The 449,895-nt window shown below is 60.8% G+C and carries 429 protein-coding genes, 7 tRNA genes, 3 pseudogenes and 1 riboswitch; of the genes and pseudogenes, 204 read left to right on the plus strand and 235 right to left on the minus strand.

The genetic code is table 11. From position 1 onward, the window contains the following. Window positions 1-255: 255 nt before the first annotated feature. The 3 genes from R3C98_RS01600 to R3C98_RS01610 form a co-directional block, all read right to left on the minus strand. Window positions 256-1,176 carry a nucleotidyl transferase AbiEii/AbiGii toxin family protein gene (locus R3C98_RS01600; RefSeq protein WP_371312369.1) on the minus strand — a complete coding sequence of 307 codons (921 nt, stop codon included), beginning with the start codon at window positions 1,174-1,176 and terminating at the stop codon, window positions 256-258. After that, window positions 1,173-2,015 (minus strand): type IV toxin-antitoxin system AbiEi family antitoxin domain-containing protein, encoded by an 843-nt coding sequence (locus tag R3C98_RS01605; RefSeq protein ID WP_371312370.1) that lies wholly within the window; start codon window positions 2,013-2,015, stop codon window positions 1,173-1,175. The genes R3C98_RS01600 and R3C98_RS01605 overlap by 4 nt, the downstream gene beginning before the upstream one ends. 129 nt (window positions 2,016-2,144) lie before the next feature. Beyond that, complete coding sequence (locus R3C98_RS01610) at window positions 2,145-2,993, minus strand: DNA -binding domain-containing protein (protein WP_371312371.1); 849 nt, start codon at window positions 2,991-2,993, stop codon at window positions 2,145-2,147. Window positions 2,994-3,288: 295 nt separating this feature from the next. On the opposite strand from R3C98_RS01610, the gene trbB reads away from it, so the two are divergent. Genes trbB through R3C98_RS01665 form a run of 11 tightly spaced genes read left to right on the plus strand, consistent with a single transcriptional unit; the run spans window position 3,289 to window position 12,868 of the window. Continuing rightward, window positions 3,289-4,284, plus strand: coding sequence for a P-type conjugative transfer ATPase TrbB (trbB, locus tag R3C98_RS01615; RefSeq protein ID WP_371312372.1), 996 nt, complete (start codon window positions 3,289-3,291; stop codon window positions 4,282-4,284). Continuing rightward, the gene (locus R3C98_RS01620; RefSeq protein WP_371312373.1) at window positions 4,281-4,616 is read left to right on the plus strand and encodes a TrbC/VirB2 family protein; all 336 of its coding nucleotides are present in this window, start codon (window positions 4,281-4,283) and stop codon (window positions 4,614-4,616) included. The genes trbB and R3C98_RS01620 overlap by 4 nt, the downstream gene beginning before the upstream one ends. Beyond that, on the plus strand, window positions 4,616-4,870 hold the full coding sequence (locus R3C98_RS01625; RefSeq protein ID WP_371312374.1) for a VirB3 family type IV secretion system protein: 255 nt from the start codon (window positions 4,616-4,618) through the stop codon (window positions 4,868-4,870). The genes R3C98_RS01620 and R3C98_RS01625 overlap by 1 nt, the downstream gene beginning before the upstream one ends. Further along, window positions 4,864-7,329, plus strand: coding sequence for a conjugal transfer protein TrbE (gene trbE / locus R3C98_RS01630; protein ID WP_371312376.1), 2,466 nt, complete (start codon window positions 4,864-4,866; stop codon window positions 7,327-7,329). Before R3C98_RS01625 ends, trbE begins: the two co-directional genes overlap by 7 nt. A 10-nt stretch (window positions 7,330-7,339) precedes the next feature. Continuing rightward, complete coding sequence (gene trbJ, locus R3C98_RS01635; protein WP_371312377.1) at window positions 7,340-8,056, plus strand: P-type conjugative transfer protein TrbJ; 717 nt, start codon at window positions 7,340-7,342, stop codon at window positions 8,054-8,056. Window positions 8,057-8,064: 8 nt separating this feature from the next. After that, complete coding sequence (gene trbL, locus R3C98_RS01640) at window positions 8,065-9,363, plus strand: P-type conjugative transfer protein TrbL (RefSeq protein ID WP_371312378.1); 1,299 nt, start codon at window positions 8,065-8,067, stop codon at window positions 9,361-9,363. Between the two features lie 3 nt (window positions 9,364-9,366). Next, window positions 9,367-10,065, plus strand: coding sequence for a conjugal transfer protein TrbF (gene trbF, locus R3C98_RS01645; RefSeq protein WP_371312379.1), 699 nt, complete (start codon window positions 9,367-9,369; stop codon window positions 10,063-10,065). After that, window positions 10,062-11,057 carry a P-type conjugative transfer protein TrbG gene (gene trbG, locus R3C98_RS01650; protein WP_371312381.1) on the plus strand — a complete coding sequence of 332 codons (996 nt, stop codon included), beginning with the start codon at window positions 10,062-10,064 and terminating at the stop codon, window positions 11,055-11,057. Before trbF ends, trbG begins: the two co-directional genes overlap by 4 nt. A 3-nt stretch (window positions 11,058-11,060) precedes the next feature. Continuing rightward, a complete protein-coding gene (locus R3C98_RS01655) occupies window positions 11,061-12,296 on the plus strand; it encodes a TrbI/VirB10 family protein (RefSeq protein WP_371312382.1) in 1,236 nt (411 codons plus the stop codon). Next, window positions 12,293-12,550, plus strand: a complete 258-nt coding sequence (locus R3C98_RS01660; RefSeq protein ID WP_371312383.1) for a DUF2274 domain-containing protein — start codon at window positions 12,293-12,295, stop codon at window positions 12,548-12,550. Before R3C98_RS01655 ends, R3C98_RS01660 begins: the two co-directional genes overlap by 4 nt. A gap of 3 nt (window positions 12,551-12,553) precedes the next feature. Beyond that, window positions 12,554-12,868 carry a DUF736 domain-containing protein gene (locus tag R3C98_RS01665; RefSeq protein ID WP_371312384.1) on the plus strand — a complete coding sequence of 105 codons (315 nt, stop codon included), beginning with the start codon at window positions 12,554-12,556 and terminating at the stop codon, window positions 12,866-12,868. 104 nt (window positions 12,869-12,972) lie between these two features. Here the strand turns inward: R3C98_RS01665 and R3C98_RS01670 are convergent, their stop codons facing one another. The 18 genes from R3C98_RS01670 to R3C98_RS01755 form a co-directional block, all read right to left on the minus strand. Next, window positions 12,973-13,953: an NAD(P)H-dependent flavin oxidoreductase gene (locus tag R3C98_RS01670; RefSeq protein WP_371312385.1), complete on the minus strand. Its 981-nt coding sequence runs from the start codon at window positions 13,951-13,953 to the stop codon at window positions 12,973-12,975. Window positions 13,954-14,046: 93 nt separating this feature from the next. Then, on the minus strand, window positions 14,047-15,597 hold the full coding sequence (locus R3C98_RS01675) for an AMP-binding protein (protein ID WP_371312386.1): 1,551 nt from the start codon (window positions 15,595-15,597) through the stop codon (window positions 14,047-14,049). A 114-nt stretch (window positions 15,598-15,711) separates the two neighbouring features. Further along, a complete protein-coding gene (gene dmpG, locus R3C98_RS01680) occupies window positions 15,712-16,755 on the minus strand; it encodes a 4-hydroxy-2-oxovalerate aldolase (protein ID WP_371312387.1) in 1,044 nt (347 codons plus the stop codon). Next, the gene (locus R3C98_RS01685; RefSeq protein WP_371312388.1) at window positions 16,752-17,693 is read right to left on the minus strand and encodes an acetaldehyde dehydrogenase (acetylating); all 942 of its coding nucleotides are present in this window, start codon (window positions 17,691-17,693) and stop codon (window positions 16,752-16,754) included. The genes dmpG and R3C98_RS01685 overlap by 4 nt, the downstream gene beginning before the upstream one ends. Before the next feature lie 12 nt (window positions 17,694-17,705). Further along, entirely contained in the window at window positions 17,706-18,491 is a 786-nt protein-coding gene (gene mhpD / locus R3C98_RS01690) for a 2-keto-4-pentenoate hydratase (RefSeq protein WP_371312389.1), read from the minus strand. Window positions 18,492-18,519: 28 nt separating this feature from the next. Continuing rightward, a complete protein-coding gene (locus tag R3C98_RS01695; RefSeq protein ID WP_371312390.1) occupies window positions 18,520-19,722 on the minus strand; it encodes an acetyl-CoA C-acyltransferase in 1,203 nt (400 codons plus the stop codon). Window positions 19,723-19,743: 21 nt separating this feature from the next. Then, window positions 19,744-21,789, minus strand: a complete 2,046-nt coding sequence (locus R3C98_RS01700) for a 3-hydroxyacyl-CoA dehydrogenase NAD-binding domain-containing protein (protein WP_371312391.1) — start codon at window positions 21,787-21,789, stop codon at window positions 19,744-19,746. Next, window positions 21,786-22,688: an acyl-CoA dehydrogenase family protein gene (locus tag R3C98_RS01705; RefSeq protein ID WP_371312392.1), complete on the minus strand. Its 903-nt coding sequence runs from the start codon at window positions 22,686-22,688 to the stop codon at window positions 21,786-21,788. Before R3C98_RS01705 ends, R3C98_RS01700 begins: the two co-directional genes overlap by 4 nt. 197 nt (window positions 22,689-22,885) lie before the next feature. Beyond that, window positions 22,886-23,605: an acyl-CoA dehydrogenase family protein gene (locus tag R3C98_RS01710; protein WP_371312393.1), complete on the minus strand. Its 720-nt coding sequence runs from the start codon at window positions 23,603-23,605 to the stop codon at window positions 22,886-22,888. After that, window positions 23,602-24,417, minus strand: coding sequence for an alpha/beta fold hydrolase (locus R3C98_RS01715; protein WP_371312394.1), 816 nt, complete (start codon window positions 24,415-24,417; stop codon window positions 23,602-23,604). Before R3C98_RS01715 ends, R3C98_RS01710 begins: the two co-directional genes overlap by 4 nt. Before the next feature lie 15 nt (window positions 24,418-24,432). Beyond that, window positions 24,433-25,299 (minus strand): VOC family protein, encoded by an 867-nt coding sequence (locus R3C98_RS01720; RefSeq protein WP_371312395.1) that lies wholly within the window; start codon window positions 25,297-25,299, stop codon window positions 24,433-24,435. Continuing rightward, entirely contained in the window at window positions 25,296-26,285 is a 990-nt protein-coding gene (locus R3C98_RS01725) for an alpha/beta hydrolase (protein ID WP_371312396.1), read from the minus strand. The genes R3C98_RS01720 and R3C98_RS01725 overlap by 4 nt, the downstream gene beginning before the upstream one ends. Further along, window positions 26,282-27,931 (minus strand): FAD-dependent monooxygenase, encoded by a 1,650-nt coding sequence (locus R3C98_RS01730; protein WP_371312397.1) that lies wholly within the window; start codon window positions 27,929-27,931, stop codon window positions 26,282-26,284. Before R3C98_RS01730 ends, R3C98_RS01725 begins: the two co-directional genes overlap by 4 nt. Window positions 27,932-27,986: 55 nt before the next feature. Beyond that, a complete protein-coding gene (locus R3C98_RS01735) occupies window positions 27,987-30,149 on the minus strand; it encodes a TonB-dependent receptor (RefSeq protein WP_371312398.1) in 2,163 nt (720 codons plus the stop codon). 88 nt (window positions 30,150-30,237) lie between these two features. Continuing rightward, window positions 30,238-31,692 (minus strand): amidase, encoded by a 1,455-nt coding sequence (locus R3C98_RS01740; protein WP_371312399.1) that lies wholly within the window; start codon window positions 31,690-31,692, stop codon window positions 30,238-30,240. Then, complete coding sequence (locus R3C98_RS01745; protein ID WP_371312400.1) at window positions 31,693-32,079, minus strand: nuclear transport factor 2 family protein; 387 nt, start codon at window positions 32,077-32,079, stop codon at window positions 31,693-31,695. Further along, window positions 32,066-33,628: a class I adenylate-forming enzyme family protein gene (locus R3C98_RS01750; protein WP_371312401.1), complete on the minus strand. Its 1,563-nt coding sequence runs from the start codon at window positions 33,626-33,628 to the stop codon at window positions 32,066-32,068. Before R3C98_RS01750 ends, R3C98_RS01745 begins: the two co-directional genes overlap by 14 nt. Beyond that, window positions 33,606-34,409, minus strand: a complete 804-nt coding sequence (locus tag R3C98_RS01755; RefSeq protein WP_371312402.1) for an SDR family NAD(P)-dependent oxidoreductase — start codon at window positions 34,407-34,409, stop codon at window positions 33,606-33,608. The genes R3C98_RS01750 and R3C98_RS01755 overlap by 23 nt, the downstream gene beginning before the upstream one ends. Before the next feature lie 398 nt (window positions 34,410-34,807). On the opposite strand from R3C98_RS01755, the gene R3C98_RS01760 reads away from it, so the two are divergent. The 4 genes from R3C98_RS01760 to R3C98_RS01775 all read left to right on the plus strand — a co-directional run bounded on the left by R3C98_RS01760 (window position 34,808) and on the right by R3C98_RS01775 (window position 38,576). Further along, the gene (locus tag R3C98_RS01760; RefSeq protein WP_371312403.1) at window positions 34,808-36,124 is read left to right on the plus strand and encodes a spinster family MFS transporter; all 1,317 of its coding nucleotides are present in this window, start codon (window positions 34,808-34,810) and stop codon (window positions 36,122-36,124) included. Between the two features lie 80 nt (window positions 36,125-36,204). After that, a complete protein-coding gene (locus R3C98_RS01765) occupies window positions 36,205-36,837 on the plus strand; it encodes a TetR/AcrR family transcriptional regulator (protein WP_371312404.1) in 633 nt (210 codons plus the stop codon). A 93-nt stretch (window positions 36,838-36,930) separates the two neighbouring features. Continuing rightward, on the plus strand, window positions 36,931-37,830 hold the full coding sequence (locus R3C98_RS01770; RefSeq protein ID WP_371312405.1) for a phytanoyl-CoA dioxygenase family protein: 900 nt from the start codon (window positions 36,931-36,933) through the stop codon (window positions 37,828-37,830). Continuing rightward, window positions 37,827-38,576, plus strand: a complete 750-nt coding sequence (locus R3C98_RS01775) for an SDR family NAD(P)-dependent oxidoreductase (protein WP_371312406.1) — start codon at window positions 37,827-37,829, stop codon at window positions 38,574-38,576. The genes R3C98_RS01770 and R3C98_RS01775 overlap by 4 nt, the downstream gene beginning before the upstream one ends. A gap of 606 nt (window positions 38,577-39,182) precedes the next feature. On the opposite strand, the gene R3C98_RS01780 is transcribed toward R3C98_RS01775, so the two are convergent. Genes R3C98_RS01780 through R3C98_RS01790 form a run of 3 tightly spaced genes read right to left on the minus strand, consistent with a single transcriptional unit; the run spans window position 39,183 to window position 42,947 of the window. After that, window positions 39,183-40,382: a hypothetical protein gene (locus R3C98_RS01780; protein ID WP_371312407.1), complete on the minus strand. Its 1,200-nt coding sequence runs from the start codon at window positions 40,380-40,382 to the stop codon at window positions 39,183-39,185. Window position 40,383: 1 nt separating this feature from the next. Further along, complete coding sequence (locus R3C98_RS01785) at window positions 40,384-41,040, minus strand: hypothetical protein (RefSeq protein WP_371312408.1); 657 nt, start codon at window positions 41,038-41,040, stop codon at window positions 40,384-40,386. 20 nt (window positions 41,041-41,060) lie between these two features. Next, window positions 41,061-42,947: a hypothetical protein gene (locus tag R3C98_RS01790; protein WP_371312409.1), complete on the minus strand. Its 1,887-nt coding sequence runs from the start codon at window positions 42,945-42,947 to the stop codon at window positions 41,061-41,063. Window positions 42,948-43,111: 164 nt separating this feature from the next. Here R3C98_RS01790 and R3C98_RS01795 point away from each other — a divergent pair, with 164 nt between their 5' ends. Both R3C98_RS01795 and R3C98_RS01800 read left to right on the plus strand, forming a co-directional pair. Beyond that, window positions 43,112-43,447, plus strand: coding sequence for a hypothetical protein (locus R3C98_RS01795; protein WP_371312410.1), 336 nt, complete (start codon window positions 43,112-43,114; stop codon window positions 43,445-43,447). Further along, window positions 43,422-44,129, plus strand: a complete 708-nt coding sequence (locus R3C98_RS01800; RefSeq protein WP_371312411.1) for a LuxR C-terminal-related transcriptional regulator — start codon at window positions 43,422-43,424, stop codon at window positions 44,127-44,129. Before R3C98_RS01795 ends, R3C98_RS01800 begins: the two co-directional genes overlap by 26 nt. On the opposite strand, the gene R3C98_RS01805 is transcribed toward R3C98_RS01800, so the two are convergent. Further along, complete coding sequence (locus R3C98_RS01805) at window positions 44,100-45,875, minus strand: ATP-binding protein (protein WP_371312412.1); 1,776 nt, start codon at window positions 45,873-45,875, stop codon at window positions 44,100-44,102. The genes R3C98_RS01800 and R3C98_RS01805 overlap by 30 nt on opposite strands. Window positions 45,876-46,026: 151 nt before the next feature. On the opposite strand from R3C98_RS01805, the gene R3C98_RS01810 reads away from it, so the two are divergent. Next, window positions 46,027-47,757: an ATP-binding protein gene (locus R3C98_RS01810; RefSeq protein WP_371312413.1), complete on the plus strand. Its 1,731-nt coding sequence runs from the start codon at window positions 46,027-46,029 to the stop codon at window positions 47,755-47,757. Here the strand turns inward: R3C98_RS01810 and R3C98_RS01815 are convergent. Next, window positions 47,737-48,390: a LuxR C-terminal-related transcriptional regulator gene (locus R3C98_RS01815; RefSeq protein ID WP_371312414.1), complete on the minus strand. Its 654-nt coding sequence runs from the start codon at window positions 48,388-48,390 to the stop codon at window positions 47,737-47,739. The two genes, R3C98_RS01810 and R3C98_RS01815, sit on opposite strands and share 21 nt — an antisense overlap. Before the next feature lie 111 nt (window positions 48,391-48,501). On the opposite strand from R3C98_RS01815, the gene R3C98_RS01820 reads away from it, so the two are divergent. Beyond that, window positions 48,502-49,524, plus strand: coding sequence for a hypothetical protein (locus R3C98_RS01820; protein ID WP_371312415.1), 1,023 nt, complete (start codon window positions 48,502-48,504; stop codon window positions 49,522-49,524). 8 nt (window positions 49,525-49,532) lie between these two features. On the opposite strand, the gene R3C98_RS01825 is transcribed toward R3C98_RS01820, so the two are convergent. From R3C98_RS01825 to R3C98_RS01835, 3 genes are read right to left on the minus strand one after another with little or no spacing between them, the layout of a single operon-like run. Then, entirely contained in the window at window positions 49,533-50,483 is a 951-nt protein-coding gene (locus R3C98_RS01825; protein ID WP_371312416.1) for a hypothetical protein, read from the minus strand. Further along, window positions 50,470-51,537, minus strand: coding sequence for a hypothetical protein (locus R3C98_RS01830; protein WP_371312417.1), 1,068 nt, complete (start codon window positions 51,535-51,537; stop codon window positions 50,470-50,472). The genes R3C98_RS01825 and R3C98_RS01830 overlap by 14 nt, the downstream gene beginning before the upstream one ends. Further along, on the minus strand, window positions 51,534-52,175 hold the full coding sequence (locus R3C98_RS01835) for a hypothetical protein (protein ID WP_371312418.1): 642 nt from the start codon (window positions 52,173-52,175) through the stop codon (window positions 51,534-51,536). Before R3C98_RS01835 ends, R3C98_RS01830 begins: the two co-directional genes overlap by 4 nt. Before the next feature lie 156 nt (window positions 52,176-52,331). On the opposite strand from R3C98_RS01835, the gene R3C98_RS01840 reads away from it, so the two are divergent. Together R3C98_RS01840 and R3C98_RS01845 are read left to right on the plus strand one after the other, a co-directional pair. Continuing rightward, window positions 52,332-54,440, plus strand: a complete 2,109-nt coding sequence (locus R3C98_RS01840) for a VWA domain-containing protein (RefSeq protein WP_371312419.1) — start codon at window positions 52,332-52,334, stop codon at window positions 54,438-54,440. Window positions 54,441-54,454: 14 nt separating this feature from the next. Beyond that, a complete protein-coding gene (locus R3C98_RS01845; protein WP_371312420.1) occupies window positions 54,455-54,967 on the plus strand; it encodes a hypothetical protein in 513 nt (170 codons plus the stop codon). 190 nt (window positions 54,968-55,157) lie between these two features. Here the strand turns inward: R3C98_RS01845 and R3C98_RS01850 are convergent, their stop codons facing one another. Both R3C98_RS01850 and R3C98_RS01855 read right to left on the minus strand, forming a co-directional pair. Next, window positions 55,158-55,724, minus strand: coding sequence for a YHS domain-containing (seleno)protein (locus R3C98_RS01850; protein ID WP_371312421.1), 567 nt, complete (start codon window positions 55,722-55,724; stop codon window positions 55,158-55,160). A 28-nt stretch (window positions 55,725-55,752) separates the two neighbouring features. Then, window positions 55,753-56,256 (minus strand): hypothetical protein, encoded by a 504-nt coding sequence (locus R3C98_RS01855; RefSeq protein ID WP_371312422.1) that lies wholly within the window; start codon window positions 56,254-56,256, stop codon window positions 55,753-55,755. Window positions 56,257-56,454: 198 nt separating this feature from the next. On the opposite strand from R3C98_RS01855, the gene R3C98_RS01860 reads away from it, so the two are divergent. Further along, window positions 56,455-57,354, plus strand: a complete 900-nt coding sequence (locus R3C98_RS01860) for a LysR family transcriptional regulator (protein WP_371312423.1) — start codon at window positions 56,455-56,457, stop codon at window positions 57,352-57,354. A 6-nt stretch (window positions 57,355-57,360) separates the two neighbouring features. Here R3C98_RS01860 and R3C98_RS01865 read toward each other — a convergent pair whose 3' ends face one another. Then, window positions 57,361-58,980 carry an NAD-dependent malic enzyme gene (locus R3C98_RS01865; protein WP_371312424.1) on the minus strand — a complete coding sequence of 540 codons (1,620 nt, stop codon included), beginning with the start codon at window positions 58,978-58,980 and terminating at the stop codon, window positions 57,361-57,363. 163 nt (window positions 58,981-59,143) lie between these two features. On the opposite strand from R3C98_RS01865, the gene R3C98_RS01870 reads away from it, so the two are divergent. Beyond that, complete coding sequence (locus R3C98_RS01870; protein WP_371312425.1) at window positions 59,144-60,508, plus strand: amidohydrolase family protein; 1,365 nt, start codon at window positions 59,144-59,146, stop codon at window positions 60,506-60,508. A 146-nt stretch (window positions 60,509-60,654) separates the two neighbouring features. Here the strand turns inward: R3C98_RS01870 and R3C98_RS01875 are convergent, their stop codons facing one another. Next, window positions 60,655-62,640 carry a thiamine pyrophosphate-dependent enzyme gene (locus tag R3C98_RS01875; RefSeq protein ID WP_371312426.1) on the minus strand — a complete coding sequence of 662 codons (1,986 nt, stop codon included), beginning with the start codon at window positions 62,638-62,640 and terminating at the stop codon, window positions 60,655-60,657. 167 nt (window positions 62,641-62,807) lie between these two features. On the opposite strand from R3C98_RS01875, the gene R3C98_RS01880 reads away from it, so the two are divergent. The 5 genes from R3C98_RS01880 to R3C98_RS01900 are packed head-to-tail and all read left to right on the plus strand — an operon-like array spanning window position 62,808 to window position 66,595. After that, window positions 62,808-64,421: a glutamate synthase-related protein gene (locus tag R3C98_RS01880; RefSeq protein ID WP_371312427.1), complete on the plus strand. Its 1,614-nt coding sequence runs from the start codon at window positions 62,808-62,810 to the stop codon at window positions 64,419-64,421. Next, window positions 64,418-64,642: a hypothetical protein gene (locus R3C98_RS01885; protein WP_371312428.1), complete on the plus strand. Its 225-nt coding sequence runs from the start codon at window positions 64,418-64,420 to the stop codon at window positions 64,640-64,642. Before R3C98_RS01880 ends, R3C98_RS01885 begins: the two co-directional genes overlap by 4 nt. Then, window positions 64,639-64,788, plus strand: a complete 150-nt coding sequence (locus tag R3C98_RS01890; protein WP_371312429.1) for a hypothetical protein — start codon at window positions 64,639-64,641, stop codon at window positions 64,786-64,788. The genes R3C98_RS01885 and R3C98_RS01890 overlap by 4 nt, the downstream gene beginning before the upstream one ends. Continuing rightward, on the plus strand, window positions 64,788-65,840 hold the full coding sequence (locus R3C98_RS01895; RefSeq protein WP_371312430.1) for a Rieske 2Fe-2S domain-containing protein: 1,053 nt from the start codon (window positions 64,788-64,790) through the stop codon (window positions 65,838-65,840). The genes R3C98_RS01890 and R3C98_RS01895 overlap by 1 nt, the downstream gene beginning before the upstream one ends. Then, window positions 65,837-66,595, plus strand: coding sequence for a hypothetical protein (locus tag R3C98_RS01900; protein WP_371312431.1), 759 nt, complete (start codon window positions 65,837-65,839; stop codon window positions 66,593-66,595). The genes R3C98_RS01895 and R3C98_RS01900 overlap by 4 nt, the downstream gene beginning before the upstream one ends. 246 nt (window positions 66,596-66,841) lie before the next feature. Here R3C98_RS01900 and R3C98_RS01905 read toward each other — a convergent pair whose 3' ends face one another. The 8 genes from R3C98_RS01905 to R3C98_RS01940 all read right to left on the minus strand — a co-directional run bounded on the left by R3C98_RS01905 (window position 66,842) and on the right by R3C98_RS01940 (window position 72,466). Further along, a complete protein-coding gene (locus R3C98_RS01905; protein ID WP_371312432.1) occupies window positions 66,842-67,177 on the minus strand; it encodes a hypothetical protein in 336 nt (111 codons plus the stop codon). A 3-nt stretch (window positions 67,178-67,180) separates the two neighbouring features. After that, on the minus strand, window positions 67,181-68,257 hold the full coding sequence (locus tag R3C98_RS01910) for a flagellar biosynthesis protein FlhB (RefSeq protein WP_371312433.1): 1,077 nt from the start codon (window positions 68,255-68,257) through the stop codon (window positions 67,181-67,183). A gap of 8 nt (window positions 68,258-68,265) precedes the next feature. Then, a complete protein-coding gene (locus R3C98_RS01915; RefSeq protein ID WP_371312434.1) occupies window positions 68,266-69,021 on the minus strand; it encodes a flagellar biosynthetic protein FliR in 756 nt (251 codons plus the stop codon). Then, on the minus strand, window positions 69,021-71,039 hold the full coding sequence (locus R3C98_RS01920; protein ID WP_371312435.1) for a flagellar biosynthesis protein FlhA: 2,019 nt from the start codon (window positions 71,037-71,039) through the stop codon (window positions 69,021-69,023). The genes R3C98_RS01915 and R3C98_RS01920 overlap by 1 nt, the downstream gene beginning before the upstream one ends. 69 nt (window positions 71,040-71,108) lie before the next feature. Next, window positions 71,109-71,372, minus strand: a complete 264-nt coding sequence (locus R3C98_RS01925; protein ID WP_371312436.1) for a flagellar biosynthetic protein FliQ — start codon at window positions 71,370-71,372, stop codon at window positions 71,109-71,111. Window positions 71,373-71,388: 16 nt separating this feature from the next. Continuing rightward, on the minus strand, window positions 71,389-71,691 hold the full coding sequence (locus R3C98_RS01930) for a flagellar hook-basal body complex protein FliE (RefSeq protein ID WP_371312437.1): 303 nt from the start codon (window positions 71,689-71,691) through the stop codon (window positions 71,389-71,391). Between the two features lie 23 nt (window positions 71,692-71,714). After that, the gene (locus R3C98_RS01935; RefSeq protein ID WP_371312438.1) at window positions 71,715-72,098 is read right to left on the minus strand and encodes a flagellar basal body rod C-terminal domain-containing protein; all 384 of its coding nucleotides are present in this window, start codon (window positions 72,096-72,098) and stop codon (window positions 71,715-71,717) included. 11 nt (window positions 72,099-72,109) lie between these two features. Next, window positions 72,110-72,466, minus strand: a complete 357-nt coding sequence (locus tag R3C98_RS01940) for a flagellar biosynthesis protein FlgB (RefSeq protein ID WP_371312439.1) — start codon at window positions 72,464-72,466, stop codon at window positions 72,110-72,112. Window positions 72,467-72,560: 94 nt separating this feature from the next. On the opposite strand from R3C98_RS01940, the gene R3C98_RS01945 reads away from it, so the two are divergent. After that, entirely contained in the window at window positions 72,561-73,907 is a 1,347-nt protein-coding gene (locus tag R3C98_RS01945) for a FliI/YscN family ATPase (protein WP_371312440.1), read from the plus strand. Here R3C98_RS01945 and R3C98_RS01950 read toward each other — a convergent pair. The 6 genes from R3C98_RS01950 to R3C98_RS01975 all read right to left on the minus strand — a co-directional run bounded on the left by R3C98_RS01950 (window position 73,891) and on the right by R3C98_RS01975 (window position 77,708). Then, window positions 73,891-74,721 (minus strand): DUF1217 domain-containing protein, encoded by an 831-nt coding sequence (locus R3C98_RS01950; protein ID WP_371312441.1) that lies wholly within the window; start codon window positions 74,719-74,721, stop codon window positions 73,891-73,893. The two genes, R3C98_RS01945 and R3C98_RS01950, sit on opposite strands and share 17 nt — an antisense overlap. A 4-nt stretch (window positions 74,722-74,725) precedes the next feature. Further along, on the minus strand, window positions 74,726-75,160 hold the full coding sequence (locus tag R3C98_RS01955) for a flagellar biosynthesis repressor FlbT (RefSeq protein WP_371312442.1): 435 nt from the start codon (window positions 75,158-75,160) through the stop codon (window positions 74,726-74,728). Then, window positions 75,160-75,549: a flagellar biosynthesis regulator FlaF gene (flaF, locus tag R3C98_RS01960; protein ID WP_371312443.1), complete on the minus strand. Its 390-nt coding sequence runs from the start codon at window positions 75,547-75,549 to the stop codon at window positions 75,160-75,162. The genes R3C98_RS01955 and flaF overlap by 1 nt, the downstream gene beginning before the upstream one ends. 69 nt (window positions 75,550-75,618) lie before the next feature. Then, window positions 75,619-76,866, minus strand: a complete 1,248-nt coding sequence (locus tag R3C98_RS01965; protein WP_371312444.1) for a flagellin — start codon at window positions 76,864-76,866, stop codon at window positions 75,619-75,621. 144 nt (window positions 76,867-77,010) lie between these two features. Continuing rightward, window positions 77,011-77,391, minus strand: coding sequence for a hypothetical protein (locus tag R3C98_RS01970; protein WP_371312445.1), 381 nt, complete (start codon window positions 77,389-77,391; stop codon window positions 77,011-77,013). After that, window positions 77,388-77,708 (minus strand): hypothetical protein, encoded by a 321-nt coding sequence (locus R3C98_RS01975; protein ID WP_371312447.1) that lies wholly within the window; start codon window positions 77,706-77,708, stop codon window positions 77,388-77,390. The genes R3C98_RS01970 and R3C98_RS01975 overlap by 4 nt, the downstream gene beginning before the upstream one ends. A 121-nt stretch (window positions 77,709-77,829) precedes the next feature. Between R3C98_RS01975 and R3C98_RS01980 the strand changes: the two genes are divergently transcribed. Beyond that, window positions 77,830-79,248 carry a flagellar hook-length control protein FliK gene (locus R3C98_RS01980; protein ID WP_371312448.1) on the plus strand — a complete coding sequence of 473 codons (1,419 nt, stop codon included), beginning with the start codon at window positions 77,830-77,832 and terminating at the stop codon, window positions 79,246-79,248. Between the two features lie 10 nt (window positions 79,249-79,258). Next, window positions 79,259-79,888 carry a flagellar hook assembly protein FlgD gene (locus tag R3C98_RS01985; protein ID WP_371312449.1) on the plus strand — a complete coding sequence of 210 codons (630 nt, stop codon included), beginning with the start codon at window positions 79,259-79,261 and terminating at the stop codon, window positions 79,886-79,888. Window positions 79,889-79,919: 31 nt separating this feature from the next. Here the strand turns inward: R3C98_RS01985 and R3C98_RS01990 are convergent, their stop codons facing one another. The 8 genes from R3C98_RS01990 to R3C98_RS02025 are packed head-to-tail and all read right to left on the minus strand — an operon-like array spanning window position 79,920 to window position 86,807. Further along, window positions 79,920-80,477, minus strand: a complete 558-nt coding sequence (locus R3C98_RS01990; protein ID WP_371312450.1) for a hypothetical protein — start codon at window positions 80,475-80,477, stop codon at window positions 79,920-79,922. Between the two features lie 15 nt (window positions 80,478-80,492). After that, entirely contained in the window at window positions 80,493-81,200 is a 708-nt protein-coding gene (locus R3C98_RS01995) for a flagellar basal body L-ring protein FlgH (RefSeq protein WP_371312451.1), read from the minus strand. Next, a complete protein-coding gene (flgA, locus tag R3C98_RS02000; RefSeq protein WP_371312452.1) occupies window positions 81,197-81,598 on the minus strand; it encodes a flagellar basal body P-ring formation chaperone FlgA in 402 nt (133 codons plus the stop codon). The genes R3C98_RS01995 and flgA overlap by 4 nt, the downstream gene beginning before the upstream one ends. Window positions 81,599-81,603: 5 nt before the next feature. After that, complete coding sequence (flgG, locus tag R3C98_RS02005) at window positions 81,604-82,389, minus strand: flagellar basal-body rod protein FlgG (protein ID WP_371312453.1); 786 nt, start codon at window positions 82,387-82,389, stop codon at window positions 81,604-81,606. 34 nt (window positions 82,390-82,423) lie between these two features. Beyond that, window positions 82,424-83,161 carry a flagellar hook-basal body complex protein gene (locus tag R3C98_RS02010; RefSeq protein ID WP_371312454.1) on the minus strand — a complete coding sequence of 246 codons (738 nt, stop codon included), beginning with the start codon at window positions 83,159-83,161 and terminating at the stop codon, window positions 82,424-82,426. After that, window positions 83,161-84,915: a hypothetical protein gene (locus R3C98_RS02015; protein ID WP_371312455.1), complete on the minus strand. Its 1,755-nt coding sequence runs from the start codon at window positions 84,913-84,915 to the stop codon at window positions 83,161-83,163. Before R3C98_RS02015 ends, R3C98_RS02010 begins: the two co-directional genes overlap by 1 nt. Then, window positions 84,912-85,778, minus strand: coding sequence for a flagellar motor stator protein MotA (motA, locus tag R3C98_RS02020; protein ID WP_371312456.1), 867 nt, complete (start codon window positions 85,776-85,778; stop codon window positions 84,912-84,914). The genes R3C98_RS02015 and motA overlap by 4 nt, the downstream gene beginning before the upstream one ends. Before the next feature lie 39 nt (window positions 85,779-85,817). Beyond that, entirely contained in the window at window positions 85,818-86,807 is a 990-nt protein-coding gene (locus R3C98_RS02025; protein ID WP_371312457.1) for a FliM/FliN family flagellar motor switch protein, read from the minus strand. Between the two features lie 67 nt (window positions 86,808-86,874). Between R3C98_RS02025 and R3C98_RS02030 the strand changes: the two genes are divergently transcribed. The 5 genes from R3C98_RS02030 (at window position 86,875) to R3C98_RS02050 (ending at window position 92,640) form a co-directional block, all read left to right on the plus strand. Beyond that, complete coding sequence (locus tag R3C98_RS02030; RefSeq protein WP_371312458.1) at window positions 86,875-87,687, plus strand: flagellar motor protein MotB; 813 nt, start codon at window positions 86,875-86,877, stop codon at window positions 87,685-87,687. 82 nt (window positions 87,688-87,769) lie between these two features. Then, window positions 87,770-89,074: a flagellar hook protein FlgE gene (locus R3C98_RS02035; RefSeq protein ID WP_371312459.1), complete on the plus strand. Its 1,305-nt coding sequence runs from the start codon at window positions 87,770-87,772 to the stop codon at window positions 89,072-89,074. Window positions 89,075-89,101: 27 nt separating this feature from the next. Continuing rightward, window positions 89,102-90,550, plus strand: coding sequence for a flagellar hook-associated protein FlgK (gene flgK, locus R3C98_RS02040; RefSeq protein ID WP_371312460.1), 1,449 nt, complete (start codon window positions 89,102-89,104; stop codon window positions 90,548-90,550). Window positions 90,551-90,554: 4 nt separating this feature from the next. Next, a complete protein-coding gene (locus R3C98_RS02045; protein ID WP_371312461.1) occupies window positions 90,555-91,532 on the plus strand; it encodes a flagellin in 978 nt (325 codons plus the stop codon). 4 nt (window positions 91,533-91,536) lie between these two features. Continuing rightward, the gene (locus tag R3C98_RS02050; protein ID WP_371312462.1) at window positions 91,537-92,640 is read left to right on the plus strand and encodes a flagellar basal body P-ring protein FlgI; all 1,104 of its coding nucleotides are present in this window, start codon (window positions 91,537-91,539) and stop codon (window positions 92,638-92,640) included. A 36-nt stretch (window positions 92,641-92,676) separates the two neighbouring features. Here R3C98_RS02050 and R3C98_RS02055 read toward each other — a convergent pair whose 3' ends face one another. Genes R3C98_RS02055 through fliF form a run of 5 tightly spaced genes read right to left on the minus strand, consistent with a single transcriptional unit; the run spans window position 92,677 to window position 96,989 of the window. Beyond that, window positions 92,677-93,789 carry a FliG C-terminal domain-containing protein gene (locus tag R3C98_RS02055; RefSeq protein WP_371312463.1) on the minus strand — a complete coding sequence of 371 codons (1,113 nt, stop codon included), beginning with the start codon at window positions 93,787-93,789 and terminating at the stop codon, window positions 92,677-92,679. Next, complete coding sequence (locus tag R3C98_RS02060; protein WP_371312464.1) at window positions 93,786-94,571, minus strand: flagellar type III secretion system pore protein FliP; 786 nt, start codon at window positions 94,569-94,571, stop codon at window positions 93,786-93,788. The genes R3C98_RS02055 and R3C98_RS02060 overlap by 4 nt, the downstream gene beginning before the upstream one ends. After that, window positions 94,558-94,881 (minus strand): FliM/FliN family flagellar motor switch protein, encoded by a 324-nt coding sequence (locus R3C98_RS02065; protein ID WP_371312465.1) that lies wholly within the window; start codon window positions 94,879-94,881, stop codon window positions 94,558-94,560. The genes R3C98_RS02060 and R3C98_RS02065 overlap by 14 nt, the downstream gene beginning before the upstream one ends. Before the next feature lie 4 nt (window positions 94,882-94,885). Beyond that, the gene (locus tag R3C98_RS02070; protein WP_371312466.1) at window positions 94,886-95,485 is read right to left on the minus strand and encodes a hypothetical protein; all 600 of its coding nucleotides are present in this window, start codon (window positions 95,483-95,485) and stop codon (window positions 94,886-94,888) included. Continuing rightward, on the minus strand, window positions 95,478-96,989 hold the full coding sequence (gene fliF / locus R3C98_RS02075) for a flagellar basal-body MS-ring/collar protein FliF (RefSeq protein ID WP_371312467.1): 1,512 nt from the start codon (window positions 96,987-96,989) through the stop codon (window positions 95,478-95,480). The genes R3C98_RS02070 and fliF overlap by 8 nt, the downstream gene beginning before the upstream one ends. Before the next feature lie 128 nt (window positions 96,990-97,117). Between fliF and fliL the strand changes: the two genes are divergently transcribed. From fliL to R3C98_RS02120, 9 genes are all read left to right on the plus strand, one after another. Next, window positions 97,118-97,642 carry a flagellar basal body-associated protein FliL gene (fliL, locus tag R3C98_RS02080; RefSeq protein WP_371312468.1) on the plus strand — a complete coding sequence of 175 codons (525 nt, stop codon included), beginning with the start codon at window positions 97,118-97,120 and terminating at the stop codon, window positions 97,640-97,642. A 5-nt stretch (window positions 97,643-97,647) separates the two neighbouring features. Further along, the gene (locus R3C98_RS02085; protein ID WP_371312469.1) at window positions 97,648-98,112 is read left to right on the plus strand and encodes a DUF6468 domain-containing protein; all 465 of its coding nucleotides are present in this window, start codon (window positions 97,648-97,650) and stop codon (window positions 98,110-98,112) included. Between the two features lie 30 nt (window positions 98,113-98,142). Further along, window positions 98,143-98,763, plus strand: a complete 621-nt coding sequence (locus R3C98_RS02090) for a MotE family protein (protein WP_371312470.1) — start codon at window positions 98,143-98,145, stop codon at window positions 98,761-98,763. Window positions 98,764-98,865: 102 nt separating this feature from the next. After that, window positions 98,866-99,252, plus strand: coding sequence for a cytochrome c5 family protein (locus R3C98_RS02095; RefSeq protein ID WP_371312471.1), 387 nt, complete (start codon window positions 98,866-98,868; stop codon window positions 99,250-99,252). Then, window positions 99,249-100,673, plus strand: a complete 1,425-nt coding sequence (locus tag R3C98_RS02100) for a D-arabinono-1,4-lactone oxidase (RefSeq protein ID WP_371312472.1) — start codon at window positions 99,249-99,251, stop codon at window positions 100,671-100,673. Before R3C98_RS02095 ends, R3C98_RS02100 begins: the two co-directional genes overlap by 4 nt. 61 nt (window positions 100,674-100,734) lie before the next feature. Then, a complete protein-coding gene (locus R3C98_RS02105; RefSeq protein WP_371312473.1) occupies window positions 100,735-101,949 on the plus strand; it encodes an alanine racemase in 1,215 nt (404 codons plus the stop codon). A gap of 191 nt (window positions 101,950-102,140) precedes the next feature. Beyond that, window positions 102,141-102,665 carry an ATP-dependent zinc protease gene (locus tag R3C98_RS02110; RefSeq protein ID WP_371312474.1) on the plus strand — a complete coding sequence of 175 codons (525 nt, stop codon included), beginning with the start codon at window positions 102,141-102,143 and terminating at the stop codon, window positions 102,663-102,665. Further along, the gene (locus R3C98_RS02115; RefSeq protein ID WP_371312475.1) at window positions 102,658-104,196 is read left to right on the plus strand and encodes a UUP1 family membrane protein; all 1,539 of its coding nucleotides are present in this window, start codon (window positions 102,658-102,660) and stop codon (window positions 104,194-104,196) included. Before R3C98_RS02110 ends, R3C98_RS02115 begins: the two co-directional genes overlap by 8 nt. Next, on the plus strand, window positions 104,193-105,158 hold the full coding sequence (locus tag R3C98_RS02120) for an alpha-L-glutamate ligase-like protein (RefSeq protein ID WP_371312476.1): 966 nt from the start codon (window positions 104,193-104,195) through the stop codon (window positions 105,156-105,158). The genes R3C98_RS02115 and R3C98_RS02120 overlap by 4 nt, the downstream gene beginning before the upstream one ends. A 4-nt stretch (window positions 105,159-105,162) precedes the next feature. Here the strand turns inward: R3C98_RS02120 and R3C98_RS02125 are convergent, their stop codons facing one another. The 7 genes from R3C98_RS02125 to R3C98_RS02155 all read right to left on the minus strand — a co-directional run bounded on the left by R3C98_RS02125 (window position 105,163) and on the right by R3C98_RS02155 (window position 113,151). Beyond that, window positions 105,163-105,900, minus strand: a complete 738-nt coding sequence (locus tag R3C98_RS02125) for a peptidase (RefSeq protein WP_371312477.1) — start codon at window positions 105,898-105,900, stop codon at window positions 105,163-105,165. A gap of 24 nt (window positions 105,901-105,924) precedes the next feature. Beyond that, window positions 105,925-106,725, minus strand: a complete 801-nt coding sequence (locus tag R3C98_RS02130; protein ID WP_371312478.1) for a transglutaminase domain-containing protein — start codon at window positions 106,723-106,725, stop codon at window positions 105,925-105,927. 3 nt (window positions 106,726-106,728) lie between these two features. Further along, entirely contained in the window at window positions 106,729-107,670 is a 942-nt protein-coding gene (locus R3C98_RS02135; RefSeq protein WP_371312479.1) for an alpha-E domain-containing protein, read from the minus strand. Window positions 107,671-107,675: 5 nt separating this feature from the next. Next, window positions 107,676-109,109: a circularly permuted type 2 ATP-grasp protein gene (locus tag R3C98_RS02140; RefSeq protein WP_371312480.1), complete on the minus strand. Its 1,434-nt coding sequence runs from the start codon at window positions 109,107-109,109 to the stop codon at window positions 107,676-107,678. A gap of 126 nt (window positions 109,110-109,235) precedes the next feature. Further along, complete coding sequence (locus R3C98_RS02145; protein ID WP_371312481.1) at window positions 109,236-111,005, minus strand: glycoside hydrolase family 15 protein; 1,770 nt, start codon at window positions 111,003-111,005, stop codon at window positions 109,236-109,238. After that, window positions 111,002-111,733, minus strand: coding sequence for a trehalose-phosphatase (gene otsB, locus R3C98_RS02150; protein WP_371312482.1), 732 nt, complete (start codon window positions 111,731-111,733; stop codon window positions 111,002-111,004). The genes R3C98_RS02145 and otsB overlap by 4 nt, the downstream gene beginning before the upstream one ends. Further along, window positions 111,730-113,151, minus strand: a complete 1,422-nt coding sequence (locus tag R3C98_RS02155) for a trehalose-6-phosphate synthase (protein WP_371312483.1) — start codon at window positions 113,149-113,151, stop codon at window positions 111,730-111,732. The genes otsB and R3C98_RS02155 overlap by 4 nt, the downstream gene beginning before the upstream one ends. Before the next feature lie 323 nt (window positions 113,152-113,474). On the opposite strand from R3C98_RS02155, the gene R3C98_RS02160 reads away from it, so the two are divergent. The 4 genes from R3C98_RS02160 to R3C98_RS02175 all read left to right on the plus strand — a co-directional run bounded on the left by R3C98_RS02160 (window position 113,475) and on the right by R3C98_RS02175 (window position 118,531). Continuing rightward, window positions 113,475-113,559 (plus strand) — tRNA-Leu (locus R3C98_RS02160). A 186-nt stretch (window positions 113,560-113,745) separates the two neighbouring features. Then, window positions 113,746-114,930 (plus strand): integrase arm-type DNA-binding domain-containing protein, encoded by a 1,185-nt coding sequence (locus tag R3C98_RS02165; protein ID WP_291075188.1) that lies wholly within the window; start codon window positions 113,746-113,748, stop codon window positions 114,928-114,930. Between the two features lie 147 nt (window positions 114,931-115,077). Then, window positions 115,078-116,160: an AAA family ATPase gene (locus tag R3C98_RS02170; protein WP_291075189.1), complete on the plus strand. Its 1,083-nt coding sequence runs from the start codon at window positions 115,078-115,080 to the stop codon at window positions 116,158-116,160. Window positions 116,161-116,209: 49 nt separating this feature from the next. Next, complete coding sequence (locus R3C98_RS02175) at window positions 116,210-118,531, plus strand: S8 family peptidase (RefSeq protein ID WP_291075190.1); 2,322 nt, start codon at window positions 116,210-116,212, stop codon at window positions 118,529-118,531. A 14-nt stretch (window positions 118,532-118,545) separates the two neighbouring features. Here the strand turns inward: R3C98_RS02175 and R3C98_RS02180 are convergent, their stop codons facing one another. From R3C98_RS02180 to R3C98_RS02190, 3 genes are all read right to left on the minus strand, one after another. Continuing rightward, complete coding sequence (locus R3C98_RS02180; protein WP_291075191.1) at window positions 118,546-118,821, minus strand: AlpA family transcriptional regulator; 276 nt, start codon at window positions 118,819-118,821, stop codon at window positions 118,546-118,548. A 191-nt stretch (window positions 118,822-119,012) separates the two neighbouring features. Next, complete coding sequence (locus R3C98_RS02185; protein ID WP_371312484.1) at window positions 119,013-119,834, minus strand: hypothetical protein; 822 nt, start codon at window positions 119,832-119,834, stop codon at window positions 119,013-119,015. Between the two features lie 326 nt (window positions 119,835-120,160). Further along, complete coding sequence (locus R3C98_RS02190) at window positions 120,161-120,574, minus strand: hypothetical protein (RefSeq protein WP_291075193.1); 414 nt, start codon at window positions 120,572-120,574, stop codon at window positions 120,161-120,163. 826 nt (window positions 120,575-121,400) lie between these two features. Between R3C98_RS02190 and R3C98_RS02195 the strand changes: the two genes are divergently transcribed. The 5 genes and pseudogenes from R3C98_RS02195 to R3C98_RS02215 all read left to right on the plus strand — a co-directional run bounded on the left by R3C98_RS02195 (window position 121,401) and on the right by R3C98_RS02215 (window position 138,311). After that, the gene (locus R3C98_RS02195) at window positions 121,401-122,777 is read left to right on the plus strand and encodes a DUF6538 domain-containing protein (RefSeq protein ID WP_291075194.1); all 1,377 of its coding nucleotides are present in this window, start codon (window positions 121,401-121,403) and stop codon (window positions 122,775-122,777) included. A gap of 215 nt (window positions 122,778-122,992) precedes the next feature. Next, a pseudogene (locus tag R3C98_RS02200) lies at window positions 122,993-123,522 on the plus strand (transposase). Between the two features lie 212 nt (window positions 123,523-123,734). Next, window positions 123,735-133,574: an SdrD B-like domain-containing protein gene (locus tag R3C98_RS02205; RefSeq protein WP_371312485.1), complete on the plus strand. Its 9,840-nt coding sequence runs from the start codon at window positions 123,735-123,737 to the stop codon at window positions 133,572-133,574. A 251-nt stretch (window positions 133,575-133,825) separates the two neighbouring features. After that, a complete protein-coding gene (locus tag R3C98_RS02210; RefSeq protein ID WP_291075197.1) occupies window positions 133,826-137,893 on the plus strand; it encodes a hypothetical protein in 4,068 nt (1,355 codons plus the stop codon). A gap of 97 nt (window positions 137,894-137,990) precedes the next feature. Beyond that, complete coding sequence (locus R3C98_RS02215; protein WP_291075198.1) at window positions 137,991-138,311, plus strand: hypothetical protein; 321 nt, start codon at window positions 137,991-137,993, stop codon at window positions 138,309-138,311. 205 nt (window positions 138,312-138,516) lie between these two features. On the opposite strand, the gene R3C98_RS02220 is transcribed toward R3C98_RS02215, so the two are convergent. Next, entirely contained in the window at window positions 138,517-139,410 is an 894-nt protein-coding gene (locus R3C98_RS02220) for a hypothetical protein (protein WP_291075199.1), read from the minus strand. Window positions 139,411-139,446: 36 nt separating this feature from the next. Between R3C98_RS02220 and R3C98_RS02225 the strand changes: the two are divergent. After that, window positions 139,447-140,604, plus strand: a pseudogene (locus tag R3C98_RS02225) (IS3 family transposase). A 136-nt stretch (window positions 140,605-140,740) separates the two neighbouring features. Here the strand turns inward: R3C98_RS02225 and R3C98_RS02230 are convergent. The 4 genes and pseudogenes from R3C98_RS02230 to cpdR form a co-directional block, all read right to left on the minus strand. Continuing rightward, window positions 140,741-141,874, minus strand: a pseudogene (locus R3C98_RS02230) (IS3 family transposase). A 533-nt stretch (window positions 141,875-142,407) separates the two neighbouring features. Continuing rightward, a tRNA-Val gene (locus tag R3C98_RS02235) sits at window positions 142,408-142,482 on the minus strand. Between the two features lie 69 nt (window positions 142,483-142,551). After that, window positions 142,552-143,205, minus strand: coding sequence for a TetR/AcrR family transcriptional regulator (locus R3C98_RS02240; protein ID WP_371312486.1), 654 nt, complete (start codon window positions 143,203-143,205; stop codon window positions 142,552-142,554). A 97-nt stretch (window positions 143,206-143,302) separates the two neighbouring features. Next, the gene (gene cpdR / locus R3C98_RS02245; protein ID WP_034762043.1) at window positions 143,303-143,662 is read right to left on the minus strand and encodes a cell cycle two-component system response regulator CpdR; all 360 of its coding nucleotides are present in this window, start codon (window positions 143,660-143,662) and stop codon (window positions 143,303-143,305) included. A gap of 161 nt (window positions 143,663-143,823) precedes the next feature. Here cpdR and R3C98_RS02250 point away from each other — a divergent pair, with 161 nt between their 5' ends. The 5 genes from R3C98_RS02250 (at window position 143,824) to R3C98_RS02270 (ending at window position 147,181) form a co-directional block, all read left to right on the plus strand. Further along, the gene (locus R3C98_RS02250) at window positions 143,824-144,729 is read left to right on the plus strand and encodes an N-formylglutamate amidohydrolase (protein WP_371312487.1); all 906 of its coding nucleotides are present in this window, start codon (window positions 143,824-143,826) and stop codon (window positions 144,727-144,729) included. Window positions 144,730-144,765: 36 nt separating this feature from the next. Then, window positions 144,766-145,152 carry a hypothetical protein gene (locus tag R3C98_RS02255; RefSeq protein ID WP_371312488.1) on the plus strand — a complete coding sequence of 129 codons (387 nt, stop codon included), beginning with the start codon at window positions 144,766-144,768 and terminating at the stop codon, window positions 145,150-145,152. A gap of 65 nt (window positions 145,153-145,217) precedes the next feature. Continuing rightward, entirely contained in the window at window positions 145,218-145,613 is a 396-nt protein-coding gene (locus R3C98_RS02260; RefSeq protein WP_371312489.1) for a helix-turn-helix domain-containing protein, read from the plus strand. Window positions 145,614-145,670: 57 nt separating this feature from the next. Further along, window positions 145,671-146,480 (plus strand): histidinol-phosphatase, encoded by an 810-nt coding sequence (gene hisN, locus R3C98_RS02265; RefSeq protein ID WP_371312490.1) that lies wholly within the window; start codon window positions 145,671-145,673, stop codon window positions 146,478-146,480. Between the two features lie 323 nt (window positions 146,481-146,803). Continuing rightward, window positions 146,804-147,181, plus strand: a complete 378-nt coding sequence (locus R3C98_RS02270) for a hypothetical protein (RefSeq protein WP_371312491.1) — start codon at window positions 146,804-146,806, stop codon at window positions 147,179-147,181. 68 nt (window positions 147,182-147,249) lie between these two features. Here R3C98_RS02270 and R3C98_RS02275 read toward each other — a convergent pair whose 3' ends face one another. Further along, window positions 147,250-148,248: a TraB/GumN family protein gene (locus R3C98_RS02275; protein WP_371312492.1), complete on the minus strand. Its 999-nt coding sequence runs from the start codon at window positions 148,246-148,248 to the stop codon at window positions 147,250-147,252. 141 nt (window positions 148,249-148,389) lie between these two features. On the opposite strand from R3C98_RS02275, the gene R3C98_RS02280 reads away from it, so the two are divergent. Next, window positions 148,390-148,466, plus strand: a tRNA-Arg gene (locus R3C98_RS02280). Between the two features lie 70 nt (window positions 148,467-148,536). Here R3C98_RS02280 and R3C98_RS02285 read toward each other — a convergent pair. The 7 genes from R3C98_RS02285 to R3C98_RS02315 all read right to left on the minus strand — a co-directional run bounded on the left by R3C98_RS02285 (window position 148,537) and on the right by R3C98_RS02315 (window position 156,912). After that, window positions 148,537-148,956: a hypothetical protein gene (locus R3C98_RS02285; RefSeq protein WP_371312493.1), complete on the minus strand. Its 420-nt coding sequence runs from the start codon at window positions 148,954-148,956 to the stop codon at window positions 148,537-148,539. A gap of 8 nt (window positions 148,957-148,964) precedes the next feature. Next, on the minus strand, window positions 148,965-151,478 hold the full coding sequence (locus R3C98_RS02290) for a hypothetical protein (protein WP_371312495.1): 2,514 nt from the start codon (window positions 151,476-151,478) through the stop codon (window positions 148,965-148,967). Window positions 151,479-151,796: 318 nt separating this feature from the next. Then, a complete protein-coding gene (locus tag R3C98_RS02295; RefSeq protein WP_371312496.1) occupies window positions 151,797-153,302 on the minus strand; it encodes a lipopolysaccharide biosynthesis protein in 1,506 nt (501 codons plus the stop codon). A gap of 24 nt (window positions 153,303-153,326) precedes the next feature. Further along, entirely contained in the window at window positions 153,327-154,505 is a 1,179-nt protein-coding gene (locus R3C98_RS02300) for a glycosyltransferase (RefSeq protein ID WP_371312497.1), read from the minus strand. Between the two features lie 197 nt (window positions 154,506-154,702). Next, a tRNA-Arg gene (locus tag R3C98_RS02305) sits at window positions 154,703-154,779 on the minus strand. A gap of 85 nt (window positions 154,780-154,864) precedes the next feature. Beyond that, entirely contained in the window at window positions 154,865-155,884 is a 1,020-nt protein-coding gene (locus tag R3C98_RS02310) for a serine protease (protein WP_371312499.1), read from the minus strand. A gap of 29 nt (window positions 155,885-155,913) precedes the next feature. Beyond that, window positions 155,914-156,912, minus strand: a complete 999-nt coding sequence (locus R3C98_RS02315; protein ID WP_371312500.1) for a P1 family peptidase — start codon at window positions 156,910-156,912, stop codon at window positions 155,914-155,916. Between the two features lie 80 nt (window positions 156,913-156,992). On the opposite strand from R3C98_RS02315, the gene ggt reads away from it, so the two are divergent. After that, the gene (gene ggt / locus R3C98_RS02320; protein WP_371312501.1) at window positions 156,993-158,825 is read left to right on the plus strand and encodes a gamma-glutamyltransferase; all 1,833 of its coding nucleotides are present in this window, start codon (window positions 156,993-156,995) and stop codon (window positions 158,823-158,825) included. Between the two features lie 20 nt (window positions 158,826-158,845). Continuing rightward, complete coding sequence (locus R3C98_RS02325; protein WP_371312503.1) at window positions 158,846-159,433, plus strand: thymidine kinase; 588 nt, start codon at window positions 158,846-158,848, stop codon at window positions 159,431-159,433. Between the two features lie 7 nt (window positions 159,434-159,440). Here the strand turns inward: R3C98_RS02325 and hemW are convergent, their stop codons facing one another. Both hemW and rdgB read right to left on the minus strand, forming a co-directional pair. Then, window positions 159,441-160,616, minus strand: a complete 1,176-nt coding sequence (gene hemW, locus R3C98_RS02330; protein WP_371312504.1) for a radical SAM family heme chaperone HemW — start codon at window positions 160,614-160,616, stop codon at window positions 159,441-159,443. Then, entirely contained in the window at window positions 160,613-161,218 is a 606-nt protein-coding gene (rdgB, locus tag R3C98_RS02335; protein ID WP_371312505.1) for an RdgB/HAM1 family non-canonical purine NTP pyrophosphatase, read from the minus strand. The genes hemW and rdgB overlap by 4 nt, the downstream gene beginning before the upstream one ends. 134 nt (window positions 161,219-161,352) lie before the next feature. Between rdgB and R3C98_RS02340 the strand changes: the two genes are divergently transcribed. From R3C98_RS02340 to R3C98_RS02350, 3 genes are read left to right on the plus strand one after another with little or no spacing between them, the layout of a single operon-like run. Then, window positions 161,353-161,874: a DUF2975 domain-containing protein gene (locus tag R3C98_RS02340; protein ID WP_371312507.1), complete on the plus strand. Its 522-nt coding sequence runs from the start codon at window positions 161,353-161,355 to the stop codon at window positions 161,872-161,874. 9 nt (window positions 161,875-161,883) lie between these two features. Beyond that, a complete protein-coding gene (locus R3C98_RS02345; RefSeq protein ID WP_371312508.1) occupies window positions 161,884-162,123 on the plus strand; it encodes a helix-turn-helix domain-containing protein in 240 nt (79 codons plus the stop codon). A gap of 28 nt (window positions 162,124-162,151) precedes the next feature. Next, window positions 162,152-162,529, plus strand: coding sequence for a hypothetical protein (locus R3C98_RS02350; RefSeq protein ID WP_371312509.1), 378 nt, complete (start codon window positions 162,152-162,154; stop codon window positions 162,527-162,529). 10 nt (window positions 162,530-162,539) lie between these two features. Here R3C98_RS02350 and rph read toward each other — a convergent pair whose 3' ends face one another. Beyond that, window positions 162,540-163,265: a ribonuclease PH gene (rph, locus tag R3C98_RS02355; protein WP_371312510.1), complete on the minus strand. Its 726-nt coding sequence runs from the start codon at window positions 163,263-163,265 to the stop codon at window positions 162,540-162,542. A gap of 89 nt (window positions 163,266-163,354) precedes the next feature. Here rph and R3C98_RS02360 point away from each other — a divergent pair, with 89 nt between their 5' ends. The 3 genes from R3C98_RS02360 (at window position 163,355) to R3C98_RS02370 (ending at window position 166,725) form a co-directional block, all read left to right on the plus strand. Continuing rightward, window positions 163,355-165,025: a formate--tetrahydrofolate ligase gene (locus R3C98_RS02360; protein ID WP_371312511.1), complete on the plus strand. Its 1,671-nt coding sequence runs from the start codon at window positions 163,355-163,357 to the stop codon at window positions 165,023-165,025. 84 nt (window positions 165,026-165,109) lie between these two features. Continuing rightward, entirely contained in the window at window positions 165,110-166,168 is a 1,059-nt protein-coding gene (gene hrcA / locus R3C98_RS02365) for a heat-inducible transcriptional repressor HrcA (RefSeq protein WP_371312512.1), read from the plus strand. After that, the gene (locus R3C98_RS02370) at window positions 166,165-166,725 is read left to right on the plus strand and encodes a nucleotide exchange factor GrpE (RefSeq protein WP_371312513.1); all 561 of its coding nucleotides are present in this window, start codon (window positions 166,165-166,167) and stop codon (window positions 166,723-166,725) included. The genes hrcA and R3C98_RS02370 overlap by 4 nt, the downstream gene beginning before the upstream one ends. Window positions 166,726-166,735: 10 nt before the next feature. Here R3C98_RS02370 and R3C98_RS02375 read toward each other — a convergent pair whose 3' ends face one another. Next, window positions 166,736-166,963: a DUF2061 domain-containing protein gene (locus tag R3C98_RS02375; protein ID WP_371312514.1), complete on the minus strand. Its 228-nt coding sequence runs from the start codon at window positions 166,961-166,963 to the stop codon at window positions 166,736-166,738. A gap of 362 nt (window positions 166,964-167,325) precedes the next feature. On the opposite strand from R3C98_RS02375, the gene dnaK reads away from it, so the two are divergent. Continuing rightward, a complete protein-coding gene (dnaK, locus tag R3C98_RS02380) occupies window positions 167,326-169,233 on the plus strand; it encodes a molecular chaperone DnaK (RefSeq protein ID WP_371312515.1) in 1,908 nt (635 codons plus the stop codon). 76 nt (window positions 169,234-169,309) lie between these two features. Here the strand turns inward: dnaK and R3C98_RS02385 are convergent, their stop codons facing one another. Further along, window positions 169,310-170,302 carry an NADPH:quinone oxidoreductase family protein gene (locus tag R3C98_RS02385; protein WP_371312516.1) on the minus strand — a complete coding sequence of 331 codons (993 nt, stop codon included), beginning with the start codon at window positions 170,300-170,302 and terminating at the stop codon, window positions 169,310-169,312. Window positions 170,303-170,398: 96 nt separating this feature from the next. Here R3C98_RS02385 and R3C98_RS02390 point away from each other — a divergent pair, with 96 nt between their 5' ends. From R3C98_RS02390 to R3C98_RS02405, 4 genes are all read left to right on the plus strand, one after another. After that, a complete protein-coding gene (locus R3C98_RS02390; RefSeq protein ID WP_371312517.1) occupies window positions 170,399-171,268 on the plus strand; it encodes an isoaspartyl peptidase/L-asparaginase family protein in 870 nt (289 codons plus the stop codon). Then, window positions 171,265-171,585 carry a hypothetical protein gene (locus R3C98_RS02395; protein WP_371312518.1) on the plus strand — a complete coding sequence of 107 codons (321 nt, stop codon included), beginning with the start codon at window positions 171,265-171,267 and terminating at the stop codon, window positions 171,583-171,585. Before R3C98_RS02390 ends, R3C98_RS02395 begins: the two co-directional genes overlap by 4 nt. A gap of 4 nt (window positions 171,586-171,589) precedes the next feature. Beyond that, window positions 171,590-172,090: an RNA methyltransferase gene (locus R3C98_RS02400; protein WP_371312519.1), complete on the plus strand. Its 501-nt coding sequence runs from the start codon at window positions 171,590-171,592 to the stop codon at window positions 172,088-172,090. Window positions 172,091-172,285: 195 nt separating this feature from the next. Beyond that, entirely contained in the window at window positions 172,286-172,807 is a 522-nt protein-coding gene (locus R3C98_RS02405; protein ID WP_371312520.1) for an invasion associated locus B family protein, read from the plus strand. Between the two features lie 4 nt (window positions 172,808-172,811). On the opposite strand, the gene R3C98_RS02410 is transcribed toward R3C98_RS02405, so the two are convergent. Together R3C98_RS02410 and R3C98_RS02415 are read right to left on the minus strand one after the other, a co-directional pair. Then, a complete protein-coding gene (locus R3C98_RS02410; protein ID WP_371312521.1) occupies window positions 172,812-173,441 on the minus strand; it encodes a 1-acyl-sn-glycerol-3-phosphate acyltransferase in 630 nt (209 codons plus the stop codon). Between the two features lie 154 nt (window positions 173,442-173,595). Then, entirely contained in the window at window positions 173,596-174,225 is a 630-nt protein-coding gene (locus R3C98_RS02415) for an OmpA family protein (RefSeq protein ID WP_371312522.1), read from the minus strand. 171 nt (window positions 174,226-174,396) lie between these two features. Between R3C98_RS02415 and rlmN the strand changes: the two genes are divergently transcribed. After that, window positions 174,397-175,572 (plus strand): 23S rRNA (adenine(2503)-C(2))-methyltransferase RlmN, encoded by a 1,176-nt coding sequence (gene rlmN, locus R3C98_RS02420; protein ID WP_371312523.1) that lies wholly within the window; start codon window positions 174,397-174,399, stop codon window positions 175,570-175,572. A gap of 106 nt (window positions 175,573-175,678) precedes the next feature. Further along, window positions 175,679-177,985 (plus strand): spermidine synthase, encoded by a 2,307-nt coding sequence (locus R3C98_RS02425; RefSeq protein ID WP_371312524.1) that lies wholly within the window; start codon window positions 175,679-175,681, stop codon window positions 177,983-177,985. 42 nt (window positions 177,986-178,027) lie between these two features. On the opposite strand, the gene R3C98_RS02430 is transcribed toward R3C98_RS02425, so the two are convergent. Then, a complete protein-coding gene (locus R3C98_RS02430; RefSeq protein ID WP_371312525.1) occupies window positions 178,028-178,453 on the minus strand; it encodes a PadR family transcriptional regulator in 426 nt (141 codons plus the stop codon). A 352-nt stretch (window positions 178,454-178,805) separates the two neighbouring features. Here R3C98_RS02430 and R3C98_RS02435 point away from each other — a divergent pair, with 352 nt between their 5' ends. The 5 genes from R3C98_RS02435 to R3C98_RS02455 all read left to right on the plus strand — a co-directional run bounded on the left by R3C98_RS02435 (window position 178,806) and on the right by R3C98_RS02455 (window position 181,374). After that, the gene (locus R3C98_RS02435; protein ID WP_371312526.1) at window positions 178,806-179,564 is read left to right on the plus strand and encodes a phosphodiester glycosidase family protein; all 759 of its coding nucleotides are present in this window, start codon (window positions 178,806-178,808) and stop codon (window positions 179,562-179,564) included. A 103-nt stretch (window positions 179,565-179,667) separates the two neighbouring features. Next, the gene (locus R3C98_RS02440) at window positions 179,668-180,021 is read left to right on the plus strand and encodes an ArsC/Spx/MgsR family protein (RefSeq protein WP_371312527.1); all 354 of its coding nucleotides are present in this window, start codon (window positions 179,668-179,670) and stop codon (window positions 180,019-180,021) included. Window positions 180,022-180,025: 4 nt separating this feature from the next. Further along, on the plus strand, window positions 180,026-180,508 hold the full coding sequence (locus R3C98_RS02445; protein ID WP_371312529.1) for an N-acetyltransferase family protein: 483 nt from the start codon (window positions 180,026-180,028) through the stop codon (window positions 180,506-180,508). Window positions 180,509-180,596: 88 nt separating this feature from the next. Next, window positions 180,597-180,995, plus strand: a complete 399-nt coding sequence (locus R3C98_RS02450) for a hypothetical protein (RefSeq protein WP_371312530.1) — start codon at window positions 180,597-180,599, stop codon at window positions 180,993-180,995. 10 nt (window positions 180,996-181,005) lie between these two features. After that, entirely contained in the window at window positions 181,006-181,374 is a 369-nt protein-coding gene (locus R3C98_RS02455; protein WP_371312531.1) for an MmcQ/YjbR family DNA-binding protein, read from the plus strand. 4 nt (window positions 181,375-181,378) lie between these two features. Here the strand turns inward: R3C98_RS02455 and R3C98_RS02460 are convergent, their stop codons facing one another. After that, complete coding sequence (locus tag R3C98_RS02460; RefSeq protein ID WP_371312532.1) at window positions 181,379-182,185, minus strand: hypothetical protein; 807 nt, start codon at window positions 182,183-182,185, stop codon at window positions 181,379-181,381. A 209-nt stretch (window positions 182,186-182,394) separates the two neighbouring features. Here R3C98_RS02460 and R3C98_RS02465 point away from each other — a divergent pair, with 209 nt between their 5' ends. The 7 genes from R3C98_RS02465 (at window position 182,395) to R3C98_RS02495 (ending at window position 188,896) form a co-directional block, all read left to right on the plus strand. Beyond that, window positions 182,395-183,234 (plus strand): sterol desaturase family protein, encoded by an 840-nt coding sequence (locus tag R3C98_RS02465; RefSeq protein ID WP_371312533.1) that lies wholly within the window; start codon window positions 182,395-182,397, stop codon window positions 183,232-183,234. Beyond that, window positions 183,234-183,361, plus strand: a riboswitch (TPP riboswitch). Its footprint overlaps the gene before it by 1 nt. Then, on the plus strand, window positions 183,358-184,086 hold the full coding sequence (locus tag R3C98_RS02470) for a hypothetical protein (RefSeq protein ID WP_371312534.1): 729 nt from the start codon (window positions 183,358-183,360) through the stop codon (window positions 184,084-184,086). (Overlaps the previous riboswitch by 4 nt.) Further along, window positions 184,083-184,502, plus strand: a complete 420-nt coding sequence (locus tag R3C98_RS02475; protein WP_371312535.1) for a DUF1801 domain-containing protein — start codon at window positions 184,083-184,085, stop codon at window positions 184,500-184,502. Before R3C98_RS02470 ends, R3C98_RS02475 begins: the two co-directional genes overlap by 4 nt. Continuing rightward, window positions 184,499-186,394 carry a phosphomethylpyrimidine synthase ThiC gene (gene thiC, locus R3C98_RS02480; protein WP_371312536.1) on the plus strand — a complete coding sequence of 632 codons (1,896 nt, stop codon included), beginning with the start codon at window positions 184,499-184,501 and terminating at the stop codon, window positions 186,392-186,394. The genes R3C98_RS02475 and thiC overlap by 4 nt, the downstream gene beginning before the upstream one ends. An 81-nt stretch (window positions 186,395-186,475) precedes the next feature. Further along, complete coding sequence (locus R3C98_RS02485; RefSeq protein ID WP_371312537.1) at window positions 186,476-187,918, plus strand: cell envelope integrity protein TolA; 1,443 nt, start codon at window positions 186,476-186,478, stop codon at window positions 187,916-187,918. Window positions 187,919-188,131: 213 nt separating this feature from the next. Further along, complete coding sequence (locus tag R3C98_RS02490; RefSeq protein WP_371312538.1) at window positions 188,132-188,353, plus strand: SlyX family protein; 222 nt, start codon at window positions 188,132-188,134, stop codon at window positions 188,351-188,353. A gap of 75 nt (window positions 188,354-188,428) precedes the next feature. After that, window positions 188,429-188,896, plus strand: a complete 468-nt coding sequence (locus tag R3C98_RS02495; RefSeq protein WP_371312539.1) for a phage tail protein — start codon at window positions 188,429-188,431, stop codon at window positions 188,894-188,896. Between the two features lie 10 nt (window positions 188,897-188,906). Here R3C98_RS02495 and R3C98_RS02500 read toward each other — a convergent pair whose 3' ends face one another. Continuing rightward, on the minus strand, window positions 188,907-189,527 hold the full coding sequence (locus tag R3C98_RS02500) for a hypothetical protein (protein ID WP_371312540.1): 621 nt from the start codon (window positions 189,525-189,527) through the stop codon (window positions 188,907-188,909). Between the two features lie 58 nt (window positions 189,528-189,585). After that, on the minus strand, window positions 189,586-189,915 hold the full coding sequence (locus R3C98_RS02505) for a YkgJ family cysteine cluster protein (protein ID WP_371312541.1): 330 nt from the start codon (window positions 189,913-189,915) through the stop codon (window positions 189,586-189,588). A gap of 213 nt (window positions 189,916-190,128) precedes the next feature. Between R3C98_RS02505 and R3C98_RS02510 the strand changes: the two genes are divergently transcribed. Further along, complete coding sequence (locus R3C98_RS02510) at window positions 190,129-190,608, plus strand: DUF4262 domain-containing protein (protein ID WP_371312542.1); 480 nt, start codon at window positions 190,129-190,131, stop codon at window positions 190,606-190,608. A 16-nt stretch (window positions 190,609-190,624) separates the two neighbouring features. On the opposite strand, the gene R3C98_RS02515 is transcribed toward R3C98_RS02510, so the two are convergent. The 3 genes from R3C98_RS02515 to R3C98_RS02525 form a co-directional block, all read right to left on the minus strand. Then, the gene (locus tag R3C98_RS02515) at window positions 190,625-190,861 is read right to left on the minus strand and encodes a hypothetical protein (RefSeq protein WP_371312543.1); all 237 of its coding nucleotides are present in this window, start codon (window positions 190,859-190,861) and stop codon (window positions 190,625-190,627) included. A 119-nt stretch (window positions 190,862-190,980) separates the two neighbouring features. Beyond that, window positions 190,981-191,217 carry a YdcH family protein gene (locus tag R3C98_RS02520; RefSeq protein WP_371312544.1) on the minus strand — a complete coding sequence of 79 codons (237 nt, stop codon included), beginning with the start codon at window positions 191,215-191,217 and terminating at the stop codon, window positions 190,981-190,983. A 90-nt stretch (window positions 191,218-191,307) separates the two neighbouring features. Next, on the minus strand, window positions 191,308-191,790 hold the full coding sequence (locus tag R3C98_RS02525) for a DUF3617 domain-containing protein (protein WP_371312545.1): 483 nt from the start codon (window positions 191,788-191,790) through the stop codon (window positions 191,308-191,310). Between the two features lie 166 nt (window positions 191,791-191,956). Between R3C98_RS02525 and R3C98_RS02530 the strand changes: the two genes are divergently transcribed. The 7 genes from R3C98_RS02530 to R3C98_RS02560 all read left to right on the plus strand — a co-directional run bounded on the left by R3C98_RS02530 (window position 191,957) and on the right by R3C98_RS02560 (window position 202,400). After that, complete coding sequence (locus R3C98_RS02530; protein WP_371312546.1) at window positions 191,957-192,703, plus strand: electron transfer flavoprotein subunit beta/FixA family protein; 747 nt, start codon at window positions 191,957-191,959, stop codon at window positions 192,701-192,703. Window position 192,704: 1 nt separating this feature from the next. Then, entirely contained in the window at window positions 192,705-193,634 is a 930-nt protein-coding gene (locus tag R3C98_RS02535) for an electron transfer flavoprotein subunit alpha/FixB family protein (protein ID WP_371312547.1), read from the plus strand. Between the two features lie 188 nt (window positions 193,635-193,822). After that, the gene (locus R3C98_RS02540) at window positions 193,823-194,701 is read left to right on the plus strand and encodes a 3-hydroxybutyryl-CoA dehydrogenase (protein WP_371312548.1); all 879 of its coding nucleotides are present in this window, start codon (window positions 193,823-193,825) and stop codon (window positions 194,699-194,701) included. 421 nt (window positions 194,702-195,122) lie between these two features. Continuing rightward, window positions 195,123-199,061, plus strand: a complete 3,939-nt coding sequence (locus R3C98_RS02545; protein ID WP_371312549.1) for an autotransporter-associated beta strand repeat-containing protein — start codon at window positions 195,123-195,125, stop codon at window positions 199,059-199,061. Between the two features lie 175 nt (window positions 199,062-199,236). Continuing rightward, window positions 199,237-199,659 (plus strand): VOC family protein, encoded by a 423-nt coding sequence (locus tag R3C98_RS02550; RefSeq protein ID WP_371312550.1) that lies wholly within the window; start codon window positions 199,237-199,239, stop codon window positions 199,657-199,659. Between the two features lie 216 nt (window positions 199,660-199,875). Next, on the plus strand, window positions 199,876-201,234 hold the full coding sequence (locus R3C98_RS02555; RefSeq protein ID WP_371312551.1) for a gamma-glutamyltransferase family protein: 1,359 nt from the start codon (window positions 199,876-199,878) through the stop codon (window positions 201,232-201,234). A 27-nt stretch (window positions 201,235-201,261) separates the two neighbouring features. After that, window positions 201,262-202,400, plus strand: a protein-coding gene (locus R3C98_RS02560; RefSeq protein ID WP_371312552.1) for an IS3 family transposase whose coding sequence is annotated in 2 segments (ribosomal slippage) — window positions 201,262-201,520 and window positions 201,520-202,400 — 1,140 coding nt in all. Because the reading frame shifts where the segments join, the coding sequence is not laid out codon by codon here. 6 nt (window positions 202,401-202,406) lie between these two features. Here R3C98_RS02560 and R3C98_RS02565 read toward each other — a convergent pair. Further along, window positions 202,407-202,994, minus strand: coding sequence for a hypothetical protein (locus R3C98_RS02565; protein ID WP_371312553.1), 588 nt, complete (start codon window positions 202,992-202,994; stop codon window positions 202,407-202,409). Window positions 202,995-204,060: 1,066 nt separating this feature from the next. Here R3C98_RS02565 and R3C98_RS02570 point away from each other — a divergent pair. From R3C98_RS02570 to R3C98_RS02590, 5 genes are read left to right on the plus strand one after another with little or no spacing between them, the layout of a single operon-like run. After that, complete coding sequence (locus tag R3C98_RS02570) at window positions 204,061-205,062, plus strand: 3-oxoacyl-[acyl-carrier-protein] synthase III C-terminal domain-containing protein (RefSeq protein WP_371312554.1); 1,002 nt, start codon at window positions 204,061-204,063, stop codon at window positions 205,060-205,062. Beyond that, window positions 205,059-206,030 carry an NAD-dependent epimerase/dehydratase family protein gene (locus R3C98_RS02575; protein ID WP_371312555.1) on the plus strand — a complete coding sequence of 324 codons (972 nt, stop codon included), beginning with the start codon at window positions 205,059-205,061 and terminating at the stop codon, window positions 206,028-206,030. Before R3C98_RS02570 ends, R3C98_RS02575 begins: the two co-directional genes overlap by 4 nt. Then, window positions 206,027-206,803, plus strand: a complete 777-nt coding sequence (locus R3C98_RS02580) for an MBL fold metallo-hydrolase (RefSeq protein WP_371312556.1) — start codon at window positions 206,027-206,029, stop codon at window positions 206,801-206,803. The genes R3C98_RS02575 and R3C98_RS02580 overlap by 4 nt, the downstream gene beginning before the upstream one ends. Then, window positions 206,800-208,077, plus strand: a complete 1,278-nt coding sequence (locus tag R3C98_RS02585) for a F390 synthetase-related protein (RefSeq protein WP_371312557.1) — start codon at window positions 206,800-206,802, stop codon at window positions 208,075-208,077. The genes R3C98_RS02580 and R3C98_RS02585 overlap by 4 nt, the downstream gene beginning before the upstream one ends. Next, window positions 208,074-209,342: a glycosyltransferase gene (locus R3C98_RS02590; RefSeq protein ID WP_371312558.1), complete on the plus strand. Its 1,269-nt coding sequence runs from the start codon at window positions 208,074-208,076 to the stop codon at window positions 209,340-209,342. Before R3C98_RS02585 ends, R3C98_RS02590 begins: the two co-directional genes overlap by 4 nt. Here R3C98_RS02590 and R3C98_RS02595 read toward each other — a convergent pair. Then, window positions 209,299-209,823, minus strand: coding sequence for a DedA family protein (locus tag R3C98_RS02595; RefSeq protein ID WP_371313325.1), 525 nt, complete (start codon window positions 209,821-209,823; stop codon window positions 209,299-209,301). The genes R3C98_RS02590 and R3C98_RS02595 overlap by 44 nt on opposite strands. Before the next feature lie 439 nt (window positions 209,824-210,262). Between R3C98_RS02595 and R3C98_RS02600 the strand changes: the two genes are divergently transcribed. Genes R3C98_RS02600 through mobF form a run of 4 tightly spaced genes read left to right on the plus strand, consistent with a single transcriptional unit; the run spans window position 210,263 to window position 213,741 of the window. Further along, window positions 210,263-210,526, plus strand: coding sequence for a helix-turn-helix transcriptional regulator (locus R3C98_RS02600; protein ID WP_371312559.1), 264 nt, complete (start codon window positions 210,263-210,265; stop codon window positions 210,524-210,526). Continuing rightward, window positions 210,523-210,834 (plus strand): hypothetical protein, encoded by a 312-nt coding sequence (locus R3C98_RS02605; RefSeq protein ID WP_371312560.1) that lies wholly within the window; start codon window positions 210,523-210,525, stop codon window positions 210,832-210,834. Before R3C98_RS02600 ends, R3C98_RS02605 begins: the two co-directional genes overlap by 4 nt. Window positions 210,835-210,844: 10 nt before the next feature. Continuing rightward, on the plus strand, window positions 210,845-212,650 hold the full coding sequence (locus R3C98_RS02610) for a helicase HerA-like domain-containing protein (RefSeq protein WP_371312561.1): 1,806 nt from the start codon (window positions 210,845-210,847) through the stop codon (window positions 212,648-212,650). After that, the gene (gene mobF, locus R3C98_RS02615) at window positions 212,650-213,741 is read left to right on the plus strand and encodes a MobF family relaxase (RefSeq protein WP_371312562.1); all 1,092 of its coding nucleotides are present in this window, start codon (window positions 212,650-212,652) and stop codon (window positions 213,739-213,741) included. The genes R3C98_RS02610 and mobF overlap by 1 nt, the downstream gene beginning before the upstream one ends. A gap of 198 nt (window positions 213,742-213,939) precedes the next feature. Here mobF and R3C98_RS02620 read toward each other — a convergent pair whose 3' ends face one another. From R3C98_RS02620 to R3C98_RS02635, 4 genes are all read right to left on the minus strand, one after another. After that, window positions 213,940-215,115 carry a Fic family protein gene (locus R3C98_RS02620; protein WP_371312563.1) on the minus strand — a complete coding sequence of 392 codons (1,176 nt, stop codon included), beginning with the start codon at window positions 215,113-215,115 and terminating at the stop codon, window positions 213,940-213,942. Window positions 215,116-215,555: 440 nt separating this feature from the next. Continuing rightward, window positions 215,556-215,879, minus strand: coding sequence for a DUF736 domain-containing protein (locus R3C98_RS02625; protein ID WP_371312564.1), 324 nt, complete (start codon window positions 215,877-215,879; stop codon window positions 215,556-215,558). A gap of 460 nt (window positions 215,880-216,339) precedes the next feature. Then, entirely contained in the window at window positions 216,340-216,825 is a 486-nt protein-coding gene (locus R3C98_RS02630) for a hypothetical protein (RefSeq protein ID WP_371312565.1), read from the minus strand. Window positions 216,826-216,836: 11 nt separating this feature from the next. Further along, window positions 216,837-217,403, minus strand: a complete 567-nt coding sequence (locus R3C98_RS02635) for an antirestriction protein ArdA (protein WP_371312566.1) — start codon at window positions 217,401-217,403, stop codon at window positions 216,837-216,839. 179 nt (window positions 217,404-217,582) lie between these two features. On the opposite strand from R3C98_RS02635, the gene R3C98_RS02640 reads away from it, so the two are divergent. The 4 genes from R3C98_RS02640 to R3C98_RS02655 all read left to right on the plus strand — a co-directional run bounded on the left by R3C98_RS02640 (window position 217,583) and on the right by R3C98_RS02655 (window position 222,629). Continuing rightward, window positions 217,583-218,721, plus strand: a protein-coding gene (locus R3C98_RS02640) for an IS3 family transposase (RefSeq protein WP_371312552.1) whose coding sequence is annotated in 2 segments (ribosomal slippage) — window positions 217,583-217,841 and window positions 217,841-218,721 — 1,140 coding nt in all. Because the reading frame shifts where the segments join, the coding sequence is not laid out codon by codon here. A 128-nt stretch (window positions 218,722-218,849) separates the two neighbouring features. Further along, on the plus strand, window positions 218,850-219,098 hold the full coding sequence (locus R3C98_RS02645) for a transcriptional regulator (RefSeq protein WP_371313326.1): 249 nt from the start codon (window positions 218,850-218,852) through the stop codon (window positions 219,096-219,098). A 306-nt stretch (window positions 219,099-219,404) separates the two neighbouring features. Further along, window positions 219,405-221,867, plus strand: coding sequence for a class I SAM-dependent DNA methyltransferase (locus R3C98_RS02650; protein ID WP_371312567.1), 2,463 nt, complete (start codon window positions 219,405-219,407; stop codon window positions 221,865-221,867). Between the two features lie 3 nt (window positions 221,868-221,870). Next, the gene (locus tag R3C98_RS02655) at window positions 221,871-222,629 is read left to right on the plus strand and encodes a hypothetical protein (RefSeq protein WP_371312568.1); all 759 of its coding nucleotides are present in this window, start codon (window positions 221,871-221,873) and stop codon (window positions 222,627-222,629) included. An 81-nt stretch (window positions 222,630-222,710) separates the two neighbouring features. Here R3C98_RS02655 and R3C98_RS02660 read toward each other — a convergent pair whose 3' ends face one another. Both R3C98_RS02660 and R3C98_RS02665 read right to left on the minus strand, forming a co-directional pair. Next, a complete protein-coding gene (locus R3C98_RS02660) occupies window positions 222,711-223,931 on the minus strand; it encodes a tyrosine-type recombinase/integrase (RefSeq protein ID WP_371312569.1) in 1,221 nt (406 codons plus the stop codon). Between the two features lie 99 nt (window positions 223,932-224,030). Further along, window positions 224,031-224,107: transfer RNA gene (locus tag R3C98_RS02665), tRNA-Arg, on the minus strand. Between the two features lie 91 nt (window positions 224,108-224,198). On the opposite strand from R3C98_RS02665, the gene R3C98_RS02670 reads away from it, so the two are divergent. From R3C98_RS02670 to R3C98_RS02685, 4 genes are all read left to right on the plus strand, one after another. Then, a complete protein-coding gene (locus tag R3C98_RS02670; RefSeq protein ID WP_371312570.1) occupies window positions 224,199-224,975 on the plus strand; it encodes a thermonuclease family protein in 777 nt (258 codons plus the stop codon). A gap of 70 nt (window positions 224,976-225,045) precedes the next feature. Then, window positions 225,046-225,531, plus strand: a complete 486-nt coding sequence (locus tag R3C98_RS02675) for an MmcB family DNA repair protein (protein ID WP_371312571.1) — start codon at window positions 225,046-225,048, stop codon at window positions 225,529-225,531. Further along, the gene (locus R3C98_RS02680; protein ID WP_371312572.1) at window positions 225,528-225,989 is read left to right on the plus strand and encodes a hypothetical protein; all 462 of its coding nucleotides are present in this window, start codon (window positions 225,528-225,530) and stop codon (window positions 225,987-225,989) included. The genes R3C98_RS02675 and R3C98_RS02680 overlap by 4 nt, the downstream gene beginning before the upstream one ends. Before the next feature lie 84 nt (window positions 225,990-226,073). Continuing rightward, complete coding sequence (locus R3C98_RS02685; protein WP_371312574.1) at window positions 226,074-227,030, plus strand: IS481 family transposase; 957 nt, start codon at window positions 226,074-226,076, stop codon at window positions 227,028-227,030. On the opposite strand, the gene R3C98_RS02690 is transcribed toward R3C98_RS02685, so the two are convergent. From R3C98_RS02690 to R3C98_RS02700, 3 genes are all read right to left on the minus strand, one after another. Beyond that, on the minus strand, window positions 227,027-227,476 hold the full coding sequence (locus R3C98_RS02690) for an ABA4-like family protein (protein ID WP_371312575.1): 450 nt from the start codon (window positions 227,474-227,476) through the stop codon (window positions 227,027-227,029). The genes R3C98_RS02685 and R3C98_RS02690 overlap by 4 nt on opposite strands. Before the next feature lie 124 nt (window positions 227,477-227,600). Next, window positions 227,601-227,969, minus strand: coding sequence for a hypothetical protein (locus R3C98_RS02695; RefSeq protein WP_371312576.1), 369 nt, complete (start codon window positions 227,967-227,969; stop codon window positions 227,601-227,603). Window positions 227,970-228,071: 102 nt separating this feature from the next. Continuing rightward, complete coding sequence (locus R3C98_RS02700; protein WP_371312577.1) at window positions 228,072-228,497, minus strand: DUF2214 family protein; 426 nt, start codon at window positions 228,495-228,497, stop codon at window positions 228,072-228,074. On the opposite strand from R3C98_RS02700, the gene R3C98_RS02705 reads away from it, so the two are divergent. Both R3C98_RS02705 and R3C98_RS02710 read left to right on the plus strand, forming a co-directional pair. Beyond that, window positions 228,496-228,732 carry a hypothetical protein gene (locus R3C98_RS02705; RefSeq protein ID WP_371312578.1) on the plus strand — a complete coding sequence of 79 codons (237 nt, stop codon included), beginning with the start codon at window positions 228,496-228,498 and terminating at the stop codon, window positions 228,730-228,732. The two genes, R3C98_RS02700 and R3C98_RS02705, sit on opposite strands and share 2 nt — an antisense overlap. Window positions 228,733-228,783: 51 nt before the next feature. Beyond that, window positions 228,784-229,215: a hypothetical protein gene (locus R3C98_RS02710; protein ID WP_371312579.1), complete on the plus strand. Its 432-nt coding sequence runs from the start codon at window positions 228,784-228,786 to the stop codon at window positions 229,213-229,215. 3 nt (window positions 229,216-229,218) lie between these two features. On the opposite strand, the gene R3C98_RS02715 is transcribed toward R3C98_RS02710, so the two are convergent. Then, the gene (locus tag R3C98_RS02715; RefSeq protein WP_371312580.1) at window positions 229,219-230,286 is read right to left on the minus strand and encodes a citrate synthase/methylcitrate synthase; all 1,068 of its coding nucleotides are present in this window, start codon (window positions 230,284-230,286) and stop codon (window positions 229,219-229,221) included. Between the two features lie 80 nt (window positions 230,287-230,366). Here R3C98_RS02715 and R3C98_RS02720 point away from each other — a divergent pair, with 80 nt between their 5' ends. Further along, window positions 230,367-231,500, plus strand: a complete 1,134-nt coding sequence (locus R3C98_RS02720; RefSeq protein ID WP_371312582.1) for a citrate synthase — start codon at window positions 230,367-230,369, stop codon at window positions 231,498-231,500. 6 nt (window positions 231,501-231,506) lie between these two features. On the opposite strand, the gene tkt is transcribed toward R3C98_RS02720, so the two are convergent. Then, on the minus strand, window positions 231,507-233,495 hold the full coding sequence (gene tkt, locus R3C98_RS02725) for a transketolase (protein ID WP_371313327.1): 1,989 nt from the start codon (window positions 233,493-233,495) through the stop codon (window positions 231,507-231,509). Window positions 233,496-233,581: 86 nt separating this feature from the next. On the opposite strand from tkt, the gene R3C98_RS02730 reads away from it, so the two are divergent. The 4 genes from R3C98_RS02730 (at window position 233,582) to R3C98_RS02745 (ending at window position 235,055) form a co-directional block, all read left to right on the plus strand. Next, window positions 233,582-233,851 (plus strand): DUF4164 family protein, encoded by a 270-nt coding sequence (locus R3C98_RS02730; protein ID WP_321490575.1) that lies wholly within the window; start codon window positions 233,582-233,584, stop codon window positions 233,849-233,851. 3 nt (window positions 233,852-233,854) lie between these two features. After that, on the plus strand, window positions 233,855-234,163 hold the full coding sequence (locus tag R3C98_RS02735) for a cell division protein ZapA (protein WP_371312583.1): 309 nt from the start codon (window positions 233,855-233,857) through the stop codon (window positions 234,161-234,163). 94 nt (window positions 234,164-234,257) lie between these two features. After that, the gene (locus R3C98_RS02740; protein ID WP_034766637.1) at window positions 234,258-234,464 is read left to right on the plus strand and encodes a twin transmembrane helix small protein; all 207 of its coding nucleotides are present in this window, start codon (window positions 234,258-234,260) and stop codon (window positions 234,462-234,464) included. 18 nt (window positions 234,465-234,482) lie between these two features. Then, window positions 234,483-235,055, plus strand: coding sequence for a cob(I)yrinic acid a,c-diamide adenosyltransferase (locus tag R3C98_RS02745; protein ID WP_371312584.1), 573 nt, complete (start codon window positions 234,483-234,485; stop codon window positions 235,053-235,055). 3 nt (window positions 235,056-235,058) lie between these two features. Here the strand turns inward: R3C98_RS02745 and R3C98_RS02750 are convergent, their stop codons facing one another. The 7 genes from R3C98_RS02750 to argH are packed head-to-tail and all read right to left on the minus strand — an operon-like array spanning window position 235,059 to window position 244,553. Beyond that, entirely contained in the window at window positions 235,059-236,018 is a 960-nt protein-coding gene (locus tag R3C98_RS02750) for an MBL fold metallo-hydrolase (RefSeq protein ID WP_371312585.1), read from the minus strand. Between the two features lie 57 nt (window positions 236,019-236,075). Beyond that, on the minus strand, window positions 236,076-238,622 hold the full coding sequence (gene mprF, locus R3C98_RS02755) for a bifunctional lysylphosphatidylglycerol flippase/synthetase MprF (protein ID WP_371312586.1): 2,547 nt from the start codon (window positions 238,620-238,622) through the stop codon (window positions 236,076-236,078). An 11-nt stretch (window positions 238,623-238,633) separates the two neighbouring features. Then, on the minus strand, window positions 238,634-241,396 hold the full coding sequence (locus R3C98_RS02760; RefSeq protein WP_371312587.1) for a DUF4175 domain-containing protein: 2,763 nt from the start codon (window positions 241,394-241,396) through the stop codon (window positions 238,634-238,636). Beyond that, window positions 241,375-242,649: a diaminopimelate decarboxylase gene (gene lysA / locus R3C98_RS02765; RefSeq protein ID WP_371312588.1), complete on the minus strand. Its 1,275-nt coding sequence runs from the start codon at window positions 242,647-242,649 to the stop codon at window positions 241,375-241,377. The genes R3C98_RS02760 and lysA overlap by 22 nt, the downstream gene beginning before the upstream one ends. A 9-nt stretch (window positions 242,650-242,658) precedes the next feature. Further along, entirely contained in the window at window positions 242,659-242,910 is a 252-nt protein-coding gene (locus R3C98_RS02770; RefSeq protein WP_371312589.1) for a hypothetical protein, read from the minus strand. 4 nt (window positions 242,911-242,914) lie between these two features. After that, window positions 242,915-243,148: a lipoprotein gene (locus tag R3C98_RS02775; RefSeq protein WP_371312590.1), complete on the minus strand. Its 234-nt coding sequence runs from the start codon at window positions 243,146-243,148 to the stop codon at window positions 242,915-242,917. Then, window positions 243,075-244,553 carry an argininosuccinate lyase gene (gene argH / locus R3C98_RS02780; RefSeq protein WP_371312591.1) on the minus strand — a complete coding sequence of 493 codons (1,479 nt, stop codon included), beginning with the start codon at window positions 244,551-244,553 and terminating at the stop codon, window positions 243,075-243,077. Before argH ends, R3C98_RS02775 begins: the two co-directional genes overlap by 74 nt. A gap of 38 nt (window positions 244,554-244,591) precedes the next feature. Between argH and R3C98_RS02785 the strand changes: the two genes are divergently transcribed. Further along, entirely contained in the window at window positions 244,592-245,176 is a 585-nt protein-coding gene (locus R3C98_RS02785; RefSeq protein ID WP_371312592.1) for a TlpA family protein disulfide reductase, read from the plus strand. On the opposite strand, the gene R3C98_RS02790 is transcribed toward R3C98_RS02785, so the two are convergent. The 3 genes from R3C98_RS02790 to rpmE all read right to left on the minus strand — a co-directional run bounded on the left by R3C98_RS02790 (window position 245,162) and on the right by rpmE (window position 246,924). Next, window positions 245,162-245,968: a hypothetical protein gene (locus R3C98_RS02790; RefSeq protein WP_371312593.1), complete on the minus strand. Its 807-nt coding sequence runs from the start codon at window positions 245,966-245,968 to the stop codon at window positions 245,162-245,164. The two genes, R3C98_RS02785 and R3C98_RS02790, sit on opposite strands and share 15 nt — an antisense overlap. Before the next feature lie 94 nt (window positions 245,969-246,062). Further along, window positions 246,063-246,563 carry a thermonuclease family protein gene (locus R3C98_RS02795; protein ID WP_371312595.1) on the minus strand — a complete coding sequence of 167 codons (501 nt, stop codon included), beginning with the start codon at window positions 246,561-246,563 and terminating at the stop codon, window positions 246,063-246,065. 142 nt (window positions 246,564-246,705) lie between these two features. Continuing rightward, window positions 246,706-246,924, minus strand: a complete 219-nt coding sequence (gene rpmE / locus R3C98_RS02800; RefSeq protein ID WP_034766646.1) for a 50S ribosomal protein L31 — start codon at window positions 246,922-246,924, stop codon at window positions 246,706-246,708. Window positions 246,925-247,101: 177 nt separating this feature from the next. Between rpmE and R3C98_RS02805 the strand changes: the two genes are divergently transcribed. Beyond that, on the plus strand, window positions 247,102-248,949 hold the full coding sequence (locus R3C98_RS02805) for an ABC transporter transmembrane domain-containing protein (protein ID WP_371312597.1): 1,848 nt from the start codon (window positions 247,102-247,104) through the stop codon (window positions 248,947-248,949). 2 nt (window positions 248,950-248,951) lie between these two features. Here the strand turns inward: R3C98_RS02805 and R3C98_RS02810 are convergent, their stop codons facing one another. From R3C98_RS02810 to gap, 11 genes are all read right to left on the minus strand, one after another. Further along, the gene (locus R3C98_RS02810; protein ID WP_371312598.1) at window positions 248,952-249,110 is read right to left on the minus strand and encodes a hypothetical protein; all 159 of its coding nucleotides are present in this window, start codon (window positions 249,108-249,110) and stop codon (window positions 248,952-248,954) included. 77 nt (window positions 249,111-249,187) lie between these two features. Beyond that, window positions 249,188-250,687 (minus strand): flavin-containing monooxygenase, encoded by a 1,500-nt coding sequence (locus R3C98_RS02815; RefSeq protein WP_371312599.1) that lies wholly within the window; start codon window positions 250,685-250,687, stop codon window positions 249,188-249,190. A gap of 59 nt (window positions 250,688-250,746) precedes the next feature. Beyond that, window positions 250,747-250,920 (minus strand): hypothetical protein, encoded by a 174-nt coding sequence (locus tag R3C98_RS02820; protein WP_371312600.1) that lies wholly within the window; start codon window positions 250,918-250,920, stop codon window positions 250,747-250,749. 61 nt (window positions 250,921-250,981) lie between these two features. Continuing rightward, window positions 250,982-251,803 carry an inositol monophosphatase gene (locus R3C98_RS02825; protein WP_371312601.1) on the minus strand — a complete coding sequence of 274 codons (822 nt, stop codon included), beginning with the start codon at window positions 251,801-251,803 and terminating at the stop codon, window positions 250,982-250,984. Window positions 251,804-251,885: 82 nt separating this feature from the next. Further along, the gene (gene thiE, locus R3C98_RS02830) at window positions 251,886-252,557 is read right to left on the minus strand and encodes a thiamine phosphate synthase (RefSeq protein ID WP_371312602.1); all 672 of its coding nucleotides are present in this window, start codon (window positions 252,555-252,557) and stop codon (window positions 251,886-251,888) included. Between the two features lie 55 nt (window positions 252,558-252,612). Further along, entirely contained in the window at window positions 252,613-252,834 is a 222-nt protein-coding gene (locus R3C98_RS02835) for a DUF2798 domain-containing protein (RefSeq protein WP_371312603.1), read from the minus strand. Between the two features lie 8 nt (window positions 252,835-252,842). Next, window positions 252,843-254,924: a M3 family metallopeptidase gene (locus tag R3C98_RS02840; RefSeq protein WP_371312604.1), complete on the minus strand. Its 2,082-nt coding sequence runs from the start codon at window positions 254,922-254,924 to the stop codon at window positions 252,843-252,845. A gap of 123 nt (window positions 254,925-255,047) precedes the next feature. Further along, the gene (locus tag R3C98_RS02845) at window positions 255,048-255,941 is read right to left on the minus strand and encodes a fructose bisphosphate aldolase (protein ID WP_371313328.1); all 894 of its coding nucleotides are present in this window, start codon (window positions 255,939-255,941) and stop codon (window positions 255,048-255,050) included. Window positions 255,942-256,261: 320 nt separating this feature from the next. Next, window positions 256,262-257,464 carry a phosphoglycerate kinase gene (gene pgk / locus R3C98_RS02850; RefSeq protein WP_371312605.1) on the minus strand — a complete coding sequence of 401 codons (1,203 nt, stop codon included), beginning with the start codon at window positions 257,462-257,464 and terminating at the stop codon, window positions 256,262-256,264. 5 nt (window positions 257,465-257,469) lie between these two features. Next, window positions 257,470-258,102, minus strand: coding sequence for a cyclopropane-fatty-acyl-phospholipid synthase family protein (locus R3C98_RS02855; RefSeq protein WP_371312606.1), 633 nt, complete (start codon window positions 258,100-258,102; stop codon window positions 257,470-257,472). A 22-nt stretch (window positions 258,103-258,124) separates the two neighbouring features. Continuing rightward, window positions 258,125-259,132 carry a type I glyceraldehyde-3-phosphate dehydrogenase gene (gene gap / locus R3C98_RS02860; protein ID WP_371312607.1) on the minus strand — a complete coding sequence of 336 codons (1,008 nt, stop codon included), beginning with the start codon at window positions 259,130-259,132 and terminating at the stop codon, window positions 258,125-258,127. 250 nt (window positions 259,133-259,382) lie between these two features. On the opposite strand from gap, the gene R3C98_RS02865 reads away from it, so the two are divergent. Then, on the plus strand, window positions 259,383-260,318 hold the full coding sequence (locus tag R3C98_RS02865; protein WP_371312608.1) for a DMT family transporter: 936 nt from the start codon (window positions 259,383-259,385) through the stop codon (window positions 260,316-260,318). A gap of 9 nt (window positions 260,319-260,327) precedes the next feature. Here R3C98_RS02865 and R3C98_RS02870 read toward each other — a convergent pair whose 3' ends face one another. Further along, on the minus strand, window positions 260,328-261,500 hold the full coding sequence (locus tag R3C98_RS02870; RefSeq protein ID WP_371312609.1) for a CaiB/BaiF CoA transferase family protein: 1,173 nt from the start codon (window positions 261,498-261,500) through the stop codon (window positions 260,328-260,330). 116 nt (window positions 261,501-261,616) lie between these two features. Between R3C98_RS02870 and R3C98_RS02875 the strand changes: the two genes are divergently transcribed. Next, window positions 261,617-262,696, plus strand: coding sequence for a fatty acid desaturase (locus tag R3C98_RS02875; RefSeq protein ID WP_371312610.1), 1,080 nt, complete (start codon window positions 261,617-261,619; stop codon window positions 262,694-262,696). 1 nt (window position 262,697) lies between these two features. Here the strand turns inward: R3C98_RS02875 and R3C98_RS02880 are convergent, their stop codons facing one another. Continuing rightward, window positions 262,698-264,101, minus strand: coding sequence for a protein adenylyltransferase SelO family protein (locus R3C98_RS02880; RefSeq protein WP_371312611.1), 1,404 nt, complete (start codon window positions 264,099-264,101; stop codon window positions 262,698-262,700). Window positions 264,102-264,222: 121 nt separating this feature from the next. Continuing rightward, window positions 264,223-266,550: a TonB-dependent receptor gene (locus tag R3C98_RS02885; RefSeq protein ID WP_371312612.1), complete on the minus strand. Its 2,328-nt coding sequence runs from the start codon at window positions 266,548-266,550 to the stop codon at window positions 264,223-264,225. Window positions 266,551-266,931: 381 nt separating this feature from the next. On the opposite strand from R3C98_RS02885, the gene R3C98_RS02890 reads away from it, so the two are divergent. Next, complete coding sequence (locus R3C98_RS02890; protein ID WP_371312613.1) at window positions 266,932-269,853, plus strand: TonB-dependent receptor domain-containing protein; 2,922 nt, start codon at window positions 266,932-266,934, stop codon at window positions 269,851-269,853. A 90-nt stretch (window positions 269,854-269,943) separates the two neighbouring features. On the opposite strand, the gene R3C98_RS02895 is transcribed toward R3C98_RS02890, so the two are convergent. Further along, a complete protein-coding gene (locus tag R3C98_RS02895) occupies window positions 269,944-270,966 on the minus strand; it encodes an alpha/beta hydrolase (protein ID WP_371312614.1) in 1,023 nt (340 codons plus the stop codon). On the opposite strand from R3C98_RS02895, the gene R3C98_RS02900 reads away from it, so the two are divergent. Continuing rightward, window positions 270,965-271,612 (plus strand): 2-hydroxychromene-2-carboxylate isomerase, encoded by a 648-nt coding sequence (locus R3C98_RS02900; RefSeq protein WP_371312615.1) that lies wholly within the window; start codon window positions 270,965-270,967, stop codon window positions 271,610-271,612. The two genes, R3C98_RS02895 and R3C98_RS02900, sit on opposite strands and share 2 nt — an antisense overlap. Window positions 271,613-271,616: 4 nt before the next feature. Here the strand turns inward: R3C98_RS02900 and R3C98_RS02905 are convergent, their stop codons facing one another. The 4 genes from R3C98_RS02905 to cysQ all read right to left on the minus strand — a co-directional run bounded on the left by R3C98_RS02905 (window position 271,617) and on the right by cysQ (window position 276,798). Beyond that, a complete protein-coding gene (locus R3C98_RS02905; protein ID WP_371312616.1) occupies window positions 271,617-272,507 on the minus strand; it encodes a hypothetical protein in 891 nt (296 codons plus the stop codon). A gap of 81 nt (window positions 272,508-272,588) precedes the next feature. Then, entirely contained in the window at window positions 272,589-274,448 is a 1,860-nt protein-coding gene (locus R3C98_RS02910; RefSeq protein ID WP_371312617.1) for an AMP-binding protein, read from the minus strand. 148 nt (window positions 274,449-274,596) lie between these two features. Then, window positions 274,597-275,937: a phosphoglucosamine mutase gene (gene glmM / locus R3C98_RS02915; protein WP_371312618.1), complete on the minus strand. Its 1,341-nt coding sequence runs from the start codon at window positions 275,935-275,937 to the stop codon at window positions 274,597-274,599. A gap of 72 nt (window positions 275,938-276,009) precedes the next feature. After that, window positions 276,010-276,798 carry a 3'(2'),5'-bisphosphate nucleotidase CysQ gene (gene cysQ / locus R3C98_RS02920; RefSeq protein ID WP_371312619.1) on the minus strand — a complete coding sequence of 263 codons (789 nt, stop codon included), beginning with the start codon at window positions 276,796-276,798 and terminating at the stop codon, window positions 276,010-276,012. A 134-nt stretch (window positions 276,799-276,932) separates the two neighbouring features. On the opposite strand from cysQ, the gene R3C98_RS02925 reads away from it, so the two are divergent. Continuing rightward, on the plus strand, window positions 276,933-278,558 hold the full coding sequence (locus tag R3C98_RS02925; protein WP_371312620.1) for a caspase domain-containing protein: 1,626 nt from the start codon (window positions 276,933-276,935) through the stop codon (window positions 278,556-278,558). Between the two features lie 3 nt (window positions 278,559-278,561). On the opposite strand, the gene R3C98_RS02930 is transcribed toward R3C98_RS02925, so the two are convergent. Then, window positions 278,562-279,446: an FKBP-type peptidyl-prolyl cis-trans isomerase gene (locus R3C98_RS02930; RefSeq protein WP_371312621.1), complete on the minus strand. Its 885-nt coding sequence runs from the start codon at window positions 279,444-279,446 to the stop codon at window positions 278,562-278,564. 96 nt (window positions 279,447-279,542) lie between these two features. Beyond that, window positions 279,543-280,769: a threonine ammonia-lyase gene (locus tag R3C98_RS02935; RefSeq protein ID WP_371312622.1), complete on the minus strand. Its 1,227-nt coding sequence runs from the start codon at window positions 280,767-280,769 to the stop codon at window positions 279,543-279,545. Window positions 280,770-280,993: 224 nt separating this feature from the next. Between R3C98_RS02935 and R3C98_RS02940 the strand changes: the two genes are divergently transcribed. After that, window positions 280,994-281,578: a hypothetical protein gene (locus tag R3C98_RS02940; RefSeq protein WP_371312623.1), complete on the plus strand. Its 585-nt coding sequence runs from the start codon at window positions 280,994-280,996 to the stop codon at window positions 281,576-281,578. A gap of 10 nt (window positions 281,579-281,588) precedes the next feature. Here the strand turns inward: R3C98_RS02940 and R3C98_RS02945 are convergent, their stop codons facing one another. From R3C98_RS02945 to R3C98_RS02955, 3 genes are all read right to left on the minus strand, one after another. Continuing rightward, window positions 281,589-282,635, minus strand: coding sequence for an SO2930 family diheme c-type cytochrome (locus tag R3C98_RS02945; protein WP_371312624.1), 1,047 nt, complete (start codon window positions 282,633-282,635; stop codon window positions 281,589-281,591). Continuing rightward, window positions 282,632-283,891: a parallel beta-helix domain-containing protein gene (locus tag R3C98_RS02950; protein ID WP_371312625.1), complete on the minus strand. Its 1,260-nt coding sequence runs from the start codon at window positions 283,889-283,891 to the stop codon at window positions 282,632-282,634. The genes R3C98_RS02945 and R3C98_RS02950 overlap by 4 nt, the downstream gene beginning before the upstream one ends. 153 nt (window positions 283,892-284,044) lie before the next feature. Beyond that, complete coding sequence (locus R3C98_RS02955) at window positions 284,045-284,284, minus strand: DUF1150 family protein (RefSeq protein ID WP_371312626.1); 240 nt, start codon at window positions 284,282-284,284, stop codon at window positions 284,045-284,047. Between the two features lie 214 nt (window positions 284,285-284,498). Here R3C98_RS02955 and R3C98_RS02960 point away from each other — a divergent pair, with 214 nt between their 5' ends. Further along, window positions 284,499-284,819 (plus strand): DUF1992 domain-containing protein, encoded by a 321-nt coding sequence (locus tag R3C98_RS02960; RefSeq protein ID WP_371312627.1) that lies wholly within the window; start codon window positions 284,499-284,501, stop codon window positions 284,817-284,819. Between the two features lie 77 nt (window positions 284,820-284,896). Beyond that, window positions 284,897-285,547 (plus strand): LysE family translocator, encoded by a 651-nt coding sequence (locus R3C98_RS02965; RefSeq protein WP_371312628.1) that lies wholly within the window; start codon window positions 284,897-284,899, stop codon window positions 285,545-285,547. Between the two features lie 27 nt (window positions 285,548-285,574). On the opposite strand, the gene R3C98_RS02970 is transcribed toward R3C98_RS02965, so the two are convergent. Next, window positions 285,575-285,650: transfer RNA gene (locus tag R3C98_RS02970), tRNA-Ala, on the minus strand. A gap of 47 nt (window positions 285,651-285,697) precedes the next feature. Continuing rightward, the gene (locus R3C98_RS02975; RefSeq protein WP_371312629.1) at window positions 285,698-286,213 is read right to left on the minus strand and encodes a TIGR02300 family protein; all 516 of its coding nucleotides are present in this window, start codon (window positions 286,211-286,213) and stop codon (window positions 285,698-285,700) included. Between the two features lie 113 nt (window positions 286,214-286,326). Between R3C98_RS02975 and aroA the strand changes: the two genes are divergently transcribed. The 9 genes from aroA to mscL all read left to right on the plus strand — a co-directional run bounded on the left by aroA (window position 286,327) and on the right by mscL (window position 295,166). Beyond that, window positions 286,327-287,679 (plus strand): 3-phosphoshikimate 1-carboxyvinyltransferase, encoded by a 1,353-nt coding sequence (gene aroA / locus R3C98_RS02980; protein WP_371312630.1) that lies wholly within the window; start codon window positions 286,327-286,329, stop codon window positions 287,677-287,679. Window positions 287,680-287,885: 206 nt separating this feature from the next. Next, entirely contained in the window at window positions 287,886-288,431 is a 546-nt protein-coding gene (locus R3C98_RS02985) for a hypothetical protein (protein WP_371312631.1), read from the plus strand. A gap of 465 nt (window positions 288,432-288,896) precedes the next feature. Further along, window positions 288,897-289,403 (plus strand): macro domain-containing protein, encoded by a 507-nt coding sequence (locus R3C98_RS02990; RefSeq protein WP_371312632.1) that lies wholly within the window; start codon window positions 288,897-288,899, stop codon window positions 289,401-289,403. A gap of 56 nt (window positions 289,404-289,459) precedes the next feature. Then, window positions 289,460-290,542: an NADH:flavin oxidoreductase gene (locus R3C98_RS02995; protein WP_371312633.1), complete on the plus strand. Its 1,083-nt coding sequence runs from the start codon at window positions 289,460-289,462 to the stop codon at window positions 290,540-290,542. A gap of 65 nt (window positions 290,543-290,607) precedes the next feature. Then, a complete protein-coding gene (locus tag R3C98_RS03000) occupies window positions 290,608-291,390 on the plus strand; it encodes an SDR family NAD(P)-dependent oxidoreductase (RefSeq protein ID WP_371312634.1) in 783 nt (260 codons plus the stop codon). Between the two features lie 127 nt (window positions 291,391-291,517). Further along, window positions 291,518-292,156: a (d)CMP kinase gene (gene cmk, locus R3C98_RS03005; protein WP_371312635.1), complete on the plus strand. Its 639-nt coding sequence runs from the start codon at window positions 291,518-291,520 to the stop codon at window positions 292,154-292,156. Between the two features lie 133 nt (window positions 292,157-292,289). After that, entirely contained in the window at window positions 292,290-294,236 is a 1,947-nt protein-coding gene (gene rpsA / locus R3C98_RS03010) for a 30S ribosomal protein S1 (protein ID WP_371312636.1), read from the plus strand. Between the two features lie 110 nt (window positions 294,237-294,346). Further along, window positions 294,347-294,646 carry an integration host factor subunit beta gene (gene ihfB / locus R3C98_RS03015; RefSeq protein WP_321490523.1) on the plus strand — a complete coding sequence of 100 codons (300 nt, stop codon included), beginning with the start codon at window positions 294,347-294,349 and terminating at the stop codon, window positions 294,644-294,646. 106 nt (window positions 294,647-294,752) lie between these two features. Beyond that, complete coding sequence (mscL, locus tag R3C98_RS03020; RefSeq protein WP_371312637.1) at window positions 294,753-295,166, plus strand: large conductance mechanosensitive channel protein MscL; 414 nt, start codon at window positions 294,753-294,755, stop codon at window positions 295,164-295,166. 132 nt (window positions 295,167-295,298) lie between these two features. Here the strand turns inward: mscL and R3C98_RS03025 are convergent, their stop codons facing one another. Genes R3C98_RS03025 through cutA form a run of 4 tightly spaced genes read right to left on the minus strand, consistent with a single transcriptional unit; the run spans window position 295,299 to window position 298,690 of the window. Next, complete coding sequence (locus R3C98_RS03025; RefSeq protein ID WP_371312638.1) at window positions 295,299-296,552, minus strand: folylpolyglutamate synthase/dihydrofolate synthase family protein; 1,254 nt, start codon at window positions 296,550-296,552, stop codon at window positions 295,299-295,301. Then, window positions 296,549-297,514 (minus strand): acetyl-CoA carboxylase carboxyltransferase subunit beta, encoded by a 966-nt coding sequence (locus tag R3C98_RS03030; RefSeq protein WP_371312639.1) that lies wholly within the window; start codon window positions 297,512-297,514, stop codon window positions 296,549-296,551. The genes R3C98_RS03025 and R3C98_RS03030 overlap by 4 nt, the downstream gene beginning before the upstream one ends. Before the next feature lie 28 nt (window positions 297,515-297,542). Then, window positions 297,543-298,370, minus strand: coding sequence for a tryptophan synthase subunit alpha (trpA, locus tag R3C98_RS03035; protein ID WP_371312640.1), 828 nt, complete (start codon window positions 298,368-298,370; stop codon window positions 297,543-297,545). Next, on the minus strand, window positions 298,370-298,690 hold the full coding sequence (gene cutA / locus R3C98_RS03040) for a divalent-cation tolerance protein CutA (RefSeq protein WP_371312641.1): 321 nt from the start codon (window positions 298,688-298,690) through the stop codon (window positions 298,370-298,372). Before cutA ends, trpA begins: the two co-directional genes overlap by 1 nt. A 167-nt stretch (window positions 298,691-298,857) precedes the next feature. Here cutA and R3C98_RS03045 point away from each other — a divergent pair, with 167 nt between their 5' ends. Next, the gene (locus R3C98_RS03045; protein WP_371312642.1) at window positions 298,858-299,652 is read left to right on the plus strand and encodes a TIGR02594 family protein; all 795 of its coding nucleotides are present in this window, start codon (window positions 298,858-298,860) and stop codon (window positions 299,650-299,652) included. Window positions 299,653-299,664: 12 nt separating this feature from the next. On the opposite strand, the gene R3C98_RS03050 is transcribed toward R3C98_RS03045, so the two are convergent. From R3C98_RS03050 to R3C98_RS03105, 12 genes are all read right to left on the minus strand, one after another. Continuing rightward, on the minus strand, window positions 299,665-300,036 hold the full coding sequence (locus tag R3C98_RS03050; protein ID WP_371312643.1) for a hypothetical protein: 372 nt from the start codon (window positions 300,034-300,036) through the stop codon (window positions 299,665-299,667). After that, on the minus strand, window positions 300,033-301,244 hold the full coding sequence (gene trpB, locus R3C98_RS03055; RefSeq protein ID WP_371313329.1) for a tryptophan synthase subunit beta: 1,212 nt from the start codon (window positions 301,242-301,244) through the stop codon (window positions 300,033-300,035). Before trpB ends, R3C98_RS03050 begins: the two co-directional genes overlap by 4 nt. A 4-nt stretch (window positions 301,245-301,248) precedes the next feature. After that, window positions 301,249-301,878 (minus strand): phosphoribosylanthranilate isomerase, encoded by a 630-nt coding sequence (locus R3C98_RS03060; protein WP_371312644.1) that lies wholly within the window; start codon window positions 301,876-301,878, stop codon window positions 301,249-301,251. Window positions 301,879-301,938: 60 nt separating this feature from the next. Further along, the gene (locus R3C98_RS03065; RefSeq protein WP_371312645.1) at window positions 301,939-302,424 is read right to left on the minus strand and encodes a hypothetical protein; all 486 of its coding nucleotides are present in this window, start codon (window positions 302,422-302,424) and stop codon (window positions 301,939-301,941) included. A 202-nt stretch (window positions 302,425-302,626) separates the two neighbouring features. Beyond that, window positions 302,627-303,382 (minus strand): TonB family protein, encoded by a 756-nt coding sequence (locus R3C98_RS03070; RefSeq protein WP_371312646.1) that lies wholly within the window; start codon window positions 303,380-303,382, stop codon window positions 302,627-302,629. 1 nt (window position 303,383) lies between these two features. Next, complete coding sequence (locus tag R3C98_RS03075) at window positions 303,384-305,528, minus strand: TonB-dependent receptor (protein WP_371312647.1); 2,145 nt, start codon at window positions 305,526-305,528, stop codon at window positions 303,384-303,386. 23 nt (window positions 305,529-305,551) lie between these two features. Further along, window positions 305,552-306,130 carry a DUF2244 domain-containing protein gene (locus tag R3C98_RS03080; protein ID WP_371312648.1) on the minus strand — a complete coding sequence of 193 codons (579 nt, stop codon included), beginning with the start codon at window positions 306,128-306,130 and terminating at the stop codon, window positions 305,552-305,554. Between the two features lie 83 nt (window positions 306,131-306,213). After that, a complete protein-coding gene (locus R3C98_RS03085; protein ID WP_371312649.1) occupies window positions 306,214-306,636 on the minus strand; it encodes a hypothetical protein in 423 nt (140 codons plus the stop codon). A 234-nt stretch (window positions 306,637-306,870) separates the two neighbouring features. Further along, a complete protein-coding gene (locus R3C98_RS03090) occupies window positions 306,871-307,227 on the minus strand; it encodes a DUF6285 domain-containing protein (RefSeq protein WP_371312650.1) in 357 nt (118 codons plus the stop codon). Then, a complete protein-coding gene (locus R3C98_RS03095; RefSeq protein WP_371312651.1) occupies window positions 307,220-308,242 on the minus strand; it encodes a phosphotransferase family protein in 1,023 nt (340 codons plus the stop codon). The genes R3C98_RS03090 and R3C98_RS03095 overlap by 8 nt, the downstream gene beginning before the upstream one ends. A gap of 7 nt (window positions 308,243-308,249) precedes the next feature. Then, window positions 308,250-308,597: a hypothetical protein gene (locus R3C98_RS03100; protein ID WP_371312652.1), complete on the minus strand. Its 348-nt coding sequence runs from the start codon at window positions 308,595-308,597 to the stop codon at window positions 308,250-308,252. A 22-nt stretch (window positions 308,598-308,619) separates the two neighbouring features. Beyond that, entirely contained in the window at window positions 308,620-309,144 is a 525-nt protein-coding gene (locus R3C98_RS03105; RefSeq protein ID WP_371312653.1) for a hypothetical protein, read from the minus strand. A 238-nt stretch (window positions 309,145-309,382) separates the two neighbouring features. Here R3C98_RS03105 and R3C98_RS03110 point away from each other — a divergent pair, with 238 nt between their 5' ends. Together R3C98_RS03110 and R3C98_RS03115 are read left to right on the plus strand one after the other, a co-directional pair. Then, window positions 309,383-310,921, plus strand: coding sequence for a class I adenylate-forming enzyme family protein (locus R3C98_RS03110; RefSeq protein WP_371312654.1), 1,539 nt, complete (start codon window positions 309,383-309,385; stop codon window positions 310,919-310,921). An 11-nt stretch (window positions 310,922-310,932) separates the two neighbouring features. Continuing rightward, a complete protein-coding gene (locus R3C98_RS03115) occupies window positions 310,933-312,084 on the plus strand; it encodes an acyl-CoA dehydrogenase family protein (RefSeq protein WP_371312655.1) in 1,152 nt (383 codons plus the stop codon). Window positions 312,085-312,099: 15 nt separating this feature from the next. On the opposite strand, the gene R3C98_RS03120 is transcribed toward R3C98_RS03115, so the two are convergent. Both R3C98_RS03120 and R3C98_RS03125 read right to left on the minus strand, forming a co-directional pair. Further along, on the minus strand, window positions 312,100-313,305 hold the full coding sequence (locus R3C98_RS03120) for a CaiB/BaiF CoA transferase family protein (RefSeq protein WP_371312656.1): 1,206 nt from the start codon (window positions 313,303-313,305) through the stop codon (window positions 312,100-312,102). 27 nt (window positions 313,306-313,332) lie between these two features. Beyond that, a complete protein-coding gene (locus tag R3C98_RS03125; protein WP_371312657.1) occupies window positions 313,333-313,938 on the minus strand; it encodes a TetR/AcrR family transcriptional regulator in 606 nt (201 codons plus the stop codon). 364 nt (window positions 313,939-314,302) lie between these two features. Between R3C98_RS03125 and R3C98_RS03130 the strand changes: the two genes are divergently transcribed. Beyond that, window positions 314,303-316,717, plus strand: a complete 2,415-nt coding sequence (locus tag R3C98_RS03130) for a TonB-dependent receptor (RefSeq protein ID WP_371312658.1) — start codon at window positions 314,303-314,305, stop codon at window positions 316,715-316,717. A gap of 92 nt (window positions 316,718-316,809) precedes the next feature. On the opposite strand, the gene R3C98_RS03135 is transcribed toward R3C98_RS03130, so the two are convergent. From R3C98_RS03135 to R3C98_RS03150, 4 genes are all read right to left on the minus strand, one after another. Continuing rightward, window positions 316,810-318,348, minus strand: coding sequence for a class I adenylate-forming enzyme family protein (locus tag R3C98_RS03135; protein WP_371312659.1), 1,539 nt, complete (start codon window positions 318,346-318,348; stop codon window positions 316,810-316,812). 13 nt (window positions 318,349-318,361) lie between these two features. Further along, on the minus strand, window positions 318,362-319,948 hold the full coding sequence (locus R3C98_RS03140) for a long-chain-fatty-acid--CoA ligase (RefSeq protein WP_371312660.1): 1,587 nt from the start codon (window positions 319,946-319,948) through the stop codon (window positions 318,362-318,364). Window positions 319,949-319,951: 3 nt separating this feature from the next. Continuing rightward, window positions 319,952-321,118 (minus strand): alpha/beta hydrolase, encoded by a 1,167-nt coding sequence (locus R3C98_RS03145; RefSeq protein ID WP_371312661.1) that lies wholly within the window; start codon window positions 321,116-321,118, stop codon window positions 319,952-319,954. 137 nt (window positions 321,119-321,255) lie between these two features. Next, on the minus strand, window positions 321,256-321,957 hold the full coding sequence (locus R3C98_RS03150) for an RraA family protein (RefSeq protein WP_371312662.1): 702 nt from the start codon (window positions 321,955-321,957) through the stop codon (window positions 321,256-321,258). Window positions 321,958-322,137: 180 nt separating this feature from the next. On the opposite strand from R3C98_RS03150, the gene R3C98_RS03155 reads away from it, so the two are divergent. Genes R3C98_RS03155 through R3C98_RS03175 form a run of 5 tightly spaced genes read left to right on the plus strand, consistent with a single transcriptional unit; the run spans window position 322,138 to window position 327,365 of the window. After that, the gene (locus tag R3C98_RS03155) at window positions 322,138-323,112 is read left to right on the plus strand and encodes a phosphotransferase family protein (protein WP_371312663.1); all 975 of its coding nucleotides are present in this window, start codon (window positions 322,138-322,140) and stop codon (window positions 323,110-323,112) included. Beyond that, window positions 323,109-324,392, plus strand: a complete 1,284-nt coding sequence (gene eno, locus R3C98_RS03160; RefSeq protein ID WP_371312664.1) for a phosphopyruvate hydratase — start codon at window positions 323,109-323,111, stop codon at window positions 324,390-324,392. Before R3C98_RS03155 ends, eno begins: the two co-directional genes overlap by 4 nt. Then, a complete protein-coding gene (locus R3C98_RS03165) occupies window positions 324,379-325,062 on the plus strand; it encodes a GntR family transcriptional regulator (protein ID WP_371312665.1) in 684 nt (227 codons plus the stop codon). The genes eno and R3C98_RS03165 overlap by 14 nt, the downstream gene beginning before the upstream one ends. Continuing rightward, window positions 325,059-326,000 carry a 2-hydroxyacid dehydrogenase gene (locus tag R3C98_RS03170; protein WP_371312666.1) on the plus strand — a complete coding sequence of 314 codons (942 nt, stop codon included), beginning with the start codon at window positions 325,059-325,061 and terminating at the stop codon, window positions 325,998-326,000. Before R3C98_RS03165 ends, R3C98_RS03170 begins: the two co-directional genes overlap by 4 nt. Window positions 326,001-326,027: 27 nt before the next feature. Next, complete coding sequence (locus tag R3C98_RS03175) at window positions 326,028-327,365, plus strand: spinster family MFS transporter (protein WP_371312667.1); 1,338 nt, start codon at window positions 326,028-326,030, stop codon at window positions 327,363-327,365. Window positions 327,366-327,375: 10 nt separating this feature from the next. Here the strand turns inward: R3C98_RS03175 and R3C98_RS03180 are convergent, their stop codons facing one another. Both R3C98_RS03180 and R3C98_RS03185 read right to left on the minus strand, forming a co-directional pair. Further along, window positions 327,376-329,013, minus strand: coding sequence for a DUF3604 domain-containing protein (locus R3C98_RS03180; RefSeq protein ID WP_371312668.1), 1,638 nt, complete (start codon window positions 329,011-329,013; stop codon window positions 327,376-327,378). A gap of 205 nt (window positions 329,014-329,218) precedes the next feature. Further along, window positions 329,219-329,791, minus strand: a complete 573-nt coding sequence (locus R3C98_RS03185) for a VOC family protein (protein ID WP_371312669.1) — start codon at window positions 329,789-329,791, stop codon at window positions 329,219-329,221. A gap of 201 nt (window positions 329,792-329,992) precedes the next feature. Here R3C98_RS03185 and R3C98_RS03190 point away from each other — a divergent pair, with 201 nt between their 5' ends. Beyond that, window positions 329,993-331,219: an acyl-CoA dehydrogenase family protein gene (locus R3C98_RS03190; protein WP_371312670.1), complete on the plus strand. Its 1,227-nt coding sequence runs from the start codon at window positions 329,993-329,995 to the stop codon at window positions 331,217-331,219. A gap of 3 nt (window positions 331,220-331,222) precedes the next feature. Here the strand turns inward: R3C98_RS03190 and R3C98_RS03195 are convergent, their stop codons facing one another. From R3C98_RS03195 to wrbA, 3 genes are all read right to left on the minus strand, one after another. After that, the gene (locus tag R3C98_RS03195; RefSeq protein ID WP_371312671.1) at window positions 331,223-331,729 is read right to left on the minus strand and encodes a MarR family winged helix-turn-helix transcriptional regulator; all 507 of its coding nucleotides are present in this window, start codon (window positions 331,727-331,729) and stop codon (window positions 331,223-331,225) included. A gap of 206 nt (window positions 331,730-331,935) precedes the next feature. Further along, window positions 331,936-332,817, minus strand: coding sequence for a hydroxymethylglutaryl-CoA lyase (locus tag R3C98_RS03200; protein ID WP_371312672.1), 882 nt, complete (start codon window positions 332,815-332,817; stop codon window positions 331,936-331,938). A gap of 26 nt (window positions 332,818-332,843) precedes the next feature. Beyond that, window positions 332,844-333,449, minus strand: a complete 606-nt coding sequence (gene wrbA, locus R3C98_RS03205; RefSeq protein WP_371312673.1) for an NAD(P)H:quinone oxidoreductase — start codon at window positions 333,447-333,449, stop codon at window positions 332,844-332,846. A gap of 147 nt (window positions 333,450-333,596) precedes the next feature. Here wrbA and R3C98_RS03210 point away from each other — a divergent pair, with 147 nt between their 5' ends. From R3C98_RS03210 to R3C98_RS03220, 3 genes are all read left to right on the plus strand, one after another. Continuing rightward, complete coding sequence (locus R3C98_RS03210) at window positions 333,597-334,415, plus strand: enoyl-CoA hydratase/isomerase family protein (protein ID WP_371312674.1); 819 nt, start codon at window positions 333,597-333,599, stop codon at window positions 334,413-334,415. 236 nt (window positions 334,416-334,651) lie between these two features. Further along, complete coding sequence (locus tag R3C98_RS03215) at window positions 334,652-336,241, plus strand: glycosyltransferase (protein ID WP_371312675.1); 1,590 nt, start codon at window positions 334,652-334,654, stop codon at window positions 336,239-336,241. A gap of 11 nt (window positions 336,242-336,252) precedes the next feature. Continuing rightward, window positions 336,253-337,881 carry an HlyD family secretion protein gene (locus R3C98_RS03220; protein WP_371312676.1) on the plus strand — a complete coding sequence of 543 codons (1,629 nt, stop codon included), beginning with the start codon at window positions 336,253-336,255 and terminating at the stop codon, window positions 337,879-337,881. A gap of 42 nt (window positions 337,882-337,923) precedes the next feature. Here the strand turns inward: R3C98_RS03220 and R3C98_RS03225 are convergent, their stop codons facing one another. The 3 genes from R3C98_RS03225 to R3C98_RS03235 form a co-directional block, all read right to left on the minus strand. Continuing rightward, the gene (locus tag R3C98_RS03225; RefSeq protein ID WP_371312677.1) at window positions 337,924-338,865 is read right to left on the minus strand and encodes an LLM class flavin-dependent oxidoreductase; all 942 of its coding nucleotides are present in this window, start codon (window positions 338,863-338,865) and stop codon (window positions 337,924-337,926) included. Window positions 338,866-338,910: 45 nt separating this feature from the next. Beyond that, on the minus strand, window positions 338,911-339,174 hold the full coding sequence (locus R3C98_RS03230) for a hypothetical protein (RefSeq protein WP_371312678.1): 264 nt from the start codon (window positions 339,172-339,174) through the stop codon (window positions 338,911-338,913). A 120-nt stretch (window positions 339,175-339,294) separates the two neighbouring features. Continuing rightward, a tRNA-Ser gene (locus tag R3C98_RS03235) sits at window positions 339,295-339,384 on the minus strand. A gap of 106 nt (window positions 339,385-339,490) precedes the next feature. Here R3C98_RS03235 and msrA point away from each other — a divergent pair. Then, a complete protein-coding gene (gene msrA, locus R3C98_RS03240; protein WP_371312679.1) occupies window positions 339,491-340,141 on the plus strand; it encodes a peptide-methionine (S)-S-oxide reductase MsrA in 651 nt (216 codons plus the stop codon). An 11-nt stretch (window positions 340,142-340,152) separates the two neighbouring features. Here the strand turns inward: msrA and R3C98_RS03245 are convergent, their stop codons facing one another. Further along, on the minus strand, window positions 340,153-341,220 hold the full coding sequence (locus R3C98_RS03245; RefSeq protein ID WP_371312680.1) for a hypothetical protein: 1,068 nt from the start codon (window positions 341,218-341,220) through the stop codon (window positions 340,153-340,155). 140 nt (window positions 341,221-341,360) lie between these two features. On the opposite strand from R3C98_RS03245, the gene gluQRS reads away from it, so the two are divergent. The 4 genes from gluQRS (at window position 341,361) to R3C98_RS03265 (ending at window position 345,986) form a co-directional block, all read left to right on the plus strand. Further along, window positions 341,361-342,203, plus strand: coding sequence for a tRNA glutamyl-Q(34) synthetase GluQRS (gene gluQRS / locus R3C98_RS03250; RefSeq protein ID WP_371313330.1), 843 nt, complete (start codon window positions 341,361-341,363; stop codon window positions 342,201-342,203). Beyond that, on the plus strand, window positions 342,203-343,108 hold the full coding sequence (locus R3C98_RS03255) for a DMT family transporter (RefSeq protein ID WP_371312681.1): 906 nt from the start codon (window positions 342,203-342,205) through the stop codon (window positions 343,106-343,108). Before gluQRS ends, R3C98_RS03255 begins: the two co-directional genes overlap by 1 nt. A 63-nt stretch (window positions 343,109-343,171) precedes the next feature. Then, a complete protein-coding gene (locus R3C98_RS03260) occupies window positions 343,172-344,764 on the plus strand; it encodes an alkaline phosphatase (RefSeq protein WP_371312682.1) in 1,593 nt (530 codons plus the stop codon). Window positions 344,765-344,885: 121 nt separating this feature from the next. Then, window positions 344,886-345,986, plus strand: coding sequence for a Zn-dependent alcohol dehydrogenase (locus R3C98_RS03265; RefSeq protein ID WP_371312683.1), 1,101 nt, complete (start codon window positions 344,886-344,888; stop codon window positions 345,984-345,986). A 47-nt stretch (window positions 345,987-346,033) separates the two neighbouring features. Here the strand turns inward: R3C98_RS03265 and R3C98_RS03270 are convergent, their stop codons facing one another. The 10 genes from R3C98_RS03270 to rpmH all read right to left on the minus strand — a co-directional run bounded on the left by R3C98_RS03270 (window position 346,034) and on the right by rpmH (window position 353,815). After that, on the minus strand, window positions 346,034-346,531 hold the full coding sequence (locus R3C98_RS03270; protein WP_371312684.1) for an SRPBCC family protein: 498 nt from the start codon (window positions 346,529-346,531) through the stop codon (window positions 346,034-346,036). 105 nt (window positions 346,532-346,636) lie between these two features. Further along, complete coding sequence (locus R3C98_RS03275; protein WP_371312685.1) at window positions 346,637-347,107, minus strand: hypothetical protein; 471 nt, start codon at window positions 347,105-347,107, stop codon at window positions 346,637-346,639. Window positions 347,108-347,174: 67 nt separating this feature from the next. Continuing rightward, on the minus strand, window positions 347,175-348,002 hold the full coding sequence (dapD, locus tag R3C98_RS03280) for a 2,3,4,5-tetrahydropyridine-2,6-dicarboxylate N-succinyltransferase (RefSeq protein WP_371312686.1): 828 nt from the start codon (window positions 348,000-348,002) through the stop codon (window positions 347,175-347,177). A 24-nt stretch (window positions 348,003-348,026) separates the two neighbouring features. After that, window positions 348,027-348,773: a pyrimidine 5'-nucleotidase gene (locus R3C98_RS03285; protein ID WP_371312687.1), complete on the minus strand. Its 747-nt coding sequence runs from the start codon at window positions 348,771-348,773 to the stop codon at window positions 348,027-348,029. Further along, the gene (locus R3C98_RS03290; RefSeq protein WP_371312688.1) at window positions 348,763-349,809 is read right to left on the minus strand and encodes a DUF1036 domain-containing protein; all 1,047 of its coding nucleotides are present in this window, start codon (window positions 349,807-349,809) and stop codon (window positions 348,763-348,765) included. The genes R3C98_RS03285 and R3C98_RS03290 overlap by 11 nt, the downstream gene beginning before the upstream one ends. Then, the gene (gene argB / locus R3C98_RS03295) at window positions 349,784-350,677 is read right to left on the minus strand and encodes an acetylglutamate kinase (RefSeq protein WP_371312689.1); all 894 of its coding nucleotides are present in this window, start codon (window positions 350,675-350,677) and stop codon (window positions 349,784-349,786) included. Before argB ends, R3C98_RS03290 begins: the two co-directional genes overlap by 26 nt. A gap of 65 nt (window positions 350,678-350,742) precedes the next feature. After that, complete coding sequence (gene yihA, locus R3C98_RS03300) at window positions 350,743-351,399, minus strand: ribosome biogenesis GTP-binding protein YihA/YsxC (protein ID WP_371312690.1); 657 nt, start codon at window positions 351,397-351,399, stop codon at window positions 350,743-350,745. A gap of 4 nt (window positions 351,400-351,403) precedes the next feature. After that, window positions 351,404-353,224: a membrane protein insertase YidC gene (gene yidC, locus R3C98_RS03305; protein ID WP_371312691.1), complete on the minus strand. Its 1,821-nt coding sequence runs from the start codon at window positions 353,222-353,224 to the stop codon at window positions 351,404-351,406. Between the two features lie 51 nt (window positions 353,225-353,275). Then, window positions 353,276-353,650 carry a ribonuclease P protein component gene (gene rnpA, locus R3C98_RS03310; protein ID WP_371312692.1) on the minus strand — a complete coding sequence of 125 codons (375 nt, stop codon included), beginning with the start codon at window positions 353,648-353,650 and terminating at the stop codon, window positions 353,276-353,278. A gap of 30 nt (window positions 353,651-353,680) precedes the next feature. Then, window positions 353,681-353,815: a 50S ribosomal protein L34 gene (gene rpmH / locus R3C98_RS03315; RefSeq protein WP_034766749.1), complete on the minus strand. Its 135-nt coding sequence runs from the start codon at window positions 353,813-353,815 to the stop codon at window positions 353,681-353,683. A 220-nt stretch (window positions 353,816-354,035) separates the two neighbouring features. Here rpmH and R3C98_RS03320 point away from each other — a divergent pair, with 220 nt between their 5' ends. From R3C98_RS03320 to R3C98_RS03345, 6 genes are all read left to right on the plus strand, one after another. Next, entirely contained in the window at window positions 354,036-355,214 is a 1,179-nt protein-coding gene (locus R3C98_RS03320; protein WP_371312693.1) for a serine hydrolase domain-containing protein, read from the plus strand. A 119-nt stretch (window positions 355,215-355,333) separates the two neighbouring features. Beyond that, a complete protein-coding gene (locus tag R3C98_RS03325; protein WP_371312694.1) occupies window positions 355,334-356,155 on the plus strand; it encodes a DUF547 domain-containing protein in 822 nt (273 codons plus the stop codon). Further along, a complete protein-coding gene (locus R3C98_RS03330) occupies window positions 356,152-356,895 on the plus strand; it encodes a TVP38/TMEM64 family protein (RefSeq protein WP_371312695.1) in 744 nt (247 codons plus the stop codon). The genes R3C98_RS03325 and R3C98_RS03330 overlap by 4 nt, the downstream gene beginning before the upstream one ends. Further along, window positions 356,892-358,328 carry an NAD(P)/FAD-dependent oxidoreductase gene (locus tag R3C98_RS03335; protein WP_371312696.1) on the plus strand — a complete coding sequence of 479 codons (1,437 nt, stop codon included), beginning with the start codon at window positions 356,892-356,894 and terminating at the stop codon, window positions 358,326-358,328. Before R3C98_RS03330 ends, R3C98_RS03335 begins: the two co-directional genes overlap by 4 nt. A gap of 15 nt (window positions 358,329-358,343) precedes the next feature. Continuing rightward, window positions 358,344-359,774 (plus strand): sensor histidine kinase, encoded by a 1,431-nt coding sequence (locus R3C98_RS03340; protein WP_371312697.1) that lies wholly within the window; start codon window positions 358,344-358,346, stop codon window positions 359,772-359,774. Then, entirely contained in the window at window positions 359,771-360,418 is a 648-nt protein-coding gene (locus R3C98_RS03345) for a pseudouridine synthase (protein WP_371312698.1), read from the plus strand. Before R3C98_RS03340 ends, R3C98_RS03345 begins: the two co-directional genes overlap by 4 nt. A gap of 2 nt (window positions 360,419-360,420) precedes the next feature. Here R3C98_RS03345 and R3C98_RS03350 read toward each other — a convergent pair whose 3' ends face one another. Continuing rightward, the gene (locus R3C98_RS03350; protein WP_371312699.1) at window positions 360,421-360,909 is read right to left on the minus strand and encodes a GNAT family N-acetyltransferase; all 489 of its coding nucleotides are present in this window, start codon (window positions 360,907-360,909) and stop codon (window positions 360,421-360,423) included. Continuing rightward, complete coding sequence (gene hrpB, locus R3C98_RS03355) at window positions 360,909-363,347, minus strand: ATP-dependent helicase HrpB (RefSeq protein WP_371312700.1); 2,439 nt, start codon at window positions 363,345-363,347, stop codon at window positions 360,909-360,911. The genes R3C98_RS03350 and hrpB overlap by 1 nt, the downstream gene beginning before the upstream one ends. 132 nt (window positions 363,348-363,479) lie before the next feature. Here hrpB and R3C98_RS03360 point away from each other — a divergent pair, with 132 nt between their 5' ends. The 3 genes from R3C98_RS03360 (at window position 363,480) to R3C98_RS03370 (ending at window position 367,014) form a co-directional block, all read left to right on the plus strand. Further along, the gene (locus R3C98_RS03360) at window positions 363,480-364,781 is read left to right on the plus strand and encodes a dicarboxylate/amino acid:cation symporter (RefSeq protein WP_371312701.1); all 1,302 of its coding nucleotides are present in this window, start codon (window positions 363,480-363,482) and stop codon (window positions 364,779-364,781) included. A 110-nt stretch (window positions 364,782-364,891) separates the two neighbouring features. Then, a complete protein-coding gene (locus tag R3C98_RS03365; protein ID WP_371312702.1) occupies window positions 364,892-365,695 on the plus strand; it encodes a phosphatase PAP2 family protein in 804 nt (267 codons plus the stop codon). Between the two features lie 29 nt (window positions 365,696-365,724). Beyond that, the gene (locus R3C98_RS03370) at window positions 365,725-367,014 is read left to right on the plus strand and encodes an MATE family efflux transporter (RefSeq protein ID WP_371312703.1); all 1,290 of its coding nucleotides are present in this window, start codon (window positions 365,725-365,727) and stop codon (window positions 367,012-367,014) included. Here the strand turns inward: R3C98_RS03370 and R3C98_RS03375 are convergent. Beyond that, on the minus strand, window positions 367,011-368,063 hold the full coding sequence (locus R3C98_RS03375; protein ID WP_371312704.1) for a quinone-dependent dihydroorotate dehydrogenase: 1,053 nt from the start codon (window positions 368,061-368,063) through the stop codon (window positions 367,011-367,013). The two genes, R3C98_RS03370 and R3C98_RS03375, sit on opposite strands and share 4 nt — an antisense overlap. Further along, window positions 368,063-368,413, minus strand: a complete 351-nt coding sequence (locus R3C98_RS03380; RefSeq protein WP_371312705.1) for a DUF952 domain-containing protein — start codon at window positions 368,411-368,413, stop codon at window positions 368,063-368,065. The genes R3C98_RS03375 and R3C98_RS03380 overlap by 1 nt, the downstream gene beginning before the upstream one ends. A 72-nt stretch (window positions 368,414-368,485) precedes the next feature. Between R3C98_RS03380 and R3C98_RS03385 the strand changes: the two genes are divergently transcribed. Then, window positions 368,486-368,923, plus strand: coding sequence for a DUF4112 domain-containing protein (locus R3C98_RS03385; RefSeq protein ID WP_371312707.1), 438 nt, complete (start codon window positions 368,486-368,488; stop codon window positions 368,921-368,923). Here the strand turns inward: R3C98_RS03385 and R3C98_RS03390 are convergent. Then, window positions 368,907-370,931, minus strand: a complete 2,025-nt coding sequence (locus R3C98_RS03390; RefSeq protein ID WP_371312708.1) for a hypothetical protein — start codon at window positions 370,929-370,931, stop codon at window positions 368,907-368,909. The two genes, R3C98_RS03385 and R3C98_RS03390, sit on opposite strands and share 17 nt — an antisense overlap. 176 nt (window positions 370,932-371,107) lie before the next feature. On the opposite strand from R3C98_RS03390, the gene R3C98_RS03395 reads away from it, so the two are divergent. The 4 genes from R3C98_RS03395 to R3C98_RS03410 all read left to right on the plus strand — a co-directional run bounded on the left by R3C98_RS03395 (window position 371,108) and on the right by R3C98_RS03410 (window position 373,823). Continuing rightward, on the plus strand, window positions 371,108-372,349 hold the full coding sequence (locus R3C98_RS03395) for an argininosuccinate synthase (protein WP_371312709.1): 1,242 nt from the start codon (window positions 371,108-371,110) through the stop codon (window positions 372,347-372,349). Window positions 372,350-372,354: 5 nt separating this feature from the next. Next, window positions 372,355-372,897 carry a hypothetical protein gene (locus R3C98_RS03400; protein WP_371312710.1) on the plus strand — a complete coding sequence of 181 codons (543 nt, stop codon included), beginning with the start codon at window positions 372,355-372,357 and terminating at the stop codon, window positions 372,895-372,897. Window positions 372,898-373,030: 133 nt separating this feature from the next. After that, window positions 373,031-373,462: a hypothetical protein gene (locus R3C98_RS03405; protein ID WP_371312711.1), complete on the plus strand. Its 432-nt coding sequence runs from the start codon at window positions 373,031-373,033 to the stop codon at window positions 373,460-373,462. A gap of 79 nt (window positions 373,463-373,541) precedes the next feature. Continuing rightward, entirely contained in the window at window positions 373,542-373,823 is a 282-nt protein-coding gene (locus R3C98_RS03410; RefSeq protein WP_371312712.1) for a hypothetical protein, read from the plus strand. A gap of 1 nt (window position 373,824) precedes the next feature. Here R3C98_RS03410 and ruvB read toward each other — a convergent pair whose 3' ends face one another. From ruvB to R3C98_RS03430, 4 genes are all read right to left on the minus strand, one after another. Continuing rightward, on the minus strand, window positions 373,825-374,853 hold the full coding sequence (gene ruvB / locus R3C98_RS03415) for a Holliday junction branch migration DNA helicase RuvB (protein ID WP_371312713.1): 1,029 nt from the start codon (window positions 374,851-374,853) through the stop codon (window positions 373,825-373,827). Then, entirely contained in the window at window positions 374,850-375,470 is a 621-nt protein-coding gene (gene ruvA, locus R3C98_RS03420) for a Holliday junction branch migration protein RuvA (protein WP_371312714.1), read from the minus strand. Before ruvA ends, ruvB begins: the two co-directional genes overlap by 4 nt. Beyond that, on the minus strand, window positions 375,467-375,970 hold the full coding sequence (gene ruvC, locus R3C98_RS03425; protein WP_371312715.1) for a crossover junction endodeoxyribonuclease RuvC: 504 nt from the start codon (window positions 375,968-375,970) through the stop codon (window positions 375,467-375,469). The genes ruvA and ruvC overlap by 4 nt, the downstream gene beginning before the upstream one ends. 72 nt (window positions 375,971-376,042) lie before the next feature. Beyond that, window positions 376,043-376,534: a hypothetical protein gene (locus tag R3C98_RS03430; protein WP_371312716.1), complete on the minus strand. Its 492-nt coding sequence runs from the start codon at window positions 376,532-376,534 to the stop codon at window positions 376,043-376,045. 174 nt (window positions 376,535-376,708) lie between these two features. Here R3C98_RS03430 and R3C98_RS03435 point away from each other — a divergent pair, with 174 nt between their 5' ends. Further along, the gene (locus R3C98_RS03435) at window positions 376,709-377,566 is read left to right on the plus strand and encodes a hypothetical protein (RefSeq protein WP_371312717.1); all 858 of its coding nucleotides are present in this window, start codon (window positions 376,709-376,711) and stop codon (window positions 377,564-377,566) included. Between the two features lie 3 nt (window positions 377,567-377,569). On the opposite strand, the gene R3C98_RS03440 is transcribed toward R3C98_RS03435, so the two are convergent. From R3C98_RS03440 to R3C98_RS03460, 5 genes are all read right to left on the minus strand, one after another. Then, window positions 377,570-378,370, minus strand: coding sequence for a helix-turn-helix domain-containing protein (locus tag R3C98_RS03440; RefSeq protein WP_371312718.1), 801 nt, complete (start codon window positions 378,368-378,370; stop codon window positions 377,570-377,572). A gap of 186 nt (window positions 378,371-378,556) precedes the next feature. Then, on the minus strand, window positions 378,557-379,027 hold the full coding sequence (locus tag R3C98_RS03445) for a DUF2269 family protein (RefSeq protein WP_371312719.1): 471 nt from the start codon (window positions 379,025-379,027) through the stop codon (window positions 378,557-378,559). Further along, entirely contained in the window at window positions 379,027-380,301 is a 1,275-nt protein-coding gene (locus R3C98_RS03450; protein WP_371312720.1) for an SDR family oxidoreductase, read from the minus strand. Before R3C98_RS03450 ends, R3C98_RS03445 begins: the two co-directional genes overlap by 1 nt. Window positions 380,302-380,328: 27 nt before the next feature. After that, entirely contained in the window at window positions 380,329-381,429 is a 1,101-nt protein-coding gene (locus R3C98_RS03455) for a Rieske 2Fe-2S domain-containing protein (protein WP_371312721.1), read from the minus strand. Between the two features lie 81 nt (window positions 381,430-381,510). Beyond that, complete coding sequence (locus tag R3C98_RS03460) at window positions 381,511-382,101, minus strand: fatty acid desaturase CarF family protein (RefSeq protein WP_371312722.1); 591 nt, start codon at window positions 382,099-382,101, stop codon at window positions 381,511-381,513. A 231-nt stretch (window positions 382,102-382,332) separates the two neighbouring features. On the opposite strand from R3C98_RS03460, the gene lepA reads away from it, so the two are divergent. Continuing rightward, a complete protein-coding gene (gene lepA, locus R3C98_RS03465; protein WP_371312723.1) occupies window positions 382,333-384,138 on the plus strand; it encodes a translation elongation factor 4 in 1,806 nt (601 codons plus the stop codon). A gap of 3 nt (window positions 384,139-384,141) precedes the next feature. On the opposite strand, the gene R3C98_RS03470 is transcribed toward lepA, so the two are convergent. Then, window positions 384,142-384,567 carry a helix-turn-helix domain-containing protein gene (locus tag R3C98_RS03470; protein WP_371312724.1) on the minus strand — a complete coding sequence of 142 codons (426 nt, stop codon included), beginning with the start codon at window positions 384,565-384,567 and terminating at the stop codon, window positions 384,142-384,144. Window positions 384,568-384,639: 72 nt separating this feature from the next. Between R3C98_RS03470 and R3C98_RS03475 the strand changes: the two genes are divergently transcribed. Continuing rightward, window positions 384,640-385,479, plus strand: coding sequence for a class I SAM-dependent methyltransferase (locus tag R3C98_RS03475; protein WP_371312725.1), 840 nt, complete (start codon window positions 384,640-384,642; stop codon window positions 385,477-385,479). Here the strand turns inward: R3C98_RS03475 and R3C98_RS03480 are convergent. Then, the gene (locus tag R3C98_RS03480; protein WP_371312726.1) at window positions 385,476-387,164 is read right to left on the minus strand and encodes a serine hydrolase domain-containing protein; all 1,689 of its coding nucleotides are present in this window, start codon (window positions 387,162-387,164) and stop codon (window positions 385,476-385,478) included. The two genes, R3C98_RS03475 and R3C98_RS03480, sit on opposite strands and share 4 nt — an antisense overlap. A 266-nt stretch (window positions 387,165-387,430) precedes the next feature. Here R3C98_RS03480 and tsaD point away from each other — a divergent pair, with 266 nt between their 5' ends. Beyond that, the gene (tsaD, locus tag R3C98_RS03485) at window positions 387,431-388,531 is read left to right on the plus strand and encodes a tRNA (adenosine(37)-N6)-threonylcarbamoyltransferase complex transferase subunit TsaD (protein ID WP_371312727.1); all 1,101 of its coding nucleotides are present in this window, start codon (window positions 387,431-387,433) and stop codon (window positions 388,529-388,531) included. A gap of 261 nt (window positions 388,532-388,792) precedes the next feature. Here the strand turns inward: tsaD and R3C98_RS03490 are convergent, their stop codons facing one another. Then, on the minus strand, window positions 388,793-389,392 hold the full coding sequence (locus tag R3C98_RS03490) for a TetR/AcrR family transcriptional regulator (protein ID WP_371312728.1): 600 nt from the start codon (window positions 389,390-389,392) through the stop codon (window positions 388,793-388,795). 134 nt (window positions 389,393-389,526) lie between these two features. Here R3C98_RS03490 and R3C98_RS03495 point away from each other — a divergent pair, with 134 nt between their 5' ends. Both R3C98_RS03495 and R3C98_RS03500 read left to right on the plus strand, forming a co-directional pair. Next, window positions 389,527-389,823: a YciI family protein gene (locus tag R3C98_RS03495; RefSeq protein WP_371312729.1), complete on the plus strand. Its 297-nt coding sequence runs from the start codon at window positions 389,527-389,529 to the stop codon at window positions 389,821-389,823. Continuing rightward, window positions 389,820-390,500, plus strand: a complete 681-nt coding sequence (locus tag R3C98_RS03500) for a glutathione S-transferase family protein (RefSeq protein WP_371312730.1) — start codon at window positions 389,820-389,822, stop codon at window positions 390,498-390,500. Before R3C98_RS03495 ends, R3C98_RS03500 begins: the two co-directional genes overlap by 4 nt. On the opposite strand, the gene R3C98_RS03505 is transcribed toward R3C98_RS03500, so the two are convergent. The 6 genes from R3C98_RS03505 to R3C98_RS03530 form a co-directional block, all read right to left on the minus strand. Beyond that, on the minus strand, window positions 390,484-391,311 hold the full coding sequence (locus tag R3C98_RS03505) for a sulfotransferase domain-containing protein (RefSeq protein ID WP_371312731.1): 828 nt from the start codon (window positions 391,309-391,311) through the stop codon (window positions 390,484-390,486). The two genes, R3C98_RS03500 and R3C98_RS03505, sit on opposite strands and share 17 nt — an antisense overlap. Window positions 391,312-391,347: 36 nt before the next feature. Then, on the minus strand, window positions 391,348-391,887 hold the full coding sequence (locus R3C98_RS03510; protein WP_371312732.1) for a hypothetical protein: 540 nt from the start codon (window positions 391,885-391,887) through the stop codon (window positions 391,348-391,350). A gap of 62 nt (window positions 391,888-391,949) precedes the next feature. Beyond that, the gene (locus R3C98_RS03515; protein WP_371312733.1) at window positions 391,950-394,100 is read right to left on the minus strand and encodes a PQQ-dependent dehydrogenase, methanol/ethanol family; all 2,151 of its coding nucleotides are present in this window, start codon (window positions 394,098-394,100) and stop codon (window positions 391,950-391,952) included. Between the two features lie 133 nt (window positions 394,101-394,233). After that, window positions 394,234-395,133, minus strand: a complete 900-nt coding sequence (pyrF, locus tag R3C98_RS03520; RefSeq protein WP_371312735.1) for an orotidine-5'-phosphate decarboxylase — start codon at window positions 395,131-395,133, stop codon at window positions 394,234-394,236. After that, window positions 395,130-395,951 carry a serine protease gene (locus R3C98_RS03525; RefSeq protein ID WP_371312736.1) on the minus strand — a complete coding sequence of 274 codons (822 nt, stop codon included), beginning with the start codon at window positions 395,949-395,951 and terminating at the stop codon, window positions 395,130-395,132. The genes pyrF and R3C98_RS03525 overlap by 4 nt, the downstream gene beginning before the upstream one ends. A gap of 21 nt (window positions 395,952-395,972) precedes the next feature. Next, window positions 395,973-396,404, minus strand: a complete 432-nt coding sequence (locus R3C98_RS03530) for a DUF350 domain-containing protein (protein WP_371312737.1) — start codon at window positions 396,402-396,404, stop codon at window positions 395,973-395,975. A gap of 93 nt (window positions 396,405-396,497) precedes the next feature. Between R3C98_RS03530 and R3C98_RS03535 the strand changes: the two genes are divergently transcribed. Further along, window positions 396,498-397,280: a 3-hydroxybutyrate dehydrogenase gene (locus R3C98_RS03535; RefSeq protein WP_371312738.1), complete on the plus strand. Its 783-nt coding sequence runs from the start codon at window positions 396,498-396,500 to the stop codon at window positions 397,278-397,280. 17 nt (window positions 397,281-397,297) lie between these two features. On the opposite strand, the gene R3C98_RS03540 is transcribed toward R3C98_RS03535, so the two are convergent. After that, window positions 397,298-397,909 (minus strand): SCO family protein, encoded by a 612-nt coding sequence (locus R3C98_RS03540; protein ID WP_371312739.1) that lies wholly within the window; start codon window positions 397,907-397,909, stop codon window positions 397,298-397,300. Between the two features lie 64 nt (window positions 397,910-397,973). On the opposite strand from R3C98_RS03540, the gene R3C98_RS03545 reads away from it, so the two are divergent. Further along, the gene (locus tag R3C98_RS03545) at window positions 397,974-399,359 is read left to right on the plus strand and encodes an ActS/PrrB/RegB family redox-sensitive histidine kinase (RefSeq protein ID WP_371312740.1); all 1,386 of its coding nucleotides are present in this window, start codon (window positions 397,974-397,976) and stop codon (window positions 399,357-399,359) included. Between the two features lie 48 nt (window positions 399,360-399,407). Then, complete coding sequence (locus R3C98_RS03550; protein WP_051600041.1) at window positions 399,408-399,980, plus strand: ActR/PrrA/RegA family redox response regulator transcription factor; 573 nt, start codon at window positions 399,408-399,410, stop codon at window positions 399,978-399,980. A 36-nt stretch (window positions 399,981-400,016) separates the two neighbouring features. On the opposite strand, the gene R3C98_RS03555 is transcribed toward R3C98_RS03550, so the two are convergent. Continuing rightward, window positions 400,017-402,011 (minus strand): ArnT family glycosyltransferase, encoded by a 1,995-nt coding sequence (locus R3C98_RS03555; protein WP_371312741.1) that lies wholly within the window; start codon window positions 402,009-402,011, stop codon window positions 400,017-400,019. A 108-nt stretch (window positions 402,012-402,119) separates the two neighbouring features. Between R3C98_RS03555 and R3C98_RS03560 the strand changes: the two genes are divergently transcribed. Further along, on the plus strand, window positions 402,120-402,908 hold the full coding sequence (locus R3C98_RS03560; protein ID WP_371312742.1) for a glycosyltransferase family 2 protein: 789 nt from the start codon (window positions 402,120-402,122) through the stop codon (window positions 402,906-402,908). Between the two features lie 247 nt (window positions 402,909-403,155). Next, a complete protein-coding gene (locus R3C98_RS03565; RefSeq protein ID WP_371313331.1) occupies window positions 403,156-403,623 on the plus strand; it encodes a hypothetical protein in 468 nt (155 codons plus the stop codon). A 74-nt stretch (window positions 403,624-403,697) separates the two neighbouring features. On the opposite strand, the gene phaR is transcribed toward R3C98_RS03565, so the two are convergent. Beyond that, on the minus strand, window positions 403,698-404,288 hold the full coding sequence (gene phaR, locus R3C98_RS03570; protein ID WP_371312743.1) for a polyhydroxyalkanoate synthesis repressor PhaR: 591 nt from the start codon (window positions 404,286-404,288) through the stop codon (window positions 403,698-403,700). A gap of 147 nt (window positions 404,289-404,435) precedes the next feature. On the opposite strand from phaR, the gene phbB reads away from it, so the two are divergent. After that, complete coding sequence (gene phbB / locus R3C98_RS03575; RefSeq protein WP_371312744.1) at window positions 404,436-405,161, plus strand: acetoacetyl-CoA reductase; 726 nt, start codon at window positions 404,436-404,438, stop codon at window positions 405,159-405,161. A 151-nt stretch (window positions 405,162-405,312) separates the two neighbouring features. On the opposite strand, the gene R3C98_RS03580 is transcribed toward phbB, so the two are convergent. The 4 genes from R3C98_RS03580 to R3C98_RS03595 all read right to left on the minus strand — a co-directional run bounded on the left by R3C98_RS03580 (window position 405,313) and on the right by R3C98_RS03595 (window position 409,232). Further along, window positions 405,313-406,317, minus strand: coding sequence for an NAD(P)-dependent alcohol dehydrogenase (locus R3C98_RS03580; protein ID WP_371312745.1), 1,005 nt, complete (start codon window positions 406,315-406,317; stop codon window positions 405,313-405,315). 74 nt (window positions 406,318-406,391) lie between these two features. After that, window positions 406,392-407,861, minus strand: a complete 1,470-nt coding sequence (locus R3C98_RS03585; protein WP_371312746.1) for an AMP-binding protein — start codon at window positions 407,859-407,861, stop codon at window positions 406,392-406,394. A gap of 35 nt (window positions 407,862-407,896) precedes the next feature. Further along, a complete protein-coding gene (locus tag R3C98_RS03590; RefSeq protein ID WP_371312747.1) occupies window positions 407,897-408,847 on the minus strand; it encodes an alpha/beta fold hydrolase in 951 nt (316 codons plus the stop codon). Window positions 408,848-408,929: 82 nt separating this feature from the next. After that, a complete protein-coding gene (locus R3C98_RS03595; protein WP_371312748.1) occupies window positions 408,930-409,232 on the minus strand; it encodes an SCP2 sterol-binding domain-containing protein in 303 nt (100 codons plus the stop codon). Window positions 409,233-409,428: 196 nt separating this feature from the next. On the opposite strand from R3C98_RS03595, the gene R3C98_RS03600 reads away from it, so the two are divergent. After that, window positions 409,429-410,976: an acyl-CoA carboxylase subunit beta gene (locus tag R3C98_RS03600; RefSeq protein ID WP_371312749.1), complete on the plus strand. Its 1,548-nt coding sequence runs from the start codon at window positions 409,429-409,431 to the stop codon at window positions 410,974-410,976. A gap of 31 nt (window positions 410,977-411,007) precedes the next feature. Here R3C98_RS03600 and R3C98_RS03605 read toward each other — a convergent pair whose 3' ends face one another. Beyond that, window positions 411,008-412,171 (minus strand): histidinol-phosphate transaminase, encoded by a 1,164-nt coding sequence (locus R3C98_RS03605; protein ID WP_371312750.1) that lies wholly within the window; start codon window positions 412,169-412,171, stop codon window positions 411,008-411,010. A 317-nt stretch (window positions 412,172-412,488) separates the two neighbouring features. On the opposite strand from R3C98_RS03605, the gene R3C98_RS03610 reads away from it, so the two are divergent. After that, on the plus strand, window positions 412,489-413,412 hold the full coding sequence (locus R3C98_RS03610; protein WP_371312751.1) for a DUF4349 domain-containing protein: 924 nt from the start codon (window positions 412,489-412,491) through the stop codon (window positions 413,410-413,412). A gap of 16 nt (window positions 413,413-413,428) precedes the next feature. Continuing rightward, window positions 413,429-414,067: a glutathione S-transferase family protein gene (locus R3C98_RS03615; RefSeq protein ID WP_371312752.1), complete on the plus strand. Its 639-nt coding sequence runs from the start codon at window positions 413,429-413,431 to the stop codon at window positions 414,065-414,067. Window positions 414,068-414,069: 2 nt separating this feature from the next. Here the strand turns inward: R3C98_RS03615 and gltB are convergent, their stop codons facing one another. Together gltB and R3C98_RS03625 are read right to left on the minus strand one after the other, a co-directional pair. Beyond that, the gene (gene gltB / locus R3C98_RS03620; RefSeq protein ID WP_371312753.1) at window positions 414,070-418,611 is read right to left on the minus strand and encodes a glutamate synthase large subunit; all 4,542 of its coding nucleotides are present in this window, start codon (window positions 418,609-418,611) and stop codon (window positions 414,070-414,072) included. Between the two features lie 4 nt (window positions 418,612-418,615). Then, window positions 418,616-420,058: an NAD(P)-dependent oxidoreductase gene (locus R3C98_RS03625; protein WP_371312754.1), complete on the minus strand. Its 1,443-nt coding sequence runs from the start codon at window positions 420,056-420,058 to the stop codon at window positions 418,616-418,618. 231 nt (window positions 420,059-420,289) lie between these two features. Here R3C98_RS03625 and R3C98_RS03630 point away from each other — a divergent pair, with 231 nt between their 5' ends. Beyond that, a complete protein-coding gene (locus tag R3C98_RS03630; protein ID WP_371312755.1) occupies window positions 420,290-421,144 on the plus strand; it encodes an undecaprenyl-diphosphate phosphatase in 855 nt (284 codons plus the stop codon). A gap of 1 nt (window position 421,145) precedes the next feature. Here the strand turns inward: R3C98_RS03630 and R3C98_RS03635 are convergent, their stop codons facing one another. From R3C98_RS03635 to R3C98_RS03645, 3 genes are all read right to left on the minus strand, one after another. Continuing rightward, window positions 421,146-422,135: a complex I NDUFA9 subunit family protein gene (locus tag R3C98_RS03635; protein ID WP_371312757.1), complete on the minus strand. Its 990-nt coding sequence runs from the start codon at window positions 422,133-422,135 to the stop codon at window positions 421,146-421,148. Between the two features lie 127 nt (window positions 422,136-422,262). Next, a complete protein-coding gene (locus R3C98_RS03640) occupies window positions 422,263-423,750 on the minus strand; it encodes a glycerol-3-phosphate dehydrogenase (protein WP_371312758.1) in 1,488 nt (495 codons plus the stop codon). Between the two features lie 8 nt (window positions 423,751-423,758). Further along, window positions 423,759-424,394 carry a J domain-containing protein gene (locus R3C98_RS03645; RefSeq protein WP_371312760.1) on the minus strand — a complete coding sequence of 212 codons (636 nt, stop codon included), beginning with the start codon at window positions 424,392-424,394 and terminating at the stop codon, window positions 423,759-423,761. A 31-nt stretch (window positions 424,395-424,425) separates the two neighbouring features. Here R3C98_RS03645 and R3C98_RS03650 point away from each other — a divergent pair, with 31 nt between their 5' ends. Both R3C98_RS03650 and R3C98_RS03655 read left to right on the plus strand, forming a co-directional pair. Then, the gene (locus tag R3C98_RS03650; RefSeq protein ID WP_371312761.1) at window positions 424,426-424,704 is read left to right on the plus strand and encodes a BolA family protein; all 279 of its coding nucleotides are present in this window, start codon (window positions 424,426-424,428) and stop codon (window positions 424,702-424,704) included. A gap of 72 nt (window positions 424,705-424,776) precedes the next feature. Further along, window positions 424,777-425,142, plus strand: a complete 366-nt coding sequence (locus R3C98_RS03655; protein WP_371312762.1) for a hypothetical protein — start codon at window positions 424,777-424,779, stop codon at window positions 425,140-425,142. Here R3C98_RS03655 and R3C98_RS03660 read toward each other — a convergent pair. From R3C98_RS03660 to R3C98_RS03670, 3 genes are read right to left on the minus strand one after another with little or no spacing between them, the layout of a single operon-like run. Next, window positions 425,122-426,384 carry an HlyC/CorC family transporter gene (locus R3C98_RS03660; RefSeq protein WP_371312763.1) on the minus strand — a complete coding sequence of 421 codons (1,263 nt, stop codon included), beginning with the start codon at window positions 426,382-426,384 and terminating at the stop codon, window positions 425,122-425,124. The genes R3C98_RS03655 and R3C98_RS03660 overlap by 21 nt on opposite strands. A gap of 20 nt (window positions 426,385-426,404) precedes the next feature. Next, a complete protein-coding gene (gene aroB / locus R3C98_RS03665) occupies window positions 426,405-427,535 on the minus strand; it encodes a 3-dehydroquinate synthase (RefSeq protein ID WP_371312764.1) in 1,131 nt (376 codons plus the stop codon). Continuing rightward, on the minus strand, window positions 427,532-428,104 hold the full coding sequence (locus R3C98_RS03670) for a shikimate kinase (RefSeq protein WP_371312765.1): 573 nt from the start codon (window positions 428,102-428,104) through the stop codon (window positions 427,532-427,534). The genes aroB and R3C98_RS03670 overlap by 4 nt, the downstream gene beginning before the upstream one ends. A 109-nt stretch (window positions 428,105-428,213) precedes the next feature. Here R3C98_RS03670 and R3C98_RS03675 point away from each other — a divergent pair, with 109 nt between their 5' ends. From R3C98_RS03675 to R3C98_RS03695, 5 genes are all read left to right on the plus strand, one after another. Continuing rightward, window positions 428,214-428,348, plus strand: coding sequence for a YdgA family protein (locus R3C98_RS03675; protein WP_162177047.1), 135 nt, complete (start codon window positions 428,214-428,216; stop codon window positions 428,346-428,348). Beyond that, entirely contained in the window at window positions 428,338-430,140 is a 1,803-nt protein-coding gene (locus R3C98_RS03680; protein ID WP_371312766.1) for a hypothetical protein, read from the plus strand. Before R3C98_RS03675 ends, R3C98_RS03680 begins: the two co-directional genes overlap by 11 nt. An 87-nt stretch (window positions 430,141-430,227) precedes the next feature. After that, window positions 430,228-432,195: a DUF3604 domain-containing protein gene (locus R3C98_RS03685; RefSeq protein ID WP_371312767.1), complete on the plus strand. Its 1,968-nt coding sequence runs from the start codon at window positions 430,228-430,230 to the stop codon at window positions 432,193-432,195. A gap of 91 nt (window positions 432,196-432,286) precedes the next feature. Next, window positions 432,287-433,204: a tyrosine recombinase gene (locus tag R3C98_RS03690; protein WP_371312768.1), complete on the plus strand. Its 918-nt coding sequence runs from the start codon at window positions 432,287-432,289 to the stop codon at window positions 433,202-433,204. 61 nt (window positions 433,205-433,265) lie between these two features. Beyond that, complete coding sequence (locus tag R3C98_RS03695; RefSeq protein ID WP_371312769.1) at window positions 433,266-433,502, plus strand: hypothetical protein; 237 nt, start codon at window positions 433,266-433,268, stop codon at window positions 433,500-433,502. A gap of 22 nt (window positions 433,503-433,524) precedes the next feature. Here R3C98_RS03695 and R3C98_RS03700 read toward each other — a convergent pair whose 3' ends face one another. Further along, on the minus strand, window positions 433,525-433,701 hold the full coding sequence (locus R3C98_RS03700; RefSeq protein WP_112074154.1) for a YqaE/Pmp3 family membrane protein: 177 nt from the start codon (window positions 433,699-433,701) through the stop codon (window positions 433,525-433,527). A gap of 145 nt (window positions 433,702-433,846) precedes the next feature. Here R3C98_RS03700 and R3C98_RS03705 point away from each other — a divergent pair, with 145 nt between their 5' ends. From R3C98_RS03705 to R3C98_RS03720, 4 genes are all read left to right on the plus strand, one after another. After that, entirely contained in the window at window positions 433,847-434,902 is a 1,056-nt protein-coding gene (locus R3C98_RS03705) for a CoA ester lyase (protein ID WP_371312770.1), read from the plus strand. Next, window positions 434,899-435,654, plus strand: a complete 756-nt coding sequence (locus tag R3C98_RS03710) for an alpha/beta fold hydrolase (RefSeq protein WP_371312771.1) — start codon at window positions 434,899-434,901, stop codon at window positions 435,652-435,654. The genes R3C98_RS03705 and R3C98_RS03710 overlap by 4 nt, the downstream gene beginning before the upstream one ends. Window positions 435,655-435,788: 134 nt before the next feature. After that, window positions 435,789-436,217: a nuclear transport factor 2 family protein gene (locus R3C98_RS03715; protein WP_371312772.1), complete on the plus strand. Its 429-nt coding sequence runs from the start codon at window positions 435,789-435,791 to the stop codon at window positions 436,215-436,217. Beyond that, complete coding sequence (locus tag R3C98_RS03720; RefSeq protein WP_371312773.1) at window positions 436,214-436,732, plus strand: GNAT family N-acetyltransferase; 519 nt, start codon at window positions 436,214-436,216, stop codon at window positions 436,730-436,732. The genes R3C98_RS03715 and R3C98_RS03720 overlap by 4 nt, the downstream gene beginning before the upstream one ends. On the opposite strand, the gene R3C98_RS03725 is transcribed toward R3C98_RS03720, so the two are convergent. Next, window positions 436,729-438,477 (minus strand): putative bifunctional diguanylate cyclase/phosphodiesterase, encoded by a 1,749-nt coding sequence (locus R3C98_RS03725; RefSeq protein WP_371312774.1) that lies wholly within the window; start codon window positions 438,475-438,477, stop codon window positions 436,729-436,731. The two genes, R3C98_RS03720 and R3C98_RS03725, sit on opposite strands and share 4 nt — an antisense overlap. Before the next feature lie 123 nt (window positions 438,478-438,600). On the opposite strand from R3C98_RS03725, the gene hisB reads away from it, so the two are divergent. After that, a complete protein-coding gene (hisB, locus tag R3C98_RS03730) occupies window positions 438,601-439,197 on the plus strand; it encodes an imidazoleglycerol-phosphate dehydratase HisB (protein ID WP_371312775.1) in 597 nt (198 codons plus the stop codon). Between the two features lie 17 nt (window positions 439,198-439,214). On the opposite strand, the gene R3C98_RS03735 is transcribed toward hisB, so the two are convergent. The 3 genes from R3C98_RS03735 to R3C98_RS03745 form a co-directional block, all read right to left on the minus strand. Then, window positions 439,215-441,230, minus strand: coding sequence for an acyltransferase family protein (locus tag R3C98_RS03735; protein ID WP_371312776.1), 2,016 nt, complete (start codon window positions 441,228-441,230; stop codon window positions 439,215-439,217). Between the two features lie 207 nt (window positions 441,231-441,437). After that, window positions 441,438-442,874 (minus strand): amidohydrolase, encoded by a 1,437-nt coding sequence (locus R3C98_RS03740; protein ID WP_371312777.1) that lies wholly within the window; start codon window positions 442,872-442,874, stop codon window positions 441,438-441,440. Between the two features lie 88 nt (window positions 442,875-442,962). Continuing rightward, complete coding sequence (locus R3C98_RS03745; RefSeq protein ID WP_371312778.1) at window positions 442,963-443,280, minus strand: AraC family ligand binding domain-containing protein; 318 nt, start codon at window positions 443,278-443,280, stop codon at window positions 442,963-442,965. Window positions 443,281-443,401: 121 nt separating this feature from the next. Here R3C98_RS03745 and hisH point away from each other — a divergent pair, with 121 nt between their 5' ends. The 3 genes from hisH to R3C98_RS03760 all read left to right on the plus strand — a co-directional run bounded on the left by hisH (window position 443,402) and on the right by R3C98_RS03760 (window position 445,676). Then, entirely contained in the window at window positions 443,402-444,049 is a 648-nt protein-coding gene (gene hisH / locus R3C98_RS03750; RefSeq protein ID WP_371312779.1) for an imidazole glycerol phosphate synthase subunit HisH, read from the plus strand. Between the two features lie 7 nt (window positions 444,050-444,056). Then, window positions 444,057-444,785, plus strand: a complete 729-nt coding sequence (gene hisA / locus R3C98_RS03755; protein ID WP_371312780.1) for a 1-(5-phosphoribosyl)-5-[(5-phosphoribosylamino)methylideneamino]imidazole-4-carboxamide isomerase — start codon at window positions 444,057-444,059, stop codon at window positions 444,783-444,785. Window positions 444,786-444,893: 108 nt separating this feature from the next. After that, the gene (locus tag R3C98_RS03760; protein WP_371312781.1) at window positions 444,894-445,676 is read left to right on the plus strand and encodes a hypothetical protein; all 783 of its coding nucleotides are present in this window, start codon (window positions 444,894-444,896) and stop codon (window positions 445,674-445,676) included. Between the two features lie 26 nt (window positions 445,677-445,702). On the opposite strand, the gene R3C98_RS03765 is transcribed toward R3C98_RS03760, so the two are convergent. Beyond that, window positions 445,703-446,401, minus strand: a complete 699-nt coding sequence (locus R3C98_RS03765) for a M24 family metallopeptidase (RefSeq protein ID WP_371312782.1) — start codon at window positions 446,399-446,401, stop codon at window positions 445,703-445,705. Window positions 446,402-446,584: 183 nt separating this feature from the next. Between R3C98_RS03765 and hisF the strand changes: the two genes are divergently transcribed. Further along, complete coding sequence (gene hisF, locus R3C98_RS03770) at window positions 446,585-447,358, plus strand: imidazole glycerol phosphate synthase subunit HisF (RefSeq protein ID WP_371312783.1); 774 nt, start codon at window positions 446,585-446,587, stop codon at window positions 447,356-447,358. A 3-nt stretch (window positions 447,359-447,361) separates the two neighbouring features. Here the strand turns inward: hisF and R3C98_RS03775 are convergent, their stop codons facing one another. Further along, entirely contained in the window at window positions 447,362-448,177 is an 816-nt protein-coding gene (locus R3C98_RS03775; RefSeq protein WP_371312784.1) for a crotonase/enoyl-CoA hydratase family protein, read from the minus strand. Between the two features lie 98 nt (window positions 448,178-448,275). Between R3C98_RS03775 and hisE the strand changes: the two genes are divergently transcribed. Further along, window positions 448,276-448,623, plus strand: coding sequence for a phosphoribosyl-ATP diphosphatase (gene hisE, locus R3C98_RS03780; protein ID WP_371312785.1), 348 nt, complete (start codon window positions 448,276-448,278; stop codon window positions 448,621-448,623). Window positions 448,624-448,626: 3 nt separating this feature from the next. Here the strand turns inward: hisE and R3C98_RS03785 are convergent, their stop codons facing one another. Continuing rightward, complete coding sequence (locus R3C98_RS03785; RefSeq protein WP_371312786.1) at window positions 448,627-449,115, minus strand: GNAT family N-acetyltransferase; 489 nt, start codon at window positions 449,113-449,115, stop codon at window positions 448,627-448,629. Beyond that, entirely contained in the window at window positions 449,112-449,849 is a 738-nt protein-coding gene (locus R3C98_RS03790; protein ID WP_371312787.1) for a DUF6065 family protein, read from the minus strand. The genes R3C98_RS03785 and R3C98_RS03790 overlap by 4 nt, the downstream gene beginning before the upstream one ends. Between the last annotated feature and the right edge of the window lie 46 nt (window positions 449,850-449,895).

The raw sequence follows: 449,895 nt of genomic DNA on the forward strand, positions 1-449,895 counted from the left end.
GGTGGGCGGCGAAAAAGGCCGGCAGGCCGGGCGGACAAGCGGCACGCGCAAGGCGGAAAGGTAGGAAGCCTGGAGACGCTGAGGACTATTCAGAACCGGCGCCTTGCGCGGGCTGCGCGCCCGGCCAGACGTGCCGTCCGCCCACACCCGACTGACCGGAGGCACACACGCATGAGGAGACCGGGCTATGCTGGTCTGCCCCCTCCCCTCACCGGAAGCGCATGCAAGCCGCCTTTGAAGACCTGTGTCGGAAGCTCAGTGCAACAGCGCTTCCAGAAATTGCCCGACTTCGCGGTGCCGATCAGGATTGTCGCGCTTCAGGGTCTCGATGTTCTGCAGTTTCCAGGCGATAGCCGGAAAGTTAGCAGCGACTGGTCTTCCGATAAGTGCGACATCAGGCTTTGCGTTATGTAGGCCTCGAAGATAGGTCGCGGCATTGCCGGTCAGACGGGACTGAAGTTCGCCAATCAGCCAGGCCCTTGCCTCTTCCAGTATGACCAATTCCACCGGCTCGGCTGTCATGCCTGCAAATTCGCGCTCGAACGGCTCTTCCAGGTTCCTCAAATTCGGAGACAGTAATTCGTGCATCGGCCGCGGCGAGCAGGACAGATAGATCAGGAAGGCCGAAAAGAGATCGTCGCTGATGCCGTCACCTTCCTTGAGAAGCAGGATGTCGAACAGATCCCGCGGGTGCTGCCGATCCAGCGCGGCGACGAGCTTGCCGGCATATACTTCCTCAAATGCAGCAAGATTCGCTTCCGCAAATCCGAATCGATCCTCGACAGTTTCGCTGACCGGCTTCAGTCCCGGAGCGACGAGCAGCCCCCGCATGTTGGGATTGACTTCAATCTTGATACTGATGTTATCCAGCGTAACAATCATCCGGGTTTCGAGATGACCTCCCCCCTGGATGCGCTGACACTGAGCTCCTGCTATTCTTCGTTCAATGGCATCGGCAATTCGACCGAGAGCTTCATCGATTTCCTGATGGCTCTCAGCCCGCGGCTTGAACGGTACGTAGACAAGATCGATGTCGACCGAAAGGCGCGGCATGTCCCGGTAGAAGAGATTGATTGCTGTTCCGCCTTTCAGGGCAAAGCAAGCTTCTTCAGCCACAATCGGCAGGACGCGGACCAGCAAGGCCACCTGCCCCTCATAAGTCGCCCTGTCGGTCATCGAGCGCCCTGCCCCGTTAGTTCAGAGGGCACCGTGATAAGGTAGTGAGGGTCGAGCGTGCCGCCGGGCACAATGGATCGCTTGCCGTGTCCCAGATCGACAGCGGCTTCATCGAGGTATTTGAACCAGCCATGCTGGTGCCGGCGCGCATAGAAAAAGAAGAGACGCTTTGTCTTTATGCTCCTGCATCGTTCAAGCAGCGCCTGCATCTTGCGGGGCCGCAGCGAACTCAACCCCTCAAAGACAAGATCGACCTGATGGAAGCTGTCTCGATCCGGAAGGGTTTCAAGCAATTCGAGCACGGCGCGTTCAAGGGTCGATATGAGGATTGCCTGGCCGGGGCGTCCCCACTCAAAGGCTTCGACATCAAGAGAGGCAGCGCCCATTTTCGAGGCGGTCCGATAGGCGAGGCAGACAGCTTTTATGTTTCCGGATCCAAACAACCGATCCGGCCGGCGCGCCTCGAACCTAACGCCCAGTTCCGGTAGCTTGGACAGCCATGCCGGCAAGGCAGTGTCGGCATAGAGTCTAATTGTCCTCTCGCCACTAAACTCGAGATAGTGGGTATATCCTTTGAGTTCGAGCGCAGTGCGGCCACCCACAAGCACATCCTTCGACATCAGGGTTTGAAGGGAATAGACGACGGACTGCCAGGTGAGCTTGGAGCCCGGGCGTTTGAAAACGCCGCGTGCCGGCGAAGACAGCCAATGCGATTGAAGGTATTTTGTGCGAAGGTTGGAGGCATACCCTCGCTCTTCCAGAGTCGCTGCATCCACAACGACTCCATCCAGCAACCAATTCATCAGTTGGTTTAACTTTGCTGTATTTTGCTCACTCATGGTGAGCAAAATTGCACTTTTTCAAACTTTTGTCAAGTTTGGAAAAAATAGAATAAAGTCACCTTTGGTGACTATTTTCACTTATTTCTAAACTAACGCAAACGACTGAACACGGTCAAAGTACCAAGCCTAAGCTGCCGTCTGATAAGGACCAAGGCGCCCGCCCAGCAGCTCTACCAGGTATCCCCCATCGCGAAGTCCTTCGGCCTTGCTGACCAGATATTTCAGGGCATCCCTCATAGAGCCCCGATCGTCGAACCAGTCAGACTCGACCGTCTCCTTGCCGTACAACACGGTCGCAATTTCGCGCCGGCTCATGCCGAGTTCTAGGCAATCAAGCGCAATAAGCCCGTCCCGAAGGATCTGGGTACGCTTGGTCCAGAGTGGCGTTTGCTGGTCATAGTCCTGCCCCCAAACTTCCAACGCGTCCCGCTGAGCTTTGAGCTTCCGCTCATAGGCATCCATGTCGGAGATGGTGAGCTTCATCCGGATCTTTTCCATGCCGAGAAGCGAAAGCCCACTGCAACGAACCTGCACAACACACCCATTGCCACGCAGCAGCAGGAATTCCCTGCCCTGCTGGTCGGTCATATGCGTGATCCTGCAGACCGGGACTGTGCGATCCCAGATACCACAGGATTCTTCCTCGTTTCGCGGGCTGCAATGGACCTCAACCTGATCAGGATGAGCGACCCGGCTCCAGAAAACATCCGCGTCAAAACCATTCTGCTGAGGATCCGGCATCATCATGAGTCCCCAGCGTTCCGCCAGCGTCTGGGGTACTCGTGACCGCAATAGCCGGATAGGCGCGCACGGCGCCATGCGTTCGGACACATCATCTTCGCTTCGGCACTCGGCGTCGCGGCAGAAGTCCTGATTGCGCCGGAGGTATTCCCAGGCCCAGCGATCGGACGATAGGCGCCAGAGATAGTCATAGCGTTTGAGCACGCCATCGGAATTCAGAGTATAGGTCTTCATTATCGCCTCCCAATATTCCGGGAAATTGCAACTGAAGCGCCAAGCCCCCACCTGAAGTTTCTGGATGTGTTAACAAATTGGGGCGGCACATTAATATCTTCCGATCAAGGATGACCGGATCGCCAGATCGTCAAACTTTCATTCACCATGAGGCCGGGACAGTCGGGCAGAGGGCCCGATTGGACCGGTTTGCCGACCTTCGCGCGTCCCTGCCGCGATTGGCCTCGCCTCCAACTCCTGAATGTCGCCCTGATCTGAGACATTGAAGCTGACCAGACAGGAAGGCCTGAAGCTCATGGCACATGCGGGACACGCAGAAGAGACAGACAACCGCCGGAGCGCCATGTTGCGGACGGCCTTCTGTCCGGTCATCCGGGACGCGCTCGACGCGGCTGACACGATCGAGATCATGGCCAATCCCGATGGCTCTGTCTGGATCGAACGGCACAGGATTGGACTCGAAAGGTCCCTCCATACCCTTAGCTCCGCTGACCGCGAACGCGTCATCCGGCTCGTTGCCTCAGGGGCGGGAGAAGCCACAAACCGCGCCTCCCCTATCGTCTCTGCCGAACTTCCAGGCAGTGGCGAGCGCTTTGAAGGTCTTCTCCCGCCCGTATCGACAGCTCCGTGCTTTTCAATCCGCAAGCCTTCACGCATTCCTTCGAGCCTAGAGACCTATGTGGGCCGCGATGCACTCTCCCCTGCCCTGGCGCTCGCATTGCGCGCGGCAATAGATGCCAGGCAAAACATCCTGATCGCCGGCGGAACCTCATCCGGCAAAACGACCTTCGCCAACGCCCTGCTGGCCGAACCGGCCCTCGCACAGGAACGGATCGTCATCCTCGAAGACACGCGCGAGCTCGATTGCGCCGCGCCGAATGCCGTCCGTCTCAGGACGCAGCAGGGCAAAGTGAGCCTGCAACAGCTCGTCCGCTCGACGCTGCGCCTCCGTCCCGACCGGATCATCGTCGGCGAAGTGCGGGGGCCCGAAGCGCTCGATCTTCTCAAGGCCTGGAACACGGGCCATCCGGGCGGGATTACAACCCTGCATGCCAATTCTGCGCAGGGAGCCCTCCGCCGGCTCGAACAGCTGACCCTTGAAGCCACGCGCCAGATCCCGTTCGACCTCATCGTCGAGGCCATCGACGTCGTCGTGTTCATGAGCCGGGCAAATGGCGAACGCCGTGTCGATGAGGCGGTCCGTCTCACCGGCTTTGATGGCGAGGGCTATGTGACCGAGCCACTGGTTTCCCGCTCCCTTTCCCTTGTCAGACATGGAGACATGACATGAGTCCCTACAACAAACTGAAAGCCCTTCGCCGGACAGGTGAGGCGGCCATTCTCCTCACCGCTGCCACGCTCGCGGCAGCACCCGCTCACGCGGCCGGTACCGGCATGCCCTGGGAAGGTCCGCTTGATCAGATACTGCAATCGATCGAAGGCCCGGTCGCGCGCATCGTCGCTGTGATCATCATCACCATCACCGGTCTCACGCTCGCATTCGGCGAAACAAGCGGCGGGTTCCGAAAGCTGATCCAAATCGTGTTCGGGCTCTCAATCGCCTTCGCCGCGACGAGCTTCTTCCTGACCTTCTTCTCCTTCGGCGGTGGCGCGCTGATCTGATGGCGAACGGTTACGAAATCCCCCTGCACCGTTCGCTTGCCGAACCGATCCTGATGGCGGGCGCGCCGCGCTCGGCTGCTATCGCGATCGGAACACTGGCTGCGGCGCTCGCTCTCGGGCTGCAGCTCTGGATCCCGGGTCTCGTCCTCTGGGCGGCCGGACATTCCGCAGCGGTGTTCATGGCGAGAAGCGATCCGGATTTCATGGCCGTCGCCAGTCGCTCCACACGCCACAAGGAACATCTGCAATGCTGAACCTCAAAGAGTATTCTGAAACCCCGCGCCTGCTAGCGGACTATCTTCCCTGGGCCTGCCTTGTGGCGCCCGGCATCGTCCTCAACAAGGATGGCAGCTTCCAGACCACGTTCCGCTATCGCGGCCCGGACCTCGAAAGCTCGACCGAAGAAGAACTCGTCTCGGTCATGGCGCGGGTCAACAATGTGCTGCGCCGGTTTGGGTCCGGTTGGGCGCTCTTCTTCGAGGCTCAGCGCGAAGAGATCCATGACTATCCGGAGTGCTCCTTCCCGGATCCAGTGTCCTGGCTCGTGGATCAGGAACGCGCGTTGCAGTCCAAAGAAGCCGGCGCCCGCTATGAAAGCCACTACTATCTGACGCTGCTGTGGCTACCCCCAGCCGACACGACAGGCCGGGCGGAAAAGGTCCTGATCGAACGGGCGGAGACGGAGGATGCTGAGACATGGCGCCAGCGACTCGAAACGTTCGAACAACACGCTGCACGTGTCTTCGACCTGCTCGCCACCTGCCTGGCCGAGATTGCCAATCTCAGCGACGACGAAACCCTCACCTATCTCCACTCAACCATCTCGACCAAGCGCCACAACGTCGTGACACCGGAACTTCCGGTCTTCCTGGACGCCGTGCTGGCCGACGAGCCCTTCGCCGGCGGACTTGAACCCATGATCGGTGATGCGCATCTCCGGACCCTGACGATCCTGGGCTTCCCGGCCTCTACCTTGCCTGGCATCCTCGACGAGCTGAACCGGCAGGGATTCTCATACCGTTGGGGCACACGCTTCATCGCCATGGACAAGGCCGAAGCCGAGAAGGTGCTGGGCAAGAAGCGGCGCCACTGGTTCGCCAAGCGCAAATCTATCGGCGCGATCCTCCGCGAGACCATGTTCAATGAACAGGCGGCGCTGCTGGATACGGATGCCGACAACAAGGCAAGCGATGCCGATGCGGCCCTGCAGGAACTCGGCGCCGACCTCGTCTCCTATGGCTATGTCACGACAACGATCACCGTCTGCGATCCCGACCGCCGCCTCGTCGAGGAACACCTCCGGATTGCCGAGCGTATCATCAATGGCCGCGGGTTCACAGCGATCCGGGAGACGCTCAATGCCGTCGAAGCCTGGCTCGGCTCCCTTCCCGGCCATGCCTATGCCAATGTCCGTCAGCCCGTCCTGCATACGCTGAACCTCGCCCACATGGTGCCGCTATCCGCCGTCTGGGCAGGCGAAGCAGAAATCCAACACCTCGATGCCCCGGCGCTCATCCAGGCGCAGACTGGCGGCACCACACCGTTCCGGCTCAACCTCCATGTCGGCGATGTCGGCCATACGCTGGTGGTCGGTCCGACCGGCGCCGGCAAATCGGTCCTTCTGTCCCTCATCGCCCTGCAATGGCAGCGCTATGAAGCTGGTCAGGTCTTTATCTTCGACAAGGGCCGCTCTGCCCGCGCCGCAACCCTCTGCATGGGTGGCGCCCATATCGACCTTGGCAGTTCGGATGCGCCGAGCCTCCAGCCGCTAAGGGACATCGATACCGATGCGGGCGCAAGCTTCGCCGCCGACTGGCTGGCTGGACTCTGCAGCCTTGAAGGCGTCGCCATGACACCGGACCTGAAGGCCCGTCTATGGGAGGGGATTCAGGCACTCGCCACGGCACCGGAAGCCGAACGCACCCTGACCGGACTCTGCCTGATGCTGCAGGACGAGACCCTCAAATCGGCCCTCCATCCCTTCACCCTTGAAGGCCCGCACGGCCGGTTGCTCGATGGCGATTATGAAAGCCTGACGCTCGCCGATACGGTCTGTTTCGAAATGGAAGAGCTGATGCATCGGAAAGGCGCGGTCTTGCCTGTGCTCACCTATCTCTTCCACCGGCTCGAAGCCCGGTTCGATGGACGTCCGACCCTCCTTATTCTCGATGAAGCCTGGCTCTTCCTTGACGATCCGGTATTTGCGGCACGAATCCGCGAGTGGCTGAAGACCCTCAGGAAGAAGAATGTCAGCGTCATCTTCGCAACCCAATCGCTGACCGACATTGCGAACAGCTCTATCGCCCCTGCGCTGATCGAATCCTGCCCGACACGGATCTTCCTGCCGAATGAGCGCGCACAGGAACCTCAATCGAAAGAAACCTATCAGCGCTTCGGGCTCAACGCCCGCCAGATCGAACTGATCAGCCAGTCAACACCAAAGCGTGATTACTACTACCAGTCACCACTTGGCTGTCGCGTGTTTGAACTGGGTCTCGGCCCCATCGCGCTCGCCACCTGCGGCGCAAGTTCGCCGCAGGATCAGGACACGCTCGACCGGGTATGGGCTGAGACCGAAGGCGACCAATTCGCTGAGACCTGGCTTCACGAAAAAAGTCTTCCCTGGGCCGGTGACCTACTGGCCCGCTGGCCGGGAGACAAGAATCCAACACCCCCGCCCGCCCTTCCCGTTCAAGCAATCGCAGCCGAATAGGAACCGCCCGATGAAACGCGCCCTCTCCGGCCTTGCCGGCCTCCTCGTCCCGCTCGCCGCGGTCCCGCTGAGCGTGTTCGTTGCGCCTCCCGCCCATGCCCAGCTCACCGTCTATGACCCGGCAAACCATGTTCAGAACATGCTTCAGGCAGTGCGCGCGCTCCAGCAGATCGACCAGCAGATCGAGCAGCTCACCCATGAGATCGAGATGCTGGAGAACATGGCCCGCAATCTCGAAACCCTGCCGGTCAATGTCGCCGAGGCAATCATTCTCGACCGCATTCACCGGATCGAGGAACTGATGCGCAAGGCCGAAGGCATCGGCTATGGCGTCGATGAGGTCGAACGCGAATACGAGACCGCCTACCCCGAATCCTATGGCGAAGAGCCCCCACGCCAGGAAGTCTTGGTGGAAGACGCGCGTGCCCGCTGGCGCCAGTCGCGGACAGCCTATCGCGACACGCTGACGACGGTCGCGGCCGCCCTTGAAGACAATCAGACAGATGCGACCGCAATCGCGGGACTGATCGAGCAGAGCCAGGGCGCGGCCGGCAATCTCCAGGTCCTGCAGGCCGGCAACCAGATCGAGGCGATGCAGACCGAACAGCTCATCCAGATGGAGAGCATGATGGCGTCCTACTACCGCGCCGAAGCGCTCGAACGTGCCCGGGAACTCGCCGAAGCCGAACGCGGCCGGGCCCGCACGAAAGCCTTTCTCGGAAACTGAGCCGCCCTATGGACGTGATCGACACCTTCCTTGCGACCTTCACCGCCTACATCGACAGCGGGTTCGGCCTGCTGGCGGGGGATGTGGCGTACCTCTCGACCACACTCATTGCCATCGACATCACGCTGGCTGGCCTCTTCTGGGCGCTCGGTCAGAATACGGACGTGATCTCTGGTCTCCTGAAAAAGGTGCTCTATGTCGGCTTCTTCGCATTCATCATAGGCAATTTCGCGCTGCTCGCCGACATTGTCTTTGCGAGCTTTGCTGATCTCGGCCTGACCGCCAGCGGCTCCGGCATGACAGCTGAAGACCTCCTGCGTCCGGGCTTCATTGCCGGCGTCGGGCTCGAGGCCGCAAAGCCGCTGCTCGAAGAGATCGGCGACATGGTCGGCCCAATCGCCTTCTTCCACAACTTCATTATGATCGGTGTCATGTTCATCGCCTGGGCAGTGATCATGATCGCTTTCTTCGTGCTGGCGGTGCAGCTGTTCATCACGATCCTGGAGTTCAAGCTGACCACGCTGGCCGGATTCGTGCTGGTCCCGTTCGCGCTCTGGAACAAGACGTCATTCCTCGCCGAACGCGTGCTCGGCAATGTCATCACGTCCGGCGTCAAGCTGATGGTCCTCGCCGTGATCATCGGCATCGGATCGACCCTGTTCGGCTCGATCACGGATGCGTTCCGAACCGGCGACGATATCACGCTCGCTCAAGTCATGGGCACCGTTCTTGCGGCCCTTGTTTTCTTCTGGATGGGCATCTTCGGCCCCGGCATTGCGAGCGGCCTCATCACCGGCGCTCCGCAACTCGGTGCAGGCTCTGCCGCAGGCGCTGCTATGGGTGTCGCGGCCGGAACCTATGCGGCAGGCATGGGGGCCCGTGCAGCCGCCGGCGGCGTCTCCACCGCCGTCAAGGCCGGCACATCCATGGCAGGCGCGGCGCGCACCTCCTACACGATGGGTACGGTCGCGTCAGGTGCAACCGGTCCCGCAGGGGTTGCCGCCGGGCTTGCCGGTGTCGCGCGTGCGAGTGGCGATGCGATCCGCCGTACGGTTGCTAGGCCTGCCAATGCCTTCCAGGATGCCTACCGGCGCGGCAGCGAAAGTGCCTGGCGGGCGACCGTTGGTACCACGACTGGCAGTAGCCAATCCCCCGACACTTCCGCCTCGCAGAGCCCCGGCTGGGCCCGGCGCATGGAACGCGGCCAGCGCATGAGCCATGCCGGCCAGATCGCCGCCCATTCGCTGCGCGATGGCGACCGGGGCTCCGGCGGCGCTGCCCCAAGCCTTCAGGACAAGGACGAGTAGAAAATGGCATTCAAGCGATCAGCATCACACTATGGGGCAAGCCCGTTCCCGGAAACGCCTTACCAGAAGGCGGGACAGGTCTGGGACGAGCGGATCGGGTCAGCACGTGTTCAGGCGAAAAACTGGCGGCTGATGGCCCTTGGCTGCCTTGGCCTCTGCTTCGCAACGTCCGGCGCGCTTGTCTGGCGGAGCCTGCAGTCCAGCGTCACACCCTATATTGTCGAAGTCGACGAGAAAGGTGCTGCCCGCGCGGTCGCACCAGCCACGGACCGCTACACGCCGACAGATGCTCAGATCGCGCATCACCTCGCAAATTTCATCTCTCATGTGCGCGGCCTCAGCGTGGACCCGGTGGTTGTGCGCGAGAATTGGCTCTCAGCCTATGACTTCGTCACCGCGGCGGCAGCGACCACACTCAATGAATATGCAAAGACAAATGATCCCTTCGCCGATATCGGCCGCAAGTCCCGCACCGTCGATGTCGTCAGTGTGGTGCGTGTCTCGGAAGACAGTTTCCAGGCCCGCTGGATCGAGAAGACCTATGAGAACGGCGCGCTTGTGAAAGCCGAGCGCTACACCGGCCTCTTCTCCCTCATCACCCAGCCCCCGAAAGATGCCGCGACGCTCCGCGCCAATCCCCTCGGTTTGTATGTCCACAGCCTCAATTGGGGTCAGGACCTTGTCACAGGAGACTCCCAATGATCCGCAATCTGCTCGCAAGCTCCGGGCTTGCCCTCATCGCCGCCTGCGCGACAACACCAACGGACCTCGAACCGATCGACCCAGAGGCGTTCCAGGCGGCCTCACCCATCGAGGAAGAGATCGATCATCCGATCCGGATCGTGGAGACCGCGATCCCACTTCCCCTCCCCGGCCAGATGAAAGCCGTTGCCTCATCCCCACCAGAACCTCAGGCCTCCCCGGAAGAAGCCATCAAGGAAGGCCGCGCACACGCCCTGATCGAACCCTCGGTCGATGGCTATGTGAATGCGATCCAGGTCTATCCCTATACGGAAGGGGCGCTCTACCGGCTCTATGCGAGCCCCGGCCAGGTCAGCGATATTGGCCTTCAACCGGGTGAAGCGCTCGTCTCGGTCTCCGCTGGCGACACCGTCCGCTGGGTTGTCGGCGACACCTCATCAGGCTCCGGCACGACCGCTCGCGCTCATGTGCTGATCAAGCCGATCAGCGCGGGTATCCGCACCAATCTGATGATCGCCACCGACCGGCGGACCTATCATCTCGAACTCGAAAGCACGGATGGCAGCTATATGGCGGCTCTCTCCTGGCGCTATCCGGCAGACGAGCTTGCCGGCCTCACGGCACGCAATGCACAGGCCATTGCGCGGGAGAGCGGTTCCATCGAACAGGGCCTGACGCTCGAAGGCCTGAACTTCGACTACCGCCTCTCCGGAGACACGCCTGACTGGAAGCCTGTCCGGGTGTTCGATGACGGCAGGCAGGTCTTCATCCAGATGCCTGCCTCGATCGCCACCACCGACATGCCCCCACTGTTCGTGCTCGGTGACACGGGCAACGCGGAACTCGTAAACTACCGCGTCCGTGGAAATTACTATGTCGTCGACCGCCTGTTCCGGGCCGCCGAACTCCGGCTCGGCCAGAAAGACCAGACCGTCGTGCGGATTTCCCGGGTCGAGCGCCGGACGGGCCTTGCGGCAATTTTCGGGGGCTGAGCCATGTCAGAACCCATTCCCTTTGACGAACATGCCGAGCGGCTGAAAATCCGCTCTGCGCCCCGGCCGGTTACGCGCATCAACCGGAAGGTCCTGATCGCCGGCGCGGGCCTTGGCGCGCTTGGCCTGTTCGCCGCCGCGAGCATCGCGCTCGCCCCTCCGAAGGCCATCGAACCTGGCGACCAGCGAGAGCTCTACAACACGACGAACACGCGAAAGCCGGAAGGATTCTCCACCCTGCCGGCCAGCTATGACGCCGTGCCAAAGCTCGGTCCACCCCTTTCCGGCGATCTCGGTGCGACCATCCTGTCAGCCGAACGCGATCTTGGCATCGAGCCGGAATATGCCGACCGGTTCGAGGACGACTTCCGGCCCAATCCGGCAGATGAAGCCGCGCGGGCCAGGCGCATGCGCGAAGCGGCGCTCGCCGAAGACGCTGCCCGCGCTCCTGTCTTCTTCAAGCTTCAGTCCGAATCCGCCGCCCTGCCCACAGGAAAGACCTCTTCCCGCGATCTCGCGGGCGATCTTCGATCCGAACTCCTTGCCCTTGCCGCGACGCCGGCAGCGACACCATCCGCCTTTACTCAACCAGCCGAAACCAATCTGCAGGATCGCAAGCTGGCCTTTGCGGGTAATGGCGGCGGATCCGATATCTACAATCCGCACCGGATCGAAGATCCACTCTCTCCCTATCAGGTCATGGCGGGCACGCTGCTCCCGGCCTCGCTTGTAACAGGCATCAACAGCGACCTGCCCGGTACCATCGTCGCGCAGGTTACCCAGCCCGTCTATGACACTGTCACCGGACAATACCTGCTGATCCCGCAGGGTGCCCGCCTGATCGGGCGCTACCAGTCTGAAGTCTCGTTCGGGCAGGACCGGGCGCTCGTCGTCTGGGACCGGATCATCTTCCCCGATGGAGCCTCAATACAAATCTCGGAGCCCGGAGCGGATGGCGAGGGATATGCCGGCCTTTCCGACCGGACAGATCATCACTGGGACCGCGTATTTGCCGCCGCAGGGCTTGCGACCATCCTCGGGATCGGCGCCGAACTCGGGCCTTCGAGTGAGGATGACGACATCGTCCGCGCAATTCGTCGTGGGACGACCGACACCGTGAACCAGTCCGGCCAGCGCGTAGTCGATCGCAGTCTCGGCATCCAGCCGACAATCCGCATCCGGCCCGGCTGGCCTGTGCGGGTGGTGGTCACGCGCGACATCATCCTCAGGTCTCAATGACCATGACGATGACGACGATGTCCCTCAAACTTGAACGACTCCCCGACCGCGCGCCCGTTCGCATGACCGTAGCGCTCGATCCGGATCTCACCGCAGCCCTCACTGACTATGCCGCGATCTATCAACAAACCTATGGCGAGGAGGAAAAGCCTGAAACGCTGATCCCCGCCATGCTCGACATGTTCCTGGCGTCTGACGCCGGGTTCAAGCGGGCCCGCAAGGCCCTTCACGCCAACGCCAGAAACGGAGACTGACCCATGGCACAAATCGGCGCATTCACCCTGAAGGATGGAAAATACACAGGCACCATCCGTACCATGACCATCAATGTCAAAGCCCAGCTTGTCCCGAACAAGACCAAGGCCAACGACGATGCTCCCGACTTCCGGCTCTATGCTGGAGGGGCCGAACTCGGTGCCGCATGGCGTCAGGACTCTAAAGATGGCGAATCACCCTATCTCGCCATCAAACTGGATGATCCGAGCTTCCCGGCACCAATCCGCGCCGCTTTCTTTGAGAACGAGAAAGACGGCACTGGCGTGATGGTCTGGAGCAGAACGAAGGCACGCTAGACAGGGAAATTTTGTTGCGCAGACACTTGCCGGTGCCCAAAGCGCGTTTGAGGGACTGCGTCCGTATGGGCGCCGATTTACCTCGGTCTGGTGATAGATCCCGCCTACTTCACGATGAGGTCGTTCAGCCGGCCCTTGATGATGGCTTCGGCGTCGGCGACGATGCGGTCGATCAGTTCCTTGACGGTCGGGATGTCGTGGATGAGGCCCTGGATCATGCCGGCCGACCAGATGCCCCTATCGGTGTCGCCATCGGCCATGGCCTTGCGACCGCGCACGCCAGCGACGAGATGCTGGACATCCTCGAACTTTGCACCGCCCTTGCGTTCGATGGCGACAACTTCGTCGGAAACGGCGTTCTTCATCACGCGGGCCGTGTTGTGCAGGGTACGGAAGATGAGGTTGGTGGCGCGCTCGTCATTCTCCACCATCTGACGCTTGAAGGCCTCATTGATCGGGGCCTCCTTCGTCACGCAGAAACGCGTGCCCATATTGATGCCGTCGGCACCGAGCGCCAGTGCGGCGGCAAGGCCGCGACCGTCACCGAAACCGCCCGACGCCAGCATCGGCACCTTGACCTTGTCGGCCGCCGCCGGGATCAGGATGAGGCCCGGAATATCGTCCTCCCCCGGATGGCCAGCGCACTCGAACCCATCGATGGAAATGGCGTCGGCGCCCATCCGCTCGGCTGACAGGGCGTGGCGCACGGCCGTACACTTGTGAATGATCTTGATGCCGTGCTGCTTGAAATGGTCGATATGTTCCTGCGGCTTGTAGCCGGCCGTCTCGACAATCTTGATGCCGCCCTGGATGATCGCGTCGCGGTACTCCGCATAGGGCGGCGGCTTGATCGCCGGCAGGATGGTGAGGTTCACGCCGAAGGGCTTGTCGGTCATTTCCTTCGTACGGGCGATTTCCTTCGCCAGGTCTTCCGGCGTCGGCTGGGTCAGCGCCGTGAGAAAGCCAAGGCCGCCGGCATTGGCGACCGGGGCCACCATTTCGGCATAGCCGACCCATTGCATGCCGCCCTGGGCGATCGGGTGCTCGACCCCGAACAGTTCGGTGAAGCGCGTCTTGAGTGCCATTCTTCAACTCTCCAAATATTCTGAATGCGGAAACAATACTTTGTCTGCCGTTTCGAACCGAAATCCGACGCAGAATTTGTCCGGCCAAGCGTGCTATTCCAGAACCTGATACTCGCCCGCTTCAAACCCTTCCCTGAGTTTGAACTTCTGAATTTTCCCGGAGCCAGTCAGGGGCCAGCCCTCTACGCGGATCCAGTAAGCAGGCGTCTTCTGCGGTGACAGGCGTTCGCGCACAAACGCCTTGAGGTCTGCAGCCCGAAGCGGCGTTTCAGACTTGCTTCGAATGAAGCAGGCAACCTGCTCTCCCCATTTCTCGTCCTCAATGCCAACGACGGCAACTTCTTCAATCGCATCATGCTCCAGCATGGCATTCTCTATTTCTGCAGGGAAAAGATTTTCGCCCCCGCGAATGATCATCTCCTTCACGCGGCCGGTGATCTTCAGATAACCACGGGAATCCATGCGGCCAAGGTCACCGGTATGGAGCCAACCGTCCTTATCGATCGTTGCAGATGTCGCCTCAGGATTGTCATTGTAGCCGAGCATAACGCTATAGGCCCGGGCGCAAATTTCGCCCTGCTCCCCTATCGGCAGGACTGCGTTCGTTTTCGGGTCCCGAATTGACATCTCGGTGAAGGGCGCCGGCTGGCCAATGGTTTCGGTTAGGTCTTCAAGACTATCTTCATACCACGCTTGAGTCATAACCGGAGACGTCTCGGTCTGACCGTACACGATCTGAATTGGCGCCCCGAGGACGTTTTGCGCATCGCGGCACAACTGAGGCGCGACCATGGCGCCTCCGGACATGATCCTTCGAATAGAGGACACGTCACGTCCAGACCGCCTTACCTCGTCGATTAATGCGACAAGCATGGTCGGAACACCCAGAACGAACTGGCAGCGCTCACGTTCAATGACACGGACAATCATTGCGGGATCGAAGACTGGCGCAAGGAGCATCGTTGCGCCCGTTGCCAGTCCGCCCAGAACAAGAATCGCACACCCGGTCGTATGAAACAAAGGCATGTGATGGACGAAGGAGTCCCCTCTTCTCAGTCCAGCCCGCACCATTGCCTCGATGCCATTCCGAACCAGACCATGGTGATGAAGCAACGCCCCCTTGGGAAATCCCGTCGTGCCCGACGTGTACTGGATTTGCACCGGGTCGGCTGGTCTCGGATTGCGAAGGCTTCCGACCGCCTCCCCGTCAAAAAGTGCAGGATGGTCTGTCAGAAGTATGCGATGCCGGATGGCCGCAATCTGGTCGCAGACTTCTTCTGCGATCTTCTTCATTGGATTGCCGCGATATTCCGCAACATAGTATATCGCTTCCGATCGGGACTGCTCCAGAACGTATTTAAGCTCTCTTTGCTGGTATGACGGGTTCACGGTCACCAGCGTTATGCCTGCCAGAGCGCAGGCAAACTCAAGCAATACCCATTCGGGTACATTATGCGCATAGACCGCTATGCGGGCGCCGACCTCATGCCGGCTAGCAAGAGCCCGGGCGAGACGCTCGCAATCCTTCAGCAGCTCCGCATATGTCCAGGTCCGGACGATATCCCCGTCATAGGAAAGTTCCTTGAGTGCCGGCTGCCCGGGACTCTGCTCTACAACGCTGCGCAGCATGTCACCGATCGTCATAGGAATGGGGTCCGGACCACCTTGGGCGGGAAAGTAGGATTGCGTGAGATTCACTCTGTACATTGCGGATTGCCCCTCCCAAACGATCACCTGATCGATCTGCCTCCGGACCAATTATGACGGCTCAGTCCGCTCTACTGCGCTCGCCAGATCTAGGGCGACATCCGTGATCATATCCTCCTGCCCGCCAACCATTCTTCTGCGGCCAAGTTCAACCAGAATGGCACGTGTATCGAGGCCATAGTCTTTGGCAGCCTTTTCCGAGTGCCGCAGGAAAGACGAGTAGACGCCAGCATATCCAAGCGAGAGCGTTTCCCGGTCGACGCGGACGGGCCGATCCTGAAGCGGGCGCACAAGGTCCTCAGCGGCATCCATAAGAGCAAAGAGATCGCAGCCGTGCTTCCAGCCCTTGCGGTCAGCTGCGGCAATAAAGACTTCGAGAGGTGCATTTCCTGCCCCTGCGCCCATTCCGGCAAGAGAGGCATCAACACGGCGCGCCCCATGCTGGGACGCTACGAGGGAGTTTGCGACCCCGAGCGAGAGATTGTGATGGGCGTGCACTCCACGCTCTGTCTCCGGCTTGAGCACACGATCATACGCTTCAAGCCGGGCAATGTATCCGTCCATATCGAGGGCACCGCCACTGTCGGTAACGTATACGCACTGAGCTCCATAGCTCTCCATGAGCCTCGCCTGCTGCGCCAGAGCATCAGGCTCGATCATGTGGCTCATCATGAGAAACCCGGACGTATCCATGCCGAGGCTTCGAGCTGTTTCGATATGCTGCTTTGATACATCTGCTTCTGTGCAATGGGTCGCAATCCGGACAGACCGTACCCCGAGCTTGTAGGCATGTTTAAGTTCTTCGATCGTACCGATTCCAGGCAACAGCAATGTGGTCAGTGTCGCATTGCGCACGACGTCGGCTACGGCTTCGATCCATTCCCAGTCCGTATGGGCTCCAAATCCATAGTTGAAGCTGGAGCCATTAAGGCCGTCACCATGGGCCACTTCAATTGCGTCAACCCCCGCCTGATCGAGCGCTCCCGCGATCTTCTGTACATGCGCCAAGCCGTACTGGTGGCGTATCGCGTGCATGCCATCGCGGAGCGTCACGTCCTGGATATACAGTTTGTCCCTATTCGGATCGAAGGTCATTTCGCGTGCTCCTTCATCTTCCGGCGCACTGCAATTTTCTCCGCGGTCGCAAGTCCGGCTGATGTCATGATGTCTAGGTTGCCTGCATATGCCGGCAGATAGTGCGCCGCACCTTCGACTTCGAGAAAGACGCTTGTCTTTATACCTTCAAATTCACCAAGCCCCGGGATTCGCACGGGATTGTTGGAACCGAACCGTTCGAACTGAATCTCCTGCTTCAATCGATAGCCCGGAACATAGGACCTGACCTTATCGACCATCGCGTTGACAGACGCCCTGATGGTCTCTTCATCCGCTCCACTGGATAGCGCAAAAACCGTATCCCGCATGATCATGGGAGGTTCTGCAGGGTTGAGAATAATGATCGCTTTCCCTTTCCCTGCGCGTCCTACTTTTTCGATTCCGGCCGACGTGGTCTCCGTGAACTCATCAATGTTCGCGCGAGTGCCTGGACCTGCAGACTTTGAAGAAATGGAGGCGACGATCTCCGCATAGTGTACTGTGGCCACGGAGGAAATAGCAGCCACAATCGGGATCGTCGCCTGCCCCCCGCAAGTGACCATATTGACGTTGGAGGCATCGAGATGCTCATCGCCATTCACCACGGGGATTACGTAAGGACCTATGGCAGCAGGCGTGAGGTCTACCATCACCTTGCCCGCGCCGGTCACAATTTCATTGTGCCGAAGGTGTGCTCCGGCTGACGTTGCATCAAAAACAATTCCAATCTCCGGCCAGACACCAAGCCTGGTCAGCCCATCGATGCCTTCATGCGTGGTCGCGACACCCATTCGTTTTGCCCGCGCCAAGCCGTCCGACTCCGGATCGATGCCAACCATGGCTGCCATTTCAAGCGTCTTGGATTTCCGAAGGACCTTTATCATGAGATCCGTCCCGATGTTTCCGGAACCAATGATCGCGACTTTCGTCTTTGTCATGACTCGCCTTCCCTATTTTGCGTCTACAGAAAACCGAACAGACCCGATGCTCTCGATTCTCGCCTCGAACACATCGCCTCGAGCGACAGGAGCCATAGGTCCCAATGCTCCTGTCAGGATCACATCTCCTTCTTTCAGGGGCGTTCCAAGCGATGCGCTCTTGCGGGCGAGCCAGAGCGCGGCATTGAGCGGACTGCCGAGGCATGCAACCCCCGCTCCGAAGGAGACCGGGCGTCCGTTGCAGCTCATCACCATTCCGGCATTGACGAGATCCACACCTTCAAGCTTTCGCATCGGCCCGCCCAGGACATAGAGGCCTGACGATGCATTGTCGGCAATCGTATCTGAAATCTTGATGTCCCAGTCCTTGATCCGGCTACCTACGATCTCAATTGCCGGAAGAACGCAGTCGACGCTTTTAACCAGCTCAGCATAGGTGACGTCGGGATTTTCAGTATCCCGGCCCATGACCAGAGCAATCTCCGCCTCGGCCCTTGGCTGTTGCATTCGTTCAAACGGTAGCTCATCGCCATCTCCGAATTCCATGTCGGCAAACAAGACGCCAAAATCCGGTTGATCGACACCAAGCTGGCGCTGAACAGCCAAAGAGGTCAGACCGATTTTTCGGCCGACGATGCGTCGGCCTTCTTCAACCCAGCGGGCGGTGTTGATGGCCTGCACCGCATAACCTGCCTCCGGCTCATTACCGATTGCGTCCCGAAGCGGTGAGATGAAATTGCCGGTGCGGTGCGCCTTTAGAAGCGCGTCGGCTGCTTTCTTGTAGGAATCCGAGGTCATGTCTGCTGCGTCCTGCCTGGCTGAACTTCTAGGCGACCTCGAACAGGCCTGCGGCACCCATACCGCCACCGACACACATGGTGCAGACGACGTACTTCGCCCCGCGCCGCTTGCCTTCAATCAAGGCATGGCCAACCATTCTTGCGCCGGACATGCCATAGGGATGGCCAATAGAGATTGCGCCGCCATTGACATTGAGCAGCTCGTCCGGAATGCCGAGACGATCACGGCAATAAAGGACCTGCACCGCGAAAGCCTCATTGAGTTCCCAAAGCCCAATGTCCCCGACTTTCAAGTCGTGCTGTCGGAGCAGCTTAGGGACAGCGTATACCGGGCCAATACCCATCTCGTCAGGTTCGCACCCTGCGACCGCGATACCACGATAGATGCCAAGCGGACGAAGGCCGCGCTTGGACGCCTCCCGGCTCTCCATCAGGACCGCGGCAGATGCACCGTCCGACAATTGCGAGGCATTGCCTGCCGTAATGCAGTGTCCTTCCTTCAACCGTTGTCCCCCTCGAAAGGCCAGCGGAAGCGATTGAAGCGCAGAAAGGGTCGTATCGGGACGATTGCCCTCGTCCTTCTGCAGCAAGGTGTCCTGGTTACTCACTTCCTGCGTCTTCCGGTCCGTCACTTTCATGACAGAAGGCATCGGCACAATCTCGTCCGCGAATTTGTCCGCCGCCTGCGCCGCCGCAGTCCGTTGCTGCGACTGCAGCGCATATTCGTCCTGCTTTTCCCGGTCGATGCCATAACGATCAGCGACGATCTCCGCTGTTTCGAGCATCGACATGTAGAGGGCCGGGTGGTGTTCAGCGAGCCATGGATCGGCCGTGCGGTAGCCATTGCGTTTGTCGTTCTGCACCAGGCTGATGGATTCGCCGCCGCCGCCGACAGTCGTCGTCATGCCATCAGCAATAATCTGCTTGGCCGCAATCGCAATTGCCATCATTCCTGACGAACATTGCCGGTCTACGCTCTGACCCGCGACAGTTACGGGAAGACCGGCACGCAGAGCGCTTTGCCGTGCAATGTTGAACCCTGAAGAGCCCTGCTGCAATGCACTGCCGTAGACCACATCGTCGACTTCTGCCGGGTCTATGCCAGCACGTTCGACGGCATGCCTGATCGCATGTCCTCCGAGGGACTGGGCCTGGGTATCATTGAAGGCGCCTTTGTATGCCCGTCCAATCGGTGTTCGCGCTGTCGAGACGATAACTGCTTCGCGCATGGCGATGTTCCCTTTTCAGATCTATTTCTGGATGAAGCTCTCAGCGGCTTCTGACTTGGCCCGAAGCAATGGTGCGACCTCCACCGAATTGGCTTCCAGAGATCGGACAATATTTGCGAGGCCTATGCTGTCGGCCCAGTACATCGGGCCACCTGTATAGGCAGGCCATCCAAAACCGTTGATCCAGACCACATCGATATCAGAAGCGCGCTGCGCGATGCCCTCTTGAAGGATTTTTGCCCCCTCATTGACCATCGGGTAAAGCAGTCGCTCGAATATTTCCTCGTCGCCAATCGAGCGCTGGTTCCTGCCAGACTTTGCCACGAGTTCCGCAATGATCGCTTCGGTCTCTTCAGACGGATGGCCCTTCCGGTTTTCGTCATAGTCATAGTAGCCGCTACCGGTCTTCTGACCGAGTCGTCCACGCTCACACAAAACCTCGCGGACGGTTGAACTTTTCGACGTCTTGGCATTCCAGCCAATATCTAGACCGGCCAGATCCGACATCTGAAAAGGGCCCATCGGAAATCCGAACCGGGTCAAAACGCGGTCAACATCCCAGGGTTTGGCGCCTTCCAGAATTAGAGCCTGCGCCTGCTGCGACCGTTGGCTCAACATGCGGTTGCCGATAAAGCCGTAGCACACGCCGGATATGGCAGCGACTTTGCCAATCATTCTGGCGAGACCCATGCATGTCTTCAAGACTGTCGCTGAAGTCTTTGCACCTCGCACGACCTCGAGGAGCTTCATGACATTGGCCGGTGAGAAGAAATGCAGTCCGATCACATATTCCGGCCGCGCTGTCGCTCCCGCCATTTCATCGATACTGAGGTACGAGGTGTTGGAGGCAAGAATTGCGCCCTGCTTGATGGTCGCATCCAGGCGAGCAAAGACCTCCAGCTTCAGATCCATGTTCTCGAACACCGCCTCGATGACCAGGTCGCAATCGGCCAGATCATCGAACTGTAAACTTGGCGTGAGCAGGTTCATGGCTCGCTCGACCTGCTCAGTCGTCAAACGTCCCTTGCTGGCGGTCGCCTCATAATTCTTCCGGATTGTCGCGACACCGCGATCGAGAGAAGCCTTTTCCCGTTCAATCAGTGTGACCGGAATTCCCGCCGTCAGAAAATTCATGGCGATGCCGCCACCCATAGTGCCGGCTCCCAGCACACCGACCTTTTCGATTGGAATCGTCGGTGTGTCATCCGGAATTCCCTCGATCCGAGAGGCTGTCCGCTCTGCAAAGAACACATGCCGAAGCGCCTTGGACTGAGGCCCGTTCATCAGTCGGATGAACTGTTCACGCTCCTTCCGGAGCCCTTCCGGGAACGGCAATTCGACCGCTGCACGCACGGCTTCCACACATGCCTGCGGCGCCTCAAGCCCACGCAGTTTGCGCGCATTGGATTTGAGGAACTGGTCATACGTGTTCGAATCTATGTCATCCCGCTGGGTACGGTGCGTCAGCTGACTGGTGACAGGATGCGACTTGTTGAGAGCTACCTCCCGCGCGAACGCCACAGCATCTGATTCGAGCGAATCTTCGCCAACAATCCGGTCCAATAGAACGATTTCGAGTGCCTTACGTGCGTCGACTGGCTCGCCGAGACCAATCATGGTCAAGGCTTCCGGCACCCCGATGAGACGAGGCAATCTCTGCGTACCGCCCGATCCGGGAAGCAGGCCCAACTTGACTTCGGGAAACCCGAGCTTCGCAGAAGGCACTGCGACCCTGTAATTGCATGACAGTGCGATCTCCAGGCCACCCCCCAAAGCGGTTCCGTGAATTGCAGCAATGACGGGTTTGTTGAGCGCCTCTATGACTGCGCACACATCATTCAGGTCTGGCGATTGGGCCGGCTTTCCAAATTCAGTTATGTCTGCACCCGCAAAAAAGGTGCGGCCACTACAGATCAGAACGATCGCTTCGATGTTCTTGTCTGAAGCCGCGCCGGAAATGGCCGCCTCCAATCCAGCTCTGACAGCCTGGCCAAGGGCATTGACTGGGGGATTGTCCGTCCGAACGATCAGGACACCTTCAGTCAGGTGCGTCGTCACAACACTCATTTTCTGATCTCACCATTCCTGCGGGCTGACGCGAGAATGCGTCGACCCAGTTCCTGTTTGATGGAATGCGCCGGCCGCCATTCCAGCCGCGTTTCATTGAGCAGCGCCCCAAACCGCAGACCATCGACATCAAAAAAGAGGCCGGCCTCATCTGCAATTCGTCCGATCTCTTCCATTTGCGCCCTTGCGAGCAGATTTCCGACAAGCCGATCGAGAGCGAAGGCATCGTCGCTGGCAGCAGCATCGCCCACAGTAAATCGCTCAATCAATGAGTCTGCCGTGGCCAGAACCAGGGCGTCTTCTCCCGCCAGGCTGAGCTTTGTCTGAAGCGCCTTGAGTGCGCGGCGCGCCTCAAACTCCGGCTGACTCGCCAGATACGTGCGAGACCGCTCGGTTACGCGCCAACCTTGTCCGAGCGCGCCGATCATGCACCAGGACGGAACCTCGACATTCTTCAGAATGATTTCATCGAAGTCCCCGCGCCCGGACCCAAGCGGAATGGGTAAGACCTCTACGCCCGGAGAATTGAGCGGAACTGCAAAGCAGGTAAGCCCCTGCTCCCGCTCCTCAACGCTACCTGTCCGTACCAGGAGCAATGCATGCGATGCCAATTTGCCATGGGCGCACCAAATCTTTTTGCCGGAAATAAGCCATGTATCGCCTTGCCTCCGGGCCTGGCTTCCCACATCTCGCAGATCTTCTCCGATGTCCGGTTCATGAAGAGCAATTGTCCACAGGTCACCTTCTGCGATCGCGGCGAGCGATTTGGCCTGCAGAGTTTCGCCGGCAAACTCGATCAAAGTTGGGGCGACGATATCTAATGTCGGCCATGTTGCAGCCGCGTCCGGCACCGCTTGTCGCTCTGCCGCGCGACACGCATAAACCTGTGCGGACGACATTTCGCGGCCTTTATGGGTCGCAGGCCAGGACAACCTCCCCCATCCTGCGCGATCCTTGTGCCCTTGCCAGCTGCGGATCGTGGCCGCACGATCTCCCCGCTGAAACTGAGCCTGCCCCATGAGCCAGTATCGGAACAGTTCTACGTCTTCGTTCGCTTCTGTGGAGTCGAACCGGTCTGCCTGTTGTTGGAGTGGCGTCATGGCATCCTCGCCAAGCGCAACCGCCATTCGACAGCCGATCCATAAATTCTGATGTAGTCGTTCTGGCGAAGCGCCAGAACATCCATAGGGTCTCCCGCAATCATAGCAACGCCGCCGTGCAGGCGCATGGAGCCAGCCGATACAATCTGCGAGGCTCGCAAAGCCATGAGCCGGGCAGCGATCGTCGCTCGATCGAATGTGTCACCAACAGATGATGCTGTCCCTATAGCTTTTCGGCACGCCATCACCGCTCCGAACAAGCAGACATACAGTTCACCAACGGATTCCCGGATGGCTTCCCGGTCGCTCAGAGGACGGCCGTCCAGGACCCGGTTGTTCAGATAAGCACATGCACGATCAAACATGCCTCGCGCTGCACCCAGTTGTTGCATGGAACCAATCAGGGCGCTGGTGTTGACAAGGTCGGCCCACATCCGGCTCTGGCTCGCTGCAGTGACAAGTCCCGATATTCCTTTTTCTGCCTGCAGAACCGCCACTCGGGGCCGCGTATCCTCACCGCAATTTACGATGTGCAGAGGGCGTTCCTGCCCTTCTGACTTGCTGAGGCCAAACAGAACATCTTCGGCTGTCTTTCCATATTCCCCGGCACAGATATCCGTTGCCATTTGCAGTGCATTGTAGGCGGAGGTCTCAAGCAGAGCGCCCGCTTCTTCCGCCTCCAGGGCACGTTGCAGAATATGCCGGGAACTGATCACTTCCGAACAAACTCCAGAACCTCTCGGTTGAAGAGTTCAGCCTCTTCCATCATGAACCAATGACCACATCGCGCGATCATCACCACCTTGCAGTCCTGAACTCCTGTTACGAGGTGCAATGCCCCCGACGGAGGACAGAATCGGTCTTCACCTCCCCAGAATCCCAGAACCGGCAGGCGCAACTCACCCAATCGAGGGGTCAGATTGGAACCACTCATATTCGTATAGATCGTGTCATTCTGCAGTTGGGCGAGATCAAAGCGCTCTTCAGCAAGACCAGCTGGCAGCTTGTTTGAATCCGCAAACATGAGCTTCAGAGTGCGCTGGAGGTTTTCCAGCTTCAGCCCCTCCGGATCCATCAAGACATGCCGCATGGCCTGGATACCCTCCATGGCCGCGAACACTTCCCGCTCTTCCAGCCATCCCGGCGCCATAAGGACCAGTTTGCTGACAAGATCGGGGCGCTCCAGCGCGCACTGAATGGCAACGGCGCCGCCAAGTGAATTTCCGACCAGCACAACGTCTGTAAGCTTGTCGGTCTCAATGAGTTTGAGAATAGTGGAGGCGAGATATTCCAGAGAGAAGGTTATATCAGTCGGCTTGCTTGAATGACCAAAACCAACAAGGTCAGGCATCAGGCACCGATAGCCCTGCGCTGCCAGAACTTTGGCGTTGCCTCTGAAATTGTTCCAACCGGACGCCCCCGGGCCGCTGCCATGAATGAAAATCAGTGGCCGGCCGGAGCCCATCTCGGCGACATTCATGTCAATCCCGCCGTCGAGATTGAGTTTTCGTCTCGTTACTTCAGTCATTCTGCTTGCCTCGTCTCAGGTCTGCGGCACAAGTTTGTGCCCCCATTCGCTGGTCGCATCGTAGGTCGCCGGTTGCCATGCAGACTCATCTTCGATGTGAACACCATGGCACCCGATCTCCATCCAGATCTGCGCAGGTGTTCTACAATAAAATGAGATCGATCGGTCATTCGTGTGCTGACCTAATGTCGTCGCAACACCGAACCGGCTGGCCGACAGGCGATCAAATGTCCGTCCGACATCACAGATATCCTTCATCTCCAGCATGAAATGCTGGAGCTTTCGCGCAGAGCCCATCTCGCCCTGCATGAGCGCCAGAGTATGGTGCCGCGGATTGAAGTGTAGGAAGGCGATCTTTGCCTTGGGACCCTCACCGTCCAAAACGATATGATCGCTCAATGTTGCTCCGAGCTTGGCGTAAAATTCGCAGTAGGCGTCAAGATCCTTGACCTTGAGAAGGGCGTGACCGAAGCCGGTCTCGTCCGCAGCGAAGCCAAATTTCAGGTTCGGCGTTGGAGGAACAGATGACTTCCGAAGACCGTGAACGAGTTCGACTGTCAGCCCTTCGGGGTCCTGGACACTCGACAAGGCCTTCACAGCGCGCGCCTTACACAGCTCCGGACTGCCTTCCGTCACCTCGAAGCCACTGGAGGTCATAGACTTGATTGCTCCGGCGTAGGCTTTGGCGTCATCAAATTCGAATCCAAGGCACGCAATGTCACTATGCTCAGCCTTGCGGATGAGAATCCTATGCGCGCAATCATCCACACGGACCTGTATTTCTCCGTCGGTCTTGCTCGCGTCCGCACCGACGGTACGCGCGAACTCCACCCAGTCGTCCAATTCTTCGGAATTGAGAACAATATAGGCCAGGTTCGTCATGCCTGAGCTCCTTTCAACGCCTTGCGCAAGCCGTTCAGCAATGCCGCTTTGGCATCCCGGCCCGCATCGGAAAGCTGGGTTTCGTCTTCGCCAAAGCTGAACGAATGCCCTTCCATCGGATAGCATCGGAAATCGACATCGACCCCGGCATCCGCGAGCCGGTTCGCATAGAACGCCATCTCGTCGCGCAAGATGTCGAATTCCGAAGCTACGATTAGGGTGGGAGGCGCTCCGCGAAGCGAGGGAGCGAGAACGGGGGATACACGCCAGTCCCAACGCTCCTGGGGCGCCGAAAGGTATCGCCTAATTATGTACTGATTGTCTGCTTCGGAAAGTTGATAGCCTTCGCCATTTTCCTCATGGGACTGATAATCCCCTCTGGCATCCAGAAATGCATCAAACAGCCATTGGAAGACAATTCGGGGGCGGCCAGCATCGCGCGCCATCAGGGCGACAACGGTTGCGTGGGTCGCTCCAGTACAGCCACCTCCAACTGCGATCCGGTCAGGATTGAACCCGTAAGCAGCGCCATTGTCTCCCATCCACTGCGCAACCGCCCAGCAGTCTTCGACACTTGCCGGAAACTTGTGCTCCGGCGGCAGGCGAAAGTCCGGGAAGACAACAACACAACCTGTCTTTTCGGCCATTGTTCCGCAAGCAGCGGAATATCCATCAAGACCGCCGCCCCCGATAAATCCTCCGCCGTGGAGATAGAGGCATGCGCCCCATTCGGGATTTGCACCGTTTGGCTTGAAGATCCTTGTTGGAATCGGTCCTGCTGGCCCCGGGACCGAGACATCTTCATAGGGTACGGGGCTCGGGGGGACCGAACTCGTGTAATCGTCCATCATGGACCGAAAGCCAACGACGCCCATTTCCTCGAATGGTTTGAACGCAACTCGCGCTTCGAGCTTTTCCCTGACGTGCGGAGCCAGGGCCGCCATGCGCCGCGCATGAAGCGCGCGCCAGTCATACGGATCGCTCATGACCCGCTCCCGGACCGTTCGCCAAGGATCTGCGCCAACACGGTCCCGGCTTCGTCGGCTGTCTCGCCCCGCCAGCATATACGCTGATCGTGGCGCACAAGCACCAGCGCCCGGTCATAGATAGGGCGAGCCTTGGGCTCGTGTCCGATATCGATGACTTTGAGCCCAACGCGCCGCTCTTTCGCAGCGTCAACAAAGGCGCTGACATCGACATCGGGATTCGTGCGCAGAAGGGTCAGATCCGGCCCGAGACGCTCATAAAGGTGCACGCCATCGGCAAATACGAAATAGGGTGCCCGGCATCCGGGAACGGTTGTCGGTGTGTATTGCCGAACCACAAAAGCCGGAGCCGCCTCGCCATCGTATACGACCGCCGGTGAAGATTCATATGCGATCCCGAAATTGAGGCCCTGCGGATCGAATTGTTGGCTATCGATCCTCAGGATATTTCTGCCGATGGTAGTTCTCGCCAGTTCGCCTTGTTTGTCGGTCCGGCGCACATCCTTCTGAAGACCACCGGCACTCGCGGCTGCACGTTGCTCGGCGACCATGCCATCGGCGGCATGGGAGACCAGTTCCCCGACGGGCTTGCGCTCTGCCTCATAGGCATCGAGCAGTTGTTCAGACGCTTGGCCCTTCAGAACGGCAGCCAGCATCCAGCTAAGACCAAAGGCATCTTCGACGCCCGAGTTCATTCCAAATCCAGCGAACGGCGGCCAGATATGGGCCGCATCGCCGGCCAGGAAAAAGCGGCCGGCACGGTATTTTTCGGCAACCGCGCGGTTCAGGCGCCACTTTTCTGCGGCAATCAGATCGAAATCGACATCTGCACCCAACAGAGTTCCCACGCCGGCACGCCAGTCGAACTCATCATAGTCCAGCCCCGGCGGAACATTGCAGTGGATCAGCCATGTCTCAATTCCATCGATTGCGACGAGGGTCCCACGCTGATTTTCCTGAATGAAGAAGTTCATCCAGACGCCACCCTTCGGGCCTGCCTTCAGAAGCTTCTTGGATCTGAAATATGCCGCCCAGATGCGCGTCTTAACGGCACTGATGCCAACAAGACTGACATCCATGGCACGCCGGACAAAGGAGCGACCACCGTCACAACCTGCAACATAAGGCGCCTTGACCTTGTGTGTGTCGCCACCCTCCTCCCAACTGACAACAACACCATCGGCTTGTTCGTCGGCCGCGACGACTGTCGAGCTGAATCTCAGCTCGATCATGTCATTCGCAAGGACATGTTTGCGAAGAACGCGTTCCAGGAAAATCTGGCTTGCGCGATGTGGCCGCTGCGCCGAGGGCCACTCGCCATCGAGCGCAAAACGATCGTCACTCCAGCGACGCGCCCTAGATGGCAGGGACAGTCTCGCAATCTCGTGACCATTGGCATAGCTCGTCGAGTAGACGACATCATTTGTGTAGTCCGCCGGAAGCCCCACTTCCCGCATATCATCGGCACACCCAAGTATGTCGAAGATTTCCATAGAGCGTGCACTGATCGTATTGCACTTCGGATGGGCCGGAGCATCGGCATCACGCTGCTCCAGAATTAGAGATGGCACTCCCCTTCGGGCAAGGTCCAGCGCCAGGGTCATACCGACGGGTCCCGCCCCGACAATGATTACACGGTCAGCCACGCGCAAATCTCCTTTTGAGCGCGCCCGCCGGGTACCCGGCGGGCGCGCCGTCAGCTTAGTTAAAGTTGCGCGTCACTCTCAGACCATAAGTCCGAGGCGGCTCCCAAAAGCCCATGTGCGGCGACCCGATCGCATCGGTCAGAACACTGACATGGCCAAGCACCAACTCATCGGTTAGATTCTTGCCCCAGAGGGTCAGTTCCCACGCCCCACTCGGCGAGGTATACGAAATGCTCGCGTCGACCTTCCCGACAGCATCCTGTGACCGCTGCTCACGGTTGAAGGCATCGAAGTAAACCTTGTCCCGCCAGCTGTAGTTGCCGTTGATGGAAACCTCTCCCTCATTGCCGAGCGGAATTACGTACTGCCCAGCTATAGCCGCTTGCCATTCCGGTGCATGCGGCAGGGTATTGCCAGCCAGATTCTGCTCGCCAAGCGCGGGCAACGCGGAATCGATCGTTGTAAACTCATTCAGCTTTGCATCAGTATAGGCAGCCATGACGTCTATCGTGAATGCTTCAGTGACGGAGAACCGTCCCTCAAATTCGATACCCTTGATCTCCGAACTTGCCGCGTTCGAAAAAACTGTCGCAAAGTCCTGAACTTTCACAAGCTGCATGTCTTCATAGTCGCTGTAGTAACCAACCAGTGACATCGTCGCACGCTTGTCGAAGAACTCGCCACGCAGGCCCGCTTCGTATGAAGTCACATATTCCGGATCAAACGAGGAAGGCTCCAGCGCCCCGGTGTTGAAACCGCCCGACTTGAAGCCACGGGCAATCCTGGCGAACAGGAAGCTGTCTTCCGTCAAACCAAACTCTGCGCCGACATCCCAGGTTGTTGCGGACCATGAATCGTCAAGCGCATTGGTGCCTGCAAACGGAATACCGATGAAGCTCAGGAACTCCGTCATCTCCTTCTTGTCCTGGCCATAGCGAAGGCCCGCGGACAGCGTCAGACGGTCGGTCGCCTCAAAGTCGAGGTGCCCATAGGCCGCGACCGCATCCGTGCGCACGCTGCCTCCATTCATCAGAACAATGTTCGGAACGAAGAACGGGATCTGGCGACCGAAGTCCCCATCCTCAAGGAAATAGTACGCCCCGAGAATCCAGCTCAGCTGGCCATCGCTGTCCGACAGAAGCCTGAACTCCTGGCTGAACTGATGGATGTCATTCTGAATGTTGAGCGTGGAGAAATCGACGTCCAGACCGTCACCCTCATCATTGGCATTGCCAAAGACATGGTCCCGGTAGGAGGAAATCGATTGAAGCTGAACGCCGTCGAGGTCCCATTTGGCCTGAGCAGACAGCGACCAGAAATCCATATCCTCTTTGGGATCGTACGTCGAAACAACATCCCGGGAGTTCAGCGTGGTCAGCCACTGGCCATTGTAGGGAGGCGCCTCAGCCGGGGTAACGGCCCCTTCGGGACCACCGAGGAATTTGCGTCCAGGACCCCTGCGCTGATTGCGATAGAACTCGCCCTGCAGCAGCAACTCGAATGTGTCGGAAGGATTGAACTGGATCTGCGCGCGAGCCTGGTAGTTGTCCTGATCGTCGAGATCCTTACGCCCCGGCATGACATTGTCCGTCATACCCTCATTGTATTCACGGCGCATGCTGAGACGCCCGGCGACACCATCCCCCATTGGTCCATTGACGATGGCAGACACATCGTAGGCCCCATAATTGCCAATGCCGGCCGAAAGCTCCGAAGAGAACGTGTCGGTGGGATGCTGATAGACGACATTGATGGCACCGCCAGTCGTATTGCGTCCGTAGAGCGTGCCCTGCGGGCCACGGAGCACCTCGACGCGCGCCACGTCAAAAAAAGCAGCGCGTTGAGGTTCGGCACGGCCGATGTACACACCATCTGCGTGAAATGCGATGCTGCCATCACCACCATAGTTGTAGGCTTCGTTTCCGATGCCCCGCAGCGTAATCTTCGGCGCGGTACTGAAGGTGGCCACGGAAAGGCCCGGCGTGACTTTTGCAAGATCAACAACGTCATTGATCTGACGGTCCTGCAGCTGGTCAGCGGTCAGCGCTGTAAGCGCCAGAGGCACCTCGATCGCCGACTGCTCCCGCATCTGAGCGGTCACCACAACCGGATCAAGTTTCCTTGTTCCCTCCCCCGCGTCTGCATCTTCGGCATGAGCCAAACCGAAGGGCGCAAACAAAGCCGCCGTACAAACGGCCGAGCTCAGCACTTTTTTCATTGATGCTTCCTCCCTGAAGCAAAGCCCAAACTATTATGAGCCTTAGCTCACACTTCTATACTGGGAGAAAATTGGCCGCGCAACAGTTTTATGAGTTATTGCTCGCATGAATTTTGGGGCGGCGACCGAACCACGGCCTGGCCGCTTCCAGTTGCCCCGCCAGACGCAGGAGCGTTGCTTCCGCACCAAACCTGCCGCCAATCTGAACTCCAATCGGAAGATCGTCCTTGGACCAATAAAGAGGAACCGATGCTGCCGGATGGCCGCTGGCATTGTAGTGCATTGTGAACTGCGCAAAGTCGAACTGCTGGTCGCGCATCCTGTCAAACCCGACATCCTGCTTGAAGTGGAGCGCGCCAATCCTCAGGGGCGCCCTCCCCAGCGTCGGACTGAGATGAACGTCGAACTGCTCCATAAAGCACGCAAACTGACGACTGATCTGATGCATTGTCATGATCGCTGCGGCATAGTCCGTAGAGCTCTCGCGACGGCTCTTTTCAACGAGCACGTGCGTCAGCATTTCGAGCTCCTCGGGGGTAGCGGGTTTACCGCGCATTTCACCGATCGCATCGACCGCCGCTCTCGTATTGGCAGCAACGATAACATAGACGGCCCAAACCAGTTGCTCGATCGAAAAATCGGGAACCGCTTCGACAACTTCGTGGCCGAGCGCTTCGCACAACCGCGCCGCGTCCTCGACCGCTTCGACACACTCTGAATCGATATCATGGCCCGGCCAGCGGCGCATGAAACCAATACGCAACCTCCCCGGATCCTTTGTGACTTGCGAAACAAAGGAATCGCCAGCCGGAGGGCACCAGTATGGCGCACCGATTTCCGGTCCCTGAATAGCGTCAAGAAATGCCGCGTTGTCCCGGACTGAGCGGCTGACGGCATTGTCACAAGTCAACCCTGACCAGCCTTCGCCGAACGGACCAGCGGGCGCGCGCGCGCGCGTCGGCTTGAGCCCGAACAGGCCGCAACAGGATGCCGGGACACGAATAGAGCCACCACCATCATTCGCATGAGCAACTGGCAGGACACCCGAGGCTACGAGCGCCGCCGATCCACCGCTGGATCCACCCGGTGTCCGGTCAAGATCCCACGGATTGCGGGTCGTCCCGTAGAGATGGGTCTCGGTGACATAACTTAAACCGAGTTCCGCCGACGTCGTCGAGCAATAGAAGTTGAACCCCTGCTTGCGCAACCGAGAGATCATTTCATTGTCGGCAGGCGCGATCATGTCCGGGGCGAGACGGCATCCATTGGTGGACCGTACTCCTTCGATTGTCGCCCCGAGGTCTTTGGTTGCGAGCGGAACACCTTCGAACAAACCTGTGGTCCGGCGCTCGTTTGCGCGTTGGCTCGCCTGCTCATAGTTGCGGACTGAAACAAAGTTGCAGTCCGGGTTCATGCGTTCAGTGCGCTCAATGACTGCCTCAAGCAATTCGCCGGGATGGATTTGTCCCGAACGTATCAGCTGGGCCAGCCCCAGGGCGTCGTGGGTATCGAGAAGCCCCTCAATTCCAGTCGCGTTCATCATCTACCCCCTCGCAGAAGCGGGCAATGCCGCCTCGGTTGCAAAAGCCTTCCCAGCAATCTGCCATCGACCATCCAGGTGAATCAGAACCAGGTGATCGGTGAATCGCATGTCGCGCAATGCATCTGTTACAACGACACTCGCCAATGGATAGTCGACACGCGTTTCAAGAATTTCGAACTCAAGCTCGAACCCTTCCGATGCCGGGCTCGGACCTGCACACAATCCACCTACAAATTGATCGAGTCCTGAGGAAATTGAGAAATTCGAGAAGGTGCCGATGATCGATGCACCGGGGTGAAACACACTTCTGAGAAGCGTCTCGGACCCCTCATGCATGCCTCTGCAATAGGCTTCGACCACGCCAGAAATATCATTATCCACGCTCATGAACGGCGCTCCCATAAAATTCTCGAAGTTCGCGTTTCAGAACCTTCCCGATCGGACTTCTCGGAAGTTCATCGATCAGGCGCAGGTCAGCGAGACGCTGAGTTTTGCCAAGGCGCTCGTTGACCCAATCCAGAATCTGGTCGGCCTGCGCACCTGGCTTTGGCACCACAAAGGCGACGGGCGTCTCACCCCATCGGTCTGACGGAACCCCAACCACCGCAGCTTCGGCAACATGCTCATTGCGCAGGAGCTCTACCTCGATATCGCTCGGATAAATATTGAAACCTCCGGAAATGATCATGTCCTTCTTTCGATCGACCAGAACAAGGAAGCCATCCTCGTCATACCTTCCTATGTCACCCGTTCGGATGAACCGGAGCCCTTCCGGCGACCGCCATGAAGCAGCGTCGGTCTGGGCTGGCAGGTTATGGTATTCCCGCATCATGACGGCCGAACGCCCGACAACTTCCCCCTGCTCTCCCTTCTTCACCTCAATACCGTCATCATCAATCAGACGTATGTCGTGTCCCGCCATGGGCTGCCCGACCGTGTGAAGCTTGTCCGGATGCTCGTGAGCCAGGAGCATGCATGAACCACCCCCTTCCGTCATACCGTAGAACTCAACGAGCCCACCGGGCCATCTCCTCAAAACCTCGGCTTTCAATTCGGCAGAGAACGGAGCACTGGTTGCAAATTTTGTCTGAAAGGATGACAGGTCGAACTGGTCAAATTCCGGATGGCTCAGAATTCTCTGATACTGAACCGGAACCAGCATTGCGTGCGTAACACGGTGTAATTCTGCAAGGCGAAGGAACCTGCCAGCATCGAACTTGCGCATCAGGATGGCCGTGCCACCATTCGCGATCGTTGGAAGGAAAGACACAAGTGTCGTGTTGGAATAAAGAGGTGTGGACAGGAGCGTCACGGAATCCGGCGCATAGACGCCTCGGCGAATTTGCGCCCATCGCATGCTATAGGGCTGAACAATTCCCTTCGGTACGCCCGTCGTTCCCGACGAGTAAATAATATTGAACGCGTCTGAAGGCTTCACCTTGACCGGGGTTGGATTTCCAGCGCCCTGATACCATTGATCCAGAAACTCGACCTGAATGTTCCGTACACCACTGCTCTGGGCCGCTGCGCCAATGCCCGCAGCGTCATCACTGCTAAACACGATTTGCGCCCCAGCATCTCTCAGCATGCCCGCCAAGGCATCTGCTGCACCGGCCGGCGGCAGAGGAGCGACGACCGCGCCTGCACGCAGGATTCCAAGGAAAAGCGCTGCAGCTTTGGCCGAATTGGTTGCGCATGTGGCAACAACATCGCCCTTGCCGATTCCATCGCGCTGCAAAGCAGCTGCAATGGAATCCATTACCGCGTTGAGTTCGGAATATGAGTAGACTTCGCTCTCATCGCACACTGCGATGTGTTGGCCGCGCTCATGTGCATAGGCGCGCACAAACTGCTCGTGAGTTGCAAAATCGCACTCAAAGAGCTCGTCGGCGCTGGGTATTTTTGGCCATGCACTATTCAAAATTTGTCCGCCCACCAGCGATCATGCCCGCATCCACAACGAGGTCGTGACAATTGACGAATGAGGCCGCATCGCTCGCCAGAAATGCTGCTGCTTCGGCGATATTTTCGGGAAGGCCAGCCCGGCGCAAAGGGGTCGCCTTCGCCAGATTGCTCAGCAGTTTGGCGTTCTTGGCCTCGCGGTGTGCGTCAGTCAGATTGGTTGCTGCCCCTGACCCTCCGTAAAAGATCGGGGTCGCGATGCCGCCAGGAGAAATAGCATTGACCCGAATGCCATGAGCAGCAAGCTCAATCCCCGCCATACGTGTCGCATGACTGACGGCCGCCTTCGCCACGCTGTAGAGATACCCCCCCATATGGGACCGGTGCGCCGCTACGCTTGAATTGTTGATGATGCTTCCGCTGCCCTGGCGCTTCATGATCGGAGCAGCATGCTTGATTCCAAAAAGGACACTTCGCAGAAGCAGATTGACGGCACTCTCAAACTGCTCTGCCGTGAAGGTATCCACACCGCCAGGCGTCGGGGCGCCCGCATTGCTAAAGAGCACGTCCAGAGATCCAAACTGCTCAACCGTGGCGGCAATCGCAGACTCGATATCCTGCTCGGATGTGACGTCAGTTCTTGTGAAACTTGCGCGATCGCCCAGTTCGCGGGCCAATTGCTCACCCTGCTCGGCATTTCGTCCCGCAAGCATGACATGAGCGCCCCGCTCACAAAAAAGTCGAGCGGTGGCGGCACCTATGCCGCTGGTTGCACCGGTCACCAGAGCCGCTTTGCCCTCAAGAGACTGCGTCATCTCCCCTCCCCGTTTTTCTGATTGTCGTTGCGGTGTTTATGTGAGCCTAAGCTCATCTTTCTAACGATGTCAATTCGCGCTGTTCTGAATTTGAGATCGGCATTTGCCGAGGGCTGGGAAAGTCCCGCGCTGGACGGGAAGGCCCCGGCAAGATGCTCTCCAACCGGACCGGAACTGACCAAAAACAAATTTCTCCGACGCCGCCGAGTCCCGGAAATCGGGACTTTCCGGACAGATATCACGCGCATGACCGAGTGAAGATTGGATCGAGGGAAGGACGTTCCCGCCACCCGAACCTGGTCAATAGGCGGAGCAACTCAACGAAAACGACTCACTTGACATTTTGTGAGCTTTAACTCATGCGATTGAGCTTGCAAGCAAGCGCAGGATCCGCAGACATGACGAAACCCCAAGGCCTGCGCAGCAATCGGCATGTCATGCTGTTTGTGTTGACGCTCGTGTTCATGAGCTCCTACCTCGATCGCCAGATCGTCGCGGTACTGCTCCCCCAGATCAAATCGGAATTTTCGCTGAGCGATTCAGAGCTTGGGCTTCTGAGTGGCTTCGCATTTGCGCTGTTCTACGTCACCGCCGGACTGCCCATCGCGCGAATCGCCGACAAAAGCTCCAGGGTAAACGTTCTTGCGATCTGCGTTGCTGCCTGGAGCGCCTGCACGGCAGCCTGTGCGGCTGCAACAAATTTTGTGGGACTCCTTCTTGCCCGCATCGGCGTCGGGGTCGGCGAGGCAGGGTGTAACCCGTCTGCAGCGTCTCTGATTGCGGAACACTACCCGCTCGAATCCCGCGCAACAGCCAACGCCTTCTATTCCGTCGCAGTCCCGGTCGCCTCTCTCATCGCGCTTGCTGGCGGCGGGCTTGTCGCTGAACATATGGGGTGGCGGACGGCTTTCATTCTGGTCGGCGCCCCAGGCCTGTTGCTTGCAATTGCTGTAAAGCTTCTGATCGCCGATTCACCGCAACCTCAGGCCACACCCAACTCTGCCCAGCTGAATTTCGGCGACTGCCTTGCCTATTTCGCCCGGACGCCTTCGGCGGCCTTCATGGCATTCGCCGCGGCCGCAGAGTCATTTGCCGGGTTTGGTATCATGATGTGGCTCCCCACCTACTTCATGCGCGCCTACAATTACAGCATCGCCGAAATCGGCCTGATGCTTGGCATTGCCACAGGCGCGCTCGGCTTTGTCGGTATTCTGACAGCGGGTTTCGTAGCCGACAGACTTGGCCGCATGAACCGCCGCTGGAATTGCCTCCTGCCTGCATCAGTGATGACCATTGTGTTCGTCTTCGCTGTTGCCGCATTCGCTGTGAACAGCGCCGTGCTGACAATGGCGCTCCTCGTCATTCCTCTTTTCACCCTGGGATCCAGTGCCGGCCCAATCAATGCCGCAGTTCAGACGGTCGTTCCCGCGCGAATGCGTGCGACTGCGGCAGCTGTGTTCGGCTTGATCCTGAATCTGATTGGCTATGGGCTGGGACCGACGTCCATCGGCGCATTGAGCGATGTTTTTGGGGGAGCTGATGATACCAATGCGCTAAAGCTTGCCCTGATCGTCGTCTGCGGGGGGTATGCCATAGCCGCCGGCCTGTACTTCCTGGCATCCCGCTTTCTTGTGAACGACATCGCACGCGCTGTATCATTTGACGATGCGTCTGCGGAAAGCGGACAACCTTTGAGCGCAGAAGCTCCCGCGTGAATTGGGCTCGGAGTTGACCTGATCATCGAAATACATGATCACGAACAGCGCATTACGAACTTCGCTGTCGAGGACTATGTATGGCCAAAGAAGCGCCGACACGTCGCGTTGAACCCAGAAAGCTCCCGAGCCGGAAGAGCTCCCGAGAGCGCGTGGATGCGATCCTGAATGCTACCCGCGAGTTGATCGCCAAGGATGGACTGGAGACGCTCAACACAAACCAGATCGCCGAGCATGCCGGTATTCCGATTGGTTCTGTGTACCAGTATTTCCCAAACAAGCAGGCTATCGTCTACGCTCTGGTTCAGGATTACCTCACAGAGCTTGAGGCGCGCATTGAGGCCTTCCCTATGGAGAAGCATCTCAAGAAGGGCCTCAATCACGCCCTCAAGATGATGTCGAGGACCGTGACCGCACCTAGCACTTTCGCCTACGAGCGAAAACTCGGACGGATCCTGCTGAGCGCAATGGATCTTTATCCGGAACTGCGTGAGCTCTCCGACGCGCATGTCGAGTTCTGTGCCGACTCCGCAGTACAGCATCTTCAACTTGCCGGCTCGAAATGGAGCGTGGAACGATTGCGCAAACTCGGGCGCTATATACTCGAGGTCCGCCGCACCATTTATTACGCGCCCGAAGAGATCATGCCCGATGCCATTCGCTGGCAGGAAGCCGCAACAATTGCGGTTATCTCGCAATGTTTCGAGGACTGATCAGTCCTCAACTCTGATATTGACTTGGATCATTTTATGAGCTTAAGCTCACCTAAAGTGTGAGCTATAGCTCGTATTGGGAGGAGTCATCAAATGGCCGTCGCACAACAAACTGCCACCGCAAAATTCAATCCCCTGCCGCATTTGCCCGCTCCGACACGTGATCTCGAGCAGGCGAAGCGTGACATGGACGAGTATGGTTGTTGTGTCCTGGCTGATGTTCTCACCCCTGAACAGGTCGAGAGGCTGCTTGAGCGCACACTTGATCAAGCCCGCGCCGAAACTGCCAACGGCGTAGCGTCCTGCGAGTCCGGCGCCGGCAAGACTGTTCGCTACGACAATGAAGGGCCAAACCAGCGCGTCTGGAGTCTCCTCAATAAAGGAGAAGAGTACCGGGCGCTCGCGGAACATCCTGCAACGCTTGAAATCATTCGGCATGTTCTGGGCCAAGACGTGTTGCTCTCGAGCTTTACCGCCAATATTGCCGGCAAAGGCGGTGAGGCGATGTTCATGCACCAGGACCAGGGGTCACTGCCAACGACTCTCACGATGCCAGTGGTGACCAATGTTGCCTGGGTGCTCTCGAACTATACCGATGAAGGCGGTGCGACCCGGATCATTCCTGGCAGTCACAAATTCGGCCGTCCGACACCTGAAGAAATCGCACCCATCGAAACCCTTCCTGCTGCAGCCCCGCCCGGGTCAGCCATCCTCTTTGAAGGCCGCACCTGGCATGGGACCGGCAAGAACATCACCAATGAGCCGCGTGTGGCCCTGCTTTCCTTCTATTGCGTGCCGTGGCTTCGTCAGCAGGAAAATGCCGTTGCTTCGATCAGCGACGAGGTTCTGGAAACTGCGAGCGATGAACTGAAGGCGCTGCTTGGCTTCAAGACATGGAATGCCCTTGGCGGTCTCGATGGCCACAACACCTACGGCGAACCATTTACCAGCCGGTCCCGCGCGCCGCTCGGCAAAATGAGTGTTTCGGAATGAAGCTTTCAGGTCGCGGGGCGCTCGTAACAGGAGCAAGCCGTGGCATTGGATACGCCATCGCCGAAAGCCTGGCGCGCGAGGGAGCAAATGTCTGCATCTGGTCGCGCCAGCCAGAGGGAAATGACACTGCCGTCGCCTCGCTTCGAAAAAGCGGACACGACGTTTCCGGACTTATCTGCGATGTGAGTTCGGAACCGCAAGTCCGAAATGCGATGGTGACAACCGTAAGTCGTTTGGGCCGGCTCGACATTTGCGTTGCCTGTGCTGGCGTCGCGCAGGCAACCCCTACCCCGGTGGCAGACCTCGATATTGAAGTGTGGAGAGAGGTGTTCCGGGCCAATACCGAAAGCACATTGTTCACCGCGAAATATGCGGTTCCACACCTCATCGCCAGCGATCAGGGAAAGCTGGTTCTTCTCTCCTCCGTTGCCTCTCGTCTGGGCATACCGACCCGGTCTGCATACAGTGCGAGCAAAGCAGCAATCGAAGCCATTGCCCGTTCATTTGCGGCCGAACTGGCATCTACAAATGTTCAGGTCAATGCAATCGCGCCGGGCTACATTGAGACAGACATGACGCGCGAAGCTGGCCCTTCCCTAGCCCAGTTCTTCCAGGAAAGAGTACCTGGAGGCCGACTTGGAACTCCACGCGACATTGCTGAAGCAGCTGTCTTCCTCGCATCTGACAGTGCCAACTATTTGACCGGACAGGTCCTGACCATCGACGGCGGCTTCTCTGTTTGCTGAGAACATAGTCAAGCCCTGACGCTCGGCAGCACCTCAACCCCGGTTGCGCAATCCCATCAACGATCCAAACCTATCGACTCACCCCCCCGATGGGCATGATGAGCGGGCCTTTGGAGCGCCAGTATTCTCGGCAAACTTCATAAGCGAATGCGACCAACTCGAAGTCCATTCTGCTCCTTACACTGATGTGTTCCGCCAGCATTAACATTCTGCAACTGCACACGGAGCGCACACGAGGTCCTTTAAGTATCTGTTATTTATATACTTTTACTCCGATCCATCATGGGCGCAGTAGAAAACCGGCGATCCAATTCCTTGTTTTTCATGTATATTTTCTCTTCCGCCTTTCAAAAGTCGTGATGTTAGTGAAAAGCGATGCCATTCTAATGATCTGTTTTTTTGGGAATATTTTCCATCCGCTCGACACAGGTTGCACACACAGACAGCTACCCACCTGATTTAAACGGAGATTCTGTCCAGTCTGATATGGGCTCTACTGGCACAATTGCTGCGGCTCCAGTTCACTCGTATCCGTATCCTTTAATAAGCTACATGCCTTATTAAAGGATATCGGATTGAGCGCTGGGGACAAAGAAAAGTCCTGCGCTATCGCACCTTGTACAGGATCAAACTCCGGTTCAGGGACCAGCAATCGTCGGTGTCGTCTGTACAGATTGGAGCTTCCTGTCCGAAAGATACTGTGCGGACACTACCGTGCTGACGGACACGCTCACGGATTTTCCGCAGGCGCTCCAGAACAGCATCCTGGTCAAAAGCCGGATCGCTGCGATGGACCAGAAGGTATTCCGGATCATCCTCGCCATCCTCCCCTGCTGCGTCTATCGCGTCATTGATGGCGTCGAGGAGTTCCTCAAGGGGGATCAATGCGGTGCCGTTCCCGGCATCCTGTACCGTTACACCTGGCCAGACCGTCACCGGCAGGTCAGGTGCAGGCTGAACATAGGTTTTCTCGTCCGGTATATCATCCGCACCCGGTTCACGCCGAAGCACCGGATAGTCGAGAACAATTGCTTTCCAGAATGGCAGCGGCGTGATGGCGGGGTCGCCCGTCCGGTCCGGGCCACCCTCGAAGACGACGACAAAGCCGCCATCTTCGTCGTCTTCATCCATGTCGAAGAAATCCCGGCCATGAAACAGTTTCACACCGTCAGAAAAATCCTGGCCAGCGAGATTTTCGCCATTCTCGTCCACCACGTAGGACCCTGACCCCCACACTATGCCAAGGCGTTTGGGGCAACCGAGCAGGCCCAGCCGGTCTACCGCGCTGACACTGTCACCTGCCGCCTCTGCGGCATCCGCGACGACCGGGCTGCTGACAACTCCGCCGCCAGTCGCGGCGCCTTCATCACCAAGGCCGCTCCCGCATACGCCGTCATCACTCTCCAGCCTGCTGAAAGGGCTGTGGGGCGTGTAGCCGTCTTCAAGGTCAAACAGTGTCACAATGGGCGTTGCGAAGGCCCGCCGCACGGGAAGATAGTTCTCGCCCTGCAAGACGAGATAGTGCCCGGCCCAGTCCGAAACATCCGGCGGCGCCGGCCATGTTGCCGGAGGTGGCGTTATCGCGGCGCCGGTGGACTCATCCCGTTCCACGATTTCGCTTAGCTCATTGATTTCCGTAAGGAACTCCCGCGCGGCAACGGCAGAGAGATCATCGCCATAGTCCCGGATATCTTCACCAGCTTCCTCGTGCGCATCCTTGCCGCCCTGCGCAAGCAAGCTGTAACCAAGACCAGCCGCGCCCAGCGCCAGCACGGATACGGCGGCGATGACAATTGGCGTCTTCATGTCAGTTCCCGTTACCCAGAATACCGGAAAGGCCGGCAGGCAGGTTTGAAAGGTCCGGCCCATCCGAGACGCTGACTGTCTGGTACAGCGTGTAGTTCGCATCGTCCGCGCCCGACGAGCGGTCGACCGATGTCGCCGTCTGGCTCATGCCCATGACGGACTGTTCCAGCATCAGCCAATCGGACGAGAAACATGATGTTCCCATCATCTGCGAGGAATAGACCGTACACGTTTCACCAGCGACCGTCTTGGTTTGGCCTGTCGACGTCATGCCCATGGCGTCGAGGAAGGCTGCGCCCATGTCTTCTGGGCTTGTATTCTGTAGCGCATTTACCAACCCGTCATACGTGGGATTTTCGGTTCTCGTCGCGGTATTGGAGGCAAGGTCTATAGCATAGATCGTGTTGCCAATCGTGATCGTGTGAGAAGTTTGCGTCTGGCTGAAACCTGCCATGCCGATAGTGACGTTCTGGATCTCATAGCTCTCATAGGCGTAGTCCCGGTGGCAGCGCGTCACCGTGCCGGACTGCATCTGCCCGCTCATCTCATAGGTGACACAGGCCTTTTCCACTGGGTGCAGCTTCGGCGTGCCCGGGTCTGCCACAGCGGACATGGCGAGTATGAAGGCGGCAGAAAGGAAGATGGCTGTACGGATCATGTGAGTCTCCTGGGGCAGTATTATTCGGAGCTGAGCTGGAGGGTAACGGTCTGGCGCTCACCGGCATTGATGGTCACCTCCTGCGCCGGGAAATCCCCTGCTGTTCGCCAGCCAGTGACCCGGTAGCGGCCGGGCAACAGCTTGCGCGGCTCACCGGGTGTGGAAATGCCGCCGATGATACGTTGGCCCTCAAGGGCCGTAACGGACGCCCGGTCCGGCGTGACGGGATAGGCATCGGACGGGGCATAGTTGATCACGAGTTCGCCAACCGGGTTCGGTTCAATTGTGACGGTGAGGGACTCGCCATCTGCGATGGTAACATCGATAGGGTCGAAATGGCCTGCACGGTCATACGGATTGATCCGGTAGACCCCCGGCGCGACGGGGATGGCTGTGTCCGGGCGGGCAAAGCTGCTGCCGCCGCGGTCTACGGATTCAAGGAAGGCGCGGTCGGCATTGCCGACATAGTTGACCTGGTCGCCGCCATAGGTGAGCGTCAGGAACCCGGCTGCGAGGGGAACAGTGCGCGTTTCGCCGTCTTCGGTGAGGGTGATGTCGACCGGGGTGAGCGGGAGGTCCTGATCCGGCGAGCGGAGTTCATATGTACCCGGACGGATCGTCCCGCCATTGGCAGAATGCAGCTTGTAGGCCAGTTCGCCATCGCGCCACAGTTCGGCCTGCCGGCTGATGATCTCGCCATTCGGCAGCTGGAATTTGACATAGGCCTCGATAGTCTGTGTCAGGTCAAAGACGATGTCTGTGTGGTTGCCGGCGGATAGGGTCTCCGTGACCGCAATGGCATTGTCGGCATTGGGCGCGGTGCGGAATTCGTAAATGCCTTCGCGGGCGAACGCCGCATCACCGGGACGGAAGCTGAAGACTTCCTCGTCGCCCTGATAGGCCCGGATGAGTGCACCGGAATGGTCTGCACCGTCTTCGATGAAGCTGGCAGAGACGGAAGCCGGGCGCGGCACTTCCAGGGTCAGCAGCGTTTCCCCCGCCGCCTCGACAAGCACGGGCGCGCGCACGGGATTATAGATCGTGCCGTCCTGCAGCAGGGCACCGGCTTCAACCGTGTAGTCCCCTTCGCCGGGCACGGTATTGCGGCCATAGCCCTTGCTGACGGCGGGCCTCAGCACATCCTCCCCGGTGAGGATCTGGCCCTCGCTGCGCAGGCTGTTACCGGCGCTATCGACCGTATCGAGGATGATTGCATAGCTTGTCCCTTCCGGTGCCGGACCGGGTGTACCGATGGCATCGCGGGCGCTGTCGAGGGCGTCATTAAACGCGATTTCGCTGTCGGCATCGAAATACTGTCCGCCGGAGGTTTCCGCGATACAGGCCATGGCCGTGCGTTCCATGTCCTTGAGGCCAACGCCGACAACATGCACGCGCACATTTACGCCCGTGGCTTTCCATTGCTCCATCAGTTCGCAGGGGTCGGCATCACAGGTCTCGATACCGTCGGAGATGAGCAGGATATCGCCACTCTCGCCGCCAAGATCTTTCAGCCCCTCTGTGAGAGAGTATGTGATCGGCGTCATGCCGGTGGGGCGTATCGATTCCACAAGGGCCGATATGGACGTGTCGTCTGCCCCGTCAGGCTCAAAGCTGCGCACCAGTTCGCTGTCGCGGCAATCATCCTTCCGCCGGTGACCATAAGCACGGAGGCCGACAGGGCGGTCGGCGAAGCCATCCATCATAAAGCTGGTGAGCGCGCCGCGCGCCACTTCATACTTGCGGGAACTGTCCGCCAGTTCGCCCCACATGGAGTTTGAGGAATCATAGATGACCAGTACGTTTCCCGCCGAATCGGCCGCTGGTTCTGGCGTTTCCTGTGCGGTGGCGACCGTCGCAACAGTTGATATGGCAGCAATAAAACCAAACAGGCGCAGCAGTTTGCGCATGGCAGCGTCTCCTCTCCCCAGCTTTCCGCCATAGTCGGCAGCGCCGGGCCGCATGCCAATTAGGACGGATGCACTAGTTGGCGGGCGGGTAGTGCATCCGTCCTAATTGCGACAGCGGGCGATCTGCGGCCCAATCGGCGCGAAATCAGGAGGTGCAAATGAGAATGAAATTGCTATCCGCTGCAGCGCTGATGGGCTGTTCGGCCATGCTCGCCGCGCCCCCGGCCTCGGCCAGCTACATGGATACATGCAACAAGCTGATCGATGCCTGGGATACCTGCCGTGAGGCCGGAAAGGCCTGCAAGGCCGAACAGACGGCAATCGAAGAGGAGTGCAAATGCCACAAGCAGAAGGGCGAGGAATGGAAACTCGTCATGGCCGCGGTCGGCAAGGATGGCGTCTGCGAGACTGAATGGCCCACCACCGAGGTGCCGGATCCTTCCCCGCCCCCACGGGAAAACCCGAAGGACACGCATGACACGGAACAACGCCAGCGCTGATGCCGGGTCTGCCGGGATGACCCATAGCGCAGCAATGTGCTACGGGTCTCCCATGGGGAATGAGATGAAAATCCTGCTGGTGGACGACCATCCGGTGTTCCGGAACGGCATGACCGTCATGCTGGGCAAACTGTTTGACGGAGCAGAGATCGTCGAAATCGGCGATCATCCGTTACTGGTCGAAGAGATATCGAAAGATGACTCGCCGGACCTGGTCCTGCTGGACCTGGTATTCCCCGGATTCGATCCGCAACGAGACTTTTCCAGTCTCCGCCGCCGCCTGCCGCTGACACCAATTGTGGCGGTCTCGATGGTCTCGGACGGCGGCATTGTCGATGAGATCATGGCCGCCGGGGCAAATGGATTTGTTTCAAAAACGGCGCGTCCTGATGACATGTCAGCGGCCTTCCTGGCCATTATGGACGGCGAGACGGTCGTGCTAAAGGCCTCATCGGATACAACCGGATACGCGCCCGCCGAGGATGCACTCAGCACCCTGACGAATCGTCAGGTCGAGGTGTTGCGCTTCATCTGCCGGGGCCTGTCAAACAAGGAAATTGCGCGCGAACTGGATATCTCGCCCTACACTGTGCGCATCCATGTTTCGGCACTGCTCAAGACGCTGGGCGTACAGAGCCGTTCGGCGGCCGCCTCACTGGCGAGCGCTCGCGGTTTCGTCTGACGGCCCCTTTTCCGAATTTGCCAGCGCATTCAGGAGTGCTGAGCGCAACTGTGCCGGGCGGATCGGCTTGTGCAGCAAGGGAATTCCGCGCTCTGCCACCGCCGCCTGCATTTCCTTGGATGTATGGCCGGAGATGATGATGGCCGGAATGTCCGCAGCCGGCGTTCCGGCAAGGCCATCCAGCACATCGAGGCCTGTCAGCTCCGGCGACAATTCATAGTCACAGATGATGACATCCGGCGCGAGGTCCACGAGCCCGTCTGCCGAGTGTGACGCCTGTACGGTACACCCCCAGCGCCTCAGCAACAGCTCCGTTGCTGCTAGTGTTGCTGGATCGTCGTCCAGCACAACGACGTTGGCCGCATCGATCGCGCCGCCGGACAGCTGTGCCTTCGCGCTGGCGGGTTCCTCTGCTCCGGTCACGCGCTCGAAACCATCTATCGAAAAGGTCGAGCCCTTGCCCTGTTCAGAGGCCAGGCTGACCGACAGGCCCAACTCGTCGGCGACACGCTGGACGATGGACAGGCCGAGGCCAAGGCCAGGCGTTGCCGCCTCACCCATTCGGGCACTGTCGAGGCGGGCAAATTCCTCGAAAATGCGCGTCCGTTCCGCATCCGGAATGCCCTTGCCGGTATCGCAGACCTGTATGGAAACCCGCCCGCTCCGCAGGCGGCAACCGATCAGTACGACCCGCCCTTCCGAATGGCGAATGGCATTGGAAACAAGGTTTTGCAGCATCCGACGCACCAGTACCGGATCGCTGCGCAGCCGCAGGTTGCTCGGCGCGACGCGAAGTGTTGCGTTGCAGGCCTTTGCCACGAGTTCGAAATCCCGCTGCACTTCAAGGAACAGGTCGTGCGGCCGGAACACCTGAATGCGCTTCTGGATGCCGCCCGTATCCAGAAGCGAGACATCCAGCAGGGAATCGAACAATTTCGTCAGCACATCGAGAGACTGGCGCACCCGGCTCATGATCTCTTCGTGCTCTTCCGGGCTTTCGGCATCGGGCAGGGTTTCCACGAACAGGCTGAGCGCATGCAGGGGCTGACGCAGATCATGGCTGGCCTGCGCGAGAAAGCGGGATTTTGACAGATTGGCCTGCTCAGCGGCGCGCCGGGCATCTTCCAGTTCGCCTGCCTGACGGCGGACGTCTTCCAGCAATTTGTCTTTCTCGGCCTGAAGGCGAAAGGCCTGCAGCATGAAGTCATTGATCTTCCGTGCAAGCGAAACAAGGACGACGACATAGAGCAGGATCAGTACGCCCGAGAGGATGCTGCTTGTCCCGCCCTCCAGCATGTAACGCAGGCCCAGCGGCACCATGCCCGGCAGGACCGACATGTAGCAGGTGCGCAAGCGCATGCCCTGTGTGCCCACAGCGCTCAGCGACATGCCGCCCATGACAAATGTCAGGAACAGCTGCTTCGCCGGGGCATCGGCCGGGAACAGGAAGAAGCCCGCAAATCCCCACATGCAGCCGACCCAGAGTGCCAGATAGTCAAACCGGGTCTTGGCGCGCAGAATGCTGTAATCGGTCCACCCTTCACGGGCAACCTGGCGGGAGAGCAGCAACTGCATCAGGATGGGCAAGGCCAGCCCGATTGAAAACGCGATGCTGCGCCAGACCGGCACGGAGGTCGACGTCACCAGCCCGACGATCACACCCACGCCAATATGCACGATGCTCGAAACCTTGTTCCGTTCCAAGAGCATCCTCAATGCATGAATTTCGATCTGGGCGTTCTTCATGGCCTTCCTTTTCTGCATCAATGTTTCACAGCTTTTCACCAGTGAGAACCCAAAAGAACTGATCACGCGGTCTATCGATCAAATGACCCATGTTTTCATCCCCGGCATCTGACTCTATGAGTAACAGGGCCGGAAGTTCGAGGGTTATGTCATGCAGCCAGCACAAGCACGGGACGCCTATGTCCGGTATCAGGGCGATGCGCTGGTTCTGAAACTGGCCCGCTTTGTCTGGCAGATGCATATCCTGTCCGCATGGCTTCTGGCCTATGTGCTGAAAGGCGTGGTTGCGCCTCACCTTCTCTGGCCATGGGTCGTCTGGATGTCGGTGTTCGGCCTTGTTCAGGCCTATGTCTGCTTCCGCGGCGCCGCGCATGCCGACGCCGGAGGCGGCGAGGTGGCCCGATATGCCGCGGCGTTCGACACGACCGCCATACTTCTGGCGATGGGCTGGGGCTGGCTAGCCTTCATGCTTTTGCCAGCTGAAGACACAGAACTGCGCACTTTCATCGGCTTCATTATCAGCGGTGGCGTGCTGACCGGAACCGGCACACATAACATGCGCTACCCGATGCTGGTCATAACGCTGAGTATTATCATGCTGGCGCAGGCAGCGCGTGCCTTTCTGGACAATCCTGAAGGACAAAGGCTGGTTGCCGCCGGGATGCTGGTTGTGTTCCTGCTTCTCATGCTGGGACTTGGCTGGGTCCTCCGCGGATTCACGTGGCAAGGATTTGTGCTGCAGTGGGAAAAAATGCAGCTGGCGGAAGAACTGGAAGCCGCAAAGGCTGAAGCCGAGAATGCCAATGAAGCGAAGTCCCGCTTTCTCGCGCAGGCGAGCCATGATCTGCGCCAGCCCATTCACGCCATGGGCCTGCTCCTGGCCTCGCAGTCTGACGCTCAACTCCCCGCGGAGACCCGGCAAGTATTCGACAGGCTGAAACAGTCGGTCGACATCCTCTCCAAGCTCTTCACCTCCCTTCTGGATATCACATTGCTGGATACCCAGCAGATCCAGCCAAGCTTTAATGCCTTCAGCCTGAGCGAACTGATCGACAATATCGTTGCGGAATTCGCGCCGGCGGCAAAAGCTGCCGGCTGCACGCTGCGCGCGGAGGCATCCGAGACGGTGATTGAAAGCGACCCGCTGATTGTCCGGCGGATCCTGCAGAACCTGGTGTCCAATGCCATCCGGCATGGCGAAGGCACAGACATACTGGTGACGACCGAGACAACCGGAAACACAATCTCTCTCCTCGTGCGTGACTGGGGGCCCGGCATCGAAGCGGAAGAACAGGCCCGCATGTTCGAGGCCTTTGAGAGAGGCGGCGACGTGACCGATGCGAGCAACGGCGTCGGGCTGGGCCTGGCGATTGTGCGGCGGCTGGCGGAGCTGGCCGGCGCGCGCGTGTCGGTCGCCTCGAAAGCCGGCGAAGGCGCAACTTTCAGGGTTAGCATGTTCACTACGGCTGACCATATCGATCCTGCCGTCGCGACCGCCGAACCCTTAGCAACCGAACCCGTCAGCCAGACCGGCACAGCCCTAATCGTTGACGATGATCACGCTACGCTCGAGGCCACCGGCGCACTCCTGGCCAGTTGGGGCTGGGATGTTGACCTGCGCACTACGCTGTCAGCGGAGGATATGGAATCCCTCGTCCGACCAGACCTGATCATCTGCGATTATGACCTCCGGCGAAGCCAGACGGGCCTGCAGATTATCCAGACGCTGCAAGACCGGCTCGATCGTATCCCGGCTCTCATCATGACGGGGAGTTCTTCGCCGGAAACGACAGCTCACATCCGGGAAGCGGGTCTGCTCGTGCTGCTGAAGCCTGTTCGCCCGGCCCAGCTGCGTTCGGCATTAATCAGCCTCGTGGGCTGAGTGGAGAGCGCCGTGGTTGATGCCGAAGGTTGCAGCAGCGGTGCGGTTGGTCACGCCAAGTTTCTGGAACAGAGCAGAGACATGTGCACGCACAGTGGACACCGACAGGTCGAGTTCCTTTGCAATCTCCTTGTTGGACAGGCCAAGACAGATCAATTTCAAAACATCGCTCTGACGAGGCGGCAGCGCGTGGACAGGGTTGTCTGCGGTTGGCATTGGCCGGCCCGGCCCGGCAGGCGGCAGATAGACCGGCCGGTCGCCTTCCATAACCTCCCTGATGCCTTTCAGCATGCTCTCCGGAGGCGAGCGTTTTGACACGAACCCGTTCGCGCCAACGCGCATCAACCGTTCGACCGCTCCACGTTCCGTCAGCATGGATACAACAAGAATGGCCATTAACGGAAACTTCGCGCGCAATTCTGCGATATCGCTTTCCGGCTCCAGCCCCGGAAAGAAGATATCCAGAATCAGCAAATCGGCCGGTGCTTCGGCCAGCTCCCGCTTCAGTACGGCGGCAGACCCGGCTTCCCTCAGACGGACCTCTCCAAGGGCTGACCGCACGATACTCTGTATACCGGCGCGAAACACCGGATGGTCATCGGCAATGATCAGATCAAGCGCACTCGTCCCCATGATGACCAGCTATACCGGCCCGGCACCGGCAAATAAACTGGGTCATTCATCCTAGTTGATGCGCGGGGCAAATTCCCGAACATGGCTCAGAGTCTTGGAGGGACGCACAGCATGAATCGAGTGATTTCCGGTATCACAGCAACGGCCATTGCCGCCGCACTTGCCGCTCAGGGCGGCGCACAAGTGCTGGACGAGGGACAGGCGGATGACGTCGAACAGCGTATCAAGGACGCTGTCCAGCTGATCGAGCAAATGGACCAGCAAGAATTCGTCGTGCCGGTATCGGACCAGACTCTCCACTTCGCAATATCGGATGGCGGCATGGGAAACATGGCCAAGGCACAGGCCAATCCCGGCCGGAGCAGCGGCGCTTTCATGCTGGAAGCCACAAGCGGCGCCGCCTTCATTCAGGACTACAGCCCAACCGGCGGTCCCGATTGCGATCCGGAGGCCGAAGAGCCGTTGATCATCTATTATGGCTACTTCGCAGACGCGGATACGAGTGTCATCTCGGTCAACGAAGCCGCCCGCCTTGGCGCCATCATCTCGACCGGCCACGCCGTGAAGTACCGGCCGGGGTCGACCTTCTGCGAAGACGAAACCTATATCACCGATCCGCAACAACCAGCCTTCCTGCATGTACCTTTTTCCCTGTTCGGACAAAGCCCCCGGAACTTCCAGGCGATGCTGGCTGAGCAAGGCGGACTGCCGGTTCAGGCCATGTTCGCAACTGCCGGCATGTCCGCGCGGATGACGGGATATTCCGACGTCCGCATGTTTGGCCAGTCGTCCGCGATGAGCGAGCTGGGCGCGGGTGGGGCGATGGGACAGGCCATGCTGGCAGACGTTCTGGCGAACAATCCGGAAGCGGCTGAAGCCCTGTCGCAAATCCCCGGCGGTGTTGGGGGCATCGGCGGAACGGGATCGGTCCAGATGGACCTTTCCACCAAACCGATGTCCGAGATCGGCGGCAACAATGTCGCCTTCACCTATGCGCAAATCCGTTTCGCGTATCAGGGCGGCCCGATTACGCCGGGCGACTGGCTGGAAGACCTGCAACAGGCCATCCGGATCGAAGGGGCCGTTGGAGAAAGCGAACCCGCCACACCGAATGGCGGATCACTTGAAGACTGATCCAGCCTTCAGTCTCCATACCATTTGCTCGTCAGATTTCCGTCTTCATCCATGAAGACCTGCTGGCTGCCGGCACCTTCATATCCGATGACGACGGTGCGGCCCTCACCGGCCCACCAGTCAGCGTCGGCGAGGAAGTCGCTCGATAGCGGCGCATCATCTGTTTCTGGCCCGAACCCCAGCAAGGTCAGCGCCTTGCCGGCCTGAAGGCAAATAGCCATGCCGTGCTGACCATCTTCAGGCTGCTCAACCAGCGCCACAAGGTCAGGCCGCCCATCGCCATCCATGTCCGGTTCCAGCCAGGCCCGCTGGCGGTAGCCGGGGCGCGGCATACGCCCGGACAGCAACAGGCTCTGTGGCAGGCCGCAATCCTCGAACGCCGTAACCACCCAGCCCGGAAAGTTCACCAGATCCTCCGGTGACGGATAGTGAGAGACCGTAGGTTCGCGCGGCCCATCATTCCACCGGACGCAACCTTCGAATTCCATGTAGACCATGCGCCCGGCCTCACTCTTCTCGAACGCCTGGTTGAGAATGGTTATCTGGCCATTACCCTGCTTGCCCGGTGTCGGTTCCACAGCGGCGATGTTTCCGGACCGGCCGGGCACCACCAGTTCCGGGTTCCGCGCCGGGTCCATGATATCCGGGCCAAAGACGAAGCTGTCCGTCAGGTGGTTCTGTCCCCTGACCGGGGGAATGCCGCGGGCAACCGGCCGTGTGGGAATGTTGTTCCCCTCCGCGTCCCGCATCTCCGTATGCCAGCCGCCTTCATCAGGCTGCAATGTGAAGACAAGGCCATCCGCAATTTCCGCATCGAATTCATTCGTACCGAAGACGAGTCCCTGCACCGGCACGGCCGTATTCAACCAGTCAGACTGGCATTCCGGTGCCGCCTGCGCCAATCCCGCAAATGCGATAGCACCGGCAAGCGCGCCGAGGACAGCCCTAGGGTTCAACATAGTGGTAGAGCCTTTTCGTCTTCATCTGCCCGTCCTTCCAGAAGACAAGCACGGTTTCCTTTTCGATCCGTTCAAGGACGAGGATATCTCCATCCGCCTCCGGCAGCTCATACCCGGTCAGGTGACGTGGCAGCTCACCACCTGGCGGGATCCACTGCCAGGCTTCGACCTGTCCGGCATACCCTGCCCGCACATCGCCCGCAGGCGCGCTTTCAAAGCCCATCAGGTCCAGCCAGGTTCCTGCCCGGCAAATGGCGATACCGTGCACATCGTCGGAAACGCGGCGCACTTGCGCAGCCTCGTCCAGTGCGCCGTCGCCATCAAGGTCCCCACCCAGCGTGCGCGGCAAATATCGTGCGGACAGCTCATAGACCTGAAGGTCGAGACCACAGCTGCCGAATGCCTCTTTGTCTTCGTCGGTGAACTCCATGCTGGCGCGATCCATCAGATGCGCCGTCTCATCTTCCGTGCGCGGCCATGAGAGACAGGCGTCGAACTTCAACCAGTTCATGCGCGCCTGTGTTCCTGGCTGGGGATTGGCGAGACCGAAATCGATCACTTTCAGCCAGCCAATACCATCGTCCGGTCCAGGCATCTGAGCCCCATCGGATGTGCGCAGTCCTGCTGTGCCCTGCAGGCCGGGGGAGATGACGAACGCGCGCAAATCCTGCGGCGCGTTCACGTCACCTGTATTCGGCGCGGTGTTGGCAGCATTACGAAAGTGCCAGCCAAAGATATCGCGCGGGTTTGGCGCCCCGTGCAGCGGCGGTGTCAGGGAAGTGAGATCGACCGCACTCCCGATCGGCTCTTTCTCGTAAAGCCGCACCGACCAGCCGGTCTCGGCACGCATCAGGGCGAACACCCAGCCATTGTCCAGCGTCTGGTAGAAGTTCCTGTCGTCGGAAACTTCCGGAAAGTCAGCTACCGGAGTGCCCTGCATGGCTTGCCCCGTGATCCGTACGGCATGATTCTGCGGGGTTGGTTCGCAGGCCTGCCCCCAAGCTGGACTGGAAACCGCCAGGGTGAACAGGCAGAGGAGAACAAGCCGTCTCATTCGCTGTCCTCCAAGACCTGGGTTTCCGCGTACCAGGTCTCGACGATCCGCGCCGACTGCGCCATCCAGGCCGCCGCCTGATCGCCACCCTCACCTTCCAGCTGGTCCACAAACCCCAATACAGCGTCCCTTGTCCCGGCGATATAGTCCGGCCACGGTTTTCCGCCTTCTGCCGGGCGATCGCCCGCTGCAAGCTCTGCCAGCTTCGCATCAATCGCCGCGATGACCGGTGCCTTGTCGAGCCGCAACGCCGTCGCCGCAAACACGCGCGGCGGCGCGTCCAGTTCAGCCAGCGTCTTGTAGGCAACGAGATATGGCGGCAGCATTTCAGCGTCGAAACCCGGACGCGCGGTATCAATCCAGAGCGTCAGCATTTCCGAGTCACATGCTGTTTCAGCGACCTGTTTCGCAGTTTCAGCCTTGAGGGAAGCCAGCAGTTCGTCCGACCATCCGTCCCGGTCCTGCAATGTGAGCGCGTTTATTGACAGCCGCTCCCAATCTTTCAGCAGGCCGCATTCCGCCCCGCGCTGCGCAATCATTTCCATATAGGCGCCGGACCGCACTTTCGTCGGCACAGGATCGGCTGCGCCTGTTGCGGCCATTGCGCACGCAAGCGCAAGGCAAGCAAAATGTCTCATGAATCGTCCCTCGCAAATTGTCCCCATTCCTGACCGCACACTAGCATCTCCAGCCGAGGAAAATACTGGGTCATCTGTACCAGTTGACCATTGCCTTCCCGGATCGAATGCTCAAACCTGTTCGGGGACAAGGGGACAAACGTGCGGGACACACCGATGAAATCTATCAGGACATTCGTTCTGGGAACCGCTATCGCGGCCAGCCTTTCAGTATCAGCCATGGCGGAAGATCCCGCACCGCCCGATGATGCCATTCTCGTTCTTGATGCGTCGGGGTCGATGTGGGGACAGATCGACGGCGTAAACAAGATCGTCATTGCGAAGGATGTGGTTGAAGGCCTGGTGCGCGGGCTGGACGACGACCAACGCCTCGGCTTTGTCGCCTATGGCCATCGCAAGGGAGGCGATTGCAGCGACATCGAGACACTGGCCGATGTCGGCGCGGACCGTGATGCCGTTATCGAAGCCCTCCGTGGACTGACCCCGCGCGGGAAAACCCCGCTTTCCAAATCCATTGAACATGCCGCCAACACTCTCAATTACCGTGAGAAGGCAGCATCGGTCATCCTCGTATCCGACGGATTGGAGACTTGCAGCGCTGATCCTTGTGCTTTGGCTCGGACGCTGGAAGAGAATGGCCTGGATTTCACGGTCCACGTTGTCGGATTTGACGTCACCGTCGAAGAGCGCGCAGGCCTGCAGTGCATTGCGGACGAAACCGGCGGCACGTTTGTTGCGGCAGACAATGCCGAAGAGCTGGCCGGCGCATTGACCCAGATGACAGATGCCGGTGGAGAGACCGAGCACGCGACCAGCACCCCTGTGCCGGCGTCGCTTGCCATGAAGGCGACCATTCTTTCGGGCGGCCCGCTTATCCAGTCCAAGCTCGACTGGACGGTTACGCCCTCTTCCGGTGGCGACCCTGTGTTCACCATCACGGATACCGGCAGCGCCAATACCGAAATCCTGCCGGGCGACTATGTTGCCGAAGTCAGCTGGAAGGGCTGGAAGGATGGGAGCGAAGTCAAGACCGGGCAAATGGCGTTCAGCGTCGGGTCGCAGCAACCGAAGGTCATCACAGTGCCGATCGACCTCGGCTTCACCGTCTCCCTCGATGCCGATGACGAGACGCAGGAAGGCGTTGCCTTCAATGTGACGTGGAGCGGCCCGGATGAGCTTGGCACATACATTCAGGTCGCCAGCCGGGAAGACGGCCCGCGCGAAGCCATCTACTTTCTCGGCGGCAAGAAAACCCGCGACCAGGGCGGCGTCACAGATTCCAGCCAGCCCTTCACATCACAAATCGGTGCGCCGTCTATGGAGGGTGAATACGAAGTCCGCTACGTCCTCGACCAGCCAAGGCTGATCCTGGCCCGGACGCCGTTGACCGTCACCGATGGCGGCTTTGGCGTCACAGCGCCCGAGGAAGCCCCTGTCAGCTCTGTTGTGAAAGTAGGCTGGTCCGGCGAGGCCACGCCGGGAGACTTTGTCACCATCATTGAAGCCGGAGATGCAAAGGCCTTTAACAACGGCTTCACAGGCAAGCTGAAGGACGACGGCACAGCTGAGCTGACAATGCCAGCAGAGCCTGGCGACTATGAGATCCGCTATGTTCTGGCCAATGGCTATTCGCCCTACCCCGACACCCAGTATGCCGTACAGGCGACTGTGCCAATCCGGCTGACACCGGTCGAGGCAGGAATCTCCGGGCCGACGGAAGCTATTGGCGGGTCCCAGGTCGGCATCTCGGTCGAGCTTCCGGCAGACTGGGAGGACGATTACGTCTCCATTGCCGAAGTCGGGGCGACGCGGTTCAACCGGGACTCGTGGGCTACACTTGGACGAGCCGACGCAGCAGACGGAACACTTGAACTGCAGGCTCCGAACATCGAGGGCGATTATGAGCTGGTCTACTTCCTCGCCCCCGGCGACTCGGTTCTGGCCCGCCAGCCGATCACGATCACCCGCGCGCCAGCCACTGTCGATGCCCCTGCCCAGGTCAAGATCGGCGAAAATTTCGACGTCACCTGGACCGGCCCTGCTTACAAGGGTGACCGGATCATCATTGCGCCGGCCGATGTCGCCGACAGCAAGATGTGGGGCTGGGGGACGCGTTATGGCGTCGCCGTCCCGGAAGGCGAAACCAATAGTGGCGGCACGGTCGCCAACTACCAATTCACGGAACCCGGAGCATATGAAGCCCGTTACGTCACCGGCCTGCAGCATCAGGTCCTGGCGCGGGATACGTTCACGGTAGTCGAATGATAAGGGGAATGAATATGAGAACCACAACAAGCTTTCTCGCAATCGCACTGGCGTCCGGCCTACTGGCCGCATGCGGCGGAAGTGACAGCAACGGTACACGCGAAAAGGCCATGGAAGACACTGCCGCCGCGCACGGCATTGATGCTGATGTGACGTTGAACGCGGAAGGTGAAACAGAGAAAGTCGTCATCAATGCGGGCGGCGGACAGGTCGGGAAGAATCTGGACCTGCCAGCGGGTTTCCCGGACGATATCAGCCTTCCGGCCGGCTGGGATATCATGTCCTCAAACTCACCCCTGCCCGGCAGTTTCAATCTGCAGGCCCTTTCCCCGGATTCGTCCGCCGACATTCTGGACACCCTCCGCACCAGGCTGACGGCAGACGGCTGGACAGAGACAGCCTCCGATTCTCCGACGCCTGCCATGTCCCGCATCAATTTTGAGAAGGATGACCGGATGGCAAATTTCAACATCATCGAAAATGGCGAAACCCGCGCGGTTCAAATCCTGACCATGCCAAAGCCCTAAATGGTCTCAAAAAGTTGGCACCCTGCTACGCCCTTGTAGTTTCCGTCGGACGTGCCCAGCGGAACCGAAATTTGCCGACCAACCTACTATCGGTGTTTGCAATATGGATGACGATTCACTTGCACGCTAAGCTCGAGAAAGGAGTCCGGCGGCTTCGCCGATCTCCTTCCTGAATATTGAACGCCCAGCACTAGCCCGCCGGGCAACTATTCGGGCGGCCGCCGGAGAAGAGATCGTTGAATCGCTTCTTCGGAACGGCTGCCGGTTTATTCTCCAGGCAATCGATCCAGGCAAAGTCTGCCTTGGCGATATTGGCGGCCAGATCCTTGTTGAACTTCTGGTTCACGCCAGGGTCGTAGTTGAGGTAGAGGATGCCTTCTCCCGGAACATAGGTCGACGGATCAACCTGCTGGCCGGTCTCAGGGTCCACGATAGAGAAGGCTTCGGGATCGACCAGAAGTTTCTTGTGGCTGGTCAGTGCGAAGGCGCAATGGCCATCATAGGCCGGGGCGAACGCCGCAGGATTGCCGAGGAACAGGTCCCGGTTTTCCGCCGACGCGAACCAGAATGTCGCGCCGTTATAGTTCGCCGTGTACTGGTTCGTGCCTTCGGTCGGCTGGAAGGTCGTGTGGTAAGCCACAACGTCGTATCCGAAATTGGCGATGCCGTTTTTGTCGGTGAATTGTTCGCCCGCTGTGGCGGTGCCAAGTGCCGACATGGCTGCGATAGTGGCGAGGCATAGGTGTCTCCAGTTCATGGGAATCTCCATTCTTTCCAGATGTGGTTCAACTTGCCGGAACGTACGGGCGGACGAGCGCAGCGAGGCGACCGGCGACCAGCGAGAGTTCCTTGCGGCGGATGATGAGCATGCTGACGCTGCCCAGCCAGACGAAGCAGGCCGCAACAAACAGGCCGCCGCCATCATTGTTCGGATCGACGCCCAGCGGTGTGAACAGGTGGAACGAAATGGCCCCACTCATGATGGCAACACCGATGGCTGCGCCGACGGCCTGCAGGTAGCGGTATGACGGCAACAGCATGCCGGCGATCAGCAGCGAGGACGCAATCAGCTCTCCTGTGCCGATCACATACTGGCTGAACAGGCCGGTCACATCGAACAGGCCGGGAGCGCCGAGCGAGGTGGCCCAGGTATCGAGGCGCCCGAAGATTTCCTGGGTATTCGGATGGTTGGTGAACTTGAAACGCAGGCTGTCCAGGAAGACGGCTGCGGTGAAGACAGTGATGACGCGGGGCGCCCACCGTCCGGCGATAGCGGAAACTGAGTTCATCTTGCTTGCTCCTTCGGCAACAGGCCACACAGCTGGTGGCGACAGGAACAAGATCGCGGATTGCGCATGAGAACTGAAATGCCGTCTGGATATGGAGGACATGCGCGGCCCTCATCATACTATTTCCCCGTCAAGGGTATGCACGGCGCGCTGTGCCGGTATATGTGATTCCAACGGGGTAATCTGAGGGACGCAGCCATGGAGATGCAGCAGGTCCGCTATTTCCTAGCGCTGGCAGACAAGCTGAATTTCACGCGGGCGGCAGAGGCGTGCAACATCACGCAGCCAGCTCTGACGCGGGCGATCAAGTCGCTTGAGGACGAGCTTGGCGGTCCATTGTTCCACCGCGAGCACTCACGCACCCACCTTTCGGAACTGGGGCGGATGATGCAGCCCTACTTCCAGTCCATCTTCGACCAGACCCAGGCCGCGAAGGAACAGGCGAAACCCCTATCCAGCATGGAACACACGGAGCTGAAGCTCGGCGCCATGTGTACGCTTGGGCCGTCTGTATTGTCCGACTTTATCTGCGGATTTCACCAGAAATTCGACGGGGTCAGCCTGCACATCGTGGATTCTACCCTGCCCTCGCTCAGCGAGTCCCTGACAAAGGGTGACCTCGAAGTGGGCCTTGCCCGCACGACGGAAGACCTCGACGAGCGTTTCCATGCGATCCCGTTGTTCCGCGAGCGGTATGTCATCGTCCTGCCGATGGATCACCCGCTCGCCCGGAAGAATGTGATCGAATTCAAAGACCTCGATGGCCAGCCCTATGTCTCGCGCATCAATTGCGAAATGGCCGATACGGGAGACCAGATTGCAGCCGATCTCGGCATCTCCTTCCCCGTTGTCTTCCGCTCGGAACGGGACGACTGGGTGCTTGGAATGGTTCGGGCCGGGCTCGGCTGGGGCTTCTTCCCGGAATTCTCCCAGCTCCCGGATGATGTCGCCGTGAGACCACTGGTCGGGCCTGAGTTCTGCCGGACGGTTTCTCTTGTGACGGTCCGGGGCCGTCCGCACTCGCCGGCTGTGGGTGCGTTCGTGCGGGGCGCACGCGCCTTCGACTGGCCAGATACGGACCACATGGCGGACGAATAAAGACGCTCAATAGCGCGGCTCGTACATAAGGTCTGAGACGCGACCCGGGATGTCGGCGGCCATCTCATCGGTCAGATCAGCTATGCCGAGCTTGACGGCGCACTGGGCGACATTGATGGCGATCTGGCGTGATACTTTGCGGATATCCCTAAGCGGCGGATAGAGCGCGCCATCCGACAGATCATCAGCCGTCACCAGACCCGCGAGCGTGCGCGCGGCTGTGAGAAACACCTCCTCCGGCAGGTGCGATGCGCGCGCGGCAATCGCGCCGAGACCGATGCCGGGGAAGATATAGGCATTGTTGCCCTGCCCCGGCCGGTGTAGCCGACCGTTCCGGCAAACCGGCGCGAACGGACTGCCGGAAGAGAAGAGCGCCCGGCCGTCCGACCAGTCATAGGCCTGCTCGGCCGTGCATTCAGCCTTCGAGGTTGGGTTCGACAGGGCGAAGACAACTGGCTGGTCGTTGAAACTTGCCATCTTCTGGATGACCGTCTTTGTGAACGTGCCGGGTGCACCCGTCGCACCGATCAGGACGTCCGGGTGGATCGCATCCAGCGCCGTCAGGAAATCCATTGGTGCAAATTTGTGGGCATAGGGAAGATTGTGTTCCATCAGGTCGTCTCGGCTGGCGACGACAAGCCCCTCCTTGTCGACAAACCAGAGCTGCTGCCGGGCGAGCATGTCGCTTAGGCCTTCGGCCTTCATGGCTTCGCACAGAAGATCGCCGATACCTGTGGCCGCAGATCCTGCTCCAAGGAACATGATCCGCATGTCGCGCAACGGTTTTCCCGTGGCGCGGGAAGCTGCGTAGACCCCCGCCAGCGCAACGGCGGCCGTGCCCTGGATATCATCATTGAAGCAGAGGATGTCATTGCGATAGCGATTGAGAAGACCATAGGCATTCGGCGTCAGGAAGTCCTCGAATTGGATCAGCACATCCGGATGCCGATCTCGCGCCGCCTCGATGAACTCGTCCACCAGCGACAGGTATTCATTCCCCGCGATCCGCTCATGCGGATAGCCGAGATAGAGCGGGTCATTCCGCAGTGCCTGATTATTCGTGCCGACATCCAGCATCACCGGCAGGCATTGCGACGGATGAATCCCCGCACACGCCGTATAGAGCGCCAGCTTGCCAATCGGGATACCCATTCCGTTTGCGCCAAGGTCTCCAAGGCCGAGAATGCGTTCGCCATCCGTTACGACGATGACCTTCACATCATCCTCAGGCCAATTGTCGAGCGTCTCGCGGATCGAACCACGGTCCTCCGGCGTCACATAGAAGCCACGGGGACGGCGGAAAATGTGCGCGAACTCCCTGCAGGCCTGTCCGACCGTGGGCGTGTAGATCAGCGGCATGATCTCCTCGATATGCTCGCTGACCAGCCGGTAGTAGAGGCGCTCATTCCGGTCTTGCAGCGCGGTGAGGAAGATATACTTCTCGATGTCGCACGACTTGCGGCGCATGTTTTCCAGTACGCGGTCAACCTGCGTGTCCATCGTCGCCACTGCATGGGGAAGCAGGCCGCGCAGGCCCATGCTGTCACGTTCCTCCCGCGTGAAGGCGGTCGACTTGGTTGCCGCCGCATCAATCAGATAGTCCCGGCCGGTTCTGTCACAGATCATCTTTTCTCTCTCGCCTTAGGAAGTTCGACTATGACGGGAGAATGCCCGGCCCCTGTTTTACAGGCCAATTGAAGATGGGCATGGGCACTATTCCCGTTCTGCATTGGTCCCGTTCGCGCGCGTGGGAGACACTGCCGGCCAAAGGAACACAAAGGAGATGACCATGAATTCCTTATCCGGACGGTCAGCCGTATCGCTGATCGCACTCGCAACCGCCGCCTGCGCACAGCCTTCGCTGTTTGCGGGACAGGATACAGCGGCCGCAGACACACTGCTGATCACCAATGTGAACGTCATCCCCATGACGTCCGACACCGTACTGGAAAACCAGTCCGTTCTGATCGAGAACGGCCGGATCATGCAGGTGGGTCCCGAAGGATCGATTCCTGTCCCGGCAGGCCGCCAGGTGATTGACGGCCATGACGGCTATCTCATTCCCGGCCTGGCCGACATGCATGTGCATCTTGGCCTGAAACTGCCGCAGGATGGCCTTGCAAACCGGGCAGAAATGGAACGTGACCTGTCGCTCTACCTTCCGTATGGCGTGACAATGGTGCGCCAGATGCGGGGAGACGAGACAGCGCTTGAACTTCGCGAGGCAATTGCCGCCGGTGAACTGCCGGGTCCGCGCCTCATTGTGGCGAGCCCGTCTCTCAACGCCAGCCTGCCAGACAGTTTCGGGCCGCACGTCACGACGCCTGAAGAGGCGGTGACAGTTGTCCATGCCCTGGCCGAAACGGGCTATGATCTCGTCAAGGTGCATCAGGACCTTCCGGACGAGGCCTTCAATGCCGTGATCGACACGGCCCATATGCTGGGCCTCCCGGTCGCCGGCCACACACAGGGAACCCTGGCGGACACGCTTCGGTACGACTCAATCGAGCATTCGGAAGAAGTCTCTCACCTGTTCGAGGAAGGCGCAGACTTCTCGCAGTCTCCTGAACTGCTCATGATGATGAAGGATGGCGGTGTTACGGTAACGCCGACACTCATCGTGTTCGAGACAATCCACAAATACCTAACGGATGAGGCGCTGGACGCATTGCTGGCATCAGACGATGCCCGTTTCGCATCAACCTACTGGCGGGATGTGATGTCGCCTGAGACCAATTTCTTCCGCCTGTCGATGGGACCGGACTATGCGGTGAATGAGCCGTACTTCCGCTCCGAGTCTGAACGCCTTCAGGATCTTACTTTCCGGCTCAATGACGCTGGCATTCCTCTGATGCTCGGCACAGATGCCGTTGGCCTCGTGGCGCCCGGCGTGTCGGTGCATCAGGAACTGGAGCTTCTGGTGCAGGCCGGTCTCTCGCCCTTCGAGGCGTTACATACGGCGACGGTCGTTCCGTCCGAATGGCTGGAGGAGAGCGATAGCCGCGGACAAATTGCCGTGGGCATGGAAGCAGACTTCGTACTGCTGGATGGAAACCCGTTGGCTGACATCAGCGCGACGCGCAAGGTTGCCGGCGTCGTGACTGGCGGCACTTGGTACTCGCATGATGCCCTGCAGGCGATGCTGCCCAAATAGGGCCATCCTCCTACCCCTCGACAAGCCCTTGCAATGCGACCCCATCCGGAAATCCGGATGGGGTTTTTCATGAGCGGCAAAGAAAGACGCCGCACCCAGGGGAGAGGTGCGCCGTCAGGGTAAGCTGATGTCTGGAGGGAGAGGGGCTACATCAGCTCGGGGTCGGTAATCACCTCGACAAGCGCCGGGCCGTTGTGCGCGATAGCTTCGGCGAGTGCCTTGTCGAGATCGTCCAGCGAACGGACCAGAAGACCCTTCGCACCGCACGCGCGGGCAAAGCCGGCGAAGGGCGGGTTCACGAGATCGGTTTCCCAGACCGGGAATTCTCCGACGCGCTGTTCCTTGGAGATCTTGCCGAGCTGGGAATTGTTCATCAGCACGTGGCAGATGTTCATGTTGTACTTCACGGCTGTGGTCAGCTCCATCGCATACTGGCCGAAGCCGCCATCGCCGGAGACCGAGATAAGCTTGCGGCCGCGATACTCCTCACGGTCCTGCGTCGCCGCCCAGGCGCCCATGGCTGCGGGGTACGAGAACCCGATGGAACCGAGATAGCCGGACATCAGCACACGCTGCTTCCCGCTCGGTTCGAAATAGCGGCCGAAGGAATAGGTGTTGTTGCCAACATCGACCGGCAGGATGGCATCTTCTGGCGCAAGGCGGGTCAGCGCATCGAACAGCGCGGCGGCGGACAGACCCTTGCCGCGGTCTTCCGAAATGCGCGTTGCCTTCTCGGCACGCCACAGCGTCCAGCGCTCTGCGACTTCGGCGCGGAGATCTTTGGCGACGACCTTGCCGGATACGGCCTCCCGCATCAGGCGCGCGGTGACGCCGACATCGCCCAATACCGGCGCTGTCACCGGATGGCGCTTCGCGATCTTCATCGGGTCGGTGTCGACCTGGATGATCCGGGCGCCTTCATAGATGCCGGTGTGATCGGAGAAGGATGCGCCGAAGACCAGCAGCAGGTCCGCTTCGTTCATGAACCAGCTGGCAATCGGTGTACCGGACCGTCCCATGACGCCGGCGGCCAGCGGATGCGCATCCGCGATCTGGCCCTTGGCCTTGAAGGTTGTCGCAATTGGCGCGTTCAGCGTTTCCGCTAGTGCGATCACTTCGTCCATGCTGTTCAGTGCGCCGTAGCCGACGATGATCATCGGCCGCTCTGCACCAGCGAGCATTTCCGCCGCTGTTGCCAGGTCTTCCGTTGGTGGGGCAATGGCCGGATTGGCCATACGCCCGGCCGGGGTCTGAGGCATCAGGCCTTCGTCAGCGGGGCGCGGCTGCACATTATCCGGCAGGATGAGGTGGCCGACGCCGCGCTTCACGATTGCCGTCTTGATGGCTTGCGTCACGAGTTGGGGCAGGTCGGAGCTGGGATGGACCGTTTCGGAGAATTCGCAGACGGCTTCAAACGCCGCCTCAAGGTCGATGTCCTGGAAGGCGTGCACACCGATCACCTGTTCCTGCACCTGTCCGGTCAGGGCCAGTGCGGGGGCACCATCTACCTTGGCGTCCCAGAGGCCGGTCAGCAAATTGGTCGCGCCCGGACCGGCAATGGTGAGCGCGCCGGCCGGTTGGCCGGTCAGCTTGCCATAACCTGAGACGGCAAAGGCAGCGGCGCCCTCGTGGCGGATACCGTAATAGTTCAGCTTGCCTGCCTCAGCCTGCACGCGCAACGCGTCGGAGAAGCCGAGATTGGAGTGGCCGACCATGCCGAACACGCTCGTCACGCCCCAGTTGATCATGGTCTCGACCATGACGTCAGACACGGTCCGTTCGCGTGGCGGCTGTTCCGCCACGCCGACATAGACACCATCCTCTCGCACCTCGACCGGGAACAATTCCTGCCCTGTGTCTTCGTGGACGCCCGGCGGCTTGCCGGTCAGCGGATCGAAGTCCCAGCCATGCCAGGGGCAGCGCAGCCAGCATTTGCCGTCGACGCCTTTCTCGATGGAGCCTTCACCGAGCGGTCCGCCCTGGTGCGGGCATTTATTGTCCATCGCGGCGAAGGTACCGTCGAAATGGGTGAGCGCGACCGTCTGGCGGCCGGCGACGGCTGATTTCACGCGGCCTTCGCCGACTTCTCCGGGCTCTGCCACCTTGTGCCAGATCAGGTTGGTTTTGGTCATCGTCCACTCCTCCGGGATCACATTTCGGTTGGATCGTAGATTTCCTTTTGCATTTGCGCACATGCCAAGAAATCATGACCGCTATACCCGTGATGAATTGGACCCGCGCGGACCGTCTCCGTAAGCTGGCCCTCAATCGCCAGAAACATGCCTCCCGGGGAGACAGGATGAAACAGGTCAGCATCGCAAAATGGAGCCAGCTTGAGGACCGCAAGCCTGCCTATGCGCTGGTAGCCGATGTCGATCTCGTGGTCGTCCGGTTCGATGACAAGGTCTCCGTCCTCTATGGCCGTTGCCTGCATCGCGGCGCGCTGATGGCGGATGGGTATGTCGACCAGAATGACAATCTCATCTGCGGCCTGCACCACTGGGATTATCGGGTCGATACCGGCGTATCCGAATATGAGAACAAGGAAGTCCTGCAGAAATTCGCCGCCTGGGTTGAGGGCGATGACGTGCTGGTCGACGAAGACGAAATTCGCGATTGGGCAAAGGACCATCCGCAACCTTTCAAACGCGACGACTATCTCGGCCTGTATCAGGATACCAGCCACGGCCAGAACGAAGAGCCACGCAACGGAGAAATCCAGGCGCTGGCGCGCGACAGCCTCTCGAAGACCGGCCACCACGGCCCTGTCGACGCAATGGGTGTGCCCCGCGACCAGCTGCCGGACTGGGATGACATCCAGATCGTCACGGCACAACTTCACCGGCGTCCGCTTCAGGAGAGTGAGCCTGTCTACACACAAACGGTGATCGGCCCGCGGGCCGCGAAGCCTCTGGTGCTGGATATTCCGCTATTCGTGTCCGACATGAGCTTCGGCGCGCTTTCCGCCTCCGCCAAGGTGGCGCTGGCGCGCGGCGCAGAACTGGCTGGCACGGGCATCTGCTCCGGCGAAGGCGGCATGCTGCCGGAAGAGCAGGAAGCGTGCTCGAAATACTTCTACGAACTCGCCTCCGCCCGGTTTGGCTTTTCGTGGGACAAGGTGCTGAAAGCGCAAGCCTTCCACTTCAAAGGCGGACAGGGCGCAAAGACTGGCACAGGCGGTCACCTGCCCGGCGCGAAGGTCACCGAAAAGATTGCGGAAGTGCGCGGCCTGAACCCCGGCGATGACGCAATTTCGCCTCCCACCTTCCCCGACTGGACGGATCTTTCCCAGTACAGAGACTTCGCCGCGGAAGTCCGTGAGCGGACAGGCGGTATTCCTGTCGGCTACAAGCTGTCTGCGCAGAATGTGGAGAAGGATATCGACGCAGCACTGGAAGTCGGCGTTGATTACATCATCCTTGACGGACGCGGCGGCGGCACGGGCGCTGCGCCCCTGATCTTCCGCGATCATATCTCCGTACCAACCATCCCTGCCCTTGCCCGCGCGCGGCAGCACCTCGATGCGCATGCACCGGATGTGACGCTGATTGCAACGGGTGGCCTCCGCACCGCGCCTGACTTCATCAAGGCAATGGCGCTCGGCGCGGATGCCGTGGCGCTGTCCAATTCCGCAATGCAGGCCATAGGCTGCGTCGCTATGCGCGCCTGCCACACCAATAACTGCCCCGTAGGTATCGCGACGCAAAAACCGCATCTTGTGTCCCGCCTGGTCGCCGAGAAATCTGCCCACCGCCTGAAGAACTTCTTCGAGGCGAGCGTGGAGCTGATGCAGGTCATGGCCCGCGCTTGTGGCCACCATGCGCTCTCTGATTTCAATGCCGAAGACATCATCACGTTCAAACGCGACATGGCCGACCTTTCGGGCATCCGCTATGCGGGAGTGGCCAGATGAGCCTTGCGACCGCAAACCTGATTGCCACCCTGCTGGGCCTCTACTTCGCTGTTGGCGCAGTGATCGCTCTGGGCTTCGTTGCATTTGGTGCAGGACGTATCGATCCGGACGCGAAAGCCATGCCTCTGCAGGCCCGGCTTCTGGTGTTTCCAGGCGCCATGGGGCTCTGGCCGTTGATCCTGTTAAAACTCTTCACACAGAAGGCACCGCCCATATCATGAAACGCGCACACCGAACCGCTCACAGATCGATCTGGATCATCGCCGCGCCGCTTCTGGTCGTCGTCCTGATCGCCGCACTATCCGGCCGAAAGGCCATGCCTCTCAACGACACGCTTCCGGGCTTCGCCGTCACGGAGGCGCGCTGATGGCGCATGGGTACAAGGCCGTCACCTGGACCCCATTCAAGAAGCGTTTCGACACGTGGATGCTGGCCGGTGTTGCGATCTATCTGACGGGGTTCGCCGCAGTTTCTGCGCTGGCGATGCCGGACGGCGAAAGCTTCACACCGGTCCAGATGATGATCCGTGCAACCGGAACACTCGCATTCCTGATGCTGACCTTCATCCTTTGTATTGGCCCGCTTGCCCGCCTGACCCCTCGGCTCAAGCCCCTGCTCTACAATCGCCGCCATCTCAGGGTGACGACATTCCTGATTGCTCTGGCGCATGCAGGGTTGGTGACGCTCTGGTATCACGGCTTTTCGGACATCAATCCGTTTGTCTCCCTGCTGGCTTCCAATCCGCGATATGATTCCATCTACGGATTTCCGTTCGAATCCCTGGGGCTGATCGCACTTCTGATCCTCTTCCTCATGGCGGCGACCAGCCATGATTTCTGGAACACCAATCTTGGCCCCGGCCTGTGGAAGACGATCCACTTGTTCGTGCACGCCGCGTATGTGTTGCTGGTCGCGCATGTCGCGCTTGGCGCAATCCAGTTTGAAAAACATCCGGCCTATGCTGCCCTTCTGGTGTCCGGCGCGACAATCGTTACGGCACTCCAGCTCTACTCGGCATTCTTCGCATCCGGTCCTGACCGGAAAGTGAGGAGGGTAGATGGATGGCTTGAGGCGGGACAGGCAGCAGACATCCCCGACAGCCGTGCTGTCATCCTTGAGCCGGAAGGCGCAGAGCGCATCGCCGTGTTCCGGAATGGCAACAAGGTGCATGCCGTCTCCAATGTCTGCCGCCATCAGGGCGGTCCGCTTGGCGAAGGCCAGATCATCGACGGCTGCATCACTTGCCCGTGGCACGGCTTCCAGTACCGCCCTGAAGACGGCCGCTCACCGGAACCCTTCACTGAGCGCATCTCCACTTATGAGACGAAGATCCGCGATGGCATCGTTTACGTGAACCCGTTGCCTCTGGCTCCCGGCACACCTGTCACACCATCGCTGATCGAGGGGGCCGCCTCATGACCCGCAAAAAAGACGACAGCTTCTTCGTTGGCTGGGCGGACACACCCGCGCCCGACCGCCGCTTCTTCCTGCGGGCCGGCATAGGCCTGACGGTGGGAAGCGCCGTACTTGCCGGCGGGCTCGCCGCGCTCCAGACACCTCCCGGAACCGGCAGCTGGAACCAGGGCGCTATCCGGGAATGGCGCGGCATCGTGACCGGCACGCCCTATGCCATGCTGCGCACACTGGACCTTGGCGGCGGGCCACGCACGGCCCTGCTCTCCTGCCTTGGCAAATGCGGTGTGGCAGCGAGACTTGGTTCTCTGGCCGGAAAGGCGGTCGTCATCACCGGCAGTCTGATCCAGCGGGGACGGCATTCCATGATCGCCGTCAACGAGATGGGCGAGTGGATTCGTGAGGATGATGGCCCAGCTGATCCCTCGCTGGTCTTCCCCGATCCGGAACCCCTTGGCAGCATTTCACTGGCCGGTGAAATCCTCGATTCCAAATGCTGGTTCGGCGCGATGCGCCCCTCGGAAGGCAAGGTCCACAAAGCCTGCGCCTCCCTCTGTATACGGGGCGGCATCCCCCCCGCCTTCTTCGCGCGGGACAAGGGGGATAGGTCTGCGCTGATGATCATGGTGGACAATGGGCGGTCATACGGAGATGAACTGCTGCCATTTATTGCGGACCCCGTGCGGCTCAGCGGCGAATTAGTCCGGGCCGACGATCTTCTGATATTGGATGCACCCATAACTCGTTTCGAACGCGTGTAGAACGAAACTCCGAACACAGAATCGTTCACCAACTTTGTTCTTCTCACATTTCCATCCTTACCCGGGAACGAGGCGAGCTAACCATTTTTTCCGATATTTCCGCTGCACACGGAGCGCACACGATGCCATATAACCCACTGATAAGTATGCACTTTCACTCCAGTCCATCATGGGCGCCACGGAGAAACGATAGTCTAGCATGGGCGGACTTGTGGCGAGGCAGCCTTCAAAGATCAAGCGTAGCGATCAGGGCCCGCCAGATTCCCGGCGCAGGCGCTGTTCGGAATCGAAGGCGCGCTTCAGGGCTTCGCGGGCTGCGGTGAATTCCGCTTCCTTCTCGGCGATCTTTGCGCGGCAGGCCTGGATAGCGAAGGTCTGGCGCTGCGCATAACCGTGTTCGTAGGACAGGATATGGGATTCGATCCCGCCCGCCTCACCATTGAGCGCAGCCAGATCTGTTTCCAGACGCTGCAGGTCAGTCTTCAAGGCCGTCAACTCCTGCTGGACACTCAGCAGGTCCTGCTCTGCCCGCTGGCGTTTGAGGGCGACAAGTTTCTGAAGGGGCGGACCTTTTTGTGCCATCCCCTACTCCATGTGCCTTTTCACGCGCTCGACGAAATTGATTGCGGCGGCCACGGCGGCGAAGTGTTCAGGGCGGATTTCCTCGTCCACTTCGACCAGGCTGTACATTGACCGCGCCGCCGGCGGGTCACGATAGATGGGCACATTGTTCGCGGTCGCAACTTCGCGAATGCGGGCGGCGAGATGGTCGACGCCCTTGGCCACGCAGACCGGCGCCTTGCTGGAGTCAGGATCCCATTTCAAGGCAACGGCGTAATGCTCCGGGTTCACCATGACAACAGTGGCGTCTTTCACATTGGTCAGCATCTGGCCGCGCGTGATCTTCTGCGCCTTCTGGCGGCGCTGCTGTTTCAGCTGTGGGTCGCCTTCGGACTGTTTCAGTTCCTTCTTCATCTCCTCGCGCGTCATCTTCAGCTGGTTGGCATGGAGACGGCGCTGAAGCGGCAGGTCGATCGCCGCCAGGACTGCCTGAAACAGGAGGAACCAGAAGATCAGCTTCAGCACCTGGCTGAATGTGAAATCGGCAAACTGGCCCTGCTGGATAGCGCTGGAGGCATAATAGTCCTGCGCAAGCTGTACGAGGAAGACGACCGCGATCGTGGCCGCGAAGGTCAGCTTCACCGTATCCTTCAGGAAATCCAGCAGGCCCTTGGCGCCATATTTTTTCTTGAGGTTCTCAATCGGTGACAGCTTCTTCGGATCAGCCTGCACCTTCTTTGCCGAAAAGGAGATGGAGCGCTGGGCAACCAGCGCCAACAAGACGATAGCGCCGAGGATCAGCAGGACCGGAGAGAACTTGATCAGCGTGGTCGATAGCCAGCTGCGTGTCTCGGAACCGCCGGAATCGAAGATGTCCTCGGAGAAGGCGTCGGCGTGGTACAGCATGGACGAAAAGTCCTGGAACACGGAGGTGCCAATCGCCGTCTGCAGCACCACCGCCGCCACCATGGTCGCGATAATCAGCGCCAGCGTATTGGCTTCCTTGGACTGCGGGACATTACCTTCTTCGCGCGCCTGTTGGCGGCGCTGCTCGGTGGCTTCGAATTCCTTTTCGCCGCTGTCTGTATCCTGCTCAGCCATGGTCTACCTCACTGCCAGACAACGATATCAGGAATACGGCCTTCCCACACCACCAGCAGGCCCATGATCGACAAGGCGAGCAGGATAACGCCTGCGCCGATCATCAGCGGTGCACCGACAAAGGCCACCATCAGCGAAGGCAGCGCCTTGTTGATGAATCCGAGGCAGATATTGTACAGCAAATTCACCGCCACGAATGGCCAGGCCAGCATGATAGCCAGGCCAAATGCAGAGAGAAACGCCTGAACCAGCATGTCCTGGTTCATGGCTTCCAGCGCGCCGATCGGCACATCCGTATAAAGACGCAACAGGCTGGCAATTGCCTTGATGTGAAAATCGGCTGAGAGCAGTAGTGCAGCCCCCGCCATCGACAGCAGGTTTGCCGTCATGGTCTGCTGTTCATGCTCCAGCGCGATCCCCAGAAGCTGCGACAGGCCGATGGACTGCGAGATCACTGTGCCCGCAATGCTGAGCATCCAGATCGTGACCCTCAGGACCACGCCGAGCGAGAAGCCGATGGCCACTTCCGTCGCAAGCACACCCGCATAGGACGCAAACGAGTCCGTCGCCGGCGGCGCGATGAAGCCTGAAATCGAGAACATCGCCGAAAGCGCGAGCAGGATCATCACCCGCATCTGCAGCGGAACGGTCTGCTCACCGATACCGGGCATGAAGAAGATGATGAAGCTCAACCGCGCAACGATCACCATGACCAGCGCGATCCAGGCGGACAGCGCGTCGGGGACGGGCAAGCCCAGAAACATCAGACAACGCCGATAATGTACGGCTTCGTCTTGGCGTTGATTTCCTCGTAAGCCAACACGGCATTGCGAATACCCTTGCTGACGAGCACGGTCTGCAAGAAGCGGCGCCGGCGCGACGTGGTCGCCACCGAAGCAATCACACCCTTGCGGGCCGCTTCGTTCAGTTTGGTCTGAACCAAATTCGTCAGCTCACCAAACAATTCCGGCGGCAGCGCAATATCGCTGTTGCCGTTCTCATTGGTGATTTCATACTGGGCAAACTTCTGTTCCCAATTGGTAGACAGCTGGACCAGTGGCAGGCGCCCCTGTTCGTCCTGAAGGCGGTCGACAATCTGGAAGGCGAGCCGCTGGCGCACCATTTCCACAGACCTCTGGATGTTGGCTCCGGCCTGCTTGGCCTCTGCCAGAGTCTCGACAATGAGGAACAGATTGCGGATCGATACACGCTCCTCCAGCAGGAGACGAATGACCGACAGCAACAGTTCCGGCGTGACTTTGCCCGGTATGTATTCGTCGAGGAACCGGCGGTTCGCAGCGGCCCGGTCCGGATCGGACACCTTCGTGAGGGCATCCAGCGTGTCGAGCATTACCATGCGCGTGAAGATCAGCGAGAAGTTCGACTGGATGACTTCCAGCATGTGCGTCGCCAGAACTTCGATCGGCTCGACTGCAGGAATTCCAGAAGCCGCGAGTTCCTGCTTCTTGCCGGAAGCCAGCCAACGGGCGGCAGCCTTGTAGACCGGCTCCTTGACCTTCTCGCCATCTAGATGCGGTAGCTGGTCGTCTTCCAGCAGTGCAAGCACTGAGCCTGGCCGCAGGAAGCCGGAATCGATGCGAACGCCCTGAATGCGGATACGGTATTCGTTCTTCTTCAGGATCGGATTGTCCGTCATCCTGATGGGTGGAAGGACGAATCCATACTCCTCGGCGATATACCTTCGGATCTTCTGGATCCGGCTTTCAAAGCCATTATCCCCCAGCAGGACGAGGTTCACGAGATCCGGCGCGACTTCGAGGTGGATCTCGTCCGAATGGATGGAGTCGCCGAACTTGACCGGTTCCGGAACTTCCTCCTCAAGCGCCAGTTCCTTGTCGGCCTCGGCTTTTTGATGCTGCTGGTGGATGAACCAGGCGGCGGTTGCGAAGCCGACAGCGGCCAGCATGAACGGAATGAACGGCAGGCCCGGGAACAGGGCGAACACGCCAAGAATACCCGCAACGATAAACAGTGCTGCAGCGTTGCCGCCGAGTTGCGCCACCAGCGCGAGGTCAATGGAGCCGTCTTCCCTCCCCTTCGACAGGAGAAGCGCTGCGGCAACGGAAACGATAACTGCCGGGATCTGTGAGACGAGGCCGTCACCTACTGTCAGGATCGAATAATTACTGAGGGCTTCGGAGAAGCTGAGGTGATGCACCGTCAGGCCGATACCGATCCCGGCCAGCAGGTTCAGCGCGGTGATGAGCAGGCCGGCTATCGCGTCGCCCTTCACGAATTTCGACGCACCGTCCAGCGAGCCGAGGAAGGCAGCTTCTTCCTGTTCCTTCTGGCGCCGCTTCTTGGCTTCTTCGTGAGAAATGGCGCCAACGGCGAGGTCAGAGTCGATGGCGAGCTGCTTGCCCGGCATGGCGTCCAGGGCGAAGCGGGCGCCGACCTCAGCCATACGGCCCGCACCCTTGGTGATGACCATGAAGTTCACGATCACCAGAACGCCGAACACGACGAGGCCCACGAACAGGTTCCCGCCCATGATGAACATGGCAAAGCCCTGAATGACGCCGCCTGCAGCATCCGTACCCGTATGGCCATCGCCGATAATCAGCTTTGTCGACGACACGTTCAGAGCCAGCCGCAGGATCAGCGACGCGAGCAACACACTCGGGAAAGAGGAAAAGTCCAGCGGCTTCTCGATGAAGATGGCCGTCGTGAAGATGAGGATTGCGAATGCAAATGAACAGGTCAGGCCAATATCCATGACCCATGCCGGAACTGGCAGGATCATCACAAGGATGATCATCATCAAGCCAATCGCCAGAAGTGCGGTTGGGTTCGAAAGACCGAAAAGTTTCTTCGTCTCCACGGGCGGGACCTATTCTGAAATGAGCGGCAGGACGTAATTGTTGAAAAGATCGAGTGCGATACGGGTCATGTAGCCAAGCGACAGGAAGAACACGACGACGACGGCAAATATCTTCGGGATAAAGGTCAGCGTCATTTCCTGGATCGAGGTCAGTGCCTGCAGGAGGCCGATGACAAAACCAAGGATGAGCGTCGTCACCAGGATCGGCATAGCTATCATGGCGGCACCCCAGATATGGGCTCTCAGAACCTCAAAGATTTCCGCCTCGGACATGCCGCACCCTCCGGCCTCAGACCGGCATCCGCAGCAGTTCCTGATAAGCCTCGACGACCTTGTCGCGGATCGTCACGGCCGCATCGAGCATCATCTCGGCATTTGCGAGCGCAGCGACCATGGCATGTGGATCTGCGCCGGACACAGCCGTGTCCATGGCCGAACCTTCCGCTTGCTGAAGAGCAGCCCGGAAGTCTGAGATGCCTTCGGCCACGACATTCTTGTCGTCGGTCTTGGTAGCCGCGCCAGCTGAGCCAGCTGCATCTGCAGGCCGCGCAGTATTAAGCGCCGTATAGGCGTTGAACCCCACTGTCGACATTACCCATCTCCCCTTCTACCGCGTTAGCGGCGTAGAACATCCAGTAGTGACTGGTACATCGTGCGGGCCTGCTGAAACGAGTTCAGATTGGCCTCGTAGGTGCGGTTCGCGTCGCGCAGGTCTGCCATTTCCGTAATCAGGGAAACGTTGGACATGGTGACGTAACCGTCCTGATCGGCCATCGGATGGGACGGGTCATACTCCCTCTGACCCGGTGTCTCATCCAGCATGACCTTGGTTGCCGCAAAATCGGCGCCATTGCCGGGCAGCGTTTCCTGCAGCAACAGTTTGCGGCGGTATCCCGGCGTGTCGACGTTCGAGATATTCTCCGACGCCAGTGTGACACGCTTCTGCTCCAGCGACATGCCGGAGACCGCCTGCATCATGATTTGCTTGAGTGGGTTCAATCAGACCTCCCTCAATACTTTCCGAGTGCAGTGCGCAGCAGATCCAGCGACTTGGCATAGACCGTCATTGCCTGCTCGTGCTGACCGGCTGCTTCCGCCGATTTGAACATTTCCATTTCGATGCTGACCGAATTACCGCTTGGCGAAACCGGTCCATCGGACTCGATCACCTTGAATGAGGTGTTCAGTCCTGTGTGCGACGCGCTGTTACTGGCGCGCGCGAGATACGACTCGAAAGACTCAAGTTGCTTGGCTTTGTAACCCGGCTCGTCGGCATGCGCGATATTGGTCGCGCTCACCTTCTGGCTCTCGGCGGCGTAACGGGCCATCGCGCCGTAGATTTCGAAAAGCGGAAGCTGGGAAATCATGACAGACTCGTCTTGGTTAACTCGTTAACAAGACTTCAAGCGATAAGTTGAAGAAAGAGTTAACCGATCGACTCGTTTTGTTAGGATTTACACCATGCCTGTGGGTGCCGCCTCGCCCTCGTTTACACTTTACAGGCTCTGGGGCACGGTCACCGAGGTTGCCCCGGGCATGATCAGGATTGCCGGGATCAGCGAACTGGCCGGCGTCGGCAACGAAATCCTCATTGAAAAACAGGGCATGAGCATCCTCGGGGAAATCCTGTCGATTTCCGGAGACAGTGTAACCGCCCTCCTGTATTCCCCCTGCGACGCGATCCGGATCGGCGACGCGGTCCAGATCCAGCAGGAACCGCGCATTGAGCCGGGCGACCACTGGCTCGGTCAGATCATCAACTATCGCGGCGATATCACGGGCGTTGCGGCGCCAGCGGTCCCGATGCGCGCCACCAATCGCCGACTGAACACCGCTCCCCTGCCAGCTCACGCCCGTCGAGGTATCGGCAACCGGCTGAAGACCGGCTGGATGATCACCGACACGCTGCTGCCAATCTGCCAGGGCCAGCGGCTCGGTCTGTTCGCAGGCTCCGGCGTGGGCAAGTCGACTTTTCTCGGTTCCCTCGCAGCAGGGTTGGATGCAGACCGGGTTGTCATCGCCCTGATCGGTGAACGCTCCCGCGAAGTGAACGAGTTCGTACGGAATGTGCTGCCACAATCGATCATGTCGAAGACCGTCGTGGTCGCGGCGACCGCCAGCGAACCACCCGGCGCCAAGAAACGTGCGGCTTACTGCGCCATCACCGCAGCCGAACATTTCCGGGACGAGGGACACAACGTACTCTTTCTCTTCGATTCCATAACGAGATTTGCCGAGGCGCACCGCGAAACCGCGCTGATGGCCGGAGAGACCCCGGCACTGAACGCCTTCCCCCCTTCGACCGTCCGGGTCATTTCGGAACTGGCCGAACGGGCGGGACCAGGACTTGGCGACAAAGGCGACATAACCGCCATTTACTCCGTACTCGTTGCCGGGTCGGACATGGAAGAGCCGGTCGCAGACATGATCCGTGGCATCCTGGATGGCCACATCATCCTGTCGCGTCAGATCGCGGAACGCCAGCGCTATCCGGCGATTGATGTGCTCCGGTCGGTCTCTCGTGCGCTACCGCACGCCGCGACCGCTGAAGAGAATGCCCTCATCCGCCGGTGCCGGCAGACACTCGCGCTCTATGAAGAGCTGGAACCCATGCTGAGGGCAAACCTGTATGAATTCGGGAAGGATGATAACGGCGACAATGCGATTGCGCTCTTCCCAGCGCTCGACGCATTCATGGGCACCAGGAGCCCGGATGGGGTCGCTGCAGCATTTGGAAAACTTCAGAATATACTCGGTCCGGAAGACGCGTCCCGCTCGCCCGCGAGTGCGTCTACGACAGAAGGCTGAGGAACAGATTCTGGCTGGCCTGACTACCCACGCCATTGCCCAGCAGGGTCAAAGCCGCTGAGGCAGGCGAATAGGATGTCGACCCATTCTCAAGAGTCTCCATCGCCAGGAACCGATGAATCATCTTCTCGGTCATCTCCGGCGAACTCAATTCCGACATGTCACTAATTCCGAGAACGGACGTAATCTGTTCCTGGAAGACCTCTGCCTGCCGATCGAGATCAAGACTGCTGATCCCATCAGGCAGATTGAACGCGGTCTGCATCACGGTACGAACCGGCACATCCCCAAGAATCCGATACAGAATGGTCTTGTCGCTGGAATCTGTCCCGACCATACCGCTGATCTCGGACTGGTAGTTGAGAGCAAGGCGCATCGAATCGTCGACTTCCCCGACGGCCGACCGGAATGACTGCGCTTCGAAATTTACAGCTATCCTCGCTCGCGCGGCCGACGACATGATGATCTTGCCGTCAATCGGAGACAGGGCTTCAGCGAATTTGGTGTACTTCGTATTGTTCAGGCGGGGCAGAAAAGTGCTTTCGGGGTCCCCTACCTCTTCAAGTGCCTTGCGGATAAACCCGCCTTTCCATTCTTCACCTGCCAGACCGAAGGATGTCATGGTGATGCGCAGGAGGCGCTTGTCCGCCATGAAGTCGTCGACAGTCATGGTCTGAGACAGCTTGTCCAGCATGTAGTCCCGGTCATTCCGGACCTGCGGCGAATCACTGAAGGATTCCAGCTGGCGCGAATATGTCGCCTGCAGGAACTTCCATCCACCTATACCGGACAGTGGGATGGCAGGCTGGAACATTGGTTCAGGCGACCTTTGCCTGGAGCAAAGGCGCGGCACTCCGGCCGGACAGCGCCAGAAGTTCCGCCTCAATCGGCATGATCTGTCGCAGATGGCACATGGCCGAATAATAATTTCCCCGGGTAATCATGGATCGGAGCACCGGAATCAGTTCCGGGTCGATGTGATCAAACACATCTTCAAGGCGTGCGCATTCGGCATCAATCGCCGGAACTGTCGCGTCTTCCTTGAGGTCGCCGGTCACTAGGAGCTGGATGGCGTAATAGACCTGTTTTACGGGCGTATCGACTTCCGTCGGATGCATGGCATCCCGGCAACGAAGGACACGGGCATCCCCTTCGACGACACGGATGCGTGCAGGCTTGTCGCCATTCTCGAGAGTTGCACCATTGATAATGAACCGCTCACCCGGCGCCACTTTGAAAACGAGACCTGACATCAGGCACCCTCCCCAGCTGCATCGCCAGCCATCGCGCCGCCCAGGCCACTCATGATGGACTGGTTGATTTCGATCAGGTCAGCGATCTCGCCTTCACCAGCCATGATCTTCATGCTGGTCTGACGAACAAATTCTGCAAGGTAGAGAAGGCTCCGCTTCATCTCGTCCGGCAAGGCATTGCCAGGGTGAAGCAGGTCAATGGCAATCGTGGTCCACAATTGCTGGTTCCGGTGGATAGCATCTGCCCAATCGGTAGGCTGGACGTTATCTTCTTCTGAAACCTGTTTGAGCGCGTCCGTGATCTGACGGAACAACGCGAACTCAATTTCCTTTTCCCCAGCTGTGCGTTGCTTGACCTCCCCATAAGCCTTGAAAGCCAGTGATTGCAAAGCACCCTCCCCGGGGTTGTTGAAGTGATAGCCCGGGAACCGCCATTGGCTCCCGGGCTACACATCATATTAGCGGAACAGCGACAGCAGAGTCTGCGGCGCCTGGTTAGCAATGGACAGCGACTGCACGCCGAGCTGCTGCTGGACCTGAAGGGCCTGCAGCTTGGCCGAAGCAGCTTCCATGTCGGCATCCACGAGACCACCGATACCGGAAGTCATGGAGTCGATCAGGGAGCTGACAAAGTCAGTCTGGTTTTCGATACGGGTCTGCGAAGAACCGAAGCCGGCTGCAGCGTCGATCGACGTCTGGAGCAGAGATTCGATCGAGGTCAGAGCAGCCGTTGCGCCAGCGTCGGTCGTGACGTCGATCGTGGCAACGTTACCCAGACCACCGGCAGAGGTGCCAGCCGTACCGCCAGTTGCGGAAGCGGCAGTAACCGAAAGGTTGGCGCCCGAGTTGTTCGTGATCGAGATCACATCATCGGTACGGGAAACCGTGTAGTTGGTCTCGCCGGTAGCACCGAAGAAAGTGTTGATCTGGTTGGCCAGGTTGGCAGCGACCGAGTTCAGGCTGTCATCCGCACCAGCAACGTATTCGAAGGTGCGCTGGCCAACGCTGTTCGTCGTGGCCGAGTCATCGAGAACGATGCGGTAGGAGTTACCATCAGCGACGGCAGCGATGGTGATGGCCTGCGTTGCGCCGTCAGCGACGGTCGCAGCCGTACCAGCATTTGTACCACCGTTGTTGATGATGGTCAGGTTGGTGACAGCGGTGCCGCCGAAAGTTGCGCCAGTTGCAGTGTTGCTGATCGACAGGTCATGACGCGCAACGTCGATGAAGGAAGCCGAAACAGTGCCCGAAGAGCTGCGGTCCAGCGAAGACAGGATCTGCATGTCGGCCGTGGAAGAACCATCGACGAGGTTCAGGCCGTTGAACTGAGCAGCACCGACAACCGAAGCGATGTTTTCACGGATCTCGCCGATCTCGGTCTGGATCTTGGAGCGGTCAACGTTGGCGCCCTGGGCCGTAACGATCAGCTCTTTCATATCTTGCAGCAGCTCGGTCACTTTTTCCGAAGCAACGCGAGCAACACCAACCGTCGAAGACCCGAGGTTCAGCGAGTCGGAGATTTGCTTGAAGCTTTCAACGTCGGTCGACATGACCGTCGAAATCGCCCAGATCGCGGCATTGTCTTTGGCGCTGGAGACAGACTTACCCGTCGAAATTTCGTTTTGGACAGATGCGAGGTTTTTGTTGATGCCACGCAGCGTGTCGAGCGCAACCATTGCGCTGTTATTAGTCAGAATACTGGACATATTATACCCATCCCTAAGGAACGAGGCCAGCGAACGGGTCGCGGCCTGATTAATTTTCGTGTCGTCCTGACTGCGGAAATCCGCCAACCCCTCCAGGTTTCAAGAACCTGATTACAATCGGGGAATGTACAAGCAGTTAACCAGTCAGGCCTTTTTCAGGAATTGTCCGGTGACTTCTGTAAACGCAACCTGCCCGCCTGTTTGCGTATAAGAACCAACATAAGCGTTCGCATGCTGGGACTCGACCCGCTGGATGGCACGCCGCAGGCCATTCTGAATCGCTTCAAAGTGGATGGCGTTCTCTTTCGCCATCGAGACGATTTCCATCATGTCATTCTGGTAGGCGCGAGGTGCTGAGCCGACCTCGAGCGATCCGAAGGCAGTTTCCAGTGCGTCCATGGCCGACAGCTTCGCCTCCGCCAGATCAATTGTGTCGCGAGCCTGGCCAGCAAGAAGGTATTGCCGCTCCAGAGCCAGCGTCTCCTTTAATCCGTCCAATTCATTCTGGATCAAATCCTGACTCATTTTGCGGCATCCTGTTGTAGTGATTGGCTGGCGGCCACCGTGCGGTCGACTGCCTCCCCCAGCCCCATGGGGTGGGTTTCAGCCAGATCTGCTGCGATCGATTCAATCAGGTATCTTGAGAAAGTCTCAGCAGCCTGACCGCCATCCTGCGCAAATGCCTTGTCGAGACCGGCATAGGACAGCATCTCGGTCCAGAGCATCTGTTCGAATCGCTTGCCGAGTTCCGACGCATCAGACGCACCCTTCCCTGTTGCACTCGGATCAGAAATGCCGGGCATCTGTGCCGTATATGCCTGGAAAGAGACAGGCTGAGACATCTGATCCTCCGGGTTCGGACTGCTGCAGAAATTTTTGCCGCAATGGTATGCGCGTTAACGCTGTTTTCATGTCCTTTCGTTGTAACTTGGTTAATATTGGGACGGGGAATCGTAACCGATTATGACATTTATGATTGAACCGGGTCTGGCGCTTGCGAAAACAAAGCCGGGATCTGACCGTGCGGGATCCAAGGCACCAGAGGCCGGATCCGGGGATGCGTTCGCCCGCTCCCTGGAAGCAGATCGCGGTACCCAAGAGAATAAAGGCGATGGGCCTGCGTCCACCGAAGTCAAAGCTTCAGATGCGGAGCCCGCCCCGAAAGCAATCAGCTCGCCGCTTGACGGTAGCATTGATGCCGAAATCGAAACGGAGGGGGCATTGTCCGCAAATAGCGGCGAGCCTCCCAGCGAAACCGTCACAGAAGCAATTACCCGGGACGAAGCTGAACTGCTCGCAACAGACGAACGCCATGCAGGATCGGCCTCCACGGAAGCCTCGGATCCGTCCGAAGATGATGATAACATCCGAGTGGCTGGCGCAGCTGCCGGCCCGGTGGAAGCATCTAAATTGCCCGCGGACGCTGAATTATCCTCTAGTGGCAAATCCTCCGGCGGCGAACGGGAGTCTGTGGACACCGCCGATAACCGTCAGGATAAAATTAGTTCACTGAAGGACACGCCTGCCGATCCCGAAATTCAGGCCATGACAGTACAGGCGACAGCGCCGAGTGATGTCAGTCAGTCTGCTCTTCGCACTTCCGGCAAAGATACACGTCTCAACATCTCCACAGCCGTGAAGGACACGGCAGCCGCAGCTTCAGATGTGGCGGCTTCGCAGACAATGGCTGCGACTGAAGGACAAAAGAGCGAACATCCTTCCAGCAACGCTGACCTTGTCGAGCAGAAAGACGCATTCCTGACCGATCTTGCGAATGTTTCGCCGGAGGAAACCTCCGAAACGGTCAAGTCGGCTACTTCGACTCACGCCGCCCCTTCCCCGGACGCCGGTTCTCCAATTCTCGCGGCCGCTCTTGGGGCTTCGCCCGCTTCCCAGCCAGCCGCACAGCCGGCCCAGTCTCAAATCCAGATGACGCCCACGAATGCCATCGTGACCGCCAGCCCGGCAGAGACGGTGAAGATCATCACGGACGCAGTATCGTCTCCGGATGACACGCCAGACAGGATCACCGTGCAACTCGATCCACCGGAGCTCGGCCGCGTTTCCATCGACTTCAAGTTCGATGCACACGGAATACAGCACATCACGGTGACGGGCGAATCTCCGGAAGCACTCAGGCAGCTTCGCCTCATGCATTTCGAACTGACGCAGGCGCTGGAGCGCAGCGGGCTGTCCGGCCAGAACATGACTTTCCAGCAGCAACAATCCGGTCATCAGCAATCTCATACGCCCGCATCCGGGCGTCTGTTCAACAATGGCAATACGGCTGCTGAGCCGGGCCTTCTCACCTCTGTGAACTTGACCGCAGACTCGATCCGTCCTGCCCGCACCGCGAGCGGCGGTCTCGATATTCGACTGTAAGGATTTACCCATGTCCGACGTATCTGGCGCCACAACCCAAACAATCGGTAGTGAGTTCAACGCCTTCATCAAGCTGCTGACTGCCCAGATCAGAAATCAGGACCCATTGTCACCGATGGACTCAACGCAGTTCGTCGACCAGCTGGCGACCTTCTCGACTCTGGAACAGCAGGTCGCCTCAAACACGCACCTGGAAAGCATCGCCGGCATGATTGGCGGGCTGCACTCCAGCATTCTTGCCGGTCAGTGGCTCGGAGAAACCGTCGCCGTCGACACATCCTGGGCGCCTTATGCCGGTGAAGGTGTGGACTTTGTCGTCGACATTCCTGAATCGACCGATGAAACCGTGCTGAAAGTACGGGATTCAAACGGCAACGAAATCTGGTCAAAAACACTGGACCCTGATGCGGCCCAGTACACCTGGAATGGTGAAACCTCCAATGGAGATCAACTCGCCGAGGACGGCGTCTACCAATTGGAAATCCAGATGTACAAGAACGGAGAAATTCAGAGGACATCCTCACCACGCCTGATCGGCACTGTGACGGGTGTTACCGCTGACGAAAACGGAACCATGCTGCTGGAAACGTCATTGAACCTGACCACAGAAATGGCAAACGTCGAAAAGTACAGCCGGTAAAAGCAAGCCGCACGCCTACCCTATCGGTGGATCAGAGATCCTGCTGCGCGATATCCACGATCAGCACGTTCTGAATACCTGAAGGCACGGCCTTCTGCAGGTTCAGCAAAACCATTGCGCGGATGGTCTCGTAGCTCTCGACATCCGTTATGTTCTCGAACGTCCGGCCATCATTGCTAAGCTCGATCAGCGTCGTCATGACATTGTCCCGGACCTTGGGTTCCATCGAGAACAATTTTTGTGAAATGCTGGAGTCGGCTTCCAGGTTGATGTTCAGGATCACCAGGCTTTCGACCTTTCGATCATGCATGATCGGCACGATGAATTCACGGGTGAACTTGAAATAGACAACATCACCGGACGCATCGCCGCCACCATGACCGCCGCCACCATGGCCCGAGGATTCCTTTTTCGCCCCGTGGGAATCTTTCTTCTTCTCGCTGCCGTGGGCATCTGCAGCCTTATGGGAATCCGCTTCATGTGCACTCGTGCCAGCCGCGGCTGTCAGGCCGTTCTTCACGAAATGTCCCGTAATGCCGCCGACGAGGATGCACACGACCGCGACCACCGCAGAGATGACATGTTTCATGCCGGTCTCCCACTCTTAGAAGGGCAGTACCTTGTCGAGGAGTTTCGGCACCGCCTTGCGCCCGTTGGGACCGGTTGTGTCACCTTGATTGACATAGGAAAGCTGGGCATCGGCGATCTTGTCATACGTTACAGTGTTGGTCCGGGTAATATCCTGGGCGCGAATGACGCCCGAGACGCTCAGATATCGGATCTCGTTACTGACCCGTGTCTGCTGATACCCCTGAATGATTAAGTTCCCGTTGGGTTCAACGCCAACAACCCGGGCTGCAAGTGTAAACGTCACTTTTTCAGCCCGGTTGACGGCGCCATTGCCGGCCATGTTCGAATTGCGCTGGAAGTCGATTGCCGGCGAAACGCTGGCCGAACCGGGCAAGGCGTTGTTCAGGACATCCGGCAATCCGAGAAGCGCATCTATACTCATATCCTCGCTTGACCCATGACTCCGGGACAGGGAGCTTTTGAGACTGGCCTGGTCATTCATTTCCACGACCACGGTCAGGAGGTCACCGACTGCTTTCGCCCGGCGCATGCTGAGGAGCGCGTTTGGGGATGTCGCCCAGAGCGACGGGTTCGGTTCGGTCACTGCATCCATGTCGACCCCTGCCCCGGCCCATGGACCTGCGTAAAGCGGGACCGGTTCCGGCTTTGGATCAGAGAGCGGTGACCCGGCACAGGCAGTGGCAGCCGTTGCGAGAATAGCCGTAGAGATGAAATTCTTCATTGCGCCAGTACCCACCCACTTTCCTGAACGATGCCCTGCACCATTTGCTTCGATTGCTGGTTCAATACGGCCACAGGCTCATTGACCCCTGCATCCCCAAGAGCCCGGCCGGATGCGGTAATTTCCAAACCGCCCTTTATGTATCTGACAGAGACGATCTGGTTACGCCGGACGACCATAGGTGCCCGCGTATTCTCAATGGTGATCGGTTTCCCTGCATAGATTGTCCGGAGAACTTCACGACCAACCAGCGGATCGCCGGAGGCATTTCCGCCATCTTCGGTCGTCGCGTTGTATGCCGTGACAGGATCGCCGGCGCGGATGACTTCTGCGGCTACGAGGGAAGACGAACCAGTGAAGGCGGTCATCATTCCAAGGCTGAGAGCGAGAATGGACATTGCGGTTACTTCACCCTCGTCGTCGCAGCGAGCATTTCATCAGATGCCGTGATCACTTTGGAATTGAGCTCGTAACCGCGCTGCGCTTCGATCAGTTCCGAGATCTCCTTGACCACGTCGACGCCAGAGCCCTCGAGAAAACCTTGCCGGATGAAGCCAGCACCCTCAGTGCCGGGAACCAATTGTGTCGGTGTGCCAGAAGCCTGTGTTTCGCGGAACAAATTGTCCCCCATCGCCTCCAGCCCCTTCTCGTTCACAAAGCGGACGAGTTGAATGTTGCCGATGGCCTGCCCTTCCGTGACGCCTTCGAAATAGGCCACGACTTCGCCATCCCGGCTGATGGAAATCTTCTGAGCATCGTCGGGAATGATGATCCCATCCGTCAGCGGGAAGCCGTCCATGGTCACGATCTGGCCGTCTTGTCCGCGGTTGAACTTGCCATCCCGCGTATACGCCGACTCGCCTGAGGGAAGCGTGATTTCGAAGTATCCTGATCCGTCGATCGCAAGATCCAGCTCTGCATCGGTCGGGTTCAGGGCCCCCTGCGTCAGTTCCATGGAAACCGTGGACGGACGCACACCGGTACCGATCTGGATACCCGCCGGTACCAGCGTCCCGACCTGAGACGTCGACGTGCCCGGCGTCAGGTACTGCTGGTACACAAGATCCGAGAATTCGGCAGACCGGGGCCTGTATGCGGCAGTACTCATGTTGGCGATGTTGTTCGAAATGACGTCGACCCGCATCTGCTGGGCGGCCATCCCCGTGGCGGCGATCTGTAGAGATTTCACGTCCTGCTCCTTCTCTTACCTGCTGCTTCTCTTGTTACCCGTTACGAACTGCGCTGATCAGCTGGTTGACGCGCTGGTCCTCGCGCTCGAACAGGGCCTGTCCGGCTTCGTAGGCGCGCTGCACTTCGATCATGCGCGCAACCTCAAGCACCGGAGAAACATTGGATTGCTCCAATGCCCCCTGAACGATCTCGTTGTTCTCTGCTGGTCTGTGTCCGTTCGGGGCGGAGAAATAGGAATTGGAATCCCGCACCAGCGTGGCCTCCTGATCGACAGTCACCACTCCGATCTGACCAACTTCCTCCGGCGGCAGGCCATCGCCAGCGCTCACCGTGACAGTCCCGTCCGCAGCAACGCGAACTTCGCTGGCGTTCTGAGGAATGTTGATCGGTGTACCGCCAGAAGTCAGAACTGCGCTGCCGTTCATGTCGACCAGTTGGCCGTCCGTAGACAGTTGGAAATGTCCCGCGCGCGTCAGGCGCTGCCCCTGCTCCGTATTGACCAGGAAGAAGCCATCCCCCTGAATTGCAAGATCGAGTTCTCCGCCGGTTATCTTGAGCGCGCCCTGCGCCATGGCGAAACTATGTCCGGCCAACCCGCCCATGGAGAGAGACGATGACTGATTGCCCGTCGCGACCAGGAATTCGCCAAAAAGAGCGCGGTCGGACTTGTAACCTGTTGTGCTGGAGTTCGCGAGGTTGTTCGCAACAACCTGCATTTCCTGCATCAGTCCCTGCTGACGGCCGAGCATGGCGTAGATGGCGTTCGACATTAGTGCGCGCCTCCGGTGACTTGTTCTGAAGAAGGCTCTGATCTGCTGAGTACAGATGCCACTTTGGACATTGCGAGTTTTGCCCGCGTCGGCTTCGCCAGATCCCTGGCTGCTGCCCGCATGGCAAAGACGCGTTCCGCGCGCTGCTTCTGCACCGGATCATTCAGGTCAGCAGCTGCGCTATAAATATAGTCTGCGACCAACCAGCGATTGGAGGCCGCATCCAGTTCGACAAGCGTCAGAATGGTTTCTGGAGTCAGCTGCAATCGGCGCTCGTAAACCCTCAAGCCGGCTGTGTCTCCTTTCCGGATCGCACTTTCCGCGGCAAGGAGGTTCAAGGCACCATTTTCAGGATAGGCCTGTGCCCAGTTCGCGACGGCATCGTAGTCACCGCTACGGTATTCCAGGCCCGCCAACTCGGAGATGACGTCGTCGTCAGCGTCTTCCCGGTTCATCAGGACGCGGGTCAGCGAAACGAGGCCAAAACGAACCGCCAATGACGCACCGGACCGGTAGAGGTGCGACCGCTCAGGCGCCTCTTCAAGAATGCTGTGGTCGGAGACCAGTGCATTGATCGCGGCGAGATTGCGTAACCGGTTGTCGCTCGCAAGGTCGCGCTCCAGGCCGCCGATGAACTGACGGCGAATTTCTCTCTGCGCCGCCTCGTTCTGCAATGCCGGCATGCCGGACAGTTCCATGATCGGCTGGTAGTGCGAGCTGCCGCTGAGTTCCTGAAGCGCGTACTGAAGACTGGCCGCAAGCTCCCGGTCATTGCCCGTCTGCCCGAACTTTTTCATGAGCTCGCCCAGAAGGATTTCCTCATGCGCATCGCTCAGCGGCTTGCCGTGACGCATGAGGACGGCGAGCGCCTGCTCCTGGAACAGGGGTTCGCTCAGGAATTTCCGAACCGACTTTTCCGCATCAGGACGATCTTGCCCGAGATCGATCACAGCCTTCACGAACTGCAGCTGCGATGCTTCGGTCACCTGTTCAGGTGTGAAGTCAGCCAGCAGTTTGACCGGAAGGATGCGTTCGCCCCGCTTGTCGAGCTGTGGAACCACCATCGCCGTCAGGTCTGCCCGCAAGCGGAAAGGTAGTTTCCGGAAGCCGTTCAGGTTTTCACTGAACGTCTCGACACCCTCGTCCTGGTCATTGGCCAGAAGCGCAGCCCCGAGCCAGACACCTGCCTCTTCGCGGCACTCCGCCAGTTTCCGGAAATAGTTCACATCTGCCGCTATGCGGTTTTCCATCAGGCTGGAAACCTTCCGGTATGCCGCGGCGACCGGCCCAGGCGTCGACTTCAACACCATCCCGGCTTCTGAATAGAGCCCGAGCGCCAGATAGGCTTTGGCAAGTTCAATGCCCGCCAGCCCTTCAGATTCACCGGAAAGGCCAGATGCACTTTCCTGAAAGGTGTAGATCTGCTGGTAGCGGTCGAACCGTTCGAATTCGCCGAAATCCAGCGGATAAGGCCCATCGCAATCGATTTCGACCGGAAAAGGCGCGGCCTGCCGCCGGCGCACGCCCTCCGGCAACGCGTCTTCTTCCGCATGGGCTTCTGCTTCCGGTTCTAGATGTCCGGTCGGCGTGAGGAGTCCCTCGTCGATGGCATCGCGTACGAACTGATCCAGTTCGCTCGCCAGCTGGGTCGGCGCCCCCTCTTCCGCATTGCTTGCAACTTCGGTGTTCTCACGCGCAAGTGATACCGGCGCGAGGTAGCTGCATAGCAGAAGGAGGAGGCAAAGCCGCTTCATGCCGCCTTTTTCAGCTCCCGGATTGCCTGCTCAACATCATCGAAGGTGGGGCGAACGCGCGCTGGCGCATGGCGCCGGGCCACCTCGACAGAGATGTTGACCGGGTTGTGATGAAGGTTGGACACGAGAAGCCCGCCAATCGTGGCATAAAAGAAGTGCTCTTCGGTACGGTTGTGCTTCACCTTGTTGGCAAATGGCCCGACAATCCCGTAGGCAAGGAAAACGCCGAGGAATGTACCAACGAGCGCGCCGCCGATCATGCCGCCGAGAATTTCGGGTGGCTTGTCGATGGCAGCCATTGTCTTGATCACACCGAGAACGGCCGCCACGATTCCGAGTGCCGGAAGCGCATCGGCCATGTTCTGAAGCGCATGGGCACCGTGCAGGCTGTCTTCCTGCAGACCCTCCAGCTGTGCTTCCAGAAGTTCTTCGACCTGATGAACATTGTCGAAGTTCATGATCATCGAGCGGATCGTATCGCAGATCATCTCGACAGCAGAATGGTCCTTCAGGATTTTCGGATACTTCGCGAAGATCTCGGACTCGTTGGGCGCTTCGATGTGCGGCTCAATATCAACCGGGTTCTGCTTCAGCACATTCAGCAGCTCATGCATCAGGCACAACAGATCCTGATAATCCTGCTTCTTCCACTTCGGTCCTTTGAACACCGACACAATATCGCCAACGGTGTGCTTGATCGTCGTCAAATCATTGGCCGCAAGGAACGCACCAAGTGCCGCGCCCCCAATCATCATGCCCTCGAAAGGAAGAGCATGCGTGATGATTTCCATTTTGCCGCCGGCGAGAAGGTAGCCGCCAAACACCATGGCAACCGTCACCAGCATCCCTATAATTGCATTCACTGCTCAACTCCCCTCTAGCAATCCCGATACGGATGATTGCTATGAATCCACGATTTCCTGCGCAAAACTTTCAGAGATCGGCGTCTTGAGTTTCAACGCCTTCTGGCGTTTCCAGACGCCGAGTTCACCCGACCCGATATCGACACTTCCGTTCACCGTATCCGCCGTCAGCGACAGCCTGCTGGCGTCCGCGCCGGCGAGTGGCAACACGGTACCGACTTCCAGCTTGGCGCATTCGCCGATGGTCAGGGCCAGGCGATCCAGCACCGCATCCAATGTTGTCGTGGATGCAAGAATGCTGTTGCTCAGCGACCTCTGACTGTGGCCCCGGGCATTTGCTTTTTGCTCAGCCGCAGCCCGTTTTGTGGAAACGGTAAATTGTTGCATGAATTCAAAGGCAAAGGCGAACCAAATGCTGGAGACTTCGTCGTCCAGCTTGAGCTGGTATTCCACCAGCAGATAACGGCTGTTCGAATCGAAACTGCCGACCGCGCCAGCCGGGTCTGCCGTGGAGGTGACGCCCTCGCCCGTCTTGATCACGGTTGCGGCGACCTGGCCGCCAAGATCCAACCCGGCCTGTTCTGCAAGAAGTTTCAGGAACAAGGGCGACGCATCACCAAGGCTTTCGGCGTCCTGATTCATGCGCACGGCCGCATTGCGGATGGCCCCGGCCGCGTCCATGGCAATGCCCGCCAAGCCCGGTGACGTTTTGGCGGCAAAGTAAAAGCCGGTTTCAGTTTCCAGTTTCTTCTGAGCCTGCTGACCGGTCACGACCCGTCGGCTGCTCTGCGTGACATCCGGCAGAATTCCATAGGTGTCTGCCGCCCAGTTCCGGGTGCAGGTCTGCAATTGCAGCCAGAATTGCTGCAATTGCATGATGCTTGGCGGAATACCCGCTCCAGCGTCGATCTTTTTCCGCAGAACTGCAGACACAGTTTGCCACCTATTAATAAAACGTACCGTCCCGTTAACCAGTGATGGTGGGTGACCGGTTGAAAAACCATTAACGGCCCGGAGCAAGTTAACCATCGGCTCCGCAGCGTTCCTTCATGGCTGTCTGTTAGAGAGTGCCTACTGCTTCAAGTGGTTAGGGTTAATGGGTACTAAGCAACAGCCTGTCGTTCACACGACAATCATCAAGCGGAAGAAGGTCGTCAAAGGCGACGGGCACCATGGCGGTGCCTGGAAAGTCGCTTATGCAGACTTCGTGACCGCGATGATGGCGTTCTTTCTTCTGATGTGGCTGCTCAACGCCACGACGGAAGAACAGCGCAAGGGTATTGCCGACTACTTCAACCCGACCATTCCGATCAGCCGCATCTCCGGTGGCGGCTCGGATGGGCTCAATGGGTCTTCGATCTTCACCGAAGAGACCTACGCAAAAATGGGTACCGGCGCATCAAGGTCGAAGTCCATCGACTCTCACGGGTCGAAAGACAAGACGGATGAACGCGCCATCACGGCTCAGCTGGAAGACCTGAAAAAGGGCCTGACTGAGGACGGCCATCAGATTTCCGAGCACATGCTCATCAAGATGTCTCCGGAAGGGATCGTGGTTGAAATAACGGATTCGGCCCAGACCCCCCTCTTCCCGGTAGGGTCCAGCCACCCGTCTGAACTTCTGGCCGACCTGATGGGACAGGTCGCCGGATCCTTCGGCAGCTTTGAAAACCAGGTAAAGATTGTCGGCCATACGGACAATCGCACCTACAGGAATGCTGCTGTCTACGACAACTGGAACCTGTCTGCCGATCGCGCGAACACCGCCCGCCGGCTTCTGGTCAGGTCCGGCATGCCCGCTGACCGTATTCGGGAGGTTTCCGGGAAAGCCGATTCCGAACCTCTGGTTCCGGAAGATCCTTCCGCACCTCAGAACCGGCGGATTTCGATTACCATCCTGACCCAATAAATTTACCAGGTTAAGGCGGATTATCTCGTCATTAACCAACGAGAATTACTCATGGTTGCGTCACTTTGCAGGAGCAACCGACATGAGCATTTCTTCGTCCCTGAATGCGGGCGTGATGGGGTTGGGTGTCAACTCCGCCCGGCTTTCGACAATCTCCGACAACATCGCCAACTCATCGACTTACGGTTACAAGCGAAGCCAGGTCGATTTTTCGAGCATGGTGCTCCAGCAACGCTCATCGGCCTACGCGGCCGGCGGCGTGCGCGTGGATTCGTATAAGGATATTTCAGCGACGGGATCGCTCACCTCCACCGGCAACGCGACGGATATTGCGGTCGCAGGCCGCGGTCTTATCCCCGTTACGAATGAGGGCGGTGTCGGCGCAGTTCCTTCGGAACGCTCGCTCATGCTCCTGCCGACCGGCTCATTCTACACAGATCAGAATGGTTATCTCCGCACCCAAAGCGGCATGTTCCTGCTCGGTTGGCCTGCAGACTCTTCCGGAGACATCGGCAATGTCAGCCGCAATAGCGGCCTGAACCTTGAACCGGTCAACATCGCGACCTCACAGTTCACGGCTTCGCCAACCACCAGCATGGAACTCGGCATCAACCTTCCGGCCGACGCCACGAACACTGGCGGCTCCGGCGAGCCCTATCTGCTCCCGATCGAATACTTTGATAACCTCGGCCGCGCGCAGACCCTGACGATGGAATTTACGCCTTCGGTCCCAGGCAGCGGCTCCTCGAATGAATGGGACGTGCAGTTCTTCGATAGCGCTGGCGACCCGCTCACCTCCATCGGTGACCTCAATCTCGTATTCGATGACACGGCGGCAAACGGTGGCCGGATCGATACGGCAACAGCCGGCGGTGGTGTCAGCTACAACGCCGCAACAGGCCGCTTGTCGATGACCCTGGCCCATGGCCCGATCGAGGTATTCATCGGACGTCCGGATGACAGCGCCGGGATTACGCAGCTGGCGGGCCCCTACTCCCCGACAGCCGTGACCAAGGACGGCGCCCCGCTGGGTGACCTCGCATCGGTTGAGATCGATGAGAATGGCTATCTCCAGGCGGTGTATGACACCGGCCTCCGCCGGACGCTTTACCAGATCCCGGTGGGCGACGTTCCGAACATGAATGGCCTCACAGCACTCGACGGCCAGGCCTTCTCGGTCTCGTCTTCATCTGGCAGCCTTTACCTGTGGGATGGCGGCACCGGCCCGGTCGGCACGGTTTCCGGCTACTCGCTCATGGAGTCGACCACGGACATCGCCGCGGAACTGACCGATCTCATCGAGACCCAGCGGGCTTATTCTTCCAATGCGAAGATCGTCCAGACGGTCGATGAGATGCTGCAGGAAACCACGAACCTGAAGCGCTAATCCACGCTTGAACGGGACGGCACGTAAGTGACCATATCCAGCGCTATCCAAGCGGCACAGTCAGGCCTTCGGATCACAAGTCTGAAGGCCGACGTCGTCGCCACGAACGTCTCGAATTCGACGACGGCGGGCTATGTCCGCCGTTCGCTCGTTGTGGCCGAGAACATCCTGGGCGGCGCAACCACAGGCGTTCGCTCTCTCGGCATTACCCGGGCTGGCGATGAGGCCATGTCGGCGGAACGCAGGTCACTCGGCAGCGACCTCTCGCAGGCGGATCTGTTTGCATCGACCTGGAACACCATCTCCGCCCGCGTTGGAAACACCGCGGATGGTTCAGGCTTGTTCGGCCTGTTCTCGAACTTCGAGAGCGCCCTGTCCAATCTGACCTTATCGCCGGAATCCGGTTCGGACATGACCGCCACGCTTCAGGCGGCCAATTCCCTGGTGAAAGAATTCAATGCCCTTTCCGATTTCGCCACGTCCCTGCGCGCGGAGACGGACCACGAAATTGCGAGCGGCGTGGATACCGTCAACGCGGCTCTGAAGGGCATCGAGGAAATCAACGGAAAGCTCGCCCGGATCGACCGCACCAGCGGCCAGGCGGCAGCCCTGATTGATGAACGCGGTCGGTTGCTCGATCAGATTTCGGAATATTTGCCCGTACAGACCGTTCCCCGTCAGAGCGGCGGCATCGATATCGTGACCCAGGAAGGCGTCTACCTCCTTCAGACAACCGCCAAGCAAATAGAATTCACCCCCTCGACCGTCTTTGGTCCTTCTCAGACACTCGCAGGCGGTGGCTTGTCCGGCATCACGGTGGACGGCATTTCCATTACGCCCGGAACATCCTCCTACGGTGCAGTTTCCAGCGGTATGTTCGGCGCGCTGTTCACGCTTCGCGATACAGACCTTCCCGCATTCAGCGACCAGCTCGATACGCTCGCAGGCGATCTCATTGCCCGCCTTTCCGACGACTCCATCGACCCGACAAAAGCGCCGGGTGAACAAGGCTTGTTCGTAGATTCTGACGGCTCCGGCGATCCGGGCCTTGCCGGACGGCTTGCAATTAATCCAGCCATCGACCCCAGCCAGGGCGGCAGCATGTGGCGTCTTCGGGACGGTATTGGCGCCGCCAGTGAAGGCGCCTCAGGCAATGCAACCATCCTGCAGAACATGCTGGACGCAATCACAACCGTCCGTCCCATGAATTCCGGCGGCTTTCAGGGCAGCTATTCTTCGAGTGAATTGCTCGCCCAGTTTGCATCCACAACCGGTCAGAAGCGGGTCAACCACGAAGCGATCCTTTCGTCGACATCGTCGCAATACACGATCATGGCGGAAGCAGAAGTTTCCGAAACGGGCGTCGATGTCGACCAGCAGATGCAGGATCTTCTGATCATCGAGCAGGCTTATGCCGCAAACGCCCGTGTGATCGAAATCGCCAGCAATATGATCGACCGGCTGATGGAGATCTGATGACATGCGCCTGAGCCTTCCTATCCACCATATTTCGTCCGGTCTTAGTGAAACGATTGTCCGGCTGCGCGACCGGATCGACACGACATCCGAGGAAGCCGTTACGGGCCGCTACAAGGACATGACCGCGCATCTGTCCGGCCGTATTGGCAAGGCCATGCTCGGACAAAAGGCCATCGACGATGTTGCGAACGAGCGGACCCAGCTGACCCTCAAGGAAACCAGGCTGGACATCATCCAGCAGTCCCTGACGGCCATCGATGACAATATCGGCCAACTCGGCGTTCGCATGAAAGCTGCGCTCGGCTCTGAAGACTTTACTGCGAGAGAAGCGGTGGTGCGCGATGCGAAGGCTGCCATTGCCTCCACATTTTCGGTGCTCAACACGAGACACGGCGAACGCTATCTCTTTTCCGGAGACGCCACCAACACCAAGCCTATGGGCGATGTGGACACATTTCTGGCCGATGTGCGGTCCATGGCGGCGTCGGCGACCGATGCCGCAGACTTCGCAACACAAATGGACGCCTACTTCAACACGCCCGGCACCGGCTGGCAGGCCAATGTCTATTCAGGCACAGCGACAGCGTCCGATCCGGCTGGCGTGACAGGAACCGATCCGGAAATCACCAAGACCGTCTGGGGCCTGGCAGTCCTCGCCTTGTCCGGATCCGATGAAACTCTGGCCCTTTTTGATGGCAAGAGCGACGCGCTCATTCAGGCAACGGACACGTTGGCCGATGGCCAGGCGGCGCTCACGAACGCCCGCGCTGAACGCGGAATACTCCAGGCACAGATCGAATCTTCCAAGAGCGCGCTCGATTTGGAGGAGACTGTGCTCACGCAGTCCTTCAATCAGATGACGGCGCGCGACCAATACGAAGCGGCATCAGAACTGAAACAGCTCGAAACCAGTCTGGAAGCCTCCTACACACTTACTGCCAGGCTGGCCAATCTCAGCCTGCTGAACTTTATGAGGTAGTGCCATGAAATGGTCCGCCCTGATCCTCGCCGCCTTTTCTGCTGCGACACTGGCTTTTTCCACCAGCGCAGAAACCCGCATCCGGGATATCGTGGATGTGGAAGGCATCCGCCAGAACGACCTGGTTGGCTACGGCATCGTTGTTGGCCTCAACGGCACCGGCGATACGGTGAAGAATTCCCCCTTCACCGAAGATTCCCTCTCCTACATGCTTGAACGTCTGGGCGTGAATGTTCAGGGCGAGGAAATCAAACCCAAGAACGTCGCCGCCGTGCTTGTAACGGCCACGCTTCCCTCCTTCTCCCGGTCCGGATCCAGCGTCGACGTGACGGTCGCTTCCATTGGCGATGCCAAAAGCCTCGAAGGCGGTACGCTCATTCTCACCCCCCTCAAAGGCGCAGACAATGAAGTCTACGCGGTGGCGCAAGGCTCCATCATCGTCAGCGGCATTGATGTCCAGGCCGCAGGCGCCCGTGAAACGCGCGGCACACCAACAACAGGTGCCGTGCCGAACGGTGCGCGCGTGGAACGGGAACTCGCATACGATTTCAACCAGCGTGACCATCTGACACTGGCCCTGCGCAGCCCGGACTTCACGACAGCTGCCCGGATCGAAGATGTCATCAACGGCCGGGTTGGCAGCCCTATCGCCTTCATGCGCGACCCCGGAACGGTGGAGCTGAATATTGCATCGCTCCAGGTCTCCCCTGCTCGCCTGCTGGCGGAGATCGAAAACCTGACGGTGCCGGTGAATGCCCCTGCCCGCATCGTCATTGACGAAAAGTCCGGCACGATTGTGATGGGAGAAGATGTAACCATCTCCCGCGTTGCCATCGCGCAGGGCAATATTTCGATCAAGATTTCCGAAACGCCAGTCGCTTCACAGCCGGCTCCTTTCTCGCGTGGTGAAACACAGGTGCTACCACGCTCTGAAATCTCCATCGGCCAGACAGGTAGCGGAAACATTGCCATGCTGCAGCCAAACGTGACCTTGTCGGAACTGATTTCCGGCCTGAACGCCCTTGGGGTGACACCCCAGGAGATGGCGGACATCATCCGTTCAATGAAAACGGCTGGAGCCATCCACGCTGAGCTGGTCATTCGATAGATAGATTATGCGGTCGCCGATTGCGGAAAGGATGCCTCAGGCGTCCTTATCCGCATTGCGCTCCAGCACGATCAGTTCGCGCCGCTTGAGGCCCATCAGGACGTTCAGGAATTCTCGCTGAACTGTTTCTGCCGCTTCCGGATCGAGGGGCTTCACGCCGCCAAGGTCATCGCGGTACTGGTCCGCCATGCGAGAGGAAATATTTCCGAGCAAGTAATCCGCAACGGCACTATTGCTCCCCTGCAGGGTGCTGAGCAGCTTGAGCAGGAAAGATTGATCGACTTCGCGGAATACGACCGGCACAGCATTTTTCGGCAACAGGTCTGGCAGACCTTCGATCGTGAAGATCGATTTTTCGATCCCTTCCAGCTTGTCCTGATGCTTGGACCGCAGGAACGCGACCAGGCTGTCACGTTTTTCAGTTGAGATAAGGCTGAGCAGCTCTCCGACGGAGGCAAGATTGGTACCCTCCTCCTCGGCTTCTTCCTGAACAGCGTTGAGGAATTCCATCTCGACCATGCGTCCAAGCACCTGGTCGACGCCCGGGTCCGTTTTACGCGGCTCGACCATATGCCCGATCATGGGCCCCAGCTTTTCGCCCTCCATATGCCCCAGGACTTCGGAGGATACCGAGACATCGAGCTTCTGGAGGATCAGCGCAATCAGGTTCGGAGACAGACGCGAGAGATAGGTCGCGATTTGCTTCGGATCCTTGCGCTCCAGGCGTTCCCAGACGCCGAGTTCTTCTTCGTCCTCATTGTTGTCCGCTCCGGATGTCCCTTCATTGAAGAGCAAGCTGAGGCGCTCGGAGCCCACGACCCCTGACAACACTTCCTTCGCGCGCGTCCGGCCGCCCCGCATGGCGCCGTTCGTTTTGCGCAGATGTCCGATGAAATCCATGACGATCTCGACGAGTTCGTCGCGGGTCAGCATGGAAATGTTTTCGAGCGCCGAAGCGACCTTCGCCAACGCGGCGTCATCAAGTTTTTCGACGATCGGCTTCGCAGCACTCTCTCCCAGCAGCGCGATGATCACAGCAGCGCGCTGGGCGGAGCTGATCGGTGCAGGCTGAGGCGCGACAACCCCCATCTTTTGCGCGCGGCGCGCGGGGAGGCTCTCAACATTGGAAGCGGATCGGGCTGAGCTCATCCTGCATATCCGCGCAAAATGGCTTCTGTAATCTTAAGCCAGCCGTCGGCCAGAACAAAAAAACCGAGCTTGAATGGAAGGGACACCACCGTAGGCGGCACCATCATCATGCCAACCGCCATCAGCACAGAGGCGACCACAAGGTCGATCACCATGAATGGCAGGAAAATGACGAAGCCGATCTGAAAGGCATGTTTGACTTCGGACAGCATGAAACCCGTTGCAAGCAGCGGAAAGGAGGGTGCCTCCCCCTCAGCGAGCGGGCGGTTCAGGGCGTCACTCAGGACATAGAGCGTTTCCGGCTCCGTCCGATTTGTCATGAAGGTCCGGAACGGGTCTGTGGTCATGACCCAGGCCTGCTCCTCGGTCAGCACGCCATCCATGTAGGGCGAAATGCCATTATCCCAGGCATTCGTGAAAACCGGCTCCATGACGAAAAAGGTCAGGAACATGGCCAGTGCCATGATCATCATGTTCGGCGGGGCCTGCTGAACCCCGACGGCTTGCCGCATGAACGAGAAAACGATCACCATGAACGGCAAGCACGTCACCATCATCGCGATGGCTGGCACGAGGCTGAGAACGGATACCAGCAGGAAAAGCTGGATCACCGAGCGGCTGAGGCCACCTTGCCCGTTCCCGTTCAGGACATCATTCAGGCTGGGCACCGGATCGAGCTGCGGCACACCCTGCGCGTGCGCGGCGAGCCCGAAGCCCGCCGCGGCAATCATCATCAGAACGCTGAAGCGGAGGAAAACGCCCCCTGCCCTAGCCCAGATCATCGTAGGATTGCTCCGGTATCTCCGTGATTTTCACACCCAGCGTGCCATCGTCCGTTTCCACAAGTTCACCCTTTGCGATGATCTTGTTGTCGATGGTCAGATCGACCGGGTCCTCGATACGGGATGTCAGCGGGACAATCGATTCCGGCTGCAGGTCGAGAATTTCGGAGACGCTTAGGCGCGCCTGCCCGATCGAGACAGTCACAGTGACCGGAACACTGAAAATGGTACGGCGATGCTGGTTTGCCGAGGAAGGATCACGGCGCTCAACATCTACAGGCTTTGGTTCAGCTTCCATTGGGACGGCCATGAGTCTACTCCTCGATCATGGTGTGAGAGGGATCCAGATGGGTGAGGCACGCAGCCAGCAGGCCCTCGAAATCAAACGTGACGCCGCCGGTTTTCCACGAAACGAGTACCTGCGGCTCATCCTCTGAGGCAGCTGGCGCAAGCTTGCACCGTCCGGACAGGGACGCTTCATTCGCTATGATTGGATCCAGCTTATCGAGCATTTGTTGCTGCGCGCGGATCTCAAACGATGGCACGGATGCCGGGATCAGCTTCGGAAGATGCCGGGCGATTTCCTCTGCCAGGAACTCCCGGGACAATTCAGGAAAAAGACGCGCGGCAAGCGCCTGGGTGACCTGCATCGATTGATCACGCGCCTCGCTTTCGATGCGGGCCAGCGCGGAAGAAAGTTGCGAGATCAGACTTTCGACCTGCGCATGCGAAGGGCTCAGGTCTTCACCGGTCGCCTGATCGTCTTCGACAGCCTCTTCCGGTTGGGGCGGGGACGCTGCCGGGCGAGCCGCAGCCGCCTGCATCTGTCCGAGCATGCGCTTCAACTGCTCTGCGGGATGGGTTTGAGCATCCCCGTCAAACCGCGGCAAATTGGAGAGAAGCGCGCTACTCATTCACAGCGACCTTCCGGTCTTCGTTCAGCCATTCCTGCAGGATTGCGGCAGCATCATCCTGCCGCTCTGTCGCGTAGTCTTTCAATGACACGAAAGGATCGGCGGCAATCGCATCGAGGCTACCCGGGTCTGAATCATCCAATGACAGGGCATTGGTCTTGGGTTGCTTCAGCATCGGCCGGATCACGCCAAGCGCGAGCACAATAACAACAAGACCCAGAATAAGGATCTGGATGCCTGACCAGAGGTAGCGCTCCATCAACTGGTCCATCATGCTGGGGCCAGTCGTCAGCTCTTCGACAGGTGCGGCCTGGAAGGGCATGAATTCAACGGTCAGATTGTCCCCCCGCCCCTGATCAAGTCCCACAGCTGAAATCACCAGCTGGCGAAAGTCAGCGACCATCTGATCATTGACGGTGGCAGCATCCGCCGCAGACGGATCCAGCCCAAGCACCTGATCATTGACGAGAACCGCAACCGAAATCCGTTCCACCTGCCCCGGCAGACGCTCTGTTTCAGTGCGGGTTTCGTTGATTTCGTAGGACACCGATTCCGACGAATTCTTGACCGTGCTGTTGCTCTGACTGCCGGAAGGTGCACTTCCTTGCGGCAAGTTGCTCGACACGGTCAGCGCGCCTGACGTTCCGCCACTGGTCTCAGCCACGTCACCTGTCGTGCGTGTACGAACAACACGCGAATCCGGGTCATATGTGACGGCAGACGTCCGCTGGCGTTCGTGATTCACATCAACGGAAACCGAGACGCGAGCGTTCCCCGGACCGACGCGTGCTTCCAGCAGGCGCAGGATCTTCTGTTCCAGTTGGGATTCCTGTGTTTCCGCTTTCACGCCCGATTGCTCTGCGGAGACAACGCCAGGCCCAGCCAGAATACCCTTGTTGAGATCGATGACAGCAACCTCATCCGGGCTCAGTCCGGAGACTGCCAGAGCAACCAGGTACTGGATACCCTGAGCCTGGCTGCTCGTAAGATCATGTGAGGAGGAGAGGGTCACCGAAGCCGTTTGTGCCGGGTCGGATCGCGCGAAACCAGATCGCAGGCTCGCGCCGATATGCACCCGCGCCGACTGGATCCCGGGGACCGCAAGAATGGTTCGCGTCAGTTCGCCTTCTTTCGCGCGCCAATAAGCGGCGTTGTACATCTCGGACGTAACGGAAAACCCGTTGACGTTGTCCAGAAGTTCATAGCCCTGAACTGACTGTTTCGGCAGTCCGTCCCGGGCAAGCGCAAAGCGCACCGAATCGCGATCCTTCTGTGGAACCAGAATGGAATCGCCCTTGATTTCGTACCGCGTGCCGCGCTTGTCGAGTTCGTCGATGATCTCGCCGGTCACGGAAGCATCGAGCCCCGAGTACAACAGGCCCATCGGTTGTTTCATTGCCCCCTGCACCATGACGCTCATGATGCCGATGACACCCAGCACGGAGACCGCCAGCATGATTTGCCGGCTGACTGGCAGGGCACGAAGATTGGCGATGAAGTTCATAAATCAGGTTTTCCCGTATCTGGGCGGATCGGTGGAATGGTTAATATCTGACCGGAAATTCTTAACGGTTCCTTTACCCGAAGCCTTGTTTAAGGAGCATCGGGAGTCTTGGGGTAGCCGGGAAGTTGATGGCGAAGAAAGATGCTGCAAAAGCTGGCGATCAGGCCGCAGATGGCGGCCTTGAGACCAGTGGGAAGAAGTCGGGTGGCGGGTTCGTCGGCCTGGCGATTCTTGCCGTGGGTGCCATGACCAGCTCGTTTGCAACCGTTTATGTTCTGGCTGCCGATCCACCAACGGGCCCGGCCTGTCCGGCGCCTGATGCCGGGCCGGCAATCGAACCCATTGCCCAGCAGGACCAGACCTATGTGGAACTGCACGACATCCTGATCACGATCGGGAGTGAACCGGCGACCCGATACCTGAAGATGAAGGTATCGATTGTTACGGACAACAATGGCGCAGGTATGGTTAGCAAAGCCGAGCCTGTGCTGATCGATGCATTTACCAACTACCTGCGTTCCGTCGAACTGAGCGATTTCGAAAACCCCGATTTCTATGCCCACATGCGCGAACAGCTGAGCCGCCGTTCTGAGCTCGTGCTGGGCGGAGGTGTCTCCGAAGGCGTCCTGATTACAGAATTCCTGTTGAGATGAGCCCCATGCAGATTCAAGCCACCGATATCGCCATCATCCTCGTATCCTTTGCGGCCTGTGTTTACTGCTTCGTGCTGAACCGCCGGCTGAAAGCCCTGCAGGACACGCGCGACGGTCTCGGCGCGACGATCATGGCCATGTCCAAATCCATCGCCGCCATGTCCAGCTCCACCAAGGAAACCCGGTCGCACGTCGGCGAAATGGCCGCGCGGCTGGCAACCCAGCTGGAAGACGCAAAACAGACCTGCGCCCGGCTGGAGGAACTGAAAATCTCTCTGGAAGCAACGCAAAAGGACGCGGTCGACCAGGTCACGGCGTCCCAGGCTGAACTCAGTACGATGATGCGGATCATTCTCGATCAGTCCAAGACCCGCATCATGGAAATGAACCGCGTCATGCAGGACATGCGCGAAATGACCGAAGCCGCCGACGAAGATTATCGCCCCCTCGCCCAAAGCACCGGGCGCTGATCTCGCAAGACACGAAACGGGTAGCCTGCCATGAAGTCGCTCAACAACAGCCGGTCCTACGTCCTTCTCACCCTGGGATTCCTGTTTACGCTTGGCGCTGCTGTCCGGTTCCTGCCCAGCAACCTTGCGATTGCGGAAAGCCCTCTAAAGCCTGCGCATCCTGCCGAGACAGGAGACCATGCACCAGCAACCGCTCCCATCGCGTCCGGCACCAAGCAAATCGACCAGGTCTGCTTTACTGCCGAAACAGCGGCGCTTCTGGCGGATGACCAGAAAAAGCTGAAACAACAACAGGCTGCCTTGCAGGAGCTGGAGCTTGAATTGCTCGCCCGCCAGCAGGAACTCGACCGGCGCGCAGCGGATCTGCAGGCCGTTGAAGCGACACTTCAGGACCGTTGGGGCCAGCTTCAGGACGCTTCAAACGATGACATGGATCATCTGGCCCGCATGTACGGCACGATGAAACCGGACCAGGCGGCGTCGATCTTCAACCAGATGGATTCCGACTTCGCGGCTGGTTTCCTCCGCCTCATGCGCTCCGAACAGGCCGGAATGATTCTCGCCGGCATGGAGACCAAGAAGGCCTATGCTGTCAGCCTGCGCCTCGCGGCGATGAACGAAGACGTCCGGAACTCGTCCAGCACCGAATAGATTCGATTGTCTGTTCCTTCCAAGATAGACTCACTTTGATGTGTCCTGTAACGATAGCACTAGCTATCAAAAATACGATCCGGGTAACGGACGGGGAGACAAATGGTGAGGACTTTCTCAGCGACGCTGCTGCTGGCGTGCATTTGCGCCTGTTCCCGGGGTGTGGGTGGAAATGCCCCTCCGGAAATTGTTGAGCCTGACGCCCCCCACATTGCCCTCGCCGAAACGCTGGTTCCTTCCGACCCAACGCTTGCTGCAACCTACGAACGCTCCTGCCGAGCCTGTCATGCCCTGAACGGACTTGGCGCCCCCCTCACGGGACATTCCGCAGCCTGGACACCGCGCTTTGAGGCGCGTGGAACGGATGGCCTGCTCGCCTCGGTTCACTCCGGACGTGGCGCGATGCCCGCCATGGGGTACTGCGCCGACTGTACCGACGATGACTTTCGCGCACTGATCCAGTTCATGTCAGCGGAGGGCCAGCCATGAGCACCACCCGGCGCGCTATCCTGCTTGGAACCGCAGGCCTCGCTGCAGCCGCCGCGATTCCCGGCGTCCAGTATGCGAGCTGGAGCATGAAGGACTTCACCCGCGACGGGTATAGTCCTGACTTGCCCCCTGCTCCGGAGGGGGAAGTCGCCTGGTCCAACTGGTCCGGCATTCAGCAGTCCACACCTGACCGCATCGCGGTGCCGGCAACGGAGGCGGAGCTTGCCGAGGCCCTCTCGACGGCGCGCCGCGTGCGGCCGGTGGGTAGCGGACACTCCTTCACCGGTCTCGTTCCATCCGAACACCTGATCATGGATGCCAGTCGCTTTTCGGGCCTGATTTCCGCCGAAACCGAGACGGGCCTCGCCACGATTGGTGCCGGCACCCGTATTCGTCAGGCCGCACGCGAGCTGGATGAAGCGGGCCTGGCACTGCTGAACCTGCCAGACGTCGATGTTCAGACACTGGCCGGGTCTTTTTCCACATCCACACATGGCACGGGTCGGACACTTCAGCCGTTACATTCACACATCGAAGGCTTCCGGATCGTCACGGCGGACGGGACGGCGCGTGATGTAACAGCCGCCTCTGACCCGGAGCTATTCGCGGCCGGCCAGGTGTCGCTCGGGGCGCTGGGGGTCATCACGCAATACACGCTGAAATGTGTGCCAGCCTACAATCTGAAACGCCGGGTTTGGGTCGAAGAGCTGGATTCGCTGCTGGATAGAGTTATGGACCTGTCGCAGCAGCACCGGAATTTCGAATTCTACTATTTTCCGTTCACGGGATATGCTGCGGGAATATCGCACGACATATTCGAAGGCGACATCACAGGCCGGGTGCCCGATGAGGATGAAGACACGCTGACCGGCCTCAAGCAATTGCGGGATGTGTTCGGCTGGTCTTCCTGGCTGCGCAGACGCGTCGCTGCGGGCAGCCTGCCCAAGGGCCTGGTCGAGGAAAGTTCGGATGCCTATTGGAAACTGCTTTCCACGGCGCGCCCAACCAAGTTCAACGAGATGGAATATCATATCCCGCTCGATAACGGGCTTGCCTGCCTGCGAGAGATAATTGCCGCACTGGAATCCCGGAACAACACGTTCTTCCCGATGGAAATCCGGATCACCGCGCCTGACAATGCCTGGCTGAGCCCGTTCAATGACGGGCCACGCATGTCGATCGCAACGCATGCCGCTGTGGACGAAGCATACGATTACTTCTTCACAGACCTTGAACCCATCCACCGCGCTCATCGCGGGCGGCCTCATTGGGGCAAGTTGCACTCCCTCGGAAAGGACGACCTGCTTTCCCTATATCCGGATTTCCAGAACTTCCTTGATCTGCGCGCCTCGCTCGATCCGGATGGGAAGTTCCTGAACCCCCATCTTGCGCATCTGTTCGGAGTGGATTTCGATGCCTGAGCTGTCACGCCGTACCCTGTTTCTGGGCGGCGCAGCCGTCGCCGCCGGAGGAGCCGTCCTGATGAACAAACCCCAAGACCACAGCGGCCCGCGCGACCCCTATTTTCTGAGTATCCAGGCTGCCTTGATCGGTGCTGGAATCGCATGGCCAACCCTGGTCATCGACAAGACCCGCCTGTCGGACAATGTGCGGACCCTGAAGACACACCTGCCCGCCGGCATGGGCTACCGCATCGTTGCGAAATCCCTGCCTTCCATCGGTCTCCTGTCGCATATCCGGGACCTGTCCGGCACCGACCGGCTGATGACCTTCAACCAGCCCATGCTGTCCAAACTCTCCGTCGATATGCCGGAGGCCAGCCAGCTTCTGGGCAAACCGCTGCCGATTCGCGCCACCCGTCAGTATTTCGAGACACTTCCCGCAGACGCCAGCGCGGCCGCGGACAAAGTCGAATGGCTGATCGATACGCCGGAGCGGCTTCAGCAATATGCTTCACTCGCGTCGGATATCGGCCGGCCCCTGAAGATCGTCCTCGAACTGGACGTCGGCCTGCACCGCGGCGGCTTCGAGCCCGGCCCCACACTGGGCGCCGCCATCGAGGCAATCGAGGCAGATCCAAATCTCATATTCAGCGGCTTCATGGGGTATGAGCCCCACATCCCTTCCCTGCCGACCGCGCTAGGCTGGCGGGACAAGGCGCTGAAGGGTGCATGGAACACTTATAATTCCGCCCTGGAACAGGCGGCCACGCTGATTGGTGCAGATCGCATGCCGGGCCTGACCCGTAATGCGGCGGGTAGCCCGACCTATCGTTACTATCAGTCCACCGATATTGCGAACGAGGTTTCGGCAGGGTCATGCCTCGTGAAGCCAACGCATTTCGACACGGAACTGCTGGAACCCCATCAACCGGCCAGCTTCATCGCAACGCCGGTGATCAAGTCATTCGACAAGACCCGCCTGCCCGGTCTCGAGTTTGCCACCGGACCGGCGGCTGCATGGAATCCCAACTCGAAAAAGACAGTTTTCATTCATGGCGGACATTGGCTGGCGGACCCCATCGATCCACCGGGCCTCGAATACAACAAGACGTTCGGCCGCTCCTCGAACCAGGAAATGCTGAATGGCGGTCCGGAATTGTCGATCCAGCCGGACGAGTTCGTTTTCTTCCGCCCGCAGCAAAGCGAAGCGGTCTTTCTGCAGTTCGGGGACATCGCGGTCTACGAAGACGGCGCCATCGTCGATACCTGGCCGGTTTTCCCCGTTTCGGCATAGTCGGGGATCAGGTTGGCAATCTCCAGCAAACCATGCCGGCCTTGGTAAACGCGCGCACCGTCTCCGTCCATTTTTCGCCACGAATCTGGTGTTTGTGCCGCCTCTGCGCGTCGAGCCGGGTGTCTATCGCACCACTCATCCGCATGCTAAGGCGACAGCCGCGCGACAGCTCAGGAAGGAGGGGCTCCCCCGTGAAACTGTTGAGACTGCCAATCTGTGCCGCACTCGTTATGGCGCTGGTCCCCGCACCAGCAAGCGCCGAACGTGAAGGGCGCGATGACATGACGGTTCTGGGCTATGTCGAAGACGTTCACGTCGGCAAGTTAGGCCTTGAAATGAAAGGAAAACTTGATACCGGCGCCGACTCATCCTCGATCTATGCGCGGGATGTGAAAGTCTACAAGAAATCCGGCAAGGATGACTGGGTCACCTTCCGGCTTCGCGGCAAGAACGGACGCACCGTGCGCTACGACCAGGATGTCCGCCGGTTCGCCCTCATCAAGCTGAAGACCGGCGGTACCATCCGGCGCCCCGTGATTCACCTGCCAATTTGCGTGGGCGGGGTTCGCGGCCTGGCTGAAGTCAATCTTGCCGACCGGGAGGACTTTGAATACGACATTCTGATCGGCCGCGAATTCCTCGCGTCCCGCGTCCTGGTCGATTCCGCATCGACTTTCATTGCTGACGACGAATGCAACGTACCCGAGCGTGACTAGTACATTCCACACCCGCCTTCTGGCCTTCGTGCTGACCGCGATCGCGATGACGATCTTCGGCATCAAGGTATTCCAGTACAATTACCCGCTCACACCGGGCACCCAGACGACAACCTGGGACTTCGAGGTCTATCTCGATTTCGATACCGCCAACCAGCCGGTTCGGATCGAAACATTCGTCCCGTCCAACAGCGACGCAAGGCGCGTGTCCCAGGAACAATACTATAATGGCGCCTTCGGGCTGCGCCTTGAAACGGACGGCGACAACGGACGCAAGGCGATCTGGACCTATCGCTATCCCAATGACCGCAAGGTGCTGCGCTACCGGGCGCGTCTCGAAGGGGAAACCCAGCGCTCCCCCCTCCCCGCCGAAATGCACCGCCCGGCAGACCGGGAACCGCCGGAATCGCTGAACGACCTCGAGCGCCAGGCCTTTCTCGTCTGGTCTTCCGACATGCGCCGGCGCTCTGCCGATGACGACTCCCTCGCGGAACTGATCCTTCAGGAAATCTTCGTTCAGAAAGACGCCGACGAAATCGAGGCGCTTCTTCCCGTCCTGCCCCCGCCACTCGACCGCCTGACCCTCGCTGCTGAAGCCCTGCAGAGTCAGGGAATCCGCGCCCGCGTCGCGAATGGCGTTTACCTCGATGAAGCCCGGCGCCGCACGGAAGTGCAGCATTGGCTGGAGTACCATGTCGAGGGACGCGACAAGCGCTACTTCATCGGCGCAGACCCGAAAGAGTTCTTCACCATCTGGTATGGCACGGAAGAAATGATCCGCGCGGACGGCGTGTTCGATTTCGAGCCACAGGTCTCGATCCAGCCGATCGACTCCTCGGCGTCAGATGTCGTGCGGAAAGCCGCCCGCGCAGACCGTACGCCCGTCGAACTGTTCAGCTTCGACCGTCTGCCCGTGACCACCCAGCTCGTCTATCAGGTGCTGATCACCATTCCGGCCGGCATCGTCCTGCTTGTGTTCATGCGGCAGTTCATCGGGATTGAGACGCTCGGAACCTTCATGCCGATCCTGATCGGGATCGCTTTTCGTGAGACGGCCCTGCTGAACGGCCTGATCCTGTTCACTCTGCTCGTGGCGCTCGGGCTTGCGATGCGCTTCTATCTTGAGAAGCTCCGATTGTTGCTGGTGCCCCGGCTCGGCGTCGTCCTGATCTTCATCGTGATCTGCATGGCGGTGATCGCGCAGATGTTCAACAGCGCCAATATGCGTATGGGCCTGTCCATATCGCTGTTCCCGATGGTCATCCTGACGATGACGATCGAGCGCATGTCGATCATGTGGGAAGAATACTCGCCAGAGGACGCCATCAAGGCCGGCGCCGGTTCGATGCTTGTTGCGTCGATCTCCTACCTGGTGATGACGAACAAGCACATCGAATACCTGCTGTTCAACTTCCCCGAACTGCTTCTAGTTCTGATGGCTGCCTGCCTGCTGATGGGCAAGTATACGGGCCTGCGCCTGAGTGAGATCCGGCGCTTCCGCGAACTCGCCAAGGAAGCCGAACCGAAATGATCAAGACGTGGCTTGGCCTCCGCCGGGCCGGCGTGCTCGGCATCAATGAGCGGAACCTCCGCCTCATCAATGATTACAATCCCCGCCGTCTGATGCGGCTGGTCGACGACAAGACCGAGACCAAGCGCCTCGCCAATGCCGCCGGCATCCAGACTCCGGAACTCTACGGCCTCATCCGCAGCCCGGCGGAGATGCGCAAGCTCGAGTCGCTGCTCAATCATCCGGACGGTTGCGTCATCAAGCCGGCCAATGGGTCCCAGGGCAACGGGATCCAGGTGATCCTCGGGCCGATGCGCGGCGGCTGGCGGCGTTCCAACGGGCAGCGGGCCCTGCTTGAAGACCTGAAGTTCCACGTCAACAACATCCTGTCCGGCATGTATTCCCTGTCCGGCCAGCCCGACATCGCCATGATCGAATACCGGGTGAAGTTCGATGACGTCTTCGACCCGATCAGTTTCGGCGGCGTACCGGACATCCGCATCATCGTGCTGCGGGGGATTCCCTTCGTCGCCATGGTGCGCCTGCCCACCGCCGAGTCCGATGGCAAGGCGAACCTTCACAAGGGCGGCGTCGGCGTCGGTCTCGATCTGGTCACTGGCCGGACCCTTTACGGCATGCAGAAGGGCAAGACGACAGACATCCATCCGGACACGGCCAATCCTTTGAGCAACATTTCAGTCCCGCACTGGGACGATATGTTGCTGATGGCCGCGAAAGCCTACGACGTGACGGGGCTCGGCTATCTCGGCGCCGATATCGTGCTCGACAAGGGCAAAGGCCCGATGATGCTTGAGCTGAACGCCCGCCCGGGGCTCGCCATCCAGGTGGCAAACCGGATGGGAGTACGTCCGCTGGTCGAAGCCTGCATGATAGCAGACATCGAAGGCCTGGATGCAGAGCAGCGCGTCGCGCTCGGCAAGAAGCTCTACCGGGAACACGTGCCGGATACCGCGCTGGTTTGATATCTCAGTCGGAAAAAGAGAAATCCGGCAGCGACTTGAACGCCAGTTTCAGGGCATCACCCCAGCTGCTCGAAACCGTCTGGAAGTATGGATCATCCTCTTCGACACGCCGGCGGTGGGAGACCTGAAATGCGCCCTCCGCAACGACTTGAAGGTCCAGCGGCATGCCGACCGACAAGTTCGCCTTGAGGGTCGAGTCAAAGGAGACATAGAGCAGCTTGATCGCTTCCTCGAAACTCATGTCCGGATCATAAGCGCGCAGCAGGATCGGCCGGCCATACTTGGTTTCACCGATCTGGAAGAAGGGCGTCTCCTCGCTCGCCTCAATGAAATTCCCTTCCGGGTAAATCATGAAAAGACGAGGCCCGATTCCGGCGATCTGACCGCCAACGATCATCGTCGCGCCATAGTCGGCCTCCGATTCCGGGCCGGTCATCTTCTGCGTCTTGATCACTTCCTTGAGCGTATCGCCGATAATATTGGCGACCTGGAACATGGTGGGGGCTTCCAGCAGGCTTGGCCTGCGTTCCTGCGGCGCCTTGGTCCGCTCATCGAGGAGGCTGATCACAGCCTGGGATGTTGCGAGGTTCCCCGCCGTCAGAACGGTAATGACCCGCTCACCCGGTTCTTCCCAGGTGAACATCTTCCGGAACCTGGAGATGTTGTCGACACCCGCATTCGTGCGCGTGTCTGACATGAAGATGAGCCCCGCATTGAGCCGCATCGCCACGCAATATGTCACTTCGAACCTCTTCGGACCCGTTTATTATTGTTGAACCTGGACGCTGACCGACAACACTTCCTGTTCGCCGCCATACATCACCCCTGTCAGTGGACCAGCTTCGCGATAGTCGAGGCCTGTTGCAACCTGAATGTACCGTTCGTCGGGACAAACCCTGTTGGCTGCATCAAATCCGACCCATCCAAGCCCTTCGACCCATGCTTCTGCCCAGGCATGTCCTGCTTCCTGATCAACCCGGTCCAGCATCATCATGTAGCCGCTCACATACCGGGCCGGGAAACCCATCAACCGCGCCGCGGCAGTGAAGATATGCGCATGGTCCTGGCAAACGCCATGGCCGATTTCGAGGGCTTCCTCGGCAGTCGTATCCGGCCCGGTCGGGTCCGTATCATAGACAACCGTTTCTGCGATCAGGTTCATCAGGCCGTGCAGCGTCTCAAGATTAAGTGCCGGATCCTTGCCCAGTTCGGAAACCAGGCCGCGGACACCCTTCCCCGCTTTCGTGAGGGGCGTGAAGCGGCGGTAAAGCCAGAGCGGCGGCACCATCCTGTTGCTGGTCAGAACACCGGCGGTGTCACGCGTTTCAACCTCTCCCTTGCAGGAAATCGAAACCCGCTTCGCTTCCGGTTCGATGGAGACGAGGTCCACAAGGTTACCGTGATGGTCGACATATTGCGCTTCACATGTCGCGCCTTCCAGAACGAGATCCCATGAAATCACCGTCTGCGCATCGGTATCGTGCGGACGTTTGCGCACCTGATGGAGCGCATAGACTGCTGCCTTTTCATAGTCATAGACTGTGGTGTGATCGATGCGCAGTCTCATGGCCTACTCGTTGAACCTGTAGTCAGTTTCGATCTGGGCGGAGAACGCCGCATTTTGCGCCATGAAGCTGGTGAGGAATTCGTGGAGCCCCTCCTCAAAGACCCGCGCAATGTTCAAGGCCGTCAGCCGGTTTTCCTGCCGGATCGCCAGCTCATGCGCCGGCGTGCTTTCGCCATACTCCTCGGCAAGCCTGCCCAGATATTCCGTGATCATATCATAGCAGAAAGCCAGGGACCGCGGCAGGCGCGCATCGAAGATCAGGAAATCGGCAATGGCGGGCGGGCTGACAGTTCCACCATGCAGCCAGTAGAAACTGCGCTCTGCCGATGCTGATCGCAGGATCATCTCCCACTGGACATTGTCCAGCGAAGACCCGATCGAAGCGCTGGACGGCAGCAGCACGTAATATTTCGTATCCAGAATTCGAGCCGTGTTGTCGGCGCGCTCCACCAATGTCCCGATCTGGATGAAGTTGTAGATATCATTGCGCAGCATCGTACCGGTGACTGCGCCGCGGACCTGCGCCCCCTGCCGTCGTACCAGGGACAGGATTTCCGGCAAATCCCGTTCCGGCACCGGACGGCGCAGCGCATCGCGCACGCTCATCCAGGCATCATTGATCGCTTCCCAGACCTCCCGGGTCAGGGCTGTCCGTGTCATCCGCGCATTCTCTCGCGCCGTATGGAAGGCACAGAGGACACTGTTGGGGTTTTCCTTGTCACGCAGGATGAAATCCAGGATCTTGTCTGACCGGATGGTCTCATGCTTTTCCAGATAGGCTTGCTGGCATCCGGCTGTTGTAACGACAGACCGCCATTCTTCCGTATCGGACTCGGCCCGCGTGAGCGCCAGGCGAAACCCTGCTTCGGCCAGGCGGGATGTATTCTCCGCCCTTTCCAGGTAACGGGCCAGCCAGAAGAGACCGGCAGCTGTGCGACCGAGCATCACCCCTAATCCCCCTTCAGGACCCAGGTGTCCTTGGTTCCGCCGCCCTGGCTGGAATTCACCACCAGGGAGCCTTTCTTCATGGCCACGCGTGTCAGTCCGCCCGGTGTCACCTCCACCCCGTCCGGTGAAACGAGCACGAACGGACGCAGATCGACGTGACGGGGGGCAAGACCTGCTTTTGTCAGCACCGGGACGGTTGACAGCGCCAGTGTCGGCTGGGCGATGTAGTTTTCCGGCCTGGCCACCAGCTTGGCCCGGAAGGCCTTCAGCTCCGCCTTGCTGGCGGCAGGTCCGACCAGCATGCCGTATCCGCCGGACCCGTGCACTTCCTTGACCACCAGCTCTTCCAGATGGTCCAGGACATAGGAGAGCGCTTCCTTTTCTGCACAGCGCCACGTTGGCACATTCTTGAGGATCGGCTTCTGCCCCGTATAGAACTCCACGATTTCAGGCATGTAGGAATAGATGGCCTTGTCATCGGCAATGCCGGTGCCCGGCGCATTCGCGATGGTGATGCCGCCCGCCCGATAGATGTCGAATATGCCAGCTACACCCAGCAGGGAGTCCGGCCGGAAATTCAAAGGGTCCAGGAAATCATCGTCGATCCGGCGGTAAATCACATCGACCGGCTCGTAACCACGCGTCGTGCGCATGGCGATGCGGCCATCGGCGACCCGAAGGTCATGTCCCTCGACCAGTTCGACACCCATCTGGTCCGCCAGGAAGGCGTGTTCGAAATAGGCTGAATTATGGATACCCGGCGTCAGCACCGCCACGTTGGGCCGCTTACCGTCGGCAGCGGGCGGACCGCACCGCTCCAGCGACCGGCGCAGCATGCTTGGATATTGCTGAACCGGCTCCACCCGGATGTGCGAGAAGAGCTCGGGGAACATCTTCAGCATCGTCTCGCGGTTTTCCAGCATGTAGGAAACGCCGCTTGGCGTGCGGGCATTGTCCTCCAGCACGAAGAATTCGTTCGGGCCGGTGCGGACCAGGTCCACACCCACAATATGCGTGTAAATCCCGCCAGGCGGATCCATGCCGATCATGCGCGGCAGGAAGGCATCGTTTTCACGGATCAGGCGTTCCGGCACGCGGCCCGCCCGGATAATCTCCTGCCGGTGATAGATATCATGCAGGAACGCATTGATCGCCTTTACCCGCTGTTCGATCCCGCGAACCAGGTTCGCCCACTCTCCTGCCCCGATGATGCGCGGGATCAGGTCAAACGGGATCAGGCGCTCGTCGGCTTCGGCCTCGCCATAGACATTGAACGTGATACCGGTGCGCCGGAAGAAGGCTTGCGCTTCAGCGGATTTCTTCAGGAGCGCCGGCCGGCTCATCTCCTGCAGCCAGTTTGAATAAGCCGAATAGGGTCCGCGCACGTTTCCGTCGAACCCGTCCATTTCATCAAAGAATTGAGGTGCCTCTCCCATAAACCCCACAACACACGCAAGGCTGTGCCCGGTCAAGCCGCCCCATCAGGCACAGCCGTGCCCCGCTGAGGTCGCCGCGCTTTGAAGAAAGCCGCACCAGCGCTGCCCAATATTTGGGCAAACTGCTTACATCGCCTGGCTCCAGGACCGCGAAAGCAAGGCGGCGGAGTTGATGATGCCGACCATGCAATAGGTCTGCGGGAAGTTGCCCCACAGCTCTCCGGTGTCGGTATCCACGTCTTCCGAGAGCAGGCCGAGATGGTTGCGTGCCGCCAGCAACGCCTCGAAGACACGCCGGGCTTCTTCTGTCTCGCCAATCCGGTGCAGCGCATCCACCAGCCAGAAGGTACAGGCGGTAAAGGCGGTCTTCGGTTTCCCGAAATCATCCGTCACCTTGTAGCGGTAGACATGGTCGCCTTCGCGCAAATCCCGGTTGATGACCTGCACGGTGGACACGTAACGCGGGTCATCCGCGGCGATGAAGCCGATCTCTGCCATCAGCAGGACGGACGCATCGAGGTCCTCTCCGCCGAAGGCTGCCGTGAATGCACCGACCTCTTCGTTCCAGGCCTTCTCAAGGATCGTCCCGTGGATGATATCGGCCCGCTCGCGCCAGTAATCTGCCCGCGCCGGCAGGCCCAGATGTGCCGCGATTTTCGCCAGCCGGTCACAGGCCGCCCAGCACATGATGGCAGAAGACGTGTGCACATGCGCGATCGTCCGGAATTCCCAGATGCCGGCGTCCGGCGTATCGTGAACCGCGAATGCCCGCTCGCCAACGGGCTCCAGCTGCTCGAATTCCGTCAGGCCCGGCCGCTTCATCAATCGCGTGTCGAAGAAACTCTGCGCCACCCCAAGCACAACTTGTCCGTAGACGTCATGCTGGACGTGCTCGGCCGCCTGATTGCCGACCCGCACCGGGCCCATACCGCGATAGCCGGGAAGCTGTTTGGCAAAATCTTCGGATAGGTCTGCTTCCAGGCCAATTCCATAGACCGGCTGGATGTGCCCCCCTTTTGACTGGGCCACAATATTCCGGACCCAGCGCATATAGTGTTCAAGCGTTCCCATGCCGGACAACCGGTTCAGTGCTGTCACCGTGAAATAGGCATCCCGGATCCAGCAATACCGGTAATCCCAGTTCCGCTCAGACCCTTCATGTTCAGGAACAGACGTCGTGAGCGCGGCGACGATACCGCCCGTCTCCTCATAGACGCACAGCTTCAGCGTGATCGCCGCGCGGATGACGGCCTGCTGCCACTCGAACGGCACAGCCAGGCTGCGCGCCCAGCGCTTCCAGTAGAGACGCGTACGCTCTTCCCAGTCGCGCGCGATGACTTCCGGATGATCGGACAGGGATTCGTCTGCCCCCAAAATAAAGGCGGCTTCACGATCCAGAATGAAGCTGGTTCCCGACAGGATGTAGGAAACCGGTGCGTCCGTCGTGACGCGAAATCCGAGCTCTTCGTCAATGAAGCGGACGTGATTGACGCCGCGGACAGGCTTCAGCTTCCGCCCGCCCCAATCCGTTTCCGGCGTCAGCGTAATCCGCATGCGCGGCGTGCCCGCAAGGACGCGGAACCGGCGCACCAATGCTGCCGGGCGGAACATGCGCCCCTGATTCTCGAACCGGGGCGCGAAATCGACAATCTCGACAATCGCGCCATCACGGGATTCGAGTCGCGTTCGCAGGATGGCGCTGTTGTGGTCGTAAGACTGTGTGCGGGACGCAAGGTCTTCCATCCAGACGGAAAATGCGCCGCCACCCCCCAGAAGCTGGTTGAACACCGGCTGGCCATCGAAGCGCGGAAGGCAGGCCCATTGATAATCACCGCGCGAATTGATCAGGGCGGCAATCGTGCCATTTCCCACGATTCCAAGATCCAGTCCGCTCATGTCCCTGCCAGCTCCTTCAGATACGCATGTACAGCATCGACGTTTTCCAGCCGGCACCGGGCAACGGTGTCACCTGCGCCGACCTTGACCGTCAACCCACCGAGGCGATTGGCCGCCCTGAAAGCATCCTCATCGGTCGTATCGTCACCAATCATGACCGGACGGCGCCCGGCAAAAGGGACTTCCTGCATCATATGGGCCAGCGCGCGGCCCTTGTTGGCGTTTTCAGGCTTGGCTTCGAAAACGAACTTTCCGTGCTGTATGCGGTATCCTGCATCGGACAGTCCCGCTTCCGCCAATGCGCGGCCGAGCCGGTCTGCCGAATCCGGCGCCTGCCGGTAGTGAAGGGCAAGAACCGGCCCCTTGGTTTCGACACGCGTCCCATGGAACATCGCACTGATTGTCTCGATCGCACCGCGCACGGCATCGGGCGCGGCAGCGCGCGCTTCCGGCGCCGCTTCATCCGGCCTCAGGGGGATCAGCCCGTGATTTCCAATGCGCCACAGTCCACCGGGAACGCGGCGCGCAAGATCACCCGCATCCCGGCCGGAAAGAATCGCGAGCGCTCCTCCCAGACGGCTGCCGATCAGCTCAAGCACCCTGTCCATGCCGGGCGCGAGAAACACCGTATCCGGATCGTCCTGCAACCCGGCCAGCGTTCCATCGAAATCAAGAAATAGCGCGTCGTCCGCGGTCAGCGGCGGCGGTGCAATGCCCTGCCCTGTCATGAAAGTACCGGAACCTCGGCATCGGCGGGGACCGCGTTCAGGAACCGCTGCCGCCACCAGGTCAGATCCTGCATCCGGAGACCCTCCATCAGATTGCGCCACCGGGTCTTGCGCTCTTCCAACGGCATATGGATCGCCTGATAGACAGCTTCCGAAATGGCGCTCGCATCATACGGATTTACGATCAGCGCGTCCCGCATCTGCTCGGCTGCGCCGGCAAACTGGGACAGGACCAGAACCCCCGGATCCGCCGGATCCTGTGCCGCGATGAATTCCTTCGCGACCAAGTTCATCCCATCCTGCAAGGGTGTGACAAGGCACACCTTCGCCTGCCGGTAGAGGCCGGCAATTTCATCCCGGTCATAGCCGCGTGCGAGATACCGGATCGGGATCCAGTCGAGATCGCCATAGTCGCCATTGATCCGGCCGGACAATTCATCGAGCTGCTGGCGCAATTGCTGGTAGCCCTCGACGACAGAGCGCGATGGCGGAGCGATCTGGGTAAAGGAAATACGCCCATGCACATCGGGATGACGGTCGAACAGGTCTGCCATCCCTTCGAAGCGCTGGATCAGCCCCTTGGAATAATCCATCCGGTCGACACCGAGGACGAGCTGGCGGTTGCCGAGAAACTTGTTGAGTTTCGACGCTGCTGACTGCGCCTCATCGCACGTCGCGGCTTCTACAAAGGGATCGACATCGATGCCGATCGGACAATGCAGCAGGCGGACGGTCCGTTCCCCCACCCTGAACCGCCCATCAGGCAATTCTTCTGCGCCGAACTCTTCTTCCAGGTAGCGGGCAAGATTGTAGAGATCCCTGCCGGTCTGCACGCCGACGACATCATAGGCGCACATGGCTTCCCCGAGTTCCCTGTGTTGCGGAATGGCGCGGAAGGCATCCGGCGCTGGAAACGGGATGTGCAGGAACCAGCCGAGGCGCCCCTGCCAGCCGCGCTGGCGCATCATCTTGCCGAGCAGGAAGAAATGATAATCGTGGACCCAGACAAAATCATCCGGGCGGGCCTCCTGAACCGCGATCCGGGCAAATTTCTCGTTCACGGACCGGTAATTGCGATACGTATCGGCTTCGAACACGGCGAGATCGATCCGGTTGTGCATGACCGGCCAGAGCACCGAATTCGCATAGGCGAGGTAGAACCCGTCATACTGACGTCGCGACAGGTCGCTCAGCGCAAACTGGACCCCCTCCTCCTCGACATAATTGACCCGGGCGGTTTCAAAATCGAGGACCCGACCAGACCAGCCGATCCACAACCCCTTGGTTTCCACCAGGGTTTCCCAAAGCGCCACGGCGAGCCCGCCCGCCTTGCTTTCACTGCCTGCAGCCGTCCGGTTGGAGATGGCGACCAGACGCCCGGGCGGCTTGGCCGATGTGTCTGCCTGTACGCTTGTCATCGGTTCTTTCCTGTTGAGTCACTTTTAGGCCGCTCCGTGTCGCGACCCAACCTCCACGAGGCGAATTCTTTCTCCAATAGCAGCTTCGCCTAGAAATATGACAGCCGTTGCGCCGCTTTCCATGTGGGTGAGCCCCCCTCCCCGCACTGAGCCCGGGAGGGACCCGCACAATATAATGGAGTCCGGCAGAAGCCGTGCCGTTACGGTCCCCTCAGGCAGCGGCCCGGCGACAGGCTTCATCATGAAAACAAAGCTGAAGAAGGCTGGGATTCCCCGTTGACGACAGCGCCGCGGGCTTATACATCCGCGCCTTCCAATCCTGTGCCCAGATGGCGGAATTGGTAGACGCGCACGGTTCAGGTCCGTGTGCCGCAAGGCGTGGAGGTTCGAGTCCTCTTCTGGGCACCAGTACCATATTCGTGTGCATTTTTCAGCATCCGCAGACGTCCATAAAAATCAATAAAAACAGATACTTAGTTGGTCTTCGTGTCCACGAGTGCTCTCTCGTGTCCGCCTCCGTCCTGATCGAAGTCTGGTACGGCCTCTGGTAGTATGGTACAGAATGAGGGTCACTAAACCTACCCGTACCATACCATGCCCCTAACTGACCTGAAAATTCGAAGCCTTAAGCCCGAAGACAAGCCGCGCCGTTACACTGATGGCGGCAATCTGTTTGTCGAAGTGCGCCCCAATGGCTCCAAGCTCTGGCGCTATGCCTACAAGTTCGACGGCAAACAAAAGCTGATGGCGCTCGGCCCTTATCCGGACATCTCGCTCGCCAAGGCCCGCGAGAAGCGCACCGAAGCACGCGCCTTGCTACTAGATGGTATCGACCCCATGCTGCAGGCCAAGGTCGACAAGCTTGAACAGAAGGCGCTGACCGAAGACACCTTCTCCGCGCTCGCCGCCGAACTGCTTGACAAGAACCGCCGCGAGGGCCTTGCTGAAACCACCCTGTCAAAGAAGGCATGGCTGATTGGCATCGCCAATGCCGACCTTGCCGACCTGCCCGTCACGCAGATCAAGCCGACCCATGTCCTCGTCCCGCTTCGCAAGGTGGAGGCGGAAGGCAATTACGAAACTGCTCGCCGCCTGCGCGCCGTGATTTCTCAGGTCTTCCGTTATGCCGTCGCCACCGCCCGCTGTGAGCATGATCCGACCGCTGGCCTGCGCGGCGCGCTAATCACGCCGAAGGTCACTCATCGCCCCGCAATCGTGGACCGGGACAAGTTCGCAGGCCTCATTCGCGCGATCTGGTCCTATGACGGCGCGATCGAGACCAAAGCGGGCTTGCAGCTCATGGCCCTGCTTTATCCTAGGCCGGGCGAGTTGCGCCTCTCCACATGGGACGAATACGACCTCAAGAAGCGCACCTGGACCATTCCCGCCGCGCGTACCAAGATGCGCCGCGAACACAGAAAGCCCCTGCCGGGCGCAGCGGTGGACATCCTGAAGCGCCTCCACACCATCACCGGCAACGAGCCTTACGTCTTCGTCTCGCAGCTCTCACGCGGCAAGCCGATCAGCGAGAACACGCTCAACGGCTCGCTGCGCCGTCTCGGCTACAAAAAGGACGAAATGACCTCCCACGGCTTTCGCGCCAGCGCCTCAAGCCTGCTCAACGAAAGCAACAAATGGCACCCCGACGCCATCGAAGCCGAACTCGCCCACATGGGCGCCGACCAGGTCCGCAAAGCCTACCACCGCGCAACGTATTGGGATCAGCGCGTCGAAATGGCCGAATGGTGGGCGGGCGAGGTGCTGGGCTTCGTAAATTGATCCTTATCTGGAATTGCCTAGTGAGCGGGCCTCAACCTCTATCTGTTGACTGCGTGCACGAAACGAATGTCGCGCTCGCCATGCCTGTTGAGCCTAGTCTATTAACTATTTCGCAGTTATGATTCACGGAGGGAGAACTAGTTTGTTATGGCATCCGCTCAGCAACTCATCGGCCTCGTAAAGAGCCACGCAGAAGGTGATTCAGATCGATTTTTTGATCTGGCAATGCAGCTTTCTGCAATCGAGGAGCAAAAGGGGCACAAACGTTTAGCGGAACAGCTTCGACAGTGGGCCGAAGCTGGCCAAAAGGTACCGGCGAGCCGCAGACCTGAGGTTACGCCAATTGCCACGCCGCGTGGTGATTTAGGTCAGTTTCTAGCAGCGTCGTATCCTTCTGAACGGCTAAACGATGTGATTCTACCTTCAAGAATAGAAGATGAACTTGCACACATAGTAATAGAAACTCGGATGCGGGAAAAGCTTGAAGCAAAGGGCCTCAAGCCTCGGCGACGCGTTTTGCTTTCTGGCCCACCAGGAACCGGCAAAACTTTGAGTGCTTCGGCTTTGGCTGGCGAACTTCAGTACCCGCTGTTTTCTGTGATGTTACACGGCCTCATCACGAAATTTATGGGTGAGACTGCTCAAAAACTCAAAATGGTGTTCGACGCCATCAAAACCACACGCGGCGTGTATTTATTCGACGAAATCGACGCGCTTGCGGCATCTCGCGGCAACGACAACGACGTAGGAGAGGCCCGCCGAGTCCTAAATTCTTTCCTCCAGTTTCTGGATGAAGACACTGGCCCATCTATTGTCATCGCTACGACAAATCTTCCTGAAATACTGGATCGTGCCGTTTTACGCCGCTTCGATATCGTACTGCCATATCAATTGCCGGATGGGCCTTCGATCAAAAGCGCACTCGAGCGTCGTCTCATCGGATTTTCGACTTCTCGAATGGCTTGGAAGCGAGTGATAGATGCTGCGCTGGGGCTATCGACAGCTGATGTTGTAGCAGCTGCTGAAGACGCGGCCCGCCGTGCGGTGCTTGCCGACTCGGGTAAAATTGCGACACAGGATTTGATCAATGCTCTCGAACGACGTCGGTCGCTGCAAGGAATAGGGACTGACGACAATGGTACGAAAACTTCGACATTTTCATCTGCGCGATCTGGGAAGAGCTCGCCCGTTCAAAGCGAAGGGCGGGGGCGGAACAAAAAGACCAAGTGACGTAGCGAACCGGGCGGCCCACGCTCAAGCCCTTCTTCAGGCAATTGACTTGCTTCCAGATATAGAAGTCGCCAACCTGCCAGGAGTTTATCTTGAGTTTACGTCACGCCCCAACGAGCGCCTAAAAAGGGATAGCCTCGACGCCAGCGATCTTAAGCTTCTTCGCATTGGAAGCGGCGCGGGCGACGGCGCAAATCAGGAGCAGGCTACAGTATTTGCGACTGCCAAAGGCATCGAAAAGCTCCGAAAAAAAGTTGATCAGTTTCGAACCGAGGACACTCCTGAAAGAGAGAAGAATGGCCAACTCATTCCTGGCCGTCCAAAAAATGCAGATCTTGTTCAAAGCGTTGAAGCAATTACGGAAGCCGGACTACGTGCATTGTGGCGCAGTCCAGCCGACAACTTCCCCAACGATGAGCAGGCAACAAACTGGGAAGTGTGGTTGGAGCCCTCAACCGCAGAACAATTCGTTCAGCGAGCTGAGGAACATGGCGTCTCCGTTGGCCAACAACGCCTCCTTTTCCCTGAAGATGTAGTTGTCATCGCCAATGGAACTCGCAATTCTCTCGCCACTGCCATTCGACGGATTGGCGGCGTACGAGCGTTAGCGGCTCCCACCGTTACAGCCGATTTCTTCGACGCAATGGACGTTGATGAGCAAGCTCAGTGGGTAGGCGAACTTCTTCAAAGGACAAATTTTCATCCGAACGCGGATACTGGATATGTTACCCTTATGGACACGGGTGTCAGCCGGGCGCATCCACTAGTTCAACCAGCACTAGCCGCGGCTGATCGGTACGCTGCCAACTTTGCTTGGGGCGTGGAAGATGTTCGGGGACACGGCACACAGATGGCGGGTTTGGCGCTGTATGGCGATCTGACGCCTAACCTGAATCAGAATGGTCCCGTTGCAGTAAGCAATAGACTAGAATCGGTAAAGCTATTGCCAGATGCGGGTGCAAACCCTCATCATCTGTTGGGCGCCGTCACTCGGGACGGGGTGGATGTTGTTGAGCAGACGCATCCGCGCCGTCGCACTTTCACTTTGGCTACAACTACTGGAGAAGACACGCCCCATGATGGCGCACCCACCTCTTGGTCCAGTGAAATTGACCAACTCTCTGCCGGGGTGTCGGGTCAACGCCGCATAAAGCGCCTGATTTTGGTATCAGCAGGCAATACCGATAATTTTTCGTTTGGGGCGGGGAATTACCTAAGCACATGCGATCATGAAGATAACGAAATCGAGTCGCCGGCCCAAGCATGGAACGCCATTGCCGTCGGCGCGTACACCGAGAAAACGCAGTTACCAGCCGACGAGCAAGCCAAACCGGTTGCGCCATTTGGCGATCTTTCGCCTGCTTCTCGCACTGCGTCTTGGTCTTCCATTTGGCCCTTAAAGCCTGACGTAGTGCTTGAAGGTGGAAACTGGGCTTTAAGCGCCGCCCCCCCACCGATGCGTCATGGGTGGTTGTCGCTTCTAACGACGCACCACAATTATCCAACTCGGTCATTCGCATTTAGTCATGATACCAGTGCCGCGACGGCTTTGGCGGCGAAAAGCATAACCGAACTCTGGTCTGATTATCCTGAATTATGGCCAGAAACCGTTCGCGCTCTGTATGTATCATCGGCTCGTTGGAATCAGCAGATGAAATCTCATCTGCCTGCAGCACCTCAGAAGGGCGACTTCGCGTCTTTGTTCAAACGCTATGGTTATGGCATTCCGGACCTTAGTCGAGCACGGCGAAGCGCATCAAACGCACTAACGTTGATCGTCGAAGATGCCATCACGCCCTATGGCCTGTCAGAAAAAACTGGCGGTGATGTTCACAACGAAATGAAACTATTCACGTTACCTTGGCCCGTTGAAGAGTTGCGCAAGCTCGGAAACACAGAGATTACACTTCGTGTGGCCCTGAGTAGTTTCGTCGCCCCCAATCCATCTGAGGCATCACGCGGTTCGAAGTATCGCTATGCGTCGCACAATCTTCGTTTCAAGTTGAATCGCGCCGACGAGAACGCAGACAGGTTCATAGCCAGAATTAGTAAGATTGCTGACAATCCAGAAGGACCGCAGAGTATAGAAGACGATCTTTGGGAGTTCGGTTCCAACCGTCGCGATGTCGGGTCACTTCACATCGACCAACTGACTTGCCGAGCCTCTGACCTAGCCCGCCGAAATCTCATCGCGGTGCACCCTGTGACCGGCTGGTGGAAATCCAAAGTTTTGCTTAAAGACAGCCTCCCGGAAGTCCGCTTTTCGTTGGTGGTCGAAATTGATGCCGAGCACGTCGAAACCGAGCTCTACGTCGAAGTGCAGGCGGCTATTGACGCTGCTGTTGCGGCTCGCGCAGCAATCGCAGTTTGATTGTCAGCATTTCATTAGCGTCCATTTTGTGGAAGTTGGCGATCTTTTTCTACAAGGGCAATCATGTATTCCTCGACTTCGCCTTCAACCCAGACGCTGCGCCGTCCCAGATGCACTGGCGCGGGAAAGGGCTGGACCGGGTCCTTGATCAGTTCGTAGAGCAGTGAACGGCTGATAGTCAGACGGTCGAGCACGTCGCGCAGGGACAGGAAGCGTTGCGGCGCGTGCGGGATGGGTCCGGATGCCCCCGAACTACGGGAAGGCATGGGCACGATGCCGGGTCTGGACATGGCAAAAACTCCTTACACAAAACGCGGCCAGCCACTGCGCCAGCCTTGCCCCATGATCCCGCGTGATCCGTGCCCTGCCTAGTCGGAATGGCGGCAAATCGCGGCATGAGTTCGCAAGACCTTGCAAGCGGGTTCAAAGCGAATGGCGCGCCTTGCTGACAAGGAAGTTCGCGGAACAGGTGAGACGTCGGTCAACTTTCGATGCGCCAGAAGGCAATATAGTGCTGCGTTAATTCACCACTGGATTCGATGATCTCGAACGGGATTGTCGCGGGCGCTTCACCGTTCGCTGGCATGTCCATGCGGAGCGTGAGGGCATTGCTCGGCCGGATTTTCAAGAAGTAATTGGTCAGTCCGGGAATCAATTGTACAGTTCGAGGTCCCTGTTTGGCCGCATCAATGCGCTCTACGGACACGGTGCCTTCGAACGCTACCGGATGGACCAGGATAGGTACCGGTTCAAAGACCAATCGCTTTCGATCTGCACGTAATCCGACATCGGCTGGTTGCAGCACATTTCCGCCCGGGTCCGTGGAGAATTGAACCGAGGATGTACCGATATTCAAATACCAATTTGTTACGCCCTTTACGAGGACAACGGGTCGATCCCCGACGATATGCTCAGGCTCAACACGCGCGACTTTGTAACCTCCAGCAAACTCGTTCGTACGAAACCGAACCGTTGACGTGTTGAATATGAGCTTGGACGCTCTGCAGCGAACTGCCGGATGGGTTGGTGTTTGTGAACACCCAGTCTGGTCGCTGTTAAAAGGAATGGCATCGCCGGTCGCGATCGCCAATCTGTGTTCGCCGACAGGCAGCTCGATCGTTTGAGTTCCTGTCAAGGGCCCGACGGTTTCGCCCGTGGAAAGCGTAAGCTTGTATTCTCCGGCATAAATTCCCGGCTCGAAAGTGAGAGTCGCCACACGGCTGTCGGTTTGCGCGTGCGCCAAGCTTCCGAGGACTCCAAAGATAATCGCCAAAGAGGTCCATCGAATCGAATTCATCTGCATGTGCTGTCCCCTGCTTTCGTTGAGTCTTTCCTTTGCATAATGATGTGCTCGAAGAATCCATCCTTGGTCAAGCGGCGGAACGTAACGCAAGCACTATGGACATTGGCCAGTTTGCAGACTGACGGGTTCCATTTGCTTGATGACCTATTCTCGCGGACTCACTGGCAATTAAAGACAATGGGATCAAAGAGCTGCAGTCTTGCAGCACCACGGCGCGCTGATTGCGTGCAAATAGGATGCTAGGTGCTTTCCAAACGGGCACATTCTTGAAAACAGTTTCAGCGTTCTAGAATCGCTGCACGTGAGACGTCACAAAGTGTCGCCCACTAATCCGGCTCTGCGCCCTGCCAGCGCAGCGATTCATGCGACAGCGTCCGCCGCTTCTTCATCTTCACCGAGACCTGGTCCATGAAGTGATTAAACCGCCGGTACCCAAGCGCCGCCATAGCATCGCGCTGGGATGGCGGAAGCGGGTCGGTTCGCGTCAGCCAATAGTGCATGTAGTGGGACATGATCTCAACGTTGAGATTGGCCTTCCATTCGAGCCGCCCCATGCGCGTTTCGAAATTGTCCATTCGCTTCATCACGCGGTCTTCGAGCGTGTAGTCGCGCTCCTCGCTGAAGAAGTGGCGAAGCGCCGCCTCGAGGACTGCGGTCTTGGTGGTCTGATGCTCGAAGGCGACGTCCTCCAGCATGGCGAGGAGTTGGGCATCGAGGCGGAGATTGACGCGGGGCTTCATGGATGTCGGCTCGGCACTGGCTGGTGGGTTGGCCGTAAGTGTCGACGAGCGCGGCTCGAGTGCCTAGTCGGAATGGCGGCAAATCGCGGCAAGGCTTTGCAAGGCCGTGCAGCGGTTTGCAAAGCGTGGTGCACAGAATTTTCAGTGTTTGCGGGCACGAGGCCGGAATTGTGCACCACATCTGCGCACAAGAGGCGCCAAAAAAGAGATGTGCAGACAAGGGCTTAAGTGGCACATGGTGCCACTGCTTATTATCTTGCCCTCCCGGATTCGCTGTCCACCACCATCCAGACTTACGCCGCCTTTTGCCGCAATATGCTGGAAAACCCAATACTCGCGATATTGCCACCGCCTACTCAAATCGCTGGATTCAGGGTCCGTGTCGCCTGTTTTGCGCCCGGTCAAGGGCGCGTGGAACACGCGCCGCGAAGCGGGCAAAGCCCCTTGACCGGGCGCAAAACCGGCAAGGAAAATCACCATGGCCCAAGTGGCATTTCATGCCATTGGGCCTGAAGGAAAAAATACACCGAATCAGACGCTTTTCTTGGATTTTCCGGGGGCTTGCCCCGTCTCTATTTGTGGTTACCAAGGGTCTATGACGCCATCAGATTTCATACGAAAATGGGAAAAGTCCGAGCTGAAGGAAAGCGCAGCGGCGCAATCTCATTTCGTTGATCTTTGCCACCTCGCCCGCTCCAATCGAAATCTCGAAAAGCGCATACGAAACAAGGGCTTAAGCCCTGTTTCGACCGCTCCGAATTTCACCCGGCCCGCATTTTGCGTAACTTTCCGTGCATCAAAAAGCACACAAGGAAAGTCCCCGGCGATGCGTGAAGAGGACAGATACCTCCAGAAACGCGGCAGGAAATGGCACTATGTGCGCCGCGTGCCGACACGGCTGCGCCATCTTGACGGGCGCCATACGATCCGCGTGACCCTGCGCACCAATTCCCTCGAAATCGCGCGCGAGCGCCGCAACGCCCAGGAAGCGGTCGATGACCAGTACTGGGCAACCCTGCTCGACCTTTATGCCCGTCCCGAGATTGTCGACACGCGCAAGCTCGAATTCGCCGAGCGGCGCTACAAGGCCGCAAGGGCGCGCGCCTCGGCAAGGGGCCTGTCCTATATCCCGGCAGACGAGCTTGCCATCACCTATGGCCTTGATGACATTATCGAGCGCATCCGGGCCTTCGAACAGGTCGACAAGGGTGACACCACGCCCCGCGTGAAGACTGAAGCCGAAGGCCTCCTTGGCGGTGCGCCGCGACCCTCGCCAAAACTGTCGGAAGTCTTCGAAATCTATTGCGAGAAGATCGCCTTCAGCGAACTCCTCGCCAAATCCGCCAACCAGAAGCGGCTCTGGCTCAAGACCAAGCAGCGCCCCATCGGCTATTTCATTGAGGTTGTCGGCGACAAGCCGGTCACCAAGATCACCCGCGACGATGCGCTGAAATTCTATCACTGGTGGGGCGAGCGGCTGAAACCGAAAAAGGGCGGCAAGGCGCTGCAGGCCAATACGGCCAATCGCGATATCGGCAATCTGCGCAAGCTCCTGACCGAGTATTTCAAACATATCGGCGAGGAGTCCCGCCAGAACCCGTTCCGCAACCTCTCCTTCAAGGAAACCGTGAAGGCCGAAGTGCCGCCATTCGAGACCGACTGGGTGCGCCAGAAGATCCTCGTCCCGGATGCCCTGAAAGGCATCAAGGACCAGGCCCGCCTCATCGTCTACGCGCTCATTGAAACTGGCTGCCGCCCGAGCGAGATCGCGAACCTGCGCGAGGATGATATCTGCCTCGACACGGACGCACCCTATATCCGCATCCGCCCGCGCCGGGGCCGCGAGATCAAGACCAACGCCTCGATCCGAGATATCCCTCTGGTGGGCGTCTCACTTGAAGCGATGAAGCGCGCGCCGAAGGGCTTCCCGCACTACCGCGACCGCAGCGACCTTCTCTCGCAATCCCTGATGACCACTTTCCGCAATCGCGGCCTGTTCCCGACGGAGAACCACGTCATCTACTCGTTCCGCCATTCCTTCGAGAAGCGCATGCTGGAAGCGGGCCTTGATTATGGCCTGCGCTGCCTCCTCATGGGCCACGCCACAAGCCGCCCCGCCTATGGCGACGGCGGCTCAATGGCCTACCGACGGGACGAGCTTCTCAAGATTGCGCATCCCGTGCCGGAGGGGTTGTTCGGGTAGACACGCGGCCAAGTCAGTGCGTTTTAACATGGCCTCGGCCCGTTCCTGCCGTTCGCAGCATCTAAGGCGTCCGGCAATTTTTTGCTGGAAGCGGACCGATGTGCACGCACAGCTATTGTCGGCTTCAGACTACTTTCTGATCGCTCAAGAGAGGCGCTGTTGCATAAATCGCTGTCGGATTCACGTTGTGAATTCAGTGTGTTAGCCATTGAGGCATGAGCGCACCTCCTCGAACGAGGTGCAAGACGACGAACTGGCCCTCCTATAACGCCGCATTGAAGCGTCGCGGGTCGCTGATGATCTGGAGCGGCCCGGACATGTCCAAGGAGGCGAAGCCTTTCGGCAAACGGGCGCGACAGGCCGGCCTGACGATCAAGGTGGTGTTCGGTCTCGCCCTGCGTCAGACAACTGGCTTTGTCGAAAGCCTCCTGACCCTGATCGGGCTGGACTGGTCCGTGCCGGATTTCAGTACGCTGTGCCGTCGCCAGCAGTCGCTGGCTGTTATCATCGACGAAGCCGGGTGGAGACGAAAATGAACTGTGTCAAACGACTGGGGCAGAGCCTCATGGCGAGACCCTTTGAGCGTCAGGTTGTCGAGATGCATGTGCGCATCGCGGTCCTTAACCGCTTCACCGCTATCGGAACACCGATCACGATGCCCGTGGCCGAATTGCGCCCGGGGTCGGGACAATCCGTTCAGAGCCGGATTTGTGCAACAGCGCCCCGCGACTCTGCGCGCCTGTAATGAATGATGCAGTTTACGGCGGACGGAGCGGGCGGGATAGAGACCTTATCTACTACTTAAAAAAAAATAGGTGCAGTGGACTTCAGGCCTCTTTAACCGTGCAGAGCGATATGGGCCTTATCCGGTGGCTTTGCCGTGAGCGTGTAGAGGATATTATTATGCTGTTAAGAAAGCAGATTTTGGCATTTGCTGTTTCGATTGGACTGGCAGGTATGGCCAGCGCTGCCGATCTGGCCGTTTCTCGCTTTCAGGTTGTGAGTCCGACAGGTGACATATATCGCGGCGCGGATGTCACCTTTGAGGTCGACCTCGACAATAATGATCTGACCCCAGTTTCGGACGCGCAATTGCAGGTCGATGTCCCTGCAACCATGGTCGTTCAGCCCGCCAATGTCCCGGCGGGGTGTAGCGCCTCTGGCTTCACCGCGCCTCAAACCCTCACCTGTTCACTGCCGACCCTGACCCGCGATGCTGCCAATCCCGATCTCACCTTTACGTTCATTGCCACAGCCGAGACCGCAAATGCCCTGACCGGCACAGTCACGATTTCCAGCCCGACCAATACCGACCCGAACCCTGGCAATGACAGCCTCTCCGTCACGCCAACCGTAGGCTCGGGCGCCGATCTTGCCATGGTGCTCAGCGCGTCAACAAACTCGCTGCCGGCCGGTGGACGGTTCAGTTATGTCGGGACCGTCACAAATAATGGACCCGACAGCGTTAATGCAGCAGAAGTTGTTTTCTCGCTGCCGCCAAGCGCTGACTTTGGATATGTTTCCTCCACAGGCAGCAATTGGAGCTGTGTCCAGTCGGGCGGCGGATCACAGACGGTGACCTGTGCCTATTCTGGCCCGGCAATCGCCTCAGGCGCCGGCTTCCCGGCTATTACTTTGACCGGGGATGCCGATATTCCAGCTGGCACGCTGTCGGCGCTGGCCGATGTTACCGTGACGCAGATTGGTCTGGGCGATCCTGACCTCAATAATAATACCGATGGCCCAGAGGTCGTCACCATCACGCCGGGAACGGATTTGCAGGCGCGGATCATCATCGCCTCGTCCTTCATCACCGGTGAGACCGGAACATTCACCCTGCGCATCAACAATAACGGGCCGACCAGTATTGCTGGCGGGGCGCAGATTGTGCACGTCCTGTCGCCCAATCTTGGCCTGAACGGGCCTTTGCCTGCTGGCTGTAGTGAGGCCCCGGTCGGTACGATCACCTGTACCGCAGGTGCGATCAATACCGGCGCGCTGGAGAATTTTGTCATTCCGATCGCGGCGCTGAGCGATACAGGCGGCAATCAGGTCATCTCCGCGACCGTGACCCCGCCTGCAGGTCTCTCCGACCCGGTTCCGGGCAATGATACCGGCAATGATACGTTCCGGATTGATGATCCTGCCGCCGATGTCTTCATGCAAAGCAAGACCAAGACGCCGAACCCCGTCCAGGCCGGTCAGAACATGACATCGACCATCCGGATCGAGAATAATGGCCCCTCCATTGTAAATTGGTCGCCGGCCAATCCGATTGTGATCACCGATGACCTTGGCCCAAACGAAACCTATGTTTCGACGATCACGACGGGCTGGACCTGTGTAACGGGCGCGTCACCCGATGCCGGCTATGTCACGCGCGTCACCTGTACGACCACCGATAGCGGCTCGATTGCCGTGGATGCGCGCAAGACACTGCAGATCGTGACCCAGGCCGGGTCTGGGGCGGATGTCGATATTACGAATAATGCCTGTGTGGATGTTTCCGGGCTGAGCGTGGCGGACCCCAATACGGGCAATAACTGCCTGTCGCGGACCTCACGTGCGACGACCGAAGAGGCCAATTTAGCGCTTGTGGCTGAGGTCAGCCTCAGCAGCTCAGGTGGCTTCTCGCCGGCTGTTACTGTCCCTGACGCAACCGGATCGCACTTCATTCGCCTGACCGTCAGCAACGCCGCAGGCAGCGATACCGCCAGAACTGTCGATGTGCGCACGTTCAATCTCGGCAACTGGATGAACACCACGGTCAATTTCAATGGCGGCAGCGTGAACCATGCCACGTCCGTCAGCGTGTTTTCCGCCGATGCCGGGATCACCTGTCCGACGCTCGCGACGGTGAATGATGACCTGCTCTGCCGGGTGACAAATCTTGTGGCCGGTGAAACCCGGACCATCATCCTGCAGGTGGACCGCCCGATCCTGGAGGGTCTGCGCACAACCGCCTTTTCGATCACCTCACCTGATACGATCGAGACCAATACCAGCGACAATAATGACTCCGTCAGCGTAACGGCCGAAGCCAATGCTGACCTGATCGTCGATGACAAGCGCGTCAGCCCGAACCCGCCGCAGTCTGGCGGCACAGCGACCTATCTGGTCGACATCAAGAATATTGGCCCGAATGCCGGCAGCGCCGTTGCAACCGCTGATTTTATCGATCCGGCGCGGTTCGAGGTTCTGAATGTGACCACAACTGCCCCGGGAGGCGTGTGTGACTATGGCACGACTACGCCTGACACCGCGACCTGTACGATTGGAACCATGACCCGCGGTCAAAGCTATCAGATGGCGATCACGGTGCGCCCGCGCTTCCCGTTTGCCGGCGCCGTCAATCCGGGTGATTTCCCTGTTTCGCACACCAATACGGCGACGGTCACAACGACGACGCTGGAGACCAATTCAGCCAATAATAGCCGTCCTTTGACCCATGATGTCGGCGCACCGAGCCTCGACATGCGCGTGACCAATGCTGAGCCGTCCGGATTTGCCGAACCGGCCATTTATGGCAGCACGCTTTTGTATGAGATCAATACGCGCAATGGCGGCCTGACGCAGGGCTCCTCAGTTACCACCACCGTCTCCCCCAACCCGCAAGCGGGCTATGAAATGGCCTATAATGCGGGGGCCTCGACGGTTCCGGCTGGCGTGTCATGCAGCCAGGCGAGCAATACCGATCCGGTGATCTGTACCTATCCGAATATGAGCAATGGCGACAATCAGACCGTTATCCTGGCGTTCACCATTGTGGATGCGGGCGGCGGGGCGCCGGTCTCCTCCATCACCTTTGGCACGACGGCTGTTGTGACTTCAGACCAGCAGGCCTTTGACACGCCAACCGCCAACAACACTGCCGCGCAGACGACGACCGTTATTCCGTCAACCGATCTTGAAGTCGTGTCCAAGACACGGATTTTCCCGGCGCCCCCAACCCCGATCAATATTGCCGAGCCGGTCACCTATGACATTGTGTTCCGCAACAATGGCGTTTCGGCGACCACACAGGTGCGCATCACCGATACGCTGCCGACGGGTTTTGTTCGAACGGCGACCCCGGTCGTGTTCACGCCTAGCGGGAGCGCGACCGTCTCCGGCTCGACCTGCTCAACCGGAAATTCGGTTCTGTGTGTCGTGGACGGCTTCTTTCCGGCCAATGGCGATACCGTCACCATGCGGATTGAAGCGGCGGCGACTTTCCCCTTCTCCGGAAATGTCAACGACCCGATCGTCAACCTGGCCACGATTGCGGTCGGACAGACGGCGGGCGGCAATCCGATCTCTATAGACGAGGTTCCGGGCAATAACGCCCAGTCGACAAGTGACGGCACCTTGCGGGTCAGCTCGATCAGTGGCCGGGTCTATTCCGATAATGATATGGGCGACAGCTTTACCGCTGGCGAGGGCATCGGCTCAGTTACGCTGACCCTCACCGGGACCGATCTCTACGGCAATACGATCAATACAACCGTTCAGACCGCCGCTGATGGCAGCTACAGCTTTGCCGATCTGCCGCCGTCCAATGGCGCAGGCTACACGATCACTGAAACCCAGCCAGCCAACCATGTGGACTATCGCGAGACGGCCGGATCGGCTGGCGGGACGGTGGATAATTCCGCCTTTGGCACTGGCGCGGCCTTCAATGCCATCAGCGCGGTTGTGCTGGCCGAAGGTGTCGATGAGACCGGATATGAGTTTGCCAATTATCGGTTCTCCTCGATCAGCGGCTCGATCTATTCCGATGCCAACAATAATGGCACGCTGGATGGCGGCGACGCCGGTATTGGCAGCGGCTATGCGGCAACCCCGCATCTTAGCCTGACCGGTACCGATTTTGCCGGGAATCCGGTCAATCTGACGACGAGTGTGAACGGCTCTGGCGTGTACAGTTTTGACGGTCTGGCCCCGTCTGATGGCACCGGCTACACCGTGACCCAGCTGCAGGAGCCGAGCGGATTTTATGACGGCCAGGAAGAGAATGGCAGCGGAGTTATTCTGCCCAGCTCTGTCGATGGCAGCGAGCAGATCCTGTCCGGTGTCGTCCTGCCGGCAACGGTCTATGGCAACCGCAATTTCGGACAGGTCGCTGTCTCCTCCTTTGCTGGCCTGATCTATGTCGATACAAATGGTGATGGAACCCGTCAGGGCGGTGAGACCGGGACTTTCCCTGGAGCCACCATCCAACTGACCGGTACTGATGATCTTGGTCGGTCGATCTCCTGTACGGCGACCAGCGCCGCCGATGGCAGCTATGGCTTCCCGGTCGCGGCGTGTCCGCAGCTGCGCCCCGGCACCTATCAGATCCGCCTGACCGCAACCCCGGATCGCAGTCAGACCGGCTCAACCGTGGGAACTGCAGGCGGCACACAAGGTGCCAGCGCAACCCCAGGCTATACTAGCCATTTTGTCTCTTCAATCACACTTGGCGCTGGCACTGATGCCACCGATTATCTGTTTGGTGTCACCGACAATGCGATCATTGCGAACAATAATGACTTCACGGCCAGCCCGATTGTTGGCGCGGATGGCGGCGTGACGGCAAGTGTCTTCCCCAATGATACGATTAATGGCCTGACCTTTGCCGACGCAGCGGTTGTCCCGAGCGTCACCAATACGGGCGGACTGACGGGCGTCTCGATCAATGCCGATGGGACGCTGAGCGTTCCGGCCGGCACCCCGGCTGGCCCGTACACAGTGACTTATCAGATCTGTGAGACGGTCAATCCGACCAATTGCGACACCGCCACCGTTGATCTTGTTGTCACGGCCGCAGCGATTGTTGCCAATGACAATGACTTTACATCAACCCCCGTTACCGGATCGACTGGCGGCGCAACGCCCAGCGTCTTCCCGGATGACCGGCTGAATGGTGCGGTCTTTGCCGACAGTGCTGTCACGCCGTCACTCACTTCGGATGGCGGCCTGACCGGGGTCAGCATCAACCCTGACGGAACGCTGTCTGTACCAGCAGCGACCCCGGCTGGAACCTATACGGTGGGCTATCAGATCTGTGAGGTCCTGAACCCGGCCAATTGTGACCCGGCGACGGCTACCGTGGTTGTTGGCGCGTCTGCGATCACCGCCAATGACGATGACTTCACGGCCAGCCCGATCAATGGCGCGGATGGCGGCACCACAGCCAGTGTCTTCCCGGATGACCGGTTGAACGGCGCGGTCTTTGCCAATGGCGATGTCACCTCGTCAATCACTGCCGATGGCGGCCTGACCGGTGTCAGCATCAACGCGGACGGCACGCTGACTGTCCCAGCAGCGACCCCGGCTGGAACCTATAGCGTCGGCTATCAGATCTGTGAGGTTCTGAACCCGGCCAATTGTGACCCGGCCACAGCGACGGTTGTGATCAACCCGCCGGCCATTGTCGCCAATGACAATGACTTTACGTCCAGCCCGATCAATGGCGCGGATGGCGGTGCGACGGCGAGTGTTTATCCCGATGACACCCTTAATGGTTCGGCCTTTGCCGATACAGCGGTCACCCCGTCAATCACTGCCGATGGCGGCCTGACCGGTGCCAGCATCAACCCGGACGGCACGCTGTCGGTTCCTGCGGCAACGCCAGCGGGCACCTATACTGTGGGCTATCAAATCTGTGAGGTTCTGAACCCGGCCAATTGTGACCCGGCAACCGCGACGGTTGTGATCAGCGCGGCAACCATTGATGCCAATGACAATAATTTCGCCAGCACACCGATCAACGGCTTTGACGGCGGCACAACGCCGAGCGTCTTCCCGGATGATCGCTTGAATGGCGCTGTCTTTGCCGATGCTGACGTTACGCCGACCCTTGTTTCGGACGGCGGCCTGACCGGGGTCAGCATTAACCCCGATGGAACGCTGTCTGTACCAGCGGCGACCCCGGCTGGAACCTACACCGTCGGCTATCAGATCTGTGAGGTTCTGAACCCGGCCAATTGTGACCCGGCAATTGCAACCATTGTTGTCAATCCGCCAAACATTCTTGGTGTCAGTGACGACTTTACCTCAACCCCGATTGTCGGCGCATTGGGTGGAAACACGCCAAACGCCTTCCCGAATGATCTGTTGAACGGCGCGCCGTTTGCACCGGGTGCGGTGACGGCAACCATCCTGAGCGACGGGGGGCTGACCGGGGTTGGTATCAACCCTGATGGCACGCTGACTGTGCCGGCCGGAACACCGGCGGGACCCTATTCGGTCAATTACGAGATCTGTGAGGTCTTGAACCCGACCAATTGTGACACTTCAGCCGATGTCGCCCTCCTCATTACCGCTTCTGTGATCGAGGCCAATGATGATGATTTCACCCCCGGCCCGATCAATGGCGCGGATGGTGGAAGCACGGCATCTGTCCTGGCGGATGACACGCTGAACGGCGTTGTCCTGACCCCAGCGGATATTACACTGACGACGGTTTCGGGCGATAGCGAGCTGACGCTTGATCCGGTCAGCGGAGTGATCAGTGTTGCGCCGGGGACGCCAGCGGGAACGTATACGCTGACCTACCAGATCTGCGAAAACCTCAACCCGGCCAATTGCGATAGTGCTCTTGCAACAGTTGTGGTGACGCCTCCGGCCATTGTCGCCAATGACAATGACTTTACGTCCAGCCCGATCAATGGCGCGGATGGCGGTGCGACGGCGAGTGTTTATCCCGATGACACCCTTAATGGTTCGGCCTTTGCCGATACAGCGGTCACCCCGTCAATCACTGCCGATGGCGGCCTGACCGGTGCCAGCATCAACCCGGACGGCACGCTGTCGGTTCCTGCGGCAACGCCAGCGGGCACCTATACTGTGGGCTATCAAATCTGTGAGGTTCTGAACCCGGCCAATTGTGACCCGGCCACAGCGACGGTTATGATCAACCCGCCTGCCATTGTCGCCAATGATGACGATTTCACCCCTGCCCCGATCAATGGCGCGGAGGGTGGAAGCACGGCGTCTGTCCTGGTGGATGACACGCTGAACGGCGTTGTCCTGACCCCAGCGGATATTACACTGACGACGGTTTCAGGCGATAGCGAGCTGACGCTTGATCCGGTCAACGGTGTGATCAGTGTTGCGCCAGGGACGCCAGCGGGACCCTATACGCTGACCTATCAGATCTGCGAAAACCTCAACCCGGCCAATTGCGATATCGCCATTGCCACCGTCAGCGTCGAGGCAGCGCCCATTGCCGCGAATGATGATGACTATACAGCAACGCCGCTCAACGGATCGGATGGGGGCACCCTGCCGAGCGTCTTTGCCGACGACACGCTGAACGCAGCGAGTTTTGCCGATACTGACGTTACCGCCAGCCTCACCGCTGATGGGGGTCTGACCGGGGCGGTTCTGAACCCGGATGGAACGCTCACGGTCCCGGCGGGCACGCCAGCGGGCACCTATACGCTGACCTATCAGATCTGCGAGGTTCTCAACCCAACCAATTGTGACACAGCCGCTGTGACGGTTGTCGTCGAGGCGGCCCCGATCGTCGCCAATGACGACGATTATACCGCAACGCCGGTCAACGGCGCCGATGGGGCAACCCTGCCAGGTGTCCTGACCAATGACACGCTTAACGGCGCTGCGGTTTCACCGTCTGATATACAGCTGACCCTGACCGATGCGGATGGGCTGAACGGGGCTGCGATTGCCGCTGATGGCACGCTGACCGTCCCTGCCGATACGCCGGCCGGAACCTATCAGCTGGTCTATCAGATCTGTGAGGTTCTGAACCCGGCCAATTGCGACAGCGCGGTTGCAACGGTTCTGGTCGAAGCGGCCCCGATCGTGGCCAATGACAATGATTACAGTGCAACGCCCGTGAACGGCGCAGACGGGGCCACACTGCCTTCGGTCTTTGACAATGACACGCTGAACGGAGCGGGTGTGACCCCGGCGGACGTGACGGCGTCCATAACCGATACAGACGGTTTGACGGGCGCTGTGATCAATCCTGACGGCACGATCACGGTCCCAGCAGGATCCATCGCCGGAACCTATACGCTGACCTATGAAATCTGTGAGGTTCTGAACCCGTCCAATTGCGATACAGCCGCGATCACGATCACGATCGTGACGGATGCGAGCCTTGCCGGAACGGTGTTCCTGGACGCCAATGCCGATGATACGCTGCAGAGTGCAGAAACCCGTATGCCCGGCTATATCGTTCAGCTTCGCTCTGGCGGCGTCGTGATTGCCACGATGACGACCGGCGCCGATGGCAGCTATGCCTTCACCGGCCTTGACCCGGACCTGACCTATGAGGTCGTGTTCATTGAAGCCGCGTCAGGTACTGTGGTTGACATCATTGACGGCATCGATCTGCAGCCAGGTGAAGACCGCACAGGCCTCGATGAGCCTGTGGCCCCGAGCGGAACCGTCTATGATGTGGCAACGAACCAGCCTGTGGTGGGCGGAACCGTGACGGTTGTGGATGAGGCCGGAACGCCGCTTCCTGTTGCCTGTTTCGCGGATCCAAGTCAGCAGGACCAGGTCACCGGACTGGAAGGCTATTACTTCTTTGATCTGGTAGCGGGCGGCGATGCAGCTTGCCCGGCCTCGGGCGGCACGTACCGGATTGCGGTGACGCTGCCCAACGGACTAGCCGGCGTGTTTGCGGCAGCCCCGCTGGACGTGAATGAAGGCGCGCTTGAAACAGGCGTGTGTCTGAATGACGCCCTGGCCGGACCGGTCTGTGAGGTTTCAGCCAGCCCGCTGCGCCCGGATGCCAGCCAGCTTGCGCCCTTCTATGCCCGCTTCGCAATCCGTGCAGGCGATCCGGAATTTGCCAACAACCATATTCCGGTCAATTCCGCGATCAGTCAGGCGCCTTTGACCGCGACCAAGCGGGCCCTGTCGGCCAATGCCTCTGTCGGGTCGGTTGTTGTCTACACGATTACTGTGGCCAATGAATTCGATGTGCCTCAGATCGGTGTTGATATTGTCGACCAACTGCCCGCTGGTCTGGTCTTCATCGCCGGTTCTGGCCGGGTGAATGGCGACCCTGTCGAGCCGCTGGTCGATGGCCGGATGCTGACCTGGCAGGCCCAGACGGTTCCGGCGCGCGGCGCGGTCGAGATAACGCTTGGTGTTGCGGTTGGCTCTGGCGTCACAGTTGGCGAGTATGTCAACACAGCCTATGCCGACAATGGGGTTCAGGATGTCATCCTATCCAACATTGCCGAGGCGACCATTCGCATCACGCCGGATGAAGTGTTCGACTGTTCTGAAGTGCTGGGCAAGGTCTTTGAAGACACCAACCGCAACGGTATTCAGGATGAGGGCGAGCGCGGCCTGCCGGGTGTGCGTCTGGCGACCGTCAAGGGCCTGCTGGTCACGACCGATGAGTTTGGCCGCTATCACATTGCCTGTGCAGCCACACCGAAAGCGGGCATCGGATCAAACTTCATCCTGAAACTGGATGAGCGGACCCTGCCGACCGGCTTCGATGTGACAACGGAAAACCCGCGCGTGATCCGCCTGACACAAGGTAAGATGTCCCAGCTGGATTTCGGGGTCGGTGCGCTTCGTCCGGTCGAGTTCCAACTACGCCCGGATGCCTTCCTTGAGGGCCGGGACGAGCTGGCCCCCGATGCGGCAGCCGATCTTGTCAGCCTGGTTGAGGTGTTGATGGAGGAACGGTCAATCCTCTCGATCACCTATATCGGTGCCGGTGAGGGGTCTGCACGCCTTGCCCGGGTGAAGGCCGAGCTGGAAGCGCTCTGGTCCGAGCAGGATGCGCCCTATGAGCTAATCATTGAGACAGAGGTGGTCAGTTCCCGCCAGAACCCTTGACCAGTTTCCCTTTGTCTCAGTGATCAGAAAGCCCCGGTGACGTCCAGTTGCCGGGGTTTTTTTTAGCGGTTCCGCACGTTTGGACGTCGACCTTGCGCCGCAGAGGTTAACGCCGCTTAACACCTGTATCTACTGCAATTTCTGGCGGGATAGATGAAATTTCATCGATCTTTCGAACGTGAAATTAACCCTGACCTGTCATCTTCCACTCAAACCGAGGGTTCTGGCGAATCTAAACTTGGGTATGTGCGATGAGTGGTAAATTTGGATCTGGAACAGCGCTGGCAGGCGTGCTCCTTTCGAGCGTAGCAGCGGCCCAGTTCGCCCATGCGATGGAGCCAGCCACAAACACAACTGGCCCGTCATCAGTTTACACGCTGCCTGAAGTTTTAAGCAATGGACAGATCGGCCTGCCCAGCCGAACCCTGAATGTCGCCCTGGTCGGCGGCGGACAGAGCGTTTCCGGGGGCGAGAGCGCAGAGTTTCTGACCTTCTGGAACTATGACCGGGCTATCTCTTTCAGCTCCGTTCGGGTGTTCGATGCGGCGGACAAGAGCCTCAGCAATCCGGTGGCAGACCTCGCCTTTACCAAGGAAAAAGGCGCGCGCTGGACCATGCCCAAGACGGGCAACGGCGCCTATGTCTATGTCCTGCGGGTCTATGACGAGACCGGCATGTATGACGAAACCCGGCCAAAGCCGCTGACCCGTGGCGCGGCGGTTAGCGATGAACGCGTTGCGGCGCAGACCCTGGAAACGGTCAAGACACGCGACAACACCTCTGTGCGCAATATCCGGGTACAGCCCGTTTACCGCCCGAAACCAGAACCGGTCGCCAAGCCGCAACCTGTTGTAAAACCAGCAGCTCCAGTCGTCGCGGTAAAGCCTGCGCCGGTCAAAGCTGCACCGGTCGCGCAAAAGTCCGAGGCGCCGAGCCGGATCCTGGTTGGGAAATCCTACTGGCAAAGCGCGGCCAACAGCCAGAAAGCCGAACGCGAAAGCGATGATCTTCTGCGCCAATCGGATATTCAGGTCAGTTTTGACGGCCTCGAAACCCAGCCTTTGTTGAATGTCGGCCTGTCGACTGGACAGACGTCCGCTGTGCCGGGCTCAACCGTCAGCTTCAGCACCTATTGGAATTATGATCACTGGGTCGACCGCGCGCAGATCGAAGTGTTTGACGCCGAGGATACCTTCATCACCGCGCCGATTGCAACGCTGCCGGTTGACCCTGAGACCGGGCGGGCCGACTGGACGGTTCCGGCGTATCGCAAGACCAACAGCTACACCTATGTCCTGAAAGTGTTCGACACCTCCGGGCGGTTTGACGAGACCAATCGCAAGCATATTGCCATGGTCAACAAGGTCGAGGCCCTGGACCTTGCGCCCAATGCGGCAGCGCCGATCTATGGCGAAGATGCCACGGCGCTTCGCAACATTCAAATCAAGGGCGGGGCTGTCACCGTGTCCGGCAAAGGCTTTGAGGGCGAGAAACTGGGCAGCCTACGGGTCATGGGCCGACCGGTCCTGGCGGATCCTGAGGGCGATTTTGCGGTGCAGCAGATCCTGCCGCCGGGCCGCCACGACGTTCAGGTGCGCTATGAGCAGCCTGATGGGACGATCATCAAGACCACCAAGAGCGCGGAAATCCCAGAAAGCGAAATGTTCTTTGTCGCGCTGGGCGATCTGACGATTGGCACCCGGTCCAGCGAAGGCCGGGCGCTTCTGGAAGCCAGCGGCGCCGAGTTTGAGGAAAACTACGTCACCGGACGCGGCGCCTTTTACCTTAAAGGCAAGATCAAAGGCCGCTATCTGCTGACCGCTTCTATGGATACGACCGAAGAGGATATCGACAGCCTGTTCTCCAATCTGTCGAACAAGGACCCCCAGTCGATCCTGCGCCGGATTGACCCAGACCGGTATTACCCGGTCTATGGCGACAACTCGACCTATGTTGAGGATGCGCCGACGCAGGGCCGGTTCTATGTCCGGCTTGAGGACGGCGATGATCACATTGTCTGGGGCAACTTCTTCACCAATGTCACCGACACCGAATTTGCCCAGATTGACCGCGGCCTCTATGGCGCGAAAGCCGAATACAACTCGGACGCTGTAACACCGGATGGTCAGCGCAAGCTGACAGCAACACTCTTTGCCGCCGATCCGGGCACGATTCCGGGCCGGCAGGAGTTCCGGGCCACAGGCGGATCGGTCTATTTCCTTGAAAATCAGGATGTGACCATAGGCTCAGAGCGTCTGCGCATTGAGGTCCGGGATCAAGATTCAGGGCTGGTGCTTGAGACACGGGAACTGCGCCCCTTTGTCGATTATGAAATCGATTACATTCAGGGCCGTGTGATGCTGTCCTCGCCTTTGTCCTCGACCGAGATCGGGACGCAGGTGGTCCGCGATGGCACCTTGTCAGGCTCAAGCGTCTATCTGGTTGCACGCTATGAATATACCCAAGCCTTTGCCGACATTGAGGGCTACACAACGGGTGGCCGGGTCGAAACCTGGGCCAGCAATGATGTGCGCTTTGGTCTGACGGCTCAGAGCGAGGAAACCGGCGAGGCTGACCAGACTTTGGTCGCCGCCGACGTCCTGATCAAGAAAAGCGATACGACCTATCTCAAGGGCGAGCTTGCCCAGACCGAAGGCGCTGCCTTTGATGAACGCGCCTCTCTGGATGGCGGCTTTACGTTCAATCCTCTGTCTTCGGGCGCATTGGCCGGAGAGGCAGCAACCGCCTGGCGCCTTGAGGGTGCCGTAAACGCGGCTGATTTTGGGGATCCAAGCCGGCCGACGCGGGCCTATGGCTATTATGAACAGCTTGAGGATGGTTTCTCTGCGCCCGGCCGTTTGACGCGCGGAGATACGACCCGCTTTGGTGCGGCCTTCGACACGCGCTTTGGCGAACGCACCGATGTGACGCTGAAATATGATTCTGTCGGAATCACAGGCGTCCTCGATGAGGACACGATGGCCGGTGACATCCGTATCGGGCTGACCGATCACTGGCAGCTTGGCGCAGGTCTGCGCCATAATGACCTTTCTGGCCCATTGGCGCTGCAGCAGGGCGACCGGACCGATACCGGGCTTGAGCTGCGCTATACCGTCAATGAGGCGCTGTCCTATTACGGTTTCGGTCAGATCACGCTGGATGCCGGTCCGGGCCGTGAGGAGCTCAACCGGGCTGGTTTCGGTCTTGAGGCGCGCATCCTGGACGCCTTCCAGATCAAGGGCGAGCTGTCTGAAGGGGATGGCGGGCTTGGCGCGCTGGCCGGTGTGACCTGGCAACGGGCCGATGGCGAGGAGTATTATCTCAACTACACCCTCGATGCGGACCGTACCGAGCCGGGCATAGATGGCACCGCATTCCTTGCAAACACAGAGAATAATCTGACCGTGGGCGGGCGTCGCCGCTTCTCCGATACGGTCAGCGTCTATGGTGAGGAACGCGCGAGCTTTGGCGACCGGGCTGGTCTGACCCATGCCTATGGTATCGACTATATCTGGGACGAGCGCTGGACCTTTGGTGCCTCATTCGAGGTCGGCGACCTTGAAGAACGCGGCCAGCGCGTTGAGCGCGAAGCCTATACGGTCACCTCCGGCTATAGTGATGAGACGCTGAATTTCGGCGCGGCGTTTGAGTGGCGCACAGATGAGCAGGGCGCAGACAAGCGCGACACCTGGCTGTTCCGCTCAAATCTCGGCATCAAAGTGTCACCGGACTGGACGGCCATCCTCAAATACAACAAGGCAGAAAGCAATTTCTCTGGCGGCGCGTTCTTTGATGGCGACTTTACCGAAGCCCAGATCGCCGGTGCCTATCGCCCGACCGAGAATGACCGGCTGAACGCCCTGATCCGCTACACCTATTTCGAGGACCTGCCCTCCTCGCAGCAGATCTCGAATACCGGACAGAGTGCGCTGCCGGCGCAAAAGTCGAATATCTTCAGCGCGGATGCGAACTATCGACTGACCAATTGGCTGACACTGGGCGGCAAGGTCGGCCTGCGTCAGGGCGAGGTCAGCCTCTCACGCACCGATGAGGATTTTGTCGAAAACAGTGCGAGCCTCTTTGTCTTGCGGGCTGACGTGCATGTCGTAAAAAAATGGGATGCGCTGCTTGAGGCCCGCATGCTGGAGGTGGATGCCGCCAATGATAGCAAAGCCGGGGTTCTGGCCGCGCTTTACCGCCATGTCGGCGACAATGCGAAAGTGGGTCTGGGGTACAACTTCACCGACTTCTCCGACGATCTGACTGATCTCTCCTTTGATGATGAAGGCCTGTTCCTGAACATCGTTGCCAAATTCTAGCGACGCTCTGGCCCTGCCTTCACAGGCAGGGCTGGAAATTGACCCGGTTGGACCACCTCGATGGGGCAGATCAGCCTCGATCCGCGATATCCCTCTGGTGGGCGTCTCACTTGAAGCGATGAAGCGCGCGCCGAAGGGCTTCCCGCACTACCGCGACCGCAGCGACCTTCTCTCTCAATCCCTGATGACCACTTTCCGCAATCGCGGCCTGTTCCCGACGGAAAACCACGTCATCTACTCGTTCCGCCATTCCTTCGAGAAGCGCATGCTGGAAGCCGGGCTCGACTACGGCCTGCGCTGCCTCCTCATGGGCCACGCCACAAGCCGCCCGGCCTATGGTGACGGCGGCTCAATGACGTATCGGCGCGACGAGCTTCTCAAGATCGCACACCCAGTGCCGGAGGGGTTGTTCGGGTAGACACGCGGCCAAGTCAGTGGGGATTTTCAAGCAACATGCATAAGTGCTTGCAACGACTTGGATTGGCCCGCTCGTGCCGGTTACTGGCGCTCACCAAGACGTCAGCTTGATCCCAGAAGCGGACGTTAGAAGCGCACCGGACAACCCCGACCCTAGGAAGGTTTGAGTTGTGGGGAGCGACGGAGAAGTCTCAGCCTTAGGAAAATCAATCACTCGGACTATTGAGCTGTGGTGCAGCCAAACGCTCTCTCTCTTCTCTAAGTAACTCCACTTTCTCGCGTTCTAGCTGCGCTATTCTTTTCTCTTCGGCAGCCTGCTCTTCAAGTGACAAAGCTCTTTTGTCGCCGCGCTCTGCTCGTTTTTGAGATTCCTCTATATCCGCATTCAGCTTAGCGAGCTGTTTTTCCGCATCTTTGCGCTTTTGCTCCTCCATGGCTGCCGCATTTCGTGCCATTTGCTCTGCAGCCTTTTTTTCCTGCAGCTCTTTTTTGCGCCGCGCAGCGTCCGCCTTTTGAATTTTGCGCTTGCGTGCCTGTTCAGACAAAGACGCTTTGGTAGCGCGGTAGATCCGTGGTGCTTGAAGCAGCAAACTTATAAGTCCGACAAAGAGACCCGCTCCGATAAATACTAATCCTATGGTGATCACATTATCCGTAATCCAGAGCATAAATGAGTTAATCAAAGCGAATGCTTTTGGAGCCGAGCCACCCGCAAACACAATCGTATGAAACAAAACGAGAGCTATCAGAACCGCGATCACCAGGGCGATCGCATAGACCAACAATGTCAAAAGTCCTCGTGCTGCATAGCGAGCGAGTACTTGTAGCGCTAGAAGTGGCAGAACGGGCAACGTGTCGATGAATCCATCTCTAGCTCTCCCCCGCCAATCCGCGGGTTGATCGACAATTTTCATATCCGGATCGCTAGCCTGAACGGTGCGAATATCTGGTGGATCAAATTGCCCAAGACTGCGTTGTAGTAGAGGGATCAAGTTGGTTCTGATGTTTGAAACCGATTGGGAGACTATGTTGCCCATAAAAGTCAGAACGATGGAAAGGGTGATCGTTACGCCTGACCCAGCCCCCTGAATTCCGGCCATGATTTTGCAGACTCTCTCGATTAGAGAGGATGACACATGCGCAAGAGCAGATTCACAGACGAGCAGATCATCGCGATGATCCGGGAGCACGAGAGCGGCGTGAAGACGGCAGACATCTGTCGCAAGTACGGGCTGTCGGATGCGACCTTCTACAAGCTGAAGGCCAAATTTGGCGGGATGACGGTGTCGGACGCCCAGCGGCTGCGGACGCTGGAGTCGGAGAACAGCAAGCTGAAGCGCCTGTTGGCCGAAGCGATGCTCGACAATGCTGCGCCAGGATCTTGCCCTCGAAAAACTTCTGACGCCCGATGTCAAACGTAAGCCGTGCAGCACCTAATGGCGGTGCATGAGCTGAGCGAACGTCGGGCCTGCAAGCTGGCTGACTGGATCGATCAACGTTCCAATATGAGAAACAGGCGGCGATGACGCGGCCATGCGTAGCGCGCGAGCGCTGCTGCGGACGCCGCCGGTTCGGTTACCGCCGGCTGGGGATACTGCTCGACCGGGAGGGGCTGGGCGCCAACCACAAGAAGATCTTCCGGATCTACCAGGAGGCCTCGCCGTGAAGCGCCGGCGCGGCCGCAGCGCGCGGTCGGCACCCGCAGCCCGATGCACCTTCCCGAGGACCGAACCAGAGATGGAGCCTCGACTTCGTCTCCGATGCCCTCGAGTGATGCAGGCGGTTCAGGACGCTCTGCGTGTCGATGACTTTACACGCGAGGCCTGGCGACGGTTGTCGATGTCTGCTGTCGGGCATCCGCGTCGCCCGGAGCCTTCGCGGCTGATCGACCAGCGCGGTCGTCCTCAGATGATCGTCTTCAACGGCACGGAGCTGACCAGTCACGCAATCCTGAAATGGGTCGGAGGCGCCGGATCGAATGGCACTACATTGCGCCCGGAAAGCCAACGCAGAATGCGTTTGTGGAATCATTCAATGGCCGGCTGCGGGACGAATGTCTCAACGAGCACCTGTTCGACCGTCTCAGCGAGGCTCGCAGCATTATCGAAGCCTGGCGGATCGATTACAATACCGTCCGCCCTCATACATCCCTCGGCGGCCTCGCTCCGGCGAGGTTCGCTGATAATGTCAGGCGAGCCCGGCCCGCTTCGCCTGAGCTACGCAAGAGCTCCGCTCAGCGGGCCTTGACCACCACCACCCAACCAGAAAGAAAGGCGAACGGAGTCTCCAAATAAACGGCCCGGATCAGGGGGCTGGGTCAGGACTGAGATCAAATTTCCATATTTGACGGTGCCATCGTGGTGGAAGTGCTCTGCCCCACAGGGGTGGTCCACCGGTTTTGTTAGTCCGGCGGTTTTCACGTAGCGGCGTTCATGCCGCTACCTCCTCACAGTAAGGCGGTATGAACGCCGCGGGCAAGATGGTTTGTGGAGCGGGTGGCCGGTAGCCCAGAGAAGAGTGCGGGCGCGCGGTGTTGTAGTGCCGCCGCCAGGTTTCGATCAGGATCTGGGCCTCCCTGAGATCGAAGAAGATTTCCCTCGCCAGCAACTCGTCCCGGAGCTTGGAGTTGAAACTTTCGCAGTATCCGTTTTCCCATGGGCTTCCCGGTTCGATATAGAGCGTCTTCACGCCGATACGTGCCAGCCAGTCACGGAGGGCTGTGCAATGAACTCAGGGCCATTGTCAGAGCGTATGTGTTCCGGCGGCCCATGCCGAACGAACAGCTCACCCAGCGTGTCGAGGACATCCCGTGAGTTCAGCTTTCGCTCGACTCGGATGGCGAGGCACTCCGTGTAAACTCGTCGACCACACACAGCATGCGGAACACACGTCCATCATGGGTGCGGTCCTGCACGAAGTCATAGGACCAGACATGGCCTTTGTGCGCCGGCCTCAGCCGCCACACGAGCCATCATTCAGCCAGAGACGACCGCGTTTTGGTTGTTTCATCGGCACTTTCAGCCCCTCCCGTCGCCAGATGCGGTAAACCCGCTTCTCGTTCACATGCCAGCCATCATTTCTGAGGAGCGCCGTGATCCGGCGATAGCCATACCGGCCGAACCGTTCGGCCAGGCGGATAATCGCCGATGTCAGGGCGTCCTCATCATCTCGCCGTATGGGCTGCTTGCGCTGGTCGAACGGTGCTGGCCGATCACACGGCAAGCCCGGCGTTCGGAGACGCCAAGCTCTTCCACCACGTGATCGACTGCAGCACGACGACGCGAAGGGCTTAGAACTTTCCCGCACGACTTCCTGAAGGATCTGGTTGTCCAGCGTGAGATCAGAGACTGCGCGCCGAAGCCGGGCGTTTTCCTTCTCCATATCTTTCATGCGCTTGGCTTGGTCGACCTGCAGGCCGCCATACTCTTTGCGCCAGCGGTAGTAGGTCTGTTCGGTCACACCGACGGCGCGCGCCGCCGAAGCTGCAGTTTCACCGCGAGCGAGGCGAACCTCCACCTCCCGCAGTTTCGCAATAATCTCTTCAGGCTTGGCTCTCTTGCCCATGTCTCAGCTCCATATCTGAAGCCGGAACTAACTCAAATAACGGACCACTTTTCGGGAGGCAGACCAGCACGCACGTTCAGAACAGGTTGGAAAACTGCCAGGTTGCTTTGGTCATTATCGGGGCGAGCTGGTTGGAAGCGGCCAGAGAAGACGGTCAAAAGCGCTTGTTCCAGGATGATGATCCGGTGAGAACGGAGATAGAGGTAGTTCTGGGGCGAGACATTCCCGTCATTCCGATCTTGATCGGCAGAAATGATATGCCGACCAAATCTGATCTGCCCGAATCCATTTGGGAGTTGGCCGACCGGAATGGAATCCCGGTCCGCCCAGACCCGGATTTTTCGGGTGACGTGGATCGGCTGGCACGCGCTCTTTGAACAAAATCAAAACGCCACGCAGGCTTCACAGCCTCCGGCTTGTTTGCCGTTCGGCGACCGCACCTGACTGAAGACATCGAACGTGAGGGCGAAACCCACATGCTCAATCGCATGAGCCATGCGGGAGCAGCCAATCGCCAGGTGCCGGGAAAGGAATGGTGGGCGGTACAAGGTTCGAACTTGTGACCCCTACGATGTCAACGTAGTGCTCTACCACTGAGCTAACCGCCCGTCCGGGAGCCGTCGGCCCCGTCAGGAAGCGTGGGTAATGGACAATCGGCGCGCCTGCGTCAAGCGTCTTCAGCCAGCTTCGCTGTTGCCTGGGTCACTCCCCGATTCCGGCGCCTTCGCCAGCAGGTCCACGGCGCTCTGCGCAAGGGCGTGCAGCGCCCGCTTGGAGGCCCCTGCCCGCGCGCGGACCGACAGGGAATGCAGCATGGCAGACGCAATGCGGCCGGCGTCATCCGGCGGCAGGGCGGTGCAGACCTCCCCTTCCGCCTGGGCCCGGGCAATGCGGGCCTCGAAGATCTCGTCCAGCCCGTCATTCGTGGCCGCGAGTTCCCGGCGCACGCTCGTGTCGCGCATGGCTTCGGGCGGGGCCGTGCTGGAGACGAAGCAGCCGCGGGCTTCCTCATCATCGGTGTAGATGCGGATCGCGGCGCGGTAGACATCTTCCAGCGCGGTTCGCAGGGTCGGCGCATCCTCCAGGATCTGGCGGCCGGCCGCGTGCATCGCCTCGCGGTATTGCTGCAGCGCCTGAAGGTAGAGCGCATGCTTGTCGCCGAAAGCGCCGTAGAGGCTGGGCCGGTTGAGGCCGGTCGCGCCGGTCAGGTCGCCGATGGAGGTGCCTTCGAAGCCGCCTTTCCAGAAGGCCTCCTGCACCTGCTGCATGACTTCATCGGCGTCGAAGCTGCGGGGGCGCCCGCGCCGGGGGGAAGCGTTATACTCGGTCATGAGGTATTTCCTCCATGCGTCACCATTATTGTAACGATGGGTATGAAAATACCGGGTTTCAAGACCGGACCGGGGCGATTTCCGGAATTGTGTGGCCTCAGGCGGCCATCACCTTGTCGACTTCCTCAACGATTTCGCGGAGGTGGAACGGCTTCGACAGCACTTTTGCCCCCGCCGGCGTTGGTGATCCGGACGACAGCGCCACAGCGGCAAAGCCGGTGATGAAGACGATCTTCATGGCCGGGTCGAGTTCGGCACCGCGGCGCGCCAGTTCGATCCCGTCGAGGCCAGGCATCACGATATCGGTCAGCAGAAGGTCAAAGACTTCGCGCTCCAGCGCCGCCAGCGCCGTTTCGCCGTCGGCATAGTCCTGCACCTCATGGCTCGCACGGCGCAGAGCCGCGGCCAGGAAGGCGCGCATGGAGTCATCATCTTCAGCCAGCAGGATCTTTGTCACCTGGGGCCCCCTTCATCCGTCCGATTAGCCTAAGCATAAACAGTGATCCGGGTAAATCAGCGGTGAATAACGCCAAATTTGATCTGACTTTTTTACCTTGTCGCCCCCTGGGCCGCCGCTCGGGGCTTGACCTTGCCACGAACAGGCAAACCATAGGCGGGATGCGTCCGACACCCCCTCTCGCCCCTGTTCCTGTCGTGTCCGGCCCTGCCGGGACGGAATTGTTCGAGGCACCCTATACGCTGACGCGGCCGACGGGGCGGGTAACCCCCTTCCTGTTCGCCTCGCCGCATTCCGGGTCGTTTTATCCCGGCAGCATGCTGGACGCGCTGTGCGTGCCGGTCATGGATCTGCGCCGCACGGAAGATGCATTCATCGAGGAATTGTTCGCCACGGCGCCCGCCGCCGGAGCGAGCCTGCTGGCCGCGCGCTACGGCCGTTCGGTCGCCGATCTCAACCGCGATCCGCGGGAACTGGACGCGTCCATGTTCGATGGCCCCCCGCCCCGCACCTGCGGCATGCCGACAGCGCGCGTGGACGCCGGCCTCGGCTGCCTGCCCCGCGTTGCTGCTGGCGGGACCGAAATCTACAGCCGCCGCCTGACACCGGAGGAAGGCGAAGCCCGCCTACGCCACATTCATGACGCGTATCATGCCTGTCTCGGCGACGAACTGGCCGCCCTGCGCGACACATACGGCCACGCCGTGCTGATCGATTGCCACTCCATGCCGTCGGTCCAGCCGGGCCGCCGCGCACTGGCAGACATTGTATTGGGCGACCGGTTCGGCGCCTCCTGCGATCCGCGCCTGACAGGCCGTGCCGAGCGGGCCTTCCGCGAGCTTGGTTTCAGCGTTGCGCGCAATGCCCCCTATGCCGGCGGCTACACGACCCGGCGCTACGGCAAGCCGCGGCGCGGTGTCCACGCCCTGCAGATCGAGATCAATCGCGGACTGTACATGGATGAGCACGCCGTCGAGCGTCTGGACCGGTTCGACGATCTCGCCGACGCGATTGAGACAGTTATCTCCAATTTGCTGGATACTGCGCCGATCCTCCCAAAGGTGTAATTTTTCACCTGCCCCCGATTTTGCGAAAAACGCCCCATGCAACCCGGCATGGCAGCTTTGCACGGCCTGAATGGAATTCGGGGACCGCCGCGATTTTCATGCGGCCCCTTGTGGGTGACGCAGCGACAGGGGGCGCGGCGGCTGATCCAGGGGCTCTTTTCCCAGCCAATCGCCATCAGAAATGATATTTTTCTGAATAAAAACAGTGCCTCGAACACTTCGACCAAAAAAAGGGCCGCGCTGAAAAGCGCGGCCGTAAAGTCAAAGGGAGGAAACGCCAGAGGCGTCTGCACCGAAGTGCAGGACCAGATTTATGCTGCGATGCACAAACGAGCAAGGGACAGGCTGCCGCAGGAAGGAATTTTCATAAATCTGCCCGGGAATTGGGCAGTCATGCCTCCCGGCACGCCGTTTGCGAGATGATCGCCGGAAACCCCGAAACGGGACAATTGGTGTCCCAAGCTAAGACCCGCCCGGAGTAGAATAACATGGCTGATGATACAGACCTGCACGTTGGCAAGCGCCTCCGCCGCCGCCGCCGCCTTCTCGGCATGACCCAGCAAGACCTCGCGACACAGGTCGGCGTTCGCTTCCAGCAGATCCAGAAATATGAATGCGGCGCCAACCGCATCACCGCCTCGCGCCTCTTCGAACTGGCCAAGGCAATGAATGTGTCGGTCCAGTATTTCTTTGACGGCATGCCCGCCAGCAGCACACCGGATGCTGCCAACGATGCCGAACGCCTCGAAAGCGACATCCTCAGCCAGAAGGAAACGCTGGAACTGGTCCGCGCCTACTACCGCCTCGACGAGCGTCCGCGCCGCCGCCTGCTGGATCTGGCAAAGGCTCTTGAAGGCGATACGTCCGGCCACGGCGCCGCCTGATCCGGCTTAACCTTTCCATGCTTGACCGGCCGGGCTGCTTGGGGCCTAGCTGGTCGCATGAGCCCTGATTTCAATCTCGACGAAGATCTCGCGCTCGCGAATCGTCTTGCCGATGCGGCCTGGTCAGCGATCCGGCCGCATTTTCGTGCGCTGAGCGCAATCGATAACAAGGCCGGCGCAGGCCAGTCCTACGACCCGGTCACCGAAGCCGACCGCGCCGCCGAAAAGGCGATGCGCGACATCATCGCCCGCGAACGCCCTCACCACGGCATCACCGGGGAAGAATTCGGCGAATCCCCCTCCTCGTCCGGCTGGCGCTGGGTGCTGGACCCGGTCGATGGCACGCGCGCCTTCGTCGCCGGCCTGCCGGTCTGGACGACGCTGATCTCGCTCGTGGACCCGATGGGCTTCCCGCTGATCGGCGTGATCGACCAGCCGGTCCTTAGCGAGCGCTATATCGGCTGGCCGGGCGGTGCGGCCCTCCAGACACCCGGCGGACGCAGCCCGCTGAACGTGACGGACATCCCGTCCCTCTCCGAAGCCGTGATCTCGACGACCGACCCCTACATGCTGAAAGGCCTCGAACAAGAGGCGTGGGCCAGCCTGCGAGGCGCCTCGCGCCTCGCCCGTTACGGCCTCGACGCTTACGCCTATGCCCGGCTCGCCGGCGGCACGATCCACCTGGTGGCCGAAAGCGGCCTGAAAGCCTGGGACGTCGCGGCGCTGATCCCGGTCATCACCGGCGCGGGCGGCCACGCAACGGACTGGACCGGCGCCCCGGCCAGCCTCGGCGGTCAGGTCCTCTGCACCGCCAGCGACGCCGTCATGGACCAGGCCCTCGCCCTTCTGGAGCCTGCCGCAGTCTAAGTCCGGTATAGTCCGGTATAGTCATGGCAAGTCATGCATGATCATGGCGTAGACAGATTTTGTGCTGCTCCAGTCATTCCCCGCACGCGTCATCCCCGACCGCGCAGCGGTCTGGGGACCCATCTCTGACCAGTGCATCGGGAACGTCATGTCATGACGTGCTCGGCGCCTCGTTCAGGGATGGGCGCCCAGATGGCCGTTGGCCATCGGGCGTGACGCAAGTGGAGGACTATCCACCAACTGAACCGCCTCATCCTGCTGCAGCCACTCACCCGGCAACAATCCTATCCAACACCTCCGTAGTCTGACGTATAGTCCGGCCCATGTCGCTCTTCCGTCTTCCCGAAGGTTTCCCGCCGCAGCTCGCCTTTCTCTGGCCCATCATCTGGGTCCAGGTACTGATGCTGCGCGCTGAGATCCGGGCAGCCTATGGAAGGGGCGTGAAATACCACTGGAGCATCACGCCGAACCTGCGCGTCTATCTTGTCAGCATTGACTGGATGCCAGGACAGAAAGCCGAACGCGACTGGCTGAAACCTTCAGAACATTACAATGATCGCCTCGCCGCTGCGTGCGATGGCTGCGCGGCTGCGCCAGCTTATTCTGCGCAATTCGGCGAATTTCATGATGCCGGTATGGCGCCCGCCATCTGCGGCATCGCGATACACGGCCCGCTGAGCCTACCCCTGCCGGAAACCTGACGCGCACCCAGCCCTGAAAACTCAGCTCACAGACCAAGCGCCTTCACGGGCGCCGCACCTGCTGGGCGCTACGGGCCTTCAACCTCGTAGCCTTCGCCGCGCAGCAGCTCGATCACGCTGTCCTTGCCGGCAAGGTGGCCGGCGCCGACCGCAATCAGCACAGTGCCGGGCTCGTCCAGCATGGCTTCGATCTTCGGCACCCAGTCCTGGTTGCGCTCTTTCAACAGCGCATCATAGATCGCTTCCGATCCCATCATGTCCGGATTGGACATCAGCGCGGCGAGCCCGGCGACATCGCCGTCCTCCCATTCATCGACCAGCACATCGAGCATTTCGCTCCCCTCCTCCACCGACTCGGCGGAAGAGATCAGGAAGTCGACCTGCTCGTCATCCGGCAGGTTGGCGAACCGGCCAAGCTGTTCCTCGATGGTTTCGAGATAGGCGAAGTCCTTGCCAGCGGCCTTGCCTTCGCGCTCCAGCACCTGCTCCACGCCGGCACCCGGGTCGAAACCGTCCTTCTTCATCTGCAGGACGGACAGGTTCACCGCCGCATACCAGGGCCGGAAGGTCTCCATCGCGCCGAGGGGAAAACCGAGATAGTCGAGCGCGTCTTTCAGCTCAGCCGTCTCGGCCTCGTCCAGCAGGCTGGTCAGCTGGCGGCCATCGGTGAACAGGGCATGGCTGGAGACAAAGGTCATCATTTCGCTGGCGGCCTGCTGGCTGGACACATCGGCTTCGAACACCAGCGTGTCTGCTTCTTCCAGTGCGGTGTCGATTTCCGCGGAGCGCCAGTCGAGCTCCGGACGCAGGAAATGAACCGTGCCCATGATGCGGATGGTCGTGTCCTCATCGGCCAGCGTCCAGACGGCCGGCTCACCGGCGCCATGGCTCGCTTCGGCCGCCGCCAGGGCCGCCTCGTAGAGCGCCTCCTGTTTCGCTTCCCGCGCAGCGCGTTCGGCTGCCGGCGACAGGTCCGGCTTGCTTTCGATCGTGCCGCGATCGCCGCAGCCCGCCACGGCCAGCCCCATCGCCGCAGCCGCCATGGCCGCCCAACCTGTTCGCTTCATGGAGAAAAACCTCTTCTACCCCGCTGCCGGTACCCTAGACCGGCCCCGCCTGCCGGGGAAGCACTTCAGCTGCTTGCCGCCCCAGCGGCACTGCGCCATTGCACTGCAGGCCAGCTTGCCTTATTCACCGGCCTCGGCTTGGCACCCATAGCTCAGCTGGATAGAGCGCTGCCCTCCGAAGGCAGAGGTCAGAGGTTCAAATCCTCTTGGGTGCGCCATTTTCATCCATTTTTGGCGAGTGTTGGGTGTCTCTTCGTTGATCCGAGGCGCAGAACACCGCAGCTTTTCCTACGGATTTGCGTTTCGGTCCGCCTGATCCAGGTCGAAGACGAGTTTCCAGCCTGCCTCCCACAGGGCTATGCGGGCAAGCTCATACTGATCGAACTCATATATCGAAGTCGCAGCACGGCCCAATTCCAAAAGTTGCCAGGGCTCACCGGGGGACTGGATCAACAACATCAGGCGCAATTCCGGATCGAAACCGAACCAATACTCAAATATTTGCCCGGTCGGCGTATGCCCGTCTGTGGGCGAAACGGCTTCGGCATCACCATCCATTTCAATGAGACCGGCCGGCACAGCCTGAAGGATTGTCTGGTGATCCCGCTCGAACTGGCGGATGCACTCAGGCGAGGTTTGGCAAGCAACTGGCCGGTAGGGATCCGATAATATTGCAAAAACACGCGGCTGCGGGAGATCTACCTTCACTGGGCGCCCTATTCCGTCACAATCAGGATCGCATGGTCGAGGTCGGTTGATTTCAGCGTCTCGATCGCATCTGACGGCACGAGAAAATGGTTCGTCCCGGCCAGGCGCGTGAGCGCAACACCATTGATCGATGCTTTCAGTGGAGCGTCATAATAGGTGCGGTCGACGCCTTCTTCATCCGGCGCCTGAACACCGTCCAGGAAGAGGTATATCGGCATGTTTGCCTTCAGGGCCATCGGCTCACTTGAATACACCCAGCCTTCTGAATGCTCTGCCTCGATGTCGTCGAGCGCGGCACGCATCGCCTTCAACCCATTCAGCATGTCCCGGTTCTTCCAGTAGACGTGACCCGTGAACTTGAAGTGCCGGACAGCGCTGTAAAAGTCAGCCTGCGCAGAGGCGTAGTCGGCCCAGGCCTTGCCTTCGAAAAGTTCCGCCAACAGCTGCTTTGCTTTTTCCGAAGCATTCTTCTTCAGATAATCCTTGGCCAGATCTTTCCCCCACTCCCTGGCAAATGCCGTCTTGCCGCTCTGCAAGGTCTTGGCACGATATGACTTGTCAGCCTTCTGAAGCGCCTCGTACTGCTTTTCTATGAGGGCCGTCATATTCTTGTAGTCCGCACTGTCGACCGGCATGCCGACCCGGTTCTTGATATAGCGGGTCATGTCCTGCTCTATCAGCCCTTGCTTGAAGCGGGATTTCGCCAGGCCCAGCCACCCCTTCTCCCAATATACCTTGCTGGCATATTGCGCCGCGTTCTCCTGTACCTTCCTGTCTTCCAGATCGTACGCACTCAGAATCGCCTCGGCAGAGAGCGGCGTGGACTTCAGGTTGAAATCAGGCTCGTAGAGCTTGGGGGGATCGTAGACATTCTTGTACATGCGCTGGCCCGCCCAAAGCAGGAAAGCTTGCGGTCCACCCTTGCCCGCATCGAGCCCCTCATCGAACTGGACCGCCGCCTCCACCGCCAATTGTGACAGGGTGGATGCAGCAGTGCCCCATACGAAGTCTTCCATTTCGAGGCTGACGTTCTGGTCTTCGAACAACATGTGCCGGCGGGCTTTCTCTCGCGCTTCTTCCGCGTGCTCGACAGCGGTTTCCAGAAGGGCAATGTTTGCGTCCAAACTCTGGCGCGCCCGCAGGTATTCCGGGTCATGACGAGCCGAGAAGCCCGGCATGAGCGATACGCTGATCACACTCCGGTCTGCGCGGCGTTCGGCCTGCGCAAGATCGTGCCGCGCCTGATAGTATATGTCGCTCGCCCGGTCAGCTTCTTCTATGGCGTGACGCAGCTGGTCGGCCACGTCGTTCAGCCGTCCCTCATAGAGGCTCAGACGGCGATTGAAGTCGTTCTGTGCAACAACCAATCCATCGATTGCGTCGCTCTCGGACAGGCCGGCATCCATATCCCGCTGCGCCGCGTCCCGTGCGTCAAGCAGGTCATCCCGTGCCAGTGAGACATCTTCCCGGAATTCGTAATACCGCCTGTCCCAATCCTTTTTTGCGCGCATGACAGACGCATCCGCGAGTTCGTAAGCCTTTTGCGCTTCGGTCCGTGCTTTGCGCATCTCAAGCAGCCGGTCTTTCGACTCGGTCTGGCTGACATTGAATGACGTGATTGTGAGTTGCGGCTGGTCAGGCTCCTCGATCTCGGGATAGCCGGAAATCTCCAGCTGGAAGGGAATGATCTGGTTGTTGAACAGCACGTAGTTCGGACCCGACCGGGCATCAGGGCCGACGGCGAGGCTGATCGCCCTTCCTTCAATGCCATTTTCTGAAAGACATGAGCCTGCATTCGGAAAGATGAAACGGCCGCTGTCCGTCCTGGGTTTGCAGATCAGCCAGTTGCTCTCGAACACCGTCAGGCCGGAGCCTCCCGGCACTCGTATATCTTGCATGCCCCAAAGGTCATCTCCGTACAGCAATAGGAACACCTTTGGCATCTTGCGGGGATTTGTCTCTTTGGTGAATTCCGTTTCCAGAACAACTGGCGCTCCAACCGGGTGCTTGATTCCATAAGAGCGGCCCGAGGCAAATCGATCCTTGTACGAAAAGCCTCGCCAGATGCCCCAATCATTCATCTGTGTCTGCTGCATGGACTGGACCTGGCCCACACGCGGCGAGGTTCGCCGCCAGATTTCGCTGCCAGTCTCTCCCTTCGTGGTATTGTAAGTGCCAAATACCGTTCGATGGTCTGCGGTGGACAAGTGACTTACCCGAAGGCTTCCGCGTTCGCTGCCCAGATACAATCCCCAGTCAATTTCGTATCCGCCCGCAACCGTCTTCACCGGCTTTGTGGTGTAGTCGTAGGCGACTTCTGTGGAATCGAGATCGGCAACCAGCTGCCCATCGCCATCCCTGTAAACGCGCAGGACAACTGGCGGCATGTCGTCCTGCCCCTGCCAATATATGTCGTAGTTCCCAATCAGAGGATGGACCGGGCTTCCCTGCGCGGCCCCAGCTGCCGCCATCAGGCATGCCATCGTGAAGGCCAGGAGGCCCCTATACAGGTGATTGATCATGTGCGTCCCCTCACATTCATGGCTTGCCAGGCAAAACTTGCGGGAAGGATAACGCCCAGTCCTGGTACGGCAAGACAATGCCTCGGAAACATTCGCTGACGCGATGCCTGCCTCCAGTAACAGATCGTCTTTCTGGGACGCGGATTGAGTGTTCGGCGGGGAGCCCTATTCAACCAGTAACACGCGCCGCTTGCGTTGCCCCACATCTGTGCTGTCGGGCTCACCCCCTTTATCAGTGATCAAAGTATCTGGCGCCGAACGCTCCACTTGTCTACCAACGCTGGCTCAGCTTCATGGAAGATGGCATTGCGGGAATGATCACGCGTCCTGCTGCGCGATAGCATTGCGCACAGACTGCAAGGCTTCACGCGGCCGGCCCGACACAAAAATGCGGACCGCACGCAAGATGTGGCGGCCAAGCCGGGGCATGAAAAAGTAAAGCGCTATAGGGTATACAAGCGCCCCCAGAATGATGGCGGCAGTCAAATGGAGAAGTGGATGCTCCCCAGACGGCACAAATGCCATGAACAACCAGACAGCGATACCCATAACACTCGAGGCAAAAAAGGCCGAAGAACCGGCCAGTATCTGGCGCATGACAGAGAACCCAACCACGCGCTGTATCAACCACGTGCTGAGCACCAATGTAATTGCGTGCTTCGCCAACAAGCTGAATGCAATGGCAACGATGCCATACTGATAAGTGAACGCGAGCAGAACTGCAGTGAGGATAATCGAAGTCAGCGTGATCCATGCAACCACATCAGGCCGACCGACACCGCGGAACACGCCGAGAATGATGGAGTTGATCGGTGCCCGCAGGCCGATGATCACGTAGATCTGGAAAATCGGAACACTCGGTGCCCATTGTTCACCGAACACCAGCGGAATCGCAGACGGGGCGACAACAAATGCGCCCAGGAACGTCGGATAAGCAAGGAGGGCCGCCATTCGGATTGCGCTGTCCATCGCCTTGTGAAGCGTTTCGCGATTGTCCTGCATGGCAGAGGCGACGGGCATCGACACCGCAGCAAAAGGTGCGACCAGGGCCTGGGCCGCCTGCTGGTAGAGGCGGTCTGGCAGATTGAAGACTCCCAATGCGTGGGACCCAAGCGTCATGCCGATCAGCGTCTTGGGCAGCATCTTGTCGAAGGTTTGCAGGATTTTCGAGATCCCATTGGCCAGGTTGAACCGGATCAATTCCTGGAAATCAAACCAGCTGGAGCGCGTATCGGGTACCCACTTTGCGAAATAGAGAAAACCGCAAACCCGAACCAGCCGGCGAGACAATTCCATTCCGACCAGCGCCCACTCATTGCGCCACAGCAAGGCCAGGATGATTCCGACAATCGGAGCGATCACAGCTCCCAGAATATCGATGACGGTGATTTCCTTGTAGCGCAGATCCCGCTGCAAAATGGCGGACGGCACAGATATGATGGCACCGATCGGAAGAATGGCCCCCAACACGACAATCATAGGCACCACGGATGGTTCATTGAAAGCTGCGGCTATGCGGGGCGCCAAAAGAGTCAGCAACGCCCACAAAACAATGGAGAGCATCACGGACTGCAAGAAGACCGAATTGATGTGACCAGGCCGCAATTCCTTACGCTGAACAATTGAATCTCCCAGCGTTCCGGAGGCAATGACTTCCGGCAACACCACGGACATGAGCGCCATCACAAACAAGCCGTAGTCTTCCGGAGTCAGGATCCGGGCAATGATGACAATTGAAAGGAACGACCCGATCAGCGTGGTCCAGTTCGCAATCGCGTTCAGCGCGACTGCCTGTCCGGCCTTTCGAAGCAGGTTGGCAGCCATCAAAAACTCCGCGCCGTCATGGGCTTAACTTCTTGTACTGGGGGATGAATCCCCCACGAGAATATGTGGGTAGGGGGCGATCAAACCTATAACGAATGAAGCAAGCTTGAATGCGAGCAATGGTTTGCCCGATTGAAGAGCAAAACGTACCCGCCAGGCCATCGCACGAGCAGCAGCAGCGGCCATCTGCTTACCAACCGGAGACGCGTGCTTGATATCAAAGAAGAGCTTTTGCACGTCCCGGTCCAACAGGTATTCATCGCATCCATACTTGGTCATGAACATTTGCCGCAGGTCTGTGATCTCTTCCCTTGTCAGCGGTGGATCGGAAATGCGGGCCGCGCTCTTGAAATCCTCTCCAGCCTCTTTCCAGTAGTTTTTTCTGCCCATCACGATACCGCGACGGATCAATGCCCGTCGAGTCATGCCCGCCCCGGTCAGGGAAACATTCGTCGGGAGGTATTTGCCAAGCGGCAGAACCTGGAACGTGCCTGCGAAAATCTTCCGGTCGTTTTTCTGCCAGACAGCATTTCTCTCTGCTACCTCAACGACCTTGCCGGCGGTTCCGCGTGGCAGGTCATGCTGGCGCTGATGGAAAAGGATGCGCTCTGTGGGTGCAGGCCGGCCGTGCTGCGCAAGGCGTAGCAGCATGTCGTAATCCTGCGATCGGATCAGCGATTCATCAAATGGACCGGCCTTCTGATAGAGAGACCTCCGCACCAGCATACCGGGCTGGTGAGCGAACATGTCGAGCAAAGTCTCGAACAGGAAATCTTCCGGTGGGCTTTTGCGCCAGTATCCTGTGTCTTTCCACGTCACCTGTCCGTTCGGTTGAACCTCGAAACGGTCGTGCCGGCCATAGGCAAAATCGGCATCCGGGTCTGACGCCAGAAGCCCGAGCAATGTTTCCAATGCGTCCGGTTCTGCGATGTCATCATCGTCGAACACCCAGATCAGGTCGCCTTTCGCCACGCCCAGGGCCTTGTTGAGGGCAGCCGACTTTCCCGAATTGTCCTGATTCAGGATCCCGATTTCATTTTTGTAAGGCTCAAGGCGTTCGATCGTGTCGTCAGTCGACCCGTCATTGATGACTATGATTTCATCAGGCCGGCGCGTTTGCGCCAGTATGGAGTCGAGGGCCTCCACCAGAAACGCTGCCCGATTGAACGTTGGGATCAGCACGGTTACTGAATTCGCGGACATGGGTCTTCCTTCAGGACGATCAGGTTTCCTCAGTCTCAGGCCGCCCATGACTGGCATCGGTTTTGCTGGAGAAGGAACAATATTGGCTCCGTCATACGATGCCCAACCTGCAACCTGCATGCCAGACAGCACGGGCAATTCAGCGCAGGGGCCGAAAGGAATCACACCGCGTCGCATTCATTAAAAGTGACGGAAAATGGCGCACCCGGAGCGATTCGAACGCCCGACCCCCAGATTCGTAGTCTGGTGCTCTATCCAGCTGAGCTACGGGTGCCTGCCAAAAGGAAGGCGGACACATACAGTCAGCCCAAACGGGATGCAAGTCTGTTTTCCTGCCCTTCTGCAGCGGAACCGGGAAACTATTCCCCGGTATGCCCAGCGCCGTCAGGCTCGCTGGGCAACCTGTCATATTCCGGGCGATGGGATGACGGCGTATCCAGGTCCGGTTCGATGCCTGTCTCACCGGAAATCCAGTCTGCATAGGCCGAAACCCGGGCGTAAATGCCCGGGCTATCCTGACGGGCACAACCAAGACCCCAGCTGACGACACCGACCTGTACCGGTCCGGCTTCCCATGTGCGGGCGACGAGCGGGCCGCCGCTGTCTCCCTGGCAGGAATCCGTTCCACCGGAACCCGCGCAGATCTGTAGTGCCGGATCGATGCTCACCCCTGAAAATTCCTCTTCCAGCCCGTATTTATCGATGAGAGTGGCGATCTGCTGGTTGCAGGTCTGCTGATCGACAGGCGGTACAATCCCTTCCATCAGCGCAAGGCTCGGAGCACTGACGTGCCGGCCAGTACGGTTGAAGCCCTCTTCCCGGGTACCTTGTTCCTCCGTGTTGCCATACCCTGCGACCACGACTTCGGTCTGTGTGTCTTCCGAATCAGGTGCCCGGCCCGTCAGCCCATCGAGACGGGAGAGCGGCCCATCCCAGCGCCCGGCAATGTGTATGAGCGCAAGGTCGTTACCCCGCTCGGCATGGCCTGACTCGTAACCCGGGTGGATGACAATCCGGTCTATTGGAAACGTGGCATCCCTTGGTGTCTCCACCAATGTACCGGCACCAATGACGACCTGAAGTGGACCGAACCTTTTCAGGTCTCCGCGGAGGTCCGGCAGGTACTGGGCGGCGCGGCCGGTCTCTGTTTCGACCCGCACTGTTTCCACGCAGTGGGCTGCTGTCAGGGCCCATTCCGGGGAAATCATGGAGGCACCGCATTCGTGATAAATGTTCCGGCCCTGTTGAGACTGGAGCGAGACAATCCCCGGCCAGTCTTCCGGATCAGCCTCCCGGCCGCCGACGACGCAAGCCGTCGCGAGCGCTATCGCACCAATGGCAGGACCCCACTTGCTGGCCCCCTTCCAGACTGGTTTCATTCGGAAACGTCCTCCCCTATTTCGTCCCCTCAGGTCACGGCGCCGGTTTGCTTGCGCGCCTCATGCACCCCTCGCGTTATCGCGCGGGCCAGTGTCGAAGCCGCCAATTCTCCGATCCGTGTCACCGTCAGCGGATCTGGAACCGGCGCGTCACTTACGGTTGATAACACGAATACCGCGTCTCCGTCGAAGGGGGCAAAAACCGGCCTGATTGCGCGTGAAAAGCCGGACAGCGCCATCTGGGCAACCCGCTGGGCCTGCGCAGGCGTCAACGCCGCGTCAGTCGCAATGCAGGCGATGGTCGTATTCTGGCCGAGGACCGGATTGGCCTTGGCGGCGCCCCAGTCTTCCGGGTCCATGGAATAATCTGTGGGGGGGCGGCCGCCGCCGAATTCACCCTCCAGTTCATAAGGCCAGGCCCAGTAGGCATTTGTGCCGGGCATCAGGACGGATCCGAAACTGTTCACGCAGGCGATGGCACCGACCGTGAACCCTTCTGTGGTGACGATGCTGGCCGATCCCGTGCCTCCCGGATGTTGACCCGCTCGCGCACCATATCCGGCGCCTGCCCTGCCAAGTTCGAAATCCTTGTCTGCAGAATTGAATGCTTCCAGACCCAGCGTCGCATAAGGCGCTAGCCCGTCCCATGTCTTGTCGCCACCATTCGCCAGGTCATAAAGAATGGCTCCGGGCACAATCGGAGTCGGTGGGACACCCGGCCTATCGACCAGGCTGAACCCGCGGCCAGCCCGTTTCAGGCCAGCCATCACACCATCTGCGGCGCCAAGCCCAAACGCACTTCCACCGGACAGGAAGACCGCATCGACCCGGTCAACCATGGCCCCGGCGGAAAGCAGATCCGTTTCGCGTGTGCCCGGTCCACCCCCGGCAACAGCACAGGCGGCAACCACGGGCGCTTCCGGGAGGATCACGGTGACTCCCGTCGCAACACCGGCGTCCTGTGCCTGCCCGACGCGCATACCCGCGATATCGGTGATGAGATTCCGTTTCCCGGCTGTTGTCGCCATTACAATGTCCTGTCGGTCTTTCCCTTTGGGATTCCCTCTCTTAAGGTCCGCCGCGACTCACGCAAGCCAAGGACACTGCCATGAAGATCGCCCGCCCCCTCCTTGCCGCCCCCTTCCTCGCCGCCCTCCTCCTGTCGGCCTGCGCAGCGCCCGGCGAGAAACAGGATGTCCCGGCAACCGAAGCGGCTCAGAGCGCGGCGGACGCAGCCGCCAGCCAAACCGCAGAAGCCGCACCGGAAACGACAGACGCGAATGAATGGACAAAGGGCGCCATGGTGGCAGCGGCGAATCCCGAAGCCGTGGAAGCCGGTCTTGAGATCCTGCGAGAAGGCGGCACGGCCGTCGATGCGGCCATCGCAGTGCATGCCGCGCTTGGACTTGTCGAACCGGAAAGCTCAGGCATCGGCGGTGGCGGGTTCATGGTCTATTACGATCATGCCAGCGGCGAGATCACCGTATTTGACGGACGCGAGCGCGCACCTGCCGCGGCGACGCCGGAATATTTCATGAAAGACGGTGAGGTGATGGACTTCATCTCCTCCTGGCAGTCCGGCCGGTCTGTCGGCGTGCCGGGCGCAGTCGCCCTCTACAAATCGGCTCATGATGCTGCCGGCAAACTGGATTGGGATGATCTCTTCCAGCCTGCCATCACGCTCGCAGAAGATGGCTTCGTGGTGGAACGCAAGCTCGCCGCCACGCTGGCCAGCGATCGCCTTCAGCAATTTGTCCGGCTTGACGACCTTCCGGAGTCTTCAGCCTATTTCTATCCGGACGGCGTACCGCTGGCGGAAGGCTCGATCAAGACAAACCCGGCCTATGCCGAAACGCTGAAGCGGATTGCGACTGAAGGCCCGGCCGCCTTCTATACCGGAGAGATCGCTGAATCGATAGCCTATGCCGTCTCACATGATCCGTCCCTGCCGGGGGCCATGACGGTGGAAGACCTCGCCAATTATGAAGTCGCCGTTCGTCCGGCCCTCTGCGGTGTGGAGCCGGATGGCTACAAGGTTTGTTCGGCCCCGCCGCCCTCTTCCGGCGGCGTGACCCAGAACATGATCCTCGGCCTGTATGATCGCCTGAAGCCAACCAGTGACGCAGACGCGACCGAGGAAGCCTTCCTGAAAGCCTTCGTCGATGCCCAGCGCCTGGCTTATGCCGACCGCGACCATTATGTGGCCGACGCAGACTTTGTCCCGGTTCCAGCTGCTGAACTGATCGATCCGATTTATCTGGATGTCCGCGCGACTGAGGCCTTCGCCCCGGATGAGCACGCAACGCCGGGTGACCCGGGAATCGCCCTTGGCCGCGGCCCGATGCGCCAGATGTGGGGGGAAGATCCGACTGACCATCGTCCGGGCACGACACATTTCTCGATCATCGACCCGTACGGCAATGCGGTCGCAATGACGATGACCGTCGAAGCGGCGTTCGGGAACTCCGTCATGGTTCACGGCTTCATGCTGAATAACCAGCTGACAGACTTCTCGCGTGAACCCACAAAAGGCGGCAAGCCGGTCGCCAACGCAGTCGCTGGCAACAAGCGCCCGCGTTCGTCCATGTCTCCGACGCTGGTCTTCGATCCGGATGGCGACCTTTTCATGGTTACCGGTTCACCGGGCGGCAACTCCATCGTCGCCTATGTCGCCAAGACGCTGGTCGGCGTGCTCGAATGGGGAAAGTCGGCTCAGGAAGCCATCAATTTGCCAAACATCATCGCCCGCGGTGATATCGTGGGCGTGGAGGTTGACCGTGAAGGCGGACCGGAAGCGGCCGCAGCCCTCCGTGAAGCGGGCTACAATGTCGAAGAGCGCCAGGGTGAAAATTCCGGCCTGCACGTCATTGTCGTCCGCGAGGATGGCCTGGAAGGCGGGGCGGATCCGCGTCGTGACGGGGTTGCGCTCGCCCTCGAATAGAGGGTTGCGCCTCATCCGACATGGCCAAGCTCTATTTCTCCTACGCCGCCATGAATGCGGGGAAATCGACCATCCTGCTTCAGGCGGCGTACAATTATCGTGAGCGGGGGATGGATGTCCTCCTGCTCACCTCCGCCCTCTACAAGGACGATGATGCCGGCCACATTTCGTCCCGTATCGGCATCAGCGCAGATGCAACGCTGTACACAAACGAAACGGATCTTTTCTCGCTCGTCAGGGAGAGACAGGCCGAGCACCGGATTGATGCGATCTTTGTGGATGAAGCCCAGTTCCTGACGAAGGAACAGGCCTGGCAGCTCGCGCGCGTGGCCGATCATCTGGATGTGCCTGTCCTGGCATACGGCCTTCGTACAGATTTCCGAGGCGAACTGTTTGAAGGTTCCGAGGCTCTGCTCGCCATCGCGGACTCGCTGCGTGAAGTTCGCACGATCTGCGAATGCGGACGCAAGGCGACCATGGTCGCGCGTTTGGGGCCGGACGGAAAAGCCGTGACCGAAGGCGATCAGGTCTCCATCGGCAAATCGACCTATATCTCGCTCTGCCGCAGGCACTGGGAAGAGAAAATGGGCCGGCTCCCTCCCGTCTAGCGGTCAATCAGCATGCAAGCTGCGCCGTGAGCGCATCAGCCAGCAAACGGCCGGATGGCGTCAGCGACAGGATACCCCGGTCGAACGTTACCCACCCCTGATCCACGAACACGCTTATCTTTTCACGCGACACCGGCCGACGGGAAACGGCCTCGATACGCGCAACGTCAATGCCATTCGCCGGACGCAGCCCCATGGCTAGCAATTCCTGCGCGATCGCATTTGCATCAAGCCGCTCTGCATCGCCCCAGCCCGAGCCGAGCGTTTGCACGTTTGCCATGTAGACTTCAGGGCGCCGATGCGCCTCATAGGCATACCGGTGTCCGCTCACCGTCACCCGGCCATGCGCACCGGGCCCCGCGCCGATCCAATCGCCACCCTGCCAGTAGATCATATTGTGCACGGACTGGTGCTGCGGTGACATAGCGTGATTTGAGACTTCGTAGGCAGGCAGGCCTGCCTTCTCCAGAATGTCCTGCGTCAATTCGAACATATCGGCCTGGTCATCGTCCGACATCGGATTGATCTGGCCACGCCCGACCGCCAGGCCGAAAGCTGTGCCTTCCTTGATGGTCAGTTCATACAACGAGAGATGCGGCATGCCGAGAGCGAGGACGTCTTCGACTTCCCTCTGCCAGTCATCCGCCTGCTGGTCCGGCCGGGCATAAATCAGATCGACGCTCACAGACGGGAACACGCGCATGGCTCTTGCGACACTGGCCCGTGCACCCTCGGCATCATGATCGCGCCCGAGGAAGGCCAGCGCGGAATCGCGCAATGACTGGACACCGACGGATATCCTGTTGACCCCGGCACTTCGGAGGCCGGTAAGGTCCGCCCGCATCACGTCATTCGGGTTGGCTTCCAACGTGACTTCCGCGCCCGGTTTCACGCCGAACACATCATCTGCCACCGTCAGAATGCGTTCCACATCTGCCGGTGCCAGCAGTGAGGGCGTACCACCGCCGAGATAGACCGAGTCGAGCGCGCCATGCTCCGGCATGCGTTGGCGGTGCTCACGGATATCGGCACAGATCGCATCGACCAGCAGCGACGGATCACGATCCTTGGCGGCGTAGACGTTAAAATCGCAGTACGGGCAGATGCGGGTGCAGTATGGCCAGTGAACATAAAGCCCAAACCCGAAATGCGGACCGAAAGGTTGCAGAGCCTCGTCAGTCACGGCAGCAGGGCCGCTTTCAGTTTGCGGAATGCGTCGGCGCGATGGCTCATCGCATGTTTCCGCTCCGGGTCCATTTCTCCGAAGGTGATGGTTTCGCCGTCCGCGACGAAGATCGGATCGTAGCCGAAGCCCTTCTCCCCTCTCGGCGGCCAGACCAGTTCCCCATGGACTTCGCCTTCGAAGACTTCCTCATGCCCGTCCGGCCACGCCACGGCGAGCGCGCAGACGAACTTGGCAGACCGGTCGGAATTGCCTGCAGCCTGCAGTTCCTGCTCCACCCGGGCCATGGCGACACCGAAATCTCGTGGCTCGCCCGCCCACCTGGCCGAATAGATTCCGGGCGCCCCATCCAGCAGTGTGACCGACAATCCGGAATCGTCCGAAAGCGCCGGCGCGCCTGTTTCAGCCGCCGCGGCGCGCGCTTTCAGCAGCGCATTCCCCGTGAAACTGCTTTCAGTTTCTTCCGGCTCAGCCAGATCCAGGTCAATTGCAGAGACGACTTTGAGCCCTAAGGGCTCAAACAAGTCCTTGAGTTCACTCACTTTTCCCTTGTTGTGAGTGGCGGCAATCAACTTGCCGGAGGCGAGGGTGCGATGTGTCATATTTCGCCCTTCTGAAATGGTTCCATTCTTGCTTTCGTCACAAATACCTATATCGTTATTCGGTAAGAGCTTGCACGGAAGCAACGCTCGACCCGGCATAGATCATCCAGCGGAAAGGATGAAGAGAAGAAGGCATGACAGGCAAAACGCGCAATTCGATGGCGGCGATCATGACAGTCCTCGTCACTGTCGTCATGTGGATGACGGCTGCCATTGGCGCCATCGTTCTCCTGGCGGGTGGCATCGAACTCGTTTCGATGCTCTCCGGTTCACCCATCAGTATCGGCGCCATCAAGGTCGACGATCACGATATCTCCGTTCCTGAGCTCGCCGCCGGCCTCGTCGGCGTGCTGGTCGTCGTCTGTGCGGTTGTGTTCGTGAGCCTCGAGCTGCGCAAGATTCTGGCAACGCTGGCCGCAGGCGACCCGTTCGTGCCTGACAATGCTGACCGCCTCACCCGTATCGCAATCGCAATCGCCATCACTCAGTTGATGCGGTACGTGATTGCCATATTTGTGGGTTTGATGGTGACCGGTACATCGCTTGAATTTTCCGTAGACCTCATCGCCTGGGCGTCCGTCGCCGCCCTTTTCATTCTCAGTCAGGTCTTCCGGGAAGGCACCCGCCTTCGCGATGAAGAAAAAATGACCATATAGGAGGGCCCCATGTCCATTCGCGTGACCCTCGATCGTGTCCTGCTAGACCGCCGCATGTCCCTGACGGAACTGTCGGAACGCGTCGGCGTGACCCTAGCCAATCTGTCCATCCTCAAGACCGGCAAGGCGAAAGCCATCCGCTTCTCCACGTTGGAGGCCCTTTGCCGCGAACTCGGCTGCCAGCCGGGCGACATCCTCATCTTCGATACGGAAGATGACGGCGCTGCCGAACGCGTGGCGGCGGAATAGACGCGGACCTTTGCGAAAGGAGGCCTTCATGCAGAATGACCTGTTCACCTCCGGCGATGTCGTCTCGATCCGGTTCGGCGGCGTCCTCCGCCATTATGGCGTCGTCACCTCACGCGGAACCGTGATCTGCAATTCTCGCCTTCATGGCGGCGTGGTCGAACAAAGTTTCGAAGCCTTTGCCGCCGGACGTGATGTACGCCTGCACGACCGCTACAGCGATCTCGATGGCTATCATGTCGAGCTGCGCGCCCGGCGTCATCTCGGCAAGGACTACGACTTGTTCGGGTCCAATTGCGGCCATTTCGTCCGCCATGCCCACCGCCGCAAGCCAACCCCGATGCAGGTCGCTGCGGCTACTGTCCGTACGGTCGGTGACATGCTGGGCGGGCCGAAGCGCCGCTACTGATCGATCTGGCTCAAGCGAGCGCAGCCCGCTGGGCGGCAAAGAGTTCGTTACAGCCCTTTTCCGCAAGTCGGAGCATTTCATCCAGTTCGGCACGCGTCAGCGGACGCTCTTCGCCCGTACCCTGCACTTCGATGAAACCGCCGTCCGAACTCATGACGACATTCATGTCGGCCTCACCTGCAGAGTCTTCCGGATAATCCACGTCCAGAACGGGATGGTCCTGAAAGACGCCGACAGAGATGGCCGCGGCCTGTTTCATGATCGGGTTGGCCGGGATCACGCCCTCATCGACGAGATATTTGCAAGCGAGCGACAGCGCGACAAAGCCGCCGGTAATTGAGGCTGTCCGTGTGCCGCCATCGGCCTGAAGCACATCGCAGTCGATCGTGATCTGGTTCTCGCCAAGTGCAGCCAGATCGCAGACCGAACGCAGCGAGCGGCCGATCAGGCGCTGGATCTCCTGAGTCCGGCCGGACTGCTTGCCGGCTGCAGCCTCACGCCGGCCACGTGTATGTGTCGCCCGCGGCAGCATGCCGTACTCCGCCGTTACCCAGCCGCGCCCCTGCCCTTTCATCCAACCCGGCACCCGGCTTTCCCAGCTGGCCGTGCACAGGACATGGGTGTTGCCGAACTTGGCAAGGCACGAGCCCTCAGCATAACGGGTCACTTCGGTCTCAAGGACAATCTCCCGCAACTGGTCAAAAGGGCGGCCTGACGGGCGGACAAGCTGGCTCATTGGGGACCTCCTGTTTGGTGCCACGCCTGATTGCGGGTTTTGCCGCACCTGTCTACACCGGATCGCCTAGGGAACAGAAAGCGGGGTTCATGACCAGCGACATCACGATTGCGCGGGGCGCCAGGAAAATGCCGATCGATCAGGTCGGCAAGCTGCTTGGCGTGGATGCCCAGGATCTGATTCCATACGGGAACGACAAGGCAAAAATCGGTAGCCACTACCTGGCCAGCCTGAAGCAGAAAAAGGATGGCAAGCTCATCCTCGTAACGGCAATCAACCCGACCCCGGCAGGAGAAGGCAAGACCACGACATCAATCGGCCTTGCCGATGCCCTGCGGCGCCTGGAAAAGAACGCCCTGCTCTGCCTGCGCGAGCCGTCGCTCGGTCCCTGTTTCGGCATGAAGGGTGGCGCAACAGGCGGCGGCCGGGCGCAGGTCGTCCCGATGGACGACATCAACCTTCACTTCACCGGCGACTTTCACGCCATCACATCTGCGCACAACCTGCTGGCAGCGTTGATCGACAATCATCTGCACTGGGGCGCAGAGACCGGACTGGAGCCAACGCGTGTCGCCTGGCGCCGCGTGCTGGACATGAACGACCGCAACCTGCGCCAGGTCGTGACAGGCCTTGGCGGCTCGGGCAATGGCGCGCCGATGGAGTCCGGTTTCGACATTACAGTCGCCTCGGAAATCATGGCCATTCTCTGCCTCGCCAAAGACGCGCAGGATATGCAGGAACGGCTGGAACGGATCGTGGTTGGCTACAAGCGCGGACGTGTACCGGTGACAGCGAAGGATATCGGCGCGGTCGGCGCGATCATGGCGCTGCTGCGTGATGCCCTGCTGCCGAATATCGTGCAGACGCTGGAGAACAATCCTGTTCTGATCCATGGCGGACCGTTCGCGAACATCGCGCATGGCTGCAACTCCGTGATCGCAACAAAAGCCGCGCTGAAAATGTCGGACTATGTCGTCACCGAAGCCGGCTTCGGAGCAGACCTCGGCGCAGAGAAATTCTTCAACATCAAGTGCCGCCAGGCGGGGCTGGCCCCATCCGCAGCCGTGCTGGTGGCAACCGTCCGTGCCTTGAAAATGCATGGCGGCCTGTCGCTCAAGGAGTCTGCTTCGGTCGGCTATGGTGCACTCGAGGCGGGGATGGCGAATCTCGGACGCCACATCGAGAACCTCCAGAAATTCGGTGTGCCCGTCATTGTGGCCATCAACCGGTTCACGTCCGATACGTCCAGCGAGCTGGCGGCGGTCGAAGCCTATTGCCACGGCCTTGGCGTGCCGGTGTCGGTGTGTACCCACTGGGCCGAGGGCGGACGGGGCGCGGAAGACCTGGCCCGAAAAGTCGTCGACACAATCGACACCAGGCCGGCAGAGTTCAGTTTGCTCTACCGGGACGAAGCCCCGCTGCTGGAAAAGATCGAAACCGTGGCCCGCGAGATCTATCGCGCCGAGCGGGTCGAAGCGTCCGACAATGTCCGTGCCGCGCTGCGGCGAATGGAAGAAGCCGGATTTGGCCGCTTGCCGGTCTGTATGGCAAAGACGCAGTACAGCTTCTCCACCAATCCAAAACTGGTCGGCGCGCCGGAAAAACACGTCCTGCAGTTGCGGGAGGTGCGCCTGTCGGCAGGCGCCGGTTTCGTTGTCGGGATCTGCGGGGACATCATGACGATGCCCGGACTGCCCCGGCATCCTGCGGCCGAGGGGATCTCCCTCAATGCCGACGGGGAAATCGAAGGCCTGTACTAGCTGACGGTGTGAAGCCTATTGAATGCAGGCCACCGGCCCCCTATCCATTTTCGTATGCAACCGCATCCGGACACACAATCGCTGATGCAGCGCCTCGACCAGCGCTCGCGGGACATTTTCCGCGAGATCGTCGAGGGTTATCTGGCGACCGGAGAGCCTGTCGGCTCGCGCACCTTGTCCAAAGGCAGTATCGCCCTCTCCCCCGCCTCGATCCGGAACGTGATGGCGGACCTGACAGACCTCGGCCTGCTGGACGCCCCGCACATCTCGGCCGGACGCGCGCCCACCCATATGGGCCTGCGCCTGTTCGTGGATGGCTTCCTTGAAATCGGAGAACCCGCCCGGACCGATCGTCAGGCCATCGACGACCGCCTGAAATCTGCCGGAGCCGACTTCGAGAATGTCCTCTCTGAAGCCTCCGATATTCTTTCAGGCCTTGCGGGCGGCGCGGGCCTCGTCTCTTCGCCGAAGCGCGATGCTGCTGTCCGCCATGTCGAATTCCTGCCGCTCGGTCCGCGTGATGCGATCTGCATCCTGCTGACCGAAGATGGCGATGTCGAAAACCGCTTCATCCAGGTGCCGGAAGGCCTGCCTTCGACAACCCTCATCGAAGCGGGCAACTACCTCTCCACCCGCATGAAGGGCCGCACGCTCGCCGAAGCGGCGCAGGATGTGCGCGAGGAGCTGAGTTCCCGCCGGGCGCAGCTGGACGTGACCGCCGCCGGCCTTGTCGAACAGGGCCTCGCCCAATGGAGCGGCGAAACGCCCGGCCGGGGCCGCTCGCTGATCGTGCGGGGCCGCGCGAACCTGCTGGAAGACGCCAAGGCCGCAGAGGACCTCGACCGGGTCCGCCAGCTGTTCAATGAACTGGAGCGCCAGCAGAACGTGCTGGATATCCTTGATACAACACGGGAAGCCGGCGGGGTGCGACTCTTCATCGGCTCCGAAAACCAGCTTTTCCCGCTATCAGGTTCAAGTGTGATCGTGGCGCCCTATATGGGTGGCGGAAAACAGGTCATCGGCGCCCTTGGCGTGATTGGGCCGACGCGGCTGAATTATGCAAGGGTGATCCCGATGGTAGACTATACAGCGAAGGTCGTGGGCGAGATCCTTTCCCGCCGCCGCGCCAAGGACGGAAAATGATGAGCGACGAAGCGAAGACTGAAGACACCGAATCTGTCGGAACGCCGGAAAGCGCTGCCCCGGCAGAGGCGACGCCGGAAGATACGATCCTCCGCCTCGAAGCGGATAAGGAAGAGATGCGCGGCCAGCTGCTGCGCACGCTGGCTGACCTCGAAAACACGCGCAAGCGCGCCCAGAAAGAGGTCGCCGACGCGCGCGTCTACGCGATCGAGAAGTTCGCCGCTGACCTGCTCAGCGTCTCCGACAACCTTGCCAGGGCCCTCGCCGCCCTGCCGGATGGCGATCGCGATGCCCTTTCGGAAGCTGGCAAGAATTTGCTGGGCGGCATCGAGATGACCGAAAAAGAGCTGCACACCGCGCTCTCCCGTAACGGCGTCACCGTGATCGCCGCCCTGCCCGGCGATGCCTTCGACCCAAACCTGCACCAGGCCGTGGCGAACGTGCCCTCCCCGCAGGCGCCCGGCACGATCCATGACGTGTTCCAGACCGGCTGGAAGATCGGCGACCGCGTCCTCCGCGCCGCGATGGTCGCCGTCAGCGCAGGCTCGACGAACTAGGTCCCGATTTTCAGACAGACTCCGGAAGCATCGTCCCTGCGCGGGATGTCGCCGTTGGCGGCTCGGCGCGGACCCAGGCGCGTTCGTGCAGCGTGTAGGCGGCTGTCTGCACCAGCGGTTCGATCAGGCCGATGGCCAGCGCGGCGTGCCAGCTGCCGGTCAGGATGAAGGCCACTGTCATCGCCACAGTGAGGTGCATGAGGCTGTAGGTCATCGTCTTGCATGCATGAAACGACATCTATTGGATAACTCCCGCTCCAGACCATGAAGAACACCATGAACAGACCATTTAAAGACCATGAAGACCGCCTGTTCTTCCTTTCAATCTGGCCCAAATGCGAATGACTCTCAAATAAATCCTGCAAGACGCTGCCATAGGCGCGATCTATGGACGCAATCCGCAGCCAGACATGGAAAAGGCGTCGCAGGCCTCTTGTGACGCGTCGAAATTTCCCCATATCCCAGACCGAAAGGGCGAACAGGTTCAAACCCTCCATTCGCCTACTCAAAACGTCACTTGCAGAGCTATCTGCCTTGCGGGGCTGCTGAGCAGACCGCGCGAACGGGGCAGGTGGCGGCTAAAGGAGAGAGAGACATAGTATGAGCAAGATTATTGGTATCGACCTCGGGACCACAAACTCCTGCGTTGCCGTCATGGAAGGCGGCCAGGCGAAGGTCATCGAGAACGCAGAAGGCGCGCGCACGACCCCGTCCGTGGTTGCCTTCACCGAAGGTGGTGAACGCCTCATCGGCATGCCGGCACGCCGTCAGGCCGTGACCAACCCCGACTTCACTTTCTACGCCATCAAGCGCCTGATCGGCCGTCAGTTCGACGACCCGACCGCGCAGAAGGACAAGGCCATCTCGCCCTTCGAGATCGTCAAGGGCCCGAATGGCGACGCATGGGTCAAAGGCCGCGACAAGGACTACGCCCCGCAGGAAGTTTCCGCCTTCATCCTCACCAAGATGAAGGAAACCGCAGAAGCCTATCTGGGCGCTGAAGTGACCCAGGCCGTCATCACGGTTCCGGCCTACTTCAACGACGCCCAGCGTCAGGCCACGAAAGACGCCGGCAAGATTGCCGGCCTCGAAGTGCTGCGCATCATCAACGAGCCGACGGCAGCCGCCCTCGCCTACGGTCTCGACAAGGGCGAGAACAAGACGATCGCCGTCTACGACCTTGGCGGTGGTACGTTCGACGTCTCGCTGCTCGAAATCGGCGACGGCGTGTTCGAAGTTCTTTCGACCAATGGCGACACCTTCCTCGGCGGTGAAGACTTCGACCTTCGCATTGTCGACTTCCTCGCCGAAGAGTTCAAAAAGGATCAGGGCATCGACCTGAAGACTGACAAGCTGGCCCTCCAGCGTCTGAAGGAAGAAGCCGAGAAGGCCAAGAAGGAGCTTTCGTCCGCTTCGCAATACGAAGTGAACCTGCCCTTCATCACGGCTGACGCAACCGGTCCGAAGCACCTCAACATCAAGCTGACGCGCGCCAAGTTCGAAAGCCTGGTCGAAGACCTCGTGAAGCGCACTATTGCGCCGTGCGACAAGGCTCTCAAGGATGCCGGCAAAACGCCTTCCGAAATCGACGAAGTTGTTCTGGTCGGCGGCATGACCCGTATGCCGGCTGTGCAGGAAGCGGTGAAGAAATTCTTCGGCCGTGAACCCCACAAAGGTGTGAACCCGGATGAAGTGGTTGCCATCGGCGCCGCGATCCAGGGCGGCGTCCTGCAGGGCGACGTGAAGGATGTTGTCCTTCTCGACGTGACCCCGCTGTCGCTGGGCATCGAAACCCTCGGCGGTGTGTTCACCCGCCTGATCGACCGTAACACGACGATCCCGACCAAGAAGTCCCAGGTCTTCTCGACCGCTGACGACAACCAGCCGGCCGTGACGATCAAGGTCTTCCAGGGCGAGCGCGAAATGGCTGCAGACAACAAGATGCTCGGCCAGTTCAACCTCGAAGGCATCCCGCCGGCCCCGCGCGGCGTGCCGCAGATCGAAGTGACCTTCGACATCGACGCCAACGGCATCGTGTCCGTGTCCGCCAAGGACAAGGCCACCGGCAAGGAGCAGGTCATCACCATCCAGGCCGATGGCGGTCTCTCGGAAGACGACATCAAGGGCATGATGGCAGACGCCGAAGCCAACGCCGGTGCCGACAAGGCCCGCCGCGAACTGGTCGAAGCGAAGAACCACGCCGAAGCCCTGGTGCACCAGACCGAGAAGCAGCTCGAAGAGCATGGCGACAAGGTCTCCGAAGATATCAAAGGCGAGATCGAGAAAGCCGTCGGTGAGCTGAAGGAAGCTCGCGAAACGGAGAACCTCGCAGATATCCAGGCCAAGCATCAGGCCCTTATGTCTGCTGCCATGAAACTTGGTGAGGCCATCTATGCCAGCCAGCAGGAGGCCACGGCCCATGCTGACGCGGCAGCGGATGCCGCCGCGGATGGCGACGATGTGGTCGATGCCGATTTCGAGGAAGTCGACGACGCCGACAAACAGTAATCCGTCAGATAACGGAAAAGAAAAGCCCGCCGGATCGCTCCGGCGGGCTTTTTTGTTTCTGGCTGCCGGTGTCGGCTTAGTCCATCACGATGACGACTTTGCCCTGGGCGCGGCGTTCCGTCAGCTCAAGGATGGCATCGGCCGACTTCTCCAGCGGATAGGTGTTGGAGACGTGCGGGCGGATCTTGCCGGCGGTGTAGAGCTCGAACAGCTCCTTGACGTTCTGCGCGTGCGCCTTCGGATCGCGGGCGACCGCCGCGCCCCAGAACACGCCGCGGATATCGCAGCTTTTCAGGAGGGTCAGGTTCAGCGGGATCTTCGGGATGCCGGCCGGGAAGCCGATCACGAGGAAGCGGCCTTCCCAGTTCATCGCACGCAGGGATGGTTCGGCATAGTTGCCGCCAACGCCATCATAGATGATGTCCACGCCGCCGCCGGAGATTTCCTTGATGTCGTTCGAGAAGGCCTTCATGCCGTCCTTGTCGAGCTCGCGGGCATAGACGAGGCCTTTATCTGCGCCCTTGCCGAGGCAGAAATCGACCTTCTCCTGGCTGGAACAGGCCGCGATGACTTCGAGGCCCATGGCCTTGCCCAGTTCGACCGCCGCAATGCCGACACCGCCGGCTGCGCCGAGGACGAGCAGCTTCTCGCCTTTCTTGGGGTCCGCCCGGTCCTTCAGCGCGTAATAGGACGTGCCATAGGTCATCATGAACGCCGCCGCCTCAGCGAAAGGCATGTCATCCGGGATGGGCATCACGGAATGGGCCGCCGCGACGGCGAGTTCCGCCATGCCGCCATTGCCGATGGACGCGAGCACGCGGTCGCCCGGCTTCACATGGGTGACCCCTTCCCCGACCGATTCGACATAACCGGCCACTTCGCCGCCCGGGCTGAACGGGCGCGGCGGTTTGAACTGGTACATGTCCTTGATCATCAGCGAGTCCGGGAAGTTCACCCCGCACGCCTTCACGCGGACCAGAACCTGGTTCTTGCCGAATTCCGGCGACGCCACCTCTTCGAGGACCAGAGTTTCCGGTCCGCCGACTTCTTTCGACAGCACAGCTTTCATGAGCGCGCTTCCCTTCCTGTCTTGTTGTTTGCTGCGCCAGACGGTAGCGGTGTGGCCTTCATAATCCAAGCCTGACGTAAGGGAGTTTTACCAGCTATGGCGAGGAAATGGGCCATCGCCCTGCATGGCGGCGCCGGACCGGTATTCGGGCGCGACTATTCACGCGAAGAGACACACATGGCCGAGTTGCTGCGCGAAGGCGGCAAGCGGCTATCCGCAGGCGTGGCCGCGCTGGACGTCGTGGAGGCCATGGTGGCAGCGCTGGAGGAGTCCGGCCTGCATCTCGCCGGAAAGGGCGCAGCCCCCAATACGGACGGGCGATATGAGCTGGACGCGGCCATCATGGACGGGCGCACACGCAATGCCGGGGCCGTCGCGGCCCTCTCAGGCATTATCAGCCCCATCGCCGCGGCCCGCATCGTCATGGAGCGTACGCCGCATGTCCTGATCGCAGGCGAAGGCGCCTGGGCGCTGGCGACCGAATATGGCCTGCCGGAAGTGCGCGACCCGGACACCTATTACCAGCCCGTGGAAGAGCGTTGCCTGCTGCCGGCCCGGGCCATGGGCACGGTCGGCGCCGTCGTGCTGGACCAGTATGGCGACCTCGCCGCCGCCACCTCTACGGGCGGTGTGAAGTCCAAGACGCCCGGCCGTGTGGGCGATACGCCCCTGATCGGCGCCGGTACCTGGGCGGATGAGCGCTGCGCCATCTCCTGTACGGGCCTCGGCGAGTATTTCATCCGCGCGGCCGCTGCCGCAGACGTCTCCGCCCGCATCCGCTATGGCGGTGCGTCGCTGGAAGACGCCGTTCAGGGCGCGCTGGACGATGTGAAACACCTCGGCGGCGAAGGCGGCATGATCGCGGTCGGCGCCGACGGAACGCTGATCGCAGGCTCCAATTCCGGCGGCCTGAAGCGCGGCCTGATGGACGCCGACGGCCGGTTCGAAGTGGCGACCTTCGCATGATGATCGCCGGATGGATCGTGCTGGGCGTGACGGGTTTCGCCCTGGTATGGGCAGCGCAGATGCGGATGCTGATCTCGGTCTCGCTGCGCCGGGCGCTGGCGGACAAATTCGGCGGCGACTATCGAGACCCCGCCTTCCGCGTGGCTGTTGCCTCCTCCGGCAAGACCGACACGCCGGGCGAGCACCTCGCCTGGCTGATCGAGACCTACCCTGCCCAGCTCGCGCAATTGCGCCTTGCCCGCCGGGTGACCTATACAGCGCCCATGGCCATTCTGCTCTCCCTCGCTTACCTGCGCTTTGTCGCGAATGCGTTCTGAACCCATGCGCGGTTATTTCGCCATCGGGTCGGAGCGGATCTCCAAGGCCATGAACCTCGGCGCGCTGATGCGCACCGCGAATGCGTTCGGCGCGAGCTATTTCTTTTCCATCGACGCAGAGCACCGCCTGCGGGCGGCCTACGCCGCCGATACATCAAAGACGGCGGGGCACATCCCCTACTACCAGTACGACACGATCGACGAAATGCAGCTGCCGCGCGGCTGCCAGCTGGTCGGCGTGGAACTGACGGACGACGCCGTGATGCTGCCGACCTTCCGCCACCCTGTGCAGGCGGCCTATATTCTGGGGCCCGAACGCGGGAGCCTTTCACCGGAAACGATCGCCCGCTGCGACCATGTCGTGAAGATCCCGACAAAGTTCTGCATCAATCTCAGCCTTGCCGGCGCGCTGGTCATGTATGACCGCCATCTTGCCCTTGGCGCCTATGCCCCGCGCCCGATCATGCCGGGCGGCGTTACGGGCGATGGCAAGCTGCCGGGCTGACGCTGTCCCTGAACCCCGCACAACAGAGGGGTTCATCCGGCGCTCACACCTTCTGTGGCAAGGTGCTCATATCGAACACAGCCGCAAAAGCCCGTCTCATTCAGTTTGCCGAAGTTTGGCCTTAACTCTATGACACCTAGACTGGCGGCAGAAACCGAACCGGATGAGACGATCGTACAGAAGATGCATTCACTTATGACCCCTTCCCTTCGTTATTCAGGTCTCCGCCTTTCGGGCCTGCTGGCCGCCGCATTCCTCCTCGCCGCACCGCTCGCTTCCGCCGAACCAGCGGCTGTGGGCCGCTACAAGGACTGGTCGGTCTTCACAGATACGACCGGCGGCGAAACAATCTGCTACGCGGCAACCCCGGCCACCGACAAGGCGCCGAAGAATGCCGACCATGGCGATGTCTGGTTCTATGTGACGAGTTGGAAATCCAGCCGGGCTCGTAACCAGCCGAGCCTCAAGGTCGGCTATAACCTCCGTGAGGACATGGCCCCCAAGGCACAGGTCGGACGGTCCAGCTGGACGCTCTTCGCCGTGGGCCGCGAAGCTTTTGCCGATGATTCAGATGATTCCCGCATTGTCACGGCACTGAAGAAAGGATCGGAACTGCGCGTTCAGGCCGTTTCGGCGCGCAACACGCAGGTCGCCTATCACTTCTCGCTGAGCGGGTCTGCTGCCGCCATCGACAAGGCTGCCGCTACCTGCCGCTGAGGCGTCAGTCCGGCAGGACGAATTTCTCCGGATGTTTCCCTTCAGCCTCGCGATAGTGCGAGACGATCTTGGCCATGTCGGCGTCGATGTCGCCGCCAGTCATCATCGGGCCTTCAAAGCGCATTTCCTTCGTCCCGAAATCCAGCACCGCAATCAGCATCGGCACATCCGCTGACTTCGCAATATGCCAGAAGCCGGTTTTCCAGTCGGCATTGGCCTTGCGCGTGCCTTCCGGCGAAATCGCGAGATGCAGGGAGTCTGCCGCGTCGAAAGCCTCGCGCATCTGGGCAACGACATCGCTGGATTTCGACCGGTCGACCGGGACGCACCCGGCCCGGCGCACCAATCCGCCGAACGGGCCGGAGACAAGCGAAGCCTTTCCCATCCAGCTGAGCTTCTGCCGGTACCAGCCGGCGATGGCGAGCATCAGAAGGCCATCCAGATTGGATGTGTGCGGCGCTGCGATCACGACCGACTTCGTGACACCCGGCCAGTCGGTTGCGACATGCCAGCCAGCGGCTTTCAGGAACAGCCAGGAAAGGCCGCGGACCCCTTCGGAGAAAGCGCCGCGAGACGGGCCGGACAGGCCGAATGTTCCGCGCGCATGCTGCACAGGGGCACTTTCCTTCTTCATGACAGTCCCCCCTCCCCCCGGCTTATAGGCGTTCCGGACACAGAAGTCGCGCCGGTTGTCATCGGTCGCCAAAGAAAAAGGCCAGCCGGAAGCAACCGGCTGGCCCTTCTGTGTTCCCACACCCTCTGCAGGGTGCGGCAGCTCAGTTGCTGCCCTAGGATGTGACTGGCGTCAGGATGATCTCAACGCGGCGGTTGGCACGCCGGCCTTCCTCGGTCGAATTGTCTGCAATTGGATTGGCAATGCCCATGCCGGTCGCCTTGAGGCGGACCGGGGCGACGCCCTGACCGATCAGGTAATTCTGGACCGAGACTGCGCGGCGCTTCGACAGATCGAGATTATATTCAGCCTTGCCTTCCGAAGAGGCGTAGCCGACCACATCGACGGCCGTCGATGGATACTCAACCAGAGTTGAAGTGACATCGTTCAGCGTCGCATAGAAGTCTGGCTTGATCGTGGCGCTGTCGAAATCGAAGGTGATGCTGGACGGCATGGTTAGGGCAATCTGGTCGCCCTGGCGCTCAACACCGATTCCGGTGCCGGCGGTCTGTTCGCGCAGGGCGCGTTCCTGCTTGTCCATGTAATCACCGACGGCAGCGCCGGCGATGGCGCCCACTGCTGCACCGATTGCAGCATTGCGGCCGTCGTCCCCGCCCGCGAGCGTACCGGCTCCGGCTCCGAGGATCGCGCCGGCGGCAGCGCCGGTCCAAACGTTGCGGCTGGGCCCTTCCGCACAGGCGGCGAGCATTGAGACAGCACAGACGGCAATGGCGAGACGTTTCATAATATCAGCTCCATATCTGGATCAGCCCACTTATCGGGACGCGTATCTACGCGCGGCGGAGACATATGTTCCGCTGATGGCTTTTTGAGGGCGGGCACATGAACTCCTTGTGAACCATAGGTGTGCTGGTGGTTTCCGCCTGTCACCCAACCGTGATATAGGCCCCGCGAAATGAAGATCGAACTGGACCTCTCCCGCCGCCCTGATGCGGCGCCTGCTGTCCCGCCGTCCCTGGCCGGGCTGAGCCTCTCTGCGCTGAAGGCGGAGATGGAGGCGATGGGCGTCGATCCGAAGAAATCCGGCATGCGTGCAAAGCAGCTGCGCCGCTGGATCCACCATTTCGGCACACAGGATTTCGCCGACATGACCGATGTCGCGAAAGAGCTGCGGGCCCAGTTGGCGGAGCGTTACATCCTGACCCGCCCGGAAATCGCCGATCATCAGGTAAGCCGTGACGGGACCCAGAAATGGCTGACCCGGTTCGGACCCGGCATCGAGGGCGAAAGCGTCTTCATTCCGGACGTCGGCAAGGCCGGCGCGCTCTGCGTTTCAAGCCAGGTGGGCTGTACGCTGAATTGCACCTTCTGCCATACGGGCACGCAGAAACTCGTCCGCAACCTGACGGCACAGGAAATTGTTGCACAGGTTCTGATCGCGCGGGACGAATTGGGCGAATGGCCGACATCGACGGAAAACCGCCGCCTGACCAATATCGTCTTCATGGGCATGGGCGAGCCGCTCTACAATCTCGACAATGTCGCTGAAGCGATCGACACGATCTCTGACGGCGACGGCATCGCCATCGGGCGGCGCCGCATCACGGTCTCGACCGCAGGTGTTGCACCGAAGATCCCGGAGCTTGGCCACCGCACCAATGCGGCGCTCGCCATCTCGCTGCACTCGACGAATGACGACCTGCGCAACGAGATCGTGCCGATCAATCGCAAATACGATTTGCAGACCCTGTTCGAAGCGATCCGCGCCTATCCGGACCTCAGCAACTCCAAACGTGTGACATTCGAGTATGTGATGCTGAAGGGCGTCAACGACACGCTGGCCGAAGCGCGTGACCTTGTCCGCTTGCTGAAGGGTGTGCCGGCGAAGATCAACCTGATCCCGTTCAACCCCTGGCCGGGCAGCCCTTATGAATGCTCCGACTGGGAGACGATCGAGGAATTTGCCGAAGTGTTGAACCGGGCCGGCTATGCCAGCCCGATCCGTACGCCGCGCGGCCGCGACATCCTTGCCGCCTGCGGACAACTACGCTCCGAAAGCGTCAAGAAATCGGCTGCCGAAAAGCGCCGTGAAGCGCTGGAAGCCGGCAGCTCAGGGCAAAGCTTAACGTAAGCCTGCCGTGAATAAATCAATTCATCCGGATTGCTGACCCCAGCTTAATCCAGATCCGCCAATCTGTTCCCGGAAATCCGGTCAACAGAACGCGGTGGGTTGAATCATGCAGGCAGTACAGATGACGGGCGCCTCGCTTGCCCGGCGCGCAGGCGCGATGCCTTTCATAGCGACGATTTTCCTGTCAGCCGGTCTCGTGTTCCTGGTCCAGCCGATGTTCGCAAAAATGGCGACGCCGCTTCTTGGCGGGGCGCCTTCAGTCTGGAACGTATCACTGGTCTGCTTCCAGGCGGCCCTGCTGGCCGGATACGCCTATGCGCATTTACTGGCACGCATTCCGAGCGTGAAAGTTCAGGTCGGCCTTCACGCGGTGCTTCTACTGATGGCGAGCTTCTGCCTGCCCCTGTCGATCAATGGGTTGTTCGGCACACCGGACACGACGCGCCCGGCCCTGTGGCTGATCGGAACCTTTTCCATCTCGATCGCGCCCCCATTTGCGGTCATCTCCGCAACGGCACCGCTCATACAGAGCTGGTACGCGCGGTCCGGCCGCCCCGATGCCGCAGATCCCTATCATCTCTACGCCGCCTCCAATGCCGGATCGCTGATCGGCCTGGCGGCATATCCGCTGCTGATGGAGCCCTTTACTCAGCTGGGCACGCAATCGACGATCTGGTCGCTTGGCTACCTGGCACTTGCCCTCCTGTTGATTGCCTGCGGATTCCTGACGGCCACCAATCGCGCGCAAGACGCGACCCCGCATGCGGAAGCCGAGGGTACGCAGCTGTCCATGCAGTCTGCAGGCGTATGGAAAGAGCGCCTCACCTGGCTCGCCCTGTCAGCCGTCCCCTCTGCCCTTCTTGTGGGGGTCACCGCCCACATCTCCACCGACGTCGCCTCGGCGCCCTTCCTGTGGGCACCGCCGCTGATGGCCTATATCGGCACGTTCATCATCGTCTTTTCCGTCCGACCTGTCATTTCGCACCCGACAGCGCTGACCTACACACCATATGCCGTTGCCCTGGCGGCTTTGCTGATCATCGGAAACGGCATTATTCAGCTTGGCCTTCTGGCCAGACTTGCGACGCACATCATCGCCCTGTTCCTCGTTGCCCTTTCGCTGCACGGGGAGCTTGCTGCCCGCCGGCCGAATGCAAGCCGCCTGACGGAATTCTACCTGCTCATGTCGCTGGGCGGCGTGATCGGCGCAGCTTTCTCCAGCCTCATCGCGCCAGTCATCTTCAACGGGGTCTATGAATATCCGGTCCTGCTCTGCGCCGCACTGTTGCTGCTGCCTTCAGCGGATTCCTGGGGGAAAGCCTGGCAACGCAATCGCATGCTGCTTGCCGCAGTTGCCGGCATTGCCATTCTTGCCGTGGTGCTCCCTGCTTCAGGTGGTGCGCTGCCACGGACCGTGATGTTCTTCGGCGCCACGCTCTGCATAGCGGCTGCAGCCTTCTTCCGTATACGGCGCCTGGTCCCAGCGGGGGCAACAGCCGCGGCCTTCCTGCTCGGCGGAGCTGCACCTGGCGATCAGGTCGTGGCCAGTGAACGCGGCTTCTTCGGACTTGTACGGGCAATCGAAATCCATGACAGCAATATCCGCGTCATGGCGCATGGCACGACCAATCACGGCAGCCAGCGACTCAACGGGACCGGTCGTCCGGAACCTCTGACCTATTATCATGTGAAGGCGCCCATCGGACAGGTCTTCGCCGAAATGGCGCCGGAGCTGGACAATGTTGGCGTCGTCGGTCTCGGCGTCGGATCCGTTGCCTGCTACCGCCAGCCCGGCCAGACCTACACCTTCTTCGAGATCGACCCGGTCGTCGTCCACATGGCGCAGGATCCGTCCCTCTTCACGTTCCTCTCGGATTGCGCACCGGAAGAGCGGATCGTTCTGGGCGATGCACGCATCACGCTCGGCGACGATCCGGCTGGCGAGTTTGACCTGTTGCTGCTGGACGCTTTCTCATCCGATGCAATTCCGGCGCACCTCCTGACCCGGGAGGCAATGGCGCTCTACCTGTCCCGCCTGTCGGAAGATGGCATCATCCTCTTTCATATCTCGAACCGTCACATGAACCTCGCCCCGGTCGTCGCCCGCACCGGCGCCGCCGAAGGCGCGGCGATGCTTCAGCAGTTCTTCGTGCACAATCCGGACGATCCGTCCGAGGACGGGGCGACATCCAGCTTCGTCATCATGCTGGCCCGCACGCCGGAAGCGCTGGATCGTTTCCGAACCGACCCGCGATGGACGACGCTCGAGGCCGATGGGAAACGTCCATGGACCGACGATTATTCGAACATCGTCGGCACGCTCTACGAGACCCATTTCGGACGCTATCCGATACCGCGATCAGCAACGGTGAATGCACGCCGCGACCCGGACAGCGAACAGGGCAGCCATTAGGGGAAACCGGGCGGTCTCCCGGCTATCCCGCCGGCAACGTTCCTAGTTGCCCAGTTTCGAAATGCGTTCCTGCGCTTCGGTCAGGATGTCCGCGACCACCTTGCGGCGATCAGGGTCTTCCGGCTGAGCCCGAACGGCTTCACGTACCGCATGGCGCAGGCGCCACATGGCTCCGCGTACATCGAGCGGGTCTTCGGGCCGGTCACTGTCCAGCAGGTCGGCAAGTCTCAGCTCGATCCGCGCCAGCGTTGCCGCGTCGGCGTCCAGTTCGGCTTCGCCTTCTTCGGTCAGCCTGAATGACCGCCGCGCCCCATCGGCTTCGGCCTGAACCCACCCAAGATCCAGCAACGCTTCCAGCGCCGGATAGATCACGCCGGGGCTTGGCACATAGGCGCCGCCAGTCCGGGCCTCGATCTCGCGGATGATCTCATAGCCGTGGCGCGGTTCCTCCGAGATCAGCTTCAGCATCAGGAGGCGCAAATCGCCATGGTCCAGCGGGCGGCGGCGGCCGCGTCCACCCCTGCCCCTGCCTGGACCTCTCCCCTGCCCTCGTCCGCGTCCACCTCGTCCCTGGCGCATGCCCCATCCCTTCCGCTCATTGCAGCCACCAGCGCAGTCTTCGCCTTGATCGACAAAGATGTGCACGCCGGCCCCGCGATTTGAATGCCTGTTTCGATATCTCATTTGATGTCCTTTCGATATATCTGATTGGCATATAGTTTAGATATATCGGAAATGCAATGTTTAGATATATCGAAATTTTTGTGCACCCGGACAACGACCTCTGGATGACGGCCCGATCGGTCGATAAGTTGCATCCATGCGTGCTTGGCCGATCCTCTTCCTGCTGCTCCTGCTTCCGGCCTGCCGGGAGGAGACGGAACAGGCCTGCGAGGCGATAAGGTTCGGGGATCAGCCTTTCACGGTCTGCCATTTTGCGGCGGACGATCCGGGCCTCGCCCTGTTCCACACCCATATGGATGGCGCGCCGTTCGCGGAGTTCGACCGGCTGGCAAACACCGTCGCGGCCAATGGCAAAGACCTCGTCTTCGCCATGAATGCCGGCATGTACCATGAGGACCGCCGCCCGGTCGGCCTCTATATCGAGGACGGCGCGCAAAGCGCCCGGCTCGTCACCAATGCCGGACCCGGCAATTTCGGCATGCTGCCGAACGGCGTGTTCTGGGTAGATGCCAATGGCGCGGCACATGTGACCGAGACGCTCGCCTATGAGGCCCTGACGCCTGATGCCCGCTTTGCGACCCAGTCCGGTCCGATGCTGGTGATCGACGGCGCGCTACACCCGGCATTCAATCCGGACGGCACCAGCCGCAAGCGCCGCAACGGGGTTGGCCTCAGCGCGGATGGCAACACGCTCTGGTTCGCGATCAGCGACGCGCCGGTGAACTTCGACACATTCGCCCGCCTCTTCCGCGACGAGCTGCAGACGCCTGACGCGCTCTATCTCGACGGTGTGGTTTCGCGCCTCTATGCGCCCTCGATCGGAAGGGATGATAGCGGCACCGATATGGGCCCGATCGTCGCGATTGTGCGCAGTCCTGCTCGCAACACGCGCTGATCCGGAAAAACCCGGCCCAGTGCTGCGCCGCAGCGTGTTTGCCCGGTTGTGCCCACTCGCCTTTGGGGATAGGGACTCGCCTCCTTCTAACCGGAGACAGAACATGCCCGGACCGGCGGTCGTCCTCTATGGACTCAAGAACTGCGACACTTGCCGCAAAGCGAAACGCGAACTTGAAGCTGCCGGCGGCAAGGTGAAATTTGTCGACATCCGCGACGAGGCAGACCTGCCCGCAAAGCTGCCGCTCTGGCTGAAGGCTGCGCCAGACAAGCTGGTGAACAAGAGCTCCGCCACCTGGCGCGCGCTGACAAATGCCGAAAAGGCAAAAGCGGGCACGAATGGCGAGAAAGCCCTGCTCTCCAAGCATCCGACCTTGATCAAGCGCCCGGTCATCGAGAATGGCGGCGCCGTGCATGTCGGCTGGGGCAAGGACGTGCAGGCCACCCTGCTCGGCTGACCGCATGAGCATCACGATCCGGCAGGCTGATTTTACCGATCCCGCAGACGCGCGTGCGCTGGTCGACATGCTCGACCAGTATGCGCTGGATCCGATGGGCGGCGGCAAACCGCTGCGCCCCGATACGCGCGAACACCTCGCAGCAGAACTGGCGGCGCGGCCTTACGCGGTGACGTTCCTGGCCTTCGATGACGGCGTGCCGGCCGGCTTGCTGAACGCCTTTGAAGGTTTCTCGACCTTTGCCTGCAAGCCGCTGCTGAACGTGCACGACATCGCTGTCGATGCGGGGCACCGCGGCAAAGGCATCGGACGCCTGCTGCTGGACGCGGCGGAGGCCGAAGCCCGCAAGCGCGGCTGCTGCAAGCTGACGCTCGAAGTGCTCTCCGGCAATACGCGCGCCCGCGGCGTCTACGAAGCCGCCGGATACCGCGCCTACGAGCTGGATCCGGAGAAGGGCCACGCCCTGTTTCTGGAGAAAGCGCTGTAACACCCGGTTGAACCGGCTTCTATCTGGCCAAACGGATTGTTCCGGTCCTATACTCCTCGTCATTCCACAGATCAGTTCCGGGGGGAAAATGATGAAACGACACGCACTCGCCGCAATTGGCCTTCTTGCCGGTACGCTCACCGCCTGCGGCGGGCATTCGGTGATCGACGATGCCAAGGATGCCTATTTGCCCGAATGCCCGGGCCAGTCACTGGGCAAGATCGTCAATGGCTACTTCATCAATGATTTCGATGCCAAGACGCTATGGTCCGCTTATCGTACCGATGATCCGGACACGGTGCGCGTGACGGCGGAGGGCGAAATCCTGTATGTCGGTGTAAGCACCTCGGCCACACTGGAAGTCATGTACAACCAGACGCGGGACGAGCTGTCCCTGTCGGGCGTCAAGTTCGGTGGCAAGGACCAGCCGATGACGTTTGCCGAAGCCCTCGTATCCAACATGTGCGACAAGGCCAAGGGACTCTGATCCGCTTGCGATGAAACTGAAGACCTACAACAGATTCTGCGGCGGTCTTCCGCACACGACCAGTGTCGTTCAGTGGGGCGAGGCAACCGTGTGGAAGATCGGCGGCAAGGTCTTTGCCATCGGGCGGGAAGAAGACGGCGACATGGTCTGTTCGTTCAAGGTGTCGGACATGAGCTTCGACATTCTGAAGGAACAACCTGGATGCCGCGGCGCACCGCACCTGGCCTCACGCGGCATGAAATGGATCCAGCGTTATACGCCGGAAACCCTCTCTGACGATGATTTGAAAGCCTATCTCGAAGGCTCCTACCGCCTCGTGGCCGCAGGCCTCACCAAAAAGCTCCAACGGGAGCTTGGCTTCCTGGAGGATGGCAAATAGACCTTCAGCGGCGGCGGCGCGGATTGAGGTAAAGATCCGCCTCCTGATGGTCGAGCTCGCGCACAGCCCGGCCGCGATTGACCATTTCCACCTCATGCAAGACGTGCCGGCGCACCGCACCGTTGAAGCGCAGCATGGCGCAGAACATCTGCAGCACAGATTCCAGCGCCGCGTAGGAGTGGGAAGCGTCGAGCTTCACCTGCCAGCTGCCGCCGAGATTGATGATCCGGTGATCCAGCGACCCGATCTTGCGGTTCTTGTCGTCATAGAGCGTATAGTCCGCTCCGATGCCGATGACATTGCGGCGCAGGCGATAGAAGCGCGGGCCGCGCGAGGTTTCGATGAAGAAGGAAAACTTCTCCGGAAACAGCGGCCACTTCTGCGCCGACCGCTCCAGCTGGATCAGCTGTTTCGTTCGCGACAGGTTCAGTGCGAACGCGCTGACCGGCACGCCGCGCGCGCCGATGGAAAGCTGCAGTGATCGCCCCATCATCAGTTCCATCGTACCGCGCCAATGCATGTTCTCGGAGAACAGCTTGATCACCAGGCGGCGTTTCAGGTCCTTGCCCTGTTTCCACAATTCCTTGCGGTAGGCGACGATGCCGGACCGTTTCCCGCTTTCCCGGATCTGTCCGATGATCTCCATATCCTTGGTGAACTGATCGGACTCAGCCTCATGCTGAGTATGCTTCATGATCCCGATTTCGGTCAGATTCAGGTCCGTCAGCCAGAGGTCGACCTTGAAACGCTGCCATTTGGTCGGCTTCGTCTCGGTCTTTGGGGCGGCGGCGAGTGCAGCATCGAAGGCCATGGGCGGGTCTCCCGTCCGTGTGTTCAGAGTCTGCCACCAGACTTGGACCAATCGTGTCGACAGAAGGTTAATGCAACTGCCTTGTCTGTTAATCAGAGCGCGCGGAAACATCCCCGGTTGAGAAACAATTCATACAGAACAGCCATAGTCCCCCCGGTGTAGATCCGGGGTGCCACGCCGAGGCGCTCCTCCTGAAAGGCTCGCAACCGATGGACTATTTGGAGTTTCTTCGCACCAGCCTGATGGCCTTCATGATCTTTGCCCCGCTGGAGCTCCTGCTGCCACGGCGCAAGGGTCAGGGCCTGTTCCGGCCTCTCTGGAAGACAGATACGGTCTATCTTCTGGTGAACGTGGTCCTCATTTCATTCGGCGGCGCGCTGTTCATCACGGGCGGACTCATGATTCTGGTGCCGCTGGTGCCGGAAGGACTGCAAACCGCGCTCGCGGGGCTCCCGCTCTGGCTGCAGTTCGTTCTCGTCTTCATTGTCGCGGACCTTTGGTACTACGCGATGCACCGGGCCGAGCATCAGCTGCCTCTACTCTGGCGCTTTCACGCCATTCACCACAGCATCGAAGACATGGACTGGCTGGCCGCCCACAGGATCCACGCGGTGGACCAGATACTGACCGGTGCCTCCACATTGCTTTTGCCGATGGCGCTCGGATTTTCAGACGAGGCCGTCTTACTCTACTCGTTCCAGTTCGGCTGGCATTCATTGCTGAAGCATTCGAACATCCGGGTGAGCTGGGGCCCGTTGCGCTGGATCCTCGCGACGCCGGTCTTCCATCACTGGCATCACGCCAACCAGCCCGAAGCCTATGACAGGAACTTCGCCGGCCAGCTGCCGCTGATCGATGTCCTCTTCGGCACAGCCATCATGAAAGAACGCGAAGCCCCCGAAGTCTATGGCGTCGATGAGCACATCCCTGCTGGCTATGTCGACCAGTTCTTCCACCCGTTCCGCCGCCGCGAAGCCGGCGAAAACACATCTTCCGCCAGCGCCAGCGAGCAAGCCGCCTTGCAACCGACCCGCAGCACGCTAATGTAGCGACATCCGAGGGGTGTCCGCACCGGAATGAGCCGGACGGGCTGAGATTTTACCCTTTGAACCTGATCCGGGGAATGCCGCTGGCCAAGCGGTGTGGCCGGCGCGAGGGACGGAGCGGAAACCATGCAGCCGGTCGGCGATATCACCATTGCTTCAGCCTTTAACGGCCCGCCCTCTTCGGGCAATGGCGGCTATGCCGCTGGCGTGCTGTCGCGCCTGTTCGAGACGCCGCACACGGTGCGCATCTCGGCGCCGATCCCGCTGGACACGCCGCTGGCCGTTACCCGGCAGAAGGACAAGCTGGTCGCGGCCTCGGGCGAGACGCCCATCCTGACCGCGCGGCCCGGTGGCGTGACGCTCACCCCGCCTGCTCCGCCCTCCCTGGAAGCAGCGCTGAAAGCTGCCGAGACTCCAACCTATTTCGGCGCAGGCGGTGCCTCAACCTGCTTCGTCTGTGGCCGGAACCGGAAGGAAGGCGACGGCCTGCACATTCATTGCGGACGGCTTGGCGACAAGCTGGAAGCTGCCACGGTCTGGACACCGCACGTCAATTTCGATGACGGAACCGAACATGTCCGTCCGGAATATGTCTGGGCAGCGCTGGATTGCCCCGGCGGCTTTGCCCTGCCTGAGATCGAGACGACCTATCTGTTGGGCGAGATGAGCGCTGCCCAGCACAAACCCGTCCCGGTCGGCCAGCCCGTCATCGTCCATGCCTGGCACGAATGGACCAAGGGGCGGAAGCATTTTGCCGGAACCTCCCTGCATGCCGCCGACGGCACATTGCTGGCACAGGCCGACACGCTGTGGATCGAACTGACGCCGGAACAGGCCGGAAGGCTCGTCTCATGAAGACGGCCACGCTCCCCGCGGATGTCGGAAAGGTGTTTGCCACCTATCCTGCCCCGGCTCGCAAGCTGCTGCTTACCATCCGGGACATGATTTATGAGACCGCCGCCTGCCTGCCGGAGGCTGGCCGCATCGCCGAAACCCTCAAATGGGGTGAGCCCGCCTACCTGACCAGCGCCCCGAAAAGTGGGACAACCATCCGCCTCGCCTGGTCGCCCAAACGCCCGGAAACTGCTGGCATTTTCGTCAATTGCCAGACCACGCTGCTGGACGAATGGCGTGAGCTTTATGGCGGCACGCTGGACCTTGTCGGCAATCGCGAGATCCGCCTGCCGCTCGGCGCGCCGCTACCCAAAGACCCGATCCGCCACTGCCTCGCCATGGCGCTGACCTATCACCAGAGAAAGCCTGCACGATGAACAAGCCTTCCAGCCAGTCCGAATTCGCCACCCCGCAGGTCACCACCGGGCCGCTGCCTGCGAGCCGCAAGGTCTACACCCATCCCCTGCCCGATCTCGCCGTGCCGCACCGCGAGATCGACCTGCACCCGAGCGCCAATGAGCCGCCGGTGCCGGTCTATGATACATCCGGTCCGTATACGGACCCGTCGGTCACCATCAACGTCGAGGCTGGCCTTGCCCGCACGCGCCGCGACTGGGTGCTGGAGCGTGGCCATGTCGAGGAATATGACGGCCGCGACGTGAAGCCGGAAGACAATGGCGGCGCCAGCGGCAAGCATCTTGCCCGCGAGTTCCCGGTGAAGCACCGCCCCCTGCGCGGCACGGGCTCGGGCCCTGTCACCCAGTATGAATACGCGAAGGCCGGCATCGTCACCAAAGAGATGATCTATGTCGCCACACGCGAGAACCTTGGCCGCCGCGAGGCCGTCGAGGGCGCCGCCGCACAGATCGCGCAGGGCGAAAGCTTCGGCGCGCATATCCCGGAATATATCACGCCGGAATTCGTGCGGGACGAGATCGCCGCCGGGCGCGCCATCATCCCGTCCAACATCAACCATGCGGAACTTGAGCCGCAGATCATCGGCCGGAACTTCCTTGTGAAGATCAATGCGAATATCGGCAACTCCGCCGTCGCCTCCTCGGTCGAGGAAGAAGTCGACAAGATGGTGTGGGCGATCCGCTGGGGCGCCGACAACGTCATGGACCTCTCGACGGGCCGCAACATCCACAACACGCGTGAATGGATCATCCGCAATTCGCCGGTGCCGATCGGCACGGTGCCGATCTATCAGGCGCTGGAGAAAGTGAACGGCATCGCCGAGGATCTCACCTGGGAAGTCTTCCGCGACACGCTGATCGAACAGGCTGAACAGGGCGTCGACTATTTCACCATCCATGCCGGCGTGCGCCTCGCCTATATCCACCTGACGGCAGACCGCGTCTGCGGCATCGTCAGCCGCGGCGGCTCGATCATGGCGAAATGGATGCTGGCTCACCACACGGAGAGCTTCCTCTACACGCATTTCGAGGAAATCTGCGACATCATGCGGGCCTATGACGTCTCGTTCAGCCTCGGCGATGGCCTCCGCCCCGGCGCGATTGCGGACGCAAACGATGCGGCCCAGTTCGCGGAGCTAGAAACGCTCGGGGAACTGACGAAGATCGCCTGGGAGAAAGGCTGCCAGGTCATGATCGAAGGGCCCGGCCATGTGCCGATGCACAAGATCAAGGTGAACATGGAGAAGCAGCTGCGCGAATGCGGCGAGGCCCCCTTCTATACGCTGGGGCCGCTCACCACGGATATTGCGCCGGGATACGACCACATCACCTCCGGCATCGGTGCGGCGATGATCGGCTGGTACGGCACGGCGATGCTTTGCTATGTGACGCCCAAGGAGCACCTCGGCCTGCCGGACCGCGACGATGTGAAGGTCGGCGTTGTCACCTATCGCCTCGCCGCCCACGCGGCAGACCTCGCCAAGGGCCACCCCGCCGCGCAGGTGCGCGACGATGCCCTGTCACGCGCGCGTTTTGAGTTTAGGTGGGAAGACCAGTTCAACCTGTCGCTCGACCCCGAAACCGCCCGCGACTTCCACGACCAGACCCTTCCCAAGGAAGCCCACAAGGTCGCCCACTTCTGCTCCATGTGCGGCCCCAAATTCTGCAGCATGAAGATCACCGCCGAAGTGCGGGAATACGCGGCCGGCATGAGCGAAAACGAACGGAACGACCTGGAAAAGCAGGCAGCAGAAGCACGCAAGGGGATGGAGGAGAAGAGCCGCGAGTTTATGGCGAAGGGCGGGAAGATTTATCTCTCCGAGTCCGGCGAAAAGCGGGAGCCAATCGATTAGCGCCATCCTCGCGCCGTTGCCCACCACAATTCCCGCCTGAAACCGTTTGCGTTCAGCGCGATCCACGTTAGGCAGGCCGTCATGGGACTTTTCAGAAAACTCGCCGCCTGCGCGGCCATCGCCGCGGGCAGCTTTGCCCTGTCTTCCACCGCAGAGACCTGCCTTTCAGGTGATGCGCTGTATGCCGCGTTCGAGAAGGATTATTCCAGCTCCAACGACACGCGGGCCCGCGCCATCCTCTACTGGCAGGACACCGGGGCCAGCGCAGTCGACCATCTCGGCAAGATCTACACCTCGCTCAGCGAATGCCGCAAAGGCCTCTGCGCCACGGGCGATGACGACTATCCTGAAATGGCCGCCTACAAGCAGTTTTACACAGACAGCTTCAAGCTGGAGAAGGGCTACTCCGACAAGCAGCCGGTCTATGCCGGTTTCGGCGCCCCGCCGCCCGTCATGCTGAAATGGGCGGAAAATCGCCTCAGCTGCACGGCCGGGCCGACGCTGGCCGAGCGCGAGGCCGCCGCGGCGGCGAAGCCCGCCCCGGCGCCCGCCCCAGCACCTGTCCCGGCGCCGCAAATCATGGCGGCCGCACCGCCTGCCCCGCAACCTGCTGCACAGCAATCCATGGCGCCCCCTGCCCCCGTCTCTGCCTGCAGCCTGTCGCCCGAAGAGCTTGAAGACCGGCACGCCTTCGTCCGCATTGACGAAAAGTACGCCGTCATCGCCTGGTGGGCGCTGCATGGCCGCGACGCGATCCCCGAGATGGTTGAGCAGGTTGGCGAGACCGAAGCCCGCGAGGTGTGGACGAACTGGACGGTCAAAGGGAAAATAAAAAGCGGCCAGCCAAACAGATATGGCGTCAAATCTGACGCCAAGGTCTACAAGGCGCTCAAGAAATACAAGAAAGTCCCGTGGGAACGTGTCGACATGTATCCATCGCGCGACGCCGTCATCATGATCACCAAGGCGTTCGGCGACTGTTTCGGCGAACGCAGCGCCGATCTCGACTTTGAAAATCTGGGCCTTGTCCGCGGTGAATTTGCGGCTGATTTCTGCAACGCCGCCGCTGTGATGCCGGGGATAGACCACTGGAACGCGCCGGACGAACACAAGCCCTTCAGATATTGGGCTGAAAACCAGCTCAAGTACCACAACACGGCAGGCTGCGGGTTCGTCCCCGAAATCGCATTTAACTGGGCGCAGGAAAACGAAGTCGCGGGAGCTGCGGCCGCCAAAGAGGTGAGACGCGCGGCGCAGGAAGAGATCTGGCGCCGCAAGGCCGACGCAGCCGCCAAGAAGGGCTGGGAAAAGGATTACCAGGCCGCCAAGGCAAGGCAGCAGGTCTATATCGATCAGGATCGCGCAAAACAGGCCGAGCAGGAACGCGCCCGGCAGTCCGCTGCCGATGCAGCCTATAACAACATGATCAATCAGTCGCAGAACCAGATACCAAGCGCTCCGTCTTCAAACCGCCGCGATTGCTACGACCAGGGCGACGGCACGGAGAAGTGCTTCTACGACTAGGCCGCTGCGCCCACCCGCACGCGTACAATGGTGCCCAATTCTGCTCGACGCGCGGCCCCAAATTCTGCTGCAAGCGTTGGGCGGGCCTACGCTCAGCGATGCCCACCATTGGGACTTGCGGTCGAAGCCGCATGGTGGGTATCGGCATTACCTCAACCCACCCCACGGCTGGACCTGAGGAGACGGGTGCACGCGAACATATACGGGAACCCCATGTCAGACACATTCAACACCTCATCCCGCCTCGACGAGCTTGAAATGCGTGTGGTCCATCAGGACCAGACGATTGACGAGCTGAACGAGGCCATCACGGCGCAATGGAAGCTGATCGACCGGCTGGAGCGTCAGGTCCAGCACCTTGCGGAGCGCGTCGCCGACGCCGAACAGTCCGCCGGCCAGGCCGCGCCCGTGGATCGCCCCCCGCCGCATTATTAGAGCGGCATTACCGGGTCGGCTTGCCGCCCTCGCAATCCGTTCTAAACTTGCCTCTCCACAAAGGGAGGAAGCAGCATGATCCGGAAACTTGGCATGGCGGCGGCATTGACGGGCGCGGTGATGGCGATGGCGGCGCCGAGTGCGCTGGCAGGGCCGGAAGAGTATCTCGGCGAGATCATCACGGTGGGCTTCAATTTCTGTCCGCGCGGCACGCTTGAAGCAGACGGCCGTCTGTTGCCGATCAATCAGAACCAGGCGCTGTTCTCGCTCCTCGGCACCATGTATGGCGGCGACGGGCGCACGACGTTTGCCCTGCCCGACCTTCGCGGGCGCACCGTCATCGGCGCGGGGCAAGGCCCGGGCCTGACAGAGCGCCGGCTGGGCGAGAAAGGCGGCATCGAGAATGACATCGCGGCCCCCGCCCTCGCCGATACGGGCGACGGCGACCTGCTGGGCGACTCTTCGGTCGGCAACAATATGCAGCCCTATCTGACGCTGAAACAATGCATCGTCGCACAGGGCATTTATCCGTCACGCAACTAGGGCCGCCCCCCTACTCCCCCGGGACGCAGGTAAGCATGGAGGTTTCCCCACCAGATTGAGAGAAGCCCTGGATGACGTAGCCGTCCATCGGGTTGTCGGCGGGCACAACCTGGAACTTCAGCTCCACCGGGCCCGGGTCATTCAGCGACACCCCCTCCGGCAGGCCGGTCACGCCCGTGACCTTGCTGGACTTGGTGCCGACGGTAACCTCCGTGTCCGTCTCATCGGTCACCGCGTCGGCGGTGTACTCAATGGTCACGCGGAGGCTCTGCCCATTCACCGTGGCAAAATTTTCTTCGCGAATGAACAGGTCGCCATCCTCCATGAAGGCGGCGAACATGTGCGTGCGCGTCGGATCCCCGCCTTCCATTGGCCAGGCGTCGCAGACCCAACCCGCTTCCTCCACCAGTGCGGCGGCACGCTGCTGCGCGCTGTCAAACCAGGCATCATCGAACCAGAGACCGTCGAATGCGTCATCATCCTCAGATGTGGTCTCAGCGGCGCCTGCGCCATTCACCAGGTCATCGACCGATTTGATACCGGCCAGCGGCGAAGTGTAATCTTCCTGGGCCGTGGCCGATCCTGAAAACAGGCCTGCCAGCAGGCAGGCGCAAAGAAAAGCACGCGTCATGAAATGTCCCCGGAGCAATAAGATCCAGACGTTTCAATGCGAGCCACAGCCAGCCGCGTCAAGCAGGCGCGTTGAGCACGCTGGCGGCCTTCTCCCCCATGATGCCATTGGTCCGCCTTGCCTTCACGCATTCGAAGCTGCCAGCCCGGAATGCCCGGCAGGCTTCGGGACGGTTTTCATAGACCTGGCAGGCCGCCTTGCCGTTCGACAGGTCAAGGTGCACGCAGTGACCGCAAGAGAAGTCCACATATGTGTTGCCACCCTCAGTGAAGAGGCTTTCAGGCGGCAGGCTTCGGGAGGCGTCCCAGGGCAGAAGCTGGAGATAGCGCAGGTTTCGGCTGAAACAGCAGGCGCCGCAGGACACACAGTCAAACGACGGATCGGACATGTAAGGCGCAGGGCGGCTCCAGCCACCCGTTTGTGCCTATCGCAGCGGTCGGCGGCGGCGCGGGATTTACGCCTGAACCGCGTTTCCGGCAAGCGGGATTTTGCGGAACCGCACACACCGCCCTGCTCGCATGAAAATCCTGTCATGCTTAAATCTCCGTCATCTGAGGAATAACGGCTTGACCCGAAGCCCGGGACAGCGCGTCATCCGGGTATGGCGGGCGGTATCGTGATCGAGGAAGAAAAGCGGATCCTGGGCAGCATAGAGGCCCATGGCTGGTATGCCGTGCACCGTTACGACCCGGAGCTTGAATCCCCGAACTACACGTATACGGTCGGCTTTTCCCAGACGCTGAACGCGCCGGAATTCATTGTCTTCGGCCTGCACCGAGATGTCATGTACGACATGCTGGCCAGCGTGCACAGCCAGATCAAGGCGGGCCGCAAGCTGGAAGACAATCAGGTCTGGAAGGGCCTGCATGAGGATTTCGATTGTGTCGCCCGCAAGGTCTCGCATGCCGATGCATTCGAGAATTATGCGGTGCTGGCCGACTGGCTGTGGGCCCGCAATGGCCAAGGCGGGCATCCGGCACTGGTGCAGATTGTCTGGCCGGGCCTGCTGGACGGGCTTTATCCGTGGGACGAAGGTTGCCGGGAGACGGTCATGGAAGCGCAGCCGAAGCTGTGGCGCTGATGCAGATAGAGAAAGGTCAGGCGTTCAGACGGGCGAAGAGAGTTTCGCGGAGCGCGTCGCGCTGGCGGCGCAGCTGAGCCAGGTACGCCTGACAGGCTGGCTCGATCCCGCATTCGATTTCCTGGAGTTCTGCCGTGACGGCCTCATAGGCTTCGGCAAGATGGACGAAGTCACCCTCCTCCGTCCCAAGCTCCAGCATGCGGTTGACCGCTTCGGGAAAGTCATCGGCGAGGCCATGGGGCAATTGGGTCATCGGGACATCCTCCCGGGTCAGTAGCGTCCGTCCTGTCATGGTTTCTGACAGAGCAGAGCCAGCCGGCCCATTCGGAAATCTACCTAAACCTGCGCGCCATGGCCTTCGCCGGAAAGGCCTCAGGCCTTGAGCATGGCGTAGAGTTCGTCCTTCAGGGCCATGCGCTGCTTGCGCAGCTCGGTCTGGTGCTCGTCGCTGGCCGGTTCCACGTCCGTCTCGATGCGGTGAATCTGCCGGTTCAGCTCGTGATACTCATCGGCGAGCTTTGCAAAATGCGCATTGCTGGTTTTCAGCTCGTGGATCTTGTCGGCGAGATCCGGGAATTCGGCCGAGAGTTCGTGGGGCGTGTTCGACATGGATGTCCTCCGTTAAAGTGCCGCGTCTTACTGCCATGTCAGGCCGGCAAGTAAAATTGCCAATTGCGGATTCTACGTAGCCGCTGCGCTCTATGGACCCGCAGCCAGACCATCCGGCAGGCAGGCCCCGACAAGGCGGCCCCTTATGGTCACCCGCTGAGACGAAACGGGCCCGGGACTGCGAAGGGTGAAGCGCTGCAGGAATTCCGTTGGCCGCGTCCGGTCGACGGCCAGGGTGCCCTCCCCGCTGAGCAGGCCTTCCGGGAAGGCACAGAACAGATCGAATGCCTCTCCATAGGGATCGGCCCGCACATTCGACACATGACAGCGCTCATCGATGAAGGTATCCGGCCGGATCCGGCGGGCTTCTTCACCCTCGATGCACGCTGCCCCGCCGAAAGGCTCCACCCAGGTGTCCAGCAGTGTTCCGGTCCCCGGATCCTGCAGACTGGTCTCGATTTCGGTGCTTACGGCGTAAAGGCCGGGATCCAGCGCCGAGACACCTTCTGCAGCAGCAGTTAGAGGCGCCGCAAAGGCAAAAATTAGGCTCAGGAGCAGTCCGGATCGCGTCATTGAGGTATCATATTGCAGGAATCGCACCGCTTAAGGCCAGAAATCACTTATTTTTGCGCGCCAAATTGACACTTACGTCAACGGCAAACTTGCGAAAGCTTTTCAGTGCCTGTAGGCAACGCCCATCTATTAAGTCCAATCCCTCGAAACGTGTGGAGCACTGCTCATGAAGGTCCTCGTGCCCGTAAAACGCGTGATCGATTACAACGTGAAAGTCCGCGTCAAGCCGGACAAGACCGGGGTCGATCTCGCCAATGTGAAGATGTCGATGAATCCGTTCGACGAAATCTCCGTCGAAGAGGCTGTCCGCCTGAAAGAAGCCGGTACAGCCACAGAAGTCGTCATTGTTTCCATCGGCCCGCAACAGGCACAGGAAACCATCCGGACGGCCCTCGCCATGGGCGGCGACCGCGGCATCCTGATCAAGACCGACGAAACGGTTGAGCCGCTGGGCGTTGCCAAGCTGCTGGCCAAAGTGGTCGAAGAAGAAAAGCCGGATCTCGTGATCGTCGGCAAGCAGGCCATCGACGACGATTCCAACCAGACCGGCCAGATGCTGGCCGCGCTGCTGGACTGGCCGCAAGGCACCTTCGCCTACAAGCTGGAGAAGGATGGCGATGCGCTGACCGTGACCCGCGAAGTCGACGGCGGCCTTCAGACCGTGAAACTGGCCCTGCCGGCCGTTGTCACGGTTGACCTGCGCCTTAACGAGCCGCGCTACGCGTCGCTGCCGAACATCATGAAGGCAAAGAAAAAGCCGATCGACGAGAAGGCCCCGGCCGACTACGGCGTCGACATTGCGCCGCGCCTCTCGGTGGTCCAGGTCACCGAACCGCCGGTACGCCAGGCTGGCGAAAAGGTCGAGGATGTTGCCACCCTCGTGTCGAAACTGAAAACCGCAGGAGTCATCTGATATGGCTGTGCTTGTTATTGCTGAACACGACAATGCGGCCCTCTCGGACGCTACCAACAAGGTCGTGACCGCTGCTGCCAAATTTGGCGGCGATGTGGATGTGCTGGTTGCCGGTGAAGGCGCTGGCGATGTGGCCGCTGCCGCCGCGAAAGTCTCCGGCGTGCGCAAGGTGCTGCACGCTGACGGCGCAAGCGTTGCCAAGCAGCTCGCTGAACCGATGGAAGCCCTGATCGTCCCGCTGATGAGCGGCTACGATGCTGTTCTCTTCGCCGCCACCACGGCCGGCAAGAACATGGCACCGCGCGTCGCTGCAAAGCTCGACGTGATGCAGATCTCCGAGATCACCGCCGTGATCGACGCCGATACGTTCGAGCGCCCGATCTATGCCGGTAACGCCATCCAGACCGTGAAATCGGCCGATGCGAAGAAAGTCGTCACCGTGCGCGGCACCGCTTTTGAAGCTGCCGGAAATGACGGTTCGGCTTCTGTCGAAACGGTCGATGCACCGGCAGGTCCGTTCAAGTCGGAGTTCGTTTCGGAAGAAATGGTGAAGTCGGATCGCCCGGAACTTGCCGGCGCCAAGCGCGTCGTTTCCGGCGGCCGTGCGCTCGGCTCTGCCGAGAAGTTCCAGGAAGTCATCTTCCCGCTTGCCGACAAGCTCGGCGCCGCTGTCGGCGCTTCGCGTGCGGCTGTGGACGCTGGCTACGCCCCGAACGATTACCAGGTCGGCCAGACCGGCAAGATCGTCGCCCCGGAACTCTATGTCGCCATCGGCATCTCCGGCGCCATTCAGCACCTTGCCGGCATGAAGGACTCCAAAGTCATCGTCGCCATCAACAAGGATGAGGAAGCCCCGATCTTCCAGGTTTCCGACTACGGCCTGGTCGCTGACCTGTTCGTCGCCGTTCCGGAACTGACCGGCGCGCTCTAAGCGAACCGAAATCACCCCTTAAGCGAAAAGCCCGGCCTGTGCCGGGCTTTTTGTTGTCCGGAAACAACATGTCCTGGTCAGCTGTTACCAAACCAGCTCCCGGCATGATGTGCTGACTTGATCTTTGACGCACTGCACAAACAGGATATGTCACAAGGCTTGTTAAAAAAGACTCAGGGCAAAACCGGATGACCAACCTTCAGACGATCGGCGTGATTGGCGCAGGCCAGATGGGTAACGGAATTGCGCATGTCAGCGCCCTTGCCGGCTATGACGTCGTGATGACGGACATCTCGGATGACGCACTGAAGCACGGCATGGATGCCATCGAAAAGAATATGGCCCGACAAGTCTCCCGCGAGCAGTACAGCGTTGACGAGATGAAAGCGGCCCTCGCCCGGATCAAGACATCGACCTCGATCAAAGCCCATGAGAATGATGACCTGATCATCGAGGCAGCCACTGAAAAGCGCGAAGTGAAAGAGCAGATTTTCCGCTCCATCTGCGAGATCGTTCCGTCGCGCACCTTTCTGGCGACCAACACATCCTCCATTTCCATCACCCGCCTGGCTTCGACGACGGACCGGCCGGAAAAGTTCATCGGCATGCACTTCATGAATCCGGTGCCGCTGATGAAGCTGATGGAAGTGATCCGTGGGCTCGCGACCAGCCAGGAAACCTATGAGACCGCGATCGACTTCGCGAACCGGCTGGAGAAGACAACCACGAACGCCGAAGACTATCCGGCCTTCATCGTGAATCGCATTCTCGTGCCGATGATCAACGAGGCGGTCTATACACTCTATGAAGGCGTTGGCACGGTGGAGAGCATCGATACTGCCATGCGCCTCGGCGCGAACCATCCGATGGGCCCGCTGACGCTTGCAGACTTCATCGGTCTCGATACTTGCCTGTCGATCATGCAGGTGCTGCATGACGGCCTCGCCGATACGAAATACCGCCCCTGCCCGCTTCTCGTGAAATATGTCGAGGCCGGCTGGGTTGGCCGCAAGGTCGGCAAGGGTTTCTACGACTATTCGGGCGACGCGCCGGTTCCCACCCGGTAATATTCTGCAAACGGACCTTTCCGGGACGCTACCAGATATCATGCACCGACGTCTCCCTTTGGTTGCGAAGGCAATTGCGCGGTACGTATAAATCGGGTCCTGCCGTAAAGTAGTAAGGCGACGCTGAGGCAAGCTGGCGTCTCGCTCCGCAATCCGGAGCCGTCAGCCCGTCGTCATCCCCGCAACTATATATGTTATTGCAGATACGAACCGCGCGCTTTCGACACCTGCGACACCGGAATTCCATTCAGACTCTGCTTACCCGTTAAAATAGACGGCTTTTCGCGTAACATTCTGAACGCCAAAATGGATACTCCGTAACCTGTCATTCACCATGCGGGCTTACTCATTCTACCTAAAGGTATGATGGAAAAACACAACAATTACGCCCCTCAAAGTTGAGTCTTTCCGGAGTTAGTCCATGCAAAATTATACCAGAAGTGCGTCCAGCCTCGGCGGACGCAACCGGATGCTTGCGCGCTCTTTTGTGACAGCATCTCTCACCGCCATCGCAGTCTCCCTGTTGTCTTCCGGCACCGCTGCCGCAGATCCCGCCGTCTACTTCAACGACGATGTGAACGCCGGCATCCAGACGTTCGGGGACACGATCGCAGCGGCTGATAATGCCTACAACACCGCCAATCCCGGGTCCACGCGCACGTCGAACATCTATGAGTTCGACATCCTGAACACGACCGGGGATACTTTCCTGGTAATCGGCGCGGGCGGCGCTCCTTCCGTCACGGTAAAGACGATGTGGAATGGCAACCCCGCTCCCAACAATCAGAACGGAGACAACGGCAGCGACGGCTTCACCAACTGGGGCAACAGCCATGGCGGAACTTTCGTCGGCGCCGAAGCCCTGGGCTACACCTACGAATTCTTCGAGGCCGATGGCACAACCCCCTTCTCCATGAACGCGCTCGGTACGATGGTGAACGACTGGGGCACCTGCTGCGCAACGAACAATCCGACTCCAGACGGCAACACCGTCAATTCGTCGGAAGTTTACCTTCGGTTCGGCGCAGCCGATCCGCTCTTGCTGGGTGGTATCTCCAGTTCGATTGGGGGAACCGAGCATTTCATTGGTGCGATCAATGACACCAATTTCTTCAACAAGGTGACCGTCATCGCCACCGGCAACGGTGAATATTTTGGCGTTGGCGGCTATCTGACCTTTTCGTCTGTTGCACTCAACAGCGTGCCGTCTGGCTCTTCGGTGGTTGACGGCAGCGGCCTGCAAAATCCTGCTTCACCGCCGCCGCCACCGCCTCCGCCGCCAGCTCCCGTAATTCCGGACATCGACACCGGCAGCACCTACTACACTGCAGCACAGCTTGGCGCCTCGCAGGTGAACCCGAATTTTGTCGGTGGGACGCTCCAGTTCAACATGGACACATTCGTCGGTGCGAACTTCACCGTGCAATCCAAGGGCGGCACCATGGACACCGAAGGCAACATCGTATCGGTGACGGGTGGCTACTCCGGCGTCGGCAACATGAAAAAGACAGGGTCCGGCACGCTGGTCCTTGACGGCATCAACACCAACCAGGGTGGCTTCACCATTCAGGAAGGCACCCTGCGCGCATCGCACGACCAGAACCTTGGCGGCGGCCCGCTCACGATCGGGAATGCGACCTTCCAGTCGGGCGCAAACATGGTGTCGGCCCGCCAGATGGTTGTGGAACACTCCAATTCCCGCTTTGACGTCCAGGACAATGACGTCGAATGGCAAGGCAACATTTCAGGTGCCGGTGCACTGAACGTCATGGGGTCAGGCCGTCTGCTCCTGTCGGGCACAAACACTTTCACCGGCGGCACCCACGTCCAGGGCGGATCTTTGCTGGTGACCGGTGATGAAGCGCTCGGAACGGGCGATCTCACGATCGGAAACGCGTCGTTCGTGACCGGTTCCGACATGACGTCGAGCCGCCGGATGATCCTGCAGCATTCCAACTCCACGGTAGACGTTCAACAGGGTGAATTGACCTGGCAAGGCGAAGTGTCCGGCGACGGCACACTGAACTTCTCAGGCCCCGGCCGGCTCGTCCTGACTGGCACCAATTCCTACACCGGCGGGACGAAAGTCGCTGGCGGCACGCTGGTTGGTTCAGCCAGCTCCATCAAGGGCGCTGTCGAGAACAATGGCTCGGTCGAGTTCAACCAGTCGAGTGACGGTGTCTATGCCGGCAACATGACAGGCGCCGGTCGTCTGACCAAAAGCGGTAATGGCGTACTGGTTCTCACCGGAACGAACACCAACCAAGGTGGCTTCGACATCGCCGAAGGCACACTGCGTGCTTCGACGGATGCCAGCCTAGGCGGCGGTGCACTCATTCTCCGTGACGCCACCTTCCAGACGGGTGCCGACATGACATCGGCACACCAGTTGACCCTGGCTCATTCCAATTCGACTGTGGATGTGCAGGGCCACAACCTGGTCTGGGCTGGCGAAATTTCCGGCAACGGTACGCTGAATCTTGCAGGCTCCGGCCGGCTCGTCCTGACAGGCGCCAATTCCTACACCGGGGGCACGAACATCCAGGAAGGCACGCTGGCAGGGTCCACCGGCACACTGCAGGGGGACATCCTGAATAATGGCACGATCGAGTTCGATCAGTCGTCCGATGGCACCTTTGACGGCATCCTGAGCGGCACTGGCGATCTGCACAAGTTTGGCGAGGGCGTACTCCGGATCGCCGGCGTTTCCCGGCTCGGCGGCAACAGCTTCGTTGAAGGCGGTTCGCTGGACGTCAACGGTGTTTTCGGCACAAACCTGCTGACCGTAGTCGATGGCGCTTCCCTGCTCGGCACGGGCGGTGTGGACGGCAGTGTCCTCGTCCTGACCGGCGGCATGCTGAAGCCAGGCAACTCACCGGGTACGCTCTACGTCTCCGGCGATGTCACGCTCAGCGACGGGTCGCTCTTCTATACGGAGATCGACGGACGCAACTACTCGGCGGCCGGCGGTGCCGGTTCGTATGACCGTATTGTCCTGACCGGTGAAGGCGCGACTTTCACGGCCAATGGCACGATCAATCCAATCCTGCGGGGGATCTCGGGTAACGCGAACAATGATTTCAATGCTGAAATCGGCGACGTGTTCACAGTCGTCGTGGCCGACAATATCGCCGGGGCGTTCGATACGATTGACCAGCCGACGGCTGGCATTCCGGCGAACACCCGGTTCAACCTGATTTACAATCAAGATTCCATTCAACTGGCACTTGTCGCACAAAGCCTTGCCGTTCTGGCCCAGGATGGCGGCCTGCAGACCAACGCTGTTGCTGCAGGGCGTGGCCTTGACCTGGCGACCGCGAATGGACAGTCTACGGATGGCTATCTCACGGACCTGTTTTCCAAGTTCAACGGCATGAACGCCTCGCAGGTCAACGCAGTCCTTGCGTCCCTGTCAGGCGACATTCACGCCCACGTCCTGGAGAGCACCGAATCCATCATTGCCGGCTCCGACTCCATGATCCTGTCGGCTGCACAGGGTGATACAGGCATCGGCGGTATCAATACCGAGTTGAAGAACGGAATTCATCTCTGGTCGCGTGCGGATGCACGGGGTGCCAGCTATGATCCGGACGCAGCCGGCATGGGCTTCGATGAAGACGTCTACGGCATTACGATCGGGGCGACCTTCATCAACCGCCATGACCTGCGCGTCGGCGTAGCCGGCAGCTACAAGACCGCCGAAATCTACAATGACACGGCAAACGGGGCGACCAATCAGATGCTGACGGCCTACCTCTATGGCAGCCGCGCTGTGACAACACGTCTGACCCTGTCCGGTCTGGTTGGCCACACGCAGGCCACGGTGAAAACCAACCGCACCACGGAATTCCCGGGTTTGGTTGCCTACACCAAGTCGGACAAGCCGGTTTCCATGACGCATGCCCAGCTTGAGGCCCGCTACAAGGCGGTCACTCTCGGCGAAACGAGCGTTTATGCCATCGGTGGTCTCCGGGCTGCGTTCCTCGATGTCCACAAATATGCCGAAGTGGGCAATATGAACGAGGCGAACCTGACGCTCGAAGGCGAAAGCCGCAGCACGCTGCAGTCCAAACTGGGCGCGGAAATCGCCCGCAAAGTGGCCGAGACGGATGTCGCCGTGTTCGCTGACTGGACGCGGGATATCGGTGCCGACCCCACTGTGGAACGGACTGTCTGGCTCGGCGATGCTGTCTGGCAGACCCAATCGACCAGCCGCGGTCTCGACACCTACAATTACGGGTTCAGCGCCCGCCGCCAGGTGAACGACCGTATCGGCCTCGAACTGGAGTACACCGGCCGCTACAACACCTCGAACTATGATGCCCAGCAGCTGATGTTCGGAGTGAACATGGTCTGGTAAGACCTGATCCTAGGGAATAATTGCCGGCTGCGGGCAACTGCAGCCGGCCATTTTCCGTACCGGCTGAACATATCCGAGGCATACACCTGACTTCGGTTGTCTTCTGTCAATTGACCGCTAGGCACACTCGGCGCCGTAAGCCATAAGGCAGGCCACCAAGACGTTTGGAGGTGTCATGTCACTTCGGCCTTTTCATCTGGCTTTTCCCGTCCACGATCTGGACGCCGCACGAAAATTCTATGGCGGCCTGATGGGTTGTCCGGAAGGCCGCAGTGCGCCGGAATGGATCGACTTCGACTTCTATGGCCACCAGATCGTCACCCATCTGGTTCCGGGTTCCGCCAAGACCAGCGATCCGGGAAACAGCGTCGATGGCCATAACGTACCCGTACCGCATTTCGGCGTCGTGCTGGAAATGTCGGACTGGCAGGAACTTGCCGACAAACTGACTGCAGCCGGCACGGACTTCATCATTGAACCCTATGTCCGGTTCAAGGGACAGGCAGGCGAACAGGCCACCATGTTCTTCCGCGATCCTTCTGGGAACGCGATTGAAATGAAGGCATTTCAGGACTTGTCGCAACTGTTTGCACGCTAACAAAGAAAGCCTGCAATCCAGACACGATGCCGGATATTCCGCATGCGCCATCCGGTGAAAGCCGGTGCCGCATTAAATGGCGCTGCCGTCTGGTGACCGACAACAATCGGGCAATCTGACACCCGCCGCGCCCGGATCGACGCTTGCGCTTGAGGTTCGCAGCAGGGCGCACTGAGGTGGGGGTCTTCCCCCTCCTTCCCTGAACAAGACCTCATTATGAAACGCAGACAATTCCTCCTTACCGGGCCGGCAACGGCCGCTCTGGCGCTCTCGGCCTGCTCCACCCCACCCACTTCGGCAGCTGAATTACCAGCGGCTCCGCCCACGCCGCCGGAAGGCACGCCGAAACCGCTCAGCGACGCGATCCACTCAGGAGACCGTCTGGCTGGTTCGCCATTCGCGTCCCGCTCCGTTGTCTGGGGCATGAATGGCGTGGCGGCGACGTCGCATCCGCGTGCAACGCTGGTCGCCATCGACATCCTGCGCAAGGGCGGCTCTGCCGTGGATGCTGCGATCGCGGCCAATGCAACACTCGGTGTGGTCGAACCGACAGCGAACGGCATTGGCGGCGACGCCTTTTGCCTGATGTGGGATCCGGCACTCGGCAAGGTCGTGGGCCTCAACGGCTCCGGGCATTCGCCGGCTGGCCTGTCTCTGGAAACCCTGCGGGAGAAATCTCCACGCGGCCGTGTCCCCTTCCATGGCGCCGCGGCCGTGACCGTCCCCGGCGCCGTCGATGCCTGGTGGACCATGCATCAGCGCTACGGGAAACTGCCGTGGAAAGACTTGATGCAGCCTGCCGCGGATGTTGCCGAGGAAGGCATGCCGATTGGCCTGATGATCGCGGACCGCATGAAGAGCGACATGGCTGGCTTCATGCGCCCCAATTCAGGCATCGAGGAAATCGAGAATATCCAAGCCGTCTACTACACGCGCGGACGTACGCCGGTAGAAGGCGAGATCGTCCGCAATCCGGACCTTGCCCGCACCCTGCGCATGATCGGCGAAGGCGGCCGGGACGCTTATTATGACGGCCCGATCGCTGACACGATCGAAGCCTATTTCAAACGCATCGGCGGCTGGATGACTCGCGCGGATCTGGCTGCCCAGCACGCCAGATGGGTTGAGCCGAACCAGGTCGATTACCGTGCCGGCGTCACGGTCTACGGCATGCCGCCGAACAGCCAGGGGCCGACGACGCTCCAGATGCTCTCTATCCTGAAGAATTTTGACATGCGCGATGCGGGCCTGATGTCAGCCCTGTCGATCCATCTCCAGGCTGAAGCCAAGCGCCTCGCCTTCGAAGACCGCGCGCGCTGGTTCGCCGATCCGGACTTCGCCGAAATCCCGATGGACATGCTGCTCTCCGATTCCTATGGCCAGCAGCGGGCAGCGCTGATCCGGCCAGACCGCCCAATGGACCGTGCCTTCCCGGGCGATGCCCCGAACCAGGGCGGCACGACCTATCTGACGGTCAGCGATTCCAGTGGCATGATGGTCAGCCTGATCCAGTCCAACTTCGCAGGCATGGGATCCTGGTCTGCCTCCCGAAAAGTGGTCCGTTATTTGAGTTAGTTCCGGCTTCAGATATGGAGCTGAGACATGGGCAAGAGAGCCAAGCCTGAAGAGATTATTGCGAAACTGCGGGAGGTGGAGGTTCGCCTCGCTCGCGGTGAAACTGCAGCTTCGGCGGCGCGCGCCGTCGGTGTGACCGAACAGACCTACTACCGCTGGCGCAAAGAGTATGGCGGCCTGCAGGTCGACCAAGCCAAGCGCATGAAAGATATGGAGAAGGAAAACGCCCGGCTTCGGCGCGCAGTCTCTGATCTCACGCTGGACAACCAGATCCTTCAGGAAGTCGTGCGGGGAAAGTTCTAAGCCCTTCGCGTCGTCGTGCTGCAGTCGATCACGTGGTGGAAGAGCTTGGCGTCTCCGAACGCCGGGCTTGCCGTGTGATCGGCCAGCACCGTTCGACCCAGCGCAAGCAGCCCATACGGCGAGATGATGAGGACGCCCTGACATCGGCGATTATCCGCCTGGCCGAACGGTTCGGCCGGTATGGCTATCGCCGGATCACGGCGCTCCTCAGAAATGATGGCTGGCATGTGAACGAGAAGCGGGTTTACCGCATCTGGCGACGGGAGGGGCTGAAAGTGCCGATGAAACAACCAAAACGCGGTCGTCTCTGGCTGAATGATGGCTCGTGTGTGCGGCTGAGGCCGGCGCACAAAGGCCATGTCTGGTCCTATGACTTCGTGCAGGACCGCACCCATGATGGACGTGTGTTCCGCATGCTGTGTGTGGTCGACGAGTTTACACGGGAGTGCCTCGCCATCCGAGTCGAGCGAAAGCTGAACTCACGGGATGTCCTCGACACGCTGGGTGAGCTGTTCGTTCGGCATGGGCCGCCGGAACACATACGCTCTGACAATGGCCCTGAGTTCATTGCAACAGCCCTCCGTGACTGGCTGGCACGTATCGGCGTGAAGACGCTCTATATCGAACCGGGAAGCCCATGGGAAAACGGATACTGCGAAAGTTTCAACTCCAAGCTCCGGGACGAGTTGCTGGCGAGGGAAATCTTCTTCGATCTCAGGGAGGCCCAGATCCTGATCGAAACCTGGCGGCGGCACTACAACACCGCGCGCCCGCACTCTTCTCTGGGCTACCGGCCACCCGCTCCACAAACCATCTTGCCCGCGGCGTTCATACCGCCTTACTGTGAGGAGGTAGCGGCATGAACGCCGCTACGTGAAAACCGCCGGACTAACAAAACCGGTGGACCACCCCTGTGGGGCAGAGCAGGGCGATTTCCGTCTGCAATCACCACTGAACGAAAACTCGCCGACTTTTACGGTAAAGTGGTCGCGCAAGAGCGAATACTCCCCAACATACGTTCCATCAAAGTCGTATACGGAAAAAAAGCGGTCATTTGCATCAACATTGGGATAGAAGCTCGTGGGGAAAATCTTGCCCTCGATCCAGACACTACCGTCAGAGTCGCTCCAAAGTCCCACCCACGGCGCGTACTTTTCATATGTGAAGAACAGAGTCTCACTGCGGTCGGGAATTCCGGGTAGACGAACGATACCGTTACAAATGTGATCTTCTTTTGAAGAACTGAAATTGAACAGCACGTACAAGCCCGCACTGACAACCAAAACCACTATCAATAATACCCTCAACACCCACCCCCCACGAGAACGATTGTAGACTGCCAGCTCCCCGCAATGATCCACAATGAACGTGTATGTAGATCTATTTGGTTCCTTTTGGAGAAATAGCTTATCGTCCGGCGCAGACTTTTCTGCCGCTAAAGTTTCCTCAAGCAACATATAAATTCGTTCTACATGCCCCTACAAGCGTTGTGCACCCAAGCGCACGAAGGCAGAATTGCGTGCCCCACCAGGGAAAAGAATGTCGGTATTAAATGTCATAGACATTTCTGAAAATTGTTCTGACTAGAGAGTATTATGACCCATTCAAATACAAGATCCTCTCACTTCACGTGCACCTTCTTTGTGAACGCCGTTTTGATTGGACTGGCGGAACAATAGAAAAACTCTTAGGCGGCAATGACAAAACACAAAGCGCTCGAAAGTTAGCAAGAAGTTGCGCCGCAGATTTGATCAGGTTTTCGATCTACATGCTGGGATTCTGTAGCTCTATTCACCCCCGAAGACAGTATGCAAAAAATTGAATCTCGCGCTTGGACCTCACCAAATGCGCGAGTATTTCTAGTTTTGATTGTATTTTTGCTTCTTTGGCGTGCATTTTGGGTGCGGCCTCAATTATACATTTGCCGAAAGAATGTGAGGAAAACCGAGCTTGCTAAAAACCACTTACAAATCGTTTACAAATCGGACAATTTGCTACCTTTGGGTGTTCTAAATTCAACCCGCTACTCTATTAACTCATTGTTTTTATTATCTTTTTATGGCGATCCCGACGCGATTCGAACGCGTGACCTACAGATTAGGAATCGGAATCATGGGGTGTTGGGCGTTGCTGGAGATTGAAATAATTCAATAAAAACAGCAAATGTATTGCCTCGAATTGATATACTTTGATGGGTCAAGTTGGAAAAGGTTACCAAGGTTACCACAGATCGCTATCCACCAGACCTTAGGAACGTCTCCAACATTCCGTCTTGAGACCACCGATCCCAAGCGTCTCAATCGAAGCTGGGACTAGCTCAAATAGCGGGCCACTTTTTCGGGTGCAGACCAGTGACGGCAGAGAGATTACAAGGGAGCCGTGTGAGCAACTGCGTCACGCAGCCACAAAATCTCTGCCAACGGCCCCGACTTCCGGCGTCCACAATTTGGATTTGACAGGCCTTCATAGTTGTGAGCATTTAATCACTGCTGGTGAGGGCAAGTCGGGAGAAAATGACCAGTCATGCAGCAATCGGCGATATTGGGAACAGGGTCGCAGGCCGGGGGAAAGCAGGTTCTGTCGACGGAACTCGATGCCCGCTTGAACAAACGCGCCGGCTGGCTCGAAGACACATGCGGCGTGAAATCGCGCTCCATGATCGCCTCGGGCGAAACGCAGGAAAGCCTCGGCGCCATTGCCGCACACAGTGCGCTGGACGATGCCGGTCTCACCCCAGACGATATTGACCTCATCCTCTTTGCCGCCGCTGTCGGCCGCCAGCCCATCCCGGCAACGGCTGCCCTGATAAAGCGCGAACTCGGCCTCAACAAATCGCCGGTCCCGGCTTTCGACATCAACGCCACCTGCCTCAGCGCCGTTGCCGCAATGGACGTTGCAGACATGTACATCTCGACCGGCCGCGCCGCACGGGTCCTGATCGTAGCAAGCGAGATCGCCAGCCGCGCCCTGCCCTGGCAGGACGACCCGGCAACGGCCGGTCTTTTCGGCGACGGTGCCGCAGCCATCGTCATGGGGCAATCGGACCCCTCCTCCTCTCCATTGAATACAAACCGTGTGCTGATCGAAACCTGGGCGCAGGGCTATGACATGTGCGCGCTCGCCGCCGGCGGCACGCGCTACGACTATCATGAAGAGCCCGACGCCTTCGACGCGAATTCCTTCTTCCGCATGGACGGTCATGCCCTATTCAAGCTAACCCGCACCAACCTGCCCCGCTTCATCGACCGGCTGCTGCAGCTCTCCGGTTGGCAACAGAAGGACGTCAACATCGTCATTCCCCACCAGGCGAGCCCCCTCGCGCTGGAACACATGATCCGCAAGTGCGGCTTCGCGCGGGAAAAGGTCGTCGCCACGGTCAAGGAGACCGGCAACCTCATCGCCGCCTCGATCCCTGCCACGCTGGACCTTGCCCGCCGGCAGGGGCGCATCCGCAGAGGAGACAAGGTCCTCCTGATCGGCACATCGGCTGGCGTATCGCTGGGCGGAGCAACGCTGCAGGCATGACCGCCACCATCGTCACCGGCGCGACAGGCTTCCTTGGCGGCGCTGTAACCAGGCGTCTGCTGGCCGCTGGCGAGCCTGTGATTGCCGTGGGCCGCAATCGGAAAAAGCTCGCCGATCTGGCAAAGCTCGGCGCGACACCGCTCGAGCTGGACCTCGTCCATGGTGAAATTCCACAAACCCTTCCGTCTGCCTCCCACCTCGTGCACTGCGCGGCCCTGTCGTCTCCATGGGGCGCACGCTGCGCCTTTGAGGCCGCCAATGTTCATGGCACGCAACGCGCCATGGACCTCGCCCGCGCTGCTGGTGTTGGTCGCTTCGTGCACATCTCCTCGCCAAGCGTCTATTTTCGTTTCGCCGATCAGGAAGAGATTCCGGAAGACACGATCCTGCCTCCACCGGTAAACGCCTATGCCGCAACCAAGGCAGCAAGCGAGACACTCGTTCTGGCCGAACCGTCACTCGATCCCGTCATCCTCCGCCCGCGCGGCCTTTACGGTCCCGGCGACACGGCACTGCTCCCGCGCCTCTTGCGTGCCGCCCGGCAACGCCCCCTGCCGCTAATGCGGGGCGGCAATGCCGCAACCGACCTCACCTATATCGACGATGTTGTGAACGCCGTCCTCGCCGCCATGGACGCGCTCTCCCCAGCCGCACGCGTCTTCAACATTTCCGGCGGGCAAGCCCTCAGTATTCGAAGCGTCGCCGAACAGGCTGCGGCAAAGGCCGGGATCGAAGTCCGCTGGCGCAGCCTGCCATGGAGCGCGGTCCAGGCTGTCACTCGCCTGAACGAAGCCCTCCACGCCGCCCTGCCCGGCCGCCCGGAACCCGCCGTGACTGCTTACAGCGCAGGCCTGTTCGCGTTCCGTCAGACTCTCGATATCTCTCGGGCGTGCGACCAGCTTGGCTGGCAACCGCGCATCACGTTCGAAGACGGGCTCGAACGCACCTTTGCGGAGCAAGACGCATGATCGAGCCTGTCTTCCCCATCAGCGCCCATGTTCGCGCGCCCGAACGCCTCGTGCTAAAGGGGGGGCGCTGGAAGCAGGTTCCGATCCCTGTCCGCTATGGTCTGTTCGAGCATCCTGCCGCCGGCACATGCCTGATCGATACAGGCTACACGGCCCGAGTCACCGAAGGCTTCCGCAGTCCGCCTCTCTCGCTCTATGCCAGCATCCTGCGTCCGGCACTGACAGAAAACGCACTTCCCGGCCGCGCACCCGATGTCTCCGTCATCCTCGTCTCGCACCTTCACGCCGATCATGTCAGTGCCCTGAAGGATTACCCGAGCGCACGCATTCTCGTTGACGGTCCTTCACTGTCGCACTTCCTCACCGCCGGATGGCTCGGCCGCACGCACAAGGGCTGCTTCGCGGAACTCCTCCCGGAAAACCTCGCCGAACGCGCCGAGCCCTTCCAGACGTTTCCGGAAACTGAAGCTCCACTCGGTCTTGGGCATGCCCATGACCTCTTCTCGGACGGCAGCATTCTGGCCGTGCCGCTGCCCGGTCACATGCGCGGGCATACAGGCTTCCTGTTCCCGAAACGCGAACGCCCGCTGCTCTACGCCGCCGATGCCGACTGGCTGCGCCGCGCAATCCTGGAACGCCGCTCGCCCGGCTACCCGGCGCGGTTCGTGCTCGACAGTACGCGCGAAGCCGAAGACACCGCCAATCGCATCCGTAATTTTGTCCATGCCGGCGGCGAGTTGGTCCTCTGCCACGACCCGGAGCCGGTGGCGTGAGCCTGAAAACAACCCTGCTGACGCTGCGTGCTTTCTGGCGCGCACGCCGCCGCTTACACGCAGCGACCCGCGATCAACTCATCTCCGCGCAACAGCGCCACCTCAACGCCTTTCTCGACCGCGATGCCGCGCAAGTTCCCGCATTTGCTGCATACAGAGGACAGCCGCTTTCAAGCTGGCCGGTCATGGACAAGGCGACCCTGATGGGCAACTTCGCCGCCTACAACCGGCTGGGGCTCACTGCAGAAGAAGGTTGGGCACATGAGCGAGCGGGCACTACTCCGAAAGGCTACGCAATTGGCGCAAGTACGGGCACGTCCGGCAACCGGGGCCTCTACATCGTGTCAGAAGCGGAACGTTGCCGCTGGCTTGGCGTCATGCTCGCCTGGGCCCTGCCGGATGTACTAACACGCGCTCACCGCGTCGCCATCGTCCTTCCGGCGAACTCCCAGCTCTATGACACCGCTAATGAAAGCGGCCGCCTCAAACTTCGCTTCTTTGACCTCACCGCCGGGATCGAACAGCAATTCGCGCCCCTCGCGGCGTTCCGGCCCACCGTTATCGTGGGCCCGCCGAAATTCCTGCGCGCCCTTGCCGGAGCAGACGTCCCGGTTCACCCCGAACAGATATTCTCCGGCGCTGAAGTGCTGGACCCCGCCGACCGGCAAGTGATCGAGGAGCGCTTCGGTCTCACCATGCGGGAAATCTACATGGCAACAGAGGGCCTTTTCGGCGTCTCCTGTCCGCTCGGGACCCTGCACCTGATCGAGGACCATATCGCGTTCGAATTCCAACCCGTCGACGGAAGCAGCCACCTCGTCAATCCGCTCATCACGGACTTCTCCCGCACGAGGCAAGTCATGGTCCGCTATCGGATGAACGACATTCTGGAGCTGGCGGAATCCGCCTGCGGCTGCGGCCTTCCGCATCAGGCGATCAAGCAGATCCATGGCCGGCAGGACGACGTGTTTCACCTCGCCGGACCTCACGGTGCCATCGCCAGCATCACGCCCGACGTCATCCGCAACGCCGTCGTCCGGTCCGATCCCTCGATCCGGGATTTCCGGGTCCTGCAGACAGGACCGAACGCTGTCACGCTGCTGCTGCCACCTGAGGCGGCTCAGGCTCTGGATGCCGCCTGCGCGGGCTTGCAGGCACTCTTCGAAAAATGCGGCACCCATCCCGGGATCGAGGCGCGAGCAGAGCGCCTGACACCGGAAGCCGGGCGGAAGCTGAGGCGTGTCAGGGTTCTGGCGGAGGCGCCCCGACCATGAAGGTCTCGATCCAGGTTCTCGGCAGCCTCGGCGACGTGATGCCCTTCATCACCGCGGCGCAACGTTTCAAGGCGCTCGGCGCAGATGTCAGCATCCTCGCGCCACAGGACTATACCACGATCATTCTGGATCACGGGGTTGCGGCCGCGCCACCGCCGGCCTTCTCCCTTGCCGGCTGGAACCACGAAGCCGAACAGCGCGGCACCCTAGCCGGCCCGTTTAACTTCCTCCGCGACTGGAAGGAAATGGTGGTCCCCTATGTCGACGACATCACTGAGCGCTCGCTCCAGGCGGCGGAAGGGGCCGATGCAATCCTCGCCAACGGCATTTGCGCCCCGGCAAAACTCGCTGCCGAATTATACCGCATTCCCTACCTGCTCCATGCCCTCCAGCCAGTCATCGCCCCGACCAGTGAAATCCCCTGCGCCATGGTCTGGCGGCCTTGGCAGGGGAAACTTTTCAATCGTGTCGGCTATGGCACAGTCTGGGCAGCACAAAAGATGATGGAACAGGCACTGAAACCGCACCGGACGCGGCTTGGCCTGCGCGACATGCCGCCTTTGGATCACACACGCACGCATCTGAATCACGCGTTACCTCGCATCACCAGCGTCTCGCCGGCTCTGCTTCCGCACAGGCCAGCTGACTGGAGAGCGAACGACCACCTCCTGCCCTACCCCTCGCTCGATCTTGCCGATCCTGCAGTCCTGCCTGCTGATGCGCGCACGTTCGCGGCCGCCGGCTCGCCGCCCCTCTATATCGGCCTCGGCTCCCTCGAAGCCGAAACCCCGGACGCCCTGATCGATGCCGTATTCTCCGCCCTCGACAGCCGCGGCCTCCGCGCCTTCGTCTCGGCTGGGCTCGCAGATCGCCTGTCGCCACGACAGACAGCAAAGCATCACATCATAGGCCATATCTCCCACGCCGCGCTGTTTCCACTCTGCGGCGCGATCCTCCACCACGGCGGCGCAGGCACGCTGGACACAGCCCTGCGCGCCGGCACCCCTCAGGTCATCCTTCCCCAGCGCCTGGACCAGTTCTGGCACGCAAAGCGGCTGCAGGAGATCGGCGTGGCACCAGCGCCGCTCGTCTCCCGATCTGTCGACGCCGAAACCGTCGGCGGTGCATTCGATTTCGCGCTCGGTCCCGAGGTGCAATTGCGCGCCCGGGAACTCGTCCAGCCGTTGCGCGAACGCGATGGTGCGCGCGAACTGGCCGAGCTTACAATTTCTGAAACAGAGCGTTTCCGACACTCCGTGAAATGAGCGCCGCCACCAGGAATACGGCCTGGCCCACCAGCAGGATCGTCCACTTGTGGGCCGAGATCATGGCCCGGACATCGATGTCCCCGTGCTCCGCCCCCCACGCGCTCGCATAACCAAGGCAGACAAAGCCGCCGACACCTAGCAGCACCCCCAGCGCGGATCCGGCCGCAAACCGGGGCCATGGCAGGCCCACGCTGCCGCAGATCGCCGGCATGAACCAGGCCACGGGACCCAGCAGCCTCGACACGGCGACCGCCTTGATCCCATGACGGTTCAGCAGGACGAGCGCCTTGCGATAATTGGCGCGCCGCTGATGGGTCGCCAGCGCAAAACGCCGGAACCAAGGCCGCAACCTGTGTCCGATCAGGTAGCCCGTCTGATCCGCAGCATAGGCTCCAGCAAATACAACCGCCACGGCCTGCCACGCATGCTCGCTGTAAGCCAGGCCACCAGCCAGCAGAAAGTAGGCCTCACCGAACACGAAAAAGCATGTCCCAAGCGTCGCATCAAAAAACGCGCCAAAAAACAGTGCGGAAAGAAGGGACAGGGACAAGTCAAAACACCATTCAAGAGGTCAGGCTTACACGGCGCCTTCGGCTTTCCAAATCTGTTTGCCGCGGCCGAACGGCGTGAACATTACAGGTCTGTCGAATTCATGTCAGCCTGGCACGGATTGGCTACACAAGGCGCCGATCCGGCAATGCGGACGAGTAAATTCAGCGAAGAAAAAATCATCGCGATCTTGGAGCCTCAAATTTCCTCGGATGCGCGAAAGAGGAAATAAGTGGTTTTTTGTGGTGTATCGTGAGGCCGCGTGAATTCCCGGGCACCTTCAGGTAGCTCAAGGATTTCGTTGCTCTTTTCTGATCGACCGAGCTGTGCTGGGCTGGCCATTACTCGCAGTATGAGGAGTAGAGTGCATGCCCGAACCCCGTGACCACTTTCCCGAAATCGAGGATATCCTTCAGGATAATCCTGGCTGGCTCGATGAAGCCATAGACACACCTTCCGTGTCTCGGCTGACCGGCGTTCCGGTCTGCACGCTGGCCACATGGCGCTGCCGTGGTGGCGGGCCTCCCTTTCTGAAGCTGGGCACGGCGGTCCGCTACCGCCGGCGCACCGTGCTCCGCTGGCTCGCCGAATGCGAGAAGGGCCAAAACGAGCCAAAGCGGCCTCCCCAATGACCGGCAAATCCAGGCCCCTATCGATCCGCCTCGCCGAGTCGGATATCGAAAAGCTGACCGTACGGGCTCGCCGCATGTCCGGAACCCCGACGGGCGTCGCACGAGAGCTTATCCTGTCGGGCCTGACAGACGGTGATCCGTACACGCAGGCCGAACGCCTCCTGAAGATCGAGCGAAGGCTCGCAGCTCTGTCCCAGGACCTGGCTGCAGCTTCGACCACAGTCGACAAGCAGTCCAGCTCGCTTGAACGCATTGAATCCATGTTCGAGCAATTGCTCCTTGCTCTCAGCGGCCGGACCGCCAGTTGAGGGTCGTACCATGAGACACCTCAAGCCCGCCCTCTTCACCTTTGCTGTCCTGTGTGGCGCAGCTTCTATCGCAACCTACAAGCTTGGTTTCGAATTATACCCACCTGGCGCCTACACCGAGGCGGGCGTCTACGCACGCCACGACAGCGCGTTTATGGCGAGATGCGGCAAAGCCCGGATTACTTCACTCATTGGAGATCCTATCGGATCTGTTGACTGGCCGAGATGCCGGCGCATTCTCGACCATTATGGAACGACCGGGCAATTCATGCTCCGGCACAATGCTATCGCGGTTCTGACGGGACTATCGCTCCTCGCCCTGATCGGCTTCGTCCGCCAGACGGTGACTGCCCGTCCCCCCCCTAAAGTCATTCGTGGGCGGAAGCACCTTGCAGGCAGAACCGCTCGACGAGCGCTTCAATCCCTGTCCAAAAGCGAGTGCCGCCGGTCCGGATCCGGACTTGAGTTTCCGCCCGGCATTCCCATCAGCCGCGATCGAGAAAGTCGTCATTTCCTGATCTGGGGCAGTACCGGCGCAGGCAAGACCACCGCCATGCTGCACCTCATGCTTCAGGCCATTGAGCGCGGCGACAAGGTGCTGGTGCTCGATGTCAAAGGCGACATGACCTCGAAACTGCCCAGGATCGGCAACATCATTGCGCCGCATGACGCCCGCTCCCTGCAATGGGACATCGCAACCGACTGCCAGACCCCTCAGGAAGCGCGCGAATTCGCGGCGCGGCTCATCCCTGAAAGCCGGTCGGACCGTATCTGGTCAGATGCAGCGCGCGAGATCCTGACAACCTGCGTTATCTCGCTGCAGGTCAGACAAGGACGCGGCTGGGGCTGGGCAGACCTCCGAAAGCTGGTGGTCGCGGATGCAGATGCGCTTCTCAGTATTGCCGAACGCTACCACCCCGAAGCGATCCAGTTCCTGAAAGAACCGAGCAGTAAGACGACGCAAAGCATCATCTCGACCTTCAAGGCCCATATGAACGTGGTGAGCGTCCTCGCCGAAGCCTGGCCGAAAAGTTCACGCGGGCGATCCTTCTCAGTCCGGGAATGGCTGCGCCATCCGGCCTGTGACCCGATCATTCTGCAGCATGATGGACGCTTTCCGCAGCTGACCAAGGCCTGGCTCTCCAGCATCATCGGCCTTCTCGCCTCCCACGCGGCTTCACCAGCCATGCAGGAAAACCCGGCACGGCGCACCTGGCTCTTCCTCGACGAGTTCCCTCAGCTCGAACGCCTGCCCCATTTCTCGACCCTGCTGGATGTCGGCAGGTCAAAGGGCATCAGCGTCGTGCTCGGCGCACAGGACCTTTCCCAGATCCGCAACACATATGGCCATGACCAGGCCGATGCCTGGATCGGCATGATCGGTACGCATATCATCACCCGCATGAACTTGGGGCAAAGCGCCGAAACGACGAGCCGGTTGATCGGCCAACAGACCGTCGAATTCTACCGCAAGAGCGAGACACGATCAGTCGGTCAAATTTCGACAAGCTGGACAAAGGAGCGGGAAGTTCGCCCTGTCATCACGCCGTCGGAACTGTCGGACAGGCTGGGCGCATTCAAGCAAGGCGTCCGCGCACTTCTCATCGGCCCCGGCGAACATGCCTACGAGATCACCCTCCCCTATCCGAAGCTCAGCGAATTGCGTCCCGCCAGTATGCTCGCCGACTGGACGACAAGACCTGCCCGGGAGATTGCGCCACTGCCCGACACGCCAGGTAGCATCCTCACGTCAATCCTGGCGCCGGAAGTCGCCCAGCGTATCCGGAATACATTCTCCCGGGACCACGACGCCTGATGGTCGCATCCATCTCCGCCCGGAAGTCCGTTGCGGCCGCTGTGAATTATTTCAAGCATATGGCTCAGGACGAATACTATACGGGCCAGGGCGAGGCCGAAGCAGATGGGGAATGGGACGGCAGAGGCGCCGAGCGCCTCGCGCTTGAAGGCCCCGTCTCCAAGGCAGATTTCGAAGCCGCTCTCAACGGGCACGATCCGAGAACTGGCACGCGCCTTACCCAGATCGGAAAGTCGCACGCCCCAGGCTGGGACATGACTTTCTCGGCCCCGAAATCGGTCTCGGTCATGTGGGCGCTTTCATCCCCTGCCGAACGCGCCAGGATCGAAGCTGCTCACCGTCAAGCTGTTCATGCCGCCACCACCCATCTCGAAGACCATCACGCATTCACAAGGCGCGGCAAGGGCGGCGCGATCCGCGAGCCCGTCGCCGGCCTGACGATTGCTCGTTTCCACCACCACACGAGCCGTGATCTCGACCCTCAGCTTCACACCCACGCCTTCATCTTCAATCTGGCGCCCCGACGTGACGGAAGCTGGGGCAGTCTCGTCAGCCGCGATCTCTACAAGGCCCAGAAGGAAGCCGGCGCCATCTACCGCGCGCACCTCGCCAATGGACTCGAGCGCGATGGCCATGCCGTGGAGCGCCATGGCACGAGCTTCCGCCTTGCCGCGATCCCCCGCGACATCGAACGCGCCTTTTCGAAGCGCAGGCAGGCGATCGAAAACGCGGCCGACACTTATGGCTACTGTACGGCCAAGGGGATGGAACTGGCAGCCCTGCGCACAAGACAGGCCAAGCGACCAAGGGAACGGACGGCACTGTTCCAAGCATGGCAAGCAGAGGCCAGGACACTCGGCTTCAATCTGGTCAGAGCGCGCCAGCAGCAAGCGCAAGCAGGCGCTCCAACCCGCCTCGGTCCGACACCTGGTCGCGAAGCACGCGCACGATCGCCAGCCCGCGCCCTGCCCTCGGTGCAGCAAATGATCAGCGCCATCGCACACGCGTCACGAACTTCATCCAGCATGCAAGGCTTGCGGATCAGCCTGCGTCAGAAACCGGGCGAGCGCGACACTGAACACGAACGCTGACGTATACGCATTTCTTGGGCGTATCCACCCGTAGTCATCAGCTTGCATGCTGATCTCCGAAAAATTCGTAATCGCAAGCTGCGGTTTCCGTACACGGCTTTTCCGGACGAGATTTCCTTTGGCTGAGGGTGTTTTAGACTGGATCGCTCGGCGGTCTGTCAGCATCGAAGGTGCATGGGGTGTGAACACCCTTCTCCCTTAGCTCCTCAGAGGTTCAGTTCCCTGACTCAGGATATCCAGAAACTTCCCGTAGACGAAAATCTTGTTGCGATCCTTGCCGGTGATTTCCCGGACGATGCCCAGTTCCTCCAGCAACGCAAGATTCCTGAGCGCGGTCGGAAGGGACATGCCGGTGGCTTCCGTCACGCGGGTCGATGTCGCGATTGGCCGATTTTGTAGAAGCGCGTGGATAGACAAAGCCGAGGCCGTCGACCGGCCGCTTTTTTCGATCGTGACGCGGTCGTCCTTGAAGAGTTTGACGATCGCTTGCGCTGCATCGGTCGCTTGCCGGGATGTCTCTATGACGCCCTGCAGGAAGAACTCAATCCAGTCCTCCCAATTCCCGGTTTCGCGAACCGATTGCAGCAACTCATAGTACCGAGCGCGATGGGTCTTTAGATAGAGACTGAGATAGAGCAGCGGATCGCGCAGAATACCCTCGGCACAAAGTATCAGTGTGATGAGCAAGCGACCGAGCCGCCCATTGCCGTCAAGGAAAGGGTGGATTGTCTCGAACTGGAGATGGGCAAGCGCCGCCTTGACGAGGACGGGAAGCCGGACGGTTTCGTCGTGAAGGAAAGTCTCAAAGCGGCCGAGGCAGTCCGCGAGTTTGTCTGGCGGCGGCGGCACGAAAACGGCATTGCCGGGGCGGGTACCGCCGAGCCAGTTCTGGGATGTCCTGAACTCACCAGGATTCTTGTTACCGCCGCGCGCATTGTTCATGAGGTGCGCGTGGATTTCCCGCAGAAGCCGGAGTGAGAGCGGCAGATCGTTCAGGCGTGTGAGGCCATAATTGAGCGCCGCAACATAGCAGGAAACTTCTGTGACATCGTCGAGCGGCGCGCCCGGGGCCTCATCTACCTCGAAGAGCAGGAGGTCTGAAAGTGAGGATTGGGTCCCCTCAATCTGAGATGACAGGACGGCTTCCTTGCGGACATACATATAGAGGAAGAGCGAAGGATCCGGCAAAATCATGCTCATGCCGTCGAGCCGACCGAGCGCAGTACTCGCCTGATCAAGCAAGGGATACAGGCGCGTCATATCGAGAGGCGGATCAGGCGGCAGAGGCGCGGGAATATAGGCGCGATACCGTTCCTCGCCGACCGAACTGATGACATATTCGCCGAGACGATTGTTCTTCGCCTGATCTGTCATAATAACGAAAATCGACCCTTTTGTTAGTTACCGTGCAACAACTCACACGAATGAAAGCAGACGTCAAGCAACTAATATTTTTGGTATTTTTTGTTATTTAAGCCACTGAGCGACAGGGAACCCTGTCGCTCAGCCTGGTACCCGAGACTCAGTCCTGTGCGTTCCAGACGATCATATCGCCGCCATTCCTGCCTTTAACCGCGCTAAGGTCTTTGACGTCGAAACCCCTGCGCTCTGTCGGTCCATGACGCGGACGCGGCACCTGAACCGGTTCCCAATGGGCTGGGGCAATCGACTGACGCAATCACAATTCGACAACTTGAAGTCACACAATGTGATCGCAAGCGGTCAATGGGGCTCTTTCGGCGACGCGTGCGGGCGACCACTTAAAACACACAAACGAATGGTGACGGCACCCGCAGGCGCCGTCACCGCTACGATCAATCCTTCGGATTCCAGAGGATCACGTGCCGGCCTTTCTTGCCCTTGACCGGGGCGAGGTTTGCATAGATCCGGCGGGGACCGATCTGCGGGTCTGCGAGGGTCAGCGAGACATAGTCGCGTCCCGAGGATTTCGCTTTGCGCATCCAGCCGCCGCCGATTTCGGTGGAGGTATCTCCAGCGAAGATGCGGTAGTCCGGCTGGCCCTCTGCAGCTTTCTCGCCATTCTTCTCGATGCGGATGGCTGCTTGCAAGTTCATCATGGCGAGGGTGCCTTCGAAGCCGGACTTGGTCTCGCTGACATATCCGAGTGCGTTTGCCATTGGGGGTCTCCTTTTCGTTCCTTTGGCTTGTGTCTTCGGGGACCCGTTGTCCCCGTCGACGCCGGACCGTGAGGACGCTCTGACCCGGGCCTGAACCGCATGCGGGCGAAGCAAAGCGGAGCACCGGACGGGCGGGGAATTTTGTCTGGCGGTGAATGCGTGGAACACGCAGAGGAAAATTCTTCGCCCGTCCGGTTTCAGGGCCGGGTCAGCGCGTCCAGGTCATGCGGCAAGAGACGGGAATAAGGGGCTATAGACGGCCGCCAGTGAACTAAAAGCCACCCCACTGACATGTGTCCGAATATGTCTGCGCGACCTCGCGACGCGCGAATTTTCGAAAAACATTCTCAGGTGGCGAACCGCGCTGGCACGCGCTTCCACATGCTTGAACTCAGACGCGAAAAGCCGCCCGGACCAAGCCCGGACGGCTCGCACGCTACCGGAGAGGAGGAGACGAGCCTCAGGCAGTGTCCACATGCGCTCGGACTTGACGATAAGCCACGCAAAGCCGCTCGGCGGCTTCGCAGGCCGTTTTCAGGGCTTCGGACAGCAGCCCGTCTGCCACCTCGGTCAGGCAGGCATTGTCTGATCCCGGATAGTTCGCCTCGACACCCCAAAGGCTCGCCGCATGACGCGCAAGCTCAATCCCTTCGAACGACACTGAAAGCACAATCCCGCAATAGAACCAGTCGCCCTTACACCATGCTTCCATGGTGGCGTCAGCCTCCGCTTTCGCCTTCGCAAGGCGCTCGCGGTGGTTCGGCCCCGGGCCGATAAAGCCCGGATCATTGATGTAGAGAGAAGGCCAGAATCCCTCCTGGCGCTTGTCGGGCGCGTCAGGACAATCGTCCGGCACAATACGGGCGGTTACGGTAAAGCCATCGGCCTCGCAGGTGATCGCGTCACCGGGGCAGACCAGGCATGAAAAGCGTTCAGCAAACGACATGACGCCCTCCCCTATCGTGTCCAGAAGAGATGGACTTCGTCGAAACCCGTCTGGAACACGAGGATCTCGCCATTCAGCGCCATGTCGCGGGCATAGGCCTGCCAGTCGATGTAATAGTCGAGCGAGGACGGGATTTCAGTTCCGGACTCCCGCACCAGTTCTTCGGCAAAGTCCGCCGCAGAACGGTACTCCCCGGCATAGTCCTCGAAGGCCGCGACGGCCTCATCTAGGTCATTGCCGAAATAGCCATAGACCTTCGCGCCAAGGCAGCCATGCTCGCCGATAAACTCGGCCAGCGCACACACGGCGTCGAAGGAGGCGTATTCAGAGAGGCTCGCGCCTTCGAAGCCTTCATAGTCATGGATCGCCCATTCTTCAGCACCGGGCAGCGGCGAGTCCGCCAGCATGGCGCGGACCTTCTCCATGATCTCATCCGGGGTGGTGGCATCGATCCAGCGCCCATGCAGGCAGCCATTATTGTAGGCCGCAAGGCAGGCCACATAGATGCGCGGATGATCCGGATCGGCTGGCGCGATCTCTGCCGCAAGGGGCGCAGGGGTTGCGAATTGGTCAGTCATGTCAGTCTCCTTTGCCCCGCCCGGCGTTCTTTCCCCGGCAGGCGGGGGTGGGCGGCGAAAAGGCGCTCAGCCGGAGCGCAAAAGGGCGCCGCGCAAGGGGCGCCAGGTCAGGGTGGTCTGCCTCCCGAAAAGTGGTCCGTTATTTGAGTTAGTTCCGGCTTCAGATATGGAGCTGAGACATGGGCAAGAGAGCCAAGCCTGAAGAGATTATTGCGAAACTGCGGGAGGTGGAGGTTCGCCTCGCTCGCGGTGAAACTGCAGCTTCGGCGGCGCGCGCCGTCGGTGTGACCGAACAGACCTACTACCGCTGGCGCAAAGAGTATGGCGGCCTGCAGGTCGACCAAGCCAAGCGCATGAAAGATATGGAGAAGGAAAACGCCCGGCTTCGGCGCGCAGTCTCTGATCTCACGCTGGACAACCAGATCCTTCAGGAAGTCGTGCGGGGAAAGTTCTAAGCCCTTCGCGTCGTCGTGCTGCAGTCGATCACGTGGTGGAAGAGCTTGGCGTCTCCGAACGCCGGGCTTGCCGTGTGATCGGCCAGCACCGTTCGACCCAGCGCAAGCAGCCCATACGGCGAGATGATGAGGACGCCCTGACATCGGCGATTATCCGCCTGGCCGAACGGTTCGGCCGGTATGGCTATCGCCGGATCACGGCGCTCCTCAGAAATGATGGCTGGCATGTGAACGAGAAGCGGGTTTACCGCATCTGGCGACGGGAGGGGCTGAAAGTGCCGATGAAACAACCAAAACGCGGTCGTCTCTGGCTGAATGATGGCTCGTGTGTGCGGCTGAGGCCGGCGCACAAAGGCCATGTCTGGTCCTATGACTTCGTGCAGGACCGCACCCATGATGGACGTGTGTTCCGCATGCTGTGTGTGGTCGACGAGTTTACACGGGAGTGCCTCGCCATCCGAGTCGAGCGAAAGCTGAACTCACGGGATGTCCTCGACACGCTGGGTGAGCTGTTCGTTCGGCATGGGCCGCCGGAACACATACGCTCTGACAATGGCCCTGAGTTCATTGCAACAGCCCTCCGTGACTGGCTGGCACGTATCGGCGTGAAGACGCTCTATATCGAACCGGGAAGCCCATGGGAAAACGGATACTGCGAAAGTTTCAACTCCAAGCTCCGGGACGAGTTGCTGGCGAGGGAAATCTTCTTCGATCTCAGGGAGGCCCAGATCCTGATCGAAACCTGGCGGCGGCACTACAACACCGCGCGCCCGCACTCTTCTCTGGGCTACCGGCCACCCGCTCCACAAACCATCTTGCCCGCGGCGTTCATACCGCCTTACTGTGAGGAGGTAGCGGCATGAACGCCGCTACGTGAAAACCGCCGGACTAACAAAACCGGTGGACCACCCCTGTGGGGCAGAGCAAGTCGTTTGATATCACGCAACATAACGCCGTGATCGTTTTATGTAAATATGATCTTAAAAAGAAAATGACTGACCTTACCGCTGCTCAACTCCGCGCTGCCCGCGCCCTTCTCGATTGGACCCAGCCGAAATTGGCGGAAGCAGCAAAGTTGTCAGTTCCGACCGTACGTCGAATGGAAAGTGTTCGCGGACCTTCGGCGAGTACAGAGGCCAATGTCGAAGCGGTGCGTCGCGCGCTGGAAGAAGGGGGAGTTGTCTTCCTTGGTCCCAAAGAGTGCATAGATGGCGGCGCGGGTGTAAGGCTAAGAAAATAGGTCCTTGGAGAAGCCTAATCAGTGGCACATAATTTTGATGCTCAGGCAGGGCATTCAAATCACGCCAATGTTGCGCGTATGCTGCACGACGACTGTACATCGCGCACAAACTGAGGGTGCCGTTTGGCTCGCTCCCGAACTGTTGCTTCCTTGTTCGCTTGTACGCGCAGTGGAAAGAACACGGCCCGCAGAGCAAACAACCTATTTTGGATTAAAGCTTCCTTTGGAGCCTCGTTTGATGGTGATTGGTATTCGGCTGCGAGTTGATTCGCCGCAAAGGATGAATTTGCTTCGAGTTATGTTGGCATGACAAATACGCCCCAAGATATCGCCAATAGTTGGGCCATGGATTTCGGACTCGCTCTCGCTCCTCTATTTGGACCGATTGATCGAGAATCGGACGGCGAACATTTCGTTCTTCTCGATGGAGGCAATGGTAGCTTTGCCTTATCCATCAGCAACGACAAAATCTGGCGAAATGAAAAGTCGATTGACTGGGCCTGGTCGTCTGACTTGTCCCACCACGTAACAATGACGGAATCAGAGGTCGGCGTGGTAAGGTGGGACAAACCAAATCCGGAAGTGTTCACTCGCAAGAGTGTAGAAGAAAAGCGCCCAGAGTTTTACCGATTTTTGACAGCAGATCGGATAAAATCTAATCGCAGAGTAGTAACGCACATCGTCGACTCATATCGTCGGATGCGATCCTTAGTAGCTGATGCTGGTCTCCCAGACGATCATTCCACAGGCGCATTTCTCGCGCTATTGTCAGAAGCGATCACCCAATCTCAGATGCAAAACCAAGCTGACCAAATCGCACTGGTCTCGCAGCTCGAGATTGACAAGTCGGCCCTTGATAGGGTTTCCCAGACTGGGCGAGAATCCCTTCTTCGTTTCCTTTTGGACACAGACGATTTCTACAGAAACATTACGCTATATCCTGCATTGGCAGTTAGGCACGCCGGAAGCGAAATTTTTCAAGAAGCTCACTATGAACTCTTCCGTTCTCCTCGGCCGGATCTGTTTGACCACATCGGCCCTGCCAAGGCGACAGCAGTAAGCAGGGGTGGAGCCCATTTTACTCCGCCCGCGCTCGCGAGAAGTCTCGTTGAAGAAACCTTTCGCCAAGTACCGAATATCATCACTACCGAAAAGCTGACTATCATAGATCCTGCATGTGGATCAGGAGCGTTTCTTCACGAAGCTCTTCGGACACTGCAACGACTCGGGTTTGAGGGACGAGTCAAACTTGTTGGAATTGACTACTCTCATTCAGCCATAGAAATGGCCAAGTTTGTACTTCAGCTTGCAGCTCTCGACTGGTCGCCGGGCGGTGGTGTAGAGCTAGACCTTCGTACTTCAGATTCACTTGCGAATGATCTGCCGCCGGCTGATATCGTTTTGATGAATCCGCCGTTCGTAGCTTGGTCAGCCATGACGCGGGATCAGCGAACGCAAATGTCCGAAATTTTGAAGGGTAACCTGGGTGGCCGCGGAGACTACAGTATGGCCTTCGTTGCCAAGGCTGTAGCCTGCTTAAAGCCAAATGGCGTCCTCGGCACCCTGATGCCAAACAGTCTCTTAAGCCTTCAATCTGCTCAGAAGTGGCGTGAGTGGCTAGCAGCTGAAACGGACATCTGCTTCATTGGCGCTTTAGGCGACTACGGACTATTCTCGTATGCCACAGTTCAGGTAGCCGCTTTAGTCGCCAGGAAGCCGGAGTTAAACAGTAAACGCGAGCTACAAACGCGAGTGCTAGTCGCTGCAAATGATCCGGAAGCCACCAGTATGGCCTTGCGTCAATTGCGAAAGTCATCATCAGACCAATCCGCAATTGCTTTTGGTAAAGACTTCCGGCTATTCGAAACTGCACGCACCACGTTTAGCGAGTCTCCAACTTGGCGACTGCTTTCGCCTGCGACAGAAGATGTCTTAGCAAAATTCAACTCACAAGTCGGATTGGCGCGACTAGAAGAACTGTTTCAAGTACGTCAGGGAATTCAAACTGGAATGAACCCCGCTTTCGTGCTGTCACTTGAACAACTTCAAAAATTGCCCAGCAAAGAGCGCAAGTGGTTCAAGCCCGCACTTATGAACGAGACTATCTTCGACGGTCGACTGAAGCAAAAGTACTACATCTTTTATCCTTACGATGAGAAAGGCGAACTAATCGCTTCTGAAGCAAAGCTCAAAGAATTCGTACCCATTTATGCAAGCCATTACCTTTATCCAAATCGGGAGCGGCTCGCAAATCGAGCGAGTATCAAAGAGGCAAAGCGGTCCGATTGGTGGGGGCTAATGCGTTCACGCGCGTCTTGGGCGTTTGATTCAAGCCCCAGAATTGTATCAAAGCGATTTGCAGGACTAGGGGGATTTGCAGTTGATCTTGATGCGGAGTGGTTTGTCGTGCAAGGGTTTGTCTGGTTTCCAAAATGGCTGGAAGCAAACAATGAGCAGAGCAACTATCTGTCAGCCGCTTCTATCGTCGCAGCTTATTCTGCAATTTTCAATTCGCGACCATTCCTAAAACTGCTTAGTCTGCATTCACCTCATGTCGCTGGCGGCCAATTTGATCTTAGCCCTCGATACGTGAATTCTATACCCATTCCTGATATTCCCTCGATAGCGCAAAGCGAAATCGATAGCAAAACAATCAATCAACTTACAACATTAGGAATGGAGCCGCAGATTGGTTCAGCCTCGTGGCAATCCAAAGTGGACAGACTGACCAATCAGCTTTATGGCGTTGACTTGCTCGCATTGGACTAAAGAATGACCGCGGAACTCATCGTACCACGGAGCAGGCTGGAAGCGCACTTTGGGCAAGTAGAGAAAATACTCAAAGCGCACGCGAGCGGAACCGCAGAACCACAGCTAGTAACGGAATGGCTTATAAATTCAGTCGTCACCGGGATTGTTGGGACAGGCTGTGAAGTAATCCAACGCAATCGCGGGAGAGCCGCACAGGTTGCGCCTGCTTGGCGCCTTTCAGGAGAGACATTTGCATGGATCGGATATCGAGAGGAATGGGCTCTGGAACCTGCAGCGGGAGCAACACAGAGATATTCTTTTAGATCTACTGGCATAACGATACACTTTGGCAGTGTAGGTGAGATAGATAAGCCGCAAATGTTTCGTGCGGAATGGTCCGGGTTTGCAAAGTGGTCGGGGGAATCATATGCATTCCAAGCGGGAAATGCTGGGCACCCTCACTGGCAGTTCGACGCAGTAGATAGTTTGTCATCTGATGATTATTCAAACGAGGCTAAGAGCCTAATTGGAGAAATCAAAAGTTCAGATACAGAAGACATAATTCGGGAATTCTCGGAAGATATGATATCGGACGGAATTCAAAATAATCTAACATGCGCAAAAAAGCTGAGCAGGGTTCACTTCGCCAGCGCAGCATCTTGGTGGAAAAGCGACGTTTCCGGAGCGCATGCTCATGCTCCGAACTCGGTTGCCGATCTATCGACATGGCTTGAAGGAACGTTGGATTATCTTTCAGAAGAACTGGTTCGTTTGCGCTAGTAAACGTTCCGCTCAATCTCAGGTTCTGCACTCGACACCAGATCGAACCTTCACTGGCGGAATCGCTCCACGACTGCTGCTCTAAACGCATTCACCGAACAAAGCCGGCCCCAGCCAGCCATCGATCGCTGCCGCCACATCCCGCTTTAGATCCGCATACTCCGCCCGAATATAATGCTTGCGAGCTACACTCGCCGTCTGACCGTGATTGTGCCAGATATCCAGCCAGCGTTCGTCGATCCCGGCATCAATGAGGTGGGTCTTCATCGTCCGGCGAAGGTCACGCGGGTTCCATTCTGTAAACTCGAGCCTTTTGTTAATACGCTTAGCCGCCCGAGAGATTGCAGCGATCGTCAACGGTTCGGCCGGGTTCCGAGGATTTGACAAAAGATAGGGCGAATGCGGATGGGCGCGTTCCAGGCATCGCTCCACCAATGGGGCCGCCGTCGCAGTGATCGGTAGCTGATGCGATTTGCCGTTCTTGGTCTCCGGCAAGATCAGCCATCCATTATGCCAGTCGTCGGCTAAACTTGTTGCGATCTCTGTCACCCGAAGCCCACCCATGGCGATCATCAGTTTCAGGACGCGGTGCGTCGGATGGTTCTCATCCAGCGCATGCCAGAGCGTCCTGAGCTCGCCGTTCGAGAGGAAACGATCGCCCGGTTTTCCGCGCGGCACTGTCGGCAACTGCTCGGCAATATTGGAAGCAATGCCATAGTCCCTGGCACTTCCTCGAAAATCGTAGCGGTTCTTCACCGCCCACTTCCAAGCAGTGACGATGTAGGATCGAAGGTGTGCTGCGTATCCCGGGCTGCGCGCATAGCTTTCCGCCATCCACGCCTGCAGGTCCTGGATGGTTACTTCTCCGGCACGCGGCATGCCCCCATGTCGCGCCACGAGAAACGGAAGCAAGGCGTATTTGCCATCAATCAGGACGCCTCGCACGCGCCCCGCCGAGGCGACACCTCGGCTCTTCATGTCGGCAACATAGTCCTCGAAGAAATTGGCAACAGAGGCAGAAACCGCATCGGCCAGTTCCTCCGTTCGCGCAGCTGGAGTTGGCGCAAGCGCGCGCTTCTGCCGGAACTCCCCTGCCCGGACTCTGGCTTCTCGCAAGCCAATTTCAGGATAGGCACCTATGCGAACCCGAACAGTCTTGCCACCCAGCTTTCGTACCGCAGAAAATGTCTTCGCGCCGGTCCTGGCGACCCTCACTTTCAGGCAGGATTCGATCGTGTCGGAATACTCTCCGGGGTCGGTCACAGCCGAAAGCCAGGTATCGGTAAGGCGAAGTTTCCCCACGGTTTTTTAGCCTCCGGTTACCATATAGTTACCACGGAGCCATTTGTGAGCAAGAGCTAACTTTAGAACTTTTATAATACCTTGTTTTTAAAGTATTTTTGGCGATCCCGGCGAGATTCGAACTCACGACCTACAGATTAGGAATCTGTTGCTCTATCCTGCTGAGCTACGGGACCGTCGGGAGCGACCTATAAGGCAATTGGCCGGAGGGTTGAACCCGGTTTGATAGCTGGCGGCCGTCGCCCGGCATGCTAGGACATTCCGGCTATGCAACGGTTTCTCCTCCTTCTCCTGCTCGGCCTGCTGGGCGCCTGCGCGAAACCTCATCCGCTGGATGCGCTGCAACCCGGGGAATCTGGCCGCGTGGTGCGGGTGATCGATGGCGATGCGCTGGTGCTCGACACCGGCCAGAGCGTGCGGCTTGCCAGCATCGAAGCCCCTGCCCGGCCCTGGAAGGAACGCGCGGGCGAGCCCTTCCAGGAAGAAGCCCGGCGTATGCTGGAGGACATGGCGCTTGGCCGGGAGGTCCAGCTCTTTTACGGCGGCCTGACACGGGACCGGTATGACCGCGCGCTCGCCCAGGTCCGCACCACCGATGCGCTGGGGCCGGACCTCTGGCTGAATGCCGAAATGCTCCGTCGGGGCGGCGCGCGGATGCGCGTCTATCCGGACACCGCCGCCGGCAGCGAGACCTTCCCGGCGATCGAGGCCGAAGCGCGGGATGACCGGCGCGGCCTGTGGGCGAAGCAGGCTTACCGCGTCGCCCAGGCATCCGCCCTGCCGGACAGGTTCGAACGCTTCCAGCTGGTGCGCGGCACAATCAGCGGGATGGAAGGCGTCGATGCATTCGGCACGAGCTGCGCGCTCCGCCTCCGCGCGAGCCCGCTGTCGCTGGAAATCTCGAACGCCGCGGCCGCTTACTGTCAGTTGGCCGAGGGGACACAGGTGCTGGCGCGCGGCTATGTGCGCGACGGGCAGATGGAGGTGGCCCACGGGCTGGACCTTCAGGCTCTGCCGCCTTCGCCGCCACCGCCTCCGGCCTGAAGAGCGCCCGCTTGACCCTGCCGCCGGGGCGGGACTAGGGTGGCCGGAACAATACAGGAACACGACTCGCATGCCCGATGGTGCCGACACGACCGAAGACCTTGCCCGCGCCGCAGCGATCGCCCGCGGATCGCTGCGCCTGCTGGCGGATCTCGGCCTCTGCGGTATCCAGGAAATGCCCCTCGCCAATAATCGCCGGGCAGACATTGCCGCCATCGGCCCCGGCGGCGAAGTCTGGATCGTGGAGATCAAGTCCGGCGTGCCGGATTTCCAGTCAGACGCCAAATGGCCGGAATACATGCCCTTCTGCGACCGGTTCTTGTTCGCCGTCGACCATGACTTCCCGCAGGAGCTGATCCCCGAGGAGGCCGGCCTGATCGTCGCCGATGCGTTTGGCGCGGCGGTCATCCGGGAGGCCCCGACCGACAAGCTCTCCCCCGCCCGGCGCAAGGCCGTCACGCTTCGCCTCGCCCGTCTCGCTGCGATGCGGCTTTCTGCAGCGGCGGATGCAGGCTGGACGGCGAGCGAAGCAGCGCTTACTTCCAGCGGCCTATGAGTCACGCCTATCCCCTCGGAAAAACCCTCGACGCCGCCTTGTCCAAGGTGGCCCCGGCCGCGCGCACGCTGGCCGAAGCCGAAGCGCTTGCGATGACGCTCGATGGCAACCTCAAGGTCGCCGAACTTGCGACCGACTGGCTGACCGTTTCCGCCGAAGCGGCCGAAGCCATGTTTGCCCCCTCCGATGCGCTCGCCCATGGCCACCTTCAGCGCTATGAGGACGACAAGGGGAACCCGGTCGTCGCGGTCACCTGGTGGAAGCTGGCCCTGCCCGGCGCGGTGAAGGAAAAGCCCGCCAAACCGGCACCGAAGGCCGACGCAAAAGCCGCCGAACCGGCAGACCATACAGACGATCTCTATTTCCGGCGCGGCCGCACCAAGCCGTCACGCCGGCGTTATGTCGACCCGCGCCAGCTCGACCTGTTCCGGCAGGCCAAGACCGATAGCGAAGCCTAGGTGTGATCTTTCAATAGGTTGTCCATTCGGGCCTGACCGAGGAGATTGAGGTTGCGAGACTTCAACTCCAGGAAAGGACACCGAATGGACATCCACGAGAATGCCCGCACCACACCTCATAGTCGAGCCGAGATTGTCCGGCGTGTGATCGAGGAAGGAGAAAGCCGAAGCCGCGTCGCCCAGGCCTTTGGCGTCTGTTGCAAGACGGTCAGCAAGTGGGTGAACCGCTTCCTTGCTGAGGGCCCCGACGGCCTCAGGGAGCGTTCCTCGCGTCCGCACCGGCTGTATCGCCCTACGCCCGGCGCGACCGTGGAGAGGATCCTCAAGCTGCGTCGTCAACGCTTGCCGGGACATGAGATCGCCCACCGATGCAAGGTCTCGCCAGCCACAGTCAGTCGGATCCTCCGCGCTGCAAGGCTCAGCCGGGCGAGGGATCTCGATCCGCCTGAACCGTCCCGCCGCTACGAGCACCCAAATCCCGGCGACATGATCCACATCGACATAAAGAAACTCGGCCGCTTCGGGCGCCCCGGGCATCGCATCACCGGAAGCCGCAAGAGCAAGTCTCTCCATCGTGGTGTCGGCTGGGAGTACGTCCATGTCGCCGTGGACGATGCCTCCCGCGTCGCCTTCAACCAGATCCATCCTGACGAAAAAGCCCCCAGTGCCGTCGATCACCTGAAGGCCTGCGTGGCTTACTATAATCGCCTCGGCATTACCGTCCGGCGTGTGATGACAGACAATGGGGCATGTTATCGGTCTGACGCCTTCAGGAATACCTGTCGTGAGCTCGGCCTCAGACATGTCCGCACCAAACCCTACACGCCCCGGACGAACGGAAAAGCCGAACGCTTCATCCAGACCGCCCTCAGGGAATGGGCCTACGCAAAATCCTACGACACATCAGACCACAGAGCCGCATGCCTCGATGACTGGACGCATCGATACAACTTCCATCGACCGCATGGCGGGATTAAAAATCAAACACCCATCAGTCGACTCGGTCTCTCCGAGGACAACCTGTTGAGAGTCCACACCTAGGCTTCGGCGAGGCTCCAGCCGCCCTTCCCGCTGGCTGCGCGCAGGACGAGATAGAGCAAGAGCCCGACCGGGCCGAACATCAGGGTGAAGAACAGGCAGGGCAACAGCATCCAGTGCGGCACGCCCCGCCGTCTTGCGTCACGCGCTTCCCACGATCCGACGAACAGGTCGAAGACGAGGTAATGCGACCAGCCGACCAGAACGCCGAGCGGATGAGAGAACAGCTGCGAAACGCCCGCGGCCGTGTTGAAACCGCCGTCTTCAGCGCCCATGCCGAAAAACAGGGTCATCGACAGGGTGACGATATAGAATATGCCGAGCGCCAGCGGATAGAGGCCCGAATGCACGGCGAGGCGCGTGATGCTTGTCCCGGGCGCCAGCGCCAGCAGCAGCCAGGCCGGCATGACGGCGAGATTTATGAGTGTGTAGACCGTTTCATAGGTCATGGGGTCCTCCCGTTTTTCTGCAAGTCTGCGCCGGGACTGGCCCGGCGGCAAGGAATCTTCCAGCACTTGCGGCCGGAATGGCGGGGCCATCCGGTGGTGAGAGCTGAATTCGGATTGCGCCCGGCTAAGGCGGACCACGGACGTGCAGCCCATGATCATGCCGGACTATGTCATGACTATGCATGACCATACCGGACTTGTCCGGATCATGACGGACCGGCGCGTCTGACGCGCGCACGCAAACCGGCACATCGCTGCCAAGGGCAGGATGGTCCCATGCCGCCATGCGCGGCGCTTCATATGTGTAGAGAGTATCGGGCGGCGGGGCATCAGCCACAAAGGCGAACCGGAGATTGCCAAAACGATCCACCGCGAACAGCACATCCCGCCCGGTGCGTTCGTGCCAGCGGGCAGCGCGCACAAGATTCCAGACCAGCCACGGCCAGAACACCGGCCAGACAAGCTGGAAGAGACGGCGGAGATCAGGATGCATGCCGGAAAGGATGGGGCGTCTGCGAACCGGGTGGATTGAGCCCCCTCATACGCCAGCAAGTGTTCCGGATCCGATGTGGGAGAGCGCCGCGCCTCTCCCCGCCTAAAGAGACGTTGCGACCCAGCGGCCGAGCGCGGCGATCAGCACGATGGCGCTGAAATCGAAGGCCAGCAGCCATCTCTCCCGTCCTGATGGCTCAAAATGGCCGGCGGCCTTCGCATGCCGCAGCAGCGGCTTTGTCGACAGGACGGCGGCGGAGGCAGCCGCAAAGAGACCGATCTTCAGCCAGAAGACCGGACTGGAAAGATAGGCCTCCGTCGGCTTTGCGAGCCATCCGGCCATCCAGATACCGGTAGCCAGGATGACCACGGAAGACAGGCCGGAGACCTTGTCCAGAACCAGAAGGCGAGACAGCCCTGCCCCGGACACGACCGGCCGCAACAGGGTGATATTCTTGAACAGGCTGGCCAGCAGGCATCCTGCAAATCCGCTGAGATGGAGAAGTTTCACCCAGTATAAGTCTGCCATGACCTGTCCCCTCACACAGCAGACTGACGGCTTCCTCCTGCAGGCGGAAGCCGTCAAACTGTCGCGCTGCAATCACGCCTTCGGGCACGGGACCGGTACAGGCCGACCGGGGGCGCACGAGGCGGCCTTCGGCGATCTGTTCGCGGGCATGCGCCGTCCAGCCGAGAATACGGCCGCCGGAAAAGAGAGGACCGTGTCCGGTCTTTCCACCTTCCCGGGCAATTGCCTGCCCTGATACGGCCCTGTAAACAGTTCAGACCGAATCGATCCGAGGGGGACCACATTCATGTACAAACTTGTCCTGGCAGCCGCGACCGCTGCGCTTCTGACCGCCTGCGCCAGTGCACCGGCGCCCGCACCCGAAGCCGCCGCGCCCGAACCTGCTTACCTGCCCTATGACGCGTTCAAGAAACTGGTGAACAGCGCTTATCAGGAAGACGATTACGACACGCGCGAAGCTGCGTTCGCCGAGCTTCTGGCGCGGGACGATCTGCGGCAGGACGATCTGGCGGAGACCTATCTGATGCGCGGCCTGATCCGGGGCGTTTATACCAGCGCCGGTCCGCATGCGGGACCTTACTGCGCCGTGGAAGACTTCGCCAAATTCGAGGCCCTGGCATCACCCGACCACCCCCGCATGAAACAGATGCTGGAGGGCCGGGCTTACCAGACGTCGCGCTACCAGTATTTCGACGAACCAGCCTCCTGCGGAGACTGACCTTTACGCCATTTCGGGCACGGGACCGGTATAGACCGACCGGGGGCGCACGAGGCGGCCTTCGGCGATCTGTTCACGGGCATGCGCCGTCCAGCCGAGGATACGGCCGCAGGCGAAGGTGGCGGTGAAAGCTTCGCGCGGAATCTGGAGCGCTTCGAGCAGAAGCGCGGTGGAGAATTCCACATTCGTCTCCAGCGTCCGGTTTGGATACTTCTTCGCCAGCCGTCCGAGAACGGTCTTTTCAATATGGTCGGCAAATGCGATCCGGCCTGACGTACCCGGAAGGCGTGCAACAGCGGCTTTCAGGGCATCGGCGCGCGGATCACGCACACGGTAGACCCGGTGGCCGAACCCCATGAGGCGCTCACCCCGGGAAAGCGCGGAGTCGATCCAGCTTTCCGCATTTTCCGGAATGCCGATCTCGTCCAGCATGTCGAGCACCGGACCCGGCGCGCCGCCATGCAACGGGCCTTTCAGGGCCGAGATACCGCCCATGGCCGCAGAGACCAGCCCGGCCCGCGTGGAGGCAACGACACGCGAAGCGAAGGTCGATGCGTTGAGGCCATGATCGCAGACGGTGACGAGATACGCATCGAGCGCGCGGGCCTCCGCCTCCCCCGGCACCTTGCCGGTGATCATCTTCAGGAAGTCTGCCGACTTCGAAAGGTCCGCATCCGGTGCAATCGGGGCCTGCCCGCGCTCACGGCGCACGGCGGCTGCAGTGAAGACCGGGCCTGCCGCAGCGAGGCGGATCGCGGAATTCAGGCTCTCATCGTCTTCCAGCAACGACCAGCCGGTGCGCAGGAAGCGGACGATGTCGAGACCGTCCGGGATCTTCGCGACAAGGTCAAATGCCTCCACCCGCGCAGCGCCGAGCCGCGCGCCCAGGTCTGCCACATCCGGCAGGTCTTCGAAGAAGCCCTGCCACAAGAGATGGGCAGCGTCTTCATAGGCCATCGAGGCGGCGAGCAGCTGGACCGGCCAGCCGCGAATGACGAGGCGGCCGTTCTGGCCATCCACATCCGACAGAATGGTTTCGGCGGCGACAACGTTTTCCAATCCGGAATCCATGTGAAATCTCCTTCTACAAATTTGACGTTCATGTCGCGCCGGGGCTGGCTTTCGTCAATCTTGATCAATATAATCAATATATGAGCTGGATTGGACGCGACGACGCACTCGAAGCCCTGGGCGTGAAACCCCAGACGCTGTACGCCTATGTGAGCCGGGGGCTGATCGCCTCCCGGCCGGACGAAAATGACCCGCGCGCAAGCGTGTATTCGGCCGTAGATATTACAGGTCTGGTAAAACGCCGGCGCAGCGGCCGGGGCCGGCAGGCGATCGCCAGCGCGGCCATTTCCTGGGGCGATCCGGTGATGGAAACCGCCATCACGACCGTGCGGGACGGCAAGCTGATCTATCGCGGTAAAGATGCCGTGAGGCTCGCTGCCGACGCCACGCTCGAGGAAGCCGCAGCCCTTTTATGGCAGGCGAGCGCCCCGTCCCCCAGCCGCTCCGCCACCGGAAACGAGGCGCAGGGCGACACCGGCAAAGCGCGCCTTCTGGCCTATCTGGCAGACAGAGCGGCACATGACCCGCCAAGCTTCGGACGGGGCAGCGCAGCGCTGTCCGAGGACGGCGCGCAATTGCTGGCGGGCGTGTGCTCGGCGGTGACGGGCACGGGCGGACGCGGTTTCTTCCACCAGCGCCTCGGGCGGCATTGGGACCTGACACCCGGCGGGACAGACCTCTTGCGCCGGGCGCTTGTGCTGGTCGCAGACCATGAGCTTAACCCGTCCACCTTTGCCGCGCGGGTGGCTGCTTCCACCGGGGCGCCGCTGGCGGCCTGTGCCCTTGCAGGCTCCGCCACGCTGACCGGGCCCCTGCACGGCGAAGCCAATGCGCGGGCGCTCGCCTATCTCAAGCGCGCGATGGAGGATGGACCACAGGCCGCGCTCGCCAGCCTTGCGGCGCGGGGCGAACGGGTTCCCGCTGTCGGCCACACGCTCTATCCGGCGGGTGACCCGCGGGCGGCCGCATTGATCCGCTGGATGAAGCCCGCCCCTGCCCTGAAGCGCGCCATCAAGGCGGCTGAAGCGGCGAGCGGTCATGCCGCGAATGTCGACATGGCACTGGCGGCGCTGTCGGTGCAGCTCTCCCTGCCGGAGGATGCGCCCTTCCTGATCTTTGCCAGCGGACGCATGGCCGGATGGATCGCGCATGCGATCGAGCAGCAGGCAAGCGGCCGGCTCATCCGTCCGAGGGCGAATTATACCGGCCGATAGTACGGCTTACGAGATCCGCTTCTTCACTTCGGAAGCGACGGCCTGCGCCGTGATGCCGAAATGCTTGTAGAGATCCTGGTACGGGGCCGAGGCGCCGAAGCCGGTCATGCCGACAAAGCCGCCATCTTCACCGATCCAGCGATCCCAGCCGAAGCGGACACCGGCTTCGACGGCGACACGCGGGGCGGTGCCGAGGACGGAGCGCTTGTAGTTGCCGTGCTGCTGCTCGAAGAGTTCGAAGCATGGGCAGGACACGACACGCGTTGCGATACCCTCTTCTGCGAGCTGAGCCTGCGCTGCGAGCGCGATCTCGACTTCGGATCCCGTCGCCAGGATCGTGGCCTGCGCCTTGCCCTTGCAGTCGGACAGGACATAGGCGCCTTTGGCGGAGAGGTTTTCATCCGTATGCGTGGTACGGGCCGGCGCAACGCCCTGACGCGTCAGCGCCAGCGTGGACGGGCCGGTCTCGTTTGCAATGGCCAGTTCCCAGCACTCGGCCGTTTCCACGCCGTCCGCCGGACGGAAGACCAGCATGTTCGGCATGGCGCGCAGCGAGGCAACATGCTCGACCGGCTGGTGCGTCGGGCCATCTTCGCCGAGGCCGATGGAATCGTGCGTCATGACGTGCACGACGCGTGTGCCCATAAGAGCGCCGAGGCGGATGGCGCCGCGCGAATAGTCCGCGAACACAAGGAAGGTGCCGGAATAAGGCAGGATGCCGCCATGCAGCGCCATGCCGTTCATCGCAGCGGCCATGCCATGTTCGCGCACGCCATAATGGACGTAGCGGCCGGCCCAGTTCTTCGGCGTGATCGGGTCTGTGTGGCTGGTCTTGGTGTTGTTGGAACCGGTCAGGTCAGCGGAACCACCGATCATTTCCGGCACAAGGTGCGTCAGCACTTCCAGTGCCGCGCCGCTCCACTGGCGGGTGGCTTTCTTCTCACCGCCCTCGGCGACGGCTTTCTTGTGCTTGTTGATCGCCTTGGCGATGTTCTTCGGCAGGCGGCCGGTCATCGCGGCGTTGAATTCGCCTTTGTGGTCAGACGCAGCGAGGCGCTTCTTCCAGGCTTCGTGGTCTTTCTTCGAACGCTCACCGGCTTTCAGCCAGGCTTTCTCGATGGAGGCCGGCACTTCGAAGGGCGGGTATTTCCAGCCGATGTTTTCGCGGATGCCCGCGATCTCTTCTGCGCCGTATGGGCCGCCATGAGCCTTGCCGGTGCCGGCAATTTTCGGCGCGCCGTAGCCGATGATCGTCTTCACGGCGAGCATCACCGGCTTCTTCTGCTTCTTCGCCCAGGTCAGCGCGGCCTCGACCGACTTCTCGTCATGGCCGTCCACTTTCTTCGTGACCCAGCCGGAGGCTTCGAAGCGGGCGCACTGGTCGGTATTGTCGGAAAGATCCGTGCCGCCATCGATGGTGACTGAATTGTCATCGAAGAGAACGATCAGTTTGTTCAGCTTCAGATGACCGGCGAGCGTAATCGCTTCCTGGCTGATGCCTTCCATGAGGCAGCCGTCGCCAGCAATGACATAAGTATGGTGGTCAACGAGGTCGTCGCCGAAGCGGGCATTCAGGTGACGCTCTGCCATGGCCATGCCGACGGCGGTTGCGATGCCCTGCCCCAGCGGGCCGGTGGTTGTCTCCACACCAGACGTGTGAAAGTTCTCAGGGTGACCGGGGGTCGTCGCGCCGAGCTGGCGGAAGTTGCGGATATCGTCACGCGAAACAGACTTGTAGCCCGTCAGGTGCAGCAGCGAATAGATCAGCATCGAGCCGTGACCGGCCGACAGGACGAACCGGTCGCGGTCTGCCCAGGCCGGGTCTGCCGGGTCGAATTTCAGGAATTTGCGGAACAGCACGGTGGCTGCATCCGCCATGCCCAGCGGCAGGCCGACATGGCCCGATTTCGCGGCTTCCACCGCATCCATGGATAGGGCACGAACGGCGTTTGCCATGTCCCGGTTGGTTACAGCCATTCTGCTGATCTCCCTCAGTCGCTCCGGAAGTGTGCTAGGCCAGACTCCCGCAGCTACGTCAAGCCGCTTGGCGTAGCTGCGTATTGAGTTTAAGCCTTTGAAACATGAGCGACATCGACCGCGAATCACGCCGCCTCGATGCGGCCATCCGGCGCCTCGAGGGGGCCGTTGACGGATTGCTGGCCCGTGCCGGCGATCCGGACGTGGTCGCCGCAGAGATCGCCGCCCTCGTTTCCGACCGCGAAAGACTGGCCGAGGAACTGGACGCTTCCCTCGCCCGCGAGACCGAATTGCAGGCGCTGGCCGACGAGGCAAGCAGCGCGCTGGGCGCGGCCATCGAGGAAGTGCGCGCCGCCCTCGGCAAGGAGGCCTGAGGCGTGGCCAAGGCCGACATCATCCTGCGTGGCCGGAACTATTCCATCGCCTGCGCGCCCGGCCAGGAAGCGCGAATTGTCGCGCTCTCCCAGCAGCTGGACGCACGCGTGAAGCATATTGCCAGCGCGGTTGGCGACATTGGCGAAGACCGTCTGCTGCTGATTACGGCCCTGGCCCTGCTGGATGAGCTGGATGCCGCCCGTCAGGCGGGCGGGTCCTCCCCTGCTGCAGAACAGAAAGCGGCCGAGGCGATGGCCGCCGTATCCGAGCGGATCGAGGCCCTCGCCACGCGGCTGGAATCCGGCGGCTGACATCAGGTCAGCGGGGCGCGACGCTTTCGCGCCTGTCACCGCTGCCTCGCCAGCCTATGTTAGAAGGAATACAAGGCCGGAAAGGCGACACGACATGCAAATGCTGATTACCATTCTCTTCTACGGCGCGATGGCCGCCCTTCTGGTCGTGCTGGGGCTCGGCATCGCAAACCTTGCGCGTACCGATGAGAACCAGCCCAGCCGGTCCAACAAGCTGATGCGGATGCGTATTTTCATCCAGGCCGTCGTAATCGCCCTTCTGGTGGTCATCGGCTTCATGGCCGGCGCCATCCACTTCTGATTTCCCTGAGGAGGCCCCATGGTCAAACTCGACAAGATCTACACGCGCACCGGCGACAAGGGACAGACTCGTCTGTCGACTGGCGAACAGGTGGACAAATGGCACCCCCGCGTTGCCTCCTATGGCAGCGTTGACGAAGTGAATGCGGCGCTCGGCGTGGCGGCCCTTCACGCCGATGATGAAATGCTGACAGCTATCCGCCGCATACAGAACGACTTGTTCGATCTGGGTGCTGACCTCGCGACGCCAGACCGCGGCCGCGTGCTGGAATGGACGCCGCTGCGCATCGTGGAGTCGCAGGTAAAGCGGCTGGAGGAAGAGATTGATGCGATGAATTCGCGTATTCCGCCGCTCGACAGCTTCATCCTGCCGGGTGGCTCACCGCTCGCCGCACAGCTGCATGTCGCCCGCACCCTCTGCCGGACAGCCGAGCGGAAGATCGCGGAACTTTCCGGCATGAACAACGAACCGGTCAGCCCGGAAGCCCTCGCCTTCATCAACCGACTGTCAGACTGGCTGTTCGTGGCGGCCCGCGCCGCAAACAGCAATGGCGCGGACGATATCAAATGGGTGCCCGGCGCGAACCGGTAGAGTTTACCGCCTTATCGCATCCCGGGCTTCGGCCATCAGGGTGAAGAGTTCCATCACCGGGGTCACTTTCCCGTCTCCGCGATATTCGCGGTAAAGGCTGTCGACATTGACGGCAATGCGTTCAGCGTCGCCCCAATTGGCATAATCGCCGAGCGCGATATCGAGCGCGGCATCCCGCACGCTGAGCCCGGCATCGAAGCGCTTGCGTGCCTCGGCATCGATATAGGCGAGGTAATCGGCGACGCGCTGAACACCCGCCTTGTCCGTGACCGGACCATGCCCCGGCACGATGACGTCTGCCTCCATGCCGATAATCTTCTCGCACGCATTGATCCAGTTCTTTACAGGCCCCGCCCACATCAGGGGCGTGCCGTCGATGAAGAGGATGTCGCCCGTGAAGACCGTCTTGTCTTCCGGGACATGGACGATGACATCGCCGCCCGTATGCGCGGGGCCGACTTCGATCAGTTCCACCGTCTTGTCGCCGATTGTCAGGTCCATCTGGCCTGAGAAGGTCTGCGTCGGCAGGCGTTCCTCCACAGCGTCAAAATCGAAGGGCGCGAAGATGTCGGCGAAATAAGCGCCACCCGGGCCGAGCTGACCGCCCATCTTCTTGAAGGTCGCCAGCGCATCCGGCGGGATCTCCGACATTTCCTTCGCGCTCGCCTCGGACGCTATGATCTCCGCATGCGGACAGCATCCATTCCCATGGCAATGATCACCATTGGCATGTGTATTGACGATCGTGCCGATGTCTTCGGCGCCCACCCCTGACGCATCCGCCATGGCGGAGAGCATGTCCCGGGTGAGGTGCATATCGAACAGCGTGTCGACCAGCAGAGACTGGTCCCCGTCGACGATCAGGCCGGCATTCGACCAGCCCCAGCCGCCATCCGGCTGCAGCCAAGCGTAAAGCCCGTTGCCGATATCCTTCAGCCCTTTGGTGTATTCCCAGCGTGGCATGAATTCCTCCCTGTTTTGCGCGCATCAAGGCAGACACGCGCCCGGCGTGCAAGGGGATTACTTGTGGAATATCCGGGTGAGGCCACCGCTCGTCAGAATACCGACATCGGCGAGCGCGCCTGGCAAGGCCCGCGCATTCGGCGCAGCCAGGTAAAGCGGCTCCCAGACAGGATGGAATTTTTCCTTGTAGGCGCGCAGGCCCTCAAAACCGTAGACGGCATTGGCATGCTCGAACAGGAAAGCCCCGATACGCGTCATCGCCGGGGCCAGCCGGTGCGCCTCCAGCCCGGCCAGCGGCGCCATGCCGAGATCGAAGCGCTGATATCCCTCCCCCTTCGCCCACAGAATGGTGGAGATGAAGAGGTAATCCATCACCGCACGCGGGGCGTCGCCCGAAAACCGCATCAGGTCGATCGCGATCTCCTGCTTGCCCGCCCCCGGCCAGAGATTGGCGAAGGCGACGATGTCTCCGTTCAGCCGCGCCACAGCGATGGGGAAGCTCGCAATATAGTCCGGATCGAACCGGCCAAGGGAGAAGCCTTTTTCCGTCCCGCCATGGGCGTCCAGCCATGCGTGGGAAATCTCATTCAGCCGGTCCATGTGCGGGTGCACGTCCGCCGGGGACAGCACCTCGAAGGTCAATCCGTCCCGGCCTGCCCGGTTGTAGACCTGCCGCATGCGAGACCGGTCGGAGCCCTCCAGCGAGAATTCTGCCAACGGCACTATCGCCGTCTCGCCGATCTTCTGGACAGAAAGGCCAAGCTCCACCGCGAGCGGGAGGAAATCCCGCCCCATGCCATAGAAGGCGATGCTCGCACCTGCCGCATCGGCTGCCTCCCGGAAGGACCAGACGAGCGACGGGATCTCCTCGGCAAGGCCAACGGGTTCGCCCATGGCGATCCAGCTCGATCCGCGCACACCGAACATGATGAAAGACCGCCGTGACGGGCTGAAATGGAAACGCTTGTCGCCAGAGAGGGCGAGCGCCGCGTCCGGACGGGCCGTGTCGGCAGCGTCCAATATCCCGCGGATCTCACTGAGCGGTGGCGCCTCCTCCGGCGGGGCATGCAGCGGACGCAACCAGTTCCAGACCAGGTACAGGAAAGCGAGCACGCTGACGCCCGCAGCGGCCCGCAGGAAACGCGACGTGCCGCCCTGCAGCGCGACCTGCCACCAGAGCTCATTCCGGTAATCGACATGCTCATAAGAGAAGAGCCCCAGCCAGATCACCGCGCCGAGCGTCGCAAGGATGGCGAGCGTCATGACCGGGGTCAGCCGCGTCGCAGAGAGCGGCGTTGCGCGATAGAAAGCCGGGCGCGAGAGTCCAAGCACACCGAGCACAATGCCCAGCGGCAGGGCTTCTGTCAGTCCCGCCCCCTTGGTCAGCGTCAGCGTGATGCCCGCCAGCAACAGGCCCATCGCCACCATCCAGGCATGGCTGAGCCGGCGCGCCAGACCATTCGCCACGATCAGCAGGAACAGGCCGACGATCGACGCCAGGAAATGCGACAGCTCGATCAAGGGCAGAGGCAGGTAGTGCGCCGCCGCCTTGAGGGGGGCCGGCAATGCAGGCGTCATCGCCGCGATCAGCATGTAGGCGCCGCTGGCAAACGCCAGCAGGCCGAAGACGACTGGCGCGAACAGGGTCGCGACATCCCCTGCCCCCCGCCGGGCGCCTTGCAGCGCGGGTGCATGACGGTGCAGCAGGCGCCGGCTCATGCCAGCGGCAGCAATCACCAGCGGGATGAGGTAATAAATCGCCCGGAAGGCAATCAGGCTCGCAACAAGGCCTTCCACGGGGCTTGCCGGCAACAGCAGCAGGATGACTGCCTCGAACACGCCAATCCCGCCCGGCAGTCCGCTGACCCCGCCCACAAGGCAAGCGAGCGCAAAGACCGGCACAAAGGCAGCAAAGCCGATGTCTGTCGCAGCTGGCAACAGAGCGAACAGGACAACACAGGCAGCGACCCAGTCGACAAGGCTGACCCCGACGCGCGCCAGCACGCCGGACAACCCGCCGGGTACGAGCAGGCTGGCATTGCCAATGTGCCAGGCAACCAGCGCCAGCAACACGCAGCCCATGGCAATGGCCGCCCTGTCGGAAAACCCGAAATGCACCGGAAAGGACGCCGCCTCGAAAACGAGGCCGACGCCGCTGAGCAGGAGCGCACCGACCGTGAGGCTGATCCGCGTCATGCGGGAAACCGCCTGGCTCTCATCCTCCGACAGGCCAAGCCCACCATATATCCTTGAACGGACGGATGAACCGGTCAGCTCCATCTCTCCGAGAGAGTTTCCGACCGCTTGCGCCGTAAATGAACTGAACGCCGTGTCGCGCCACGGCCGTGCGAGGCCCAGATGGCGAAGCGTCAGACTATCGCGCAGCGTGGCTGCGGCATAACTCACCAGCATGCCGCCCAGCGCGACCGACACCGCCAACGGCGACAGCGCGGAAAGCCGGGCATAGATCAGATACATCGACAGATGATCAAGCCTCGAGTGGATGGCAAAGATCGCTGCGGCAAACGCAACAAGCGCCAGTAGGAGCGGCACGGGATTCGGCCGGGCCGGCCGTTCCTGAGGCTTGTTGATGTCCGCCTCCATCCCCGAACTCTCTAGAAGCGGTCCAGCAGACGGCGGAGATATTCGCGTTCTTCTTCGTCGTCGCTTTCATTGTAACGCCGGCGCAGTTCTTCAAGGATGTCCTTGGCGCGCTGGCGCTCGGCTTCCTCCGGCACGCGGACATCGTCGCCATTGTTACCCATGCCGCCAGCCTCCCGGCCGAATGGGTCGTTGCGCGCCTGTCCCTGATTGGTGCGCTCGCGCTGCATTTCATCCAGCATGGCGGCAAGGTTACGGTTCAGCTCCGACAGGCCCTGTGTGGCGCGTTCCTGCGCATCGGACGCGGCGCCGTCATTGCCGCGGGCAAGGTTGCGTTCGGCGTCGCGCTGGGCGTCGCGGATCGCAGCCAGGGCGTCCGGGTCGATCGCACCCGACAGGGCATCCTCCTCACCCGCCCCTTCGCCGAGCCCGCGCTCCCGTGCGAACTGCTCCACCAGTTCGCCCAGCCGAGCCTGACGTTCGGCCAGCGTGCCGCCACCCTGCGGGGGTGCACCCTCATCCGTGCCGGCAAAACTGTTCGTTCCCGGACGCTCGCCGCCCGGGCGGTCGCCGCCCTGCGCGCCATCTCCTTCAGAGGGGGTTCCTGCTTCGTCCTGCCCGCCCTGTCCCGGTTGTTGACCCGGCTGCTGGCCCTGCTGGCCACCCTGCTGCTGGCCGGAATCCTGTCCGGACTCCTGCCCTGACTGGCCTTGCTGGCCCGACGGCATCTCGCCGCGCTGCTGGGCCAGCGTGTCATCATTCAGCTGGCGCTGTTCACGCAGGATCTCGGATAGGCGCCGCATGGCATCCGTCATTTCCTGTTCTTCGGGCGGCAGGTCCTCCTGCTCTTCACCATCCGACTGGGACCCCGGCATACCGGCCATGCCGCTGCCGCCTTGCCCACGCTGGAATTCCAGATTCTGCAGCATGTTGGTAATGTCGGACAGCAATTGCCGCGCCTGCTCCGTTGCGCCCGTATCGGTCAGGTCCTGCAGGGCATTCAGCATGTCCTCGAAATCCTGCCCGCCCAGGCTCTGGCTGCCGCCCATCGCCACGCCGTCCTGGTTGGTGTCCGGCATCTCGCCGCCATTGGCCACGGCTTCGGCCATCTTTGCAGCCAGGTATTCGTTCGCCGCATCCCGGAAAGCTTCCATCCGGCGTCGGATTTCTTCTTCGGATGCACCATCGCGCAGGGCTTGTTCCAGTGCCCGGCGCGCCGCTTCCAGCCGGCGCAAGGCATCCGCCGCGCTGCCATATTCAGCCTTCAGCGCGAGGGACCAGAGCAGCGGGTCCACGGCATCCGCCTCGTCCTTGGTGCCGGCGCTTTCCAGCATGCCTTCTGCGATCTTGAAGGTCAGGTAATAGGCCTGGTTCGGAATATAGTGCTCCCCCATCAATGTGACGGAGTCGAGCATCAGGGCGGCTTTCTGGATATCCGGCGGGGCCGTGTTCAGCCGGTTCGCCGCTTCGGTATTGAGCGCATCTTGTTTCAGGGCGAACGGGTTCTTTGCCAATGGCTTGTAGTCCCTCGGCTCGCGCAGCACGGTGACGCGGACTTCCTGCGCAACGCGGGCATAGGGATCGAGGAACAGTTTCTCCGGCAGGACGAAGGATTCGGTTTCGCTTACCCCCTCCTGTCCGGAGGCATCCGTCACGACAAGATTCACGTCCACCGGCAGCCCTGCCCAGCGGTGGCGGGTGAGATCGATCTGGGTCGTATCCTTGATGTCCTGCATGGAGGGCGCGGCAAGCGGGATCGCCACACGATCTTCCTCATCCGGGGCCGCCGGGTGCGGCTCCTGCAGACGGATGGCGAGCTCGGCTTTCACGACGCCATAGTCATCGTTTGCGATCCACGCGAATTCCGTCCGGTCGAGGCGGCCATAAGTCGGCACCGAGACAAACTCCACCGTAGGCGGATCGTCAGGTGATGCCAGCAGGCGCCAGGCCGCGCGCTCACCCCACCAGCGCACGGAAACACGGGCATCTTCCTGCAGCGTCGCCTTGGCTTCCCATGCGCCATCGGGTGTGGCGGCGAATTTCTCTGATGTCCGGTGCCGCCCCTTCAGGAGAAGACGCGGCGCGGTCGGCGCTTCGGTGCGCAGAGTGATTTCAGAGCCACGCGGGACGCGGACATCGTTGAGGCCCGGTTTCAGGAAGACCGGCGCCCTGCCAGTATGGTCCGGCGGGATGACCCAGGCTTCCACGATCATGTCGTCTGCCCCGACGAGTGCGCCATAATCGGGGTTCAGGGCCCGGAGCAGACGGCCCGGCCCCTCCCCCGCCGCCAGAACAGCAATGCCGACGAGCGCGGCCGACAACAGATAACGCAGGCGGAACGGGTCAAGCTGGCGCCATTCCGCCGACAGGTTCGGCAGTTTCAGCTCCCGCGCAGCCTTCAGCACCCGGTTGCGGTGGCGCATCCAGAGCGCTTGTGCGCCACGGGACGGGTCTGCTGGCCTGTCTGTGAGAGACGAGACTGGTCGCAGCGGCGATTGCCGGTCCAGCAGATGGACCGCCTCAGACTCAGCCGGCGGCCTGTACCGGCGAACCCCGCGCAGCAGGAAAATTGCGCCGCCAATCAGGAACAGCAGCGCCAGCACCGCCCCTATGGCGGCGGGCAGCTTGTCGAACGCGCCAGCCAGCGCCATGGACAGGAACAGGATGAGGAAAACGAACAGCGGCCAGAAGGCCCGGCTGAACGCGAGCAGGCCCAGCCGCCGGCGCGTGGCCGCGACTTTTGTCCCGATCGTCTTCAGTCCGTCCTTTTCAGCCAATCCGGCACCTGTTCCAGTTGCAACATTTCCTCGAGGTCCGGCCTGCGGCGGACAATGTCGAACCGGTCGCCATTGACCAGAACTTCCGGCACGAGGGGCCGTGTATTGTAGGCCGAAGACAGCACAGCGCCATAGGCCCCTGCTGACATGAAGGCGAGCCGGTCACCCGGCGCGACAGCGGGCATTTCGCGTCCGGCGGCGAACTTGTCGGTCGACTCGCAGATCGGGCCGACGACGTCATAGGTCTTTTCGGCCGCGTCCGGTGCCGCCTGTTTCAAGGGCCGGATGTCGTGATGCGCGCCGTAGAGCGCCGGGCGCATCAAATCATTCATGCCGGCATCGACGATCAGGAACGACCGGTCAGGCGCGGCTTTCTCGTAAAGGGCCGTTGTCAGCATCACACCTGCATTGCCAGCGATGACCCGGCCCGGCTCCAGGATAACCTGAACACCGAGGTCCGTGCTGACCTCCGCGATCATGGCCGCATAAGCGGATGGCGGAGGCGGTTCGTCGCCCTGCTTGTAGGGAATGCCAAGGCCGCCGCCGACATCGATGCGTGCAATGTCGTGCCCGGCAGCGCGCAGGCGCTGGGCAAGGCCCACCACCTTCTCGAACGCGGCCCGCATGGGCACAAGATCACCGATCTGGCTGCCGATATGAACGTCGACCCCGACGACCTTAATGCCCGGAAGCGTCGCCGCTTCGGCGTAGAGGTCTTCCGCTTCCGTCCACGGCACGCCGAACTTGTCGCCCTTCTTGCCGGTGGAAATGTTTGGGTGGCCGCCTGCAGCGACGTCCGGGTTCACGCGGATGGCGATGGGCGCCTCATAGCCGATGCCGTTCGCGACATAGGACAGGAGGCGAAGCTCCGCCGCGCTTTCCACATTGAACTGGTGGATACCTTCACGGAGGCCCAGTTCCATCTCGCGCGCGGTCTTGCCGACGCCGGAAAACACGATCTTAGACGCCGGGATGCCGGCGCGGAGAGCGCGCTGCAATTCCCCGCCGCTGACCACATCCGCGCCGCAGCCTTCCGCCGCCAGCGTGGCAAGCACAGCGAGGTTCGAATTGGCCTTCACCGAATAGGCGATCAGGCAGTCCTGCCCTTCGAACGCTGAAGCGATCACCCGCGCGTGCCGCTGCAGCGTTGCAGTGGAATACACATAGCAAGGCGTGCCGACGTCATCGGCAAGTCTCGCCAGATCGACATCCTCGCAGTGAAGCCGTCCGTCCCGATAGTCGAAATGGTGCATCTGTGCCGCCTAGCTGCCGACTTCGGCGAGCGCGCCATTGTCGACGGGCGTCACGGGTTTGGCGTCGGGAATGATGCCGCCCCACTGGTTTACCTGCGGGCCGTCTTCCGGCTCCACCACGGCGACCACGGCGATCGGTTCATACGCCCCCGGGGCATTGACGGCGCGAATGCCATCTCCTGCAACGCAGGCCGTCAGCGCGCCAAGAAGGACCAGGCCGGCGAGCAGACGCCCGGCCGGCCGGATAAAGCGAGTGGTCATGGGATCAATTCTCCGGGCCGCCCAGAAGCTCATCGTCGCCGCTGGTATCGGCGTCTTCCGCCTCTTCGCGGGGCGGCAGCTTCGGAAGGGTGGATGTGTTGCCTTCCGGAAGTTCGGCCTCGACATCATTCGGATCGCCCCACAGCGGGCCCGGGCGCTTCAGGTCACCTGTCAGGCCACAGGCCGGCAGGGTCAGGGTCCCGAGGATCAGGGCGGCAATGGCCAGGGGGCGTTTCATGCGGCGGTTTCTCCAGTCCAAGTCTCTGCTTCCACTGTGCCACCTGTTCGGCGACGCGAACAGGGCTTGTGCCACCATAAGATGTCCGAGATGAGGCAGATGCCTCAACCGTCAGCACGTCGAAAACGGCTTCGGTAATGTCCTTGTGAACACTTTGCATGTCGGAAAGCGTCAGATCAGCGAGATCAACGCCCTTCCCTTCTGCGATGGCAACCAGCGATCCGGTGACGTGGTGCGCCTCGCGGAATGGCAGGCCAAGCTCCCGCACCAGCCAGTCGGCAAGGTCGGTCGCCGTCGAAAAGCCCTTCGCGGCTGCCGCCCGCATGTTTTCCGGCTTGAAGGCCATCGTCTCGATCATGCCGGTCATGGCGCGCACGCAGAGATCAAATGTGTCGAAGGCTTCGAAGGTCAGGCGCTTGTCGTCCTGCAGGTCCTTGGCATAGGCGAGCGGCAGCGCCTTCACGGCGCCCTGCAGGCCGGCATAGAAACCGGTGATCAGCGCCGCCTTGGCCCGCACGAGCTCAGCCGCGTCAGGATTGCGCTTCTGCGGCATGATGGAGGAGCCCGTCGACCATTCGTCCGTCAGCTGGGCGAAGGCGAACTGCGCGCTGGTCCAGAGCACGATCTCTTCGGCAAGGCGAGACAGGTGCGTTGCCGCGATGGAGAGCGCCGCCAGCGCCTCCAGCGCGAAGTCACGGGCCGACACGGCATCGAGGGAATTCGCCATCGGGCGAGCAAAGCCGAGCGCCTCGGCAGTCATGTCCCGGTCGATCTGGAACCCCGTTCCGGCAAGCGCCGCTGCGCCCAGCGGGCACTCATTGAGGCGGTTGGCGCAGTCAGACAACCGGGTCCAGTCGCGCGACGTCATCTCGACATAGGCCATCAGGTGATGGCCGAGCGTGACCGGCTGGGCTGTCTGGAGATGAGTGAAGCCCGGCATGATCGTTCCGGCATGCTCTTCTGCGCGAAGGATCAACGCGCCCTGAAGGCCGCCGATCAGGCGGGCGGAATGGTCCAGCGCCCGGCGCGTCCAGAGGCGGAAATCGGTCACCACCTGGTCATTCCGGGACCGGGCCGTGTGTAGGCGCCCGGCTGGCTCGCCGACGATTTCTTTCAGCCGTGCCTCGACATTCATGTGGATGTCTTCCAGCTCGCGCCGGAACGGGAACGTGCCGTCGCGCAGCTCGTCCATCACCTGGTCCAGCCCGGCCTGAATGGCTTCATTGTCATCGAACGAGATGATGCCCATTTCCGAAAGCATGTCGGCATGGGCCCGGCTGCCGGCGATGTCTTCTTCTGCCATGCGCCGGTCAATATCGAGGGAGGCGTTTATTTCTTCCATGATGTCGGACGGGGTCGCGGCAAACCGTCCCCCCCACATCGTCTGGCCTTTGCCGCTCGTCATTGGCATACCCCTTCAACAAACCTACGGAAGGCGCAAACATGAGGCGCTACGCCATTCCCGGCCTCTTCTTGGTCGGAGTGATCGCAATTGTCTACGTGCTGATCAGCGCAGGCATCGGAAAAACTGATGAAAACCCGCTTGCGAGATATGCAACGGGTTCGCTTGAAAAGCTGGATTTCGCCACGGCGGGCGACCCGACCGGGACTGCGCCCTTTTATCTGGCAGACGGGTCGACCCACACGCTGGACGAATTCAAAGGCAAGACCATCCTCGTGAACTTCTGGGCAACCTGGTGTGCGCCCTGCGAAAAGGAGATGCCGTCCCTCGGCGCCCTGCAAAAGGCCCGGGGCGGGGACGATTTCGAAGTCGTCGCCATCAGCGTCGATGCCGCCGAAGACAGGGACTACGCTGAAAAGCGCCTTGGACAGCTCGGCGCGCCGAATATCCCGTTCCGCATCGTGACGCCGGAGCAGTACGAACTCGTCTATGACAGCGGCGTTCAGGGATTCCCGACCAGCATCCTCTACGGTCCGGACGGCACGGAAATCGCTCGTCTCGCCGGCGAAGCGGATTGGGCGTCCTTCGAAGCGGTCGGCTTTATCGACGCCCTACTCGAACGTTGAGAGCTCCAGCCCGATCCGGCTGACCTGTGACAGGAAGGTCGATGGCGGGGCCGGAAGGTCGCCTTCGATTGGCCCTGAAGACGGCCACATGAGGACCAGCATTTTCAGCTCCAGCTGAAGGCTGCTCGCATCGGCAGATTCAATTCGGTTGGCTGCCTGCTGCGCAGCGACGGCATAGCCATAGGATTTCTGGTAAAGGATCGGATCGTCGATCTCGTTCGAAAAGGACACACCAGCCCGGTAGGCGTTCTCACAGCGCTTCATCAGGAAAACGACCAGTTCGACCGGGTCACCGCCGGCATTGGCCTGCAGCTCCGTAACATTTGCCTGGGCTGCCGCAAGGCTTGCATCGATGTCTTCCGGCGCCGCGCCGCTGGAAAGCGCGGCTTCAGCTGTTTCAATCAGGTCCGGGTCGAAGCCCTGCTCGACGAGGCGAGTGAGGCCACCCGGCTTGATGTCGTCCATGGCGATGCGAAGGTGTTCGGCTGCATCGTCCAGCTGCCCAGCCCGGGCGAGCGCCGTGGCCACGGTAACCTCGCTGGAGATCATGGCAGCGCGCTGGTCGACTGGCAGCAACAGGGCCGGATCGAGCGCCGCGACGCCTTCCCCGCCTTCACCACCTTCGCCTTCGCCCATTTCGCCGCCTTCGCCGTAGGCTGCGGCCTCGCCGGGCGCGGTCATGGCGGCTTCACCGGCTTCACCCCCCTCTCCGCCACAGGCAGCGAGGCCTGCGGTACCGATCAGGGCGGCGCCCAGTCCAAGCCGGATCCAGCGCTTCGGCGTGTAATTCATCGGGAAAACTCCGTCATATCTGTTCCGGGCCGCAGCCTAGGTGCCCTGATGCCTGCCGGGCAAGCCCTTGCCTCTTCCAGGATTACAATCAGGTTCAGGATCCGGTGACCGGGCCTTGTGTACGTCCTGTACACCATTCCGGCTTGGCATCGCCGCCGTCATAATCCCAGGTCTTGTGGGTGCCACCCGCGACCAGCAGCGCGGCGAGGTCCTGCCCGTCCAGCGACAGGTCGACCACCAGCCGGCCATAACGATCCGGCCCGTAATCATGCGAAACGGTCAGCACCTGGTCGCGGGTCAGTTCGCGCACCGCGGCCTTTGCCTGATAGCCGAGCTCACGTTCCCGCTCGCATTTTGCCCCGGAAACCCAGTCCAGCGGCCCGGTTTCAGGCGCATCCACACCGTGCAGCCGGAACTTGGTGCCATCCGCAAGACGGCCGGAATCTCCATCGGACCAGTAAACGGATGAGGTATCGAAAGGGGCGTCGCCTGCCGGGTCGACAGGTTCCCGAGCGACTACCGCCACGCCAAACGCGATGCCGGCAAGCACCACGAATGTGATCAACCATTCCTTGAGCCGGCCGCTCCGTCCCATGGGCCTCTCCCTGCCAAGTCGGAGGGAGGCTGTGCGCCAGCGCTTAACGGAGGGTTAAAGCCAGCGGGGACCGGCCAAAACAAAACCCCGGCCTTGCGGGCCGGGGCTGTTCGGGTCGCAACCGTGGACTGGCGCGGAAGGCTTAGACGAAGCCTTTGAACTTGTCCTTGAAGCGGGACACGCGGCCACCGCGGTCCATCAGCTTGCCGTCGCCGCCGGTCCAGGCCGGGTGCGATTTGGAGTCGATGTCCAGCACGAGGCGGTCACCTTCAGCGCCGTAGGTCGAGCGCGTCTGGTACTCAGTGCCGTCCGTCATCACCACGGTGATGAAGTGATAGTCGGGATGACCTTCTTTTTTCATGGCTCGCGCCCTTCTGTGATCCATTGCCTGCGGGCCTTGTGGCCGCCGCGCTTCACCATTAGGGGTGCGCGGGCGTGGCTGCTGCCCGTTTTCAGAAGTGGCGCGTGTAACTGAAGATAGCCCCTTTCGCAAGAGGGCCTAGCACCCGATTTCCACAGTGCTGCAAAGGTATTCCCCATGGCCGACACGGAATCCCCGGAAACCATAGACCGGCGCGCCACGGAACCGGGCGGCGGACAGGCCATCAACCGCCCCAAAGGGCGCAGCCTGAAGCCACTGGGACTGCTGCTGCCCTATGCCGGCCGGCATTGGCGGACGGTCGCCATTGCGCTGGTCTTCCTGGTCGGCGCCGCAGCCCTCAGTCTCACTCTGCCCATCTTGCTGGGCCGGGCCGCCGACAGCGGGCGCCAGGCCGGTGGCGACGCGCAAAAACTGCTGGAACTGGTCGACCGATCCTTCTTCTGGGTGGCCGCCGCCGCCATCGCCTCCGGCGTGTTGGGCGCGGTGCGGTTCTATTTCGTTTCCCGCTTCGGCGAGCGGATCGCGGCAGACCTGCGCCGGGACCTCTACGCCCACCTGCTGACGCTCGGGCCGCGCTATCATGCAAAGATGCGGTCCGGCGAAGCCGTGTCGCGCCTCACGGCTGACATCACGCTGATTGAGCAGTTCCTCGGCACGTCCGCCTCAATGGCGACGCGAACGCTGATCACGACGTTTGGCGCGCTGACCATGATGCTGGTGGTTAACTGGAAACTTGGTCTGACACTGCTCGCCATGCTCCCGGTTGCGATGTTGCCCGTTGTCGGCGTCGGCCGCGTCATCCGCAGCATGTCAAACAAGGCCCAATCCCGCCTAGCCGATGCAGGTGCCGAAGCCGCCGAGGCGCTCGACGCCATCGAACTGGTGCAGGCCTATAGCCGCGAAGACAGCCGCCTCAAGAACTTCACGGACGCTGTAGAGGCGGTGTTCGCCGCCGCCATGCGCCGGATCACCGCCCGCGCCCTGATGATCGTCATGGTCTCGGTGCTGCTGTTCGGCGGCTTTGTCTGCGTGCTCTGGCTGGGCGCGAGGGCTGTGGCTACGGGCGAGATGAGTTTCGGCGACCTCTCCGCCATGGTGCTCTATGCCCTCTATGCCGGATCAGGTTTCGGCATGCTGGCCGAAGTCTATGGCGAAGTGATGCGGGCTGCCGGTGCCGCCGACCGGGCCGCCGAAGTGCTGAACGCAGAGCCCGAAATCGCACCGCCCGCCATACCCCGCCAGATGCCGGAAAAAGTGACCGGCGCACTCACCTTCGATCACGTGACCTTCGCCTATGACGAAGCCACGAATGACGGCAAGCCTGTCTCCGCGCTGACGGATTTCTCACTCACGGTGAAGCCCGGCGAGTTCGTCGCCCTTGTCGGCCCCAGTGGCGCAGGTAAGACGACTGTGTTCCGCTTGGCCCTGCGCCTGTTTGATCCGCAGGCTGGTCGCGTGACGCTGGACGGCGTCGCCTCAGCGGACGCCCTGCCCGGCGATTGGCGGCGCAACTTTGCCTACGCCCCACAAGAATCAGCTTTGTTCACCGGCACTGCGGCTGAGAATATCGGTTTTGGCACGGACAATCCGGACGAGAGGCTTCTGGAGCATGCTGCCCGCATGGCCGAGGCGATGGACTTCCTGTCAGAAAAGGAAGGCCTTGCCACGCCGCTGGGCCAGAAAGGCCGCAGTCTCTCCGGCGGACAGCGCCAGCGGATCGCGCTTGCCCGTGCGCTGGTGCGGGACGCGCCCGTCCTCCTGCTGGATGAAGCAACGTCAGCGCTCGACTCCGAGAGCGAAGCCGCCGTGCGCCGCGCCATCGAAAATGCCTCCGAAGGGCGCACGACACTGGTCATCGCACACCGCCTGTCCACCGTGCGGCGCGCCGATCGGATCGTCGTCATGGAGCACGGGCGGATCGTTGAGGAAGGTAGTCATGAGGAACTGGTGGCTAAAGGCGGGCTCTATGCCCGCCTCGCCGAACTACAGTTTGCGGAAGGCTGAAATCAGCCGCGCTTCCCTTTCTTGACCTTGCTATCCACCGTGAAGGCGAAGGCAAGAGACAGGATCAGCGGCACCCAAATCGGCAATTCGCCGAGACCTGGCGCACCAGCCGCTTCGGCAATGTGATCATCTACACACCACCACAATAGCCACAACCACATACAGACACTCCTTTTTCTGTACGCCCCTTACGGACTATACATAGGAAGCCTGCAGACCTTTGTTTAGAGGCAACTTATTATTCTGCAGCCTGGAGAGCTGGTTTTCCGGCAGCGGCGTCCTCTGGCGTGGTGAAGCGGATCACACCATCTTCGATCGGCTGTTCGCGCAGATTCTTTTTGTCGGTGAAATAGCTCTGATGCAGCTTCCACGGCGCTTCGGTATGCTGGCGGGGGAACTGGTCCATCACGCGCTGGAAATAGCCGGACGAGAAATCCACGAAGGGTTCGGTCTCATTCGGGAAGGCTGACAGGTACGGCATCGCCGAGGTCGCGCCCTTCTGGTCCATCAGATTGATCAGGCGGCAGACAAATTCGCTGGTCAGGTCCGCCTTCAGCGTCCAGGACGCGTTGGTATAGCCGAACGTCACGGCAAGGTTCGGCACATTCGACAGCATGACGCCCTTGTAGTTCAGTAGCTTGCCGGGATCGACCTTCGCCCCGTCCAGCGAGACATCGACGCCGTTCATGAAGATCAGGTTCAGGCCCGTCGCCGTGACCGCGATGTCGGCCTCCAGCTCCATGCCGGATTTCAGCTTGATCCCCTTCTCCGTGAAGGTCTCGATATGGTCGGTCTCAACGCTGGCCTTGCCGGACTTCAGCGCATTGAACAGGTCCGAATCCGGCACGAGGCAGAGGCGCTGTTCCCACGGATTGTAGCGCGGCGTGAAATGCTTCTCGACGTCATAGTCAGGTCCGAGTTCCTCCCGCACCATTTTCAGGAGGCGCTCTTTGGCCTGTTCCGGATTCTCCCGCGTCTTGCGGAAGAAGTATTGCTGGAACACGACGTTCCGCCAGCGGATCAATGTGTAGGCCCAGCTATCCGGCAGGATTGTGCGCAGGAAGTTCGCGAACTTGTCTACGGCAGGACGCGAGACGACATAGGTCGGCGAGCGCTGCAGCATAGTGACGTGTTCGGCCTTGTCGGTCATGGCAGGCACCAGCGTCATGGCTGTCGCGCCGGATCCGATGATGACGACCTTCTTGCCGGAATAGTCGAGGTCTTCCGGCCAGTGCTGGGGATGCACGAACTGGCCCTTGTAGTTTTCCTCGCCGGGGAATTCCGGCCGGTAACCCTCATCGTAATTGTAGTAGCCGCCGCACATGAACAGGAAGCGCGTCGTCAGCTCGGTCCGCTTGCCCGTTTTGGTGTCTTCCGCCGTGATGTGCCAGACCTGATCCGGGCTCGACCAGTCCGCCGCCACGATCTTGGTATCGAACTTGATATGCCGGGTGATGTCGTGCTCATCCGCTGTTTCGTGGATATAGTTCCGGATCGACGGCCCGTCGGCGATGGCCTTGGCCTCGGTCCAGGGTTTGAAGTTGAAGCCCAGCGTGTGCATGTCCGAATCCGAACGGATGCCGGGATAGCGGAACAGGTCCCACGTTCCGCCCATGGCGCTGCGCTGTTCGAAGATCCGATAAGTCTTGCCGGGGCATTGCTTGCCGAGGTGAACGGCAGCGCCGATGCCCGAAAGGCCCGCACCGATGATGAGAACGTCTGTGTCTGGCTGTGTCATGAGACACAGATTACGTATTTTTACGGAGAATGAAATAGGTGACGCGAGCGTCATCTAATTCATTTTTGGCTCGTCCGGCCCAAAACCGTGATCAACGCGCCGCAAACGACCGCTGCGATGACCAACGGAAGCGCGTCGTCCGGCTCGCCACGGAAAAACTGATATCCCGCATAGGCCAGGCAAAGAACCGCGACGATCCCCAGAATAACCAGGCTCACATGTTTGCCATTCATCGGCTTATCCCCCTGTCGACAGGGGAAACCTACGCCAAATGCGCTCACCTGCAAGTCAATCTCAGACGGAGGCAGCCTTCCCGAAGGATGCTGCGTGGCGGATCTGCTTTTCGAGCTTCGGATGCAGGTCGCTGTTGGCGGCCAGGATCGAGCCTGTCTGCAGCACGTCCCCACCATCAAGCTCGCTGATCATGCCGCCGGCTTCACGCACCAGAACGATACCGGCTGCAATGTCCCATGGTTGCAGGTTCCGCTCCCAGAAGCCGTCAAAGCGGCCTGCCGCCGTCCAGGCGAGGTCCAGCGCCGCAGACCCATTGCGGCGGATGCCGGCGGTGGCCGGCGTCATGGCAGCCACTTCGCGCGCGAAGGTCACGTGGCTTTCTTCGGATTTGCCGTGCCAGGGCGTGCCGGTCGCGATGACCGATTCGTGGAGGTCACGGCGGGCGGCAACGCGCAGCTTGCGATTGTCCAGCCAGGCTCCGCGGCCGGTCTCGGCCCAGAAGATCTCGTTCTTGGCGACATCGAAGATGACACCCGTCAGCAGTTCGCCGTCGCGTTCCAGCGCGATGGAGACAGCAAAGTGCGGCTGGCCATGCAGGAAGTTCAGCGTGCCGTCGAGCGGATCGACGATGAAGCGATTGGACTTGTCGGTGCCTTCGACAATGCCCCGCTCTTCCATCACGAAGCCATAGCCCGGCCGCGCCTTGGAGAGGTGCGTGAAGATGATCTCTTCCGCCCGGTGGTCGGCGTTGGAAACGAAGTCTGCCGGGCCTTTCTTGGAGACCTGCAGGTTTTCAACCTCGCCAAAATCACGTGCCAGCGAACGCCCGGCAGCGCGGGCGGCAGCGATCATTACGGATCCAACGGGAGAGGGCTTTGACATGTGAAACAGCGTCCGGTCGCAATTCTTGCGGAAGAGCGGGCGGCGTAAGCCTTTGTCGCCTGAGGGTCAAGGCGCCGGAGTGTTAATCCGCTGCCAAGGAATCGAACAGCGCATTGAAGGCGGCAACGGCCGCCGGTGCCCCATCCGGATGGTCCCATATACCTGCCGAGACCGCGATGAAATCCGCGCCGGCCGTCACCAGCGGCGCGGCATTCTCCACCGTAATGCCGCCAATCGCGACGCATGGGATTTCCATGCTCTCCTGCCAGATTTCCAGCAGTTCGGGACTGGCCGGTACCGTGCCTTCCTTGGTGCCCGTTGGATAGAAGGCACCGAAGGCGACATAGTCGGCCCCCGCCTCCCCTGCTTGCATGGCGATATGGCGGGAGTTCTTTGCCGTCGCCCCGACGATCATATCCTTACCGACAATCGCGCGGGCCTCCTTCACCGGAACATCGTCCCAGCCCACATGCACGCCGTCGGCGCCAAGCTCGACGGCCAGCTGCGGGCTGTCATTGATCAGGACGGCCGCGCCATAGGCTTGCGCCATTTCGGTGACGGCCGCACTCGCGGCCCGCGTGGCCGCTTCATCGATGCTGCCATCCGCCTGCTTCAGGCGCAGCTGGAGGCAGGCGATGTCACCGGTTGAGAAGGCTGTTTCCAACAACGCCGCAAACGCATCGACATCCTCGATACGCGGCGGCGTAATCAGGTAGAGGCGGGTGCGCGGGCGGGTGTATTCAGGTTCCGACATGGCGCCTAGATGCGACGGTTCCGGGCCGGCTGCAAGCGGCGTGCTGCGGCGTGGCTCACTCTATCGGCGGCCGGACGAACAACCGCGCAATCCGGCGAGCGAATGGGCCCCAGAACATTGCGGCGAACCAGGCGGCCGGGAAAGCCAGTGCCCATGCACTCAACCACCGCGCCACCAGGCCCGCATCGATACCGGTATTGATGGCCGTTACAATCAAGGCGACCAGGCCGCTCATCCCGGCTGACAGAATACCGGAATAAACGACCTGCCACTTCACCCTGGCCCCTATTCGTCCGTTTCGGCTTCTGCGGCGTTCAGCAGGTAAGCCTCATAGGCTTCCGGCGACCAGTCGCGGCCGAGGAAGTCATGCACCAGCTGAGCGGCCGGCTTGGACGAGCCCGGCGCAAGGACCAGGTCGCGATAGCGTTTGGCTGTCTCCCCGTCCCGCAGACCGTTCGCCTCGAACGCCGAAAACAGATCCGTCGAAATGGCGAGTGACCACTGATAGGTGTAGTAGATCGCTGAATAGCCATCCAGGTGACCGAAGCTGGCATAGGGGTGCGCCTCCGGCAGCGTTTCGAACGGGCTCAGCTTCGACTGGTTCTCGTTCCAGATCTCATCGAAATCGACCTCCGAAGGCGGACGATTGTAATAGTCGAGCGAGACATTCGCGTAGAGCAACTGGCGCAACGTGCCGACACCGATGCCGAAGTCGCGCGCGGCCACCATTTTCTCCACCAGTTCCGGCGGAATCACATTGCCATCCGCGTCCTTCGCGAACTTGGCCAGCGTGTCGTAATCCCAGACCCAGTTTTCAAGCATTTGCGACGGCGCTTCGATGAAGTCCCACTCCAGATTGGCCATCGACAGGTTCGCATAGTCCGGCTGGCCGGAGAACATGTCGTGGATCAGATGGCCAAACTCATGCAGGAAAGTCTCGACCTGCCCATGCTCCATCAATCCCGTCGTGTGGTCACCGGCCGGGAAGTTACACATCAGCGCGGCCACAGGCACACCATCTGAGGTCGGACCAAATCGGATCGGGAACGCCGCAGCATGCTTGAACTTGCCATCGCGCGGATGCATGTCGAGGAAGAAACGGCCGATCAGCTTTCCATCCTGGTACATTTCATGGGCGCTAACGCTCTCCTGCCAGACCGGCGCGCCGTCCCAGGGCTTGATCTCAACGTCGAACAGATCCTGCACCAGAGCAAAAATGCCATCTCGCACATCATTGAAGGCGAAGTATTTCCGGACTTCCTGAGAGTCGAGTTCATAGTCGGACTGACGGATCAGCTCAGCCAGATAGCTGCGGCTCCAGTCAGTCACATTGGCGGCGTCCGGTGTCAGCTCCTGCTGCTTCGCCAGCAGGCGGTCGTATTCAAGCTCTGCCGCATTGCGGGCAGCGCCTTCGACCGCTTCAAGAAAATCACCGGCGACTTCCGGCGAGCCGGTCATCTTGTCTTCAGTAATCAGGGACGCCCAGTTGTCATAGCCGAGCGTGGTCGCCAGTTCGTAGCGTTTTTCAAGAATACCGCGCAGCGCCGCCACGTTTTCCGGATAGGCCCGGTTCTGCGCTTCAGAAGCAATCGCCTTGCGTAATTCATCATTCGGCGAATACGTGAAAACGGGGAAGAGGTCCGGATAGTCCGTCGTGATTGTCACCAGGCCATCATCGCCCGGCGGGTGAGCGGTGATGTAGTCTTCCGGCAAACCGACAAGGTCTTCCGGCGCAACTTTCACACTGCCCTGGATCTCACGAAGGTTCTTGTTGAACTCCGTCGACAGTTCGGCGAGTTCGGCGTTGAGACTGCGAACCTTCTCCCGGGTCGGCTCATCCTTGTCGATCCCGGCGCGGCGGTATTCACCAAGCGTCCGGTTCAGCAGATAGGCGGAACGATCGTCCAGCTTCGTGGCATCGATCGTGGAGAGCCGGTCGTAGACCGGACGGGACAGCGAAATCCGGGTCGTCATGTCGGACGTTTTCTGCTGGCAGGTGTCGCCGGTCTCCCGGAGGGTCGCGTCCGGATTGGCTTCTGCAACGATCGATGCTTCGCCATAGCCGATCGCGAAGGCGACATTGAGCATGGCGTCATAGTCTTTCAGGTCCCCTGCCCCGGCAGGGCCTTCCCGGGTTTCCAGATCGGTCAGCATCTTTTCGACCTGCCCGAGGGCCGCATCGCAGCGCGCCGTGAAGGCATCTGCCGAGTCCGGCGCTAGCACCAGTTCGTCCAGCATGGCCAGGCCTTCATCCGACAGGGCGCTACGGTCCGGATTGGCGGGCGCTTCGGTCGGCGCACCGCATCCTGAGACGAGTAGAAGTCCGGTAAAGGATGCAGCAGCGAGCAGGCCTGGTTTAAACGGCATGATTTCCCCTTTGGTCATGAGATACGCGAACGAAAATGCCCGCCATCGGAATGGCGGGCACTATGGCGTTGCGTTGACCGGGAAGTCCAGAGGCAGGTGGCCTGCCTCTGTCCGGACCCGTTATCAGCCGGCCATCGAGGCAGCGCAGATGCTGTCGATGGATGCGGCAAGTGCCGAGTCGAACTCAGCATCGCTCTGCTGGGCCGAGAGGCCTTCGGTCAGGGCGCGCGAGAAAGAGGCGATCATGCCGGTATTTTCGGACAGGCGGCGGCAAGCTTCGTCGCGCGAATAACCGCCCGACAGGGCCACGACGCGCATCACGCGCGGATGGTCGACCAGCGGCTTGTAGAGGTTTGCCGTCTCCGGCAGCGTCAGCTTCAGCATGATCTGCTTGTCAGCGCCGAGGGCGTCCAGCTGCTTCAGGATCTCGGCGAGCAGGATCTCTTCTGCGGCTGCCTTGTCGGAGATGGAGATCGTGACTTCCGGCTCGATGATCGGAACGAGGCCGTGGCCAAGGATCTGACGGCCGACGTCGAACTGCTGGGCAACGACGGCAGCGATGCCTTCTTCGTTGGCAGCATTGATAACCGAACGCATCTTGGTGCCGAAAATGCCCTTGGCGACGGCGCGCTCCAGCAGGGCATCGAGGTCCGGCATCGGTTTCATGACCTGAACGCCGTTTTCTTCTTCGGCGAGACCCTTGTCGACTTTCAGGAACGGAACGACGCTGCGCTCTTTCCAGAGATATTCAGCGGTCGGCACGCCGTCGATTTCGCCGTCCATGGTGCGCTCGAACAGGATGGCGCCCATCACCTTGTCGCCATTGAAGGCTGGCGATTTGATGATGCGGGCCCGCATGTCGTGGATGAGGCCGAACATCTCTTCGTCGTTCGAATATGCATCTTCTTCAATGCCGTAGAGGCGCAGCGCCTTCGGGGTGGAACCGCCAGACTGGTCGAGCGCGGCAATAAAGCCCGCCTTCTCTGCTGCCTGCTTCGTCATGGTCTCGTTTGCCATTTCAACTACCGTCATTCTGAATGGATCCTGTGAACAGTGCTTGTTTTGCAAAGTTTGCGTTCAAGTACCGTGCCGGTTGCGTGCGTCAACCGCTGGCGAATTCCGGGCGGTTTAACCCGGATTCCCGTCGATTCCCCGCCGAATACAAGTTCGCCGCGGGAAATTGGGTCCGCGCTGGTGACGGGGCTGACCCAAAACTGGATTCCTGCTCCAGGCCAAAATCCGCAGAATACGCCCGGTCAGCCGGAATCCTGCGCGATTTGCCGCAGGCGGCCCGCGACTTCGTACGCCCGCCAGAACTGGGTCTGTACCGGAAAGGATCAGGCCTTTAGCGCTTCCACACCCGGCAGCGGCTTGCCTTCCATCCATTCGAGGAAGGCGCCGCCCGCGGTGGAAACGAAGGTGAAGTCAGCCGCCACGCCGGCATGGTTCAGCGCGGCAACCGTGTCACCACCGCCAGCAACGGCGATCAGCTTGCCGGCCTTCGTGCGCTCTGCCGCAGCCCGCGCAGCAGCGACCGTGGCCGTATCGAACGGTTCCAGCTCGAAAGCTCCGAGCGGGCCGTTCCAGACCAGCGTCTTCGCCCTGTCCATGGCCTCGGTGAGCACGGTGACCGTGTGCGGACCGGCATCGAGGATCATCTCGTTCGAGGCGACTTCATCGACCTTGCAGACGCGGTGGTCAGGCGCGTGCGCCTTGAATTCGGTGGCCACGGCGACATCCAGCGGCAGCAGGATCTCACAGCCCGATTCTTCGGCATTCTTCATGATGGTCAGGGCCGTATCGGCAAGGTCATGCTCGCAAAGCGACTTGCCGACATCCACGCCCTTTGCGGCCAGGAACGTGTTCGCCATGCCGCCGCCGATGGCCAGCATGTCCACTTTGGACACCAGGTTTTTCAGAAGGTCGATCTTGGTCGAGACTTTCGCCCCGCCCACCACGGCCACGACCGGGCGCTGCGGCGTGCCGAGCGCTTTTTCCAGCGCATCGAGTTCGGTTTCCATCGCCTTGCCGGCATAGGCCGGAATAAAATGCGTCACGCCTTCCGTGGACGCATGGGCGCGGTGCGCTGCCGAGAAAGCATCGTTCACGAACAGGTCGCCAAGCGCGGCCATGGATTCGGCCAGCACCGGATCGTTCTTCTCTTCGCCTGCCTCGAAGCGCGTGTTCTCCATCAGGATCACGTCACGCGGCGCGCGGCTGGTGACGAAAGCCTTCGCCTTCGGGCCGAAGCCACAATTTTCTGCAAAGTGCACCGGCGCATCCAGCACATCGGCAAAGGCTGCTGCGATCGGCTTCAGGCTCATCTCCGGAACGATCTGGCCTTTCGGGCGGCCGAAGTGGGCCAGCAGGACGACTTTCGCCCCCTTTCCACGCAGGGCCTCGACCGTCGGCAGCGCAGAGCGCAGGCGCGTGTCGTCGGTGACCTTGCCATCCGCCATCGGAACATTGAAATCAACGCGGACAAGAGCGGTCTTGCCGGTCAGGTCTCCGGCATCTTCGATACGGCGGAAGTCGGACATGGGTGTTACTCCGGTTTGCGGAACACGGCGCGCAACAGCGCCGCCGGTCCGGAATGATAAGGGCCTTCAGAAAGGGTTTCGATACCGGTCATGAACGACACGGCTTCGGCGTCCTTGAAATCCAAGCTGATGTCGGCAGGCGCAAACAACATGTCGAGCACGGGCGGGCCGCCTGAATTATGGGATTTCTGGTAATCGAGCTGTTCCGGAAGGAAACCTTCGAGGAAGACATGCCCACCGGGCTTCAGCGATTCCAGCATGAAAGCGTGCAGCGTCGGCCGGAACGGCGATGGTACGTGCAGGAACATGGACGCGATCACGTCATATTCCGCCTTTGGCCAATCCCATTCGCTGAGGTCGGCTTCGATACAGGTAACTGAGACGCCGCGCGCAGCGGCAAGCTCTGCGGTCTTGGCGAGACCGGCGGCAGACATGTCCACCGCCGTCACGTCCAGCCCGCATTCGGCCAGGAAGACCGCGTCGCGCCCTTCCCCGCAAGCGGGGACAAGCGCGCGCTGGCCTGGCGTCAACAGGTCGCGGAAAGCCAGCAGCAGCCGGCTCGCCCGCTCCCCATAGGCAAAGCCCTGTTCACTGAAGCGAGTGTTCCAGAAATCCTTCGGAATACCCGGCGTCGTCACGAACAGGGCTCCTCTGCCTTGCTTAGATGAGTTTCGCCATGGCGAGCGCGGTGTCCGCCATACGGGTCGAGAAGCCCCACTCGTTATCGTACCAGGTCAGGATCGAAACGAAATTGCCGTCCATCACCTTGGTCTGATCGAGGTGGAAGATCGAGGAGTGCGGATCGTGCACGAAGTCGATCGAGACGTTCGGCTGGTCGGTGTAGCCGAGGACGCCTTTCATCGGGCCATCAGCAGCTGCTTTGATGGCCGCGTTGATCTCTTCCGGGGTCGTCTTTTTCTTGGAGACGAATTTCAGGTCGACAACGGAAACGTTCGGCGTCGGCACGCGGACCGAAATACCATCCAGCTTGCCGTTCAGTTCCGGCAGGACCAGGCCGACAGCCTTGGCGGCGCCGGTGGAGGTCGGGATCATCGACACGGCAGCTGCGCGGCCGCGATAGAGGTCCTTGTGCATCTGGTCGAGCGACGGCTGGTCGTTGGTGTAAGAGTGGATCGTCGTCATCATGCCCTTCTCGATGCCGACCAGGTCATGCAGGACCTTGGCGACCGGCGAGAGGCAGTTCGTGGTGCACGACGCGTTGGAGACGACGAGGTCGTCCTTGGTCAGCAGGTCGTGGTTCACGCCGAAGACGATGGTCTTGTCAGCGTTCGTGGCCGGAGCCGAGACGAGCACGCGCTTGGCGCCTGCTTCGAGGTGGGCAGAAGCCTTTTCCTTGTCGGCGAAGATGCCGGTACATTCCATCGCGATATCGATGTCGAGTTCGCGGTGCGGAAGGTCTTTCGGATCGCGGATCGCAGTGCAGAGGATCGGCTTGCCATTGATGACGATCTTGTCGCCGTCGACCTGAACGTCAGCCGGGAAACGGCCATGCACGGAATCGAAGCGCAACAGGTGCGCGTTGGTCGCGACCGGGCCAAGGTCGTTGATCGCGGCAACTTCGATGTCCTTGCGGTCGTTTTCGATGATGGAGCGCAGGACCAGGCGGCCAATACGGCCAAAACCATTGATTGCAACGCGAACGGTCATAGAGATTCTCCTCTTGAGGGATGAAAACCGGAAACTTTGGGCGCCCTTTACGACGCCGCGGGCCAATCGTCCACCCGAAGACGATGCGGCAGGGCGCCGCCAACGCTTCTGTGATCGGACCTCACGGTGAGTCAGGGCAATTGTGCCCTCCTGTGTGCAAGTTTCGTGCAATATTTGCGTGGACTTCCCCGCCCTGCCCGCCTATCCGGGCCAGCCCGGGGTTCCTCCCCGGCTGGAGGACGGTCGGCACATGACGCAGCAGGCAGCTCAGAGCGGCAGGAGGACGGCCAGCGACTGGGCTTTGTTCGTGCTTCTCAGCCTGATGTGGGCGGGCGCCTACCAGTTAACACGCATCGCTGTCGACAAGGGAAACCCTGACGCCGGATTGCCAGCCGCCTGGGTGCTGGCCGGACGCCTGACCATCGGTGCAGCCGTGCTCTGGGTGATCATGCTGGCCATGGGCCGGCGCTTGCCGCCGTTGCGGGACATTCCCCGCTGGCGCACCATCGTGCTGATGGGCCTGACCAGCTCGACTTTCCCCTTTTTCCTGATCACGACGGCCCAGAAGACCGTGAATTCGAGCCTGGCGGCCCTTTATACCGCCGCTGTGCCCCTCTTCGTGGCCATCGGGGCGCACGTCCTGTTCCGGGACGAACGCCTGACGCTGGGCTCGGCGCTGGGCGTTATCACGGGCTTTGCGGGCGTCGCTGTCCTGTTCGGGCCGGATGCGCTGCAGAGCCTCGATTCGGCGAGCACGATTGCCCAGCTCATGCTGATCGGGGCGACCGTATTCTATGCCCTGTCCAGCCTGCTGGCCCGTGGCGCCCCGCCCATGCCTTCAATCAGCTTCGCCACAGGCTTCGTCACCATTGCGGCGATCGTGACCTGGCCGTTCGCGCTGACGGTGGACCCGGCCACAGTGAACGCAGACTGGACGCACTGGGCCGGCGTCGTCGGTCTCGGCATTATTCCGTCGGCCATCGCGCAGGCGCTCTACATGCTGCTGATCGCGCGGACCTCAGCCACTTTCCTGTCGCTGACCGGCTATTCCATCCCGGTCATGGCCGCCGTGCTCGGCTTCATCCTGTTCGGAGAAACGCAGTCCTGGCACGCCATGGCCGCATTCGCGCTGATCCTGTCCGGTGTCTGGCTCGCCCGGCGGGGCGGCGGCGACAAGACCGCCTAGAGCCAGTTCCTAAAGCCCAAGGCTCTGCAACACGGTCTCGGTATCCTCGCCGAGACGCCGCGGCTCTGTGCGGACAGACGCAGGCGTTTCCGAGAACCGCACCGGATGGCGCATGCTACGATAGGTCCCGGCGTCCGGATGGGTGCGCTTTGCAAAGAAGTCGACCGCCCTCATGTGCGGATCCTCCAGCACATCCTCCACCGTGTTGTAGCGCATGGCCGGGATGTTTGCCGCGTCCAGCAAGTCCAGCCATTCCCCCGTCGTCTTGGTCGCGGCGACCTGTTCGATCAGGGCATAGAGTTCGGTCGTGTGTTCGGTGCGGGCCTGATAGGTCGCAAAGCGCGGATCCTCGAACACGCCGGGCATGCCGCCGATCTCGAAGAACTGCGCCCACTGCGCGTCGGAGTACGGCACCAGTCCGATATAGCCGTCCTTGGTCGGGTAAGGTTTGCGGTTCGGATTGATGGAGCGCGTATAGGCCATGCCATAGGACGCAGGCACAAACGTCTCGCCGTAGAGGTTCTCAACCATGTTGAAGAAGGTGAACGCCTCCAGCATCGGCACCTGCACGAACTGCCCCTGCCCTGTCTTTTCCCGGTGATAGAGCGCCGCCAGCGTCGCATAGGCCGCGAACAGACCGACCGTCTTGTCGGCCACGAGTGAGGGCGCATATTCCGGCGCCCCGCCGGAACGCATGGCGTTCAGAGCCGCGAAGCCTGACGCGCCCTGGATCAGATCGTCATAGGCCTGGCGCTTCTCATACGGCCCACCTTCGCCGAAGCCCGCACAGTGCACATAGACGATGTCGGGCTTGATCGCCTTCACATCCTCATAGCCGAAGCCCAGCCGCCCCATGCCGGCCATGCGGACATTGTGGAAGAAGACATCGGCATCCTTCAGAAGGGCCGTCAGCGCCGCCTTGCCTTCCTCTGTCTTGGCATCCAGCTGGACCGAAGCCTTGTTGCGGTTGAGCGCCATAAAGAGCGGGCCGAGGTCTCCGGTCGGAGACTTACCGGCATAGCGCATCATGTCGCCGCCCTTGCCCGCCTGCCCGCTTTCGATTTTCACGACATCTGCGCCGAGGTCCCCGAAGATCAGCGTCGCAAACGGCCCGAGGACGACCGAACTCATGTCCACGACTTTGACGCCAGCCAGCGGGCCGGATGCCTTCTCAACGCTCATGTCTCACCTTTGATTCAGTCTGATGCGGTCTTTTCTGCAGGAGCGGGATGGAAGGTCTCTTCATTACCTGTCAAGCAAATCGAGGTCTTCTTGCAGAGATTGACGGAGGCTTCGCCTTGGACCCGACCTTCACCCGACAGGACCTGAAAAACGCGATTCCGGATCGCTGTTTCCGGCCGGACACGGCCCGGTCCTTTGCCTACCTCTTCTTCGATGTGGCCTTGATTGCGCTGTGCTACTGGGCGCTGGCGCACACAACCGCGTGGTATTTCGAAGCGCCGCTGATCTTCATGCTGGGCACGCTGTTCTGGTCGATCTTCGTGGTCGGGCATGAGGCCGGGCACGGCGCCTTCTCTAAATCGCGGCTGGTGAACACCATCGTCGGCCTTGCCACGCACGGGCCGATCCTCGTCCCCTATCGCGGCTGGCAGCGCAGCCACGCAATGCACCACGTGAAGACCGGGCACTTGCAGGAAGAGGAAGTCTTCCGCGCCTGCCGCGCCGAGCAGGACTGGTTCAGCCGCAAGGTCCTCTTCCGCTCCGGGATCTTCGTTCTGATCGGCTGGCCGATGTACAAGCTCGGCTTCCGCAACATCACAACCTATGACCCGGTCCATGGCAGCCATTACCTGCCTGTCAGCGATCTCTACGCATCCCACGTGAAGTGGTCCTGGTATGCGAGCCTCGGCGTGAACCTCGCTTTCCTCGCGCTCTACATCTACTTGGGTGTGCAGTTCGGCTGGGTCTTCGCGCTGAAGTATATCATCGCGCCTTACTTCATCTATGCCGCCTGGCTGACCTTCGTGACCTATATGCAGCACGTGGCGCCGGAAGTGCCGGTCTATGATTCCGATGACTGGTCAGGCCTGAAAGGCGCGCTGGCGACGGTTGATCGCAATTATGGCCCTTTCAACTGGCTGACCCACAATATCGGCAACCTGCACGTCATCCATCATATCTTCCCAACGATCCCGCACTATCGCCTGCAGGAGGCGACCAATGCCGTGCGCCCTGTCCTCGGCGACTGGTACATGAAGTCGGACCGGTTCGTGTTGGCGGACTTCGTCCGGACGCTGATCGGCTGCCATTTTGTGGAACATGAGGACGGCAAGGAAGTCTGGAAGTCTGCCTATCCCTTCGCGAAGAATTATTCCGGGCCAGACACGTCGGGCCACAAGGAAGTTCCTGCCGAATAGGTCAGCCCCAGCGCGCGATGCGCAGGGCCTCGATGTCGGCCAGCTTCTGCTCATAGGCAGACCAGTCATCCGCCTCCGCAATCGGCGCCCAGAGCGCCTCGACCTCGTCGATCAGCAGTGACGGCGGCGCCGGGCGCTGGAAGATTTCGTGCGACAACCGCTCCGGCCGCACCGGGTCTCGCGCAAGGATCTTTGCCTTAACCGACGCGAAGGCCTCATCAACGTAGAGCGCCGCCTGTGGTGACGCGGATGCCCGGGCTTCACTGGCCGCTCCGCCGAACCAGTCATGGAAAACCTGCGGCCAGACCGCTTCGCTTGTCGTCATCCAGGCATAGAAGGCCTGAAGGAAGCCGATGTCCTCCTCCGTCTCCCCTGCCGGCGCGATACCAAGCAATGCGTGGGTGTGCGCAACGAAGCTATCCCGATACGCCAGCTGATAGGGTGCGAGTGCCTTGGCGAGATCGTCAGCATCAGCGCCCGTTGCCAGCAAGGCCGAGGCCAGCTGCTGCAAGGCCCAGCCGCCCTGCACGGGCTGGCGCCCGAACCGGTAGAGCCCCTGCTCATCAAAATAGGCGGCCGTGAAATTCGGATCCGACACCGGCAGGAAGCGCCACGGTCCGAAATCGAACGTTTCGCCCGTGATATTGAAATTATCCGTGTTCATCACCCCGTGCACAAACCCGGCCGCCATCCACTGCCCGATCATCTTGCCCGTCGCGACGGCAACGCTTTCGAGAAGATTGCAGGCCCGGCGGGCAAGATCCGGGTCCGCAGCCTGCGGATGAAACTGCTCCACGCAGTAGTCGACCAACCGGGCCATCTCGGCCCCCTGCTCAAGATAGGCGAGGCGCTGGAAACTGCCGAACCGGACATGGCTGTGCGACAGGCGTGTAAGTACGGCAGACCGTGTCGGCGACGGCTCGTCATTGCGCGCCAGCTCTTCCCCCGTTTCGATCAGCGCGAAGGATTTCGATGTGTTGACGCCGAGGGCTTCCAGATAGGACGAGGCAAGCACTTCCCGCACGCCGCCCTTCAGGGTCAGCCGCCCGTCGCCCTGCCGGCTCCACGGTGTCTGGCCAGAGCCCTTGGTGCCAAGATCCAGCAGCCTGCCCGCCTTGTCGCGCACTTGCGCGAACAGGAAACCACGACCGTCGCCCAGTTGTGGATTGTACACGCCGAACTGATGGCCGTGATATCGAAGTGCCAAGGGCTGGGGCAGGTTTCCGGGCAAGGGTTCGAACCGCCCGAAATGCACGGCCTGCGCGGCGGTATCCAGAGCGCCAAGGCCTACCTCCCCTGCCCAGCGGTCATTCCAGAAGCGGATCTCATGCTTCGGAAAGTCAGCCGGATCGACAGGATCGGCTACGAAGTCGGTCAGGGCGAGAATCGGGGGCGCTTCAGTCATGCCTTCACTCAGCATCCGCTTGCGCTGCCTGCAAGGGCACACACGCAATGGTGTTTGATGCCGGAATGCAAAAGGGGCGGACGTTGCCGCCCGCCCCTCTCGGAAAGAATTTCCAGGAAGCCTAGTGCTTCATGGTGATTTCGAAGCCGATGCGACGACCCGGAAGCAGCGGCGACAGCGTGCCGGCGCCCGGATAGTAGGCGTACGGCGTGTTCACACCTGTCGACAGGTTCGTGCTGCCCGGAACCAGCGGAGAGACAGCGCCGCTGAACGGCAGCTGCGTATCGTTACCGGCGGTCACTTCGTCCAGCAGGTTCTTGCCGAACACAGCCACGGACAGGCCTTCATACGGTGTATTCCAGGTCAGGTTCGCGTCGACCATGTCAGCCGCGTTCATCCAGCCCCAGTTGTTATCCGTGAAGGCGTTCTTGTCGCGGTGCTGATAGTTGGCACGCGCAACGACCGTACCTTTGTCACCCAGATCGTGGTCATAGATGAACCCGAAGCCATAGGTGGTTTCCGGCACACGCGGCAGGTCGAGATCCAGGTCGCGACCGTTGATCATGCCGTCGCTGGAGATGTCGTACCAGACGTCGGTGTAATCCGCATCGATCACGCCGACATTGGCGGTCAGCAGCAGGTTGTCGAGCACGGCATAGCGGCCTTCCGCCTCAAAGCCGAGGATTTCGGCATCCGCCGTGTTCAGGATGACCTGAGACACACCGGAGGACGGCGACGGCAGGTTCAGCTCGCGCTGCATGTCCGAAATGTCGTTGAAGAACACAGCCGCATTGAACTGGCCGCGGCCATCGACGGTCTGGTGCTTGAAGCCGATTTCATAGCTGTCGACGTTCTCTTCATCGGTCGCCGCATCCTGGTTCGGGTTCGGGAAGATCGACAGGAAGAGAGACGGATCGGTGATACGGAAGTTGTAGCCGCCCGAACGCACGCCGTTCGTGTAGTGTGCGTAAACTTGCGACGTATCATCCAGCTCATACTTGAAGCCGATTTTCGGCGACCAGTTGCTCCAGTCGTCCTTGTTGGTAAAGCCGTTCGGCTCGCCCGGGACGTAGGGGTTGGTTCCGGTCGTCGGGCAAGTTGCGTCGACCACAGAGCATTCCGGACGCGGACGGACGTAAGTGATGTCCGCATCTTTTTCTTCATAGCCGTAGCGAAGGCCGAAGATCGCCGTCAGGCGATCGGTAACCGCATAGTCCACCTGACCAAACAGGCCGTAGACATTGTGGTCCTGGCCACCGCCACCATAGAAGGTCGCTGCGCTGAGCGTCGGCAGGGAGCGGATCTCGGTGTAGCGGACTTCCTGGGTGAAGTAGAAACCACCAACCGTCACTTCTGCCTTGCCGAAGGTGCCAGCGTAGCGAAGCTCTTCGGAGAACTGCTCCTGCGAGGTTTCCGATCCGGAGTGGAACAGGGTCAGCGGCGTCGAGTCGATATCACCAGATGTCAGACCATCAACTTCACGATAGCCGATGATGTTGGTGATACGGCCATTGCCGAAGTCGACATCAATGTCGGTGCGCAGCGTGGCGAAGGTGGCTTCGCTGTCCTGCAGGCCCGGATTATTGATCGAGAAGTCGAAGGAATCACGGTCGAACAGGCCGCGGTTCTGGGCCACCGGGCCATCGCCGCGCGTGTCGAAGCGCTCGACCTTACCGAGGACGGTGATGTTGTCGGTCGGCATCCATTCGAGAGCACCACGGATGATGGACGTCTGGGCTTCGCCCTGATTGTCACCATTGTAGAGGTTCTCGAAGTAGCCGGCGTCGGAGTTGTAATAAACGCCGAGCTTACCGTTCAGCTTGCCTTCGATCAGCGGGCCGGAGACCGTCGCCTGGATGGTGGAGTTCGGACCACCGCGATTGTCGTCGATCGGGGTCTCGACCGTGGCACGTGCCTTCCAGCGGAATTCATCGGTCGGGTTGCCGGTGTTGATCAGGACAGCACCGCCGGTCGTGTTACGGCCGAACAGGATACCTTGTGGCCCGCGCAGGATTTCAACGCTGTCCAGGTCGAACAGGTCCAGCACGACGCCGCTATTGGTGCCGAGATAAACACCATCGACGAACACGCCGACAGTCGGGTCAATGGACGGAATCGACGAGTTGATGCCGAGACCGCGGATGGAGAAGTTTGCAACGCCGCGCGACGTGCCGACATCCGTCAGGTTCACGTTCGGGGTCGTATAGCTGAGCGAGCCGAGGTCGCGCACGTTCAGCGCGTCCAGCGTGTCGGAATTGAAGGCCGTCACGGCCACCGGAACGTCCTGGACGTTCTCGACATTGGCTTTCTTGGTTGCCGTGACAGTGACGGTGCCGAGCACCTTGTCGATCGCGGATTCGCGTTCGGTTGTGGTTTCCTGAGCGTATGCTGCAGACGTCAGAAAAAAGACCGCAGAAGCGGTCGCAAGCAAGCTGTGCTTGAGCGCCATGGTTTCCTCGTTTTGAGTTCAAGTTGATCTGGGAGAAATATTCGGACCCGTTCTCGTGCGGGCTATTTCCAACGTAACAGCGACACCTGAAGCATTCACAGTAGTCTCACAGTCGCACCCGAATATTTTGGCCGAGTGTTACAATAGAGCCACAATTCCCAAATTTTGGGCACCGGAGTGCCCGTTAGTTGCGCAATACGGACACCAAATACGCGAGTGACAACGTTGTTTTAGGGTAATTATTTCGTGGTCGCCCGCTCTTCTGCTGCGCCGCACAATATTTTTTCCTGTTCGAGAGGTCTTAGGTCTGCCTATCCTGCCCCTGCGTGAGAGCAAATCCGGACGCTCAGATCCGGTGTCTCGCACAAACGGAGGAAACAAATGAGACAATCAATTCGGTTGCTGACGGGTGCGTCAGCAGCATCCCTGCTTCTGGCACTGCCAGCCATTGCCCAGGAAGACGGTTCGGAACTTCGCCAGTCCAAAGTGACGGTGACCGGATCATTCATTCAAGGCACCCCGGAGGATGCCGCCCTGCCAGTCGACGTTCTGACCGCAGGAGACCTGAAACTGGAAGGCGATCCCTCGATCACCGAGCTGATCCGTAACCTTGGCCCGTCGTCCGGTGTGGACAGCCAAACCAACCAGTTCGCATCGAACGGCCTGGAAGGCACATCCAACATCAACCTGCGTGGCCTTGGCCCGGCCCGTACCCTGGTGCTGATCAACGGCCACCGCCAGACCTATTATCCTTATCCGATCGGCGAGCAAGCACAGCTGTTTGTTGACACGAACTCAATTCCGGCTTCTGCCATCGGCCGTATCGAAGTGCTGAAAGACGGTGCTGCAGCCCTCTACGGCTCTGATGCCATTGCTGGCGTCGTGAACTTCATCACCAATCAGGATCTTGACGGCTTTCAGGTCGGCGGGTCGGTGATGAACTATGATGGCTCGAACGGCGACTATGACATTTCAGCATCTTACGGCCTTCAGGGCGACAATTTCAGCTGGGTAACCTCTGTCGGCTACAACAAACGCGGGGAAGTCGGCGCGGTAGAAAAAGACTGGGCCATTCTACCCTTTGCAGATGCGCCTGCCGGGGGGTGGTCATCCATCGGCAACCCAGGTTCGTTCGTTGCAACACCCAATATTGGCATCGGCTCAGCGCTTGGCTCACCACTGGCCTTTGCAAACAGTGATGACGGGTGTGGAGCCCTGGGCGGAACCGATGCTGGCGTGGTGTGCCGCTTCCAGTTCACCAATTACGATAATCTTCAGGAGGAGGAAGAGCGCTACCAGATCTTCTCCGAGTACAACCGGAACCTCGCCAACGGTGCCGAATTGCACCTCGAGGCAATGTATGCCTCTACAGATGTTCCAACCTGGAAGACATCTCCCTCCTATCCGCCGCAAGCCCTTTTCGGTCAGATTCTGCTTCCGGACCATCCGGGCCTGGTGCAATTTGCCGCCGACAATCCGGATTGGGCTGCAAGCATCTATACGGACTACAACCCACTGGGAACCGGCGGATCACCTGTTCCGGGCGGATTGGACCCGGCGACGACGCCAATTCTCTTCTTTGGACGGTCTTTCGGCTGGGGCGGCTTCCCCGGAACCGGGGGCGCTCAGGAAGGCTCGCGTACTTCTGAGACATGGCGCGCTTCCGGCTCATTGACTGGCGATTTCAGCAATGGCGTGAACTATAATGCCGCGCTCAGCTATTCGACGACCGAAGCCGAAGTTATCACGAATGACACGTATATTGCAGGCTTGGCAGCCGCGCTGCGTGGCTTTGGTGTTTGCTCCGACCCTGTTACCGGCGCCGTACCAGCAGGTGCTGTCGCAGGTCAGGGTGACTGTGAATATTACAACCCGTTCTCGAACGCGATTCCTGCAAGCGGCGTAACCGGAGAGGCCAATCCCGGATATGTTCCCGGTCTGGAAAACTCGGTGACGCTTGCGAACTGGCTCACAGGTCCGAACGGAAGTGTCAGAAACACAGACCTTCTGGTGTTTGATGGCGTCTTCTCGGGTGAGAGCAATGTACAAGCCGCTGGCGGTGCCGTCGGTTGGGCTGCTGGCGTGCAGATCCGTCGGGAAAGCTACAAGGTCGATCCGGGTGTGCTGACCGACCTTGCCGCAACACCGGGTCCTGGTGGAACCGGCCCATATTCATTCCTGGCTGGGACGACCGCAGCAGATGAAGACCAGACGATCTACGCGATCTTCGGGGAACTTCAGGTGCCGCTCTACGACAATCTGGATATGCAGTTTGCCGTGCGTTATGAAGACTATGGCGGTGATATCGGTTCGACATTCGACCCGAAGGTGGCCGCCAAGTGGCAGGTGAATGATACGCTTGCCCTTCGCGGTTCCGCTCAGACTTCGTTCCGCGGACCATCGCTGAATCAGCTTAGTGGGGTCGGAACAACGCTCCAATATGTCGCTGCAGCGGGCGCCTTCAAGGCAGTTGATACGTTCGGTAATCCAGGCCTGAAGCCGGAATCGGCCTTCAGCTTCAACTTTGGCGGCATCTATGAGAGGGGCAACTTCTTTGCCTCGCTCGACTATTACAATTTCGACTTCTCCGATCCGATCATCGTCGAGGAGCAGACGAATATTGTGAACGCGGCTGTTGCAGCCATCAATGCCAGTGACTTTTCTGCACCAATCCTTTCCAGGGTTGAGTTCGACAATCCAGGGGCACCATCGGCTGCTTCGATCAACCGAGTCATAACCAACATCACAAACGGCCCGGATATCCAAACCTCCGGTCTTGACCTGCGGCTGCAGAATAACTGGGAACTCGCCAATTCTGCAGAGTTCAGCGTGGGTGCAGATGCGACCTACATCATCGAATACAAGGTTGATCCCTACTTTGTTGAGGGACTGCCAATCGGTGGTGGTGACTATGTCGGCCAGTTCAACCGGGGTAACTTCACCCGGTCGATGCCGCAGTGGAAAGCGAACCTGTTTGCGAACTATGCGGTCGGAGATCACAATTTCCGGGCTGTAATGCGTCACGTTGACTCTTATGACGATGAGCGTGGCCAGATCCAGCTGTCCGGATCTTTCGATCCAACACAGAGCGCAAGCATCGACAGCCAGACGACGTTCGACCTGTACTACACTTGGCAGTCGACCCCATGGGACCTCGATATCGGTCTCTCCGTGGTCAACGTGACGGATGAGGATCCGCCATTCGCTCAGTTCGAATTAAATTATGATCCCTATACACACAATCCGTTTGGCCGCACATTCAAGTTGAGCGTGACTAAGCGGTTCGGCGGAAACGGCAAATAATCGACCCCGGAGAGTAACGCTCTCCCAGAAGCCGACACAACTGGGCGGTCCTTCGGGACCGCCCTTTTTCTTGGGGATTCAGGGTTGGCGTCAGATGGCGCCGAGCGCGCGGCCGGTCACCTGCCCCGCATCACGGATCGCAATCCGGATCGTGTCCGACAGGGCTGTCAGATTCATGAACCCGTGCACCATGCCGGGATACTCCCGCACCGTCACCGGCACGCCGAAGCTCGCCATCTTGTCGGCATAGGCCAGGCCCTCATCATGCAGCGGGTCCCAGCCGCAAAGCACAAAATGCGCGGGCGGCAAGCCACGGAAACAGTCTTCCGGGGCAAACAGGGGCGAAACGCGAATGTCCATCCGGTCTTCCGGCGTGGCAAGATAGGCATCGCGAAAGAATTCGAACAAATTCGCCGAAATGAAAAAGCCGCTTTCATTGAACGGCATCTTCTTTGTGCGGATATCGGCAAACTGGACCAGTGGATAGAGCAGCAACTGGAAAGCCGGCGCAGGCCCGCCAGTCCGGTTCATTTCCTGCGCGAGGTAGGCCGAGAGATTGCCGCCTGCGCTGTCGCCGGAAACAGCCAACCGCTCCGGATCGAGCCCCAGCGTACCGGCATGGTCCTGTACCCAGTGCCAGACATTCAGCGCATCCTCATGCGCGGCGGGAAATTTGTGCTCCGGCGCAAGGCGGTAGTCGATGGAGACGACCCGGCACCGGGCCCCTTCTGCCAGCCGCTTACACAACATGTCATGGCTTTCGAGATCCCCGATCACGAAGCCGCCACCATGGAAGAAGAGAATGCCCGGTCCCGGCGCAATGCCGGCGCCGAGGGGCGTATAGACACGGGCTTTCACCTTCCCTTCCCCTGATGGCACCATCATGTGGGAGATATCCGCCATCTCGGGCGCGTCTTTCTCGATCGCATGGCTGGCCAGATAGAACTGGCGGCGCAAACGGTCAGCCGTTGTCTGCCAGTCCAGACCCTTGAGGTCAGGCATGGTGAACCGGTCGATAAACTGGCGAAGGGTCTGGTCGAGTGTCATGGCGGGCAAGATGGTATCGAAATTGGTTCTTGTGAAGGCGGCATGAAGGCGGCAAACTATTGGCATGAGAACTGTCGATGTCTTCTGGTCGTTCCGCTCGCCATATTCCTATCTGGCAACGAAGCGCCTCCGCGCCCTCCCCTCGAAGTGGGATGTGCGCGTTCGCCCGCGTCCGGTCTATCCGATCGCAATTCGCACGCCCCATTTCTTCGAGGAAGTCCGTCCGCAATGGGTGCCTTACCTGCTGCGCGATTTCGTCAGGAACGCGCAGTATCTGGGCCTGCCCATCGGGCCGCTGAACCCCGATCCCGTGGTCATGAACATGATGACGCGCGAGATCTCACCCGAGCAGCCTTATATTGGCCGGCTCACCCGGCTGGGCATCCTCGCCTGCGAGAAGGGCGATGAAGAAGGCTGGGCCTTCATGGACGAGGTCTCCACCCTGATCTGGTCCGGTGGCGCGTGGACTGAGGGGACTGCCTTGAAAGAGGCGGCCGCCCGGGCCGGCTTCGATCTCGATGAGATGGATGCCCGCCAGGAAGCCGAGAAAGACCGGCTGGAAGCCGTGATCGCGGAAAGCCAGGCCGAACAGGACCCGCACCATTGGGGCGTACCGCTCATGGTATTTGAAGGCGAGGCCTTCTTCGGCCAGGACCGGATCGACCTGCTGGAGTGGCGCCTCGGCGAAGCGGGCGTCGCCCGGAAGGACTGACGCCTCAGAAGCCGACGCCGGTCCGGAAGGCCGACGCGCCGTTTTCTTCCAACTGCCGGGCCGCTTCCGCAAGGAGGCGGCCTTTGGTTTCCTGCGGCAGGGTCTTCGCCGCCGTCACCGCCGTGGCACCAAGCGTGCAGACATTTACGCCCTTCAGCGCTTTCTTCGCGTCCGCGCCGGACTGCAATGACACCATCAGGGGCAGAACATCCGGATCGGCCATGATGGACATGACCATGCCTTGCAGGGCGGCTTCGTCAGCGCGGGTTAACTCTCCGCGCGTCACCGGATGTTCGCGCGCATCCTCAATCGCGATCATCAGGCCAGCCATCACATCAAAGGAATAGTCCCTCAGCGGCGCCTTGAACTCCGCCATCGACTTCTCGAAATCGGCCGGCTGCTTGAACTCCATATCGGCAAGATCCGAATATCGGCCTGCATCGCACCATTTGCTGCGCTTGCGCGATGCCGTGCGCAGCCGGTCACGAGTCATGTCCAGGATATCGTCGAGATGTTTTGTATCAGCCTGCGCTAGGTAGCTGGCATGGTCGCGCAACACGGTCTCGGCATGCGCCATGACAAGTGTGGTCATGGCTTCATCGTCCAGCTTGCCAGCCTTCGCGATCTTTCCGGAAAGCGCCATCTGGGCCTCAGGATCCACCTTGCCGAGCGCAATGAAATACGCTTCGGCTGCCTCACCCGGCAGGTTCGGCATATCGATCGTGACGGACGAAACCCGGTCCCCAAGCGGCGTGTCCTTGCTCGCGGCCTTGTGCGGCAGGCTCAGCACGGCGAAGAACGCGCCGCACACGACAACAATTGTGATTAATGCGAACAGCGCATTCTGCTGGCCGGACGCAGACGCAGTATTTGCCTTGCGCGCGTCAAAGGTCATGATCTCTCCCCACGAAAGTCCGAAGGGAGAGATACCGGAAAAAGCCTTCCAACGACTTAAGCGAGCAGCGCTTTCCCGCTATCAGAGCGTGATGACGCCCTGCCCCGGCGGATTGGAGAACAGGGCCGCCACCAGGTCGGCCCGGCGGGCCTGCACGAGGCGCTGGTTCACATAACCCTTGTCCGTGATTTCACCCGCATCGACACTCGGCGGTTCGGTCATGATCATGACCCTGCGGATCCGGCGGGACGACCCCGGCTCATTCGCATTGAAGGCCGCAGTCTTTTTCGCCAGCTGTTCCGTCAGCACACCGAAGGCAGCCATCATGTCGCCGCCCTTCTCCTTGACCAGCTGCTCCATGCCCGCCGGTGACGGCCAGACCAGCGCACCGATCACATCCTTGTCCTGACCGCAGATTACCGCATCGAAGATCAGTGGCGAACAGGCTGCCACATAGTCCGGACGCAGCGTCCCGACACTGACCCATGTACCGGAGGAGAGCTTGAAGTCTTCCCCGACGCGGCCGTCGAAGATCAGGCCCTTGTTCGGATCTTCCTCGTCGACGAACTTCACCGCATCGCCGAGGCAGTAGTAGCCTTCCTCGTCGAACACTTCGGCATTCTTCTTCGGGTCATTGTGATAACCCGGCATGACCGACGGGCCTTTGACCCGCACTTCCAGCTTGTCGCCGTTCGGCACGAGTTTCAGATCCGATCCCGGCAATGGCAGGCCGATCAGGCCAACGCGCTCCGCCTCCCAGTGCACCACAGTGATGCCTTGCGTCTCGGTTGCACCATACATGGTGATGATCGGGATACGCCGCCCGGTCGCCTTGATGGAAAGGTTCTGCAGACGGTCATACAGATCGTCCGACAACGTCGCACCGCCATAGCCGATGGACCGCATATTCTTGAAGAAAGCCATCAGCAGGTCGTCATCGGACTCCATGGCTTCGGCCAGCATGGCGAGCGCGATCGGCGCCGTACCGAAAGTCGACGGAGAACATTCGCGCACATTGCGGATCGTTTCGTGGAACAGGGCCGGCGTCGGCTTGCCGCCATCGATCCAGAAGGTCGCGCCATTCCACATCGCGCCGTTGAAGTTCACGTTGGAACCGGAAATGTGGTTCCAGGGCAGCCAGTCGAGCACATTGTCCACGTGGCTCGGATCATATTCCGGGTCGCGGGAATTTTCGCGGAGGCCTTCATTCCCCGCGATCATGGAGCACATGGCGCCCTGCGTCGTCGGCACCGGCTTCGGCATGCCGGTCGAGCCGGAGGTGAAGAGATATTTGCCGATGCTCGCATCCGTCAGCCGGTCACGGGCTTCCTGCACGGCCGCTGTCGGCTCGGTCGCCGCCAGTTCGTCATAGGAGAGAACCGTGTTGTCCCCCCCCGCATCGGCGGAGAAAACCTTGCAGTCATCGCAGTCCAGCGCCGCAATGGCATTCTTGAACGGCTCCAGCGTCTCCGCGAAAACCACTTTCGGGTTCACGGCATTGAAGCAGTGCTTCAGCTTCTCGAAATCGGTCGACATGGTGGAGTATGGCACCGAGATCGGCGCGGCCGGAGCGCCGATCTTCTGAGCCGCCAGGATCACCATGGCAGACCGGATGGAGTTGCCGGACAGGATCATCACCGGCGCATCGGGCCCTGCCCCCATGTCGAGGAAGGCCTGTGCCAGGCCGTCGGTGATGCGGGCAGCCTCGCCATACGTGACGCTCACCCATTCATCGGTTTCAGGGTCACGTTCTTTCAGGAACGGTCTGTCAGGATGTTCAGCGGCGCGTTCGTCCAGGCAGTGCGGTATGGTCCGCGGGCGCGGGCCCGGTGACTGACGGGCAGATATGTAACGGATCCCGCCCAGCGCGGTGCGCATTTCGACATCGGGTGTCTTCTGCGGCAGCGGACGGAACGGCGGCAGCTCGGTCGCATCGGCCATGCGGTGTTTCTCCCAGAACCTGTTATCGTTTCGCCGGATGATAGGCGATCAGGCCGGAGAGGCAATTCGTTCCCCAACGAAAGGCGGGTGTGCATGACCGCGGGGGCAATCCCCCGCGTCAATCAGGGCCGGAAATCAAGGGCAATAATCAGGCTTCGGCCTCAACGGCCTCCACCACGTCTTCCAGCGCCCGTTTCATCATGGCTTCTTCCAGCGCTTCGGCCATGACACGGATCAGCGGTTCGGTACCCGACTTGCGGACAACCAACCGGCCCTTCTCCCCCATCTCCGCCTCCGCCCGGGCGATGGCAGACTTTACCCGCTCTGTTTCCAGCGGGTTGGTCCCGGCATAGCGGATATTGACCAGTTCCTGCGGCGCAGGCTCGAACACTCGTCCGACTACGGATGCCTTCTTCCCCGTGCGCGCCAGTACTTTCAACACCTGAAGCGCCGCCAGCAAGCCGTCCCCCGTGGTCGAGACATCCGACAGGATGATATGGCCGGACTGTTCGCCACCAAGATTGAACCCATGCGCCCGCATGTGCTCACCGACATACCGGTCGCCCACCTTGGTACGCGCCAGGATCAGGCCAAGGCCTTTCAGATATTCCGCCAGCCCCATATTCGACATGACAGTCGCAACCATGCCACCGCCCTTCAGGCGCTCCGTATGGAACAATTCGGTCGCGATCAGCGCCATCAGCTGGTCACCATCGAGTTCCTCACCCAGCTCGTCGATCACGATCAGGCGGTCGGCATCGCCGTCAAAGGCGATCCCGATATCGGCCTTGTTGTCCAGCACGGCTTTCGTCAGCGCCTTTGTATCAGTCGAGCCGACACCGGCATTGATGTTCACGCCATCCGGCGAAACACCCATGACGGTGACTTTGCAGCCGAGCTTGCGCAGCGCGTCCGGCCCTGCCCGGTAGGCCGCCCCATTCGCGCAATCCAGCACGACGTTCAGCTTCGAAAAGCCCGCTTCCGGTTCGACCGCCTCCAGGCAGCGTTCGACATAGCGGCGCACGCCCTCTTCCATCTGGCGGGGCTTCGTCACGTCCGTCGGCGCCGCATAGCCGCCTTCGAAGGCGTCAAACATGGCGGTCTCGAGCTGTTCCTCGATCTCGTCGGTGAACTTAACGCCCTCCGGTGAGAACAGTTTCAGGCCATTGTCCTGGAACTTGTTGTGAGAGGCCGTCACCATGACGCCAAAGGCCGCGCCGGTTTCCCGCGTCAGCAGAGCCACCGCCGGAGTTGGAACGACGCCGACGCAGACCGGCGTCAGCCCCATGCTGCTGAGGCCGGCGACGATGGCCGCCTCGATCATCTCGCCAGAGCGGCGCGTGTCCCGTCCAATGATCACGTCCCGTCCGCCGTCGGGCGAAAAGGTGCGCGCCGCCGCGATCGACAGGCGCAGCGCCGTCTCCACGGTCATGGGCTTCTGGTTTACGCGGCCCCGGATTCCATCCGTGCCAAAGAACTGACGTGCCATGATGTTACTCCCTGACCGAAGAAGTCGCAGGAAAAGCTGGAGAAAACGATACCGGAACGTGGCAGGACTATGTCAGACCGGGGACACGCCGCCATACACAATAAAATACGGATTATCATAGCCGCGCTCGCGCTTGCCATAGAGGAGCGGCGCGCCCTCTTCGGTCAGCACCCGGCCGCCAGCGGCTTCCACAACGGCCTGCCCGGCTGCGGTGTCCCATTCCATGGTGCGGCCCATACGCGGATAGAGGTCGGCCTCACCTGCCGCGATCAGGCAGAATTTCAGCGATGACCCCGCCCCCTTGATGTCCGCAACCTGGAACTTTTCAAGGAAGGCATCGGTTTCGGGCGTGCGGTGGGATTTCGACGCAACCGCCGTAACGCCCGCGTCCGGCGCCTTGCGGATGCGCAGCGGCGTACGCTCGGCCGGCACGTCGCCGCCCGGTGCCGCCTCCGCCTGCCAGGCGGAATTGTAGGCGTCCGCCACAAACAGGCGCGACAGGGCTGGCGCATAGACAACGCCCATGACCGGGCGACCATGCTCGATGATGGCTATGTTGACGGTGAACTCACCGTTCTTGTTGATGAATTCCTTCGTGCCATCCAGCGGGTCGACCAGCGCGAACCGGGCCCCATGTTCCGGCATCTCACCGGCGGCCATGGCCTCTTCGGCGATGACTTTCAGGTCCGGATCGGCTTCGGCCAGCGCTCTCAGGATCAGCGCTTCGGCCTTTTCATCGGCGATGGTGACGGGGGAATCGTCGCCCTTCTTCGTGAAATCGAAGTCGCCGTCATAGATCTCCATGATCAGCTTGCCCGCATCCAGCGCAATGCGCGCCAGCGTGTCACCCGTAATCGCCAAACCTGTTCTCCTGCACGAAATCCGGCGCTCTTCCTGTCAGCCCCGTCTGCGATAGGCAAGCCCGCAGCCGCGACATTGACTGGCGCGCGCCACTACGAGACCATTCACTCTCGTGAGACGGGTGGAGTAACGACATGATTTCACGCCGGCATATTCTGCTGCTTGGAGGCGCTGCCGCCATGCCCTGGCCCGGCCGGGCGCTGGGGGAAGAAACGCCTGCGCGCCACGCATTGATTATCGGGAATGCGGCCTATTCCGAAGGCATCGGCACGCTGGCCAATCCTGTCCGGGATGCCCACCTCGTGGCCGAAGGCATCATCGAGTGCGGCTTCTCGCTGGTTACCGGCGATGTGGTGAAAGATGCCGGACGGTCGGAAATGATGTCCGCTTTCCGCAACTTCGTCGATGCGATGCAGGCCAGCGGGCCGGCCGCCACGGGGTTTGTCTATTATTCCGGACATGGCGCCGCCCGCGAAGGCGAAGGCAACTTCCTGATCCCGGTCGAGGACGCTGCCGTGCTGGACGAAGCGCTTTGGGACGATTCCGTTTCGCTCGACTGGGTCATGGGCAAGTTGACCGATTGCCCCGGCCCGACTGTTCTCTCCATCGATGCCTGCCGCAATGTGCTGAAATTGCCCGAAGCCGAACGCGCCCTCGGCGGCGGCGAATCCTTCCGGGGCCTGCGCCGGTCTGCCGGCAGCGCGGAAGAGCGCAACATGTTCATCTCCTTCGCGACGTGGGAGGGCGAGACCGCCAGCGACGGACGGGCCGATGACAATAACGGCCCCTACGCCAAAGCGCTCGGCACCCGGCTTCTGGAACCCGCCGTCACCGTGCGCGACATGTTCGAGAATGTGCGTCTCGATGTGCTGGAAATGACGCTGCAGCGGCAGGAACCCATGAACCTCTCGCGCCTGCAGCGCCGCTCCAGCGACATCAAGATCGGCGCGTGGAGCCGGGCACCGGGCGCGCCCATGTCACCGGTCAGCCTGAATCCGTTGCGGGTCGCGCTCGTCTTCTCGAACGATTATGCCGGGAGCGGCGCCTACGCCCTGCCCAATACGCATGCTGACGGCACGAAAGTCGCGGCCGCTCTCAGTGAGAGCGGTTACAAGGTACGCCACATCCAGAATGCTGACCTTGAAGGCTTCCAGAATGGACTGACCATGATGCAGAACGCCCTGAATGCCGCTGGCCCGGCCAGCGTGGGCGTTGTCTATTTCGCCGGATACGGAGCATCCCTCTATGGCGAGGACAATTACCTGATCCCCAATGGCCCGCTTCCCCGCAACGAATACGAAGTAGAGGAAAGAGGTGCGAAACTGCAGGACGCCGTTGAGTTCCTCGAAGCCTCCAAGGCGCAGGCCGTGATCCTGATGGTCGATTGCGGACGGGCATACGATTCACCACTGGAAACCAAGGGGCTGGAGCCCGGCTTCGCCGGCTATACCTCGGACGCCAATGTGGTGATCGCCTATGCCGACGAACCCGGCACCACCCGGCCGGACGCCACTGGCCCTTCCGTCTTCGCCGACGCCTTTGCCAGCCGCATCCTGTCTCCGGACCGGATCGACATCAACAAGGTCATGCTGCAGGTCAGCGGCGATGTGATCGCCGCCACCGCCAGCCAGCAGCAGCCCTGGTTCCAGACCTCCGTCCGCCTGCCGATCTATTTCCGGGCTGACGTCGAAGACCCGGCGCCATACCTGCCGCCAATGATGGTGGAGGAGTCCCCGCCGATGGATCCCGACCCTCTCTGAGGGCTAGTTCAGCACGTCCGCCAGTTCGACTTCGAAGACGAGATCGGCATCCGCCGGTATCGGGCCGCCCGGCGTGCCCTTCTTGCCGTAAGCGAGGTCTGACGGGATGTAGAGCAACCAGCGGTCGCCCGGTTTCATCATGGAAAGAGCCTCGACCCAGCCGCGGATCAGCCGGTTCGACGGGAAGATTTCCGGCGCGCCGCGCTGGAAGGCGCTGTCGAACATTTCGCCCGTCTCGGCGAGACGGCCTTCATAATAGACGACGACCTGCTGCCCGTTCACCGGACTGGCGGCGCCTTCGTCCCCGCTCGCCAGAACGACATATTCGAGACCGGATCCGGTCTTCTTCACGTCCGGCGCATCATGGTTCCACGGCGTGTATTTCTCCCACGCTGCCGTATCGACCGACTTCGGCTCCATCAGGTCGACAAGGTCGACCAGGAAGACGAGGTCGTCACCCGCCTTGATGACGGCGCCCCGGTCCGAATTTCCATAGGCCAGCTTGTTCGGGACGTAGAACAGGTACTGGTCGCCCTCGTGCATCTTCTGCAAGCCGATGGTCCAGCCGGGGATCACCTGGTTCAGGCGGAACATGGCCGGCTTGCCGCGATCGAAGGAGGAGTCGAACTTGTCGCCATTGGCCGTGCGGCCTTCATAGTTGACGCGCACCAGGTCGCTGACGGCAGGCGTGGCGCCCTTGCCGTCCCCTTCCCGGATCACGATCCATTGCAGGCCGGTATCGTCAGTCTGGACGCCCTTCGCATCCGGGTTCCATGGCAGGTGTTGTTCGAACACCGCATCGACGTCGGTCGGCGCCTTTTCACCGCCGCCGCAGGCAGCGAGGAGGACAAGGGCCGCACTGGCGGCAACAGCGAGGATGCGCTTCATCTGGAGGCTCCGTTTCGGCTTCTCTATCAGGTTGAGTGTCTAGGCCGCTTCCGGGGCGAAGTCACCCGCCCCGGCCAGCCTTGAACATTACAGATGTCACATGCTGCGCGGCGGATAGCCGGCGAGGGTCAGTGCCTCGACAACTTCCTGCGTGTGCTGGCTGTCGCGCGTCTCGATCAGGATGTCGAACTCCGCGCCCTTGGCCGGCACGTCCAGCGCGATGCGGTTGTGGGCGACTTCCATGATGTTGGCCCCGGCATCGCCGATGATCTTGGAGACCAGCGCCAGCAGGCCCGGCCGGTCGTCGCCGATGATGCGGATCCGCGCCAGCCGGTTCTCGCGCACCAGCGCCCGGGTCAGCACAGAGGCAAGCAGCCGCGTGTCGATGTTCCCGCCGCACAACACGACACCCACCTTGTGCCCGCTGAAGCGCGCCGGATGGGCCAGCAGCGCAGCAAGGCCCGCAGCGCCTGCGCCTTCCGCAATCGTCTTCTCGACCTCGACATAAAGCGTGATCGCCCGTTCGAGATGCGCTTCCTCAACGAGAACGATATCGTCCACCAGCTGGCGGGCGATTTCCAGCGGCATCCGACCGACATCCTTGACGGCGATGCCCTCGGCGATGGTTGAGCCACCAACATGAACGGGCTCGCCCGCGAGTTCCTGCTTCATCGCCGGATACATCGCCGCCTCGACGCCGATGACTCTGATCTCCGGATTGATCCCGCGGGCCGCCACGGCAGACCCGGCGACCAGGCCGCCGCCGCCGATCGGGATGACCAGCATGTCGAGGTCCGGCTTGTCTTCCAGCATTTCCAGCGCGACCGTCCCCTGCCCTGCAATGATGTGCGGGTCGTCGAACGGGTGAATGAAGGTCAGCCCCTCGCGCTGCTGCACATTATAGGCTTCGGCCTTGGCCTCATCGAAGTTCAGGCCCTTCAGCAGCACGCGGCAGCCGTGCGACCGGGTCTGCTCGACTTTGGTGAACGGCGTCGTTTCCGGCATCACGATGGTTGCCGGAATGCCGAGGCGCTTGGCGTGATAGGCCACGCCCTGGCTGTGATTGCCGGCAGAGGCGGCGATGACGCCCACCTTTTTCTGCTCTTCGGACAAGGACGCCAGCCGGTTCAGCGCGCCGCGCTCCTTGAAGGCGGCGGTGTACTGGTGGTTCTCGAACTTCACCCACACTTCCGCGCCGGTGATATCCGACAGCGTGCGCGAGTGCCGGAACGGCGTCCGCTCGACCTGGCCTGCAATAATCATGGCCGCGGCTTTCACATCATCCAGTGTGACGGGAAGGCGCGTGCGCTGCGTATCGGCCATGGTTTCAGGTCCTCGGGGTTAAAGCGCGCGCACCCTATGCCTGAGGGGGTGGAAGAGCAAGCGGGAGAGGGAGTTGGGGCGGCGCCGCATTATTGTCAGTAGAAGCGTGTAGTTGGGCCTGATTTACCCGCTCTGTGGACGTCGAACGGTTCTCGGGACTAGTTTGAACGACGAATTGGCTGTGGAGGCGCACCGCAGAGCGGCGATGCCAAGGAGGATCAATCATGAAGCATCTGGCAGGAACACTCTTCTGTGCGGTCCTGTTTTCCAGTGGCTGCACGAATTCGGACACCGAACACGCTGAGCCAGCAGAACCTGCGACACCCGCTGGTCAGGTGCCGGACAGCAGCCAGGAAACGATGTCGATTGAAGAACAGTTTCCTGACTACGAACCCAAACTGACACCTGACACGCTCCTCGATTACCGACCGGGCCTTCTGGCATCCATGCCAAGCCTGCCGGAAGCCACCGTAGCGAACCTTCCAAAACTCATGGAAACGCTCGAATACTGGCGGGCGCAGGCCGAGGCCAACCCCGGCGGCTTCGAGCCGGGGAATATGCCGCTCGGTGCAGATGCGCAGCAGTATGAAGCATCTGACGCAGAGCTCATGTGGGCGCTTGCGGGCCAGCGCGTCGCCGATCTCGCAATAAACAATCCCGACCAGTTGAGAGAGTCGCTCCCACCGGAATCAGAGCTGCCGCTCACTTACCCAGTGTTCGCAGTGCGCCATGTTGATGTGATGGGCAGCGGTCGCTTCTTCTATGTCTCTGAACCGGACGTACGCGAAATAAATATTGATACCCCGTAGAGCCTCCCCCCTACTCCTCCATCCCCGCGATCCACTGATTGATCAGGTCGATCCCCACCGGGTCAGACAAGGTTCGCCCCAGTTCGGGCATGGCGATGCCGGGTTCGGTGGAGGCCATGCGGAAGGCCAGGATCGATTCCTCCGGGTGCCCCGGGTCGATGACATAGCGCCGGTTGCCTGAACCCCTTCCAGCCGCCGTCGGGTGCTTCTTCAGGCCAAGGCGCGTGGGGGAGGTTTCTTCCAGCGTCAGCCACAGGCCGGAATTCGAGGCCGATCCGTCCGGCTTGTGGCAATGGCCGCAATTGATGTCGAGATAGCCGCGCGCCCGCGCATCCAGCGGCAGGCTCACATCCACGGCAGAGGGCGACGCCTTCATGCCCAGCGGCACGCCGTCCAGAATGCCCGCCGCGACCCAATCCGACAGCTGGTCCACACCGGCCGGGCCCGGATGATCGAGGTTGCGCAGCTTCGGCCCGATGGGCCGGATCGCATCGCCCGACTGGTGGCAGGTCTTGCACTGGTTCTTGTTCGGCACTTCGTAGTGGATTTCCAGCGGCTCGCCGCCGGGCCTGATCGTTTCGATCGTCAGCCGCGCGCCGGTGGGCGCGTATTTCGCCTCCGTGCCGTCCTCGTTCCAGACATAGGGAAACGCGGCCCAGCCATCGGCCTTGCGGATGATCACCCGGGTCTCGACCTTGTAGGCGCCCTCTTCCGGGCTGCGCATATCAGGGGCAAACGCGAATGTCTTGATCAGCGCCGTGCCGACCGGATAGTCCGGAATACCGGCGCCATCTTCCTTCGCCATCTCGCCCGGCGGCACATAGATGAAGCGGTGCTTGGCCGCGTCATCGGAGAAGAGCGGATTGATCAGGTCATAGGCCTTCACACGCTCGGCCGGCATGTTCCCGCCCGCATCCTCGAAAAATCCGTAGTCGGACAGAAGCGGTGCGGGCTTGTCGGCCAGAATGGTTGCGAGATCGGGCGTGACCGGGCCTGCCGCCTGTCCCGCCCCGCAGGCCGCCAGGATCAGGCAGGCAAGCGGGAACCCAGTCCTCATGGTTGTTTCTGGTCCTGCGGCAGGACAACTGCGTCACGCTCCGGCACCGGGGTGGAGGCCGGACGGTCCATGCTGGGCTGCATCTTCGCCGGATCGATCGGGTATTCGCCAAGCCCGATATTGATGAAGCCGACCTCAGGCGCCTCGGCAATGACGAGATTCACGGGCTGGTCTTCGCCGCCATTCCAGCGGGTCACGCCATCGGTCATGATGGCCGGCAGCTGGCCACCAAGCGCCGCGGCTAAGGGCGCCAGCATGCCCTGCGGATCGTCCAGCCCGCCTTCATAGGTGTTGCCGGTCACGGTGATGTCGTCCAGCAGCGGGCCGTAATTTTCATCCGTGAACGGCTCGGTATAAGCCGTCAGCATGACATGGACGCTGCGATTGTCCTTGAACCGGTTGCCGGTGACATAGACATCGGAGTTCGCCATCACGATCAGGCCCGTGCCGCTCGGCACGCCCGCCACGATATTGCCGACGGGGGCGAAGTTCACTGTGTTGTTTTCGACAATGTCATTGTCATAGACGCGCGTGGAATGTCCGCCCATCACGGGCAGGTCCGGCAGATCGAAGACAAGAATGCCGCCCGCATTGTGGCGCGCGATATTTCCGTACACGTCCGCATAGGACGAGTTCTCGATCTCGATCCCGGCGACATTGTATTCGGCGACCGAGTCCCGGACGATGATGTTCTGCGACTGGCCGACATAGATGCCCGCGTCAGAGGCGCCGCGGACGGTGCAGTTCTGAACCAGCACATCGGTCGATTCGACCGGATAGATGCCATAGGCGCCGTTCGTCTCGTCCGGCTCCCCGGACCATTCGACCGTCAGGTACTGATAGGTGATGCGGTCGGAATCCTTGGATTTGATGCCATCGCCTTTCGTGTCGCGGATGCCGAAATCTGTCAGCACGACATCGTCGGCAGTCACCAAGAGGCCCTCGCCCGCGCCGGTCTGCCCGGCAAAGTCGAGGATGGTCTTGCCCTGCCCGGCTCCGGCGAGCGTGACATCATCCACATCCAGCGACAGGCCGGTCGTGAACTCGAAGGTGCCTTCGGGCATGACGATGGTCTGGCCGGGTTCGGCTTCGATCAGGGCGAGTTGCAGGTTCTCGGCAAAGTCGCCGTCAGCCGAAACATGCACGATCCCGTCTTCGGCAGGTGCGGCAACCTCCGGCGCAGGGGCTTCATTTTTGGAACACGCGACGGGCGCCAGGATTGCGGCTGTGGCCGCTGCCAGAATGATGGGTCTCATGCCCGTTCTCCTCCCCGAGATCATAGTTGACGCCAGTGTCAACTTCTGCGGAGGAAATAGCAAGGGCCACAAAAAGAAAGCCCCGCCGGCATCTCTGCGGGCGGGGCGTACATGGTCCATACATGGTCTATATATGGTGTTCTACATGGTCCTTTAGTGCACGCTGACCGGGGTCAGGTCATGCAGCCGGGCAGTGGCGAAAGCCGCGTCACGGCCTTCCACGATGGCCAGTTGCTGGCCGTCGGCAGAGGACACAATGAACAGGTCTTCCGGCCGGCCAATCCCTTCAAGGGCATTGGCGGGCACGAGGTCCTGCACTTCGTCTGCACCCAGGTGGCGAATGTAGACGATAGGATCCGCATCGAAGCGGGGTGTGTTTTCGTCGTTCAACATGTCGGCACTCCTTTCGTCGCACGAAAGATACGGCGAACATGGGGTCCCTTGGGTGGGTACCTTTGGGCACCTTTCGTTCACATTCAAGGTGGGGTCCAATTGTGGCGCTTCAAGTGCTTTGGTGCGGCATCATGCGGGCGGAAAATCACGAAAAATTGCGGATTTTCCGGGGTTATCTGCTATATTTCCGAGGTGAGCCCCCGGGAGGCACAGGATGAAATTTTCAAGCTTGTCAGAGCGTCAGATCCTGAAAGCGCAGGCTGAAGGGCAGCTGGACAATCTTGAAGGCGCCGGAAAGCCCCTGCCGAAGGAAGGTTTCACCGGCGGCAGCGACGCAGTCGGCTACCGCATCATGGCGGAGGCTGGTGCGCTCCCCCGCGAGATCGAATTGCGCAAGGCGGTCGAGGCGGAAATGCAGGCGCTGCGCGACGCGCCGAACGAGGAAGCGCGTAAAAAGGTGATGGCGAAACTCGCCGACCTGCAGATGCGCCTCAGCATCGAACAGGAAGCCAGGCGCAAATTCCTTAAACGATAAGATCAGCGCAGCGGCCTGCCTGAGCGACCCGTTCCCTGCTATGGCTGCCCTTCCATTGAAGCCGGAAGAGACGCGTCATGCCGCCCGAAATCCTCAGCCAGTACCTGCCGAACTTGTTGCTGATCCTGTCCGTTTTCATCGTCGGCGCGGCCAGCCCCGGCCCGGCGACGCTGATGATCCTGAATGTCTCCGCCCGCGAAGGGCGGGCCGCTGGCGTCATGCTCTCGCTCGGCATCGTGACGGGGTCGATCTTCTGGGCCCTGGTCGCCGCGCTCGGCTTTGTGGCGGCGCTGAAGGCCTCTGTCCTGTTCTTCACGGCGATGAAGATGGCAGGCGGCCTCTACCTGCTTTTCCTGGCCTTCAAGGCCTTCCGGTCTGCGAGCCGCAAGGCATCTTCAGATGCACCCGAAGCAGCGCCCGCCCCGGTTTCGCACAGCCGGCAATATCTGCGCGGACTGCTGCTGCACCTGACCAATCCGAAAGCGCCGCTTGTCTGGATGGCGACCCTGTCCGTCGGCGCGGCCTCCACAGCCCCGCCAGCCTTCCTGTTCACAGCCGTGACCGTCTGTGCCTTCGCCGGGACGGCCATTTTTGTCGGATACGCCTGCCTGTTTTCCACACGGTCAGCCGTGGCGGCCTACCGGAAAATGCGGCGGCCTTTCGACATTGTGATCGGAACGCTCTTCGGCGCAGCGGGCATCAGGCTGCTGACGCTGAAATCAGCGTAGGAACTGGCCGAACTGTCCGGAAGGAAATGGTGGAGCCAAGGGGAGTCGAACCCCTGACCTCTTGCATGCCATGCAAGCGCTCTCCCAACTGAGCTATGGCCCCGGACCGGGAAGAGCGGGGTTTATCCCCCCGTCTTCCGGCTTTCAAGTCTATTCTTCATCTTCCTCGTCATCGAGGGTGAGATCATCGTCATCGTCGCCGTCTTCGTCGATTTCGAAATCGTCATCATCGTCATCGGTGAGGATGATGTCGTCATCGTCATCGTCGTCGACGCCGTCTTCGTTGAAGCCGCTCGGCACTTTCGAACTTGATTCGTCGTCTTCCTCGTCGTCACCGCCTTCGAGGATCACTTCATCGTCGTCTTCGCCGAGTTCCTTCGCTTCGTCCTCGTCGTCGCCTTCATCCTCGTCATCGGAATCGTCGTCGTCGCGGGCGGCCGTTGCCTTCTCGTCCTCGTCGTCGTCATCCTCGTCTTCGTCCTCGGCCTTGACCGCAGCGCGGGCCGCCTTGGCTTTCACCTTGGTGATGGTGGTGCGGATGACCTCGTCTTCGGGGTCGAATTCCTCACCGCACTTCGGGCACACAGCCGGTCGTTTGTTGAGGTCGTAGAAACGGGCTTCGCAGGATGGGCAAACCTGTTTGGTTCCAAGCTTGTCTTTCGACACGGGCGACACGCCTCCTCGTTGGATTTCTGGATTTTGGTCTGGGCGGCGCTTGCCATGAACGCCGCGCGCTGTCAAAGCCCCAATTCACGCAAAAATTCAGCTCGGAAAACTACATGGTCTGGACAAGCCGTCCCGTCAAATCCCTGAAAGGCGCCGTCAGGGCCCCTGGCGACAAATCCTGCAGCCACCGCGCGCTGATTTTCGGGGGCCTCGCAGAGGGCACAAGCCACTTTACCGGCATGCTGGAAGGCGACGATGTTCTGCGCACTGGCGCGGCCATGTCGGCCCTTGGCGCAGACGTGAAACGCCTGGGCGGCGGGGCCTGGGAAGTCACCGGCGTCGGCGCAAAAGGCCTCTCCTCTCCGGCAGGCATTCTGGACTTCGGAAATTCCGGCACGGGCTCGCGCCTGATGATGGGCGTCATGGCGGGGCATGACCTGACCGCGGAGCTGACCGGTGACAAGAGCCTCTGCTCCCGCCCGATGAACCGCATCCTCACCCCGCTGCGCCAGATGGGCCTGACCGACACTGCCGGCCCGGACGGGCGCCTGCCCTTCTCGCTGACCGGCACGAAAAACCTGCAGGCGATCACCTACGCCCCGCCGCAGGCCTCCGCGCAGGTGAAGTCTGCCGTGATGCTCGCAGGTCTCTCAGCGAACGGCACGACCGTCGTGGAAGAGGCCAAGCCCACCCGCGACCATACCGAGCGCATGCTACGCGGTTTCGGCGTCGAGGTCGGCGTTGAGCGCAAGCCGGGCGAACCGACGCGCATCTCCATCGAAGGCGGCCAGACGCTGCGCGCCATCGAGGCCGCGATTCCGGGCGACCCCTCCTCTGCCGCCTTCCTCGTCGCCGCAGGCATCCTCTCCCCGGCCAGCGACGTGCAGGTCGACGGCGTCATGTCGAACCCGACCCGGTCCGGCTTCTACGATGTCGCAAACCTGATGGGCGCGCATCTCGGCGCGGAAGAAGCCGGCGAAGCCGCAGGTGAGCGCCAGATCAATATCGCGTCCGGCTATGCCCACCTCAAAGGCATCCACGTGCCGGAGCGCTATGTCGCCTCCATGATCGACGAATTCCCGATCCTCGCCGTCCTCGCCGCCTTTGCCGAGGGCGAGACCATCGTCACCGGCGCCGAAGAACTGCGCGTGAAAGAGTCAGACCGCATCGACGCCACCGTTGCCATGCTGCGCGCAAACGGCGTCGAGGCGGAAGGCACGCCCGACGGCTTCATCGTGCAGGGCCGCGCCGGCAAAGTGCCGGGCGGCGGTCTCGTCGAAACCCACCACGACCACCGCATCGCCATGAGCGCGCTGGTCATGGGCACCGCCGCGCAGAACCCTGTCCGCGTCGACGACATCTCCATGATCGATACATCGTATCCGGACTTCCTCGCCCATATGGCGACGCTGGGCGCAGATATTTCGGAGGGGGGACCGGCTGAAAGTCGCGGGAGTCAGATATAAAGGAAGAACCCCGAACGGCTGATTCCGGGGCGAGTTTAGGATGCTCGCTTACACCATCAGGTGTTTTGAAGAAGTCTCGCACCTGAAAAAGGTGGGTGAATAGCTTTTCGACCAATTGTTCTGTCGCAGCAGCTTATCGTCCGATAGTTGCACCAAATATCGTCCTGTGTAGGAATGAGCCAACGACGTATGTGGAGGGGTTGCAAATGAAACAAAAACTAGCGGTCACCGTGACCTTGGCGGGCATGCTCATACTATTGGGAGGGTGTGAAACCACTCCGCAGGAAAGGGTCGTTTATCTTGAAGGTAAGCCGTACCTGTATGTTGGTGATTGCACGGAAAATGTAGTTGACCACGGAGGCTTCGCTAAGTGCACTGACCAGAATGGAGATCCATCCGGCTTCGTTGCGCCCTTTACGGAAGAAATCGCACGCGGTTACTACGCGAGGCAGTCTGCACGGCAGCAGGAGTATGAAGCTCGGCGCCAAGCCCTTCAAGATATTTCCAATTCTCTGAACAAAACAGCCAACGCAATCAACCAGAATACAGAACAAATCAGTGGACTGCGCCAGAGTTGGGAATCCCCGCAGGTCGCCCAACCGACGATTGGCTCTACCGGCGTGACATTCAATCAGGTTGGATCAAATTTCATAGGTTCCAATGGGGTCTCTTACCAGCAAGTGGGCAATGTTCTAATAGGTAGCGATGGTTCGAGGTGTCAGGTAATCGGATCGGTGATCAGATGCGACTAGCCTGAATGCTGAAATATCTACAGCATAGCCTTCAGGACACGTGCCATTGTTTGAAGCCTCGCAAGCGACTGAGCCCGGTCGCCCCACATAAGGCAAACGTTCCGCCGCCTCTCAGGCTTGCTCCGATTCGCTGTCGCGCTTTTCGCCATATCTTCAAAAAGCAATTAAATGGGCAGTTCTAGCACCGTAGCCACATCGTACACTTCCCCCCCTTCCAGACGATGCTTTCGAAAGTTTCGCTCAACCTACCGGTCCGTTTCAGTGACAGACTTGGCGAACGAGGCGTAGATTTTCCTGTCCTTGGCTTAGGGCCCAACAAAGGTCTGAAAAGGGCCAATAGTCGTCGTTCGTGAATCCGCTTCGGCGGCATGCCCCCAAACCCATGCCCTCCCTATGAAGAACAGCCCCGCGCTGATACCTCTCTTCCATCTGCCTGAACCAGGCAGCGAAACGAAGTGACCTCTGATGCCCCGTCTCGTTCTCTATCCCGGCAGCCTGCTCGACATAGACACGGACGTCATCGTCAATGCTGCCAATTCCAGCCTGATGGGCGGCGGAGGCGTGGATGGAGTCATCCACAACGCGGCCGGGCCTGCGCTGAAAGAAGCCTGCCGGCCGCTCGCCCCCTGCCCGCCGGGCGAGGTGCGTGTCACCGAAGGCTTCGGTCTTGCCCCACGGCTCATCTTCCACACGGTCGGCCCGGTCTGGCATGGCGGCCAGAATGGCGAGGCAGACGTTCTGGCGAACTGCTACCGCAATTGCCTGACCGAACTCAGCCAGCGGAATCTCCGCCGCATCGTCTTCCCGGCGATCTCGACCGGGGCCTATAGCTACCCGCCTGCGCAGGCGGCCCATATCGCCGTCACAATCTGCGCGCGCCATCCGATGGCCCGCGATGCCGACATCGTGTTTGCCGTCGTCGACCCGCAAAACCGGGCCGCAATCGCTGCCGCACTGAACGCGATCCGGTAATCGCCTGCCCCTGCGGCAGAAATTGACGTCTCCGCTGCCCGCGCCAAAGTGTGGGCATGACACGTCTTTTCGAACCCATGACCCTCGCCCATGGCCCAGCCATGAAGAACCGCTTCATGCTGGCGCCGCTGACAAACCTGCAGAGCCATGCCGACGGCACGCTCAGCGATGACGAATTCCGCTGGCTGACATACCGGGCCGAAGGCGGCTTCGGCATGACCATGACCTGCGCGGCCCATGTGCAGGCCATCGGCCAGGGCTTCCCCGGCCAGCTTGGCATTTTCGACGACAAGCACCTGCCGGGCCTCTCGCGCCTGGCCGAAGCGCTGAACAGGACCGGCACGCATTCGGTCGTCCAGCTACACCATGCGGGCATGCGTTCGCCCAAGGAAGTGATTGGCGAGACGCCCGTCTGCCCATCCGACAATGAGGAATTCGGCGCCCGCGCCCTGACCGGCGACGAGGTGAAGGAAGCCTTCGATGCATTTGTCGCGGCGGCAAAGCGCGCGGAGAAAGCCGGTTTCCACGGCGTGGAACTGCACGGCGCGCATGGCTATCTGATCTGCCAGTTCATCAGTGGCGAGGTGAACCTGCGCGAGGATGAATGGGGCGGGCCTTACGAGAACCGCGTGAAGTTCCTGACCGACATGATCGATGCCGTGCGGGCTGAATGCGGCAAGGACTTCTCCCTCGGCGTGCGCCTGTCTCCGGAACGCTTCGGCATGGATCTCACAGAGATCCGCCGTCTTGCGGGCGAAGTCATGACCGGCGGCAAGGTCGACTATCTCGACATGTCGCTATGGGACACGTTCAAGGAACCGGAAGACGCGGCCTTCAAGGGTAAGCGTCTGGTCGATTGCTTCACAGACCTGCCGCGCGGCGATTGCCGTCTCGGCGCGGCCGGCAAGTTGACCACAGGCGCGGCCTGCAGGGAGGCCATGGAAGCGGGGCTGGACTTTGTCGCCATCGGGCGCGGCGCGATCCTGCACCATGACTTCCCGGAAAAGCTGGAGGCCGATCCGGACTTCACGCCCATCGCCCTGCCCGTGCCGGAAGCGCACCTGCGTGCAGAGAAGCTGGGCGACGCCTTCCTGACATACATGAAGACGTGGAAGGGCTTCGTCGCCGAAGACGCCTGATCCGCCATAGTCCATTATAGTCCGCTATAGTCCGGCATGATCCATTATAATCAGGAGGAAACACCATGAAGATCACCAATGATACCGCCGCAGTCGTCACCGGCGGAGCGTCTGGCCTCGGCCAGGCCACGGCCCGCGCGCTCGCCGCAGCCGGCGCCAAGGTCGCCATTTTCGACATCAATGAAGAAGCCGGCGAAGCCACCGCCAAGGAAATCGGCGGCATCTTCTGCAATGTGAACATCATGGACGAAGACTCCTGCGTGGCCGGCTTCGAAAAAGCCCGCGCTGCCAACGGACAGGAACGCATCACCGTCCACTGCGCCATGGCAGCCAAGGGCGGCAAGACGCTGTCCTGGGACAAGGAGAATGCCCGCTACAAGCGCCTGCCGACCGAAGACTACGCGTTCGGCGCACAGGGCGTGCTGGTCGCCTCCTACCGGATCGCCTCGCTTTCGGCGCTCGGCATGTCGACGCTTCCGGAAATGGAAGACGGCGAGCGCGGCTGCATCACGCTGACCGCCTCGGTTGCGGCGCAGGACGGCCAGATCGGCCAGGTCGTCTACGGCTCCTGCAAGGCGGGCGTGAACGGCCTCGTCCTGCCCATGGCGCGTGACCTGATGGATATCGGCATCCGCGTGAACTCGATCATGCCGGGCATCTTCGCAACGCCGCTGATGCTGCGCGCACCGGACAAGGTGCTGAACAGCCTCGCCGCGTCGGTCCCCTTCCCCAAACGTCTCGGCAAGCCGGAAGAATATGCATCGCTGGCCATGGAGCTCGCCCGCAACACCTATTTCAACGCCCAGTGCATCCGCCTCGACGGCGCCATCCGCATGGCGCCGCGTTGATCGATTGCTCGCGGCGGCTCCCGGACCTCCGGCCCGGGGCCGCTGCGCCTTCGCTTCGCTTGTGAGATGGCACGCCACACCGCTCCTTGCTTGACTTGGGCTGGCGCTTCGCCCAATCCCCGCGCCCATGATCATTGCGATTGACGGCACGACGGCCTCCGGGAAAGGCACCATCTCCAAGCGGCTCGCCGCCTGGTACGGCCTGCCGCACATGGATACCGGGCGCCTTTACCGCGCCACAGCTGTCGCCGCCCTGAAAGCCGGTGTTGCGCTGGATGATGAACCGCGCCTCGCAGACATTGCGTCGGGGCTAGACCTTGGCAGCTTCAATGAAGCCGAATTGCGCACCGCCGAGGCCGGCAAGGCTGCCTCGAAAGTCAGCGCGCTCCCGAAGGTCCGCAAGGCCTTGTTCGAGCTGCAGCGCGCCTTCGCCCTGCAGGACGGCGGCGCGCTCCTCGATGGCCGTGACATCGGCACCGTGATCGCCCCGGATGCCGACGTGAAGCTGTGGGTCGACGCCGATGTGGAACAGCGCGGATACCGGCGCTGGCGCGAGCTTCTCGGCTTCGGCGAGGAGGTTTCCCTCGAACAGGTGATCCAGCAGCTGCGCGAACGGGACCAGCGGGACCAGAACCGGGCCGACGCGCCCGCCCAGATGGCGGCAGATGCTATCTTGATCGATACCACCGACCTGACTATAGAGGCCGCAGTGGAAAAGGCGCTGGCAGCTGTAAAAGCCGCTCTCGCCCGTGGAAACCGCACCTGAAGGAGCCTTTCGGCTTCAAATCCAAACAGGCTGCACCACTGAAGATTAAAGAGACCACGCTCTCGGGTCGATCCCGCAGGCCGCAATGGTGCGCGCCTGCCTTGAACCGTTCGCCCCGCCTCAGGAACCTTACATGACTGACTCAATGAACCCCACTTCCGACGATTTCGCATCCATGTTCGAATCGTCGGCTGCGGCCGCCGCAATGCAGGAAGGCCAGGTTGTCCCGGCCACCGTTATCCGCATTGAAAACGACGCCGTACTCGTCGATATCGGCCTCAAGACCGAAGGCCGTATCCCGCTCCGCGAATTCTCGATGGAAGACAAGCAGCCGGAAGGCGGCGATATTGTCGATGTTTATCTCGACCGTATCGAAAACGCCCTTGGCGACGCTGTCCTGTCCCGTGACAAGGCCCGCCGTGAAGAGCGCTGGATCAAGCTCGAAAAGAGCTTCAACGCCAACGAACCGGTGAAGGGCGCCATCTCCGGCCGCGTCAAAGGCGGCTTCACCGTCGACCTCGGCGGCGTCAACGCCTTCCTTCCGGGCTCTCAGGTGGATATCCGCCCGGTCCGCGACGTCGGCCCGCTCATGGGCGAAGTGCAACCGTTCGCCGTTCTCAAGCTGGACCGCGCCCGCGGCAACATCGTTGTTTCGCGCCGCGCCATCCTCGAAGAGAGCCGCGCCGAACAGCGTGCTGAAATCGTTTCCGACATGGCTGAAGGCGACGTCCGCAAGGGTATCGTCAAGAACATCACCGACTACGGTGCGTTCGTTGACCTTGGCGGCATCGACGGCCTGCTGCACGTCACCGACATGTCCTACAAGCGCATCAACCACCCGTCTCAGGTGGTCGAGGTCGGCCAGGAAGTCGAAGTCCAGATCATCAAGATCAATCCGGAAACCCAGCGTATCTCGCTCGGCATGAAGCAACTCGGTTCCGACCCGTGGGACGGCATGGATGTGCGTTACCCGGTTGGTGCCCGCCTGAAGGGCGTCGTCACCAACATCACCGACTACGGCGCCTTCGTGGAGCTGGAAGACGGTGTCGAGGGCCTGATCCACGTCTCTGAAATGAGCTGGACCAAGAAGAACGTGCACCCCGGCAAGATCCTCTCGACTTCCCAGGAAGTCGATGTGGAAGTGCTGGACGTCGACAGCGACAAGCGCCGTATCTCGCTCGGCCTCAAGCAAACCATGGACAATCCGTGGTCGGCCTTCCTGGCAGAGCATCCGATCGGCACCGAGATCGAAGGCGAAGTCCGTGGCATCACCGAGTTCGGCCTGTTCATCGGCCTCGGCCCGGATCTGGACGGCATGGTCCACATCAACGACATCTCGTGGGATCAGTCGGGCGACCAGGCCATCGAAGCCTACAACAAGGGCGACGTGGTCAAGGCGAAAGTGCTCGACGTCGACGTCGACAAGGAACGTATCTCGCTGGGCATCAAGCAGCTGGCGGGCGATCCGATGGAATCGCTCAACACCGGCGGCGTGAAGCGCGGTGCGACCGTGACCTGCACCGTCACCGAGATCACCTCGGGCGGTATCGAAGTCGAATTCGGCGAACCGGCCATGAAGTCGTTCATCCGCCGCTCCGATCTGTCGCGTGATCGCGCTGATCAGCGTCCGGAACGCTTCGCTGTCGGTGACAAGGTCGACGCCAAAGTGGTCCAGGTCGATCGTGGCTCGCGCCGCGTGTCGCTCTCGATCAAGGCGCTCGAAATTGCCGAAGAAGCAGAAGCTGTTGCACAGTACGGTTCGGCAGATGCCGGCGCGTCGCTGGGCGACATTCTCGGCGCAGCCCTGGCCTCCTCGGGTGGCAAGGAAGCCGCTCCGGCAGCTTCCGGCGATGCCGAAGCGAACGGCCGCCTGGCCGCTCCGCAGGGTGACGCAGACGATCTGAAGCAGATCAAAGGCGTTGGCCCGGCTTTCGAAAAAAAGCTGAATGAAGCCGGCATCTTCCACTTCTGGCAGATCGCTTCCATGACGGACGATCAGCTGGCAGCGCTGGAAGAAGAAGTCGGTACGTCCGGCAAAGGCGCTGACTGGAAAGCCGAGGCAGAAGCCCTTCAAGGCTGAGCCGGGTAAGCCGGCCTGAAAGGGCCGGCGAGACCAGCTTTCTAAATTTGATGAAATCTTTGCGGCGGGGGCCTAGCGCTCCCGCCGCAAATGCGTTTTATATCAAAGGGATGCTGAAGTCTGAACTGATCGCAAAACTCGCGACTGAATATTCTCACCTGCGCCAGGAAGATCTGGAAAAGGTCGTGAATGTCATCCTCGACGAGATCGCCGCCGCGCTCGCCCGCGGTGACCGTGTAGAGCTGCGCGGCTTCGGCGCCTTTTCGGTCCGCCAGCGGGATTCCCGCAAGGGGCGCAACCCGCGCACAGGTGAACCGGTGGAAGTTCCGGCGAAGTCCGTCCCCTTCTTCAAGGCCGGCAAGGAATTACGCGCCCGCGTGAATGGCGGCGAGGATCCTGAGGCGAGATAAGTCTCGCGACGCTCTCGCAATTGACGAGCTGCCTTGACCGATTTCCCGAATAATAGGATCAATCCGGCAAGTATCCAGGCTTGGAACCTCGGGAGGGGATACTAAAATGCTCAAGGAATTCAAGGAATTCGCCCTTAAAGGCAATCTGATCGACATGGCCGTCGGCTTTGTCATGGGCGGCGCATTCGCCACCGTGGTCACGGCTTTTATCCAGGGTGTCTTCCTGCCACTCCTGGCCCCGATCATGGGCGGGATCGACCTGTCCTCCATCGCCTTCACGATCACACCGGAAGTGCTCGATGAAGCCGGTGAGGTCGCCAAGCCTGCCGCGATCGTGGAACTCGGCAATTTCATCTCGGCGATCATTTCCTTCATCATCGTTGCCTTCGTCATGTTCATGATCATCAAGGGCATGAACAAGCTGAAGAAAAAGGAAGAAGCTGCCCCGCCGCCGGCCCCGCCGCGCCAGGAAGTGCTTCTGGAAGAGATCCGCAACCTTCTGGCCAAACAGTCCAGCTAGGCCCTGCGGTCACCGTGTTCGGGTTCTGTTAAGGTTCAAGAACCATACTCCCGGACAGTAGAGTACGTGTAGAGTGGAAAGGGCGGCCTGTTTGGCCGCCCTTTTTCCTTGCCCGGTATTGTCGTCAGTGCCTCAGACCGGTTCTTCCCCGTTCTTTGAAAGCACTTCCCCGGCCAGGTAAAGCGAACCGCAGATCAGGATCCGGTCCGCGCCGGTTTCAGCCGCCGCCTTCAGCCCGGCTTCAAGGCTGTCGCACGGGGTCGCATCGAGGCCGGCCGTGTTCGCCGCTTCGGCCAGCTCGGCTGGCTCAGCGGCCCTGTGGCCCGGCGCGTTCGGCACGGTGAAGACCGGCGGGCGCAGCGTACGGAACGGCAGGAAGAAACCCGTCGCATCCTTCGAGGCGAGCATCGCCGAAACGAGCACTGTCTTTCCGTCCTGCTTCTTCAGATGACGAGCGATGGCGCGGGCCGCGTGCGGGTTGTGCCCGCCATCCAGCCAGACCTCCCTACCCGGCACCAATGCGGTCAGCGGGCCGTCTTTCAGGCGCTGCATCCGGGCTGGCCATGTCGCGGTGCGCGCACCCTCGAAGATCGCCTCCTGCGAGATGCGGGTGGAGTTGCCGAACAGCTGCATCGCCATCGCCGCAAGTGCTGCATTGGCCCGCTGATGCTCGCCTATAAGTCCGATATGATCCGGCATGGCATCGATATAGTGCGCCTTGAGCTTGTAGAGCGGGGCGTCTTTCAGGGCTGCTTCGGCCGTAATCACCTCGTCGCAGACCTTGCGCTGGATCGCGCTCAGCACCGGGCGGCCGGGGCGGATGATGCCCGCTTTCTCGCCTGCAATCTTGCGAATGTCGGAACCGAGAAACGCCTTGTGATCAAAGTCCACCGGCGTGATCACGCAGAGGGCTGGCGCCTCAATCACATTGGTCGCGTCATAGCGCCCGCCGAGGCCGACTTCGAGGATCAGAAGGTCCGCAGGCACTTCTGAAAACGCCAGCAGCGCCGTCGCTGTCGTCGCTTCGAAATGGGTGATTTCCTGGCCCTTGATGGCCTCGTAGGTCTGCTCCAACCAACCGATCAGGCGCTCATCATCGACGATGTCTCCGGCCAGCCGGATGCGCTCGTTGAAGCGGACAAGGTGCGGACTGGTGAAGACATGGACTTTCAGGCCAGCTGCTTCGGCCATCGCGCGCATGAAGGCGGTCGTGGACCCCTTCCCGTTCGTTCCGGCGACATGAATGACAGGCGGCAAACGGTCCTGCGGGCGGTCGAGCGCTTCCAGAGCAGCTTCGACCCGTCCCAGCGACAGGTGTATCGTCTCAGGATAGAGCCCCTCGAAACGCTTCAGCGCTGCGGCAAGGGCCGCACTGTCTCCGCTCAATCAGTCTTGCCCTTGGCAACATGCGTTTTGGGCGGATTGAGCGAGGCCGGTACGCTGTCACTGGCGCGGCGCGACTTCGGCATCAGCATGGAGAGCACGCGCGAGAGCGTATCCTTCATCTTGCGGCGGTCGACCACGATATCGACCTGGCCTTTTTCACGCAGGAATTCGGACCGCTGGAAGCCTTTGGGCAGGCTTTCGCGGATCGTCTGTTCGATCACACGCGGGCCGGAGAAAGCGATCATCGCACCCGGCTCCGCAATGTGGACATCGCCCAACATGGCGTAGGACGCCGAGACGCCGCCGGAGGTCGGATCGGTCAGCACGACGATGTAAGGCAGCTTCGCTTCAGCCAGCTCGTTGATGGCGAGAGTCGTGCGCGGCATCTGCATCAGGCTGAGCGTGCCCTCCTGCATGCGCGCGCCGCCCGAAGCGGTGCAGACGACGAAAGCGGCCTTGCGGGCCAGCGCCATGTGGGCCGCGGTGATGAACCCCTCCCCGGCTGCCATGCCGAGCGAGCCGCCCATGAAGGCAAAATCCTGGACAAGCACGACCGCAGGCACGCCGCCGATCTTGCCATAGGCCGCGACCATGCAGTCGTCCTGCAGCAGCGGGGCGCCGCCGCCTTCGGTTTCTTTCTTTTCGCGAGCAGCAATCTTCGACTTGGCCGCTTTCAGGCGGGCCGGATAGGGCTTGTCGTCCTTGAATTTCAGCGGGTCCAATGCCACGCCCGGCAGCTCAATCGGCTCCCAACGCTCGTCATCGAACAGGAGACGGAAGCGCGTGCGCGGCGAAATACGCATATGCGCGCCTGCCGGCGTCACATGCCAGTTCTCTTCCAGATCGGTCTTGTAGACCAGTTCACCGGAGAGCGGGCATTTCACCCACAGATCATCCGGCGTGTCACGCTTGGTCAGAATGGTCTTCAGGCCCGGCGGGGTGACCTTGTTGATCCAGTTCATCCGACAACCTCCACGGCTGTAACAGCCACTACGGCTTTGCGACCCCTGCGATCGCGTTGCTCAGTTCCTTGGCCAAAGCCCCCATTCCCTGGGGTGCGCGGGCCAGATCCCCTGATTCGTGAGCCGCCTCGGCATGCTCCACGAAAGCACTGCCTACGACAACCCCATCGGCGATTTTAGCCATTTCCGCAGCCTGTGCACCGGTTTTTACACCAAATCCAACACAAACTGGCAATCCGGACACCCGGCGCGCCATGTCGATATTCGCAGCAATTGCTGCAGGATCGGCACTTCCGGCCCCAGTCACACCGGTCACAGAGACAAAATACAGAAATCCGGAAGCGCCTTCAGCCACCTTTTTCATGCGCGCTTCATGCGTCGTCGGCGTGGCAAGGCGGATCACCGAGAGGCCATATTTGGCGTATTCTTCCCGCAGAGGCCCGTCTTCTTCCGGCGGCAAGTCCACGATGATCGTTCCATCGACACCGGCCTTGTGAGCGGCTTCGGCAAATTCGCCATAGCCCATGGAATGGACCGGATTGGCATAGCCCATGATGATGATCGGTGTCGTCTGGTCGCTTTCGCGGAAGCGGGTGATGAGCGCCAGAACGTCCGTCAGCTTCGTCTTCGCTGCCAGTGCACGCAGGCCTGCCCGCTGGATCGCCGGTCCGTCGGCCATCGGATCGGTGAACGGCGCGCCGAGCTCGATAATGTCGGCGCCATTGTCGCGAAGCGCGCAAAGCGCCTCATAGCTCGTCTCGAGATCCGGATCGCCGGCCATGAGATAAGAGACAAGGACTGCGCGCTTGTCCGCCTTCGCGCGGTCGAAGGCAGCGGTGATACGTTCCGTCGGCATCAGTTTTCCGTGTTTTCGTGGACCCAGGCGGCATAGGGCTCGTGCGCTTCAAGGCAAGGCAGCGCCACCATGGCCGGGACATCATAAGGGTGATGGGTAAGGACGAGCGCCTCGATCCTGTCCCAGTTCGCCTTCGGCGCCTTGAGCCAGAGAATGTATTCGAACGCCTGCTCCACCACGCCTTTCCAGCGATAGGTGGACGAGACCGGACCTTCCAGATTCGCGCAGGCCGCCAGCTTGTGCTCGACGGCCGCATCGCCGATGTCCTCGGCGACCCGCTGCGACGGGCAAGTGATACGGATGAGAAGAAGGTCGGTCACGGCGTTGTTCCTAATCGGGCTGGTCTCGACTGTCACTACCATACGGCCGGTACGTCCAGTGGAAAGGAATCTGCATACCGGAAATTGTTGCGTCCCTCTCCCGCATTTGGCAACTTGCGGCAGCAACCGCGGCATTTTCTGCGTGCGCAGGTGGGGAGACATGGAAGATGGCGAACACACCGGCCAACAACGCCCTGCATACGACAAGAGCGACACCTTCCGGCACACCGAAACGTGTCGCGGCAATCGCCGAAGTGGCCCCCACAATCAGGAGCATTCAGGAAGCTTTGGCCAAAGCCGGATTTGATCCCGGCCCAATAGACGGCTTGTCGGGTCCCAAGACAGAAAGCGCCCTACGGGCCTTCCGTCTGGCGGCCGGATTCGCAAACCCTGTCGGCGCAACGCTGTCGCTTTTCGAGCCCGACATGCTGCAAACATTGTTCAACGGCAAGCCGCCACCTACCCCCCCGCACGACGCGCCGTGGATCGATGTTGGTTGGGACAAAATGCTGCTGCACGAGAAGTTCGACAATGCCTCCCTGTTCAGTTGGCTGAGGTTCGGAGGTCGCAGCGTTGGAGACCCGTCAAAGATTCCGTGGTGTGGTGATTTCGTCGAGACCTGTATTTCTATCGCCCTTGCGCGCGAACCCCTGCCCAAAAACCCTTATCTCGCTCGAAACTGGTTGAAATTCGGCAAGCAGATCGACCAGCCTGCACCGGGCGCTATCGCGGTGTTCTATCGGGGTGATCCGGATGGCCTCTATGGCCATGTCGGCTTCTATGTTTCCGAGGACAAGAAATATCTCCACATCCTTGGCGGCAATCAGGGGAACCGCATTTCCATTGCTCGCCTCGATAAGAAGCGCCTGTTGGGATATCGTTGGCCATCAACTTATGCGTTCAAGGGCCCACATGTGGTGACTGCAAATCGTGGTGGGAGCGTTTCCATCAACGAAGCCTGAGGACAGGTTTCGTCACTCGTCCAATGCCTCCGGATCGCATTCGCCGATCTGCACGGCCGCCATCGGCACAACGGACATGGAGCGCCCTTCATAGGGAATGCCTACACCCGCGATTTCATCCCAGCCGAAGCATTCGTTATATTCGTCACCCGTCATGCCGGACTCATTCCCGCAAATGCCCTGTTCGGTCCAAACGGCATCGCGGACAAATTCCGTGCGACCGTCCGCGAAGCAAAAGGCTGTCTCGTCCGCAACAAGCGGGATCCGGTCGCCATTCTGCGCCGCTTCGAAATTCTGCTGCGTCAGCGGGACGTAACTATACTTCGTCGTTGGCACACAGGCGGCAAGCATGGGAACAAGGATAAGGGACAGGGCCAGCCTCACATGTCCACTCCAAGATATTTGGCGACAGAGAAGACGTCCTTGTCGCCGCGGCCGCACATGTTCAGCACGATCAGGCCCTCCGGCCCGAGTTCCTGCGCCACTTTCCCGACGCGGGCGAGCGCGTGGGATGGCTCAAGCGCCGGGATGATGCCTTCGAGCTTGGTGCAGAGCTGGAATGCGTCCAGCGCTTCCTGGTCCGTGGTCGACAGGTATTCGGCCCGGCCGCTGTCGCGCAGGAAGGCGTGCTCCGGCCCGATGCCCGGATAGTCAAGCCCGGCAGAGATCGAGTGCGCATCGAGGATCTGGCCGTCATCGGTCTGCAGCAGATAGGTGCGGTTTCCGTGCAGAATGCCCGGCCGACCGCCATTGAGGGCCGCCGCATGCTCGCCTGTCTCGATACCGTGGCCCGCCGCCTCGACGCCGATCATGCGGACGCTTTCGTCTTCCAGGAAAGGATGGAACAAGCCGATGGCATTGGACCCACCGCCGATGCACGCCATGACGACATCCGGCAGGCGCCCTTCCCGCTCGAGGATCTGTTCGCGGGCTTCCTTGCCGATGATCGACTGGAAGTCGCGCACCAGTTCCGGGTACGGATGAGGCCCGGCCACGGTGCCGATGCAGTAGAAAGTGTTGTCGACGTTCGTGACCCAGTCGCGCAGGGCCTCGTTCATTGCGTCTTTCAGCGTGCCCGTGCCGGAAGAGACCGGCACGATCTTGGCACCCAACAAGCGCATGCGGAAGACGTTCGGCTTCTGGCGTTCGACATCGGTCTCGCCCATGAAGACGACGCATTCGAGGCCGAAGCGCGCGCAGATCGTCGCCGTCGCCACACCATGCTGGCCGGCCCCCGTCTCCGCGATGATGCGCGTTTTGCCCATACGCCGGGCGAGCAGCACCTGGCCGAGGCAGTTATTGATCTTGTGCGCGCCGGTATGGTTCAGCTCGTCGCGTTTGAAGTAGATCTTCGCGCCGCCGAAATGCTCGGTCAGGCGCTCGGCGAAATAGAGCGGCGACGGGCGGCCGACATAATGGGTCCAGAGGTCGTCCATCTCGGCCTTGAATTCAGGGTCTTTCTGCGCCCTGCGGTATTCGGCTTCGAGATCCAGGATCAGCGGCATCAGCGTTTCGGCGACATAGCGTCCGCCGAACTCACCGAAACGGCCATTCACGTCCGGCCACTGGTCCCAGGTATTTCTTACGTCCATCACTTCAGACCTCTTTGGCGGCGCGGAGGAACGCCCGCACCAGCTCCTTGTCCTTTAGCCCCCGCAGCCGCTCCACGCCAGAGGAGACGTCGACCGCTGGCGCACCTGTCGCAGCAATTGCTTCGGTTACGTTCTCAGGGGTGAGCCCCCCGGCCAGAATCCACGGCTTCGGCGCGGTCCAGCCCTTCAGGATGGACCAGTCAAAGGCTTGGCCATGCCCGCCCGTACGGTCAGCATCCTTCGGAGGCTTTGCATCGATCAGCAGCCGGTCCGCAGCACTGTAAACTTCCGCCCCGGCAAGGTCCGCCGCCGTTTCCACACCAATTGCCTTCCAGACTTCACATCCGGTTCGCCTGGCGATTTCGGCAACACGGTCCGGCGTTTCCTGCCCGTGGAGCTGGAGCACGCGGATGCCCGTTGCGGTTACCCGGTCGATGAGGGCGTCATCAGCATCGACCAGCAAAGCCACCGGTACCGACCGGCCCACACCCAGCAGCAATGTCTCCGCGGCTTCCGGAGTCACATAGCGCGGGCTCGCCTCGACAAAGACAAAGCCGATCCAGTCCGCCCCCTCCGCCGCGCAAAGGCGTACGAGGTCCGGATCCTTGAGGCCGCAGATCTTTACACGAGTCATGGCACCGGCGTTACGCCAGGGCGGGCGCACCGGTCAATGCAGCTCACCTGAGGGGTAGGTTCAGTTCAGGATCGCATGGAAGGCCAGCATGCCTTCCTCGCCGGGCGTCATCCGCGCGAAGGTCCAGCGCACATGCGTGATCTCGTCGGCGGAGGCCATGCGGATATCTTCGCCATCTTCGATAAACAGGTCATCGCGCGGCGCGAAGGATTTTCCGCCATCAACCGAGAAATCCACGGCCGCATTGTCGGCAATCACCGAGTCGTCGACATAGACCATGTCTTCCGGCACCGGAATGGTCATCACAACGCTGTCAGCAGGTTGGGCACCATCATTGCGGAAGCTGACCACATAAGCGAGCTCTTCGCCTGGCTCGACCGCTTCCGTCGGCACGTATTCCGTCTCCGTCGATCCGTCCTCATATTCCATCGAGACCACTTTCTCGACCGAGGCCGAGGACAGCAGCACATCCGCGCGCGCAGGCAGGGACGCGACAGCGCAAGCCGCGAGGAAACAGAGGGAGGTCGGCAGAACCTTGAACATCATGGTTAATACGGGACACGTTTTGGCTAACGATTGTGACCATCCATCACAAGCGTTAAAATTAATTAAAAGACATGCCTGATTAAGGCGTACATTTACCAACACATGTACTTGGGCAAAATGTAGGCCACATCTGCCCATTTGTCCGGCAACGGATGGCTGGCTGCATATTTTTCTTAGCTTTTCAGTAAGACAGCGCGTTCGGTCAGCGCTTCTGCTGCATCACGATAGTGAAACGAAGGTCTGCCTCGACAGCGCCCTCGGGCGCCTCGGGAAATGGCACTGCGGAGGTTACGGACTTCAGGCACCGGCGGTCATACAGCCGGCTGCCGCTGCTGGTCTGTATCCCGACGAAAATGACCTCCCCCGTTCGGGACAGGCGGAATTCAACCTCGCAATTACCGGCGCCCCGCACGCCACGCGGGGCATGCCGGGCGAGCTGCAGCCTGACATCCCGCAGATAGGCATTCCGCATTGCTATGCCATCCCCGCTGAGCGATGCCGCGCCGGAGGAGGCGGTCTGTTCCACGACCGGTTTCGGTTCTGCCGATTGCTGCGGGGTATCTGAAGCAAGGGTGAGGAAAGCCGGACCGGGGTCTTGCTCGCTCATTGCCGGTTCAGGGGCCGAGTCAGATACCGGAAGGACCGGTATCTCATCTTTCGTTTCTACCGGCTCCGGCACCGAAGTTGGCGCGGGCTGGACTTCGGCAACTGGGATCTCCGGAACGTCCTGCTTCTCAGGCGCGACAGGCGAAGCCTCATCTGCCGGCGGCACTGGTTCGGGCACCTGCTCCGTCACCGGTTCTTCGATGAGCGTCACGAGAAACACATCATCTTTCGGGCCAAGCCCCGACGGCCCGGCGGGCGCCAGCAGGAAGACACCTGCCAGCAAACCGCCATGGGCGGCCGCAGCCAGAGCCACGCCCGCCATATAGCTGGAGGTGAGGATCCTCCGCAGCATGTCAGAAAGCGACGTTGACGCTGAGATTGAACGACCGGCCCGGGCCGGCGACCTGATGGAACGGGTCGACCCGCCCGCCATATTTATAGTCACCAAACGCGATCCCGCCGAGCGGGAGGTCGTAGTCCTGATCGAGCAGGTTTTCGATGGCGGCAGCAAAGCGGACACGGCCGATCTCCCCGCCGGCCCGCAAGTGGATCAGGACATAACCCGGCGTCCGGAGTTCCTGACGCACTGCGCTGATGTCATCCTTCTCATCGACGAGTTCCAGCTCAAGCGCCTGCGTCCAGACACCTTTCACATTTTCAAGCGCGAACAGGCCCTGAAGCGGGGCGATATTGTAGAGATTGTCGCCCGTGTCCTTGTTCTCACCCTTGGCCCAGCTGACCGTGCCGGAGAGACGCGTGTCGCCATAGCCTGTCTGCCAGAGCGGCATCGCCCCGGTGGCTTCCATCCCGTAGAGTTCCGCCTCGTGATTTGCGAACTGGAGCATCGGCAAGCCGTCGCGCAGTGTGCCTATCCGGTCAGCATCGATATAGTCTTCGACATAGCTGGCCCAACCAGAGATCCGCAGTACACGGCCCTCTTCGATACCGTCCGACCAGTCGAGCGTGGCTGCCAGGCTGCGTGCGACTTCCGGTTCAAGGTCGATATCGCCGACATAGCCAGCGCCATCGCCGGTCATGTTGGTCATGGAGCTGGACATGGACCCGCGGCCCCATGCGTAACGTTCGTAGAGGTTAGGCGAGCGGGTTTTCTGCGCAGCGCCGAATTCGACCGCCACCGAGTCACTCGGCCGCCAGGTCGCTTTGGCGGTGACGTCGATATTGTCATCCTCGCGGGCGCGGTCGGCCGCATTGAAGGCCATGGCCGCCATGGCATCCGGCATGCTCATCATGCTGGTCCAGGAATAAGGCTGAACCTCTCCGGTATCCATTTCGACCTTTTCATAGCGCAGCCCGAAAAGCGTCGACCAATCAGGCGCGGGATTGGCTTCCCACTCGCCCCACACGCCTGTCCGGTTCCGCTCGCCGTCATTGATGTTCACATAATCAAGCGGCGACATCATCATGCTGCCCGGAACGGCCGGCCAGTAATCGTCCATCGAGGCGCGGAACATTTCCGCGCCAAGCCGGACCTGACCAACGCCTTCCACCGGTGTGTCGTAGGAGACCTTGAGCGAGGTGTCCTCCCCTTCCGTAATCATCGGCATCCCGCCGGTCGCCGCTCCGCCCTTGTCGGAAAGGAAGTTCATTTCATGGTCGACGTTACGCCAGGACGCTTCCGCCATCAGGATGCCGGTACCGACCGGCCCTTCACCATGCACCTGCACGCTGTTGCTCTTGTTGTCGGTGAGGTCCATACGCTGGTTCACGAAGCCCTCATAGGGCACGCCTTGCTGACTGATCCGGGCCCAGAGCAACACATCGTCTGCAGGGCGCGCCGCCAGCAGCAGTGACTGGTCATAGTTCTGGTAAAGCGAGGAGCGCACTTCGTCCCCCGAGCCGGACTTGTAATTGTCGGCCTTGTTCCAGCTGGCTTCGTAGCGGGCGCTGACTTTCTCGCCAGCTGCATTGGCCTGCAAGGATGCTCCGATCCCGTTCGAAACGCTGCGATAGGTCGCCCCGACTTCACCAAAGACTTCGACACCGCCATCGGAGAATTCCGGTGCCCGGGACTCGATGGAGATGATGCCGGCAATATTGTCGCCGCCCATGCTGACCGGAGACAAGGTCGGCGTCACGACCACCCGCTCCACGCGCGAGGCGTCGATATAGGAGGAAACGGGGTTCATGTGGTTCGGGCAATAGTTCGTGGCCTGCTGGCCGTCGATCAGGACGCCGACCCTATCGTCTGCGAGTCCCCGAAGCACGGGCAGAGAGGCGATCCCACCATTCGACTGCAGTGCCACACCCGGCGCGCGGGAGATCAGTTGCAGCGAATCCGAAGAGGTCGCGAGGCCTGCTTCGATACCGGTCCCCGTGACTTCTGTCGCGCTGCCGGCGGCGACGCCCTCCGAAGCTGGACCTGCGTCCTGCGCTTCAATGGGCGGAAGTTCCGTGGCGGTCTGTGCGGCCGCGGGGAGCGCAAAGCCGGCGGAACCGAGAAGTGCAGCGGCAGTGCTGCAAAGAAGTGTACGTTTCATGTTCGTTGCTTTCTTGAGAGAGGTCAGGCCGCCAGCGATTGGCCGCGGCGGCGATTCTGGAGAGCGGCTTCGATGGCATCGGCCAGCGAAGCGCGTTCGGGAGGAGACAGGACGGAGCCGACTTCCACGTGCCGGGTCCCTGCCCGCAGCAGCACGGCATCACAGGCGCGGTCGGTATTGTTGACACGGTTGATGCACAGCCAGTGCGGAGGGATTTCCGACCTGGTCACAGCGACCGCGTTCCGGTTCCGTGTTTCGACAATCAGGGTCTTGTCGGTCAGACAGATGCGCTGGCGGTATTGGCTGAGTGTCTGCGCATGCCAGAGGATCATCGCGCCGAGGGCGACCTCCGACAGGAAGACGAGCGGGGTGACCATCCAGGCCCCCATCCAGGCTGTTGCCAGACAGATCAGGCTTCCCGGCAGGATCAGGGATGCCGCCAGGGTCAGCGCCACGCGATTGTTGAGGGACACGTTCGGCGTGATGACGGCATCCAGCCAGATCCGTCCATTGTCTTCACCGGGAGTCAGCCGGTGTATTTCACGGTCTCCGTTCTGGGGGACCTGCAGCCTGTTGCGGGCTGCAATCACATTGTTAGACATTGAAATTCATCCGATTTCGGACGCGTAAGGCAGGGCCAGACGCACCAACACGCACATCCGCAGACATGCGTGCGCGAGGGAAATCAGATGCTGAGGGGCGGTCCGCGTGCCGGCGGAGGCGGCGCAGCAAGGCCGCGGCCGGGGACAATATAGTCAAAATTCGTCAGGAACTGCGCGGGCGCCTCAACAGGCTCTGCCAGTTTCCCGGAGGCTTCCGGCGGCGCGAAATGCGCTGACATGGCGTAGGGACACGCCTGGTTCTTGCCGTCGTCGGCCTGGCCTGGCAGTTCTTCCGGATCGACGATCTTGCCGTTCTTCAGGTCCAGAAGGGCCTGCGTACCGCCCGTTCCGTCGCCATGACAGATGACAATGCTGACAAGGTCACCCGGCGCGGCAGGCGCAGCCAGCATGTAGCCCGCCGGAACCAGACCGCGCACGACCATAGCCATCAGCGCAAACGCGCTGAGCAGCGACATGACACGGGAGCGGTTCGATCGGTACCACATACTGGGTTGGAATTGCTCACAAATTTGTGAAGATGACAACTGTGTCATGCAGCCACAGGTCGAAGGCTGATTATACCGGACCGATCCGGACCATGGCATGACCATATCGGACTATGGCGTGCCGAAACGCGATCATATTCACCACAGGCGATACCTTCAGTCGGTGCCTTAAGTACCAAGTCGCTTTCGCAAGGCATAGACTGGAAGCCTGCCATGGAAAAAGTCGCCTGCCGCTCAGCCTGCCTCCATGACCGCACGGAAGGCAGGATAATTCGGCTGGTCGACCCTCATTTTCTCGATCGTTGTCATGATCAGGTGCCGCACCAGCGCGTCCTGCTCCAGACATGCTTTGCCGGACCCTATCTGTCGGGACAGCGCCTGATTGAGTGCGGCAAGCGAGCCGCCTTCCCCGAGTAGCGCAACGAGCCGCTTTCGTTCGAGATCCTCGAAATCTTCCTCAAGCCGGCGTTCGCGCCGGGCAAGCTCTACGGCGTTTGATGCCACCCGTTGCTGGAAACCCGCGGGAATTCCCTCACGGAGTGCACCGGCGACCTGTTCCAGGATCAAGTCTGCAGAAGGTTGGTCAAGCATGCCAGGCCTCGTGATCGGGTTGCAGCAACTGCAGGAGATCGAATTCCGTCTCGGACGCGCGCCGGGCAATCATGGCGCCTTCCACCGTCCGCACACCCTGCATGAAGTTCCGGCCCGCTTCCGCGCACATCAGGCCCCAATTGAGCGTCTGGAAGACTTCCCAGGCATGCAGGCTCTCCGGGCGGACATGCCCTCCTCCGCCGTCAGCATATCCTGCCAGCAACTGTTCCCGCGTACCAAAACCGCCTGCAGGCAGGGATGGATTCTGGAAGCGCCAGCTGGTGACGCAAAGCCAGGCCAGATCCGACACAGGCGCGCCGATATGCGCCAGTTCCCAATCCAGCACGGCGCGTACCCCGTCCGGTCCGATCACGAGGTTTCCATTCCGGAAGTCGCCATGCACGAGACAGGTCGGCTCGTGCATCGGCAGATTCCGGTCCAGCCAGGCGAGCGCATAGTCGAAGACGGGCCGGCATTGGCCGATGTCGCGATGGCGCTGGTGCAGGCTTTGCAACGCTTCGCCCGGAGGCAATTCACCGAGCGCCGGATGTGCCGCGCGCGGCACGGCATGAATCGCGGCGAGGATCTGACCGCACCGAAAAGCCAGTTTCGGCCTGGCCTCCGCAAGATCCGGTGACTTCAGAATCCGTACGCCGACCGTCTCGCCGTCGATCCGGGCCATGGCATACCCTTCACCTGCCTCAGAGCCATCAGGAAGGGTGAAGAACATTTCCGGCACCGGAACGCCCTGCCCATGCAGGGCCCGCAGCAGCGCAGCCTCCACATTCAGGGACTCGATGCCCGTATGCGTGAATCGCTTTTCAGCCGGCTGGCGTCTCAGCACCATGTTCGTGTCCGGCTTACCGGTCTGGCGCAATGTGAACGCCCAGCTTTCCTTGCTGGCGCCTCCGGATAGGCGTTTCAGACCGTCGATTTCTGCGCCTGCAAAGCCGGCTATTTGCGCGGCCTCTGCAATTGCGTCCGCCAGTCCGGTTCGCTCGCGAACAGCCACCATCGCGAATTCAGCCCTTTTTCTTCGGGCGGGGCATTTCCCAGGGGAGCTTCACGGAAGTGGATTCCTGAAGCCATCCGCTCCCCCGGCCATATTGCGCGTCGAGCCGCATGATCCAGCTATAGCTGTACCAGGCAAACCACACCGTCGATACGATGGTCAGCACAAGAACGAGCCAGCCATTCGGCCATGGCTCATGCGCGAGGAAAGTCTTGATCGCCCAGTATCCGAAGAAGAGATAGGCATGGATTCCGATGCTGCCGAAAATACAGATTTTCAGGTATTTCGCAGGCGTTCCGGAGAAAGGAATACTTGCGGCAATCTCTTCGCTGGCAATCGAGCTTGGTTGGTCGGTCATGTTACGGTCCCTCCCCTTCGGGTCAGAATGGTTTGGTGATGGCGAGATAGAGAACGCTCATTGCGGACACCATGATCGCCGGACTGGACAGCAGCAGGAACCACCAGTGGCGCTGCACCGCGCGTTCATACCCGACCGCATCGCCCGCTTTGCGAAAGCGATGCTTGGCGCCGCCGAAATGAGCCAGGTAATAGTCGGTCACTTCGATGGGAATGAAGATGCCCGCAACGATCAGGAGCTTCAGCATCAGCCAGCCGACATGCGCATTGAACCCACCCGCCCAGAACAGAAGCGGACCTGTGATCATGACGATCGGAAAAGAAATATGCTCATAGGAAGCCCCCTCATCGAAACGCTCCATGATCCAGTTCCGGAAACGGACGATTTCCATATCGGTCGGATTCCGGCGCCACGCCTTGAATACCGGGACAAGGTAAAAGGCATAGGCGACGGACGTACTCCACACCCAGACCATTACCGCTGTGAGGTGGATGAACTTCAGCTGCATGTAATACTCGCTGAGAAACATCCGAATGGATTCAAGCATTTTCAATCACCTCCCTGATCGTTTTGACGCTGCATAAGGTTGGCGCGGAAATTTGTCAATAAACTTGACGAATATGTTTTTCTGACCTATACATTTCCCGGAGCGTCGGGGAGGACGCGCAAGAGGAAGTGCCCGCGGAAAAGCGCGCCGATGGAATACCGGAGTAAACCGGTCATCCGCTTTCGTTTCACCTGCCCGCAAAGCGAAGCAACGAGCGCTGCAAAACAGGCGGGCTGACATGACAACTGACTCCGAATGGACCGGCATCCTGCCGGTCGGTGAACAGGCTACGCTCTCCTCACAGGTCAGGCATTTCGCCCGGGAAAAGGCGGATACCCCGGCTGTCATGACCCTGCAGGCCAGCCTCACCTGGCAGGAACTGGACACTCAGGCGGACACACTCGCGAATGCGCTCCACCGGTTCGGTCTGCGCAAAGGTGACCGCCTTGCATGGCTGGGCCGGAATGGTCTGGTGTTTCCAGTTGTGCTGCTGGCCGCGCGCCGGGCGGGCGTTATCCTGACTGGACTCAACTGGCGCCTCTCCCCCGCTGAACTCGTCCGAATTCTGGACCGGACCGAGCCTGCCCTGGTCATTGGCGACACCGAGTTTGCCGGGGCCGTGCCCAGCCGGTTCCGGTGCGTCGATACAGGCGAAGGGCTGGGCGCTTTCGTCTCGGGTGCAAGCACCGCTCCGATCGACTTGTCGGAACCGGACAACATATCCACCCTCTTCTTCACGTCCGGCACGACGGGCGAGCCCAAGGCGCTTGCCTACACGAATGACAGCGCAGACCGGATGACGTTCGCGCCGAACACGCTGGCATTTTCACCAGACGCACGCCTGTTGATCGTCGCGCCTGTGTTTCACACAGCCGGCTGGTCCTGGACGCTTTACGGCCTCGCGGGCGGGATGACCCAGATCCAGCTGCCCCACGCGACACCTGCATCCATGTTCGACGCGATGGAACAGCTTGGCGCGACCCACGCACAATGGGTGCCGGCCATCCTCTCCGATTTGCTGAAAGAGAACGAAACGCGACAGATCCCGAAGGGCCAGCTGAAAATGGTCGGCTATGGCGCCTCCCCGATTGCACCATCCCTCCTGAAAGCCTGCCTCGAGACTTTCGGCTGTGAGTTCACGCAGGTTTACGGCATGACCGAAACGGTCGGGCCGATCACGCACCTGCCCCCGTCTGCCCACCGTAGTTCCGATCCGTTGAAAAACCAGGCGACCGGGACCGCAGGACCGGGCGTAAACCTGCGCATCACGGATGCGGACGGAACCGATGTCCAGCCCGGTGAGACAGGAGAGATCCGCGTGCGCCTGCCCTACCCGGCCGCTGTCACCTGGTCGCCTGACGGCACGGCCTCACCTGTCACAGACCCGGATGGCTGGTTGAGCACAGGCGATGTCGGACACATCGATGCGGACGGGTTTCTGACCGTCACGGACCGGTTGAAGGACATGATCATCACCGGCGGCGAGAACGTCTATCCGGTCGAGGTCGAGAAGGTCCTGTCGGGCCTGCCCGGCATTGCGGATGCCGCCGTATTCTCCGTTCCCGATCCCAAATGGGGCGAACGGGTTGTCGCCGCGGTCGTGCCTGCGGAGGGGGTGCCGTTCGACCCTGCAACCACGCTTTCGATCTGCCGCCAACAACTTGCGCATTACAAATGTCCGACACGGATTTTCGAGGTCAGCACATTGCCGCGCAATGCGACAGGCAAGATCCTGCGGCAGGACCTACGCAACTCAATTGTCCCGAACAACGCCTGAAAGCGATTTGAATGACCCTTCATACCGGCGCGAGCCAATTTACCGACGAAGACCTGTCCATGTTCCGCGAGAGCGTTTCACGCTTTCTCGACGCGAACGCCCCGCCCGAAAAGGTGGCGCAGTGGAATGCCGACAAGGTGGTCGAACGCGATCTCTGGCGGAAGGCGGGCGAGTTCGGAATGCTCGGCGCATCCGTTTCGGAAGCCTATGGCGGGCTCGGCGGCGACTTCCGGCATGAGCGCATCCTGATCGAAGAGATGGGCGCGCGCGGCCTCGAAGGCTGGGGCGTCGCGGTCCACAACATGATTGTGGCCCCTTACCTGTCCGCCTATGCGACCGAAGCCCAGAAAGAAGCCTGGCTGCCTGGGGTCGTCAGCGGGGACACCGTGCTTGCCATCGCCATGACTGAGCCATCGGGCGGGTCCGATCTTGCCAATCTGCGTACCCGCGCCCGGCTGGACGGTGACGAATGGGTGATCGACGGACAAAAGACCTTCATCTCCAACGGTCAGACGGCAGACCTTGTCGTCGTGGCCTGCCGCACAGGCGGGGACGGGTCCAAGGGAGTCTCCCTGATCGTCGTGCCGGGAGATGCCGAAGGTTTCGAGCGCGGCCGGAACCTCGACAAGATCGGCCGGGATGCGCAGGACACCTCCGAGCTGTTCTTCCCCGGCGTCAGAGTGCCGAAGGAAAACCTGCTGGGCGGCGTGCCCGGTGAGGGTTTCAAGCAGATGATGAAACTGCTCCCGCAGGAGCGGCTCGTCATCGCCGCCATGGGACTTGCGATGCTCGAACGCGCACTGCAACTGACCATCGACTACACAAAGGAACGCAATGCCTTCGGCAAAACGCTGATGGACATGCAAAACACACAGTTCACACTGGCGGACATCAAGACACAGGCAACGGTGGGGCGCGCCTTTATTGATCAGTGCACGACGAAGCACCTGTCTGGTGAACTGGATGCCGTGACGGCCTCCATGGCCAAGCTGTGGATCTCAGAGACTGAAGTGGCCGGTATCAGCCGGTGCCTGCAGCTTTTCGGCGGATACGGCTATATGAATGAATATCCGATCGCCCAGCTCTTCCGGGACTCGCGCATCGATACGATCCATGGCGGCGCCTCGGAAGTCATGAAGCTGATCATCGCGCGGACCCTTTAAGGTCCGCGCTTCCAATCAGACGATTCCGCTGCTGCGAAGTTTTTCGATCTGCTCCGGCGTCAGGTCGAGCAGTTCCGTCAGAACCTGCTCGGTATGCTCGCCGAGCGTCTCCGGCCCGCTCCAGCGCACTGAGCCGGGTGTTGAAGACAGTTTCGGGAATACGTTCTGCATCTTGATCGTACCCCATCGCTCGCTCGCCATGTCGACCAGCGCCTCCCGGGCGGCATAGTGCGGATCGTTCAGCATTTCCTGCGCGCGGTAGACTTTCCCGACCGGCACGGCGTGTTCGATCATGACAGCTTCGACCTCATCGATTGTCCGGACTTTGGTCCAGTCATTGATCAGATTGTCGAGTTCCACCTGGTTCTCTCCCCGCGCGACATGGGTCGCGTATCGCGGGTCGGTTTTCAGCTCCGGCCTGCCCATCGCATCACAGAGGCGCGAGAAAACCGTGTCCTGGTTGGCCGCGATGATCACCATGCCGTCCGAACCGTCATAGATGTTCGATGGCGCAATCGCCGGCAGGTACGACCCCGAGCGTTCGCGTGTGTAGTTCTCGATCGTGTATTCCGGCACGAGCGATTCCATGATCGCCAGGATGGACTCATAGATCGCCGCATCGACGACCTGCCCTTCTCCGGTTTTGTTCCGATGCTGTAGGGCTGCAAGCGCCCCCACGGTTGCAAATGTCCCCGCCAGCGTGTCGCCAAGGGAAATCCCCGCGCGAGAAGGTTTACGGTCGGGTTCGCCCATCAGATAACGGACGCCGCCCATTGCCTCTCCCACCGAGGCATATCCCGGCCGCTTTGCATAGGGTCCGGTCTGCCCATAGCCGGAGATGCGGATCATGATGATCCCGGGATTCTCCTTCTTCAGGTCTTCATAACCGAGCCCCCATTTTTCCATCGTGCCCGGACGGAAGTTTTCAACGATGAAATCGGCCTGCCGGACCAGCTGGCGGATGATATCCTGTCCCTCTTTCTCCCGCAGGTTCGCTGTGATGCAGCGCTTGTTCCGCGCGCAAACCGACCACAAAAGCGGGTAACCGGTACGTCCCCAGGTTCTCAGCGGATCGCCTTGCCCCGGTGGTTCGACCTTGATGACATCGGCGCCCATGTCACCGAAAAGCTGTGCGCAGAATGGCCCAGCAATCAATTGGCCCAATTCCAGGACACGCAGACCCGCCAGCGGCCCCTGCGGTGCTTTCTCCGTCGTACTCATTTGTTCCTCTACATTTCCGTATCTCGATCAGGCCTTCAGGCCGATCGTCATTGATTTTGCAAATACGGCCGCGACTTCCTCGCCCTTGTTGGAAGCGCTCGGCCTGAACCATTTCGGCACCCAGTTCACGGCGCCGAGAATCGCATTGCTGACCATTGCGGAATTGTCCGCTTTCATCTCGCCGGCCTCGATACCCGCATCGATAATTGCCGTGATGCGCCGCGTGTGCTGCCGCGAGCGCTTCAACAGCTCGTCCTTGTGCACTTTGGACAAGGCAGGGATTTCGGACAGCATGGCCACTGGCCCCTCGTCGCCACAAACGGCTTCGACCTGATACCGGATATACAGTTGGAGTTTCTCCAACTCGCTCTGCCCTTCCTCAATCGCCCGGTCGAGCGCTGCGCCGCCGATATCAAGCGCGCGGCTGTAGCAGAGATAGATCAGTTCTTCCTTGTTTTTCACATAGTAGTAGACGGCCGCGTCAGTGATCCCAAGCTGCCGGGCCACATCCTTGAGGGACGTACCACTCGTACCTTTTTCGTTGAAACACCTGGCGGCGACCTTCAACAACATGTCGCGTTTCAACTGGTGGCGAAGCTGCCGGTCAAAGTGCCATTTATCCGGTGCGTTCATTTTGATATCCTTGATATATTCCCTGCGCGCGGAAGGCACGCCACGCACCTCCTGTCCCGACACCCATTACGTTTCCGGGACCCCACTGGTTTATTTAATACGCTCTAGAATTTCTTAGCAAGGCACAAAAGCTTGAGGGCGGGAACAGCTTTGTCCGTAGAGGTTGCAGCAAGTCTCGTCAGAGTGTGACTGTCGGATCACGCCGAGAAAAAAAGTCCATAATCTTTACAATATCACTTGCAAAATCTCGTTCCTCGGTTTGTATTTTAGTGGGCATTAGAAAAAGTTGCTCGCTACAAGAAAATTCTGGTGACCGGACTAAGCCGGCACCCCCGGTTCGCCCGGGATGAGGGAGGTAAATTCCATGAAACAGAAGCTGTTTAGCTCATCCAGCCGCGCTGTCGTTGGCGCCGTCCTCGGAACGGTCGCGATCGCGTTGGCATCCCCTGCACATGCGCAGGAAGAAACCACCAATGAAGATGGTGCCCGCCGCCTGCAAGCGGTCATCGTTCAATCCACCAAGCGGGATACAACCTTGCAGGACGCGCCAATTTCCATTGGCGTCGTGACTGGCGAAACCATTGCAGACTATCAGGTTGCCGACCTGACGGATCTTCAGAATTTCGTCCCCAACCTGACGGTCCAGAAAACGTTCGGGACGTGGGCTGTCCGCATCCGCGGCCTTGGCTCTGGCGTCACCAACATCGCATTCGATTCCTCTGTCAGTATCTTCAATGATGGTGTCTATTGCGGCCGCTCCAGCTGTCTGGAAACCGGTCTGATGGACGTCGGCGCGGTCGAAGTCGCGCGCGGCCCTCAAGGCGCCCTGTTCGGAAAGAGCACGATCGCAGGGGCCATCACGGTCTCCAGCGCCCGGCCAACAGACACGTTCGAAGCCTATGCCAATGCAGGTGTCGAACTGGAAGATGGCGGCTACCGCACATCCGGCGCCATTTCCGGGCCGCTATCTGATACGGTCCGCGGTCGCCTGGCTTTCCAGACGAAAAATCTCGACGGCGACGTCAAGAACCCCTTCACAGGCAATGATGACAACTCCGTAGACTCCTGGGGTGCTCGCGGAAGCCTTGAGTGGGATATCACGCCGGACACGATGCTGTTCGCAAAAGTCGAAGGCGGATCGAGCTCCGTCGATGGCCGCCGCAATCAGCTGGTCACCGCAGGCGCACTGCTGTCTCCGACCGCTCCGATCAATCCGGCCTATATCGAGACCAATGCCGATCAGGTGCGGTATGCCGCGACAGGCGTTCCGGTCCCGGAATATGACGATCTGGATTCCCTCTCCTTCACCACATCGCTTTCATCGATGATCGGCGAGCACAAGCTGGAGCTGATCGGCAATTACTGGCAGACGGAGTCTGAACGGTACCTCGATGTCGACGGTGTTCCGGAGTTCCTGCTCAATACATCCATTGGTGATGATTATGAGCAGAAATCCTTCGAGGCTCGTCTGCTCTCCCCCACCGGCAATACGTTTGAGTATATTGTCGGCGCCCTGTATCACAATTCGGAAGTCGATACATTCCAGTACAGCCCCTATTCTCCGGGCTTCTACGCAACAGTGGGTGCACCTTCCTTTCTGTACGATCAGATTGATGGGGCCGTCTCCTCGCTCCGCGAATTCCATCGCGAAAACGACACTGTGTCCCTCTACGGACAATTGACATGGCACCTCACTGACAAGCTGAGCCTGATCGGTGATCTTCGCTACACCAAGGAAGATCAGGATGCCCGGGCTCAAAACCGCCATGCGGACCTGCCGGATCTGGTCAACCTGGTGTTCAATCCGAATGCGCCATTGCGCAGCAATCCCGAGTTCATTTTCAACGAGTCCCGGTCGGACACGAATACAGACCCGTCCATCCGCCTGCTCTACGAAATGAACGATGATGTCAGCATGTATGCTGCATTCTCCACGGGCTCGAAGGCGGGCGGCATGAAGGCCAACGACGATGCCCTTGGCACAATCCTTCTGTCCAAGGACTCTGCCTTCCTCTCGAAATATGCCGGCGTTTCTTCCTTGACGGCGGCCGAGTTGAACAATGGCATCACGCTTTCTGAAGGCAACGGCGTCTTCGACTTCGAAGGCGAAGACGCGGACAATTATGAAGTCGGCACGAAGATGTTCCTGGCTGATGGACGTGTCAGCCTGAACGCAGCCGCCTTCCTGATGAAGTTCGATAACATGCAGACCTCGTCCTATGACGGCACGCGCTTCATCATCGGCAACGCTGCCTCGGCAGAAGTGAAAGGGATTGAACTGGAAGGCCAGTGGCTGGCGACGGACAATCTGACAATCAACGCATCGGCTGCCTTCACAGATGCAAAGTTCGACGAATTCAAGAATGCCCAGTGCCCGATCGCATCGGACGGAACTCAGGAAGATCCGGCTTGTGTCGATGGACAGGGCGATCTCAGCGGGCGTCAGATTGAACGCGCCCCGGAAGTTGAGCTGAATATTGGTGCGGCCTGGACGAAAGACATCACGCCGAACCTCGTCTTCAATGCCAAGGTCGATGGCTACTATTCCAGCGAGTACTATGTCCGTCAGGACTTTGACCCCGCCGGTTTCCAGGATGCCTTCACCAAGCTGAATGCGCGTCTGGCAATCGGTTCAGCGGATGATCGCTGGGAAGTCGCCCTGGTCGGCCGCAACCTGACCGACGAGCTGACAATTCAGCATGCCTATCAGGTTCTGTCCTCCTTCCAGTCACTTGGGGAAGGCCGCAAGGTTTTCCTCGAAGGAACCTTGCGCTGGTAGCTCCTCCTAAAGCCCAGCAAAAGGAAAAGGCCGCTCCAACCGGAGCGGCCTTTTTTTAAGTATCCCGAAGAATTCCAAAAGGCGTAACAGCCTCATTTGTACTCGTCGCGAAGTAGTCGCTTGAGAATTTTTCCGTTCGGATTACGCGGCATGTCTTCACGAAACTCGACGCGGGCAATTCGCTGGCGTTTGCCGACGCGGGAATTCGTCCATTCCAGAATTTCCGTGAGTTGCTCCGGTGAGTTCCCTTCCCTCGGCACCACGATACCGATGGGCGTTTCACCCCACTTTTCGTCCGGCACCCCGATGACGGCCACTTCCGATACCGAAGGGTGCCCGATCATCACCGACTCAATGTCGACCGGATAGATATTCTGGCCACCGGACACGATCATGTCTTTCTTCCGGTCGGTGATATAAAGGAATCCCGCTTCATCCGTGCGACCGATATCTCCCGTCCGAAGCCACAATGTGCCGTCCGGATCAAAATACTTGATCTCTTCAGTTGCTTCGGGACGGTTGTGGTATTCGACCATCCAGTGCACGGAACGAACACAGATTTCGCCTGTCCCTCCCCAGGGCACGACGCAATCATCGTCATCGACGAGGATATAGTCGTTGCCACGTACTGGCTTTCCGACTGAAGTCGTGCGCCCTTCCGCCTCTTCCGGCTGCAGGGTCGTCATGAAGCCTTCAGTCAGTCCATACAGCTCGATCACGGCACATTTGAACTCATCGCCGATCCGTCGCTTCAGTTCTTCGAACAGTGGCGCACCCCCAGAGATGACTGCCTCAAGCGACGACACACGTTCGGACCGGAAGCCCGGCGCATCCAGAACCCGCTGGAACTGGATAGGCACCATGAACGTATGCGTCACACCATGCCGTTCGACGCAATCCAACCAGTCTTCGACATCGAACTTTGACCGTACGACGCACGTTCCGCCGACGATCAGCGCACAGAAGAGCGACGCCCATGCGATGTTGGAGTAGAGCCCGATGGGACAGATCGAAACGGCTGCAAAGTGGTATCGGTGCGCCAGCGACAATTCATACATGGACTGAATGCGCCGCCGGTAGACATGCTTGATCCCTTTTGGCAGTCCAGTCGTGCCGGAGCTGTAGATGATATTGCAGGGATCATCCTCACCGATGTTCACAACGGGCTGACTATCCGGCAGCCCGTCTCTCCAGGTTCGGAACTCGCTCGCCGCGCCACCCGCCTCGCCAAGCACAAACTCCTCCGGCCGACCGGAGGAAAATGCCTGTTCCTCAAATCTCCGGAACTGATCCGGCGTGTAGAAGATCGCCCTCGCTCCGGAATCCTCGATCATGCGGACGAGACCTTCCTCATTCACCGCGAGGTTCAGCGGAACAATGACCGCGCCTGCCTTGAGGATGCCGTACATGACTTCGACATATTCGGCGCAATTCGACATCAGGATCGCGACGCCCTGCCCCTTGCCGATGCCAAGCTTGAGCAGCCCGTTAGCGACCTGACTGGAACGCCGGTCAAGCTCACCCCAGGTGAGCGTCCCGCCCTCGTCGATAATCGCAGGTTTGTCCGGATACCATTTGCCATTCAGGCGAACAAAATCGTGGAACAGCGGAGGCGTGATTTCAAAACTCACAGCGCACCTCGTTTCAACTGGCCAGATCGGCAAAGTCCAGCCGCATCTGCCGCTTCAGAACCTTGCCGGTGGCATTCCGGGGGAAGTTCTCCACAAAGGTATACTTCCGGGGAATTTTGTATCCTGCCAGTCGCGGTCTCAGGAATGATTCGAGTTCTGTTGGGTCGGGCTGCTTACCGGCTTTCGGCACAATACAGGCGAGAAGACTCTCTCCCCATTTTGAGTCCGGGATACCGATGACGGCGACATCTTCTACATCGGTATGCTGAATAAGCTCGTTTTCGATCTCGACGGGGTAGATGTTTTCCCCGCCGCTGATGACCATGTCCTTGATGCGGTCCACGATGTAGAGATACCCCTCTTCATCGAAATAGCCGGCATCCCCGCTGTGATACCAACCGCCTTTCAACGCCTCTGCGGTCGCCTCCGGACGGTTCCAATATGACTTCATCACCCGGTCTGTCTGGCACAGGATTTCACCGATCTGACCGGGGGGAAGTTCCGCTCCATCCTGACCGACAACTTTCAGCCGGGACACCCCCAAGGGCTTGCCAGCCGACTTCAGCTTTGTTCCGGCGTCGTAGGTACAGTCAGCAGGGCCGAGATAGGTCAAGCCACCGCAGCACTCGGTCATACCATACGACAAGGCGAACCCGCATTTGAGGACGCTCTGCGCTTCCCGCAGCAACTCCACCGGAATTCCGGAGCCTGCGATCAGCAAGGTGTCGAGATGGGTGAGGTCAAGGTCACCTACATCCGAAAGCCGGATGATGTCATGGATCAGCGCCGCCGGAAGTGGAGTTACGGCGATCTTGTGATCCGCAATCAGATGAATGACTTCTGAAGCAGACGCCGCGCGCAGGATTTCGGCGCGTGCCCCAGCATAAAGGCCAGCCAGCCCCAGATTGCAGGCAGCAATATGAAACAGCGGCATTGTGCAAAGCACCGCCGCATCAGGACGGAACATCGCCGGCCACACGGACAAACCTTCAATCGCCGCGCGCACCATGGCGTGATGCGTGATCTCCACCCCTTTCGGGTGCCCGGTCGTGCCGCTTGTGTACATCTGGACAGCTGTGTCTTCGGGGACCGGCGGGGCTGGCAGGTCGCCCGGCTGAGGCGAAGCGCCCGCCCATCCGGCAAGCCCCTCTTCGGCATCAATTGCCACGACCGTTTTCAGTCCATCTGCCTCAGCCGTGGCCTGAGAGATGATATCCAGAAACTCTTCGCCAGCGAAGATCAGCTGAGCGCCGCTATCTCTCAGGATATAGGCCACCTCTTTCGGCGCGAGACGGAAGTTCACGGGAACAAGCGTCGCCCCGGCTTTCGACGTGCCAAAGAGTATCGGAAAGAAGGCGTCCGAGTTCTTGTCCAGGAAGGCGACACGGTCCCCTTTCCCGACGCCCGCCTTTCCGAGCGCATAAGCGATCCGGTCACTGAACTCATTCAGTTCACGATACGTGAGCGACGTATCTTCGTAGACGATCGCTGTCTTGTCCGGCGTCCCAAGCGCATGGCGCCTGGGAAAGTCTGCGAGTGAGTGAATTTCCGGATCCGCGATCTCCTTAAGAGACCGCACCTTGCGGCCTTCGGATACCATGACCTACATCCCGTGCTTCTGAAGCCAGTTTGCGCAGGTTTCCGCCGCTTCGACAGCCTTTTCCTGCTGGCCGAAGAAGTAGTGGTTTGCGTCCTGAATCCAGACAAGTTCCTTGTCATCATGCGAGACCGCCTCGTAGAGGCGCTTGGTGTGCTCCGGCGTGATGCCGTCGTCTGCCGTGTTGCCGACAACAAGGACGGGTACAGAAATCTTCGCAGCGCATTTCACGCCATCAGCCCGGGCATCATCATAGCTCCACTGCGAGAGCCAACTGCGTAGAGAGCAGAAACGGGCGAGCCCGACCGGGCTATCATTGACGACTTCCGGATCACCCAGGAAGCACCAGTTCGGCTTGCGGCCGTTCGGATCGATCGTCGGGTCCAGCCATTTTGGATCAGCCATCGTGCGATGGACGACGAAGCCGTATTCCCGGTTGGTCTGGCCCGCAGCCTTGTAGGTCGCCAGCTTGTCTTTCACCCATTTCGTAATGCGGCGGTTCCGGTCAATCTGCGCCTGGCGGAAGCGCTTCAGATATTCGGCTGAATATGGTGGCTGGTTCGGGTTGCGCGGGTCATAGATGTCAAGTTCGACGTCCCGGTTTTCCGGATCGTTCTCGTCGGTCACGGACGGGTCGAGCCATTCGGTGAACGTGACGTGCCGGGCATGGTGGGCCGCAACAAGCATGACAGCATCGGCAGGAATGAAGCCACGCGTTGTCAGGTCCGGCGGATCACCGGCCGGCGTAGAGGTAACGGAAGGCTGCTCGGCCTCTGACTGATAGAACAAAGACATGGAGCCACCACCACTCCAACCGCCCAGAACAACCTTCTCGTATCCGAGACGCTCCTTGGCATCACGTACAACCGCCCCCAGATCGCAGATCACTTTTTCCATGATCAGCGCCGTGTCGACACCGCGATAGCGCGTATCGCAATAGATCGTGTGGACGCCGCTCTTAGCGAGCGCGGCCATCATCGGCAGATAGGAACCACCCCCGATCGGGTGGGACCAGATCACGACCGTCTTGGAGGGACTGTCCTTTGGCTTCAGCAACTGGCAGCTGAGGGCGACCTTGTCGATCTCGCCGGCATAGGTGTCCTTGAACGCAGACTTGTCCTCGTAGACGACGAGGTACGGAATCCGATCGTATTTGTGTTTCGTGGCCGTCATGCGGATCTCCCAGCTAATTTTTTTTCTGGGTCAGAACGTGCGGGCGACGCCCGAAAACGTTACTTTGCCCCTTCAAGAAGTTTTTAATCTATATTAAAAAGACGGTCGGTCAAACATTTCCGTCGGGTCATTCCGGCTTATTCTTTCGGTATTTCGGCGTGCGCCGTCAAAGGACGTACATGTTGCAGACGGCGACTGGATTTCGTGGCGGTTTCCCGGCTCTCCCCCGCCTCGATCGCAGACTTGATGTCTGCTTCGGCGCGCATGTGGATTTCAGTGTCATGAATGATCTGTTCCGCATGTTCATGGGGCAGAACCACAACGCCATCATCGTCCGCAAGGATCAGGTCACCCGGCCGGATTTCAACGCTCCCCCAGACACCAGGCAGCGTCACCGGACGGTCCATCGCGGTGTATTTCCACTTGCGGTGCGCATTGATGGGAGAGGCATAACGGCACCAGACCGATACAGGCCCGCTTGCCAGCGCTTCCCGGTCCCGGATGCCTCCATCCAGGAGGAAGCCCCGGGCGCCGGCTCGCACCATGCTGGTCACCATATTGTCGCCGATGATGGCACCCTTGCCGCAATCGCCCGTCGCGATCACGACGACCGCTCCCGGGGTAACGAGCGCATCAAGGTCAAAAGTCGGCAGGCCTGGCTGGTCGACACCCTCCCTGCCCTCTGCGCACAGGGCAAACCCAGCCATCCTGGCGCCGCCCAATGGCCGCAGGGACGGGGCAAGAACCTGCGCTTCCAGCCCCATCGCCACCATGACGTCCGCCGCCGCTGCCGCCTCAAGTTTCGACAACCGTTCCAGCAATGGTTCGCTCGACATCATGACACCTACCTTCAGCAATGCGGGAAACTGGACACGCCCCTGCTCGTGATATATCACTCGTACATCAATAAGCCGGACTTGCCAATGCCCTCGGAAGCAACACGGCACCCGGGGAGCGATGGGGATCGAGCAATTTCAAGCGTACCGGAATCCATCTGCAACGCACTCCGGGAACTGGGGATGGCGAGTTCTGGCGACACAATATCCGGAGAACCGCTGACCGGTGGTGTATCGTCTGATATCTGGCGTGTAGACCTGCCCGGCGGCCCTGTTTGCGCCAAGCGCGCCCTCGCCAAACTCAAGGTCGCCGAAGACTGGTTCGCCCCTACGAACCGCATCAATTTTGAAGCGGCTTATTACCGGTTTGCCAGCACAATCGAGCCAGAAGCAACACCTGAGGTTCTGGGTCATCATCCTGCACTTGGCGTTCTGGTCACGGAGTACCTTTCGCCCACCACTCATACCGTCTGGAAGGAAGAACTCCGGGACGGCGTGATCCGGCTTGATCAGGTTCGCCTACTCGGGACAACGCTTCGCCGCCTGCATGACGCCAGCCGCGCAAACTCCGAAGTTGCAGAAACGTTTAATCAGCCAGACCTGATTCACGCTCTGCGTCTTTCGCCCTACTTCCTTGCGAGCGTTCCGGCGAATCCTGATCTCGACGCCGAGCTTTCCGAGCTCGTGAAACTGTTTGAAGAAAACAGTCACTGGCTGATCCATGGGGATTTCAGCCCGAAGAATATCCTGTTCGGTCCGTACCACCCGGTCATTCTGGATGCCGAATGCGCGAATCTCGGTGACGCCGCATTCGACCTCGCTTTCTGCGGGACCCATCTTTTCCTCAAAGCAGCATGGAAACCGCAATTTGCGCTAACCTTCAAAACGGCCTTCCTAGCTTTTCGGAACAGCTATTTCGAAACGGGCGAAGACGCTGATCTCGAAGCGCGGGCGGCACGATACCTCGCCGGCTTCCTCCTTGCCCGCATGGATGGGAAGTCGCCGGTTGAATACATCACCTCCCCTGCCGACAAGACGGCGATACGGAATTTCGCCCGCACCTACCTTACCCGGCCTGCCACTGGCCTGAGCGAACTGGCTGATCGCTGGTTCCCTGAGTGGTCCGAACATTCCAACAATAAAGAGATACAGAATTGAGCCAGCTCGACATCACATCCGTCAACGGCCGACAGGTCTGGGACAGCCGGGGGCGGCCGACCATCGAAGTCGAGATACACCTATCCAACGGGGCGATCGGGCGCGCCATCGCCCCTGCTGGTGCGTCGACGGGCTCGGGTGAAGCGCTGGACCTCCGCGACGGCGGAACCGCATTTGGCGGATACGGCGTCACCAGGGCCTTGGCCGGATTGCGGGAGGAGATCGTCCCGGCCCTGACCGGGCTGCCTGCAGACCAGCAGGCGCTTGTAGACGACACACTCGAGTCTCTCGATGGGACCGAACAGCTCAGCCGCCTCGGCGGCAATGCTCTGATCGCCACATCCCTGGCCGTTGCTCACGCTGCTGCATCCGGACGGGATGAGCCTTTGTGGCACTATTTTTCTGATGGAACTCCCCCACTGATCCCCGTGCCGGAAATTCAGATCTATGGCGGAGGGGCGCATGCCGCTGGAGCCATGGATCTGCAGGACTTCATGGTTGTGCCTTTCGGCGCTTCCAGCTTTCGCGAAGCGCTTGAGTGGGTCGCCGAGATCTACCTCGCCGCAGGAAAAATCGTTTCTGATCGCGGCGTCAGCGTGGGCGTCGCAGACGAAGGCGGCTATTGGCCCGTCTTTGAAAGCAATGAAAAGGCACTGGACGCCTTGCTGGCCAGTATCGAGACGGCGGGGTTCAATCCCGAAACGCAGGTCGGCATGTCGATCGATGTCGCCGCCAATCAGTTTTATCGTGATGGCGCCTACGTCCTGAAGGCTGAGGGGCGCGCCCTTTCGACGGAAGAATGGTATGATCAGGTTGCCGGTTGGGTAAAAGCCTATCCGATTGCCATGATCGAAGATCCGTTCACCGAAGATGACCACGAATCCCACCGAAAATTCACGTCCGAATTCCGGAACAAGGTCCAGATCGTCGGAGATGACCTTCTTGTCACAAACAAGACGAATGTGGATTCTGCCGTCGCCAATAGCACTTGCACCGCTCTGCTTTGCAAGCCGAACCAGGCTGGCACACTGACGCGCACGAAAAACGCATTTGAAGCGGCAAAGTCTGCCGGGCTCGGCACGATCGTCTCCGCCCGGTCCGGAGAAAGCGAAGACACAACCATTGCCCACCTGAGCGTAGGTTGGGCCTCCGGCCAATTCAAAGTCGGGTCGTTCACCCGCTCCGAACGTATGGCAAAGTGGAATGAGATGCTCCGCATTGAAGAATCCCTGGGTACGAACGCAAAGTACGCAGGAGGAGCTGTCCTTGGGCTCAACTGATTCCATTCCGGCACGACAGCACTCACGGCCTTTGTCCGAGGACGCCTACGAACAGCTTGAAGAGCTGATCGTGACAATGGAACTCGCCCCGGGAACCCTTGTGACGGAACAGGAACTCGCCCAACGCACCGGGCTCGGCCGTACGCCCGTGAGGGAAGCTGTCCTGCGCCTGTCCAACGAGTATCTGATCGAAATAATGCCCCGTCGTGGTCTGAGGATCGCACCCATCGATGTTCGCCAGCAAATACGCCTCGTCGAAACCCGGCGTGCGCTGGAGACGCTTGTCGCCAGCCAGGCGGCTCTTCGAGCGAACCGCCAGGAGCGCGCTGCATTCCAGTCGCTGGCCAACGCCTTCCGCAAAGATGGTCGGAAGACCTATAGGCGGTTCCTCAAGATCGATCAGAAGTTCAACCTGGCAGTCGCGGCCGCATGCGATAACGAATTTGCCGTAAACGCCCTTCAGTCTCTCCACGGACTTTCAAGACGTTTCTGGCACTATTATGCCGGTCATGAGGAGGATCTCACCCTCGTGGCCGACATGCACGCCAGCATCGCAGATGCAATCGCTGTCGGTGACACAAACAAGGTGGGAAAAGGTGTGACAGCCCACATGGATTACATCCAGGGTTTTACGCTCGAGATGCTCGGGAACCAGAGGAGTTCCGAATGATCAAAGTCCTGTTCCACTACGAGGCCGGTCCGAACCTCCGCGCGAAGCTCGATGCCCTGAAATCTGAAGGGCTTGATGTCATCTGCTGCGATCAGACTGATGACGAGAAATTCGAAAGGCTTCTGCCGGAAATCGACGCGCTGTGGCATGCCCTTCGCCCGGTCACACCGGAGCACATCGCAAAGGCGCGCTCACTAAAATTGATCCAGAAAATCGGCGTTGGCGTAAACACGATAGATCTGGAAGCAGCTCAAATCCGGGGCATACCGGTTTGCAACATGCCGGGCACCAATACGCGAGCCGTCGCGGAGATGACGCTTCTCCTCATCCTGTCCGCCCTGCGCATTCAACCGCGCCTGGACGCCCTCTGCCGCAGTGGACAATGGATTCCGGATGAAGCGACCCGGGAATCCCTCCAGGAACTCTATGGAAAGACCGTCGGCTTGATCGGCTTCGGAGATATTCCGACCCTGCTCGCTCCCATTCTCGAATTCATGGGCGCAAAGGTGATCTATTCTTCGCGGTCCAGAAAGGGCGTACCATATGAGCATGTCCCGCTGGATAAATTGATCTCGCAGTCCGATATTGTCTCTCTGCACATTCCGCTAACTGAGGAAACATCCCATACGATCGGCGCCAACGAAATCGCGTGCATGAAGCCGGGAGCCGTGCTCATCAACACTGCGCGCGGTGGACTGGTGGATGAAGCTGCGCTCTACGCCGCCCTAAAATCAGGTCATTTGAGAAGCGCCGGTCTGGACGTGTTCGACCCGGAACCTGCCGCAGCCTCAAATCCGCTATTCCGGCTCGACAACGTCATCCCCGCCCCCCACGTCGCGTGGCTGACCAATGAGACACTGGACCGAAGTCTGGAAGTTGCCATCGCAAATACACTCGCCGCCGTGAACGGAACCCCCCTCCGGCATCGCGTGGTTTAGAAAAACAACACAAGAGGAAACACCCCCATGGCGCCTGCTGACCAGACACCCATACCGCGATCAGGCTTCTATGCCTGGTATGCCGTCATCATCCTGATGCTGGCCCAGACCGTTTCCTTCATTGACCGGATGATCATGGGCCTTCTCGTTGGCCCGATCCGGCAATCCTTTGATATCTCGGATACGCAGTACAGCCTTCTCGCCGGCTTCGCGTTCGCCATTTTCTATTCGATCATGGGTATCCCGTTGGCGAGAATTGCGGACCGTAGCAGCCGCAAACATTTGATTGCCATCGCGATCACGTTCTGGAGCATCATGACCACGATGTGCGGCCTCGCGAAGGGCTTCACATCCCTTTTCCTTGCGCGTATCGGCGTGGGCGTAGGGGAAGCCGTTCTGTCGCCCGCAGCCTATTCCATCATCACGGACTATTTCGAGAAAAAGACACTGGCCCGCGCGCTCAGCGTCTATACGCTTGGCGTCACCATCGGCTCCGGCCTCGCCTATGTCATCGGTGGATGGGTCGTCACCATCGCCATGAGTGCCGGCTCGGTTGTCTTGCCGTTGGTCGGGGAACGCGAAGGCTGGCAACTAACCTTCTTCCTCGTTGGTCTGCCGGGATTGCTGGTGACATTTTTGGTCCTGATGATCAAAGAGCCCGCCCGGCGTGGCCTGATCCAAGGTGAAGTCTCCACCTCCGGCGTCTCACTGGGAGATGCCATCAAGTTTGTAATCAGCCGGAAGCGCGCCTTGTTCACGCACATTCTTGGCGTGTCCCTCTTCGTCATGGTCGTGTTCAGCCTCAATATCTGGGGTCCGGAATATTTGATGCGCACTTTTGAATTTTCGCGCGGAGATGCGGGACGGACGTTTGGCGTGCTGATGATGGTGGCGGGGACGACCGGCTTATTGACGGGCGGCGCTCTCGGAGACCGCTGGTTCGCCAGGGGGATTCCGGATGCCTATAGCCGGGTTATCCTGCTTTCCATGGCGGGCATGTGGCCCTTCGTTGTCGCAATCGGGTTCGTGAGCACACCAGCCCTCGGCCTCATCTGCCTGTCTGTTGCCGTATTCTTCTCCGCGTTCCAGGGCGGCATTGCGGGCGGCCTGATCCAGCTGATGGCTCCCAATCAGCTCCGTGGGCAGACCGTCGCACTGTATTTCCTGGTGGCGAACCTCGTTGGCATGGGGCTTGGGCCGACTGTCGTGGCCAGTGCTACTGACTTTGTGTTCCACAGCGACGCCGCCCTCAACAAGTCGCTGGCTCTATGTGGCGGCGTGGTGATCCCGCTGGCCGGACTGATCATACTCTGGGGGCTGCCGGCGATCCGGAAAGCTGTCGAAGAAGCCAAAACCTGGGAGTGAAGAACGGGCCCTATCGCGTGGGCAAATGCCAGATCGGCGACGCCCACGCGTGCTCCTGGATCTTCACATCCGCATCCGGGAATTCTTCGCATCGGCCTGCTTCCTGACAGATATACGATGACCATCTCGGTGTCGGCACTTCGGTTACCCGTGCATACCAGTATGTCGGCGCGGCCGGTTCGAATTCCGTATCGGACCAGATCACACAAGCGTTCGCCTCGCCCTTATCGCTCTGCCACACAGGGATGACAGACTCCTCGTAGGACTCACCCTTCAAAGTGCCTTTGATAATTTCGATCTTTTCCAAAGGAGCCTTGTCTCCGGTCACAGCGATCCGGAATACCGCGGCCTTACTTGCTTCTGGCAAGGTACTGCCCATTGGCGTACCGCCCGCGATTGGCGCCAACGCCCCGCCAGCCTTGCAGGCCGGTACTTCCCCAACTTTGGCTGCATCGAACCGCAATGCGATGCGAGGGCCACTTGTGGCATAGGTCTCACGGTTTTTTAGCGCGGAAAAGATGCCTTCACGGGTGTTCTGCTCTGCCCAGACGGCCACAAGCCCACCCGGGTTGAACCCCATACGGCTCATATTGCGTTCGAAATTTCCGATCCCGAAGACGGTCCCCTGCCACTGGTCTTCTTCCACATAGCCACCAAGCCCTGTGTGACTGTCGGTGGAGCCAATGAAGCCAACTTGCAGCGGGTTGCCTTCAGCATCCTGCCGGTTTGCATAAGTCAGCAGACCGCGCCGAAGCAATCCTCGGGCGTAACTCGAGCGCATACGCTCCCATTCTTCTTCTTCAAAGTCTGCGAGCGGTTTCTGCCGGGAATGCGAGGTGATGTAGGTCTCATACCCACACTCCCCCAGCGACTCGCGATGCGTGTAATCCGGAAGGCACTCGCTGGTGCCTTTCTCCTGCGTGATTTCAACGAGACGCTCATAGCGCGTCCGCAAGGCAAGAGTGCGTTCGCTCTCCGTCTCGACATCGAAGCTCTTGCCGTCTCCCATATTCATGTTGTGGGCGATGGTGATGGCATCACACCCATCTTCGGCGCGGCATCCGGCTTCAAGTTGGGAGTAGAGCTGATCGATCTCGGGAAAGCGAATGTAATCCACCGGCGTCGGCGTCACATTGTCGCCCGCAAAGATAATGTTCCGGTGGGTGTGCGAATAATTCGGCGTCGCCGACCACTCAAATCCATTCAATGCCGTGAAAGTACAAGGATCATTTGCAGCATTCGTCTGCTGCTGCATCCGCTCCCACTGGCTAAGCAGTGCATCATCACATGCGGACGGATCATCCGTGCAGACGTCAGCCTTTGCGGGCTGGGCCTGCGTAATCGTCGGGTTCACAAAATCCCGGAAAACCGTTCCGCCGGTTTCCTGCGTGCTCTGGTTACGAAGCTTCACACAATATGGGTGGGCCGACATACGCGGGTCGGTACAGGTGTACATCAAGTCCAGCCACTCGGCATGGTCGGTCACCGCCATGAAATCGAGTGGCCGGTCGAGCTGCACATCTCCTGCCGGCGACCCTACAGCATCACCTTTCGCAAACCTGTAGGCCTCCGCCGGCGTCCGCAGCGTTCCGAAGCCGTAGGCATCCAGTGAATACGCCGTATGGACGTGAAGGTCGCCCCAGAACACCTGCTTGTGCCCGGGGCTATACCCTGGGCAGTTTACATCATCAGTCTGGACCAGATTGTCTGAGGCTTGGGTCAGCCCGTCTTCAACAGGCTTTCCCGACTGGCCACACCCCGCAAACAGAAAGCCCGCGCCAAGCAGCGCAAACGCACTCAGAATCTGTCTTGCCGTTGGAACTGCCCTCTGCGCCGGCTCCGAAACCATCGGATCAAGCGTGATAGAATTCGGAAATTTCCCGCTTGTCGAGGGCTTCAGCCCCGAACAACTCTTCTTTGCGCTTGCGCGTCTTCTCGGTCCAGTTGCGGGTAATCGTCATCGCTTCGGATTCCTCTTCATCGAGGATCTTCGCATAGTCGGGCGTGCGGCAGGTGATTTCGCACTGATAGCCATTCGGGTCATAGAAGTAGATCGACTTTACAAACCCATGGTCGATGGGGCCTGCACACTTGATTCGCGCATCCTTGATCTTCCGCTTCCAGACTTCAAGGTCTTCCAGACTGTCGATCTCGAATGCGACATGGACGTCGAAGCTGTCCTTCTGCTCGAACTGATCTGGTTTGACCGTGTACGGTTCGTCGAAGAAGGCCACCATGGACCCGTCTTCCATCTCGAAGAAGAGGTGCATGTATTCGCGCTTGATATCCGTGCCGGACACTTCCTCGAAGGTCAGAGCCGCCCGGTAACGCAGGCCCAATACGTCTTCGTAGAACCAGCGCGTCTGCTCAGCGTCCCGACAGCGATATGCAGCGTGGTGGATGTTTGTGAGCTTGGAAAGTGACATGGCTTAATCCTCCGATTGCACGCTCTTCTCATTCGCGCGTTCAGTTGGTTTCTTTCCGCCTGACACACTCTCTTGATTGGATAGTATGCGGCGAATTCCTGTTCGATCCGAGTTCACCTCGAAAAGCGGATATTGTCAATAACATTGACATTTAAGTTTAACGCGACACTCTGCCCACCTCAGGAATACAGAGGATTAGAGATGGCTGACACAAACGGCACCCCCATCAGAGACACAGCCCAGCTGACCGAAGAACTGGTCGAGCGGGCGCGCGCAATTGCCCCCGCCATTGCGGCCCGTGCCGAGGCGGCTGAGCAGAACCGGCGGGTGGCCGATGAAACCATTGCCGATGTCGCGAATGCCGGCCTGTTCGAGATCATGGTCCCGCAACGCTTCGGCGGCCACGAACTTGGCATCTCGTCGATGGCAAAGGTGATCAAAGCACTCTCACCGCTCGACGTGTCGACCGGATGGACGCTCGCCTTTTACATGGTCCACAATTGGATGTGGTGCCTTTTGCCGGAAGAAGCGCAAAAGGAGATTTTCGCGGATGGCCCTTCCCGGCTTGGTCCGGTGATGGTTGCCCCCACTGTGAAAGCCAGCCCGGTTGAAGGGGGTTACCGCATCAACGGCCGCGCAAAATGGGGAACCGGTTCCTCTCATGCGCAATGGTGCATGGTGTCTGGTATCGTGGCAGAAGACCTGCCCGCCCCCAGCGAAGGCCAGCCCCCTCGCCCGCCCGCAGTCCGCATGTTCGCGATGCCATGGAGTGAAGCGAAACTGGAAGACACCTGGCGCACGTCCGGCATGGCCGCAACGGCCAGCCACGATGTGGTCTTCGACGATATTTTCATTCCCGCCCACCGGGTGATGGACGCAACTCCCGCACGCTCCGGTGAAGCCGAAGGCGCGCAGATTCACGACAGTAGCGTTTATACCGCCGCATTCACGCCCATGCTTTGCGTGGCGGCGTTGTCAGCAATTGTCGGCGGAACACTCGGAGCGGCCGAGCACGCAGTCGAACGGGCCAAGACATTCCTCAGCACCTTTTCCGGACAAACGAGCGTCGACAATCCGGCGCTCCAGATTCGGCTCGCCAAGGCAGACTTGGCTGCGCAAACCGCGTCCCAGATGATCGATATACTGGCCCAGGAAATTGAAGCGGACGCCATGGCGCCACCGATACCGCTTGAAAACAGGGCCCGCCAACGTGCGATGTCTTCCTACATCGCATCCATGTGCCGGGACGCCGTCACTCTGTTGGCACAAGGGTCCGGTGCCAGTGGACACATGTCCGACTCACCGATTCAGCGCGCTTTCCGGGACATCAACATGGCGTCCTGCCATGTCGTCTTCGACCAGGATCCGACGATGGAACTGCATGGGAAAATGCTTGTCGGCCGTCCGCCAGCGATCATTCTGGCGTAAGCGTCAGGATTCGTCGAAAATCGGCGGTGCGTCCCAGTTCCAGCCTTCCATTCCATAGAGCATTTCGAGTGTCCGTCGACCGCCACGGCGGGCCAGCTCGCCTTCGAGGCTCCTCAAGATGCTTACACCATCCCGTCGCATGGCGTTTCCTTCCGGCGCGAAGCGGACGATCTTGCATCGCTTGTCGCATGGGTCGTCGTCCAGTTCGACAAGCTTCTTGTCCACCAATTGGGAAAGCGTCTGATTGATAGCCTGCCGTGTCAGGCCCAGATTCCGGGCAACCTCAATCGGCCGGACGATACCTACCGACGCCAGCAACATGACCTGCGATTCCGTGCGAGACAGCGGTGGCCAGCCGCGCGCCTCCATGTTCTGCTGAAGGCCTTTATCCAGCCAGATAAAGGCGCGCAGGAACTCCCACATCAGCAAGGGATCCTCGAGCTGAGGCTCGGCCGATTCCGATCGCGCCCGATTGGCGACCGTATCCTTGTTCGCGAGAGATCCAGCCATGGTTCTTACCCACCTTTCACGGATGTGATCGTCTGTCGCTGCCAACTTGGCAAGAAACCGATTCAGTCCTCACTGTGCACGGATTTGAAAAACCTAGCAAAAACAGTCCGCAATCACTCCTGCCGCAACGACATTCATCTACACCGCCCACCGCTTAAGCACTTAGGGTTAGGCTACAAAGCCACCTGACGACCGCCAGCAGCGGATCACGCGGCACATTCAGATACGGCTTTTCCGAGCAGTCCTCGAACCCAAGCAGCCGTTTCGGTGAGTTGCGCCCTGTCCAGTCCTATGGGCATTCCTGCCCGCTCGAACAGATATGCCACCGATTCGCTGCTGACATTTCCGGCTGCCCCAGGGGCGAATGGGCAACCTCCGAGACCCCCGACCGAGGCATCCACTGTCTTTGCACCGGCGGTCACCCCGGACCAGACATTGGCGATGCCAGTCCCCCGCGTGTCGTGAAAATGCAGCCGCACAGGAATGGGAGCAACCGCACTAACCACGCGGCTGACGAGCCGCTCAGCTTCCAGAGGTGCCGCCACGCCAATTGTATCTGCCAACGCAATTTCCCTGGGGTTTGCGGAGGCTAATTTGCGCGCAATATCCACAACCCGGTCATGGCTGACCTCCCCTTCAAACGGACACCCGAACGAAACCGCAATCGTCGCCTGACCCGACACGCCATTGGCATGCGCCAGACGGATGATCTCGATTGCCGTATCGACCGTCCCGTCAGCTCCCTGTCCCTGATTACGCTGACCGAAAGTGTCCGAGGCACAGCAGACGGCGCCAAGCTCGTGCAGACCTGTCTCAAGGGCCCGCAAAGCGCCGCGCTTGTTCAGCACCAGACCAATATAGGTCACGTCATCATGTCGCTTCAGACCGGAGACAACCGCCTCGGCGTCCGCCATCTGCGGTACGCGCGCCGGATTGACGAAGCTCGCCACCTCAAGCCTGCGGGCTCCTGCCTGTACCATTCGGTTCACAAGTTCGATTTTCTGCTCTGTAGGCAGAATAGTCTTCTCGTTCTGAAGACCATCGCGAGGAGAAACCTCGACGAAATCCGGCACCGTGACCTTGGACATGCTTCCTCTCCCGCTGACGGATAGCGTCAGGCAGCCGCCAGAGCGCTGGCGATTTCAACGACACGCTTTCCCTGGAACCGGGCCGAGGCTAGGTCATCTTCCGTTGGAGGCGCCTTACTGCCCCCGTACGAAACCGACGAGGCCCCATAGGGTGTACCCGCCTTGAACATGGCCGGATCGGCGTAGCCCGGAGGAACGATAATCATCCCGAAATGCGCCATCGGCACGAACATGGTAAGATTGTTTATCTCATTTCCACCGTGAAGACTGGACGACGAGGTAAACGCTGAACCGACTTTCCCGGCCAGTTTCCCCTGAAACCAGAGACCACCAAGGCTGTCGAGAAACGCCTTGAGCTCCGATGCGAGCAGACCGAAACGGGTCGGTGAACCAAGGATGATTGCATCAGCCCATTCAGCGTCTGCAACACTCGGTGCCTCATAAGTCGTGTTCATCCGGTCTGCGGATTCTTTCCATCCTGGAACAAAGCCCATCGTCGCATCGTCGACCAATTCTCTGACCCGGCGCAGCCGAACCTCACCGCCAGCCGCAGTCGCCCCGTCGGAAATCGCCTGAGCCAAAGCCTCTGTTGACCCATCCCTTGAATAGAAAGCGATCAGAACTTTAGCCATGGTGTATCCTCATATGTGCAAGCAGGTTGTTAAGGTGCCTCTTCTAGGGCTTATATTTCGTATGTAAATATAATTGACATTCTGTAGGCCGCCCAAAATCCAACGCTTCCAGTTCGTTACGCTGGAAAATAACAGGAGACGAAACGAATGGCCGCCCTTCTGATCGAGAAAAAAGGGGAAGTTGAATACCTCACCCTTAACCGTCCAGGCAGTCTAAACGCGCTGGATGACGACCTGACGATCCGGTTACTTTCGTATTTTGAGGGTCTTCCCTCTCGTCCCGAAATCAGGATTGTAGTGCTACGCGGCTCCGGACGCGGCTTCTGTTCCGGGCTCGACCTGACAAGTGCACAGGCAGACGGGTTCATCGACGGCGCACTACCGGAAAAATTCGCGATTCAGCACCGGCTCGGAAAGATTACGCTCGCCATGCGCAAATGCCCGCAGCCGATCATCGCTGCAATGCATGGCGTGGCGTCCGGAGGTGGTTTTTGCCTGGCTATGGCGTCTGACATTCGGCTCGCAACGCCCAATACCCGGATGAATGCCGCTTTCATCCGCATCGGTCTCGGCGGTGGGGACATCGGGGCTAGCTATCTTCTGCCCCGCCTGATCGGCGCGGGCCCTGCGAACGCCCTTCTTCTGACAGGCCGCATGCTGGGCGCTGAACGCGCCTGGCAGCTCGGCCTCCTGGCAGAACTCACTGAGCCGGAAGATCTGGATGCGGCCATCGACAGTTATATCGACGACATGCTGGCGACCGGCCCGCTGGCGCTGCGGATGACGAAAGAGATACTGAATGTGAATATCGACGCGCCCGGTCTCGAAGCTGCCCTCGCGCTGGAAGACCGGAACCAAGTGATCCTGTCCCACACGCAAAATTTCTCGAACGCAGTAGATGCGTTCAAGAACAAGCAGCCTGTGCGCTTCACACAGGAAGGCGACCAGCCCCGCACGCCGGGCTGATCGTTCGCCTGCCCTGTCGGGCTTCGGTAACAGCTGACCGAAGTTACCTGGGCATCATTCGAGCTCCCGGAAAAGCGCTTCAAATCCTGCCTCGAAGGATTCCTGGAGGTTCCCGATGCCCGCATCAGAACCCTGTTTCTCCCACCCGTCGCGGCCAGCCGCAATCAGGAAGGGAACAAAATTTAAATGATAATGCCGGACAAACGTCTGAGTTTGTAGATTATGCGGTGTTTTGAATGCGTTCAGGGACAACCTCCCTTCCTGCACCATGGCGTGACGCAACGGGGTGGCTGGCGGACAAAACCTATCGGGCGGGCAATGAAGTTCTGCGCATTTACGCGTCGTTCTGTACGTATTCCATAAGTTGGTTTGCATACATCACAGCTTTCCTGTTCCTCCTTGCTGTGACTCTGTCGCAGTCGCCTGTGCGCGAGGTGGATCACATTGTCTTGCCGCTGGGATTCCTTGCAACCTGGCGATACGGCTGGCAGCTGACGCATTTTTTACGCGCGGAGCACTACAGGAATACGGTCTTCCCCCGCTTGCGCCGACAAGCCCGGACAGTCGCCGCCGACCCCTCGACACTGCCGGAACACATCGGTGTTGTTGTGACGTCCTATCAGATGTCGGCGTCGGAAAATTTTGGCGTCTATTCGTCCCTGTTTCAGGAGTTGGCTGCCTATGGTGTGCCGGCAACGGTCGTAGCTTCGGTTACGGATGATGGGGACGCCCGCCTCATTCACCAGATTTTTGACGAGGCACAGCTGCCGGGACATATCGATCTCATCACCCAGCTCCAGCTCGGCACGGGAAAGCGCGACGCGATGGCCGCCGCACTGCGGGCCCTGCAGCGCAGTAATGAAGCCGGCGACGGGATTGTGATCCTCATGGACGGCGATACCGTCGTCACGCCCGGCCTGATGGAAAGGACCTGTCCCTTCTTTACCATGATGCCGGACCTGGCCGCCCTCACCGTCAATAACACAGCTGAAGTGCGAGGCAGCGGACTAGCGCAGGCCTGGTATGCCATGCGATTTGCACTGAGAAATCTTTACATGAGTTCGCTGAGTCTGTCCGGCCGGGTTCTATGCCTGACGGGGCGGTTCTCGGTTTTCAGGGCAAATATCGCTCTGGATGCTGAATTCATAGACCGCCTTCAACTGGACATCCTGAACCATTGGCGACTCGGAAAACTCCCGATGCTGACGGGTGACGACAAGTCCACCTGGTATCATTGTCTCAAGGACGGATGGGCGATGATATATCTGCCCGACACTTATGTCAGTTGCATGGAAGAACTGCCGAAAGGCGGATTCCTGAGCGCATCGGCGCGCCTGATGCAGCGCTGGTTCGGCAATATGCTGCGCAATTCCGACCGGGCCATCCTGCTGGGCCCCCGGCGTATGGGGCTGTTTACCTGGTGGTGTCTGGTAGATCAGCGCATCAGCATGTGGACGAGCCTGACCGGACCTGTCTTCCTCACCTTCTTTCTTCTGCAAGGCCGGTGGATCGCGCTTCCAGCCTATTTGTCCGTGGTCCTTGCAACGCGATTCATCCAGACCATCAATGTCGTACACCAAGGCGGACTTGCTTCGCCGCTTGTGCCCCTGCTCCTGCTGCATCAGCAATTCGTGGGTTCATTCGTCAAGATCCAGGTCTTGTTCCACCTGGATCAACAGAGTTGGACCCGGCAGAATATTACCCACGGAACGGCGGCGGTGCAGCAATTGCGGACATCCATGTTCGGGGATTGGCTCAAGGGATTGGTTATCACGATATTCATTTGTTCAATGATAACTTTGGCATCCTTCGCAGCCAGAACGTGATCCGGATTCCCATGAGCGCTGAAAGACAGTCCGAAGACACTCAGACGAACCAATCCGACGGAAAGGATGAGGTCGCAGACTTCGTGTCGCTCGGAGACGCAATGGAGGCGGCCGGGCGGGATAAACGGAAATTTCCGCGTTATTCCGCGCCCCTCACCATAGAGATCAACGGCCACGCCTATCCCGCCCTTGACTGGTCTCTCAGCGGCTTCAGGATCGGTGAAGTGCGTGAACTTGCGTTGGCCGGAGAAAAAATCCGCACGACGGTCTCTATCCAGATATCCGATTTCGAATTTCGGTTTGACACGATTTCCGAGCTTCTTCGGATCTATCCGGAGAAGCGGGAAGCCGCGTTCACGTTTACCGGCCTGTCTCCTGAAGAGGTACGTGCACTGGGCTTCATCTCCAGCGCACATTTGTCCGGCAAACTGAAAAGTGTCGACGGAATGCTCCGCAATGTCAGTGCAGGAACACCCTCTGCGACCAGCGAAGAAGAAATCGATCACGCCCTTCAAATCGGACGGCGCAAGGTTCTTGTCCGCCGGGGGGTTTTCGCGCTCCTGGCGTTGTTGGCCTTATTGAGCGCAAGGGCATCGATCCTGGCCATGACGGGCATCAGCAGTGTTGCAGCATGGGTGGACACACAACTGATTGAGATCAGTGCGCCTGAGCCATCGGTCGTGAAGGAAATCCTTGCCGACGAAGGCGCGAGGGTGAAGCCCGGTGACGCGATAGCAAGCCTGTCAAACCGTGCGCTCGAAGCCGAGCTTGCTGACGCTGAAGCCGACAAGCGCGTCATGGAGGTCCGGCTGGAGGGGCTGCAGGCCATCCTCGCCGGCCGAAGCGGCATGTTGCAGACAGAGTCCGCTCAAGCAGTCCGGGCACTCCAGCAGGCCCAGGGCCGCCGGGACGAATTGCGGGAGTCACTCGCGGCGGCCATGGCGGAGGCGGAAAAGTTGAGGGCGGTCTCCACGCCTGGGCTGGTTCCCCTCAGTGTCCGCACAAATGCCGAGCAGGCGGTTGCGGAGATTACTGAACGTATCGGTCAGGCTGAGCGCGATGTTGAAGATGCACGGTCGCGCCTCAGTGCGGCCCGGTCGGGCTTCTTCGTTGGCGATGCCCGCGCAACGGGATATGAACCGGCAACCCTGCAGGTGACCATTCGCGAAGCCGAACAGGAAATCGCCGCAGCCAAGGTCAGGATTGATGGGCTCAGAAGCCGGCTTGATGAACTTTCGGTCGTCAGCCCCTGCAATTGCCGCGTGTCAGAAATCATTCTCCTGCCGGGTGAACGCGTGACGGCGCAGGAGCCACTCATGCGCCTTGAGGCGATCGGTGAAACACGCATGGTCTCGGCGTTTGTAAAGCATGCGGATGCAAAACGCCTGAAGGTGGGGCAGCGCGTCAGTGTCAGGCTGGCCGATGGCCGCCGGGACCGCAATGCGACGATTACCGATATCAGTGCGACCATCCAGCTTTCGAGTGAAAACAAGCTGTACAATCGGGACCTCAACCCCGAGCGGTACGCCCAACTGGGGATCCAGCTGTCGGAGGAGTATGCCGATGCGCCCGGCGCGGCTGTTGAAACAAACATTCACAGGCCCTTGCTTCGCTGGTTGGCTGACATCTTCCGCTTCTAGCTGTTGGATCGGAAAGGTGGCCGCGAGCGCCCCCGCTCCCGACTATACAGTCGCCAGATCTATGAGGCTTCGCTCAGACATCTCCGCATCCATCCCTCCGAAGCGAGACATGAATGCAAGGTGTGTTGCGCCAATTCTGCGGTAATTGTTCAGCTGCGCACTCACGTCCTCTCTGGTCCCGAACAGGCCGAGCGATGACGAAATCGCATGCTGGTAAACCGCCTCCGGGTCCGACAGGGCAGTTCCGGTCATGGACCGGGCGAACCGGTCAAGCGCGGGAACCACAACGGACTTTACCGCGGCTGCACTCTCACCGACATGGGCGAAGACCACGACAATCGCTTCCCTGTCATCGGCATTGTGACCACCGTCTGACAAACCCTTCCGATGCATGGTAATCCGTTCACCGACTTCATCGATCGAAGGCGTCATCGGCGTGGCAAGGGTCAGAAAACCATAGCCTTGCTTTCCGATATTATAGGCACTCTCGGCACTTGTTCCGGCGACATACACTGGCGGCCCGCCGGCCTGTACAGGGCTGACATTGAGGCACCCTTTTTGACCACCAGCTTTTTCTGCGTCACCCCAATATGTGCGGATTGCTGACAGACGGGAGTCAAATGTTCGTCGGCGCTCATCAAAATCAGCACCCATCTTCTCGGACTCGAACGGTTGGGACCCGCTGCCGACCCCCATGTTGAGCCGCCCTTCGGAGATCATGTCCAGAAGCGCGTAATCCTCCGCAATCAGTTCTGGCTCCCTGTAAGGCAGAACCGCTACTGCTGGCCCCAGCCTGATCTGAGAGGTCTGCGCAGCAATGGCAGAAAGCAGTACGGCTGGGTTGGGCGCGGAACCCAATGTCTGAAAGTGATGTTCGGCAAGCCAAAGCGAAGCATAACCGAGCTCATCAGCCAGCCTGGCCTGGCGTTTGACGATCTGCCACAGCACCACTTGTGATTCACCCAGCTCCGGATAACGGTCCATAAGCCAGAATAGAGATTTACGCACACAACTCTCCTTCGAATGAGTCTATTCGTCAGAGGACTGTTCAATGAGCTTGTGGGAATCGCTCGCTGTCAGATCCAGTCCATAAATACGCTTCAGGTCTTCAATGGACTTGAGATGCTCGGCCTTGAATGGGGGTGCCTTGCCTTCCAGGGCGTGAAGGACAATGCCTTCAAGGAGATCACCGACGGTGATGTCCAGATATTCGGCCATGGCCTTCAGCACTTTCAGCAAGCGCTTCTCGATTCTCACGCCTGTCTGGACGCGCTCAACAACTTTCTTAGACATATGTACATATGTACATAGATTCCCTTTATTGTCAACAAGCCGGCGCCGCATTAGCCACAGCCAGCCGCACATCACGACTCCGGCCGGGAAATCAGACGTTTTGTTGTTGGGGTTACTGGCTGGCGGTGAGACAGGGATTCGAACCCTGGAGACTATTGCTAGCCTACACACTTTCCAGGCGTGCGCCTTCGACCACTCGGCCACCTCACCGTTTCCAGCAGCGGACGCTCTATCTTATGGGCGCGCGCCTCGCAAGACTGTGATTGCCGTTGCAGCAGCCAGGGCCCATATGAAAGAACAGCTGAAGGAGGCCGCCATGCTGTTCACACGTAAACCCGCTGCGATGCCGACACCGGAAACGGCGCTGAAGGGCCGGGAGATCACGCTCCCGACAGCTGACACGCATTTTGTGAATGGCCGGGAGCTGCTGGCCGATGTGCCCGCCGGGTTCCAGCGCGCCGTATTCGGCCTTGGCTGCTTCTGGGGCGCCGAGCGCAAGTTCTGGCAACAGGACGGCGTCTGGTTGACCCGGGTGGGCTATGCGGGCGGATTCACCCCGAACCCGACTTATGAAGAAGTCTGCACCGGGCAAACCGGCCACACCGAAGTCGTCGACGTGATCTTCGATCCCGCTGTCGTTACCTTCGAGGGGCTGATGAAAGTCTTCCTGGAAAACCACGATCCGACCCAGGGTATGCGCCAGGGCAATGATATCGGCACGCAATACCGCTCCGCCGTCTACACGACCAGCGACGCGCAGGCCGATACAGCCCGGAAAATGATCGCGACCTATGAGGCCTCCCTGGCCCAGGCAGGCCATGCCGGAAAGATCACGACCGAGGTCGCCCCTCTGGACAAGATCTACTTCGCCGAGGACTACCACCAGCAATACCTGGCCAAGAACCCGGCAGGATATTGCGGCATCGGCGGAACGGGCGTGTCCTGCCCTGTTGGCCTCGCTGTCTGAGGATTGGCGGTCTAGGTTCCGAAATTTACCGCAAAACGTTTGCGAGATTCCATCAGGCTCTGCGCCTTGAACATGGCGTCTGACGCGGCTTGCGCGCGCATGATGGACGGATCCGTGCGGAGCGCTTCGACGACCTGGGAAAGGTAGCCGATCGCCTCGCGCACCAGTTCAGCTTCATATTTTTTCGATGCGCGTGCCAGCAGGGCCCGCCCGATATCCATCCGGGCCTGAATGGCGCGCTCCGGGTTCTCCTGAACGGCCCCTTCGGTCAGGTGCTCCCTACGCAGCGCAATTACGCGATCGAGCCCGGCGAGGTCGCCCGCCTCTTCCGCCACATGGACCGCAGAAGCACAAAAGTCCCCTTCGATTTCGCTTCGCAGCGCAACTGGCATGGGTCCTTCATGATCCAGCATGCCTGACAGCGCTTCGGCCAGCAGGCTGATTTTCTCTGGGCGGAAGGATTGCGGATTGCCAAGCCCGGGCTGCAGCTTTTTGGCCAGCAAAAACGCTGCGATTTTCGGCATCTGGTCTTCGAGGGCTGTGTCACGCGCAGGCAGCCGCAGGGTGAACAATTTGGCATTTGCCGGGTTCAGCCCGCCGCCCCGGGTCAGGCCGTGCAGGACCAGACCATCCTCTTTACGCCCGCGACGTTCGCTCCATACAAGCAAGTCGGCGTCAGCCGCAGCCATGCGCCTGCGTGCTCGCGCAATTGTATCCGGTGCGAGTCCGCCTTTCAGCACACTCATCCTGGCGACCTTGAACGGCGCGCCAAAATTAAATGACGTGAGATGGTCTGAGAGCGCCGACTGCAACCATTTGAGTGTCGCCCCTCGCCTCCCCCCTGCCGGGCGGGCGAGCACAATACGATAGCCGGGTGTCTTGTCCGCACGCAGCATCCGAGCTGCCGCTACATCGCCGAGGCGCCGGACCAGCCGCACGATCAGACGAAATGTCAGGATCAGGAGAAAGACCGTAGACAGGATACCCAGAACAAGGCCCAGCGCCGCGAGATAGTGAGTCTCCCGCATATGGGCGTCTGCCCAGGCTTCTGCCGTTGTCAGCCAGTCCGTCACAGGCATGAAATTAGGACCTCTCAAGCCTCTTGGCGATACGGTTCCTGAGCCCTGCATGCAACAGGGAAACGCTGTTGACGCGAGCAAGGTGCATCATCCAGCATGCCGTTTCGGTAAGGGTCGGCAAGCGGAAGACGACGGGTGTCATGACAGATTTCGTCACACGGTTTGCGCCTTCGCCGACAGGATACCTCCATCTCGGCCATGCCTGTTCTGCTTTCCATGTATGGGATGCAGCGCGTGCGGCGGGTGGCAAGGTAATGCTGCGGATCGAGAATATCGACCAGACGCGCTGCCAGCCGGAATACGAAAAGACAATCCTCGAAGATCTCCAATGGCTGGGGCTGGACTGGGAGGGACCTGTCCGGCGCCAATCCGAACATTTCGATGACTATGCGGCGACTATAACGGACTTACGGATGCGCGGACTGGTCTATCGGTGTTTCCGAACGCGGCGGGAAGTCGCCGCCGTCATGCCACCTGGCGCGGATCCGGACGAATGGGCTTTTGTCGGCGCGCCCCTGCCCGCCGCGGACGAGGAAGCCCGTCTCTCCCGGGGCGATGCCTTCGCCTGGCGCTTGTCACTGTCAGCCGCAGAAGCCGAATTGGGGGCACGATACACCCGCCTGAGCTATGTCGATGAAAGCGACGGCACGCCACGCCCTGTGCCCGCAGACCCTCGTCCCTTCGGCGATGTGGTGCTTGGCCGGAAGGAAACGCCCGCGTCTTACCACCTCGCCTGTTGCCACGATGATGCCCTGCAGGGCGTGACACATGTCGTTCGCGGTGAAGACATCAGGGAAATGACAGCCGTGCACGCGCTGCTGCAGGCGTTGATGGACTGGCCCCAGCCGGTCTACCGGTTTCATCCGCTGATCCTGGGACCGGATGGCAAGAAACTGTCCAAACGCGCTGGTGACCGGGGATTGCGTGCCTGGCGCGATGAGGGCAAGACCCCGGACGACCTCCGCCGGATGACAGGCTTTTGATGACAGCCATACCCGCCTCTGCGCCGACGCCCCGTTCATGGACAGGGCCACTGATGGTTCTGGCGGGTGGTGTCGGCATCGGCTTTGCGCCCATCGGCCTGCGCTTCGGCCTCGACGACCTGGGCCCGCAAGCCATCGCATTCTGGCGTTATGTGTTTGCCCTGCCACTTCTGCTGGCACTGGTGTTCGTGATAGAGCGCCGCGGCCCGCGCCTGCCGAACCGGTTCATCCTGATGGCAGGTACATTCTTCGCACTCGACATCGCGCTCTGGCACCATGCGCTGACCCTGACCACCGTTTCCAATGCCACCTTCATCGTCAATCTGGGCAATGTCCTCGTCGGCTTCGGGGCGTGGTTCTTCCTGAAGCAACGCCCGCACGGCTTCTGGTTCGTCGCGGCTGCGCTTGCCATTCTGGGCGCGGCAGCCCTTTCCCTCGGCGGGGGCGCAGAAGGCAAAGGCAATATTCATGGTGACCTGTTTGCCGTCGCGGCGGCCTTCCTCGTCAGCGGTTACATGCTTTGCTCAAACATCGCCCGTCGGACAATCGGCGGGATCGAGGCAATCTTCTGGCTGACCCTTGTGGAGGTCATCGTTGCGGGCTGCATCGTGCTGGCCACGGGCGAAACCTTCCTGCCCCAGTCGCTGGACGGGTTCCGCGTGCCCATTTTCCTCGCGCTGGTCTCGCAGATCGCCGGCCAAGCGCTGATCGTGACAGGGCTCGGCAGAACCTCCGCCGCCGTGGCTGGCCTGCTCGTTCTGGTCCAGCCAGTCGTGGCTGCTGCCGTGTCCTGGCGCCTATTCGGCGAGTCGCTGACCGGCTTGCAGGCAATGGGCGGCGTCGTGATCCTTTTTGCAGTCTGGCTCGCCCAGCGCGGCCGCAAACCACGTGTTGCAGTCGACTGACGAGGAAAACCGTCACACAAACACCTTACGACGCAGACAAGTCGAATCCATTGGAGGCCGCCCATGCGCAAATCACTCACCGCCCTGCCCCTTATCGCTCTCTTCATTGCAGGTTGCGCGGCCACACCCGCTGTTTCTGTCGCGGAGGAGACAGCGGCAGCTGAGCCGATTGCCTCCCCTGTCGCAACGCTCGCCCGCGAAGCCGCCGTGCCGCAACAGGCCGGCGACGCCTACTATGTGAACGCGCAGGCCGCCATCGACACGAAGATCGCTGCGCGCGGATTGCGCCCTGCGAAGAACGTCATCCTCTTCGTCGGTGATGGCATGAGCATCCCGACCATCACCGCAACCCGCATCTATGCGGGCCAGAAACGCGGTGTGGACGGGGAATCCTACAAGCTGACCATGGACCAGCTGCCCTATTCGGCTCTCTCCAAGACCTACAGCCATGATGCCCAGGTGGCAGACTCCGCCTCCACCGCAACAGCAATGATGAGCGGCGTGAAAACCAACTCCCGGACGCTCGGCATCACGGGAGAGGCCTCCTACGACAATTGCGCCAGCATCGAAGGCAACAAGACCGATTCCATATTCGAGATCGCCGAACGGGCCGGACTCGCCACCGGCCTCGTCACCACGGCCCGCCTGACTCACGCCACACCTGGCGCGGCCTATTCCAAAACCCCGAACCGGGACTGGGAAGCCTTTGTCGGCCGGGGTGGCGCAATGGCAGGATCGTGCGCGGACATCGCCACGCAGTTCATCGACTGGTCTGCCGGGGACGGATTTGAGATTGCCATGGGCGGTGGTCGCTCGGCCTTCCTGAAAGGCGGCGCCGAAGACCCCGAATATCCGGGCAAGACCAGCGACCGGAAAGACCAGCGCGACCTGCTCGCCGACTGGACCGCCAAGCCGGCCCACAAGCTGATCATCGACCGCGACGGGTTCGAGGCAGAGGATTTTGCGAGCGAAGACAAGGTCCTTGCGCTGTTTGAGCCATCCCACATGGAATACGAACTCGACCGCACTGAAGATCCGGCCGGCGAACCTTCCATCTCCGAGATGACCCGCGCCGCCATCACGCGCCTGTCGCAGGACCCTGACGGTTATGTGCTGCTGGTCGAAGGCGGCCGGATCGACCATGCTCACCATGCCGGAAATGCCGCCCGCGCACTGGAGGAAGCCGACCAGTTCGACCAGGCGATCCAGACGGCTTTGGACATGACCAATTCGGACGATACGCTGATCATCGTCACAGCAGACCATTCCCACACGCTGACGATTTCAGGCTATGCCAAGCGCGGCAATCCGATCCTTGGCCTGTCGTCAACATCGCTTGACGGATCGCCGGACAAGGCGCTGGACGGCAAGCCCTACACGACGCTCGGCTACATGAACGGCCCCGGCGCCTGCACAGCCACCGAAGAAGGCTTCGATTGCACGCGCAAGGATCTCACCGACGTCGACACGACGGACAAGGATTTCCTCCAGCAGTCGCTCTACCCGATGTGGTCCGAAAGCCATGGCGGCGACGATGTGGCGATCTTCGCCTCCGGCCCCGGATCGGAGCTGATCTCCGGCGTCATGGAGCAGAACGAGATCTTCCAGGTCATGGGCCGCGCCAGCGGTCTCGTCGCCGGGCCGGAGGGCGAATAGCCCTCCGCCTGCGCCTCACGGCAGAACAAGAGACTGATGGGCCTCCCCTAGCGGCAGGTCTCGCCAAGCGCGGCTTTCACGGTCATCCTCCGGAAAAACGATAAGATCAGGAGGAAATGCCATGAAAGCTGCCGTGATGCGGGAGCCCAACAAGCCGCTGTCGATTGAAGAGGTCACCATCGACAAGCCCGGCCCGCGCGAAGTCCTCGTCCGGCTGAAGGCCGTCGGGGTCTGCCACTCCGACGTTCACTTCTGGGATGCCAATTTCCCGGTCGAAACGCCAGTCATCCTTGGCCACGAGAGTGCGGGCGTGGTCGAGGCGGTCGGGTCCATGGTCTCGGCCGTGAAACCGGGCGACCATGTCATCTCCATCCTCTCTCCATTCTGTGGGACGTGCGAATACTGTCTCTCCGGCCACATGTCGGTCTGCCACACGATCAACCGGGAGCAGTTCCAGCGCCAGATGACGGAGGCGCCGCGCCTCTCGATCAATGGTGAAAAGGTCGGCCAGTTCCTGAACCTGTCGTCCTTCGCCGAACAGATCCTTGTGCACGAGAACACGCTCTGTGCGATCGACAAGGACATGCCGCTGGACCGTGCCTGCCTGATCGGCTGCGGTGTGATCACCGGGGTCGGATCGGTCTTCCATGCCGCGAAGGTGGAGCCGGGCTCGACTGTGGCCGTGGTTGGTTGCGGCGGGGTTGGCCTCTCGGCCATCAACGGCGCGGCCATTGCCGGAGCCAGCCGGATCATCGCCGTCGATCTGTCTGACGAGAAGCTGCAGATGGCTGTCCGCTTCGGCGCGACCGACGTGGTCAATCCGTCCAAGGTCAATGCAGTCGAGGCGGTAAAAGAGCTGACCAAAGGCGGCGTCCATTACGCCTTCGAATGTGTCGGCCTTAAGCAGACAGCGGAACAGGCCTATCACATGATGCGCCCGCGCGGCCTGGCCACGCTGATCGGCATGATCACGCCCGGTGTGAATATCGAGATCCCCGGCATCGAAATGCTGGTCACCGAAAAGCGCCTTCAGGGCGCGATCATGGGCTCCAACCAGTTCCGGATCGATTTCCCCCGCCTCGTCGAGCTTTACCGCCAGGGAAAACTCCACCTCGACGATATGATCTCTGATCGCATCGGCCTCGATGGCATCACCGGTGCCCTGCAGAACCTGAAAGACAACAAGGGCACAGTGGCCCGCCAGGTCGTGGTTTTTGACTAGAAATCTGGCGCCTGGCGCTCCGTAACCGGAGTGTCAGGCGTTGGAATTCATGAAAGCCCGAACCGCCCCGGATTGTCTCTGATCAGGGCTTCCAATTTTGGCATGCCTTCGGCAATGCCCTTGGCGAGCTGCTTCGAGACGATCCCGCCAAGAAACAGCGGTGCGCTGGCTTTTCCGGCCCAGCGCAGCTCGCATCCGCCCGGCGTTTCGACGACGTGATAGTCCTCCACGCCAGCGGAAATCGGCAGGGTCGACTTGTCGAAATAGAACGCCATCCGCTTGCCCTCTTCCCAGATGAAGAAGACCTCATCGATCACCATGTCACCGATCTCAACGGTGCGCGTCGTGCCGACGGCATAGGGTTCCGGGCTCGTCCAGTCGACCTTGGTGATGGCCAGCCATTCTGTCCACGCCTTCGCATCCAGAAGCGCTGCCCAGACGGCTGAGGCCGGGAACGGAAAGGCGTGCGTGACTTTCAGATTTGCGCCGACGGATGCGAGATAATCCTCGCCCACCGGTTTGTGTTGTTTCAGCTTCTTGGCCATGTGGTCCTCCGTTCCCGGCCTGATAACACCCTGATTTCACCCCGGGAGAAAGCCGTAACGCCGGGTCAGTCCCGAAACAGCACGTCCACACCAGGCCGTATTCGACTAGGAAGCTTCGCAAGGGCGGATAATCTGCCCGCTCCTCGGGTCCGCCATGGTAGATCGCTCGCCTGTCTCAGGATCAATCAGGTCGCGCTGTTTCCAGGATCTCAGGGCACGGACCTTCCCCGCACTGCGGCGCACGCTGAATTGCTGCTCATGCTGAACCAGGCGGGTCGGGTCTTCCGGATGGACAGCCACGAACTTCCACAGGACCCGGTCCATCTTGGCAGCATATTGGGTGCCGGACAGCGTCGAATCACGGCGCGCCATGAACTTGCCCTTGCCGGTCTTTTCGCCCGCTTTGTAGATGTCGAACCAGTCCCCATTGATAACAATCGCATCGGCCAGGTCCTCGCAGCCCTGACCGTCCTGCCAGCCCCAGGTGCCACCTTTTCCGATGAAGGCCCGGTCGTCACCCGGCGTGCCGCCACAGGCTGTCAGAATGACGGCCAGGCCAATCAGAAGCCGCTTCATATTCCCCTCCCGATTTAACCCGATAAGCATATCGGGGAATTCGGCGAAGGCGAACCCGGATTGCCGCCTAGTCCCGCAGCAGTTCGTTCACGCCGGTCTTGGAGCGGGTCTGCGCGTCGACCGTTTTCACGATCACGGCGCAGGCGAGGCTCGGGCCGCCTTTCGGGTCGGGCAGCGTGCCCGGCACGACGACAGAGTAAGGCGGGATCTTGCCATAGCTGATCTCGCCGGTCGCGCGGTTCACGATCTTGGTGGACTGGGTGATGAACACGCCCATGGCGATGACAGACCCCTCCCCCACGATCACGCCTTCGACGACCTCAGAGCGCGCGCCGATGAAGCAATTGTCCTCGATGATGGTCGGGTTCGCCTGCAGCGGCTCCAGCACGCCGCCGATGCCGGTGCCGGCAGAAATATGGCAGTTCGCGCCGACCTGCGCGCAAGAGCCGACAGAGGCCCAGGTGTCGATCATCGTGCCTTCACCGACATAGGCGCCGATGTTCACGTAAGACGGCATCAGCACGGCGTTCGGTGCAACGAAGGCGCCCCGGCGCACGGCACACGGCGGCACAGCACGGAAGCCGGCTTCCTTGAATTCGGTCTCGCCCCAGCCTTCGAACTTGGAGGGCACCTTGTCCCACCAGTTTCCGCCGCCCGGCACACCGCCGATCATGCCGTTGGCGTTCAGGCGGAAAGAGAGCAGCACGGCTTTCTTCAGCCACTGGTGCACAACCCATTCGCCGTTTGCACCCTTCTCGGCGACGCGGGCCTCGCCCTTGTCGATCAGGTCGATGGCGGCATCCACGACGTCGCGCACTTCGCCTTTCGTTTCGGTTGAGAGCGTGTCACGCGCCTCCCAGGCAGAATCGATTACGCGGGCAAGGGCTTCGGTCATGGGTTGTCCCCCAGTCTATGGTTTTTATTTCAGCGTATCCCGCGCCGCTTCGAGGAAGGCCGCGAGGTCGCCGGTGACATAGTCGATGTGGTCCGGCCCGTCATCCTTCAAAATGTCCTCAAGCGTCGCAGGGCGCGCTTCGATGGGCTCGTGGCTCCAGTCCTTTTCGGAGTGAACCAGCACGGTTGTGAACCCCATATCCTTTGCCGGCAAAAGGTTCCGGGCGAGGTCCTCGAAGAAGATGGACTGTTTCGGATCGACGTCGTGCAGTCCGCAGAACCGGTCGTAGGAATCCTGCCGGGGCTTGGGCGTATAGGCCGCATCCTCGATGCCGAAACTGTCATGGAAGAGGTGCGACAGGCCCATCTTTTCCGTCACGCGCTCGGCATGCCGGCGCGAGCCATTGGTGTAGACGAATTTCCGGCCGGGCAGCGCCTCGATCGCGGCGCGCAGGTCCGGCAGGTCCGGCAGCGGCGAGAGATCGATGTCGTGGACATAATGCAGGAAATCAGCGGGCTCGATCCGGTTCACGTGCATCAGGCCCGACAGGGTCGTTCCATAAGTTGCATAATAGTGCTTCTGAACCCGGCGTGCTTCGGCCGGGCCGAGGCCCAGGGCGCGAGAGACGAAGTCCGTCATGCGCGTGTCGATCTCGGCGAAGAGGTCGCACTCTGCCGGGTACAGCGTGTTGTCGAGATCGAAGACCCAGTCGGTGACGTGGTCGAATTTCCCGAACGGAGCGATGTGAACACCGGCAGCCTTAACGGTCATTACCGCCTGCCTTGGCAAAGTCGCGTTCAAAGAATTCGAAGACCAGCTTGCGCTCTGTCGGCGGGGGCGTCGCGGCGAACAGGGCCGTGCGATAGGCCGAGGCTTCGCACTGATCGCGCCCGGCAATGGCAAACTTCGCATGGCCTACGCAGAATGCATCAGAGGCCTTCGAAAGCGTGCGGATCTTGGAGCCGTCTTCCATTTCGCCATAGACGTAATACTCGCTGCCCCGCAGCGGGCGGTCGATCACACGGGCGCAGCCGCCAGCCTCGAGCAGCCACCAGCCACGGCTTTCCCAGCCTTCGGCCCCACGGCGGGCAATGGAACTCCAGATACGCTTCTTGGTGCGATTGCAGAGGGTGAAGCCGACATTGCGTCCCCTGTCCTTGGCCACCTGTTCGAGGAAATCGATCAGGTCGTCATCGGACGTATCGGCCGGCAAATTGTTCTGCTTCAGGAATTCGCCGATGGCGAGCCGGGTGCGCCGGCCAATATTGCCATCTATGGCGCCGCTGGCGATGCCAGCCTCTTCCAGAAGGCGCTGCAGCCCGGCAGCCCGGGCCTTGTCCAGGCTGTAATTCTCGATCTCTGTCAGGTCTGTCGTCCAGCGAACCTTGCTGGAAACTTCCACCGCACGGAAACCGCGTGTTTCCAGCCCCATCGGCGCACATTCCGGCGGATTTTCCAGCGTGAAGCTGCCCGTCGGGTCGACGCAAAGCTCCGTACGTCCGCCCCACTCGCGCGGGCCGCCCCGGTGGGCGAGCGAGGTGCGCGCATACAGGAAATGGTATTTCGGCTCGAGCGGTGACTCGACGGCGACCCTGCACTCGCCGGGGCGCATCTTCAGCCAGCCCTCAACGGTGACATCCTTCTCTTCGGGTACGCCGAAGGCGGCCTCGATGATGTAGGAGGTCTTGTTACAAATGGTCCAGCCGTCCTTCGCGCCGGAGTCCTGCGCAGCAGCGGCAATACCGGGGAAACACACAGCCGCCGCGAGGACAGCAAGGACGTTACGAAATGAGCGTACCAGCGCCATGTTCGGTAAACAGCTCCATGAGGAGGGCGTGCGGCGCACGTCCATCCAGAATAACCGCCGCCCCAACACCATGATTTACGGAATGCGCCGCAGTTTCAAGCTTCGGAATCATGCCGCCAACAGCTGTGCCGTCTTCGATCAGGCGCGGAACGTCGCCGACCCTGATGTCGCGCAACAGGTTCTTGTCCTTGTCCAGCACGCCAGCAACATCTGTCAGCAGCAGCAGGCGGGAGGCCCCCAGAGCCGCAGCGAGCGCCCCTGCGGCGGTGTCTGCGTTGACATTGTAACGGTGCCCGTCGGGGCCCATGGCCACCGGAGCGACGACCGGGATCAGCTGCGAATCCGCCTTCAGCAGCGCTTCGATCACGCTTGTATCGACGCCTGTCGGCTCACCCACGAAGCCGAGGTCCAGCACCTGCTCGATATGGCTGTCCGGATCGCGTTCGGTCTTGGTCGCCTTGGTGGCCTGCAACAACTGGCCATCGGACCCCGACAGGCCAACGGCGAGCCCGCCCGCCTGGTTGATCGCCCGGACGATGGATTTGTTGATCGGGCCGGACAGGACCATCTCGACCACTTCCATGGTCGCTTCATCCGTCACGCGAAGGCCGCCCTTGAATTCCGACACAATGCCCAGCCGGTCCAGAAGCTTGCCGATCTGCGGGCCGCCGCCATGCACGATCACCGGGTGGACCCCAAGCGTCTTCAGCAGGACCACGTCGCGGGCAAACATGGCGGAGAGCTTCTCATCCACCATGGCATGGCCGCCATATTTCACGACAATGGTCTGCCCGACATAGCGCTGGATATAGGGCAGCGCCTCGGACAGGGTTTTCGCGGTAAACTGGGCGGAAGAATAGTCGGTCATGGCCGCCCCTTTAACGCGCTTTGGACAATCACGAAACGGGTTTCTCCGCGGCAATCCTGCCAGTGTCAGAGCAGCCCTGCGATCTCGGCGCGCAATTCCGGAATGCCCCATCCCTTTTCCGAAGAGGTCATCCGCACCACCGGATGCGCAGCGCCGCGCTTCTTGAGCTTTTCGGCGATCTTGGCCGCAAGCGTATCGACCTCACCTTTCGGGAGTTTGTCGACCTTGGTCAGGACGATCTGGTAGGTCACGGCGGACTTGTCCATCATGTCCATGACCTCCTCGTCCGTGTCCATCAGGCCGCGGCGGGCATCGACCAGCAGGAACACCCGGCGAAGCGACGGACGCCCACGCAGGTAGGATTTCGTCAGGCGCGTCCACGCCTCGGTCTGCGAGCGGGACACTTTGGCATAACCAAAGCCCGGCAGGTCGACGAGGTAGAGCTGGCCTTCGCCAATGTCGAAATAATTGAGCTCCCGCGTCCGGCCGGGCTCGGCTGAAGAGCGGGCCAGTTTCGCCCGGTTCGTCAGCGCATTGATCAGGCTGGACTTGCCAACATTGGAGCGTCCGGCAAAGCAGACTTCCGTCCGGTCTGCGGCTGGTAGCTGTTTCAGGTTCACGACGCCCATCACGAAAGTCGCCTCGCCTGCGAACAGGACGCGGCCGGCCTCCAGGGCCTCTTCGCTGGGGCCCGAACCTGCGGGGGACGTCTCTTCCGTCATCGGATCAGCTGGCGGCTTCCTTGCCGCCTGTGAACAGCTTCTTCACGAACTTGCCGATTTCGGTGTCGACCCCGTTCCGGCGCATGATGAAGTATTGCTGAATGAAGGACAGCGTGTTCGACCAGATATAGTACATGACCAGACCTGCCGGGAACCCTCCGAACACGAACAGGAAAATGAGTGGCATGAACTGGATCATGCGGCGCTGCATCGGGTCGGGCGGCGGCGGGGAGAGCGTCTGCAGGGCCGCCATGGTTGCACCGTAAAGGATCGGCAGGATGCCGACGCCGATCACCATGCCGAGGAACGGAATGGTTTTGAGGTCGGCGGCAGACCACCACGGGATCAGGCCAAACAGATTGCCGATTGCGGTCGGATCCGGCGCCGAGAGGTCCTTCAGGAACAGGAAGGAGGCGTGGCGCATTTCGATCGTGGCGTAGAGCGTCTTGAACAGGGCGAAGAAGATCGGGATCGTCACAAGGATAGGCAGGCAGCCGCCGAGCGGGTTTGCGCCCTCTTCCTTGTAGAGTTTCATGATCTCCTGCTGCTGGCGCTGCGGATCCGCCTTGAACCGTTCGCGGATTTCCTGCGTCGGCTCCTGCAGCTTCTTCATCTTCGCCATCGACTTGTAGCTCTGATTGTAGAGCGGCACGAGCGGCAGCTTGACCATGACGGTGAAGGCGAGGATCGCCCAGCCGAACGAGCCGACAATACCGGAAAGCCATTCCAGCACATAGAAGAAGGGCTTGGTCAGGAAGAACAGGTTGCCCCAGTCGATGGCGTCCTCGAAATTCGGAATGCCGAGGTCTTTCTCGTATCCCTTCAGTACTTCATAGCGCTTGGCGCCGGCAAAGACGCGGTTTTCCATCGTGGCGCTCGCACCGGGCGCAAGGTCCAGCGGCGCCGATTCCGTGCGAAGTTCCAGGTCCTTGCCCGTCGCCAGCTTCCGTTTGTCGACGAGGCCGGCAAAGAAAGTGTCCTGCTGCGGGACCAATGCGCCCAGCCAGTATTTGTCGGACACGCCCCACCAACCGCCATCTGTCGACGGGAAAGTGCCGTCGGCAGACTCTCCCTTGATGGGTTTCATCTTGTAGAGGCCGTTGAATTTTTTCAGGCGCAGCGTGCCGTCTGTGTGGCCCATCAGGCCCATATGTGCCGCTGTCGATACGGACGAGCCGGGGTCTGTCGCCTCAAGGAAGCCTTTGAAATCGCCGAAACGTTCGATCGAACCGACCGCGCGGAAGCTGCGGGCGGTGTCGGATGTATTGGTCACCTTGTCGGTGAAGGTGAACATGTAGTTCTCGTCGAGCGAGATCGTCCGCTCGATGGTTACGCCATCACCTTCCAGCTTCAGCACGATTGGAGATGCCGGGGTCAGCTTGTCGCCGGACACCACCGTCCAGGGCGAATTGCGTCCGGCCACCAGCGTGCCGCCGGACGCCCAGTAATAAGTCGCGAAGTAGCCGAACTCGCTGTTCTCCGGCCGGAACAGGCGGACTTCCTGCTTCTTCTCCACCGTGAGGTAGTAATCGTGCAGGCTGACATCGTCGATGCGTGCGCCGGCAAGACGGATGGAACCATCCACGCCCTTGCCTTCAAAACCGATACGCGGATCGTCGGCCAGCGCTTCATCGACCGGCTTCAGCTGGTCGATGGCGACGACACCCGTGTCTGCCGTCTTGGCCTGGGATTCGGCTTCGATCGCGGCCTGCTGCGCTTCGTATTTCTTCTGCGCCGGCTCAACGAAGAATTTCTGGTAGCCCAGCACGAGCGCGATCATCAGCACCATTGCGAGCAGAAAATTGCGCTGGTCTTCTTTTTCCATCTCGGGGGTCCCGGAATCTTGATGCAGGAGCGCCCGGACGGGCGGCAGGGTTCAATCAGCGGCGAGGCTTATCAGTGCGCTTTCCATATCGTCAAGCAAACGCGGCCAGCCAATATCAGCGGTATCCTGACGCGCAATGAACACATAGTCCCAGCCCGGCTGGCCAAGTCGCGGCAACAGCTGGCGTGCCGCTTCACGCAGGCGCCGCTTGGCCCGGTTGCGGATCACGGCATTGCCGATCTTCTTGGTGGCGGTAAATCCGGCCCCGGCATGGCTGCCCGGCGCCTCCCCTGCCCGTTTGCGGGCCTGCACCACAAGGGATTTGCGCCGCTCGGCCCGGCCGCCGCGCACGAAAATGAATTGAGGCCGCACGCGCAGGCGAACGACCTCAATCAAAGTCTTGTCGGTATCTGCCGTCACGGCCATCCCCTTCGGAGAGGCGGACTGGCGCCGTTCTTAAGCGGAGAGGGACTTGCGGCCCTTCGCGCGGCGGCGTGCCAGCACCTTGCGGCCATTCTTTGTGGCCATGCGCTCGCGGAAGCCGTGCGTACGCTTGCGGCGGAGGTTGCTCGGCTGGAAAGTGCGTTTCATCGGTCTGCTCTGGAAGCTAAGTGTCTCGGAAAGAGGGGCCAATACAGGCCCGGCAGCGCCGGGTCAAGTCATGCAATCAGCATGAAATGCGGTCATGCCAGCCTGCCTTCCGGCGGAGTGACCGACTGTTTGCGCCCCGTTGCATCCGGCGATCTTTACATGCGTCATGAGTCTTGGTGTGGTCGGGGACCGGGCGGGCCGTAAAACTTGGGATGAGATCATGCGTTTCCTGCGCACGCTGGCAGTCTGTCTTGCTGTATCGCTTCCGCTTCCTGCCGCATTGGCCCAGACAATCGACTACAAGCGCCTCGATGCCCGAATTGGCCGATTGGCGGCCAATGAAGACATTGTCGGCCTGGCAGTCGCGGTGATCGACAAGGGCGAGATCAGCTTCGCCAACGGATATGGCGTGACGGAGCGGGGCGGGGCTCCTGTTACGAATGAAACAGTGTTCCGCTGGGCTTCGCTTTCGAAGGGGGTCGCAGCGACCGAAGTGGCGATCCTTGCAGACCGCCACGAGTTGAACCTGACCGATACGGTCTCACGGTTCAAAACCTCCCTCCGGCTGCCCGGCGGCGCGGAAACCCGCGCCACGCTGGAAGACATTCTTTCCCATCGTCTGGGCATCGTCCCGAACGCCTATGACACAAGGCTGGAAGATGGCTGGGATGCTGCACGAATCCGGAGAAGCCTCGCCAAACTGAAACCGCTCTGCCCGGTCGGCGATTGCCATACGTATCAGAACGTCGCCTATGACACGGTGTCGGAAATCGTCGAGGACGTGACCCACGCCCCCTATGCCGACGCCGTCCAGCATTCGATCTTCGAACCGCTCGGGATGGTCACGGCGAGTATCGGCCGCACGGGCCTGCAATCCTCGCCCTCATGGGCCCGCCCCTATTCCAAACGGTCCCGCACGCCCGGCCCGCCACAGGAAAAGACGGTCAATGACGACTATTACAAGGTGCCGGCCGCCGGCGGCGTGAACGGGTCCATCCTGGACCTTGCCCGCTACGCCCGCGCCCAGATGGGGCTGGCGCCTGATGTCCTCAGCGATGCCGCGCTGGAAATGCTGCAAACGCCGCGCGTTTACACAAGTGGCGAACAGCGGCGCATGTCCAGCCGCTACAGAGGCACCGTCCGCGATGCCCGATACGGGCTCGGCTGGCGGATCTATAAATATGGAGAGAATGGCGACCGCGTGATTGGCCATCGCGGCGCAGTCGAAGGCTATCGCTCCTACATCCTGTTCGATCCGGAACGCGACACAGGCGTCGTCATTCTCTGGAACTCCAGCTCCCGGCTTCCGAACGGTATCGGCTTCGAAGTTATGGACATGGTCTACGACCTGCCGCCGCAGGACTGGATGGAGATCGATACGCCCGCCACAGGCGGCTGAATCATCTGACATTCCGCTCACGGGTCTTTGATCGGCGCCTGACAAGGCGTTACAGGCGCTTTACGGCCTGACGCGCTATGTCTCTGCCTGAATTCACCGCATCCGGAGTCCTCTGCCTCATGCCCGCCGCCGCCTGCCGCCTTGCACTGCCCGTAGCCCTCGCCCTGACGCCGCTGATCGCGGCTGCGCAGCCGGCCATGCCTGTAGCCGGCGCCGTCCAGCAGCCGCCTGCGGAAAAGCCGGCGCATGCGGCATGGACCTGCCTGCTCAAGAAATATGTCCAGCCCGGCCCGGATGGCGTGAACCGTGTCGATTACGCGGCCTTCAAGGACAATGCTGAAGACCGCACGGCGCTCGACACATACATCGCAAGCTTTGCCGACATGGACCTTTCGGGCACCGACGCAGCCACCTTCGCGGCCTGGGCCAATCTCTACAATGCGGTCACCGTGCGTTACATCGTGGAGCAATACCCAACCGGATCGATCCGTGACGGCCACCTGTTCGGCGGGCCATGGAAGAAAATCAGGGTGACAGCCGGCGGCCAGACCGTCTCGCTCGACGAAATCGAACACGGCATCCTGCGGCCCCGCTTCAGCAATCCGCTGGTTCACTACGCCATCAATTGCGCGGCCATCTCCTGCCCCAACCTTCAGGCCAAGGCCTGGCAGGGCGCGACACTGGACGAAGACCTCGCTGCTGCCGCCCGCGCCTATATCAATGACCCGCGCAGCGTAACTGCCACGCCTCGCGGCCTCAGGGTTTCATCCATCTATGATTGGTTCGAAACCGACTTCGGTGGATCGAAACAGGCTGTCATCGATCATCTTCTGAAGTATGCCGATCAGGGGCTTGCCGAAGAAATCCGCTCCAATCCGCGCATTCGCGCGTATGAATACGACTGGTCCCTCAACGACACGAAGAAGGCCGAGACCGAATGACCGAGACAGCAACCAAACCCCTCGCCCCGCTGTGGCAGCGACTCTGGCCAGTCTACCTTATCGCCGGCGGCCTGCTTGCTGCCTGGCGCTTCGGCCTATTCAACTACCTGTCGCTGCAGACCCTGCGCGAACAGCATGAGGCTTTGCGCAGTTTTGTGGAAAGTAATCTCGTGCTCGCGGTTTTGGCTTATGTGGCTATCTACGCCTTCGCCACTCTGTTCATGGTACCGGGCGCGCTCTGGATCACGATTGCCGGTGGCTTCCTGTTCGGTCTGGCAGGCGGTTCGGCCACCACTGTCGTCGGCGCCACGATCGGGGCAAGCCTCCTTTTCCTGGCCGCCCGCACGGCTTTCGGCGGCATGTTGCGCGAACGGGCCGGACCGTTCCTGCGCAAGATGGAGGCTGGTTTCCACGAGAATCCGCGCTCCTACATGTTCGCCCTGCGCTTCCTGCCCATCGTGCCTTTCCCGGTAGCCAATATCGCTCCGGCCCTGCTCGGCGCACGTTACCCGGACTACGCCCTGACCACGGGCATCGGCATCATTCCGGGCGTCGTTGCCTATACCTGGATCGGTGCTGGCCTCGGCGCGACCTTTGAAGCTGGTGAAAACCCGGATATCGCCGCCGTCGCAGGAAACCTGGTCCCGGCCTTCGCCGCCCTTGGCGTGGTGTCCCTCATGCCCGTAATCTGGAAGAAATTCTTCGCGCGCCGCCCCGCTATCGAAAGCCCGCCCGCATGAATGAGCCCGTCAAAACCCTGAAAGCCGACCTCTGTGTCATCGGGGCCGGTTCAGGCGGCCTGTCCGCCGCAGCCGGTGCCGCCCAGCTTGGACTGAAAACCGTGCTCTACGAGAAGCACGAAATGGGCGGAGATTGCCTGAACTATGGCTGCGTCCCGTCAAAGGCCCTGCTCAGCGCAGCAAAAGCGGCAGCAGGCGTCCGGGAAGCCAGAAAGTACGGAATCCAGACTGAGGACCCAAAAACAGACTGGGAGGCCGTGAAAGCGCATGTGGCCGGCGCGATAGAGACAATTGCCCCGGTCGACAGCCAGGAACGGTTCGAGGGTCTTGGCGTGACCGTGATCCGCGAAGCCGCCCGGTTTGCCGACCGCAAGACAATCGTCTCCGAGACATCCCGCGTCGAAGCCCGGCGCATCATCATCGCAACCGGCTCCCGCGCCTTCATCCCGCCCATCGAAGGGCTGAAGGATGTGCCGTTTCTCACCAATGAAACCATCTTCACCCTGCCGGAGCTTCCGGAACATCTCGTCATCCTCGGCGGCGGACCGATCGGCCTCGAAATGGCGCAGGCATTCACCCGCCTCGGATCGAAGGTCACCGTAATCGAGATGGGCCGGGCCATGCCGCGCGCAGATGCGGAACACGCCGCCATTGCCATCAAGGCCCTGCGCGATGAGGGCGTCACAATCCTCGAACAACACAAAGCACAGCGCGTCTCCGGACAAAACGGCCGTATCCGCGTGCACACGGATCATGACAGCACAGCGCTGGACATTGAAGGCAGCCACCTCCTGGTCGCCACCGGCCGCCGCGCCGTGCTGGACGGGCTGGACCTCGACAAAGGCGGCGTCGATTTCGACCAGAAAGGCATCAAGGTCGGCGATACGCTACGCTCCCGTTCCAATCCGCGCGTGTGGGTGCTCGGCGATGCGGCCGGCATGGAACAGTTCACCCATATTGCCGGCTGGCATGCTTCGGTCTTCACGCGCCGGGCCTTTTTCAAGCAGGGCACCAAAGCCTCCAGCTTGCCCGTACCTGCCGTCACCTACACGAGCCCGGAAGTCGCGCAGCTCGGCCTGACCGAGGCAGAGGCGCGCGAGAAATTCGGCGACGAAGTCACAACGTCTGCGTTCCCCTTCCACGAAAACGACAGGGCGATTGCCGAAGGCAAGACGCTCGGCGAGTGCAAACTGGTGCTGCGCAAGGGAAAGCTGGTCGGCGCGTCCATCGTCGGCGAGGGGGCGGGCGACATTCTCCAGCTCGTTTCCGTCGCTATGTCGAACGGCCTGAAACTGACCGCGCTGACCAATTTCATCTCGCCCTACCCCACGCGGACAGAGATCGTGAAACGCGCTGCATCCGCTCATTTTACACCTGTCGTGTTCAGCAAGAACGCACAGCGTCTCGTCGGCTTGCTCCAACGCATCCCGTAGGCTACTTCAGCGCGTGTGAACGGCAACGCACGCGCACCCCTTCCGGCCCCCGTCCGCCAGCCTGCGCCTGCACGCTGGTACCATGGGCTATCGTTTCGCCTGTTTGGCTTCACCCTCGCGGCAATCCTGTTTGTCGAAGGGCTGATTTTCATCCCCAGCGCTTCCGGATTCCGGAATGCCTGGCTGGCTGAGCGGCTGCAGGCCGCGCGAATTGCCGCCCTCGCCCTCGATGCCTCTCCGTCCCGCATGGTGTCGGAGGAACTCGCGCAGCAATTGCTGGAAAACGCCGAAGTCCTCTCCGTGGCAGAGGTCGAAGACGACATGCATATTCAGCTGCTCGATTCCGGCATGGATATCGAGGGCAGCTTTTACCAGATCGACCTGCGGGAAACGACACCCCTCGACCGGGTGATGCGGGTCATGGGCGCATTCGCGGCGCCCGAGGATCGCATCCTGGTTGTCACGGCCGTCGGATCGACGCCCGACCGTGTTATCGAAGTGGTCGTGCCGCAGGCCCCGCTCCGGGAAGACCTCTACGCTTATGGCCAGCGCATCCTTGGCCTCTCCTTTCTGATCGCCCTGGTTGCCGCGACCGTGATCTACATCCTGCTGCATTTCATCGTCGTGAGGCCGATGGCGCGCGTTACGACCAGCGTGGAACAATTTCGCATGGACCCCGGCGGCTGGACACGGCGCCTCCAGCCAACCTCGCGGCGGGACGAGATTGGCCGCGCGCAGAACGCCCTGTCCGACATGGAAGAAGCGGTGGCCGATGCCTTCCGCCAGCGGGCCCACCTCGCTGAACTCGGCACGGCGGTCGCCAAGATCAATCACGATCTGCGCAACTCGCTCGCCTCCGCCCAGCTCGTTTCCGATACGCTCGCCCGGTCCGAAGACCCGCGCGTGCAGAAGGCGGCCCCGCGCCTCGAACGCGCCCTAACCCGGGCGATCAATCTCGCTTCCGAGACGCTGGACTATGGCAAGGCCGCGCCCCAGCCGCCAGATATCCAGCCTGTTTCGCTGCGCGGTTGCATCGAAGAAGCCGCTGCCGAAGCACTCGCCGCCTGGCCGGAAGTCGAATTCATCGACGACTTGCCAAGCGCCCGGATCATCAATGCGGACCCGGAGCACCTGCACCGCCTCGCGGCGAACCTGATCCGCAACGCCGCAGAGGCCATGGTTGCCGCCGCCTCCCTGCCGAAGCGCATCACCGTGTCGCTCACGCGTGATGGCGTGGAGTTCACCGATACCGGCCCCGGCCTGCCACCGAATGCACGGGACAATCTGTTCACGCCGTTCGCGGCGTCTTCCCGCAAGACGGGCACCGGCCTTGGCCTCGTCATCGCGCGGGAACTGGCCGTCGGCATGGGCGGCGACCTTGTGCTGGCCTCCACAGGAAAGGATGGCACCGTCTTCCGTCTGATCCTGCCGGACCTTGTCGTGTGACCTCCTACGCTCCACCGCAGGCACCTGTTCGCTATGTGCATGTCGACGAGTATCTGATCGTCATCGACAAGCCATCCGGTCTTCTTTCCGTACCCGGACGGGGACCAGATAAAGCTGACTGCGCAGTGTCTCGCGTCAATGCCGATCATCCGGGCGCATTCACCGTTCATCGCCTCGACATGTCCACCAGCGGGCTGCTCGTCCTCGCCCGGTCAAAAGAAATGCAGGCCGCGCTCTCCGGCCTGTTCGAGCGCGGCGAAATCGACAAGGAATACATCGCGGATGTCTGGGGCGTGCCAGATCCCGCCGCGGGAGAGATCGACCTCCCCCTGATCACGGACTGGCCGAACCGCCCACGTCAGAAAGTAGACCATGATGTCGGCAAACCGAGCCGAACTCTGTACGAAACGCTGGGAACACGCGCTGGCAAGACAAGGCTGCGGCTCACACCGCTGACGGGCCGATCACACCAGCTACGCGTGCATCTTGCAGAACTTGGCCATCCGATCCTGGGTGACGAATTATACGCGCATAAATCAGCCCTCGCCGCTGCACCGCGCCTCTGCCTGCATGCCAGCGCTATCGCATTCGTTCATCCGGGCACGGGCGGCCAGCTGGCCCTCTCTGCGCCCTGCCCGTTCTGAATTCAGAGTGCCTTGCGCATCTGGATAAACCGGCCACCGCCATGCCAGAGCGGACGATCTTCCGCGATCTCTATTTCGAACCCGAGCCGTTTGTAGAGCGCCATAGAGGCTTCCAGCCCGTCCGTAGTTTCAAGATAGATTGAGGACCAGTCCTGCGCTTCGGCGTGCTTCATCGCCGCGTCCAGCAGTCGACCGCCAAGTCCGAGCCCACGCGTTTCCGGCGTCAGCACGACCCAGCGCAGCTGGCCTTCAATTCCCCGATCGACCACCGCCGCACACCCGACCGTTTCACCGTCTATCTCGACGAACCAGACACAGCTGGCTGGCCGGCAGGGGATATCGGCCTCTTCCACCGTATGGCGCACATGGTCCAGGAAGTCGGCCCCATAATGATGCCCACCTTCCCGCTCATAGCCGCGCCGGTGGAGGTCAACGATGCGTTCGACATCGCCTTCGCGCCAGTCGCTGCGGATGTTGATCTCTCTTGTCATCACAATCGCTTCTTCGTCCGGCCTTCATGCGCGCGGGCACTCGCCGGGTCGTCCGGCCAGTCATGCTTTGGATAGCGCCCGCGCATATCCTTCGCCATGTCCTTGTAGCCGCCCTGCCAGAAGGCGGGCAGATCCTGCGTTGTCGCAACCGGCTTCATGCCCGGCGAGAGCATCTCCACCGTCACCGGCACGCGGCCACCGCCAATGTGCAAATGCTCAGCACACCCCCAGAAGGCCTGCGCCCGCGCCGACACCAACGGCGCGCGCGGATCGAGATAGTCGACACGCGCCGACTGGCCCGAGGGAAGCTCCAGAGACAAAGGCGCGCCTGTTCGCAGCGCTTCCTGCACTTGCCAGTCGAGGGAGGCAACAAGTACCTCGCGCACCTTGTGATCCGCAGGCACCTGCGCCCCGGCCTTCTTCAGGCACGGCATCAGCCAGCCCTCCGCCGAAGCCAGCAGGACGTCCTCGTTGAGGCCCTGCGCCTCCACCAGCCCCGATTTTTCCAGCAGGGCGAGGCGAGACAGCGTCTCTTCCACAATCTCCCCCGCCCCGATGGCGGAGAAACCCTGCTCCCGAATCGCTACCAGCATCGCCTTCGCGGCGACTTCTGCAGAGGGTTTCGGCAGCGGCGCTTCCGACAATACGATGGCGCCCAGCGCCTTCACCCGCCGGGCGGTGAACCGCCCCGTCTTCGGGTCGAACTCTGCCCGGTCTTCGCTGACGACATCACCGCTCGCCAGCGCATCCGCTTCGCTGATCGGCACTGCCAGCGAGATACGCGCTTCTTTCGATGCTCCGCCAAGATCTGCCACGACCAGCCAGTCCGACTTCGCAAGCGCGTCGCTTTCCGGCAGGGTCGCCGCCCGGCCCGATGCGAGCAGGTAAGTACTCGCACTGCCGGGCCGTTTACGCGCCACCTCATCCGGCCAGGCCCTGGCTAGAAGTTTCGCCAAATCGCCGGAAGGCGATGCCCCCTTGCCCCAGTTCTTCGCCTGCTGTTGCAGCACGCGGGCACGGGGTGAGCGTTCCTGGCGGAAGCGAGCAAGCCGCTCTCGCAGGTCCACCGATGTTCCGCCCACGCCGCGTTCTCCAGCCAGCGCCGCGACTTCTGCCGCCAGTGCCCGTTCGCCGCCTTCTGCCCCGGCGACCAGCGCGGCCAGGCGGGGCGGCAAAGGCAAACGCGACATCTCGGAACCGAGCGGCGTCAGCCGGCCCTCTTCGTCCACCGCGCGCAAGGCGAGCAGCAGATCGGCAGCGGCGCTCAGGCGGCCCGCAGGCGGAGCGTCCATCCAGGTCAGGTTCGCGGCATCCCGTTCGCCCCATTCCGCCAGCGTCAGGACAAGGCCGGACAAATCGCTCGACAGGATTTCCGGCACAGGCGCCGGCAACAGGCCGCGCGTCGCTTCCTCGTCCCACAGGCGATAGCAGACCCCCGGCTCAAGGCGCCCGGCCCGGCCACGGCGCTGATCGACCGAAGCACGGGAAGCGCGCACCGTGCTGAGGCGCGAGCCAAGCCCACCGATATTGTCTTCCGCCACCCGCGACAGGCCGGAATCGATCACGATCCGCACGCCTTCAATGGTCAGCGCACTTTCGGCAATGTCCGTCGCCAGAACGATCTTGCGCTTTCCCGCCGGTGCAGGCTGGACGGCGGCGTCCTGTTCTGCCGGGCTCAGCGCCCCGTATAGCGGAGCAACGAGGATGTCCGGACTCAGATTCTCCAGACGCTCGGCCGTGCGCTGGATCTCGCCCGCCCCCGGCAGGAAAGCGAGAATGGATCCATCTTCTTCACGGAGCGCGCGGCGTACGGCCGCTGCCATCCGGTCCTCGATCCGGTCTTCCGACCGGCCAAGATAGCGTGTCTCCACAGGGAACATCCGGCCGTCGCTCTCAACCACGGGAGCATCGAAAACGGATGACACGCGCGCCGTATCCAGCGTGGCCGACATGATCAGCAGCTTCAGGTCATCCCGGAACGCTGCCTGGCTCTCCAACGCCAGCGCGAGGCCGAGATCCGAATTCAGCCGCCGCTCATGGAATTCGTCGAACAGGATGGCGCCAACACCTGCCAGTTCCGGATCGTTCAGGATGCGCCGCGTAAACAGGCCGTCGGTGATCACTTCCACCACAGTCTCCGCAGAGACCTTGCGGTCTACGCGGGTTGTCAGGCCCACACGTTTGCCGAGCGGCTCGCCAAGGCTCTTCGCCATCTGTTGCGCCGCCATCCGCGCGGCGATGCGGCGCGGTTCCAGCATCAGGATGCGACCATGTACGACCGCCGGAAGATCCAGAAAGCCCGCCAGCGACAAGGGCACGCGGGTCGTCTTGCCCGCGCCCGGCGGGGCGGCCAGCACGAGCCGGGGCGCCTCGCCCAGGCGGGCAGAAATGTCCCCCAGCACCTCGTCGATTGGCAGGGAAGCGCGAAAATTTGCCATCGCCTGCCGCAATAAGGCCGGCCCTGCCCCTCTGGCAAGCACTGCCGCCCCGATTGCAGTACCGGACAAAGCCCCAATTGCCTTCCCATGATCTCCTCCCTAGGGTCTGGCCAGGTTTTGAGGGAGCTGTGGATGAAGTGGTGGTTTGGAATCGACCTGTGGAAGCGCGTACTTGCCGCGCTGGTACTCGGCGCGCTCGCAGGGATCGCCCTGCGCTCTAGCATGGGGCCTGACGCGGCTGCCGTTTTCGCCACCGACTGGGTCAAATGGCTGGGTGACCTGTTCCTCCGCCTGATCCGGATGCTGGTCGTCCCGCTTGTCTTCTTCACCCTCGTTTCCGGCATGATCGCCATGGGCGACCCGAAACGCCTCGGCAGTCTCGGCCTGCGGACCATCGGCCTCTATTTCGGGACCACAGCCATTGCCGTCACGCTGGGCCTCATCATGGCGACCCTCTTCCAGCCAGGCTCCAGCCTCTCGCCGGAAATGTTCGAAGGCGTCGACGGTAGCGCCATGGCCAACATTTCTGCCAAAGCTGACGCAGCAGGCGGTTTTGTCGAACGCTTCCTGGCCATCGTTCCGACCAATCCGTTCGAGGCCCTTGCCAAGGGCGACATCCTGCAGGTCATCTTCTTCGCCATCCTGTTCGGCGTCGGCATCATGCTCGCCGGCGACATGGGCAAGCCGGTCGCCGCTTTCTTCGACGGCGCCGCCGAAGTGATGATGAAAGTCACCGAATTCGTCATGGAAACCGCGCCCTTCGGCGTTTTCGCGCTGATGACCTGGGTGCTGGCCACGCAAGGCCTCGGCATCCTGCAGAGCCTTGGCGTCCTCGCCATCGCGCTCTATCTCGCCTGCATCATTCACATCCTGATCACCTATGGCGGGATCATCAAATTCGTGCTGCGCCTGCCGCTGATGCCGTTCTATCGTGGTGTCACCGACGCTCAGGCCGTCGCCTATTCGACGTCCTCGTCCAGCGCGACGCTACCCGTCACGATTGCCTGTGCCGAAGAAAACCTCGGTATCGATAAATCCATCGCCGCATCCGTCCTGCCGCTCGGCGCGACGATCAACATGGACGGTACGGCGATCTATATCGGCATGGTCGCCCTGTTCGGTGCGCAAGCGCTCGGCATCGAAGTCACGCTCGGCCAGTATGTGCTGGTGGCCCTGATGGCAACGCTGGTGTCGATCGGTGCCGCAGGTATCCCTAGCGCCGGCCTGCTCCTGTCCGGCATGGCGCTTCAGCAGGTCGGTATTCCTCAGGAAACCGCCTATCTCGTCATCGGTTTCATTCTGCCATTCGACCGGCTGCTCGACATGATGCGGACCCTTACCAATGTGACGGGGGATGCCACCGTCGCGACGGCCGTCGCCAAATGGGAAGACGAGTTCGACTACGACATCTATATCGCCCGCGATCCGGTTTGATCTTTCCCCCTACTGCCCATGGGCCTATGCTCATGGGCTTAGGGGTAGAATTCGGGCGATGAGGCAAAACCCGTGTTGCGTATCATATTGACAGGAAAGCGTGCGCCCGCGTGAGACGCAGGCCACGTACCGTTCCCACTTTCGGCGGGCGCCAGCTTGGCTGGGCGGCAGGTGTCGCCATCCTCGTGCTTGCTCTCCTCACCACAGGCGCGGCAGGTTTCTGGCCCCTCGATGCGATGGACCGTCTCGTAGACGGGATGGTGAAAGGCTTGCGCGGCGGCTCGCTCTACGACCTGATGCTTGTCGTCACCGCGCTGGGCGACGGCCTGTTCCTGACACTTGCCGCCGTGGTCACCGTCGCATCCTTTCTCTTCACCGGCGCCCGTTGGCGGGCCATGTGCTATACGCTCTGCTTCGGATCGATGCCCGTCGTCGTCCATACGCTGAAATTCTGGACCGCCCGGCCTCGCCCATCGGATATTCCGTACACCGGCATTGATGTGTTCAGCTTCCCCTCCAGCCATGTTGCGCATTCGGCGCTGATCTATGGCGCCATTGCCGGGCTGACCTTCGTGACTTTCCGCGGTTGGATGCGCTGGGGCCTGACCGGGTCATTCCTGATGCTGGTCGCGATGATCGGCGTGTCGCGCCTGTATCTCGGCGCACACTGGTTCAGCGACGTGCTGGCAGGCTATGCGCTGGCGGGCCTGTTCCTCGTCATGCTGGCCATTGCCGTGGCCAAGCACCCGGAACCGCCCAAATTTTCTCGCGGGATTCCGGTTGCCCTGTTCGTGATCGCGGCTGCCTTTCCGGTCTACCTCATGATCTCGCTGCCGGATTCCGATGCGCTTTACCGCGCCATCGAACTGCACCAGCGCCCCGGGATGTCTGTGGACGCTCCGCCCTCGCCCTGAGGCGCAAAGCGGTCTAAATCCGGCCTTCCATGCTGACCCGCCAAAAAACCCTGCAACTTGCCCTGCCGATCATTGCCGCCCAGGCCGCAACGGCCACGACCGGCCTTGTCGACACAGCCGTCATGGGCCGGTTCGGCGACAAGGCCGACCTTGCGGCCGTTGCCATTGCCGCGGTGGCCTACAGTTTCATCTATTGGGGCTTTGGCTTTCTGCGCATGTCGACCACGGGCCTTTCCGCGCAAGCCGCAGGCCGGGAGGATGAGGCTGAGAAGCGCGCCGTGTTGCTGCGCGCACTGTCGCTGGGCGGAGCGATCGGACTTGCCCTTCTGATTCTCTCCCCGGTCCTCAAACCGTTGGCGTTCGCCGCGTTCGCCAGCACAGATCATGTCGAGACGCTGGCCGGCGCCTATTTCGATGCACGCATCTGGGGCGCGCCCGCTTACCTGATGGGGCTGGCCGTCACCGGCTGGCTGCTGGGCACCGGCAAGACCGGGCAGATGCTGGCCTTCCAGGTCGTCATGAACACCGTGAACGCCGGACTCGACACCTGGTTCGTCGCGGGCCTCGGCCTTGGGCCGGCAGGTATCGGTGCCGGCACAGCAATTGCGGAATGGACAGCACTCCTGTTCGGGCTGGCGCTCGTCTTCCCGGCTTTCCGCGGCGCAGCCCCATTGTTCGATCGCGCACGTCTCGCTGCCTTGCTCGGCGCCAACCGGGATATCATGATCCGCACATTGGCGCTGGTGCTGTGCTTCGGCTGGTTCGTCCGGTCAGGCACATTGATCTCGACCGCCGTGACGGCGGGCAACGAGGTGTTGCTGCAGTTCATCACCGTCGCGGCCTTCGTCCTGGATGGTTTTGCCTTCGTGGCCGAGAAGGAAGCCGGTGAAGCCTATGGCGCCCGCAGCGCTGCCCGCCTTTCCCGCGCCATGCGGCTGACGACAGAGTTCGCCCTGATTGCGGGACTGGCCTTCGCCCTCCTCTATTTCTTCGGCGGAGGATGGGTGATCACGACGTTCGTGCGCGATGTCGAAGCGCGCGATGCCGCGCTTGCCTACCTGCCCTATTGTGCGCTCGTCCCGTTGATCGGGATTGTACCCTGGCAGCTCGACGGCCTGTTCCTGGGTACGACGCAGGGCCGGGCCCTGCGCAATGCAGGCGTGGCCGTCGCCGTGCTCTATATCGGCACGGACCTCATCCTACGTCCACTCTACGGCAACACCGGCGTGTGGATCGCTTTCCTGCTGATGTATCTCTACCGCGCCGCGGCGCTCGGCATTTATGTGCCGGGCCTCTTCAGGCGGCTGCAGCCCGCCTAGAGCGCTGATCCGACAGCATCGGACAATGTGGAGTAGCCGTCCGCACTCAACAGCACCGGCAAGCCCTTGTTGATGTTCTGTGCAAGACCCGGCCCCTCATAGACCATGGCGGAATAAAACTGCACGGCGTTCGCCCCGGCACGGATCTTGGCATAAGCATCTGCTGCACTGGCGATGCCCCCTGCCCCGATCAGGTCGAACTCGCCTTTCAGCGCGCGGGCGAATGCAGACAGGATGTCCGTGGACGGAGCCATCAGCGGTGCACCAGAGAGCCCACCTGTCTCGCTCCTGTGGGCACTTTTCAACGTGTCCGGCCGCGCCAGCGTCGTATTGGACACGATCAGGCCCGACAGCCACGCGCCCGGTCCGCGCACGACATCCACGATGTCCGTGATGGCCTGCGGATCGAGGTCAGGCGCCACTTTCAGGAAGACGGGTTTGCCTGCCTGGTCTGCGGCGCCGCAAGCGGTCAGCAAGGCTTCCAGCGAAGCCCTGTCCTGCAAACCCCGCAGGCCCGGCGTGTTCGGCGAAGAGATATTGATCGTCACATAGTCTGCATGCGGGGCGACCGCCTCGATACCGGTCACATAATCCGCGATCCGGTCTTCGCTGTCCTTATTGGCGCCGACATTCGCACCCACCGGCACTTCACCGTGATAGGCTTTCAAATTGCGGACGAAATAGTCGAGCCCTGCATTGTTGAAGCCCATCCGGTTGATCACCGCCCGGTCTTCGCTGAGGCGGAACAAGCGCGGTTTCGGATTGCCGGGCTGCGGGCGCGGCGTGACGGTACCGCACTCGACAAAACCGAACCCGAATTTTGCCATCGCATCCGGCACGTCGCAATTCTTGTCGAACCCGGCCGCCAGCCCCACAGGTGACGGCAGCTTCAGGCCGGACTTTGGCAGCACCGTCTCCAGCACCGGGTCTGCCACAGGCGGGTTCAGCGGCACGCCGAGGCGCAGCTTCAGCGCGCGGATCGTGGCCGTGTGCGCGGCTTCCGGCGGCAAGAGTTTGACGATCTCCGCGCCAAGGTCGGTCAGGCTCATCAATAGTCCTCCGGAAAGCGGAGCGCCCCGTCCGCCCCCCTCAACAGATGCCACACAGCTTCCGCCAACGACACTTCAAGCGGCGCATAAAGATGCGGGAACATCTGCCCGCCCCGGCTCGGCTCCCAGGTCAGCGGCGGCAGGTCTGCCACGGCGAAACGCAACAGGCGCACGCCTTCGGCTTCGGTAAAGTGCAACCGCGCCGTCTCCGTCACCTGCGTTCGCGTCGAGAGATGGACATAGCCATCCTTCTCGTCGACTTCGGCGCAGGTCACGCCCACCGACGAGGCGGCCTTCCAGTCGTCGCCGGTCAGCAATTTGTAGACATGGGTTTCGCGGCTGTCGCTCATGCCCGTTATTCAGCAGGCTTTGCGCAGGCTGGCAATTGCGGCAAGCTTGCCGGACTTTGCGGGGAGACGCAGATGGCCAGAAAACCGACGGAAGAGGAAATCCGCGCCATGGTGCTGCCGAACGGGCGGACCATTGGTCAGGAACTGGCCGCACTGGACGCTATTTCCCGCCTGCTTGATTCCCGCTTCGGCATGTTGGGTGTGAACTTTGGCCTCGATTCCGTGCTGGGCCTTGTCCCCATCGCAGGAGACGTCGCCACCGGTGCCGCCGGTCTTCATGCGCTGGTGACGGCATGGCGCCTGAAACTGCCGGCGTCAGCCTCGATCGCCATTATCTGGAATCTTGTCTTCGACACAGCCGTGGGCTCGGTTCCGGTCGCAGGCGATGTGTTCGACATCTTCTTCCAGTCAAACCGGAAGAATTTCCGTATCGTCCAGAAACACCTTGTCCGGCGGGCCGAGGCCCATGCTGCTTCGACCGGGGCCGCGAATATCAGGACGCGGAACTAGGCAGACTGGCAGTCGTCACCCGAACAACATCCGTCGCACGTGCGAGGGTCCATCCGCCTTCCGGCGCCTGACAGGCAGCAAACCGGCCGCGCTCCTGCCCGGCAAAGGCATAGGCCACATCGCGGCACATGACACTGACCGTCACCGGCGCCTGTTCGGTGACCACACGGGTCACCTGGCTTACGCCCGGCGTGTAAGTGACGGTGCGCACGGTCGACTGGCCCATTTCGCGGGAAACCGTCCGCTCAAGGACGATGGTCAGCGTGCGGCCATCCGGCGTGATGATTGCCTGCTTCGAACCATCGGCGCCATTGTCGAGAATGGTACGGAAGGCCTGGCGCACAAGGTCCATATCCTCGGTCATCATCGGCTCTGACGAAGTGCGCTCGATCCGGCCCACGAGGAAGGCTTCCGGCGTCTGCAGGCTGGCCGCATCGGCCATGCTGCGCACGTCCGCCTTGCTGGCCGCCAGTGCGGGTGGCGCCTTGCGGGTAACGGTCTTGCCGCTGTCTGGCGTGTAGGATGCGCGGACGAGCTGGGCAGGCTTCGCCGGCTTGTATGAGGCCGGCACCGGCACCGGGCCTTCATAGGCGGTGAAAACAACAGGTTCCGGCTTCGGCGCTTCGCTGATTGCCGGTTTGGCGGGCGCCGCGGCAGCCACCTTCTGGACAGCAGGCTGTTTGGCGCGCTGTTCGGCCAGAAGTTTTTCCGCTGCCAGACGGTCAGCCGCGGCCTGTGCTGCCAGCTGTTCCAGACGGAGGGCCTCGGCAGCATCGGCTTCAGCCTGCGCCTTCAGGGCAGCCAGGCGAAGGCGCTCGGCCTCCTGGGACTTGGCGAGTTCGAAGGCTTCCTGACGTGCTGCGGCCTCGGCGGCTTCGCGGTCGGCGCGCAGCTTGGCAAGGCGTTGGGCGTCCAGATTGGCAAGGCGCTGGGTCTCGGCCTCGGCTTCGGCGAGGCGTTTGGCTTCGAGGTCAGCAAGACGCTGGGCTTCGGCATCGGCGGCGGCCTGACGCTCGGCCTCGAGCCGGGCGAGCCGGTCTGCTTCTTCCTGTGCCACGCGCGTGGCTTCAGCATCTGCGAGACGCTTGCGTTCCGCCTCTTCGGCGAGACGGGCTTCTTCAGCGGCAGCGGCGGCAGCAGCCTCTTCCTCGGCCACGCGGGCGGCTTCGGCATTGGCGATGGCCTTGGCGGCGCGCAGGCGGGCTTCCTTGTCGGCAGCTTCCTGGGCGAGCTTCGCTTCGGCTTCCATCTCGGCCTTGCGCTCGGCCAGCATGTCGGCGACGCCCTGATAATTGAACCAGGCTTTCGGCGCGGCGGGCTCGGCAACGCTGGCCAGCGCGACGGCAGAGGCCCCACCCGGCTTCAGCGCCGGGGCCAGCGCACCTGTTTCACTGGTGCCAGTGACCGGCTCGGCGGCCTTGTCCTTGTTCTTCAGGGCATTCTGCGCGGCCAGCACGGAGAGACCGGCGAGGCCCAGAATGGCAAGGCCGGCAAAAGCCAGCTGCGAAACATCGCCCATACGGGTGGAGATGTCTTCCTGCGCCTCACGCACGGCGGGCTGCGGGCGCACGTCCGGGCGGGCGGTGGCCGCACCAGCTGCAGGCACAATGGCCGGAACCGGCGCGCGGCGCTCCTCTTCCTTGCGGGCAGCGATGTCCTCGATCACCGAGACCAGTTCTGCGTCGCTCGGCGGCGTCTTCGCCTCGGCTACCGGAACCTCGACGGCCGAAGCGGCACGGATGCGCTCAGCCTCTGCCCGGGCAATTGCTTCGGCCTTTACAACAGCCTCGGCTTCCGCGCGGCGGCGGCGGGCCTCGTCACGCGCGGCATCTGCGGCGCGGCGGCTTTCCGGCGTGCTGGAGGCGCCCGGCCGGTAGAGAATGCCTGAATCGATAGCGAGCGTGGACTGTGGCCGCGCCGCCTGGCGCGCCATCAGCCGGGCCCGGAAAGACCCTGCCTCAGCGGCCTTCCCGGCCGCCCCGTTTCCGTCGTTTTGCCTGTCGATCATGACCTTAACCCCACAGTGCAGACGATTAACCTGACCCACAATTTACGGTAAACGATTAATGTAACGAAAACCATGGCCCATCGAAAACAACTCGATAGCGGCTGACCGCTTGTCACGGGCCAGCCGTAGCCTTAATGCAACAGCCTCAAGCTGCAGCGCTCAGGGAAAAATTCTCCATGTCCACGCCGAAATCCGCCCCGAAAAAGGTCGTTCTTGCCTATTCCGGAGGCCTCGACACCTCGATCATCCTGAAATGGCTGCAAACCGAGTTCGGCGCAGAAGTTGTGACTTTCACCGCAGACCTCGGCCAGGGCGAAGAACTGGAGCCGGCGCGGAAAAAAGCGCTCGCCGCGGGCGTGAAGCCGGAAAACATCTTCATCGAGGATGTGCGCGAGGATTTCGTGCGCGATTACGTCTTCCCGATGTTCCGCGCCAATGCCGTCTATGAGGGCGTCTACCTGCTCGGCACGTCCATCGCCCGGCCGCTGATTGCCAAGCGCCAGATCGAGATTGCCGACATGGTCGGCGCCGACGCCGTCTGCCACGGCGCCACCGGCAAGGGCAACGACCAGGTCCGCTTCGAGCTCGGCTATTACGGCCTGAACCCGGACATCAAGGTCATCGCCCCGTGGCGCGACTGGGAGTTCAAGTCCCGGACGGACCTGCTGAAATTCGCCGAATCCCACGGCATCGAGATCGCCAAGGACAAGCGCGGCGAGGCCCCCTTCTCCGTCGATGCAAACCTGCTGCACTCCTCCTCCGAGGGCAAAGTGCTGGAAGATCCGGCCCAGCCCGCGCCGGAATTCGTCCATATGCGCACGATTTCTCCGGAAGAGGCCCCGGACGAACCGGAGATCATCACCATCGGCTTCGAGAAAGGCGATGCGTGTTCGATCAATGGCGAGGAAATGTCCCCGGCGACGCTGCTCACCGCCCTCAACGCCTATGGCAAGAAGCACGGCATCGGCCGCCTCGACCTGCTCGAAAACCGTTTCGTCGGCATGAAGTCCCGCGGCATCTATGAGACGCCCGGCGGCACGATCCTGCTGGTCGCCCACCGCGGCATCGAACAGGCGACGCTCGACCGTGGCGCCGCGCACCTGAAGGACGAGCTGATGCCGAAATATGCAGAGCTCATCTACAATGGCTTCTGGTGGAGCCCGGAGCGCGAAATGCTGCAGGCCGCCATCGACCATTCCCAGCGCTATGTCTCAGGCGAAGTGACCCTCAAGCTCTACAAGGGCCAGGCCTATTTGATCGGCCGTTCCAGCCCCTATTCTCTGTACTCGGAGAAAATCGTCACCTTCGAAGACGACCACGGCGCCTATGACCAGAAAGACGCCGAGGGCTTCATCCGCCTGAACGCGCTGCGCTTGCGCCTGCTGGCAGGTCGCGACCGGAAGTTCGGGAAGAACTAGTCAGCTTGCAACAAATCCTACGCGTCGAAAGCAAAGAGATTCTGGAACAGTTTCTGTTCTGGGTCAGTCAGTTCGATGCTCGAGAGTGCAAACTTGTGACCTTGGAAGGACTGCCTCACGCTGGCAAAAGCACGCTATTGTCATTTCTACCTGCCGATCAGTTCGCAACCGTTGAGCTGGACAGATTTATTCACAGAAAAGCAGATCCGAACCATACTTGGGCAGAAAGCATCCCCATTGCGGAGGCAAGGGAGCGTATCCAAGAACTTTTGCGAGGATCGAAAATCCTTGTGGTAGAGGGTCCGGCAGTTTGGGAATTGTCCAAAAACCTCTTCGCAGATGTTCCCTTCTCAAAAATCAAACGGGTCTATATCAAGCAGATGTCGCGAACTGGAACTTATGTCGACTGGCTTGCGGGCGGCATATTACTCGATGGCCATTTGCATAGAAGTCCGTATTTCAGATCGATCTTTCAACACCATTCAAGTGAACCTTGGAATGAGGCTGACTTGATTATCGAACGGCTTCCTGAAGACGATCCTGAATAACCATTCGAGATAGATTGTGCGTAGAAGGCCATCCTTCGACCTCGCTCAGGATGAGTTCCACTTTCACCGCAAGCCTTGCCACCCCACCCCTCCCCTGCCATCCTCGGCGCTCAGCCAAGCGGAGGGGAGACCGATGGCGAAGATTCCGACGGATGAGCGCCTGCTGGCGGAGATCTACAAGCGCTATGAGCGCGCCTTTGGCGCGTTCTCGGACGAGAACAAGACCCGCTCCACAAAGATCTGGGTGCCGATCGATATCGACTCGATCTCCAAACGTTTCCGCTGCGACCCGGACCTGGTCTTTGGCCGGCTCTATTATCACATGAACGCCAAATACGGCTCGCACACCGCCAAGGGCGACAGTGTGAACATGTTCGAGATGCGCATCGGGCAGGACCGCCACTGCGTGAACTTCCCCCTCGTCGCCAGTGTGCTGGCAGATTTGCAGGAAGACAAATCCCGCTTTCGCGTCTCCACCCGCATGGCGGCCCTGTCGCTGCTCGTGTCGGCCCTCTCCATCCTGATCGCGATCTTCTGGAAAGGCGGCGCCGTGATGCTGCCCTGAGGGCGGCTGGCCGTCCGGCCGAGGCTTTCAAAGCCCGTCCATATCTGCTCCAATACCGGTCAAACGGGAGGAAGGAGACATGGAGGGAGACTGGACCTGCGTCGAAACGCATGCGCCGACCGGGCGGCAGATCTACCAGCGCACGGTGGAATTTCGAAACACCGGCAACAATGAAGGCACGATGGACGATGCCATCGAGGTTCGCGAAGCAGACGGCAAGGTAATTGCCTCCACCCTCATGTCGATCGAGTGGGAATATTTCGGGCGGATCGATGCCCGCTTTTCAGAGGATGGACGTACCCTGATCGTCACCGGCACCGGAGAGCCTCGCGAGGAAATCGCGCTTCCGCCGGCGTCCTGACCTATTTCTCGCCGAACAATCCAGACTGTTGCCCGCCGGGATTCGGCAGGCCCAGCCGTTCATAGGCGAGCGGCGCGGCAACGCGTCCACGCGGCGTGCGGGCGACATAGCCGCGCTGCATCAGGTAAGGCTCGATCACGTCTTCCACCGCATCGCGCGCCTCAGACAGGGCCGCGGCCAGCGTTTCAACGCCCACCGGCCCGCCCGCATAAGTGTTGACGAGCGCATGCAAATAGCGCCGGTCCAGCGCATCGAGGCCGTCGCTGTCAATCTCCAGCCGCTTCAGGGCGCTGGCAGCGCTCTCGCGGTTGATGGCGTCGCCCGCGGCCTCGGCAAAGTCGCGCACCCGGCGCAGCAGGCGCAGCGCAATCCGCGGCGTGCCCCGCGCACGGGCAGCGATCTCCACCGCGCCTTCTTCCGTGATCTGCGCATTCAGCTTCCGCGCCGCGGCCATGACGATACGGCCCAGCTCTTCGGGCTCGTAGAATTCAAGCCGCACCGGAATGCCGAACCGGTCGCGCAGCGGCGTCGCCAGCAGGCCCGCACGCGTCGTGGCGCCAACTAGCGTAAACGGCGCAAGGTCCAGTCGGACGGAACGGGCAGACGGCCCCTCCCCGATAACGATGTCGAGGGCATAGTCTTCCATGGCCGGATAGAGGATTTCCTCCACCACCGGCGGCAGACGGTGAATTTCGTCAATGAACAGAACATCGTTCGGCTCAAGATTGGTGAGGATCGCGGCAAGGTCGCCCGCCTTGGCAATCACAGGCCCGGAGGTGGCGCGGAAGCCGACGCCCATTTCACGAGCCAGGATCTGCGCCAATGTCGTCTTGCCGAGGCCCGGAGGGCCGAACAGCAACACATGGTCCAGCGCCTCGCTGCGCCCGCGCGCCGCCTCGACATAGACCTTGAGGTTCGCCTTCGCCTTGCGCTGGCCGACATAATCCTCAAACGTCTGGGGACGGAGCGCCCTGTCCAGCGCGTCGCCGCCCTGTGCGTTCGGATCGGAAAGGCTGCCTTCGCGGCTCATTTCGCGAGTTCCTTCAGCGCCGCTTTCACGAGGGCGCCGACATCGTCACCGGCATCCTTGGCCACGCCCGCCACGGCGCGGGCGGCATCGGACTGGGAATAGCCGAGATTGACCAGCGCCGAGATTGCTTCGCCCCGCGCGCCAGTCGCGGCGGCCACAGGTGCGCTCGCCATGCCGGCGGCGCTGGCGGCTTCGAACTTGCCGAACCGGCCCATCGGCGGCGGCTTGCCGGATAGGTCATGCACGATCCGCTCGGCCAGTTTCTTGCCGACACCCTTGGCGCGTTCCAGCACTTTGGCGTCTCCAAGCGCGATCGCGTCCATCAGCTCCGCCGGGCTGATCGCATCGAGGATCGCCATCGCCGCCTTGCCGGCCACGCCATGGACATCCTGCAACCGCACGAACCAGGCGCGCTCTTCATCCGTGCCGAAGCCGAACAGCGTGATGGAATTCTCCGTCACCCGCGTTTCGACATGAACGGTGATCTTCTCTCCCGCATGCGTGCGCGACAGGAGCCGCGTGCCCGCCATGCAGACATAGCCGACGCCGTTCACATCCACGAGGAGGTGGTCCGTACCCATGCCGGCCACTTCGCCGACCAGCCGTCCGATAATCATGCAGCCCCCCGCTTCATGTCAGCTGGCAGGTGGTGAGCGGCGCAGATGGCGCAAGCCAGCGCGTCGGCGGAGTCAGAATTCAGGTCCGCCGCCTTGGGCAGGAGGCGTTTCACCATGAACATCACCTGGTCCTTGTCCGCCGTGCCGGTGCCGACAACGGCGAGCTTGATCTTGCGCGGCGCAAATTCCGCCACCGGCACGCCGCCCATGGCGAGGGCTGCCATCGCCGCGCCGCGGGCCTGGCCGAGTTTCAGCGCCGAGCGCGGGTTCGCGTTGACCAGCGTCTCCTCCACGCCTGCTGCCGTGGGCTGGTGATAGCGGGCCAGTTCCCCCACGGCTTCGAAGATGCCACCGAGGCGCTCGGCCATCTCCAGCTTCGGATCGACCGAGATCACGCCATGGGCAATATGCGTCAGGCGCATACCCGCCAGCTCGATCACGCCCCAGCCGGTATGGCGCAGGCCCGGGTCGATGCCGAGAATTCGAATCGTGTGAGTCATCCAGCCACGTATCGCGAGTGTTGCTTAACGAAGCGCTACTGTATTCTCTATTTGTTCACTGCCGCAAGGCCGTCAGAGTTTGTCCTTGCAGCTCTGGAACAAGGCGGAATCGCCCGCCACGCTGCGCAGGTGAAAATCCTGAGTCTTCTGCCCGGCCGTTACCGTCATCGGCGCCTCACCATAACTGCCAAGCGACATGCGGGTGAGGACCGTGGACAATGCCTCTTCAGAGACGTTGCCGGAGATAAAGCCCGGATGTTCGACCGGCTTCGGCTTGGTTGCCGGCGCGACGGGAACCGATGTGCCATCCCCGAAATCGAAAGACACCGGAGTGCCCGCCTGCACATCGTCAAAGGCATCGGTCACAACGACGTATTTGACGCCGGTCGGGGTCGCCATGAAATTCATCAATGGCAAAGCCTCGCCCTGCCAGAGCATGCAGTAGGATGTGTTGTCCGGCAGTTTCTGCGGATCGGTCGTCGCGCCCCAGGACTGGGCCTGTGCCGGCAGGGATACCAGCGCCAGGCTGGCAACAATCGCGAATGACCGCCTCAGGTTGAACAATTTCGGATCTCCCTCGCTTTTCCGGCATCTGACCCTCGTCCGCCAAAACGGTCAAGCGGACACGGATGAGGTTGGACTGCCTCTGCGACGGAATACCCATTGCGAATGCTTCTCATTTCGGGCAGGAGGGGACCAGACGCATTTTCCCGGATACCGAAGGAGCCCTTCCCGGCCATGGACATCAAGATCAAACGCTGGACGCATCTCGGCCTCGGCGCCGCCCTCATGACCACGACGGCCCTCTCCGGTTGCGGTGAACCCGCCGCGAAAGAAGAGCCGGCCGCCAGCGCGCAGCCCGCCACGGATGTCCCTGGCGAAGCCGATGTCGAGGCGAAGCTGGACGAGGTGAACGGCGCCGCATCTTCCTCCGGCGAAGGCGAAGGCGGGGTCGCCATCGAGGCAGCGCTCACCGACCCCGCGGTCTACAATATCGCGCTGACCGTGGCTGAAGCACACGTCCTGGCCGCCCGCGACGCCTATCGTGATGGCGAAAGCCAGGCCGCAGGCGAAATGTTCGCCCACCCGGTTTCCGAAGTCCTGTTCGACATGGAGCCCGTGTTCGAGGCCCGCGGCGTGTCCGATTTCACCGACCAGTTCCTTGAAGCCTCTGCCGCCGTGTTCGCCGGGGCGAGCGTCGAGGACATTGATGCCCGCACAGCGACCATCGTCGCGACCCTGCGCACCGTGGCCGGCAACGCCCCGGACGACGGCTCCAGCCCGGCCAGCATCACCATCAGCGTTGTCGCCGACATGGTCGACCGCGCCACCAAGATGTACCGCCTGGCCATGGAGTCTGATTTCTACGAGCCCTATCTCGACGGCTACGGCTTCTACTCTGCGGCAAGGAACCAGTTTGAAGCCTCCAAAGAGGCCATCGAAGCGGAGAACCCGGACGCGGCCGAAGCCATCGGCGGTGCACTGACGCTTCTGGGCGGGGCCTACCCGACGGCTGTCCGCCCCGAAACGCTGGATGCGGACGTTTCAGCCCTGACGGTTGCAGCCTCTGAAGTGTTCCTGACCGTCGGCAACTGACCGTTATTTCGAACGGTTCCGGAAGGTGCCGGGCGGAACGCCCAGACGCCGGCGGAACATGTAGACGAAGCTCGACGGGCTGGCATAGCCAAGATCGTGCGCTACATCGGCGACCGCCTCCCCCTGCTCCAGCCGTTCCATGGATTGCAGGAGGGTCAGGTTGGTTTTCCACTGCGTGAAGGTCATGCCGGTTTCTTTTTTGAAGAGACGCGCCAGCGTCCGTTCGCTTGCCCCGGCTTCACGCGCCAAATCTGCAATGCCCGTATCCAGCCCCGGTGTGTCGATCAGGAGCCGCATCACCCGCGCCAGGCGCGGCTCCTTTGCCACCGGCAGGAACAACGCAGCGAATTCCAGTTGCGCGAATTCATCCAGCGCGACCTGCGCCAGCCGGGCGGCCGGACTGCCGGCCTCATAGGCGTTGCCATACGTCATGACGCGCTCCAGCAGTGCATCAAGAAAGGGCGTCACCTTCACGACACCCGCATTCGGCGTCAGTTGGCCGACGCAGGCCGGGTCGATGAACAGGATGCGGGCCGACACTGATCCATGGGAGTAGATCTCATGATGCACGCCGGGCGGAATCCACAAGGCAAATCCGGCCGGCACCAGCCAGGTGCCCTCCGGCGTGATGATCCAGTAGGCGCCGGTCTTGGGGCATATGATATGACCCCGGTCGTGCGCGTGCGCGGCCACCCGGTGCGCGCCTTCCTTCTCGACAGCAAGGGACAAAACAGGACGTGAGGGGTCATGAATGTCCCCAAGGTCCTGTGGCGGGTTCAAATCTGGCAGGTTTTCGACATTCATTGGCGGGACCTGAATACCGCACGCCCGCCAAGAACGGCAAGAATTGTCATGCGAAAGGTCAATTCCCGCACTTTTTTGACCAATCCGCAGGCTGGGTGGGGGTGACGCGCCCGGATTCAGACGAGTAAGGGTGCCGTCATCCCTTTCCTCGCCCGCCGCAAACCCGAAAAAAACCTGACAAGACGATCACAACGCCGGACGGGCCACCATCAGCCAGAGGATCGCGAGCACGGCGAAGAAGGCCGGGAAGCCGCAGGCAAACCAGATCCGGTAGAGACGGAAATATTGTTCCGGCAGCGGCGCGCCCGTTTCCGCCGCTTCCCTCGCAAGATCGCGCAGCTTGTGCTGGATCCACACGACCGGCAGCCAGAAGACTCCGGTAAAGACGTAAAGTGCCAGCGCCGCGACGATCCAGCCCTGCGAGAGCGGCCAGCCCATTTCCATGGCGAGCAATGTGCCGGTGACTGGCTGGGCGACGACGGCGGTTGCGGTGAACAGCCAGTCCGCAATGACGACGATGGATGCTGTATGGGCAATCAGCCGGGCGTCCCGCGTGCGGTGGGCCATGACCATGAAGAAGGCGATGCCCGCACCGGTGCCGAGCAGCACCGTCGCCCCGATGATGTGTGCCCAGCGCAGGAAATGCATCCACTCCATCAGCGTGCCTCCGTCAGCGTCCAGACCGTCAGCGAGAGCGCGATGGCCGGGAAGACCTTCACCATCGGCCCCAGCGGATCGGCCCAGAGATGCGGCGCGAGGAATGCGCTGCCCGCGAGATAAGCGAGGCTGACGCACACTGCCGCCAATGCCGCCGCACGAGTCAACGGCCGCAACAGCAGCGCCGTGCCGATCACAACATCCACAACAGCCCCGCCCAGCACGAACGCCTTCGCCAGTGCTGTGGGCACATCAGGCCCAAAGACCGCCATGGCCGCGGATTGCTGCAGCCAGCCGATGACGCCGGACGCGATCCAGAAGGCCGACAGGATCAGCAGGAGGAATGGATAGAGCAGCGCGGCGCGCGCGTACGTTCGTTCCTGCACGGTAGAAGGCAAGGCCGATAGCGTGTCTGTCAGGTTTCGCACTGGCCATTGCCCTGCATTCCCGGTCACGCCCTTCCCCAGCACTTTCAAGGACGTTGTTCGCAGCGCCGGACGCCAGCCGAGCCAGCCGGCAAAGTCGCCCAGCCGCGCCGTGAGCGCGCCCAAAAAGTATGGTGCACGGATCACTGCTCTGGGCGCAGCAAAGCCAAGCCAGGACCGGATGGAAAGGATCAGGTCCTCGAGGCGGGTCGGTTCAGACGATAAGAGGTCCGCATCCACACCGGTAAGCCCCTCCTCCACGGCCCGGACAACGGCAGCGGCCACATCGTCCACATGCACGGTGCGAATGTCTGCGTCCGCCAGCATGACCGGCTGGACCAGCGGCACAGCAGCCAGCTGGCGCAGCAGGCTGGTGCCGCCATAGGCCTGCGGCGAGAGGACGAGGCCGGGCCGGAAGATGACCCAGTCCACACCGCTCTCTTTCACGGCAGCGTCGCCCTCAGCCTTGGAGCGGTAGAACACCGTGTTCGAATTTTCTGAAACACCGGGCGCAGAAATCTGGATGATCTGGCGCACGCCTGCCGGTTTGCAGGCAGCAGCCAGCGCCCGCACGGCATCGCGCTGCACCGCCATGACCCGGTCATTCATGCCGTCCTGAAGCACGCCCGCCGCGTTGACGACGACATCCATGCCCGCCAGCAGGTCCACCCAGTCCGCTTCATCCGTCATCTGAGAGAGGTCGCGCGCGATCCAGTCCGCCTGTGGTGCAGCGGCGCGGCCTTTCGACCCGGACCGGCCGAGACCCGTCACCTCATGCCCGGCAGCGAGCAATGCCTTCGTGATGGAAAGCCCGATCAGGCCGTATCCGCCAAGGACGAGGATTTTCAAATCTGTCCCCCTGCCCCGTTGGGCGCCTCAGCTCATCCAGCGAAGGGTACGCGGCTCGATCGGATTGACGAAGTCGCGCTCTTCGGTGCGGGCTTCGGTCCATTCGCGTTTCAGGCGCTGGTACCATTTGGCCTGCACGTCGATGTCGTCAATCCACAGCATCGCCTTCTGGTGCGCCATGCCCTCATTCTGCAGGTTCACCATCGTGCCGTCCTGGTCGAGGAACATTCGTCCGGCAGGCTTGGCAATCGGAATGGCGAGGTTCAGGAGCGGCGCACCGGTCCACCATGTGAACTGGGTGATGCGTGTTTTCTTCGGGGCCTCCGGTGTGAGGCAGGTCAGCGTCAGCAGGCGCGCAGTGTCGTTGGAGACGATTTCCCAGCGATAGCCCGGCAGCTGGAAGCGGATCTCGGTCTGCACATCGCCGCCAAAGATCCAGCGGTAGAGCTTGGAGTTCGAGCTGGGCGAATGCCGGTCGATGGCCCAGCCGCGATCCGTTGGAACGAAGGGCTTCTCTTTCAGCTTCAGCCCGGCCGACGGCGGACGCCACCACCATTGATTATGCACGAAGGGCACATGCGCCGGGTCCATCAGGCCGACGACCGCATCGTCCATATGCGCGTTGAACGTGTCGTGGATGATGAATTTGGGCTTCGCCGGCAGCGGCCCGAAATCCGGCGGCGGCACGACCGGCTCGCCCTCGAAGCGCGGATTGTGCGAGACATAGAGATAGACCGCGCCGTTCGCCTCATGCACCGGATAGCGGCGCACCTTCACCTTGGACGGATCGTAGGGCGAATCCGGCGTGAGGCTCGGCATCAGCTTGCAGCCGCCATCGGTGCCGAAGCGCCAGCCATGATAGGGGCATTGCAGTGCCCACTCGCCATTGGTCTCCAACTGCTGCCCGGCCGATAGCGGCACGAGGCGGTGCGGACAGATATCGCGCAGGGCGAACGGCTCGCCCGCGGGCGTGCGGCCCACGACGACCGGCTCGCCCAGAACCATGATGCGCTGCTGCTTGCCCGCCTTCAATTCGGAGGAAGGCGCAGCGAGGTACCAGCTATCGGTGAGATAGCCGTCGTCTGTGATGCCGGTCTTTGCCGGTGAGGTGTGCTGTGTGTCAGCCATGATCCCCCTTACACCGGCTAAAGTGCAGCGGAAACCCGGTGAGGCACGTAGTAGTCCGGTATAGTCATGGCCTGGTCAGGCTCAGACCGCCGGTCGGTAACGCGGATTGACCGATGGGTCCGGCCGGGGGCGGACGCCGGTGATGCGTTTCACGATGGCCTCCAGCGTCTGGAAAAAGCGGATCCGCTCCAGAACCGGGTTCACATGATTGGTCACCACACAGAAATGCGTGTCCTTGCCTTTGCGGTGATGCGCCGCGTGATGACGGTGAGATTGCAGCAGGCCGGTTTTCTGCAACGCCGTGATAACACGGCCGTTTTCCTGCGGGCTGCGGTGCGCACTGGCGTGCACTTCATTCGACAAGACGCCGAAAATGACCGCGGAAACGGTAAATGCGTTCAGCACGTCGAAGGCCCAGAACGCACCCAGGAAGGCCGCACCGATGGCCAGAACCTCCCGGTTCCGCGTCCATAGCGTCCCCTTCAGGAAGCTGCGCGGCGTGAAATGGTGCTGCTGGTTTTCCCGGATCGTGTGGCCAATAATCGGCCATTTCGGGTTGCCATACCGGTCTTCCAGCCAGTGGACCATTCCGGAAATAAAGTCGGCGAACCACAGCCCGCCCAGCACTTTGAGCAGGAACAGGCCTGCTGCCGCAATCGTCGAACCCACCATGATTGTCTCCTGACTTGCTATTGGGTTTTCAGAAATGTTTGTGAGCGCTTATTTACATAAATGGCCCATATTTGCAAGCAAGCGCTCACTCAGTGGTGTCGCCGGTGGAAACGGGATTCTAAAAATCGAAAGGCCGAATTTCCGGATCACGGATCGCCTGCGCCCCACCCTCAGGCCACGTTCAGTCAATGCCCTCTTCCCGGCCCGCACAGGCACGGCTATATCGCGCGGATGACACCTCGCGACAAAATCCGGAATTTCTCCATCATCGCCCATATCGACCACGGCAAGTCGACTCTGGCGGACCGCCTGATCCAGACCTGCGGCGGTCTGACAGACCGAGAAATGAAGGAACAGGTGCTCGACTCGATGGATATCGAGAAAGAGCGCGGCATCACCATCAAGGCCCAGACCGTGCGCCTGAATTATACGGCGCAGGATGGCGAGACATACGTCCTGAACCTGATGGACACGCCCGGACACGTCGACTTCTCGTATGAAGTTTCCCGCTGCCTTGCCGCCTGTGAAGGCGCGCTGCTCGTGGTCGACGCCTCCCAGGGCGTGGAAGCCCAGACACTGGCGAACGTCTACCAGGCGATCGACCAGGACCTCGAAATCGTCCCGGTGCTCAACAAGGTGGACCTGCCGGCCGCAGACGTGGAGCGCGTGAAAGACCAGATCGAGGACATTATCGGCCTCGATGCGTCTGATGCGATCGAGACCTCCGCCAAGACCGGCATCGGCATTACCGATGTGCTGGAAGCGATCGTGACCCGCCTGCCGCCGCCGGAGTCCGGCGATGCGGACGCCCCGCTCAAGGCTGCATTGGTCGATGCCTTTTACGACCCTTATCTCGGCGTCGTCGTTATCGTGCGCGTCCATGACGGCGTGCTGAAAGCCAAGCAGAAGATCCGCATGATGCGGACTGGCGGCACCTATGAGGTCGACAAGGTCGGCACGTTCAATCCGAAGCTCACAGAAGTCGACGCACTCGGCCCGGGCGAGGTCGGTTATTTTGTCGCCTCGATCAAGGAAGTCGGCGATACGGCCATTGGTGACACGATCACCGAAGAGCGCCGCCCGGCGGATAAGGCCCTGCCTGGCTATAAGGATGTCCAGCCGGTCGTTTTCTGCGGCCTCTTCCCGATGGATGCCGGCGACTTCGACGATCTGCGCGCTGCCATGGGCAAGCTGCGCCTGAACGATGCCAGCTTCACCTGGGAAATGGAAACCTCCGCCGCGCTCGGCATGGGCTTCCGGTGCGGCTTCCTCGGCCTTCTGCACCTCGAAATCATCCAGGAGCGTCTCAGCCGCGAGTTCGACCTCGACCTGATCGCGACAGCCCCGTCCGTGGTCTATGAAATGACCATGACAGACGGCACGGAGATTGAGCTGCACAACCCGGCCGACATGCCGGAAGTGACGAAGATCAAGGAAATCCGCGAGCCGTGGATCAACGCCACAATCTACACGCCGGACGAATATCTCGGTGCCATACTGAAACTCTGCCAGGACCGGCGCGGCATCCAGACCGAGCTCTCCTATGTCGGCGGCCGGGCCCTCGTAAAATACGAACTGCCGCTGAACGAGGTCGTTTTCGATTTCTACGACCGCCTGAAGTCGATCAGCCGCGGCTATGCGAGCTTCGACTATGAGATCATCGGCCACCGGGCCGAGAACCTCGTGAAGCTGCAAATCCTCGTCAATGACGAGCCGGTCGATGCCCTCGCCATGCTGGTGCACCGCGACCGCGCTGAAAGCCGGGGCCGCCAGATGTGCGAACGTCTGAAAGACCTGATCCCGCGCCAGATGTTCAAGATCCCGATCCAGGCCGCCATCGGCGGCAAGGTGATCGCCCGGGAAACGCTCAGCGCCCTGAGAAAAGACGTGACGGCAAAATGCTATGGCGGCGACGCCAGCCGGAAGCGCAAGCTGCTCGACAAGCAGGCCGCCGGTAAGAAGCGCATGCGCCAGTTCGGCAAGGTCGAAATCCCGCAGGAAGCCTTCGTGGCGGCCCTGCGGATGGACGGGGACTGATCCCTACTTCCCGGGCGCGGGATTCGCAGGTGGGGCAATCCTTCCCGACGTGGCTGCCCTCAATATCCGGCGGAAGCTGGGGCATTCCATATGACTGGGCGCGCGGCAGGCCGAGGCGTGCCTCAGGCCATCCCGCATGACCGTCAGCTGCCGGATTTTCTCGTCCAGTTCGTCAGCCTTTTCCGTGAGGCGCCCGCGGTCAATACGCGGACCATCCGGTGACATCATCGCGGCGATCTCATCCAGCGTGAAACCGGCTGCCCGGCCAAGCGCGATGAGGCCCAGCTTCTCGTATATGTCCGAATCGAACGTACGCTTCAGACCGCGCCGGCCATTCGAGCTGATCAGCCCTTTTTCTTCATAGTATCGCAACGTGGAGGCCGGCACGCCGGACAGTTTCGCGACTTCTGAAATATCCGGGTAATTCATGCTTGACCTCAAGCCGGCTTGAAGTGGCAATGTGCGCCGGTCGATTACCAAACACAAGGCGGAGGACCAGATATGAGCGAGACCAACACGGCAAACCCCGAAATGGCAGACCTGTGGAACGGCCCGGGCGCACGCAGCTGGATCGCTGCGCAAACCGTGTTGGACCAGACATTCGCCGGCTTCGAGACCCTGCTGGCTGATATGGCGGCACAGGCAAATGCCCGCGCTGTGCTGGATGTCGGCTGCGGCACCGGGGCCACGACGCGCGCCATCGCACGCCGCATCGCTCTGGAGGGCACGGCGCTCGGCTTCGACCTGTCTGCTCCGATGATCGCTCAGGCAAAAGTGCTCGCGGACCAGGAGGGCTCAACCGCTGGCTTTCTTGCCGGGGATGCGCAGACCCACAAATTTCCGCCCGCTGCCTTTGATCTCATCGTCTCCCGCTTCGGCGTCATGTTCTTTTCCGATCCCGTCGGGGCCTTTGCAAACCTCCGCAGCGCAGCACGGCCCGGTGCCGCGCTCGCCATGATCTCGTGGCGGAGCATTACCGAGAACCCGTTCATGACGGTGGCCGAACGCGCGGCCGCCCCCTTCCTGCCGGATCTACCGAAGCGTGGCGGCGGGCCCGGCCAGTTTGCTTTCGCTGACCAGGACTATGTGCACGGTATCCTCGACGCGTCGGGTTGGACTGGCGTTTCCAGCGAAGCGCTCGACATGCCCTGCGCCTTTCCAGCTTCGGAACTCGACACCTATCTTGGTCTCATGGGACCTGTCGGGCAAATGCTGGCAAAAAAGGATGAAGCAATGCGCGAACGCGTCATTTCGGCCATCCGGGAAGGCTTCAAAGAATATATCTCCGGCTCGGATATTCAGTTTACCGCTGCTTGTTGGCTCACGCGCGCGACCGCCTAGCTGAACCGCCGGATATAGGGAATGCCGGAGAAAAGCATTCTCTGCGGCACGCCATTGATAAGACCGTCAAAGCGGATCTGTTCTGGCGATGTATGATCTTTCGTGCGCCAGAAATCGCCGTCCCCCGGGATGAGTTCGACGATATTGCCGAGCAGGAGCTTGCTGTCCCGGGCATGGACATAGATTGGACCAGCCCAGCGATCGTCATTGTCATACCGGCCCGCCAGCATACGAAGCGCTTCCGGCGCAGGAGGTTTGTAGCCTGTGGATGGATCGACTAGATATTCCACATCGCCACTCCACGCGCGCACCGCCTTGCCGCCTTCCGACTCGATTACAATGCCGGTGAGGGCGTGATCGGGGTCATCTGTTGCAAACAGGCGATCCGTGGCCTGATAAAGCACGCTGTCGCGACCATTCTTCCGTAGCCGGATATCATAACCGGCAACCACGACCGTGAACCGGTCACCGGTCGCCGCGGTGAATTCACCTGCATATTGTGCCGGAAATTCCAGCTCATCACGCGGTGGCTGGGGCGAAGGGACCGTGGTTCCCTCCTGCATCGCCCGCATCAATTCGCAGGCGTGAACAGTTACGTCCTTGGGCCGGTAGTTCAGCGCGTAGTGAACATTGGACGAGGCAAACGCCGCGACTCCAGCTTCCGGGTCGATATGGAGGGACGAGCTGAATGAAATCATGCCGCCAGTATGGTGCAGGTACTTCCGGCCACGGTCCTCAACCCACGCCACCCCATTACTGTATTTCGAACCAGGGCCCCAGCCTTCGACCGGATTGGCGAGGAAGCGCTTTGCCGTGTCATCGGAAAATATTGCGCCCCCCTTTCCGTCTGCAACACTGATCATGAAGCGCAGGAACTTCACCATGTCGGCTGGTGTGGAGGCGATGTTGCCTGCTGCACTGTCGCTATCCACCCAGGGTGTGGGACTCATTCGCGAAGGAACAGGATTCAGGCGGTCGGTAAGCGCGGGCTCATAACCATTTGCATAACGCGGGCGATCCGCCACATGCAGGGCCGCCACACTTTCCGACATGCCAAGCTTGTCCAGCACACGCGCCTGAACGACGTCCCGGAAAAGCCTTCCGTCAGCATGCGCAATCATCTTTCCAGCCAGCCGGTACCCGCAGTTCGAATAGGACCACTCCGCCCCCGGTTCAAATCCGGTCCAGAGGCCACCTTCCGGAAACAAGGCGGAATCGCTCGGCAAGCCGGAAGTGTGGTCCAGCAAGTGTTGGAGATGAATGTGTTCCCCGCCCCGAACCTGAAGCCCCTCGAGCGTATCCAACAAGTTGGTCTCGGGAGACAGGCTGCCTTCTTCGATCAGGGACCATGCCGCGAGCGCCGTGAACATTTTCGAGATCGATCCGACCTGGAACAGGTGATCCGGCCCGACCGGAATGTTCCGCTCCAGATCGGCATAGCCTGCTGTTACGACAGCCTCGTACCCGTCACGCGTGACCAGGGCGACTGTCATGCCCGGTAGCCCCCAGGCGGCGCGGTGCTGTTCGATATACGCCCTTAGCGGTCCGGTAACCTGATCTGCAGGAACCGGAAGCGCATTCTCTAGCGGCGCGTTCTCCGGCGAATTCGCGCTCTTCTGACACGCCGCCAGGAAGCTGGCCGACAGCGCGGCGTTGCCGATGAACGCCCTGCGATCAATATCCATGCACCGCCCTTTCCGCGTGTTCCGGAAAAAGTTTTATCGTGTTCCCGGCCTCTTTAAAGGGGTGGGCCTGTGGCTCGCCGGTTGACGCAGCGAATGTGTGTCACTCGGCATCAGTCGATGCCTCAAGTGCGCCAATTTCAGTCTCTTCTGTCACGCCTGTTTCCTGATTGCCCGGCCGGGTTTCTTTCAGGCGTTCTGCAGAAAAGCACCTTTCTCCGCCGACATCGCAGCTTGGGCCGGCTGAAATCCGGCGCTATATGCCCGGGATGACCCGCCCGCTGACCATCCTTGGCATTGAAACCAGCTGCGACGAGACCGCTGCGGCGGTGATCCGCCTCGCCCCGGGCGGCGACGTGCAAATCCTGTCCGAAAAGGTGCATACGCAGCTGGAAGAGCATGCGCCGTATCTTGGCGTTGTTCCGGAGATCGCCGCACGGGCGCATGCCGAACTCGCGGACCAGACAGTCGCAGCGGCCATGGCGGACTCAGGGCTTGGTTATTCCGATCTTGATGCGGTGGCGGCGACCTCAGGCCCTGGCCTGATTGGCGGCGTACTGGTTGGCATGATGACCGGCAAGGCAATCGCGCAGGCCGCGGGCAAGCCCTTCCTGGCGGTGAATCATCTGGAAGGCCATGCGCTGAGCCCGCGGCTGACGCATGCCTGCCCCTTCCCTTACCTGTTGCTGCTTGTGTCAGGCGGACATTGCCAGTTCCTGGAAGTGCGAGGTCTTGGAGATTACCGAAGGCTGGGCTCGACGATTGACGACGCAGCTGGGGAAGCCTTCGACAAGACTGCGAAATTGCTGGGGCTGGGGTTCCCGGGCGGGCCGGCCGTTGAGCGGATCGGCGCAAACGGCAATCCGACAGCCATCGATTTCCCGCGTCCGCTCCTGAACCGGCCAGGTCTGGACATGAGCTTTGCCGGGCTGAAGACAGCTGTGGCCCGCGCCGCCGAGGCCGAAGACCTGACTGATTCCCGCATGGCCGATATTTGCGCCAGTTTTCAGGCTGCGATTGTGGATGTCTTATCTGAAAAGGCGCGTCGGGCGTTGGAGCTTTTCGAACCGGGCGACGGCGATGGAAAGCGTTTCGTTGTGGCCGGGGGCGTTGCCTCAAACAAGGCAATCCGGGCCGGACTGGAGAAAGTTTCGGAAGACGCCGGAGCGGTGCTGATTGCACCGCCAATGCGGCACTGTACCGATAATGCCGCGATGATTGCCCTGGCTGGGGCAGAGCGGCTGGCAGGTGGCCTCGAAAGCGAGGCAGGTGACCTTGGCGCCGGGGCGAGACCGCGCTGGCCGCTGGATGAAGCGGCGGCGAAGTCCGATCCGGCCTATTCGACGGGACGCCGGGGCGCCAAGGCCTGAAGGGTCTGCTTGCAGGGGCTCAAGGCCTTACACCACGAATTCGGCGAACGACACCATGACGGCGAGCAGGCCGACCGTGAACGGCAGGGCTGCCATCAGGGCCACAAGCGACTGGCGGGATTCAGTTTTCGAAAGGGTCATTGTCTCTGTTCCTTTTCCGGGAAGGGCACGATGCCCATCCATGAGCTTCATATAGAGAAGCCATGAACAGAAATCAATGAACGATTTTAAAATTATTCAGAGTTTAGAAAATTTACGTATTCACAGGACCGACGCGTCCTTCGACAAACCGGCGAGGATCAGGTCGAGAACGCCTGCCAGCTCCCGCTTCAGTTTCGGCAGGGTCAGGTGGGAAAACAGTTGGGGGAACCGGAATTTCATCAGCGCGGCCTGCATGAACTCCGCTGTTTCATCGAGCCTTTCCAGCGGGCGGAACACGCCGTCGCGGATCCCGTCTTCGAGGATCTGGACCAGATAAACGCGCTCCTGCGCCATCTGCTCATTCATATATAGCGGCCGCTCATCCGCCAGGACTTCAGCGACTTCAAGAATCTTGGCCTTGGCCTCAATAGCCTGATAGGTGCTGACCATTCCGTAATCGAAGAATTCCCGCAGGCGCTCGGGCGCCGGCTTCTTCTCCCGGGCGATCGATGCATAGGCCTGATACATCTCGCCATTGAACTTGCGGGCCAGCGCTTCGGCGATATCAAGCTTCGACGCGAAGAACCGATAGATATTGCCGGCGGACATGCCGCAATCCTTGGCAATCTCCGACATCGTCGTCTTGGCGTAACCATAATGCAGGATCCGCTCGATGGCGGCATCCAGGATCTGCTGGCGGGTATCTGTCGTATCGTTCATGGAGCCGGACCATACCGGGAAATACTGAAGGATCAATGATTCATTCAGACGGCACAGAATCTGTCGCGGCAGCCATAGGCAGTTGTGACCGGCTGTGCGATAGCCTTCTCCGTAAAACCGGATGGAGTTGACCGATGCCCCTGTTCTGCCTGCACTGCCTGGATAAAGCCGATGGCGGCGCCGAAGCCCGCGCCAAAGCCCGGCCCGCCCATCTGGCATGGGCTGCAGACCTTGGCTCCTGTGTCCGCATGGCCGGACCCCTGCTGGACGCCAACGGCAACATGGTCGGGTCGGTTTTCCTGATCGAAGCCGATGACCTTGCCGCCGCAAAAGCGATTCACGCGCAGGACCCATACGTTACAGGAGGCGTCTTCGGACACGTCCACATCAATGAAACACGCTGGGCAATCGGCGAAGGCAAGCCTGCATGAGGCGCCTCATTCTCGGGAACCTCAATTATTCAAGCTGGTCGATCCGTCCCCTCATGGTGGCCCGGAAGGTGGGCCTGCCGGTGGAAGAAATTGTCGTCCCGCTCGATTTTCCGGAAACGACGGCCCGGCTGAAGGAAGTCAGCCCCACGGCAAAAGTGCCGCTTCTCATCTGGGACGATCAGACAATCTGGGAAAGTCTCGCCATCACGGAATGGATCGCCGAATGGGCGCCGCCCGGCGAGGTCTGGCCCGAGGACCCGGCCGCACGCGCCATCGCCCGGGCCGCCGCCAGCGAGATGCATGCCGGCTTTCCGGAACTGCGCAGCAAATGCCCGATGGATATTCGGGGACGGGACCTGCCACCCGAAATGACGGACAAGCTCGCCGCAGACATTGGCCGGATCCAGCAATTGTGGAACGGCCTGCGGGGCGAGTTCGGCCGGAACGGTCCGTTCCTGTTCGGCAAATGGAGTGCCGCGGACGCCTTCTACCTACCAGTCGTCACAAGGTTCCGGACCTATGGCCTGCCGCTCAGCGGCGCTGCGGCGGACTATTCGGCTGCCGTCCTGTCAGACCCGGACTTCCAGAAACTGGAAGAGCAGGCCAAGGCCGAACCCTGGTGGATCGCATACGGTCCGGACGGCCGCTCTAGCGGCTATCTCAAGCCGGAAGGCTGAGCAGGTCGTAGCCTAGATCGTGGCGGAACAGTTCGCCGATTTTGCGCTGATAGATTTCCAGTGCTTCGCCTGAGAACAGGTCCGACAGGCTGGTCTTGCGGTTCTGCAGAACATTTGGCTCGGCTTCCGGGTCGACCTTTTCGGCCATTGCTTCCTTCGTCCCGGCCTTCAGCGCGGCATCGATTGCCGCCGGTGTGAGCTTCAGGTTCCAGTGCCGGTCGACCGCTTCCAGGATCTTGCGCGGATCCTTCAGCGTGTCCTCATAATGAACGACGAGAATGGACTCTCCGTGGCGCGCCAGCACGTCGCCCCAGCGGTTCCAGAACCGTGCGAGCCAGTAGAGGTCGCAACGGTATTTTGATCCAGCCGGGTCGCCTTCCAGATAGGTCAGCCAGTCGACCTTGATATCATATTCCCATTTGGCGTGGTGGCTGGCGAGGATCGACATGGGGTGGCGCACCGCCAGCACATAAGGCGGCAAGCTTGCCATGTTGCGTGCCCAGCCCCAATCCGCCAGACGGTGCGGAATCGTATGGCTGAAAGCGAGCCGGGGCAGCTGCGTGAACACCGGCGCGTCCTTCGGCCAGCCGATATAGGGCCGCACGGCACTCTCCGAGAAATACTTCGGCGGCTCGATGCCATGCGTCTCCGCAAGCGCCACGGCCAGCATGTATTTCAGCCAATGGGTTCCCGAATTCTTTGACGTCACCAGCACGCCATCGAAGGCGCCGTGTCGGAGCACCGAAAAATTGGTCCAGTTCTCGTTGAGCACTTTGGACCGGTAGGCAGAAGGCAGAGTCGTCGCAGTCATGGAATTGCCCTAGGACCAGATCGGGAGTGACGCAACTCAGGTCTTCAGGCCTGCCTTGTCGCGGTAAACCTGCAGCAATGCCAATTGGTCGCGCGTCGGCAGACCTTCGGCTTCGGACACCGAGACCAGCATGGAGTCCAAGTCTACGACTTCCTTTGGGCCGAGCACGGAAGAAGACACAATCAATTGGCTCAACTTGCGCATGGTTTCGGCTGGTGGCGGCGCAGAATTCGTGACCCAGGCCGCATGCGCCGTCAAAGCATCTGCTTCGTCCTGGCTGAACTCGAAATGGTGCATGATCTCTCGGTCTATCGAAGCGGTCTGTTTCTCCGTCAGCGGGCCGCCCCGGGCGCGAGCCACCTCCATCATCATGATGGCCGCCGCTTCGCGCGGATCTTGTATGAGGCTGAGACCGCCCCTCCCCGCCCTGTACCTGAACGCCATTTTGCGGGGCAGATTGATGGCCGTCTGCGCTATCTTGCCAGCTTCTCGCAAGCCCTCACGCGCCATGCGGATTCGCCACGACCACACACCGATCGCGACCAGCACGCTTAAAATGAACAGCAGGATATGCATTTGAAAACAGTAACGCGGCCCATCGGGCCGCGCTACAGGATTCGTCGGTGGACGCCGGGGCTTTACTCCGCCCCGTCACCATCTGCCGCGGCAGCCGCATGGGCCTGCGCCAGAACATAGGCACGGATCGCCTCGACATCGTCCTCGCTGAGATATTCAGCGAACGAGACCATGCCATTGGCCGAGAAGTGCCCTTCGAGAACCACGCCTTTCCAGGCTTCAGGGTCCGCCGAGATGGCCGACCAGCGAAGATCCGGCAGCACGCCGGAGCTGACGGCCAGCGGGCCGTGGCAGACCGCGCAGTTGCGGGAGAAGTCGACAACGCCTTCCGCGAGCTGAGCTTCGGTTCCGAACGATTCCGCCTTGGGCGTGCGGTCAATCGGCGTCAGGTCGGCATCGGCAACCTCACCGGTACCACCCAGTTTGAAAGTCACCACTTTACCGACTGTCGAAGGCACCTTGTCGTCATAGGCAAACCCGGCGGCCAGGGCGAAAGCGCTGCCCCAGCCCGTGGCGATGGTCACATACTGTTCGCCATCGATCATGTAGGTGCCCGGTCCTGCGCCAGCGCCGGACTTCACATTGTAGTCCCAAAGCGCGTCTCCGGTGGCAGCATCATAAGCAACGAAATGGCCGTTCAGCTTGCCCTGGAAGACCAGGCCGCCAGCCGTCGACAGCACTCCGCCATTCCAGGCGTTATCATGCTCCACGGTCCAGCGCGGCGCGCGGGCCACAGGATCCCAGGCGATCAGGCGGCCTTTCAGGGTGGACCGCAGGAATTTGGCCACTTCCGGCGGCGCAATCGGCGGCACGCCGGCAGAGAAGTCTGCACCCGTGTTCCAGGCGGTGTCTTTGGAATAGAAACGCGGATCTTCAGCATAGGCCTGCGGAATTTCCTGAGCCGGAATATAGGCCAGTGCCAAGTCCGGGTCGTAGGCCATCGGATGCCAGTTGTGCGCACCGAGCGGGCCCGGCAGCTGGTTGTAAGGCTCCTTGCCATACCGGGCAGCGGCGATCTCGATCGGACGGCCATTCTCGTCGAGGCCGGTCGCCCAGTTCATCGGACCAAACGCATCGCCGGAGATGAACTCACCCGTCGCCGCATCGATCACATAGAAGAAGCCGTTCTTCGGTGCCTGCATGGCGACGCGGCGGCTGGCGCCGTCCGGACCAAGCGGCAGGTCTGCCAGAATGATCGTCTGCGTGGCGGTGTAATCCCAGTTGTCGCCGGGCGTCGTCTGGAAGTGCCACTTGTACTCGCCGGTGTTCGCATCCACCGCGACAATCGACGAAAGGAAGAGGTTGTCCCCGCCCGACGGGTCACGGAACGTCCGGTTCCACGGAGACCCGTTGCCGACACCGAAGATGATCTGGTCGTTCACTTCGTCATAGACGATCGAATCCCAGACGGTGCCGCCACCGCCATCGGTGACCCACGCACCCTCATCGCCCCAGGTGACGTTGCCGACCTGTTCGAATGCGGCGTCGGAGGCTTCGCCATCCGGCTGTTTTTGCGGGTTCGGTACGGTGTAGAAGCGCCAGATCTTGTCGCCAGTCTGCGCGTCATAAGCGGAAAGGTAACCACGCACGCCGAGTTCCGCACCGCCATTACCGATCAGAACCTTGCCATTCACAACGCGCGGGGCGCCCGTGATCGTGTAGGGCTTGGACTGGTCGACCGTCACCGTCTCCCAGACAAGATCGCCCGTCTTCGCATCCAGCGCCTGAAGGCGGCCGTCGATGACGCCGACATAGATCTTGCCGTCATAAACTGCGACACCGCGATTGACGACGTCACAGCAAGCGTTGACGCCAACGGCGCGGTCAACGTCCGGATCGTGTTCCCAGAGCAACTCGCCGGTCTTGGCGTCCAGCGCGTAAACGACAGACCAGGCCGAAGTGACGAACATCACGCCATCGACAACAATCGGCGTGACCTCCACGCCCCGGTTTGTTGCAAGGTCAAACGTCCAGGCAACACCCAGCTGATCGACATTGTCCTTGTTGACCGCATCCAGCGAAGAGTGGCGCTGCTCGTCATAGGTCCCGCCATAGGTGAGCCATTCGGCCCCGGCAGATGCCGTTTCGATCCGCGCCGTATCGACCGCGGCAAATCCTTTTTCTTCCGGTGCAGGGGCTGTTTCTTTCGGACCACATGCTGCCAGCAATGCCAGCGCAGATCCTGCAAGAAAAATACGACTCCAAGCGGCCATGTCGGTGTTCCTCCCGTCGACATTATGCGTAAGCGATCTTCCCGCCGCTTTCATGGGCGCAATGCTAGTCGTTCATTGAGGTTTGTCGAGGCGTGACCCAAGGGCATCAACCTGACGTCACAAAGCGGCCGCCTCAGGCAACAATGACAGGTGCGCTTCCAGCCCGGCTGGAAAGATCGTTCTGAGCAGCCTCGATGGCCGCCTCAACCAGGGCCTGCCATTCCGCCAGGCTGGCTGCGCTTTCTGAACCGGCCGGAAAATTGACTGAGCGGGAGGCGCTGACGACGCCGCCTTCCAGCCGGTTGCCGACGCGGGTGAAACCTGCCAGCGCTTCGTCTGCGCCTGCACCCTGCGCGCCATAACCCGGCACGAGAAACAGGGATTTCGGCGCCAGGGCCCGGATCGCCTTCGCTTCTGCCGGACCGGTTGCCCCGGTCACCATCATAAGGCCCGACCAGCCGGACTGGCCCACCAGGCGCTCCGCCAGTGGTTCGAGGGCTTCTCCGACACGGGCATAGAGCGGAGCCCCTTCCAGATCCTTCGACTGGAAGTCTGCCGAGCCGGGATTGGATGTGCGCACCAGAACGATCACGCCCTTCCCGTTTGCCTCGCCTTCGCGGACATAGGGCTCGAGCGTATCGAGCCCCATGTACGGGTTCACCGTCAGGGCATCGGAATGGAACGGTGCGTCTTTTCCGAGATAGGCGGCAGCATAGCCTTCTGCGGTCGAGCCGATATCGCCGCGCTTGGCATCCATCAGCACGATGAGGCCAGCCTCTTTCGCGGCCAGCGCAATCCTCTGAAGGGCCTTCATGCCCTCCGGACCGTGGCGTTCGAACAAGGCGACCTGCGGCTTGATGCAGGCAACGCGCCCCTCGCAGGCGCGGACCATCGCGATCCCCCAGGCTTCAATGCCTTCCGGAGTGTCACCGCCAAACAGAGCAGGAATTCGCCCGGCATGCGGATCGACGCCGGCGCAAAGCGGCCCATGCCGTCGGGTGGCATCGATCAGGCGGTCTGCAAAGGGCGTCATGGCTTCACCTTGCAAGCTACTTTCACGACTTGCAACAGACGCCGGGCATTGTCGGAGCGTGGACCATAGGTTTCTTCATCAAACGCTTCAGCGGGGCCATCCTCAGGGCTGATATTCAGGCGCGTGAGGAAGGCTTCGACCGAGTCAGGTGCGGTTGTATAAATGCGGCCCCGGCGCGGACTTTCCGCCACAATCACACCTCGAACACGCCCCTGCGCATCGAATACCGGGCCGCCGGAAATCCCTCCCAGCGTGCCATCAAGCCCCCGCGTCCGTCCGAACTCGGCCCAGGCGAGGATCGGCTCGGAATTCTCGCGTCGGCCGCGCGTGATCAGATTGGACCGGGACATCAGTCTCGTCGCAACCTCACCCGGGCGGCCTTGCGGATAGCCGACATGATAGCCTTTGCTGCCGATGCGTAGCGGCGTGGCCAGGTCGAGTTCGACGGGATTGGGGCTGCGGCCCGTGGAGATCAGGGCGAGGTCATGGTCCGCATCGAGGGTGACGGAATCCACCGGGACATACTGGCCGGGCGCCACGAGCAAACCGACGGAATCGCACCCGTCGACCACATGCCGGGCGGTGATCCACTGGCCCTTCCGGTTCACGGCGAAAGCTGTCCCGATCCCGTTCTTCGGCGCGTCGACCTGAATCAGGATCTGCTCATCGAAGGGCGATGGCGGCGGCAAGGTCGGACCGTCTGCCTCCAGAACGGTCGGGGGCGCTTCCGGCGCATCCGCGTGATCGCCCTGGGCAAACAGAACGAACACGATCAGCCCGAGCGCCGTCACATAAAGCAGCCAATCGAACTTCCGCACCGGCCTGTTATGCTCCTCGCATCAGAATCTCTGCAACGCAGGATCCCACAATCCTGCGGCAAGAATGAGGGCAGATGCCAGTTTCGCGGAAACGAGCACCGCGGCAGCGCCCAGTTCGTCCCCTTCGATCCGTTTCGGCAACCCGCCCAGCAACAGGTCTACCAGACGATAGACAATCAGCTGCAGCAACAGGGCAACGATGCCCCAGATGGCAAAGTCGATCAGGGTGATGCTGGATGCGAGCGCCGACGACATCGGCAAGGCGAGGCCGGCAATCGCGCCGCCCAGTGCAAAACCGGCCGCGGTGTTCCCGCGCCGGACCTCCGCAAATTCCTTCCAGGGCGTCAGCAGAACATAAATTGTGCTCGACACGACCAGCATCACGCCAGCGCTGGCCGTCCAGATCAGGAATCTTGGAAACGCCTCGACAAATGCACCGATTTCTCCGCCCATGAATCCTGATAATCCTGTGTGATTATAGTGGTGACCCGGCGGGGGCCCGGCCCTATTCCTAGCATGGCTTACCCGCCGCTCAAGGAGACCATCATGCTGAAAGGTAAAACAGCCCTTATCACGGGCTCTACGAGCGGCATTGGCAAGGCCATCGCGGTACGGCTGGCGGCTGAAGGCTGTAATATTGTGCTCAATGGCTTCGGCGATGCCGGAGAGATCGACGCATTGAAACGGTCGCTGGCTGCGGAGCACTCGGTTATGGTCGGCTATTCGAGCGCCGACCTTACCCGCATTCCCGCCATCGAGAACATGATGGCCTATGTGCAGAGCGAATTCGGCGGCGCCGACATTCTCGTCAACAATGCCGGCATGCAGCACGTCTCCCCGGTCGAGGATTTTCCGGTCGACAAGTGGAACCTGATCATCGCGCTGAACCTGTCGGCGGCGTTCCACACGATCCGCCTCTCCATGCCGGGCATGAAAGAGAAAGGCTGGGGCCGCATCATTCAAACCGCCTCCGCCCATGCGCTAGTCGCCTCACCCTACAAGGCGGCCTATGTGGCCGCGAAACACGGGATTGCCGGCCTGACCAAGACCGTTGCACTGGAAGGCGCAACGCATGGCGTACGATGCAATGCGATCTGTCCGGGCTATGTCCACACGCCACTGGTCGACGCGCAGATCACAGACACGGCCAAGGCCCGCGGCATCACCGAGGATGAAGTCGTGAAAAATGTGATCCTTGCCGCTCAGCCAACCAAGGAATTCGTCACGGCCGAGCAGATCGGCGAGATGGCGGCCTTCCTCTGCTCACCCGCAGCCAGTCAGATCAACGGCGCCCTGCTGCCAGTCGATGGCGGCTGGACGGCCCAGTAGACAGGCGGCCTGCCCGACTATTCCAGCAATTCTGTGAGGCAGGAGGCGATCGTCTCGTCCGTGTCTTCATGGGTGAAGAAGGTTGTCAGCTTCCAGTCCTCATCCATCAGGTACAGAAGCGACGTGTGATCCATCGAATATTCGCTCTGGCTGTCCGGCTGCTCGATCCGCGAATAATCCGCCATGAACGCATCTGCCGCCGCACGAACCGCTTCCGGCGTCCCGGTCAGTCCCTGAAGATTGTCCGGGAAGGCGTTGGTCGACACATATTGCGCCAGCTGTTCCGGCGTATCACGCTCCGGATCGATAGAGATCAGCAGCGTCTGCGGCGGGCTGACATCCTCTGGCAGGCGGTCATAGGCCCGCTTCAAGGTCACCAACGTCATCGGGCAGACATCAGGGCAATAGGTAAAGCCGAAATAGATCAGCGTCGGATGGCCCTTATAGGTCTCTTCCGTCACCGGCTCGCCATCCTGGTTCACCAGCGAAATCGGGCCGCCAATGTTCGGATAGGCGCGGGACATGCACCCAGCGGCCGGGCCGCCCGCAGACGGGCCGTCAGGTTTTGCAGGGCCGCAGGCGGTAAGCAGCGCAGCCATCAGGGCCGCGGACAAGCGAAGTCTGGTCATGACCTTCCTCTAGGACGTGGACCTGCCGCTTGGCGAGGGCGTCACGCTGCCGCATAAGACACAAATGAGTGATCTGTCCCGCCAGGATGTGAACCGCGCCGACCGGCTCGGCTTCGACGATGCCATCTTCACCCTCGCCCCGGAGGGCCTGGGATCAGCCCAGTCCGCGCTGGGACGAACACGATTGCGCACCTTTATCACGCTGCGCTGGCTGGCCGTGGCAGGACAAACAGCTGCCGTACTGTTCGTGGCCTTTGTGCTGCATTTCGACCTGCCGCTGGCCGCCTGCCTGGCGATCATCGCGGCCTCTGCTTGGTTGAACGTGTTTCTCTCCTTTGCTTTCCAGAGCCAGCGCCTGACGCGCGGCTGGGAAGCCTCGCTCCAACTCGCCTTCGACACGGTTCAACTCGCGGCACTTGTGGCCGTGACAGGCGGCCTGTCGAACCCGTTCCTTCTGCTGCTCGTCGCGCCGGTGACGGTGGCAGCGCTCAGCCTGTCACCGAAGCGGGCCGTGCTGATCGCCCTGCTGGCGCTAACGCTCGCAGCGATCATGCCGCTGATTTCACTTCCCCTGCCCTGGATCAATGGCGCCATGGTGGAACTGCCGCCCCTCTTCCATCTCGGCCAGTTCTCAGCGCTTGCCGTCGGTGTCGTGTTCTTCGCCGTCTCTGCCGGGCGCGTCAGCCAGGATGAAGCGAAGCTGGTCCGCGCACTCGATGCTGCCAGCATTGTCATGGCACGGGAGCAGAAGCTGTCTGCCATCGGCGCAATGTCCGCCATGACGACGCACGAGCTTGGCACCCCGCTCGCCACCATTCACCTCGTCGCCAAGGAATTACTGACGGAGACGCCGGCAGACGATCCGAAATATGAGGACCTGACCTTGCTGGCGGAGCAGGCAGACCGGTGCCGCAACATCCTCGCGACCATCCGCGAAGCCCGCGAAGCGACCGACATCGTGCATGCCCGCGTCACGCTCGACGCGCTGGTCGCCGAAGCGGCCGCCCCGTTCAAAGGCCTTGGCGTGGCGGTGGAAGTCGTCATCCGTCCCGGCGAGGATGAAGCAGACTCCCGGCCCCCGATCCTGAACCGCAGCCCTGAGATCCTCCACGCCATCAGTGCCTTCGTTGAGAACGCCGTCAGCTTCGCGGACTCCCGGGTGACGGCGCAGGCAAGCTGGACGGCTGACCAGATCATGATCTCCATCAGCGACGATGGGCCTGGCTTTTCTCAGGAAGTACTGCCGAAACTAGGGGAGCCCTATGTCTCGGAGCGGAGCGAAGCACATCTCGGCGGCGGAGACATGGGACTTGGCTTCTTTATTGCAAAAACCCTGATCGAGAGAACAGGCGGCCGGATTGCCACCAGGAACCGCATGCCACCCCGTAGAGGCGCCATCGTTCAGGCCCTCTGGCCACGTGCAGCTCTTGAAGCATCCGCGTTGGATTAATTGATTTGGAAGTCCTATAAAAGAATCAGGTAGCTAGGGAAGCTGAGCATGGAACGGCCAGTAAATATCAATCTTCATGAGAGCCTGGAGGGCGTCGAAGATCGCTCCTGTCTCGTTATGGACGATGATGGCCCGTTCGTGCAGCGCCTCGCCCGTGCCCTTGCCCAGCGTGGATTCATCGTATCTGCTGTAACCAATGTTGCAGAAGGCAAGGATATCGCGCGCCTGAATCCGCCGGCTTTTGCGGTGCTGGACCTGCGCCTGGAAGACGGCAGCGGACTGGACGTTGTGGAAGTCCTGCAGAAAAGCCGCCCGGAAGCCCGCGCCGTGATCCTGACTGGCTATGGCGCCATTGCAACCGCAGTTGCCGCCGTGAAGGCGGGCGCGGTGGACTACCTCTCGAAGCCGGCTGATGTGGAAGACATCATCCGCGCCCTCACCGCGACCTCCGACGAGAAACCGGCCCCGCCGGAGAACCCGATGTCGGCCGACCGGGTCCGCTGGGAACACATCCAGCGCGTATACGAACTGTGCAATCACAATGTCTCGGAAACCGCTCGCCGTCTGAACATGCACCGTCGGACGCTCCAGCGCATACTCGCCAAGCGCGCGCCGCGCTGACTTTTACGCCTACTGTATTTGCAGACGGCAGTTGTTCTAGCGGCAGCTGTCCCGATCGAAACGCATGGCGACGAAATTGACCGGATCGCCATTGGAATAGTTCAGCGCATAGTACGGCTCAGACTCCGTGATGCAGAGGCCCATGCCCCGCGCCTGATCACGCAGGTGCTCGACTTCCTCAGCTACGGGAGGCTCCGCCTTCCGGTCCTCATAGTTCACAAGATAAACGACAGGAAAGGCGCGCTCATCCGTGGGCAGGTCCAGCGGTGTTTCCGGTGGGTGGGTATTCTGTGTGCCCATGGTCAGGATATAGGACGGCTCAGCATAACCAAGCGCGAGGATACGCTCCGGCGGCGTCATGGCGCACGTCTTCCCCGGTATGCCGCAGACATCCTCCAGGGCGAGCCGCGCGGTTTCCGTCGGCTGGACCCAGACCTGGCTCGGCAACATGAAGATACGAATATGCCAGCCCATGACAAATGCCGCCGCTACGCCGAAAGCGATGGCGAGAGCCGTCCGGGCACGGCTGAACTCGATCGCCGCGGCACCGCAGAGCGCAAACGCGCCCCACCAGAGCCAGACAGGAAACTGACGATAGGCCTGCCAGGTTTCCAGCACGTCGGCGCTGGACGCCGTGGTGAAGTCACCGGCCGCTTCCGCCATGAGGCCGTGCGTGACCCCCGGATACGAAACCGCCAGCAGCAGAACCGCCCCCAATCCGAACAAGGCGAGCGACAGCCAGCGTGACACCGGCATCTTCGCCCCGTCGATCAGGCGCACGGCTGCGTGACCGCAAAGCAGCGCCATCCCCGGATAGGCCGGCAAAATATAGTGGCTGAGCAGGGTCGGCATCAACTCGAAGAAAATCCAGGTCAGCAGCGTCCATGACAAGAGGAAGCGCAGGCCTTTTACCTCCACCGGCGCTTCGGGCGACACTGGCGCCCGGCTTCGCCATGCGTCCTGCGTTGAGAGGAACCAGAACACCATCAGCAACACGACCGGGTACGCCACCTTCACGCCATTCGCGGACGTGGATGGCAGCACAAGGGATAGAAGCAGGCTGGCCGCCAGCAGGGCGCCGCCGACCATCAACACCGGCCAGCCTTTGCGCGCCACCGTCGCCTGCCGCACGTCTTTCCAGCCAGCGACAAGGCCCGGCACGATCAGCAGGATCGCCGGGAAAAACCAGATCGGCAGATGGGTCAGGTGAAAGAACGGCCAGCCGCCATGGCCTTCTGACGCGCCCGCGAACTTGTCTTTCAGATCCTTGCCGACCGCGCCCTGCAGGAACTCTCCGTTCGTCGCCACCTGCACCCAGATAAACCAGGGCAGTACCAGCGCCACGAACAGGAGCGGGCCCGGCCACCAGGCCAGCGGGCGCCACCAGTCACCGCCCTTCCCGTTTTCCGCCCGGCCCCAGACCCAGACCCCGAAACCGGCATAGGTCGCGACCATGGGTGTCACCGGTCCCTTGATCAGGAAACCGAGCCCCATGGCAAGCCAGAAGAGAAGCGCTGCCTGTTTCGGCGGACCTTCGCGCAGATAGAGCCGCCCCAGCGCGCCAATGCCGAAGGTTGTCAGGCAGACCAGCACCGCGTCCGTCTTCGAGATATGCGCTTCGGAGGTCAGCAGCAGCGTGGAGCCAAAAAGGGCCGCCCCGAGAAAGGCCGCCCGGCGCCCGACCAGAGGAATACCGCACCAGAAGCAGGCAACCGCAGCAAGACTCGCCCCGATCCAGCTCGGGAAACGGTAGGTCCAGATCTGCTTGGCCTCCGGACCGGTGAAAACGGCTGTCGACGCGGCCTGCAGCCAGTGAATTCCTGCCGGCTTCTTGTTGCGCAGCTCGTCCTGGTACTGGATGCGGATGTAATCGTGGTCCTCAAGCATCTGCTTGGACGCCTGAGCGAAACGGCTCTCGTCGCGGTCGAGTGCCGGCAACATGAAAACGCCGGGCGCCGCGGCGCTGAAGGTGATCAGGAAGAGAGCGACCCAGGCTTTCCAGCCGGTCGAAAGGCGGTCGAGCAATGTCATGGCTCCTCCTCTAACGGGTTCGGGCCGCTTCGTCTTGCGCTTTTGGATGCGGGACCGGTGTCAGCTGCAAGTGAAGCACAGGGCTCGCCTTTCGCCGGAACGCTCTGTATGACGCGAAGACTTTTCGAGCGCTGGTTGGGGCGCATCAGCAGAAGGGATCTGGAATTGGACCAGGCTCTTGAGTTTTCCGTCGTCGTCCCGGTGCACAATGAATCCGGGAATGTGGCGACCCTGATCGGCGAGATCGCCAAGGCGCTCGACGGGCGCGCCTATGAAATGGTGTTCGTCGACGACGCTTCGACCGACGATACCCGCGCCCAGCTTGTGGCGCTGAAATCGAAATACCCGATGCTGCGCGTGCTCGGCCACCGGAAGAATGCCGGCCAGAGCCGGGCGATCCGCTCCGGCATTCTTGCCGCGAAAGCGCCGGTCATCGGCACGCTGGACGGCGATGGCCAGAACGACCCGGCTGACCTGCCGGATCTCTACCGCCAGCTGACCCGTCAGGATGCGCCGGAAAAGCTGAACATGGTCATGGGCCGCCGGGCCAAGCGCAAGGATACGGCCTGGAAGCGCTTCGGCTCCCGCTTTGCCAATCGGATCCGCAAGCGCATGCTGAAGGATGATTGCGACGACAGCGGTTGCGGCATCAAGGTGATGAAGCGGACGTCCTACATCCAGCTCCCGTATTTCGATCATATGCACCGCTACATGCCGGCCCTGATGCGGGCCGAAGGCTTCGATGTGGAGTACCGGGACGTCAACCACCGGGAGCGCGGCGCCGGCAAATCGAACTACACAAATTTCGGCCGCCTGAACGATGCCTTCTCGGATCTGCGCGGCGTCACCTGGCTGATCCGCCGCCGGCGCAATCCGGGCGGTGCAGACGAAATCTGATCCTGTTCAAATTCACGGACGAACCGCCTGCAAATCGCCCGATTTGCAGGAATAGTGGTGGTTAAGGCCGTGGGGGATTTTTCCTCGCCTCGCCGGAAACTATCCGGTAAACCTCGTGTTAACACGCGCTGAGCGACGGGTTAGTGACATGAAAAAGGACACGCAGGCAGCCGTCATTGGCGGTTTCATCGCCAGACGCAAACGGCAAAATGCCGGGTCCCGCAGCAGCACCGAAAAGGGGTATTTGATGCGTGCAATCTTCGGAATCTTTCCGCTACTGGTCGTGCCGGTGGCCCTGTACAACCTCCTGGCCGTCATGGCCGGTGGCCCTGCCACGACGACCAATGAACTGGGCCAGATCATCGCCAGCGATACCGCCCCGCTTCAGGCCGTGCTGAACGAGACCTTTTTCTCGCTCCCGATGATATCGGGCGTCAAATGGGTACTGACCCAGGGCGACGCGATCCTGCTTCTGTCGATCGTTTTCCTGTTCCTGGAAATCCTGAAGTCCACCAGCACCGGCACGTCGACCATCATCAATCACGCGATCTCGATGATGCTGTTTATCCTCTGCCTGATCGAATTCCTGCTCGCACCGAACTTTGCCACCTCCACCTTCTTCATCCTCATGTCGATGACGCTGCTGGATGTTCTGGCAGGCGTGGTGGTGACCATCGTGTCTGCCCGGCGTGATTTCGGGGTCGATCACGGCTGATCCGATACGGAAACCAGATACAGAAAAGCCCGCTCGATGGAGCGGGCTTTTTTATTTCACGGCGAGCGCGCGTCTCAGTCCTTGCGGTAGAGCTCAGCCAGCTGGTCCTGAATGGCAGACATCTGCGCCTGCATGTTTGCGAGCGCTTCGGCCTGCATTTCCATCATGGTGCCAGCCGGTGAGGCAGAAGAGGAAGGCTTTTCCGGCTTCGCGGAATTGTAGAGCGTCGGCATGAACATCTTCATGGCCTGCTCGAACATGGTCATGTTCCGGCGGGCCTGCTTCTCGAACATGGTCATCGGATTGGCAGCTTTCTGCCACTCCTTCTGCGCCTCTGCGAAGGAATTCATCGACATGTCGAGGAAGGCAGGCAGGAAGGTCTGGGCACCACCGCCATAGAAGCCAATCAGCTGGCGCAGGAAGTTCAGCGGCAGGGCGCCTTCGCCCTTGGTCTCCTGCTCGAAGATGATCTGGGTCAGCACCTGACGCGTCAGGTCTTCTCCCGTCTTGGCATCCCGGACCTCGAAATCCCGGCCCTCCCGGACCAGTTCCGACAGGTGATCCAGCGTCACGTAGGACGAGGTCGACGTGTCGTAGAGACGACGGTTTGCGTATTTCTTGATGATGATCGGCTCCGAAGAGCCCGTCCCTTTGGCCATTTTCATCCCTCGGCTTTCCCAAGCGGGAAAGCAATTTTTGTGCTATGCGGCACAATCTCGCATAAAATCTGCATGCGACCAATGCGCTATTGAAGTTTCTGCAACAGTAACGCTAAGCATGCTGCAGTGCAAAAATTCCAGGGAGGAGCACCCATGTCCAAAACGGTTCTGGTCACAGGCGGTACACGCGGTATCGGCCACGCCATCAGCGCAGCCATGGCGAAAGCCGGTTACAAAGTGGCCGCAAACTATGCCGGTAACGATGAAGCCGCCAAGGCAACCGCCGACGAACTCGGCATCCATGTCTACAAATTCGACGTCGCCGACTACGACGCTGTCGGCGCCGGTATTGCCGCCATCGAGGCCGATCTCGGCCCGATCGACATCGTCGTCAACAATGCCGGTGTGACGCGCGACGCGCCGTTCCACAAAATGACGAAAGACCAATGGCAGCAGGTGATCGACATCGATCTGACCTCCGCTTTCAACGTCACGCACCATGTCTGGGAAGGCATGCGTGAGCGCAATTGGGGCCGCGTCATCAATATCTCGTCCATCAACGGGCAGAAGGGCCAGTTCGGCCAGGCGAACTACTCCGCCGCCAAAGCCGGCCTGATCGGCTTCTCCAAGGCGCTCGCCCAAGAAGGCGCCAAGAAGGGCATCACCGTGAACACGGTCTGCCCCGGTTACATCGACACCGAAATGGTGCGCGCGGTGCCTGAGAAAGTGCTCGACGGCATCATCGCGACGATCCCGGTCGGCCGCCTCGGCAAACCGGAAGAGATTGCGTCCATGTGCGCCTATCTCGCCAGCGACGATGGCGCTTTCATCACCGGCGCAACGATGACGGTGAACGGCGCGCAGTACATCGCCGGCTAATCTGTTTCGTTCCGGAACAAGGAAGCGCCCTCCCCTGCCGGGAGGGCGTTTTTTCATGTCAGCACATGACTACGCCATGATCATACCGGACTATTCCGTGGCCCGGCATGACCTGTGATGACCATGCCGGACCATAACGGACTTCCGCGGATCAGACCGTCAGGACGATCTTGCCGAAATGCTTCTGGCTCGCCTGATGGGCGAATGCCTCGGCAATCTTGTCCAGCGGGAAGGTCGAGTCGATCACCGGCTTGATGCCGTTCGCCTCGATGGCGTCGATCATGTCTTCCTGCATCCGGCGCGATCCGACCGTGATGCCCGACAGGGTGATATTGCGCGAGAAGAGCGCCGCCGTCGGCACTTCACCCGACACACCGGTCAGGACCCCGATCAGCGAGATGTGACCGCCCGGACGGCAGGCCGCGATGGACTGGGCCATTGTGCCGGGCCCGCCGATCTCGACGACTTCATCGACGCCGCGTCCGCCGGCCAGTTTGAACGCCTCGGCGCCCCAGTCCGGGTTTTCCTTGTAATTGATCACATGATCGGCGCCGAGCGCTTTCAGCTTTTCAAGCTTCTCCGGCGAGGACGAGGTGGAGATCACCCGGCAGCCAGCCGCCTTGGCGAGCTGCAGCGCGAAGATCGAGACGCCGCCCGTGCCCTGCGTCAGCACCCAGTCGCCCGCCTTGAGCCCGCCCTCGGCGAACATGCCGCGCCAGGCGGTGAGCGCCGCACACGGAAGGGTTGCGGCCTCTTCGAAAGTCCAGCCTTCCGGCATGCGGGTGAAGGCGGTTTCCGGCGCGGCCACCAGTTCGGCGCCGAAGCCGTCCGCGCCATCGCCGGGAACGGAGTTGAACCCGGCCGCCTCGATCTGGCCGGACTGCCAGCCCGGGAAGAACAGCGAAAGGACCTTGTCGCCCACTTTCCAACTCGTGACGCCCTCACCCAGGGCGACAACTTCGCAGGCGCCGTCCGACATCGGGATACGGCCGTCCGGCGTTGGGATGCCGCCCATGACGACGACGAAGTCGTGATAGTTGAGGCTGGAGGCACGCACACGCACCAGCACTTCGCCATGGCCTGGTTTCGGATCCGGACGCTCTTCGATGACCAGATTGCCGGGACCGCCCGGCTTCTTGACGGCTGCAACTTTCATAAGGTGTTCCTCCTGATTTGTGGAGGAAGGGAGCGGTCCCGCCCTAGGGTAAGTCAAGCGGGACCGGTATCTCGTCAGGCGTTTTGCGCCATGGCCGCAATCCGCTCTTCGCGGAGCGTCTTGCGGCGCACCTTGCCAGCATCGTCGCGTACCGCCTCGCTGACATATTCGAAGCTTTTCGGAATCTTGTAGCGCACCAGCATCGTATTGAGATGGGCCAGCATGTCGGCTTCGTCGACCGGCCCTTCCGGCCGGCAGATGACGGCGTGCAGGCGCGCGCCCATGTCCTCGTCCGGCAGGCCGATCACGGCAGATGACTGAACGCCCGGATAGGCGTCGATCGCCGCCTCCACTTCCGCCGGATAGATGTTCGCCCCGCCCGACAGGATCATGTCGGAGAGGCGGTCGGTCAGGTAGAGATAGCCGTCTTCGTCGAGATATCCCATGTCGCCGAGGCTTTCCCAGCCGCCGTCAAGGGATTTGGCTTCGGCGCCGATATAGCGGTAGGTCGTGCCCGCACCTTCGAGCGGGCGCATGAAGATCTCTCCCACTTCGCCGGGCGGCAGGACCTTGCCGTCCTCATCGACAACGATCATCTCGCAGGCCTCGACCGGCTTGCCGACAGAGCCTTTGTGGTCCATCCACTCCGTACCCTGAATCATTGTCGTGCCCTGCCCTTCGGTGCCGGCATAGAGTTCCCAGATCACGTCGCCGCCAAGCCATTCGATGAAGCATTCCTTCAGCCAGGCCGGGCACGGCGCCGCGAGGTGCCAGAGCGCAGACAGGCTGGAGAGGTCGTACGAGTTGCGCACGTCTTCCGGCAGCGCCCAGATGCGGCGCATCATGGTCGGAACGGTATAAACCACATCCACCTTCAGCCGCTCGATCGTGGCCAGCGTCTTCTCCGCATCGAAGCGCGTCGTGATGCCGACCGTGCAGCCTTTGAAGAGGGCGATCATCGCCCACATGAACGGGCCATTGTGATAGAGCGGTCCCGGGATCAGCATGGCGCCCTGCAGCGGGATTTCGAGATAAGGCAGTTCCGGGTCCCAGGCAGCAGGGATTTTCGAAACGATCAGCTTCGGCCGGCCGGTAGAGCCGCCGCTCGTCATCGCCTTCAGCGAAGTGGCCATGCGCTCAGGGAGTTCCGTGTCCGGAAGGCTGGCATCGGGTTCGAAATTCTCCGGCACGGACGGCGTGCCGCCATATTCACCTTCCGGGACGCCGACCACGAGGGAGGGCTTGCCCAGTTCCACGATCTGGTCGCGCTCATGCTTGGGCAGGCGGGACGAGATCGGCTGCGGCGTGGCGCCGGCTTTCCATGTGGCAAGGCAGGCTTCGAAGAATTCGATTCCGTTCGGCAGGGCGATGGTGACGAAATCATCCTGCTTCACGCCCAGCTTTTCATAGGCGCGTGCAAGACGATTGGTGCGCTTGTCCAGTTCGGCCCAGCTGATCTGGACCCCTTCATGGTCGATGGCCGCGCGGTCCGGCTGCTTCGCCGCCCAGAAAGCCACAATGCGAGAAAGCGTGATGATCGCCACAGGTTTCCTCCTAACCCCAGTCTGAATTTTCGTGTCTATATATCCGCACGTTTCAGGAGGCGTTGGAACCCCTCCCAGAACTCCGCGCGCTTGTCGTCGGTTTCCATCAGGATCTCGTGCATCGCCCCTTCAACCATGACGTGCTCACAGTCCGGCAGGCGTTTGCAGATGGTGGTGTGAGTCGAATTGTCGACCAGCTGTTCTTCCGAGGCAGACGCGACGAAGACCGGAATGGTCACGGAGCTCAACGTCCTGGCTTTCGTGAACGTCGCCAGAATATCCAGCGAGGCGCCGAGCCAGCCCCAGGTTACCGGGCCGAGTTCCAGGTCCGGCCGGGCGTCGACGAGGTCGCGCTGAAGTTGCCAGTGCTTTTTGTCATGGGTGACGATGTTCGTCTCGAACGTCTCCGGCGGGCCGGGCTGGACGGCATAGTCACCGGACCGGCCGGTCGCCCGCATCGCCCAGACGAGATAGCGCATGCCGAGGAATTTCGATTTGATGCCCCACATCGGCGCGGAGAAGGCCGCGGCATCCACCTTCACCAGGCCCTGCGCTATGGCGGCCAGGGCAATCGCTCCGCCCATGGAATGGGCCAGCGACACGTAAGGCCGCGGCAGGCGGTCATCCAGCGCTTCCAGCCCGTTGGCGAGGGCGCCCATGAACGTTTCGAACCGGTCGATATGGCCCTTCTTCGAGTCGTCCAGCAGGCGTTCCGACAGGCCCTGCCCCGGCCAGTCGAGAATGACGACGGCAAAGCCCATGGTCTGCAGCTCGCGGCCGACCTCGAAATATTTCTCGATGAATTCCGTCCGGCCCGGGCAGACGATGGCCGTGCCGCGCGGCTTGTCCGGGGCCAGCGCCGGCGCAATGCAGGCACGCAGGGCCCGGCCGCCCGTGCCCTTGAACCAGACAATCTCAGCCCCCTTCGGCGGCGGATTGCCGGGAACCATCACAAATTCGGTGTCCGGCGGCGCGGGCGTGTCCATGTATATTTATCCCAGACGGAAAAGGCCGCCCTCAGGGTGTCCCGGGGCGGCCTGACCTGTCAAACCCGAAGGGCTGCTCTCCTTAGGAAAGCGCCTTCATCAGGCTCTGCAGCTGCATGGCAACCGACATGTCGCCTTCTACTTTCAGTTTACCCTGCATGAAGGCCATCGTGGCGTCGAGGCCGCCGGAAGCGATCTTCTTGAAGTCTTCCCAATCAACCTTGATGGTTGCATCTGCAGCGTCGTCAGAATTGTTGGCAACGGCATTCACACCGTCAATGAACAGCTTGCCGGCGTCACCGAAATCGAATTTCACCTTTTTCTTGAAGTCGCTGCCATTGGCGAGCGCTGCCGAAGCCTTGGATGTGAGTTCTGCGAGATCCATGAGATTCCTCCTTGGGATGGATTTGATGCGATAAAGCAGACCCCCGGGATGAAAATCAAGGGAAAGCTGTGTGACATACCGTATCGTAACGGGGGCTTCAGGTGCGGCGGCATCCGGCCCCGCCACCGTCATCATGGAACGGAAGACAACCTCAGCCTGCTTGACGTCGCCTAAGGGAAGCGTGGAAGGTCGCGGCATGAGCTGGGAAAAATCGATTGAGGAACTCCGCCGCCGGGAACGGCTGGCCGAGAAAATGGGCGGCGAAGAGCCGGTCGAGCGTCAGCGTGGACGGGGCAAGCTGACCGTCCGCGAACGGGTCGCCTTTCTGGCAGATCCCGGCAGCTTCCATGAACTCGGCAAGATTGCCGGGCGGGCCACTTACTCGGCGGATGATGAGCTGGAGAGCTTCCTGCCATCGAACTCCGTGACCGGCAGGGCCCGGATCGACGGCCAGCCGGTGGCCATCCTCGCCGACGATTTCACCGTGCGCGGCGGTGCCTCCGATGCCTCGATCCGCGGCAAGCTGCTGATCATGATCAAGATGGCGGCCGAATACCGCATGCCTCTGGTCCAGCTGATCGACGGCACGGGCGGTGGCGGTTCGGTCAAATCGCTGGAACAGGACCCGCGCACCTATATTCCCGAAACACCGGGCTGGGACGGGATCGTCCACGGGCTCTCGCAGGTGCCGTTCGTGTCGCTCGCCCTCGGCCCCTGCGCCGGCATGGGCGCAGGCCGGGTGGCGGCCAGCCATTTCTCCGTCATGGTCAAGGAACTCAGCCAGGTGTTCGTGGCCGGCCCGCCGGTGGCGATCGCGCTCGGCGAAGACGTCACCAAGGAAGAACTCGGCGGCTGGAAGATCCAGGCGCAGAACGGCACGGTGGACAATGTGGTCGACAGCGAAGCCGACGCCTTCATCGCGGCGCGGCGCTTCCTGTCCTACCTGCCCCCATCCGTGCACGACCTGCCGGAGCGCACATCCCCGGCCGACCATCCGGACCGGAAGGAAGAGAGCCTGCTCTCCATCGTCCCGACCAATGGAAAGACCCCCTACAAGCCCCGCAAGATCATCAATGCCACGGTCGACCATGGCAGCTTCTTCGAGATCGGCAAGGAATGGGGCCGCGGTATCGTTACCGGCCTCGCGCGGGTCGACGGTTATCCGGTCGGCATCCTGGCGGGCGACCCCTTCTTCCTGGATGGGGCGTGGACGGCAGATGTCTGCGACAAGGTCACCCGGCACATGGACCTCTGCTCCATGTTCCACCTGCCGGTCATCCACTTCGTTGACTGCCCGGGCTTTGCCGTCGGTGTGAAGGCGGAAACCGCAGGCGTCACCCGCGCGGGCGTGCGTGCCATGACGGCGGTCTACCAGGCCGATGTGCCGGTGTGCTCCGTAATCATCCGCAAGGCCTATGGCCTGGCCGGGTCGGCGATGATGAACCAGTCGAAGACGAAATGGCGCTATTGCTGGCCAAGCGGCGACTGGGGCAGCCTGCCCATGGCCGGCGGCATCGAGGCGGCGTTCCGCAAGGAACTGGCCGAAGCCGAAGACCCCGAGGCCCTGAAGGAACAATTGTACAGGAAGTTCGAGGCGATCCGCTCACCTTTCCGCACGGCGGAAAGTTTCTTTGCGGAGGAAATTATCGATCCGCGCGACACGCGGCCCCTGCTGGTGGATTTCATTCACCATGCCTGGCGGGTCCTCGAACCCGGCGAGCGCAAGGTAGGCTACCGGCCCTGACCGAAGCCAGGGCCGGGGCCCGACTTCCCCCTTAGATCGAGGTCAGGACTTCCTTGGCAGCGGCGTGGCACTTCTCGATCTCGTGATCGAGGCCCACGCAGATGCGCGACCAGTTCGGCAGGTCGCTCCAGCGCGAGCCGACGACGCGCACGCCGCGGTCCAGCATTTTCGCTGCGAAGTCCGCTGCCGGCATGCCGACGTCCATGTAGATGAAGCTGCCCTGCGGGTCCGGCGCGATCGGACGGCCGAGGTCTGCTGCCATGGCCATCAGCTTCTGGCGCCCGCGAATGTTCTTGGCGCGCATCTCCTCGAAGTAGGCCGTGTCATTGAGGCTGGCGATGCCCGCCACGAGGCCGAGATGGTTCACAGCAGACAGGCGGCCCGTCTTGCGCATGTCCATCGCCATGTCAGCCGGCATGATGCCATAGCCAAGACGCTGGCCAGCCATTGCGTACAGTTTCGAGAAGGTCCGTGCCACGATGACATTCTGGCCTTCGGCGACATAGCTGCTCATCTTGTTGTTCGGATACTCATCCGACAGATCGAGATAGGCTTCGTCGATGAAGACCGGCACTTTCGGGCTGACTTCGTCGACGAACGCCTTGAGCGTTGCCGTCGGGATGGTTTTGCCGGTCGGGTTGTTCGGGTTGCAGAGATAGACGGCGCCGGTGTCCGGGCCGACAGCTGCTGCGATGGCGTCCAGGTCATAGCCCATGTCCTGGGTCAGCGGCATGTAGACGACTTCGGTGCCGGCCTGCTCGGCGACGCGCGGCACGCCTTCATAGGTAATGGCGGAGGTAAGGATCTTGCCGCCCTTCACGTTCACCCAGTCGGAGAAGGCTGCGAGGATCGGAGACGAACCGTTCGTGACGACGATCTGCTCAAGCTCGACGCCTTCGCGCTCGGCGATGATCTTCGCGAATTCCATCGTCTTCGGATAGGCGTAGCGGTTGATGTTCGTCAGTTCCGCCTTCATCGCCTCAACAGCTTTGGGCGATGGGCCGAACGGGTTTTCGTTCGACGACATGATCGCCAGGGCGTCCGGATCGACGGCATCATTGGCCGGCGTAGCGGCGACGGCGGTTTCTGAGCAGGCGGCCAGTCCGGTCGCCGCGCCCATGGCGCCGACGCCGGCCAGCTTCATCAGGCTGCGGCGGGAAGGATTGAAGAGCGGTTGGCTGGAAAACTTGGTCATGACCTTGGGTCCTTAAGAATGGTCCGGAGGGTCCCTCACCGTGGCTGGAGGACCGGCGCACCCTCCGAGGCGCCGGATGTAACGGAACGTTCTGCCTCGCCTGCAGTATCGGCAACACAAAGGTCGCCCACCCGGGGAATCCGCCGGTAATTGCTTCCTTGCTGACCAGATTCGCCCGTGAGGCAGGCGCAATCATCCGCCACGGCCCCCTGATTCCCGGCTCTGGTTACCTGACAGCCGCAATTTTCCGCGTTGCGAGCGGAATCTTGCCTTTTTCCGCGTTTCATGTGGGAGATGCGTCCAGTGGAGGGACACACATGAACACGAAATCACTTCGCCTCGCCCTGTCGGCGCTCACCCTTTCGGCCATGGGCCTGGCGGCCTGCGGCGGGCCCGGCGCCACCCGGGAATCGGCCCGGCCGATGAGCGCGCCTCCTTCCCCGGTCGAAATGTCCATGGGCGCAAAATTTGCCGCCGATGACGGCATGTTCCTGGAAGAAATGGATGCCGGTGGCGGATCTGGCGGCGAAGCCGTCGCCCAGCAGTACATCGCCTACTCCCACTCCATCGGCATGCGCCTGCCGGTGAATGCGATCGAGCCGACGCTGCAGGGCCATATAGACGCCTGCAACAAGGCCGGCCCCGCCGTCTGCATGGTGACCAATTCCTGGATGAATTCCTATTCGGAAGACGAAGCCTCAGCCTCGCTGAACCTGCGCGCAACACCTGTCTGGATCGACCAGTTCCTGAACGGCGTCGAGGCCGAAGCCAAAGCGGCGAAGGGCGAGATCACGAACCGGCAGACCACGGCGGAAGACCTCACCGTCTCCATCATCGACACCGATGCCCGCCTGAAAGCGCAGGAAACGCTGCAGACCCGGCTGGAACAGCTGCTGGCCGACCGGCCCGGCAAGCTGGGCGAGCTGCTGGAAACAGAGCGCGAGCTTGCCCGCGTCAATGGCGAGATCGATTCGCTGAAATCCTCCCTCGCTGCGCTGCGCCAGCGGGTGAACATGAGCAAGCTCTCCATAGGTTATGAAACCAAGCGCAACCCGGTCTCGCAAGGTGCGCTGGAGCCGCTGGCCCGCGCCTTCGGAGACTTCTTCTATAATCTGTCGAGCGCGCTGGCCGCCGTGATCACGGCTTTTGCTGTCGGCCTGCCCTGGTTGATCCTGATCGGCGTGTTCGTCTGGATCTGGCTGAAACTGATCTGGCCGCGCATCCGCCGCAAGAAGAGCTGATCGGGAACCAGCGAACATGACGATCACACTGACGGTCTTCGACCGGTCGCCGGATGGCGGGCGCGGCCTTGCCCGGGACACACGCGTCCGATGGGCATTGGAGGAAGTCGGCCAGCCATATGAAGTCAGGCCCGTCACCTTCGAGGACATGAAACAGCCGGACCATCTGGACCGGAACCCATTCGGCCAGATCCCAACTTATGAAGAGGACGGCCTCGTCCTCTTTGAATCCGGTTCCATCCTGCTTCATATTGCCGGGAAGGCGCCCGGCCTGTTGCCGGAAGACCCGCAAGCCCGGGCACGGGCCATTACGTGGGTGTTCGCGGCCGTGAATACGGTTGAGCCGCCGATCCTGGAACTCCAGAACGCCAAGCTGATCGAAGGCGACAAGCCCTGGGCAGGTGACCGACTGCCGATGGTTCTGGACCGTATCCGCAAGCGGCTGCGGGAGTTGTCCGTCCACCTCGAGGATGCCGACTGGCTGGATGGTCCGTTCAGCGCCGGCGACCTGATGATGGTCTCCGTGCTTCAGCGCCTGAAGCCTTCAGGCCTGCTGGACGAATATCCGAACCTTGCCGCCTATGTCGCGCGCGGTGAGGCGCGGCCCGCCTATCAGCGGGCCTTTGCCGATCAGTACGCGTTCAACAATCGCTGACCTTACGCCTTCGCTGAGACCTTTTTCTTTGCCTTCGGCTTGGTGCGGCCAAGCAGGAGGTGCTCGATCTCCTTCGGCACGACCATCAGCATGTCGTGGACGGACCGGTCCCAGTCGTCGAGGATTTCCTTGGCACGGACAGAGCCCGTGCGCCGGGCATGTTCCTCGATCAGGGCCTTGGCCTCGCCGATATGCTCGGTGGGCATTTCCGGCAGCGGATACCAGTCGATCGAGTCCGGGTTGGCGACCCGTTCGAACCGGTTGGTCGGATCCCAGATGAAGGCTGCCCCGCCCGTCATGCCGGCGCCGAAATTGTCGCCGATTGGCCCGAGGATCACGGCGCGGCCATTGGTCATGTACTCACAGCCATTCGCGCCGCAGCCTTCGACCACGGTCTTCGCGCCGGAGTTCCGGACCGCGAAGCGCACGCCCGCCGTGCCGGAGGCGAACAGCTTGCCGCTGGTCGCACCATAAAGGCAGGTATTGCCGATGATCGCATCGCCGGAAGCCGAGCGGCGGTCTTTCGGGCGCGGCGCCACGACAATGGTCGCGCCTGAGAGGCCCTTGCCGACATAATCATTGGCATCGCCGATGACTTCCAGCAGCAGGCCCTGTACCGAGAAGGCACCGAGCGACTGGCCGGCAGAGCCTTCGAGCCGGATATGCAGGCGGCCTTCCGGCAATGCATGCATGCCGAATTTCCGTGTGATGGCAGAGCTCGACCGCGTGCCGATGGCGCGCATCGTGTTCTGCACGTCATATTCCAGCTGCATCTTCTCGCTGCGCTCGAAGAAGGGCTCAGCGTCGCGCAGGATCTGGGCGTCCAGCGTATCCGGCACTTCCTCGCGGTGGGCCGGCTGGTAGACGATCGGCTTGTCGGTATCGACCTGAACCAGAAGCGGGTTGAGGTCGAGATCGTCGAGATGCGTTGCGCCGCGGCTGACCTGGGCCAGCAGGTCTGTGCGGCCGATGGCTTCGTCGAGAGACTTCAGGCCGAGCGAGGCGAGGATTTCGCGCACGTCTTCAGCGATGAAGCTCATCAGATTGACGACCTTCTCCGGCGTGCCGGTGAAGTGCGCGCGCAGGGCTTCGTCCTGCACGCAGACGCCGACCGGGCACGTATTCGAATGGCACTGGCGCACCATGATACAGCCCATGGCGACGAGTGAGGCCGTGCCGATGCCGTATTCCTCGGCGCCCAGCATGGCCGCGATGACAATGTCACGGCCCGTACGCAGGCCGCCATCGGTCCGCAGGGTGACCTTGTCGCGCAGATTGTTGAGCGACAGGATCTGGTGCGCTTCGGCAAGGCCCATTTCCCATGGCAGGCCGGCGAACTTCACCGAGGTCTGCGGGCTGGCGCCTGTGCCGCCGACACCGCCGGCGATCAGAATGATGTCCGCCTTGGCTTTCGCCACACCGGCGGCCACCGTGCCGACGCCGGACTGGGCGACCAGCTTCACGCAGACGCGGGCATCCGGGTTGATCTGCTTCAGGTCATATATCAGCTGGGCCAGGTCTTCGATGGAATAGATGTCGTGGTGCGGCGGCGGCGAGATCAATGTCACACCAGGCGTCGCATGGCGCAGGCGCGCGATAAACTCGGTCACCTTGAAGCCGGGCAGCTGGCCGCCTTCACCGGGCTTGGCGCCCTGGGCCACCTTGATCTCGATCTCGCGGCACTGGTTCAGATATTCCGCTGTCACACCGAAACGGCCCGACGCGATCTGCTTGACCGACGAGTTCATATTGTCGCCGTTCGGCAGCGGACGGTAACGGGCGCGGTCTTCGCCGCCCTCCCCCGAGACCGATTTCGCACCGATCCGGTTCATGGCGATGTTCAGCGTACCGTGAGCTTCGGGGCTGAGCGCGCCAAGCGACATGCCGGGCGTCACGAAGCGCTTGCGGATCTCGTTGATCGACTGCACCTGGCTGAGCGGCACCGGCGGCAGGCTGTGCTTGAAGTCCAGCAGATCACGCAGCTGGATCGGGCTGCGGGCCTCCAGCGCATCCGCAAATTTGCGGTACACCGAATAATCGCCCGTGTTGCAGGCCGTCTGCAGCATGTGGATCAGCTGGCCGTCGAGGGCGTGCGGCTCGTCATTGGCACGCAGACGGTAGAAGCCGCCAACGGGGAGCGAGATCACATCCTCGTCGAACGCCATCTCGTGACGCACCAGCGCATTCTCTTCCAGGCCCGCAAGGCCAAGACCGGAGATGCGACTGTTCATCCCGGGGAAATAGTCCGCCACCAGCGCGCGGGAGAGGCCGAGTGCCTCGAAATTGTACCCGCCGCGATAGGAGGAGATCACCGAAATGCCCATCTTGGACATGATCTTCAGCAGGCCCGCCTCGACAGCGGCCTTGTAATTGTGGACGCATTCCTCAAGCGAGACATCGCCATAAAGGCCGCGGCCATGGCGGTCGGCAATCGCATCCTGCGCGAGGTAGGCGTTGACGCAGGTCGCACCGACGCCGACGAGGACAGCGAAATAATGCGTGTCCAGACATTCGGCCGAACGCACGGTGATGGAACAGAAGGTCCTGAGGCCCTGTGCAACGAGATGCGAATGAACTGCGCCGGTAGCAAGGATCATCGGGATCGCAGTGCGCGTCGCAGACTGATACTGGTCTGTCAGCACGATATGCTCACGGCCTTCGCGCACCGCATCCTCAGCTTCCTGGCGGATCCGAGAAAGCGCTTCCTTCAGCGCACTGCCGTCATTGGTCACATCTTCTGCGGCGAACGTACAGTCGATCTCGGTGTAGGAAACGCCAAGACGCTCCAGCAGCCGCTCATACATGCCATTGGTCAGCACCGGGCTTTCCAGCACAAAGACTTCCTGTTGCGACTTGTCGGTGTCGAGCACATTGCCGAGGTTCTTGAACCGCGTCTTGAGGCTCATCACCCGCTCTTCGCGCAGCGGGTCAACCGGCGGGTTCGTCACCTGGCTGAAATTCTGCCGGAAGAAATGACTCATCGGACGGTAGTTGAAGGACAGCACGGCCGGAGCCGTATCGTCGCCCATGGAGCCGATGGCTTCCTTGCCGGACTCCACCATGGGCGACAGGATCAGCTCCAGCGTCTCCAGTGAATATCCTGCCGCTGTCTGACGGCGCAGCAGATCTTCCTTCGCGAACATGGCCGGCTCTTCACCGACGCTGATCTCCGGTTCCAGCTCGGTCACGGCCGACAGCCATTCCTCATAAGGCGCCTGAGCTGCGAGGTGGTCCACAATATCCTTGTGGTCGTAGAACTTGCCGGTTTTCAGGTCTGCCGCGATCATGCCGCCAGCCGGGATCGAGCCGCGTTTGGCAACTTCATGATCGCCCAGAGGGCACATGCCGGTTTCAGACCCGACCGCAAGAATGCCGTCCGTGGTCAGCGCATAGCGGAGCGGCCGCAGGCCATTGCGGTCAAGCCCTGCAATCGCCCAGCGGCCGTCATAGGCTGCGATGCCGGCCGGGCCGTCCCACGGCTCCATGACAGAATTGCAGTAATCGTACAGCGCTCTGTGCGCCAGCGGCATGACCGAGTCGCGCTTTGACCAGGCTTCCGGGATCAGCATGGCTTTTGCCATCGGTGCAGACCGGCCGGACTTGCAAAGCAGTTCCCACACCGAATCGAGCGCGCCGGAGTCCGACGTACCGTCCGGGATCACCGGCTTCACGTCTTCGACGTTCTCGCCATAGGTTTCCGAGACCATGCGGATCTCATGGCTCTTCATCCAGTTCTTGTTGCCGCGCACCGTGTTGATCTCGCCATTGTGGGCGATCATCCGGAATGGCTGGGCCAGTGCCCATTGCGGGAACGTGTTGGTGGAATAGCGCTGGTGATAGATCGCAAAGGCGGAGCTGAACTGCTCGCTCTGCAGGTCGAGGTAGAACTTGTCGATATCCTGCGCGAGGAACATGCCCTTGTAGATCAGCGAGGCATTGCTCAGCGAACAGATATAGAAGCTCGGGATCGCAGCTTCGCGCGCGCGCCGCTCGATGCGGCGGCGGCAGATGTAAAGCGCCCGTTCCAGTTCTTCGCTGGAGCGGCCCATCGCATCCCGGAACATGATCTGTTCGATCGCAGGGCGCGTGTCTTTTGCCTTCTGGCCGATGACGGAGACATCGATCGGCGGCTGGCGCCAGCCATAGATATAGAAGCCGAAGTGCAGCACTTCGGTTTCGACCAGCGTCCGCGCGGCTTCCTGAGCGGCGAAATCCGTACGCGGCAGAAAGATCTGGCCAACGCAGATCGGATCGTCCGTCGGCTTGTGGCCGGTGCGGGTGACATGCTCGCGGAAGAATTCCTGCGGCACTTCCACACGGATACCGGCGCCATCGCCCGTCTTGCCGTCGGCATCGACAGCGCCGCGGTGCCAGACATTCTTCAGGGCCTTGATGCCCATCTCGACAATCTCGCGGCGCGGCTTGCCATCCAGCGAAGCCACGAGGCCCACGCCGCAGGCATCATGCTCGTCCAGCGGGTTGTAGGCATTCGCCTCGATCAGACGCTGGCGGTTTTGTTCGTACTGTTTCACATAATCTGACATCTGATTACTCCGCCGCCACTTTCGCTGCGTCTGCATTCTGTTTCATGGCCTTGTGCATGGCCTCTGCGGCGTCCCGGCCATCCTTGATGCCCCAGACGACCAGCGAGGCACCGCGCACGATATCGCCGGCGGCATAGACGCCCGGCAGGCTGGTTTCCATGGTCGCATAGTCAACTTTGACCGCGCCCCAGCGATTCACCGAGAGCGCCGGCTCGTCGAACAGGGCCGGCAGGTCTTCAGGATCGAAGCCGAGGGCCTTTATGACCATGTCGGCCTTCACATTGAACGTCTCGCCGGTTTTCACCGGGCTCTGGCGGCCGGAAGCATCCGGTTCGCCGAGTTTCATTCGCGCGGCGCGCACGCCTTTGGCCTTGCCCTTGGTGTCGAGGATAGCCTCGGGACTGGCGAGCCACTCGAAATTGACCCCCTCTTCCTCGGCATTCTGCACTTCGCGCTGGCTGCCCGGCATGTTGGCCCGGTCGCGGCGATAGAGGCAGGTGACTTCCTTGGCGCCCTGACGGATCGCCGTGCGCACGCAGTCCATCGCCGTGTCGCCGCCACCGATGACGACGACGCGCTTGTCTTTCGCGTCCAGCGTGCCGACATCGAATTCCGGCACGGCATCGCCAAAACCCTTGCGGTTGGAAGCGGTCAGGTAATCCAGCGCGGCATGAACGCCATCGGCGCCGGAGCCCGGGCACTTCAGATCCTTCGCCGCATAAACCCCGGTCGCGATCAGCACCGTGTCGTGCGTGTCGCGCAGCTTCTGCAGCGTCACTTTCTTGCCGACGCGGGTGTTGAACTTGAACTTGATGCCGGAGTCTTCGAGCCGCTTGATCCGCCGCTCCACGACATCCTTTTCGAGCTTGAAGCCCGGGATGCCATAGGTCAGCAGGCCGCCGCCCCGGTCATACGCATCATAGATCGTCACCTGGTAGCCCTTGCGCCGCAGCTGTTCGGCCGCGGCCAGGCCTGCCGGGCCTGCACCGATGATCCCCGCCGACTGCTTGCGTTCACGTACCGGTTTGACAGGTCCCACCCAGCCTTCCGCCCACGCAGTGTCCGTAATGTATTTCTCGATCGAGCCGATCGTCACCGTGCCATGGCCGGACTGTTCGATCGTGCAGATGCCTTCGCACAGCCGGTCCTGCGGGCAGATGCGGCCGCAGATTTCCGGCATGTTGTTGGTCGAAGACGAAACCCGCCAGGCCTCTTCCAGCCGGCCCTCGGCCGCGAGGCGCAGCCAGTCCGGGATATTGTTCTGAAGCGGGCAGCCCTGCTGGCAGAAAGGCACGCCGCACTGCGAACAGCGGGATGCCTGCGCCTTGGCCGCATCCGCGCCGAAAGCGTCATAGATTTCCGCGAAATCCGTTGCCCGGTGTTTGGCCCCACGCTTGTCCGGCATGGTGCGCGGCACATGGATAAACTGCAGCATTCTTTCCGCCATACCGGCCTCCCGAACATTTGTACCGGGCATAGAACCAGAGCGCACCAGCGGCAAGATGAATCTGCAATATACAATATCATAATGATATTGATCGGCAAAAACAGCGCAGCGGGCGCCCTGCTCACCTTGTTGAGCATGATAGAAGCATATCACATTGATATTGTGAAAAGCACGTGCCTCTCTGGTCAAACCAAACTAGACCGTCTGTTGAAGCTCTGAAAGGCCAGTCCGTTGTCATTGCTACAGCTTGCCATTATCGCGACCCTTCAGGGAATCACCGAATGGCTGCCGATCTCCTCCTCCGGCCATGTCCTGCTTGCCTCCGACACGTTCGGCGTCACCGGCCGGGATGAGCTTCTGATCAATGCTGTCTCCAATCTCGGCACGCTTGCGGCCATGCTGATCTATTTCCGGAAAGATGTGGTCCTCGCCTTCCTTGGCGGGTTCGAGCTGCTGGCCGCGCCGGTCTCGAAGAAGCCGCTTTCCCAGGGCGGACGTCTCGCCGCCTGCGTGATCGTGGCGACTCCCATCGCCCTCATCGCTGCCCTGCTCTTCGAAGCCGTGGTGCCGCAAGGCCTTCAGGACATAACGCGCAGCGTCTACACGGTGGCCGGGGCGACCATCGTCTTCGGTGTCCTGCTCTGGTGGGCGGACCTCGCCGGCCCGCGCACCCGCAAGGAAGAGGACATGACCCTTGCCCACGCGGCGTTGATCGGCGCGACACAGGCCATCGCCGCGATCATCCCAGGCACCAGCCGTTCCGGCATCACCATGACAGCCGCCCGCGCGCTCGGTTATGAGCGGACGGAAGCGGCCCGGATTTCCATGTTGATTGGCGCGCCGATCCTCGCGGCCGCAGGCCTCTACGGGGCCTATGGCCTGTTTACCGCCGAGGCCGACAGCAGCGCCGTGCTGACCCTTCAGGACGGGCTGGTCGTCGCGGGTATCGCCTTCGTCACGGGGCTCGCCTCCATCTGGGGCCTGATGGCCGTGCTCAGACGGATGAGCTTCCTGCCCTTCGTGCTGTACAGATTCCTTCTGGGCGCCCTACTCTTGCTGGGCTCGCCACTGATCGGCCTGTTCTAGATCAGGCTTCGGAAGCCTTGTGGAACTCGCCATAGTCGCGGAAGCGCCACAGATAAGACGGCACGATCGCTTCCGGCGTTTCCGGCGTGGTTACACCGAGATCCGCCAGCGTCAGCGCATCGTCAGCCACGACATTGTCGGTTCTCAGCAGCTCAACCTGATCGCCTGTTACCGGCGGCTGGCCCAGGAAACCCCAGGAGAATGGCGGAATGTAGCGCCAGACGGCGCCGCACAGATAACCGATCGGCTTGGCTGCAAAGAAAGGCAGCGTGATCTTGAAGCGCGGACGCGAGATCGTCTTGCAGATGAAATCGTAGATCTCGTTCATCGTGTAAACGCGCGGACCGCCGAGTTCGTAGGTCTTCCCCTCGGTCGTTTCGTCATCGACCGCCACGGCGATCGCCTCGGCCACGTCACCGGCATAGACCGGCTGCATCTTCGTTTTCCCGCCGCCGATGGCAGGCATGACCGGGGCCACCCGGGCCATTTGGGCAAATTTGTTGAAGAATTCGTCTTCCGGTCCGAACACGACGGACGGGCGCAGAATGGCGGCAGTCGGGATCGCCTCGCGCACAGCGGCTTCGGCTTCAGCCTTGGTTTTGGCGTAGACCGACTTCGATTCTGCATCGGCGCCGATGGCCGAAACCTGCACAAACCGGGTGATGCCCTTCTCTGCTGCGACTTCAGCCAGCAGGGCGGCGCCCTCGGCCTGCGTCGATTCGAAAGTCTGCTTGCCCTTTTCGGTGAGGACGCCGACCAGGTTCACGACAGCGGTGGCATCTTCCAGTGCGCGCTCGATGGAGGCGCGGTCACGGATGTTGGCCTGCGCGATGTCGACCCAGCCCGGTGCCCCCGCGAGGCGGACATCGCCAGCCAGATTCACCCGGCGACAGGCGACGCGCACGCGCCAGCCCTTTTTCACCAGCTCCCGAGCCGCATAGCGCCCGATGAAGCCCGAACCGCCGAAAATGGTCACCAAGCCCTTGGTCATGTTGGTCAAACCCTGACTGAACAGTTGATTTGTCGCCTTTCACCACACGCCGCCGGGCCTGTCTATGGCCCCCGTACGGGGCACAGCAGCGCATGACCTGCTGCACATAATGGCGGCAGGTGCGCCGTCAGCCTTGATGGCTGGCGTTGAACCAGTCGGTGAAAGCGCCCTGCTCTTCCTTTGTCATGTGGAGGTAGAGCTTCGAGCGGCGGCGGAGGATGTCTTCGGCGCTCCGGGCAAACTCCTGATCGACAAGCCAGGCAACCTCGCGCTCTGTCAGACCGCCACCGAATTCGCGGCCGAGGTCTGCCAGCGTGTCTGCGCCGCTCAGCAGATCACGTGTGCGCGTGCCATAGGCCCGGGCAAGGCGCGTCAGCAATTCGACCGGCAGGTGCGGATGCGTCAGGACGAGGCCTGAGAGATAGGCCTCGAAATTTGCCGCTGGAATGTCGCCGCCCGGCAGCCTGGCATGGCGCGTCCAGGTCTTCGGCAAGCCCTCGAACAGCGGGGCGAGTTCGGCCACGGCTTCCTCTGCCAGTTCCCGGTAGGTCGTGATCTTGCCGCCGAAGACCGACAGGATCGGCGCCCCGCCTTCCGTCTCGTAGTGCAGCACAAAATCCCGCGTGACCTTCGAAGCAGAGGCCGCATGGTCGTCATAGAGCGGGCGCACGCCGGAATAGGTGGCGACGACGTCTGCCGGCGTGATGGCGCGCTGATAATATTCGCTGGCACCTGCGCAGAGATAGTCGATCTCTTCCTGGCTGATCTCGACCTTGTCCTTGTTGGCGGTGTACGGAATGTCCGTCGTGCCGATCAGCGTGAACTCGCCCCGTTCATAGGGAATCGCGAACATGATCCGTCCGTCGGCATTCTGGAAGAAATAGGCATGCTCACCCTCATGCCATTTGGGCACGATGATGTGGCTGCCTTTGACGAGACGGAGGTGCGTGGCGTCATCCTGCGGGTCGGCAAGGTCGATGATCTCGTCCACCCAACCGCCTGCTGCATTGACCACAGCCCTGAACTGGCGCGCCTCTGTCCCGTCCGCCGAAACGAGCGTGGCTTCCCAATATTCAGGGTGGCGGACCAGCTTCGTGCAAGCCGTACGCGTCAACACCTCTGCGCCGCGTTCTTTCGCATCCACCGCGTTCAGCACGACGAGGCGGGAATCCTCGACCCAGCAATCGGAATATTCGAACGCCAGCCGGAATTCCTCCTTGAGCGGATCCAGCTTGTCCGTCCTGCCCCGGCGCAGCGTAGACGTTGCTGGCAGCAGTTTCCGCCCGCCAAGATGGTCATAGATGAACAGGCCGAACCGGATCAGCCAGGCCGGGCGCTGGCCCTTGTCGTGCGGCAGGACGAACCGCATCGGCCAGATGATGTGCGGCGCGGCGCGCAGAAGGATCTCCCGCTCGATCAGCGCCTTTCGCACCAGCGCGAAATCATACATTTCGAGATAGCGCAGCCCGCCATGGATAAGCTTGGTGCTGGCAGACGATGTGTGCTGGGCGAGATCATCCTTCTCGACGAGCACGACATCCAGCCCGCGCCCGGCTGCATCGCGGGCAATGCCCGTGCCATTGATGCCCCCGCCGATGACAAGCAGGTCGTGCACGTAGGCCCCTACCCTTTCATCAGGCCGGCGGCCTTCAGCAGCTTGCCCGCCCGTAGCACACGCTGGAGCTTGTCTTCCGATGACCGGTCACCCTTGTTGGAGTCCGGGTGGAAGCGGCGGACATATTCGGCATAGCGCACGCGGATCTCGTTCGGCGAGGCATCGATCTCCAGGTCCAGTTCGCGCAAGGCCCTCGCCTGCAGACCGGACCGGCGGGCGCCGGACGTGGCATTGCCGGTTGCTTCGGCAACATCGTCCATGTCGAAGAAGCGGCGGCCGGCCCAGCGGCGCGGGTCGAACTGGTCGGCGCTTTTTTTGCCCGCCATCGGGCCGGTGCCGAATCGCCAGGTGCGCTTGTGGCCGAATCGCTCTGCCCGCGCGAAAGCGGCGGCTTCGGCCTGCGACATGCCTTCGAAGAAATTGAAGCTGCGATTGTATTCCGCGATGTGCTTGGCGCAGAAGTAATGACGCCCATTGCCCTTCGCACCGCGCTTCGGCGCCGGGTGGCTGCCTTCAAGGTCGCAGCCCTTATGATCGCACACGCGGGTCTTGCGCGCACGCGCACGCGAGACCTCGTCGGCGGGTGGGTTCACCCTTATATCGGTGAACTTGACACGGTAGGGGTATGGATCGCCATCGGACATGACCCGGGATAATAGGGAGTGCGCGTTAAAGATGCCACAACTGACTGACAGACTGTCGCGAATTCATGACCTCCTGACGGAAGCTTTTGAGCCTCTGGAGCTGGAAATCACCGACGACAGCGCGAAACATGCCGGTCATGCGGGCGCCCGGCCCGAGGGCGAGACCCATTACAGCGTGAGAATCACCTCCGCCGCTTTCGAAGGCCTGTCGCGCGTCCAGATACAACGCAGCGTGATGCTGGCCCTGCAGCAGGAATTCGACACCGGCCTGCACGCCCTCGCCCTCAAGGCCAGCGCACCAAAGGCGTGATTCTCAAAAATCTTCGGAACCCCTTTGCCTGCCTGAACGTATTCCCCTCAACACCGTCGAGGAGAACGGGTGATGGTAATCAGGGTGATCATGGCGGCTTTGGCCGCTGGCGGCAGCGTGGGCGCGGCGTCCGCTGAAGACATTCGCGCCGGATACGAGACGAAACCGGATGTTGGCCTGCTGTACGGGATACGCAACACGGCCTGCGCAAGCGGCAGCGACATCCTGTTCCTGCCAGTGTCCCACGATGTGCCCGCGAACGAGACGAGCTACGCCCTCGTGCCTGCCGACAATCTCAACGTCTTCAGCGCCCATGTCGTGACGCCCGATCAGCGCATCTGGCTGATCCGGCATGGCTGCCGCAGCCCGGCAGCGCGCCAGCAGGCCCTCATGAATGTCTCGACCGTGACGCCGGACTCAGGTGGGTTCGACTACTGAAATATTGAGGCCGGTCACCTGGTTGCGCTGGCGGCGCAGCACGTTGAACCGGTAGCCGTGGAACACGAAGCTCTGCCCGGCTTCCGGAATCGTCTGCGCTTCGTGGATCACGAGACCCGCCACCGTGACGGCTTCATCGTCCGGCAGGTTCCAGTTCATCGCCCGGTTCACATCGCGGATCGGCACCCAGCCATCGACATTGACCGAGCCGTCCTCCTGCGGGCGCACGCCCTGAACGGCGATATCGTGCTCGTCATGGATTGACCCAACGATCTCCTCGAGAATGTCTTCCAGCGTGATCAGGCCCTGCAGCTCGCCATACTCGTCGATGACGAGGGCGAAGTGGCTGCGCTCTTTCAGGAAGGCATCGAGCTGGTCCTGTACAGGTGTCGTCTCCGGCACGAACCAGGGTTTGCGCATGATGGAATCAAGATCGAGGCTGGCAAGGTTGCCGCCCAGCGGGATGATCGCGCGCAGCAGATCTTTCGCATGCAGGATGCCGACAATCTCTTCCTTCTCGCCGCGATAAAGCGGGATGCGCGTATGCGGGCTCGCCAGTGCCTTCATCACCATCTGGCGCGGATCGAGGTCGGCGCTCAGCATCTTGATGTTCTTGCGGTGGATCATGACGTCTTCGACGGTCAGTTCCTTCAGGTCCAGCGCACCGACGAGGCGCTGGCGGTCGGCATCGCCCACGCCGCCTTCCGAGGCGTGCAGGTCGATCGCGCCGCGAATCTCTTCATCCGCCGTGATCGCTTCAGCGGGCGTGCCGAGACCGACGAGTTTGAGCGTCACGGAAACAATCGCCTGGATCGCCGTCACGATCCATGAGGCAAGCGCCACGAGGACGGAGATGATCCCCGCCACACTCATGGCCATCGCATCCGGGCGGCCGATGGCATAGGTCTTCGGCATCACTTCGGCAAAGACGAGTACGAGGATCGTCATCACGCCGGTCGCCATGGCCATGGCCACGCCGCCCTGCCCGAAGAGCTGTGTGAACAGCGACGTCGCCAGCACCGAGGCGAGAATGTTCACGACATTGTTGCCGAGCAGGATGGAGCCGATCAGCCCTTCCCGGTTGGAGATCAGCCGGTTCACAGCAGCGGCGCGCTTGTCGCCTTCCTTCTCCAGCGCGTGCATGCGCGCCCGGGAGGCAGCCGTCAGCGCCGTCTCGGAGCCTGAGAAGAATCCTGAAAGCGCCAGCAATACGAAGATGGCGATGATATAGCCGGCGATCATGTCAGCCCGTCTGTCCCCTGTTATCCCTCAAGCGTCTCACCCCGCAGGAAATCTTCCACGGCGGCAAGGTCTGCGTCGGGATGAATGTATGCCTGTCCGATGCCGCGGGCGAGGATCAGCGGCACTTTCCCGCCGCTGGCCTTCTTGTCCTGCTGCATCAGGCGGACGAGTTCACTGGCCGTGTACGCCCCGCCCTGCCGGCCGGGAATGGCCGCCTGCAGGCCGGAAGCTTCCAGCATATGTTTCACGCGCGCGGCATCTTCCGGCGGCGTGATGCCTGTTGCGGCGCCATAACGGAAGGCGAGCGCCATGCCGATGGAGACCGCCTCGCCATGCAGGAGGTCCGGCCGGTAATTGTTCGCCGCTTCCAGCGCATGTCCGAATGTGTGGCCGAGATTCAGGAGGGCACGTACGCCCTTTTCCGTTTCGTCCTCTGCCACGATGGCGGCCTTCGCCCGGCAGCTGACGGCGACCGCATAAGTGATGGCGTCTGCTTCCAGAGCCAGCACGCGAGAACCATTCGCTTCCAGCCAGTCGAAAAAGGCTGGGTCATTGATCAGGCCGTATTTCACGATCTCGGCATAGCCTGCGCGCAGCTCCCGTGCCGGCAGTGTCGCGAGCAGCTCTGTGTCGGCGATCACGAGGCGCGGCTGGTAGAAGGCGCCGATGAGGTTCTTCCCGCGCGGGCTGTTCACGGCCGTCTTTCCGCCAACGGAAGAATCGACCTGCGCCAGCAGCGTCGTCGGTACCTGCACAAAGCCCATGCCGCGCTTCATCAGGCTGGCCGAGAGGCCGGCGATGTCCCCGATCACGCCTCCGCCGAGCGCGACCAGCATGTCGGACCGGTCTGCGCCGCCTTCCAGCAGCCAGTCGAGAATGGCTTCGAGATTGGAAAAGCTCTTGGTCTTCTCGCCCGGCGTCAGTGCCAGCCAGCTGGACGTGATGCCGGAGGCTGAGAGCACCGCCTCGACACGCGCCCGGTGCGCCGCCTCGACATGCTCATCGGTCAGCACGAAGACACGCTTCTGCTTCAGCATCGGCACAAGGCGCGGACCAAGCTCAGCCAGCGCGCCATGACCCACAAGGATATCGTAGGACCGGGCGCCGAGATCGACAGACACGGTTTCCAGTTCGGGGGCAGTCACGCTCATTCGGGTTTCCAGGTCTTCAGGGCCTTCAGGATGGCATTCACCGTATTCGTGTGCGGACCGTCCTTGGATTTCACCACCAGGTCGGCCTGCGAATAGATCGGTGTCCGCTCTGCCAGCAAATTGGTCAGCACGTTCTTCGCATCACCCCGCTGCAGGAGGGGGCGTGTATCGCGCTTCTGGACGCGCTTCCACAGGGTTTCGAGATCGGCGTTCAGCCAGACGGTCACGGCATGTTGCCGCATCATCGCGCGCGTCTCGTCATTGAGGTAAGCCCCTCCCCCGGTGGCCAGCACATGCGGCGGCATCGCCAGCAGGCGTTTCAGCACCTGTTGCTCGCCGCGCCGGAAATCGGCTTCGCCATGCAGGGCAAAGATATCGGAGATCGACAGGCCCGCCGCCTTCTCGATTTCGGTATCGCTGTCATAGAACGGCCGGCCGAGCTTTTCCGCCAGCCGCCGGCCAACCGTCGACTTGCCCGCGCCCATCAGGCCGACGAGCGCAATTGTGCGCGACTCATAAGGCAGAGCCGCCGGTTTTTCTTGCGCTGGACTGTCGCTGTCAGATGGCATTCTGGACTTTCATGGCCGGTTCGGTTCATTTCCTATAGAGACGGTAAGGCCTTCGCAATTGGTGAAGGTGGGCCGCAAAAGACCGAATACAACCCAGAGGTGTGATCTCATGCGTAAATTCCTGATCCTGCTTGGCGTTTTGGCGGTGATTGGGCTGGCAGGCCTGTGGTGGCTGGGCACCAAGGCAGAGCAAGGCAAACCGGCACCAGGCGAAATCCGGATCGAGGTTGAAGATGTGGTCTAGACGGGCCCTTGCAGGCGCGGCGCTGGCCACACTCCTGAGTTGTCCCGCCTCCGCGCAGATCGAGGACAGCTGGCTCGAACAGGTCGATCCCTGGGGAATCAGTTACCTCGGCGAGGATGAACCGGCCCTGCCAACGCGCATGTGGCGCGGCGCGCGCGGCGAAGACCTGCTCGCGCTGATGCAGGAGGCCCGCACCAAAGGCCTCAGCCCCGCAGAACAGATTCTGATGCGCCGCCTCGTCCTCTCTGGCGGGCGTGCCCCGGAAGGCGAGGAAGGCAATGCCCTTCTGGCCGAGCGGGCACGTATTGCCTTTGAACTTGGCGAAGCGGCCGCCGCAGCTGGACAGTTTGCGGAACTGAAAGCGCCCCCGCCCGGCGTCGATGCCGCCGCCATGGCCGCAGACCTGAACCTTGTGCTCGGCAATGAAGCGACCGCCTGCGAAGCGCTGAACACGCCGAATCCGGAAAGCGAATATTGGCCCCGCCTGCGCGCCGTGTGCGCTGCACTTGCAGGCAACACGTCCGGCGCCGAACTCGCGATGGAGATGGCACAGGCGCAGGGCATCGAAGACAACTGGCTGGCAAGCGCCATCTTCGCCATGTCGGGTGTCGCGCCAACACCGCCCAAAGCCAAATTCGACAGCGGGATCGGCTTTGTCATGTCGAACCGCGCCTTTCTGGAAGTGACACCAGACGCCGTCCCCGCAGACCGGGCCGACATCGCCGCCGCCATGGCACGGCGCAAGCTGACGCCTCCGGATGTGCGGGTCAAAGCCGCCCAGATTGCCGCCGAAGCCGGCCTGATCGACCGCGAAGCGTTCCGCATCGCCTATAATTCCGCCCTCGCCGCTGATGGTTTCAATCCGCGTACCCTGCTGAGCGAAGCCATGTTCGCCGCCGCAGACGGCACCAGCACAGATGCCGACACAACAGAGGCCATCGCCACCGCCCTGATCGAAGCGGAAGAAAACCCTGCCCATTTCGCCGCCACCGCCAGCCTGCTGCGCGCCGGCATGGCGAAACTGCCGCTTGGCCCCGACACAGAAGACACGGCCTTCCTGTTCGCTCGCGCCAACATCGCTGCCGGCGAGTTCGACGAAGCGATCCGCTGGGTCACGCCACCAGAACCAGAGCCGGAACCTGCCGCCCCCGAACCGACGCTTGAAGAGATCGGCCCCGCCCCTGAAGATGCGACGGTAAGCGGCCCGGCGAACCTTCTGGTCCCGACCGGCATCACGATCGAAACCGGCGGACCGGTGGACGATACCGATGCGGAAGGGCCTTCAGACACTCTCCTCGCAGTGGACGAAATCCCGCTGGAGGAGGAAGCGCCTGTTGCAGAGCCGCCGACTTTCGAGGCTGCCTGGGTTGGCGCGCTGGTCATTCTTGCAGATGCCGACGCTGGCAAGGCCGCCATTGAGGCCGCTGCGGATCAGCTGATCGCGGCCGCACAGAATGAAGACAAGGCCGAAGCCGCTGCGCGCATGTTCGCGCTGTGGGCGGCAGCCGGAACAGCCCCGCCTTCGGAGGCGCGTACGTTCCTGTCCATCTACAGCCCGGTGGATGAGTCTTCATCTGCCCCCGGCGATGCGATTGCCATCTGGGCGGCGGCACGGTCCGGTACGGCTGCTGAAGTCGTTTTGCGGACCGTGTCCCTGACGAATGGCGATGCTTCCGAACTCGGCCTCGCGGATCTCACCCTGATCCTCGCCGCGCTTGAAGATATCGGTGCGGAAGATGCTGCGCGCCTGCTGGCGCTGGAAGCGACCGGATACTGGAAAGAAACGCCCTGATCCGAACTCCGGCTTGATCTCTGCCGAAAAAGGCAGATGCTGTGCCACAATTGGAAGGCCCGACTGAGAGGCCCGAGGGAGGAATTCATGAAATACCTGGGACAGGCCAGTTTGGCCGCCTTGATGCTGGCGGCTGCCTGCACAGCCCCGCAGGACACCGCAACCGCGCCGGAAACATCCGCAAGCACACCGGAAACCCTTGCCGAGACCACACCGGCCGAAGCCGCACCCCCTGCCCCGGCAGGCCGCGTCGCCCTGTTCGGCGACCTGCACGTCCACACCGGCCAGTCCTTCGACGCCTTCATTTCCTCCGTCCGCGCGACACCGGACGATGCCTACCGCTTTGCCAAGGGCGAGAAGATCACCACAGACGGCGGCTATGATGTGCAGCTGAACGGCCCGCTCGATTTCCTGGCCGTGACCGATCATGGCGAATACATGGGCATCATGCCGGCCATGGCGACGCCCGGCACGGCCCTCTCCCAGACGGACTTCGCAAAGACCGTATTCGGACCGGATGCCGAGAACCCCGCCCAATCCTTCCAGAATGTCGGCCTGACCATCGTCTCCGGGGACGAGATCGAGGAGATCTATGACCGGGACGTGATCGATTCGGCCTGGCAGCGCGCCATCGATGCGGCCGAGCGCCATTACGAACCCGGCAAGTTCACGACTTTCGCCGGTTACGAATTCACTGCCATGACGGCCGTCGAGGAGTCGAAGATCCCGGCCGCGGCAAACCTGCACCGGAATGTGATCTTCCGCGGTGAAGCGCCGGAGCGCCTGTTCTCCACACTCGATTCGCCGAACCCGGAGGATCTCTGGTCCTGGATGGACGCCCAGCGCACAGACGGCCGGGACGTCATGTCCATCCCGCACAATTCCAACGCCTCAAATGGCGAGATGTTTGCCTCCGAAACCTATGAGGGCGGCGAGCTGACGGCGGACTATGCGGTCACGCGCATGCGCAACGAGCCTGTGATCGAAATCACGCAGATCAAGGGCACGTCCGAAGTTCACCCCTCCCTCTCGCCGAATGACGAATGGGCGAATTTCGAACTCTACGAGACCTTCATCGGCAGCGCAGCGAAATCCTCGCCGCACATTGGGGACTATGCCCGCAACGCGCTCGCCCGTGGCCTCGGCCTCGCCGATACGAAAGGCTTCAACCCGTTCAAATTCGGCTTTATCGGGTCCAGCGACACGCATATCGGCGCCGGGCCATTCATCGAGGAAAAGTTCTGGGGCAAGTTTCCGGCCGATGGCGCAGATCCCGCAGCCCGCCATTCCATCCCGCCAAATGGCGCGCAGACCTGGGACGCGACCGAAGTCGAAGCCTCCATTCCCGCCGATGGCGTGATGGTACCGAACATGCGCCGCCTCCTGGCTGCCAGACAATACAGCGCCTCGGGCCTCGCTGGTGTGTGGGCGGATGAAAACACGCGCGAAGCCATCTTCGATGCCATCCGCCGCAAGGAAACCTTCGGCACGTCCGGCCCGCGCCTGAAGGCCCGCATGTTCGCAAGCTTCGATTTTGATGAGGCAATCCTGTCCGATCCGGAGCTTGTCGCCAGTGCATACGAGACAGGTGTGCCGCAGGGCGGCATGCTGTCCGGCTCAGGCGCCGCACCGAAGATCCTCGCCTGGGCCATGCGCGATCCGGACTCCTATCCCCTGCAGCGCGTGCAGGTCGTGAAGGTCTGGACCGACGCGGACGGCACGGCGCACGAGGCCGTCTATGATGCGGCCTGCTCCGGCGGCGCCCTGCCCGATCCGGAGACCCATCGGTGTCCGGACAATGGCGCCAGCGTGAACCTCGCCGACTGCTCCACAGATGACGGTACGGGTGTAGGCGAGATGAAAGCCCTCTGGGCGGACCCGGATTTCGACGCGGCCCGGCGCTCAGCCTACTATGTCCGTGTGCTGGAAAACCCATCCTGCCGCTGGTCCAGCTGGGATGCCGCCCGCAACGGGACGCCGCCCAATCCGGACATGCCGTCCACCATTCAGGAACGCGCCTGGACGAGCCCCGTCTGGTACAATCCTGAAGGCTGAACCAACCGGCTGAAGCGCAGGCTGAAAGGCCTGTGCTTCCCGCCGGGGCTTTGTTCACTCCCTTTCAACCTGCCCATGCCAGACTGGGCAAATGTCTGATCGCGCGCGTATCGAAGCCTTTCTTGAAATGATGTCCGCCGAGCGGGGCGCCTCGCCCAATACGCTCGACGCCTATGGCCGCGACCTGCTGGACGCCTCGGAATATTGCGGCGGCAAGCTGGAAACCGCCGGCGCGCGGGACCTTGCCGGATGGCTGGCAGACCTCGCCGCGCGCGGCATGGCGCCATCGTCTCAGGCCCGCAAACTCTCTGCCGTGCGCCGCTTCTTCCGCTTCCTGTTCGAAGAGGGCGACCGCAAGGACGACCCGACCGCAAAGCTGGACGGGCCGAAACCCAGCCGCGATGTGCCGGATGTGCTGTCGCGTGAGGAAATGGCCCGGCTGATCGACACCTGCGGAGAAGACCTGCGGCTGAAGGCGCTGGTTGAGCTGCTCTATGGCGCGGGCCTGCGTGTGTCGGAACTTGTCTCGCTGACGCTCGGCTCCCTCCCCCGCCGCAAGGGCGAGCGCTGGGTGACAAGGGACGTGATCATCCGCGGTAAGGGCGGCAAGGAACGGCTCTGCCCGCTCGGCGGCCCGGCGCTGGCAGCTCTCTCCGACTGGCTGGCCGTGCGCGAAGAGCACCTTCCAAAGAACAGCCTCGCCCGGACACGTGCGGAGAAGTTCGTCTTTCCCTCGCGCGGAAAGGAAGGCCATCTGACGCGCCGTCGCCTCGGCCAGTTGCTGGAAGAGCTGGCCATCATGGCCGGCATAAGGCCAAACCGGGTACACCCTCACGCCCTGCGCCATGCCTATGCGACCCACCTCCTGATGGGCGGCGCAGACCTGCGCAGCGTGCAGACCCTGCTCGGCCACGCCGACATCGCCACGACGCAGATCTACACCCACGTCCTGACGGACGAACTGGCCGAACTCCTCGAAACCGCCCACCCGCTGGCCCGTAACGGCTAAACTCGCTTGCGATCAGGCGGCTGTGGGACAATATTGCCGACAACAGATGTGGAGAGTCCCCATGGGCCCCTTGATGAAAGCGATCATTCCGGCAGCGCTGCTCACTGAGATCGCCGCCATTGTCTTCTTCACGGCCACCTGGGCCATCCTTGCAGAGATGCATTTCGGATCGTCGGTGATCCTCGGTGGGGAAGCCGTGACGGCAATCGGCGTGGTCGCCATTGGTATCGCCGTGTTCCGCCGCGCCATCCGCTCCGAAAAGCGCATGGCAGCTGGCGAAACGGCTGCCGACGCCTGATCGGCGTCAGCCCTCCAAGAACCTAGATCTCGATTGCGTCCGATCCGCGGGTCTGGACCCAGAAGGCGTGGATGACGCCCGGGAGCCAGCCAATCAATGTGAGAAGCACATTGAGCAGAAGCTGCGTACCGATCCCTTCCTTCAGTGCCACAGGCACGGGCGGGAACAGGATGGTGAGCAGGATCATCAGAATGGACATGATTTTACCTTTCTCGTCAGCTGGTCGCCCATAACAACGCCTGATCGCGCGCGGCGTTCCATCAGCCGGTATCGCGGCCAAATGGCGATTTGACGCGCTGCACCATTGGGCCTAGGCGTATCGGCAAAAGTCAGGGGCAGAGAACATGTCACAGAAAACACCGCGCAATTTCTTCAAGCCGCTCGCCATCGGCGCGCCAGAGCCGATGCGGGACCTTCCCGTCAAGCTGGAGCGGATGATCCATTTCGTGCCGCCGCACCTCGACAAGGTGCGCGCCAAAGTGCCCGACATGGCCCCCGGGGTAGACGTGATCCTCGCCAACCTGGAAGACGCGATCCCGGCCGATGCCAAGGATGCGGCCCGTGCCGGCGCCATCGAAATGGCGAACTTGTACGACTGGCAGGGCAAGGGCACAGGCTTCTGGAGCCGCGTGAACCCGCTGAATTCCCCCTGGTTCCAGGAAGACGTTTCCCAGCTCGTGCTTAAAGCCGGCCACCAGCTCGACGTGATCATGCTGCCGAAGGTCGAAGGCCCTTGGGACATTCACTTCGCTGACCAGTATGTCGCCCAGCTGGAAGCCAAGGCGGGCCTCACCCGCCCGATCCTGTTCCACGCGATCCTCGAAACCGCGCAGGGCATGGCGCTGGTCGAGGAGATCGCCCTCGCCTCCCCGCGCATGCAGGGCATCAGCCTCGGCCCGGCAGACCTTGCCGCAGACCGCAAGATGAAGACGACCCGCGTCGGCGGCGGCCACCCCTTCTACCGCGTGATCGAGGATCCGAAGGATGACGGCAGCGACCGCGCCTCCGCCCAGCAGGACCCGTGGCACTACACGATCGCCCGTATGGTCGACGCCTGCCGCATGGCCGGCATCAATGCCTTCTATGGTCCGTTCGGCGACATTGCTGACCTCGACGCCTGCGAACAGCAATTCCGCAACGCCTTCCTGCTCGGCTGCTCCGGCACATGGAGCCTGCACCCGAACCAGATCGCCATCGCCAAGCGCGTGTTCAGCCCCGATCCGGACGAAGTGAAATTTGCCCGCAAGATCCTGGCCGCCATGCCGGACGGCACGGGCGTCGCCATGATCGACGGCAAGATGCAGGACGACGCCACCTGGAAACAGGCCAAGGTGATCGCCGACCTCGCAGACCTCGTGGCCGCGAAAGATCCGGATCTCGCCGCCGCTTATTCAGGATGACCGGGACTCCGGATTCGGCCGTTCGCGCGCTGCTCGCCGAACTTGTGCCGACCTCCCCCAGCGCCGCGCCAGGTCAGAACATGCTGCCTCCGGATACACGCCGTGATGTCGGCGGGACGCCCCTATGGCGTGCACATGATGGTCCGGCCACGTTGTTTGTGCATGGCTGGAACGACACCCACCGCATCTGGCGGCAGTACGCACAGGACTTCCTCATCAATTCGCGTCCCATCCTGCTGATGGACCTGCCGGCTCATGGCGCATCCAAAGCCACAGAGTATGGCGGTGAAGCGGCCGGAAGGTCGGTTCTCGACGTCTGTACCGCCGAAGCCCCGATCGACACGATCATCGCCCACTCCTTTGGCTGCATAGCGACAGCCAACGCGCTGAAGAACGGCGCAAAGGCTGATTATGTGGTCCTGATCGCACCCCCTGTCCTCGGCTGGGCCGAAGCCAAACGCCGGGAGGGCACCGATCCTGCGGTTCTGGAACGCGCGCTCGAATATGTTCGCGCAGCCGGCGGTGGAGAGCTGGAGCCATTCGACTTTGCGGATGCGCTCGCAGGCTATGATGGCAAGCTGCTCTTCATCGGCTCTGAGGCAGATACTGGCTGTCCGCTGGACGAGATCACCCGCGTCGCCGCAAGCCTCCCCAACAGCGAAGTTCACGGTGTCGGAGACCTAAGCCACCGCGACCTTTGCCTCGCCCCCGACATTCTCGCGAAAATCCTGTCCTTCCTCGGCTATACCTGACGGCCCTGAGCCGGGTGGGCAGGAATCGGCGCAGCCGCAATGGCGATTGCGAAACCCTTCACCCGATCCCCTTCGCAGCTGTCTTGCCGCGCTGCCATACACCGCCTACTCTCCGACTCAGGAGGACACATCTCATGCCCAATCACCTGATCCCGATCACGGGCTACAGCCCGCACCTGCAGCGCTGGTTCGACTGGATGGAAAGCGACCATTCGCCGGAGGGCCTGTCCGGCCAGCTGGCCGACAATGTCGTCTTTCGCAGCCCGGTTGTGCACACGCCGCAGGAAGGCAAGCCCATCACGATGGCCTATCTCACCGCGGCCGGCGAAACGCTGGGCGGGGACACGTTCCGCTATGTCCGCGCCTTCGATTGCGGCGACAAGGCCGTGCTGGAATTCGAGTGCGTGATGGACGGCATCCAGGTGAACGGCGTCGACATGATCGAGTGGAACGATGCTGGCCAGATCATCGATTTCAAAGTGATGGTCCGCCCACTGAAGGCGATCCAGACCGTGCATGCCGCCATGGGCGCCATGCTTGCCAAGATGAAGGCCGGCGCGTGAACCCACCCACATTGACGACAGACCGGCTGATTCTTCGTCCTTTCGAGGAAGCCGACTACCCGCACGCCGTCGCCATGTGGGGCGATGCCGATGTTGTCCGTTATATTGGCGGGGTCACGCGCAGCCCGCAGGATGTCTGGTTCGCCTGCGTCCGCGGCCGCGGCATGTGGGACATCAAAGGCTATGGCAACTGGTCGGTGATCGACCGGGAGACCGGTGCTTATCTCGGCGAGTCCGGCTTTGCCGATTTCATGCGGGGCATCCAGCCGGACCTGTCCCAATGGCCTGAGGCTGGCTGGGCCTTCGCCCGCGCCTCCTGGGGCCGGGGCATCGGCAGCGAAGCCGTGAGCCTGATGCACACATGGCTGGACGAGACCCATCCGGGGAAAAGCGTCTGCATCATCGATGAAGACAATGTCGGCTCCCGCCGGGTCGCGGAGAAAGCCGGGTACATGCTGTGGACGATGTCAAAGCTGCGCGACCATCCGGTCACGGTCTATCATCGCGGCGCTTAGCTCGCCTTGCGGGTCGTATTGGCACGGTTGTCCCAGCCGCGAAGCAGCTCAAGGAACCCTTCCTGCGGCAGGCCCGGAGAGTAGAGGAAGCCCTGCGCCATGGAGCATCCGCGGCGCGACAGGAACTCTGCCTGACGCTCGGTCTCGACGCCTTCGGCAACCGTCTTCAGGCCCAGCGTTTCCGCCATGGCCAGGATCATCTCGACAATGGCCGGCGTCTGGCGATCCGCGTCGAGCGCGGAAACGAACTGGCGGTCGATCTTGAACACATCGAACGGCAGCTGGGTCAGCATCGACAGGTTCGAATGGCCCGTACCGAAATCGTCGAGCGCCAGTTTCACACCCAGCGCGCGCAGCGGGCGCATCACGCGGTCCACCTTGGTCGGGTCGGAGACGGCCATGCTTTCCGTGATCTCGAGTTCCAGCCGCGCAGGCGGCAGGCCCGTGCGTTTCAGCACTTCGAGCACCAGATTTGTCAGGTCCACCGTCATGAACTGGCGCGGCGAGACGTTCACCGCGACGGAGACGTCGAAGCCTTCCTTCATCCAGACCACGGCGCATTCGCAGGCCGATTCGAGGATCTGTTCGCCAATCTGGTTGACGAGGCCCGTTTCCTCCGCCAGCGGAATAAAGGCGGCCGGGGAAATGATCTTGCCATTTGCGCGCTGCCAGCGGGCCAGCGCCTCGCAGCCGACGATCTTTCCGGTGGCGAAATCGACCTTCGGCTGGAACACGGCCTTGAACTCGCGAGCAGCGACGGCCTCGCGCAGTTCCGCTTCCAGCATGTACTTGCCGCGGGCGACCCGGTTCAGGCGCGGAGAGAAGTAACGGAAGCCGGAGGCCGATTCCTGGCGCACCTGCTGGAGCGCGAGATCCGCATGGCGAAACAGCTTCTGGGCCGAATCCGCATCTTCCGGCGCCATGACGATCCCGCCGGACATCCCGACACTGACGGACTGGCCGTTGATCTCGAAGGGCTGGGCAAAGGCAACGCGAATGGCGCGCGCGATGTTCGAGACATTTTCCCGCGTGATCGCATTCGGCAGGAAGATCGCGAACTGGTCATTATGAAGCGCGGCGATCATCGAGCCTTCGAGGCTGGAAGCAACCGGCGCTTCAAGGCGGGACATGCAGCCGGTCAGGCGCTCCCCCACTGATTTCAGGAGCGAGTTCGTTGCAAGGCTGCCGAGCCGTTCGGCGGCGCGGCCGAACTGGTCGAGATCCAGCAGGAAAAAGGCGGCCGGCGAATCGAAGGAGGCGAACGGCAGCTTGCGCTCGATTTCGGCTTCCAGCGCGATCATGTTCGGCAGGCCGGTCTGCTGGTCGACATAGGCGATATTGGCAAGACGCTCGTTTTCACGGCGCAGATGGCTGACGCGGCGTGTCACCGCAACGCGCAGGCGGCGCAGTTCCTTGAACATGACCGATTCCACGCCGCGCGGCCGCATCGACGTCGTATCGTCCAGATAGGCGAGAAATCTCTGCAGAACCTGCTGGAAAGACCGGGCGAGCAGGAAGGAGGCCCCTGCCCCGCACGTAATGGAGATCAGCAGAAGGCCCAGGACAACTTCGGGAGGGGAGGCCATATCGTTCCAGGCATGTCCGCCGAACACCACACGATAGGTCTGTTCGAGGACAGTCACTGCGCCAAAGACCAGAACAGCCGCTATCGCGCCGACAAAAGCGGCGAATGCCGGCAGCGTCATGGAGCCGAAAAACCGGCGTATCTGCGACAGTTTGCGCAAAGGTACCTCGCCTCGGCACACCACAGGGCGTGCTTTCCCGGGCGCACATTCCTCCAATATGTTTAGAAATCAGTGAACAAGATGCGCTAGCTGTAGCGCGATCTACACACTATATCGGCAGCCATGACCCAGAACCGCACCGCAACCGTCAGCCGCAAGACCAAGGAAACGGACATTTCCGTCACCCTGGACCTCGACGGCACTGGAAAATCCGACATCCAGACCGGGATCGGCTTTTTCGATCACATGCTGGAAAGCTTCTCCAAGCATTCGGCCATCGACCTGACCGTGCGCTGCGACGGCGACCTGCACATCGACATGCACCACAGTGTCGAGGATACCGGCATCGTCATCGGCCAGGCCATCCTTAAGGCGCTCGGCGATTTTGCCGGGATCACCCGTTTCGGCACGGCCTATATCCCAATGGACGAAACGCTGAGCCGGGCAAGCCTCGATCTCTGCAAACGCCCCTATCTGGTGTGGAAAGTACAGTTCACGCGCGACAAGATCGGCGAGATGGACACAGAGCTCTTCAAGGAGTTCTTCCACGCCCTCGCCGGCAATGGCGGCATGTGCCTGCACGTGGAGAACCTCTACGGCGAGAATTGCCACCACATCGCCGAAAGCTGCTTCAAGGCCACGGCCCGCGCCCTGCGCGCCGCCGTCACGGTCGACCCGAAACTCGGCGGCAAGCCGGCCAGCACCAAGGGCAGCCTGTAGAGCTTAAGCCCAGGTCGCTAATTGACCATGGCGTTGCTGACTTCGTCTTCAGAGAAGATCTCACTCAACAGCGGAGCCAGCAATTCCGACCCCCGGACACTTAGGTGGTCATCGTCTTTGTATAACGGATACCCATCTTTCGTTCCCCAGCATCGCCCTGCTGAGCAGAGATAAGGGACCGGGTCGAGTGTTGTGATGTTGCACTTCTGAGCAGCTTCTTCCAACATTTCAAAAACAAATTGGTTCCGCGCTTCGTATTCATCGAGACTGATGGAAATTGCGGTGTCACTCACTCCAAACCGCCGCCGATGAGCCAGGACCGTTGGAATGTCCACCCCCATCTCGGGAATCGGCCGCAATACATACGTTTTGCGGCGAGACGAAATTTCACAAAGCGATTCGATCTGACGTGCACGAAATTCCTGGCGAATTGCATCGCTGGAGAGCGTGGAATTGCCATCAAACTCGACGAGGGGGTGCCCAGGGCTGGATTTGGTTTCGTTCATCCCGAACAGATAGCTGGACGTTCTCGTCGAGACGAGAACGGGGAGATCCGGATCCATGGCGGCTTCCTCTCCCATGGCCCAGTCCACAAAATCCGTACAACGGAACTCAAAATCGGTTCGCTCAGCACCGCGCACCAATGCACACCCGATTGTAATCAGTGTCGTGACATTTAGATTGGCATTGGGAAGAGCCGATTGGGCTGCCGGTACAACAGCCAACCCGTGACTGTCTCCCATGAGAATAAGCCCGGGGGTTTCGCCACCGAACGTGCACATCGGTGACGGGATCTCCGCTGGCCTCAGGCACTCTCTGCTCCGGACATGCATTTCCGTTGCAAGAATTGACTGAATTTGGGGCGACAGCTCTCGTACGCCAATGAAGTCAACGTACCTTACCACAAATCCAGCGCAGGCGGGCACGCTCACAACAACCGCCATGACGGCCAAACCGGCAATGATAGGCCCCCTGCCGATGCGCGATCGTGTGGTCTGCTCTATGTACTTATAGGACAGCATGGACAGAAAAATCGTCAGAACCAGACCGCAACAGATCCACACGTAGGAATGGGCTTCCCCAATATATTCCAGTGCGACCACAATCGGCCAATGCCAGAGATAAAGCGAATAAGAGGTGTTCCCGAAAAATTGGGCTATCGGAGTATTGGTCCACAGAGAATCTTGTCTATTGGCCCAAAGAATCAGGACCGCGCCGAGCACCGGAAGCACGGCCCTGTACCCGGGCCATTGAGTCTCTGGGTGCGGAATAAATATGGCCAGCAGAACCAATACGAAGCCCAGCCCCTCCACCATGGAGGCCCGGCGTTCAGGTGCCGGAATCCAGGTGCGGAAGAGAAATACCATGCCACCCGCCAGCATTTCCCAAGCCCGCGTATGCAAACTGTAGAAAGCGAGTTCAGCATCCCGTTGTGTCTCGAAAACAGAGGCGGCGAATGAGAGCGTCGCAACAACCACAAAAGCGGCGGCAAGGAATTTTCTGTTCGGCCGCAAACGCCATGCGAACAGGATCAGGATGGGAAGGATCAGATAGAATTGCCACTCGACTGACAAAGACCAGCTGTGAAGCAGCCACCGGGGCGTCTCTGGCTCGGCAAAATATCCGCCTACCCCTTCATAACTATGCCAATACTTATAGTTTGAAAGAAACAGCATGGCGAAGAGCACTTCCGAACCCAAAGATCGGAACTCTTCAAGACTAAACGTGCTCCATCCCATTATCAGAAGAGCGATTGCAACGACCGCCAACGCCGGAATGATACGCTTCGCTCTGGCGAGATAAAATCCCAGAACAGAAAAGCCTCCGCCACCAGAACGCCGCTCCACGCCTTCCACGATAATCTGCGTCATCAGGTAGCCTGAGATGACGAAGAAGATGTCGACACCGACGAAGCCACTGGCGAAACCTGCCACACCAAAATGGTAGAGGATGACCGCCACAACGGCCCAGGCTCTCAGCCCATTGATATCGTGCCGAAACTTAAGCGAGTTTCGGGGTGGCACACCTTGCATCGATAAACACTGCTCTTGCTGGGATTCGTACAGAAAGATGATCGCCTAGCAATTTTTGTGCCCGTTTAGCGGGATTTAGTATCTCCTTAAAGGTGATTTGCACTCACGAAGTCGCCGAGGGCTCTCCGTTTCAGAGCGGATACCGGCCATGCTGGCCGTACTCAGATTGAAAAGCCGATCGCAGTCAGCGCGCCGCGCAGAGGCCCCTTACTTGCGGTAATCGAGCGGCGGGTCGCGGTCACCCAGCAGCGAGCGGTACTGATAGTCCGGGCCGCGCTTTTCATCGAATTCCTTGCGAGCTGCTTCGCGCAGCTTCGGGTTCGTGAAGAGCTCAATCGCCGCCAGCGTCAGCGTCTTGGCCGCCACCTGCGTGCCCTTGTGGCCGATGGACGTGCCGGAGGCTGCGACCGCCTGCCAGGAGTGGGCCGGCGTGCCGGGCACCCAGGTCGCGGTGTTGAGGCCCACGGTCGGCACGGCATAGGACACATCGCCCACATCGGTGGAGCCATAGCCAAGCGAAACCTCATAGGGCTGCACTTCCGATTCCGAGCCAAGCGGCAGGGTCGGCGTGGTCAGCGTTTCGTAGATCGCCGCAGCGAAGGCCTGCTCTTCCTCGTTATAGGTGACCCCGCCGACTTCGCGGAGTTTCTCATCCATCATCTTGGCCAGCGTCTCATTCACCAGAAGCGGATTGTTGCCGTGGATGATTTCCCAGTCGACGGTCGTGCCCGTGCCCATCGCAGCGCCTTTGGCGGCGGCCTCAAGGCGTGGCCAGATCTCCTCGACGCCATCGGCGGACGGGTGGCGGACATAGTAGAAGACTTCGGCAAAGTCCGGCACCACGTTCGGGGCCGAGCCGCCGGAGGTGATGACGTAGTGGATGCGCGCTTCCTGCGGAATGTGCTCGTGCATCATGTTGGCCATCATGTTGAACGCCTCAACCCCGTCGAGCGCCGAGCGGCCTTTTTCAGGTGCACCCGCCGCATGGGCGGAGAGACCATGGAAGCGGAACTTGGCCGAGCGGTTGGCCAGCGTCGTGCGCGCGGCGGCGGAGTTGCGGTCCCCCGCATGCCAGTGCAGCGCGATGTCGACATCCTCGAACAGGCCCGCGCGGACCATGTAGACCTTGCCGCTGCCACCCTCTTCCGCCGGCGTGCCATAGAGCCGGATGCGGCCCGGTGTGCCGGTCTCTTCCAGCCAGTCCTTGATGGCAATGGCAGCCGTGGTGGAGCCGGCCGCGAAAAGGTTGTGGCCGCAGGCATGGCCCGCGCCCATGCCGTCACGCTCTTCCCGGTCCGGGCTGGCGGTCTGGTTGATGCCCGGCAGCGCGTCGAACTCGGCGAGGATGGCGATGACGGGGCCGCCCGTGCCGTATTCAGCCACGAATGCCGTCGGGATGCCGGCGACGCCTGCCTCGATGTCGAAACCTTCGACTTTCAAGGTTTGTTGAAGAAGCCCGGAGGATTTTTCCTCCTGATAGCCGACCTCCGCCCATTCCCAGATCTGGTCCGACAGGCTGCTGGAAAGCTCCGCCTTTTCTTCCACCTGCTCGATCAGTTGCGCGTCGCGGCTGTCTGGCCAGGCCGGGCCGGTGATGCAGGCCGCGAGGAGCGCGGTGGAAAGAAGCGGCAGGATGGGGCGCATGGGGCGTACTCCGGTTTTGGTCTCGAATCTGGCGCGGACATTGGGACAGGCATGCCCCCCGCACAAGGAAAACCGGGCGACCGCGCTGTCAGATGGAGCCTTCGCGCTCGATCACGAGCACACGTGCCTCCCCGATGGGATGGGCCACATGCTCGTCCCCCTTCCCGGCGACGAACATGTCCCCCGGCGCCAGCTGGACGATCTTTTCCTGCCCGCGCTCGCGATAGTGCATGTCGACCACCCCCTGCAGCACGACGAAGACCTCTTCGCCGTCATTGACGTGCCATTCATAGGGCTGGTCGGTCCAATGCAGGCGCACACTCGCCCCATCGATACGGGCGATATCGCGCGCGCCCCAGGCGCGGTCGGCCCGGAAACTCTTCGCATCCTGTATGATTTCCGGCATGGATACCCTCAAGTGCAATACTGGCAGCAGCGCGAGCCTAGCCTGCTTTCTCACAGGGAAGAACCACGCCCGTGACACGAAATGCCTTTTCCTATGCCCCCTGCCCCGCTAACACGCGCGCATGACACAGGTCGCGCTGATCGATTACGGCTCCGGTAACCTCCACTCGGCCGAACGGGCCCTGCGGGAGGCGGCGGCGCTGGCGGGGACGAGCCACGAGATTATCGTGACCGATTCCCCCGATGCCATCCTCGAAGCCACCCGCATCGTCCTGCCCGGCGTCGGCCATTTCGCTGACTGCGCGGCGGGCCTGCGCGCCCGGGAGGGCGTGGTGGATGCGCTGAACGAGGCGGTGCTGAAACAGGCCAAGCCCTTCTTCGGCATCTGCGTCGGCATGCAGCTGATGGCGACCGCAGGCCTCGAGGACGGCTACACGCCGGGCCTTGGCTGGATCAAGGGCACGGTCGACATCATCGAGCCGGGCGAAGGCTTCCGCGTGCCGCACATGGGCTGGAACGGCCTCAACTTCACGCGGCTGACGCCTCACCCGGTCTTCGCAGATTTGGGCGACGACCCGCACGTCTATTTCACCCATTCCTATGCGATGAAGCCCGACAACCCGGCCGACATTGCCGCGACGGCCGACTATGGCGGCCAGATCGTGGCGGCGGTGGCCCGGCGCAACATGTTCGGCACGCAGTTCCACCCGGAGAAGAGCCAGAAGACCGGGCTCAAGATCCTCTCCAACTTCCTGCAATGGGCGCCCTGACACCGAAATGACCTTTACCCTCTACCCCGCCATCGACCTGAAAGACGGCCAGTGCGTGCGCCTGCTGCGCGGCGAGATGGACCAGGCGACCGTCTTTTCCGACAGCCCGGCGGCGCAGGCGAAATCCTTCCGCGAGGCCGGCTTCACCCATCTTCATGTCGTTGACCTGAATGGCGCCTTCGAGGGCAAGGCCGTGAACCGCGCGGCGGTCGAGGCGATCCTGAAGGCCACCGATGCGCCGGTCCAGCTCGGCGGCGGCATCCGCACGCGGGCGCAGATCGATGCCTGGCTGGAGGCCGGCATTTCCCGCGTCATCCTCGGCACCGTGGCCCTGCGCGATCCGGAACTGGTGAAAGAGGCCGCCCGCGCCCTGCCCGGCAAGATCGTCGTCGGCATCGATGCGAAGAATGGCATGGTGGCGGTCGAAGGCTGGGCCGAGACCAGCGACATGAAGGCGACAGACCTTGCGAAAGCCTTCGAAGGCTGCGGCGTCGCCGCCATCGTCGCGACGGACATCGGCCGCGACGGCCTGAAGACCGGCGTCAATGTTCCGTTTACGGCAGAGCTCGCCAACACCGTCTCCATCCCCGTCATCGCCTCCGGCGGTGTCGCCAGCGTCGACGACATCCGTGCCCTGATGGCGGCCGATGCGCCGATTGCGGGATCTATCCTCGGCCGCGCGCTTTATGACAGGGATATTGATCCGAGTGAGGCGATTCAAGTTTCGCTTGAGTAGTCGGGCGTAAAGACCACAGCATTCATTTCCCGCAAAGGGAGAAATTGGTCGCAATGCGTATGTGTTGTTGTAGGCTGAGCCCTCGATTTTGATTTTGTGAGACCTGTCATGGCCCCGAAAAGAGCAGCGAAGCCCAAGTCGAAGGCTCCAGTTTGCGGCATTATGATGCCAATTTCGGAAATTGATGGCCTCTCTGCGCTTCATTGGGCTGATGTTCGGGCTATTCTGGAAGAAGTCGCTAAAGAAGCCGGCTTTTCGCCCCGGATGGTTAGCGAGTCTGACGAAGTAAATGTCATCCACAAGAGTATCGTAGAAAATCTTTATACCGATGATGTTGCGATATGCGATGTTAGCGGATTGAATCCGAATGTAATGTTCGAACTTGGAATGCGTTTAGCATTCGATAAACCAACGGTTCTGATTAAGGACGATGAAACGGCCTTTTCGTTCGACACGATGCCCATTCATCACATCAAGTATAGGCGTGACTTGCGTTTTCAAAGCATGCGCATCTTTATGGACGAATTGAAGGAAAAGCTTGTAGCCACTTACGAAGCTTATTCGAATGACCCCGATCACGCTTCTTTCCTGAAAAGCTTTGGTCCACTCAAATTACCTTCGATGCAAACTGAGACTGTTGGAATCGACGAGTATTTGATCGACCAGATGAATTCTATCCAGTCGAGCATTGCCAACCTCTCTCGGAAAGTGTCAGCGCTTGATGAAGCAAGAATTCAGAATCCGCTTATTGACTCTGCTACCCTAAACGCGCTGTCCGGGGTCAATATCAGAACTAGCAGTGATTTTTTTCCCTCTTCTGGAGGACTGAATGCTTTGGCGGGATATCCTTCCACTGAAGGCAATGCCTTTGCACCTCCCAAGAAGAAATAGCTGATAGTAGCCTATTGATCGAAGACTCACCCCCGCAACAACCGCTCGTAAAACCCGCCCCATTGGCGGCCCGGTTCCACGAGGTGGGCTTCGAGAATCCAGTAGCGTTTGCGGCCGAGATGGTCGGGCGTGTTCAGCGGCTGGGGGTTGTCCGGCCAGAGGCGCTGGTGGGCATGTTCCAGCGGCCAGGTGGCGTGCGGGAATTCCCCCACGGTGTGCCCGGCGATCTTGCCACCGAAATGATACCCGCGAGCCTCCGCCGCGCGGCAGGCAAAGTCATAAACCTCCGCCCCCGTTACATCCGGCTTTGACAGCGTGAATTCGCGCATTTCCTCGAACACTTCGGGCAGCGCCGCCACCAGCGCATGGCGGGCCGGGTCCTGCCCCATGGCATAGGTGCGGCCAACGTCGGCCTCCGCCTCTTCGAAGACGGGGCCCATGTCGATATAGACGGTATCCTCCGGCCCGATGGTCACCTCGTCCGGCATGTCCGAGAAGATGCAGGTCGTGTTCGGCCCGGCGCGCACGAGGCGCTGGTGCCAGTTGCGCTTTATCCCGAACTGCTCTGCCGCGATGGTTTCGATGTCGCGGTCCACCTCCCCTTCGGTGCGGCCCGGTTTCATGATGCCCGCGGCCTCAATCGCGTCCAGCAGCGCGAAGGCGCGCTCCTCCGCGTCGACCATCCTTGCCCAGCGGGCGGCTTCGTTCTCGTTCGAATTTTCCATGCCCAAGGCCTAACGGGCTTAGCGGAGGTGTCAAACAACCTGCCAATCGGGGCGCTCTACATGGTGTATACATGGTCTATTCACGGTGTTTACACGGTGGTGCGCCCCTGAAGGGGGTGTTGGATAAGGTGTGGGACAGATCGCAGCTTTGCGGGGGCGGCTTTCCCGGTTAAAGCCATGCGCATGAGCCTCAAGACCCGCATCATCCCCTGCCTCGACGTGAAAGACGGGCGCACCGTCAAAGGCGTCAACTTCGTGGACCTGAAAGATGCGGGCGACCCCGTCGCGCTGGCCAAGGCCTATGACGCCCAGGGCGCCGACGAGCTCTGTTTCCTCGATATCACGGCCAGCCACGAAGGCCGCGGCACCCTGCTCGACATCGTCTCCGCCACGGCAGAACAGTGCTTCATGCCCCTGACTGTGGGCGGCGGCGTGCGCAGCGCGGACGACCTCGTCGCGCTCCTGCGGGCCGGGGCCGACAAGGTGGCGATCAATTCCGCTGCCGTCGCAGATCCCTCGGTCATCTCCCGCTGCGCCGCCAAGGCCGGGCGCCAGGCGGTGGTCGTCGCCATCGATGCGCGGCGCGTCAATGACGAGGAAGGCGGCCACTGGGAGATCTTCACCCATGGCGGCCGCACGGCCACCGGCATCGACGCGGTGGCGTTCGCAAAGGAAGCCGAAAAGTGCGGCGCGGGCGAAATCCTGCTGACCAGCATGGACAAGGACGGCACCAAATCCGGCTATGACATCCCGCTGCTGAAAGCGATCACATCTGTTGTAAACATTCCGGTTGTGGCCAGCGGCGGCGCCGGCAGCGTGGACGATATGCCGGCGGCCGTGCTGGACGGCGGGGCGAGCGCCGTGCTCGCCGCTTCGATCTTCCATTTCGGTGAAGCGACCGTGGCAGACGCCCGGCGCGCGCTGCACGCCGCCGGAGCGCCCGTCCGCCCGTTCTAGGCTTTATTCCGCGAAGACGGGTTTCCGCTTCTGCATTTCGGCCATCACCGCTTCCATCTGGTTGGGCGTGCGGATGACCTTCAGCTGTTCGGTGCTTTCCAGCATCAGGAGGTCTGCGTCCGATAGCTCCGCCATCGCATTGCAGAGCGTTTTGGCGCCGCGCATCGCGGCCGGGTGCTTGTTGGCGATGATCTTCGCCAGCGCCATCGCATCCTCATGCGGCGTCTCGGAGACGTGCGTGGCAAAGCCCATCTCGTGGGCTTCGCGGCCGTTGAACTCCCGGTTCGTATAGGTCAGCTCGCGGATCACATCGTCGCGCGCATTGCCCCGCCACAGCGGGAAACCGGCCATGTCGGGCACCAGGCCCCACTTCATCTCCATGATCGCACAGCGCGTGTCCGGATGGATGAAGCGCACGTCCGCGCCGGACAGGATCTGGAACCCGCCGCCAAAGGCCACGCCGTGTGCTGCAGCAATCACTGGCACTTCCAGCTTCCGCCAGCCCCAGGCGACATATTGGGCGAGGTTCGCATCGCCGAAGGCCCGCGTGGCAAGGTCGCCCGTTGCGCCGCCCTTTTTCTTCTCGCCATCGCCGGAGGAGTTGCCCGACATGCTGGACAGGTCGAGGCCTGCGCAGAAGGCGCGTCCCTCCCCCGACAGCACGACGCAGCGCAGGCCCTTGGTGCCGTGCAGCTCCTCGATCGTGTCAGCCAGCGCCTGGAACTGGGCAGGGTCGAGCGCATTCATCTTGTCGGTGCGCACCATGCGGACATCGGCGATGCCATCTTCAAGATGCGTGATCGTCACCCGGTCGTTCATCTGGAATCCTCCTCGTTTGGGCCTAAAAGTGCCGCGGCGGGCGCCTGCGTCAAGCGGGCAGGCTTCCTCCCCTCGCGGAAGGAGAGTATGGAGGCCCCATGTCTATTCTCGGATCTGCCGACCGTCTCGCCGAAGCCCTCGCCCATCTGGGCATGACCATCGATACGCGCGCCGAAACCGGCGACGCCGGCACGTCCTGGACGGCGAAGCTGCTGTCGAAAGGCGTCGGCGCCTGCGCGGATAAGGCGGAGGAAGAAGCCGGCGAATTCATCCAGGCCCTGCGCGAAGAAAGCAATGAACGCGTCGCCAGCGAAGCCGCCGACATGCTCTATCACGCCCTTGTTGCGCTGCGTGTGCGCGGCGTCAGCCTGGATGATGTGGCAGCGGCGCTGGAGAAACGCCAGGGCACGAGCGGGATTGCAGAAAAGGCGAGCCGTAAGGGCTGAGCGTCAGAGCTTTCGCTCCAGATAGATCACTTCCTTTTCGCCGGGTACGAAGGCCTGGCCGCCGACCTCTTCGAAACCGAGCCGCTTATGAAAGCGCAGCGAACCCGGATTAGGCGGCAGGCGATTCACTTCGCAACCGACCGCATCGTACTTCCCAGTGCAGGCGGCAAAGGCCGCTTCGTAGAGCGCCTCGCCGATCCGCTGGCCGCGGGCGGATTCATTAATGGCGATCCGGTCGACATAGTTGACGTTACCGCCGCGCGCCTCGAACCAGCGGAGGTTCGGGCTGGTATAGGCGGCGGTGCCCGGCGGAACGAGATTGAGGAAGCCCACCGGCCGGCCGTCTCCTCCCACCGCAACGAGGCATTCCGAGAGTGACAGCCATCTGGCCAGGTCTTCGGGTGTTTCGCGGCTGACGCCCGGCACCCCCTGCTCGTTGATCGCGTGCAGGGCCGGCAGGTCTGCGGGCGCATAGGCCCGGATTGTGATCATGAAATCTCTTTCGGCGGCTTCAGGCGGCGCTTCGTCTGGTGGCTGTCGGCCTTGTCACCAGTCGGCTTTTCGCCGCGCATATAGTGGCGCTGCCAGCGCTCTTTCATTGCGCTCTCTTCGCCCTCGCCGAGGCGTTTGTTGAAGTCGGCCCGGCTTTCTGTCCAGGCATTGTATTCCTTCACCAGCTCTTCGTTGGAGCGAAGCAGCTTCCGCTCCGGCTGGATCTCTTCCAGCTTCTTGTGCTCCATCAGCGTGATGAAGGCGAAAGGCTCGCCCTTTTCGAAGATCACGCTGCCCTTGCGGGTCATCTGCCAGTTCATCGTGAACGGGAACGGCAGCCAGTCGGTCTCAACCAGGCCCGTCAGCGGATAGATGCCGTCCTTCGGCCAGTTCGGCGGGCCGGTGACCCAGACGCCCCAGCCTGGCGGCGTGCGGAACAGGTGGCCCGTGTGGAAGGTAACGATGCCGCGCGCGAAATGCGCCCCGGCAAAGCTTTCGATGGCGCGCGGGTCGCCACGGGTCAGCAGGCGGATGTCCTCATTGCGCGGGCCGCCATTCCACTCGATCTTGATGTCCATCGGCGCCAGTAATTCCCAGCCCGTGGAGTTCGCCATGGTGAGCGGCAGGCAGCGATAGGGATGACGGTCCGTGAAGGCATCCATCCAGTCGCGATTTGACCGGGCGGGCACCAGATCCGGCGCGACATCATAGATTTTGTAGCAATCAAGAAACATCGGGGAGGCTCAGCGCTTGACGGAGGCCACAAGTCTTGGCCCAAAG

The organism is Hyphomonas sp. (genome assembly GCF_041398465.1).
Classification (GTDB): domain Bacteria; phylum Pseudomonadota; class Alphaproteobacteria; order Caulobacterales; family Hyphomonadaceae; genus Hyphomonas.

Excerpts from the sequence above, each read along its gene's own strand:
- fliF (WP_371312467.1), bottom strand. The coding sequence starts at position 96,989 with ATGAACTTCATCGCCAATCTTCGTGCCCTGCCAGTCAGCCGGCAAATC.
- aroA (WP_371312630.1), top strand. The coding sequence starts at position 286,327 with ATGGTCTGGACAAGCCGTCCCGTCAAATCCCTGAAAGGCGCCGTCAGG.
- R3C98_RS03110 (WP_371312654.1), top strand. The coding sequence starts at position 309,383 with ATGACAACTGACTCCGAATGGACCGGCATCCTGCCGGTCGGTGAACAG.
- R3C98_RS02030 (WP_371312458.1), top strand. The coding sequence starts at position 86,875 with ATGGGTACTAAGCAACAGCCTGTCGTTCACACGACAATCATCAAGCGG.
- rph (WP_371312510.1), bottom strand. The coding sequence starts at position 163,265 with ATGAGCCAGCTTGTCCGCCCGTCAGGCCGCCCTTTTGACCAGTTGCGG.
- ruvC (WP_371312715.1), bottom strand. The coding sequence starts at position 375,970 with ATGACTCACACGATTCGAATTCTCGGCATCGACCCGGGCCTGCGCCAT.
- R3C98_RS03095 (WP_371312651.1), bottom strand. The coding sequence starts at position 308,242 with ATGGTGGCTGTTCGCGAGCGAACCGGACTGGCGGACGCAATTGCAGAG.
- R3C98_RS02345 (WP_371312508.1), top strand. The coding sequence starts at position 161,884 with ATGTCCATTCGCGTGACCCTCGATCGTGTCCTGCTAGACCGCCGCATG.
- R3C98_RS03260 (WP_371312682.1), top strand. The coding sequence starts at position 343,172 with ATGCGCAAATCACTCACCGCCCTGCCCCTTATCGCTCTCTTCATTGCA.
- R3C98_RS01815 (WP_371312414.1), bottom strand. The coding sequence starts at position 48,390 with ATGGGGACGAGTGCGCTTGATCTGATCATTGCCGATGACCATCCGGTG.
- R3C98_RS02655 (WP_371312568.1), top strand. The coding sequence starts at position 221,871 with ATGACCGCGGAACTCATCGTACCACGGAGCAGGCTGGAAGCGCACTTT.
- phbB (WP_371312744.1), top strand. The coding sequence starts at position 404,436 with ATGTCCAAAACGGTTCTGGTCACAGGCGGTACACGCGGTATCGGCCAC.
- R3C98_RS01755 (WP_371312402.1), bottom strand. The coding sequence starts at position 34,409 with ATGACGCAGTCTCTTGAGGGCAAAGCGGCTCTGGTGACCGGTGCAACC.
- R3C98_RS02965 (WP_371312628.1), top strand. The coding sequence starts at position 284,897 with ATGCCGCCCGAAATCCTCAGCCAGTACCTGCCGAACTTGTTGCTGATC.
- argH (WP_371312591.1), bottom strand. The coding sequence starts at position 244,553 with ATGACGAGCGGCAAAGGCCAGACGATGTGGGGGGGACGGTTTGCCGCG.
- R3C98_RS03635 (WP_371312757.1), bottom strand. The coding sequence starts at position 422,135 with ATGACCAAGGGCTTGGTGACCATTTTCGGCGGTTCGGGCTTCATCGGG.
- R3C98_RS03590 (WP_371312747.1), bottom strand. The coding sequence starts at position 408,847 with ATGGACACGCCCGCGCCGCCGGACACCGAATTTGTGATGGTTCCCGGC.
- R3C98_RS02050 (WP_371312462.1), top strand. The coding sequence starts at position 91,537 with ATGAAATGGTCCGCCCTGATCCTCGCCGCCTTTTCTGCTGCGACACTG.
- R3C98_RS02210 (WP_291075197.1), top strand. The coding sequence starts at position 133,826 with ATGAGTGGTAAATTTGGATCTGGAACAGCGCTGGCAGGCGTGCTCCTT.
- R3C98_RS03375 (WP_371312704.1), bottom strand. The coding sequence starts at position 368,063 with ATGAGCCTGACCGACCTTGGCGCGGAGATCGTCAAACTCTTGCCGCCG.
- R3C98_RS02180 (WP_291075191.1), bottom strand. The coding sequence starts at position 118,821 with ATGTCCAGACCCGGCATCGTGCCCATGCCTTCCCGTAGTTCGGGGGCA.
- trpB (WP_371313329.1), bottom strand. The coding sequence starts at position 301,244 with ATGGACGTAAGAAATACCTGGGACCAGTGGCCGGACGTGAATGGCCGT.
- R3C98_RS01660 (WP_371312383.1), top strand. The coding sequence starts at position 12,293 with ATGACCATGACGATGACGACGATGTCCCTCAAACTTGAACGACTCCCC.
- R3C98_RS01965 (WP_371312444.1), bottom strand. The coding sequence starts at position 76,866 with ATGTCCAGTATTCTGACTAATAACAGCGCAATGGTTGCGCTCGACACG.
- R3C98_RS02715 (WP_371312580.1), bottom strand. The coding sequence starts at position 230,286 with ATGGATTCCGGATTGGAAAACGTTGTCGCCGCCGAAACCATTCTGTCG.
- R3C98_RS01795 (WP_371312410.1), top strand. The coding sequence starts at position 43,112 with ATGAAATTGCTATCCGCTGCAGCGCTGATGGGCTGTTCGGCCATGCTC.
- ruvA (WP_371312714.1), bottom strand. The coding sequence starts at position 375,470 with ATGATTATCGGACGGCTGGTCGGCGAAGTGGCCGGCATGGGTACGGAC.
- rpsA (WP_371312636.1), top strand. The coding sequence starts at position 292,290 with ATGACTGACTCAATGAACCCCACTTCCGACGATTTCGCATCCATGTTC.
- R3C98_RS02625 (WP_371312564.1), bottom strand. The coding sequence starts at position 215,879 with ATGGCAAACGCACTCGGATATGTCAGCGAGACCAAGTCCGGCTTCGAA.
- R3C98_RS02290 (WP_371312495.1), bottom strand. The coding sequence starts at position 151,478 with ATGATCAATCACCTGTATAGGGGCCTCCTGGCCTTCACGATGGCATGC.
- R3C98_RS02605 (WP_371312560.1), top strand. The coding sequence starts at position 210,523 with ATGACCGGCAAATCCAGGCCCCTATCGATCCGCCTCGCCGAGTCGGAT.
- R3C98_RS02205 (WP_371312485.1), top strand. The coding sequence starts at position 123,735 with ATGGCCAGCGCTGCCGATCTGGCCGTTTCTCGCTTTCAGGTTGTGAGT.
- otsB (WP_371312482.1), bottom strand. The coding sequence starts at position 111,733 with ATGACAGGGCAGGGCATTGCACCGCCGCCGCTGACCGCGGACGACGCG.
- R3C98_RS03380 (WP_371312705.1), bottom strand. The coding sequence starts at position 368,413 with ATGAGCGACAGCCGCGAAACCCATGTCTACAAATTGCTGACCGGCGAC.
- R3C98_RS03530 (WP_371312737.1), bottom strand. The coding sequence starts at position 396,404 with ATGGGCGGAGAAATCGGTGCATTTGTCGAGGCGTTTCCAAGATTCCTG.
- R3C98_RS01955 (WP_371312442.1), bottom strand. The coding sequence starts at position 75,160 with ATGTCAGGTCTCGTTTTCAAAGTGGCGCCGGGTGAGCGGTTCATTATC.
- R3C98_RS01740 (WP_371312399.1), bottom strand. The coding sequence starts at position 31,692 with ATGATGAACGCGACTGGAATTGAGGGGCTTCTCGATACCCACGACGCC.
- R3C98_RS03700 (WP_112074154.1), bottom strand. The coding sequence starts at position 433,701 with ATGTCCATTCTGATGATCCTGCTCACCATCCTGTTCCCGCCCGTGCCT.
- R3C98_RS01765 (WP_371312404.1), top strand. The coding sequence starts at position 36,205 with ATGGCCAAAGAAGCGCCGACACGTCGCGTTGAACCCAGAAAGCTCCCG.
- R3C98_RS02745 (WP_371312584.1), top strand. The coding sequence starts at position 234,483 with ATGGTCAAACTCGACAAGATCTACACGCGCACCGGCGACAAGGGACAG.
- R3C98_RS02360 (WP_371312511.1), top strand. The coding sequence starts at position 163,355 with ATGACCAGCGACATCACGATTGCGCGGGGCGCCAGGAAAATGCCGATC.
- hisA (WP_371312780.1), top strand. The coding sequence starts at position 444,057 with ATGACCTTTACCCTCTACCCCGCCATCGACCTGAAAGACGGCCAGTGC.
- R3C98_RS03445 (WP_371312719.1), bottom strand. The coding sequence starts at position 379,027 with ATGGAGTGGATGCATTTCCTGCGCTGGGCACACATCATCGGGGCGACG.
- rlmN (WP_371312523.1), top strand. The coding sequence starts at position 174,397 with ATGAAGATCGAACTGGACCTCTCCCGCCGCCCTGATGCGGCGCCTGCT.
- R3C98_RS02740 (WP_034766637.1), top strand. The coding sequence starts at position 234,258 with ATGCAAATGCTGATTACCATTCTCTTCTACGGCGCGATGGCCGCCCTT.
- R3C98_RS02095 (WP_371312471.1), top strand. The coding sequence starts at position 98,866 with ATGGTGAGGACTTTCTCAGCGACGCTGCTGCTGGCGTGCATTTGCGCC.
- R3C98_RS02600 (WP_371312559.1), top strand. The coding sequence starts at position 210,263 with ATGCCCGAACCCCGTGACCACTTTCCCGAAATCGAGGATATCCTTCAG.
- R3C98_RS02090 (WP_371312470.1), top strand. The coding sequence starts at position 98,143 with ATGAAGTCGCTCAACAACAGCCGGTCCTACGTCCTTCTCACCCTGGGA.
- R3C98_RS03105 (WP_371312653.1), bottom strand. The coding sequence starts at position 309,144 with ATGCTTGAATCCATTCGGATGTTTCTCAGCGAGTATTACATGCAGCTG.
- R3C98_RS03775 (WP_371312784.1), bottom strand. The coding sequence starts at position 448,177 with ATGAACGACCGGGTGACGATCACGCATCTTGAAGATGGCATCGCCGAT.
- R3C98_RS02400 (WP_371312519.1), top strand. The coding sequence starts at position 171,590 with ATGCGCGGTTATTTCGCCATCGGGTCGGAGCGGATCTCCAAGGCCATG.
- rpmE (WP_034766646.1), bottom strand. The coding sequence starts at position 246,924 with ATGAAAAAAGAAGGTCATCCCGACTATCACTTCATCACCGTGGTGATG.
- R3C98_RS03695 (WP_371312769.1), top strand. The coding sequence starts at position 433,266 with ATGGGCCCCTTGATGAAAGCGATCATTCCGGCAGCGCTGCTCACTGAG.
- R3C98_RS03155 (WP_371312663.1), top strand. The coding sequence starts at position 322,138 with ATGGCGAGTTCTGGCGACACAATATCCGGAGAACCGCTGACCGGTGGT.
- R3C98_RS02100 (WP_371312472.1), top strand. The coding sequence starts at position 99,249 with ATGAGCACCACCCGGCGCGCTATCCTGCTTGGAACCGCAGGCCTCGCT.
- R3C98_RS02525 (WP_371312545.1), bottom strand. The coding sequence starts at position 191,790 with ATGACGCGATCCGGACTGCTCCTGAGCCTAATTTTTGCCTTTGCGGCG.
- R3C98_RS03045 (WP_371312642.1), top strand. The coding sequence starts at position 298,858 with ATGGCGAACACACCGGCCAACAACGCCCTGCATACGACAAGAGCGACA.
- R3C98_RS02695 (WP_371312576.1), bottom strand. The coding sequence starts at position 227,969 with ATGCATCCTGATCTCCGCCGTCTCTTCCAGCTTGTCTGGCCGGTGTTC.
- R3C98_RS01760 (WP_371312403.1), top strand. The coding sequence starts at position 34,808 with ATGACGAAACCCCAAGGCCTGCGCAGCAATCGGCATGTCATGCTGTTT.
- lepA (WP_371312723.1), top strand. The coding sequence starts at position 382,333 with ATGACACCTCGCGACAAAATCCGGAATTTCTCCATCATCGCCCATATC.
- R3C98_RS02035 (WP_371312459.1), top strand. The coding sequence starts at position 87,770 with ATGAGCATTTCTTCGTCCCTGAATGCGGGCGTGATGGGGTTGGGTGTC.
- R3C98_RS02370 (WP_371312513.1), top strand. The coding sequence starts at position 166,165 with ATGATGAGCGACGAAGCGAAGACTGAAGACACCGAATCTGTCGGAACG.
- R3C98_RS02550 (WP_371312550.1), top strand. The coding sequence starts at position 199,237 with ATGTCACTTCGGCCTTTTCATCTGGCTTTTCCCGTCCACGATCTGGAC.
- R3C98_RS01855 (WP_371312422.1), bottom strand. The coding sequence starts at position 56,256 with ATGAACTCAGTTTCCGCTATCGCCGGACGGTGGGCGCCCCGCGTCATC.
- R3C98_RS02705 (WP_371312578.1), top strand. The coding sequence starts at position 228,496 with ATGACCTGTCCCCTCACACAGCAGACTGACGGCTTCCTCCTGCAGGCG.
- R3C98_RS03100 (WP_371312652.1), bottom strand. The coding sequence starts at position 308,597 with ATGACCGACCAACCAAGCTCGATTGCCAGCGAAGAGATTGCCGCAAGT.
- R3C98_RS01880 (WP_371312427.1), top strand. The coding sequence starts at position 62,808 with ATGAAACAGGTCAGCATCGCAAAATGGAGCCAGCTTGAGGACCGCAAG.
- R3C98_RS02240 (WP_371312486.1), bottom strand. The coding sequence starts at position 143,205 with ATGACCGAGTATAACGCTTCCCCCCGGCGCGGGCGCCCCCGCAGCTTC.
- R3C98_RS02145 (WP_371312481.1), bottom strand. The coding sequence starts at position 111,005 with ATGAGCGGACTGGATCTTGGAATCGTGGGAAATGGCACGATTGCCGCC.
- R3C98_RS03290 (WP_371312688.1), bottom strand. The coding sequence starts at position 349,809 with ATGGCGCTGGTACGCTCATTTCGTAACGTCCTTGCTGTCCTCGCGGCG.
- R3C98_RS01905 (WP_371312432.1), bottom strand. The coding sequence starts at position 67,177 with ATGGCACAAAAAGGTCCGCCCCTTCAGAAACTTGTCGCCCTCAAACGC.
- R3C98_RS02475 (WP_371312535.1), top strand. The coding sequence starts at position 184,083 with ATGAAGACGGCCACGCTCCCCGCGGATGTCGGAAAGGTGTTTGCCACC.
- R3C98_RS02710 (WP_371312579.1), top strand. The coding sequence starts at position 228,784 with ATGTACAAACTTGTCCTGGCAGCCGCGACCGCTGCGCTTCTGACCGCC.
- R3C98_RS02460 (WP_371312532.1), bottom strand. The coding sequence starts at position 182,185 with ATGGCCTTCGATGCTGCACTCGCCGCCGCCCCAAAGACCGAGACGAAG.
- R3C98_RS03495 (WP_371312729.1), top strand. The coding sequence starts at position 389,527 with ATGCCCCTGTTCTGCCTGCACTGCCTGGATAAAGCCGATGGCGGCGCC.
- R3C98_RS03615 (WP_371312752.1), top strand. The coding sequence starts at position 413,429 with ATGACGATCACACTGACGGTCTTCGACCGGTCGCCGGATGGCGGGCGC.
- R3C98_RS03325 (WP_371312694.1), top strand. The coding sequence starts at position 355,334 with ATGCCCGCCGCCGCCTGCCGCCTTGCACTGCCCGTAGCCCTCGCCCTG.
- aroB (WP_371312764.1), bottom strand. The coding sequence starts at position 427,535 with ATGAGCGTGACTGCCCCCGAACTGGAAACCGTGTCTGTCGATCTCGGC.
- R3C98_RS02870 (WP_371312609.1), bottom strand. The coding sequence starts at position 261,500 with ATGAGCGTTGAGAAGGCATCCGGCCCGCTGGCTGGCGTCAAAGTCGTG.
- R3C98_RS02570 (WP_371312554.1), top strand. The coding sequence starts at position 204,061 with ATGCAGCAATCGGCGATATTGGGAACAGGGTCGCAGGCCGGGGGAAAG.
- R3C98_RS01600 (WP_371312369.1), bottom strand. The coding sequence starts at position 1,176 with ATGACCGACAGGGCGACTTATGAGGGGCAGGTGGCCTTGCTGGTCCGC.
- msrA (WP_371312679.1), top strand. The coding sequence starts at position 339,491 with ATGCTGTTCACACGTAAACCCGCTGCGATGCCGACACCGGAAACGGCG.
- R3C98_RS02415 (WP_371312522.1), bottom strand. The coding sequence starts at position 174,225 with ATGAAACGTCTCGCCATTGCCGTCTGTGCTGTCTCAATGCTCGCCGCC.
- R3C98_RS01865 (WP_371312424.1), bottom strand. The coding sequence starts at position 58,980 with ATGATCTGTGACAGAACCGGCCGGGACTATCTGATTGATGCGGCGGCA.
- R3C98_RS03265 (WP_371312683.1), top strand. The coding sequence starts at position 344,886 with ATGAAAGCTGCCGTGATGCGGGAGCCCAACAAGCCGCTGTCGATTGAA.
- trbL (WP_371312378.1), top strand. The coding sequence starts at position 8,065 with ATGGACGTGATCGACACCTTCCTTGCGACCTTCACCGCCTACATCGAC.
- R3C98_RS03075 (WP_371312647.1), bottom strand. The coding sequence starts at position 305,528 with ATGAAACGTACACTTCTTTGCAGCACTGCCGCTGCACTTCTCGGTTCC.
- R3C98_RS03550 (WP_051600041.1), top strand. The coding sequence starts at position 399,408 with ATGGAACGGCCAGTAAATATCAATCTTCATGAGAGCCTGGAGGGCGTC.
- R3C98_RS03195 (WP_371312671.1), bottom strand. The coding sequence starts at position 331,729 with ATGGCTGGATCTCTCGCGAACAAGGATACGGTCGCCAATCGGGCGCGA.
- R3C98_RS03370 (WP_371312703.1), top strand. The coding sequence starts at position 365,725 with ATGCTGACCCGCCAAAAAACCCTGCAACTTGCCCTGCCGATCATTGCC.
- R3C98_RS02220 (WP_291075199.1), bottom strand. The coding sequence starts at position 139,410 with ATGGCCGGAATTCAGGGGGCTGGGTCAGGCGTAACGATCACCCTTTCC.
- R3C98_RS01780 (WP_371312407.1), bottom strand. The coding sequence starts at position 40,382 with ATGAAGACGCCAATTGTCATCGCCGCCGTATCCGTGCTGGCGCTGGGC.
- R3C98_RS02255 (WP_371312488.1), top strand. The coding sequence starts at position 144,766 with ATGCAACCCGGCATGGCAGCTTTGCACGGCCTGAATGGAATTCGGGGA.
- R3C98_RS01625 (WP_371312374.1), top strand. The coding sequence starts at position 4,616 with ATGGCGAACGGTTACGAAATCCCCCTGCACCGTTCGCTTGCCGAACCG.
- R3C98_RS02470 (WP_371312534.1), top strand. The coding sequence starts at position 183,358 with ATGCAGCCGGTCGGCGATATCACCATTGCTTCAGCCTTTAACGGCCCG.
- mobF (WP_371312562.1), top strand. The coding sequence starts at position 212,650 with ATGGTCGCATCCATCTCCGCCCGGAAGTCCGTTGCGGCCGCTGTGAAT.
- R3C98_RS02190 (WP_291075193.1), bottom strand. The coding sequence starts at position 120,574 with ATGAAGCCCCGCGTCAATCTCCGCCTCGATGCCCAACTCCTCGCCATG.
- R3C98_RS02910 (WP_371312617.1), bottom strand. The coding sequence starts at position 274,448 with ATGGCCGATGCGACCGAGCTGCCGCCGTTCCGTCCGCTGCCGCAGAAG.
- R3C98_RS01930 (WP_371312437.1), bottom strand. The coding sequence starts at position 71,691 with ATGTCGACAGTGGGGTTCAACGCCTATACGGCGCTTAATACTGCGCGG.
- R3C98_RS03185 (WP_371312669.1), bottom strand. The coding sequence starts at position 329,791 with ATGTCACTTTCCAAGCTCACAAACATCCACCACGCTGCATATCGCTGT.
- rpmH (WP_034766749.1), bottom strand. The coding sequence starts at position 353,815 with ATGAAACGCACTTTCCAGCCGAGCAACCTCCGCCGCAAGCGTACGCAC.
- R3C98_RS03670 (WP_371312765.1), bottom strand. The coding sequence starts at position 428,104 with ATGCCATCTGACAGCGACAGTCCAGCGCAAGAAAAACCGGCGGCTCTG.
- R3C98_RS02650 (WP_371312567.1), top strand. The coding sequence starts at position 219,405 with ATGACAAATACGCCCCAAGATATCGCCAATAGTTGGGCCATGGATTTC.
- R3C98_RS03645 (WP_371312760.1), bottom strand. The coding sequence starts at position 424,394 with ATGTCCGATGGCGATCCATACCCCTACCGTGTCAAGTTCACCGATATA.
- R3C98_RS02985 (WP_371312631.1), top strand. The coding sequence starts at position 287,886 with ATGAAACAAAAACTAGCGGTCACCGTGACCTTGGCGGGCATGCTCATA.
- R3C98_RS02690 (WP_371312575.1), bottom strand. The coding sequence starts at position 227,476 with ATGACCTATGAAACGGTCTACACACTCATAAATCTCGCCGTCATGCCG.
- R3C98_RS02010 (WP_371312454.1), bottom strand. The coding sequence starts at position 83,161 with ATGTCGAACGCCATCTACGCCATGCTCGGCCGTCAGCAGGGACTGATG.
- R3C98_RS02515 (WP_371312543.1), bottom strand. The coding sequence starts at position 190,861 with ATGACCCAATTGCCCCATGGCCTCGCCGATGACTTTCCCGAAGCGGTC.
- R3C98_RS01785 (WP_371312408.1), bottom strand. The coding sequence starts at position 41,040 with ATGATCCGTACAGCCATCTTCCTTTCTGCCGCCTTCATACTCGCCATG.
- hisB (WP_371312775.1), top strand. The coding sequence starts at position 438,601 with ATGACCCAGAACCGCACCGCAACCGTCAGCCGCAAGACCAAGGAAACG.
- R3C98_RS03690 (WP_371312768.1), top strand. The coding sequence starts at position 432,287 with ATGTCTGATCGCGCGCGTATCGAAGCCTTTCTTGAAATGATGTCCGCC.
- R3C98_RS01945 (WP_371312440.1), top strand. The coding sequence starts at position 72,561 with ATGCCTGTGGGTGCCGCCTCGCCCTCGTTTACACTTTACAGGCTCTGG.
- R3C98_RS03435 (WP_371312717.1), top strand. The coding sequence starts at position 376,709 with ATGGACATCAAGATCAAACGCTGGACGCATCTCGGCCTCGGCGCCGCC.
- trbB (WP_371312372.1), top strand. The coding sequence starts at position 3,289 with ATGGCACATGCGGGACACGCAGAAGAGACAGACAACCGCCGGAGCGCC.
- trbF (WP_371312379.1), top strand. The coding sequence starts at position 9,367 with ATGGCATTCAAGCGATCAGCATCACACTATGGGGCAAGCCCGTTCCCG.
- R3C98_RS02930 (WP_371312621.1), bottom strand. The coding sequence starts at position 279,446 with ATGAAGCGCATCCTCGCTGTTGCCGCCAGTGCGGCCCTTGTCCTCCTC.
- R3C98_RS03410 (WP_371312712.1), top strand. The coding sequence starts at position 373,542 with ATGGAGGGAGACTGGACCTGCGTCGAAACGCATGCGCCGACCGGGCGG.
- R3C98_RS02895 (WP_371312614.1), bottom strand. The coding sequence starts at position 270,966 with ATGCCAATAGTTTGCCGCCTTCATGCCGCCTTCACAAGAACCAATTTC.
- R3C98_RS03070 (WP_371312646.1), bottom strand. The coding sequence starts at position 303,382 with ATGCTGCGGAGGATCCTCACCTCCAGCTATATGGCGGGCGTGGCTCTG.
- R3C98_RS02465 (WP_371312533.1), top strand. The coding sequence starts at position 182,395 with ATGGACTATTTGGAGTTTCTTCGCACCAGCCTGATGGCCTTCATGATC.
- R3C98_RS02495 (WP_371312539.1), top strand. The coding sequence starts at position 188,429 with ATGATCCGGAAACTTGGCATGGCGGCGGCATTGACGGGCGCGGTGATG.
- R3C98_RS03170 (WP_371312666.1), top strand. The coding sequence starts at position 325,059 with ATGATCAAAGTCCTGTTCCACTACGAGGCCGGTCCGAACCTCCGCGCG.
- R3C98_RS01745 (WP_371312400.1), bottom strand. The coding sequence starts at position 32,079 with ATGAGCGTGGATAATGATATTTCTGGCGTGGTCGAAGCCTATTGCAGA.
- trbJ (WP_371312377.1), top strand. The coding sequence starts at position 7,340 with ATGAAACGCGCCCTCTCCGGCCTTGCCGGCCTCCTCGTCCCGCTCGCC.
- R3C98_RS03115 (WP_371312655.1), top strand. The coding sequence starts at position 310,933 with ATGACCCTTCATACCGGCGCGAGCCAATTTACCGACGAAGACCTGTCC.
- R3C98_RS03190 (WP_371312670.1), top strand. The coding sequence starts at position 329,993 with ATGGCTGACACAAACGGCACCCCCATCAGAGACACAGCCCAGCTGACC.
- R3C98_RS03745 (WP_371312778.1), bottom strand. The coding sequence starts at position 443,280 with ATGCCGGAAATCATACAGGATGCGAAGAGTTTCCGGGCCGACCGCGCC.
- R3C98_RS02485 (WP_371312537.1), top strand. The coding sequence starts at position 186,476 with ATGGGACTTTTCAGAAAACTCGCCGCCTGCGCGGCCATCGCCGCGGGC.
- R3C98_RS03765 (WP_371312782.1), bottom strand. The coding sequence starts at position 446,401 with ATGGAAAATTCGAACGAGAACGAAGCCGCCCGCTGGGCAAGGATGGTC.
- R3C98_RS02500 (WP_371312540.1), bottom strand. The coding sequence starts at position 189,527 with ATGACGCGTGCTTTTCTTTGCGCCTGCCTGCTGGCAGGCCTGTTTTCA.
- R3C98_RS02270 (WP_371312491.1), top strand. The coding sequence starts at position 146,804 with ATGTCGCTCTTCCGTCTTCCCGAAGGTTTCCCGCCGCAGCTCGCCTTT.
- R3C98_RS03490 (WP_371312728.1), bottom strand. The coding sequence starts at position 389,392 with ATGAACGATACGACAGATACCCGCCAGCAGATCCTGGATGCCGCCATC.
- trbG (WP_371312381.1), top strand. The coding sequence starts at position 10,062 with ATGATCCGCAATCTGCTCGCAAGCTCCGGGCTTGCCCTCATCGCCGCC.
- R3C98_RS02340 (WP_371312507.1), top strand. The coding sequence starts at position 161,353 with ATGACAGGCAAAACGCGCAATTCGATGGCGGCGATCATGACAGTCCTC.
- R3C98_RS02645 (WP_371313326.1), top strand. The coding sequence starts at position 218,850 with ATGACTGACCTTACCGCTGCTCAACTCCGCGCTGCCCGCGCCCTTCTC.
- R3C98_RS02590 (WP_371312558.1), top strand. The coding sequence starts at position 208,074 with ATGAAGGTCTCGATCCAGGTTCTCGGCAGCCTCGGCGACGTGATGCCC.
- R3C98_RS01715 (WP_371312394.1), bottom strand. The coding sequence starts at position 24,417 with ATGACTGAAGTAACGAGACGAAAACTCAATCTCGACGGCGGGATTGAC.
- R3C98_RS03320 (WP_371312693.1), top strand. The coding sequence starts at position 354,036 with ATGCGTTTCCTGCGCACGCTGGCAGTCTGTCTTGCTGTATCGCTTCCG.
- R3C98_RS01985 (WP_371312449.1), top strand. The coding sequence starts at position 79,259 with ATGTCCGACGTATCTGGCGCCACAACCCAAACAATCGGTAGTGAGTTC.
- pgk (WP_371312605.1), bottom strand. The coding sequence starts at position 257,464 with ATGTCCGACTTCCGCCGTATCGAAGATGCCGGAGACCTGACCGGCAAG.
- R3C98_RS03675 (WP_162177047.1), top strand. The coding sequence starts at position 428,214 with ATGCGTAAATTCCTGATCCTGCTTGGCGTTTTGGCGGTGATTGGGCTG.
- R3C98_RS02275 (WP_371312492.1), bottom strand. The coding sequence starts at position 148,248 with ATGAAGCGAACAGGTTGGGCGGCCATGGCGGCTGCGGCGATGGGGCTG.
- phaR (WP_371312743.1), bottom strand. The coding sequence starts at position 404,288 with ATGAAAATGGCCAAAGGGACGGGCTCTTCGGAGCCGATCATCATCAAG.
- R3C98_RS03500 (WP_371312730.1), top strand. The coding sequence starts at position 389,820 with ATGAGGCGCCTCATTCTCGGGAACCTCAATTATTCAAGCTGGTCGATC.
- R3C98_RS02260 (WP_371312489.1), top strand. The coding sequence starts at position 145,218 with ATGGCTGATGATACAGACCTGCACGTTGGCAAGCGCCTCCGCCGCCGC.
- R3C98_RS02435 (WP_371312526.1), top strand. The coding sequence starts at position 178,806 with ATGCGTGCTTGGCCGATCCTCTTCCTGCTGCTCCTGCTTCCGGCCTGC.
- R3C98_RS03215 (WP_371312675.1), top strand. The coding sequence starts at position 334,652 with ATGCGTTCAGGGACAACCTCCCTTCCTGCACCATGGCGTGACGCAACG.
- R3C98_RS03625 (WP_371312754.1), bottom strand. The coding sequence starts at position 420,058 with ATGGCGGAAAGAATGCTGCAGTTTATCCATGTGCCGCGCACCATGCCG.
- R3C98_RS02580 (WP_371312556.1), top strand. The coding sequence starts at position 206,027 with ATGATCGAGCCTGTCTTCCCCATCAGCGCCCATGTTCGCGCGCCCGAA.
- ruvB (WP_371312713.1), bottom strand. The coding sequence starts at position 374,853 with ATGAGCCGCGAAGGCAGCCTTTCCGATCCGAACGCACAGGGCGGCGAC.
- R3C98_RS02490 (WP_371312538.1), top strand. The coding sequence starts at position 188,132 with ATGTCAGACACATTCAACACCTCATCCCGCCTCGACGAGCTTGAAATG.
- R3C98_RS02535 (WP_371312547.1), top strand. The coding sequence starts at position 192,705 with ATGGCTGTGCTTGTTATTGCTGAACACGACAATGCGGCCCTCTCGGAC.
- R3C98_RS03080 (WP_371312648.1), bottom strand. The coding sequence starts at position 306,130 with ATGTCTAACAATGTGATTGCAGCCCGCAACAGGCTGCAGGTCCCCCAG.
- R3C98_RS01885 (WP_371312428.1), top strand. The coding sequence starts at position 64,418 with ATGAGCCTTGCGACCGCAAACCTGATTGCCACCCTGCTGGGCCTCTAC.
- R3C98_RS02825 (WP_371312601.1), bottom strand. The coding sequence starts at position 251,803 with ATGTCAAAGCCCTCTCCCGTTGGATCCGTAATGATCGCTGCCGCCCGC.
- R3C98_RS01925 (WP_371312436.1), bottom strand. The coding sequence starts at position 71,372 with ATGTCCGAGGCGGAAATCTTTGAGGTTCTGAGAGCCCATATCTGGGGT.
- R3C98_RS01990 (WP_371312450.1), bottom strand. The coding sequence starts at position 80,477 with ATGAAACATGTCATCTCTGCGGTGGTCGCGGTCGTGTGCATCCTCGTC.
- R3C98_RS03060 (WP_371312644.1), bottom strand. The coding sequence starts at position 301,878 with ATGACTCGTGTAAAGATCTGCGGCCTCAAGGATCCGGACCTCGTACGC.
- R3C98_RS02410 (WP_371312521.1), bottom strand. The coding sequence starts at position 173,441 with ATGAAGAAGGAAAGTGCCCCTGTGCAGCATGCGCGCGGAACATTCGGC.
- R3C98_RS03505 (WP_371312731.1), bottom strand. The coding sequence starts at position 391,311 with ATGACTGCGACGACTCTGCCTTCTGCCTACCGGTCCAAAGTGCTCAAC.
- R3C98_RS01970 (WP_371312445.1), bottom strand. The coding sequence starts at position 77,391 with ATGAGTCAGGATTTGATCCAGAATGAATTGGACGGATTAAAGGAGACG.
- R3C98_RS01810 (WP_371312413.1), top strand. The coding sequence starts at position 46,027 with ATGCAGCCAGCACAAGCACGGGACGCCTATGTCCGGTATCAGGGCGAT.
- R3C98_RS03090 (WP_371312650.1), bottom strand. The coding sequence starts at position 307,227 with ATGCTTGACCAACCTTCTGCAGACTTGATCCTGGAACAGGTCGCCGGT.
- R3C98_RS02510 (WP_371312542.1), top strand. The coding sequence starts at position 190,129 with ATGGCGGGCGGTATCGTGATCGAGGAAGAAAAGCGGATCCTGGGCAGC.
- R3C98_RS02060 (WP_371312464.1), bottom strand. The coding sequence starts at position 94,571 with ATGATCTGGGCTAGGGCAGGGGGCGTTTTCCTCCGCTTCAGCGTTCTG.
- R3C98_RS01850 (WP_371312421.1), bottom strand. The coding sequence starts at position 55,724 with ATGAACTGGAGACACCTATGCCTCGCCACTATCGCAGCCATGTCGGCA.
- R3C98_RS01840 (WP_371312419.1), top strand. The coding sequence starts at position 52,332 with ATGAAATCTATCAGGACATTCGTTCTGGGAACCGCTATCGCGGCCAGC.
- R3C98_RS03225 (WP_371312677.1), bottom strand. The coding sequence starts at position 338,865 with ATGGACCGTTATCCGGAGCTGGGTGAATCACAAGTGGTGCTGTGGCAG.
- R3C98_RS01770 (WP_371312405.1), top strand. The coding sequence starts at position 36,931 with ATGGCCGTCGCACAACAAACTGCCACCGCAAAATTCAATCCCCTGCCG.
- hrcA (WP_371312512.1), top strand. The coding sequence starts at position 165,110 with ATGCAGCGCCTCGACCAGCGCTCGCGGGACATTTTCCGCGAGATCGTC.
- R3C98_RS02545 (WP_371312549.1), top strand. The coding sequence starts at position 195,123 with ATGCAAAATTATACCAGAAGTGCGTCCAGCCTCGGCGGACGCAACCGG.
- R3C98_RS03555 (WP_371312741.1), bottom strand. The coding sequence starts at position 402,011 with ATGACATTGCTCGACCGCCTTTCGACCGGCTGGAAAGCCTGGGTCGCT.
- R3C98_RS02425 (WP_371312524.1), top strand. The coding sequence starts at position 175,679 with ATGCAGGCAGTACAGATGACGGGCGCCTCGCTTGCCCGGCGCGCAGGC.
- hisN (WP_371312490.1), top strand. The coding sequence starts at position 145,671 with ATGAGCCCTGATTTCAATCTCGACGAAGATCTCGCGCTCGCGAATCGT.
- R3C98_RS02520 (WP_371312544.1), bottom strand. The coding sequence starts at position 191,217 with ATGTCGAACACGCCCCACGAACTCTCGGCCGAATTCCCGGATCTCGCC.
- R3C98_RS02720 (WP_371312582.1), top strand. The coding sequence starts at position 230,367 with ATGAGCTGGATTGGACGCGACGACGCACTCGAAGCCCTGGGCGTGAAA.
- R3C98_RS03470 (WP_371312724.1), bottom strand. The coding sequence starts at position 384,567 with ATGAATTACCCGGATATTTCAGAAGTCGCGAAACTGTCCGGCGTGCCG.
- R3C98_RS03790 (WP_371312787.1), bottom strand. The coding sequence starts at position 449,849 with ATGTTTCTTGATTGCTACAAAATCTATGATGTCGCGCCGGATCTGGTG.
- R3C98_RS02445 (WP_371312529.1), top strand. The coding sequence starts at position 180,026 with ATGAGCATCACGATCCGGCAGGCTGATTTTACCGATCCCGCAGACGCG.
- R3C98_RS03655 (WP_371312762.1), top strand. The coding sequence starts at position 424,777 with ATGGTAATCAGGGTGATCATGGCGGCTTTGGCCGCTGGCGGCAGCGTG.
- R3C98_RS03255 (WP_371312681.1), top strand. The coding sequence starts at position 342,203 with ATGACAGCCATACCCGCCTCTGCGCCGACGCCCCGTTCATGGACAGGG.
- argB (WP_371312689.1), bottom strand. The coding sequence starts at position 350,677 with ATGACCGACTATTCTTCCGCCCAGTTTACCGCGAAAACCCTGTCCGAG.
- R3C98_RS03660 (WP_371312763.1), bottom strand. The coding sequence starts at position 426,384 with ATGATCGCCGGCTATATCATCGCCATCTTCGTATTGCTGGCGCTTTCA.
- R3C98_RS01610 (WP_371312371.1), bottom strand. The coding sequence starts at position 2,993 with ATGAAGACCTATACTCTGAATTCCGATGGCGTGCTCAAACGCTATGAC.
- R3C98_RS03130 (WP_371312658.1), top strand. The coding sequence starts at position 314,303 with ATGAAACAGAAGCTGTTTAGCTCATCCAGCCGCGCTGTCGTTGGCGCC.
- yihA (WP_371312690.1), bottom strand. The coding sequence starts at position 351,399 with ATGACGGAAGAGACGTCCCCCGCAGGTTCGGGCCCCAGCGAAGAGGCC.
- R3C98_RS02770 (WP_371312589.1), bottom strand. The coding sequence starts at position 242,910 with ATGACCACTCGCTTTATCCGGCCGGCCGGGCGTCTGCTCGCCGGCCTG.
- R3C98_RS02885 (WP_371312612.1), bottom strand. The coding sequence starts at position 266,550 with ATGGCGCTCAAGCACAGCTTGCTTGCGACCGCTTCTGCGGTCTTTTTT.
- gap (WP_371312607.1), bottom strand. The coding sequence starts at position 259,132 with ATGACCGTTCGCGTTGCAATCAATGGTTTTGGCCGTATTGGCCGCCTG.
- thiC (WP_371312536.1), top strand. The coding sequence starts at position 184,499 with ATGAACAAGCCTTCCAGCCAGTCCGAATTCGCCACCCCGCAGGTCACC.
- ihfB (WP_321490523.1), top strand. The coding sequence starts at position 294,347 with ATGCTGAAGTCTGAACTGATCGCAAAACTCGCGACTGAATATTCTCAC.
- R3C98_RS03360 (WP_371312701.1), top strand. The coding sequence starts at position 363,480 with ATGAAGTGGTGGTTTGGAATCGACCTGTGGAAGCGCGTACTTGCCGCG.
- R3C98_RS01975 (WP_371312447.1), bottom strand. The coding sequence starts at position 77,708 with ATGTCTCAGCCTGTCTCTTTCCAGGCATATACGGCACAGATGCCCGGC.
- R3C98_RS03200 (WP_371312672.1), bottom strand. The coding sequence starts at position 332,817 with ATGTCCAAGGTCACGGTGCCGGATTTCGTCGAGGTTTCTCCTCGCGAT.
- R3C98_RS02940 (WP_371312623.1), top strand. The coding sequence starts at position 280,994 with ATGAAGCATCTGGCAGGAACACTCTTCTGTGCGGTCCTGTTTTCCAGT.
- R3C98_RS03275 (WP_371312685.1), bottom strand. The coding sequence starts at position 347,107 with ATGAAGCGGCTTCTGATTGGCCTGGCCGTCATTCTGACAGCCTGTGGC.
- R3C98_RS03705 (WP_371312770.1), top strand. The coding sequence starts at position 433,847 with ATGTCACAGAAAACACCGCGCAATTTCTTCAAGCCGCTCGCCATCGGC.
- R3C98_RS02630 (WP_371312565.1), bottom strand. The coding sequence starts at position 216,825 with ATGTCGTTTGCTGAACGCTTTTCATGCCTGGTCTGCCCCGGTGACGCG.
- R3C98_RS03120 (WP_371312656.1), bottom strand. The coding sequence starts at position 313,305 with ATGAGTACGACGGAGAAAGCACCGCAGGGGCCGCTGGCGGGTCTGCGT.
- R3C98_RS02880 (WP_371312611.1), bottom strand. The coding sequence starts at position 264,101 with ATGACTGAAGCGCCCCCGATTCTCGCCCTGACCGACTTCGTAGCCGAT.
- wrbA (WP_371312673.1), bottom strand. The coding sequence starts at position 333,449 with ATGGCTAAAGTTCTGATCGCTTTCTATTCAAGGGATGGGTCAACAGAG.
- R3C98_RS01620 (WP_371312373.1), top strand. The coding sequence starts at position 4,281 with ATGAGTCCCTACAACAAACTGAAAGCCCTTCGCCGGACAGGTGAGGCG.
- R3C98_RS03735 (WP_371312776.1), bottom strand. The coding sequence starts at position 441,230 with ATGCAAGGTGTGCCACCCCGAAACTCGCTTAAGTTTCGGCACGATATC.
- R3C98_RS03150 (WP_371312662.1), bottom strand. The coding sequence starts at position 321,957 with ATGATGTCGAGCGAACCATTGCTGGAACGGTTGTCGAAACTTGAGGCG.
- R3C98_RS03000 (WP_371312634.1), top strand. The coding sequence starts at position 290,608 with ATGAAGATCACCAATGATACCGCCGCAGTCGTCACCGGCGGAGCGTCT.
- R3C98_RS01790 (WP_371312409.1), bottom strand. The coding sequence starts at position 42,947 with ATGCGCAAACTGCTGCGCCTGTTTGGTTTTATTGCTGCCATATCAACT.
- R3C98_RS01915 (WP_371312434.1), bottom strand. The coding sequence starts at position 69,021 with ATGTTTCTGGGCTTGCCCGTCCCCGACGCGCTGTCCGCCTGGATCGCG.
- R3C98_RS01830 (WP_371312417.1), bottom strand. The coding sequence starts at position 51,537 with ATGAGACGGCTTGTTCTCCTCTGCCTGTTCACCCTGGCGGTTTCCAGT.
- R3C98_RS01900 (WP_371312431.1), top strand. The coding sequence starts at position 65,837 with ATGACCCGCAAAAAAGACGACAGCTTCTTCGTTGGCTGGGCGGACACA.
- R3C98_RS02820 (WP_371312600.1), bottom strand. The coding sequence starts at position 250,920 with ATGAATGGCAAACATGTGAGCCTGGTTATTCTGGGGATCGTCGCGGTT.
- R3C98_RS03405 (WP_371312711.1), top strand. The coding sequence starts at position 373,031 with ATGGCGAAGATTCCGACGGATGAGCGCCTGCTGGCGGAGATCTACAAG.
- lysA (WP_371312588.1), bottom strand. The coding sequence starts at position 242,649 with ATGCACCATTTCGACTATCGGGACGGACGGCTTCACTGCGAGGATGTC.
- cmk (WP_371312635.1), top strand. The coding sequence starts at position 291,518 with ATGATCATTGCGATTGACGGCACGACGGCCTCCGGGAAAGGCACCATC.
- R3C98_RS03220 (WP_371312676.1), top strand. The coding sequence starts at position 336,253 with ATGAGCGCTGAAAGACAGTCCGAAGACACTCAGACGAACCAATCCGAC.
- R3C98_RS03540 (WP_371312739.1), bottom strand. The coding sequence starts at position 397,909 with ATGACCAGACTTCGCTTGTCCGCGGCCCTGATGGCTGCGCTGCTTACC.
- R3C98_RS01800 (WP_371312411.1), top strand. The coding sequence starts at position 43,422 with ATGACACGGAACAACGCCAGCGCTGATGCCGGGTCTGCCGGGATGACC.
- R3C98_RS03455 (WP_371312721.1), bottom strand. The coding sequence starts at position 381,429 with ATGGCTGACACACAGCACACCTCACCGGCAAAGACCGGCATCACAGAC.
- R3C98_RS01720 (WP_371312395.1), bottom strand. The coding sequence starts at position 25,299 with ATGACGAACCTGGCCTATATTGTTCTCAATTCCGAAGAATTGGACGAC.
- R3C98_RS03145 (WP_371312661.1), bottom strand. The coding sequence starts at position 321,118 with ATGACGGCCACGAAACACAAATACGATCGGATTCCGTACCTCGTCGTC.
- R3C98_RS02555 (WP_371312551.1), top strand. The coding sequence starts at position 199,876 with ATGAAACGCAGACAATTCCTCCTTACCGGGCCGGCAACGGCCGCTCTG.
- R3C98_RS01735 (WP_371312398.1), bottom strand. The coding sequence starts at position 30,149 with ATGAAAAAAGTGCTGAGCTCGGCCGTTTGTACGGCGGCTTTGTTTGCG.
- R3C98_RS03785 (WP_371312786.1), bottom strand. The coding sequence starts at position 449,115 with ATGATCACAATCCGGGCCTATGCGCCCGCAGACCTGCCGGCCCTGCAC.
- R3C98_RS02815 (WP_371312599.1), bottom strand. The coding sequence starts at position 250,687 with ATGACACAGCCAGACACAGACGTTCTCATCATCGGTGCGGGCCTTTCG.
- rnpA (WP_371312692.1), bottom strand. The coding sequence starts at position 353,650 with ATGGCCGTGACGGCAGATACCGACAAGACTTTGATTGAGGTCGTTCGC.
- R3C98_RS02680 (WP_371312572.1), top strand. The coding sequence starts at position 225,528 with ATGAGTCACGCCTATCCCCTCGGAAAAACCCTCGACGCCGCCTTGTCC.
- ggt (WP_371312501.1), top strand. The coding sequence starts at position 156,993 with ATGAAGATCGCCCGCCCCCTCCTTGCCGCCCCCTTCCTCGCCGCCCTC.
- R3C98_RS02610 (WP_371312561.1), top strand. The coding sequence starts at position 210,845 with ATGAGACACCTCAAGCCCGCCCTCTTCACCTTTGCTGTCCTGTGTGGC.
- R3C98_RS03545 (WP_371312740.1), top strand. The coding sequence starts at position 397,974 with ATGAGTGATCTGTCCCGCCAGGATGTGAACCGCGCCGACCGGCTCGGC.
- R3C98_RS03680 (WP_371312766.1), top strand. The coding sequence starts at position 428,338 with ATGTGGTCTAGACGGGCCCTTGCAGGCGCGGCGCTGGCCACACTCCTG.
- R3C98_RS02025 (WP_371312457.1), bottom strand. The coding sequence starts at position 86,807 with ATGGTTAACTTGCTCCGGGCCGTTAATGGTTTTTCAACCGGTCACCCA.
- R3C98_RS03385 (WP_371312707.1), top strand. The coding sequence starts at position 368,486 with ATGGCCAGAAAACCGACGGAAGAGGAAATCCGCGCCATGGTGCTGCCG.
- hrpB (WP_371312700.1), bottom strand. The coding sequence starts at position 363,347 with ATGGCAAATTTTCGCGCTTCCCTGCCAATCGACGAGGTGCTGGGGGAC.
- R3C98_RS01875 (WP_371312426.1), bottom strand. The coding sequence starts at position 62,640 with ATGACCAAAACCAACCTGATCTGGCACAAGGTGGCAGAGCCCGGAGAA.
- R3C98_RS03395 (WP_371312709.1), top strand. The coding sequence starts at position 371,108 with ATGTCCACGCCGAAATCCGCCCCGAAAAAGGTCGTTCTTGCCTATTCC.
- R3C98_RS02890 (WP_371312613.1), top strand. The coding sequence starts at position 266,932 with ATGAGACAATCAATTCGGTTGCTGACGGGTGCGTCAGCAGCATCCCTG.
- R3C98_RS02540 (WP_371312548.1), top strand. The coding sequence starts at position 193,823 with ATGACCAACCTTCAGACGATCGGCGTGATTGGCGCAGGCCAGATGGGT.
- rdgB (WP_371312505.1), bottom strand. The coding sequence starts at position 161,218 with ATGACACATCGCACCCTCGCCTCCGGCAAGTTGATTGCCGCCACTCAC.
- R3C98_RS02450 (WP_371312530.1), top strand. The coding sequence starts at position 180,597 with ATGATGAAACGACACGCACTCGCCGCAATTGGCCTTCTTGCCGGTACG.
- R3C98_RS01725 (WP_371312396.1), bottom strand. The coding sequence starts at position 26,285 with ATGAGCGATCCGTATGACTGGCGCGCGCTTCATGCGCGGCGCATGGCG.
- R3C98_RS02925 (WP_371312620.1), top strand. The coding sequence starts at position 276,933 with ATGATTTCACGCCGGCATATTCTGCTGCTTGGAGGCGCTGCCGCCATG.
- R3C98_RS03335 (WP_371312696.1), top strand. The coding sequence starts at position 356,892 with ATGAATGAGCCCGTCAAAACCCTGAAAGCCGACCTCTGTGTCATCGGG.
- R3C98_RS02995 (WP_371312633.1), top strand. The coding sequence starts at position 289,460 with ATGACACGTCTTTTCGAACCCATGACCCTCGCCCATGGCCCAGCCATG.
- R3C98_RS02795 (WP_371312595.1), bottom strand. The coding sequence starts at position 246,563 with ATGGGACGGAGCGGCCGGCTCAAGGAATGGTTGATCACATTCGTGGTG.
- R3C98_RS02440 (WP_371312527.1), top strand. The coding sequence starts at position 179,668 with ATGCCCGGACCGGCGGTCGTCCTCTATGGACTCAAGAACTGCGACACT.
- R3C98_RS01685 (WP_371312388.1), bottom strand. The coding sequence starts at position 17,693 with ATGACAAAGACGAAAGTCGCGATCATTGGTTCCGGAAACATCGGGACG.
- R3C98_RS02405 (WP_371312520.1), top strand. The coding sequence starts at position 172,286 with ATGACCCCTTCCCTTCGTTATTCAGGTCTCCGCCTTTCGGGCCTGCTG.
- R3C98_RS02955 (WP_371312626.1), bottom strand. The coding sequence starts at position 284,284 with ATGTTGAACGACGAAAACACACCCCGCTTCGATGCGGATCCTATCGTC.
- R3C98_RS02900 (WP_371312615.1), top strand. The coding sequence starts at position 270,965 with ATGAGAACTGTCGATGTCTTCTGGTCGTTCCGCTCGCCATATTCCTAT.
- R3C98_RS02845 (WP_371313328.1), bottom strand. The coding sequence starts at position 255,941 with ATGGCAAACGAGACCATGACGAAGCAGGCAGCAGAGAAGGCGGGCTTT.
- fliL (WP_371312468.1), top strand. The coding sequence starts at position 97,118 with ATGGCGAAGAAAGATGCTGCAAAAGCTGGCGATCAGGCCGCAGATGGC.
- hisF (WP_371312783.1), top strand. The coding sequence starts at position 446,585 with ATGAGCCTCAAGACCCGCATCATCCCCTGCCTCGACGTGAAAGACGGG.
- R3C98_RS02530 (WP_371312546.1), top strand. The coding sequence starts at position 191,957 with ATGAAGGTCCTCGTGCCCGTAAAACGCGTGATCGATTACAACGTGAAA.
- R3C98_RS03125 (WP_371312657.1), bottom strand. The coding sequence starts at position 313,938 with ATGAACGCACCGGATAAATGGCACTTTGACCGGCAGCTTCGCCACCAG.
- R3C98_RS01995 (WP_371312451.1), bottom strand. The coding sequence starts at position 81,200 with ATGAAGAATTTCATCTCTACGGCTATTCTCGCAACGGCTGCCACTGCC.
- dapD (WP_371312686.1), bottom strand. The coding sequence starts at position 348,002 with ATGACCGAAGCCCTTGCCCGCGTAATCGATTCTGCCTGGGAGGCGCGT.
- mprF (WP_371312586.1), bottom strand. The coding sequence starts at position 238,622 with ATGGAGGCGGACATCAACAAGCCTCAGGAACGGCCGGCCCGGCCGAAT.
- R3C98_RS01940 (WP_371312439.1), bottom strand. The coding sequence starts at position 72,466 with ATGATTTCCCAGCTTCCGCTTTTCGAAATCTACGGCGCGATGGCCCGT.
- R3C98_RS02185 (WP_371312484.1), bottom strand. The coding sequence starts at position 119,834 with ATGCAGATGAATTCGATTCGATGGACCTCTTTGGCGATTATCTTTGGA.
- R3C98_RS02015 (WP_371312455.1), bottom strand. The coding sequence starts at position 84,915 with ATGAAGCGGCTTTGCCTCCTCCTTCTGCTATGCAGCTACCTCGCGCCG.
- pyrF (WP_371312735.1), bottom strand. The coding sequence starts at position 395,133 with ATGACGCCCTTTGCAGACCGCCTGATCGATGCCACCCGACGGCATGGG.
- R3C98_RS02455 (WP_371312531.1), top strand. The coding sequence starts at position 181,006 with ATGAAACTGAAGACCTACAACAGATTCTGCGGCGGTCTTCCGCACACG.
- R3C98_RS01835 (WP_371312418.1), bottom strand. The coding sequence starts at position 52,175 with ATGAGACATTTTGCTTGCCTTGCGCTTGCGTGCGCAATGGCCGCAACA.
- R3C98_RS02395 (WP_371312518.1), top strand. The coding sequence starts at position 171,265 with ATGATGATCGCCGGATGGATCGTGCTGGGCGTGACGGGTTTCGCCCTG.
- R3C98_RS02430 (WP_371312525.1), bottom strand. The coding sequence starts at position 178,453 with ATGCTGAAGCTGATCTCGGAGGAACCGCGCCACGGCTATGAGATCATC.
- R3C98_RS01950 (WP_371312441.1), bottom strand. The coding sequence starts at position 74,721 with ATGTTCCAGCCTGCCATCCCACTGTCCGGTATAGGTGGATGGAAGTTC.
- R3C98_RS03580 (WP_371312745.1), bottom strand. The coding sequence starts at position 406,317 with ATGAAAGTTGCAGCCGTCAAGAAGCCGGGCGGTCCCGGCAATCTGGTC.
- dnaK (WP_371312515.1), top strand. The coding sequence starts at position 167,326 with ATGAGCAAGATTATTGGTATCGACCTCGGGACCACAAACTCCTGCGTT.
- mscL (WP_371312637.1), top strand. The coding sequence starts at position 294,753 with ATGCTCAAGGAATTCAAGGAATTCGCCCTTAAAGGCAATCTGATCGAC.
- R3C98_RS01670 (WP_371312385.1), bottom strand. The coding sequence starts at position 13,953 with ATGGCACTCAAGACGCGCTTCACCGAACTGTTCGGGGTCGAGCACCCG.
- R3C98_RS03710 (WP_371312771.1), top strand. The coding sequence starts at position 434,899 with ATGACCGGGACTCCGGATTCGGCCGTTCGCGCGCTGCTCGCCGAACTT.
- R3C98_RS02085 (WP_371312469.1), top strand. The coding sequence starts at position 97,648 with ATGCAGATTCAAGCCACCGATATCGCCATCATCCTCGTATCCTTTGCG.
- R3C98_RS03175 (WP_371312667.1), top strand. The coding sequence starts at position 326,028 with ATGGCGCCTGCTGACCAGACACCCATACCGCGATCAGGCTTCTATGCC.
- R3C98_RS03440 (WP_371312718.1), bottom strand. The coding sequence starts at position 378,370 with ATGAATGTCGAAAACCTGCCAGATTTGAACCCGCCACAGGACCTTGGG.
- R3C98_RS01805 (WP_371312412.1), bottom strand. The coding sequence starts at position 45,875 with ATGAAGAACGCCCAGATCGAAATTCATGCATTGAGGATGCTCTTGGAA.
- R3C98_RS03600 (WP_371312749.1), top strand. The coding sequence starts at position 409,429 with ATGAGCTGGGAAAAATCGATTGAGGAACTCCGCCGCCGGGAACGGCTG.
- R3C98_RS02775 (WP_371312590.1), bottom strand. The coding sequence starts at position 243,148 with ATGAAACGCCCCCTGGCCATTGCCGCCCTGATCCTCGGGACCCTGACC.
- R3C98_RS02120 (WP_371312476.1), top strand. The coding sequence starts at position 104,193 with ATGATCAAGACGTGGCTTGGCCTCCGCCGGGCCGGCGTGCTCGGCATC.
- R3C98_RS01895 (WP_371312430.1), top strand. The coding sequence starts at position 64,788 with ATGGCGCATGGGTACAAGGCCGTCACCTGGACCCCATTCAAGAAGCGT.
- R3C98_RS02250 (WP_371312487.1), top strand. The coding sequence starts at position 143,824 with ATGCGTCCGACACCCCCTCTCGCCCCTGTTCCTGTCGTGTCCGGCCCT.
- R3C98_RS03610 (WP_371312751.1), top strand. The coding sequence starts at position 412,489 with ATGAACACGAAATCACTTCGCCTCGCCCTGTCGGCGCTCACCCTTTCG.
- R3C98_RS02905 (WP_371312616.1), bottom strand. The coding sequence starts at position 272,507 with ATGACCTTTGACGCGCGCAAGGCAAATACTGCGTCTGCGTCCGGCCAG.
- R3C98_RS03515 (WP_371312733.1), bottom strand. The coding sequence starts at position 394,100 with ATGGCCGCTTGGAGTCGTATTTTTCTTGCAGGATCTGCGCTGGCATTG.
- trpA (WP_371312640.1), bottom strand. The coding sequence starts at position 298,370 with ATGCCGACGGAACGTATCACCGCTGCCTTCGACCGCGCGAAGGCGGAC.
- R3C98_RS02350 (WP_371312509.1), top strand. The coding sequence starts at position 162,152 with ATGCAGAATGACCTGTTCACCTCCGGCGATGTCGTCTCGATCCGGTTC.
- R3C98_RS01860 (WP_371312423.1), top strand. The coding sequence starts at position 56,455 with ATGGAGATGCAGCAGGTCCGCTATTTCCTAGCGCTGGCAGACAAGCTG.
- R3C98_RS01700 (WP_371312391.1), bottom strand. The coding sequence starts at position 21,789 with ATGAGTGTTGTGACGACGCACCTGACTGAAGGTGTCCTGATCGTTCGG.
- R3C98_RS02300 (WP_371312497.1), bottom strand. The coding sequence starts at position 154,505 with ATGTCCGCGAATTCAGTAACCGTGCTGATCCCAACGTTCAATCGGGCA.
- R3C98_RS03285 (WP_371312687.1), bottom strand. The coding sequence starts at position 348,773 with ATGACCGTTAAGGCTGCCGGTGTTCACATCGCTCCGTTCGGGAAATTC.
- R3C98_RS01675 (WP_371312386.1), bottom strand. The coding sequence starts at position 15,597 with ATGACGATCGGTGACATGCTGCGCAGCGTTGTAGAGCAGAGTCCCGGG.
- R3C98_RS02375 (WP_371312514.1), bottom strand. The coding sequence starts at position 166,963 with ATGTCGTTTCATGCATGCAAGACGATGACCTACAGCCTCATGCACCTC.
- R3C98_RS03390 (WP_371312708.1), bottom strand. The coding sequence starts at position 370,931 with ATGATCGACAGGCAAAACGACGGAAACGGGGCGGCCGGGAAGGCCGCT.
- hisE (WP_371312785.1), top strand. The coding sequence starts at position 448,276 with ATGTCTATTCTCGGATCTGCCGACCGTCTCGCCGAAGCCCTCGCCCAT.
- hisH (WP_371312779.1), top strand. The coding sequence starts at position 443,402 with ATGACACAGGTCGCGCTGATCGATTACGGCTCCGGTAACCTCCACTCG.
- R3C98_RS01775 (WP_371312406.1), top strand. The coding sequence starts at position 37,827 with ATGAAGCTTTCAGGTCGCGGGGCGCTCGTAACAGGAGCAAGCCGTGGC.
- R3C98_RS02750 (WP_371312585.1), bottom strand. The coding sequence starts at position 236,018 with ATGCCACGCTGGGAATACACCAAAGGGCTGAAGGATATCGGCAACGGG.
- R3C98_RS02385 (WP_371312516.1), bottom strand. The coding sequence starts at position 170,302 with ATGAAAGCTGTGCTGTCGAAAGAAGTCGGCGGACCGGAAACTCTGGTC.
- R3C98_RS02700 (WP_371312577.1), bottom strand. The coding sequence starts at position 228,497 with ATGGCAGACTTATACTGGGTGAAACTTCTCCATCTCAGCGGATTTGCA.
- R3C98_RS03760 (WP_371312781.1), top strand. The coding sequence starts at position 444,894 with ATGGCCCCGAAAAGAGCAGCGAAGCCCAAGTCGAAGGCTCCAGTTTGC.
- yidC (WP_371312691.1), bottom strand. The coding sequence starts at position 353,224 with ATGGAAAAAGAAGACCAGCGCAATTTTCTGCTCGCAATGGTGCTGATG.
- R3C98_RS02685 (WP_371312574.1), top strand. The coding sequence starts at position 226,074 with ATGGACATCCACGAGAATGCCCGCACCACACCTCATAGTCGAGCCGAG.
- R3C98_RS03565 (WP_371313331.1), top strand. The coding sequence starts at position 403,156 with ATGCGTGCAATCTTCGGAATCTTTCCGCTACTGGTCGTGCCGGTGGCC.
- R3C98_RS01920 (WP_371312435.1), bottom strand. The coding sequence starts at position 71,039 with ATGATGATCATCCTTGTGATGATCCTGCCAGTTCCGGCATGGGTCATG.
- R3C98_RS01845 (WP_371312420.1), top strand. The coding sequence starts at position 54,455 with ATGAGAACCACAACAAGCTTTCTCGCAATCGCACTGGCGTCCGGCCTA.
- R3C98_RS03475 (WP_371312725.1), top strand. The coding sequence starts at position 384,640 with ATGAGCGAGACCAACACGGCAAACCCCGAAATGGCAGACCTGTGGAAC.
- R3C98_RS03605 (WP_371312750.1), bottom strand. The coding sequence starts at position 412,171 with ATGACCAAGTTTTCCAGCCAACCGCTCTTCAATCCTTCCCGCCGCAGC.
- R3C98_RS03715 (WP_371312772.1), top strand. The coding sequence starts at position 435,789 with ATGCCCAATCACCTGATCCCGATCACGGGCTACAGCCCGCACCTGCAG.
- R3C98_RS02295 (WP_371312496.1), bottom strand. The coding sequence starts at position 153,302 with ATGGCTGCCAACCTGCTTCGAAAGGCCGGACAGGCAGTCGCGCTGAAC.
- R3C98_RS02675 (WP_371312571.1), top strand. The coding sequence starts at position 225,046 with ATGCCCGATGGTGCCGACACGACCGAAGACCTTGCCCGCGCCGCAGCG.
- R3C98_RS03740 (WP_371312777.1), bottom strand. The coding sequence starts at position 442,874 with ATGCGCCCCATCCTGCCGCTTCTTTCCACCGCGCTCCTCGCGGCCTGC.
- R3C98_RS03085 (WP_371312649.1), bottom strand. The coding sequence starts at position 306,636 with ATGTGGTACCGATCGAACCGCTCCCGTGTCATGTCGCTGCTCAGCGCG.
- R3C98_RS02105 (WP_371312473.1), top strand. The coding sequence starts at position 100,735 with ATGAACAAACCCCAAGACCACAGCGGCCCGCGCGACCCCTATTTTCTG.
- R3C98_RS01870 (WP_371312425.1), top strand. The coding sequence starts at position 59,144 with ATGAATTCCTTATCCGGACGGTCAGCCGTATCGCTGATCGCACTCGCA.
- R3C98_RS03140 (WP_371312660.1), bottom strand. The coding sequence starts at position 319,948 with ATGGTATCCGAAGGCCGCAAGGTGCGGTCTCTTAAGGAGATCGCGGAT.
- R3C98_RS01825 (WP_371312416.1), bottom strand. The coding sequence starts at position 50,483 with ATGTTGAACCCTAGGGCTGTCCTCGGCGCGCTTGCCGGTGCTATCGCA.
- tsaD (WP_371312727.1), top strand. The coding sequence starts at position 387,431 with ATGACCCGCCCGCTGACCATCCTTGGCATTGAAACCAGCTGCGACGAG.
- R3C98_RS02325 (WP_371312503.1), top strand. The coding sequence starts at position 158,846 with ATGGCCAAGCTCTATTTCTCCTACGCCGCCATGAATGCGGGGAAATCG.
- R3C98_RS02310 (WP_371312499.1), bottom strand. The coding sequence starts at position 155,884 with ATGAAACCAGTCTGGAAGGGGGCCAGCAAGTGGGGTCCTGCCATTGGT.
- R3C98_RS02990 (WP_371312632.1), top strand. The coding sequence starts at position 288,897 with ATGCCCCGTCTCGTTCTCTATCCCGGCAGCCTGCTCGACATAGACACG.
- R3C98_RS02865 (WP_371312608.1), top strand. The coding sequence starts at position 259,383 with ATGACGCAGCAGGCAGCTCAGAGCGGCAGGAGGACGGCCAGCGACTGG.
- R3C98_RS03350 (WP_371312699.1), bottom strand. The coding sequence starts at position 360,909 with ATGACAAGAGAGATCAACATCCGCAGCGACTGGCGCGAAGGCGATGTC.
- R3C98_RS02155 (WP_371312483.1), bottom strand. The coding sequence starts at position 113,151 with ATGACAAGCGTACAGGCAGACACATCGGCCAAGCCGCCCGGGCGTCTG.
- R3C98_RS02130 (WP_371312478.1), bottom strand. The coding sequence starts at position 106,725 with ATGAGACTGCGCATCGATCACACCACAGTCTATGACTATGAAAAGGCA.
- R3C98_RS03210 (WP_371312674.1), top strand. The coding sequence starts at position 333,597 with ATGGCCGCCCTTCTGATCGAGAAAAAAGGGGAAGTTGAATACCTCACC.
- R3C98_RS02135 (WP_371312479.1), bottom strand. The coding sequence starts at position 107,670 with ATGCTCGGTCGCACAGCTGCCGGTCTCTTCTGGCTGGCCCGTTACCTG.
- R3C98_RS01665 (WP_371312384.1), top strand. The coding sequence starts at position 12,554 with ATGGCACAAATCGGCGCATTCACCCTGAAGGATGGAAAATACACAGGC.
- R3C98_RS02960 (WP_371312627.1), top strand. The coding sequence starts at position 284,499 with ATGAAATTTTCAAGCTTGTCAGAGCGTCAGATCCTGAAAGCGCAGGCT.
- R3C98_RS02070 (WP_371312466.1), bottom strand. The coding sequence starts at position 95,485 with ATGAGTAGCGCGCTTCTCTCCAATTTGCCGCGGTTTGACGGGGATGCT.
- R3C98_RS02635 (WP_371312566.1), bottom strand. The coding sequence starts at position 217,403 with ATGACTGACCAATTCGCAACCCCTGCGCCCCTTGCGGCAGAGATCGCG.
- glmM (WP_371312618.1), bottom strand. The coding sequence starts at position 275,937 with ATGGCACGTCAGTTCTTTGGCACGGATGGAATCCGGGGCCGCGTAAAC.
- R3C98_RS01655 (WP_371312382.1), top strand. The coding sequence starts at position 11,061 with ATGTCAGAACCCATTCCCTTTGACGAACATGCCGAGCGGCTGAAAATC.
- R3C98_RS03030 (WP_371312639.1), bottom strand. The coding sequence starts at position 297,514 with ATGAACTGGATCAACAAGGTCACCCCGCCGGGCCTGAAGACCATTCTG.
- R3C98_RS03650 (WP_371312761.1), top strand. The coding sequence starts at position 424,426 with ATGCCACAACTGACTGACAGACTGTCGCGAATTCATGACCTCCTGACG.
- flgA (WP_371312452.1), bottom strand. The coding sequence starts at position 81,598 with ATGTCCATTCTCGCTCTCAGCCTTGGAATGATGACCGCCTTCACTGGT.
- dmpG (WP_371312387.1), bottom strand. The coding sequence starts at position 16,755 with ATGACCTTCGATCCGAATAGGGACAAACTGTATATCCAGGACGTGACG.
- R3C98_RS02950 (WP_371312625.1), bottom strand. The coding sequence starts at position 283,891 with ATGAGACCCATCATTCTGGCAGCGGCCACAGCCGCAATCCTGGCGCCC.
- R3C98_RS01820 (WP_371312415.1), top strand. The coding sequence starts at position 48,502 with ATGAATCGAGTGATTTCCGGTATCACAGCAACGGCCATTGCCGCCGCA.
- R3C98_RS02505 (WP_371312541.1), bottom strand. The coding sequence starts at position 189,915 with ATGTCCGATCCGTCGTTTGACTGTGTGTCCTGCGGCGCCTGCTGTTTC.
- R3C98_RS02565 (WP_371312553.1), bottom strand. The coding sequence starts at position 202,994 with ATGTTGCTTGAGGAAACTTTAGCGGCAGAAAAGTCTGCGCCGGACGAT.
- R3C98_RS02315 (WP_371312500.1), bottom strand. The coding sequence starts at position 156,912 with ATGGCGACAACAGCCGGGAAACGGAATCTCATCACCGATATCGCGGGT.
- R3C98_RS02065 (WP_371312465.1), bottom strand. The coding sequence starts at position 94,881 with ATGGCCGTCCCAATGGAAGCTGAACCAAAGCCTGTAGATGTTGAGCGC.
- R3C98_RS02670 (WP_371312570.1), top strand. The coding sequence starts at position 224,199 with ATGCAACGGTTTCTCCTCCTTCTCCTGCTCGGCCTGCTGGGCGCCTGC.
- gluQRS (WP_371313330.1), top strand. The coding sequence starts at position 341,361 with ATGACAGATTTCGTCACACGGTTTGCGCCTTCGCCGACAGGATACCTC.
- R3C98_RS02810 (WP_371312598.1), bottom strand. The coding sequence starts at position 249,110 with ATGTGGTTGTGGCTATTGTGGTGGTGTGTAGATGATCACATTGCCGAA.
- thiE (WP_371312602.1), bottom strand. The coding sequence starts at position 252,557 with ATGTCGGAACCTGAATACACCCGCCCGCGCACCCGCCTCTACCTGATT.
- R3C98_RS02575 (WP_371312555.1), top strand. The coding sequence starts at position 205,059 with ATGACCGCCACCATCGTCACCGGCGCGACAGGCTTCCTTGGCGGCGCT.
- R3C98_RS03685 (WP_371312767.1), top strand. The coding sequence starts at position 430,228 with ATGAAATACCTGGGACAGGCCAGTTTGGCCGCCTTGATGCTGGCGGCT.
- R3C98_RS02805 (WP_371312597.1), top strand. The coding sequence starts at position 247,102 with ATGGCCGACACGGAATCCCCGGAAACCATAGACCGGCGCGCCACGGAA.
- R3C98_RS02620 (WP_371312563.1), bottom strand. The coding sequence starts at position 215,115 with ATGACAGATCAGGCGAAGAACAATCGTCTCGGCGAATATGTCATCAGT.
- R3C98_RS03230 (WP_371312678.1), bottom strand. The coding sequence starts at position 339,174 with ATGTCTAAGAAAGTTGTTGAGCGCGTCCAGACAGGCGTGAGAATCGAG.
- R3C98_RS01980 (WP_371312448.1), top strand. The coding sequence starts at position 77,830 with ATGACATTTATGATTGAACCGGGTCTGGCGCTTGCGAAAACAAAGCCG.
- R3C98_RS03460 (WP_371312722.1), bottom strand. The coding sequence starts at position 382,101 with ATGGTGGGTTCGACGATTGCGGCAGCAGGCCTGTTCCTGCTCAAAGTG.
- R3C98_RS03535 (WP_371312738.1), top strand. The coding sequence starts at position 396,498 with ATGCTGAAAGGTAAAACAGCCCTTATCACGGGCTCTACGAGCGGCATT.
- R3C98_RS02945 (WP_371312624.1), bottom strand. The coding sequence starts at position 282,635 with ATGAGGACTGGGTTCCCGCTTGCCTGCCTGATCCTGGCGGCCTGCGGG.
- R3C98_RS01705 (WP_371312392.1), bottom strand. The coding sequence starts at position 22,688 with ATGTCGTCCGCACAGGTTTATGCGTGTCGCGCGGCAGAGCGACAAGCG.
- R3C98_RS03510 (WP_371312732.1), bottom strand. The coding sequence starts at position 391,887 with ATGCATATCCTGCTGTTCATTTTAAGCGTGCTGGTCGCGATCGGTGTG.
- R3C98_RS03595 (WP_371312748.1), bottom strand. The coding sequence starts at position 409,232 with ATGGATCTCGCAGAACTCACATCCAAGGCTTCGGCAGCGCTCGCCAAT.
- R3C98_RS03480 (WP_371312726.1), bottom strand. The coding sequence starts at position 387,164 with ATGGATATTGATCGCAGGGCGTTCATCGGCAACGCCGCGCTGTCGGCC.
- R3C98_RS02390 (WP_371312517.1), top strand. The coding sequence starts at position 170,399 with ATGGCGAGGAAATGGGCCATCGCCCTGCATGGCGGCGCCGGACCGGTA.
- R3C98_RS03065 (WP_371312645.1), bottom strand. The coding sequence starts at position 302,424 with ATGATGTTCAAGGTTCTGCCGACCTCCCTCTGTTTCCTCGCGGCTTGC.
- R3C98_RS02935 (WP_371312622.1), bottom strand. The coding sequence starts at position 280,769 with ATGGCCGATACGCAGCGCACGCGCCTTCCCGTCACACTGGATGATGTG.
- R3C98_RS02195 (WP_291075194.1), top strand. The coding sequence starts at position 121,401 with ATGCGTGAAGAGGACAGATACCTCCAGAAACGCGGCAGGAAATGGCAC.
- R3C98_RS02840 (WP_371312604.1), bottom strand. The coding sequence starts at position 254,924 with ATGCCGTTTAAACCAGGCCTGCTCGCTGCTGCATCCTTTACCGGACTT.
- R3C98_RS02140 (WP_371312480.1), bottom strand. The coding sequence starts at position 109,109 with ATGGGAGAGGCACCTCAATTCTTTGATGAAATGGACGGGTTCGACGGA.
- R3C98_RS02170 (WP_291075189.1), top strand. The coding sequence starts at position 115,078 with ATGGCATCCGCTCAGCAACTCATCGGCCTCGTAAAGAGCCACGCAGAA.
- R3C98_RS03560 (WP_371312742.1), top strand. The coding sequence starts at position 402,120 with ATGACGCGAAGACTTTTCGAGCGCTGGTTGGGGCGCATCAGCAGAAGG.
- R3C98_RS03330 (WP_371312695.1), top strand. The coding sequence starts at position 356,152 with ATGACCGAGACAGCAACCAAACCCCTCGCCCCGCTGTGGCAGCGACTC.
- R3C98_RS01695 (WP_371312390.1), bottom strand. The coding sequence starts at position 19,722 with ATGCGCGAAGCAGTTATCGTCTCGACAGCGCGAACACCGATTGGACGG.
- R3C98_RS02790 (WP_371312593.1), bottom strand. The coding sequence starts at position 245,968 with ATGAATTACACGCCGAAGCGCTGGATCCGGCTTGGACTGGGCGCCGCC.
- gltB (WP_371312753.1), bottom strand. The coding sequence starts at position 418,611 with ATGTCAGATTATGTGAAACAGTACGAACAAAACCGCCAGCGTCTGATC.
- R3C98_RS01910 (WP_371312433.1), bottom strand. The coding sequence starts at position 68,257 with ATGGCTGAGCAGGATACAGACAGCGGCGAAAAGGAATTCGAAGCCACC.
- R3C98_RS01605 (WP_371312370.1), bottom strand. The coding sequence starts at position 2,015 with ATGAGTGAGCAAAATACAGCAAAGTTAAACCAACTGATGAATTGGTTG.
- trbE (WP_371312376.1), top strand. The coding sequence starts at position 4,864 with ATGCTGAACCTCAAAGAGTATTCTGAAACCCCGCGCCTGCTAGCGGAC.
- R3C98_RS02165 (WP_291075188.1), top strand. The coding sequence starts at position 113,746 with ATGCCCCTAACTGACCTGAAAATTCGAAGCCTTAAGCCCGAAGACAAG.
- mhpD (WP_371312389.1), bottom strand. The coding sequence starts at position 18,491 with ATGACCTCGGATTCCTACAAGAAAGCAGCCGACGCGCTTCTAAAGGCG.
- R3C98_RS01890 (WP_371312429.1), top strand. The coding sequence starts at position 64,639 with ATGAAACGCGCACACCGAACCGCTCACAGATCGATCTGGATCATCGCC.
- R3C98_RS02045 (WP_371312461.1), top strand. The coding sequence starts at position 90,555 with ATGCGCCTGAGCCTTCCTATCCACCATATTTCGTCCGGTCTTAGTGAA.
- R3C98_RS02785 (WP_371312592.1), top strand. The coding sequence starts at position 244,592 with ATGAGGCGCTACGCCATTCCCGGCCTCTTCTTGGTCGGAGTGATCGCA.
- R3C98_RS02055 (WP_371312463.1), bottom strand. The coding sequence starts at position 93,789 with ATGAGCTCAGCCCGATCCGCTTCCAATGTTGAGAGCCTCCCCGCGCGC.
- R3C98_RS02730 (WP_321490575.1), top strand. The coding sequence starts at position 233,582 with ATGAGCGACATCGACCGCGAATCACGCCGCCTCGATGCGGCCATCCGG.
- R3C98_RS03245 (WP_371312680.1), bottom strand. The coding sequence starts at position 341,220 with ATGCCTGTGACGGACTGGCTGACAACGGCAGAAGCCTGGGCAGACGCC.
- R3C98_RS03270 (WP_371312684.1), bottom strand. The coding sequence starts at position 346,531 with ATGGCCAAGAAGCTGAAACAACACAAACCGGTGGGCGAGGATTATCTC.